This is a genomic window from Chryseobacterium ginsenosidimutans (assembly GCF_024807225.1).
Lineage (GTDB): Bacteria > Bacteroidota > Bacteroidia > Flavobacteriales > Weeksellaceae > Chryseobacterium > Chryseobacterium ginsenosidimutans.
Map to the genome: position 1 here is coordinate 4,152,350 of NZ_JANUCO010000001.1, position 461,373 is coordinate 4,613,722.

Annotated in this window: 427 protein-coding genes, 12 tRNA genes, 1 other RNA gene, 28 pseudogenes and 1 riboswitch (1 of these 469 running past the window's edge); of the genes and pseudogenes, 214 read left to right on the forward strand and 254 right to left on the reverse strand. The window is 34.5% G+C overall.

Annotated features, from left to right (window positions below):
- Nucleotides 1-149: 149 nt before the first annotated feature.
- Nucleotides 150-662, reverse strand: a complete 513-nt coding sequence (locus tag J3D55_RS19420; RefSeq protein WP_259133553.1) for a nitroreductase family protein — start codon at nt 660-662, stop codon at nt 150-152.
- A 448-nt stretch (nt 663-1,110) separates the two neighbouring features.
- A complete protein-coding gene (locus J3D55_RS19425; protein ID WP_259133554.1) occupies nt 1,111-1,560 on the reverse strand; it encodes a GreA/GreB family elongation factor in 450 nt (149 codons plus the stop codon).
- Between the two features lie 70 nt (nt 1,561-1,630).
- Here J3D55_RS19425 and J3D55_RS19430 point away from each other — a divergent pair, with 70 nt between their 5' ends.
- Nucleotides 1,631-1,987: a DUF805 domain-containing protein gene (locus J3D55_RS19430; protein WP_259133556.1), complete on the forward strand. Its 357-nt coding sequence runs from the start codon at nt 1,631-1,633 to the stop codon at nt 1,985-1,987.
- Nucleotides 1,988-2,026: 39 nt separating this feature from the next.
- Here J3D55_RS19430 and J3D55_RS19435 read toward each other — a convergent pair whose 3' ends face one another.
- The gene (locus J3D55_RS19435; protein WP_259133558.1) at nt 2,027-2,560 is read right to left on the reverse strand and encodes an SRPBCC family protein; all 534 of its coding nucleotides are present in this window, start codon (nt 2,558-2,560) and stop codon (nt 2,027-2,029) included.
- 212 nt (nt 2,561-2,772) lie between these two features.
- Here J3D55_RS19435 and J3D55_RS19440 point away from each other — a divergent pair.
- The 7 genes and pseudogenes from J3D55_RS19440 (at nt 2,773) to J3D55_RS19470 (ending at nt 9,172) form a co-directional block, all read left to right on the forward strand.
- Nucleotides 2,773-4,861 (forward strand): annotated as a pseudogene (locus J3D55_RS19440) (M3 family metallopeptidase).
- Between the two features lie 19 nt (nt 4,862-4,880).
- The gene (locus tag J3D55_RS19445) at nt 4,881-5,159 is read left to right on the forward strand and encodes a hypothetical protein (RefSeq protein WP_259133561.1); all 279 of its coding nucleotides are present in this window, start codon (nt 4,881-4,883) and stop codon (nt 5,157-5,159) included.
- Nucleotides 5,160-5,260: 101 nt separating this feature from the next.
- On the forward strand, nt 5,261-5,527 hold the full coding sequence (locus J3D55_RS19450) for a hypothetical protein (protein WP_259133563.1): 267 nt from the start codon (nt 5,261-5,263) through the stop codon (nt 5,525-5,527).
- Between the two features lie 96 nt (nt 5,528-5,623).
- Nucleotides 5,624-6,292: a hypothetical protein gene (locus J3D55_RS19455; protein WP_259133565.1), complete on the forward strand. Its 669-nt coding sequence runs from the start codon at nt 5,624-5,626 to the stop codon at nt 6,290-6,292.
- 4 nt (nt 6,293-6,296) lie between these two features.
- Nucleotides 6,297-7,118, forward strand: coding sequence for a carboxylesterase family protein (locus J3D55_RS19460; RefSeq protein WP_259133567.1), 822 nt, complete (start codon nt 6,297-6,299; stop codon nt 7,116-7,118).
- 778 nt (nt 7,119-7,896) lie between these two features.
- Nucleotides 7,897-8,871: a hypothetical protein gene (locus J3D55_RS19465; protein ID WP_259133569.1), complete on the forward strand. Its 975-nt coding sequence runs from the start codon at nt 7,897-7,899 to the stop codon at nt 8,869-8,871.
- Between the two features lie 7 nt (nt 8,872-8,878).
- A complete protein-coding gene (locus tag J3D55_RS19470; protein WP_259133571.1) occupies nt 8,879-9,172 on the forward strand; it encodes a hypothetical protein in 294 nt (97 codons plus the stop codon).
- Nucleotides 9,173-9,283: 111 nt separating this feature from the next.
- On the opposite strand, the pseudogene J3D55_RS19475 reads toward J3D55_RS19470, so the two are convergent.
- Nucleotides 9,284-9,412 (reverse strand): annotated as a pseudogene (locus J3D55_RS19475) (TerD family protein); the annotation flags it as partial.
- Nucleotides 9,413-9,481: 69 nt separating this feature from the next.
- Between J3D55_RS19475 and J3D55_RS19480 the strand changes: the two are divergent.
- The 11 genes from J3D55_RS19480 (at nt 9,482) to J3D55_RS19530 (ending at nt 16,122) form a co-directional block, all read left to right on the forward strand.
- Nucleotides 9,482-9,865, forward strand: a complete 384-nt coding sequence (locus tag J3D55_RS19480; protein WP_259133575.1) for a tetratricopeptide repeat protein — start codon at nt 9,482-9,484, stop codon at nt 9,863-9,865.
- Nucleotides 9,866-10,193: 328 nt separating this feature from the next.
- Nucleotides 10,194-10,709 carry a Crp/Fnr family transcriptional regulator gene (locus J3D55_RS19485; RefSeq protein ID WP_259133577.1) on the forward strand — a complete coding sequence of 172 codons (516 nt, stop codon included), beginning with the start codon at nt 10,194-10,196 and terminating at the stop codon, nt 10,707-10,709.
- 96 nt (nt 10,710-10,805) lie between these two features.
- A complete protein-coding gene (locus J3D55_RS19490) occupies nt 10,806-11,735 on the forward strand; it encodes a UbiA prenyltransferase family protein (RefSeq protein ID WP_259133579.1) in 930 nt (309 codons plus the stop codon).
- A gap of 47 nt (nt 11,736-11,782) precedes the next feature.
- A complete protein-coding gene (locus J3D55_RS19495) occupies nt 11,783-11,983 on the forward strand; it encodes a YqaE/Pmp3 family membrane protein (RefSeq protein WP_259133582.1) in 201 nt (66 codons plus the stop codon).
- A 61-nt stretch (nt 11,984-12,044) separates the two neighbouring features.
- Nucleotides 12,045-12,416: a hypothetical protein gene (locus J3D55_RS19500; protein ID WP_259133584.1), complete on the forward strand. Its 372-nt coding sequence runs from the start codon at nt 12,045-12,047 to the stop codon at nt 12,414-12,416.
- A gap of 90 nt (nt 12,417-12,506) precedes the next feature.
- Nucleotides 12,507-13,466 (forward strand): bifunctional helix-turn-helix transcriptional regulator/GNAT family N-acetyltransferase, encoded by a 960-nt coding sequence (locus tag J3D55_RS19505; RefSeq protein ID WP_259133585.1) that lies wholly within the window; start codon nt 12,507-12,509, stop codon nt 13,464-13,466.
- 3 nt (nt 13,467-13,469) lie between these two features.
- A complete protein-coding gene (locus J3D55_RS19510; protein WP_259133586.1) occupies nt 13,470-13,769 on the forward strand; it encodes a hypothetical protein in 300 nt (99 codons plus the stop codon).
- A gap of 122 nt (nt 13,770-13,891) precedes the next feature.
- Nucleotides 13,892-14,521 carry a hypothetical protein gene (locus tag J3D55_RS19515; protein WP_259133588.1) on the forward strand — a complete coding sequence of 210 codons (630 nt, stop codon included), beginning with the start codon at nt 13,892-13,894 and terminating at the stop codon, nt 14,519-14,521.
- Between the two features lie 132 nt (nt 14,522-14,653).
- Nucleotides 14,654-15,175 carry a 3'-5' exonuclease gene (locus tag J3D55_RS19520; protein WP_259133590.1) on the forward strand — a complete coding sequence of 174 codons (522 nt, stop codon included), beginning with the start codon at nt 14,654-14,656 and terminating at the stop codon, nt 15,173-15,175.
- The gene (locus J3D55_RS19525) at nt 15,176-15,496 is read left to right on the forward strand and encodes a hypothetical protein (RefSeq protein WP_259133592.1); all 321 of its coding nucleotides are present in this window, start codon (nt 15,176-15,178) and stop codon (nt 15,494-15,496) included.
- A gap of 188 nt (nt 15,497-15,684) precedes the next feature.
- Nucleotides 15,685-16,122 carry a GNAT family N-acetyltransferase gene (locus J3D55_RS19530; protein WP_259133594.1) on the forward strand — a complete coding sequence of 146 codons (438 nt, stop codon included), beginning with the start codon at nt 15,685-15,687 and terminating at the stop codon, nt 16,120-16,122.
- A 31-nt stretch (nt 16,123-16,153) separates the two neighbouring features.
- Here the strand turns inward: J3D55_RS19530 and J3D55_RS19535 are convergent, their stop codons facing one another.
- The 3 genes and pseudogenes from J3D55_RS19535 to panD all read right to left on the reverse strand — a co-directional run bounded on the left by J3D55_RS19535 (nt 16,154) and on the right by panD (nt 18,305).
- Complete coding sequence (locus J3D55_RS19535) at nt 16,154-16,729, reverse strand: TerD family protein (protein WP_259133596.1); 576 nt, start codon at nt 16,727-16,729, stop codon at nt 16,154-16,156.
- Nucleotides 16,730-16,923: 194 nt separating this feature from the next.
- Nucleotides 16,924-17,950 (reverse strand): annotated as a pseudogene (locus J3D55_RS19540) (lysylphosphatidylglycerol synthase transmembrane domain-containing protein).
- Between the two features lie 4 nt (nt 17,951-17,954).
- Nucleotides 17,955-18,305, reverse strand: coding sequence for an aspartate 1-decarboxylase (panD, locus tag J3D55_RS19545; protein WP_047399636.1), 351 nt, complete (start codon nt 18,303-18,305; stop codon nt 17,955-17,957).
- 400 nt (nt 18,306-18,705) lie between these two features.
- Between panD and J3D55_RS19550 the strand changes: the two genes are divergently transcribed.
- On the forward strand, nt 18,706-19,020 hold the full coding sequence (locus J3D55_RS19550; protein ID WP_259133598.1) for an HU family DNA-binding protein: 315 nt from the start codon (nt 18,706-18,708) through the stop codon (nt 19,018-19,020).
- Nucleotides 19,021-19,091: 71 nt separating this feature from the next.
- Here J3D55_RS19550 and pdxH read toward each other — a convergent pair whose 3' ends face one another.
- Nucleotides 19,092-19,736: a pyridoxamine 5'-phosphate oxidase gene (gene pdxH / locus J3D55_RS19555; protein ID WP_259133600.1), complete on the reverse strand. Its 645-nt coding sequence runs from the start codon at nt 19,734-19,736 to the stop codon at nt 19,092-19,094.
- A gap of 24 nt (nt 19,737-19,760) precedes the next feature.
- Here pdxH and J3D55_RS19560 point away from each other — a divergent pair, with 24 nt between their 5' ends.
- Complete coding sequence (locus tag J3D55_RS19560; RefSeq protein WP_259133602.1) at nt 19,761-20,309, forward strand: YqgE/AlgH family protein; 549 nt, start codon at nt 19,761-19,763, stop codon at nt 20,307-20,309.
- Nucleotides 20,310-20,416: 107 nt separating this feature from the next.
- Nucleotides 20,417-21,001: an N-acetylmuramoyl-L-alanine amidase family protein gene (locus J3D55_RS19565; RefSeq protein ID WP_259133604.1), complete on the forward strand. Its 585-nt coding sequence runs from the start codon at nt 20,417-20,419 to the stop codon at nt 20,999-21,001.
- An 84-nt stretch (nt 21,002-21,085) separates the two neighbouring features.
- On the opposite strand, the gene J3D55_RS19570 is transcribed toward J3D55_RS19565, so the two are convergent.
- The 9 genes from J3D55_RS19570 to J3D55_RS19610 form a co-directional block, all read right to left on the reverse strand.
- Entirely contained in the window at nt 21,086-21,895 is an 810-nt protein-coding gene (locus J3D55_RS19570; RefSeq protein WP_259133606.1) for an aminotransferase class IV, read from the reverse strand.
- 80 nt (nt 21,896-21,975) lie between these two features.
- Entirely contained in the window at nt 21,976-22,362 is a 387-nt protein-coding gene (locus tag J3D55_RS19575) for an START-like domain-containing protein (RefSeq protein ID WP_259133608.1), read from the reverse strand.
- A 192-nt stretch (nt 22,363-22,554) separates the two neighbouring features.
- Nucleotides 22,555-23,730 carry an aspartate aminotransferase family protein gene (locus J3D55_RS19580; RefSeq protein ID WP_259135166.1) on the reverse strand — a complete coding sequence of 392 codons (1,176 nt, stop codon included), beginning with the start codon at nt 23,728-23,730 and terminating at the stop codon, nt 22,555-22,557.
- 446 nt (nt 23,731-24,176) lie between these two features.
- Nucleotides 24,177-25,919: an OstA-like protein gene (locus J3D55_RS19585; protein ID WP_259133610.1), complete on the reverse strand. Its 1,743-nt coding sequence runs from the start codon at nt 25,917-25,919 to the stop codon at nt 24,177-24,179.
- Nucleotides 25,920-25,922: 3 nt separating this feature from the next.
- Nucleotides 25,923-26,396 carry a Fur family transcriptional regulator gene (locus J3D55_RS19590; RefSeq protein WP_047399628.1) on the reverse strand — a complete coding sequence of 158 codons (474 nt, stop codon included), beginning with the start codon at nt 26,394-26,396 and terminating at the stop codon, nt 25,923-25,925.
- Nucleotides 26,397-26,462: 66 nt separating this feature from the next.
- Entirely contained in the window at nt 26,463-28,457 is a 1,995-nt protein-coding gene (locus J3D55_RS19595) for a KUP/HAK/KT family potassium transporter (RefSeq protein WP_259133615.1), read from the reverse strand.
- Nucleotides 28,458-28,577: 120 nt separating this feature from the next.
- Nucleotides 28,578-29,558, reverse strand: coding sequence for a pyruvate dehydrogenase complex E1 component subunit beta (locus J3D55_RS19600; protein ID WP_259133617.1), 981 nt, complete (start codon nt 29,556-29,558; stop codon nt 28,578-28,580).
- Nucleotides 29,559-29,666: 108 nt separating this feature from the next.
- Nucleotides 29,667-30,083, reverse strand: a complete 417-nt coding sequence (locus J3D55_RS19605; protein WP_259133620.1) for a DUF2147 domain-containing protein — start codon at nt 30,081-30,083, stop codon at nt 29,667-29,669.
- 140 nt (nt 30,084-30,223) lie between these two features.
- On the reverse strand, nt 30,224-32,155 hold the full coding sequence (locus tag J3D55_RS19610; protein WP_259133629.1) for an LTA synthase family protein: 1,932 nt from the start codon (nt 32,153-32,155) through the stop codon (nt 30,224-30,226).
- 135 nt (nt 32,156-32,290) lie between these two features.
- Between J3D55_RS19610 and J3D55_RS19615 the strand changes: the two genes are divergently transcribed.
- The 5 genes and pseudogenes from J3D55_RS19615 to J3D55_RS19635 all read left to right on the forward strand — a co-directional run bounded on the left by J3D55_RS19615 (nt 32,291) and on the right by J3D55_RS19635 (nt 35,752).
- The gene (locus J3D55_RS19615) at nt 32,291-33,004 is read left to right on the forward strand and encodes a CDP-alcohol phosphatidyltransferase family protein (RefSeq protein ID WP_259133631.1); all 714 of its coding nucleotides are present in this window, start codon (nt 32,291-32,293) and stop codon (nt 33,002-33,004) included.
- 55 nt (nt 33,005-33,059) lie between these two features.
- Nucleotides 33,060-33,825 (forward strand): annotated as a pseudogene (locus tag J3D55_RS19620) (exonuclease domain-containing protein).
- A gap of 3 nt (nt 33,826-33,828) precedes the next feature.
- Nucleotides 33,829-34,230, forward strand: a complete 402-nt coding sequence (locus J3D55_RS19625; protein WP_259133633.1) for a putative signal transducing protein — start codon at nt 33,829-33,831, stop codon at nt 34,228-34,230.
- A gap of 419 nt (nt 34,231-34,649) precedes the next feature.
- Entirely contained in the window at nt 34,650-35,255 is a 606-nt protein-coding gene (locus J3D55_RS19630) for a fumarylacetoacetate hydrolase family protein (protein ID WP_259133635.1), read from the forward strand.
- A 59-nt stretch (nt 35,256-35,314) separates the two neighbouring features.
- On the forward strand, nt 35,315-35,752 hold the full coding sequence (locus J3D55_RS19635; RefSeq protein WP_259133637.1) for a universal stress protein: 438 nt from the start codon (nt 35,315-35,317) through the stop codon (nt 35,750-35,752).
- An 85-nt stretch (nt 35,753-35,837) separates the two neighbouring features.
- Here J3D55_RS19635 and J3D55_RS19640 read toward each other — a convergent pair whose 3' ends face one another.
- Nucleotides 35,838-36,071, reverse strand: a complete 234-nt coding sequence (locus J3D55_RS19640; RefSeq protein ID WP_259133639.1) for a DUF6341 family protein — start codon at nt 36,069-36,071, stop codon at nt 35,838-35,840.
- Between the two features lie 42 nt (nt 36,072-36,113).
- Here J3D55_RS19640 and J3D55_RS19645 point away from each other — a divergent pair, with 42 nt between their 5' ends.
- A complete protein-coding gene (locus J3D55_RS19645) occupies nt 36,114-37,019 on the forward strand; it encodes a DUF6427 family protein (protein WP_259133641.1) in 906 nt (301 codons plus the stop codon).
- Nucleotides 37,020-37,025: 6 nt separating this feature from the next.
- Nucleotides 37,026-37,610 (forward strand): DUF3109 family protein, encoded by a 585-nt coding sequence (locus J3D55_RS19650; protein WP_259133643.1) that lies wholly within the window; start codon nt 37,026-37,028, stop codon nt 37,608-37,610.
- A 134-nt stretch (nt 37,611-37,744) separates the two neighbouring features.
- Here the strand turns inward: J3D55_RS19650 and J3D55_RS19655 are convergent, their stop codons facing one another.
- The 15 genes from J3D55_RS19655 to J3D55_RS19725 all read right to left on the reverse strand — a co-directional run bounded on the left by J3D55_RS19655 (nt 37,745) and on the right by J3D55_RS19725 (nt 54,471).
- Nucleotides 37,745-39,397 (reverse strand): M16 family metallopeptidase, encoded by a 1,653-nt coding sequence (locus J3D55_RS19655; protein WP_259133645.1) that lies wholly within the window; start codon nt 39,395-39,397, stop codon nt 37,745-37,747.
- A gap of 16 nt (nt 39,398-39,413) precedes the next feature.
- On the reverse strand, nt 39,414-40,604 hold the full coding sequence (locus tag J3D55_RS19660; protein WP_259133647.1) for a M16 family metallopeptidase: 1,191 nt from the start codon (nt 40,602-40,604) through the stop codon (nt 39,414-39,416).
- 412 nt (nt 40,605-41,016) lie between these two features.
- A complete protein-coding gene (locus tag J3D55_RS19665) occupies nt 41,017-41,703 on the reverse strand; it encodes a hypothetical protein (protein WP_259133650.1) in 687 nt (228 codons plus the stop codon).
- A gap of 113 nt (nt 41,704-41,816) precedes the next feature.
- Nucleotides 41,817-43,151: a trigger factor gene (locus J3D55_RS19670; RefSeq protein ID WP_259133652.1), complete on the reverse strand. Its 1,335-nt coding sequence runs from the start codon at nt 43,149-43,151 to the stop codon at nt 41,817-41,819.
- Between the two features lie 302 nt (nt 43,152-43,453).
- Nucleotides 43,454-44,050 (reverse strand): hypothetical protein, encoded by a 597-nt coding sequence (locus J3D55_RS19675; protein WP_259133654.1) that lies wholly within the window; start codon nt 44,048-44,050, stop codon nt 43,454-43,456.
- 52 nt (nt 44,051-44,102) lie between these two features.
- Entirely contained in the window at nt 44,103-46,487 is a 2,385-nt protein-coding gene (locus J3D55_RS19680) for a TonB-dependent receptor (protein ID WP_259133656.1), read from the reverse strand.
- 234 nt (nt 46,488-46,721) lie between these two features.
- Complete coding sequence (locus J3D55_RS19685; protein WP_259133657.1) at nt 46,722-47,078, reverse strand: hypothetical protein; 357 nt, start codon at nt 47,076-47,078, stop codon at nt 46,722-46,724.
- Between the two features lie 293 nt (nt 47,079-47,371).
- Nucleotides 47,372-49,303, reverse strand: coding sequence for an ABC-F family ATP-binding cassette domain-containing protein (locus J3D55_RS19690; protein WP_259133659.1), 1,932 nt, complete (start codon nt 49,301-49,303; stop codon nt 47,372-47,374).
- Nucleotides 49,304-49,497: 194 nt separating this feature from the next.
- Nucleotides 49,498-50,844, reverse strand: a complete 1,347-nt coding sequence (locus tag J3D55_RS19695) for a T6SS phospholipase effector Tle1-like catalytic domain-containing protein (RefSeq protein WP_259133661.1) — start codon at nt 50,842-50,844, stop codon at nt 49,498-49,500.
- Between the two features lie 138 nt (nt 50,845-50,982).
- Entirely contained in the window at nt 50,983-51,660 is a 678-nt protein-coding gene (locus J3D55_RS19700) for a response regulator transcription factor (RefSeq protein ID WP_259133663.1), read from the reverse strand.
- A complete protein-coding gene (locus J3D55_RS19705; protein WP_259133665.1) occupies nt 51,629-52,357 on the reverse strand; it encodes a sensor histidine kinase in 729 nt (242 codons plus the stop codon). The genes J3D55_RS19700 and J3D55_RS19705 overlap by 32 nt, the downstream gene beginning before the upstream one ends.
- Before the next feature lie 50 nt (nt 52,358-52,407).
- Complete coding sequence (locus J3D55_RS19710) at nt 52,408-53,016, reverse strand: hypothetical protein (RefSeq protein WP_259133667.1); 609 nt, start codon at nt 53,014-53,016, stop codon at nt 52,408-52,410.
- Nucleotides 53,017-53,035: 19 nt separating this feature from the next.
- Nucleotides 53,036-53,440 (reverse strand): hypothetical protein, encoded by a 405-nt coding sequence (locus J3D55_RS19715; RefSeq protein ID WP_259133669.1) that lies wholly within the window; start codon nt 53,438-53,440, stop codon nt 53,036-53,038.
- Entirely contained in the window at nt 53,406-53,768 is a 363-nt protein-coding gene (locus J3D55_RS19720) for a hypothetical protein (protein ID WP_259133671.1), read from the reverse strand. The genes J3D55_RS19715 and J3D55_RS19720 overlap by 35 nt, the downstream gene beginning before the upstream one ends.
- Nucleotides 53,769-53,850: 82 nt before the next feature.
- Nucleotides 53,851-54,471: a DUF5715 family protein gene (locus J3D55_RS19725; protein WP_259133673.1), complete on the reverse strand. Its 621-nt coding sequence runs from the start codon at nt 54,469-54,471 to the stop codon at nt 53,851-53,853.
- Nucleotides 54,472-54,691: 220 nt separating this feature from the next.
- On the opposite strand from J3D55_RS19725, the gene aqpZ reads away from it, so the two are divergent.
- Complete coding sequence (aqpZ, locus tag J3D55_RS19730) at nt 54,692-55,426, forward strand: aquaporin Z (RefSeq protein WP_259135168.1); 735 nt, start codon at nt 54,692-54,694, stop codon at nt 55,424-55,426.
- Nucleotides 55,427-55,947: 521 nt separating this feature from the next.
- On the opposite strand, the gene J3D55_RS19735 is transcribed toward aqpZ, so the two are convergent.
- From J3D55_RS19735 to J3D55_RS19760, 6 genes are all read right to left on the reverse strand, one after another.
- Entirely contained in the window at nt 55,948-56,706 is a 759-nt protein-coding gene (locus tag J3D55_RS19735) for a hypothetical protein (protein ID WP_259133675.1), read from the reverse strand.
- A gap of 82 nt (nt 56,707-56,788) precedes the next feature.
- Nucleotides 56,789-57,280 carry a phosphate ABC transporter permease gene (locus tag J3D55_RS19740; RefSeq protein WP_259133677.1) on the reverse strand — a complete coding sequence of 164 codons (492 nt, stop codon included), beginning with the start codon at nt 57,278-57,280 and terminating at the stop codon, nt 56,789-56,791.
- A gap of 118 nt (nt 57,281-57,398) precedes the next feature.
- On the reverse strand, nt 57,399-57,944 hold the full coding sequence (locus J3D55_RS19745) for a hypothetical protein (protein WP_259133679.1): 546 nt from the start codon (nt 57,942-57,944) through the stop codon (nt 57,399-57,401).
- A 166-nt stretch (nt 57,945-58,110) separates the two neighbouring features.
- Entirely contained in the window at nt 58,111-59,091 is a 981-nt protein-coding gene (locus J3D55_RS19750; protein ID WP_259133681.1) for a LuxE/PaaK family acyltransferase, read from the reverse strand.
- A 177-nt stretch (nt 59,092-59,268) separates the two neighbouring features.
- Complete coding sequence (locus tag J3D55_RS19755; RefSeq protein ID WP_259133683.1) at nt 59,269-60,060, reverse strand: UDP-2,3-diacylglucosamine diphosphatase; 792 nt, start codon at nt 60,058-60,060, stop codon at nt 59,269-59,271.
- A gap of 25 nt (nt 60,061-60,085) precedes the next feature.
- A complete protein-coding gene (locus J3D55_RS19760) occupies nt 60,086-60,532 on the reverse strand; it encodes a 6-pyruvoyl trahydropterin synthase family protein (RefSeq protein ID WP_259133685.1) in 447 nt (148 codons plus the stop codon).
- 103 nt (nt 60,533-60,635) lie between these two features.
- On the opposite strand from J3D55_RS19760, the gene J3D55_RS19765 reads away from it, so the two are divergent.
- Entirely contained in the window at nt 60,636-61,133 is a 498-nt protein-coding gene (locus J3D55_RS19765) for a TlpA family protein disulfide reductase (protein WP_259133687.1), read from the forward strand.
- Here the strand turns inward: J3D55_RS19765 and J3D55_RS19770 are convergent, their stop codons facing one another.
- The gene (locus J3D55_RS19770; protein WP_259133689.1) at nt 61,134-61,517 is read right to left on the reverse strand and encodes an acyl-CoA thioesterase; all 384 of its coding nucleotides are present in this window, start codon (nt 61,515-61,517) and stop codon (nt 61,134-61,136) included.
- Between the two features lie 155 nt (nt 61,518-61,672).
- On the opposite strand from J3D55_RS19770, the gene J3D55_RS19775 reads away from it, so the two are divergent.
- Nucleotides 61,673-62,326: a ComF family protein gene (locus J3D55_RS19775; RefSeq protein ID WP_259133691.1), complete on the forward strand. Its 654-nt coding sequence runs from the start codon at nt 61,673-61,675 to the stop codon at nt 62,324-62,326.
- A 113-nt stretch (nt 62,327-62,439) separates the two neighbouring features.
- On the forward strand, nt 62,440-63,126 hold the full coding sequence (locus J3D55_RS19780) for an alpha/beta fold hydrolase (protein ID WP_259133693.1): 687 nt from the start codon (nt 62,440-62,442) through the stop codon (nt 63,124-63,126).
- 134 nt (nt 63,127-63,260) lie between these two features.
- Here J3D55_RS19780 and upp read toward each other — a convergent pair whose 3' ends face one another.
- Both upp and der read right to left on the reverse strand, forming a co-directional pair.
- A complete protein-coding gene (gene upp, locus J3D55_RS19785) occupies nt 63,261-63,914 on the reverse strand; it encodes a uracil phosphoribosyltransferase (protein ID WP_259133695.1) in 654 nt (217 codons plus the stop codon).
- Between the two features lie 516 nt (nt 63,915-64,430).
- Nucleotides 64,431-65,742, reverse strand: a pseudogene (der, locus tag J3D55_RS19790) (ribosome biogenesis GTPase Der).
- Nucleotides 65,743-66,021: 279 nt separating this feature from the next.
- On the opposite strand from der, the gene J3D55_RS19795 reads away from it, so the two are divergent.
- A tRNA-Gln gene (locus J3D55_RS19795) sits at nt 66,022-66,092 on the forward strand.
- A gap of 457 nt (nt 66,093-66,549) precedes the next feature.
- Here the strand turns inward: J3D55_RS19795 and J3D55_RS19800 are convergent.
- The 8 genes and pseudogenes from J3D55_RS19800 to katG form a co-directional block, all read right to left on the reverse strand.
- Nucleotides 66,550-66,870 (reverse strand): hypothetical protein, encoded by a 321-nt coding sequence (locus J3D55_RS19800; protein ID WP_259133697.1) that lies wholly within the window; start codon nt 66,868-66,870, stop codon nt 66,550-66,552.
- Between the two features lie 10 nt (nt 66,871-66,880).
- Nucleotides 66,881-67,549, reverse strand: coding sequence for a hypothetical protein (locus J3D55_RS19805; protein WP_259133699.1), 669 nt, complete (start codon nt 67,547-67,549; stop codon nt 66,881-66,883).
- A 43-nt stretch (nt 67,550-67,592) separates the two neighbouring features.
- Nucleotides 67,593-67,766: pseudogene (locus J3D55_RS22615) on the reverse strand (RHS repeat-associated core domain-containing protein); the annotation flags it as partial.
- Nucleotides 67,767-67,968: 202 nt separating this feature from the next.
- Entirely contained in the window at nt 67,969-68,379 is a 411-nt protein-coding gene (locus J3D55_RS19810; RefSeq protein WP_259133701.1) for a DUF5071 domain-containing protein, read from the reverse strand.
- A 102-nt stretch (nt 68,380-68,481) separates the two neighbouring features.
- Nucleotides 68,482-68,931 carry a hypothetical protein gene (locus J3D55_RS19815; protein ID WP_259133703.1) on the reverse strand — a complete coding sequence of 150 codons (450 nt, stop codon included), beginning with the start codon at nt 68,929-68,931 and terminating at the stop codon, nt 68,482-68,484.
- A gap of 1 nt (nt 68,932) precedes the next feature.
- Nucleotides 68,933-69,415, reverse strand: a complete 483-nt coding sequence (locus J3D55_RS19820) for a hypothetical protein (protein WP_259133705.1) — start codon at nt 69,413-69,415, stop codon at nt 68,933-68,935.
- A 160-nt stretch (nt 69,416-69,575) separates the two neighbouring features.
- A pseudogene (locus J3D55_RS19825) lies at nt 69,576-69,768 on the reverse strand (cold-shock protein).
- Nucleotides 69,769-70,278: 510 nt separating this feature from the next.
- Complete coding sequence (katG, locus tag J3D55_RS19830; protein ID WP_259133721.1) at nt 70,279-72,552, reverse strand: catalase/peroxidase HPI; 2,274 nt, start codon at nt 72,550-72,552, stop codon at nt 70,279-70,281.
- Nucleotides 72,553-72,892: 340 nt separating this feature from the next.
- Here katG and J3D55_RS19835 point away from each other — a divergent pair, with 340 nt between their 5' ends.
- The 4 genes from J3D55_RS19835 to murA all read left to right on the forward strand — a co-directional run bounded on the left by J3D55_RS19835 (nt 72,893) and on the right by murA (nt 76,166).
- On the forward strand, nt 72,893-73,354 hold the full coding sequence (locus J3D55_RS19835; RefSeq protein WP_259133722.1) for a heme-binding domain-containing protein: 462 nt from the start codon (nt 72,893-72,895) through the stop codon (nt 73,352-73,354).
- A 38-nt stretch (nt 73,355-73,392) separates the two neighbouring features.
- Nucleotides 73,393-73,779: a thiol-disulfide oxidoreductase DCC family protein gene (locus tag J3D55_RS19840; RefSeq protein WP_259135170.1), complete on the forward strand. Its 387-nt coding sequence runs from the start codon at nt 73,393-73,395 to the stop codon at nt 73,777-73,779.
- Between the two features lie 396 nt (nt 73,780-74,175).
- Nucleotides 74,176-74,856, forward strand: a complete 681-nt coding sequence (locus J3D55_RS19845) for a DUF4290 domain-containing protein (RefSeq protein ID WP_259133723.1) — start codon at nt 74,176-74,178, stop codon at nt 74,854-74,856.
- 2 nt (nt 74,857-74,858) lie between these two features.
- The gene (murA, locus tag J3D55_RS19850) at nt 74,859-76,166 is read left to right on the forward strand and encodes a UDP-N-acetylglucosamine 1-carboxyvinyltransferase (RefSeq protein WP_047399573.1); all 1,308 of its coding nucleotides are present in this window, start codon (nt 74,859-74,861) and stop codon (nt 76,164-76,166) included.
- Between the two features lie 114 nt (nt 76,167-76,280).
- Here the strand turns inward: murA and J3D55_RS19855 are convergent, their stop codons facing one another.
- From J3D55_RS19855 to J3D55_RS19900, 10 genes are all read right to left on the reverse strand, one after another.
- Nucleotides 76,281-76,556, reverse strand: coding sequence for a hypothetical protein (locus J3D55_RS19855; protein ID WP_259133724.1), 276 nt, complete (start codon nt 76,554-76,556; stop codon nt 76,281-76,283).
- A 6-nt stretch (nt 76,557-76,562) separates the two neighbouring features.
- Nucleotides 76,563-78,380 carry a DUF2207 family protein gene (locus tag J3D55_RS19860; RefSeq protein ID WP_259133725.1) on the reverse strand — a complete coding sequence of 606 codons (1,818 nt, stop codon included), beginning with the start codon at nt 78,378-78,380 and terminating at the stop codon, nt 76,563-76,565.
- Nucleotides 78,310-80,223 carry a DUF2207 domain-containing protein gene (locus J3D55_RS19865; protein ID WP_259133726.1) on the reverse strand — a complete coding sequence of 638 codons (1,914 nt, stop codon included), beginning with the start codon at nt 80,221-80,223 and terminating at the stop codon, nt 78,310-78,312. Before J3D55_RS19865 ends, J3D55_RS19860 begins: the two co-directional genes overlap by 71 nt.
- Nucleotides 80,224-80,226: 3 nt before the next feature.
- Nucleotides 80,227-80,781 carry a LemA family protein gene (locus tag J3D55_RS19870; protein ID WP_259133727.1) on the reverse strand — a complete coding sequence of 185 codons (555 nt, stop codon included), beginning with the start codon at nt 80,779-80,781 and terminating at the stop codon, nt 80,227-80,229.
- 102 nt (nt 80,782-80,883) lie between these two features.
- Nucleotides 80,884-81,195, reverse strand: a complete 312-nt coding sequence (locus tag J3D55_RS19875; protein WP_259133728.1) for an NIL domain-containing protein — start codon at nt 81,193-81,195, stop codon at nt 80,884-80,886.
- 245 nt (nt 81,196-81,440) lie between these two features.
- Nucleotides 81,441-82,097, reverse strand: coding sequence for a YiiX/YebB-like N1pC/P60 family cysteine hydrolase (locus J3D55_RS19880; protein ID WP_259133729.1), 657 nt, complete (start codon nt 82,095-82,097; stop codon nt 81,441-81,443).
- A 134-nt stretch (nt 82,098-82,231) separates the two neighbouring features.
- The gene (locus J3D55_RS19885; RefSeq protein ID WP_259133730.1) at nt 82,232-82,813 is read right to left on the reverse strand and encodes a hypothetical protein; all 582 of its coding nucleotides are present in this window, start codon (nt 82,811-82,813) and stop codon (nt 82,232-82,234) included.
- A gap of 73 nt (nt 82,814-82,886) precedes the next feature.
- Nucleotides 82,887-83,660, reverse strand: a complete 774-nt coding sequence (locus J3D55_RS19890; protein ID WP_259133731.1) for a hypothetical protein — start codon at nt 83,658-83,660, stop codon at nt 82,887-82,889.
- A 6-nt stretch (nt 83,661-83,666) separates the two neighbouring features.
- Complete coding sequence (locus tag J3D55_RS19895) at nt 83,667-84,851, reverse strand: hypothetical protein (protein ID WP_259133732.1); 1,185 nt, start codon at nt 84,849-84,851, stop codon at nt 83,667-83,669.
- A gap of 149 nt (nt 84,852-85,000) precedes the next feature.
- Entirely contained in the window at nt 85,001-87,502 is a 2,502-nt protein-coding gene (locus J3D55_RS19900) for a fibronectin type III domain-containing protein (RefSeq protein WP_259133735.1), read from the reverse strand.
- A gap of 282 nt (nt 87,503-87,784) precedes the next feature.
- On the opposite strand from J3D55_RS19900, the pseudogene J3D55_RS19905 reads away from it, so the two are divergent.
- The 5 genes and pseudogenes from J3D55_RS19905 to proC all read left to right on the forward strand — a co-directional run bounded on the left by J3D55_RS19905 (nt 87,785) and on the right by proC (nt 91,895).
- Nucleotides 87,785-88,991 (forward strand): annotated as a pseudogene (locus tag J3D55_RS19905) (pyridoxal phosphate-dependent aminotransferase).
- A gap of 15 nt (nt 88,992-89,006) precedes the next feature.
- Nucleotides 89,007-89,489, forward strand: a complete 483-nt coding sequence (locus J3D55_RS19910; RefSeq protein WP_259133737.1) for a hypothetical protein — start codon at nt 89,007-89,009, stop codon at nt 89,487-89,489.
- Nucleotides 89,490-89,494: 5 nt separating this feature from the next.
- Entirely contained in the window at nt 89,495-90,508 is a 1,014-nt protein-coding gene (gene murB / locus J3D55_RS19915; RefSeq protein ID WP_259133739.1) for a UDP-N-acetylmuramate dehydrogenase, read from the forward strand.
- Nucleotides 90,509-90,519: 11 nt separating this feature from the next.
- Nucleotides 90,520-91,077, forward strand: a complete 558-nt coding sequence (locus J3D55_RS19920; protein WP_259133749.1) for a hypothetical protein — start codon at nt 90,520-90,522, stop codon at nt 91,075-91,077.
- 14 nt (nt 91,078-91,091) lie between these two features.
- Nucleotides 91,092-91,895: a pyrroline-5-carboxylate reductase gene (proC, locus tag J3D55_RS19925; protein ID WP_259133752.1), complete on the forward strand. Its 804-nt coding sequence runs from the start codon at nt 91,092-91,094 to the stop codon at nt 91,893-91,895.
- A 196-nt stretch (nt 91,896-92,091) separates the two neighbouring features.
- Here proC and J3D55_RS19930 read toward each other — a convergent pair whose 3' ends face one another.
- Entirely contained in the window at nt 92,092-92,514 is a 423-nt protein-coding gene (locus J3D55_RS19930) for a VanZ family protein (RefSeq protein WP_259133755.1), read from the reverse strand.
- Nucleotides 92,515-92,569: 55 nt separating this feature from the next.
- Here J3D55_RS19930 and lnt point away from each other — a divergent pair, with 55 nt between their 5' ends.
- Nucleotides 92,570-94,204, forward strand: coding sequence for an apolipoprotein N-acyltransferase (lnt, locus tag J3D55_RS19935; RefSeq protein ID WP_259133758.1), 1,635 nt, complete (start codon nt 92,570-92,572; stop codon nt 94,202-94,204).
- Between the two features lie 263 nt (nt 94,205-94,467).
- Here the strand turns inward: lnt and J3D55_RS22620 are convergent, their stop codons facing one another.
- Nucleotides 94,468-94,623 (reverse strand): T9SS type A sorting domain-containing protein, encoded by a 156-nt coding sequence (locus J3D55_RS22620; RefSeq protein ID WP_374759526.1) that lies wholly within the window; start codon nt 94,621-94,623, stop codon nt 94,468-94,470.
- A 133-nt stretch (nt 94,624-94,756) separates the two neighbouring features.
- Between J3D55_RS22620 and rpmB the strand changes: the two genes are divergently transcribed.
- The 5 genes and pseudogenes from rpmB (at nt 94,757) to J3D55_RS19960 (ending at nt 96,826) form a co-directional block, all read left to right on the forward strand.
- The gene (gene rpmB / locus J3D55_RS19940; RefSeq protein ID WP_054511814.1) at nt 94,757-94,999 is read left to right on the forward strand and encodes a 50S ribosomal protein L28; all 243 of its coding nucleotides are present in this window, start codon (nt 94,757-94,759) and stop codon (nt 94,997-94,999) included.
- A gap of 3 nt (nt 95,000-95,002) precedes the next feature.
- A complete protein-coding gene (rpmG, locus tag J3D55_RS19945; protein ID WP_027373683.1) occupies nt 95,003-95,185 on the forward strand; it encodes a 50S ribosomal protein L33 in 183 nt (60 codons plus the stop codon).
- Between the two features lie 19 nt (nt 95,186-95,204).
- Nucleotides 95,205-95,357, forward strand: a complete 153-nt coding sequence (locus J3D55_RS19950) for a DUF4295 family protein (protein WP_259133762.1) — start codon at nt 95,205-95,207, stop codon at nt 95,355-95,357.
- A gap of 185 nt (nt 95,358-95,542) precedes the next feature.
- Nucleotides 95,543-96,497 (forward strand): annotated as a pseudogene (gene ftsY, locus J3D55_RS19955) (signal recognition particle-docking protein FtsY).
- Nucleotides 96,498-96,565: 68 nt separating this feature from the next.
- Entirely contained in the window at nt 96,566-96,826 is a 261-nt protein-coding gene (locus J3D55_RS19960) for a GlsB/YeaQ/YmgE family stress response membrane protein (RefSeq protein WP_259133764.1), read from the forward strand.
- A gap of 77 nt (nt 96,827-96,903) precedes the next feature.
- Here J3D55_RS19960 and sppA read toward each other — a convergent pair whose 3' ends face one another.
- A complete protein-coding gene (gene sppA / locus J3D55_RS19965) occupies nt 96,904-98,664 on the reverse strand; it encodes a signal peptide peptidase SppA (RefSeq protein ID WP_259133767.1) in 1,761 nt (586 codons plus the stop codon).
- A gap of 19 nt (nt 98,665-98,683) precedes the next feature.
- Between sppA and folK the strand changes: the two genes are divergently transcribed.
- The 5 genes and pseudogenes from folK (at nt 98,684) to fmt (ending at nt 104,744) form a co-directional block, all read left to right on the forward strand.
- The gene (gene folK / locus J3D55_RS19970; protein ID WP_259135172.1) at nt 98,684-99,100 is read left to right on the forward strand and encodes a 2-amino-4-hydroxy-6-hydroxymethyldihydropteridine diphosphokinase; all 417 of its coding nucleotides are present in this window, start codon (nt 98,684-98,686) and stop codon (nt 99,098-99,100) included.
- Between the two features lie 22 nt (nt 99,101-99,122).
- Nucleotides 99,123-100,235: pseudogene (locus tag J3D55_RS19975) on the forward strand (outer membrane beta-barrel protein); the annotation flags it as partial.
- 34 nt (nt 100,236-100,269) lie between these two features.
- A complete protein-coding gene (locus J3D55_RS19980; RefSeq protein ID WP_259133771.1) occupies nt 100,270-101,730 on the forward strand; it encodes an OmpA family protein in 1,461 nt (486 codons plus the stop codon).
- A gap of 78 nt (nt 101,731-101,808) precedes the next feature.
- A complete protein-coding gene (locus J3D55_RS19985) occupies nt 101,809-103,710 on the forward strand; it encodes a RecQ family ATP-dependent DNA helicase (protein ID WP_259133773.1) in 1,902 nt (633 codons plus the stop codon).
- A gap of 86 nt (nt 103,711-103,796) precedes the next feature.
- Nucleotides 103,797-104,744 carry a methionyl-tRNA formyltransferase gene (fmt, locus tag J3D55_RS19990; RefSeq protein ID WP_259133793.1) on the forward strand — a complete coding sequence of 316 codons (948 nt, stop codon included), beginning with the start codon at nt 103,797-103,799 and terminating at the stop codon, nt 104,742-104,744.
- Between the two features lie 204 nt (nt 104,745-104,948).
- Here the strand turns inward: fmt and J3D55_RS19995 are convergent, their stop codons facing one another.
- From J3D55_RS19995 to J3D55_RS20005, 3 genes are all read right to left on the reverse strand, one after another.
- Nucleotides 104,949-105,365, reverse strand: a complete 417-nt coding sequence (locus J3D55_RS19995) for a hypothetical protein (RefSeq protein WP_259133795.1) — start codon at nt 105,363-105,365, stop codon at nt 104,949-104,951.
- Between the two features lie 208 nt (nt 105,366-105,573).
- Nucleotides 105,574-106,695 carry a 3,4-dihydroxy-2-butanone-4-phosphate synthase gene (ribB, locus tag J3D55_RS20000; RefSeq protein ID WP_259133797.1) on the reverse strand — a complete coding sequence of 374 codons (1,122 nt, stop codon included), beginning with the start codon at nt 106,693-106,695 and terminating at the stop codon, nt 105,574-105,576.
- A 64-nt stretch (nt 106,696-106,759) separates the two neighbouring features.
- A complete protein-coding gene (locus J3D55_RS20005; protein WP_259133809.1) occupies nt 106,760-107,767 on the reverse strand; it encodes an LLM class flavin-dependent oxidoreductase in 1,008 nt (335 codons plus the stop codon).
- Nucleotides 107,768-107,978: 211 nt separating this feature from the next.
- Between J3D55_RS20005 and J3D55_RS20010 the strand changes: the two genes are divergently transcribed.
- From J3D55_RS20010 to J3D55_RS20020, 3 genes are all read left to right on the forward strand, one after another.
- Complete coding sequence (locus J3D55_RS20010; RefSeq protein ID WP_259133812.1) at nt 107,979-108,551, forward strand: hypothetical protein; 573 nt, start codon at nt 107,979-107,981, stop codon at nt 108,549-108,551.
- Complete coding sequence (locus J3D55_RS20015) at nt 108,551-109,243, forward strand: exonuclease/endonuclease/phosphatase family protein (RefSeq protein ID WP_259133814.1); 693 nt, start codon at nt 108,551-108,553, stop codon at nt 109,241-109,243. Before J3D55_RS20010 ends, J3D55_RS20015 begins: the two co-directional genes overlap by 1 nt.
- A gap of 68 nt (nt 109,244-109,311) precedes the next feature.
- A complete protein-coding gene (locus tag J3D55_RS20020) occupies nt 109,312-109,752 on the forward strand; it encodes a hypothetical protein (protein WP_259133815.1) in 441 nt (146 codons plus the stop codon).
- A gap of 50 nt (nt 109,753-109,802) precedes the next feature.
- Here J3D55_RS20020 and J3D55_RS20025 read toward each other — a convergent pair whose 3' ends face one another.
- On the reverse strand, nt 109,803-111,929 hold the full coding sequence (locus tag J3D55_RS20025) for a helix-turn-helix domain-containing protein (RefSeq protein ID WP_259133817.1): 2,127 nt from the start codon (nt 111,927-111,929) through the stop codon (nt 109,803-109,805).
- A gap of 79 nt (nt 111,930-112,008) precedes the next feature.
- Here J3D55_RS20025 and J3D55_RS20030 point away from each other — a divergent pair, with 79 nt between their 5' ends.
- Nucleotides 112,009-112,437 carry an outer membrane protein assembly factor BamD gene (locus J3D55_RS20030; protein WP_259133819.1) on the forward strand — a complete coding sequence of 143 codons (429 nt, stop codon included), beginning with the start codon at nt 112,009-112,011 and terminating at the stop codon, nt 112,435-112,437.
- 52 nt (nt 112,438-112,489) lie between these two features.
- Here J3D55_RS20030 and J3D55_RS20035 read toward each other — a convergent pair whose 3' ends face one another.
- Together J3D55_RS20035 and J3D55_RS20040 are read right to left on the reverse strand one after the other, a co-directional pair.
- Nucleotides 112,490-113,176, reverse strand: coding sequence for a hypothetical protein (locus tag J3D55_RS20035; protein WP_259133821.1), 687 nt, complete (start codon nt 113,174-113,176; stop codon nt 112,490-112,492).
- Between the two features lie 25 nt (nt 113,177-113,201).
- A pseudogene (locus tag J3D55_RS20040) lies at nt 113,202-113,739 on the reverse strand (gamma carbonic anhydrase family protein).
- A 162-nt stretch (nt 113,740-113,901) separates the two neighbouring features.
- Between J3D55_RS20040 and J3D55_RS20045 the strand changes: the two are divergent.
- From J3D55_RS20045 to J3D55_RS20065, 5 genes and pseudogenes are all read left to right on the forward strand, one after another.
- Nucleotides 113,902-114,780: a NifU family protein gene (locus J3D55_RS20045; protein WP_259133824.1), complete on the forward strand. Its 879-nt coding sequence runs from the start codon at nt 113,902-113,904 to the stop codon at nt 114,778-114,780.
- Nucleotides 114,781-114,789: 9 nt separating this feature from the next.
- Complete coding sequence (locus J3D55_RS20050; protein ID WP_259133826.1) at nt 114,790-115,230, forward strand: hypothetical protein; 441 nt, start codon at nt 114,790-114,792, stop codon at nt 115,228-115,230.
- A 2-nt stretch (nt 115,231-115,232) separates the two neighbouring features.
- Nucleotides 115,233-116,256, forward strand: a pseudogene (gene hemH / locus J3D55_RS20055) (ferrochelatase).
- A gap of 213 nt (nt 116,257-116,469) precedes the next feature.
- Complete coding sequence (locus J3D55_RS20060; RefSeq protein WP_259133828.1) at nt 116,470-116,700, forward strand: hypothetical protein; 231 nt, start codon at nt 116,470-116,472, stop codon at nt 116,698-116,700.
- Between the two features lies 1 nt (nt 116,701).
- Nucleotides 116,702-116,962 (forward strand): hypothetical protein, encoded by a 261-nt coding sequence (locus J3D55_RS20065; RefSeq protein WP_259133829.1) that lies wholly within the window; start codon nt 116,702-116,704, stop codon nt 116,960-116,962.
- A gap of 68 nt (nt 116,963-117,030) precedes the next feature.
- On the opposite strand, the gene J3D55_RS20070 is transcribed toward J3D55_RS20065, so the two are convergent.
- Both J3D55_RS20070 and J3D55_RS20075 read right to left on the reverse strand, forming a co-directional pair.
- Nucleotides 117,031-117,909: a hypothetical protein gene (locus tag J3D55_RS20070; RefSeq protein WP_259133832.1), complete on the reverse strand. Its 879-nt coding sequence runs from the start codon at nt 117,907-117,909 to the stop codon at nt 117,031-117,033.
- A gap of 163 nt (nt 117,910-118,072) precedes the next feature.
- Nucleotides 118,073-119,284 carry a type IX secretion system plug protein gene (locus J3D55_RS20075; protein WP_259133834.1) on the reverse strand — a complete coding sequence of 404 codons (1,212 nt, stop codon included), beginning with the start codon at nt 119,282-119,284 and terminating at the stop codon, nt 118,073-118,075.
- A gap of 276 nt (nt 119,285-119,560) precedes the next feature.
- Between J3D55_RS20075 and J3D55_RS20080 the strand changes: the two genes are divergently transcribed.
- The gene (locus J3D55_RS20080; protein WP_259133837.1) at nt 119,561-120,199 is read left to right on the forward strand and encodes an MBL fold metallo-hydrolase; all 639 of its coding nucleotides are present in this window, start codon (nt 119,561-119,563) and stop codon (nt 120,197-120,199) included.
- Between the two features lie 192 nt (nt 120,200-120,391).
- Here J3D55_RS20080 and J3D55_RS20085 read toward each other — a convergent pair whose 3' ends face one another.
- The 4 genes from J3D55_RS20085 to J3D55_RS20100 are packed head-to-tail and all read right to left on the reverse strand — an operon-like array spanning nt 120,392 to nt 125,581.
- Complete coding sequence (locus J3D55_RS20085) at nt 120,392-122,230, reverse strand: TonB-dependent receptor domain-containing protein (protein ID WP_259133848.1); 1,839 nt, start codon at nt 122,228-122,230, stop codon at nt 120,392-120,394.
- Entirely contained in the window at nt 122,202-122,843 is a 642-nt protein-coding gene (locus tag J3D55_RS20090; RefSeq protein ID WP_259133850.1) for a TonB-dependent receptor plug domain-containing protein, read from the reverse strand. The genes J3D55_RS20085 and J3D55_RS20090 overlap by 29 nt, the downstream gene beginning before the upstream one ends.
- A gap of 27 nt (nt 122,844-122,870) precedes the next feature.
- Nucleotides 122,871-124,349 carry a trehalase family glycosidase gene (locus J3D55_RS20095; RefSeq protein WP_259133852.1) on the reverse strand — a complete coding sequence of 493 codons (1,479 nt, stop codon included), beginning with the start codon at nt 124,347-124,349 and terminating at the stop codon, nt 122,871-122,873.
- A 2-nt stretch (nt 124,350-124,351) separates the two neighbouring features.
- Complete coding sequence (locus J3D55_RS20100) at nt 124,352-125,581, reverse strand: MFS transporter (RefSeq protein WP_259133854.1); 1,230 nt, start codon at nt 125,579-125,581, stop codon at nt 124,352-124,354.
- A 315-nt stretch (nt 125,582-125,896) separates the two neighbouring features.
- Here J3D55_RS20100 and J3D55_RS20105 point away from each other — a divergent pair, with 315 nt between their 5' ends.
- Nucleotides 125,897-126,610: a helix-turn-helix domain-containing protein gene (locus tag J3D55_RS20105; RefSeq protein ID WP_259135175.1), complete on the forward strand. Its 714-nt coding sequence runs from the start codon at nt 125,897-125,899 to the stop codon at nt 126,608-126,610.
- Between the two features lie 524 nt (nt 126,611-127,134).
- Here J3D55_RS20105 and J3D55_RS20110 read toward each other — a convergent pair.
- Nucleotides 127,135-127,689 carry a thioredoxin family protein gene (locus J3D55_RS20110; RefSeq protein ID WP_259133856.1) on the reverse strand — a complete coding sequence of 185 codons (555 nt, stop codon included), beginning with the start codon at nt 127,687-127,689 and terminating at the stop codon, nt 127,135-127,137.
- A 153-nt stretch (nt 127,690-127,842) separates the two neighbouring features.
- Here J3D55_RS20110 and J3D55_RS20115 point away from each other — a divergent pair, with 153 nt between their 5' ends.
- From J3D55_RS20115 to J3D55_RS20130, 4 genes are all read left to right on the forward strand, one after another.
- Nucleotides 127,843-128,439, forward strand: a complete 597-nt coding sequence (locus J3D55_RS20115; protein ID WP_259133859.1) for a TetR/AcrR family transcriptional regulator — start codon at nt 127,843-127,845, stop codon at nt 128,437-128,439.
- Nucleotides 128,440-128,812: 373 nt separating this feature from the next.
- Nucleotides 128,813-129,973 carry an efflux RND transporter periplasmic adaptor subunit gene (locus J3D55_RS20120; RefSeq protein ID WP_259133862.1) on the forward strand — a complete coding sequence of 387 codons (1,161 nt, stop codon included), beginning with the start codon at nt 128,813-128,815 and terminating at the stop codon, nt 129,971-129,973.
- 224 nt (nt 129,974-130,197) lie between these two features.
- Nucleotides 130,198-133,380 (forward strand): efflux RND transporter permease subunit, encoded by a 3,183-nt coding sequence (locus tag J3D55_RS20125; protein ID WP_259133864.1) that lies wholly within the window; start codon nt 130,198-130,200, stop codon nt 133,378-133,380.
- Nucleotides 133,381-133,655: 275 nt separating this feature from the next.
- The gene (locus tag J3D55_RS20130; protein WP_259133867.1) at nt 133,656-135,068 is read left to right on the forward strand and encodes an efflux transporter outer membrane subunit; all 1,413 of its coding nucleotides are present in this window, start codon (nt 133,656-133,658) and stop codon (nt 135,066-135,068) included.
- A gap of 197 nt (nt 135,069-135,265) precedes the next feature.
- Here J3D55_RS20130 and miaA read toward each other — a convergent pair whose 3' ends face one another.
- Complete coding sequence (miaA, locus tag J3D55_RS20135) at nt 135,266-136,186, reverse strand: tRNA (adenosine(37)-N6)-dimethylallyltransferase MiaA (RefSeq protein WP_259133871.1); 921 nt, start codon at nt 136,184-136,186, stop codon at nt 135,266-135,268.
- Between the two features lie 240 nt (nt 136,187-136,426).
- On the opposite strand from miaA, the gene J3D55_RS20140 reads away from it, so the two are divergent.
- From J3D55_RS20140 to nadA, 3 genes are all read left to right on the forward strand, one after another.
- On the forward strand, nt 136,427-137,284 hold the full coding sequence (locus J3D55_RS20140) for a YicC family protein (RefSeq protein WP_259133874.1): 858 nt from the start codon (nt 136,427-136,429) through the stop codon (nt 137,282-137,284).
- Nucleotides 137,285-137,356: 72 nt separating this feature from the next.
- Nucleotides 137,357-137,920, forward strand: coding sequence for a guanylate kinase (gene gmk, locus J3D55_RS20145; RefSeq protein WP_259133876.1), 564 nt, complete (start codon nt 137,357-137,359; stop codon nt 137,918-137,920).
- Between the two features lie 108 nt (nt 137,921-138,028).
- A complete protein-coding gene (gene nadA, locus J3D55_RS20150; RefSeq protein WP_259133878.1) occupies nt 138,029-139,048 on the forward strand; it encodes a quinolinate synthase NadA in 1,020 nt (339 codons plus the stop codon).
- Nucleotides 139,049-139,087: 39 nt separating this feature from the next.
- Here the strand turns inward: nadA and J3D55_RS20155 are convergent, their stop codons facing one another.
- Both J3D55_RS20155 and J3D55_RS20160 read right to left on the reverse strand, forming a co-directional pair.
- Nucleotides 139,088-139,270, reverse strand: a complete 183-nt coding sequence (locus J3D55_RS20155) for a bacteriocin-like protein (protein WP_259133881.1) — start codon at nt 139,268-139,270, stop codon at nt 139,088-139,090.
- 6 nt (nt 139,271-139,276) lie between these two features.
- Nucleotides 139,277-139,489 (reverse strand): bacteriocin-like protein, encoded by a 213-nt coding sequence (locus J3D55_RS20160; RefSeq protein WP_259133885.1) that lies wholly within the window; start codon nt 139,487-139,489, stop codon nt 139,277-139,279.
- 59 nt (nt 139,490-139,548) lie between these two features.
- Here J3D55_RS20160 and folB point away from each other — a divergent pair, with 59 nt between their 5' ends.
- From folB to J3D55_RS20185, 5 genes are all read left to right on the forward strand, one after another.
- On the forward strand, nt 139,549-139,917 hold the full coding sequence (gene folB, locus J3D55_RS20165) for a dihydroneopterin aldolase (protein WP_259133888.1): 369 nt from the start codon (nt 139,549-139,551) through the stop codon (nt 139,915-139,917).
- 33 nt (nt 139,918-139,950) lie between these two features.
- Nucleotides 139,951-140,892, forward strand: coding sequence for a DUF4403 family protein (locus J3D55_RS20170; RefSeq protein ID WP_259133891.1), 942 nt, complete (start codon nt 139,951-139,953; stop codon nt 140,890-140,892).
- Between the two features lie 34 nt (nt 140,893-140,926).
- On the forward strand, nt 140,927-141,316 hold the full coding sequence (locus J3D55_RS20175; protein ID WP_259133894.1) for a DUF4403 family protein: 390 nt from the start codon (nt 140,927-140,929) through the stop codon (nt 141,314-141,316).
- A 28-nt stretch (nt 141,317-141,344) separates the two neighbouring features.
- Complete coding sequence (locus J3D55_RS20180) at nt 141,345-141,854, forward strand: RDD family protein (protein WP_259133897.1); 510 nt, start codon at nt 141,345-141,347, stop codon at nt 141,852-141,854.
- A 57-nt stretch (nt 141,855-141,911) separates the two neighbouring features.
- Nucleotides 141,912-141,982: transfer RNA gene (locus tag J3D55_RS20185), tRNA-Cys, on the forward strand.
- A 167-nt stretch (nt 141,983-142,149) separates the two neighbouring features.
- Here the strand turns inward: J3D55_RS20185 and J3D55_RS20190 are convergent.
- Nucleotides 142,150-142,419, reverse strand: a complete 270-nt coding sequence (locus J3D55_RS20190) for a LexA family protein (protein WP_259133900.1) — start codon at nt 142,417-142,419, stop codon at nt 142,150-142,152.
- 284 nt (nt 142,420-142,703) lie between these two features.
- Between J3D55_RS20190 and J3D55_RS20195 the strand changes: the two genes are divergently transcribed.
- The gene (locus tag J3D55_RS20195; protein ID WP_259133903.1) at nt 142,704-143,645 is read left to right on the forward strand and encodes a coiled-coil domain-containing protein; all 942 of its coding nucleotides are present in this window, start codon (nt 142,704-142,706) and stop codon (nt 143,643-143,645) included.
- 1,288 nt (nt 143,646-144,933) lie between these two features.
- On the opposite strand, the gene J3D55_RS20200 is transcribed toward J3D55_RS20195, so the two are convergent.
- The gene (locus J3D55_RS20200) at nt 144,934-148,683 is read right to left on the reverse strand and encodes a fibronectin type III domain-containing protein (RefSeq protein ID WP_259133914.1); all 3,750 of its coding nucleotides are present in this window, start codon (nt 148,681-148,683) and stop codon (nt 144,934-144,936) included.
- An 893-nt stretch (nt 148,684-149,576) separates the two neighbouring features.
- Here J3D55_RS20200 and J3D55_RS20205 point away from each other — a divergent pair.
- From J3D55_RS20205 to J3D55_RS20250, 10 genes and pseudogenes are all read left to right on the forward strand, one after another.
- Nucleotides 149,577-150,407 (forward strand): glycosyltransferase family 2 protein, encoded by an 831-nt coding sequence (locus tag J3D55_RS20205; RefSeq protein ID WP_259133917.1) that lies wholly within the window; start codon nt 149,577-149,579, stop codon nt 150,405-150,407.
- Nucleotides 150,408-151,065: 658 nt separating this feature from the next.
- Nucleotides 151,066-151,422, forward strand: a complete 357-nt coding sequence (locus J3D55_RS20210; RefSeq protein ID WP_259133919.1) for a hypothetical protein — start codon at nt 151,066-151,068, stop codon at nt 151,420-151,422.
- Nucleotides 151,415-151,594 carry a glycine zipper domain-containing protein gene (locus tag J3D55_RS20215; protein WP_510185690.1) on the forward strand — a complete coding sequence of 60 codons (180 nt, stop codon included), beginning with the start codon at nt 151,415-151,417 and terminating at the stop codon, nt 151,592-151,594. Before J3D55_RS20210 ends, J3D55_RS20215 begins: the two co-directional genes overlap by 8 nt.
- Nucleotides 151,595-151,648: 54 nt before the next feature.
- Entirely contained in the window at nt 151,649-153,283 is a 1,635-nt protein-coding gene (locus J3D55_RS20220) for an LIC_10190 family membrane protein (RefSeq protein ID WP_259133921.1), read from the forward strand.
- 50 nt (nt 153,284-153,333) lie between these two features.
- Nucleotides 153,334-154,404: a chorismate synthase gene (gene aroC / locus J3D55_RS20225; protein WP_259133930.1), complete on the forward strand. Its 1,071-nt coding sequence runs from the start codon at nt 153,334-153,336 to the stop codon at nt 154,402-154,404.
- Nucleotides 154,405-154,422: 18 nt separating this feature from the next.
- A pseudogene (locus tag J3D55_RS20230) lies at nt 154,423-154,987 on the forward strand (thioredoxin family protein).
- A gap of 153 nt (nt 154,988-155,140) precedes the next feature.
- Nucleotides 155,141-155,680: a TlpA family protein disulfide reductase gene (locus J3D55_RS20235; protein WP_259133932.1), complete on the forward strand. Its 540-nt coding sequence runs from the start codon at nt 155,141-155,143 to the stop codon at nt 155,678-155,680.
- An 81-nt stretch (nt 155,681-155,761) separates the two neighbouring features.
- On the forward strand, nt 155,762-156,109 hold the full coding sequence (locus J3D55_RS20240; RefSeq protein ID WP_259133941.1) for a YkvA family protein: 348 nt from the start codon (nt 155,762-155,764) through the stop codon (nt 156,107-156,109).
- A gap of 553 nt (nt 156,110-156,662) precedes the next feature.
- Nucleotides 156,663-158,033, forward strand: coding sequence for an orotidine-5'-phosphate decarboxylase (gene pyrF, locus J3D55_RS20245; protein WP_259133943.1), 1,371 nt, complete (start codon nt 156,663-156,665; stop codon nt 158,031-158,033).
- 71 nt (nt 158,034-158,104) lie between these two features.
- Complete coding sequence (locus J3D55_RS20250) at nt 158,105-160,921, forward strand: gluzincin family metallopeptidase (RefSeq protein WP_259133945.1); 2,817 nt, start codon at nt 158,105-158,107, stop codon at nt 160,919-160,921.
- Between the two features lie 55 nt (nt 160,922-160,976).
- Here J3D55_RS20250 and J3D55_RS20255 read toward each other — a convergent pair whose 3' ends face one another.
- Together J3D55_RS20255 and J3D55_RS20260 are read right to left on the reverse strand one after the other, a co-directional pair.
- Complete coding sequence (locus tag J3D55_RS20255; RefSeq protein WP_259133964.1) at nt 160,977-161,831, reverse strand: T9SS type A sorting domain-containing protein; 855 nt, start codon at nt 161,829-161,831, stop codon at nt 160,977-160,979.
- A 201-nt stretch (nt 161,832-162,032) separates the two neighbouring features.
- Entirely contained in the window at nt 162,033-162,881 is an 849-nt protein-coding gene (locus tag J3D55_RS20260; protein ID WP_259133966.1) for a T9SS type A sorting domain-containing protein, read from the reverse strand.
- 186 nt (nt 162,882-163,067) lie between these two features.
- Between J3D55_RS20260 and J3D55_RS20265 the strand changes: the two genes are divergently transcribed.
- Complete coding sequence (locus tag J3D55_RS20265) at nt 163,068-166,280, forward strand: DUF8818 domain-containing protein (protein ID WP_259133968.1); 3,213 nt, start codon at nt 163,068-163,070, stop codon at nt 166,278-166,280.
- A gap of 95 nt (nt 166,281-166,375) precedes the next feature.
- Here J3D55_RS20265 and J3D55_RS20270 read toward each other — a convergent pair whose 3' ends face one another.
- Nucleotides 166,376-168,142 carry a T9SS type A sorting domain-containing protein gene (locus J3D55_RS20270; protein ID WP_259133971.1) on the reverse strand — a complete coding sequence of 589 codons (1,767 nt, stop codon included), beginning with the start codon at nt 168,140-168,142 and terminating at the stop codon, nt 166,376-166,378.
- A gap of 190 nt (nt 168,143-168,332) precedes the next feature.
- Here J3D55_RS20270 and dusB point away from each other — a divergent pair, with 190 nt between their 5' ends.
- Entirely contained in the window at nt 168,333-169,331 is a 999-nt protein-coding gene (gene dusB, locus J3D55_RS20275) for a tRNA dihydrouridine synthase DusB (protein WP_259133974.1), read from the forward strand.
- A 60-nt stretch (nt 169,332-169,391) separates the two neighbouring features.
- Here dusB and deoC read toward each other — a convergent pair whose 3' ends face one another.
- From deoC to J3D55_RS20300, 5 genes are all read right to left on the reverse strand, one after another.
- Nucleotides 169,392-170,138 carry a deoxyribose-phosphate aldolase gene (gene deoC / locus J3D55_RS20280; protein ID WP_259135180.1) on the reverse strand — a complete coding sequence of 249 codons (747 nt, stop codon included), beginning with the start codon at nt 170,136-170,138 and terminating at the stop codon, nt 169,392-169,394.
- A gap of 3 nt (nt 170,139-170,141) precedes the next feature.
- Nucleotides 170,142-170,612: an Lrp/AsnC ligand binding domain-containing protein gene (locus tag J3D55_RS20285; RefSeq protein WP_259133977.1), complete on the reverse strand. Its 471-nt coding sequence runs from the start codon at nt 170,610-170,612 to the stop codon at nt 170,142-170,144.
- Nucleotides 170,613-170,650: 38 nt separating this feature from the next.
- Nucleotides 170,651-171,586, reverse strand: coding sequence for an endonuclease/exonuclease/phosphatase family protein (locus tag J3D55_RS20290; protein ID WP_259133979.1), 936 nt, complete (start codon nt 171,584-171,586; stop codon nt 170,651-170,653).
- Between the two features lie 320 nt (nt 171,587-171,906).
- Complete coding sequence (gene trmD / locus J3D55_RS20295; protein ID WP_259133981.1) at nt 171,907-172,581, reverse strand: tRNA (guanosine(37)-N1)-methyltransferase TrmD; 675 nt, start codon at nt 172,579-172,581, stop codon at nt 171,907-171,909.
- Complete coding sequence (locus tag J3D55_RS20300) at nt 172,578-173,837, reverse strand: NAD(P)/FAD-dependent oxidoreductase (RefSeq protein ID WP_259133982.1); 1,260 nt, start codon at nt 173,835-173,837, stop codon at nt 172,578-172,580. Before J3D55_RS20300 ends, trmD begins: the two co-directional genes overlap by 4 nt.
- A 76-nt stretch (nt 173,838-173,913) precedes the next feature.
- Between J3D55_RS20300 and J3D55_RS20305 the strand changes: the two genes are divergently transcribed.
- Complete coding sequence (locus J3D55_RS20305) at nt 173,914-174,765, forward strand: glycoside hydrolase family 25 protein (protein WP_259133984.1); 852 nt, start codon at nt 173,914-173,916, stop codon at nt 174,763-174,765.
- Nucleotides 174,766-175,244: 479 nt separating this feature from the next.
- On the opposite strand, the gene J3D55_RS20310 is transcribed toward J3D55_RS20305, so the two are convergent.
- Entirely contained in the window at nt 175,245-176,288 is a 1,044-nt protein-coding gene (locus J3D55_RS20310; RefSeq protein WP_259133986.1) for an 8-amino-7-oxononanoate synthase, read from the reverse strand.
- Between the two features lie 47 nt (nt 176,289-176,335).
- Nucleotides 176,336-176,851: a DUF1761 domain-containing protein gene (locus tag J3D55_RS20315; protein ID WP_259133988.1), complete on the reverse strand. Its 516-nt coding sequence runs from the start codon at nt 176,849-176,851 to the stop codon at nt 176,336-176,338.
- A 277-nt stretch (nt 176,852-177,128) separates the two neighbouring features.
- Between J3D55_RS20315 and J3D55_RS20320 the strand changes: the two genes are divergently transcribed.
- Nucleotides 177,129-179,015, forward strand: coding sequence for an ABC-F family ATP-binding cassette domain-containing protein (locus tag J3D55_RS20320; protein WP_259133996.1), 1,887 nt, complete (start codon nt 177,129-177,131; stop codon nt 179,013-179,015).
- Nucleotides 179,016-179,108: 93 nt separating this feature from the next.
- On the opposite strand, the gene J3D55_RS20325 is transcribed toward J3D55_RS20320, so the two are convergent.
- A complete protein-coding gene (locus tag J3D55_RS20325; protein ID WP_259133998.1) occupies nt 179,109-180,164 on the reverse strand; it encodes a Gfo/Idh/MocA family oxidoreductase in 1,056 nt (351 codons plus the stop codon).
- Nucleotides 180,165-180,351: 187 nt separating this feature from the next.
- Here J3D55_RS20325 and J3D55_RS20330 point away from each other — a divergent pair, with 187 nt between their 5' ends.
- The 3 genes from J3D55_RS20330 to J3D55_RS20340 all read left to right on the forward strand — a co-directional run bounded on the left by J3D55_RS20330 (nt 180,352) and on the right by J3D55_RS20340 (nt 183,978).
- Nucleotides 180,352-182,613: a TonB-dependent siderophore receptor gene (locus J3D55_RS20330; RefSeq protein ID WP_259134000.1), complete on the forward strand. Its 2,262-nt coding sequence runs from the start codon at nt 180,352-180,354 to the stop codon at nt 182,611-182,613.
- A gap of 98 nt (nt 182,614-182,711) precedes the next feature.
- A complete protein-coding gene (locus J3D55_RS20335) occupies nt 182,712-183,227 on the forward strand; it encodes a hypothetical protein (RefSeq protein WP_259134003.1) in 516 nt (171 codons plus the stop codon).
- 160 nt (nt 183,228-183,387) lie between these two features.
- Complete coding sequence (locus tag J3D55_RS20340) at nt 183,388-183,978, forward strand: hypothetical protein (RefSeq protein WP_259134005.1); 591 nt, start codon at nt 183,388-183,390, stop codon at nt 183,976-183,978.
- A gap of 106 nt (nt 183,979-184,084) precedes the next feature.
- Here J3D55_RS20340 and J3D55_RS20345 read toward each other — a convergent pair whose 3' ends face one another.
- Nucleotides 184,085-184,720, reverse strand: a complete 636-nt coding sequence (locus J3D55_RS20345; protein WP_259134007.1) for a peroxiredoxin — start codon at nt 184,718-184,720, stop codon at nt 184,085-184,087.
- A 99-nt stretch (nt 184,721-184,819) separates the two neighbouring features.
- On the opposite strand from J3D55_RS20345, the gene J3D55_RS20350 reads away from it, so the two are divergent.
- Nucleotides 184,820-185,704 carry a mechanosensitive ion channel family protein gene (locus J3D55_RS20350; RefSeq protein WP_259134009.1) on the forward strand — a complete coding sequence of 295 codons (885 nt, stop codon included), beginning with the start codon at nt 184,820-184,822 and terminating at the stop codon, nt 185,702-185,704.
- Between the two features lie 47 nt (nt 185,705-185,751).
- Here the strand turns inward: J3D55_RS20350 and J3D55_RS20355 are convergent, their stop codons facing one another.
- The 6 genes and pseudogenes from J3D55_RS20355 to J3D55_RS20380 form a co-directional block, all read right to left on the reverse strand.
- Nucleotides 185,752-187,953 (reverse strand): reprolysin-like metallopeptidase, encoded by a 2,202-nt coding sequence (locus J3D55_RS20355; protein WP_259134012.1) that lies wholly within the window; start codon nt 187,951-187,953, stop codon nt 185,752-185,754.
- A gap of 18 nt (nt 187,954-187,971) precedes the next feature.
- On the reverse strand, nt 187,972-188,349 hold the full coding sequence (locus J3D55_RS20360) for a hypothetical protein (protein ID WP_259134014.1): 378 nt from the start codon (nt 188,347-188,349) through the stop codon (nt 187,972-187,974).
- Nucleotides 188,350-188,505: 156 nt separating this feature from the next.
- A complete protein-coding gene (locus J3D55_RS20365) occupies nt 188,506-188,655 on the reverse strand; it encodes a hypothetical protein (RefSeq protein ID WP_259134017.1) in 150 nt (49 codons plus the stop codon).
- A gap of 149 nt (nt 188,656-188,804) precedes the next feature.
- Nucleotides 188,805-188,999 carry a hypothetical protein gene (locus J3D55_RS20370; RefSeq protein ID WP_259134019.1) on the reverse strand — a complete coding sequence of 65 codons (195 nt, stop codon included), beginning with the start codon at nt 188,997-188,999 and terminating at the stop codon, nt 188,805-188,807.
- A gap of 76 nt (nt 189,000-189,075) precedes the next feature.
- The gene (gene sucC / locus J3D55_RS20375) at nt 189,076-190,266 is read right to left on the reverse strand and encodes an ADP-forming succinate--CoA ligase subunit beta (protein WP_259134020.1); all 1,191 of its coding nucleotides are present in this window, start codon (nt 190,264-190,266) and stop codon (nt 189,076-189,078) included.
- Nucleotides 190,267-190,397: 131 nt separating this feature from the next.
- Nucleotides 190,398-191,676 (reverse strand): annotated as a pseudogene (locus J3D55_RS20380) (chloride channel protein).
- A gap of 113 nt (nt 191,677-191,789) precedes the next feature.
- Between J3D55_RS20380 and J3D55_RS20385 the strand changes: the two are divergent.
- On the forward strand, nt 191,790-192,548 hold the full coding sequence (locus J3D55_RS20385; protein WP_259127825.1) for an IS5 family transposase: 759 nt from the start codon (nt 191,790-191,792) through the stop codon (nt 192,546-192,548).
- Nucleotides 192,549-192,612: 64 nt separating this feature from the next.
- Here J3D55_RS20385 and J3D55_RS20390 read toward each other — a convergent pair whose 3' ends face one another.
- The 3 genes from J3D55_RS20390 to J3D55_RS20400 form a co-directional block, all read right to left on the reverse strand.
- The gene (locus J3D55_RS20390) at nt 192,613-193,200 is read right to left on the reverse strand and encodes a hypothetical protein (protein ID WP_259134022.1); all 588 of its coding nucleotides are present in this window, start codon (nt 193,198-193,200) and stop codon (nt 192,613-192,615) included.
- Nucleotides 193,201-193,240: 40 nt separating this feature from the next.
- Nucleotides 193,241-193,630, reverse strand: coding sequence for a DUF423 domain-containing protein (locus J3D55_RS20395; RefSeq protein ID WP_259134024.1), 390 nt, complete (start codon nt 193,628-193,630; stop codon nt 193,241-193,243).
- Between the two features lie 196 nt (nt 193,631-193,826).
- Nucleotides 193,827-195,155, reverse strand: a complete 1,329-nt coding sequence (locus tag J3D55_RS20400) for a hydroxymethylglutaryl-CoA reductase, degradative (protein ID WP_259134026.1) — start codon at nt 195,153-195,155, stop codon at nt 193,827-193,829.
- A gap of 331 nt (nt 195,156-195,486) precedes the next feature.
- Here J3D55_RS20400 and J3D55_RS20405 point away from each other — a divergent pair, with 331 nt between their 5' ends.
- The 4 genes from J3D55_RS20405 (at nt 195,487) to gap (ending at nt 199,959) form a co-directional block, all read left to right on the forward strand.
- Nucleotides 195,487-196,746, forward strand: a complete 1,260-nt coding sequence (locus J3D55_RS20405) for a putative DNA modification/repair radical SAM protein (RefSeq protein ID WP_259134028.1) — start codon at nt 195,487-195,489, stop codon at nt 196,744-196,746.
- Nucleotides 196,747-196,855: 109 nt separating this feature from the next.
- The gene (locus tag J3D55_RS20410; protein WP_259134031.1) at nt 196,856-197,614 is read left to right on the forward strand and encodes a TIGR03915 family putative DNA repair protein; all 759 of its coding nucleotides are present in this window, start codon (nt 196,856-196,858) and stop codon (nt 197,612-197,614) included.
- A 318-nt stretch (nt 197,615-197,932) separates the two neighbouring features.
- Nucleotides 197,933-198,919, forward strand: coding sequence for a 6-phosphofructokinase (gene pfkA / locus J3D55_RS20415; protein ID WP_259134034.1), 987 nt, complete (start codon nt 197,933-197,935; stop codon nt 198,917-198,919).
- A gap of 29 nt (nt 198,920-198,948) precedes the next feature.
- Nucleotides 198,949-199,959: a type I glyceraldehyde-3-phosphate dehydrogenase gene (gene gap / locus J3D55_RS20420; RefSeq protein ID WP_259134044.1), complete on the forward strand. Its 1,011-nt coding sequence runs from the start codon at nt 198,949-198,951 to the stop codon at nt 199,957-199,959.
- A gap of 108 nt (nt 199,960-200,067) precedes the next feature.
- On the opposite strand, the gene J3D55_RS20425 is transcribed toward gap, so the two are convergent.
- Both J3D55_RS20425 and J3D55_RS20430 read right to left on the reverse strand, forming a co-directional pair.
- Nucleotides 200,068-200,625, reverse strand: coding sequence for a hypothetical protein (locus tag J3D55_RS20425; RefSeq protein WP_259134046.1), 558 nt, complete (start codon nt 200,623-200,625; stop codon nt 200,068-200,070).
- A 157-nt stretch (nt 200,626-200,782) separates the two neighbouring features.
- A complete protein-coding gene (locus tag J3D55_RS20430; RefSeq protein WP_259134048.1) occupies nt 200,783-201,163 on the reverse strand; it encodes a hypothetical protein in 381 nt (126 codons plus the stop codon).
- Nucleotides 201,164-201,558: 395 nt separating this feature from the next.
- Here J3D55_RS20430 and J3D55_RS20435 point away from each other — a divergent pair, with 395 nt between their 5' ends.
- The 8 genes and pseudogenes from J3D55_RS20435 (at nt 201,559) to J3D55_RS20470 (ending at nt 210,092) form a co-directional block, all read left to right on the forward strand.
- Nucleotides 201,559-202,338: a response regulator transcription factor gene (locus J3D55_RS20435; protein WP_259134051.1), complete on the forward strand. Its 780-nt coding sequence runs from the start codon at nt 201,559-201,561 to the stop codon at nt 202,336-202,338.
- Nucleotides 202,339-202,478: 140 nt separating this feature from the next.
- Nucleotides 202,479-202,874, forward strand: a complete 396-nt coding sequence (locus tag J3D55_RS20440; protein ID WP_259134053.1) for a hypothetical protein — start codon at nt 202,479-202,481, stop codon at nt 202,872-202,874.
- The gene (locus J3D55_RS20445; RefSeq protein ID WP_259134056.1) at nt 202,822-203,676 is read left to right on the forward strand and encodes an oxygenase MpaB family protein; all 855 of its coding nucleotides are present in this window, start codon (nt 202,822-202,824) and stop codon (nt 203,674-203,676) included. The genes J3D55_RS20440 and J3D55_RS20445 overlap by 53 nt, the downstream gene beginning before the upstream one ends.
- 384 nt (nt 203,677-204,060) lie before the next feature.
- Nucleotides 204,061-205,069 (forward strand): annotated as a pseudogene (gene recA, locus J3D55_RS20450) (recombinase RecA).
- A 336-nt stretch (nt 205,070-205,405) separates the two neighbouring features.
- Nucleotides 205,406-207,298 (forward strand): molecular chaperone HtpG, encoded by a 1,893-nt coding sequence (gene htpG / locus J3D55_RS20455; RefSeq protein WP_259134059.1) that lies wholly within the window; start codon nt 205,406-205,408, stop codon nt 207,296-207,298.
- A 102-nt stretch (nt 207,299-207,400) separates the two neighbouring features.
- Nucleotides 207,401-208,537 carry a helix-turn-helix domain-containing protein gene (locus tag J3D55_RS20460; RefSeq protein ID WP_259134061.1) on the forward strand — a complete coding sequence of 379 codons (1,137 nt, stop codon included), beginning with the start codon at nt 207,401-207,403 and terminating at the stop codon, nt 208,535-208,537.
- A gap of 126 nt (nt 208,538-208,663) precedes the next feature.
- Nucleotides 208,664-209,221, forward strand: coding sequence for a serine hydrolase domain-containing protein (locus J3D55_RS20465; RefSeq protein WP_259134063.1), 558 nt, complete (start codon nt 208,664-208,666; stop codon nt 209,219-209,221).
- Entirely contained in the window at nt 209,193-210,092 is a 900-nt protein-coding gene (locus J3D55_RS20470) for a serine hydrolase (protein WP_259134066.1), read from the forward strand. The genes J3D55_RS20465 and J3D55_RS20470 overlap by 29 nt, the downstream gene beginning before the upstream one ends.
- 173 nt (nt 210,093-210,265) lie before the next feature.
- Here the strand turns inward: J3D55_RS20470 and J3D55_RS20475 are convergent, their stop codons facing one another.
- Together J3D55_RS20475 and J3D55_RS20480 are read right to left on the reverse strand one after the other, a co-directional pair.
- Nucleotides 210,266-210,793 (reverse strand): hypothetical protein, encoded by a 528-nt coding sequence (locus tag J3D55_RS20475; protein ID WP_259134079.1) that lies wholly within the window; start codon nt 210,791-210,793, stop codon nt 210,266-210,268.
- Between the two features lie 11 nt (nt 210,794-210,804).
- Nucleotides 210,805-211,101 carry an MGMT family protein gene (locus tag J3D55_RS20480; protein ID WP_259134082.1) on the reverse strand — a complete coding sequence of 99 codons (297 nt, stop codon included), beginning with the start codon at nt 211,099-211,101 and terminating at the stop codon, nt 210,805-210,807.
- 200 nt (nt 211,102-211,301) lie between these two features.
- Between J3D55_RS20480 and J3D55_RS20485 the strand changes: the two genes are divergently transcribed.
- On the forward strand, nt 211,302-211,448 hold the full coding sequence (locus J3D55_RS20485) for a hypothetical protein (RefSeq protein WP_259134085.1): 147 nt from the start codon (nt 211,302-211,304) through the stop codon (nt 211,446-211,448).
- Between the two features lie 366 nt (nt 211,449-211,814).
- On the opposite strand, the gene J3D55_RS20490 is transcribed toward J3D55_RS20485, so the two are convergent.
- The 5 genes from J3D55_RS20490 to J3D55_RS20510 form a co-directional block, all read right to left on the reverse strand.
- Nucleotides 211,815-212,906, reverse strand: coding sequence for an acyltransferase family protein (locus tag J3D55_RS20490; RefSeq protein WP_259134087.1), 1,092 nt, complete (start codon nt 212,904-212,906; stop codon nt 211,815-211,817).
- A gap of 64 nt (nt 212,907-212,970) precedes the next feature.
- Nucleotides 212,971-213,942: a deoxyhypusine synthase family protein gene (locus J3D55_RS20495; RefSeq protein WP_259134100.1), complete on the reverse strand. Its 972-nt coding sequence runs from the start codon at nt 213,940-213,942 to the stop codon at nt 212,971-212,973.
- A 26-nt stretch (nt 213,943-213,968) separates the two neighbouring features.
- Nucleotides 213,969-214,634: a hypothetical protein gene (locus tag J3D55_RS20500; protein WP_259134104.1), complete on the reverse strand. Its 666-nt coding sequence runs from the start codon at nt 214,632-214,634 to the stop codon at nt 213,969-213,971.
- Nucleotides 214,635-214,682: 48 nt separating this feature from the next.
- Nucleotides 214,683-215,075: an alternative ribosome rescue aminoacyl-tRNA hydrolase ArfB gene (gene arfB, locus J3D55_RS20505; protein WP_259134107.1), complete on the reverse strand. Its 393-nt coding sequence runs from the start codon at nt 215,073-215,075 to the stop codon at nt 214,683-214,685.
- A 30-nt stretch (nt 215,076-215,105) separates the two neighbouring features.
- Nucleotides 215,106-216,134 (reverse strand): AMP-binding protein, encoded by a 1,029-nt coding sequence (locus J3D55_RS20510; protein ID WP_259134110.1) that lies wholly within the window; start codon nt 216,132-216,134, stop codon nt 215,106-215,108.
- 99 nt (nt 216,135-216,233) lie between these two features.
- On the opposite strand from J3D55_RS20510, the gene J3D55_RS20515 reads away from it, so the two are divergent.
- The 3 genes from J3D55_RS20515 (at nt 216,234) to J3D55_RS20520 (ending at nt 217,287) form a co-directional block, all read left to right on the forward strand.
- A tRNA-Gln gene (locus J3D55_RS20515) sits at nt 216,234-216,304 on the forward strand.
- A 235-nt stretch (nt 216,305-216,539) separates the two neighbouring features.
- Nucleotides 216,540-216,665 (forward strand): hypothetical protein, encoded by a 126-nt coding sequence (locus J3D55_RS22435; RefSeq protein ID WP_310467385.1) that lies wholly within the window; start codon nt 216,540-216,542, stop codon nt 216,663-216,665.
- On the forward strand, nt 216,646-217,287 hold the full coding sequence (locus tag J3D55_RS20520; RefSeq protein ID WP_310467387.1) for a ThiF family adenylyltransferase: 642 nt from the start codon (nt 216,646-216,648) through the stop codon (nt 217,285-217,287). The genes J3D55_RS22435 and J3D55_RS20520 overlap by 20 nt, the downstream gene beginning before the upstream one ends.
- Nucleotides 217,288-217,304: 17 nt before the next feature.
- Here J3D55_RS20520 and J3D55_RS20525 read toward each other — a convergent pair whose 3' ends face one another.
- The 10 genes from J3D55_RS20525 to J3D55_RS20570 form a co-directional block, all read right to left on the reverse strand.
- The gene (locus tag J3D55_RS20525; RefSeq protein WP_259134113.1) at nt 217,305-218,405 is read right to left on the reverse strand and encodes a DUF7005 family protein; all 1,101 of its coding nucleotides are present in this window, start codon (nt 218,403-218,405) and stop codon (nt 217,305-217,307) included.
- Between the two features lie 17 nt (nt 218,406-218,422).
- Nucleotides 218,423-221,335, reverse strand: a complete 2,913-nt coding sequence (locus J3D55_RS20530; RefSeq protein ID WP_259134116.1) for an NHLP bacteriocin export ABC transporter permease/ATPase subunit — start codon at nt 221,333-221,335, stop codon at nt 218,423-218,425.
- A 12-nt stretch (nt 221,336-221,347) separates the two neighbouring features.
- Nucleotides 221,348-223,462: an NHLP family bacteriocin export ABC transporter peptidase/permease/ATPase subunit gene (locus J3D55_RS20535; protein WP_259134121.1), complete on the reverse strand. Its 2,115-nt coding sequence runs from the start codon at nt 223,460-223,462 to the stop codon at nt 221,348-221,350.
- Between the two features lie 85 nt (nt 223,463-223,547).
- On the reverse strand, nt 223,548-224,810 hold the full coding sequence (locus J3D55_RS20540; RefSeq protein WP_259134124.1) for an NHLP bacteriocin system secretion protein: 1,263 nt from the start codon (nt 224,808-224,810) through the stop codon (nt 223,548-223,550).
- 11 nt (nt 224,811-224,821) lie between these two features.
- Nucleotides 224,822-225,631, reverse strand: coding sequence for a TolC family protein (locus J3D55_RS20545; protein WP_259134127.1), 810 nt, complete (start codon nt 225,629-225,631; stop codon nt 224,822-224,824).
- Nucleotides 225,632-225,695: 64 nt separating this feature from the next.
- Complete coding sequence (locus J3D55_RS20550; RefSeq protein ID WP_259134129.1) at nt 225,696-226,397, reverse strand: TolC family protein; 702 nt, start codon at nt 226,395-226,397, stop codon at nt 225,696-225,698.
- 24 nt (nt 226,398-226,421) lie between these two features.
- Nucleotides 226,422-226,943 (reverse strand): cyclic nucleotide-binding domain-containing protein, encoded by a 522-nt coding sequence (locus J3D55_RS20555; protein WP_259134131.1) that lies wholly within the window; start codon nt 226,941-226,943, stop codon nt 226,422-226,424.
- Nucleotides 226,944-227,037: 94 nt separating this feature from the next.
- On the reverse strand, nt 227,038-227,373 hold the full coding sequence (locus tag J3D55_RS20560; RefSeq protein ID WP_259134133.1) for a hypothetical protein: 336 nt from the start codon (nt 227,371-227,373) through the stop codon (nt 227,038-227,040).
- Nucleotides 227,374-227,390: 17 nt separating this feature from the next.
- Entirely contained in the window at nt 227,391-228,038 is a 648-nt protein-coding gene (locus J3D55_RS20565) for a helix-turn-helix transcriptional regulator (protein WP_259134135.1), read from the reverse strand.
- Between the two features lie 48 nt (nt 228,039-228,086).
- The gene (locus J3D55_RS20570) at nt 228,087-228,575 is read right to left on the reverse strand and encodes a hypothetical protein (protein WP_259134137.1); all 489 of its coding nucleotides are present in this window, start codon (nt 228,573-228,575) and stop codon (nt 228,087-228,089) included.
- 361 nt (nt 228,576-228,936) lie between these two features.
- On the opposite strand from J3D55_RS20570, the gene J3D55_RS20575 reads away from it, so the two are divergent.
- A complete protein-coding gene (locus tag J3D55_RS20575) occupies nt 228,937-229,701 on the forward strand; it encodes a LuxR C-terminal-related transcriptional regulator (protein ID WP_259134139.1) in 765 nt (254 codons plus the stop codon).
- Here J3D55_RS20575 and J3D55_RS20580 read toward each other — a convergent pair.
- The 8 genes and pseudogenes from J3D55_RS20580 to J3D55_RS20615 form a co-directional block, all read right to left on the reverse strand.
- Nucleotides 229,698-230,432 carry a DUF3667 domain-containing protein gene (locus J3D55_RS20580; RefSeq protein WP_259134141.1) on the reverse strand — a complete coding sequence of 245 codons (735 nt, stop codon included), beginning with the start codon at nt 230,430-230,432 and terminating at the stop codon, nt 229,698-229,700. The genes J3D55_RS20575 and J3D55_RS20580 overlap by 4 nt on opposite strands.
- Nucleotides 230,433-230,556: 124 nt before the next feature.
- A pseudogene (locus J3D55_RS20585) lies at nt 230,557-232,513 on the reverse strand (S9 family peptidase).
- Between the two features lie 59 nt (nt 232,514-232,572).
- On the reverse strand, nt 232,573-234,045 hold the full coding sequence (gene lanM, locus J3D55_RS20590; protein WP_259134161.1) for a type 2 lanthipeptide synthetase LanM: 1,473 nt from the start codon (nt 234,043-234,045) through the stop codon (nt 232,573-232,575).
- Between the two features lie 166 nt (nt 234,046-234,211).
- The gene (locus J3D55_RS20595) at nt 234,212-234,553 is read right to left on the reverse strand and encodes a hypothetical protein (RefSeq protein WP_259134165.1); all 342 of its coding nucleotides are present in this window, start codon (nt 234,551-234,553) and stop codon (nt 234,212-234,214) included.
- Nucleotides 234,554-234,602: 49 nt separating this feature from the next.
- Nucleotides 234,603-234,983: an NHLP leader peptide family RiPP precursor gene (locus J3D55_RS20600; RefSeq protein ID WP_310467519.1), complete on the reverse strand. Its 381-nt coding sequence runs from the start codon at nt 234,981-234,983 to the stop codon at nt 234,603-234,605.
- A 667-nt stretch (nt 234,984-235,650) separates the two neighbouring features.
- Nucleotides 235,651-236,223 (reverse strand): adenylate/guanylate cyclase domain-containing protein, encoded by a 573-nt coding sequence (locus J3D55_RS20605; RefSeq protein WP_259134167.1) that lies wholly within the window; start codon nt 236,221-236,223, stop codon nt 235,651-235,653.
- Nucleotides 236,174-237,601, reverse strand: coding sequence for a tetratricopeptide repeat protein (locus J3D55_RS20610; RefSeq protein ID WP_259134170.1), 1,428 nt, complete (start codon nt 237,599-237,601; stop codon nt 236,174-236,176). The genes J3D55_RS20605 and J3D55_RS20610 overlap by 50 nt, the downstream gene beginning before the upstream one ends.
- 154 nt (nt 237,602-237,755) lie before the next feature.
- Nucleotides 237,756-238,091 (reverse strand): hypothetical protein, encoded by a 336-nt coding sequence (locus J3D55_RS20615; protein WP_259134172.1) that lies wholly within the window; start codon nt 238,089-238,091, stop codon nt 237,756-237,758.
- A gap of 364 nt (nt 238,092-238,455) precedes the next feature.
- Here J3D55_RS20615 and J3D55_RS20620 point away from each other — a divergent pair, with 364 nt between their 5' ends.
- Nucleotides 238,456-239,799, forward strand: a complete 1,344-nt coding sequence (locus tag J3D55_RS20620; RefSeq protein WP_259134175.1) for an alkaline phosphatase family protein — start codon at nt 238,456-238,458, stop codon at nt 239,797-239,799.
- 73 nt (nt 239,800-239,872) lie between these two features.
- Here the strand turns inward: J3D55_RS20620 and J3D55_RS20625 are convergent, their stop codons facing one another.
- A complete protein-coding gene (locus tag J3D55_RS20625; protein ID WP_259134178.1) occupies nt 239,873-240,163 on the reverse strand; it encodes a helix-turn-helix domain-containing protein in 291 nt (96 codons plus the stop codon).
- A 434-nt stretch (nt 240,164-240,597) separates the two neighbouring features.
- Here J3D55_RS20625 and J3D55_RS20630 point away from each other — a divergent pair, with 434 nt between their 5' ends.
- The 3 genes from J3D55_RS20630 to J3D55_RS20640 are packed head-to-tail and all read left to right on the forward strand — an operon-like array spanning nt 240,598 to nt 248,916.
- A complete protein-coding gene (locus tag J3D55_RS20630; protein ID WP_259134190.1) occupies nt 240,598-245,634 on the forward strand; it encodes a translocation/assembly module TamB domain-containing protein in 5,037 nt (1,678 codons plus the stop codon).
- Nucleotides 245,634-247,961 carry a translocation and assembly module lipoprotein TamL gene (gene tamL, locus J3D55_RS20635; protein ID WP_259134193.1) on the forward strand — a complete coding sequence of 776 codons (2,328 nt, stop codon included), beginning with the start codon at nt 245,634-245,636 and terminating at the stop codon, nt 247,959-247,961. Before J3D55_RS20630 ends, tamL begins: the two co-directional genes overlap by 1 nt.
- Before the next feature lie 19 nt (nt 247,962-247,980).
- Nucleotides 247,981-248,916: a YihY/virulence factor BrkB family protein gene (locus tag J3D55_RS20640; RefSeq protein ID WP_259134197.1), complete on the forward strand. Its 936-nt coding sequence runs from the start codon at nt 247,981-247,983 to the stop codon at nt 248,914-248,916.
- Nucleotides 248,917-248,973: 57 nt separating this feature from the next.
- On the opposite strand, the gene argS is transcribed toward J3D55_RS20640, so the two are convergent.
- The 3 genes from argS to J3D55_RS20655 all read right to left on the reverse strand — a co-directional run bounded on the left by argS (nt 248,974) and on the right by J3D55_RS20655 (nt 255,494).
- Nucleotides 248,974-250,731 carry an arginine--tRNA ligase gene (gene argS / locus J3D55_RS20645; RefSeq protein ID WP_259135184.1) on the reverse strand — a complete coding sequence of 586 codons (1,758 nt, stop codon included), beginning with the start codon at nt 250,729-250,731 and terminating at the stop codon, nt 248,974-248,976.
- A gap of 123 nt (nt 250,732-250,854) precedes the next feature.
- Nucleotides 250,855-252,513: a SusD/RagB family nutrient-binding outer membrane lipoprotein gene (locus tag J3D55_RS20650; protein WP_259134203.1), complete on the reverse strand. Its 1,659-nt coding sequence runs from the start codon at nt 252,511-252,513 to the stop codon at nt 250,855-250,857.
- A gap of 11 nt (nt 252,514-252,524) precedes the next feature.
- Nucleotides 252,525-255,494, reverse strand: a complete 2,970-nt coding sequence (locus J3D55_RS20655) for a SusC/RagA family TonB-linked outer membrane protein (protein WP_259134206.1) — start codon at nt 255,492-255,494, stop codon at nt 252,525-252,527.
- A 118-nt stretch (nt 255,495-255,612) separates the two neighbouring features.
- Here J3D55_RS20655 and rnhB point away from each other — a divergent pair, with 118 nt between their 5' ends.
- Complete coding sequence (rnhB, locus tag J3D55_RS20660; protein ID WP_259134211.1) at nt 255,613-256,197, forward strand: ribonuclease HII; 585 nt, start codon at nt 255,613-255,615, stop codon at nt 256,195-256,197.
- A gap of 90 nt (nt 256,198-256,287) precedes the next feature.
- Here the strand turns inward: rnhB and yidC are convergent, their stop codons facing one another.
- The 4 genes from yidC to J3D55_RS20680 form a co-directional block, all read right to left on the reverse strand.
- Entirely contained in the window at nt 256,288-258,084 is a 1,797-nt protein-coding gene (gene yidC / locus J3D55_RS20665; protein WP_259134214.1) for a membrane protein insertase YidC, read from the reverse strand.
- A 234-nt stretch (nt 258,085-258,318) separates the two neighbouring features.
- Entirely contained in the window at nt 258,319-259,926 is a 1,608-nt protein-coding gene (pyrG, locus tag J3D55_RS20670; RefSeq protein WP_259134217.1) for a CTP synthase, read from the reverse strand.
- Nucleotides 259,927-260,255: 329 nt separating this feature from the next.
- A complete protein-coding gene (locus J3D55_RS20675; RefSeq protein ID WP_259134219.1) occupies nt 260,256-260,825 on the reverse strand; it encodes a YceI family protein in 570 nt (189 codons plus the stop codon).
- Nucleotides 260,826-261,116: 291 nt separating this feature from the next.
- The gene (locus J3D55_RS20680) at nt 261,117-261,305 is read right to left on the reverse strand and encodes a hypothetical protein (RefSeq protein ID WP_259134221.1); all 189 of its coding nucleotides are present in this window, start codon (nt 261,303-261,305) and stop codon (nt 261,117-261,119) included.
- Between the two features lie 59 nt (nt 261,306-261,364).
- Here J3D55_RS20680 and radA point away from each other — a divergent pair, with 59 nt between their 5' ends.
- The 4 genes from radA (at nt 261,365) to J3D55_RS20700 (ending at nt 265,872) form a co-directional block, all read left to right on the forward strand.
- A complete protein-coding gene (radA, locus tag J3D55_RS20685) occupies nt 261,365-262,714 on the forward strand; it encodes a DNA repair protein RadA (RefSeq protein ID WP_259134235.1) in 1,350 nt (449 codons plus the stop codon).
- A gap of 77 nt (nt 262,715-262,791) precedes the next feature.
- The gene (locus J3D55_RS20690) at nt 262,792-264,333 is read left to right on the forward strand and encodes a M12 family metallo-peptidase (RefSeq protein ID WP_259134237.1); all 1,542 of its coding nucleotides are present in this window, start codon (nt 262,792-262,794) and stop codon (nt 264,331-264,333) included.
- Between the two features lie 117 nt (nt 264,334-264,450).
- Nucleotides 264,451-265,209, forward strand: coding sequence for an IS5 family transposase (locus J3D55_RS20695; RefSeq protein WP_259127825.1), 759 nt, complete (start codon nt 264,451-264,453; stop codon nt 265,207-265,209).
- Between the two features lie 69 nt (nt 265,210-265,278).
- Nucleotides 265,279-265,872 (forward strand): acyl carrier protein phosphodiesterase, encoded by a 594-nt coding sequence (locus J3D55_RS20700; protein WP_259134240.1) that lies wholly within the window; start codon nt 265,279-265,281, stop codon nt 265,870-265,872.
- A gap of 2 nt (nt 265,873-265,874) precedes the next feature.
- Here J3D55_RS20700 and J3D55_RS20705 read toward each other — a convergent pair whose 3' ends face one another.
- The 5 genes from J3D55_RS20705 to J3D55_RS20725 form a co-directional block, all read right to left on the reverse strand.
- Entirely contained in the window at nt 265,875-266,156 is a 282-nt protein-coding gene (locus J3D55_RS20705; RefSeq protein WP_259134244.1) for a phosphatase PAP2 family protein, read from the reverse strand.
- The gene (locus J3D55_RS20710; protein WP_259134246.1) at nt 266,149-266,838 is read right to left on the reverse strand and encodes a phosphatase PAP2 family protein; all 690 of its coding nucleotides are present in this window, start codon (nt 266,836-266,838) and stop codon (nt 266,149-266,151) included. The genes J3D55_RS20705 and J3D55_RS20710 overlap by 8 nt, the downstream gene beginning before the upstream one ends.
- A gap of 143 nt (nt 266,839-266,981) precedes the next feature.
- Nucleotides 266,982-267,482 carry a DUF6702 family protein gene (locus J3D55_RS20715; RefSeq protein WP_259134249.1) on the reverse strand — a complete coding sequence of 167 codons (501 nt, stop codon included), beginning with the start codon at nt 267,480-267,482 and terminating at the stop codon, nt 266,982-266,984.
- Complete coding sequence (locus J3D55_RS20720; RefSeq protein ID WP_259134252.1) at nt 267,479-267,781, reverse strand: type II toxin-antitoxin system RelE/ParE family toxin; 303 nt, start codon at nt 267,779-267,781, stop codon at nt 267,479-267,481. The genes J3D55_RS20715 and J3D55_RS20720 overlap by 4 nt, the downstream gene beginning before the upstream one ends.
- Complete coding sequence (locus J3D55_RS20725) at nt 267,757-268,008, reverse strand: hypothetical protein (protein WP_259134264.1); 252 nt, start codon at nt 268,006-268,008, stop codon at nt 267,757-267,759. The genes J3D55_RS20720 and J3D55_RS20725 overlap by 25 nt, the downstream gene beginning before the upstream one ends.
- Nucleotides 268,009-268,075: 67 nt before the next feature.
- On the opposite strand from J3D55_RS20725, the gene J3D55_RS20730 reads away from it, so the two are divergent.
- The 31 genes and pseudogenes from J3D55_RS20730 to J3D55_RS20885 all read left to right on the forward strand — a co-directional run bounded on the left by J3D55_RS20730 (nt 268,076) and on the right by J3D55_RS20885 (nt 293,242).
- On the forward strand, nt 268,076-268,654 hold the full coding sequence (locus tag J3D55_RS20730; RefSeq protein WP_259134266.1) for a HupE/UreJ family protein: 579 nt from the start codon (nt 268,076-268,078) through the stop codon (nt 268,652-268,654).
- A 68-nt stretch (nt 268,655-268,722) separates the two neighbouring features.
- On the forward strand, nt 268,723-271,107 hold the full coding sequence (locus tag J3D55_RS20735) for a M1 family metallopeptidase (protein ID WP_259134274.1): 2,385 nt from the start codon (nt 268,723-268,725) through the stop codon (nt 271,105-271,107).
- A gap of 54 nt (nt 271,108-271,161) precedes the next feature.
- A complete protein-coding gene (locus J3D55_RS20740; RefSeq protein ID WP_259134277.1) occupies nt 271,162-271,884 on the forward strand; it encodes a DUF3108 domain-containing protein in 723 nt (240 codons plus the stop codon).
- Nucleotides 271,885-271,965: 81 nt separating this feature from the next.
- On the forward strand, nt 271,966-272,853 hold the full coding sequence (locus tag J3D55_RS20745; RefSeq protein WP_259134279.1) for a hypothetical protein: 888 nt from the start codon (nt 271,966-271,968) through the stop codon (nt 272,851-272,853).
- A gap of 152 nt (nt 272,854-273,005) precedes the next feature.
- The gene (locus J3D55_RS20750; RefSeq protein WP_047399416.1) at nt 273,006-273,284 is read left to right on the forward strand and encodes a co-chaperone GroES; all 279 of its coding nucleotides are present in this window, start codon (nt 273,006-273,008) and stop codon (nt 273,282-273,284) included.
- Nucleotides 273,285-273,395: 111 nt separating this feature from the next.
- Nucleotides 273,396-275,019 (forward strand): annotated as a pseudogene (groL, locus tag J3D55_RS20755) (chaperonin GroEL).
- 129 nt (nt 275,020-275,148) lie between these two features.
- Nucleotides 275,149-275,847, forward strand: coding sequence for a hypothetical protein (locus tag J3D55_RS20760; protein ID WP_259134282.1), 699 nt, complete (start codon nt 275,149-275,151; stop codon nt 275,845-275,847).
- Between the two features lie 532 nt (nt 275,848-276,379).
- A complete protein-coding gene (locus tag J3D55_RS20765) occupies nt 276,380-276,607 on the forward strand; it encodes a hypothetical protein (RefSeq protein WP_259134297.1) in 228 nt (75 codons plus the stop codon).
- A gap of 7 nt (nt 276,608-276,614) precedes the next feature.
- Nucleotides 276,615-277,199 carry a DUF5694 domain-containing protein gene (locus J3D55_RS20770; protein ID WP_259135187.1) on the forward strand — a complete coding sequence of 195 codons (585 nt, stop codon included), beginning with the start codon at nt 276,615-276,617 and terminating at the stop codon, nt 277,197-277,199.
- Between the two features lie 267 nt (nt 277,200-277,466).
- Nucleotides 277,467-277,871 carry a GNAT family N-acetyltransferase gene (locus J3D55_RS20775; protein WP_259134300.1) on the forward strand — a complete coding sequence of 135 codons (405 nt, stop codon included), beginning with the start codon at nt 277,467-277,469 and terminating at the stop codon, nt 277,869-277,871.
- A 28-nt stretch (nt 277,872-277,899) separates the two neighbouring features.
- On the forward strand, nt 277,900-278,223 hold the full coding sequence (locus J3D55_RS20780) for an IS630 transposase-related protein (RefSeq protein WP_259127766.1): 324 nt from the start codon (nt 277,900-277,902) through the stop codon (nt 278,221-278,223).
- A gap of 73 nt (nt 278,224-278,296) precedes the next feature.
- Entirely contained in the window at nt 278,297-278,728 is a 432-nt protein-coding gene (locus J3D55_RS20785) for a transposase (protein ID WP_259135011.1), read from the forward strand.
- A gap of 464 nt (nt 278,729-279,192) precedes the next feature.
- The gene (locus J3D55_RS20790; protein ID WP_259134315.1) at nt 279,193-279,960 is read left to right on the forward strand and encodes a DUF2157 domain-containing protein; all 768 of its coding nucleotides are present in this window, start codon (nt 279,193-279,195) and stop codon (nt 279,958-279,960) included.
- 176 nt (nt 279,961-280,136) lie between these two features.
- On the forward strand, nt 280,137-281,210 hold the full coding sequence (locus J3D55_RS20795; protein WP_259134318.1) for a DUF4401 domain-containing protein: 1,074 nt from the start codon (nt 280,137-280,139) through the stop codon (nt 281,208-281,210).
- Nucleotides 281,197-281,685 (forward strand): GDYXXLXY domain-containing protein, encoded by a 489-nt coding sequence (locus tag J3D55_RS20800; RefSeq protein ID WP_259134322.1) that lies wholly within the window; start codon nt 281,197-281,199, stop codon nt 281,683-281,685. The genes J3D55_RS20795 and J3D55_RS20800 overlap by 14 nt, the downstream gene beginning before the upstream one ends.
- A gap of 88 nt (nt 281,686-281,773) precedes the next feature.
- Nucleotides 281,774-282,391 carry a hypothetical protein gene (locus J3D55_RS20805; RefSeq protein ID WP_259134325.1) on the forward strand — a complete coding sequence of 206 codons (618 nt, stop codon included), beginning with the start codon at nt 281,774-281,776 and terminating at the stop codon, nt 282,389-282,391.
- An 18-nt stretch (nt 282,392-282,409) separates the two neighbouring features.
- A pseudogene (gene arr, locus J3D55_RS20810) lies at nt 282,410-282,836 on the forward strand (NAD(+)--rifampin ADP-ribosyltransferase).
- Between the two features lie 341 nt (nt 282,837-283,177).
- Nucleotides 283,178-283,537 (forward strand): DUF2200 domain-containing protein, encoded by a 360-nt coding sequence (locus J3D55_RS20820; RefSeq protein ID WP_259134331.1) that lies wholly within the window; start codon nt 283,178-283,180, stop codon nt 283,535-283,537.
- Between the two features lie 183 nt (nt 283,538-283,720).
- Complete coding sequence (locus J3D55_RS20825; protein ID WP_259134334.1) at nt 283,721-284,476, forward strand: SDR family oxidoreductase; 756 nt, start codon at nt 283,721-283,723, stop codon at nt 284,474-284,476.
- A 232-nt stretch (nt 284,477-284,708) separates the two neighbouring features.
- A complete protein-coding gene (locus J3D55_RS20830; protein ID WP_259134344.1) occupies nt 284,709-285,059 on the forward strand; it encodes a YciI family protein in 351 nt (116 codons plus the stop codon).
- Nucleotides 285,060-285,077: 18 nt separating this feature from the next.
- Complete coding sequence (locus tag J3D55_RS20835) at nt 285,078-286,319, forward strand: RNA polymerase sigma factor (RefSeq protein ID WP_259134348.1); 1,242 nt, start codon at nt 285,078-285,080, stop codon at nt 286,317-286,319.
- An 81-nt stretch (nt 286,320-286,400) separates the two neighbouring features.
- Nucleotides 286,401-286,979, forward strand: coding sequence for a peroxiredoxin family protein (locus J3D55_RS20840; RefSeq protein ID WP_259134351.1), 579 nt, complete (start codon nt 286,401-286,403; stop codon nt 286,977-286,979).
- Between the two features lie 71 nt (nt 286,980-287,050).
- Nucleotides 287,051-287,173: a hypothetical protein gene (locus J3D55_RS20845; protein WP_259134354.1), complete on the forward strand. Its 123-nt coding sequence runs from the start codon at nt 287,051-287,053 to the stop codon at nt 287,171-287,173.
- An 8-nt stretch (nt 287,174-287,181) separates the two neighbouring features.
- Nucleotides 287,182-287,466, forward strand: coding sequence for a hypothetical protein (locus tag J3D55_RS20850; RefSeq protein ID WP_259134357.1), 285 nt, complete (start codon nt 287,182-287,184; stop codon nt 287,464-287,466).
- A gap of 63 nt (nt 287,467-287,529) precedes the next feature.
- Complete coding sequence (locus tag J3D55_RS20855; RefSeq protein WP_259134360.1) at nt 287,530-287,970, forward strand: DUF1801 domain-containing protein; 441 nt, start codon at nt 287,530-287,532, stop codon at nt 287,968-287,970.
- Nucleotides 287,971-288,100: 130 nt separating this feature from the next.
- Nucleotides 288,101-288,226, forward strand: a riboswitch (FMN riboswitch).
- Nucleotides 288,227-288,319: 93 nt separating this feature from the next.
- A complete protein-coding gene (gene ribB / locus J3D55_RS20860; RefSeq protein WP_259134363.1) occupies nt 288,320-288,970 on the forward strand; it encodes a 3,4-dihydroxy-2-butanone-4-phosphate synthase in 651 nt (216 codons plus the stop codon).
- A gap of 247 nt (nt 288,971-289,217) precedes the next feature.
- Nucleotides 289,218-290,222 (forward strand): T9SS type A sorting domain-containing protein, encoded by a 1,005-nt coding sequence (locus J3D55_RS20865; RefSeq protein ID WP_259134366.1) that lies wholly within the window; start codon nt 289,218-289,220, stop codon nt 290,220-290,222.
- 87 nt (nt 290,223-290,309) lie between these two features.
- Nucleotides 290,310-290,954 (forward strand): hypothetical protein, encoded by a 645-nt coding sequence (locus J3D55_RS20870; protein ID WP_259134368.1) that lies wholly within the window; start codon nt 290,310-290,312, stop codon nt 290,952-290,954.
- A gap of 128 nt (nt 290,955-291,082) precedes the next feature.
- A complete protein-coding gene (locus J3D55_RS20875; RefSeq protein WP_259134370.1) occupies nt 291,083-291,835 on the forward strand; it encodes a DUF3575 domain-containing protein in 753 nt (250 codons plus the stop codon).
- A 113-nt stretch (nt 291,836-291,948) separates the two neighbouring features.
- Nucleotides 291,949-292,230: pseudogene (locus J3D55_RS20880) on the forward strand (MFS transporter); the annotation flags it as partial.
- A gap of 25 nt (nt 292,231-292,255) precedes the next feature.
- Nucleotides 292,256-293,242: an MFS transporter gene (locus J3D55_RS20885; protein ID WP_259134373.1), complete on the forward strand. Its 987-nt coding sequence runs from the start codon at nt 292,256-292,258 to the stop codon at nt 293,240-293,242.
- Between the two features lie 58 nt (nt 293,243-293,300).
- On the opposite strand, the gene J3D55_RS20890 is transcribed toward J3D55_RS20885, so the two are convergent.
- Nucleotides 293,301-293,513, reverse strand: coding sequence for a hypothetical protein (locus J3D55_RS20890; protein WP_259134376.1), 213 nt, complete (start codon nt 293,511-293,513; stop codon nt 293,301-293,303).
- Between the two features lie 226 nt (nt 293,514-293,739).
- Between J3D55_RS20890 and J3D55_RS20895 the strand changes: the two genes are divergently transcribed.
- Nucleotides 293,740-294,417 carry a DUF4919 domain-containing protein gene (locus tag J3D55_RS20895; RefSeq protein ID WP_259134379.1) on the forward strand — a complete coding sequence of 226 codons (678 nt, stop codon included), beginning with the start codon at nt 293,740-293,742 and terminating at the stop codon, nt 294,415-294,417.
- 37 nt (nt 294,418-294,454) lie between these two features.
- Nucleotides 294,455-295,060, forward strand: coding sequence for a class I SAM-dependent methyltransferase (locus tag J3D55_RS20900; RefSeq protein ID WP_259134380.1), 606 nt, complete (start codon nt 294,455-294,457; stop codon nt 295,058-295,060).
- A gap of 48 nt (nt 295,061-295,108) precedes the next feature.
- Here J3D55_RS20900 and J3D55_RS20905 read toward each other — a convergent pair whose 3' ends face one another.
- The 6 genes from J3D55_RS20905 to truA form a co-directional block, all read right to left on the reverse strand.
- Complete coding sequence (locus J3D55_RS20905) at nt 295,109-296,863, reverse strand: ABC transporter ATP-binding protein (protein WP_259134383.1); 1,755 nt, start codon at nt 296,861-296,863, stop codon at nt 295,109-295,111.
- Nucleotides 296,864-297,124: 261 nt separating this feature from the next.
- Entirely contained in the window at nt 297,125-297,310 is a 186-nt protein-coding gene (locus tag J3D55_RS20910; protein ID WP_259134386.1) for an alpha/beta fold hydrolase, read from the reverse strand.
- Complete coding sequence (locus tag J3D55_RS20915) at nt 297,297-297,896, reverse strand: alpha/beta hydrolase (protein WP_259134389.1); 600 nt, start codon at nt 297,894-297,896, stop codon at nt 297,297-297,299. The genes J3D55_RS20910 and J3D55_RS20915 overlap by 14 nt, the downstream gene beginning before the upstream one ends.
- Nucleotides 297,897-297,982: 86 nt before the next feature.
- Nucleotides 297,983-298,570 carry a Crp/Fnr family transcriptional regulator gene (locus J3D55_RS20920; RefSeq protein WP_259134391.1) on the reverse strand — a complete coding sequence of 196 codons (588 nt, stop codon included), beginning with the start codon at nt 298,568-298,570 and terminating at the stop codon, nt 297,983-297,985.
- A gap of 64 nt (nt 298,571-298,634) precedes the next feature.
- Nucleotides 298,635-298,973, reverse strand: coding sequence for a hypothetical protein (locus J3D55_RS20925; RefSeq protein ID WP_259134394.1), 339 nt, complete (start codon nt 298,971-298,973; stop codon nt 298,635-298,637).
- A 37-nt stretch (nt 298,974-299,010) separates the two neighbouring features.
- The gene (gene truA, locus J3D55_RS20930; RefSeq protein WP_259134397.1) at nt 299,011-299,745 is read right to left on the reverse strand and encodes a tRNA pseudouridine(38-40) synthase TruA; all 735 of its coding nucleotides are present in this window, start codon (nt 299,743-299,745) and stop codon (nt 299,011-299,013) included.
- 131 nt (nt 299,746-299,876) lie between these two features.
- Between truA and lpxK the strand changes: the two genes are divergently transcribed.
- The 5 genes and pseudogenes from lpxK (at nt 299,877) to J3D55_RS20955 (ending at nt 305,155) form a co-directional block, all read left to right on the forward strand.
- Nucleotides 299,877-300,899 carry a tetraacyldisaccharide 4'-kinase gene (gene lpxK / locus J3D55_RS20935; protein WP_259134406.1) on the forward strand — a complete coding sequence of 341 codons (1,023 nt, stop codon included), beginning with the start codon at nt 299,877-299,879 and terminating at the stop codon, nt 300,897-300,899.
- Complete coding sequence (locus tag J3D55_RS20940; RefSeq protein WP_259134409.1) at nt 300,886-301,701, forward strand: purine-nucleoside phosphorylase; 816 nt, start codon at nt 300,886-300,888, stop codon at nt 301,699-301,701. The genes lpxK and J3D55_RS20940 overlap by 14 nt, the downstream gene beginning before the upstream one ends.
- 200 nt (nt 301,702-301,901) lie before the next feature.
- A complete protein-coding gene (locus J3D55_RS20945; RefSeq protein WP_259134411.1) occupies nt 301,902-302,417 on the forward strand; it encodes a TlpA family protein disulfide reductase in 516 nt (171 codons plus the stop codon).
- A gap of 124 nt (nt 302,418-302,541) precedes the next feature.
- A pseudogene (gene dinB, locus J3D55_RS20950) lies at nt 302,542-303,640 on the forward strand (DNA polymerase IV).
- Between the two features lie 42 nt (nt 303,641-303,682).
- Nucleotides 303,683-305,155: an alpha-amylase gene (locus J3D55_RS20955; protein ID WP_259134415.1), complete on the forward strand. Its 1,473-nt coding sequence runs from the start codon at nt 303,683-303,685 to the stop codon at nt 305,153-305,155.
- Between the two features lie 87 nt (nt 305,156-305,242).
- Here the strand turns inward: J3D55_RS20955 and J3D55_RS20960 are convergent, their stop codons facing one another.
- Both J3D55_RS20960 and J3D55_RS20965 read right to left on the reverse strand, forming a co-directional pair.
- Nucleotides 305,243-306,571 (reverse strand): carboxylesterase family protein, encoded by a 1,329-nt coding sequence (locus tag J3D55_RS20960; protein WP_259134426.1) that lies wholly within the window; start codon nt 306,569-306,571, stop codon nt 305,243-305,245.
- A gap of 145 nt (nt 306,572-306,716) precedes the next feature.
- Entirely contained in the window at nt 306,717-307,619 is a 903-nt protein-coding gene (locus J3D55_RS20965) for a helix-turn-helix domain-containing protein (protein ID WP_259134428.1), read from the reverse strand.
- A 132-nt stretch (nt 307,620-307,751) separates the two neighbouring features.
- On the opposite strand from J3D55_RS20965, the gene J3D55_RS20970 reads away from it, so the two are divergent.
- Together J3D55_RS20970 and J3D55_RS20975 are read left to right on the forward strand one after the other, a co-directional pair.
- Nucleotides 307,752-308,156, forward strand: coding sequence for a cupin domain-containing protein (locus J3D55_RS20970; protein ID WP_259134430.1), 405 nt, complete (start codon nt 307,752-307,754; stop codon nt 308,154-308,156).
- A gap of 23 nt (nt 308,157-308,179) precedes the next feature.
- Nucleotides 308,180-309,235 carry an NAD(P)-dependent alcohol dehydrogenase gene (locus tag J3D55_RS20975; protein WP_259134432.1) on the forward strand — a complete coding sequence of 352 codons (1,056 nt, stop codon included), beginning with the start codon at nt 308,180-308,182 and terminating at the stop codon, nt 309,233-309,235.
- Between the two features lie 266 nt (nt 309,236-309,501).
- Here the strand turns inward: J3D55_RS20975 and J3D55_RS20980 are convergent, their stop codons facing one another.
- Nucleotides 309,502-309,873: a winged helix-turn-helix transcriptional regulator gene (locus J3D55_RS20980; RefSeq protein ID WP_259134445.1), complete on the reverse strand. Its 372-nt coding sequence runs from the start codon at nt 309,871-309,873 to the stop codon at nt 309,502-309,504.
- A gap of 100 nt (nt 309,874-309,973) precedes the next feature.
- On the opposite strand from J3D55_RS20980, the gene J3D55_RS20985 reads away from it, so the two are divergent.
- Complete coding sequence (locus tag J3D55_RS20985) at nt 309,974-310,858, forward strand: NmrA family NAD(P)-binding protein (RefSeq protein WP_259134448.1); 885 nt, start codon at nt 309,974-309,976, stop codon at nt 310,856-310,858.
- Between the two features lie 123 nt (nt 310,859-310,981).
- Here the strand turns inward: J3D55_RS20985 and J3D55_RS20990 are convergent, their stop codons facing one another.
- The 15 genes and pseudogenes from J3D55_RS20990 to rpoB all read right to left on the reverse strand — a co-directional run bounded on the left by J3D55_RS20990 (nt 310,982) and on the right by rpoB (nt 327,332).
- On the reverse strand, nt 310,982-312,259 hold the full coding sequence (locus tag J3D55_RS20990) for an alkaline phosphatase family protein (protein ID WP_259134450.1): 1,278 nt from the start codon (nt 312,257-312,259) through the stop codon (nt 310,982-310,984).
- Nucleotides 312,260-312,602: 343 nt separating this feature from the next.
- A complete protein-coding gene (locus J3D55_RS20995) occupies nt 312,603-313,109 on the reverse strand; it encodes a hypothetical protein (RefSeq protein ID WP_259134453.1) in 507 nt (168 codons plus the stop codon).
- Between the two features lie 52 nt (nt 313,110-313,161).
- On the reverse strand, nt 313,162-313,605 hold the full coding sequence (locus J3D55_RS21000; RefSeq protein ID WP_259134455.1) for an OsmC family protein: 444 nt from the start codon (nt 313,603-313,605) through the stop codon (nt 313,162-313,164).
- A gap of 57 nt (nt 313,606-313,662) precedes the next feature.
- Nucleotides 313,663-313,926, reverse strand: coding sequence for a helix-turn-helix domain-containing protein (locus J3D55_RS21005; RefSeq protein ID WP_259134457.1), 264 nt, complete (start codon nt 313,924-313,926; stop codon nt 313,663-313,665).
- Entirely contained in the window at nt 313,901-314,518 is a 618-nt protein-coding gene (locus tag J3D55_RS21010) for an AraC family transcriptional regulator (protein WP_259134460.1), read from the reverse strand. Before J3D55_RS21010 ends, J3D55_RS21005 begins: the two co-directional genes overlap by 26 nt.
- A gap of 185 nt (nt 314,519-314,703) precedes the next feature.
- Entirely contained in the window at nt 314,704-315,120 is a 417-nt protein-coding gene (locus J3D55_RS21015; protein WP_259134462.1) for a T9SS type A sorting domain-containing protein, read from the reverse strand.
- Nucleotides 315,053-315,460: a DOMON domain-containing protein gene (locus J3D55_RS21020; RefSeq protein WP_259134483.1), complete on the reverse strand. Its 408-nt coding sequence runs from the start codon at nt 315,458-315,460 to the stop codon at nt 315,053-315,055. The genes J3D55_RS21015 and J3D55_RS21020 overlap by 68 nt, the downstream gene beginning before the upstream one ends.
- Nucleotides 315,461-315,463: 3 nt before the next feature.
- A complete protein-coding gene (locus tag J3D55_RS21025) occupies nt 315,464-315,991 on the reverse strand; it encodes an ankyrin repeat domain-containing protein (RefSeq protein WP_259134485.1) in 528 nt (175 codons plus the stop codon).
- Entirely contained in the window at nt 315,988-316,533 is a 546-nt protein-coding gene (locus J3D55_RS21030) for a YceI family protein (RefSeq protein ID WP_259134487.1), read from the reverse strand. The genes J3D55_RS21025 and J3D55_RS21030 overlap by 4 nt, the downstream gene beginning before the upstream one ends.
- 10 nt (nt 316,534-316,543) lie before the next feature.
- A complete protein-coding gene (locus J3D55_RS21035) occupies nt 316,544-316,846 on the reverse strand; it encodes a c-type cytochrome (RefSeq protein ID WP_259134489.1) in 303 nt (100 codons plus the stop codon).
- Nucleotides 316,847-316,897: 51 nt separating this feature from the next.
- Nucleotides 316,898-317,743 carry a DUF5777 family beta-barrel protein gene (locus tag J3D55_RS21040; RefSeq protein WP_259134491.1) on the reverse strand — a complete coding sequence of 282 codons (846 nt, stop codon included), beginning with the start codon at nt 317,741-317,743 and terminating at the stop codon, nt 316,898-316,900.
- A 127-nt stretch (nt 317,744-317,870) separates the two neighbouring features.
- Nucleotides 317,871-318,521 (reverse strand): Crp/Fnr family transcriptional regulator, encoded by a 651-nt coding sequence (locus J3D55_RS21045; protein ID WP_259134494.1) that lies wholly within the window; start codon nt 318,519-318,521, stop codon nt 317,871-317,873.
- 247 nt (nt 318,522-318,768) lie between these two features.
- On the reverse strand, nt 318,769-319,074 hold the full coding sequence (locus tag J3D55_RS21050) for a DUF3467 domain-containing protein (protein WP_034702050.1): 306 nt from the start codon (nt 319,072-319,074) through the stop codon (nt 318,769-318,771).
- 87 nt (nt 319,075-319,161) lie between these two features.
- A pseudogene (rpoC, locus tag J3D55_RS21055) lies at nt 319,162-323,428 on the reverse strand (DNA-directed RNA polymerase subunit beta').
- Between the two features lie 82 nt (nt 323,429-323,510).
- Nucleotides 323,511-327,332, reverse strand: coding sequence for a DNA-directed RNA polymerase subunit beta (gene rpoB, locus J3D55_RS21060; protein WP_259134499.1), 3,822 nt, complete (start codon nt 327,330-327,332; stop codon nt 323,511-323,513).
- Between the two features lie 690 nt (nt 327,333-328,022).
- Here rpoB and J3D55_RS21065 point away from each other — a divergent pair.
- On the forward strand, nt 328,023-328,190 hold the full coding sequence (locus J3D55_RS21065) for a hypothetical protein (protein WP_259134501.1): 168 nt from the start codon (nt 328,023-328,025) through the stop codon (nt 328,188-328,190).
- Between the two features lie 230 nt (nt 328,191-328,420).
- On the opposite strand, the gene rplL is transcribed toward J3D55_RS21065, so the two are convergent.
- The 9 genes from rplL to tuf all read right to left on the reverse strand — a co-directional run bounded on the left by rplL (nt 328,421) and on the right by tuf (nt 333,976).
- On the reverse strand, nt 328,421-328,786 hold the full coding sequence (gene rplL, locus J3D55_RS21070) for a 50S ribosomal protein L7/L12 (RefSeq protein WP_259134503.1): 366 nt from the start codon (nt 328,784-328,786) through the stop codon (nt 328,421-328,423).
- Nucleotides 328,787-328,832: 46 nt separating this feature from the next.
- Nucleotides 328,833-329,429 carry a 50S ribosomal protein L10 gene (gene rplJ / locus J3D55_RS21075; RefSeq protein WP_259134505.1) on the reverse strand — a complete coding sequence of 199 codons (597 nt, stop codon included), beginning with the start codon at nt 329,427-329,429 and terminating at the stop codon, nt 328,833-328,835.
- A 17-nt stretch (nt 329,430-329,446) separates the two neighbouring features.
- Entirely contained in the window at nt 329,447-330,139 is a 693-nt protein-coding gene (gene rplA / locus J3D55_RS21080; RefSeq protein ID WP_259134507.1) for a 50S ribosomal protein L1, read from the reverse strand.
- Between the two features lie 11 nt (nt 330,140-330,150).
- Nucleotides 330,151-330,597, reverse strand: coding sequence for a 50S ribosomal protein L11 (gene rplK, locus J3D55_RS21085; protein ID WP_034679146.1), 447 nt, complete (start codon nt 330,595-330,597; stop codon nt 330,151-330,153).
- Between the two features lie 258 nt (nt 330,598-330,855).
- A complete protein-coding gene (locus J3D55_RS21090; protein WP_259134515.1) occupies nt 330,856-331,722 on the reverse strand; it encodes a hypothetical protein in 867 nt (288 codons plus the stop codon).
- A gap of 134 nt (nt 331,723-331,856) precedes the next feature.
- Entirely contained in the window at nt 331,857-332,399 is a 543-nt protein-coding gene (gene nusG / locus J3D55_RS21095; RefSeq protein ID WP_259134529.1) for a transcription termination/antitermination protein NusG, read from the reverse strand.
- Between the two features lie 21 nt (nt 332,400-332,420).
- Nucleotides 332,421-332,627: a preprotein translocase subunit SecE gene (gene secE / locus J3D55_RS21100; protein ID WP_047399906.1), complete on the reverse strand. Its 207-nt coding sequence runs from the start codon at nt 332,625-332,627 to the stop codon at nt 332,421-332,423.
- A gap of 13 nt (nt 332,628-332,640) precedes the next feature.
- Nucleotides 332,641-332,711 (reverse strand) — tRNA-Trp (locus J3D55_RS21105).
- A gap of 53 nt (nt 332,712-332,764) precedes the next feature.
- Complete coding sequence (gene tuf, locus J3D55_RS21110; protein WP_259134533.1) at nt 332,765-333,976, reverse strand: elongation factor Tu; 1,212 nt, start codon at nt 333,974-333,976, stop codon at nt 332,765-332,767.
- Between the two features lie 339 nt (nt 333,977-334,315).
- On the opposite strand from tuf, the gene J3D55_RS21115 reads away from it, so the two are divergent.
- On the forward strand, nt 334,316-335,824 hold the full coding sequence (locus tag J3D55_RS21115; RefSeq protein WP_259134536.1) for a DUF4394 domain-containing protein: 1,509 nt from the start codon (nt 334,316-334,318) through the stop codon (nt 335,822-335,824).
- 83 nt (nt 335,825-335,907) lie between these two features.
- Here the strand turns inward: J3D55_RS21115 and J3D55_RS21120 are convergent.
- The 17 genes and pseudogenes from J3D55_RS21120 to rpsU all read right to left on the reverse strand — a co-directional run bounded on the left by J3D55_RS21120 (nt 335,908) and on the right by rpsU (nt 347,009).
- Nucleotides 335,908-339,007 (reverse strand): annotated as a pseudogene (locus tag J3D55_RS21120) (efflux RND transporter permease subunit).
- Between the two features lie 246 nt (nt 339,008-339,253).
- Entirely contained in the window at nt 339,254-340,339 is a 1,086-nt protein-coding gene (locus J3D55_RS21125; RefSeq protein WP_259134538.1) for an efflux RND transporter periplasmic adaptor subunit, read from the reverse strand.
- Nucleotides 340,340-340,341: 2 nt separating this feature from the next.
- Nucleotides 340,342-341,277 (reverse strand): TolC family protein, encoded by a 936-nt coding sequence (locus J3D55_RS21130; protein WP_259134541.1) that lies wholly within the window; start codon nt 341,275-341,277, stop codon nt 340,342-340,344.
- Entirely contained in the window at nt 341,222-341,584 is a 363-nt protein-coding gene (locus J3D55_RS21135; RefSeq protein WP_259134544.1) for a TolC family protein, read from the reverse strand. The genes J3D55_RS21130 and J3D55_RS21135 overlap by 56 nt, the downstream gene beginning before the upstream one ends.
- Before the next feature lie 289 nt (nt 341,585-341,873).
- On the reverse strand, nt 341,874-343,238 hold the full coding sequence (locus J3D55_RS21140) for an ATP-binding protein (protein WP_259134547.1): 1,365 nt from the start codon (nt 343,236-343,238) through the stop codon (nt 341,874-341,876).
- 1 nt (nt 343,239) lies between these two features.
- Nucleotides 343,240-343,434, reverse strand: a complete 195-nt coding sequence (locus J3D55_RS21145; RefSeq protein WP_310467521.1) for a winged helix-turn-helix domain-containing protein — start codon at nt 343,432-343,434, stop codon at nt 343,240-343,242.
- Nucleotides 343,367-343,921: a response regulator transcription factor gene (locus J3D55_RS21150; protein ID WP_259134550.1), complete on the reverse strand. Its 555-nt coding sequence runs from the start codon at nt 343,919-343,921 to the stop codon at nt 343,367-343,369. The genes J3D55_RS21145 and J3D55_RS21150 overlap by 68 nt, the downstream gene beginning before the upstream one ends.
- 651 nt (nt 343,922-344,572) lie before the next feature.
- Nucleotides 344,573-344,644, reverse strand: a tRNA-Thr gene (locus tag J3D55_RS21155).
- A gap of 44 nt (nt 344,645-344,688) precedes the next feature.
- Nucleotides 344,689-344,761, reverse strand: a tRNA-Gly gene (locus J3D55_RS21160).
- A gap of 82 nt (nt 344,762-344,843) precedes the next feature.
- Nucleotides 344,844-344,927: transfer RNA gene (locus J3D55_RS21165), tRNA-Tyr, on the reverse strand.
- 20 nt (nt 344,928-344,947) lie between these two features.
- Nucleotides 344,948-345,021: transfer RNA gene (locus tag J3D55_RS21170), tRNA-Thr, on the reverse strand.
- Nucleotides 345,022-345,110: 89 nt separating this feature from the next.
- Nucleotides 345,111-345,183, reverse strand: a tRNA-Gly gene (locus tag J3D55_RS21175).
- Nucleotides 345,184-345,270: 87 nt separating this feature from the next.
- Nucleotides 345,271-345,351, reverse strand: a tRNA-Tyr gene (locus tag J3D55_RS21180).
- Nucleotides 345,352-345,367: 16 nt separating this feature from the next.
- Nucleotides 345,368-345,441: transfer RNA gene (locus tag J3D55_RS21185), tRNA-Thr, on the reverse strand.
- Nucleotides 345,442-345,552: 111 nt separating this feature from the next.
- Complete coding sequence (locus tag J3D55_RS21190; protein ID WP_259134553.1) at nt 345,553-345,843, reverse strand: HPF/RaiA family ribosome-associated protein; 291 nt, start codon at nt 345,841-345,843, stop codon at nt 345,553-345,555.
- On the reverse strand, nt 345,840-346,727 hold the full coding sequence (locus J3D55_RS21195) for a tyrosine-type recombinase/integrase (RefSeq protein WP_259135198.1): 888 nt from the start codon (nt 346,725-346,727) through the stop codon (nt 345,840-345,842). The genes J3D55_RS21190 and J3D55_RS21195 overlap by 4 nt, the downstream gene beginning before the upstream one ends.
- A gap of 84 nt (nt 346,728-346,811) precedes the next feature.
- Nucleotides 346,812-347,009, reverse strand: coding sequence for a 30S ribosomal protein S21 (gene rpsU, locus J3D55_RS21200; RefSeq protein ID WP_055983788.1), 198 nt, complete (start codon nt 347,007-347,009; stop codon nt 346,812-346,814).
- A gap of 432 nt (nt 347,010-347,441) precedes the next feature.
- Here rpsU and J3D55_RS21205 point away from each other — a divergent pair, with 432 nt between their 5' ends.
- The 3 genes from J3D55_RS21205 to ssrA all read left to right on the forward strand — a co-directional run bounded on the left by J3D55_RS21205 (nt 347,442) and on the right by ssrA (nt 352,243).
- Nucleotides 347,442-350,378, forward strand: a complete 2,937-nt coding sequence (locus tag J3D55_RS21205; RefSeq protein WP_259134556.1) for a beta strand repeat-containing protein — start codon at nt 347,442-347,444, stop codon at nt 350,376-350,378.
- 41 nt (nt 350,379-350,419) lie between these two features.
- The gene (locus tag J3D55_RS21210; RefSeq protein WP_259134559.1) at nt 350,420-351,268 is read left to right on the forward strand and encodes a T9SS type B sorting domain-containing protein; all 849 of its coding nucleotides are present in this window, start codon (nt 350,420-350,422) and stop codon (nt 351,266-351,268) included.
- Nucleotides 351,269-351,845: 577 nt separating this feature from the next.
- Nucleotides 351,846-352,243: a transfer-messenger RNA gene (gene ssrA / locus J3D55_RS21215) on the forward strand.
- Between the two features lie 46 nt (nt 352,244-352,289).
- On the opposite strand, the gene J3D55_RS21220 is transcribed toward ssrA, so the two are convergent.
- The 4 genes from J3D55_RS21220 to J3D55_RS21235 all read right to left on the reverse strand — a co-directional run bounded on the left by J3D55_RS21220 (nt 352,290) and on the right by J3D55_RS21235 (nt 355,365).
- The gene (locus J3D55_RS21220) at nt 352,290-353,126 is read right to left on the reverse strand and encodes an AraC family transcriptional regulator (RefSeq protein WP_259134561.1); all 837 of its coding nucleotides are present in this window, start codon (nt 353,124-353,126) and stop codon (nt 352,290-352,292) included.
- Nucleotides 353,127-353,162: 36 nt separating this feature from the next.
- A complete protein-coding gene (locus J3D55_RS21225) occupies nt 353,163-353,654 on the reverse strand; it encodes a cupin domain-containing protein (RefSeq protein WP_259134563.1) in 492 nt (163 codons plus the stop codon).
- A gap of 271 nt (nt 353,655-353,925) precedes the next feature.
- Nucleotides 353,926-354,789: an alpha/beta fold hydrolase gene (locus tag J3D55_RS21230; protein WP_259134573.1), complete on the reverse strand. Its 864-nt coding sequence runs from the start codon at nt 354,787-354,789 to the stop codon at nt 353,926-353,928.
- 30 nt (nt 354,790-354,819) lie between these two features.
- A complete protein-coding gene (locus J3D55_RS21235) occupies nt 354,820-355,365 on the reverse strand; it encodes a carboxymuconolactone decarboxylase family protein (RefSeq protein ID WP_259134575.1) in 546 nt (181 codons plus the stop codon).
- A 62-nt stretch (nt 355,366-355,427) separates the two neighbouring features.
- On the opposite strand from J3D55_RS21235, the gene J3D55_RS21240 reads away from it, so the two are divergent.
- The gene (locus J3D55_RS21240) at nt 355,428-355,607 is read left to right on the forward strand and encodes a hypothetical protein (RefSeq protein WP_259134577.1); all 180 of its coding nucleotides are present in this window, start codon (nt 355,428-355,430) and stop codon (nt 355,605-355,607) included.
- A gap of 66 nt (nt 355,608-355,673) precedes the next feature.
- Here the strand turns inward: J3D55_RS21240 and J3D55_RS21245 are convergent, their stop codons facing one another.
- Entirely contained in the window at nt 355,674-356,297 is a 624-nt protein-coding gene (locus J3D55_RS21245; protein ID WP_259134579.1) for a thermonuclease family protein, read from the reverse strand.
- A 232-nt stretch (nt 356,298-356,529) separates the two neighbouring features.
- Between J3D55_RS21245 and J3D55_RS21250 the strand changes: the two genes are divergently transcribed.
- The 6 genes from J3D55_RS21250 to J3D55_RS21275 all read left to right on the forward strand — a co-directional run bounded on the left by J3D55_RS21250 (nt 356,530) and on the right by J3D55_RS21275 (nt 363,337).
- Nucleotides 356,530-356,769: an acyl carrier protein gene (locus J3D55_RS21250; protein ID WP_002976354.1), complete on the forward strand. Its 240-nt coding sequence runs from the start codon at nt 356,530-356,532 to the stop codon at nt 356,767-356,769.
- 33 nt (nt 356,770-356,802) lie between these two features.
- Entirely contained in the window at nt 356,803-358,047 is a 1,245-nt protein-coding gene (gene fabF / locus J3D55_RS21255; protein WP_259134581.1) for a beta-ketoacyl-ACP synthase II, read from the forward strand.
- 9 nt (nt 358,048-358,056) lie between these two features.
- Nucleotides 358,057-358,818, forward strand: coding sequence for a ribonuclease III (gene rnc, locus J3D55_RS21260; RefSeq protein ID WP_259134583.1), 762 nt, complete (start codon nt 358,057-358,059; stop codon nt 358,816-358,818).
- A complete protein-coding gene (locus J3D55_RS21265) occupies nt 358,796-359,269 on the forward strand; it encodes an IPExxxVDY family protein (protein ID WP_259134585.1) in 474 nt (157 codons plus the stop codon). Before rnc ends, J3D55_RS21265 begins: the two co-directional genes overlap by 23 nt.
- Entirely contained in the window at nt 359,262-360,707 is a 1,446-nt protein-coding gene (gene pyk, locus J3D55_RS21270) for a pyruvate kinase (protein WP_259134587.1), read from the forward strand. Before J3D55_RS21265 ends, pyk begins: the two co-directional genes overlap by 8 nt.
- Nucleotides 360,708-360,934: 227 nt before the next feature.
- Nucleotides 360,935-363,337, forward strand: a complete 2,403-nt coding sequence (locus J3D55_RS21275; protein ID WP_259134589.1) for an NIDO-like domain-containing protein — start codon at nt 360,935-360,937, stop codon at nt 363,335-363,337.
- Nucleotides 363,338-363,498: 161 nt separating this feature from the next.
- Here the strand turns inward: J3D55_RS21275 and J3D55_RS21280 are convergent, their stop codons facing one another.
- The 4 genes from J3D55_RS21280 to hutI all read right to left on the reverse strand — a co-directional run bounded on the left by J3D55_RS21280 (nt 363,499) and on the right by hutI (nt 368,425).
- A complete protein-coding gene (locus J3D55_RS21280) occupies nt 363,499-364,791 on the reverse strand; it encodes an aldehyde dehydrogenase family protein (RefSeq protein WP_259134591.1) in 1,293 nt (430 codons plus the stop codon).
- 139 nt (nt 364,792-364,930) lie between these two features.
- Nucleotides 364,931-365,845, reverse strand: a complete 915-nt coding sequence (gene hutG / locus J3D55_RS21285) for a formimidoylglutamase (RefSeq protein ID WP_259134593.1) — start codon at nt 365,843-365,845, stop codon at nt 364,931-364,933.
- A gap of 3 nt (nt 365,846-365,848) precedes the next feature.
- The gene (locus J3D55_RS21290; protein WP_259134595.1) at nt 365,849-366,961 is read right to left on the reverse strand and encodes a DUF695 domain-containing protein; all 1,113 of its coding nucleotides are present in this window, start codon (nt 366,959-366,961) and stop codon (nt 365,849-365,851) included.
- A gap of 240 nt (nt 366,962-367,201) precedes the next feature.
- Nucleotides 367,202-368,425 carry an imidazolonepropionase gene (hutI, locus tag J3D55_RS21295; RefSeq protein ID WP_259134597.1) on the reverse strand — a complete coding sequence of 408 codons (1,224 nt, stop codon included), beginning with the start codon at nt 368,423-368,425 and terminating at the stop codon, nt 367,202-367,204.
- A gap of 263 nt (nt 368,426-368,688) precedes the next feature.
- Here hutI and ruvB point away from each other — a divergent pair, with 263 nt between their 5' ends.
- The 4 genes from ruvB to coaE all read left to right on the forward strand — a co-directional run bounded on the left by ruvB (nt 368,689) and on the right by coaE (nt 371,974).
- Nucleotides 368,689-369,711, forward strand: a complete 1,023-nt coding sequence (gene ruvB / locus J3D55_RS21300) for a Holliday junction branch migration DNA helicase RuvB (protein WP_259134599.1) — start codon at nt 368,689-368,691, stop codon at nt 369,709-369,711.
- 89 nt (nt 369,712-369,800) lie between these two features.
- Nucleotides 369,801-370,439, forward strand: coding sequence for an FMN-binding negative transcriptional regulator (locus J3D55_RS21305; protein ID WP_259134601.1), 639 nt, complete (start codon nt 369,801-369,803; stop codon nt 370,437-370,439).
- A 23-nt stretch (nt 370,440-370,462) separates the two neighbouring features.
- Nucleotides 370,463-371,329 carry an MBL fold metallo-hydrolase gene (locus J3D55_RS21310; protein WP_259134603.1) on the forward strand — a complete coding sequence of 289 codons (867 nt, stop codon included), beginning with the start codon at nt 370,463-370,465 and terminating at the stop codon, nt 371,327-371,329.
- A 9-nt stretch (nt 371,330-371,338) separates the two neighbouring features.
- Nucleotides 371,339-371,974: a dephospho-CoA kinase gene (coaE, locus tag J3D55_RS21315; protein ID WP_259134605.1), complete on the forward strand. Its 636-nt coding sequence runs from the start codon at nt 371,339-371,341 to the stop codon at nt 371,972-371,974.
- 152 nt (nt 371,975-372,126) lie between these two features.
- Here coaE and J3D55_RS21320 read toward each other — a convergent pair whose 3' ends face one another.
- Together J3D55_RS21320 and J3D55_RS21325 are read right to left on the reverse strand one after the other, a co-directional pair.
- The gene (locus J3D55_RS21320) at nt 372,127-377,451 is read right to left on the reverse strand and encodes a GEVED domain-containing protein (RefSeq protein ID WP_259134607.1); all 5,325 of its coding nucleotides are present in this window, start codon (nt 377,449-377,451) and stop codon (nt 372,127-372,129) included.
- Complete coding sequence (locus tag J3D55_RS21325; protein WP_259134609.1) at nt 377,423-378,583, reverse strand: reprolysin-like metallopeptidase; 1,161 nt, start codon at nt 378,581-378,583, stop codon at nt 377,423-377,425. Before J3D55_RS21325 ends, J3D55_RS21320 begins: the two co-directional genes overlap by 29 nt.
- A 383-nt stretch (nt 378,584-378,966) precedes the next feature.
- On the opposite strand from J3D55_RS21325, the pseudogene J3D55_RS22695 reads away from it, so the two are divergent.
- Nucleotides 378,967-379,041: pseudogene (locus J3D55_RS22695) on the forward strand (IS1/IS1595 family N-terminal zinc-binding domain-containing protein); the annotation flags it as partial.
- A 24-nt stretch (nt 379,042-379,065) separates the two neighbouring features.
- The gene (locus J3D55_RS21330) at nt 379,066-379,731 is read left to right on the forward strand and encodes a transposase (protein ID WP_259134611.1); all 666 of its coding nucleotides are present in this window, start codon (nt 379,066-379,068) and stop codon (nt 379,729-379,731) included.
- Nucleotides 379,732-380,104: 373 nt separating this feature from the next.
- Here the strand turns inward: J3D55_RS21330 and J3D55_RS21335 are convergent, their stop codons facing one another.
- From J3D55_RS21335 to lpxB, 14 genes and pseudogenes are all read right to left on the reverse strand, one after another.
- The gene (locus J3D55_RS21335) at nt 380,105-383,101 is read right to left on the reverse strand and encodes a reprolysin-like metallopeptidase (protein WP_259134614.1); all 2,997 of its coding nucleotides are present in this window, start codon (nt 383,099-383,101) and stop codon (nt 380,105-380,107) included.
- A gap of 174 nt (nt 383,102-383,275) precedes the next feature.
- Nucleotides 383,276-385,105 carry a GEVED domain-containing protein gene (locus J3D55_RS21340; RefSeq protein ID WP_259134616.1) on the reverse strand — a complete coding sequence of 610 codons (1,830 nt, stop codon included), beginning with the start codon at nt 385,103-385,105 and terminating at the stop codon, nt 383,276-383,278.
- Nucleotides 385,077-386,267 (reverse strand): reprolysin-like metallopeptidase, encoded by a 1,191-nt coding sequence (locus tag J3D55_RS21345; protein ID WP_259134619.1) that lies wholly within the window; start codon nt 386,265-386,267, stop codon nt 385,077-385,079. The genes J3D55_RS21340 and J3D55_RS21345 overlap by 29 nt, the downstream gene beginning before the upstream one ends.
- Nucleotides 386,268-386,447: 180 nt before the next feature.
- Entirely contained in the window at nt 386,448-386,696 is a 249-nt protein-coding gene (locus J3D55_RS22440) for a DUF6048 family protein (RefSeq protein ID WP_310467426.1), read from the reverse strand.
- Nucleotides 386,602-387,108, reverse strand: coding sequence for a DUF6048 family protein (locus tag J3D55_RS21350; protein ID WP_310467429.1), 507 nt, complete (start codon nt 387,106-387,108; stop codon nt 386,602-386,604). The genes J3D55_RS22440 and J3D55_RS21350 overlap by 95 nt, the downstream gene beginning before the upstream one ends.
- Entirely contained in the window at nt 387,074-387,556 is a 483-nt protein-coding gene (locus J3D55_RS21355; RefSeq protein ID WP_259134620.1) for a DUF6452 family protein, read from the reverse strand. The genes J3D55_RS21350 and J3D55_RS21355 overlap by 35 nt, the downstream gene beginning before the upstream one ends.
- A gap of 80 nt (nt 387,557-387,636) precedes the next feature.
- Nucleotides 387,637-389,044 (reverse strand): annotated as a pseudogene (rlmD, locus tag J3D55_RS21360) (23S rRNA (uracil(1939)-C(5))-methyltransferase RlmD).
- 107 nt (nt 389,045-389,151) lie between these two features.
- The gene (locus J3D55_RS21365; protein ID WP_259134622.1) at nt 389,152-390,723 is read right to left on the reverse strand and encodes a TlpA family protein disulfide reductase; all 1,572 of its coding nucleotides are present in this window, start codon (nt 390,721-390,723) and stop codon (nt 389,152-389,154) included.
- A gap of 136 nt (nt 390,724-390,859) precedes the next feature.
- Entirely contained in the window at nt 390,860-391,627 is a 768-nt protein-coding gene (locus tag J3D55_RS21370; protein ID WP_259134624.1) for a succinate dehydrogenase/fumarate reductase iron-sulfur subunit, read from the reverse strand.
- 24 nt (nt 391,628-391,651) lie between these two features.
- The gene (locus J3D55_RS21375) at nt 391,652-393,664 is read right to left on the reverse strand and encodes a fumarate reductase/succinate dehydrogenase flavoprotein subunit (protein ID WP_259134626.1); all 2,013 of its coding nucleotides are present in this window, start codon (nt 393,662-393,664) and stop codon (nt 391,652-391,654) included.
- 15 nt (nt 393,665-393,679) lie between these two features.
- Complete coding sequence (locus J3D55_RS21380) at nt 393,680-394,342, reverse strand: succinate dehydrogenase cytochrome b subunit (RefSeq protein ID WP_259134628.1); 663 nt, start codon at nt 394,340-394,342, stop codon at nt 393,680-393,682.
- A gap of 145 nt (nt 394,343-394,487) precedes the next feature.
- A complete protein-coding gene (locus J3D55_RS21385) occupies nt 394,488-395,483 on the reverse strand; it encodes a ComEC/Rec2 family competence protein (RefSeq protein WP_259134630.1) in 996 nt (331 codons plus the stop codon).
- A gap of 23 nt (nt 395,484-395,506) precedes the next feature.
- On the reverse strand, nt 395,507-396,262 hold the full coding sequence (locus J3D55_RS21390; protein WP_259134632.1) for a DUF4131 domain-containing protein: 756 nt from the start codon (nt 396,260-396,262) through the stop codon (nt 395,507-395,509).
- 141 nt (nt 396,263-396,403) lie between these two features.
- Complete coding sequence (gene lpxB / locus J3D55_RS21395; RefSeq protein WP_259134634.1) at nt 396,404-397,507, reverse strand: lipid-A-disaccharide synthase; 1,104 nt, start codon at nt 397,505-397,507, stop codon at nt 396,404-396,406.
- A 165-nt stretch (nt 397,508-397,672) separates the two neighbouring features.
- On the opposite strand from lpxB, the gene J3D55_RS21400 reads away from it, so the two are divergent.
- Nucleotides 397,673-398,182: a DUF2480 family protein gene (locus tag J3D55_RS21400; protein ID WP_259134636.1), complete on the forward strand. Its 510-nt coding sequence runs from the start codon at nt 397,673-397,675 to the stop codon at nt 398,180-398,182.
- A 124-nt stretch (nt 398,183-398,306) separates the two neighbouring features.
- Nucleotides 398,307-398,966 carry a DUF937 domain-containing protein gene (locus tag J3D55_RS21405; RefSeq protein ID WP_259134638.1) on the forward strand — a complete coding sequence of 220 codons (660 nt, stop codon included), beginning with the start codon at nt 398,307-398,309 and terminating at the stop codon, nt 398,964-398,966.
- Nucleotides 398,967-399,024: 58 nt separating this feature from the next.
- Here the strand turns inward: J3D55_RS21405 and J3D55_RS21410 are convergent, their stop codons facing one another.
- The 10 genes from J3D55_RS21410 to J3D55_RS21455 form a co-directional block, all read right to left on the reverse strand.
- Nucleotides 399,025-399,144, reverse strand: coding sequence for a 30S ribosomal protein THX (locus J3D55_RS21410; protein WP_259134640.1), 120 nt, complete (start codon nt 399,142-399,144; stop codon nt 399,025-399,027).
- A 388-nt stretch (nt 399,145-399,532) separates the two neighbouring features.
- Entirely contained in the window at nt 399,533-400,927 is a 1,395-nt protein-coding gene (locus J3D55_RS21415) for an MATE family efflux transporter (RefSeq protein WP_259134642.1), read from the reverse strand.
- Between the two features lie 249 nt (nt 400,928-401,176).
- Nucleotides 401,177-402,361 (reverse strand): DUF7482 domain-containing protein, encoded by a 1,185-nt coding sequence (locus tag J3D55_RS21420; protein WP_259134644.1) that lies wholly within the window; start codon nt 402,359-402,361, stop codon nt 401,177-401,179.
- Between the two features lie 161 nt (nt 402,362-402,522).
- Nucleotides 402,523-403,569 carry an ATP-grasp domain-containing protein gene (locus J3D55_RS21425; RefSeq protein ID WP_259134646.1) on the reverse strand — a complete coding sequence of 349 codons (1,047 nt, stop codon included), beginning with the start codon at nt 403,567-403,569 and terminating at the stop codon, nt 402,523-402,525.
- Nucleotides 403,547-404,203, reverse strand: coding sequence for an NRDE family protein (locus J3D55_RS21430; RefSeq protein WP_259134649.1), 657 nt, complete (start codon nt 404,201-404,203; stop codon nt 403,547-403,549). The genes J3D55_RS21425 and J3D55_RS21430 overlap by 23 nt, the downstream gene beginning before the upstream one ends.
- A gap of 45 nt (nt 404,204-404,248) precedes the next feature.
- The gene (locus J3D55_RS21435) at nt 404,249-404,737 is read right to left on the reverse strand and encodes a DinB family protein (protein ID WP_259134651.1); all 489 of its coding nucleotides are present in this window, start codon (nt 404,735-404,737) and stop codon (nt 404,249-404,251) included.
- Nucleotides 404,734-405,141, reverse strand: coding sequence for a DoxX family protein (locus J3D55_RS21440; protein WP_259134653.1), 408 nt, complete (start codon nt 405,139-405,141; stop codon nt 404,734-404,736). Before J3D55_RS21440 ends, J3D55_RS21435 begins: the two co-directional genes overlap by 4 nt.
- A gap of 7 nt (nt 405,142-405,148) precedes the next feature.
- Nucleotides 405,149-405,592: a YHS domain-containing (seleno)protein gene (locus J3D55_RS21445; RefSeq protein WP_259134655.1), complete on the reverse strand. Its 444-nt coding sequence runs from the start codon at nt 405,590-405,592 to the stop codon at nt 405,149-405,151.
- Between the two features lie 33 nt (nt 405,593-405,625).
- On the reverse strand, nt 405,626-405,904 hold the full coding sequence (locus J3D55_RS21450; RefSeq protein ID WP_259134657.1) for a hypothetical protein: 279 nt from the start codon (nt 405,902-405,904) through the stop codon (nt 405,626-405,628).
- Between the two features lie 4 nt (nt 405,905-405,908).
- Nucleotides 405,909-406,493 (reverse strand): sigma-70 family RNA polymerase sigma factor, encoded by a 585-nt coding sequence (locus J3D55_RS21455; RefSeq protein ID WP_259134665.1) that lies wholly within the window; start codon nt 406,491-406,493, stop codon nt 405,909-405,911.
- Nucleotides 406,494-406,839: 346 nt separating this feature from the next.
- Here J3D55_RS21455 and J3D55_RS21460 point away from each other — a divergent pair, with 346 nt between their 5' ends.
- From J3D55_RS21460 to recQ, 5 genes are all read left to right on the forward strand, one after another.
- Nucleotides 406,840-407,463, forward strand: coding sequence for a DUF2975 domain-containing protein (locus tag J3D55_RS21460; protein ID WP_259134667.1), 624 nt, complete (start codon nt 406,840-406,842; stop codon nt 407,461-407,463).
- Nucleotides 407,441-407,647 (forward strand): helix-turn-helix domain-containing protein, encoded by a 207-nt coding sequence (locus J3D55_RS21465; RefSeq protein WP_039365153.1) that lies wholly within the window; start codon nt 407,441-407,443, stop codon nt 407,645-407,647. The genes J3D55_RS21460 and J3D55_RS21465 overlap by 23 nt, the downstream gene beginning before the upstream one ends.
- A 132-nt stretch (nt 407,648-407,779) precedes the next feature.
- Nucleotides 407,780-409,957 carry a S41 family peptidase gene (locus tag J3D55_RS21470; protein ID WP_259134677.1) on the forward strand — a complete coding sequence of 726 codons (2,178 nt, stop codon included), beginning with the start codon at nt 407,780-407,782 and terminating at the stop codon, nt 409,955-409,957.
- Between the two features lie 211 nt (nt 409,958-410,168).
- Nucleotides 410,169-411,923, forward strand: coding sequence for an aspartate--tRNA ligase (gene aspS, locus J3D55_RS21475; protein WP_259134680.1), 1,755 nt, complete (start codon nt 410,169-410,171; stop codon nt 411,921-411,923).
- Between the two features lie 157 nt (nt 411,924-412,080).
- Complete coding sequence (gene recQ / locus J3D55_RS21480; protein WP_259134682.1) at nt 412,081-414,249, forward strand: DNA helicase RecQ; 2,169 nt, start codon at nt 412,081-412,083, stop codon at nt 414,247-414,249.
- A 57-nt stretch (nt 414,250-414,306) separates the two neighbouring features.
- Here recQ and J3D55_RS21485 read toward each other — a convergent pair whose 3' ends face one another.
- Nucleotides 414,307-415,227 (reverse strand): mechanosensitive ion channel family protein, encoded by a 921-nt coding sequence (locus J3D55_RS21485; RefSeq protein WP_259134684.1) that lies wholly within the window; start codon nt 415,225-415,227, stop codon nt 414,307-414,309.
- Nucleotides 415,228-415,509: 282 nt separating this feature from the next.
- Between J3D55_RS21485 and ku the strand changes: the two genes are divergently transcribed.
- The 3 genes from ku to ligD all read left to right on the forward strand — a co-directional run bounded on the left by ku (nt 415,510) and on the right by ligD (nt 418,831).
- A complete protein-coding gene (gene ku, locus J3D55_RS21490) occupies nt 415,510-416,295 on the forward strand; it encodes a non-homologous end joining protein Ku (RefSeq protein ID WP_259134686.1) in 786 nt (261 codons plus the stop codon).
- Complete coding sequence (locus J3D55_RS21495; protein ID WP_259134688.1) at nt 416,295-416,897, forward strand: DNA polymerase ligase N-terminal domain-containing protein; 603 nt, start codon at nt 416,295-416,297, stop codon at nt 416,895-416,897. The genes ku and J3D55_RS21495 overlap by 1 nt, the downstream gene beginning before the upstream one ends.
- A gap of 77 nt (nt 416,898-416,974) precedes the next feature.
- On the forward strand, nt 416,975-418,831 hold the full coding sequence (gene ligD / locus J3D55_RS21500) for a DNA ligase D (RefSeq protein ID WP_259134690.1): 1,857 nt from the start codon (nt 416,975-416,977) through the stop codon (nt 418,829-418,831).
- A 588-nt stretch (nt 418,832-419,419) separates the two neighbouring features.
- Here ligD and J3D55_RS21505 read toward each other — a convergent pair.
- From J3D55_RS21505 to J3D55_RS21520, 4 genes are all read right to left on the reverse strand, one after another.
- A complete protein-coding gene (locus J3D55_RS21505) occupies nt 419,420-420,151 on the reverse strand; it encodes an SDR family NAD(P)-dependent oxidoreductase (protein WP_259134692.1) in 732 nt (243 codons plus the stop codon).
- 233 nt (nt 420,152-420,384) lie between these two features.
- Nucleotides 420,385-420,759: a preprotein translocase subunit YajC gene (gene yajC, locus J3D55_RS21510; protein WP_259134694.1), complete on the reverse strand. Its 375-nt coding sequence runs from the start codon at nt 420,757-420,759 to the stop codon at nt 420,385-420,387.
- Nucleotides 420,760-420,765: 6 nt separating this feature from the next.
- Nucleotides 420,766-421,287, reverse strand: coding sequence for a DUF1573 domain-containing protein (locus J3D55_RS21515; protein WP_259134696.1), 522 nt, complete (start codon nt 421,285-421,287; stop codon nt 420,766-420,768).
- Between the two features lie 12 nt (nt 421,288-421,299).
- The gene (locus J3D55_RS21520) at nt 421,300-422,205 is read right to left on the reverse strand and encodes a transcription antitermination protein NusB (RefSeq protein ID WP_259134698.1); all 906 of its coding nucleotides are present in this window, start codon (nt 422,203-422,205) and stop codon (nt 421,300-421,302) included.
- A gap of 91 nt (nt 422,206-422,296) precedes the next feature.
- On the opposite strand from J3D55_RS21520, the gene J3D55_RS21525 reads away from it, so the two are divergent.
- Both J3D55_RS21525 and J3D55_RS21530 read left to right on the forward strand, forming a co-directional pair.
- Nucleotides 422,297-423,958 carry an ABC transporter ATP-binding protein gene (locus J3D55_RS21525; RefSeq protein ID WP_259134700.1) on the forward strand — a complete coding sequence of 554 codons (1,662 nt, stop codon included), beginning with the start codon at nt 422,297-422,299 and terminating at the stop codon, nt 423,956-423,958.
- 101 nt (nt 423,959-424,059) lie between these two features.
- The gene (locus J3D55_RS21530) at nt 424,060-424,395 is read left to right on the forward strand and encodes a DUF3276 family protein (RefSeq protein WP_034701927.1); all 336 of its coding nucleotides are present in this window, start codon (nt 424,060-424,062) and stop codon (nt 424,393-424,395) included.
- A 139-nt stretch (nt 424,396-424,534) separates the two neighbouring features.
- On the opposite strand, the gene J3D55_RS21535 is transcribed toward J3D55_RS21530, so the two are convergent.
- The 11 genes and pseudogenes from J3D55_RS21535 to J3D55_RS21590 form a co-directional block, all read right to left on the reverse strand.
- Nucleotides 424,535-424,610: transfer RNA gene (locus J3D55_RS21535), tRNA-His, on the reverse strand.
- A 36-nt stretch (nt 424,611-424,646) separates the two neighbouring features.
- A complete protein-coding gene (gene bshB1, locus J3D55_RS21540) occupies nt 424,647-425,366 on the reverse strand; it encodes a bacillithiol biosynthesis deacetylase BshB1 (protein WP_259134708.1) in 720 nt (239 codons plus the stop codon).
- Nucleotides 425,367-425,448: 82 nt separating this feature from the next.
- On the reverse strand, nt 425,449-427,098 hold the full coding sequence (locus tag J3D55_RS21545; RefSeq protein ID WP_259135200.1) for a tetratricopeptide repeat protein: 1,650 nt from the start codon (nt 427,096-427,098) through the stop codon (nt 425,449-425,451).
- 96 nt (nt 427,099-427,194) lie between these two features.
- Nucleotides 427,195-428,067, reverse strand: a complete 873-nt coding sequence (locus tag J3D55_RS21550; protein ID WP_259134710.1) for a PstS family phosphate ABC transporter substrate-binding protein — start codon at nt 428,065-428,067, stop codon at nt 427,195-427,197.
- Nucleotides 428,057-428,254 carry a C4-dicarboxylate ABC transporter gene (locus tag J3D55_RS21555; protein WP_259134712.1) on the reverse strand — a complete coding sequence of 66 codons (198 nt, stop codon included), beginning with the start codon at nt 428,252-428,254 and terminating at the stop codon, nt 428,057-428,059. The genes J3D55_RS21550 and J3D55_RS21555 overlap by 11 nt, the downstream gene beginning before the upstream one ends.
- A 78-nt stretch (nt 428,255-428,332) precedes the next feature.
- Nucleotides 428,333-429,175: an energy transducer TonB gene (locus tag J3D55_RS21560; protein WP_259134722.1), complete on the reverse strand. Its 843-nt coding sequence runs from the start codon at nt 429,173-429,175 to the stop codon at nt 428,333-428,335.
- Nucleotides 429,176-429,199: 24 nt separating this feature from the next.
- A complete protein-coding gene (locus J3D55_RS21565) occupies nt 429,200-429,772 on the reverse strand; it encodes an ExbD/TolR family protein (RefSeq protein WP_259134724.1) in 573 nt (190 codons plus the stop codon).
- 12 nt (nt 429,773-429,784) lie between these two features.
- Complete coding sequence (locus J3D55_RS21570) at nt 429,785-430,393, reverse strand: ExbD/TolR family protein (RefSeq protein WP_259134726.1); 609 nt, start codon at nt 430,391-430,393, stop codon at nt 429,785-429,787.
- A 66-nt stretch (nt 430,394-430,459) separates the two neighbouring features.
- Nucleotides 430,460-431,323, reverse strand: coding sequence for a MotA/TolQ/ExbB proton channel family protein (locus J3D55_RS21575; RefSeq protein ID WP_259134728.1), 864 nt, complete (start codon nt 431,321-431,323; stop codon nt 430,460-430,462).
- Between the two features lie 240 nt (nt 431,324-431,563).
- A pseudogene (gene leuS, locus J3D55_RS22445) lies at nt 431,564-434,424 on the reverse strand (leucine--tRNA ligase).
- Between the two features lie 188 nt (nt 434,425-434,612).
- The gene (locus tag J3D55_RS21590) at nt 434,613-435,086 is read right to left on the reverse strand and encodes a lipocalin-like domain-containing protein (protein WP_259134732.1); all 474 of its coding nucleotides are present in this window, start codon (nt 435,084-435,086) and stop codon (nt 434,613-434,615) included.
- Between the two features lie 201 nt (nt 435,087-435,287).
- Here J3D55_RS21590 and J3D55_RS21595 point away from each other — a divergent pair, with 201 nt between their 5' ends.
- From J3D55_RS21595 to J3D55_RS21610, 3 genes and pseudogenes are all read left to right on the forward strand, one after another.
- Entirely contained in the window at nt 435,288-436,265 is a 978-nt protein-coding gene (locus J3D55_RS21595) for an acyltransferase family protein (protein WP_259134734.1), read from the forward strand.
- 25 nt (nt 436,266-436,290) lie between these two features.
- A pseudogene (locus tag J3D55_RS21605) lies at nt 436,291-437,050 on the forward strand (glycosyltransferase family 2 protein).
- The gene (locus tag J3D55_RS21610) at nt 437,050-437,676 is read left to right on the forward strand and encodes a deoxyuridine 5'-triphosphate nucleotidohydrolase (protein WP_259134738.1); all 627 of its coding nucleotides are present in this window, start codon (nt 437,050-437,052) and stop codon (nt 437,674-437,676) included. Before J3D55_RS21605 ends, J3D55_RS21610 begins: the two are co-directional and overlap by 1 nt.
- Here the strand turns inward: J3D55_RS21610 and J3D55_RS21615 are convergent.
- The 6 genes from J3D55_RS21615 to J3D55_RS21640 all read right to left on the reverse strand — a co-directional run bounded on the left by J3D55_RS21615 (nt 437,668) and on the right by J3D55_RS21640 (nt 442,413).
- Nucleotides 437,668-438,897, reverse strand: coding sequence for a 3-deoxy-D-manno-octulosonic acid transferase (locus J3D55_RS21615; RefSeq protein WP_259134740.1), 1,230 nt, complete (start codon nt 438,895-438,897; stop codon nt 437,668-437,670). The two genes, J3D55_RS21610 and J3D55_RS21615, sit on opposite strands and share 9 nt — an antisense overlap.
- Before the next feature lie 12 nt (nt 438,898-438,909).
- A complete protein-coding gene (locus J3D55_RS21620; protein ID WP_259134744.1) occupies nt 438,910-439,248 on the reverse strand; it encodes a cupin domain-containing protein in 339 nt (112 codons plus the stop codon).
- Nucleotides 439,245-439,712: a DUF1648 domain-containing protein gene (locus J3D55_RS21625; RefSeq protein ID WP_259134746.1), complete on the reverse strand. Its 468-nt coding sequence runs from the start codon at nt 439,710-439,712 to the stop codon at nt 439,245-439,247. Before J3D55_RS21625 ends, J3D55_RS21620 begins: the two co-directional genes overlap by 4 nt.
- Nucleotides 439,713-439,729: 17 nt before the next feature.
- Nucleotides 439,730-440,446 carry a C40 family peptidase gene (locus J3D55_RS21630; RefSeq protein ID WP_259134757.1) on the reverse strand — a complete coding sequence of 239 codons (717 nt, stop codon included), beginning with the start codon at nt 440,444-440,446 and terminating at the stop codon, nt 439,730-439,732.
- Nucleotides 440,447-440,534: 88 nt separating this feature from the next.
- Nucleotides 440,535-441,182 (reverse strand): O-methyltransferase, encoded by a 648-nt coding sequence (locus tag J3D55_RS21635; RefSeq protein ID WP_259134759.1) that lies wholly within the window; start codon nt 441,180-441,182, stop codon nt 440,535-440,537.
- Between the two features lie 397 nt (nt 441,183-441,579).
- Entirely contained in the window at nt 441,580-442,413 is an 834-nt protein-coding gene (locus J3D55_RS21640) for an OmpA family protein (RefSeq protein ID WP_259134768.1), read from the reverse strand.
- A gap of 85 nt (nt 442,414-442,498) precedes the next feature.
- On the opposite strand from J3D55_RS21640, the gene tilS reads away from it, so the two are divergent.
- The 9 genes and pseudogenes from tilS (at nt 442,499) to J3D55_RS21685 (ending at nt 451,514) form a co-directional block, all read left to right on the forward strand.
- Nucleotides 442,499-443,848: a tRNA lysidine(34) synthetase TilS gene (tilS, locus tag J3D55_RS21645; protein WP_259134770.1), complete on the forward strand. Its 1,350-nt coding sequence runs from the start codon at nt 442,499-442,501 to the stop codon at nt 443,846-443,848.
- Nucleotides 443,821-444,261: an RNA polymerase sigma factor gene (locus J3D55_RS21650; RefSeq protein WP_259134772.1), complete on the forward strand. Its 441-nt coding sequence runs from the start codon at nt 443,821-443,823 to the stop codon at nt 444,259-444,261. Before tilS ends, J3D55_RS21650 begins: the two co-directional genes overlap by 28 nt.
- Nucleotides 444,262-444,512: 251 nt before the next feature.
- Entirely contained in the window at nt 444,513-445,451 is a 939-nt protein-coding gene (locus J3D55_RS21655) for a redoxin domain-containing protein (protein WP_259134774.1), read from the forward strand.
- 207 nt (nt 445,452-445,658) lie between these two features.
- Entirely contained in the window at nt 445,659-447,734 is a 2,076-nt protein-coding gene (locus J3D55_RS21660; protein WP_259134776.1) for a protein-disulfide reductase DsbD family protein, read from the forward strand.
- 215 nt (nt 447,735-447,949) lie between these two features.
- Nucleotides 447,950-448,477, forward strand: a complete 528-nt coding sequence (locus J3D55_RS21665) for a biopolymer transporter ExbD (RefSeq protein ID WP_259134778.1) — start codon at nt 447,950-447,952, stop codon at nt 448,475-448,477.
- Nucleotides 448,478-448,540: 63 nt separating this feature from the next.
- A complete protein-coding gene (locus J3D55_RS21670; protein ID WP_259134780.1) occupies nt 448,541-449,050 on the forward strand; it encodes a hypothetical protein in 510 nt (169 codons plus the stop codon).
- Nucleotides 449,051-449,060: 10 nt separating this feature from the next.
- Nucleotides 449,061-449,844: pseudogene (locus J3D55_RS21675) on the forward strand (alpha/beta fold hydrolase).
- A 4-nt stretch (nt 449,845-449,848) separates the two neighbouring features.
- Complete coding sequence (locus tag J3D55_RS21680; RefSeq protein ID WP_259134782.1) at nt 449,849-450,676, forward strand: hypothetical protein; 828 nt, start codon at nt 449,849-449,851, stop codon at nt 450,674-450,676.
- Between the two features lie 46 nt (nt 450,677-450,722).
- Nucleotides 450,723-451,514, forward strand: a complete 792-nt coding sequence (locus J3D55_RS21685; RefSeq protein ID WP_259134785.1) for a patatin-like phospholipase family protein — start codon at nt 450,723-450,725, stop codon at nt 451,512-451,514.
- A gap of 221 nt (nt 451,515-451,735) precedes the next feature.
- Here J3D55_RS21685 and J3D55_RS21690 read toward each other — a convergent pair whose 3' ends face one another.
- Entirely contained in the window at nt 451,736-452,743 is a 1,008-nt protein-coding gene (locus tag J3D55_RS21690; RefSeq protein ID WP_259135216.1) for a DHH family phosphoesterase, read from the reverse strand.
- 239 nt (nt 452,744-452,982) lie between these two features.
- Here J3D55_RS21690 and rpmH point away from each other — a divergent pair, with 239 nt between their 5' ends.
- Both rpmH and J3D55_RS21700 read left to right on the forward strand, forming a co-directional pair.
- A complete protein-coding gene (gene rpmH, locus J3D55_RS21695; RefSeq protein ID WP_039365072.1) occupies nt 452,983-453,141 on the forward strand; it encodes a 50S ribosomal protein L34 in 159 nt (52 codons plus the stop codon).
- A gap of 154 nt (nt 453,142-453,295) precedes the next feature.
- Nucleotides 453,296-454,006, forward strand: a complete 711-nt coding sequence (locus J3D55_RS21700) for a cell division ATP-binding protein FtsE (RefSeq protein ID WP_259134787.1) — start codon at nt 453,296-453,298, stop codon at nt 454,004-454,006.
- Between the two features lie 74 nt (nt 454,007-454,080).
- On the opposite strand, the gene J3D55_RS21705 is transcribed toward J3D55_RS21700, so the two are convergent.
- From J3D55_RS21705 to J3D55_RS21715, 3 genes are read right to left on the reverse strand one after another with little or no spacing between them, the layout of a single operon-like run.
- Entirely contained in the window at nt 454,081-454,776 is a 696-nt protein-coding gene (locus J3D55_RS21705; protein WP_259134789.1) for a tRNA1(Val) (adenine(37)-N6)-methyltransferase, read from the reverse strand.
- The gene (locus J3D55_RS21710) at nt 454,776-456,230 is read right to left on the reverse strand and encodes a sensor histidine kinase (protein ID WP_259134791.1); all 1,455 of its coding nucleotides are present in this window, start codon (nt 456,228-456,230) and stop codon (nt 454,776-454,778) included. Before J3D55_RS21710 ends, J3D55_RS21705 begins: the two co-directional genes overlap by 1 nt.
- Complete coding sequence (locus tag J3D55_RS21715) at nt 456,220-456,816, reverse strand: riboflavin synthase (RefSeq protein WP_259134793.1); 597 nt, start codon at nt 456,814-456,816, stop codon at nt 456,220-456,222. Before J3D55_RS21715 ends, J3D55_RS21710 begins: the two co-directional genes overlap by 11 nt.
- A 48-nt stretch (nt 456,817-456,864) precedes the next feature.
- Between J3D55_RS21715 and pdxA the strand changes: the two genes are divergently transcribed.
- From pdxA to J3D55_RS21745, 6 genes and pseudogenes are all read left to right on the forward strand, one after another.
- Nucleotides 456,865-457,956 carry a 4-hydroxythreonine-4-phosphate dehydrogenase PdxA gene (pdxA, locus tag J3D55_RS21720; RefSeq protein WP_259134794.1) on the forward strand — a complete coding sequence of 364 codons (1,092 nt, stop codon included), beginning with the start codon at nt 456,865-456,867 and terminating at the stop codon, nt 457,954-457,956.
- 84 nt (nt 457,957-458,040) lie between these two features.
- Nucleotides 458,041-458,562, forward strand: coding sequence for a YceD family protein (locus tag J3D55_RS21725; RefSeq protein ID WP_259134796.1), 522 nt, complete (start codon nt 458,041-458,043; stop codon nt 458,560-458,562).
- A 56-nt stretch (nt 458,563-458,618) separates the two neighbouring features.
- The gene (rpmF, locus tag J3D55_RS21730; RefSeq protein ID WP_007843326.1) at nt 458,619-458,822 is read left to right on the forward strand and encodes a 50S ribosomal protein L32; all 204 of its coding nucleotides are present in this window, start codon (nt 458,619-458,621) and stop codon (nt 458,820-458,822) included.
- A 127-nt stretch (nt 458,823-458,949) separates the two neighbouring features.
- The gene (accB, locus tag J3D55_RS21735) at nt 458,950-459,432 is read left to right on the forward strand and encodes an acetyl-CoA carboxylase biotin carboxyl carrier protein (RefSeq protein WP_259134798.1); all 483 of its coding nucleotides are present in this window, start codon (nt 458,950-458,952) and stop codon (nt 459,430-459,432) included.
- 81 nt (nt 459,433-459,513) lie between these two features.
- Nucleotides 459,514-460,870: pseudogene (gene accC / locus J3D55_RS21740) on the forward strand (acetyl-CoA carboxylase biotin carboxylase subunit).
- A gap of 214 nt (nt 460,871-461,084) precedes the next feature.
- A protein-coding gene (locus J3D55_RS21745) for a hypothetical protein (RefSeq protein ID WP_259134800.1) crosses the window boundary here: on the forward strand, nt 461,085-461,373 show its 5' portion. It continues 188 nt past the right edge of the window; 289 of the gene's 477 nt are visible here — the first part of the coding sequence; it begins with the start codon at nt 461,085-461,087; its stop codon lies beyond the right edge, outside the window.

Here is a 461,373-nt window from a genome sequence, read left to right on the forward strand (position 1 = left end):
GAACTCGTCCCAGTTAAATATTTAAGAGTGCAAATATATGCAAAAAATTTAATTTAGCAATTAATAAATATAACAATTTATCCTTCTAATAATGCAACAATGCTTTAAGCATCTTCATTGGTTGATTATAAACTTTTACATTGTTAGATTTAATCAACTTTTCCCATATAGAAAAGCCCAAGACATTTTTGGTTTTCTTCGATCGTTAAAGAATCTTTCAGATGGTCTACAATTTTGGGAGAACTCCAGTAGCAACCTACTTCATTTGCTGTACATGTAAGATACATATTCTGAACAGCCATAGAAACAGCGGCAATTTCCTCCCATTCAGGAACCATTCCGCTGAAATTAACAATGATGGAAACTATTGCATCCGCTTTGTTGATTTTGAATCCGATGTCATTATATTTCTTTTCCAAGAAAACTTCCGGAGCTTGAGTAGATCTATAAATCTCCTGCATTTCCAACGCTAATTTTGCTTTTTCTTCCCCTCTAAATATTTTAAAACGCCAAGGTTTTGTACGTTTGTGATTGGGAGCAAATGTGGCTGAATTTAAAATCTCATCAAGAATTTCCTGAGAAATTTCTGCTTCTGTATAATCTTTTGGAAAGATACTTCTTCTTTGCTCTATGATTTCTTTTAAAACGTCTGCTTTGTTCATAAAACAAAATTACGACATGAAATTCAATATATTTTAATTATTCTAAATTAAATTTAAATCAAAACCTGAACGATATTCTAAGAATCTGTTTAAATTTCACACTACAAATTTTTGCAATCCTGTTTGAAATATGGTTTTATATTTTCTTGAGAGTAATTTTTTGTATCGAAAGATTTAGAATCCTTCATTATTTTTAACGCAAAGATATATTTACATTCCGTATTATTTCAGAAGGCAAAGGCAAATGAAATTTGCTTCGCAAAGCGTGAAAACAGTACTTCATCCAATCAACTTGTTGATTCATCTTTGCTTACTTTTATTAAAGTAATATTGAATTATACTTTGCGTCAAAAAACGAGCAGCACCTTTTAAAATCTTGGAATTAAATGTAAATAAATTATACCTCCGTCAGAACGGCAGAGTCTTTAAATACAATAATTCATAGTTTTTAAATCACTTCAATAATTTTCTGATGAATCTTATTTAAAGTAAATTCATCACCGGGTTTCATTCCCATCATCTTCTTAGCCATAGGGCTTTCGGAGGAAATGGCGTAAAACCGGTCGCCCTCAAAAAAGAATTCTCCCAAAGAAACCGAAATATAAAAACGTGCTTTATTTGTAATGACCAAAGAACCTAACTGTACCCTTTCGGTGGATTTGTTCAGGACTTTTGCCATATTACTTTTTAAATCATTTAATGCTCCGAGCTGTCTCTGCATCTGGTAAATTTCCTCCTGCATTTCTTCTCTCATACTGTCATATTTCGGAGTCTTTTTTATATCACGGCTTGCTTCTAAAGTAAATTCGATAAATTTTTTAAGCTTTTCAATCTTTTCCGCAATCACGTTTTTTACATAATTCCTTATGTTGCTTTTCTCAAATACTGTCTTCTCCATGAATCGAATCTTTATATAAAGATAATATTTTTTTAAATAATTTATATTTTTGACTTTTAAAAAAATAACCATGTTCAAAAACGTATTTTCAACTGACGGCAGAATTAGAAGGACAGAATTTGCATTATCCTATTTAATATATTTTGGTGTCTTATTTTTCACAGTTATTTTGGGAGGTGTAACCAAATTTGCCCTTTTTTACATTCTCGCTGTTATCGCTTGGTTTGCAGGATTAATTTTTCGAGTGATGCAGGGAGCAAAAAGATGTCATGATCTGGGAAATAGCGGCTGGTTTCAGTTTATTCCTTTTTATTTTTTTATCATGGTATTTGCTGACGGAGAACGCGGAACAAACAAATACGGACACAATCCAAAAGGTATCGGAAACTACAATACCATTGATGAAATCGGTAAAAAAGAATTTTAAATAAAAAAGCCTTGCGAGATGATTCACAAGGCTTGTATTTTATTTTTCAACTAACGCTTTCAGGTTATTAAGACCTTCTTCATAAGATTTTCCCATCTGGTAATCCATCATCGGTCGCATTACTTTCATCATAGGATCTTGTTCGGTATCCATACTCCAGGTTACTTTTGTAGCATTTCCTTCAGTAGTCAGAATAATATCGGAAGTAGCTTGTCCTGCAAAAGGTCTCACAAAAGTCATTTCGGTTTTTTGCTTTTCATTTAAAACCAATTCTTTAATTTCCTGACAACCCGCTCCTGCATTATCATTTTTGCTGTCCCAACAATATTTATCTCCTACTTCTCCGGGATTTCCAGAGTAGGTAATTTTCATGGTTTTATCTAATTTCATCCAAGGATTCCATTGGTTGAAAGCTTTCATAGAACTCATTTGCTGCCATACTTTTTCTTTAGGAGCATTAATGACCATCGATTTTTCATAATGATAATTTTTACCGAAAGCCAGCATTGCAATTACGGCATACACCACAATTAACAGGATAATTACGCCGATAATTTTTAAGATTGTTTTCATAGTTTATAAAATATTTAGGGTTAAATTTTCAACATCATTAGTAATAAATCTGTTTCAAAATTAGTCATTCCCACCACATTTCAACTTCGCCTATGACAAGATATTAAAGATATAGCATTTTTGTCACATCTTCCTGTTCAGGCATCATTTTTGAGCATTTTCGCTGTCGATTCATCAGAATCATTAAATTTACATTAATTAAAAATTAGAATATGAATATTTTAACTGAAAAATTTACTACACCATATCATTCCGCGCCATTCAACGATATTAAAAATGAAGATTACCTTCCTGCTTTCAAGGAATTAATTCAAAAATCGGAAGAAGAAATCGACGCTATTGTCAACAATACGGAAGAACCGACTTTCGAAAATGTGATTGAAGCTTTGGCTTATTCGGGTGAACAACTGGATGCGGTTTCCAATATATTTTTCAATTTAAATTCTGCAGAAACAAGCGACGAATTACAGCAAATCGCTCAGGAAGTTTCTCCAATCTTAACAGAATATTCTTCAAAAATCTCTCAAAACGAAGCGCTTTTCAATAAAATTAAAAAAGTGTACGATGAAAAAGAGAAATACAACCTTAATGAAGAACAGCAAATGCTTTTGAATGAAACCTACAAAGGTTTTGTAAGAAGTGGCGCTTTATTAAATGAAGAAGACAAGGAAAAATTAAAGAAAATCAGTATGGATTTGTCTTTAAAATCTCTTCAGTTCGGACAAAATGTATTGGCTTCCACCAATAATTATTTCAAACATATCACCAATAAAGAAGATTTGGTAGGAATTCCTGATGCTATTCTGGAACAATATGCCGAAGAAGCAAAAGAAAGAAATCTGGAAGGCTGGGTTTTAACTTTGCAGTATCCAAGCTATATTCCGTTGATGACGTATGCTGAAAACCGTGAATTAAGAAAAGAAATTGCATTGGCAAACGGTAAAAAATCTTTCGACGGCGGTGAATTTGACAATCAAAATTTAATAAAAGAACTTCTTACTTTAAAACAGCAAAAATCGGAATTATTGGGCTATAAAGATTATGCAGATTATGTTTTGGAGGAAAGAATGGCAAAATCTCCGACGAAAGTTATCGACTTTTTAAATGAATTGTTGACCAAAGCAAAACCTTACGCCGAAAAAGAAATCGAAGAGTTAAAATCTTTAGCAAAAGCTGATGGAATTGATGAAATACAAGGTTACGACCACACTTTTTATGCCGAAAAACTTCGTAAAGCAAAATATGACTTAAATGATGAGGAATTAAAGCCATACTTCCCATTAAATCAGGTTCAGGATGCTGTTTTTGGTTTAGCAAAACAACTTTTCGGATTGACTTTTGAAGAAAGAAATGACATCCCGAAATATCATGAAGATGTGAAAGTGTATGAAGTTTTTGAGGCGGGAAGCGAGATTCTTCGACAAGCTCAGAATGACAGTCAGAAACCAACAACAAGCGACCAACAACCAACAACCAACTACAAATCTCTTCTATACGTTGATTATTTTCCGAGAAAAGGCAAAAGAGCCGGAGCTTGGATGACGAGTTATAAAAATCAGTACAAAAAAGACGGCGAAAATTCTCGTCCGCATATTTCTATTGTTTGTAATTTCAGCAAACCGACGAAAGATACACCGAGTTTATTGACATTTCAGGAGGTGACGACTTTGTTCCACGAATTTGGTCATGCCCTTCATGGAATGTTGGCCAATACGCAATATCCTACTCTTTCGGGAACTTCCGTGAAATGGGATTTTGTAGAATTACCTTCTCAATTCTTGGAAAATTTCTGTTATGAACCGGAATTCTTAAAAACTTTCGCGAAACATTATAAAACAGGTGAAATTCTTCCGGACGAAAAAATCGAGAAAATTGCTCAGTCGAAAAACTTTATGGAAGGGTATCAAACGATGAGACAGCTTGGTTTCGGATTGTTGGACATGAATTATCACACGAAAGTTGCAGAGTTGGAAAATAAGACCGTGAAAGAATTTGAGGATGATTACACGAAAGCTACGCAATTGTACCCTCCAAATCCTGAAACAGCGATGAGTCCGAGCTTTTCACACATTTTCCAGGGTGGATATTCTGCGGGATATTATTCTTACAAATGGGCGGAAGTTTCTGGATGCCGATGCCTTCCAATATTTTAAAGAAAATGGAATTTTCAATCCTGAAATTGCCGCAAAATATAAAGTTCTTCTTTCTTCAGGAGGCACAAAAGATCCGATGGAATTGTATAAGAATTTCAGAGGAAGTGAGCCGAAAGTGGAGAGTTTGTTGAAGAGAGCGTTTGGGTAGGAAAATAAAAATTAATTTTATGTATGAAGACTTAGTAACACTAATTAACTCTACCAAAGAAAGCTACAAGATTAGCTGGAGTAATTATGAAAAAAATTCTAAAAACAAAATTAAAGCTAAAAAATATCTTTCAGAATGCAAAGAAGCTATCTCTAATTTTTATTTTTTAGTAGATTTTAACAATTGGGACGAAGTGATTTTCAAGGAGAACTCTAATCCATTTTATTATGAAGACAATGAGTCTCTTTCAAAATTTACAGAATGGTTAGATTTCTACTTACAAAACATAAAAATGTAACAATATTGAATGTTTAAAATTAGATAATTTATCTAATTTTAATTTCAAAAGATATTAAAATATAGACCACTAAACATTAATAACCTTAAAACAAAATTATTATGAGCAGACAATTAGATGACCTTTTTGAACAGCAAAGTGATGAACACATTGCTAAATTATTAGGAATAACACTAGAAGAATTTCAAAGTCTGGAACATTCTGGAGTACTTGATAATTCAAGTGATGATGGTCAAATTTATGAATACTATATTGAATTCGATAGTCAAAACCCAAAAGAAATTTTAAACAAAATTACAGGAATAAATTCTTCAAACACTGTATATTTTAGCATAAATGATTTTGACGAACATGATGACTTGAATTAAAAAATATTCCAAAATCCTTTAATTTCTTTAAAGGATTTTTTTGCTAAATTCTTTTATATTTGAGAAAATTAATTTCAAAATAAAAACACAATAAATATGTTCAATTTTTTCAATAAAAATAAAACCAAAGTACATATTAATTCTATTTCTGTTCCCAATTTCGGATGGAACAAAGTAGAAGAAAATGAGTCTAGAATTGTTTGGGTAAATCCTGAACAAAGTGTATTGATATCTTTAAACTTTTTTGACTTACAACCTGATCTACCAACAATAAAGGATCTTGCTTTTCTGAGAAATTTTTATCGAAAAAATGTTATTTCCGCAAAAGGTGGCATTGTTGAAGTTTCCTTTTTAAACGTACATAACACGCCAAGTGTAAAAACCATTTTAAAAATTCCTCAACCCGAAAGTGGTATGACTTATATTGCTTCCGTCACGATTCCTTTTGAAAACTGCAGTTTTGTGGTTAAAATTCAGGCTGCAGAAGTGGATATAACCGGAGTCAGAGATTCTTTTATATTAAATAAACTTTTGAATACTGGAGAAATAACTTTTGATGATAACGGTCTTCAAAACTGGTTCGAAGATCCTTACGATCCTACTATAAAAGAAGGAACTCCGATGAATAAATCTGAGCAAGAACAATACGACGCAGAATTTCCTCAACATCCACTGTCAATTGCACGAGCTTTAATAAAACAGGCTATTCAGCAAATCGTTTTTAAACCGGAAATCAACGAACTTTCTGCTTTCAAACAATCTTAAAACTATGAAATTCAAGATCATTCTTTTATTAATTTTCATTGTAAATCAAACTTTTGCACAAAAGAAAGAATTTCGGGATACGGAAGTTGATACGCTTACGTTTTTGAACAATAGAAAAATAGTAAACAGTTTAAATACCGATACATTTCAAAAGAAAACATTTGTAGATAATGAGATTAACATTCCGTACAGATTTTTAACGCCTAAAAATAACAGCAAAATCAAAAAATTTCCGTTGGTTATTACATTTCACAATTCTACAAGGATCGGAAATGATAATGAAAATCAACTTGAACCATTCGCTAAAATTTGGTTACGGGATGAGATTTATGAAAAATTTCCGTGTTATGTTGTAGCTCCACAGTTTAATAAGCGCTCTACCAATTATGAGATCAATAAAGAAGGCATCCAAGTTTCAAAGCCTTCTAACGAGGTTTCTGCTTTATTAAAATTGATTCAAGATCTTAAAAAAGAATATCCCAATATTGATAAAAACAGGATTTATCTGATTGGTTATTCGATGGGAGGTTCAACTGCTCAAAATCTTATGAATCTGCAACCCGATACATTTGCAGCGGTTGTTTCTGTAGCTGCCGTTCCGGATTTGTCGAATCTTAATAAAATGAAAGAAAAAAACATCTGGCTCATTCACGGTAAAAATGATGATGAAAACCCATACATCGGCAGCGTTGAGTTATATAATAAACTTTCTTCCGACAAAAATTTGATTTTTACGACTTTCACTCATCTTAATCACAACAATATTGTGATTCCGTTTCTGATAACAGATGAAATTCCGAAATGGTTATTTGAAAAACGTAAATAAAAGAAAAATAAAATTCCGTGAAAATAAAATGATTGAATACATCTTAGAGTCTGTTTAAATTTAATTCAAACATTTCAAAAAGCAGTACTAATTTTTAACGCAAAGATTTAATTCAATAGTACTTATTGTGAAGTGAGCAAAGATGAATCAACAAGTTGATTTGATGAAGTGCTGTTTTCCCGTTTTGTGAAGCAAATTTTATTTGCCTTTGCTTTCTAAAATAATGCGGAATGTAAATATAATCCTTGCCTTAAAAATATTAGTGTATTCCATTTGAAAGAAGCTTAGGTCTTTTGATACAAAACTTTTATTCTCAAGAATAATATAAAAAACTATATTTCAAACAGGGTTACAAAAATTTGTAATATAAAATTTAAACAGGCTCTTAACAATTAAAAAAACAACATTTAAAAACCCATTAAAGCAGCGAAAAAAAATTTACACATACACAAAAGCTAAAGCATTTCCATAGCTCTATAATTCTTCTATTCTCAAACCGACATTCCTGATTTATTTTTAAATTCGTAAATTGCAAAACAACATCATCAGAAATGATGAACATAGAACAGTTGTGACGAACAAAAAAGTAGTCATAACATTCGGTTTTACAGTATGAAAGCTGAACTGCAAAATTGAACCTTAATCTTCTATTTCTCAGCAATACCTATACATTATACTCATGTTTCTGAAAGCGTAATAAACTTGTACAAGAGATGTACAGTCTATACAGAAATTAGCAATTCTAAATGTAAAGCAAATTATAAAAAGTTAGAATAAAATGATGAACGATAAAAAAGTAATTAACATTGGAATTGGATTTGTGACAGGTCGACTGCTTTTTCAAAATGTATTAAAAACCTACATAAACAATTGGTTGGAACATGGTTTAATCAAAAATAAAAATATAAAAATTCATGTTTTTATTTCTTACGATTTGCTTTATAAGAATACCAATATCAGCGACTACAAAAAAATACCAAAAGAATTGGGAGATTTGGTCGATTCTATACATTTTTACGGAGTCAATGAAATAAACGACGAAATTGAGCTTTTAACTAAAAAAGATAATTCAATAAGTGCTGAGGACTGTCACCTGCTTTTTGGCGAAGGATATGCAAAAAAAAGAAATATTGTAACTTATTTTGCCATAAAACTTAAAATGGATAAACTACTGTTTATCGACGACGACGAATATCCTTTGGCTGCATACAAAAACAAAAAAGAAAAATTGGTATGGATGGGACAAAGTATTTTAAGTACACATTTGCATTTTAATGACGATTCCGATATTACTCACGGATTACATTGCGGCTATATTTCGCCTATTCCCCACCTAGAATTTGACGATGCTCTTACCGAAAATGATTTTAAATTATTCATTGATGCTTTGAGTAACGATATTATCAATTGGGATAAAATAAAACAAACGATCATTAAACAAAAAGGCGTGACCTATGCCGATGAAAATATATTAAACAACTCTATCGCATATGAAATTGAAGAATCGAATGGAATGAAATTCATCTCGGGAGCTAACCTTTGTTTCAATTTAAAAAATTACAAAAAGTTTCCGCCATTCTACAATCCGCCTGGCGCAAGAGGTGAAGACACTTTTATGAGCTCAGCCTTATCAGAATTAAAAGTGACAAAAGTGCCTTGCTACGCATTTCACGATGGTTTTTCGATGTATAACAATCTATTGAACGGTGTTTTGCCCAGCGAAACTGTTGCCTATAGAAAATACAAGTCATGAAATACTGATGCGTTTTGTGAACGCTGCAATAGGCTGGGTGAGATACAAGCCATTATTGGTTTATATCATTGATAGAGAAAATTTTGAAATTACAATGCAAGAAATGGAAGAAAATTTAATATTTACCATTCCAAAACTTTGTGCTCATTTTAAGACTGATGAATTTCATAAAATATTGATCGAATTTAAAAAATACAGTAAAAATGCCGCAAAACATTTCAATGATTTTGAAAAAACTAAAAATGCCTGGACGAGAGTACTTGAAAATGCAATAGAACGAAAAGCAGTGCTACAATTGTAAGTATTTATCTAAAAAGAATGAAAGATCTGCTCTGTAATCAATCCCTGAAGCGTCAAATTTCCCGCTGCCATTTCTTGTACAATCTTCCAGACTCGATTCCTTTTTCTATGGAAGTTTCCTTTGAGAATCGATCATCATGGCAGAAGCATCAATATCAAAATCATAATCCTTTCCTTTATTGGGATCCCAACCCAAACCGATCGTCATTTTTGTGATTCCGTTTCTGATAACAGATGAAATTCCGAAATGGTTATTTGAAAAACGCAAATAAAAGAAAAATAAATAGTTGCAATTCCGTAATTTTACACCATGAATAACATCACCCAAAGATTAGAAAACGTAAAAAAACTTCAGGCAAAAAGATGGGAAAATGAAGATCATTGGGATACTTTAAATGATCTTTTAATTAAAGAATTGGATGAAATTTTGCTCATCGAGCCTCAAAATACGGCTGCTTTAATCAATATTGGAGCGATCTATTCTGATATGGGCGAAAATGAAACGGCAATACATTATTTAAAGACGGCATTAGATTTGGGTTCGGAAGATAAAAACCTGTTTGTAAACTTGGCAATCGTAATGGTTTATATGGAAATGCATCAGGAAGAATATCACGAATATCTTGAAGAAGCCGAAGATAAAACCGAAGATCCGTTGACTTTTAAAGCTTATTTTGATCCTCAATCTCACTAAATAGTTATCAACAATATAAATACTCATAAAAATTAAGACCCTGTTTAAATTTTATTCAATAATTTTTTTATGACCTTTTTCTTAATTTTCTAAAGTAAAATAAACTTTGTTTATTCTTGTTTTTAACATTAAGATTTTCAGTTAATTAAGCTGAATGTAATTAAGAAATCAATAGATTGCTTTTTATTAAGTTTTTTAAGATAAGTTGTCTTAATTTCTTAATGTTAAAAATAGATTTAAAATTTAAACAGCCTCTAACCCCTTTGACAATTTCAGAGGGTTTGTTTTACAATTTTTTCATTAATTTTAAATCCATAGAATCCCAGACATGGACGTGCAAAATCTCCTCTCCCACTTCACCGAAGTCCCCATCCAGAAGGGAGATTTTCTGGTGCGTGAAGGACAGGTTTGTAAGCATATTTATTTCGTTAAAAAAGGAATGGTAAAAATCTGTTCCTGCAACGAAGACCGGGAATTTATTTTGCGCTTTTTTCCGGAAGAACATTTTGTTACCGCTTTGGAAAGTTTTAATGATCAGACGCCGTCGCATTTTCAGATCAAAGCACTCGAAGACGGCATCATTTTGAAATTACACCGCGATAAAATGGAGAAACTCTGCAAAGATCATCACGAAATAGAAACTTTTTTCAGAAAATGGCTTTTACAGATCGCTGCGTATATGGTTTCGCGCCTCAGTACAATTCTTAAAGATGATGCAGGTACGCGTTATAAGATGTTTCTTGAGACCAATGCAGATCTAATGCAGAGAATCAGTCTGGGAGATCTTGCCAATTATCTCGGCATCACACAGGCAAGTCTCAGTAAGATAAGAGCAAAAAAATAACGCCACTTTTATTTTTTGTCATTTGCAAAAAACCCGTTCAAAAATTATTCTCAATTTTGCCGGATAAAACTCATCATCGTCAACACATTTAAATTGATGCTTCAGGATAAATCTTGCCATAAAACACTATTTCAAAAGCTTATTGAATTCATATTTTACGGAAATTACTTTTACGGAATCTGCGTCGTAAGCTTGATGATAGAAACCTCTTTCCAGATGCATATTTTGTATAAAGGCGTATTTATTTATTGTATGGCGTTTATTGTGACCGTCCTTTTTTACAATTATCCTTACGCCAGAAACTACGTTCCAAACAGTAAAAATCCCCGCACGCAATGGTATGTCCGCAATCATGGATTGGTTTTAAAAACTCAGATCAGCCTTACTATATTCGTTCTAATTTTATTGATTTTCGGAATGATTTATTATCATGAAGAAATAAAAATGATCCGTTTTTTTCAATGGTTTCTGTTCTTAATTTTTCCGGTTTTCGGGGCAATGTATTACGGAACGAATGTGATTTCTAAAAAATATAACCTTCGTAAAATCGGCTGGCTGAAACCATTTATCATAGGTTTTGTCTGGGCCGGAATTGCCACTATTTATCCTGTGATTTTTAATGATATTCTTCAATTCCACAAGAGTGAACTTTCCCTTTTCGGAACATTGTTGTTCTTTAAAAATGTCATGTTTATTTCTTTGCTTGCGATTATGTTTGATGTTAAAGATTTCGCCAGTGACCGTCATGCAAATCTGAGTACATTAGTCGTGAAAATCGGATTATTTAAAACTATTTTTTATGTTCTGTTGCCGTTAACGGTTTTAGGAATTCTCACCTTTCTTACATATGCCATCACTCACAATTTCAGCATCTTAAAAATAATATTGGTTTTAATTCCCTTTTTATTATTAATTCTTTCTGCAATTTCCCTGAAGAAAAGAAGAACGCTGCTTTATTATCTTATTGTCATCGATGGATTGATGGTGATAAAAGCTGTGTTTGGAGTTTTTGCGGCTTTGGTTTGAGGTAAATTTGTAAATTGCATATTTAATAATCAATCAAAAACTAAAACATGTTATTAGCCATTCTATTGCCATTTTTATCCTTCATCGTTCGCGGGAAAATCTTAACGGGAATTCTTTGTTTTATTTTACAGATCACTTTAATCGGCTGGATTCCTGCAGCAATTTGGGCAGCCATGTCTCTAAATAATGAAAGAGCGGAAAAAAGAAATAAAAAATTAATTCGTGCAGTTCGGGAAAATCAAAGATAATATCCTCATAATAGAAACATTAAATCCTTTAAGTTTTTAAAGGATTTTTAATAAATAAATTATGGCAAAATTTCATTCATTATTTCTAATTATCATTTCAGTCTTACTAATAAATTCCTGCACTGGAGACGATTATACAAGGATTGAAATAGAAACGCCAACCGAAAATCAGATTTTCAGTAATGGAAGCAGTATTCACATAAAAGCCACTATTTATGATGATGGAGATTCTATTATGAGCGAACAATTAATTGTCACGTCAATGGAAGATAATTCTATTGTAAAAGAAATTAATGATAATAAATTTTGCTTTACCTATTACATTGATGAAAGTTTCGTTGCCGCTCCCAATACAAAATACAAGATCGAAATTAAAGCATATGGCGGACATCAAAACTTAACTTCTAAAGTAATTTTCGTTCAATCAAATTAAATAATTCCAAAATTTTAAGCATAATATTTTGTCATGAAATTCAAACTTTTTACATTTGCATAACTAGTTATATAATTAATTACTAAAAAGATGAATGTTTTTGATAAAACCGGGAAAATGGCTCTTGGAAGCCGAATGAGAATATTAACATCGAAGATGACGGATGATGCAGCCAAGATTTATGAGATGTATAATGTAGAAGGATTTGTGCCGAAATGGTTTCCTGTCTACTTTTTACTTTCCGAGGAAGGTGAAAAAACAATTACTGAAATTGCTGAAGATATCGGTCATTCGCAACCTTCCGCTACAAAAATTGTAAAGGAAATGACAAAAGCGGGTTTAATTGACGACAGCATCGAATCAAAAGACAAGCGTAGAAACGTTGTCGCTCTGTCTGAAAAAGGAAAAGAACTTTCAAAAAAAATAAAAATTCAATGTCAGGATATTGATAACGCTGTTGAACTGATGCTGAATGAAGCCTCTCACAATCTTTGGGAAGCCATCAAAGAATGGGAACATATTCTGGAGAAAAAATCTTTGTTTAAAAGAGTTCAGGATCAAAAGAAAGCCCGTGAAAGCAAAGATGTGGAAATTGTAGAATATGAAGAAAAATATCAACACGCTTTTAAATCTTTAAATGAAGAATGGATTTCCAACTATTTTGAAATGGAAGAAGCCGATTACAAAGCGTTAGACAATCCGAAAGAATACATTCTCGACAAAGGCGGAAAAATTCTTATTGCTCTTTACAATAACGAACCGGTCGGAGTTTGTGCTTTAATCAAAATGAATGATTCTCACTACGATTATGAAATGGCAAAAATGGCTGTTTCACCAAAAGCGCAGGGGAAAAATATCGGCTGGCTTCTCGGTAAAGCAATCGCAGAAGAAGCAAAAAAACTGGGCGCTTCACATTTATATCTGGAAAGCAATACAGTTCTAAAACCTGCAATTAATCTTTATTATAAATTAGGTTTTGAAAAAGTTGTCGGTCATGCGACGCCTTACAAACGCTGTAATATTCAGATGGAATTGAAATTAAACAATTAAAAAATGTTAGATTTTTATACAATTAAAAAAGATCAGCCGACGCCAAACTATCCTGAGAAAGCAAAACTTATCTTGATTGGACAACTCGATGACGAAACTTTCTATAATTTACAAAAGAAAGGAATTATCGACAAGAGCTTTGATTATTATTCAGATTTCAGGTGGAATAAAGAAATAACAGATCAAATCAAAAAGAATATTTCAATTAAAAGTTTACAGTTTGATGATGATATTAAAAAATTACTACAAATCATCTCAATCGCAGAAAAAAATCAACAAGACATTATTGCTTACGGAGACTAATATTTTTAAAAAGAATTTAATTTTAATAATAATATTAGAGTTGATTTATAATTGAGAATAATGCAAAATTTTTCGCTATCTTAGTTGAGGAAATACCCAAAAACAAGGCATCGCATAACATTATGGCGGAAGAACTTTATTTTATAAAAACCAACCAAGTTGCTGCAAAAATCAATTTGTACAACAAACTCTGCTGTGAAGAAGATAATGTGCTTCCATTTCTTCAAGATGATAAAAAAACAAGCCTTGAACTGATCAAGAAAAAAGTTCAGGAAAATGTTGACAGTCTTTCACAGGAAGAAATATTGAGTATTTTTAATTGGTTTAAAGTAAAATACAATTCAGATTCGGAAGAAGTAAAAACCCAGCTTTTTGTTCATGGGATTGATGTTTTTTATGAAATTCCGTCTTCTTCCGAGGTTGAAAAATTCCAGCAGATCCTTTTAGATTATAAAAAATATTCTCAGGAAAATTTCAGATATATTTTCGATTCGGAAAATTTTAATCATTTTCTGATTTACGGAATATTTTTTACGGGTTTAATCGACAGAGAAAAAGGTGAAGAAAATTTTCTTTTTAATTATTTAAAATCAGATTATAAAGATCTCTATTCCTTTGCAGAAAATGAATTCAGTGAAAAAAAATCCGATTTGCTTTCCAAACCTAATATTTACAAGTGTTTTTCGGATTTGTATGATTCTACTAAATTTTACAAAGGTTCGATTATTGAACTTCGTGATTTCAACATGTAGTTTAAGCTTATAAACAATGCAAAAAAACTATCTTGAAATAGCTAAAAAATATGTCCTTGAAAATATAGGTATTGATTATCTTATGTTTTTTTAAAATTATATAAAATTTAAAATATTGATTTTCAAAATTTTATGAGCTACATTATGGTCGACATAGAATCCGACGGTCCGATTCCCGGAGACTTTTCGATGGTATGTTTCGGAGCAGTGATCGTGGATGAAAATCTGGATCAGACTTTTTATGGAAAATTACAACCTATTTCCGATAAATTCAATCCGGATGCTTTGGCGGTTTCAGGCTTCACAAGAGAGGAAACGATGAATTTTGATGATCCGAAAGAAGTGATGCTGAAATTTGAAGAATGGATTAAAGAAAATTCTAAAGGAAGACCGATTTTCATCAGTGATAATAATGGTTTCGACTGGATGTTTATCTGTTGGTACTTTCATCATTTTATTGAAAGAAATCCTTTCGGATATTCATCGAGAAGGCTTTCTGATCTCTATTGCGGACTGGAAAAAGATACGTTTGCACAATGGAAGCATCTTCGCAAAACAGAACATACGCATCATCCTGTTGACGACGCGAGAGGAAATGCAGAGGTTTTGCTGCACATGAAAAAGGAAATGGGTCTTAAAATCGGGTTGAAATAAATGGAATTACCGGAATTTACATTTTTAACAGAAAAAGGCATTTTAAAACTAAAATGTATCGATATTGTTGAACCCAACAACGGGAGAGTGCTTTATAAAGTTGATTTATTTCTCGATGATAAAAATTTGACAAAAGAATATTTTGGCGATTGGAATTATATGAATTTTTATTTAAATCAATATTCACCAACCAATAACGAATGGATTTATATTCCAAAAGAAAGCAATCATTTTTTAATTAAAATTTCGACATTAGAGAAAATAGAAACTACCTTATCTTGCTTTATCTGCGGTTACTTTTATCAAGAATATTTTTATTAATGATTATTTAATCGTTCTTTGTTCTGATCAGATTATCTTTAAAAATCTTATCAATGAAATGGTAAGAAAAATGGAAAAAGACGAAAAAAACATTTATTTCAACGAATTACATATTTTAGATTCCGGAAAAATTGAAATTAAACTCAGTGATTCGAGTTCAAAAATCATCAACCTAAATGATTTTTAAAATGAATTTAAATCTTCAATTCCGCAAAGCCACAGAAAACGACATCGATTTTCTTTTTGATTTAAGGATGAAAACCATGACGGAATATTATGCGCAGTCGAATCTTCCCACAGCAAGAGAATTTGTACTTCAAAGGATTCTTTATGAATTCGACAAAGCCCATATCATTATTCTAAACAACGAACCAATCGGCTTGCTTAAAATTGATAGAAATCTTGATAAAATACACATTTTGCAACTACAAATCAATCCCAATTTACAGGGAAAAGGAATCGGAAAATCTATTTTAAAAAGTATTTTTGATGAAGCTGAAACCGATCAAAAAACGGTTCTTTTAAGTGTTTTAAAAGTCAATAAAGCTCAGCATTTATATTTACGCTTAGGTTTTGAAATCATTGACGAAAACGAACATTCTTACTTCATGGAATTTCCAAAATAAAAAAATATGCTTTTCAGGATACTTCTCTTTCTTATTTAATGATTTGCCCTTTGTAATATTTTTCAAGGAAAAAGCCCAAATCGGCTCTGTAACCGATTCCTGAAGCCTCAAATTTCCAGCTTCCGTTGCGTTTGTACAATCTTCCGAATTCTATACCGGTTTCGATGGAAAAATCTTCATCAAGCTCATATTTTGCAATTTCCTGATGGGTCAGATTATCAATAATTCTGATGTAAGAATTTCGCACCTGTCCGAAGTTTTGTTTCTTTCTTTCAAAATCTTCGATGGTTACTACGAAAAGAATTTCATCGACTTTCGGATCTACTTTTTCAAGATCTACAATGATGGCTTCATCATCGTCGCCATCGCTGTTTTTCCCGCTCGGATCGTCTCCTGTATGCGTAAGAGCGCCGTCCGGAGAATTTAAATTATTATAAAAGACAAAATAGTCTTCACTCACCAATTTTCTGTCTGCATCAATCATAATTGCCGAAGCATCAAGGTCAAAATCATATCCCGTTCCGTCATTCGGATCCCAACCAAGACCAATTGTCATTTTTGTAAATCCGAGATCAATTCTTTGTCCTTTCTGTAAATTAATTGCCATAATAATGTTATGTTTTTTATGAATTGTTACCTCTAAGTTATGGCTGTTTTACGAATTTTCCAAAACATTTTGTGACAAAAAAATATGTAAATTGCAGATTATAGAAAATTGAATTTTTCGCAAGATTTAGTCATAAAAAAATCCGGCTCACTGACCGGATTTTATATTTTTAAGATGTTTGAATTTCAGATAAATTATTCTGTAATTTCTTTTTCAGTAACAGTATTTCTCGCTTTTGCCAACATCGGAATAGAAATTAAACCCATAATCAACATAATGATAATCTGTAACGGCAATGAAATGAAGGAATAAGTCAAACCTATTTCTCCTCCCAATTCGCTGCTTTTTCCCATTGAGATAAATAAAGCCATAAAACCGAATTTCATCGCAAGATTGAAAGCTCCGATTCCGCCACTTGCAGGAACAATCATTCCCAATGTTCCGACAACGATGATTAAAAATCCGTCTGCAAAAGTAAAATTAGACGTTTCCGGCAATGCAAAACATACCAAATACGCGGCAAAATAATAGGAAATCCAGATTCCCATTGTATAGAGGATAAATTTTCCTTTTTGTTTTAATTTAAATATGGATGTTAAACCTTGAAAAATTCCGTCGATAAATTTGATGATTTTGCCTAAAAAAGCAACATTTGCCAGTCTTTTTTTAAACATAAAAAATAAAACCGCTCCAACAATCAAGATTCCTAGAATGAGTAAGATTTTATTGGGGTTAAAATTTATTCCTGAATTTTTATAGAAAGAATAAATTACTTCTCCTTTAAATAGCAAAGTCAGTCCCAAAAAGACAATCATACAAACCAAATCTACCACTCTCTCTAAAATAATCGTTCCGAAAGACTGATCTACAGGAACTTTTTCCACTCCATACAAAGCTGTGGCTCTTGCTACTTCTCCACTTCTGGGAATGGTAAGATTCATTAAATATCCGAAAGATATCGACCAAAGTGAATTGGAATTGGAAATATTGTGTCCCATCGGTTTCCAGCATCAGATTCCAGCGAATCGCTCTGAACCAATACGCCGAAATCCCGAAACATCCAGCGAATAAAACCCACCAATAATTAGCTTTTGCTATTGATTTCTGAAACGACCCAAAATCAAAATCTTTAAGAGCAATCCACAAAAAAAAACCTGCAAAAGCAAGCGAGATTACTATTGTTAATATTGATTTTAAAGGACTTTTTGATTTTTTCTCCATCAGATTACGTCAAAAGATTGGTCTTTTCGTCCGGGAAAACAATTTTTGGCTGAAAACTTTGCGCTTCTTCAGGAGTCATCTGCGCATAAGCGATGATGATGATGATGTCATCTCTCTGCACTTTTCTAGCGGCAGGACCGTTCAGACAAACTTCCCCCGATTTTCTTTTTCCTTTGATGACATAGGTGTCAAAACGCTCACCGTTATTCACATTTACAATATACACTCTTTCGCCTACTACCAAACCTGCAGCCTCAATAAGGTCTTCATCTATCGTGATACTACCAATATAATTAAGGTCAGAAGCCGTTACTCTCACCCTGTGAATCTTAGACTTAAAAACTTCTATTAACATGGTGCAAATTTATTAATAAAAATTAATAAATTGGTGTTTTAGAATGAATTTAAAACTAACAGATATACAGGCATTTAATTTTATTAAACATAATTTTTACCTATTTTACTTACAAAATCTACAACCATATCACGAAAATTATTAATAGTTTACATGTAATTTCGGATTTAATAAATATAAAAAATAATTTTCTAATTTTGCTAAAGTCAATACACATAAGCATTTGGCATGATTTTAGCAGCGCGTAACGTAGATTTTACGTAAAAAGTGGAATTATCATATTTTAACCATTTTCAGCTAAAATCAAAAATATTATTTATTTTTTTACATAAAAATTGCACATTTACAAAATATTATTATATTTGCTATAATTACGAACTAACTTTAATATTTAAAAATTATGAACAAGTCTGAATTAATCGACGCAATCGCAAAAGATGCAGGAATCACTAAAGTAGCGGCTAAAGCTGCTCTAGAATCTTTCATTGGTAATGTAACTTCTACTTTAAAGAAAAAAGACGGAAAAGTTTCTCTAGTAGGATTCGGTACTTTCTCAGTAGCTGAGAGAGCTGCAAGACAAGGGATCAACCCTGCAACAAAAAAACCAATTAATATCGAAGCTAAAACTGTTGCTAAGTTTAAAGCAGGCGCTGATTTATCTGCTGCTGTTGCTACTGCTAATGCACCTGTTGCTGCTCCTAAAAAGAAAAAATAATCATTCAGGTTATAAAAAAATTCAACCCTCATCCATGGATGAGGGTTTTCTATTGAATTTAAATGCTTTATTTAAGGTGCTAATCTTGAGATTTTCCAATCCAGATTATCAATTAATTCATAAATAATCCTGTCGTGAAGCCTGTTGGGTCTTCCCTGCCAAAATTCTATTTCGTACGGTTTTGCAATATATCCACCCCAGTTTTCCGGTCTTGGAACTTCACTGTTTTCGTATTCTTTTTCTAACTCTTTCAGTTTTCCTTCTAAAAATTCTTTGTTGGGAATTTCCTGACTTTGTGGCGAAACCGCAGCTCCAAGCTGGCTTCCTTTCGGTCTGGAATGAAAATATCCATCACTGAGATTCTCTGCAATACGCTCCAAATTAGCTTTAATAATAATTTGTCTTTCCAGATTGGGCCAGAAAAAATGCAGACATGCTTTGTGTGTTTTTTCTATTGATTTTCCTTTTTTACTATCATAATTGGTGTAAAAAATAAAGCCTTCGAAAGTATATTCTTTCAGCAAAACCATTCTCGTGCGCGGACAACCGTCTTCTTCCACTGTAGAAATCGCCATTGCATTGGCTTCATAAATGTTCGGGTTTTCACTTGCTTCCAGAAACCAATCCCGAAATTGCTCGATCGGATTTTGTTTTATCTCACTTTCAATAAGTTGGGATTTCTCGTACACTTTTCTTTTGTCGTGCAGGTTTTCCATAAATATTTTTTATTAAATTTGAGTATGAATTACTCATACAAAGGTAAAATATTAATTTCCACACCCGACATTTCCGGCGATATTTTTTCCCGATCTGTAGTCTTGATTATTGAACATAATGAACAGGGAGCATTTGGTTTAATATTAAATAAAAAGAACAGCCAAATGAGTAGTAAGTTCAAAAATTTCTTCGATTTTAAAATAGAAGTCTACGACGGCGGACCGGTAGAAAATGAAAGGGTTTTCTTTATTGTAAAAGGAAAAAAGGTAACAGAAACTTATACAGAGATCACCAACGAATTTTACTTAACGGAAGACATAGAAAATATCATCAGCTCTGTTTTGAGCGGCGATCTGGATATTAATGATGTGAAAATATTTTCAGGATATTCTGGATGGACAGCTTTGCAGCTAGACGATGAAATTCTGAAAAAAGTATGGACTGTCGTAGATGTTTACAATCTTGATTACACACTACCCAACGATCAAACACTTTGGAAATCGATCATGCAAAATCTTGGCGGAGAGTATTTGTTATGGGCAAATTCGCCTGAAGACATTTCTTTAAATTAATAATATACAGCTATTTAAGGCTGAATTAACTTTAACAAACTTTAAGAATCCGTTAACCAATTTTAAGCAAAGAATTGACGTTATTTGTTAAACCAAAATTCACCATAATGAAAGGAACAAAACTTTTTGCTTTAGCAGTCTTTTCTGCAGCATTTTTATCCTTTACTCCGGTTAACAAAAAATATATCGTTATAGATGCCGGTCATGGCGGAAATGATATGGGTGCAACCCGTAACGGTATTTCTGAAAAGGAAGTGGTTTTAAATATTGCCAAACAAATTCAGGAAACCGGAAAATCCTTAGAAAACTACGAAGTTATTTTAACCAGAGATTCCGATGCATACAGCCAGTTGAAAGACAGAACTGATATGATTAACAAGCTGAATCCTGAGATGGTAATTTCCCTGCACCTCAACAGCAGTCCGCATCCGGAATCTGTAAAACAAGGGCAGGAAATCTATACTCAAAATTCTGAGGCTTCTAAAAAATTAGCCGAAAAAATTTCGCAAAAATTCGATCCCAGCCAAATTGAGGGAGAAAAAAATCTTCACATTTTAAGAGAATCTAAAGCTCCTACCGTTGTTGTAGAACTTGGATATATCAATAATACAAAGGATAGAGAATTGATGACCAGCGAAAAAGGTCAAAAAGAAATTGCACAAAAATTCGTAGAAGCTTTCAACGAATATTAAATAAAACTAATTCTGATTGATTCAGAATAAAACCCGGTAAAGGACTTTTGGAACTTTGTTGTTTACCGGGTTTGTCAATTTTTTCTAAAAACTTTCCTTCCAGCTTTCTATCAATTCTAAAAAACGACTGTTTCCGAAAGTTTTATTTCTTATTTTACCCACAGAAAATACCCCTTTTTCATCGGAGATCAACAAAATTTCTTCTGATTTCTGAGATTCAAATGCGATAATCTCGTGTTCCTGAATATCTGCAAGTTTATTTTTATGTAAAAAAGTAATGAAATTTTCCATTAAAGGAGAAATGTAAGCACCTTCCGTCTGTTTGGGAACTTTAATGACATCACCATCCAAAAACAAAAGATTTCCTGAAGTTGTGCGGGCAATTCTTTTATTAGGGTTCAACAAAATTACATCATCAAGATCGTTTTCCTGTGCGTAAATTTCGCCGTAAATATTTTCCGGACTATGAACACGGATATTGCTTAAAAGATTGCTATTAACATTAATTTCCTTAATTAAATCCAATTCCAAAGACCTTTCATGAACCGCAACAACATCATCTAATTCTACAACATCATAAAAGTAAGAAATTGAAGATTTTGACAACGTAACACCATCAGAATTTCTAAAAACCTGAAAATTGATAATCCCGTTTTGAATTCCTTTTTCTTCAATAACATTTTTTTGAAAAAGCGACTGAAAAAATTCCAACGTGTAAGTCAACGGAATATTCATCCTCATTTTTCTCATGGAAGCCATCAGGAAGAAATAACACTCTTCATCCATGATTAATTTGGCATTTCTCACAAAGAAAGAAACCTTCACTGCGTCGCCCAAAAGAAACGCTCTATTCTTCACATTTAATTCGTCTGATGTAAAATATTGATTTTCCAATTTTTAACCTGATTTTATTACAAAAAAAATAATGAACGATAAATCGTTCATCAGTTTTTCCCATTTAGTACTGCTTACGTTTAAGCAGCACCCAATTTTATTCTAAGATTTTCGATAAGATTTTCCCAATACAGTGCATTTTCATTCTCATCACCTTCTTCACAGAAATCTGTAATGTTTAATGCTAAATCTTCAGTAATATCATCAACCGTAATGGTCATTTCAAAGAAATGTTTAGTCCCTTCATCTTCTTCCCATCTGAAACGAACGAAACCTTCTGGCTTATATCTAATCAAAGTCGCTCTCTCAGCAGGTCCTCCTCCCCAACTGAAAAAGAAGTCATCGCCCTTCTCTGTTACATCATCTGCAAACCATTCGGATAATCCTTCTGCAGTTGCCAGATATTCATATAAAATCTCTGATAAACAGTGCATTGGAAATTCGTAATGGACTTTATGTTTCGCCATATAATCTTTGTTTTAATCGTCCCGCAATATATAAATTAATTTTTTTATTACACAAAAATGTGTTTATTTTTTTGCATAATCTTCATGATATTTGTCACAGATTTTCAAATACTTGTTTAATTTTGATTTGAACTAAATAAGCTTACTTTCAGACCTAAAAAAGCTCTTCGGTCTGAAGAGTTTTTTTCTTTATTAATTTTCGTTTAAAACCTCTAAAATAATCTGACAACCTTCCTTTATTTCGTCTTTCGAAATGGTAAGCGGTGGAGAAATTCTGAGATATTCGTTTCTATATAACTGCCAGAAAACGATCAAGCCTTTTTCCATACATCTTTTTGCAACATCTAAAGTATATTCAGGAGAACCTAGATTTACCGCCAACATTAAGCCTTTACCGTTAATATTTTTAATTTTAGGATGAACTAAAAGTACTCTGTACAACTTCTCTTTTTCGTCCACTTCATTCATTAAACCACTTTCCAGAACTTCTTTTAAAGTGGCATGACTTGAAGCCGCAATCAAAGGATTTCCGCCAAAAGTCGTAATGTGACCTAGTTTCGGAGAATGCGACAATGTTTCCATAATTTTTCTAGAACTCATAAAAGCGCCAACAGGAACTCCGCCTCCCATTCCTTTTCCCATGACCAAAATATCTGGGACGATACCGAAATGTTCAAAAGAGAATAATTTCCCTGTTCTTCCGAATCCTGGCTGAATTTCATCGAGAATTAAAAGAGCTCCGACTTCTTCACATCTTCTTTTTAATTTAATTAAATAATCATCGTTCGGAACTAAAAATCCTGCTGCTCCCTGAATCGTTTCTAAAATAACACAAGCTGTTTTTTCTGTAATTTTATCGAAATCATTTTCATTATTAAATTCAATAAAAGAAACCATTGGCAATAAAGGACGGAATTCTCTTTTGTGAGTTTCATTTCCTGAAACACTTAAAGCTCCATGAGTATTTCCGTGATAAGAATCTTTAAAAGAAACGATCTCTTCTCTTCCGGTATATCTTTTTGCTAATTTTAAGCTTCCATCAATGGCTTCTGCTCCGCTATTAACCAAATAGGTAATTTCCAGAGGATCCGGCGTTGCTTCTGCCAATAATTTGCATAAAGCCACCGGCTTTTCCTGAGCATATTCTCCGTAAACCATTACGTGAAGGTACTTTTCTGCCTGTTCTTTGATTGCGTTCACAATCTTCGGATGTGAGTGTCCCAAAGTATTTGCTGAGACTCCCGCCACAAAATCCAGATACCTTTTTCCGTTTGTTCCGTAAATATAGCTTCCTTCTGCTTTTTCAACTTCAAAACCTGCAGCAAACTTTGTTGTCTGCGCCTGATATATAAAAAAATCTTTTTGCATTTCCATTTCCCTGAAAAATTTTAGCAAAACTAAAAAACATTCGCCAAACACCGAAACAATACCGATAGAATAAAAAAATCGCTCTCACAAGGAGAGCGAACCACCAAATCACAAAATATTAATATAGTTTAATATATTCTTGTGATAAATATATAAAAAAAATCGAATAAGAATACATATTTATTAAAAATTATTTAAATTCAATACAAATATTTTACACCAATTCAACATATGATGAATATTTATCAATCGTAAAACACAATTCTGATAAGGCTTTTCTCTTCACTATATTTTGAATAAATATGAAAAATAATTTAATATTTATTTCAAAAAAAAGTAATTTCAGACACCAATTTTAGAGGATTTCCATAAAAATAATTCACCATTTCCTATTAAGAAAATGGTGAATCAATATATTTTTCGAAAAAACTAGGGTAAAAAAAGAATTATCTTCTTGTACGTTTTGGTTTTTTGGCTTCTTCTTTGGCTTTTTCTTTGTCAATTACTTCCTGAGCTTTGTTATATAAAACATCGTCGGATTCATATTTTATCTCATCATGATTCGGCGTATCGACGAGAATATCCTGCCATTTTAAGATGCGATCTTTTGTATTCCAGTTAAAGTCGGGAAACTTCCGTTTGGCGGGTTCTATCTTACTCATCGGATAGGTATCTGAATTTGCGCCAATATTACAGGCCACAACATACAGTACTTTTTCTTCAAAAATCGCATCGATAATTCCGCAAGAAGTAAGAGAAATCCCGATTCTCTCTTTTTCCTTTGTTTTCTCGTTCACATCATCGGAATACGTAATAGACTGTGCATTTCCGATTACTTTTGCTTCTTTGATGTTGTTGTCCTCACCATAATAAATCGTCATCAGCTTCCCTTTCACCTGATTGAATTCATCTTTCATATCCAGAGAATCAACTTTGCTGATGGCAAAAGCATTTCCGATCACTTTCAAAGAGTCGATATTTTCTTTTTGAGTATCAAAATAGGCTTCAACTTTGTCTCCCGTTATCTGCTTTCCATTACTCCAGAGAATCGGTTCTGTGAACATATGAAGAACTCCATCCGTTTCATTAAAAGCAATAGAATCGGCTCTTCCCGATGCATTAGATTTATAGAACCTTCCTTTTTTAAAGGCACGAAGGAAACTTTTTTTAACTTTACTATCATTCGGATCCGGTCTTTGGAAAGAAAGAATTTTTTCGGCTGCAAAATACATAGAATCTTTTTCCAACGCTTTCACAGCATACGGATTTTTGGTCATCATCGCAGAATCTTTCTTTTCAAAAATTTCTCCGTAACCACCCTTTATCCATCTTCTTTCATTAGGATCGTCCAGCGTTACATGTCCTGTTGCTTTTCCGAAACCGGTAAGCTGATTGTAATACATTTCGTCACCCGTAAGAATTTTATCATTATAAAACACCTTTGAGTTCTTATACAAAAAAGCTTCTTTGGTATTTGTATTATAATTCCCTTTATCAGTAACGATGCGGTTTTTATAATTCTTTTTGTTGGTAATCGTTGTAGGTCCGTTGATATCAACAATATTTGTATTTTGGTTCTGAACAACATTTTCTCCTTCCAAAACATATTGTGAATCTTCAATTTTCACCCTTCCGGTAAGATCGATCGTACGCGTTGTCAGAAAATAAGTTGCCGATTTTGAGTATGTTGTACTTTTACCGTCATTAATCGTTCCTCCTGTATTGTAATACGCCTGATTTGCAACTCTGTCATAATACATTGTTTCAGTCTTAATGATTGTCCCTTTCGGATCGGTAAGAACTACATTTTTTCTGGCAATCCCCTTTTGGGTATTTCCGTCATATTCCATTTCATCCGCAGTGATTACGGAACCATCTGCATTTTGAAGCTTAACGTTACCAATTGCTTTGATAAAGTTTTGCTCTTCATAAAAGATGACAAGATCTGCATTCAACAATGATCCCTGATGTGAAAACTGAACACTTCCTGTGAAATAATTGTTCCCCTCATACTTCTCATCCTTTCTTAATTCATCAGAATGAAGATGCTTCACCTTTTCAGGAGGCGGAGCATTCTTTTTGGGAAGTGTATTGGGGGTAAAATACGGATCTTTCTGCACAGACTTTGGTTGAGCCTGTGCAAAAGCAAACGTTGAAATAAAAACTAACAGAACAAAAATTAGTCTCATTGATTAATCATTCTTAGTGCCATAAAAATACAGCGAATGAGAATCAATTTTCACGCCAAATGCACCTTCGATTGCTTCTTTAATCCCCTGAATTCTTGGGTCGCAAAACTCAATAATCTCTTCAATTTCTTTATCTGAATCTTTTTTGTAAATCACCAAATGATCGTGCTGTTTATCAAAATAAGACTTTTCGTAAGATGAAGATGTGAGTGTTTTTTCCCCAAACTGATGCTTACGGATTAATCCTGCATCAAGGAAGATCTCAATAGTATTGTAAATTGTAGCCTTTGAAACGTGATATTTTTTCTGCATCATCAGAAGATACAGATCATCAACATTGAAGTGATGATCCATATTATAAATCTCTTCTAATATCGTATATCGTTCCGGAGTGTTTCGGAAACCCTTTTCTAATAAGTAGTTTCTCAAAACATCTTTAATAAGCGCAATATTTTTTTCTTTTTGTAAAGTATCCATCAAAAAAATTATCTACAAATTTATCGATTTTTATTTAAATAGATATTGTGTCCTGTGTTAAAGAATTTAACCATTGTGACGGATGAATTCGCACTGCTCGATTTTCGAGTTTCCGACGCAGTCTTCCGTCATAGGCGCAGATTCTACAACTACATTGTGTGAAGTGATTCCCCAAGCTTTGAAGTCGTCACTGCCAATATATTTAACAAAATTGTAGATATTCATGATAATTTTCTCTTTTACGGTAAGAAGTATATCGTTGATATAGGTGTTATCTATAATTACATACTTCATATCCGGCGGAATATTGTGAGCTCTTAACGATGGATGGCTGCTTCTTGAAGGAATTGTGCCATCTGCCATTAAATCTCTTATCACCATATCGAAATAATCATTAATTCTTCTGTCGATCTTAAATCCTAACATGAAATTAATTTTGTAAATCGTTCCCGGAAGAACCTCATCTACAGTATATTTGAAAGTATAGGGATCTTCCTGATTGGAAATACTTAAGATAAAATAATGATCTGCTCTTTTCGGTTGCTTTTTAATAATAGAATAAATAATTTTCGATTCTATCTCATCATTTCTTCTTGCTCTGCTTAAATAAGCCAGGTTCGTTGCATATTTTGGAATGGTTTCATCCAATTTCATATCCTTGATGATAGGAATATATTTATCTAGCTTAACAAATTTGATAAATTGTGTTTTGATAGATCTCCCATTATACCAAGCGTACATACAAATCCCGATAAATCCTGCTAAGATCACGGTAATCCAACCTCCTTCGAAGAATTTGATAATGTTTGCACTGAAGAAACCTAGTTCGATAGACATATAAACAAGCGCAAAAACAAGGATAAGAATTTTATTAACTCTGCGTTTCAGCAACCAGAACAATAATAAAATGGTCGTCATCAACATCGTCACCGTTATAGAAAGCCCATAAGCTGCTTCCATCTTGCCCGATTCTTTAAAGTGAAGAACCACAATAATACATAAAATAAGCAATCCCCAATTGATTCTCGGGATATACATCTGCCCTTTTACCCCTGAAGGATAATCGATTTTTTGATTTGGCCAAAGATTCAGTGACATTGCTTCAGAGAAAATAGTGAATGATCCTGTAATCAACGCCTGACTCGCAATAATTGCAGCTGCCGTTGCCATGATTACTCCGGGAACGATCATCCATTCTTCCATAGTTCCAAAGAAAGGATTGATTGCCGAAAATCCCGGTTTCCCATAATTGGTTAAAAGCCAAGCACCTTGCCCAAGATAGTTTAAGATCAACATTATTTTAACAAAGACCCAGCTTACTCTGATATTTTTTGCACCGCAGTGACCTAGGTCTGAATAAAGCGCTTCTGCCCCTGTTGTACAAAGGAAAACAGCACCCAAAATGACAATAGCACTTGGTGAATTTGCAATAAGTTTGTAGGCGTAATAAGGATTAAATGATCTTAAAATCTCAAGATTCTCACTTAAATGAGACAATCCCAATCCTCCTAAAACAAGAAACCAGATCACCATAACAGGTCCGAAAAACTTACCTATAAAACTTGTTCCAAACTGTTGTACTGTAAATATTAAAATTAAAATCCCAATAGTAATAGGAACTACAGGGGTGTGCGGATTATAGATTTCCAGCCCTTCTATCGCAGACATTACCGTAAGCGAAGGTGTAATTACCCCATCTGCAATAAGCGCTGCTGCGCCGACAATAGCAATGAGATAAAGCCAGCCTTTTTTCAGATTTTTAACCAAAGAAAATAAAGCCAAAATCCCTCCTTCTCCTTTGTTATCTGCTCTCAGAGCAATGATTACATATTTTAAGGTTGTTTGAAGAGTCAGAGTCCAGATAATACAAGAAAGTGCTCCTTCTATGTATTCGTTGAAAGGCATTTTGCTGCCTATTCCTCGTGCATTTACGATTGCTTTCATTACGTAAAGCGGGGAAGTACCAATATCTCCAAATACAATACCTAAAGATACTAAGACTCCAATGAAAGAAAGCTTTTTGATGTCAAAATGATGACCGCCTTCTGTAACTTCTGCCATATCAGCTAATTTATTTAAGAGCGCAAATTTAAACCAAATTTATAACCCCATGAACTATTATTCATGAATAGAATAAATGAAAAAACTTCCTTTCGGAAGTTTTTCTCTATAATCATTAAATTACTTAACGTACATCGCTTTTTTGATTTCCTCTTTTACTTTTTCAAGTTTCGGGAACCATTCTGCAAATAAAGCTGAAGAATAAGGTGCAGGTGCATCAGGAGTAGTAATTCTCTTGATTGGAGCATCCAAATAATCAAATGCTTTTTGCTGTACCATATAGGTAATTTCTGAAGATACTGAACCAAATGGCCAAGCTTCTTCTAAAATAACCAATCTGTTTGTTTTCTTTACAGACTCTAAAACAGTATCAAAATCCAAAGGACGAACTGTTCTAAGATCGATAACTTCTACAGAGATACCTTCTTTTTCCATATCTTCAGCCGCCTGAATAGCCAGCTTCATGATCTTTCCAAAAGATACCAAAGTAACATCTTTACCTTCTCTCTTGATATCTGCTTTTCCTATTGGCAAGTAATATTCTTCCTCAGGAATTTCCATTTTATCACCATACATCTGCTCAGATTCCATGAAAATAACAGGATCGTTATCTTGGATAGCTGTTTTCAACAACCCTTTCGCATCGTAAGGATTTGAAGGTACTACAACTTTAAGTCCCGGAACATTTGCGAACCAGTTTTCAAAAGCCTGAGAGTGTGTAGCTCCCAACTGTCCTGCTGAAGCAGTAGGTCCTCTGAAAACGATAGGACAATTCCATTGACCACCACTCATCTGACGGATTTTCGCCGCGTTATTGATAATCTGATCAATACCAACCAATGAGAAATTGAAAGTCATATACTCCACAATTGGTCTGTTACCATTCATTGCAGCTCCTACAGCAATCCCTGTAAAACCAAGCTCAGCGATTGGTGTATCGATTACTCTCTTGTCACCAAATTCATCCAACATTCCTTTTGAAGCCTTATATGCACCATTGTATTCTGCAACTTCCTCCCCCATTAAAAAGATGGATTCGTCTTTACGCATTTCCTCGCTCATTGCCTGTGCAATTACCTCACGAAAAGTATATTCTGCCATATTTATTTGAAAAATTTAGAGTACAAAAATAGTGTTTTTTTATTATTTATATACAAAAACGACATCTCATTTGAATGAAATGCCGTTTATTACTCTTATTTAATATAATTAATTAACTTTTTGCCAAGTCTGCGATCTTCCGATGAAAGATAATCCTATATAACCTCTTACATTCAGGTTGTCTCCGCTTCTTGTAATGGTACATTTGTACGTTTTACCTGTTTTAGGATCTGTAATCGTTCCTCCGGTGAATTCGTCGCCATCTTTTTTCAAACCTCTGATGATTTCCATCCCTAAAATTGGTTTGTTTTTTCTGTCGTCTTTACAGTCTACACAATTAGGATTTGCAGGTTTTATCAGCAATTGAGAAATTTTCCCGTAATACTGATCTCCTTTTTTATAGATTTCTACAATAGATTTTGCCTGTTTGGTTTCGTCGTCTATGGTTTTCCATTTACCTTCTATCTGAGCGAATGACAAAACGCCAAACAAAGAAAGGACGAATGTTAGTAATAATTTTTTCATATTCTTTATAGTTTTAATTTCAATAAAATAATTTCGTTGCTTAATTACTGTTAAAAATATAAATTAATTTCAAACAAACAAAAAATTTTATTATCCAAGGCATATATAACAATAGATGTACCAACTTTCAGTATTAAACACTAATACATCTTTCTGTTAATCACCCTGTTCATATAATCCTGATACCACGCTTTTGCGATTTGCTTGCCTTTTTGAGCTTCCTCATTCTCTTTCAATTGAAACATCAGATTTTTTTCTAAGGCTAAATCTGATTTATCAAAAATCCCTACAACATCTTTTCCGTCAAAACGATAAATATAATTCCCGATAATAAACTGCTCTATACCACCGTCAGAATTCGCAATAATAGGAGCATATTGCTTTTCGCTTACCAGACTTCTTCCCCAGCTTCTGATTTTTTTATTATACCCGATTAAATCTGCCAACGTTGGATAAATATCAATCTGCTGAGCAAATTCCTGATTTACACCTTTTAAATTATACGCCGGATTCGGAGAATAAAAAATTAAAGGAACAGCAAAACGATTCATAGCTTTTTCATATTCAGGATAATAAATTTCATTGGTATGATCTCCTGTGAACACGAAAATTGTATTCTTGAACCAAGGTTGTTTTTTTGCCGTTTCAAAATACTTTTTAATAGAATAATCGGTGTATTGAATCGGTTCATGCATCTGGTTTTTCCCTTTCTTGAACTTCCCGTTATATTTTTCAGGAATTTTAAACGGATGATGCGAAGAAGCCGTGAAAACCGTCGTCATAAAAGGCTGCTTTTTTCCTACATTTTTAGCAAAATACTGTAAAAACGGTTCGTCCCAGATCGCCCAGATTCCGTCGAAATCTGCATCATTATTATATTCTGTTTTTCCGAAATAATGTTTAAAACCTAAAATATTTCCAAAACCTAAAAATCCCATCGAACCATTCGGAGCACCGTGATAGAAAGACGTATCATATCCCATATCATTACAGACCGAAACAAGCGACTGAATTTTCTGGTTCGAGTAAGGTGAACTTGTAAAAGCATCCGTTAAACTCGGAATTCCTGCCAAAACAGAACTCATTCCGTGGATCGACTGTCTTCCGTTGGCAAAAGTATTCGGGAAAATAAGACTTTCATTCGACAAGCTATCGATAAACGGCGTGTAAGAAACGTAATCTTTAATATTTTTATCTTTATTAAAAGCTCCGGAATATTCTCTGCTAAAAGATTCTACAATGAAAATAACGATATTCGGTTTGTCGGCAACTTGTCTGTCGTATTCTTTATAAGGATGAATATTTTCATCAATAAATTTTTCATCAACAAAATGAACTTCCTTAAAACTATTCGTATTTATCGTCCTAAAAAATGAAAATGTACTGTTCAGAACCATATTTCCCTGAGCCGGAAGTTTCACAAAACGGTTGGCGTCCACCAAATTAATGGGTCTTGTACTGTGCTTGAAATCTCCACGAATTCCGCCAACTGCTAAAACCGCCGTCGTACAAAGCGTAAGAACAGACCATATAAAATAAGGAATCAGTTTTACAGGCTTATTCTCTGTAATTTTCACCTTTTTGTAAAGGAAAACCCAAAGCGCCATCAAAACCACAAACCAGATTAAAACAAAAGGATTCTGTGTAAGTGAAGAAGTAAAAACCTTGAAAATATTGGATTCATGCTGTGCAACCTGAAACGCTGCAGAAGTTAATCTTGTCTGAGAAAATTTGAAATAGACAAAATCCCCAAAATTCATCACATACGCAATTCCGTTGGTGATAAAATACAGCCAGAAAAGTATTTTTTGGTAGATTTTCTTCGTATTAATAACAATCGGAATGATACTTAATAAGATAAATAGCGCATTGACGTATAAAATCGCCGTCGTATCAAATGCAATCCCGTGATAAGAAAGATTGAAATAATCTGATACCGAATCTATTTTTATTAAATCTCTATTAAAATACCAGAACAAAAATCTCGCAATCTGATAAAAAAAGTATGCTAAAAAAATCCTGTACAACAATACCAGAACTTCCTGTTTTCTAAATTCTTTAAAAAATTTCATGCGCAAATTTACATCAAATTCATATAAAATTAACATAACAATATAGCAATCTAGAAATGTAACAATAATGGGTACATTCTTAAATTGGCATCTCGTTCAATTGATATATTGATATATTATTTTAATTTTGCAGTTATGAATTTTATTAAAAATAATCTTGCCAATGCCATTACCTTAGGAAACCTGTTTTCCGGTTGTGTAGGTGCGATTCATCTTATTTTGGGTGATTATCAAACGACTGCGATCTGTATTATTCTTTCTTTGATTTTAGACTTTTTTGATGGTTTTGTAGCAAGAGCTTTGAAGGCAAATTCTAATTTGGGGGTTCAGTTGGATTCTTTGGCGGATATGGTGAGTTTCGGATTGCTTCCGGGATTGACGCTGTATGCAGCTTTAGAACCTTTTGGAAAAATGTTTTTAGGGACAGAATTACCTTTTGAAATAAAATATTTAGGACTTTTTGTTACGCTTTTCTCTTGTTTAAGATTGGCTATTTTCAATTTGGATGAAGATCAAAAATATTATTTCAAAGGATTGAATACGCCATCAAATACCATTTTAATTTTCGGATTATATTACGCCTTTAAAGAAAATCAGAGTTTTGAATTTTTGATGAATAATGAAGTCTTATTGATTATTTTAACCCTTCTTTGCTCTTGGCTTTTAATCAGTCCAATAAAAATGATTGCGATGAAATTCAAATCGATGAAATTGCAGGACAATTATCCGAAACTGGCTTTATTAATTGGTTCAGTCATTATTTTAATTATCTTTAAAACGGTCGGAATTCCGATGGTGATTATTTATTATATTTTAATCTCAATTATTTTTCAGAAACAGTTAAATTAGATTTTATACTCTAAAATAACTCACAATTTATTAACACATTTTCAAATTATCAGCAATGAATTTAAAATTATATAAGCCACTTTGTATTTTTGATTTAGAAACAACAGGAACCAACATTGGAAAAGACAGAATCGTAGAAATCTGTATCTTAAAAGTAAATCCTGATGCTTCAAGAGAAAGCAAAACATGGAAAGTAAATCCGGAAATGGCGATCCCGAAAGAATGCAGCGAGATCCACGGAATCTATGATGAAGACGTAAAAGATGCTCCGACTTTCAGAGAAATTGCTTCAAAAGTGGTTGAAATGATTACCGGTGCAGATTTGGGAGGTTTTAATTCTAATCGATTTGATGTCCCTTTATTGGCTGAAGAATTGCTTCGTGCAGATTTCGATTTTGATTTAAGTAAGTTTAAATTAGTCGATGCACAGACGATTTTCTTCAAGAAAGAACCGAGAAATTTAGGTGCGGCTTATCAATTCTACTGCGATAAAACGTTGGAAAATGCACATTCTGCAGAAGCCGATGTAATGGCAACTTTTGAAGTTCTGGACGCGCAGGTTGGAAGATATGAAGATGTTCCGAATGAGGTTGCAGAAACTGAGTGCTTTTTCTACTCAAAACAAGTTTGCGGATCTTGCAGGAATGATTCATTTTAACGAAAGCGGACACGAAATTTTTGCTTTCGGAAAATATAAAGGACAAAAAGTGAAAGACGTTTTCCAGAAAGATCTGGGATATTACGGATGGCTTCAAAGCGCTGACTTTCCGTTATATACAAAGAAGGTTTTCACAAAAATTCAATTATCAAGTAAATTTTAACATATGAGCGAGCTGGTTAAATTTAAATTTTACGAAACGGCTCTCAAAGCCAACCGAGACAAACAGATATTAGCAGAAAGCGGAATCAACAGCTTTATTGCCAATGAACAGCTAATCCAGACCGATTGGTTGCTTTCTCAGGCTGTAGGCGGAATTCAGCTGCAGGTTTTTGAAGAAGATCTGGAAAAAGCGAATCAGGTTTTACAGGATTACAAAGAAAACGAAGAATTTTCGTTGGAAGTAGAACATACGATTGAAAATCCGGAATTTGATTTTGTATGCCCGAAATGTGGTTCCAATCATATTTACAGAGACGACAGCGCAACGAGCTTTTTTGGAATTTCGATTCTGACGAGCCATAAGTTTGTTTGCTATTATTGCGGGAATGAGTTTACGCATGAATAAACTTTGACAGATGCTTCGAGAACCTCAGCATGACATCGCTAATACTAAATGTTATTTTGATCATTCTGAACGGAACGAAGTGAACTGAAGAGTCTATTTTAAACGCAAAGGTTGCAAAGTTTTTTTGAAATTATTGTGAATATTTTCCGGTCGCAAAGGCGTTTCACTCAGCGAAGGCTTTATAAATTAAAGCTTGTAACGTGAGAATCCCCCTCCTCTAAAAGGGTGGTGAAATTTTAAAAGAATTTTTGACGGGGTGGTTATAAACGTACCGATTTTCTTAGCCCCGATTGCAGCGACATCCTTTTGTGTAGCGCAGCGAAACAAAAGATATAGCGGAAAGCGGGAAATAGCTCCTAAAAATAAATCATAAAATAATTGTGAGATTGCTTCTCGCAAAGACATAAATAAAAAGCATTATGAAAATAATCTGCATAGGAAGAAATTACAGCGAACACGCAAAAGAATTGGGAAACGAAATCCCTGAAAAACCTGTGATTTTTATGAAGCCGGATACAGCGGTTTTGAAAGGAAATGATTTCTATATTCCGGAATTTTCGGAGGATGTTCATTATGAACTGGAAGTGGTGGTGAAAATTTCAAAAGGCGGAAAATATATCCAAAAAGAAACGGCATCTAAACATTACGAAGAAATAGGTCTGGGAATCGATTTTACGGCACGTGATCTTCAAAGTGAACTGAAGTCTAAAGGTCTTCCGTGGGAGCTCGCAAAAGGCTTTGACGGATCTGCGGTAGTGGGAAATTTCTTCAAAAAAGAGAATTATAATTTGGAGTCTCTAAACTTTTCATTATTAAAAAATAAAGAGAAGGTTCAGGATGGAAATACGAAAGACCTGATCTTCACGATTGAAGATATTATCGCTTTTGTTTCGCAATATTTTACGTTGAGAGTAGGTGATCTTATTTTCACAGGAACTCCAAAAGGGGTAGGAAAAGTGGAAGAAAATGATATTCTTGAAGCTTATCTTGAAGAGGAAAAAATTCTTGATATCCGAATATTATAAGTAATTTAACATAGCTTTTGGCATAATTTTCCTATCTTTAGTAAACAAAGTTAAAGGTTATGATAAATATTGTATTACCCGTAGATTTTGGGGACAAAACAGAGCATCTTGTAGAAGGAGCGGTAAAATTTGCGAAACAAGTAAACGGTAAAATTTTCCTCATCCATGTTGCACCATCCGACATCGGTTTTGCAATCGGTGATATGGGATTTCAGTATTTTCCGGAAGTTGAAGAGAACGAGATAAGAGAAGAATTGATTCAGCTCAATAGAATCGAACAAAGAATTCTTGCTCATGATATAAATTGCGAGCATCTTCTGAAACAAGGTATTGCCAAAGATATCATTTTGGATTATGCCAAAACCAATAATGCAGATTTCATCGTGATGGGTTCACACGGAAGAAGCGGAATCTATGATGTTTTCGTGGGAAGTCTAACGAAAGGAATCACTAAAGATTCCAATATTCCGGTTTTGGTGCTTCCGATTCACGACTAAGAATAAAGAAAATCAAATTTTAATCGTTAATAAAAAAGCCGACCAAATAAAAATTTGATCGGCTTTTTACTATATAACCAATTAATTAACCTTCTTTTTTGTAGATATTAGGATCGTAGTAAGGATGCTTACCTTCCGTTGGAGAATAATATTCTTTGTCTTTATCGCCACCTAATGTCACCACCAGTGTATAGCACCAATATGTGAATAGTACACAGCAAACAACAAATAGTACCCAGTTTAAAACATTTCCGAAAGTATCATAGAAACCGAAACTCCATTTGAAAACTTTGCTTAAGAATAGAAAGAAAGACGTCATTATTTTCCTTTTTTAAATTAACTTTGTACAAATTTATAAAAAATGTTTAGATTACTTTCAAAAGAAAGCAATATTTTTTCAATTCCTGTTTATATTGGTTTTCTTCTGTTAATAGTAATAACTTTTAACTTTTTGAATTTCAACACTTATGAGGGTGTTATTGCAGGTATTACTTTTTTTGGAATTGCCTTAGGATATTTTTGTTTTCATAGCATTGCTCTGAATTATCAGACGCATTTGCCTTTATTTTTGTATACATTTTTTATTTTTGGACTTTATCCGGGAAATTTAGACATCGGACTTGCGGTTTCTTTATTGACCAATTCGTTTCTTTTGCTACTTCTTACAAGTACCAATGAAGATATCAGGAAAAAGTCTTACGTTTTGGTAGGTTCTATTGTAGCGCTGAATTTTATTTTTCTTCCTACAACCTGGCCGATGGCGATTTTTGTGCTCATCCACGTGGTTGCCACTTCGGAAAGAATAGGATTAAATATTTTCAGGTTTTTATTGGGGGTGATTTTAATAGCATTCAGTTATTTTTCAATCATGTTTTTCATGAATTTTACGACTTGGAATATGGATTATTTCCCTTTCGCAAATATGAAAATAATAACAGATTATGAATCATTATTAACTTTAATTCCTATTGTTTTAATGCTGATTTATGCAGTGTATGACCATTTTAAAAATTATAATAAAAAGAGTCCGATAAGCAGATACAAATACACTTTCTTATTGGTTTTCTCTGTAGCACAGCTGGTTACTATTATTCTTTATATGAATAAAAGTTATGAATATTTGCTGCTTCTTGCCTTTCCGTCGACCATTATTATCAGCCGAATGCTGAAATTTTTGCCGAAATACTGGATGCAGGAAGTGAGCTTATGGTTGATTATTTTTAGTTTAGTCGGTTTTAAAGCCGTAACTTATTTTGATTTATTTTAAAAGATTATGATTCAGATAGATGATAAATTGATCTCCGAAGATATTTTTTCTGAAGAGTTTGTTTGCAACCTTTCGAAATGTAAAGGTGCATGTTGCGTGGAAGGAGATGTAGGCGCTCCGTTGGATAAAAACGAATTGGAAATTTTAGATAGTATTTTTGATAAAGTGAAGCCTTATCTTACCCAAGAAGGCATAGAATCTATTGAAAAAATCGGAACCTGGACAACCGATCCGATCGACGGAATGTACGTAACACCAATGGTGGAAAACCGTGAATGCGCTTATGTAACTTATGACGAAAGAGGGATTACAAAATGCGGAATCGAAAAAGCCTATGAAGATGGCGCAATCGATTGGCAAAAACCTATTTCGTGCCACCTCTACCCAATTCGTGTGACGGAATATTCTACTTTTAAAGCCTTAAATTATCACGAATGGGATGTCTGCGACGATGCCTGTGCTTTAGGAAAAGAATTGCAGGTTCCTATTTATAAATTCCTGAAAAATCCTTTGATCAGAAAATATGGTGAAGAATTTTACGGTGTCTTAAGTGAAGTTGCCGAAGAATGGAAAAAAGAATACGGATCTTGATTGGGTTTGAGAGTATGAGTGTTTTAGTGTATATGAGTTTTTGCTTATTAATTTGAGATAAAAATCATATTAAAATAAACAAAACCGTCCCGTAAAATATTACGGGACGGTTTTTATTTTCAATGAAAAATTGATTAGTTTGCTGCTCCTTTTACAGTGGCAGTTTCTACTTTCGTTTCACTTTTTTTGGTATTTTCCCAACCGTCTTCCGGCATCAATGTCGCTACGATTCTACCTTTTGTAAGATATTTCTTCGCAACATCCTGAAGGTCTTTCACCGTTAATGCTTTTACTTTTTCCTGATAATTCAGGATTTCGTATTTATCACTTCCGTCTAATTGATTTCTTGTTAAACTACTCATCCAGAAAGAATTGTCTCTCAGACTTGTTTTATAGTCGTTGAATTCTCCTTCTTTATATTTATCAAGATCTTTTTGTTCAGGGCCTTTGTCGATTAATTTTTGAACTTCCGTGATCGCGCTTTTCGTTAATTTATCCGCATTTTCAGGACCACAAGGGAAACTCACACTAAAACTGTACGTGCTGTAAGGAACTTTATTCATATTTCCTCTCGCTCCACCACCGTAAATTCCGCTTTCGTCTTCCCTTAATTTTTCGATTACTTTAATCGTAGCTACTTCTCCCAAAGCTCTTAAAGCCAATGCTTCTTTTTCATTATAAGGAGTTTCTCCGGCGTAAGAAATCGTTACCATACTTTTAGGATCTTTTCCTTTTTTGTATGTTTTTGTGAAATCTCCGGTCGTTTGTCTGTAGCCTGTATCCTTGAAATTCGTCGCTTTTCCTGTTGACGGAAGACTTGCGATATACTGCAACACTTCATTTTTAAATTTAGCTTCATCAATATTTCCTACAAAATAGAACTGGAAGTTTCCTGCATTCGCGAATTTATCTTTATAAATGTCGTATGCTTTTTTATAATCCGTATTTGCCCACTCTTTCTCCATCGGAATAATCCCAATAAATCTCGGATTTTTCTGATTCATGAATTTCGCATGCTCACTTGAGAAATAAAACTGAGGGTTAGACAACAAGTTATCCAACATCGCCGACTGTTTTGTTTTATAAGCATTAAATGATTCAGGGTTATAATTTAATCCCGTAAAATAAGCATACATCAATTCCAATGCTGTTCCTAAATCTTTTTGAGTCGTTCTTCCGGAAACTCCTTCAAACAAAGGCGTCACAGAAGCATTTACATTTACCTGTTTTCCTGCTAAATAATTAGTAAGATCAGACTTTGAAAAACCATTTACTCCGGCTTCAGACAAAGCAGCAAATGCAAACTGAGTTTTGTTAAAATCTGCATCCGAAATCAAAGAACTTCCGCCCATACTTCTTCCTGAGAAAACAATTTCGTCATCTTTAAAGTCGGTTTTTTTGAACGTCACTTTTGCGCCGTTGCTCAATGTCCAGGTTGTTGTTCCCAGTTTTGCATCGGTTTCGGTTTTAGCAATTTTACCTTCAGATTTGAAAGGTTTTACTAAATTTTTAATCGTTGCTTTTTCTTCATAAGGCTTAAGATCTGCCATTTTCACTCCTTCGAAAGTATTCATTACCATTGCTTCCGTCGGCATGGTCACGTTATCTTTTTTAGGACCCGTAATTACGACTACTCTGCTGTCATCTTTTACAAATTTTTTAATGATCTCATTCGTTTGAGCTAATGTTATAGAAGGCAAGAATTTCTTAGTATCTTCATATTCCCATGCAATTCCCGGCATTGGTTCCTGCTCAAGAAAGTTTCTTACATATTCATCCACCAACATATCGCTTTCTGTTTTATCACGATTGTTGTAAGTTTCTTTCCATACTAGATAAAACCTGTGATTTTGCTCTGTCTAATTCTGTCTGCGTAAATCCGAATCTTTTTGCTCTTTCCGTTTCTTCCAAAAGAACTTTCAAAGCGCTAAGCTGATTTCCTTCTTTTACCATAGCAAATCCCTGAAAACCTTCTTTGCTTCTCGCATACGTTCCGCCATGATACACAGAACCGTAAGTAAAAGGAGGATTTGTAGAATTTACCAATTCACCCAGCCTATTATTCAACATCGTTGTTGTGATTTGCTCAACAAGACTTTGGTTGTATTGCTCCACCGTAACGTCCGGTTGATACGCCTCAGAATCTTTCATGATAAACTGTACCATTGAGTTCGTAGCATCAGGATCTGTTTCGATCGCTACTAAAGTTTCCTTATGATTCGGTAAATCGAAAGTTTTTCTTTCTTTTGGCTTTGAAGGATTTTTATACTTGCTGAAATTTTCTTTAATTTTCTTTTCAACTTCATCCACATTGATGTCTCCCACGACAACAATCGCCATCAAATCTGGTCTGTACCAGTCTGTGTGGAATTGTCTTATCACATCCGGTTTAAAGTTTTCCAGCACATCTTTCTTACCAATCGGAAGTCTGTTGGCGTACTGAGAATTGTACAATAATTTCGGAAGATATTTGTCCGACATTCTTTTATCAGCTCCCAACCCCAATCTTAATTCTTCCAAAACGACGCCTCTTTCTTTGTTGATTTGTTCATCAGAAAGTGTAGCGTTAAAAGCCCAGTCTTCCATTACTTTCAGACCTGCATCAAGATTTCCGGGTTTGTCTAAAGGAACCGGAAGCATGTAAACCGTCTCGTCAAAACTCGTGTAAGCATTAAGGTGTTGCCCGAATTTCACCCCGATTGACTGTAGAAAATCGACCAACTTGTTATCAGGAAAATTCTTTGTCCCATTGAAGTTCATGTGCTCCATAAAGTGAGCCAGACCTCGCTGGTTTTCATCCTCAAGAATAGATCCCGCATTGATTGCCAATCTGAAATCTACTTTCTTTTCCGGTAAATTATTTTTTTTGATATAGTACTTCATTCCGTTCGAAAGAGTACCTGTTTTTACAGAAGCATCCATCGGAATACTCTGTGCAAAACCATTTGCAGACATCAGGACGACCACTGCAAGTGACGAAAGCATTTTTTTCATAGTTGTTTGGATTATTAATTTTTATAGTTCAAAAATATAGTTTATTCACTAAACGAGGAAATGTATGGAATAGTATTTAAAGTTAAAATTAAGTTAAATATTATTAAATCACATATCCCTAACAAATCAGCATATTTTGTATTGAAAAGATTATTGATAAATAGTATTTAGAACTATAAATTGTTATTTATTTATAGAAAAGATTATACTTGTGAAAGAATTGGAAAATGAACCCCGAAAGATTCCAGCATAGAATAAAGTGTATTTTTTCATCAATTTGTTTTTGTTTTGATAAAAGTATCATTAATTAGAATACAGAGATATTTTTTGCTAGTTAAACTTAAGTTAAATATTATCAGATAACGAAAAAAGCCAGACAATGTCTGGCTTTTATATGTTAAATCGGTAGTTTCTATTTAAAATCTGCATCTGAAACTCCAGAATTGATGGTAACTTTCGTAGTTTTAATCGTTACTTTCTGTCCGTTTCCTTCGGCTTCAATTTCTGATGGGAACTGTACTCCATCCACAGTCATATAGCTTTTTACAGTCGCATTTCCTTCATCTGCAGTAGATTTGTATAATAATCCTGTAGAAGCGTCAAAATAATGCTTTCCTTTATCAGAAGCCAAAACGTTATAATCTTTTCCGTCGATTTTCTCAACAGTTACCGTTGGGAAGTTGGCTGCGTCATATCCTAAAGCATCCATAACTTTACTTTTCTTTAATTCTCCAATTTTATCAGCAGGAATATCCATTTTCTGACCTCCTTGTTCGAAATATCCTTTCTCACCATCAAAAAACTGAATCATTTTTTGTCCCATTACAGACTGCTCAGATTTGAATTTATTCCCCATCTTTTTAGTAGTCATACTAATTTCCATACCCTGTACAGAAAGTGTATTATCGGTAATGGTAGATTTTATAGCTTCTAATTTTTCTTTCCCACCAAGAGCAGTAAGATAGTTGTTAATAACATCTTTAGAAGTTAATTTTGATTTTACAGCTTCCGTTTTAGCGGGAGCAACAGCTTTTTTTTGTGCAGCTACCGAAGTAGAAAAAAGCACAACGCAAAAAAACGGAATGATGATCTTTTTCATATACTAAGTTTAGTGGCGTAAATATATGAATATTGAACGAATAAAATAAGAACGTTTTTCAATAAAAAAACCACCAAATGATTGGTGGTTTTTAATATTTATAATAAAATAAATTATTTTTTAAGCTCTTCTAAAAACTCGTCGTGAGAGATCGCAGTTTCTTTTTTGCTTGCTTTTTCAAGGATAACATCTTTCAGCTTCGTCATAGCAACTTCAGAAGAAATTTGTCTTACCTGCTCTTGGTCTTTCAACATTTCAACAGCATATTTCTGGATTTCCTCGTCACCTAAGTGGTGGATTCCGTAGATAGCCAATTGATTTCTAACCAATTGCTCAGCTTGTCCTAAAACATCAGCATAGTCTAATTGAATTTCGTTTTCACTCATCAATTTACCTTCGATGATCTGGTAAGTCAATTGCTTTTTCTCAGATTCAAGAATTTCTTTTGCCTGCTCTTCAGATTGGATGTTCTGGTTAGAGAATTGCAACCATTTTACCAAGAAAGCTTCAGGAAGTTTTACTTCTTCTTTTTCAGAAACCTGCTCCAATACTTTATTTACAAAGTGAACATCAGCATTTTGTTGGAAATACTCGTCTAGTTCAGTCTTTACTTTTTCTTTAAGCTCTTCTTCAGAACTGATGTTTCCTTCACCGTATACTTTATCGAAAAGTTCTTGGTTCAGCTCAGCAAGATCCAAAGCATAGAAATCTTTTACCTTTACTTCAACTTCGTTGTGGTGTAAATGCTCAACTTCTTCTTTAGAGAATCCTAATTCTTTAGCTAATTCTTCGTCACCAGCAAGAGTTTCTTTAGAAACCTTCACAGATCCGTCCATTTTCAAAGCTTTTACCAATTTGAAAGCTTCTTTGTTTTCACCTGTAACAGTAACGTTCTTTGGTTGGTGGTGGTGCTCTCCTTCAGCTCCTTCTTCTACAACCTGAGAAATCTCTAAAGCGATATAAGAATCTTTAGTGATTTTATCTTGAGGAACCTGCTCAGCAAAACGCTTCTGCATGTTTTCAATGCTCTTACCAATTTCTTTTTCAGAAGCTTCTACTTTGTAATGAGGAGCTTCATATTTAGCTAAGTCTATAGTGAATTCAGGCTCATATCCTACCTCGAAACCAACTTCAATTTGATCAGCGTTGTAGTCTAATTGGTTTACTGGCTGAGGAACAGGCTGACCAACTAATCTTAGTTTGTTGTCATTTACATATCCGTTCAAAGCATCAGAAACCTGCTTGTTGATTTCTTCGAAAGCAATACCTGCTTCATATTGTTTTTTAACCATACTCAAAGGCACTTTCCCTTTTCTGAAACCAGGAACTTGTGCATTTTTAGCATAATTAATTAATTGTTTCTCAACTTTTTCCTTATAGTCAGATTTTTCCAATGTCACTGTAAGCAATGCACTTACATCATCATGGTTTTTTGCAGTAACCTTCATTATTGATTAAAATTTTAGGTTGCAAAAATAGGAAAATTTTATCAAAATCTATCAATTAAAATCAACTTATACCGCCAAATATTGTTAAATATAAGATTAATCGGGCTTGAAGTTGGAGGAAAGAAGTTGGAAGTGACTATTTGGATGTAATTACTGTTCGTTATATAAATTAAGCCATAAAAAAACAATAAAATCAGCTTAATTACTTCTTCAAACATGAATAAATTCCTTATTCATTAACTCAGATAAATAAAAAACCACCGAAAAAATTCAGTGGCTTTGTTAACAAGATTAAAGATATATTAATTAATAATATTATAATTTGCCTGAGCGTCGGTTTCACCTCCGGTTTGTTTTCCGAAAATAATACCGTTACCGCTTGCCTGAGAATCTTCCGAAACTGTTGCCGGCTCATGATAAAGGGTAAAAATCAGCTGGCTTGTTGCCGCAGGATTTTTAATGGCTTTGTTCACCACCCATTCTGTTTTCAACCCTACACGTTTTCCATCTGCTCTTGTAGAAGTAGCATCGTCTGTACGAGTTAAAACAATGTCGGAATTAGGAAAATTGAAAACTAAAAAGTGCTCGTCTTTTGCGTCTCTGATTTCCTGTGTAGCATCATCATTTCCATTTTTAAACTCTGCAATTACTTCATACGTTTTTCCGTCTTCCAGCTTAATAGATTGAGCTCCACCGGCTCCCATACTGTAATTATATGGTATTGCTGTAGCCGTACTTCCCGGTGAAATATCTCTTACTTTTAAAATAATATTCGTAAGATCCTCCTGTGGAAGGTCATCTTCTGCCGCAGAACCGTCTCTCTGACAAGAAACAACAGTAATTGCGATAAATAAAACAGCTAATAATTTGATTATATTTTTAGTATTGAATACTTTCATTTTTGTAAAATTTTAAGATTGTAAATTTTGTTTTAATAATTTTCTGAAGACTTTAGAATCTGTATCTAAAGTTTAAAATAAAGTTTCTTCCTGCCTCATCCGAAAAGAATCTCATACGATTCAGATAATCTCTGTACGACACATCGAAAAGATTATTCACGATAAGACCTGCAGAAAGATTTTTGCTGATATTGATTCCCGTCTGGATATTCCAAAGAGAATAACCGTTTGGCGGAGTACTTAAATCAACTTCTTTTTGTACCTCATCACCATCTATATAAATAGGAATCGTCGCATTATACACCGGAAATCTGTTCTGTTTTACAAACGTCTGATTTTCCAGCGTAAAGTAAAACTTATTCCAGTTTTCTTTATTGAATTGCAATGCATTAGAAAAATTCGGAGGCATCATAAGAATCAACGGAACATTGTGGGTATCGTCCTGTCCGTAAACATAGCTTCCTTTTCCAACATAGGTAAGATTATCCGTGATTTTGAAGTTAACATCCAAGTCTACCCCATACATTTTCGCATCGATCTGCTGATAAGACCAAACCGGAAATACTCCTCTGATTGTATTCTGAACTCCCGTCGGAACTTCGTTGATGAAATTTTTAGTGATAAAAAAGTAAGGATTTACAGAAACATTCAATCCTTTCAAAACATTGAATTTTGAATCAACGGTTAAGTTAAACTGATGTCCCTGCTCGTTTTTCAGTCCCATATCTCCAATTTCGATCACCGACGCAGAATGATGTAAACCATCTGAAAATAATTCTGCAATATTCGGAGTTCGTCCTACTTTTGCATAATTAAATTTCAAATCAAAGCTTGAGCTCGGACGATATTCAAGACCTGCGTTGAATGAGAAATTTTCATAATTCATTTGAGGGCGCGTCAGAATTCTGTTTTGATCGGTTTTTACATAAAACTGAGGATAAGAATCTGCATACCGGTTTTCCCAATCGCTTTTGTCGTACCATTTCGTCACGTCATACCGCGTAAAATCATATCTCGCACCGGCTTCAATATTGAAATCATGCGAAATTTTATATTTAAAAATCGAATAGATTCCGGCAGCATATTTATCATAATTCGGGATCAGACGTCTCGCTTTTGTCGCAGGATCCGAATAATTATTCTGAAAACTTGCATCAACACCAGTTTCTAAAGAAAATTTTCCTCTTTCCAGTAAATCATTAAGATTGAACTGATGCGTCATTAATTCCAGATCGAGAGAAGGCGTATCTTTCAATTCACCTCTTCTAATGTCATATTCCTGTCTGTGATTAAACTGATAACTGTACGTTGCAGAAACTTTCCCGATAGTTGAAAATCTTTTAAAAGCAGAAACCTTTGCAATATGATGCTCGATCACCTGTCTCGGATTATCAATATCATAACTGAAATTCCCTGTATAAATAGGAATCTTAGTGGTTGTGGCATTGTAAAAATCTTCATTATTTCCGACGTGAGAACCTCTGTAAATCCCGATATTCTGATTGGTTAAATAATAATCAAATGAAATCCCTTTCTCATAAGAATTATTCTGAACCGTAAAATTGAAAGACGAAAAATCCATTCCCGTATTCATCAGATTGTAATCCGGAGCATGCTGATCTCCCAGTTTTTTGATGCTTCCTCCTGATTTTACAGCCCAACCGTTTTTCCAGACTTTGGCAACGTCTACATCCACTCCGAGACCTCTTCCGTTAGAAATTCCGGAAAGTCCTACAGAACCTTTGATGGTATCTTTTTTAGGAAAAATCTCAGGTTCCATCACCACTACTCCACCAATGGCGTCACTTCCGTATTTCAATGCAGAAGCTCCTTTAATGACATCAATATGTTGAAAATTATTAATATCAACATTCGGCGCATGTTCCACTCCCCATTCTTGTTCGGCAAGTTTTACTCCATTATTTAAAATAGCAATTCGGCTTCCGTAAAGCCCGTGAATAATAGGTTTTGAGATATTATTCCCTGTTTTTAAGGCAGAAACTCCTGAAATTTTCGTTAATAAATTCCCCAGATTATCGGTAGAATTTCTCTCAATTTCAGATTTGTCGAGTGTTTTAACGACCAAAGAGCCATTGCTTTTATGACTTCCGTGAATCGTCACGGTTTCGATGTCCTGAATATGATGTTCAAGAACGATCGTCACATGTAAATCCTGTGTAACTCCTACATTTTCAGTATAATCATTACAATCAGGATGTTTAGCAATGAGTATATATTTTCCCGCAGGAATTTTGTCGAAAGAAAACTTACCGTTTTTGCCTGTTTTTGTGGTAAAATCACCAATTTTCACCACAGCATTTTCCAACATCGTTTTGTCGTGAAAATCCTGAACAGTTCCTTGTACAGCGTAAGTCTGCTGTGCGTTTGTAAATGCAAATCCACAAAGGATCAACATTAAACTATATATCAATTTCATTGTAAATAGATTGATTTCGTGCTTTTTATGAAGCACATTTTTCGTAAAAAATTAGGGTTGGATTTTTTGTACAATGTAAAATGTACGATCTATTAATGACTTTAACAGTTGTAAATTAATACATTAATCTTATTATTCTTAACAACTTAAACTTTCCATAAGGGTTCAAATCTCCATTAAGAAATAGTTAAATTTTAAAAATTTAAGTCAAAAAAATCCGAAAAAATCTATGAATTATGAAATTGCGGGAGGACCGCGAAGCTGAAAGGTAAATTTAGTCTGAGACCATATTTTTTCCTGAACAGTAAGAATCTGTTCTACTTCATGCGTATAACTTTCAAAAGAAAAATTGAATTCTTCAGGAACCAAGGTATGTCCTGTAGCCAAGAAATGACAAGCCAAACAGTCGGCTGCTTTTTCTTTCAATACATTATTTGTAATGGTATTTTCTGTTTTTTTAAAGCTGAAACTTTTAAAAACTTCTTCTGAACTGTGGTTGTGAAAATTTTGAGAAAACAGCGCAAGAAAATATATTCCAAACAATAATTTGGAAATAAAATTCTTTAGATTTCTGCTTTCTTTAAAAATCATTAGTCAAAAGTATGAAAATAAATTAAAAACTTAGATTAAAGTTTTATTAAATGCTTTGATTGATAGGTAGACGCGATTGTTGTTTTGTTACAAAACTTAGATGAAATTTTGTTTTGAGATGTTTCGAGAACATTAGCATAACATCGCGAATACTAATTGTTTTTTTCTACATCCTGTTTGTCATTCCGTAGGAATCTACGCGCAATTTTCAGAGATTGAATTGTAAAAATCAAAGCTTAGATTCCTACGAAATGACAAATGAGATGGATATTTTTCAGAATTTAAATATCAAATTAATCCAACTGAGAACCCAAATATTCCCATTCCTGTAGGGCTACATCAAGTTCTTCTTTGGTTTTATTATATTTTTCTAATGTTTCTTCAGAAGGGTTTTCTTTGGTGAAAGAAGCTTCCATTTCTTCTACTTTTGTTTCAAGCTCGGAAATTTTTTCTTCTACTTTTTTCAGTTTATTCTGAATATTTTTATGCTCTTTGCTTACAATTGTTGATTGTTGATTGTTGTTGACTGCTGGTTTTTCTTCAACTTTTTTTACCTCAACTTTCGGTTCTTCAGCGTGAAGCTTTGCTTTTTCTGCAGAAATTTCTCTGATGCTTTCTTTCTGTCTGAAAACAAGATACTCATTAATATCTCCTAAGAATTCTTTCATTTTACCATCACGGAATTCATAAATCTTATCACAAAGTCCTTGCAGGAATTCTCTGTCGTGAGAAATTACAATCAAAGTCCCTTCAAATTTCTGTAAAGCAAGCTTGATAATCTCTTTAGACTGAATATCCAAGTGATTGGTAGGCTCATCCATAATCAACGTGTTGAACGGACGTAAAAGCAACTTACAAAGCGCCAAACGGTTTCTCTCCCCTCCGGAAAGTACTTTTGTTTTTTTATTTACCGCTTCACCCTGGAAAAGGAAAGATCCTAACAAATCTCTCACTCTAGGTCTTGTTTCTTCGGTTGCAGAATCTTCCGCTTCCTCCTGAACGGTTTTATTAGGTGTTAAAACTTCTTCCTGATTCTGAGCAAAATATCCGATGTTCACGTTATGTCCAAGATTCCAAGAACCTGAATAATCCTGAATATCTCCAGCCAAAATTTTCGCCAATGTCGTTTTCCCTTGTCCGTTCTGACCAAGAAGCGCGATTCTGTCTCCTCTCTGAACGATGAAATCTACATCATCAAAAATCTGTTTTTGACCGTAAGATTTCCCCAGCTTTTCAGCTTCGAATATCACTTTCCCCGGAACTTGCGACTGCACGAAACGGATATTGAATTTTGAAACGTCTTCATTATCCACTTCAATACGCTCAATTTTATCTAATTTTTTAATTAAAGACTGCGCAAAAGAAGCTTTTGTAGCACTCGCACGGAATTTATTGATGTTATCTTCCATCTGCTTGATTTCCGCATCCTGATTCTTTTTAGCCTGAATCAGTTTTTCACGGCGGTCTTCACGCATCACTAAATATTTGGAATAATTGGCTTTATAATCGTCCACTTTTCTGTTATTCACGTCAAAAGTACGGTTACAAACGGCTGTCATAAACTGTTTATCGTGACTTACCAGAACAATTCCTCCCGGATAATCTTTCAGGAAGTTTTCAAGCCAGATGATCGATTCCATATCCAAGTGATTGGTAGGCTCATCGAGAAGCATCAAGTCGTTTTTCTGAAGAAGCAGTTTTGCCAGTTCGATTCTCATTCTCCAACCTCCGGAAAATTCGTCGGTTATTTTTTGAAAATCATCTGCTTTAAAACCTAAACCGAATAACACTTTTTCGATATCACCTTCCAAGTTATAGGCATCATGGTGCATCAAAAGGTCATTTAGATCAGTCATTCTGTTAATCAAATCTGTGTAACCATCACTTTCGTAATCGGTTCTTACGGTCATTTGATGGTTTATTTCCTCCAATTCCTCTTTCCAAGCATTAATTTGCTCAAAAGCCTGCATGGTTTCGTTCCAAACCGTTCTTCCTTTTACAAAATCAAGATCCTGTTTTAGGAAACCGATCGTAATATTTCCTTCGGGCACTACATTTCCCTCGTAGAAAGTGATTTCCCCGGAAAGCATTTTTAATAAAGTGGATTTCCCAGCTCCATTTTTACCGACCAAACCAACTTTATCATCCTTTTTAATGGTGAAATTAACGTTTTGAAACAGATAGTTTCCCGAATGATGTAATCCTAAACCTTGAACCGAAAGCATGTTAAATATTGATTAATAGTGAATAATGAATTTTCGCGTGCAAAAATACGCAAAATAAAGGAATATAACGAAAAGAAAAAGAGCCACTTAAAAAAAGCGGCCTTTTAGAAAAACTTATGATAAAAAAAATTATTCGTAAAAAAGAGCTGTCTAACCAGGACAGCTCTACACCTAAATTTAAAACTGAAAAAGTACTAACATTTATTATAAAAATTCTCTTTAATTAATATTGTACGACTCCAATTATCGTTATTCGGAATATTAGTTCCGTATGCGTAATCCACGATAGAATCTTCTACATGGTGGATTTCTGATTGTAATTTTGACTGGTTTGCACTGAACTGATCGTCCGAATTGCTCGGTACATTCAACCCGTTGTTGATGAATTCTACATTCGCTCCGGATCTTGAATTAGCAAGTAAAGCAGGATGATACAATCCAAAATTTGCCGAAATATGAGTGTAATCTGCCAGTTTTTCGTAATTATAATTTGGCTTTAAACCTAAAGAAAGATCTTTGCTGTATTTCTCCAAAGCAGTTGATAGTTCAATTAAATAAGGATGTAAATTGGCATCAATCTCAAAATCGGCTTCACTAAAATTGGTACTGAAAATAGGGTTTTCAGCATTAGATTCAGTCAACATTAATTTTCCGTAAACTTTTGAAAGTTCATTGTAAACCAACTCTCTTTCAACATAAGCCTGTGAAAAAACTTCCCCTTGATCCAATTGATATGTTTGAAGAACATTGTCCCAGATTTTATTCCCATTAGAATCTGTAGCTGCCGTTCTTACATTTTCAACGTAAGCGGTAAGTTCATCATTTTTCACAAAATTCGGCGAAATATACACCGATTGAGAACCTTCCAAATAACCTCCACCAACATCTGCATGAGCTCCGGGAACGAAAATTTCTTTCCATACGGAGTTTCCGGTTTCAGATTTTATATCTTCTCTATCTTTAGAATCTTCGAAGAAACCTGTTAACGGGAAAAAGTATCTGCATTCGTTCACGGCACAAAGATGAAGCGCTCTTTCTGTTCCGGGTAAAACCGTTACATGATAATCGTTGAAAGGCGCAGATTCTACGGTGTCAAAAACACCCAGAAATTTTATAGTAATATTTCCTGAAACTTTAGAATCAGGACTCAATAATTCATTACACAACGCTCTTGCCAACATACATCCTCTGCTGAATCCGTACACATAAAAATCATATTCCTGCGTTGCATCAACTACAATATTATTGATAAAAGCATACGCTTTTGCCAGTTTATCATCCGAAGAATATCCTTGATATCCCATAGGATTTTTGCAGGTTGCCATTGCATAATCGCTGTCTTCAGAACCTGTAACAGTGCCGATTCCTTCTACATAAATCTTTTTATTACCTGTAAATAACTCTGATAATTTATAGATATTCGTAATATTGTTATAATAACTTTCGTTGTTTCTCGAGGGTTTTTGGGAGGAAGTCGCATTCACTCCGTTGTTTCCAGTCCCGTCGAAGAAAATTCCGACAGAGATTATATTGTTTTTCATGTCACTTTGTGGTTTTATATTAATCTTCATTAATTAATAATGAAGTACTTATTTAATGAACTCCTCAAAGTAACGATGAAAAAAATAGGGATTATAGAGTAAAAAGTACCAAATAAAAAATTCCGTATTTCTACGGAATCAAATTCTTTCTAAAGGATAAATATTGTTGATAATTGCATAAATCACAATTCCGACGGTATTTTTGGCGCCGATTTTTTCGACGATTCTCTGTCTGTGGCTTTCTACCGTTCTTGGACTTATGAATAATTTCTCTGCAATTTCGTTGTTGGTACATTCCTGACAGATCAGTTTTACGACATCTTTTTCACGGTCGGAAAGCTCGTCGTCCATCTCAAAAAGCGTTCTTTTCTTCGTAGGACTGTTCATGTAAGAAAAAATCATCTGATGATCTTCCAGCGTGAAGAAAATTCCATTTTTATAAACCATTGTAATTGCTTCTATGAAAGCATTTCTATTAGAATTTTTAGGTAAAAAAGCAGAAACGCCCAACTTTACCATATACCCCAAAATCGTTGTTTTATAATGTGACGAAAGGATGATAATTTTAAGATCGGGATATTTTTCTTTTAAGATTTCCACCAGTTCGAAACCATTCATTGGCTGCATCTGAACATCCACCAAAGCAATATCCGGAAAATCTTCCGGGGAAGTTTTTTCTAATGTTTCTAAAAAATCCGGTCCCGTTCCGGAAGTAGAAACCACCGAAATATTCTGTTCGGAAGATAATAACATTTTTACTCCTTCAAGGATTAACTGTTCGTCGTCAATTAATGCTATTTTGATTTGAGAATTCATTGTTGTATGGAATTTTAATAATTAAACGGCTGCCTTCATTTAAAACATTTTTCCATTTGTGCGCCGCATTCATAGATTTTATTCTGGATTCGATATTTTTGATACCCATCCCCTTTTTCACCTCTTCATATTCAAAACTCTGCCCGTTGTCTGAGATAATGACGGCGAGATTCGTATGGTTATCTTTAATATAAATCCAGACTCTTGATGCTTCCGAATGTTTGAGAACATTGGTCGTAAATTCCTGAATAATTCTGTATAACTGAACTTCTATGAAGATATCTTTTTTCTGAAATTTCGGACTTACATTCATCGAAATATTAATTCTTCCCGACAAATTAGCGATCAATTCTTCAATATATAAAACCAAACCGACCGATTCCAGATTCACAGGATATAATGAATGCGAAATGCTTCTTGCCGAATCTATGAGAGAAGACATCTGTGTTGTAATATTTCTTTTAATGATCTCGTCGCCTTTCGTATCCATATTATTCAACCATAATGAAAGAATATTCAGACGATTTCCGATGTCGTCGTGAATCATTACGGCAATTCTTTTCCTTTCGGATTCCTGAGCTTTGATGTTTTCTAAAACCAATCTTTTCTGATGCTGAACTTCCGCTTCATATTGCGCGTTTTTTTCTTTAATAATTCTCTGAATAAAACTTCTGTACGCCAGCAAAATGAAAGACATGATGATTATCAAAACGACAATCAACGCGATAAAAAAGGTGATATTTAAAGTTATTTCTTTAATTTTAAAAAGGTATAAATGATTGATAAATAAAGGAAACTGCAAAGGAGATTATTGATACTCCAGATCATTCCCGCTTCTTCCTTGCCGAAATCCGCAAGCTGCCGAAGAAGAAAAAATAGAAATACAGATAATCCGTAGTACAGAAAAATAAGACTGTCTACTGCCATAAACCGATCATTAATTTTCGTATTCTTAATTTCCATGAGTAACGCATAACCCGCAAAGCAGATAACGACAATATTAGAAATTACTTTTTTTATTTCATTACTTATAATCTCTGTATCCACAAGAAAGAAACCAGCTAATATTACTACAGGAATATACCAATACCAGCGTAAAGCTAATTTTCTGATGAACAGAATCCCCAATATCAGAAAATCTCCGGAAACATAATAAGGAAACAGGAAGTTTAAATCTTTTGCATTAAAAAGATTAATGGAAACCCTGCCTGTAGCTTCTATCAAAAAAAGAAAAATGATATAATATACATACCATTTTTCTGTATTTCTAAAAACTTTGTACTTTAAGATTCCGATCAAAGTACAAATAACAAGTAAACTGTTATTAAGATAAAGTATTACCTGATAAATATCCACAATATATTTAAGTTAAAAATTACATAAACTGACAGATCGGTGGGCAAGCCTGCGACCAATCGTACGTATTTGATATTTTTTCTACACTTCCTGTGTTTTCAAAATCTTGGTAGAAAGAAATAAAAATTAAGGTTGGCAAAACTCTCTGATAAACTTCAGAAAACTTCAGTCCGAATGAGCAAACCATATTCGTAAGCCCCGGCTTTGGTGGATTTAGGTTTTCTGCAGGTACATAAAACTTGTTAAAAATTCTGCTTCCGCCAAATTCGTCACACTCTCTGTAGAACCAGTTCATCCCTTCATTTCTCCAAGATTCAATAGCTTCTACCGCTTTATCCTGCTCCATCATCGGCTTGTTGGCAATCGGCCAGTACATATCAGAGCTGTCATCAACCATTCTTAGTTTCTCTGGAAAGAACAGCATTTTTTACAACAGTGTATACTTCCGTTTCTACCAGATTCAAATCTCTGTCTAATTCACTTAAAACACTATACGGATAGTTATCAACAACTACTTTTTGACCAGACGGATCCAACGGACAAAGAATGGCAACAAGCTGATCTTGGTAAATGCCTATTTCTGTACAGAATTCTGTATTTTTATTAGCATTTTTCATCCAATCAATCTGTTCAGAATCAAAATTAAAAACATAGTTTGTAAGGATCAGATTTTTAATTGCTGCATAATTTCCACGGCAGTTCGTCCAGTCTGCAATAGCAACATCATATTGCTCTCTGTTGAATGTATTCATATTTTTCACGGTATTTTTAGTGGCATAAAATTATATAAACTAAACTACGTGTGCAAGTATCTCACAGATAATTGAAAATTAGTTAATAATTCTTTACCGTTATGTGATAACAGCTTTGCTGCCTTTCTTTTATGTAATAAATCCGCCCAGATTTGTAGTAATATTGTAAGATTTTTTCCAAAGCAGCTTCCATTTTCGGGTTATATTTCAAAACATCATTAAAACGGACATAAGAAATATCGAAAGAATTGCCGTAATTGTGCGAACTGATTCCCAATGAAGCATTAGAATTCACCCTTCTTAGTCTGCATTGATCTTCCAACGTCCTAGTAATCGAAGAAACCGTAAAAGTATTTCCTTTTGTTTCTTTACTAAAACGCGCACCCATTCTTTCCAGCATTAATTTCCCTTTAGAAACCATCCAGGCTCTGCTGTAATCGAGTTTTTGTACACGATATCCTTTTCCCGATTTTTTTATTTTATGGAATTTCCCGTTGTTGATGTATTTCAAAACAGTTTTTGAATCTTGCAGAATTTTTATCCCAAAACTTTTCGAAGCATCCAAATGCGGCTTATAAAGTAAAGTGGGCTCTACTTTTAAAACTTCCGAAAAATCATAGCATGGTAAAGCTTTTTTTGCTGCTTGAGGATAATAAAAGCCATGAATAATGGATGCAAAAACTACACACAAAAACTTTTTCATTAAAGACGCTTTAAAATTATTAAACTAAAAATAATCATTTATGGTATACAATTTAACTACCATTAAGAAGATAATCGGGCAACTTTATGAAATAAATTAAAAATAAAATTATCAAATTCACAATTAAATCTCACATACAATTGAAATATAATTGAAATTTATCTTTTTGATTTAAGATTTAAATCCTAAATTTGAGATACATTTTAAAATAAACAATATGATAAAAAAACTTTTTGCTGAATTTTTCGGCACATTTTGGCTTGTTTTCGGAGGTTGTGGGAGCGCAATCTTCGCCTCGCAGATTGCTCCCTCTTCTGGTGGACAACTAGGGATTTTACTGATAGGCGTTGCTTTGGCTTTCGGTCTTACCGTTTTAACGATGGCTTATGCTGTCGGTCACATTTCCGGAGGACATTTCAATCCCGCTGTCTCTTTCGGATTATTGGCAGGAGGCAGATTTCCGGCTAAAGACCTTCTTCCTTACGTTGCTTCCCAGTGTTTAGGCGCTATTGCCGCTGCAGGAGCTTTGTTCGTTATTCTCAGTGGCTCCGGAACACCGGATTTTTCGGGTCCGGGAGCTTTTGCCACCAATTTTTATGGTGAAGCCGTCTACTTTGGAAAAAGCTATTCTATGGGTGCTGCATTTTTAACAGAATTCTTATTGACCGCATTTTTCCTGATTATTATTATGGGAGCAACCGACAAATTCGCTGACGGAAAATTTGCCGGAATTGCCATTGGTTTAGGATTAACATTGATCCATTTAATCTCAATTCCGATTACAAACACTTCTGTAAATCCTGCGAGATCCCTTTCTCAGGCAGTTTTTGTAGGCGGAAATGCCATGTCGCAGCTTTGGCTGTTCTGGGCTGCCCCAATTTTGGGAGGTGTAGTCGGTGGACTGATCTATAAATTTTTACTTCAAAGGAACGGTTCTGAACCATTGGGTACTTAAAAAATAAAGAGCTTATACATTTTGAATAAACTATCTCATTTAGGGATAGTTTATTTTTTGAACTTAGTTTTTGTTTTTATTTTGACCACAAAAGAATAACTCATTAGATATTTTAAGTTCATTGTTAAACTGAAAATAAGAACACATAAGTTTTTAAAAATCTTTGATTTTTTATTCTACATTCTGTCGTGAATCGAACAAACATTCTCAAAAGGAGAAACTTAGCCTTGTCAAGGTTTTTGAACCTTGACAAGGCTTCGGCTGTAGAAAATAATAATGGAAAGACTAATGCGCAGATCCTTTTTCAGGATGACAAATTTTGTAGTTATTTTGAACCGCTGAAAATATCGACTACAACCATAGCCCCGATTGTAGCGACATCCTTTTTTGTTGCGGGTGGAGCGAAGCGGAAGCCGTAACAAAAAAGATACAGCGGAAAGCGGGAAATTGCTCCTTAAAAAATAATAAAAGTACAATTCGACGGAGTCAAAAAGCTTCAAATAAAAAGTATAAACCGTTTTTTATTTAAAATATTCAATAACGTTGTAATTTCCGTCCTGATATTTCTCTAATAATTCTTTTAAATAGTATTTATGCTGTACTCCTGTTAAAATCACAATTCTTTTTCCTTTATACTGATTGGCGTGTTTTACAACATTCAGCGCCATCGTATTATTTCTCAAATCCCAGAAATTACACCATAACTGGTATCCGTCACGATATGAAATCTTTTCTCCATTGGGTTTCGTTACAAACTGATGAGCGAAAATATCTTCAGAATTAGAAATCTTATTAATTTCATGATGCTGAACAAACTGACGGTATCTGTTTACGGTTTCAAAACTTAATGAATTTAACGTTTTAATATCTGTTTTAGAAAAATCTTTCAGCGCATTATTGGCTTCCATATATTTCTCAAAAATGATTGCATTTGTTGGGCTTAATGCCTTTTTTTGATAAAGACTGTCCATCAATTTTATCGTCAGATTATCTGTAGGAACCATTCCGTGATCTTTTCTGTATTGATTTCTTCCTTCAAATTCGAACGGTAAATTAATTGTTTTCGGATATTTATTTAAATATAATATCGCTGCACTTACTTCATTGGAATTCTTAGACATGCTTTCTTTTTTGAAATCTTTCATCTGATCCGTATCAAGTTCCTGCAGGATTACATCGGGTTTTATCTTGTCTAAAATCTCAAAAAGGCTTTGAGGATTTAAAATAGAAGATGATGGCTCATGAACCGTTCCCAGAATATAAATTTCTGTTTTTCCCAAGTTTTGCGCGTTGCAAAAACAAGATAACAGGATCGAAAGACCCAATAAGAGATTCTTCATTGTAAATGATTATGTATAATGATTATTTAATTTTCTGTAATTCTACCACGCCGTAATGCAGCCAAATCCCGAAAACACCCGTTTTGGTAAGATAAGTTTCTTCTTTATTGAATTTCACTGTTGTATTCGGCTCTGTCTGACAAATGAAAAAATGACCGCCATCTATACAATTCATTTTACCGTTTTTATGTAAATCTGTCCACCCGAATTCTTTATAGGCATCTTCATCATTTTCTATATCAAATAAAAATCGCCTGACAATTTTCTTTTCCTTATCTCCTTCTTTTTTAGAAGTCAGCGTCCAACGAGCTAAATCAGATTCGTATCTAGCCGCAACATCCTTAGGATTGGCATCCGCAGTTTTTACGATTATTAAAGTATCTGCATTTGTAGTAGTGTCGCCATTTTTGGGATGCAATAGATAACTTCCTGTCCACAAATCGGGGTCCTTTTTTTGCTGTGCATAGGATATATTACACAATGTAATCAGGAGGATGAAGAATAATTTGTTCATGGTTTGGATTTATATTTTTATGAATATTATATTACTTATCTATTCATAAAGTACTTATACGAACGGCGAATGTACAAAAAGAAAGCATAAAAAAATCCCGACGGCAGATCAGAATTTTCTATTTTATTTTTTTAATCTCAAAAGGATTTTTGAAGATCAGTTCTTCATGTTTTCCTTTGATTTCCATTTTTCTTTGCAGTAAATTCAATGCCATTTTTCGGAGGAAAAGATCTTTATCATTCAATTTCCAATAAGAATCTTCGTGAACTTTTTTAGGTTTTCGGATTAAGTAAAATTCGGTATTCCAGGAATCAACATTATGATAAAATTCGATGATTCCGCAATGTTCAGGAATTGCAGTATGATCCACCATTCCCATCGGAAGCAGAAAACTGAAAGCATTGCAAACATAATCTCCACAGGAAATTTTATCGTGCTTTAAAAATTTTTCGCCGGTTTTTGTATTGATATAAGATTTTTTAAAGTCGTTTTTAAAATCACTTTTCGAAAGCTTAATTTCAATTTCATGGCTAAAACCTTCCGAATCAATAATCAGCAAATCGGCTTCCCAATCTGCCTGAAAGTGATTGGTCAACACAATATCCTTCTCAAAATCACATTGAGAATGGATGAATGCATGAACTAATTCTTCAATTTTTAACACGTTGGATTTTTTATTTTTAACGCAAAAGGTCGCTAAGTTCTTTTAAATAAATGCTGCTTATTTTCGTTCGCAAAGGCGTTTCACTCAGCAAAGTTCATCAAAATCAAAGAATTCAGAAGTAAAACTCAAACCCCAAAACTTTCCCACTCTAAAACACTCAAACACTCTAACTCACCAACAAACTGCAGCCGCGAATATCCGAGTGATCGATTCTTCCTAAAACGTGGAATTTATCGCCAACAATTTTCCCTAAATCCTGAGTAGCAATGAATGAACACGAATGAATATTAGCCAAATCAATAATATTAATCGCTCCGGTTCTGCCTTCTTTTTCGTAATTGAAAGGATCTTCTGCATTTCTCACCATAATTCTCATCCAGTTCGGACATTGGTATTCGTTATTCCCTAAAGAATACGCCTGAGAAAGAAGTTCCGTCATTGAATATTCTGAGTAAATCTTATCTGTTTTAAAGCCTTCCTGTAGAATTTTAAGTAATTCGTCTTTCGTCATTTCTTCTTTTCTGCCCTTCATTCCGCCGGTTTCAATTACCGTTAAAGTATCGGAGAATTTGAAGGTTTTAGAATTAGAATCGCAATAATCAAGAAAATCCAAAAGCGCAAAAGAAACTCCGAAAAGAATGACTTTTTTGTCTTTTAATTGATTCAACAACTCAAATAAATCAGAATGATTGTAAAGAAAATATCCATTTTCTGGTTTGGTAGATTTTTTCATTAAATAATCCACCATATATATTAAGGAAGAATTTTGTTTTTCAAGATAACTCGGCAACAATCCTAAGAAAATAAAATCTTCAGGCTTCCCGATAAATTGTTCAAAACTCTTGTAAATACTTTCTTCATATATATTTTCATCAGCAATAAAATGCTTCGATAAATTCATCTGCGTCGTTCCCGAACTTTGGAAAAACAGGTCGGCTGTCACATTTTTGTCCAGTATTTGATGATTTTTAAACATTTCAATTGGCAGAAAAGGGATTTTTGACAGACTGTCTACTTTATCAGGATCAATGTTAAGATAGTCTACAAACTTCTTATATATCTCAACATTATTATATTGATAATGAAATGTTTCCAATGAAGCATTCAGAAAATCCTGCTCTGTCAGTATATCGAATATATTTTTCACTTCTAAAAATATTTTAAAATTTCTAAGCTCTCATTTTGAACCAGTTAACAAAATAAGCGTAGTTTTTAATGTTTTATTAATATTTAAATTAAAATTTGGTAAGGTTATTGCAATGAAGTAACCGGAATATGGATTAAAAACAAGGGTGAATTTCGGTTCACTCGGGGGATTACCTCTTTATGGGGTAATTTTTTTTGTGCCCTGTTCAAAAGTTTTCAATTCAAAATCATGTTCGAAAACACCATATGTAAAGTACGAAATCCAGTCTCCAAGATTGATATATTCTGCTTTTCCTTCCAAATTCAAAACCATCGGAAGATGACGATGTCCGTAAATGAAATAATCGATCTTCTCCGTTTTCAGCTTTTCTTTTGAATAAATAATTAAAAATTCTTTGTCTTCACCCAAAAATTCTTTGTCTTCATCACCGGAAATCATTTTATTTTTCTGAGACATATACAACGCGATTTTCATGGCGATATCAGGATGAATCCATTTGAAAAACCATTGGGCAACAGGATTCGTAAAGACTTTTTTCATTCTTTTATATCCTTTATCTCCCGGTCCCAAACCGTCTCCATGAGCCAATAGAAACTGTTTTCCGCCCATTTCGAAATATTGCTTTTTGTAGAAAACCGTACATCCGATTTCTTCCTCCAAATAATCTTTCATCCACAAATCGTGGTTTCCCACAAAAAAATAAATGTGAATTCCGCGATCCTTTAATTCTGCAATTTTCCCTAAAACACGCACATATCCTTTCGGAATGACATGTTGCCACTCATGCCAAAAATCAAACAAATCACCCATTAAAAACAAAACCTGAGCATCATGCTTAATCTCATCCATCCAACGGATAAACCGCTCTTCACGCACTTTGCTTTCTTTCGGATTTGGCGCACCAAAATGCTGATCTGAAGCAAAATACACTTTTTTCCCAGGTTCTAAATTGATGGTAGTTTTTAACACCGTTTCGAGTTTTTATTGACTAAAATTATTGATTATCTTCTGCAAACCATTCTCCGTAAGAGTTTTCGGTTTCGTGAAGTTTAAGATATGCCAAAGAAATTCCTTCCGGAAGTTTCGATTTTACTTTTGCAGCAATCGCGTACAACATATTTTCACAAGTCGGCTGGAAAGTACAGTAAATCACTTTATGACCTTGATTTTCCAGCGTTTCACCCAATTCTTTATGAGGCGAAAGTCCGTTAATTAAAACAGAATGATCCCAAACATCTACAATTTCCGATTTTACGATACTTTTGATATCTCCAAAATCCACTACCATCCCATTTTTAGGGTTCTCCAAATCATTTACAGGCTTCCCTTTCACCGTTACAAACAGCTTATAAGAATGTCCGTGCATATTTTTACATTTTCCGTCGTAGTTATACAGCACGTGTGCTGTTTCGAATGTAAAAATCTTTGTAATACGTATCATGGTGCAAAGATAAGGAATTTGGTTTGAGTTTCGGTTTTGTCGTATCGTGACAACTCGCCCTTCTTTTCTTAAAATAAGAATTGAATAATTGCGTTATCCAATCATGAAAACTATAACTTTATTTTTATTGATAATTAATTTATCATTAACCGCCCAGCAAAGACAATTTTTCACTCAGCCGGATCTTGAAAACAAAATCGGAAAGCATTTTCCTATTGAAAATTATAAAAATCAGGAAAATTCAAATTTTAATGTTGATGATTTAAAAGGAAAAATGTCTTTCATTAATTTTTGGTCAACGACTTGTGAACCTTGCATTACAGAACTTCCTTATTTGAATAAAATGAAAGAAACTTTAGGCAATAAAGCTAATTTTATTGCAATTACTCAAGATAATAAAGATAAAGTGGAGAAATTTCTGGCAAAACGAGAATTTAATTTTCTACATATCACAGATTCCGGACAGGAATTAAAATCTTACTTTCCTATTTTAAGAAATCCTATGACTTTTATTGTTGATAAAAACGGAAACATACAAGAAATTACCGGAATTATTGATGAAACAAAATTGGATGCGATTATGGGAATTTTTAAAGAATAATTACAATTTCTCCAGCCAATCCCCTTCCAACCTCTTAATTCTCTGCGTTTTCACATCAATTAAAACCCAAAGTGTAAGAGAATCTACCACAAGTTTATCATTGCAGTAAAATTCTACTTTTCGCGGCTGCTTCACTCCTTCCGGAGCTTTTGGATATGTTTTGATCGTGATCATATCACCCAAATACACCTGTTTTTTGTATTGAATATGATGATCGACAAGCATCCAGATATCTTCAGGATATTCGGTGATGTGTTTTACAAACTCCCAATGTTCACCGGCAATTTCTTCCACCCAATGAACGTATTGAACATTATTCACATGATTATTAGCATCGATATGTTCTTCCGTTACTTTTATTTGCTTTTCAAAAATCAAACTCATCCTCTTCAAATATTTACTCAAAATTAGGATATAAAAAATGAAATTCTTCAAAGACATAAAAGTTTTAACAGCTAAAATTTATTTAAGATTTTTCCATTGAATTGAATTAAAAAATTTCGCCCAAAATAGTTATCTTCGTTTTACACAACACATAGATGATTTTAGATATTTTCTTCCCAAATCGTTGCCTCGAATGCAACCGGATTATTGACGGTAACTTATTGGTTTGCAGTCTTTGTTTTGAACAAATTCACTTTACGCATGATAATTATTTTGAGGATAATTTTATAAAAGAGAAATGTAAATTGCTTTTTCCCATTGAGAATACTTTTGCTTTGATGCAGTTTGAAAAAGAGAATTTAAGCCGAAAAATTATTCATGAATTAAAATATAAAAGCAGAGAAAAAACCGGTAAAATTCTTGCAGACTGGACTTCTGAACGATTGGATTTTAAAAATGAAAAACCAGATTTACTGGTTTCTGTTCCACTGCATCCGAAAAAATTGAAGGAAAGAGGTTACAATCAATTGCATTTGTTCACGAAAACTTTGTCTGAGTTTTACAACATTCCTTTCGATCATGAATTGATTAAGAGAAATCATTACTCAAAAGCTCAGGCTTTGAAAGATAAACAGCGCCGTCTGGAAACCGAAAATCCATTTTCTGTCACGAAAAATATTTCAGGAAAACATATTTTGTTGATTGATGATGTTTTTACAACAGGAAATACGCTCGCTTCGATTGCGTGGGAAATTCTGAAAGCCGGAGACAATAAAGTGAGTGTTTTGGTAATGGCGATTGACGTTTAAAAATAATGATTTATGAATACTAAATTATGATTCGGAAAACGAAAATTTTACGGTACAATTTCATTTTTCTGCTTTCAATTCTTTTTCTTAATTTTCCGCTCAAACTGATCATTATGAAAAATCTGATTTTATTGCATGGCGCTTTAGGTCACAGTGATATTTTTAATCCTTTTAAAGAAGAACTTTCAAAATATTTTACAATTCACACGCCTTTGTTTTCCGGACATGGTGCTATTGAAATTTCGGAAAATGGAATTACGATTGAAAAATATACGCAGGAATTAAAAGAGTTTATTGAAAAAGAAAATTTAAGTGATATCTATATTTTCGGACACAGCATGGGCGGTTATGTTGCGCTTTGTTACGCCTATCAACATCCGGAAAGTGTAAATTCTATCATGACTTTGGGGACAAAATTTGATTGGACGGAAGAACAGGCTTTGAAGGAAAGTAAGATGCTGAATCCTGATGTTATTGCCGAAAAAGTTCCTAAATATGCCGAATTGCTGGAATCTCAACACGGTTCAAAATGGAAACAATTATTACCCGCGATTGCAGAATTGATGATTTCTTTGGGTAAAAATCCACCTTTAAAAAATAATTTATCGACCATCAATATTTCTGTTCAGATTATGGTTGGTGATAAAGACAATATGGTGAGCTTGGAGGAAAGTATTGAAGTTTACAGAAGTCTTCCGAATGCAAAGTTGGCTGTACTTCCTGATACAAAACATCCGATGGATAAAGTGCGACCCAATTTATTATTGGATGTAATGAAAGATTTCTGGAGTCTTTCTTAAATTTTGATGTGAATTTTTAACGCAAACAGCGCAAAGATTTTTTCACTACTAAATGTTGATTTTTTCGTTCGCAAAGGCGTTTCACTCAGCTAAGAATATAAATCAGATCATTAAATTTTTAACCTTTATTAAAATTATCTCTGTAGTTTTTCTCCGTAACTTAAATCTCCTGCATCACCCAATCCTGGTGTAATGTAGCCTTTTGACGTGAGTTGTTCATCGATTGCTCCCACCCAGATTTTCGCATTTGGATAAGCTTTCTCGATCGTTTCAACACCTTGCTTTGATGCAATTGCAGCTACAATGTGAAGTTGGCTTGGTGTTCCGTTGGTTAATAAATCTTTAATCGCTTCAATTAAAGATGCTCCGGTTGCCAACATCGGATCTCCAACAATTAATGGTCTTCCTTCAATATTCGGGCACGTTAAATAATCTTGTTTGATGGAAAAATAGTCATTTGCGTCGTGTTTTCGGTAGGCTGCAACGAAACCGCAATCTGCTCTGTCAAAATAATTTAAAATCCCCTGAAATAAAGGAACTCCCGCTCTTAAAATTGTTGTAATAACAGGCTGAACCGCGATTTCCTTTACTTTAATTGTATCTAAAGGAGTCTGGATTTCAATTTCCTTTTGCTCTAAAGTTTTACTGATCTCAAAAGCTGCAATTTCCCCGATTCTTTCCATATTTCTACGGAATCTCATGCGGTCGTGCTGGATTTCAACGTTTCGGAGTTCATTGATCCAAGAATTAACTAAAGAAAACTGATCGGATAAAACGATTGTATTCATTATTTTGAAATATTTTTTTCTAATTTATAAATTTTAATCTGAATAAGTTGCTAAGAGCCTGTTGAAATTTTATGTCATCCATTTTTGTAACCCTGTTTGAAAATTGATTTTCAAAATAATATTATTATATCACAAAGAAAAACAAAGAAATATTACTTTTTGAAACGCTTTCAAGTTAAACAATGCTACTTCGTTTATCAAAGCTATACAAGAATTTTACATTACCTTGATAAGTTTCACGCCTTTGTCGATCTTAAATTTTTTAAAATCATGTGATTAATATTCTTGTTTAGCTTTGCGTTTTATAGAGCCTCATCTCGAACTGAGGTTAAATCATAAATAATTAGTGACCCATTTTTTAAAACCTGTTGAAAGGTACAGCCCGACTTGAGTGGAGCACATTTTGTAGTTTTTGAAAGGGGAAAAGCATTGGCAAAACTACAAAATTGCGGGAACGGAAGGCGGAAATAGCTGCCAAAAAAAATCCCTCTTAGAAAATCTAAAAGGGATGATTATTTATTTTTGTCTGAAATATACTTCGATTGGAAACTCCGGTAAACCCGAATTCTTTTCTCAATTGGTTTTCAGTAAATCTCTTGTAAGGTTCTTTTACGTACTGCGGTAAGTTGCAGAAGAATACAAACTGCGGAGACGGCGTTGGAAGCTGTACGCAATATTTGATCTTGATGAATTTACCTTTGTTTGCAGGTGGTGGTGTTCTTTCGAAAACCGGAAGCATGATTTCGTTTAGCTTTGAAGTTTTGATTTTCTTCTTACGATCTTCGTAAACTGCCATTGCTAATTCAACAGCTTTCAGAATTCTCTGCTTCGTTAAAGCCGATACAAACAAAATTGGAATATCGCTGAACTGACCGATTTTATCTCTGATAGATTTTTCGAAATCTCTGATCGTGTTGGTTTGCTTGTCCTCAATAAGATCCCATTTGTTAACAACAATTACGATCCCTTTTCTGTTTTTCTGAGCCAATCCGAAGATATTCATATCCTGAGATTCCCATCCTAAAGTAGCATCCACCATGATAATTACCACGTCAGAATATTCGATAGAACGAATCGATCTCATAACCGAATAGAATTCTAAATCTTCATTTACTTTAGATTTTCTTCTCATTCCAGCTGTATCTACCAACACAAACTCGTGTCCGAACTTGTTGTAAAGCGTCTGAATACTGTCTCTTGTCGTTCCTGCAACATCTGTTACGATATTTCTATCGGCATCAAGTAAAGCGTTCGTTAACGTAGATTTTCCTACATTCGGACGACCTGCAATGGTAATTTTAGGAAGCCCTTCAAACGGATCTTTATAATCGGTAGTCGGGAAATCTCTAACGATATCATCCAAAATCTCTCCCGTTCCAGAACCTGTAGCAGAAGATAAAGTGTAATATTTCTCGATTCCTAACTGATAAAATTCTGTAGCATCCACTTCTTCTTTTGCAGAATCTACCTTGTTGATAACGATATATACAGGTTTATTTGATCTTCTCAACATCTCATGGATCTCATAATCTGTATCGGTAAGACCTTCTTCCACATTCAGCATGAAAATAATAGACGTAGCTTCATCGATAGCCAACTGAACCTGCTTAGAAATCTCTTCCTGAAAAACATCATCATTATTCACATCATAACCTCCTGTATCAATTACAGTGAAGTCTACTCCGTTCCAGTCAGATTTCCCGTAATGACGGTCTCTTGTAACACCAGCCGTAGAATCTACGATGGCTTCTCTTCTTTCCAGAAAACGATTAAAAAGTGTGGATTTTCCTACGTTGGGGCGCCCAACGATTGCGACAATATTCGACATAAAAATGTTTAATAATATGATTATTAATGGGTTTCTCCAACTCTTGGAGCCCAATTTTTTTTGCAAAGGTAAGGTTTTTATTTGACTTATTTATTTTGATTAAAAAAGCAGAGAACGGCAGCAATGAACTAGCTAAAATCATATAACCTAAAAATTTTATTAAAAATAATTCTTTGACTATCAATAAATAAAGAATCCGCAAGCATTTTTCATGAATAATTCTTCACTTTTGATTTTTATATTTAAAATAAATTTTATAGATTTGCATCACCAAAAAATAGACCTATAGTGTAACGGTAACACTCCGGTTTTTGGTACCGTCATTCGGGGTTCGAATCCCTGTGGGTCTACAATAAAAGCAATCTTCTGATTTCAGTTGATTGCTTTTTTGTTTGGGGTGGTTTTTGGGATTTTTCAATTATAGTCACTACTTTCAGTATTAATGTCTACACCGTTATTTTTTCAGGAGTATTCTGTTTTATTGTTTTGCTGAAACATTTTTACACAAAACAGGCTGTTTTTTTAAGACAGCTTTCTTTAGATACGAGTGAAGCGCTCGCACTTAATGTCATTAAGTTAAGCTCTTATTTATCATTTTCGCTAATAAGATACCTCATTTAACCCTCATCATTACTGAAATTAAATAGTAATGTTAAACATTTCTATCCTTAACTTAATGACATTGCGCTCGCGTTAGCTGGGGAATACCTACTCTTACTTTCATTATCTAAATTTTATTTTTATCTGAAATTCAACGAGTTAATTATCCAAAAGCTATCATCACTAAATTTGATACATTACCGGGAGTCATGATTTATAATAAATAAACTCATCTAAGAAATTATATTCTAAATCTAAAAAATAACTATAATAGCCTATTAATTCGTTAGATAAATAAATTTCATGGTAAATATTGATATTAGGTACTTCTATTGCTATTTTTTCAACTACGCTCTCCTCATTTCTATCGGATAAATTGAAATTTATTGATATTCTCTTTATAGATAAATTCCCTTTCAATTGTTTTCCCAAAACATCTTCCACAACTTGGCTGTACCATTCTTTATTAAAAGAATCTTCGGATAAATCAAATAAGTTACTTATGTTGTATTCATTTAAGTTTTTCATATCAAAATATTTAATGCCCTAATGTATTACCTGGAATTTTGTCAAATAAAAAATGATTTGTAGAACCTTCTACTCTTGAACCTAAAACTCTAATATTTCCTCCAACAGACTTCATTTTTAATTTATGAGTATAGCCAGTAATGCCTTGTCTTGCATATTGACTAATTTCACTTTTAGTTAATGCAACTATTCCTTGTTCTCCACGTGGTCCAACTATACCATTTTTTAATGCTAACTTGGCTGCTTTCTGAATTGCTGGACTAAATTTTGCCCAAAGCTTAGAACTTAGCCATCCTGTCGCTTCTACACCAGTAGTCCTAACTCCAAAGTCAGCTGTTCCACCATAATATTTCGGTGGTTCAAAATTGATATCGGAAGAAAACCGATCTGTTTCAAGTGCCCAATAATCTCCAGGGCGATTATTTGCAATCGCATCTAAAGTTCTATGATAAATTTTTTCTTCAGAAAAACGACTCTCTCCATATTTCATATCATAAAAGAAATCTCTATACTTATCTACTAATTCTGGAGAATCATATCCAGGTTGCTTCAGAGCTGCCGCATAAGTTTTTGCAGAGGCAAAGTCTTTTCCATCGACTTCAATTATGTCATCCCTTCCATCCTTAATCTCCACAGTTTCTCCTGTATTTTTATTTTTAAAGATGGTTTCTGGGGCCATACCCGTAGGATCAGTAAACCTTATAGGATTGCTAAAAGTATACTCATATGGAGAATCCCGGAAACTCTTCCGCCATTGGATCCACTCCATACCAAATACTCAACCTAGGATTATAATACCTAGCTCCATAATAATACAATCCCATATCTTCATCTAATTCCTTCACATTAAACTTAAACGGATTATTGTATGATCCATCCATTTGCTCCAGCATCGTTTCTCCGAATGGTAAATTTAAGAAAAATTGTGTTGTATTCTAAGATATGCCTGCTTCAGATACTTCTTAAAGTACGCTCTTCTTTCAGTATTCTTCTGTTTCATTATTTTACTTATACATTTTTATACAAAACAGGCTGCTTTTTTCAAGACAGCTTGTTTATTTTCCTGAGATACGAGCGAAACGCTCGATCCAGTGGGGTTTATTCAAATAAATTATTAAAAGTTAATTTATCAATTATCTCTTGAGCTATTTCATCAACTTCATTTTCTTTTTCTCCCAAAGAAGGATTCAACGTTATCTTTTCAACTTTAGGGATAAGCCAATTATCTTTTTTTGTAATTGCAGGTTTTATCAATCTTACTAAGATCCAATATTTCCACACATTATCATTACTATTCAGTATTTCTAGAATTTCTTTTTTATATGTTATTAACGGAAATTTTAATAAATATTCGCAAATCAAATCTGCTGGCGGCCAATTATAATCCTGTAACCATTTCATCAAAACTGGAATATCTCCCTTAATTGCATCTACATTGTCAATTTTATATAACTCATCTGCAAAATCTAAATCTGATTTATTTAAAGGTAAATATTTTTTATTATTCATGAATGTTTATCTTATGCCTTTATTATTTCTCCAACTCGAGCGGAGAGAATTCTAAATGTTTTTTGCCAAAAAATTTACTTCATAGAGATTTTATACAAAAAATTAATTTTCAACAACATAAGAAGAGTCTCCTTTTATCTTATATTGTTTTTTTGAATATAAACTACCATCAATATTATGAAATTCAAAATAGCCGGTCTTTAATTTACTTTGGTAACATTCTTTTGGATCAGAAGATTTTTTAAATCTATATATTCCTTTGGAAAAAAGCTTATGCGTATTTTTTTCTTCTACTGTTTCCGTGCCATAAAAATAATTATCCTTAGAACTATCTATTTTTATAAAGGTATCAAAATGATCATTATAAACATCATTATCTTTTTCCTTATAAACATAAATCGTATCTATAAACTGATCTCTCTTAAACTTTCCATCCGCTTTAATAAAACCATTTTTATCATAAATAGGATACGATAAATCATTTTTTTCTGTGCAGGATTTTATTAGAAAAAGAGAAAATATTAGTAATAATAAACGTAATTTATAATTCATTCTAAAGTTCAATTTTTGTATTATATACAGTGTCATTTATAATTATATTGTCATCCTTTCCAATAATATTACCATTCATATCAAAAGTATTGTGAACTCCAAATGGTTGTATACTTCGTAATGCTTTTCTAAAATCTGAATTTCTTTTATATCTAAATGTTCCCATAAGTTTAATGCTTTTTGCGAAAAAAATATATTCTGTTCCATAAAAATATGGTCCTTTTATACTATCAACAACAATAGAATCTTTAAACGGAAGATTGGGATTTTTACCATAAGAAATATTACCTACAAAGTGATCCTTGTAAAAACTTAAATGCATTGCTGCTTTTTCATTTTTATCAAAAAAAGTAATTTTAGTAGTATCTTCTTTTTTATCTAAAATGTAATTAAGTTTTCCACTTGGATAATATATTTTTTGAGGTAAATCTTTCTTTCTACATCCCAATAAGATAAAAAAACTACATAAAATTATATATTTCATAATCTATTCTTAATTTTTTATTCCAATAATTATTAAAATTATGGAGGTTGTTTTTTTATTTTCAACAACCTATCAAATCATTCAACCAAAAAAAAGCGGACAACATTAATGTTGTCCGCTTATTCTTCTTTAATAGAGAAAGATTTAATCTTTCTGCAAATTATGCTATTCTAACGTTAACTGCGTTAACGCCTTTAGTTTCCGTTTTGTAATTCAAAGGTTACGACATCGTTTTCACGAATACTGTCTACTAAACCTGAAGTATGTACAAAAACGTCAGGTCCACCGTTTGATGGAGTGATAAAACCAAATCCTTTTGCTTCGTTAAAGAATTTTACTGTTCCTTGTTGCATTGTAATGTATTATAAATTATTGTATTGTTATTAAATCTTTTTGGTCTCAATAAATGATGTTATAATTTTTAGAATCTTGAAGTACTTCAAGCTGAAAAAAGTAGCGCATCTGCTATTGATAACAAAAATTAGCAGCTGTAAAAGCGAAGACTGAGAGAAATGAGTAAACTCAAAAATTTCAGTAGAAGCGTTGGCAGTAGCCTGATTATTCTGCAAATATATACATAATTTATTGAAAACAAGCTTTTTTTAATTTTTTATTTATTTATTCTTTGTCGATCAACCTCAAAAATTCTCATTGAATCATGTTAAATAGTGGTTATATTAGTGTACAACTTGCTTTCTTTATTTTAAAGCTTATCAATATTTTTTTTAAAAATGATACATTATTAAAGGACTAAATTAGATTTCCTTTAAACAAATCTTAATTTTAGTACGAAAATCAAACAGCTTCACGCAAAAAAAGGCAATCAAACGATCGCCTTTCAATTATTATATTAAATAACTAGATTATATTAAGTCAAATCGATCCGAATTCATCACTTTTACCCAAGCTGAAACAAAATCACTGACAAATTTCTCCTTCGCATCAGAACTTGCATACACCTCAGCAATCGCTCTCAATTCAGAGTTTGAGCCAAAAACAAGATCTGCACGGGTTGCCGTCCATCTTTTTTCACCCGTCTTACGATCAACACCTTCATACAATTCGTTATCATTTGAAGCCGCTTTCCATTGCGTATTCATGTCTAAAAGATTCACGAAGAAATCGTTGGTAAGAACTTCGGTATATTTTGTGAAAACACCATGATTTGAACCGTCGAAATTGGTATTTAAAGCTCTCATTCCTCCGATCAACACCGTTAATTCCGGAGCTGTAAGATTTAATAACTGAGCTTTATCAATTAATAAAGATTCTGTGGAAACCGAGAATTTTTTCTTTAAATAATTTCTAAAACCGTCCGCTGCAGGCTCAAGATAGCCCATTGATTCTACATCAGTCTGCTCTTGTGAAGCATCCATTCTTCCCGGCGCGAAAGGAACAATTAAGTTTTGCCCTGCGTTTTTTGCCGCTTTTTCAATTCCTACACTTCCTGCAAGAACAATTAAATCAGCCAATGAAACTTTTTTACCGGATGTCTGATTTTCATTAAATTCTTTCTGAATATTTTCTAAAACACCCAAAACTTTCTGAAGCTGGGTCGGATTATTTACCGCCCAATATCTTTGAGGAGCCAAACGAATTCTCGCCCCGTTTGCACCACCCCTTTTATCGCTTCCTCTGAATGTAGAAGCAGAAGCCCAAGCTGTGGAAACCAATTCTGAAACAGTAAGACCGGAATCTAAAATTTTTGATTTTAAGGCTTCAACATCAGAATTATTAATCAAAACATGATCAACTTCAGGAATCGGATCCTGCCAAATAAGCTCTTCTGAAGGAACTTCAGAACCTAAATAACGAACTTTCGGTCCCATATCTCTGTGCGTCAGCTTAAACCAAGCTCTTGAAAATGCATCTGCGAATTCTTCAGGGTTTTCGTAAAATCTTCTTGAAATTTTTTCATACACCGGATCAATTCTTAATGACAAATCCGTTGTCAACATCGTTGGTCTGTGTTTTTTATTGGGATCAAATGCATCAGGAATAATTTCTTCACCGTTTTTCGCAACCCATTGATGAGCTCCTGCAGGACTTTTCGTTAATTCCCATTCGTTTTCGAACAGGTTTTTAAAGAAATAATTGCTCCATTCTGTCGGAGTTTCCGTCCATGTTACTTCCAAACCACTTGAAATTGCATCTGTTCCTTTCCCTGATTTATAAGAACTGTTCCATCCGAAACCTTGTGCTTCAATTCCCGCTGCTTCAGGCTCTTTTCCTACATGATCTGCAGGTCCTGCGCCGTGGGTTTTTCCGAAAGTGTGACCTCCCGCAATTAACGCAACTGTTTCTTCATCATTCATCGCCATTCTTCCGAATGTATCACGAATATCTTTTGCGGCTGCAATGGGATCCGGATTTCCGTCGGGACCTTCAGGATTTACATAAATTAAACCCATTTGTACTGCTGCCAAAGGCTTTTCTAAATCTCTGGAATGATCAACTTCAGAATTATCATCCATTGGAAGAACTCCATGACCTTCAACTCCCGGAGAACCGTGTGCGTAACGCAAATCTCCGCCTAACCACTTTTTTTCTGTTCCCCAATATACATCCTGATCCGGTTCCCAGACATCTTCACGACCTCCCGCAAAACCAAAAGTCTTGAATCCCATTGATTCTAAAGCAATATTGCCTGTAAGAATCATCAAATCTGCCCATGAAATACTTCTGCCATATTTTTGTTTGATGGGCCACAACAATCTTCTCGCTTTATCCAAACTTACATTATCCGGCCAACTGTTTAACGGTGCAAAACGCTGCTGTCCCGCTCCTGCTCCACCTCTCCCGTCACCTACACGATACGTTCCTGCGCTGTGCCACGCCATACGAATAAACAAAGGACCATAATGTCCAAAATCTGCAGGCCACCAATCCTGAGAATCGGTCATTAAGGCGTGAAGATCTGTTTTTACCGCTTCAAGATCGAGACTTTTAAATGCTTCTGCATAATTAAAATCTTTATCCATCGGGTTTGAAACTCCGGAATGCTGACGAAGAATATCTACCCTCAATTGCTCGGGCCACCAATCTAAATTTTTGGTTCCGCCGCCAGCAACGTTTTCTTTTTTCATTGTTCCGTTGTGGAATGGGCATTTACTGATGTCATTAGAATCTTTTTCCATTGTCGTTTTAATTTTTTATGTTGGTTACAATTAAATTTTCTTTGTTGAGAAAGACAAACTTACAACAGTTGAAATATAAATACAATCTATCAAAAATATTTTTATGATAGTTAAAAACAATATTAAAATCTCAATCATTGATTTCTTGATTGCATAGATTTAAAACATATAATAATGCAATTAAGTTAGCAAAATTTTATATTAATTTAAATAAAAACTAAAATTCATCGAGCATATTTAGAATAATTCAAATCAATATTAGCATTTCTGTATTATTGAGGTTTTTTATTTATTAAAAAATAATTAACTTTATCTATTTAGAACACATCAAATTCCAAATATGAAAAAAGTATTAGTAGCTCTTCTTGTAGCATTTATCATCATTCAGTTTTTTCCTATCGACAAAACAAATCCGGCTCCCACACCGGGAATGGACTTTATAAAAATTAAAAATATACCTCAGGAAACGGCAACCATCATTACTACTTCCTGTTATGATTGTCATTCTAACGAGACCAAATATCCTTGGTATTCTAATATTTCACCGGCTTCATGGTATATGAAAAACCATATTGATGAAGCGAGAAAGCATCTTAATTTCTCTACCTTTGCCATGTATGAACCGAAAAAGCAGGCTCACAAATTAGATGAATGCATCGAAATGGTTGAAAAGAAAGAAATGCCTTTGGAGTCTTATTTTGTAGGGCATCAAGGTGCAAAACTTACCGATGAGCAGAGAAAAGCTTTAATCGATTATTTCAAAAAAGAGAAAGCAGAAACAGAGCGAAAAATGGCTCTTTAAAATCGAAATCATGGAAGAGAAACTGGCAAAACAGACATATTGTTTTTTTCGACGGAGATTGCGGCGTATGCAATTTCTGGGTACAATGGATTTTGGAAAGAGACAAAAAAGATCAGTTTATGTTTGCTTCTCTACAGTCAGATTTTGGTCAGAAATTTTTATCTGAAAGAGGGTTGGATACGAAAGTTTTCAACACCATGTATCTTTGGAAGCCTAAACAATATTATCACATCAAATCCAGAGCTATTCTACACATTGCGAGTTTACTCGGAGGAATTTATACACTTGCGGTAATCGGAAGAATTATTCCGAAATTCTTAAGTGACGGTGTTTATGATATTATCTCAAGGAACAGAATGAAGCTTGCAAATCAGAAATGTTATTTGCCGACACCTCATCAGAGAGCGAAATTTATTGAGGTTTGATTCTTTTTTAAATATAAATAGCATTAATTTTTTCACCAATAAATGCCAATTTTATTATTCTGAAATAGATGAAGGAGGTTTTTATAGATTTTTCTTTCCTCGAAATGACAACATAAGGTGGATAATTTTTAATTATAAAATATAAAGACTGATTCTTAATTGAGACAGTCTTTTTTATTCTCACAGATAAAAGCAGATTGCGCTGATTTTTTTCAATAATGAAATTGTGTAATTCATTGATTTCTTTAATTTGTCTGAATCTATCTTTCCTGCTAATCTGATGAATTATTGATGGAATAAATCTTCAACAAAAATTTATTTTCATTTTCATTAAAAAATCATAAACTTTTAAGATTTTCGGTACAATTTTTCCATTATTGCATATATTTGCAGACTATGGAATATAATACCCAAAAAACTCAGCTCCTTTTGCCGGAATACGGCAGAATTATACAACAGTTGGTTGAACGTTGCAAAGAGCTTTCTTCAAAAGAGGAAAGAAGCGAAATGGCTTTGGGCATCATTGATTTTATGGGTCAAAGAAACCCACAACTTCGCGACGAAGAAAATTACAAGCATAAACTTTGGGATCATCTTTTTATTCTGGCAAATTATGATCTTGATGTAGATTCACCATATCCGTTTCCTACAAGAGAAGAATTGGCAGAAAAGCCTAAAAGAATGGAATATCCTAAACTTCAGGGTGATTTTAAATTTTACGGTAAAAGTATTCTTCAATTAATAGAGAAAGCAATAGAACTGAATGAAGGCGACGAAAAAGAAGCCCTTATTGAAGTCATTGCGAACAATATGAAGAAATCTTATAACGTATATAATAAGGAACACGTAACAGATGATGTAATTTTCCGTCATTTGAAGGAACTTTCGGAAAACAGATTGGATCTTACAGGAATTGAATCTCTTGAGAAAAGTAAAATCTACTACACGACCAATAACAACAACCGAAATAATAACAGGAACAACCAAAATAACAACAGGAACAACCAAAATAACAAAAGAAGGCACACCAATAACAACAGCAACAATAACAACAATCATAATAAAAACAGAAAGTAGACATGAGTGGAACATTTCAAATACGAGGAGGAAAAAGATTGCATGGTGAAATCACTCCACAAGGAGCTAAAAATGAGGCTCTACAGATTCTTTGTGCTGTTTTGTTAACTGACGAGGAAGTAAGGATTAAAAATATTCCGGATATCCACGACGTTAATCGATTAATTGAAATATTAGGCGATTTCGGAGTAAAAGTTACTAAAAACGGACATGGAGATTATACTTTCAAGGCAGATAAAGTTAATTTTGATTATATAAAATCAAACGAGTTCAAAAAAGACGGTGCTAAACTAAGAGGTTCGATCATGTTGATGGGACCGATGTTGGCAAGATACGGTGAAGCTTATATGCCGACTCCGGGAGGTGATAAAATCGGAAGAAGAAGATTAGACACTCACTTTCAAGGACTTGTAGAATTAGGTGCTGAATTTCATTATGATGAAGAAGAATTCTTTTATTCATTAAAAGCTAAAGAGCTTAACGGTAAATTTATTTTACTGGAAGAAGCTTCTGTAACAGGAACAGCCAATATCGTAATGGCTGCAGCTTTAGCAAAAGGAAAAACAAGAATCTACAACGCAGCTTGTGAACCTTACCTTCAGCAACTTTGTAAAATGCTGAACAGAATGGGAGCGAATATTTCAGGAATCGGTTCAAATTTATTAACAATTGAAGGTGTTGAATATCTTCACGGAACTGAACATACCATGCTTCCCGATATGGTAGAAATCGGATCTTGGATCGGTCTTGCAGCCATGACAAAATCTGAAATTACCATTAAAAATGTAAACTGGAATCAGCTTGGAGTTATTCCGAATACATTCAGAAAATTAGGAATCGAACTTGAGCAAAGCAATGATGATATTTTCATTCCGGCTCAGGAAAATTATAAAATTCAAAAGTTTATTGACGGATCTATTTTAACGATTTCCGATGCACCTTGGCCAGGATTTACTCCAGATTTGTTATCTATTATTTTAGTGGTGGCAACTCAGGCAAAAGGAAGTCTTTTGGTTCATCAAAAAATGTTTGAATCAAGATTATTCTTCGTAGATAAATTGATTGATATGGGTGCGCAAATCATTCTTTGTGATCCACACAGAGCAACAGTAATCGGATTAAATCAAGAAGCTCCGTTAAGAGGAACAACAATGGTTTCTCCGGATATAAGAGCCGGAAATGCCCTTCTAATTGCAGCACTTTCTGCAGAAGGAAAATCTATTATCCACAATATCGAACAAATCGACAGAGGGTATGAAAATATCGACGGAAGATTGAAAGCGATCGGAGCGGATATTGAAAGAATTTAAAAAGAAATTAGATTTTAGAAGTTAGAAATTAGTTTTAAACTTATCTTAAATCTTACCATATAAAAAAGCGTCCAATTAATTTTGAACGCTTTTTATTTTTAGGTAAATCCACGGTTACCAACCTCCGCCACCTCCGCCGCCGCCGCCTCCACCGGATGATCCTCCACCGGATGATCCTCCACCTGAAGAACCACTGGAGTCTGAACCGCCTGAATATGACGAACCACCAGAAGATCCCGATGAGGAAGAAGATGATGACGATGATGAAAAAGTACTTGCCGGAACAACGTTAGTTTCATTCAGCGTATTTGTAAAAGAGTCAGCAAAACTGTACCCAAAATGATTCTGAATATCTACATAAGGTTCAGCCGAATCTATCGTTTCCTGCAATTTATCTCAGAATCTTTTTCCCCAAATTCCTTCAACTCCAAAGACAATCGCATACGGAAGAAATTTCTCGTAGACGTCAGAAGACATCTCAGGAGGATTATGAAACTTTAATTGATTTTCTTCAGCAACACTCAGATACATTTTGAAACCATCGATTTCAGATTCCATTTTTACTTTTTCTTCGCTTGGCTTCCTTATTAAATATCTGAATATTAAAAGTGAGATTGCAGCAAATATCAAAAACTTAAAACAGTTCGACTCAAAGGAAGTTATTTCATCAGATCCCGCAAACGCCATGAAAAACAAAGGCAGCATAAATGCCGAAGAGAAGATCAATACAATAAAGAAGATGATCTTACTTCCGCTTTCCCAGATAAAAATCAATAATGCAACCAAAAGGCTTGCGAATAAAGTAAAGATAAAAGCCATCGCCAAAAATTTATAGCTTAATGTAACGATAGAATTAATAATAACTGCCGAAAAAAAGATCAGAAAAATTAATTTCAAAGCTTTGTAGACCATATTTTTATTAGAAATTTTCTCAACAAAAATCTTATTTTCTTTGATGATGAATTTCTCAAAATCCTTAACTGCATTTTTGATTTTGGAATTATACGTTCCGTTCACAGATATTTTCTTCTGAGATCCAAACATCTTTTGCAAAAGCAATTTCTGATCATCTTGTATATTATTACTATCTGATTCTAACTTTCTCAAATTGAATATTTTTGAAAGAAGAGATTCTTTCGTGTTTTTTACCTCATCAATATCCACAAAACCTTTTATGGACAGATCAACAAGATTTGCGGTCACCAAATTCGCATCGAATTTACCTTTATCAATATATCCCAAAGATGCAGGCGACAGATTATCCGGTGCATTAAACTGTGGAATCACTACAGGTTTCTCAGGATCTTTACCATATTTTTTCCAGTTTTTATAATAGAAAAATAGCAGGTAAAAGCTCATAATAATTAAAGCAAAACTCGGCCAATTTCTTTTTATCCATTTCATCAAAGTGGAAGGTTCTTTTAAAACACCAGCTTTAAAACCGACAGCTACCGTAAGATTTTGATATTCTTTTAAATCATTAGCTTTAAAAACAATTTGCGTTGAAGATAATTTTTCACTCGTGCAGTTTCGTTCTTTACTTCCTTGAACCCCGGTATAACAGGAATTTTGCAGAATATCCGCATTTTTAGGAAGATGAATCGTTGCTTGAATACTTTCAACAGGAAAGTTCCAGTCTGTTCCGTTTACATTCCAGTAAAATTCATCGTAACCTTTGAATTTACCAATCTGATCCTGTGTCTGATAAATAATTTTGTACGTATAAAATCCCGATTGCAGGTAAGAATTTTTATCTCCTATAAAAATTGTAAAAACACCGTTTTTATTTTCTTTGTGATAAGGTTCTTTTATACCATCTCTTTCAACTGAAGCTATATTGTACGAAATTTTTTCTTTTCCGCCATTGATATTTCTAACGGTTGGTAATGCACGAAAAATCCCTCTCTTAATGGCATTTCCATTGGCAAAAACTTTTATCGTTTCTGTTACCGTAACATCTGCGTTTTCAGCAATATTAATATCAGAATGAAAAGAGACAATCCTTTCACGTTGAATATTTGTTTGATTTTCATTAACAACATCTTCTGTAACGGCAGGCAATGCAATAACTTCTTCCTGCGCAAAAGCAAGAAAACAAAAGAAAAAGGCAAAGACTTGTATAAAATTTCTCATATATACTATTTTACCAACCGCCACCTCCACCGCCGCCGCCGCCGCCGCCGGAGAATCCACCACCGCCTGAGCCGGAACCACTGCTGGAACTTGATGGTTGTGTAGATGAAGTCTGTATAGAATTCGTGAGACTTGAGTTTAAGGCACTCGCAAAAGCAAGCTGATTGAGCGATGAACCATAATACCAGTTATTGGTATATTCCATAGCCATATTTTTCATGATCTGCTCAAATTTTTCGCCCCAAATAGCATCTACTCCCAATACCATTGCAAAAGGAAGTAATGTTTCGAAAACCTGAGGAGTCATCTGAGGAGGATTATGGAATTTGATCTGTTCGTTTTCCGCCGCACCCATATACATTTTGAAACCGTCGATTAAAGATTTTTTTCTTAATTTTTCTTCGCTTGGTTTTTTAATTAAAAACTGATAAATAATTAATGACATAAAAGCCAATGCAATAAAAATATAGCAAATACTGAAATTATTGTCTTCTGTCACATCATGGCCAATCGTTATCATCCCGCTTAGTCCCATAAAAACAATAATCGGAAAAGGAATAAACAGCCACGAAAGCTTTTTAATCACAAAAGTAAATATGATAAATGCAACGAGCAGAATGATATATAAAAATCCGCCAATCACTAATTTTCCAGGTTCCGGATAGATTTTATAACTCATTATCAATCCTATAGCATAAATAATTGTCATAAGGAAAAAAGGAAGCAGAAGTTTATTTCTGTTATTTCCTTCATTCAGGAATGTATCATGCTGAAATTCGAGCGCTGACCTAAAACTGGTTACTGCATTTTTAATTTTTTCGTTATATTTTCCATCAAACTTCACAGAATCGCTGCTTCCGAACAAATTATTCATCAGATTAATTTCTTCTTTTGGCAACAATTGATCTGGCTCTTTTAATTTCTGAACAGAGAAAATTTTAGAACTGAAAAATCCAAGAATTCCATCATTTTCACCTTCTATTATTTTCACATAACCTTTCACAGCAAGATTTACCAAAGCTGCTGTTACCTGATTATTTTTAAAACCTTCTTTTTTCAAATATCCCAATGATGCCGGAGAAAGATTATCCGGAACATTAAACTGTGGATAAACAACAGGACTTTCCGGATCGATACCATATTTTCTCCATGTTCGGTAATAGTAAATTAACAACCCGAAGAATAGTAAAGATCCAATAATTAAAATTCCAAATTTTTCCATAAAAGTTGGCGGCGGCGGCGGAATCATTATTCCTTTTTTGAAACCAACCGCTATGGTAAGATTTTCATTAGGTTGAAGATTTGAAGCACTCCATTCTATTGAATTTTCAGATAAAACTTTAGAACTACAATTCTTCTCGCTGCTTCCTGATTCTCCTGTGTAACAAGAATTTTGAATGATATCGGCTCCGGCAGGAAGATTAACTGTAGCAGAAATAGAATCTACAGTAAAGTTCCAATACGTTCCATTTACATTCCAATACAGTTCATCGTATTTATCAAAGAAACCGATTTGGTTTTCAGTTTCGTATTTTATTTCATAATTATAATCTCCGGGATCCAGAATAACATCTTTATTTCCGAGGTAAATTTCAAGAAAATCACCATTGATTTTAGTGTGATAATTTTCTTCAGCTCCATCTTTTTTAATGGAAATGATATCATACTTTACCCTTTGTTTTTTCTTATTAAGGTTTCTTGTAAGAGGCAACGCGCGGTAAATCCCTCTCTTTATTTCATTTCCGAGACTGTGAACTTTTATTTTTTCTGTAACGGTAATTCCCGAATTTTTGTTAACATCAATATCTGAATGAAAAGAAAGAATCCTTTCAGAATTATTGACTGTGTAGCTAGAATCTGACGATTCCTGAGAAAAACCTAAAGCGAAAATTAAAAGATAAAAAAGCAGTAAATACTTTTTCATTTTTTAAAACTTTACTGTTGGAACTACTCTTTCGGCGATATTATCCAATTCGAAGAACGGCGATTTTTCGAATTTATACATATTGGCGATTATATTGCTCGGGAAAGATTCTACCAACGTATTATTCTCACGAACGGTTCCGTTGTAATATCTTCTGGATTTTTCAATATCATTTTCAATAGAAGTCAACTCCGACTGTAATTGCTGAAAATTAGTATTCGCTTTTAGATCAGGATACTGTTCTGCAACTGCAAAAAGATTCATCATTGCCTGATTCAGATTTTTTTCAGCTGCTTCTTTGCCTTCCACAGAATTTGCTCCGATAGCAAGATTTCTTGCTTTTGTTACATTTTCTAATGTTTCACGTTCGTGAGTCGCATATCCTTTTACGGTTTCTACTAAATTCGGGATTAAATCGTGACGCTTTTTAAGCATTACATCAATACTGCTCCAAGCTTCCTGAACAAGATTTCTAAGTTTCACCAATCTGTTGTAGATAGAAACGCCATACAGTAAAAAGATCACAACAAGCGCAATAACAATAAGTAAGATTATCATAGTTTAAATTTTATTAAAAATAAGTCTTTTTTCCACACATAATGAAAAAGGATGCCTAAAAAAATCAGGCATCCTTTGTAATTAAAACTATATGAATCTCAACTATAAATATTTTCTGCAAGTATATTCTACAGAAGTACTTAAGAGTTTATTTTTATTCAGATAAAATTCCAGTTGTTCGAAATCCTCTGAATTTACATTAATGTATAACTGAACAGAACCGAAACTACGTCCGTTCACGTATTCCACGTTTGCTGACAACACTCTGTGGCAAATTCCAAACTGATTATAAATGGTATTCATCAAATGTTCGAACTTCATTTTTCCATTTAATTCTACTTCAAGGATCAATTCTTTTTTAGGCAGGTTGACTCTGTTTTGTAAAACCTGCAGGTTTGGATTTGGTGTCATCATAACAAAACTTTTTTTGGTTTAAATACTAATATTCATTGCTCTTTGCGTTAAATCTTTGACAAAAATATAAAAAAATATTAGTCTACCAAATTAGTAGGGTAATATTTTTCGATTTTAACTGAAAATTTTTCTTCGAAATGTATATTTTGTTTAAACCATTTGCATTTGTTGCATAAAAAAACGGGCTTCCTTCGACAAACTCAGGATAATATGCCCGTTTCTATTGATATATTTCTTTGTGAAAATTATTTAAGTTCCATTATTCTTTCCAGTTTATCTGACGCAGCTAAACCGTTTGGATTGCAGCCCAATTCACCTTCGGGAACTTTCAGATTTTTCTTTTGATAAAATTCTTCCCAAAAAGTATTTGTTTTTCCTGTTTTCGGATCAATGAAAGTCATGGGTTCCAATTTGAAAATATGGTCATTTCTAAAAGCTCTTTCAATAAAATCTGAACAGTAATAGGAATTTTCATCCAAAATATAATTAAAATTGTACGGTTTTCCTACCATCAATTCTGCTTTTGAAATCGCATTTGGAATTGAGGCTTGATATTGCGATTTTAATCGATAAACAACGACTCTTTGTCTGTCATTTGCCTGATCTTTCAGAAAATCTTTTATATTTTGTTTTTGAGAACCATTTTGCGGAGCTGCGTGAAGAACAAAAACACCTTCTTTACTTTTTTCTAAAATTCCGATATGATCGAAGGAAGCGTTTTTTTGTTTTTGAGTAACATTATTAATTGCTCCCGAAAGTCCGGTTTCTTTTGCGGTAACGAAAAGCAGATCACCATTTTTCAAGCCTGAAATTTGCGCATTTTTGCAGCTTACAATTCCATTTAAGAGAAAAATAAGTGCACAAATTTTCAGTGATAAATTATTTTTTAAAATTCGTTTCATAAATCGTAATCATTTAATTCCGTTTCAATATTCTTCAAATTAACAAAATTTTAATGAGAATCATTTTTAAATCAAATCAAAAAAAATCAGCCCTACAAAAATGTAAGACTGATCTGAATTGTATGCAATGATAATTATTTTACAAAATTATAAACATTCATCATCTGAACATCTTTACCGTTTTTCTGTAAGAATAATAGTTTATTTACATTTGGAACAAACTGAATCAGGTTTCCATCTGTAAATCCGTAATTCATAAAGAAGTTTTTCCCTTTATAATCAAGCGTCAATTCTTTTGGAGTCAAACTTGAAAAATCAAAAGCTTTCATAGAAAAGCCTGTGTTTCCGAATGCTCCTTTTGGATATACCGAAGAAACATAGAGATTATCGCCAGATTCAATCACCTGAATTCTTCTTCCCAAAGGATTGCTTCCAAGCGGAACGAATTGCTTCACCTCCCCTTCTTTATTGAATTTCATTAAAACTCCGACATCCAATTTGTAAACAGGATCCGGAAAACGGTTCATCGCAGTCGGCAAAGGTCTTGAAATACTTTCCTGCTGAACAGCCAATAAAACCTCATCGCCTTTCACGATTGTTTTAATTACTTTTACATCACTCATATCTTTAGCTCCTGCTAAATTCGTATTGCTGATTACTGTTTTTCCGGATTTAATATCATAAAACATTACCGTTCCGAAAGTACTTGCAGCCAATGTTACCGCCTGATTTTTTCTCCCGAAACTTACCAGATAATCGTTGTCATTTTTGCTGATCGCATATAACTTTTCAGGAATATATTTGTCGTCGAAAGGAAGATCTTTGTCTTCTGTATTTGAAACCAGTTTCTAATTTGTAAGATTCTTTCCAACCTGCTGCTTTACGCAACAGAACGATCTTTCCTGAGTTTGTTAATGTTAAAGATTTCTCCACATAATCGCTGCTCAACGAAATTTCTTTGCTCCAAACCGGAGAAAGCGTACGTAAATCTAAGACCAATGCATCATTGATATTATCCGTTTTTTTGCTTGCATATCGATCATTGAAAACTACCACATATTTCCCGTTTTCAGAGAAAACTACATACGTTGTTCCAGATTTGTTGGTGGATTCAATCGTATATTTTGCAATACTTTTTGTGGTGAAAGTTCCGCTCTTTTTGCTGAAAACATGTTGAAAAACTTCTTTTCTGTTTTCTTTCCCGAAATATTCTTCCGTAAAAGCGACAAATCTATCCTCATCAATTTGTTGAGAACCCAAATAATTGTGAAGAACTCCGTTTGTTTTGTTGGCGTAATCCTGAATGTAGGTATCAACAAGACTTCCGTTCTGATCTAGCTTTCTCATCAATAATTTCTTGTGAGGGAAAACATTTCTCATCAATCCGTCGATATTGATTGCGCTGAACATATAAGAATTGTAATCGTCTGCCAATACCAGTTTTTCATCTTTTTCAAGATTAGCATCCGTTGTAAATTTGGTTCCTTCCACTACTTTTGTCTGCGCGAAAGTACAGACAGAAGCTGTAATTAATGCCGAAGCAATAATCTGTTTAATTATCATATTTTCTTAGTTATTATAAATTTTTTCTTCTAATTTTTTTAATTCCAGATTGGCATCGTAGGATAGTTTGATGTCTACCAAATGCTCCTGCAATTCGTTTAAATATTTTTCTGCTTCCTGATAATTTCCTAACGCAATATTTAATCTTATTAAATTAAAATAAAGATACTCCCCGATTTTCTGATTATAAAGGGCTTTTTTGTCGCTGTAATTCACTTTTGGTAAAGCAGATTTCCACAAATCGATTCCTTTCTGCATATTTTCCATAGCGACTTTGTTGGGAGCGTAATCAGATTTCGCCTGAAGTTTTTTCAGGTTGGTTGTTACATAGATGTATGCTTTTTCCAAATCATCGTAATCTCCTTTATTTTTTACAGTTTCCAGGGCAACAGTAGAATTTATCGTCTGATAACCGAAGTTTTCATTAATCATATTCCTTGTACGATCCATCGTTCTCTGCAGATACATTTTTTCATGAGCATTAAGGTTAAGCTCATTTGTAGGAACACTTGCAATTTCCGAGAAATCTGAGAAATAGGTTTTATCTAATTTCACAGCTCCGTTTTGCTTCCCAATAATTCTAACGGGTTGATTGGCAAATGTTTTCCCCTGATTGTCCTGAAAATTTGTTCTTTCCATTTGTACGGTAACGTCGAGAGCATTTCCGCCTTTTGAAAACCCGGCAACATCCATTTGAGAAGCAAGGATTTTATTATCAACAATTAAAGCATCTCTAAGATCCGGCTGTCTGTAAAGCGGCATCGGAGGAATATTGAGAACAGGTCTTGAAGGCAATCTCAACATCGGTGCTCCGTTTGTGGCTGCAATTTTTTCAACGGCGGATAATTTACTGTATTCTGCGGATTCTAGTTTAAATTTTTCCTGAAGCTTTTTTACTTCTGCTTCGTAGTCTTTTAATCTTTCCTGATGTTCAATTTTAGCAGTTTCTATGTTGGTCTGATAATTATCCACCTGTCGCTGATAATCATCTTTTGATTGCTTTAAAACATCATCTTTGGTAATATTGTAGGGAGAATTTACCGTAATGGTATAGTTTCTGTCTTTCAGATCACTTGCAAAAACAGGTTCTTTCAACAGCTGAAAACTGATTGTTTCTTTATCAATTCGCTGTGCAAAAACAAAGTGAAAAGGAAATAACAGAATAACAAAAAATAGATTTGATTTCTTCATAGGTTTCATAGTTTGAGCGCAAAAGTATGATATTTTATCAACATAATCTTTTTAAACTTCATTAAGAGATACCACAACTTTTTAATTAAATAAAAAAGACAGCTACACTTTTGGTATAGCTGTCTTGCGTAAATTATTAAGGTTAAAAATTATTTTTTAATTGCTTTTACAGTAGATACAGATCCATCTTTAAATATAATGGTTACTAGATATAATCCGGAATTCAATTCACTCAACTGAAGTTCTTTACCAGGATTTTCAATAGTTTTCACCACTCTTCCTGACACATCTGCAATTGAAACAGATTTCATATCTCTAGTTTCAGCAATGTATAAAACATCTTTGAATGGATTTGGATATACCTTAACCTCATTTTTCTTAGCAGATGTTTCGGCAGTTGCCAAAGCTCCGGTTACTTCAAATATAAAATCAATAAATTCTCCTCTTGTAATAGCTCCACAAGGATTTGAAGGTGCTGAAGTATTAAAATCAGTCAACAATCTCATTCTGTAATTTCCTGGAGCCGTTCCTGCAGGCACAGCAAAGGATCCTGAAGTAGTTGTTACATAACCAGAAGTAGCAAACATTCTTTCTGTAGTTTCAAAAGTTAAATTATTATTCCAGTCTACCCAAATCCCAAATCCACAAGTAGGACCTCCGGCTGTTAAAGCTATTGAAGTGTTAACTCCTACAGCATTTGATATTTTATTACTGGTTGCAGTTAAGTTTTGATATCCTCCGGCTATACCAGCTGTTGATGTATAAGCCATATTGGTAGTTGCCCCTGTTGAACTAAAAGCAGAAACCCAAGAATTCTGGTTTGTAGATGAAGGTAAGCAATAACCCGTTCTAAACGAAGCTACAACTTCACTCCAAATACTCTTATCGGTAGTACCACAGTTAGACCTCACCCACACATAGTAAACAGTATCAGCTAATAACCCATTCAACGAAGCAGAAGCCGTACTAGAAGTTACAGAATTCGTACCATCTAAAACGGTAGTTGAAGTAGGTGCTGTATTCGTTGTACTGTAATATACTTCATATCCATTTGCTGGAGCAGGAGTAGGCGCTGTCCAGCTCACTGTTGCTGAGTTCGTTGTAAAACTAGGAACTGTAACTGCAGTTGGTTCAAAACAAGAAGGAATTTCCTGAACAGTAATATTATCAATATAAATACCACGATTAGTACCTCCTAAGCCATGCTTAAACGCCAATTGTAAATCAGCACCCGCTGGGATATTAACAGTGTATTGCGTTTGTGTAGTCGTTAAAGTAATAGCAGAACCAATTTGTGTAAAAGAAGCCGGATCTGTAGGGTTTGATAAAGTACCTACTAATAGCGTGTAATTAGCACTCGCCGATTTTGCATAGAATCTCACACGTTTGTTACCATCTGAAAGATTTATTGTTGGAGGTGAAACCAACATTTGGTTACCTGTAGTACCACTCGCATTATATAGATAGTAAGAATTTGGTGATGAAAAAGGATTTGACGCAACTACATATCCATACCCTGCAAATGATACACTTTCTAAATATGCCCAACAGCTTGGTGTATTATTATTTGTAGAAGAACCCGTACTTGTAGTATCAAAATTCTCTGTATACGGAACCGTGAAAGTAGAACAAGCTGTTTTGAATGTTCCGCCAAAAGACCAAGAACTTTGGCTTGTTCCGGAACTACAGTTACTTCTTACCCAATAATAATAGTTGGTATTAGAATTAAGACCTCCAATTGTCGTACTCGTACCTGTTACTCCTGTATAAGTAGGAGTTGCTGTACTTGCAGGTATTGCGTTTGAAGTACTGTGATACACATCGTAGCTTACAGCACTGGTTGGAGCTGTCCAAGAAACCAACGCAGAATTAGCTGTTATACTTGCAGCCGCCTGTAAAGTAGGAGGAGTACAACTAGAATATGCATCTACGGAGAAAGCAAAAACATTCGGAAGACCTGAACCACTTGCTTTAGTTATCGTTACACTTTGTATCAGTTTCGTTTGATTTGCCGCATCTATTAGCAATTCACTTTGATATAATCTTGGGTTTGTTCCGCCTTCAGGTGATGGAATATCATCAGCAGCATTAGGAGTTGCACCCGGTTTTTTAACCCTTCCGATCCCTTGAATCGCAAAGTTAGCAGCATTATACCAGTCTGCAAGAGCGACGCCTGAAAATGTCTGTGAAGTAGCATCTGTAAAATTTACAACGACATTTACGGTAGAAGTTCCGCTTCCACTTACGGCAAGCATATACAATTTAGTTGCTGCTTTTGGCGTTGTAAATAATAAAGTTCCCGCATCATTTACTGCAGCTAATCTCAAAGAATTATTAGCATTAAAGCTTGCTAACTGATAACTCAACCCTGGAGTTGTGGCCACCACAGAATTAATAATCCCATCAAGAGGAATGCCATAAGTAATAGGCGCACTTGCAGCAGTTAGCTGAAAATCTTTAGCTACAAAAGCGAAAGAAACTCCGTCTACGTCATTATTTGTAGTAACCGTTGAAGAACCTATCCCATTCGCAATTACATCTGCAGAAAAGCCGGAAGATATAGGCATCTGTTGATAGTTTTGAGCTGCCACAGAACCGGCAGATAAAAGAGCCACTGTATTGAAAGCTCCTAAAAGTAGTCTTAATTTCATATTTACTAGTTATTGTCGCCGTAAATTTATAAAAAAAACAATATAAAAATCATATTAATAATATTTTTGTAAAAATATTTCAATACCATTAATAAAAACAATATTTAATCACAAATAATTGAATTAATTATTCAAAAACATATGATAAATAAAATTAGAAATCAGCTACATATCAAATATATTATTACGAATTATAAAATATAAAGAAAAACCTTTCTTAGTAAGCATTATTTTAATATTGGGAAATTAAATCTTATTTTTGCCATACAAATTATTTGAACAATGCCTAATATTTCAAACAGAGCACAACATATGCCGGCTTCACCGGTAAGAAAACTGGTTCCTTTTGCCCTTAAAGCCAAGCAAAAAGGAATAAAAGTATACCACCTTAATATCGGGCAACCCGATATTGAAACCCCGGAAACGGCTCTTAATGCTTTAAAAAATATTGATTTAAAAGTATTGGAATACGCACTTTCTGAAGGTAACATCGAATATAGAAAAGCTCTTACAGATTATTATCACTCGCTGGATTTTACAGATCTTACGCCTGATAATTTTATCGTAACAAACGGAGGATCAGAAGCGTTGAACTTCGCCATCTCTACTTTATGTGATGATGGTGATGAAGTGATCATCCCGGAACCGTATTATGCCAATTACAATGGTTTTACAAGTACGTTTAACGTTAATGTAGTTGCCGTTCCTTCAACGATCGATACAGGATTTGCACTTCCTCCGATTGAAGAATTCGAGAAAAAAATTACAGACAAAACAAGAGCAATCATTATCTGTAACCCGGGAAATCCTACAGGTTATCTTTACACTCGTGAAGAGCTTCAGCAATTGGCAGAAATCGCTGTAAAACATGACATCGTAGTTATTTCAGATGAAGTTTACAGAGAATATGTTTACGACGGAAAACAACAGGTTTCAATGCTTGCTTTCCCTGAACTGGCAGAAAACTGTATTATTATCGATTCAGAATCAAAGCGTTACTCAATGTGTGGTGTAAGAATTGGATGTTTAATTACCCGTTCTAAGAAAATCCACGATGCTGCAATGCTTTTTGCGCAGGCAAGATTAAGTCCTGTTTTATTGGGACAAATTGCTGCAACTGCCGCTCACCAAAACGACGGAGCTTACATCAGAGCCGTAAGAGAAGAATATACACACAGAAGAAATGTATTGGTAGATTTGCTTAATGCCATTCCGGGAGTTATCTGTCCGAAGCCAAAAGGAGCTTTCTACTGTGTTGCAGAAACTTCCTGTTGACGATACAGAAAAATTTGCTCAATGGTTGTTAGAAAAATATTCTTTCCACGGTGAAACGATCATGGTTGCACCTGCAGGAGGATTCTACAGCAATCCGGAATTGGGTAAAAAACAGGTAAGAATCGCTTACGTTCTAAACGAACACGACTTAAGAAAAAGTGCTGCTATTTTAAAAGATGCGCTTGAAAAATATAAATTAGAATTCAATCTTTAATTTAAAATAATTATTATGTCAGCAATAAAATATCTTAGTTTGAAAATTTTCTCTCTAACCGTTTTATTGCTGATATTTTTTTCTTGTGACCGTAAGAAAACCGAAAATATTTCTTCAACAAATCCAAGTGAAATTATTTCTATCAATTATTCGGATATTGGAGGACAACTCGGAAATTACAAGATCGTAAAAGTCACAAAAGACTCTATTCATCTGGAAACAGGAATTACCAATAAAAAAATTCATAAAGAATGGAAGTCGGCAATCACACCTCAAATCTGGGCAAAATTAACATCAACCATTGACGTAAAAACGCTGGATAAAATTAAAAGTTCGCCCAGTAAACAGTCTGTAGACGGATTTGATGAAACTTTCCAGATCAGAACCCCGAAGAAATACCATGCTTACGTAAATTCGTATGCCGATACGGTTTATTACAAGCAGCTTCAAAAATTAAAAGATCAAATTCTAAACATTCTTCCAACAGAATACAAATAAAACCAATGCAGGAAAATTTTTCACTTCAGCCATACAACACTTTCGGTGTAGATGCAAAAGCAAGATATTTTGCCGAAATTTATTCTATTGAAGAATTAAAAGAAGCACTCAGCTTTTCAGATACTCAAACGCTCCCGCTTCTTTTTATAGGTGGTGGAAGTAATATTTTATTGACTAAAGATTTCGAAGGATTAGCTATTAAATTAAGTTTAAAAGGAATTCACGAAGATTTAATTAATGAAAATGAAGTTTTAGTTACGGCAAAAGCAGGAGAGAACTGGCATGAATTCGTGATATTTTGTCTGGAGAAAAATTATGGCGGATTAGAAAATCTTTCCTTAATTCCGGGAAATGTGGGAACTTCACCGATGCAGAATATCGGAGCTTACGGAACTGAAATTAAAGATACTTTTGTAAGTTGTACTGTTCTTAATCTTGAAAACCTTCAACTGGAAACTTTCAATTTGGAACAATGCAAATTCGGGTATAGAGATTCTATTTTTAAGCAGGAAGGAAAGGGAAAATATGTAATTTTAGAAGTTACTTTTAAACTAACAAGACAAACCCACAAGATAAAAACGGAATACGGAGCGATAAAATCCGAACTGGAAAATTTAGGAATTCAAAATCCAACGATTCAGGATATTTCGAAAGCTGTCATCAATATCAGACAAAGCAAATTACCCGATCCGAAAGAAATCGGAAATGCGGGAAGCTTCTTTAAAAATCCAACGATACTTTTAACGCAATTTGAAGAATTACAGCAGAAATTCGAGAATATTCAAGGATATCCGAACGGAGATTTTGTGAAAGTTCCGGCTGGCTGGCTGATCGAACAATGCGGCTGGAAAGGAAAACAAATCGGAAATGTTGCTTCACACAAGTTACAGTCTTTAGTTATTGTAAACGCAACAGGAAGCGCAACAGGAAAGGAAATTTTCGATTTCTCAACAGAGATTATTAATTCTGTGAAAGAAAAATTCGGGATCGAATTGGAGAGAGAAGTGAATATTATTTAAAAATCAAAATTATGTCAAAAGATTTAACAGAAAAGAAGTTCAAGGAACATATTCAAAAGCATATTGACAGAGTTAATTTCGTTAAGGTAAACCTTACAGATGATTCTTCAATATTAGGATTTATCGTAAAAGCTTCAGACGATTTTCTGATGATCGAAGAGGCAAATGATTTCTCTTTAGCCGGAACAAAAATTATACCTTATAATAGAATTTTGGGAATTCGGCATAGTGCTTCTGATAAAGTTTCTAAAAGAATTTATTCGGAAGAAAGTCTTATAAAATTAAATCAAAAAATAATTGATAACACTTCCTTAAAAGATTTTGAATCTCTTTTCAAATCTATTAAAAAACAAAACTTTCACTGCATTATTGAAAGTAGAAAAAAAGATCAGGAAATATTTTCGATAGGGGAAATTTTAGAGATAACTGAAAAATCGGTTGTTATTAAAAATTATAATCCGATTGGAAAAATTGATAAAAAACCTAGAAAAATCAGTTTCAAAAATATTGAATTAATTAACTTTAACGACAATTATTCCGTAGTTTTCAGAAAATATTTATATAAATAAAACCAAACACAAATATGAAAATCGCTATTCTCGGAGCAGGAAACATGGGTTTATCATTTTCAAAATCATTTTTGAAATACGAATTGTTAAAGCCTGAAAACCTGCATTTAATCACCAGAAATCAGTCCAAATTTTCAAAAATATCAGAAGAGTTTCCAAAATCGAAGATTTCAACTTTTGATGAAGTTCAAAAATTGGATGCAGATCTGATTATTATTGCCGTAAAACCTCAAGATTTCCAACATCTCGCTGAAAATTTCAAGTTTCAGTTAAAGGAAAAACAAATGGTTCTCTCGATTATGGCAGGAATTAAAATCGAGAAAATTCAAAAATTATTACATCATCCTTTAGTTGTAAGAGCAATGCCGAATTCCCCTACTCTTTTAGGAATGGGAATTACGGGTTATACTTCTGCGCAAGGTATTTCTTTCAGTCAATTAATTAGTATTGAAAGACTTTTAAACTCAACCGGAAGATCAGTTTATCTGGAAAATGAAGAGTTATTGGATGGTGTTACGGCTCTTTCCGGAAGCGGACCTGCTTATTTTTATTACATTGTGGATGCGATGATAAAAGCCGGTGTAGAGATGGGAATCGACGAAAATCTTTCCAAGCTCTTTGTACAGCAAACCATGTTGGGAGCTTATCATATGATTAATAATTCTGATAAAAACCTGGAAGAATTAATTCAGGCTGTTGCGTCAAAAGGTGGAACTACAGAAGCTGCAATGAAAACGTTTAACGAAAATAATTTTAAAGAAATTCTAAAAAACGGGATTCTTAATGCCGAAAAACGGGCGAAGGAATTGAATGGATAGAATTTAAACCATTAAGGAAAATTAAGAAGTTAAGCTTTATTAAGAAATACTGTGAGTTGTCATCCCGTAGGGATCTAAGCACGAATCTTTCAAAGCTAGTATCTAAATAACTTTGCTTAGATCCCTACGGGAAGACAAACTTTGTGGATATTTTGTTAGCATTATATAATCAAAAAACTTAATTTTTTCCGATCATCTAAACGACCCAGTTCCCAAAACGTTTCTCCATAAATTTCCGAAGTAAAAATCCTAAAAACACGCCAAAAGTATTCAGGATAATATCGTCCACTTCAAAAATCCCCATTCTTGTAAAATACTGGAGTGCTTCAACGATAGTAATTACTGAAATAAAAGCAAAAAGCAGTGTTTTTAAGTCTTTAAACTTAGAAAAAATCCAGCCCAGAAATCCGAAAGGGATAAACATGACGACGTTTCCTACAACAATAATCACGATATCTTTCCACAAAATGGTTCCTTTTATAAAATTTATCGTAGAAATAATAGGTTCCATCGTTAATAAATTATCATCAAACTGCGTTCTGCCCATTCCTAAAAACATAAGGTATAGCAAAAACAAAGTATAGGGAATGATAATAATTTTATAAAATTTCTTTAACATCGATTGCAAATTTATTCATTTCAAAAACATTAAATTTGTGTGTTAAATAAATTTAATGAAATACGTTTTACTTACGCTCATTTCAGCGATGCTGTTGTCGATTTCGTGGCCCACTTACGGTGTTCCGTTTTTTATATTCTTTGCCCTTGTTCCGCTTTTGATGATGGAACACGGTGTGTCAAAATTCTCCAATTACAGCAGGAAAAGCTGGGTCGTTTTCGGACTTTCCTACTTATGTTTTGTAATTTGGAATGTAGTGACAACGGGTTGGCTGTACGGCTCAAAAAACCCTGACGGAAGCCATTCTATGATGGCGGTTTTATTTCCGGTTTTGGTTAATTCCTTGTTGTATTCTCTTGTTTTTCAATGTTATCATTGGTACAAAAATGCACAGGGAACATATTGGGGATTAGGATTTTTAATTGCAATCTGGATGAGTTTTGAGAAATTCCATCTCGGTTGGGAACTCACTTGGCCTTGGCTGAATCTTGGAAATGTATTTGCCGATTACCCGAAATTAATTCAATGGTATGATACGTTGGGCGCAACCGGGGGAAGTTTTTGGATTTTAGTCATTAATGTTTTAATATTTTACACCGTTAGAACTTGGGAAGCCGGAAGAAAAAGGAAAGATTTAATTAGAAACACATCTATTGTGGGAGCTTTGATCCTAATTCCGATGATTATTTCCATGATTAAATTTAATAGTTTTAATGAAAAGCCAATCGGAAGCGTAAATGTTTTGATGCTTCAGCCCGATCTTGATCCGTATGCGGAAAAATATTCTCAAGACAGTTTAACCATAGAAAATGATCTTTTAAGCTTAGCCGAAAGAAATTCAAAAGGAAAAATAGATTATTATATTGCTCCCGAAACGGCACTTCCGGGAAGAGGTTCTATTTCGGAGAGAGCTTTTGAGAAGAGTTTAATTTTAAACAACCTTAAAGGATTTTTATCAAAACATCCGGGATCTGTTTTCTCAACAGGAATTTCTTCGCATAAATTTTATACCAATAATCAGAATTTACCAAAAGAAGCTTATCAACTAAATCCAGGACTTTGGGTGGAGAGTTTTAACTCCGCGATTCAGGTTGTTCCGAATCAAAAAGTGGAAGTTTATCACAAAGGGAAATTGGTTCCCGGTGTTGAAATTTTTCCTTATATGAGTTATTTAAAGCCGCTTTTAGGCGACGCCATGATTAATCTGGGGGGAACGGTTGCTTCTTTGGGAACGGATAAAGAAAGGATTGCTTTTTCCAATCCTTATAATAAAGGAAAAATAGCTCCTATTATCTGTTATGAAAGTATTTATGGGGAATTCACAACCGATTATGTGAAAAAAGGCGCTAATTTCCTTGCCATCATGACCAATGATTCTTGGTGGGGCGTTACGGAAGGTCACAAACAGCTTTTATCGTATGCAAAACTAAGAGCCATCGAAACAAGAAGAGAAATTGCACGCGCTGCAAACAGCGGAATTTCGGCTCATATCAACGCAAAAGGTGAAATTACGGAAGATACTTTTTATGGAGATAAAACCACTTTATTTGCCAAAGTGAACCTTTATGACAACATGACTTTTTATGCAAGAGCGGGAGATTTACTTTCTCGATTTTCAATTTTTGCGTTGGGATTTTTGTTGTTTTATTTCTTGATTAAAAGGTTTCAGAATAGAATGAAGAAAGCTTAAGTTTTCCCACAGATCTCACGGATTTTCACGGATGTTTGTGGTTTATTTTTTTTATTAATTGTGAATTTTTCAAATTATTTTAAACACTAATTTTCACTAATTTTTCTACAAATAACCACAAACATTTGTACAAATCAGTGAAATCTGTGGGAGGAAAAAAATAAAAGAGCGACTCAGAAAAATCTCGGTCACCATTTAAAATAAAAATTAGAATAAGAAAAGCCAGCTGAACGTCTGGCTTTTCTTATTGATTGAATGTTCAATTATTTAATAATAAGTTTTCTGGCGGTTTCTTTTTGTTTTGTTTTTAATCTTATCATGTAAATTCCTTTCGTTATATGAGATACATTGATGGATTGATCGCTGTTTAATATAAAATTATGAAATTTATCATTCGTAAAGCCAATGCCCGCTGAGATTAAAGATTATCTTAAAATCAAGATGATGAATGTGTAACTTATTTGTAAATAATTTCATAAAAGATTTGTCTATCTAAAAAATTCTTCGTTATTTTGCAACCTCAAATATTATACAAATAAAGAACATCGAGATATGTCAAGAATTTGCCAAATAACAGGAAAGCGTGCAATGGTTGGTAACAACGTTTCTCACGCTAATAACAAAACGAAGCGTCGTTTTGAAATTAACTTATTGGAGAAGAAATTTTACCTTCCAGAGCAAGATAAGCACGTAACACTGAAAGTATCAGCTCATGGATTGAGAGTGATTAACAAGATTGGAATCGAAGAGGCTATCGAAAGAGGCACTAGAAACGGATTGATTAAAAAGAACTAAATCATGGCAAAAAAAGGAAATAGAGTTCAAGTAATCCTTGAATGTACAGAGCACAAAGAAAGCGGTATGCCAGGAATGTCTAGATACATTTCTACTAAAAATAAAAAGAACACTACAGAGAGATTAGAGCTTAAGAAGTACAATCCTGTTCTTAAAAGATCTACCCTTCACAAAGAAATCAAGTAATTTATAAATATAATTTACCATGGCAAAGAAAGTAGTAGCAACCCTACAAAGCGGTCAGTCAAAAAAAATGACTAAAGTTGTGAAAATGACTAAGTCTTCTAAATCAGGAGCTTACGTTTTCGAAGAAAAAGTAATGAATGCAGACGAAGTTGATGTTTATTTGAAAAAATAATCTTCACTTTATTTACAATATAAAAAACTACTCATTTTTTGGGTAGTTTTTTTGTTATCTTTGCTTTTCTAAGCTGGAAGTCAGAAGCTAAATGTAGCTTTCCTATTAAGCAGTAGAATTGCAAACATCCAAACTTCCATCACCCAGCTTCCAGCATTAATCAATAAAATTCCTTAATTCATACAATGAGTTGGTTTAAAAATATTTTTAAAAAAGAAGAAAAAGAAACTTTAGATAAAGGATTGGAAAAATCTAGTCAGGGTTTCTTTGAAAAAATGACAAAAGCCGTAGTCGGCAAAAGCAAAGTAGACGATGAAGTGTTGGATGATCTGGAAGAAATCCTGATTGCATCCGATGTTGGCGCATCCACTACCATTAAAATCATAGGAAAAATTGAAGAGCGTGTTGCAAGAGATAAGTTTGTAAGCATAAACGAATTAGATAAAATTCTTCGTGAAGAGATTTCAAGTCTTTTGCTTGAAAATCCTCATGCAGGAACAGGAAATATTGATACCTCCAAAAAACCTTACGTCATCATGGTTGTAGGAGTAAACGGCGTTGGAAAAACGACAACGATCGGAAAATTGGCGCACCAGTTCAAATCTGAAGGAAGAAAGGTTGTTTTGGGAGCTGCGGATACATTTAGAGCTGCTGCTGTCGATCAATTAGTGATCTGGAGCGAAAGAGTTGGCGTTCCGATTGTAAAGCAGGAAATGGGTTCTGATCCGGCCTCTGTGGCTTTTGATACGGTACAAAGTGCCGTTGCTCAGGAAGCAGATGTTGTTATTATTGATACAGCAGGAAGGCTTCACAATAAGATTAATTTGATGAACGAACTTTCAAAAATCAAAAGAGTAATGCAGAAGGTGATTCCTGATGCTCCTCACGAGATTTTGTTGGTTCTTGACGGTTCTACAGGTCAGAATGCTTTCGAGCAAGCAAAGCAGTTTCACGGCTGCAACAGAAGTAAATGCTTTAGCGGTAACAAAATTAGACGGAACAGCAAAAGGCGGTGTGGTAATCGGCATCTCCGATCAGTTCCAGATTCCTGTGAAATATATCGGTGTCGGAGAACAGATGCAAGATTTGCAATTATTCAATGGTACGGAATTTGTTGACTCGTTCTTCAAGAAAAGATGATTTTAATCATGTTTTCCCTATATTAGCAATACCAAACTTTAAATATTAACAAATTAAAAAATGCAACTATGGGAATTTTAACATGGATTTTATTCGGTCTTATTGCCGGAGCAATCGCAAAACTTATTATGCCGGGAACTCAAGGAGGAGGATGGCTTATTACAATTATTTTGGGAATCGTAGGAGCTTTCGTGGGAGGAGCGATCGGAGTGTATATCCTTCATTGGGGTGATGTAACTTCTTTCTGGAACCCAAGAAGCTGGATTTTATCGATCGGAGGAGCGCTCATCGTTCTCTGGATCTACGGAATGGCTACAAAGAAAAGCTAGAAAACTTTTAGAATAAAAAATAAAACGGCGGATTTGAAATTTCAAATCCGCCGTTTCTTTGTACAATATAATTTAGTTTAGTCGATCTTGATCTGGTAAGGCATTTCCATTTTCACCTCAGACTGTAGTTTTCTTTCTTCTACGATCTGTTGCAGGATTTCATAATTCGCCTTTCCTATTTTGCTTTTAACTACTCTTGCAGAAATATCATCTTCATTAAAGTCTTTAAAAATCTGCTCAAACGGAGTCATTCTTTTCGGATAAGATGAAACTGTGTAAGACGATTTTAAACCTGCTTTCTGAGCTGCAAATTTCACGGCATCATTCAGTGTACCCAATTCGTCTACAAGACCGATTTGCTTAGCTCTGGTACCGCTCCACACTCTTCCACCTCCGATATTATCGATCTGTTCGAAAGTCTTTTTTCTGTTTTGAGTCACAAAATGCACAAATCTCTTATAAGTACCTTCAACGCTTCTCGTAATAAGGCTCACTCCGTAAGGTGTAACACCGTTTAAAGAAGAATAATACTGAGAATTGGCGTTTGTAGCGACAATATCTGCACGGATTCCGTTTTTATTAGCAAGATCTTTAAAGTAAGGAATTACCCCGAAAACTCCGATCGATCCTGTAAGTGTATTCGGCTCAGAATAAATTTTATCTGCTGCCATCGCAATATAATAACCTCCGGAAGCTGCATAATCTCCAAAAGAAACGATAAGCGGTTTTTTCTTTTTCAGTTGTTGAAGTTCAAATAAAATCTCGTCAGAAGCATTGGCGCTTCCTCCCGGAGAATTAATTCTGAAAACAACAGCTTTTACTTTATCATTATTCTGAAGATCTTTAATATATTTAATGTATTGCTCAGAATGAATATCATTATAATTATCACCACCGTTGATAGAACCTGAAGCATATAAAACAGCCACTTTATCGCCCGATTTCTCATCATCAGAATAAGAAGCAACGTATTTTCCTAAAGAGATTTTATTTACCTTCTCATCATCTTTTAAGTTTAATTTTGACTTAATTAATTGATCATATTCTGTTTTCTGAATTAATTTATCAGCCAACTTATATTTTAATCCCAAATCTGGAATCATTCCATATAAACTATCGACAATCGTTCTGAACTGAGCGGTATCAATTTTTCTGGAAACCGCCATTCTTGATGAAGTATTTTTCCAGATATCATTTAAAAGCGTGCTTAGCTGTTCTTTATTTTCTGGAGAAATATCATTTCTTAAGAAAGGTTCAACCGCAGATTTGAATTTCCCATGACGAATTACTTCAATCCCGATTCCGTATTTATCTGCAAAATCTTTATAAAAAGTCACTTCCGTTGCAAGACCTTTAAGCTCGATCATTCCTGATGGATTCAAATAATATTGATCCGCAACAGATCCTAAATAATAAGAAGACTGAGAAACGGCATTTCCATATGCATACACAAATTTCCCGCTCTTTTTAAAATCCTGAATCGCATTTCTAAGATCATCAATCTGAGTAATCCCCGCAGTAAGCTGATCGGCTTCAATGCTTATCCCTTTAATATTATCATCAGTTTTTGCTTTATTAATGGCTTCAATTGCATCATAAATAAGAATACTTTTATTCTTATCACTAAAACCGAATAATCCTTTCTGCTCTTCAGTCGGGCTGTCTATTATATTTGTTTTTAAATTAATTGTAAGTACAGAATTCTTTTTTACAACCACAGACTCCTCACTTCCCATCGCACTAAACACAAGCATTATGATAAAAAAGAAGAAAAACACGGCACATAATATGACGATAGCCACTATATTTGCCAGTACATTTTTAAAAAAACTTTTCATAAATCAATCATTTCGTAATATGTCGCAACATAAAGTGGTTTTGTTACTAGGAAGTAATCTTGGAGATCAAAAAAAAAATTTAGAAACAGCGCTGGAAAAAATCAAGAAAGGGGGAAATGAAATATTACAGATTAGTGAATTTTTAACATCCGAGCCTGTAGAATTTGCCAGTTCCAATATTTTTTGTAATATTGCAACGATAATATTTACACATCTTTCACCAATCCAGCTGCTTAATTTTGTTAAAAGCATTGAAATTGAGATGGGAAGAGTTAACGATTCTAAAGCAAAAGGAGGATATGCAGACAGAGTTATAGATATAGATATCGTTAAGTATAATGAATTAAAATTTTTATCAGAAAGATTGGAAATCCCTCACAAAAAACATCTTTTTGAAAGAGAGTTTTCCAGAATATTATTAAAAGATTTTATCTGAAACAAAACATAAAACATATTGTATGAAATTAGGTTTATTATTATTGGCCACATTGCCTATTGCTACTTACGCACAGGATAGTATAGCTGTTACTTCAAATAATAAGTACCCCAATACATTCTCTTCAGGTTCCGCCAATGTTCAACCTTTCGACAACAAGGCTAAAAGATTCAATGACTGGTCTGTATCAGTCGGTGGTGGTGTTGCTTTTATGGCGCACTCTGATCTTAAATCAATCACTGACAAGAAGATCAATTGGGGTTATAATACCTATGTGAGTTTAGACAAACAAATTTCTCACGTATTTGGAATCAGCCTTATCTATCAAAGAGGTGAAACAACACAGAAAGCTCAACTAGAAGGTGCTGCAGGTATAGCTGCCGGAGTTGCAGAAGCGAAAACAAAGTATAATCAAGTTGCCTTAATGGGAGACGTTAACCTTTCGAATATTTTGAGAAGAGTTGACAATCATTCTCCTTACAGATGGGCTTTACATGGTTACGGAGGTATAGGTTTAATGAACTTCAATACATCATTACATGATAATAATGAGTTCAGATGGAGCACTACTCCCGCTAGAATCCCTCTATTTATTAATCAAAAATTAGATATTAATTCAGTTTATTATCAGTTTGGGGTAGGTGTGAAATATAATGTTTCAAAACTTATTGACATTGAAGCCAGAACCATGTATATCATTAGTGGTGATGATGAATTTGACGGAGGTGGATATGCAGGTCCGGATGATTATGATCCGGCTTCTAAAGTATCTAAATACAACATGATTGAGAAAAGAAGATCAGATAATGCATGGACTGTTAACTTAGGAGTTTCTTTCAAACTAGGAAAACATATGTCTCATCTTGCATGGCACGATCCTTTACAAGAAGCATATTACAGAGTTGATGTTTTAGAAAATAAAAGCACGGAGCTCGTAGTTTGTGAAAAAGGAGATCTTGACAACGATGGAGTTTGTGATGATTGGGACAGACAGCTTGATACTCCTGCAGGTGCAAGAGTTGACGGTGCGGGTGTTGCTTTAGATATGGACTTGGATGGAGTTATCGACTTATACGATAAGTGTGTAACTGTTCCTGGACCGGTAGAAAACCAAGGTTGTCCTACTACAAATAAATAAATCATTTAATTAACTAAATAAAAAATACACTATGAAATTAAGTTTAGCAATTGTTGCATTAGCATTAGCTGTTCCTACAGCCAGCTTTGCACAAGACTCAACTGCAGTAGTTTCAAATGGAGAATATCCAAATACATTCTCTTCAGGCTCTGCGAATGTTTCCCCATTTACAAATAAATCGAAAAGATTCAACGATTGGGCGATCTCAGTTGGTGCGGGTGTACCATTGATTCAATCTGCAGATTTAACATCTATAAAGAATGGTAACGGTAAAAACCTTTTTGGTTATTCTGCATATATCAGTATTGATAAAGCTATTACACATGCTTTTGGTATTAACTTACAGTACGATAGAGGAGAAACAAGACAAGGATGGTTCAATACCAAAGATGCTGCTCCTGCAAATGCTTCTGCATATCAACAAGTAGCTGCAAGAACTCAATATGATGCGATTACATTATTAGGAGACATTAACTTTTCAAATTTATTGAGAAGAGTTGATAACCATTCTCCTTACAGATGGGCATTACACGGATACGCAGGTATCGGAACTTTAGCTTATAGAGCGTACCAGAAAGACGAAACAGGACAAAGAATGGTAACAGAACTTAAGCCATTCCAACTTGGTTCTATGTTCGCACAAGCCGGTGCCGGTGTTAAATATAAAGTTAACAGAAGAATCGATATCGAAGGTAGATTAATGTATGGTGTTACAGGTGATGATGAATTCGATGGTGGAGGTGACAAATACAGTGCAATCAACAAACGCGAAGAGCAGGTTTCTGATAACTTCTTTAACGCAACGATAGGTGTTTCTTTAAAACTTGGAAAACACGAATCTCACTTAATGTGGCATGACCCACTTCAGGAAATCTATTACAAATTAGATGTATTGGCAAACAAAAACCAAGATATCGAAGTTTGTAAAAAAGGAGATCTTGATAATGATGGTGTTTGCGACGATTGGGACAGACAGCTTGATACTCCTGCAGGTGCAAGAGTTGACGGTGCTGGTGTTGCTCTTGATACTGATCTTGATGGTGTAATTGACCTTTACGATAAGTGTGTAACTGTTCCTGGACCGGTAGAAAACCAAGGTTGTCCTACAACTACTCCTCCAGTAACTGGACCAATTGTAGAAACAGAAACGAAATTAGATGGTATCGAGTTTGATTTGAACTCAGACAGAATTTTACCTTCTAATACTCCTATCTTGAACAATGCAGTTAGTTATATCAACTCTTCAAACGGATCTTATACAGTAATCGGTGCTACAGATACAAGAGCTTCTGATGCTTATAACCAAAAATTATCTGAAAGAAGAGCTAACAGCGTTAAAAAATATCTAATTAAAAACGGTGTTCAGTCTGATAAATTAAACTCAGTAGGTAGAGGTGAAAAAGACCTTAAATATCCTGAGTGCGACCCTGCTACTAAATGTCCTGAATGGAAAAACAGAGCAAATAGAAGAGTTTACTTCGAAGCTAAATAATAAACTTATTAGTAAATTATATAAAAGTCACGCTTTGCGTGGCTTTTTTTATTATATTACTTTCATTATTTTTATCACATGATTTCTCAACAAGATCTTCAAGAGTTAAAATTTAAAACCCTGAAACATTTTTGGGGTTACGATAACTTCCGTGATTCTCAGGAAGCGATTATCGATGCGGTTATTAATGAAAAAGACACTCTTGTTCTGTTGCCTACAGGTGCCGGAAAATCTCTTTGTTACCAACTTCCGGCTTTGCTGAAAGAAGGAACCTGTCTTATTATATCTCCGCTTTTGGCGTTGATGAAAGATCAGGTGAATCACTTAAAATCAAGAGGAATTGAAGCAGAATATCTATCTTCTGAATTAGATGAATACGATGCGGAAGGTATTTATGACCGTTGTAAAGACGGATTAACAAAAATGCTCTATATCTCTCCGGAAAGATTAACAAACAAACAGTTTCTTCAGAATATTGAAGAAATTCAAATGTCATTTATTGCGGTGGATGAAGCGCATTGTATTTCAGAATGGGGACAAGATTTCAGACCAAGTTATCAGAATATAAAAGATTTCAGGCTTAATCATCCTAAAATTCCTTGTCTTGCGTTAACAGCGACGGCAACTTCTAAAGTTTTAGAAGAAATTAAAATAAAACTTGAATTAAAAGATCCGCAAGTTTTCCAGAAAAGTTTTAGAAGAGAAAATATCAGAATCTTTACGGAAGAAATTTCCGATAAGTTTCAACGTGTTTTTGATATTTTAAAATTCACCAATGAGTCGGGAATTATCTATGTAAGAACAAGAAAAGAAGCTGAGCAGTTATCAGAATACTTGCGTAAAAATAAGTTGAATAATGTTGATTTTTTCCATGCAGGTTTAACAACAAAAGAAAAAAATACCAGACAAAACATTTGGAATAACAGTGACAACAATGTTCTTATTTCTACAAATGCCTTTGGAATGGGGATTGACAAAGACAATGTCCGTTTTGTGATTCACTACTCTCCTGCTCCTTCTATCGAAAATTATTATCAGGAAATCGGAAGATCCGGAAGAGACGGAAAAGAAAGTTTTGCATTTTTACTCTGGAATAAACAGGAAATTTTAAATTTTGATCAAATATTAAAAAATCAAATTCCGAATAAATCTGAGTTTTTAAAAATTATCAATTACCTCTACTCTATTTTTCAGGTGGCAGAATTTGAATTACCGGAGAAAGTATTTCAATTAAATTCAGTCGGAATTCAGAATTTCACCAAGTTATCGAATGCAAAAATTAAAAATGTTTTAAATTTTCTTCACAATCAGGAAATTATTTATTTTAATGAAAATAAAAGCCTGTCGTCCTTACAATTGTTGATGCAGGCTGATGAAATAGATCAGTTACCACAAAAAGACGCCTATTTTATTGAATTAATGCTTCGTACCATTTCCGGAATTACTACTCATAAAGTAATGTTCAGCGAACAACAGGTTAGTAGTAAAATCGGAGTAGATATTCATTTAATCAAAGAAAGGCTGAAAGAACTTCAGCAAAAAGGATATGTGGAATATATTGATGGCGCTTTATCTAGTATTAAATTTTTAAAACCCAGAGACGAAAGAGTTATTAATTCAGCGTATTGGAAACTTTTTGAGCATATTCAGAAAAGTAAAATCCAGAAATGGGAAGAAATGAAGTTTTACATTGAAGACCATCAATATTGTAAAATGAAACTAATTCTTGCCTATTTTGGTGAAAAAAACTCTAAAAACTGTGGTCAATGTTCGGTTTGTGAAAAGAATAAACATTCGATTTTTGGAAAGAATATTTCTGATCAAATTACTAATATATTAGGAAAAAAACCTTCGACTATTGAAGAACTTTCGATTCAGTTAAGCTATCATTCCAAAGAAAATATTTTGGAAAACCTGATTTTCTTATTGGATTCAGGAAAAGTAAAAATGCTGAATTTTAGAACGTATGCTTTAGCATAAGTAATGAGTAATTGGTAATTTTATTACGTGGAAAATTCACAATCCATAACTTATAATTTATAATTCAAAGACCTTATCTTTGCACCATGAAATCATTGAAAGTCGTATTTTTAGGAACTCCCGAGTTTGCAAAGACTTCGTTGGAGGCTATTCACCAATCTCATCATGAAGTGGTAGGCGTTGTAACGGTTGCCGATAAAGCAAGCGGACGCGGACAAAAAATCAATCAGTCTCCGGTAAAAGTTTTTGCTGTAGAAAATAATATTCCTGTTTTTCAGCCTGAAAAATTAAGAAATACTGAATTTTTAGACGAATTAAGAAAATTAGATGCCGATGTTTTTGTTGTTGTCGCTTTCAGAATGATGCCTAAAGTTTTGTTTGAAATGCCAAAAATGGGAACTTTCAACCTTCATGCTTCCCTACTTCCGGATTACAGAGGTGCAGCTCCGATTAATTATGCCGTGATTAACGGTGAAGAAAAATCGGGGGCAACTACTTTTTTTATCAATGAAAAAATTGATGAAGGAAATATTTTATTGCAGGAAGAAATTCCGGTGTTGGAAGATGAAAATGCAGGAAGTCTTCACGACAGATTAATGGAAATGGGTTCTAAATTGGTGGCAAAAACATTGGACGGTCTTGCAGAAAATTCAATTATTGAAAAACCTCAACCGGAAGTTGAACATCCGAAAAATGCTTTTAAAATTTTTAAAGAAGATACAAGAATCCACTGGACGAAAACTTCAAAACAAGTTCATCAGTTTATTCTGGGAATGTCGCCTTATCCTGCTGCGTTCACAACATTGAAAATCGGAGAAGAAGAAAAAGGACTAAAAATATTCGGTGGAAAATTTGAACTTTCCAATCATGAAAAACCTGTCGGAAGTTTAGATATTTCAAAAAATGAATTTAAAATCTATACTCTAGACGGTTTCTATTTTCCTTTAGAATTACAATTGGAAGGAAAGAAAAGAATGAATATCAAAGATTTTCTGAATGGTTTCAGAAATTTTGACGAAATAAAAATGGCTTGATTTCTCAAGCCATTTCTAATATGTTTTAATTGTGAGTCAACTCTATTTATTGTTAATTTCAAGCCTAAACTTGCAACGTAAAATTGACCATTCACAAAACGGAAAAAGTATTGCCGAAGTAGAGGCTTTCAAAGAGCTTTAGTTCAAGGAAGAGTGCACATAGAGAATGCTTTTTCAATACTTTAAACTTACAAAAAAAGCAGTTTATTCTAAACTCTTTAAATCTCGTCTAATCATGCAATTTTTAAAATTTTCATCACATTTTTCATAAATTATTAATGTTTGTAAATCATCCTCATTAAATTGCCACAATGAAAATCCTTCTTTATTCTTAGTTTCATAAAACTTTAAGTTTTTATATTTTTTTTGATTTAAAATTTCATAAACATCAACAATTTCCATTTTTTCACTTGAGTTATAAATTTTTACATAGTAATAAAATACAATAGCTCTTTTAGGATAGTTTACAAATACTTTAAAATCATTTGCTTTAACATCCTTAAAAGTCCATTGATTATTATCTGTTAATTTATAAATCATTTCACCACCATTAAATCTATATTCTTGCGAAAATGAAAATGAAAAAATTAGTAAAGTGATTAATATATATGCATTTCTCATAGAAATTATCTAAAAACATAATATAACCATGTTGATATAGCAAAACCTACAATAAATCGTAATAATTTTTGCCCAAATGTGTCATTTTCTATACTTGTAAATATAAATACGAACCAACCAAAAGCATAACATAGGAATAGATAAATAACAACTCCAATAATTGTAATAAATATGGTCATTTGTCCGGTTTTTCTAAAATTGCAGACATTTATAATTGAACCATCTCCGTCACTTCAACATCATATCCTCCAACTTGAGGTTTGATATCCGTGTTTTGAGTGATTACTTTAAACTTGTTAATTCCAAGATTCTTTAAAATCTGAGTTCCGATTCCGTAATCTCTGTAATTGAAAGCGGCTGTCGGATGTTTTTGCTGACCGTCCTGATAATTGATAAACTGTTGTAATTTTCTCAATGTATTTTCAGAATTTGAAACGTTATTGATGAAAATAATCGCCCCTTTTCCCGCTTCATTTACCATCTTGGTTACTTTTTCCAACAAAGGTTTTTCACCGTTGTTCAATCTTGTTAACACATCAAAATAAGAATCAGAAGACTGTACTCTTACTAAAACAGGCTCATCAACGGTCCAGCTTCCTTTCGTTAAAGCAAAGTGAATCTGATCGTTAGACGTTTCTCTGAAAGCACAGAAATCATAATCTCCGTAAGCAGTTTTTACTTTTCTTTCTTCAATTCTTTCGATAAGGTTTCCTTTTTTAAGCTGATAATGAATCAAATCTTCAATAGAAACGATTTTCATATCATGCTTTTGAGCAAAAACCTGCAAATCTGGCAAACGAGACATTGATCCGTCTTCATTCATGATTTCACAGATCACACCACCTTCTTTCAAACCTGCCAAACAAGTAAGATCAATCGCAGCTTCCGTATGTCCTGCTCTTTTCAAAACTCCACCTTTCTTTGCACGAAGCGGGAAAATGTGACCCGGTCTCATGAAATCTGTCGGTTTAGAATCTTTATCCATCAAAGCCAGAATCGTTTTCGCTCTGTCACCCGCAGAAATTCCTGTAGAAGTTCCGTTCCCCAAAAGGTCAACAGAAACTGTAAAAGCTGTTTCTTTAGGATCGCTGCTTCTGCTTACCATCACATCAAGTCCCAATTCATCACATCTCTTTTCAGGAAGCGGCATACAGATCAAACCTCTTCCGTGAACCGCCATAAAATTGATCAATTCAGGAGTTGTTAATTCTGCAGCACAAAGAAAATCGCCTTCGTTTTCTCTGTCTTCATCATCTACTACTATGATTATTTTACCATTTCTAAGGTCTTCAATAGCCTCCGGAATAGTATTTAATTTAATATCAGACATTTTTACTTTAAATTTTTGCAAAGATACTCATAAAAATAAGCATCTGCCAATTAATATAAACGGTTTATTGTGCTTTAAATATCGAGTCTTTTGCCTTTCTGATGATCTCATACGACTCTAATCTTTTTTGATGATCGTAAATATGAGAATTAATCATCAGTTCATCCACATTATATTTTTCCTGAAAACTTTTCAGTTTTTCTTCAATTTCTGAGTGATCTCCGACGAAAGTATATTTTAGTTTCTGCAAAACCATCGATTTTTCCATGGGCGACCAAATGTCATCCATATCATCAACAGGCGGTGCAAAAGGTTTTCTGTCGTTTCTTACAATATTAATGAAAGCCTGAAACAAAGTTGTCGACATTTTATGAGCTTCTTCCGAAGTTTCCGCAGCAATTCCGTTGACACAAGCGATGATGTAAGGTTGATCTAAATATGTTGAAGGCTCAAAATTCTGTCTGTAAATATTGAAAGCCATTTCCATTTGTTCCGGAGCAAAATGCCCTGCGAAAGCGTAAGGAAGTCCCAATTCTGCAGCCAAAAACGCGCTGTCTGTACTCGAACCCAAAATATACAGCGGAATATCCAACCCTTCTCCAGGAATGGCACGAACCAATGCATCACGATTTTCTTTGGAGAAATATTTCTGTAGCTCTAGAATCTGTCTAGGAAACTGCTGATTGATAATCGCGGGATTTCTTCCCAAAGCCTGAGCCGTCAAACCATCTGTTCCGGGAGCTCTTCCCAAACCAAGATCGATTCTTCCTGGGAAAAGTGATTCCAGCGTTCCGAATTGTTCGGCGATTACTAATGAACTGTGATTAGGAAGCATAATTCCTCCCGATCCTACTCTTATTTTTTTTGTTCCGTTGGCGATAAAACCAATCAGAACCGAAGTTGCAGAACTGGCAATGCTTTCCATATTGTGATGTTCGGCAAGCCAGAATCTTTTATAATCTAAGTTTTCAGTATGGTTTGCTAAAGATAAACTGTCCTGAAAAGTATCGTGAATCGTCTTATCCTGTTTTACAGGCGCAAGATCCAACACTGATATTTCAAAATTTTTCATATTTTAAATTTTAGGTTTAAAAAACCAAACAAATGTAAAGCTAATAATTTGCATTAGTTACTTTTTGTAATTGATAGGATTTATTGGGTCGTTCAGGAAAAAACTATGAGAATTAATTCTTATTAAAGTTTAAATTTATTAATGATTCAAATCTTAAAATTATTTATATTTAACCCCAACAACTATAATTCATGAATTGATAATTACACAAATGAAAAAATTTTCTTTACAATTTATTTTAACGTCAATTTTATTTTTGACAATTAATACTTCATACTTTTGGGAAGGGGAGCTTGGATTGTTTTTTTTAATTGTTATCATTATTGCTTTCATCATTTATTTCCTCCTATTTATAGAATTTATCAGGCAACTTTACATTTCTGTCAGAGATAAATTCAGAGAAAAAAAGAGAAATATTCTTTTAATATTTATGCTTTCCTGCTTAGCTTTAATTGCTGCCAAGCCAAAAGGGCTCATCAATTTTGAAAGTTTATTAGAAGGAGAAGACAAAATTTTTGCACAAGCTGAAGGAGCAGCAAACTGTACAACAACTTTAAAATTAAAGAAAGATGAAAAATTTATCTATGAAAGTGTCTGTTTTGGAATAGATCGCATCAAAGGTGAATATACAATCAAGAACGACACTGTTTATTTTAATTCCAGAAAGGCATTTGAATATAAATTTGGAGTAATTGATAAAGATAAAAATTTGATCAAACTTTTCAGAAATAAATCTGATGCAAAGTTTTATGGGATACCAATTCTGAAAAGTTCTAAAAATTAATGAAAATTGCCACATTAAATATCGACTGGACGAGGAAAAAAGGCGCTTTAAAAACTGTAGAATTCTTAAATCAGCTTGATTTTGATTTCCTTATTTTAACAGAAGCGATTAATCTCAATCTTAAAAATTTTAAATACAAATATTTTTGTTCACAAATTCCGGAAAATATAGTTTATGAAAATCTAAATTATACAGACTATTTAAAGGGTAAAAAAGCATTTCGATCTATTTTATATTCCAAAATTCCTTGTTCAAAAAAACATTCTGTAACAGATGATAAAACAAATCTGGCTTTAGAATTTGAAACCGAATTGGGAAATATTATTTTCTATTGTACGATCATCGGAACTTGGTTTAATCGGAAACCTTTTGTGGATAACGAATTACAAAATACCATTCAGGATTGTAAAAGACTGTATTCAATAAATAAAAATATCTTTGTTATTGGAGATTTTAATACTTCTTTTAAAAAAGGGGAAGAACATTTTTCAATAAATTCTAACACTACAGAATCGTTAAAAAATCTTTTTGAAGAATTAAATTTAATGAATGCAACTGAAGAAATTGATGAAAATATAGATCATATTGTTGTTCCTAAAACTTTCGGAAATAATATTGAAGAAGCTAAAGTTTTCGTTGATAAAGATATTTTAAGCGATCATAAAGGAATTTATATTTCAATAAATAATTAAAAATTTTAAAAATCATTAATCTCTTTTATCATCGAATTTACTAATATTGCTATACTAATTTCAAAATCATGAAACCAATTATTTACTTACTTTTTTCCTTCCTTTTAACAAGCTGCAACTTCAATCAATTTTACAAAGACCGGGAATCCGATAAAGAAGATGGTGAAAAAATCCCGCAGAAATTTTACTGGGAACTTAGATATGGAGGTAATCAGGACGATATTTATAAATTGTTTGATGAAAAATTTTTCGCAGTAACCGATCAGGAAAAACTTCTGGAACTTATCAATGTTACTCAAAATAAAATTGGTCCGGTTCAGGAATATAATCTGGTAAAGTGGGAAACCATGGTTGTAAAAGGAAGCAATGCCAGAAGCGAATATCTTCTTACGTACGATGTAAAAAGAGGCAGCGAAAATACAGAAGAAACCTTTACGATGGAAAAAAATAAGGATGGAGATATAAAAATCGTTGGTTATAGAGTCAATCAGAATTTACTAAATAAATAGAAACAAAAAAGGTTTTAGTAATCCATTGATTATTAAAACCTTTTTCAATATTATTTAAATTTCTCTTTCTGATAATTAAAATGATTAATCAAAATCCTGATCTCATTGAATTCAAAATTACTTGGTAAGGCATTTTTCCATTCTGTCAGCGTTTCGTGTGGCGTTTTGTAGAAAATATCTTCAAACGCTTTGATTTTGTCGGAAGTAATGACTCTTGAAATATCCAGTAAACCCTGTTCTGCAAATTTCGCCAAATGACCGATCACGGTTTCTTTTACCAAACCTCTTTCCATTGCAATTTCGGAGATTGTTTTTCCCTGTTCAAATAACTGGAAAGTAAGAACCTGAGACGGTACTTTTGCAATTTTCATGCTGATTTCCTTGTCATTTTTTTCCTCTAAAAGTTTCGTTTCTAATAAATGAATTTCCTTTAAACTATTCAAGTATTCTTCAATATCTTCCAGCCAAACCCTAAAGTCTTCATTATATTGTTTTAAGCCTTTTGCGCCTTTTATTTCGGTATAAAATTCTTTCAGCGGATTGAAAACTTTATCTCTGATTTCGGTAAAAAAGAAATTAACTGCACCTTTCGTTTTGCTTTCAATTTCAGACCATTCTTCTTTATTTTCAATAAAATTATTAACCTTTTGAGAAATAATACGGTCTAATTTTTCGAAAATTTTCCCAAGATTAACAATATCTTGTTTCAACTGAACATACAATTGTTTCGTCTTTACATGATCGATACTTTTTGTAACAATAGAGAGATTATTCCAGTCTTCAACTTCTTTTAAAAGCCATTGAGAATCGACGGTACGAAGCACTTTTTTGATGCTGTAATCGTATTTTTCTTTATTTAAAATAGCTTCAACATTATCATTAGCGTGGGTTTCACCCTGAAATTTAAGAATTCTGTTGTCTTTAAAAATAACTTCAGGTGTGATCTTAGATTTTAAAACAATTCCTTCCAACGTTCGGCAACGGGAAAGCGCCACGTAAACCTGACCTGCCGTAAAACTTTTTCCGGCATCAATAATCACTTTATCAAACGTTAAACCCTGACTTTTATGAATCGTAACCGCCCAAGCCAATTTTATAGGAAACTGCTCGAAACTTCCCAACACTTCTTCCTTAATATTTTTATCGGTGTCTAGGAAATATTTTTTCTGTTCCCAGACTTCACGTTTTACGGTAATTTCTCTTTCGCTTCCGTCGAGAACTACTTTAATCTCGTTTTCATCCAAAGCAGATATTTCGCCTAATTTTCCGTTAAAATATTTCTTTTCTCCGGAAATATCGTTTCGGATAAACATGATTTGAGCGCCTATTTTTAATTCTAAAAACTGCTCGTTCGGAAACTGGTTTTCTTTAAATTCACCGAAAAGTTTGGCTTCATAGCTTTTAGGATCAACTTTTATCTCCGTTAATTTTTCCTGATTGATTTCATCCGCCATTTTATTGTGAGAACACAGATAAACGTAGGATTCCGTTCCCATATCAAAATCGGGATCGTATCTTTCATTTAAACGATTAAAATCAATATTGGCAACATCTCCGTCACGAATTGCATTCAGAATTTCTAAAAAATATTCGTCGGACTGACGGTAAACTTTCGTTAATTCAATGGTAATTAAAGGGATTTCTTTGATCGCATGACTGTCGAAAAAGAAAGGAGAATTATAATACATTTTCAAAATATGCTCATCTCGCACCACCGGCGGAAGCTGATACAAATCCCCAATGAACAACATCTGAACACCCCCAAAACGCTGATTATTTCTTCTGATAAACCGTAAAGAAAAATCCATCATATCCAAAACATCGGATCTCAACATGGAAACCTCATCGATGATAAGAACCTCAACTTCTCTTAAAAGCTTAAGTTTATCTTTTCGATATTTGAAATGCGGCATCAGATCGGCAATATTATTCGCCAAACTGGTGTCAACTCTGTCGGTTGTCGGCAAAAAAGTTCTCAGAGGCAGCCCAAACATCGAGTGAATGGTAACGCCTCCCGCATTGATCGCCGCAATTCCTGTAGGTGCGACTACAATATGCTTCTTTCTTGTGCGTTTTACAAAATCATTCAGGAAAGTCGTCTTTCCTGTTCCCGCTTTTCCGGTAAGGAAAATACTTCGGTTGGTATGTTCTATTAAGTCAAAAAAATGATTGTTCATCGTCGTCAAAATTACGCAAAATGAATTTTAAATCCATATCTTGGCATAACATTTGAGAATATCTCAACAAAAATAATTTATGAAACTCCCTATTTTAGCTGTCTGCACAGCACTTTTCATGGCTTCTTGTTCTTCAACAAAAAATACAAATACCAACTTGCCCAAAGATATTGCAGAAAGACCTGCAGACGAAAACAGCCAAAAATATGATCAGGCTCAATTGGATAAATTAAAAGCATCCATTGAATCTGAGGCTTCTAAAGAAAAATGTACCGACGCCAGTGAATGGACATTTGCTCCGATGGGTGCAAAAGCTTGCGGCGGACCTCAATTTTATATCGCTTATCCTAAAAATAAGGAAGCCACGATTTTAAATAAAATTAATGATTATACAGAAAAAGTGAAAGCTTTTAATCAAAAATATCAAATCACATCCGATTGTATGATGATTAATCCACCGACATCTATTAAATGTGTAGATGGAAAGGCGGAATTGGTTTCTGCGTAAATAAATAATAAAAAAGCATTGCTATTTTCTTGACAATGCTTTTGTTTGAATTTTAATAATGAACTAATCCACCAGGAGGAAGTTCTGTTTCCGATTTACTTTTCTTAATAAACTTACCGTTTTCGCCGTCATAGTAATATGTTAACAGTTTTAGTTTGTCATTATTATCACTAATAAATTTCACGACACCGTAGTTTACTTTTTTTGTTACTTCATCTTGATAAATCTGAATACTGAAAAAAGATTCATCAAATAAAATATCAAAATTGAAATCTTTCTTTATCTGATTTACAATTTGCCAGACATTTATGTTAGGACCCGGAATATCCGTATCATATGGAACATTTTCCCAATCAGTCTCATGAATTATTCTCCCATCTGTATCATACTCTCTTTCAATACCAACCTGCATTATCCCAATTTGGCTAATTCCGGACAAAAACTCTTTTTTTGATTTAATTTTTAAATTAGGATGAAACTCATACCAAACACGATAATTCCCAAAAACTTTTCTCATTGAAGAAATTCCATCTTTATTGTATGACATACTAATAACAGAATCCTTTCTTTTAAATGAAATAAAATTACTATTGTGATAAGTTTTAATCTCACAATCCATAGGACATGACTTCTGAAGTAAAGAATCAAATTCTTTTAAATTAAAAGAGCGAATTTCAACATTTTGCGATTTTAAAAAATTAAATAACAAAAATGTTATTACTATTGATACAACTTTCATGGATAGCTAAAGTTAAAAATAAATTTTATCCTTCAACATGCTTCACATTTTCCTTGTACCAAGAAGAATATTTCACGTAATTATCTGCAATTCTGTTCACTTCACCTTCCAGCAATAGAGAATTGATATCTTTAATTTTTCTCGCAGGAACACCGCCCCAAACTTCTCCGGATTTAATATGAGTTCCCTGAGTAACCACAGAAACCTGCTCCAACGATTGAGTTTTCCTCGACAAGGCAATCATCCATAACGATTGAGCCCATTCCGATTAAAACATTATCCTGAATGGTACATCCGTGAACGATCGCGTTGTGACCGATCGATACATTGTTTCCGATATTTAAAGGATGTTTCTGATACGTACAGTGCAACATCGCATTATCCTGAACATTCACTTTATTTCCCATTTTGATGTAGTGAACATCTCCTCTTACTACCGCATTATACCAAATACTGCAATCTTTTCCCATCGTAACATCTCCGATAATCGTTGCTGTTTCAGCCAAAAAAGTATTTTCTCCGATCTGCGGTGTTTTTCCTAAAAGTTCTTTTATTAAAGCCATTTCAATGTAATATTTTAATTTTATGATTTGAAAATGAATGAATTCGAAGATTAAATTTTTGCCTGATAATTTTGAAATAACACCGATAGCAAAAATCTAACTTCTAACGTTTAGCTTCTAATTTCTAAATCCGTATTTTTGTATCTCAAATTTAACGAAAAAATGCATACTATACTTATAGAACCAACCGAAAACCCGAAAGTGATGAAATTTGTAGCCGACTACAACCTGATTCCGGGGTCTTTGGAGTTGGATAGAGATTCAGATATTTCAGAAATTCCTTTGGCACAGGAGCTTTTTAATTATCCTTTTGTGGAAAGAATTTTCATTACGGCTAATTTTGTGGCAGTTGCCAAACAAGATACTGTAGAATGGGAACATGTTGTAGAAAGTCTGAAAAACATTATTGAAGACGAATTGTTGGCAAACCCAAGAATTTATCTTCAAAAGAAAAAAGAAATGTATCAGATCTACGCTGAAATGACTCCGAATCCTAATGTCATGAAATTTGTATCGAGCAAATTATTAATGGAAGGTTTCGTAGAAGTAAAATCGAGAGATGTCGCAGAAGGAGTCCCTTTGGCAGAAGGTATTTTTAAGGAATTTGATTTTGCGAAGGAAGTTTTCATTTCTGATAATTTCGTATCAGTGACAAGAGATAATTCTGTAGAATGGCATCAGGTCATGATGGCAGTTCGTGGTTTTATTGCTGAATATCTTCAGAACGGAGGTGAAATTTCTACTATCGAAGCTCAAAAACACGAAAATCCTGTAGAAAAAATCATCAACAGAGATTATACCGATGACGAGCAGAAAATTTCTGATATTTTAAATGAATACGTTGCTCCTGCAGTAGAAAACGATGGTGGAAAAATCTCGTTAATGGAATACGATCAACCTACTAAAACAGCAAGAATGCTTTTACAAGGAGCTTGTTCAGGTTGCCCGAGTTCTACAGCAACTTTGAAAAGCGGTATCGAAAACATCTTAAAACAGTTCGTTCCCGACTTGGTAGAAAGAGTGGAAGCTGTCAACGGATAATCTTTTCCTATGAGAATATTTCTTCTTTTAATTGGTTTGAGTTTTAGTCTTTTGTCATGCAAAAAGAAACCTCAGCTGAATGACGGAATTCATGATGACCTTGTAGAAATGGGCGTTGCGAAAGATAGCATTCAGAAGATGGATACGATTTTGGGGAAATTAAACAAGAAAAATATAACCTTTCTTGATTATTATTTTCACAATTATTATGAATTGGACAAAGAAATTCACGACGAAATAAAAAACTTAAAAGGAGAACAGTTCGTATATGATGCTGATGAAGAGTATCAAAAATTATTCACAAAAATAGCTATTCAAAAAGGCGATCAATATTTAAAATCTTTGGGAATGACCAAAGAGGAAGAACATTTTGCGTTGGAACTTTATATTTTACGTTTAAAGAAAAAATATGGTCCGACAATTGATGAAAGAATGAGAAATCTAAATTAACGATGAAGGGAATTCTATTAGTAAACCTGGGATCACCAAGATCTACGGCAGTAAAGGATGTAAAGGAGTATCTCGACGAGTTCCTGATGGATGAAAAAGTAATCGACTACCGATGGATTTTCCGTGCATTATTGGTTCGTGGGATTATATTGAACACAAGACCTGCAAAATCTGCCGAAGCTTACAAAACGGTTTGGACAGATGAGGGTTTCTCCTCTGGTTGTTATTACCAAACAGATTCAGGAAAAACTTCAAAAATTGGTGGATGTTCCTGTGGAAATCGGGATGAGATATGCTCAACCGAGTATTGAAGCGGGAATTCAGAAATTAGTTGATCAAGGCGTTTCTGAAATCGTACTTTTCCCTTTGTATCCGCAATATGCGATGAGTACAACGGAAACCGTGATCGATAAAGCGGAAGAAGTAAGAAAAGAGAAATTCCCGGGAATTAAAATCAATTATATTCAGCCTTTTTACAACAGAGAAATTTATATAGACTGTCTTGCGGAAAGTATTAAGGAAAAACTTCCTGAAAATTTTGATGCTTTGCAGTTTTCTTACCACGGAGTTCCGGAAAGACATATTTATAAGACAGATCCTACGAATACATGTAATTTAAACGATTGCTGTTCGCGTGAAAATAATCCGAGTCATCAGTTTTGTTACCGTCATCAATGTTTTGATGTGACCAATTCTGTTATTAAAAAGTTAGGATTGCCGAAAGAAAAAGTAATGGTAACGTTTCAGTCGAGATTGGGAAAAGACAAATGGATGGAACCTTACACAGACGAAACCCTTGAAACAATTGGTAAAAAGGGAATAAAAAACCTTGCGATTGTTTGTCCGGCTTTCGTTTCAGACTGTCTGGAAACCTTGGAAGAAATTTCTGTTGAAGGAAAACATCAGTTTATGCATGGAGGCGGAGAAAATTTCCATTATATTCCTTGTCTTAATGATGAAGACCGATGGATCGAAGTTGTAAAAACTTTGTGTGAAGAAAAACTCAATGAATTTTATTTAGTTTAAAATATATAGCCTTCGGAAACGGAGGTTATTTTTTTTGTTTGTATTCTTTTTTTTAAACAATTCATGTTACCCCCCTATTTTTTAAACAAATATTTCGAATAAGTATTAAATTCAAACAATAACCCCTATTATTTTCAAATAAAATATTAAAATATAAATATTTTTCTTACCTTTACCCCATCAAAAGAACATCATTAACCTAAAAAAACAAAAATGATGAATGCAACTGCCGAAATTTTAAAAACGAAAATTGAACACTTCAGTCCGGAGACTCTGGAAGCTTTTGCTAAAATGGTAGAAAGTTTTGAAATAAGCAACAGACCTGCAATCCCACAATTCCAATTGGATGAAGTGTTGTACAGAATTCAGTTTCACAATGAAAATCCTAAGACAAAATTAGATTTTTACGAAAATATTTCGGAGCTGAAAAAGAATTGCGCATAAAATGAAAGTCCTTTTATCATCTATTGCAAAAAACGACATAAGACTTCTTATGAGAGTTTTCAACGCAGAAAAAGAAAAAAAAGGAATTGATTTTCTTGAAGATTTAAAAGAATCAATCAACAAGATCTTACAGAATAAAATAAAGAATGAAATAAAATATAAAGAAGTTACCGTCAACGCCATGCAAAATTTCCCTGTAAATATTCATTATATTTTTGAGGATGAAGAAAATTTACTGGTGACTGCCATTTTTAAAGATTAAATAATTCCGGACTTCCAGACTATTATTATATTGAACCTTACAGGATTTTTCTGTAAGGTTTTTGTTTATTACCAATCTTTATTCTCATTACGAAAGTCATCCATCCATCGATAAGAAAGCGTTTTAAGCTCACAGGGATCGATTTCTTTTTCGATTTTTTTAATAAGATTATTATAAATTGTATCATAATAAATTTTGGCTGCTTGAAAAACATATTCCTTATTTGAAGGAGGCCAATAAGGTTTATTAATATAAGTATTGTTTTCAGCTATATAATTTAAGATCGCCAAACTTTCAGAGTTTTTGTAAACTGCTATGGCTCTTGCAAAATAAAGAACTTCATCGCTAATATTTTCTTTGGGTGTAAGCTTTCCTTTAATATTATTTTGAAAATATACGTTTAACAGCTGAAAGAATTTTGGATCAGGAAATTTTTCAATACTTTTAAAAACCCTTTCTTTACAACCACCATTTATATTTTGTTTAAAAACGTTAAATAAAAATGTAACGTCTTCTTTCTTTTTAAATTTACTTAATGCATAACATGCTGTTAATTGATCACATTTCTCATTTTTAGTTTGCGCTCTTTTTTTGATCAGATTATAATATTTCTCATTAGGATCAACATCCTGAATCATCCAATTTGAAACATCAAGATAAGAATGTTCTAACAAAACTTTTTCTGTTAATACTTTTTTCTGAATCGGGGATAATCCTCTTTTATCAAAAGCTTTTCTTATCATCAAATCTGAAACAAAGAAAGAATCACTTGCATCTTCATAAAACCACGATGTAACTTTAGCTGTATCGCTGAGATGATTTGTTAATAAATCAAAATATTCAGGCTCGTTTCTGTTGACAATAGCCCTATAAGCTACAACTCTTAATATTGGATTTTTGGCATCCATCAATTTTATCAATTCTTCTTTTGAAGCTTTTTTTTCCAACAAACTTTTAGCGAGCGTATCAGAAACAGGAAGTGCTTTTTCTTTAGAAAGTCTTTCGAGATAAGGTCTTAAATTTTCACCAAAATCATCAACATCATATCCTTTTTTGCAGGAAACAAAAAGATTTAATATACATAATACCAGAAATATTCTTTTCATTAATCTACCTCACAGGCGTTCTAAACTCACCATATCCCATCAAACCATCATAATTTCTGCCAAAAGGAGTATAATATAAAAATGCCTGATAAAGATTTTCCGTCTGCCAGAAATTCCCGTTTACTTCACCGAAATCCAACGATCCGTTTCCTTGTTTTGTTGCTAAAATATAGTTGTAGAAACCTTGTTTTAAGTAAATTCTTGCTACATATTTTTTACCTGCTTCATCGTATTGCATCTGGTTTTCTTTGCTCGGTTGAAAATTATTAAAACCTCCCAAAACATAAATATCTTTTTCCACAGGATCAGAATCTAAAGAAAAATACACCCAAGAATAATCTGCTTCCCGCTCTGCATTTCTTTCGTTTCCAAGGTCATTTCTTCTGTAATACCAAGCTCCGTTTACGTCCGGTTGATATTGGTAATTCAGTGGAAAAGCCCAAACCGGATGAAGATAAGTCTGATTTACGCCATCTTTTAATTCTGTTGCACGAACCATATCTGCAGCCAAATTCATGTTTTTATTATCGAAATAGTAAAATTCATTATTCCCTGGAAAAAGCAAACTCGTCTGCTGAAAAAGCAATTGATTTCCGAGCGTCGCACTGGGCTTTAAATTATTCACCGTAACATTAGGATTGTTATTTTGCATCACATTCAGCGTCATAGAATTGACATTTGAAGTCAGATCTCCACCTTTTGAAACTGCCTGAACTTCTACTCTTTGATTGGCATTAGGATTTCTGGCATCTGCAAATCTAGAAATATTTAACCCCAACGTTGCTGCACTCTCCACAAGATAAAACCTTCTTTTGAAAAGTGGTTTATCTGCCGAATCTTTATAAACGATAAGTTCGAAATTCCCTGAAATCTTCGGCTGTATCTTTTCATTCGGAAACGTCAACGTATAATGTGTGTAAGACTGCAACGTATTGAATGAATACTGGAATTTGTCTAACAAACCATTTAAACTTCCGTTCGCAATTTCTGTAAAAAAGAGATTGTCGTCTTCCCAGTTTCTGTTGTAATGTTTGATGGTATATCTGTAAATTTCACTGGCATTCGTAAGATCATCAAAACTTAAAACCAACTGTTGATTAAAATTAATAACAGGCGTTTCATCGTTCGTCTGAGGATTAAACAACTGAATGCTCTGGATGTTTTGTCCAAAAACCAATCCGCTTAAAGCAAGTAAAAATATTCGCAAAGTTTTCATTATGACGAAGATAACAAAAAACAGGGATTTTCTTCATAATAAACATGTTTTAACTTATTAATTTCTAACCACAAAATCAATATATAAAATTAAAACAAATGCTTCGACTGCTTCGCGCTCAGCATGACATCTCTACTACTAATTGCTTAGTGAGACTTTTAGAAATGTGATATTGAGGTTCTCGAAGCATCTTTATTAATTAAACATTTCACCTAAAAAAATTTCAAACCAGAACTTTTGTGATTAAATTTGTCTTAATTAAAAAACATTCAGAATATGCTTCAGATTCAAGGTTTCGTATTCAATTTTGCGAGCGAAAATACTTATATCCTTTACAACGAAAATAAAAATGCCTGGCTGATCGATCCGGGAAACATGAATGAACAGGAAACGAATGCCATTCAAAATTTCATTACTGAAAATGATTTAAAAATCCAGAAAATTCTTCTGACTCATGCTCATATCGATCATGTTTTGGGATTACAATGGGCTTTTGACACGTTTAAAGTTCCTGTGACGATGCATCAGGACGATAAAGAAGTTTTGGATATGCTTCAGGCAAGCGGAATGAGATTCGGTTTTCAACTCAATCCTGTAAATGTAGAAATTGAATATATAAATGAAGGCGATGAATTGGATTTTGATGGAGAAAAATTTAAGATTTATCATGTTCCGGGACATTCTCCGGGAAGCGTAGTTTACCATAATGAAACTCAGAAATTTATCATTTCAGGAGATGTTTTATTTGAAGGAAGCATTGGAAGAACCGATCTTTACAAAGGAAATTACGAACAGTTGATCGAAGGAATTAAAACGAAACTTTTTGTTTTGGATGATGAAACGCAGGTTTTTTCTGGGCACGGAAATCCGACGACTATTGGTTTTGAGAAAGGATATAATCCGTTTTTGAAGTAATTTTTTATATTGAATTTTTAACGCAGGGTTTGTCATTCCGTAGGAATCTAAATCTCGAAAATAAATAAAGCAATTCGCGTCGAGATTCCTACGGAATGACAAAGTGAATGTTTTAAGTTTCAGTAAAATATTCAAAATAAAAAACCGTCAGAAAAATTCCGACGGTTTAATCAATTTTATAAAGAAACTAACTTAGAAGTCCAACGTAATAGAAGCTCTTACCGCTGCACCCATAATTGGTCTTGCCATAATTGTTCCGTCGCCAGATGGAGATCCCGCTCTTGGATCGCCTTCTGTAATACCGATCGTGTTGAAAATATTGGTACCATCAACCGCAAATCTTATTTTTCCCAATTGATAAGAAGTTCCCGCTCCGAATTCTGAGAACGAAGGCAAGGTCTGCGTATTTTTCTCATCCTGGAAACGTTTTCCGTAATAATTTACGCTTGCATAGGCTCTCCATTGTTTTGTGATATTCACGGCTGGAGCGATATTGAAGTAAAATTTCGGCATTCTTCTTACGGTGTTGTCATCATAATTAAATGTTGATCCATCCGCATTTCTTCCTGTGAAATCTTTGTATTTCGGATTTTGAATTGTTCCGTTGAATGTAATTTCCAATAAATTATTAAACAATCTTGCGTAACCTTCCAATTCTACCCCATAATTGGTAGTGTTGGCGAATTTATTTTCTGAAGTTCCATCAGAGAAAACATCGGTAAACGAAAGATTTTTCAATGTAGAGTAAAAAGGAATTACCGCAATATCAAAAGCTCTTGAATAATATTTGTACCCAACCTCCAGCTGATTGGTCGTTACAGGTTTTATCGCAGAAAGATCCATCATATTGTTATAATACGCTTCCTCATTCGGAGATCTGAAACCATTAGAAAAACGAGCATACACCGCATTTTCTGAATTAATTTTATAGTTCAAAGCCGTCGTGAAAGAAACTCTGTTTACATCATAATTCCAATAGGTATATTTATTTCCCAACACAGACATGTTATCATCTGCAGTTGTTGTCAGGAAACTGTGAGTTCCATCTGTTGTCAACCCTGAATTATTCAAGTTTCCGGTTGTTGTGTTAACCCCATAACCCTTGTAGAAATCACGGCTGTAACGAATTCCCGCATTGAAGCTTAAATCATCTGTAATATTGTAATCTAAATTTGCATAAAGATCATTCAAGCTTCCCTGAACCTGAGAATCCCTTAGCAAGAAAGACATATCTGTAACTCCATTATACGTTTTAGAATAACCTGTACTCGACGGCGTAAGAGAAGTATCAACTAAATTTAATAATTCGGGATGATCTGATGCTGTCGCCAAAATATTACTCCAGTTCCAGTTTTGATGAGATTTCCAGCTTGATTTATAAAAACCTGCCGTTACATTTCCTTTATCAAATTTATAATTGAATTGTAAGTCATTTACAAAATTATTCATTTGTTTGTCTATTGCCCAAAAACCTAATTTCTGAACATAGGCAGGATTTACAATTGCACCACTACTTACCAAAGAATACTGATAACTGCTCATTCCTAACCCTCCTTGCGAAACTGGTAATCCCGCAAAATCCGCCCCTGATTTCGGACCTCCGGAAGGGAAAATTCCAGTGTAATTCATGTTGATATTGGTATATCTCGTTTTATTTAAAACAGAGAAATTATTTCCCAAATCATATTTAAATTCAGCTCCCAACACATCAACTTTCGGATGAATTCCGTCTTCTAAATTTCTGCTGAAAAAACCTCCTCCAGCTTGAGGAATATTCAACTGACTGATATTTCTGTAGCTATACGTTCCGTAATTAGCATCAAAACCCGAAAATTCTTTTAGATCATTTCCATTTTGTACCAAAGGAATCGGAAGGTAGAATGTGTTTCTGTCATCCAGTTTTTTATAATACACTTTAGCATATCCTTTATCGAAAACATACTTAAGATTCATTCTTATTTGTCCGCCCTGATTAGCTTTAAAACCAGTTTTTCTGATTCCGTCATCGGTTTCTGTAGAAACCTCCGACATTGAAGAACAATTTATCCTTCACCAAAGCTCCGCCCAAATTCACATCGGTACGCATCAGTCCGTAAGTACTTGTTTCCAGTTTTGCCGTTCCTCTGAAGTCGTTTGAACCTTCTTTTGTAATAAAGTTGATCAAACCTCCGGGAGAATTGGTTGCAAAAATAGATCCTGAACCTCCTCTCAAAGCCTCTAATCTGCTCACAGAATTATCCACACGGAAGAAATTATCTGCATTCGCAAACTGCAACGCTCCGTCTTCAAAAACCGGAAGACCATCTTCCTGAACCTGTACAAATTCGTACGCTCCCGCAGAAGGAATCCCTCTTGCAAAAAGGTTATTTCCTACTTCACCACCCGAAGTTTCAACCGCAAAACCGGGAACTCTCTGCAGCAAAGCTGCCGCACTGATCGGGTTTTGTTTCTGAATCTCCTTCGCACTGAACGTAGAAATCGCCGTACTGGATTCTATTTTCTTTTTGGGGTTCGAGTTACCCGTAATTACGACTTGTTCAATCGACGCCGATCTCGTGGAATCCTGTGGAGTTTCCTGAGCGTATGCATTATTAAAGTAAAGTGTTGCAATCCCGGCAAGCAAAAAGATCGATTTTTTTTTCATAGCCCTATTGATTTTTTATAGTTAGTTTTAATTTTGTTTTAATTTTAAATAGACTCCGTTTGTCCAGCCAAAGCCGTCCTGATTCGGGTACTCTCCTCCTCCGGCAACAGTTTCTATATCTAAAGCGTTGTATTTTTCCATTAATTTTCCGGTATTGTTGTAGACTCTTTCCACATTGGCGCACCAGTTATTTTTAATTTTTTCAGCCAAATCATCAAATCCGTAGTTTTTCATTGATTGAAAACCAAGCCATTGATACGGCGCCCAAGCATTCGGAAGATCCCATTGCTGGCCGGTGTTTTTTGTCGTCGTAACCAATCCGCCTTGATAAAGAAATTTTTTTTCGATATTTTCAGCAACCGATTTCGCCTGTTCATCACTCGCCAAACCAAGGAATAACGGGTAAAGAGCTGCTATATGTTCAGACGATGTCTGTATATTATTTTTCGTGTGATAATCTTTATAAGTTCCTGAACTTTTGTCCCAGAAATATTTGTCGATTATCTGTTTTCTATTTTCCGCTCTTTCGGAATAATATTTTTCTTTCTCAGACAAATTTTGAAGCGATGAAGATCTTACCAATGTTTTTTCCAAATGCCATAAAAGACAATTCAGATCAACTTCTGCCAACTTCAATGTCTCAATTGTCTGTATATTTTCGCCGTCTGCAAACCATCTGCTGGAAAAATCCCAACCCGATTCACACGCACTTCTTATATTTCTGTAAAATTCTTCGCCTGCATTTTCGCTGTCTTCAATATCAATTAAATAACTTTCAGGACGTGGTTCGTTTTCTGCGTCGTAATATCTGTTTAAAACATCTCCATTAACAGTTTTCACTACTCTAATTTTGCTTGAACCGTTTTCCAAATCTTTTTCACCATTCATCCAAAAAGCATATTCTTTTTCTAAGGTATCGTGATATTTTATGTAAATATTTTCGTCTTTCGTCGTTTCAAAAAGCAAATCAAGCATTAAAGAGAAATACGGAGGTTGAGAACGGCTCAAAAAATGAGTTCGGCTCGCATTCGGCACAAATCCTACATTTTGAATTAAATAAGAACAGTTTTCAATAATATTTTCCATCATTTCCACTCTTCCGGAAACCTGTAAACCCAACATAATAAAATAGCTATCCCAATAGAAAAACTCATTAAAACGACCTCCCGGAACGATGTAAGGTTTTGGAAGTTTTAATAATGTTCCTTTTTCTTCGTAAGCTGTTCTTGTCAATTCATCCCAAAGTTTTTCGATATGTTCATTGATAGGCAGCTGAGTTTCTCTTGTAATAGAAATTTTAGCTCCTAAAAAGTCAAAATTTGACAATACAAATTCTTTCAAATCAAAATCATGAGATTGCTTTTCCTGTTCATATCTTTCATTAATTTCAACAATCGGAAACAACGGAACGGCATCGGTCATCATCTTCTGATCTTCAAAAACCTCCGACCTTTGAACATCATCAAAAAGACTCTGAATTTCGTTTATATATAGCTGTTTGTTCATCTTTATTTTTTAGGATTTATTTTTAATTTATTCATAATAACTGCTGAAACGATCAACAATGAAAGTGGAATTAAGGAAAGGTAAAACGCCTGTTGACCGCTGAATTCTTGAAATACGAAACCTGTAATAATCGATCCGATTGTACCTCCGATTGCAGAGAAAACCACAATTAAACCAGCCATTGCACTGTGTAAATATTTCGGAATTGATGCTAAAATCACAGAATTGATACTTGGATAAATCGGCGCCAACAAACCTCCCATTAATGGAAACAAATACACTACAAGCGGAGCGTTTAACCAAGTTGTATTGATATTAATTTGTGTATTGTGCGTTAATGGTAAAACCAACAAAATACTTATCGCAAAACCAACCACACAAAAGGAAACAACGTAAATCCAACTGAATTTCTTAGAGAAAAACCCCGATAAAAATCTTCCCAACGCAAAAGCTCCCGCCAAAACCGCTCCCGCCTGAATACTCATCGAGGTCGGAACTTTTAAAATTTCTTTATAAAAAGTCGGTGTCCAGGTCTGGAAACTTTGCTCTACCAAAACAAAAAGGAAAGCACACAGCAAAAAGAATAATACTTTTTTGTAACTGAATAAACTTATGCTGTTTTTTAAGTCTCCCAATAAGTCGGTTTTTTCGTTTTTCGCTTCGTTTTCATTCAGTTTTGTTAAGAATAAAAACAAAAAAGACAATGTTGAAAGTCCGCCCAAAACCCAATACACATTCAGCCAATGGGTTGATCTCGGATTATGATCATCAATAAATAAGCTGAATAAAACATTTCCCATTAATACGCCGATCATGAAAAACCCTTCCAGATAACCCATAAAACTTGAATGCTCTTTATCTGTATTCGTCACCAATCCGATGGATGTGAAGACCGAAATTTTAATTAAAGCAAAAGAAATCCCAACAATAGTAAACAGCAGTTTGAAAAACCAAAACTCATTCGCAAACGGCATTACAAAACACATACAACTTACCAAGAACAACGCGATTAACATTGATTTTTTGATTCCTATTTTTGGTAAAAACGAAGCCAGAATAAATGAGCAAATTGCAATCGGCAAATCTTTAAACCCTTCCAAAACACTTGCAGAAGATTTGGTAATTCCGAAATTTTGCTGCATCTGTAAGATAACCGTTCCTACCGAATTCAAAAGAATCGCAAAAACGAAATAGTTTAAAAATAGAACCGCCTTGATGTTGAAATTTTTCATTAAATAATTTCTTGTTGGCTAAGATAGAAGCATTTTAGTTAACGTTAATTTAACACAGTAAATGAATATTTGAACTATATTAATATAATTCTTATTTTAGTTGATAAAATATCATTAATTAAATGAAAGTTACTTTCGAACGAGTGATCCCCGATGAAAAGAGCTCTTTTCGCACGATTCACAACAACTCACCTATCTCAGAATTCAAATGGGAGTATCATTATCATCCCGAAATTGAGCTTGTATGCGTGATTTCCGGGAGCGGAAACTCGTCACGTCGGTTATCATAAAAGCAATTATACGAATGGCGATTTGGTGTTGATCGGCTCTAATATTCCACATTCCGGATTTGGATTGAATTCTATTGATCCGCATGAAGAAATTGTACTTCAGTTCAAGGAAGAAATTTTGCAATTTCCACAACTGGAAGTCGAATCAAGATGGATTAAAGATTTATTGGAGCTTTCAAAATACGGAATTAAGTTTCACAGAAAAATTAAAAAAGCAATGATTCCAAAACTGCGACTGATGCTGGAATCTGAAGGCTATAAAAGATATTTATTGTTATTGGAAATCTTGTTTGAACTTTCAAAATCTAAAGATTACGAGCTTTTGAATAACGAAATCATGCCTTATACCATCATTTCAAAAAACAAAACGAGGCTGGAAAATATTTTCACCTATGTTGAACATAATTACGACAAGGAAATTAATATTGATGATGTTGCAAAACTAGCGAACCTTACGTTACCGGCTTTCTGTAATTTTTTCAAAAAAGCAACCCAAATTACGTTTACAGAATTTGTGAACCGATATCGTATCAACAAAGCTTGTTTATTAATGGCACAGGATAAAAGTATCTCAGAATGCAGCTATAGTTGCGGTTTTAACAATGTGACTTACTTCAACAGAATGTTTAAAAAATACACGGAAAAAACACCGTCGGAGTTTATCAAGAATTTCTCGCATAATAAAGTAAATGTGGATTTAAAAGTTGAAAAGGAAATAAAAATTAAAGTAAGTTTTTAAATAAATTCAATTACATCTATTTATCCCCAATAATGAACATTGTAAATATGTGGATAACTTTAAAATTAGCATACAACTCACAGATAATCAATTATCAAAAAATCATAATTCAGGAAAAATAATCCACAAAAATGATTTTAAACTTATCAATAATAACTCACAAATTTATTTTTTAGGTTAAATCTAAAACGGATTGAGTTTTATCCACAATAAAATGTTAATAAGCATATGAAAACTCTGTGGATAACTTATGAATAAAAAATTAACAATCTGATTATCAATAAATAATAATATAAATTCAAAAATTATATTAATTGTAAAACTGAGAGTATTTTGATTAAAAAAAAACTAAACACTTCAATTTATCCACAAAAAATGTGGGTAAGTATGTGGAAAACATTGTGGATAACTTCACAACTATCATATTATCAATTAATAACAAAAAAAAGCCGTTCCCAAAAGAACAGCTTTTATATTATCGAATGGCAAACTGTCAACTAACAACCTGCAACAGACAACTTATATTATATCCACTTAATATTACAACCCATGCTCGGTCTTTGGATATTTTCCTGCGGTTCTCCTAACAAAAGGTTTTCAAAAGCAATAATTAAATCTTCCCCCGTCACATCTTTATGATTTCCCGGTCTTGAATCATCTATCTGTCCTCTATAGATAAGGTCTAATTTTTCATCAAAGAAAAAGAAATCGGGTGTACAAGCTGCATCGTATGCTTTTGCAATCGCTTGGCTTTCGTCATATAAATAAGGAAAGTCAAAATTTCTTTCGATCTGGAATTCGATCATTTTTTCCGGAGAATCCGCAGGATATTTTTCTGCATTATTCGAGTTGATCGCGATAAACTCAATTCCTCTTTCATTATAATCTTCATACAGCTCGTTCAGCTTATCAATGGCATGAAGAACAAACGGACAATGGTTGCACATAAAGATCACCAATGTTCCTTTTTCTCCTTTCAGGTCATCGAGTGACTGATTTTCGTTAGTTTTTGATGGGTTTGGAAGCTCAAAAAACGGTGCTTTTGTACCCAATTCTATCATATTTGAGGGAGTGTCCATATTTTTTTATTTATCCACAAAGATAAAAATTTCTTTTATTAATAGTCTATTCAGGAATTTATAAACTTGCGTTAAAAGTTAAAGTTTAAATAACATTTGGAAGATATATTAAAAAGTTTGTAGTTTTGCTAACACTGTTAGTAAATAAAAATCATGGGTTTACATGAACGTCGCCAAAGAGAAAAAGAATCAATACGTGCCAATATTTTGGATGCGGCTTTTTCTTTGGCTAAAACCGAAGGGTGGGCTTCACTTTCCATGAGAAAAATTGCCGATGCTATTGAGTACAGCGCACCGGTAGTTTACGATCATTTTGAAAACAAAGAAGCTATTTTATACGAGATTTCGTTGAATGGTTTCCATTGTTTGCACATAGAATTGTTGAAAGCTCAGAGAGAACACGACAATCCGGAAGACCAATTGAAGGCTATTGTAGATGCTTACTGGAAGTTTGCATTCAAAAACAAAGAGTATTATCAGCTGATGTTCGGATTGGGGATGCAATGTAGCGGAAGAGGAATGATGAAAGAAGAATTTTCGTCGTTTCAGGATATGCTTTACGATTGCACGTATGAAATTATTAAGAAAAACGGATCTAAACCGGAAAATGCATGCCACATGTCTCACGCTTTATTTTCAGCGGTACATGGATTGATCTCGATCATGATGATGCGTAACGACGATATCCCTTCTACGATGAACAAAACGACTTTGGATGAAACAGTTTCTGCTTTCGTGAAGTCTTTGTAATTTTTTTTTGAACTAAAAATTAACACCGTTAGGAATATTAACGCCTTATTAATTTAAATTAATAATTTAAAACGAATTAAAAAATTAAAAACCAATTATGTAAGATTTTGAAAATGAAATAGAAAGAAGCAATTTTTTTTATTTTAACACTTAACACCGTTAGTAAAAATAACACACTACACACCTCATCTTAACCATACTTAAACCAACATTAAAAACAATTCAATTATGGAAACGCCGATCTAAAATCGAGTATTACAATTCTGTAAATTTTTTTTGAACTAACTATTAACACCGTTAGGAAATATAACAGGATTTAAATTAAAAACATTATTATTTAATCTAACACTTCATTAAAAAACTTAAATCAAAAATGAAAATACCTGGAAAAATAAGGTTTATCGTACTTATATCAAGTATTATCCTTTTACAAAACTGCACAAAGGCCGCTGAAGGGGCAAATATGGCTCCTCCAACTCCAGAACTGCCTGTTTATACAGTAATTTCGTCACCAGCTACAACATATCAGGAATTCCCTACCGCTTTGGAAGGAAAGAACAATGTAGAAATCAGATCGCAGGTAGACGGATATTTAGATAGAATTTATGTGGAAGAAGGCGCTTATGTAAGAGCCGGACAACCCTTATTCAAAATAGATTCAAGAGCTTACGGAGAGCAAATGAATATGGCAAATGCTAATTTACAGGTTGCCAACGCCAATATCCAAAAAGCAAAAGTGGAAGTTGACAGATTGGAACCTCTTGTTGCTGCAAAAGTAGTTTCTGATGTACAACTAAGAACTGCAAAAGCAAATTATGCAGCCGCAGTTGCCGCAGCTTCACAGGCGAAAGCTTCTGTTGGTGGCGCAAAAATTAATGTAGGATTTACAACCATCACAGCTCCGGTAAGCGGATATATCGGTAGAATTCCTTACAAAAAAGGAAGTCTGATTTCAAGAACAGATCCTAGTCCATTGACTTTATTGTCAGACATCAGCGAAATCTACGCCTACTTTTCTTTAAGCGAACTTGATTTTATTGCTTTTCAAAATAAATATCAAGGCGCAACTTTAGAAGAAAAACTAAAAGATATGCCGATGGTAGAATTGGTAATCGCAGACAACAGCATTTATCCTCAAAAAGGTAAAATGACTATTGTTGACGGACAATTTGATAAAACAACAGGCGCCATCAGTGTTCGTGCGGTTTTCCCAAATACAAACGGATCATTGAGAACAGGAAACACAGGACGTGTTCGTATGCCTCAATTAATGTCGAATGCTGTGATAATTCCGCAAGAATCTACTTTCGAAATTCAGGATAAAACTTACGTTTATGTTGTCGGAAAAGATCAGAAAGTTACCAGCAAACCTATCAAAATTTCAGGAAAAACTGAAAACTATTACTTTATTTCTGAAGGTTTACAGCCAGGAGAAAAAATAGTTTATGTAGGATTGGGTAGCTTAAAAGACGGAGTTTCTATCAAAGCAAAACCTATTTCTTCTGACAGTTTGCTTAAAGCAAAACCGTTGTAACTGTTTACGCTTTTTAACCACAAAAGATTCAAAAGTCTTTTAACACTTAAGTAATTTAAAGTTAAAAATAATCTGTTTAAAAAAGTACACATGAGTTTTTTGAAAATCATTGATTTTCATCCAAAGTGGACTTCCATGATAAGTTTTTAATTAAAGCTAAAAGCAATTTAAGTGTTTAAAATTTAGGCTAAAAAGTTTAAGCGACATTAAAAAATAAACTTCTTATGTTAAAACAATTTATAGAAAGACCGGTACTTTCAACGGTCATCTCCATAATACTTTTATTATTGGGGGCATTGTCCCTCTTTAATTTACCCATCGCCCTCTTTCCGGATATTGCGCCACCAAGTGTTCAGGTGACGGCATTTTATCCGGGAGCGAATGCGGAAGTTGTAGCCCGTTCGGTTGCGACACCGATTGAAGAAGCGGTAAACGGAGTTGAGAACATGACGTACATGACCTCAAATTCCAGTAACGACGGAACCATGACCTTGAGTGTATTTTTCAAACAGGGATCAGATGCAGATAATGCTGCCGTAAACGTTCAAAACCGTGTATCCAAAGCGATGAGCCAGCTTCCACAAGAGGTTGTACAAGCGGGAATTTCCACGCAGAAAGTTCAAAACAGTATGATTATGTTTATGGGATTATCAAGTGATGACCCGAAGCAATACGATGAGCTTTTCCTTCAGAATTATTTGAAAATCAATGTTATTCCACAAATTCAGCGTATTCCGGGGGTTGCTCAGGCGCAGGTTTTCGGAACGAGAGATTATTCAATGAGACTTTGGCTGAAACCGGATAGATTAGCGGCTAACAATCTTTCTCCACAGGAAGTTTTGGCAGCAGTAAAAGATCATAACCTGGAAGCAGCTCCCGGTCGTCTTGGACAAGGAAGTAAGGAAACTTACGAATATATCTTAAAATATAAAGGTAAATTAAATAAAAACGAAGACTACGAAAACATTGCCATCAAAGCGAACAGCGACGGTTCTTTCCTAAGACTGAAAGATGTGGCAAGAGTAGAATTCGGTTCTTATACATACACAGCAGCTAACAGAGTGGATGGTAAGCCCGTTGCCGGATTTGCCATCCTTCAAACTGCAGGTTCAAACGCCAACGAAATCTTAACTGAAATTGAAAAACAGGTCGATCAGATGAAAACTACGCTTCCAAAAGGAGTTGAACCGATCATCATGTACAATTCTAAGGATTTCCTGGATGCGTCTATTCATCAGGTTGTTGAGACTTTAGTGATTGCATTCGTTTTGGTATTTATTGTAGTATTTATTTTCCTTCAGGATTTCAGATCTACCTTAATTCCTGCGATTGCCGTTCCTGTAGCGATTATCGGTACCTTCTTTTTCTTACAATTATTTGGATTCAGTATCAATATGTTGACCCTGTTCGCATTGGTACTCGCCATTGGTATTGTGGTGGATGATGCGATTGTTGTGGTAGAAGCCGTCCATTCTAAAATGGAACGTACAGGAATGCCTGTGGAACATGCTACAGTGAGTTCAATGAGTGAAATTTCCGGTGCGATTATTTCCATTACATTGGTAATGTGTGCCGTATTTATTCCGGTTGGTTTCATGCAGGGTCCTGCGGGAGTTTTCTACAGACAGTTTGCCTTTACATTGGTAATTGCGATTCTGATTTCTGCAGTTAACGCCTTAACATTAAGTCCGGCTTTATGTGCAATGTTCCTGAATGATCCTCAAGGGACACACGGTGAGCATGGGAAGAAAACAGGTTTTGGAGCAAGATTTTTCAATGCTTTCAATGCAAGTTTTGATAACATGACCAGAAAATACATCTATAGCCTTAAATTTTTAATTAAAAATAAATGGGTTGCAATCGGTGGTTTAGCCCTTCTTATTGCTTCAAGTGTTTTCTTGATTAAAAAAGCTCCGTCTGGATTTATTCCGACAGAAGATCAAGGTTTCATTTTGTATGCTGTGAACACCCCTCCTGGAAGTTCATTAGACAGAACGCATAAAGCAACTGAACAGATTGATAAAATCATCGACGGTGAAAAAGCAAAAAATCACCTTTGGGTTGCAGATGGTCTGAACTTTATCAGTAATGCCAATGCTTCACCGTATTCTGCAGGTTTTATTAAGCTTAAAGATTATGAGCAGCGTGGTGAAATGAAAGATCCCGATCAGATTGCAGCAGCATTAACAGGAAAGGTAGCACAAGTGAAAGATGCGAATGCATTCTTCTTCAACTTCCCTACCATTCAGGGATTTGGTAACGTTTCCGGTTTCGAATTTATGCTTCAGGATAAAACCAACGGTTCTTTTGAACAATTAGGAACAACAACTCAGGCATTTATTGGAGAATTAATGAAACGTCCGGAAATTGCGTTCGCCTTTACAACATATGCAGCCGGAAATCCACAATATACAATTGATGTAGATTCAGATAAAGCGAATCAGTTGGGAGTTTCGATTACAGAATTGATGCAGACTATGCAGATCTATTATGGAAGTAGCTTCGTCTCAGATTTCAACAGATTCGGAAAATACTACAGAGTAATGGCTCAGGCGGATATTCCTTATCGTACAGATGCGAATTCTTTGGAAGGAATTTATGTTAAAAATAAATCAGGCGAAATGGTTCCTGTAAAAACATTAGTGACTTTAAAAAGAACTTTCGGACCTGAAACGGTGACAAGAAATAACCTATTCAACGCGGTTACGATCAACGGAACACCAAAACCTGGTTACAGTACCGGAGATGCGATTAAAGCCGTAGAAGAAACTGCTCAAAAATCACTTCCAAGAGGTTTCGGATATGAATGGACAGGAATTACCCGTGAGGAAATCAAAACTGGTGGACAAACGACTTTCATCTTTGCATTAAGTATCTTATTTGTGTATTTCTTACTGGCAGCTCAATATGAAAGTTATATTCTTCCGTTTGCGGTTATTTTAACGATTCCTACAGGGATTTTCGGAGTATTTGCGTTCACAGGATTAGCCGGAATTGATAATAACATTTACGTTCAGGTTGGTTTAATCATGCTCGTCGGATTGTTAGCGAAAAATGCGATCCTGATTGTAGAATTTGCCGTCCAAAGAAGAAAAGCAGGAAGAACGTTACTTGAATCTGCACTTCAGGCTTCAAGATTACGTTTAAGACCGATTTTGATGACTTCATTTGCCTTCATCGTGGGGATGCTTCCATTAGTTTGGTCACAAGGTGCGGCTGCAAAAGGTAACCATTCTATCGGTATCAGTACAGTTGGAGGAATGTTCACAGGGGTTGTATTCGGGATTTTCATCATTCCTGTAATGTTTGTAATCTTCCAGTATTTACATGAAAAAATGCCGAGCAGAAAAAACAAAAGACTTCAAAAACAAAAATTGGAGGCAGAACTTTTAGCAACTGCTCATTAATAAAAAATGATTTACAAAACTTTGAGAGTATTTTAAACCACAAAATATTTATACAGTATTTATTTTAAGTTAAATGTTTGAAAATAGAAAGAACACATACGTTTTTATAGCACAAGCATCTGTGAAAATCTGTGTAATCTGTGGGGAAAATAAAATAGAGAAGCAACTATTCAAACTATATCATAAAAAAGCAAAGTATTTTCTCCTACTAAAGACGTCTTTGCTCCACAACTTCTCAAAGTTTTGTAATCAATAAAAAGTCATATTTAAAAATTATGAAAAGAATAATAAATATCATTATCGCTTTTGGACTTGCTTTAGGTTCGGTCTCTTGCGTGTCAAAACTGGCATACAAGGAACCTGATGTTGAGCTTCCGGAAACGTTCAAATATACCGCAACTGCCGATACAGCAAGTGTAGCAAATTTGGAATGGAAACAGTTTTTCAGCGATCCGATCTTGCAAAACTTAATCGAAAAAGGAATTAAAAACAATTACGATTTACAGATTGCATTAAAACAGGTTGCTTCTTCACAAGAGAAATTAAAACAGGCAAAATACCTTCAATATCCTGATGTCGGTTTCGGAGTTTCAGCGCAAATTTCAAAACCTTCAAAAAACAGCATGAACGGGCAAAGCTTAAATCTATTTTTAGGAAAAAGCTATGTTGAAGATTACAATGCAGCCTTCAATCTTTCTTGGGAAGCCGATATTTGGGGTAAAATAAAGAATCAGCAGGAAGTTTCGAAAATGCAGTATCTGCAGACTTATGAAGCGACAAAAGCAATTCAGACGCAGGTTGTTGCGGCAATTGCTCAAGGTTATTATAATTTATTGATGCTTGATAAACAGTTACAGATTGCAAAATCAAATTTAGAATTAAGCAACAATACCCTTTCTCTTACTGAAAAATTGTGGCAAAGCGGTGATACGACTTCTTTGGGAGTTCAGCAAGCAACCGCACAAAAGCAATCGACAGAACTTTTGATCACTCAATTAGAGCAAAATATCGCGATTCAGGAAAATGCATTGAGTATTTTGGTGGGTGAAAACCCAAATAAAGTTGACAGAACGATTGAAATGTCCGACACTTCTTTACCACAAGATCTTTCTGCGGGACTTCCTGCAGCGATGGTAAGTCGTCGTCCTGATGTTCGTCAGCAAGAATTGGTGTTGTTGGAATCTAACTCAATGGTGGGAATTGCTCAGGCAAATATGTATCCTTCATTGAAAATTACAGCAAACGGAGGCGTAAATTCATTTAAAATTGATAACTGGTTTCAGATTCCGGCTTCATTATTCGGTTCTGTGTTGGGAGGATTGACTCAGCCTATTTTCCAGAAAAGACAATTGAAAACAGATTTAAATGTTGCTAAAATCCAGAGAGAGAAAAACGTATTGGCGTTCCGTCAATCTGTTTTGAATGCTGTGGGTGAAGTTTCTGATGCGTTGGTTTCTAACGAAAGCTTAAAAGTTCAGGAACAAAAAGCAACAGAACAGGTAACAACGTTGAAAAACGGAATAAAAAGTGCCGAAATGTTGTACAAAGGCGGAATGGCAAATTACTTAGAAGTGATTACAGCTCAGGGAAATTCTCTACAGGCTGAACTGAATCTTGCGTCCGTAAAAAGACAGAGATTGAGCAGTATTGTAGATCTATACCGAGCTCTAGGTGGCGGTTGGAAGTAGTAAATTTAATTATATTGTTAATGGAATGCGGTCTTTCGGGATCGCATTTTTTTTGTTTATTAAAACTTGCATTTACCATCCAATTTGTCATTCAGAGCGAAACGCAGTGAAGCGTGGAATCTAAGCTGTATCTGTAGAGATTTCATTTTAGAAAATCGTTGTCGAGATTCCTGCGGAATGACAAAGTGTATGTTGTATTATTTTTGAAATTCTTCATTAATATATTCAATCAACCCATCAAAATCCTCCTGAGAATATCCCAACTGCAAATAATGAATATCATCCGCTTTTCGATACCAAGTCAATTGTCGTTTTGCATATCTCCTGCTGTTTTTCTTAATTTCTGAAATAGCAAAATCTAAATCCCATTCGCCATCAAAATATTTGAAAAGTTCGGCATAACCAACGGTATTCAAAGCCGTTAAATGTTTAAATTTTTCTAAACCTTTTGCTTCATCCAACAAACCTTTCTCCATCATGATATCGACTCGCCTATTGATCCTGTCGTACAATTCTTCTCTCGGAGCTTCAATTCCTATTCTGATGACGTTGAAATCTCGGGAATCTTGCGAAACAGCAATGAGTTCAGAATATTTTTTATCCGTCTGCCAAATCACGTCGATTGCCCGTAAAAGCCTTCTGTGATTATGAAAATCCACGACAGCAAAATATTCAGGGTCGAGTTCTTTCAATATTTCCTGCAATTTTTCAATGCCTTCATAATCCAGAATTTCCTGTAATTTCTTTTGATTCTCATCATTGGCTTCCGGCAAATCATTCAATCCTTCCAACACCGCTTTTTCATACATCATACTTCCGCCGACTAAAATGACGGTTTCGTATTTTTCAAAAAGTTCATTGAGTTTTTGTAAGGCATCTTCCTCATACTGCCCGATAGAATAATATTCTTCAACCGTAAGATTTCCTATAAAATGATGAGGTGCTTCCGCCAATTCTTCTGGTGACGGTGAAGCGGTTCCGATTTTCATCTCGCTAAAAAACTGGCGCGAATCACAGGAAACAATCTCTGTACTGAAATGTTTAGCCAAATCAATTGCCAATCTCGTTTTTCCAATTCCGGTGGGTCCTACAACAGAAATTAAATTTTTCTTTTTCACGTCGCTAATTTACGAAATTGAGCTTATCCGGACTTTAAATTTCTTAAACCGCAAAAGTAACAAAAGATAATCTTGGAAATATTTAGTTTTTCAAAAGTTCAAAAAAGCAGGGCATAAACTTTTTTCAACTTTTAAATATCTAAAAAAGCAAAGAAGTCTTTTGTTACTTTTGCGGTTAAAATTGAATATATTTAGAACACATACACTGAAATGTTTATCTTTGTACGACAATAAAAAACTATGATTTTATCAATGACAGGCTTTGGTAGAGCCGAAGGTCTTTTTGAAGGAAAAAAAATTACTATCGATATTAAATCATTGAACAGCAAAAGTTTCGATTTAAACATCAAAATTCCTTTACGATATAAAGAAAAAGAATTTGAAATCAGAAAAATTCTTAATGATAGACTCATTCGCGGAAAAGTAGACTGCTACATCAATATAGAAAATCTTGAAGAGACGAATGATGTAAAAATCAATAAAGCTTTGATTGATTCTTATATGAATCAGCTTCGTGAAGTTGCTGCAGACGGACCGGATTTTGAATATCTGAAAATGGCAGTAAGACTTCCTGATGCTATTACCTCTCGACCGGACGAAATCGGTGAAGGTGAATGGGAAATGTTGGCAAGTATTGTACAAAATGCAGTTGACCGTTTTATGGAGTTCAGAACCACGGAAGGTAAAATTTTGCACGAAGAGTTAGAAAGAAATATTCAGAATATCGATAAAAATCTTTCTGAGGTCATTCCTTATGAAGAGGAAAGAATTACGAGTGTAAAAGAACGTTATCAAAAAACTTTAAAAGAATTTGAAAATGTTGATGAAACCCGTTTTTATCAGGAAATGGCTTATTTCACAGAGAAATTAGATATTTCTGAAGAAAAAGTGAGATTAACGCAGCATTTGAAATATTACAAAGAAGTAATGGATAATGAAGATTTTAACGGGAAAAAACTTGGTTTTATTTCTCAGGAAATCGGTCGTGAAATCAATACATTGGGTTCAAAAGCCAATCATGCTGAAATCCAGAAACTGGTAGTCATGATGAAAGATGATTTGGAAAAAATTAAAGAACAGACGTTAAACGTATTATAATGAGTTGTTTGTTTTTGGTTGATTGTTGTTTGTTTTACAGCGATCAACCAAAATCCATCAACCAACAACCATATGGATAAAGTTATCATATTTTCAGCGCCGTCTGGAAGCGGAAAAACTACATTAGTAAAACATTCTCTGGAAGTATTTAATGAGCTTAAGTTCTCCATTTCGTGTACGACGAGACAGCCGAGAGGAAGTGAAATTCATGCTGTTGATTATCATTTTTTGAGTCCGGAAGAATTCAGACAGAAAATTTCAGAAGATGCTTTTGTAGAATTTGAAGAGGTTTATACTGATAAATATTACGGAACGTTGAAATCTGAAGTTGAGAAAATCTGGAATCAGGGAAAAGTGGTGATTTTTGATGTTGATGTAAAAGGCGGAATTTCTTTAAAAAAATATTTTGGAGAAAAAGCGTTGTCAATTTTCATCGAACCGCCTTCCATTGAGGAATTGGAACGAAGATTGATTTCAAGAAACACGGATGATGCAGAAACCATCAAAATCCGCGTAGAAAAGGCAGAAGAAGAAATGTCTTACGCCAAAGAATTTGATAAAATCGTGATCAACAACGATTTAGATATTGCAAAAGAAGAAATAGAAAGTTTAATAAAAAATTTTATTGGAAGTTAAAGGATGGAAGCTGGATGATGGGAGTTTGAAGTTTAATAAATAACGTCAAAATTCTAATTTCTAATTTCTGACTTCTAATTTCTGATGAGCAAAAACATTGAGGTAAATATGAGTACCGATACATTAGAAAAAGCTAAATCTGCGATTCCTGTAAGAGGATTTTTAGATATAAAAGATTTGGTGATTCCTCAAGGAGAAGACTTGGTGAAAGCCATTCTTCAATTGAAAGAAGAGAAAAATGCGGTGATTTTAGCGCATTATTACCAACCTGGAGAAATTCAGGATATTGCTGATTTCTTGGGAGATTCCCTGCAATTGGCACGACAGGCAAAAGATACCAATGCCGATATGATTGTGTTCTGCGGAGTACATTTCATGGCAGAAGCAGCGAAAATTTTGAACCCAACTAAAAAAGTAGTTCTTCCGGATACAATGGCGGGATGTTCTTTGGCAGACGGCTGTTCAGGAGAAGGGTTGAGAAAAATGCGTGAGCAGCATCCGAATGCTTTAATCGCAACATACATCAACTGTAATGCTGAAACAAAGGCAGAAAGTGACATTATCGTAACCAGCTCAAATGCTGAAACGGTAATTGAAGCTTTACCGAAAGACAGACCAATTATTTTCGCTCCGGATAAAAATTTAGGAAGATATTTATCTCAAAAAACGGGTCGTGATATGATTTTGTGGGACGGAAGCTGCATCGTTCACGAAGCGTTTTCAATGGAGAGAATTGCAAAACAGTTGGCGGAAAATCCAGATGCAAAATTAATTGCACACCCTGAAAGTGAAGAATCTGTCTTGAAACTGGCTCATTTTATCGGTTCTACTTCTGCTCTGTTGAATTATGTGGAGCAAGATGATTGTCAGAGATTTATCATCGCAACGGAAGAAGGAATTTTGCATGAAATGAGAAAACGTGCTCCTCATAAAGAATTGATTCCGGCTTTGGTTTTTGACGAAAGCTGTAATTGCTCAGAATGTTTCTACATGAAACGTAATACAATGGAAAAATTGTATTTATGTATGAAATATGAACTTCCTGAGATTCTTATCGACGAAGAACTTCGTTTAAGAGCTTTGAAACCGATTGAAGCCATGCTCGATCTTTCGAAAGGTATAAAATAAATGAAAAGCACTGTTTTTACAGTGCTTTTTTTATTTTGATTAAGGATTAATATCCGGACATAACGGATAACTTGCAGATACAAGACATACTTTACGTCCTTTTAAATCTGTACACCACGCGCAACCTGCAGGTCCACAATCCAGATCGACAGCACATTCATCTCCTGCGCCGCCATTAATAGCTCTTAAATTTTTTCTGTTTAATTTTTTTATATTTTTCATGATATATTATTTTGAGATTTGAATTAATTCGAAGCATTCCATATTCACAAGAACACATTTTCTGCAAGTTTCAGGAAGACCCCAATACGCTTCACAAGAATGTTCATCATGAGGACCAAAAGCTCCTGTAGGACAGCCGTTGCAGTGTGAAATTGGAGAAACTCCCGCTCCAACGATTTGTTCCAGATTTCTTCTGGTCAATTTCTTTAAATTTTTCATAGTAATTTAATTTTTGTTTGGTAATTAAATATAATACTTTTGTTTGTATAAAATAGATTATGAGTAAAATATATCTCGAAGAGGTGAAAATATATGCTTACCACGGTGTTTTGCCAGAAGAAAATATTATTGGTACTTATTATATTTTAAATATAGAACTTCACACCGATTTGTGGAAAGCCGCAGAATCTGATGATCTTAACGACACGATAAGTTATGCAGATATTAATGAAATTCTTCATGATGAAATGAAAATCAAGTCTAGATTGCTGGAACATGTTGCAGGAAGAATCATCTCAAAAATTCAGGAAAAATTCTCGGAAATATCTTATATCAAATTAAAAATCACAAAAACTTCTCCTCCAATGAAAGGCGAAATGAAAGGCGCAAGCATTGAACTGGAAAAAAGTTTTAAACCTGAAAATTAAATTATTTCTTAATTTCGCTAAAAAATTACACAATTGAAATCGATCAAAATATTATTTCTGCTAGCATTCGTGAGTATTTTCGGACAAAATAATCCCGATAATCAACTGGCTGCATACAATTTTCCGAAAGTAAAATCCAGCATTACGATGCCGGTGACCATTCCGCTTTCGGAGATCAGCAATATGATCAATGCATCTGTAAAAGAACTGATTTATCAGGATGATTCTTATACGGACAATAATAATGATCAGTTTAAAGTAAAAGTCTGGAAAACCCGCCCTATCCGTCTTGTCGGCGGAACCAACCAAAACCTTTTAATTGAAGTTCCGTTAAAAATATGGGCAGAAAAAGGCATCGGAACATTGGGCGTTTACAGTTATCAGAACACGACTTTTGAAACCGTAATGTCATTTAATACCTCTTTAAATTTCAAAAATAACTGGACGATCAATACCAATACTCAGCCGAATGGTTTCAGATGGGTGACAAAACCTATGCTGGATTTCGGAAAAATACAAATCCCTATCACTTCTCTGGTTGAAAAAAGTTTAATAGAACAGCAGGAAAAATTCTGTAAAACCATCGATCAACAGATGGCTACACAACTGAACTTCCAGCAATATGCCATCATGGCATGGAATGTTTTTTCGCAGCCTTTTAATATTTCGGAAGAATACAATACGTGGCTGAAAGTGACTCCCATTACGGTCAACATTACGCCATTGAAGTTCTACGCCAATCAGATCAACACCAATTTGGGAATCGACGTGTATTCCGAAACTTTTACGGGCAGCAAACCTGCGGCTTCGGAAACGGTAAAATCGGCATCCAATTTTAATTTCATTCCTCTTTTGGGAGATAAATTTCTGCTTCAGACCACGGCAAATGTTCCGTTCTCGGAGGCCACCAATATTGCGAGAAATATGTTCTTAAATAAAGAATATGACGTGAGAGGTTTCTTCGGTAAAAATTAAAGATATTAAAGTTTATGGCGTTGACGACAGGATCATGATCGAAGCGGAAACGGAAGGCTATGTGAACGGAAAAGCTTTTATTTCCGGGATTCCTGTGTATGATGAAACGAAAAAGAAAATTGTACTTTCGAATACGAAGTTTAATTTAAAGACTTCAAATTTTCTTCAAAAAACTGCAACGCTCCTATTTAAAGGGAAAATTGTAAAGATGATTGAAGATGAATATGGAATTCCTACACAAGACCTCGAAAATAATTCTAAGAAAAGCATTGAAGAAGCCTTTAACAAAGAATATTATAAAGGATTAAAAATGAACGGAAAAGTTTTCGATCTAAAACCAACCACCATTCTTTTAAATCCTTACGGAATAACGGCTGTTATTGATATTAATGCGACTTTAAAATTAACGTTAACCGGAATATAACTCAATACTAAAAACTATAACTAAAAACATGAGAAAAATTTTAAAAATTGTTGAATACAACAGAGCTACAAAATGGCAAAGATTTGCCAATCTCTTTATTGATAAACTTGTGATCAACTTGTTCATTATTATCATTGGTTTTGTTGGAGTATTTATTGATAATGTTATTGGATCTAATATTTTCACCACCGTTCTATTAAAACTTTCTGAAATGGGAAGACTTGCTGATATCATTTTAACTTCCTTTCTTTATTTTCTTTATACTTTCTTAATGGAATATTTCACCAACGGAAAAACTATTGGAAAATATATTACAGGAACAAAAGTAATCATGACAGATGGGCAGCTGCCGACATTTGAAAATTATTTTCTACGAAATATCTCCAGACTTGTACCTTTTGATGGTCTTTCATTTTTAGGTGAAAACGGATGGCATGACAGCTGGAGTGACACGCGAGTAATTAATACAAAAAATTATGAGACTGAAAGACAGGCGAAAAGCGAAATAGAGAGCATTGGTGCGAAAGAAATTGCATGAAAATTTTTGTTAAATAATATATTTTGCTATATTTGCACACCTAAAAATGGTAAAAACGGTGCTTTGGCCGAGCGGCTAGGCAGTGGTCTGCAACACCATCTACAGCGGTTCGAATCCGCTAGGCACCTCGTTACAAAACCCTAAACATTATATATTAATGAATTAGGGTTTTTTATTTCTATTTTGTTTCAACATTGTTCCAACGATATTTTTTCATTAAACTCTTTCTTAAAATTTCACACCTTTCTCTTTCAATAAATATATTTCTCGATGCAACACATTTTCTGACAATTCTTCACCCATCCGTATATTTCGGTTTATATCTCTTTATGAAAAATTGTCCTTCAATAACAGCAGCCACCAAATCATTCGGGTGGGCTTTGATTCCTTTTTGAATTAAACACCAATCCTCCTTTAAAATTCCTAAATCTTTCAGTGAATCTCCGGAAATTCTTCCGGGAAATGTTGTGATCGGATCTTTAACCAAAAGCTTTAAAAAGTCAATTGCTTCATCGGGAAAATCAAGCGCAGCATTCGGAAAACTCCCATAATCTCCCGCTTTCAAACTTTAATTTAAAGGCTTCAAAATCAATGGTTCTGAATTTTCTAAATTAAATAACTCTAAATTTCCCTTCTTTTCGTAGAACAAAATTATAGACTTTTCAAATCTCAATCACTTTTTATTATGTTAAATTTTCTTGGACCAAAACAAAACCCTTTATACGGCAGAAACTTGACGTATTAAAAAGTTATCTACAAAAATACCCGAAGTCTAAAAGGAAATAAATAGAAATTAATCAGCGTGCTAAAGATTATATTTTTATATTTTTGGGGTAATTAACTAAAACTATGGAGAAAATTATTGATTCGATCTCAGGATTCATTGATTCTAAATTGCGCAATCCTTTTATTAATACGTTCATCATTGCTTGGATGGCCTTCAATTGGAAGCCAGTTTTATATTTTATTTTTGCAAAATTTAGTGCAGGGAAAAAGATTTGGGTAATTTCTAAATACTATAGTGACATTTGCCACGTATTAATATACCCTGTATTATGGACTATCTTAGTTTTAATTACTATTCCAACAATCCTCGCTGGCGTTGAATTTGTTGTTAAGTTTATAACCAAATTTCGATTAGGTATTAATGGTGAAATTGCAAAGAAAAGGAACAGTGTTGAAGATCAAATTCTTGAAGCAAGAAAGGTTGGAAATGTTAATCAATACATTTCCGAACTAAAGGAAAAGATCAATCTTTATGAAAAAGATTTAAGCTCTGAAAGAGCAAAAAACATTGAGGAATTTAAGAAACATAATGAAGAATTAAAACAGTTAAATGAAAAATATAGTTCCGAAGCAGAAGAACAGTCTAAAAAAATTAATAATTTATTGGTAGAAAACGAAAGGTTAAAAAATTCAGCTTATGATGATGCATACGTCCAAGATAGGCTTAAGGATAGTGAAAAACAAAAAGAAAGCTTAAGAGAAGAAATAAATCAGTTAAGGATAGACCTAGACACTGAAAAGGCTATAGCTTATTTAAGCTCATATTTCCAAACAAATGAAAAATTTAGTAGATACTTTGAATTTGATGATGGTTCAAAATTACTTCTTTCATATCAACATGATGAAACACCAATTGTGTATGATGTAAATTATAACGAAGTAGTAAATTTAGGCAGACTTGTAATGGATCTTCAAAACAAAAATGCAACTAAAGAAATAACTTTAGAAAAATACAATGGTAAAACAGTCAAGCCAAGAGATCTTATAAGATTTAGTATTAACTAATTTATATTCCCCACTGTAATGAAGTGGTTTTTTATAGACATCTTTTCGCTAATTATTATATAAATCCGTAATCTCTTGTTGAGATAATATCCTATTCCATACTTTGAATTCTTCTATCTGAGCAATTAAATCTAAAGAGCTGGAATCAAAGTCCAAAAGAACAGAATATAGATAATTCTATATAAATAGAATACGAGTACACAAACCGCCCAAAAGTAAAACAAAAAGCTCTGCAGTTTATCTTTTCACAGTGGTTAAATCAAGCTATAAAAAAACCTCTCATGATGAGAGGCAAACTACTGAGAATAACGTGTGTTATTGATCTGGTAAAATTACATGGTAATCTGTTGGCAATTCATGATCTTAATCATAAGAGAAAAGTCCCCATATTTCTAAGGGGACTAAAACTAATAACCATGAAAACTCAATAAACATGAGGATCATTACAAATATATTGATTTATTTTTATTACAGATTATAATTCTGGTCTATTATTTATTACTGTCTTTTTTAAAATTATTCACACTATATTGATTAAATTTACCCAAAGTATTTTCATGACCTTCAACGAAGCACTAAAACACAAAAGAAATATCTTAAAAAATTCAAGCGAATTCACAAAAACTCTTTACGATTACATTATCATTCCGGCTTTGGAAGAAGAAGGCGTAAAATATATCGATGAGTTCCGCAAATCCCCATCTTCCTTTCTTGATGAGAGCTGCAAAATCTATAGCAGTGACTCTAAATTCAAAGTTTTTTTATTCGCGAAAAACCAAAATTAAAAAGATAAAAGCTTTCTGTTTTTACCGATAAAAAATTTGTTCAAATCTTTATTTTAACGGCAAAAGATTCAATATTTTGTGGTTAATTTTTTAATTAGTTTAAACATATTTAATATTAAAAAACACGGAATGAATTGTATTAATAAAAAAATCCCCATATCTCTATGAGGATTAAAAACTAATAACCATGAAAACTCAAATTAAACATGAGTGACTGCAAATGTATGAAATGTCTGCTTTACGTGGGTCTATTAGCAGTATTAATTGAATCAATTAACAAACTTTAGTATAGATTAAAAAAGAGTTAAGAACATCATAAAGCGAAATGTTTTTGATGTTTTGTAAACTCTATACTTGCTGCTCGCTATTTTAACAAATAGTAACAAACGAAATTACAGATTACAAAAACATAATAATTGTTAAAATTTATATGCTGATAAAATAAAAAAATAAGCTCTCATTTCTGAGAGCTTATCCTATTGCAAATTATCAATAATTAATTATTATTCTTTAATAAACTTCTTCTGAGCAGTTCCCTTCGCATCATCAATATCAATTACATAAATTCCGTTGATTAATGCATGTACATCAATCTTGTTGTTTAAAATAATTCCTGATGATACAATCTGTCCTGCAGAGTTGTAGATCTTATAATTAGCTCTTGCGCTAATGTTTTTCACATTCAATACTGTTTTCACCGGGTTAGGGTAAATCAATATCTCTGTTTGATTGATCGGGTTTGGAACAATCGGTTTAGAAATTCTTACGGTGTAGTCTTCAACTTCTCCAGTTGGGAAGCTTGTACAGTTCACAGGAATTCCGTCTTTCTGTAGTGCCACTCTCATTACAACATATTTGAAATCTGTCATACTGATGAATGCGTCTGCAGGTACAGAGAATGTTCCGGTTACTGTCTGATCAGCATTTGGCCCATTAACTAATATTCTTTCATTAATATCAAAATATCCGTTTCTGTTGAAGTCAATCCAAACAGCAACTCCTGCATTTGCGCTACCTGTAAGTTTTTTATCGATAGTAATTGTATTGTTCGTAGAACCTTGGATCAACTCGATAAATTTCGGCACAACACCAGTATAATCTGTATAGTTTGAAGCCAATGACGTGTTTGTCATCTCAGGTTTACCATTTGGCGTCACCGTCACTTTTGAAATATATTCAGAAGATGATGTTGTAGACTTCACTTGGCAGTATACTATCGTTGGTGTTGTAAATAAATAAGGCTGCGTATAAGTACCCGGAGTTCCGCTACAAACGTTTACTACCTGCATTTCGTACTGAGTTAATTCTAATAAACCTGTCAAAGTAACTGTATTTGTTGCAGAAGGAACCATTGTCCAGCTCGGAATACCTACTTTTCTATATCTTAAGATATAAGTCGCACCAGGGAAAGGATCCCAAGTTACTTCAGCCGTAGTTGTCGTAAGATTGGTAATTGTTAATCCCGGAGGAGGAACCTGACAAGTTCTTTCTGTAGTAAATACTTTAGGATTAGACCAAGTGTTTAATGTTGATTCATTATCACACATATTAGCAATCTGAACTTCATATGTTGTATAAACACTTAATCCGGCAAGAGTATATGTATTTGCAGGAGCTAAAGGCAAAGGAATATTTGCACTCCATCCACCAGCTCCACTTCCTACGATTCTATATCTTAAGAAATAATGAGAACTTATTGCCAATGGCGACCAAGTAATCAATGCGGATGTTGTAGTAACATTACTTACTGTAACATTTGGAGGTGTAGGATCACATCTTGTCGTAAATACCTTCGGCGTATTAGTACCTTCAACACTATTACAAACAGCAACTACCATTACTTCATATGTCGTAGCAGGATCTAAACCTGTTGTCATCACATAGCTGGTTGCAGGTGGTGCAATTACTACAGATGAATTTGGCCATCCTGTAGTTCCTTGTTTTCTCCAATATACTTTGTAACCAAGATTGTCTGGAGAAGCCGTCCAATGTACCGTTGCAGCATTGTGAGTAACGGTGTCTACAAATACGTTTGTAGGAGCCGTAGTAGAACAAGGTCTAATAACAAATGTAAAGTCTACATAATTTCCATAAGGAGCAGATCCGCAAGGAGTCATAGTCCCAATGAAAGAAGCTGCAAATCTTGCTCTATAAGAACCTGAAGGGCGACCTACAGAACTAATTGGCGCATTCACAACCGCAGGAATATAACCTCCTGAATAATATACTTGTTCAGTAGTAGGATCAAATACCATATCATTGTTCCAATCTATCCATATATAATAGTAGAACGTACTTGTTCCTGCATTCATTGAAACATTTGCCACTCCTCCTGGTAATACTGAGAAGCTTGTAGCAGAATTGTTTACATATGCACTGTATGTTGTAGCTGTATATGCTAGATTAGTAAAACCATTAGTAGTAGTAATACTCTTCAAATAATATGTTGTTGAAGATGATCCTCCCGTAGGAACACAGTAATTGGTATAAACCGTACGTGGACCAGACCAATAACTAAGATCAGTACCACTACATCTTGCTCTTACCCAAATATAATATGTTGTACTAGGAGCCAATCCAGCGATTAACTGAGATGGTCCTGCAACACCTGTATACTGAGGGATAGTAGCTGCAGTAGGAGCTACACCTGTTGTATTATAATAAACATCATAACCATTTGCCGGTGGCGTACCCGGTATCGTCCATTGTATTGTTGTACTTGTTGTTGTTGTACTTAATATCGTTAAACCTGTAGGAGGCAAACATGTAGGAGGAGCAACAACAGATAAAGTAAAGTCTACGTAGTTTCCATAAGGAGCAGGTCCACAAGCCGTAGTAGCACCAATAAAAGAAGATGATGCACGAACTTTGTAGTTTCCTAATGCCTGTCCTGCAGGTATTGCAATAGTTGCAGTTCCTGTTGCAGTATAGGTAGTTGTAGCTAGAATAGTTTCACCCGGATCATTAAAATCAAGATCATTATTCCAGTCAATACGTAAATAATAAAAATATGTACTTCCACCTGATGTAGCCAGGTTAGTAACCACGCTAAATCCTGGAGAACTCATTACAACTCCCGGCGAATTAACATAAGCCTGATATGAAGAAGCAGTATAAGCAAGGTTTGTCCATCCTCCGGTAGTGGTAATATTATTTAAATAATAAGTCGTTGAAGATGAACCTCCGGTAGGAATACAATGTCCTGTATATACATTAAGTGGTCCTGTCAGTGAACTCTGATCAGTTGCACTACATTTTGCTTTAATCCACACATAATAACTTGTAGCTGGAGTCAATCCTGGAATTGTATAGCTTGTAGCTGTTCCTGCAATACCCGTAATTTGTGGAGTACCTGGAGGAGTAGTTGTTGTACTATAATAGATTTCATATCCATTTGCTGGCGGTGTAGAAGGCGTAGCCCAGCTAACCGAAGCACTTGTAGTAGTCATCCCTGTGGAAACAAAACCAGATGGCCCAAAACAAGATGGCGGAGTCCAAGTATAGGTAAGACCACTCGTTGGCATTCCCGGAGTAACTGCAGTTGTATTAAACGCTTGTGTACTAGTATTTGCAGTTCCTAAAGTTGAACTAGTAAATAATAAACTTGTAGCATTAAGTCGATTATTAAAGTCTGCATTTGTAGCACCTCTCAATCCTATTTGTGCACTACCACTTATAGAAGTAGTTCCTACTAGATAAGAACCGTTTTTATATACTACAGCAATAGTATTTGTCGTTTCTCTAAGTCTGATTTGAAAAGACTGACTGTAAACAAGTGTTGTAGAAGTAGAGTAAGCAGGTCTGAAATCAGTCCATTGTACCACTATCTCTCTGTTAGGAGCCGTCCCAACAACTGCCCAACTGATATTACCAGTTGTAGATCCAAGGTTAAAAACCGAGTTTAAATCTTTTCCGAATGCAGATACAGCACCCGCATATCCTTCAGTTCCGGAAATCGGACTGTAACTACTCGTTCCTGGTACAGTAGCTCCGAAGGTAAGGAATCCATTTGTGGAAACATTTATAGAAGTATAATTAGTTCCATTAAATGAAACACCAAAAGGAAGAGTTACAGGATAGATGACATCATCTAACGAAGCAGCACCTGTATTTCCAGTGGCAGTTACCAGTACCGTCGCTGTACTTGGCAAAGGAGTATAAGTTCCTGCAGACTGTGCAAAGCTGTAAGAACTTACTTGTGCATTCACGATATATGAAAGCGCCAAGAAAAAAAATAATAGAATTTTCTTCATGTTACTAAATATTAGTTCCTCTAAGGGGTAGGAAAATTATAAATTTTAATTAAAGAATAATCTTTTGAAGCTAGTCTATACAAAAGATCTGGGTTGTCACAAGTTTGAAAAAAAGTAAAATAATTCACCATAGGCTATAATTTAATATTAGTTACTGCAAATCTAATTCGTTTTTTGATAATTTATAGCATAAATCACAATGTTTTTTATAGAAATTTTCTTAATTTTTAACAGAGAATTTATTGAAACTCCTATATATACATATTTAAAACAAACGTTTAGCAATAAATTTTATTATCCGACCCATTGCCTGTAGAATAAATTCATCAACAATATTTATTAACGCCCGCTTTCAATTTCATAATTAAAAACACGAGAAAAAGTTTAAAAACATCTAAATTATTATTATTTATTAAATTATCTACAAATTATAAGCACTTCTACATTTCACAATTAATTTCTCCAAAAAGAGGATTTTCATGTAAAACTTTCACTAATTACATAAAAAGGATCTTCTTTAAAGAAGACCCCAAAACACAAATGATGAAAAAGATTTTATACTAGAGTTAACTATAATTTCTTCTGTAAAGTTAGCCCTAACAATTTTTTTATCTTATGAGCCAGTTCACATTCTCGCCAACTTTCATAAAATCATCACTCCACCCCAAATTCTCAAGAATTTATACATCAAATAAATTCTATGCAGCTTCGCCTAAAAAGAATATATAACACTAATAAACAAACAGTTAAAAGACAAAAAACTTCCAATCCAATCTTAATCTAAAGAAATAATTCTATAAAATATGAATTATTATTAAAATAAGAAATGATTTGAATCAAAATATTTTAAGATTATATTGAATAAATTTGTTTGATAATTAAATCATACAAAAGTGAATAAAATATCCATATTAATCGCAAATTACAAGAATGGAAAGTACTTCAGAGATTGTTATGAATCAATTATATCACAGAGTTATGAAAATTGGGAAGTCATTATTGTAGATGATTGTTCATCGGATAATTCTGTACAGCTTATCGAAGACTTGATAAAAGATGATGACCGTTTTAAATTGTATCAAAATGAGACCAATAAAGGTTGCGGATACACCAAAAGAAAATGTGTAGATCTCTCAACAGGAGATTTTTGTGCGTTTTTAGATCCTGATGATGCGCTGTTTTATTATTCAATTGAATGTTCAATGGATGAATTTCAAAAAACAAACAAAATTGTGGCAACCTATTCACAATTAATATTTTGTGATGAAAAACTAAATCCAAGAGAAGTATTTTCTAAGATCAAACAAATCAATAATAACAGATTTTTTTTCAACACTCCTATTCAGCTTTCTGCATTTTTTGTATTTAAAAAAGAGGCCTATCTGCAAACCTGTGGAATTAATCCGAATCTTAAAAATGCCGTAGATCAGGATCTTTACTTAAAATTGCTGGAAGTGGGTGATGCAAAATTCATTGACGAAGTTTTATACAAATATAGACTTCACACCAACGGAATTTCTCAGCACACTTCAAAACAAAGTGCCAAAGAATCCTTTGCAAGAGTCATTCATCAGGCAATGAAAAGGCGAAAAATCAGCTCAATCAACAACATGCCTATTCCGGAAAAATTTACAGCACCCGATGAAATTTATAATCTTTTAAATTATCAGACCAAAATTCCTTACAGAATCATGAACAGGATAAAATCTACGCTGCATATGTAACATAAAAATGGCCTCCTTTTCAGGAGACCATAAAAACACAAATGATGAAAAAAATCTATTCAGAGTGCTCTGAACAGAGACGTTTTGTAGCAATAAGGCTACTATATTTTGATTCTACAATTTTCTTTTATTGGATAATTATGTAGTATAAAAGTCATTCGAAATACGTCTTTTATGCAAGTCGATAGAGCTCAAAGATAATAAGCATTAATGAGATAACAAAATAGTTTTCACTAAAATTAAATAAAAGTTAAAAATAATCATAACTCATTTTAAATTAAGTATTTATAAGATTCTAAACTTGGTATAATTTAAAGAATATTATTAATATAATTCCCTACTATTAGATATATTTTTAATTATTATCAGTACAAATGATAATATCCCATAAAAGAATAAAAGTCATATAAAAATTTAGATTTTCTTTTTCAATAACCCAAAAAAAGAGAAAAACTAGCTCAATCGACCAATAAACTGATAAAAAATTCTATATAAAATAGAAATAAGACCCGATCGATATGATGATTTTCATCGATAAATAAAGTTTTTAAGATTTTTTCTACTTTTTTAACATTACTTAACTAAAGCTTGGCTTCATAATTGAAAATAGTATATTATCAAAGTTTCATGCTTTGACATCCTTATTAAAATTTGAATTATGAAAAGTATAGTGTTAACAGGTTTATTGTCAGTATTTTTATTGACCGCCTGTAAAAAAGACGATCAGGTAGCTGAAAAATCATTGGAACAACAAAAAGTGGAATTCCAGATGAGACAATTGGATATTGAAAAACAAAAGCTAGCGATCGAGAAAGAAAAAATGGCTTATGAAGCGCAAAAAAAAGCAGATAGTACCGTAGAAGCCGAAAAAGCAAAAACTGTTGCTGCTGCCAATGCAAAACCGCAGATCATAAGAGAAACACATACTGTATATAGAGATACACCGAGCCAAAGTACCAGCAACGGAAACTACTGCTTCCCAAGGTACTACAACGAAGAAAAAAGGCATAAGTGAAGCTGCAAAAGGAACAGCGATTGGTGCTGTAGGTGGTGCTGCATTAGGTGCGATCGTTAACAAAAACAACCGTGGTGCAGGTGCCGTAATCGGCGGTGTCATAGGTGGTGCAACAGGATATACTCTGGGTAGAGCACAAGATAGAAAAAGCGGAAGAGTACAACCGAAATAATTATATTTTCACGATAACAAAGAAAGATTGCTTATTTTTAGGCAATCTTTTTTTATGATTTTACTTTTTATTTCAACGATTTTTCTGATTCCGACTTTCGTGGGTTGGGGAAAAATTGTGGAAAATATTTTCGGAACATTGTTCGGTGGAATTTCCGGGAAAGTAGTATTGGGAATTTTAGGAATCAGCTTAATTTGGACGATTCTTGCATTTTTTATTCCTTTATATATATATGTAGAAATTCCCACGGTTTTATTGGGGTTGATTTATTTTTTCAAACATAAGCTCTATCAGGAATTTTATCAGTTTTCGAAAAAAGATTTTTCGTTGATTTCAGTTATTTCATTAATCATTTTATTTTGCGGGTCTTTCTATCCTTATATATTTGATCATTTCGGATATTATGTTCCTACGATAAAATGGCTTACAGAATTTGGTTTAATTAAAGGCATCTCAAATCTCGACCTCACTCTTGGACAAATGTCGGTATGGCATATTTTTCAGGCAGGATTTTCTAATTTTTCAGATCCTTTTTTAAGGATGAATTCCGTTTTATTAATCATTTATACCTTATATATTGTTGAACAGAAAAATTGGATCCACTTATGTTTTCTTCCGGTTCTATTATTGTTTTCGCAGTCACCAAGTCCAGATTTGCCGGTCATCATTTTTTCATTAATTATTTTGAATGAAATTTTAAAAGAAAACAAGAATACTTCTCTCCTATTCGCCTTTTCAGTTTTTGTTTTTGCCATAAAACCAACAATGATCTGGCTTCCGATGTTGAGCTTCTTCTACTCTATCTTTATTATTAAATCAAATTTCAAAAATTTAATCCCTGGGATTTTAATCGTTTTACTGTTTTTCATTAAAAATATATACACGTTCGGTTATCCTATTTTCCCGGTTTCAATTGGAGATATCGGAGTAAGCTGGAAACCCAATCCTGAAGTATTGAAAATATCTTCACAATATGCTGTTTTGAAAACTTACGATATGCAATATTCTTATCAGGAAATTCAGCAATTTTCAGGTTTAGATTATATTAAAAACTGGCTTTTTTTAAATGGAATTAAATCTAAAATCAATATTCTTTTTATCTTAAGTCTACTAAGTTTCATTGTTTTTACTTTTATTAAAAAGAATAAAATCATCAGTTTAATTTGTATTTCAATTTTAATTAAAAGCTTTTTAGTCTTACTATTTTCTGCACAATACAGATTTTTCATTGATGTATTTTTCGTGATCTTTTTTATCATGTTTAATACTTATTTCAATCAAAAAAAATCGATTGCCGTATTTTCTGTTTTAAGTATAATTTTCATCGGATTTCTCACGTTACCGAATATTCTTCAGACGTATTTACCTAGTTTCAAGCTCGGAAGTTTCATGGGAAAATTTGAAAAAGAACAGCTTTACAAACCTTCAACCTATACTTATAATAAATTCAATACTTACAAAATCGGGAATTTCAAATTCCATGTTTCAAAAAAATATCCCTATAGTTTTGACATTCCACTTCCCGCCGTTTCAGAAAGTTATATTTTCGATGATGTAAAAGCAGGAATTTTCCCGCAAATGATCGACCCGAAAAATATCAGAAAAGGATTTATCTGGAAAAAATTAAATTCAAAAGAGAAGAAAGAAGCCAAAAACGTTATCAATTCTATCAACAATTCGTATCAATAGAACAAATTTCTCGGCGTTTTTATGTGAAGAAAAAGCCGTAAATTTGCATCATGTTAAATACTCTAGGTAATCTTCTCAGTCTTACAACATTTGGAGAGAGTCATGGTCTGGCTTACGGTGGAATCATTAATAATTTTCCGGCAGGTTTAACGGTTGATCTTGATAAAGTTCAATACGAACTGGATCGTAGAAAACCCGGACAATCCGCTATCGTAACTCAGAGAAAAGAAAGTGACACGGTAAAATTTATGTCAGGAATTTTTGACGGAAAAACAACCGGAACTCCCATTGGTTTTATCATCGAAAACGAAAATCAGAAATCAAAAGATTATGATCATATCGCGAACTCTTATCGTCCGAGTCACGCAGATTTTACGTATGACCAGAAATTCGGGTTGAGAGATTATCGCGGCGGAGGAAAATCTTCGGCTAGAGAAACGATAAATTGGGTGGTTGCAGGAGCTTTAGCAAAACAATTATTATCAAATATCGAGATCAACGCTTACGTTTCTTCCGTTGGCGACATTTTCTGTGAAAAACCTTATCAGGCGTTGGATTTTTCTAAAACCGAAAGCAATGAAGTTCGTTGTCCGGATCCGGAAACTGCCGAAAAGATGATCGCAAGAATTAAAGAAATCAAAAAAGAAGGCAACACAATCGGCGGAACAATTACTTGTGTCATCAAAAATGTTCCTGTCGGAATTGGGGAACCGGTTTTTTCAAAACTTCAGGCAGAATTAGGAAAAGCCATGCTAAATATCAATGCTGCAAAAGGTTTTGAATACGGAAGCGGATTCTGTGGTGCAAAAATGACAGGAAGCGAACACAATGATCTTTTCAACGAAGATTTCACCACAAAATCAAATCTTTCAGGAGGAATTCAAGGTGGAATTTCTAATGGAATGGATATTTATTTCCGTGTGGCTTTCAAACCTGTTGCGACGATTTTGAGACCTCAGGAAAGTGTTGACAAATATGGAAATCCTGCCATCGTAGAAGGAAAAGGTCGTCACGATCCTTGTGTACTTCCGAGAGCGGTTCCTGTGGTGGAAAGTTTAGCAGCTTTTGTTTTGGCTGATCTATTTTTGATTAATAAAACAAGAAATATCAATAATTTTTAAACATAAATATTTTTAGTAATGGAAAATTACTGGGAAAAAAGTATCTCTTTTGAAGAGTATCTTACAATCGGAAAACAAAGATTAGAAAATCCTGCCAATCAACAGGAAATCGATTATAAACAATATTACGAACTGGGACTTCAGAGAATCGAAAGGACATTGAAAAAATATGTTCCGAATGAAGATCAGCTAAAAGAGCTGGAAGCCAAAAACTTCAACGGAAAGATTTTAATTATTTCTGAAGTTTGGTGTGGCGACGCAAGTTTCTACCGTTCCTGCTTTGGTTAAATTTTTTGAAGGCAAAAATGAGGTTAGAATTTTCCTTAGAGACAGTGACAAAAGTTTAATCAATCAATTTTTGACGAACGGAACAGAATCTATCCCGAAAGTTATTATTTTAGATAAAGATTTTAATGTAAAAAATTCTTGGGGACCGCGTCCCAAATACGGAAAAGAATTATTAATGAAATACAAAGCTGATCCTGAAGTTTATACAAAAGATCATTTTTATAATGATCTGCAAATTTATTATGCGAAGAACAAAGGAAAAGATGCTGTTCAGGAAATATTGGAATTGTTGTAATTTTAAATTACTAATTTAGGCATCAATAATATTACATCCGCTTTGTCATTCCGTAGGAATCTAAGCTGAATTTATTAAAACTTATTGTTAATTACTTTGTTGAGATTCCTACGGAATAACAAACAGAATGATTATTTTTATTAAAAAGTAAAAATGAAAAAAAATATAATTTATCTCGTATTAATCGCCATTATCGGAGTAATCGCTTTTGTTCCGGGAGTGAAAGACAAACTGAAAGATGCCTTCTTCCCGATTGCAACGATTGAAAATGCCGTTCACATCAGCGACGAAGATTATGATATTGATTTAAAAGGAATTAACGTTCCGAGTACAAATCTTAAAACTTTCAAAGACAAAGCTATTTTCCTGAACTTTTGGGGAACTTGGTGTCCTCCGTGCAGAAAAGAGTGGCCTTCGATTCAGAAATTATATGACACAAGAAAAGATCACGTAAAATTTGTTTTAATAGCGATGAACGATCAGGAGGATGCTGTGAGAAAATTTCTAAAGGAAAATAATTATAACGTTCCTGTTTATATTGCTCAAAGCCCGATCTCCGAAAAGATACTTCCGAAAGTGTTTCCTACAACCTATCTTTTGGACAAAAACGGAAGAATTCTAATTAAAGAAGATGCCTCAAGAGATTGGAATACAGAATCTACCCATCAGTTCATTGATAATATCATTAAATAATTTTAACTAAATTTTATCATTTGTTGGTATAGAATTTGCGAAATTTACATTGTAAAAAATTATTTAAACCTAAACACAAAAATGAAGTATTCAAAGTTGAATCTGGCAAAAGAAGCCATCAGTCATAAGGGTTTCGTAAAAAAAATCCCTGACATTTTCAGAATGATAAAAATGTGGAGAAAAGGAAGCTATCCTATAAAATCCATGGATATTATTCTACCCTTGTTGGGACTTTTATATATAATCTCGCCGATTGATCTTGTGCCGGAAGTTGCAGTTCCTGTGATCGGAGTTTTGGATGATCTTGCGGTTTTATCACTCGTAATACCAAAACTGATAAGAGAAGTAGACAAGTTTCTGCTTTGGGAAGCTGAGCAAAAATATAGTAGCGGCAATGCAAAAATAATCGATGCCGAAATCGTAAAATAAAGTAAAAACCATCTGTAAAGGATGGTTTTTTTATGTAATGATGAATCGTTAATTTATGTTTCGCAAAGCTATCAGTTAAAGCTTCATCAAATCAACTTGTTGATTCTTCTTTGCTCACATAAATAAAAAGATACTTAATCATAAATCTTTGCGTTAAAAAAATCTCTCGCTGATTTTGCTGATTACGCAGATGTTTGTGCTTATTTTATTTGTGTTTATTCGTGAAAAACATCCGTGAAATTAGTGTTTAAAGATAGCAAAGGCAAATAAATTTGCGCCGTAAAGCTATCAGTTAAAGCTTCATCAAATCAACTTGTTGATTCTTCTTTGCTCACTTAAATAAAAAGATAATTAATAATAAATCTTTGCGTCAAAAAAATCTCTCACTGATTTTGCCGATCACGCAGATATTTGTGTTTATTTTATTTGTGGGCATTTGTGAAAAACATTCGTGAAATTTGTGTTTAAAAAATTTACAATTCACCTGCAAAGTAAAATTCACAATTGACTTTTAACATCATTTCCTTAAATTTGCAACATCTAATAAAAAATAATGGAAAGTAAAAAAGAATTCTTTTTGGAGTGCTACAAACTAGGCATCATCAAATTCGGAAGATTTACATTAAAAAGCGGTATTGAAAGTCCGTTTTATGTAGACTTAAGACCTTTGGCTTCAGATCCTAAAATTTTGAAAAATTTGGCTAATTATTTATTGGAAATGCTTCCTTTGGATAATTTTGATCTGATCTGCGGAGTTCCTTATGCTGCACTTCCGATGGCTACTGCGATGTCTCTGGAAAGCTATATTCCATTAATTATTAAAAGAAAAGAAGCGAAGAACTACGGTACAAAAAAACTGATCGAAGGAATTTACCAGAAAGGACAAAACTGTCTTTTGGTGGAAGATGTGATTACTTCAGGAAAATCTTTGATCGAAACGATTGCTGAAGTGGAACAGGAAGACCTTAAAGTTGCCGACATTGTTGTCGTTTTAGACAGAGAACAAGGTGGAAAACAGCTTCTTGAAAGCAAAGGATACAGAGTTCACACCCTTTTCAATATTTCAGAGGTTTGCGAAATTCTTCAGGAAAATGGAGAATTATCTGATGAAGAAGTAAAAAGAATTCAGGATTTTCTTGCTGGAAATCATATCCAGTTTGAAGAAAAAACAAGACTTTCTTATCAGGAAAAATTTGAAAATGCACAACATTCCGTTTCTAAAAAATTGTTGGAAACAGCTTTGGCTAAAGAATCTAACTTAATTGCTTCTGCGGACGTTACAACCACTCAGGAATTATTGGATTTGGCTGAAAAAGTTGGTCCACACGTTATTGCATTAAAAACTCACATCGATATTCTTTCTGATTTCGAATACGAAAAAACAATTACTCCATTGAAAGCTTTGGCTGCAAAACACAACTTCTTATTAATGGAAGACAGAAAATTTGCAGACATCGGAAACACTCAGGAACTTCAGTTTACGAGCGGAGTTTTCAAAATTACAAATTGGGCAGATTTCGTGACTTCACAGGTTATCGGAGGTTTTGAATCTTTAGATTGCTTCAAAAATGTAGGAGTTGTAGCGATTATCGGGATGTCTTCAAAAGGAACTTTAACGACAAATTCTTACAGAGAAGAAGCTTTGAAAGTTGCGCTTTCTCATCCAAACGTAATCGGAGGAGTTTCTCAGAACGAGCTTCCTGAAGAAATGTTGTTGTTTACTCCGGGTGTGAATTTAGCAGATTCAGGAGACGGAAAAGGACAACAGTACAATACTCCGGAACATGTTTTCAAAACACTTCACACAGATTTCATCATCGTTGGAAGAGGAATTTATAAATCTGAAAATCCGGCAGAAGCTGCAATTACCTATAAAAATGAAGGTTGGAATGCGTATTTAAGTTCTTTAGAAAAAAGCAATTAATAAATTCATAACCAAAATCTTTACCAAATCTCTATAAAATGAGTTATATTTGATACTTTATCAAAGGAATATTGAAAAGGATTAGTATTTGTTTTATTTTGTTTTTGGGTGTTGTAGAGGTTTCTGCGCAGAAAGACAGCATCTATATTGAAGCCAAATTGTCTTCGGATAAAAAAACGCTGAACGTGAATCAGGAATTGGTTTATTACAACAATTCGGAAAAAGATCTTAACACGGTAAAGCTTTTAAACTGGGTTTCCGCTTACAACAAAAGAGGAACTTCGCTGGTCTACAGAAAGCTGGAAGACAGAAATACCGATCTGCATTTTGCAAAAAAAAATGAACTTGGTAAATTATTAAGTTTACATATAAAAAGCGCTGATCAGGAAATCCCTGTCAGCAATATTTCTGACGAAAGTTTTTTTCTTCCTTTAAAAGAAATTTTAAAACCCGGAGAAAAAATAAAACTTCAACTGCAATATCAGATTCAACTTCCTGATAAGAAATTTACAGGATACGGAACTTCTGATAACAATATAGCACTAAAATATTTCTTTATTGTTCCGGATCGCTTTGATCCGGACAATATTTCTAAGAGAGATTATCACGATATTGAAGAATCTGTAAGTTTCAATACGTTTTGGACGGTGAATTTTGATCTTCCTGTCAATTATTTTATTGAAAGTAATCTTCAGCAGACTCAGATGAATTCTTTCAATGGCTATCTGGATTCTGATCCTGAATTTTTGATTTCCCAAAACGAATATCCTTCGATTAATATTAATACAGAAGATATTCACACGGAAGTAAGATTTGGATATAATCTGAGACCCGAAGAAAAACAAAACTTAGAGTTTTATCTTCCTTTACAATTAAAATTCATTAAAGAAAGAATTGGTTTTGTTCCAGAAAGGCTTTTTATATCTGATAAATTCCGAGGAAAAGAAGATTTTTTCGGGAATAATGACATTACGTTCTGGAAATTCAGGTTTCAATTATTTACTGATGCAGAAAAAACCGATCTCGATTATTTCGGAATTATCGCTAAAAAGGTTTTAGATGAAAGCATTATTACCGATAAACAGGATTATCATTGGTTTAAAAGTGGGTTGAAATCTTATCTTGAAATTCAATATCTAAAAAAATTCTACGCAGATACAAAATTACTGGGAACTTTACCTGAAACGAAGGTTTTCGGTGTAAAACCTTTAAAACTTTTTCATGCATCTGAAGTAAAGCTGATCGAGCGTTACGGTTTGGCGTATCAATACATTATGTCTCAAAATCTGGATCAGAAAATCGATGAAAAATATACTGTTCTGAGTAATTTCAATGACATGGCGATCAGTAATTTTGAAACAGGAACTTTGTTCAATTATTCTGCGGAAAAAATGGGGTCTGAGAATTTTGATAGTCTTGTTCAGAATTTTATTGCAAAAAACACCGACAAGAAAGCCAATCCGAAAGATTTTCTAAAAGAATTGGCTGAAAAAGACAAGAGAACATCTTATCTATCTGAATTTTTACAGCATAAAAACAGAGTCAATTTTAAGTTGAGAAAATTCAAAAAAGAAGGAGATTCTTTAAATATTACCATCGAAAAAAATACATTAGCCAATATTCCTGTACAACTTCAAACGACATCAAAAGATGGTAAAACAACAGAATATTGGGTAGAAACTGAGGAAAACGAAAAAGCAAAAACGGTTTCTATTCCGGCTTTAGATACTTATAAAATCACGCTGAATGATGATTACATTTTCCCGGAATCCAATTACAGAGACAACTTTTTGTATGCTAAAGGTTTTTTTTCGAATACTAAAAAAATTAAATTAAAATTAATTAAAGACATTCCGAATCCTGAATTCAATGAGATTTATGTAAGTCCGAAAATTCGTTTTAATAATACTTATGACAAATTTTTGATCGGATTTAATTTTAAAAATCAATCTTTTTTTGATCAGAAATTTTTATACTCCTTCACGCCAAGTTACAGTACAGGAACAGGAAAACTGACAGGTTCCGGAGCGGTTGCCTACTCTTTTTTACCTGCAGAAAGCATTATCCGAAGTCTTACTTTTGGAGTTTCCGGCTCATATTTCCATTACGATTATGATCTGGCTTATCGTAAAGGTTCGATTTATTCAAATCTTAATTTCAGAAAAAACCCTAGAAGTACGGTGAGCAGAAGCATTGGAGCTTCTTACAATTATTTTGAAAGAGATCTGAGTCCTCAAATGATCCTTAATAAGGATTATGATAAATATAATCTTTGGAGTGTTGGTTATGGATATAATGACAGCCAAAGTATCCATGAAAAAAGCTTGGGAATAAGCACACAATGGATGGAAGATTTCCATAAAGTAACTGCTGAAGGATTTTACCGCTGGGAATTTGCACCGAAACAAAAATTAAGTCTGAGATTATTTGCAGGATATTTTGTAAAAAATGATACTAGAAACAGTACTTTCAATTACGGAATTTCACGAGTTTCAGATTACTCATTTTCCTACAATCTTTTGGGACAAAGTGCAACGGGCGGAATTTTATCTCAACAATTTATTCTGGCAGACGGAGGTTTCAAATCTTTCCTTCCCGGAAGTGTCAACAAATGGATAACTTCTGTAAATCTGGATACAAGTGTCTGGAAAATTTTCCATGTATATGCAGATGCAGGAGTTTATGACAACAAAAACAAACCAACAAAATTCATTTGGGACAGTGGTGTGAAAGTGAGAATTATCCCAGATTTCCTTGAAGTTTATTTACCGGTTCAGTCTTCTTTAGGTTTTGAGCCCGGATTTAAAGATTATGGGAGAAGAATAAGATACACTTTGATACTTAATTTAAACTCAATCATTAATGCTGCGAGACGTGGTTGGTATTAAAAAATAGCTGCACAAACTGTACAACTATTCTATTTTATTGATCTGAAAACCAGCTTTATTCTTTTACAATTTGCTGAGAAACCGGCGCATTATTAATGGTTCCGGTCACTGTATATTTTCCTTTCGGCAATTCTATAAGATTTAAACCAGTTGCAGTTTTGGTAGGAGATTTCATGACCACTTGCCCGTATTCGTCATACACTTTTACATTTTCAACCTCAGCTCCAAAAGCGATTTCATTATTTTCTTTTACAAAAGAATTAACGATAAAATTGAATTTTGAATAATTAATATCTACATCAGAAATGGCAATATTTCCATTGCCTGAATTAATTGGATTTGCTGTTGCTAAAACAAAATCGGAAATATTATCTTCCGGATTTTCCGACACTCTTTTAAATGCCGTATTGACTGTAGAAGAAAAAACGGGTACTGAATTCGCTGTTCCATACACCGCAAAATCAACCACATTTTCACTTTTTGCATCTTTCACCTGTACATTATTATTTGCCAACACTATTTTTCCGGAAGCGGCAGCCATTTCCAACCCTAAAGAGGAATTTGATGCTCCATCAAAATTCAGGATTTCATTAGCAATAAAATCAGGGCTCGGAAGATCTACCGCTCCTCCTCCATTTGCTGCTTCCTGAATAAGAAAACTTTGTCCCGGATTTAGTGTGATATTCGGCAAGGTATGATATTGATTAAAATTTCCTGTTGCAGGAGCATATTGAATCGTTGCTTCATTTAAAGAAGCTTTTTCAGGACCTATATTTTTCAAAATGATATAATCGCTTTTCAATGCTGATCCCGAATTTCCGCCACCGCTATATATTTCGCTAATAACAATCTGCGCATTGGTGAATATAATAAAGGAAGTAAATCCTATAAAAGTAAAAATTTTTCTCATGATAATTTATTTTGTGCTGTCATTCAAAAATACAAAAAAGATACCACCCTGCTCAATATCTTTTCTTACACAATCATGTAAATAATTATCATTCAATTTAATCAAAAAATATTTTGTTTATGATGAATGTACAGAATACCTTAAAATAAAAATCTCCGCTTCAAATGAAACGGAGATTATATTATAGTTAAAACTAATTTCTTAGTCTTTCAATACTTTTTGAGAAACAGGCTTATTGTTTACTGTACCTGTTACGATGTAGTTCCCTTTTTGTAATTCTGCAACGTTTAAAGATTCGTTTTCTTTTACCGAAGCTGTTTTTACAACCTGTCCGAACATGTTGTAAACTTTCACATCCTTCACCTGAGCTCCGAAAGTGATTTCGTTTGTTTTAACGAAAGTGTTTTTTACGAAGTTTGCTTTTGTTGCAGATAAATCTGAAACTGCTAAACTTCCAGAAGTTCCTGAAATTGTAACATTATCAACTCTTGCAGTTCCTCCGGCTGCATATGTACTACTTGCTCCAATGGGAGTATATGAAGTATTGTTAGCTGGATCAAAAACAGAGACAACTCTAACCGCAAAGTTAGCATTATTATCTGCAGCTACTGGAATAGCATTCGTCATAGTTACCCAAGTTGCAGGTGAAGCACCTGTAGCACCAATTGCGGTAGCTGTTCCAACATTACTCCAAGTCGATCCATTAGTAGTGTACTGCATTTGAAAGTACTTTGATCCTGTATTTGAACCAGAAATATCTAAAGATACCGAAATACTTGAATACCCTGTAGTACTAACTGCAAAATTAAAACCCGCTGTTCCTGAACCTCCCCCTTGAGCTGGGAATCCTGTAGTACTCCAAGCTTTACCAGATGATGGACTTCCACCAGGAAAAGAAGGCGTTCCAGTTGCAACAAGAATTGTAGCTGTTCCTGTACCTGTTGAAGGTGCGTTTGTACTTGTATCAAAATTCCATTGAGTTATAGTCGTTTGTGCGAACATAACTGTTGTCGTTGCTAATGCGACAAATAAAGAATAAATTTTTTTCATGACTTAAAATTTTAATTATTAATAATTTACGTAGTAAAATTACATGAAATTCTCAAAAAAAAACAATAATCGGATTAATTTTTTGTTAATAACACTAAACCTCCTACCATTAACAATTTTTAGTTATTTTTACCAATTATTTATAAGGGCTTGCGGAATTATTTTCTAGTATTCATGTTATTTTTTATGGGATTATCATTAGATAAGGCTCAAATATTTACTTGGAAAAATCCTAACCTTCCACAAGACAGTATTAAACAGGATAGCATTAGAAAAGACAGCATTCTCGCTCTAAAATTCGAACAGGACATTTTTACAAAAGACACCATGGATTTTGTGAAAACAAATAACCGGATTATTGTAGATGAAGGTGTTCTTGCCAAAAATGATAAGAAAAGGTTTTTAGGAGAATTAAACTCTAAAGGTTCTATTATTCGGGGGATTACTTTTGGGAATAATCAGGGGCAGTCGGTACAAAGTTCTATGGATTTACAGATTTCCGGGAGGCTTTCAAAAGATGTTACCATTTTAGCCAGTATTTCAGACCACAACCTGCCGATTCAGGCAGATGGATATACGCAGACGTTGGAAGAATTCGACAAAATCTACATGCAGCTTAATATTAAGGATAAATCTATTCTTAGAGCCGGACATTTGGATTTGGTAGAAGCTAAAAATTATTTTGCAAAGTTTCAGAGACGAAGCATGGGTCTCGAATTTCAGACAGAATTCGGGAAAGAAAATAAAACTTTCGTTGATGTTTCGATGGGTGTTGCGCGAAGTGAATTCCACAGAATCCGTTTTCAGGGGGTTGAAGGAAATCAAGGTCCTTATCGACTGACAGGTAAAAACGGAGAACAATTTATTACTTTGATTTCAGGTTCTGAACAGGTTTTTATTGATGGTATTTTAATGAAACGTGGGGAAAACCAGGATTATATCATTAATTACAATACGGGCGAAGTTACTTTTACCAGTTTCCGACCGATTTTCCAGCAGAATTTCATTACCATTTCTTATAATTATACGAACAGAAATTACTCCAGATATTTATTTACCGGAAAAATTGAGCATAAAAGAGAAAAATTAAAGCTTGGATTAAACTGGTTCATGGAAAATGACAATAAAAATGCACCATTGTCTTTAAATCTTTCTGAAGAAGACCAGAAAATCCTTGCTGAAGCAGGAAATGATCCCAATTTAATGTACGCTCCTTCCGGTGTTGTGACAGAATATGATGTGAATAAGATCCTTTATCGATTGGTTCAAACTCCGGGTGGAAGTCATTACGAATTTTCAACAGATGCGACTCAAACGCTTTATACCGTTTCTTATACTTATTTCGGAGTCAATCTCGGAGAATATAAGATTACACAAACCACTAACAATGGGCGTGTTTTTGAGTATGTAGGTGCCAATATGGGAGATTACAGAGCCGTGAGAAAACTGCCTTCGCCGGAGAAATCACAAGTTTACTCTGTGAACTCGGAATATTTATTGAAAGACGGAAAAATCGGGGCAGATATTTCTTTGAGTAATTATGATGTGAATTTATTTTCTTCAAAAGATTCTCAACAAAATATTGGGTATGCATGGAGGGTTTTCGGGAATAAAACTTTTACAAAAAACAATTGGAAAGGAACTCCAAATTTCGAATATCAATATATTGACAAACAGTTCCATATTTTAGACAGAATTAATGATGTTGAATTCTCCAGAGATTTCAACTTAGCTCAGGAATTTAGTGGAAGAACGCAAAACAGATTTATTTTCAGTTTTTTAAATAAATGGAATAATAAATCTACCTTCAATTACAGAGCCAACTATCTCGATGAACAAGATTCTTACAAAGGAATTAAAAATGATCTTGATTTTGGATGGATCACCGGTAAATTTTTCACGAAAGGAAATTTATCTTACTTAAATACAAATGCGATTCTTCAGGATACAAAATTCATCAGAGGAGGTGTTTCAACCGAATATACAGGCAAAAAAGGAAGCTGGGCTCTCGGTGGAAGCATGGAGCACAATGAGAAGAAATATAACGACACTCAATTGATGGATGTCACCAGTTTCAGTTGGAAAGAGATTTTTGTTCAGAAGAAAATAGGCGACAGTACAAGAACCAAATTGTTGGCGAAAGTTTATATGCGTGACAATGACTCCGTTCGTGATAACAGACTTCAAAGCATGAATAATATTTTAGGTTTCATGGCGGAAAGTCAGATTATTAAAACAGAGAAAACGACATTAAATATGTTACTCCATTACAGAAAATTCTTTTATCAGAATCAGGATATTGATGCTTCTAAAAACAATGATTTTGTAGTCGGAAATATTCTTTATAATCAACAGCTTTTCAGAAACGGGATGCGTCTGCAGGCTTTTTATGAACTTGGAAACGGACAGGAAGCGCAGAGAGAATTCCAGTATATTAAGGTTACGGACGGACAAGGTATTTACAAATGGACCGATTATAACGGTGATGGCGTACAACAGCTTGATGAATTTGAAATTGCGGAATACTCAGATTTAGCCCAATATATAAGGATTTACACAAATTCTGTGAGATATATTCCTTCCAATAAAAATAAAATTCAGTTGGCGTTATTTGTCAATCCGTCAATTGTATTTAATTCTGAAAACAAATTTTTAAAGCGTTGGAATTTTAATATTTCATTAAATTCTCAAAACTCTTTTTATAAAAAAGATAAAGTACTGGTATTAAATCCGTTTGAAAAAAATGCGGACATGATCCTTAAAAATCAGAATATTTTAACATCGGTACAGTTCAGCCCCACCGACAAATCCGGCTGGAACGGAAACTATCGTTTTATCTCGAACGACAACCTCATCAACGCCAATTTCAGTAATGAAGAACGGGAACAGACTTCACATTTCCTAAATATTGGATATTGGTTTAATAAAGAATTCAGGATCGACTGGGAAAATTCTGTTCATGACATTCAAAATTCGTCACAATTATTTGCGACAAGAGATTATCGTTTAAATAATTTTGAGACTAAGCCGAAAGCAACTTACAAATTTACTGATGCTATTCAGGCTGAACTTTCGTCTGCATTCCGTCAAAAAGACAGAGTGGATGGTGAAGAACTTTTAAAGGCTTTTGATGTAACGGGAACGATTCAGTGGGAACGTAGAAAAACATCTATCAGAGGGAATTTCTCATTTATTAATAATAATTTCAACGGGAATAATTTCAGTATTGTAGGAAACCAGATGTTGGATGGTTTAAAACCAGGGAAAAACCAGGTTTGGAGCGTCTTCATTCAACAGGCAATTAATTCTTTCTTACAATTGAATTTAAATTATGAAGGCAGAAATTCCGGAGACAGAACGATACATATCGGAAGTATGCAGGTGAAAGCGAGTTTCTAGATTCTTTAAATATTTTAAGCTAAAAATTTTAATTATAAACAAAAATAAAACCCCAACATCATATCGGGGTTTTATAATATCTAACTTTTTAAATCTTATTTTTTAATGATTTTCAGTGATTGAGAATCTTTTTCAGAATTAACTTTTAAGATGTAAACTCCCGTAGGAACTTTTCTCATATCAACAGAACCTTTTTCGGCATTAACAGTTTCGTTAATCAACCTTTGTCCTGACATATTGTACACCTCAACATTTCTGATTTTGCTGTCATTATTAATCGTAATAAAGTCGACAACCGGATTTGGATAATAATTTAATTTATTCTTAGCAGCGACATCATTTACTGCTAAAACAAGATTTGTAAATTCATATCCACCTAAATCTGGTGTTGTAGCATTTCTTGCCATTCCATCAGCATCAAGCGTAACTTCTGCAACCGGAGTCCCTTTATTATCAAGTGCTGCATTCCCTGAAGTCGCCAAATGGAAGTCTGTAGCAGAAGCAAATGAAGGAGAAACACTTACTGAGTTTACGTTACCTCCGAAACCTGCCTGAAGATCAGATAAAGCAGGTCTTGCTGAACCGATATATCCTAAAGCCGCACCTGTCGAAAAATAATCATTATAATTAATAGTAGAGAAAACGGTATTCGCAGCTCCTGAATAAATAGCATATCTGTCTCCAGCCTGTGTTTGCTTATTTACAAAAATATTATTTCTCAGATCTATTGCTCCGGCGGCTGTTACAGTACTGATAACATTTAATGCAGAAGGTCTACCTGCCACCGTTTGGTTGGCATCCATTACAACAGTATTATAATAAATTTTATATCCGGCTCCTGCTCCAATCACGATTCCGTTACCATTATCAGCAACACCTCCACCTGCAGCATAACCATATCCAACAACACCGCTGATCGTATTATTGTAGGCTATCATATTTGCTACTGCACTGGAACAGTTAAAATATAATCCGGCAGCACCATAACCGGATGTATTAGTATTCGATACATCGGATATTTTGTTATTAAAAACCAGACCATTCGTCGCCGCCGCTCCTACAAGGATTCCTGCAGAAGTTGATGTTGAAGATGTTGAAACTCCGGTAATAACATTTCCACTTATTTCAAAATTCTTGGCATTTTGCACCGCAAGACCTCTAAAACCCATTTTATCTGCAACAACAGAAGATCCTATCACATTATTTTTAATCATAAATCCCGTATCAGTAACTGTCGCATTACCGATTGCAAAAATAGCATTCTGGGCTTTGTTAAATAAATTATTGGTACTAACGAAATTATTATTTGAAACCTCTGCAGCGGCTCCTAAAGCTGATCCGGAAACAATAATCCCAACTACAGTTCCTGATGAAGTAGCCCCTATAATATTAGTATTCTTAAAAGTTACATTTTGAGCACCATCGGTAGTGGTACTTGCAACCCACGCAACTACAGGAGTACCTGCGGCTGAATAAGTATTGGTAATAGTCAGGTTTCTTGTAGAAGTTCCGTTGTTACTTCCGTCAATAGTAACATTATCAGCTCCATTTAATTTTAATGTTGCTACTGTATCTGCACTGGAAATCGTTGCGTTAACTCCTGTACCAGGTTTTATAAGAACAGATGTATAACTTACCACTCCTCCGCTTCCATTAAGAACAGCAGAAGCTGTTTCTGCTGTACTTGCAGTAACATTAATTGTAATGGCTCCTTGGTGCGTTCCAGCATTAATAGCGTCAAAAGCACCTTTTAAAGTGGTGTAAGTTCCTGTCGTTGTTCCGGCTGTTGCCGTAAGACTGATCTGTGCGTTGAAATTCGCAGCTGCAATAGTTGTAATTAAACAAAATAGAATTTTTTTCATAAATATTAATTTTCTCTATAAAGGTATATAAAAATTTAATATGAAATACAAACAAAAACAATAAAATAAATACAATAAAACACCTATGATTCAAAATAACATCATAAAATTTATTAAAAATCAATAAAACAATTAAATTTTTAAAACTACTCATAATCAGCAATTTTAAAAAAAATCGTAAATTTGCACCATGATAAAAATAGGCAACATAGAACTGCCGGAATTTCCGCTTTTACTTGCACCGATGGAAGATGTAAGTGATCCTCCGTTCAGAAGACTTTGTAAAATGCACGGTGCGGATTTGATGTACTCTGAATTTATCTCTTCAGAAGGGCTGATTCGTGATGCAATGAAAAGCAGAAAAAAGCTGGATATTTTCGATTACGAGAGACCTGTAGGAATTCAGATTTTTGGTGGAGATGAAGAAGCAATGGCAATGTCTGCGAGAATTGTTGAAACTGTAAACCCTGATTTGGTCGACATCAATTTTGGTTGTCCCGTAAAAAAAGTTGTCTGCAAAGGAGCCGGAGCGGGAGTTTTAAAAGATATCGACTTGATGGTACGTCTTACAAAAGCTGTTGTAAGCTCTACAAGCCTTCCTGTAACGGTAAAAACCCGTTTGGGATGGGACAGTACGTCCATTAATATCGATGAAGTTGCAGAACGCCTTCAGGAAACAGGAATTAAAGCTTTGACAATCCATGCAAGAACTCGTGGACAAATGTATAAAGGTGAAGCCGACTGGAATCATATTTCAAGAATTAAACAAAATCCTAATATTGAAATTCCTATTTTTGGAAACGGTGATATTGATTCTCCTGAAAAAGCGTTGGAATATAAACAAAAATACGCGTGCGACGGAATCATGATCGGTCGTGCAGCGATTGGATATCCTTGGATTTTTAATGAAATCAAGCATTTCTTTAAAACCGGAGAAAATTTACCTGCACCAAAAATTGAAGACAGATTATTGGCAGTTCGCCAACATGCAGAATGGAGCGCAGAATGGAAAGGCGAAAAATTAGGGCTTATCGAAATGAGACAGCATTACAGCAATTATTTCCGTGGAGTTCCGCATTTTAAAGATTTCAGAAAGAAATTCTTAGAAGTATATACTTTAGAGGAAATGGATGCTTTGATCAAGGAAACTCAGGAATTTTATACAGAATATTTAGCTCAACAAGCATAAAATAAAAACCCATCGATTTGATGGGTTTTCTTTTGATTTATTTAAAATTAATTAATTTTATTAATATCCTTCCGAGGCAGACTGATTTTTAATTAATCCTAATGCTGAAGAAGTTCCGATTCTCTTTACTCCCAAACTAATCATTTTTTCGGCATCTTCCGGAGTTCTTACTCCTCCTGCAGCTTTTACGGGAAGCTTCCCTGCATTATCAAGCATTATTTTTATTCCTTCAAATGTGGCTCCATTAGGTTTTCCACCCGTGGTTTCATAAAAACCTGTTGAAGATTTCACGAAAATATTTGAGAGATCATTTTCAGAGAAATTCTCTTCTGCCCAATTGGAAATATTTTTAGTAAGATCAGCGATTTGTTCGTCTGTTAAAGCGGCAATTTCGATAATCCATTTTGCAATTTTATGATGTTGTAAACATAGCTGTGTACATTTTACAAACTCTTCTTTTACGACGTTTAAATCTCCTTTTAAATAAGAATTATAGTTAATAACGAAATCCAATTCATCTGCTCCGTCGGCAATTGCTTTTGTGGCTTCCGTCAATTTTTCATCAACAGAATAAGTTCCTTCATGAAAACCAATCACAGTTCCTACCACCACATTCGAATTCTTTTCCTGAATATACTTTTTGATCTCAGACACATAATCCGGACGAATCATCACAGCAAAAATACCGTTATCGATCGCTTCCTGAGTAAGTTCTATATCTTTCTGTAAAGTTTCTTCATTTGAAAGCCCCGACTGAGCAGGTGTTTTCAAATATGTAGAATCCAAATATTGAGCAATATTCATAATCTGTTATACTTTCAATTGTCTGTAAATACCTTGTTCCAAAGATATAAAAGTTTCTGTTCTTGTTACCCCTTTTAGTTTCTGAAGTTTGCTAAGAATCTGCATCAGATGGTCGTTATCTTTACAAAGAACTTTAAGGAAAATCGTATAATTACCCGTTGTATAGTGAGCTTCCACTACTTCGTTAACGTCTTTTAAAGATTTTACCATATCCGGATAATGGCTTGGCTGATCCAAAAATACGCCAATATAAGAAATGACTTTATATCCTATTTTTTTAGGATTAAGAAACGAAATTGAATTCTCAATTACTCCCGCCTGTTCAAGTTTTTTTATTCTCTGGTGAACTGCTGTTGTCGAAATACCAACATTTTTCGATATGTGTGCTAATGATGATTTAGCATTATCCATCAACATGTAAATAATTTCCTTGTCGATAGAATCTAGCTGGTAACTTGTGTTGTTTGAATTTTTCATTCTCTAATTTTTTTTTATTATTTATGTTTTTGCGTTTTTTACCAATCTCTGAATCTTACAAAAACAGGAAAATGATCACTGTAGCCTCCTAAATAACGAGTACCTGCATATGTTCGGAAGGGGCGACCTTCAAAGTTCCTGTCTCGACTGCTCAGCTTTTCAGAATTGAATATTTCTGCATTCTGAAATAAAAGACCATTATTATCATTGAAAAAAGAGTTTGATAATATAATCTGGTCAAACAGCAATCCGGATGCATAATGAAAAGTAGAATAATTTCTTGTAGAAAACAACTGCTGAAAAGGGTTATCCAACACCTTTACGTTTGTATCGTCGTAGAGAATTTTTACTAAATTTTCATCATCTGGGTTTTCGTTAAAATCACCACACAGAATCACATTTCCTTTATCTTCATTTACAATATTCAAAATCCGTCCCCGAATTTCGTTAAGTATAAAGTCTCTTTTAGGTTTGTTAATATCTTTCTCGCGCTTAGAGGGAAGATGGGCGATAAAAACATTAATAACCTGTTCTTTATATTTTACTTTTGAATAAAGTACATCCCTAGTTGTGTCGTAATATCCTGTGTTTTTGTTTATAATTTCAAAGAAGAATGTAATAGTTTCTGAGTCTATTATCTCCACTTTATTTTTATCATATAATAATGCAACATCTACTTTTCTTTCATCCATAGAATTGTAATGCACAATCCCATATTCCGAATTAAAAGGCTCCAATTGCACAAGATCTTCTAAAACTTTCCTTCCGGAAACCTCAGAAAGACCGATCATGAAAGGCAAAACGCCATTCTCTTCCTTCATCAACTGAAAAACATACGCTAATTTAAAGAGCTTATCCCTATATTTTCTTTCATCCCAATTTCTCAATCCCGACTTAGTGGGGTCTAATTTATGGTTTGGTTTGGGATCAGGCAGAAATAAATTTTCAACGTTGTAAAAACTGAACAGCTCCATCAACACACTTTTCTAAATTCGTTACAATTCACAATTTTGATTGTAAACTGTAAATTTATTATTTTATTTAATATATCATTAATTATTTTGTGAAATTTTAACATTGATTTGTTCTCAAAATTGACAAATCAAATAAAAATTTCAACCATAGTAAGGTTTTTTACTACTGAAATAAAGACAAATTATTAGAGAAAATTATTTTGAATAGAACAAAAATTACTATTAAAAAACAATTTATAATACTTTAACTATAAACTAATTTACGAAATTAACCCTTCAAAAACAAAGTTTAAATGTTAAATTAAAAAATTAAGCTACATTTATTCCAACAAATCAGGACGTTTTTCCTGGGTAATTCTCACCGCTTCATCGTGACGCCACTCTTCAATTTTACCGAAATTTCCGCTTAAAAGGATTTTTGGAACCTCCAATCCTTTGTAAACTTCCGGTCTTGTATAAATCGGCGGCGACAACAAATCATCCTGAAAACTGTCTGTCAAAGCACTTTGTTCATCATTCAAAACTCCCGGAAGCAAACGGATAATAGAGTCCGCAAGAACACATGCTGCCAATTCTCCACCCGTAAGAACGTAGTCTCCGATAGAGATCTCTTTTGTAATGTGAAGATCTCTCACACGCTGATCAATCCCTTTGTAATGACCGCACAAAAAGATCAGATTATTTTTAATAGAAAGTGTATTTGCTATTTTTTGGTTTAAAGTTTCACCATCCGGCGTCAGATAAATTACCTCATCGTATTCTCTTTGAGATTTCAGCTCAGAAATACATTTATCCAAAGGCTCGATCATCATCACCATTCCTGCTCCGCCACCGTAAGGCTCATCATCAATTTGACGGTGTTTATTAATCGACCAATCTCTTAACTGGTGAAAATGTACTTCTGCCAATCCTTTATCCATCGCTCTTTTCAGAATAGAAGTCTGAAATGGGCTTTCCATCAATTCTGGAAGTACGCTTATAATATCAATTCTCATTGTAATGTTTCGTTTTTCTTATTTGGCGAAATTATTAGTCTTAAAGAAGAATCTTTGTTAAAATAACTCCACATCCAGTTGAAGAATACAGCAATTTTATTTCTTACACTCAAAATCAACATTAAGTGTAAAAACATCCAAAAATACCAAGCCAAAAATCCTTGGAATTTTATAAATGGTAAATCTACAACTGCTCTGTGTTTTCCTATGGTTGCTAATGATCCTTTGTCGTCATATTCATATTCAACCCAATCATTAGCCTTCTTTAAAAGATTTTTTCCTAAATTTTTCGCCTGATTAATCGCTACGTTCGCAACTTGCGGATGACCTTGTGGATATTTTGGAGTTTCCATATACGCAATGTCGCCGATCGCAAAAATATTGTCGTAGCCTTTTATTTTATTATATCTGTCTGTTATATATCTGTTTTTCAACAACTTTTCTTCAGGGAAACCATCTACCACATTTCCTGTAACTCCGGCTGCCCAAATTACACTATTAGAAGGAATTGTTTTTCCGCTTTTCATGTACACTTTGTCACCATCATAATCTGTAACATATTCCTGACTTAAAAAATTTACGCCTAAATCTTTTAAATATTCTTCAGATTTTTCCTGAGCTTCCGGACTCATCACCGCCAAAGGTTTTTCCGTAGAACTCACCAAAATAATCTGAAGATGATCAAAATTCATGTAAGGATAATCTCTCGGAAGAATTTCTTTTTTCATCTCTGCGAAAGCTCCGGCTAATTCTACTCCGGTTGGTCCGCTTCCTACGATCACGATGTTCCAGTTTCCGTCATCGCTACGGCTTTTCTCAAGAATCAGTTTTTCAAAAGTCATTAAAATATGATTTCTGATCCCTATTGCTTCCTGAGTATTTTTCATTCCGAAAGCTTTACCTGCAAGATCTTTATTTCCGAAAAAATTGGTTTTACAGCCTGTCGCAATGATCAATTTATCATACGTAAATTCTGCTTCATCGGTAACGACTTTATTATTTACCGTATCAATTTCTTTAACTTCCGTCAAACGAAATTGCGTATTTCTGGAACGCTGAAAAATTTTTCTGAACGGGAAGGAAATATTGGAAGGCTCAATCCTTCCGCACGCAACTTGATAAAAAAGAGGTTGAAACATGTGGTGATTTACCCTATCTAAAACAATTACTTTTTTGTTCTTGTTATTTAGCGTTTTTGCAAGTTGCAGCCCCGCAAAACCTCCTCCAATAATGATGATCTTTTCGCGTGTTTCCATAGTACACAAATTTACTGATTTTATTTAGCATTTAGAAGTGAAAAAAGTTAGTTTTGCAAAACTTTATCACACAAAGATGTACAGCAAAAAGACCGCCAAAAAGATCCATAAAAACCGTCGGAAGCATTATTTTTTCCGCCGAAAAGTAGTGTTGGCAATTTTGATTATTGCATTAATCGGAACGGGTCTATATTTAAAGCAATCAATAAGTTACTATTATGCGCTGTACTTTAATAAATTCTCACATAAAAAGCTGCACAATAACGAAACTGAAACGTTGAGAATACAGAAAATTCTTTCTAATAATCTTGATAAAACGTACGGATTTGATATTTCTCATTATCAAAATAAAGAAGATATTAAATGGGACAGTTTAACGATTGGAAACAAAACAATTCCGCTTGAATTTGTGGTCATGCGCGCAACAATGGGAAACCGAAATGCCGATAAACATTTTTCTGATTTTTGGGAACAGGCGAAGAAACAAAACCTGATTCGCGGAGCTTATCATTTTTACAGAGCCGATGAAGATCCTGTAATTCAGGCGAATAATTTTCTGGAAAATGTAAAACTGGAAAGTGGAGATCTTCCGCCGATTTTAGATATTGAAAAAATACCGAAACGCAAGACCAATAAAAAACTGCTTGAAGATCTAAAAGTCTGGTGCAAGATTGTGGAGGAAACTTATGGTGAAAAGCCAATTATTTACACATACTATCATTATTATAAAGATTTTTTAAAGGGTGAATTTGATGATTATCCGCTTTGGTTAGCCAATTACAATGATGTTCCTACTCCATCGCCCGATTCTGACTGGGATTTTTGGCAGTTCACGGAAAACGGAATTGTACATGGAATCAATACAAAAGTAGATTTGGATATTTATAATGGGAGTTCTTGGTCTTTGAAGAGATTGACTTTGGATTGATTTTTTATTTTCCCACGGATTTCACAGATTTGCACGGATGTTTGTGTTTATTTGTGGAAATATTTCTGCAGTTTGTATTAAATTCTCTCGCGGATTTTGCTGATTACGCAGATGATTGTGTTTTAAAATATTGTGTTAATCTTTATGTTTAAATTTAAACGCAAAGGTTTATTTTTTACTTTCGATTTTTAGAATTGCAAAGGCAAATAAATTTGCTGCGCGAAGCTTGAACATTAGCTTCTTCAAATCAACTTGTTGATTCTTCTTTGCTCCCTTAAGTTCAAAATTCATAAAATAAAAACTTTGCGTTTAAAAAATGTCTCGCAGATTACGCAGATTTTCATTTGTGATTATTAGTGAAAAATATTTGTGTAATTTGTGTTTAAAACAACTATTTAAAAGGCTTTCTTTGAATCCACTCAGTTTTTGGGGAAAGTGACGGGAAAATATTTTTCATAAAAGGATTAATGATAAAGTTATTATGTTTCATCAATCCGAAAATTTCGGTGGGTTTCTGCACCGATGGTGGATTTTATTTCCAGAGCTGTTCTTCCGAAAATAATTCTTTTAAATTGATGATTAATTCCAAATTCTACCATGTCCAGAAGCATGTTTAAATAAATCTGCTTTTCTTTTTGACATTCTTTATTGTAACCTAAAAAATAGGTATCAATATCTTCATTATTTAAAATCAGAGTGTAAAAACCAATTAATTTTTCATCTAGAAAATATCCAAAAATTTTAAATTGATCCTTCAGATTTTCTTTCATGCTTTCAAAATGATCTTCTGTAAGAAAAAATGTATTGAAAGGTGCATTTTCAGCTACATTTTGGTAGAGAAAATTCATTTCAGGCTGATATTTTTTTATGGCATTTAAATCCAATTCCTGTTTCTCGATCCCTTCCAGTTTCTTTTTTGCAGATTTGGCTCTGGCTCTGTACTTTTTCGAGAAATCGTTGCTGTAATCTTCAAAAGCTTTCCAGTTTTCCTTCAAATTCAACATCATATTCGGCTGAACAGAAAACCTGAAATACGCTTCGTGATTTTCCCCTTGAAAATATTTCACAAAATTCGATTGATAATCTTTATAAATAATTAAAGACGTTTTTCTTATTTCATTCTGCATTTTACAAACAGCTTCGTCCAACAATGGAATTACCTGTTCTAAAGTGATTTTTGAGCCATCAAAATAAAAACCATTTTGTCCCGTCAACATATTATTTCCGAGAATCATCACATCTTTACTCAATTGTTTTGCTGCAAAATTTCTGATGCTGCAAAAAACCTCATTTTTCTGAAAAGTTTTATGCTGAATAAAATCCAAATATTGAAACAAAGCTCCGCCAATCAATTCGTTACCCTCAAAAAATCCCATAAAATAACATTGCATATTTTTGGGTTTCGAAGTTTCAAGGACATGAAAATACTCCTTGGAAAGCATAATATTATGATCTCCAATGACGGTATTCCAGTTTTCGGGTAAAGCGGAAACAGTGTTGTATATTGTTAAATTATATGACATAAAAAAGGCCACACAAATGTAGCCTTATCTTTTTAAACTGTTAAAAATTATTTTTGTGTCACCCAATGGAAACCGTCAACAGCGTACCAACCGCAGATAATTCCACCCATGATGGTAATACAGATCGTCCAATACGCAGAGTTGATTATTGTATATTTCCACGATTTTCTTTCAAACATGGCATTAATTGCGATCATCGGAAAAACGAATAAAAACCCTGCCATAAAAGAATGGAGCGCACCGTGACCAAATGATCGGTAAGCCATCCCGTAATCCTTCATAAAAGCGTGATAAGAATCGTTCGCATTCATTTCGTCACCACCTACCATACTGAGAGCTCCGAACTGATGTATCGTGACATATTGCAGAAAAAGAGCCATTAAGCCCGATAAAATTACAGAGAAAACGAAAACTCCAATCATGGAACCCTGCATTTTTTCTTCAGTTAATCCTACTTCCTGCATCCAGGCTTTTCCGAAAACTTTCGGATGATACCAGATAAATCCCATAATTAATGGAACAAGTGCGGCTACGAAAATAGCCCAAAAGTTGATTTGTGTCATAGTTCTAATTTTAAAATAATCTATTATAAAGCTACATTAAAAATCAATACAAAATACATTTAAATCAAACAATTGTTAGTTTTAGTTCAAAAACAACAAACAAAATACTATTTACAGAATAATAATTTAATTATCATAAGTTTTAGTTATACATTTCAATTTATCATTTCATTAAAAAAAGGTTTTTTTCACTATTACAATAGGGCAATTTTTTCTTGTTACATTTTCGTACTTTTGCGGCTCAATTTAAGTTTCAAAATATAACTATCAAACTCTAATGAATTACGTTTCTGTTGAAAACCTTACAAAATCATACGGTATCAAAGTTTTGTTCGAAAATATTTCGTTCCATGTGAACGAAGGTGACAAAATTGCCATCGTTGCCAAAAATGGAAGCGGAAAATCTACCCTTCTGAAAATCCTGATGGGAAAAGAAATTGCAGACAGTGGAACTGTGAGTATTAATAAAGATATTCAGGTTGTTCTGTTTGATCAGGAAATTGAGTTTGATTCTCATCTTACCATTGACGAGTTTATGATGACGCTTGCTTCTGCACCGATTCAGGCCTTGAAAAATTATCATAAATCGCTCCTTTCCACAGATTATGATTTCATTGAAAAAGCTTTAGCTGAAATGGAAATTCATAAAGCTTGGGATCTTGAAAATGACATGAAGCAGATTCTATCTCAGCTGAAAATAACGGATCTGGAAGCCAAAATGGGAACTCTTTCGGGAGGACAGATCAAACGTGTTGCTTTGGCGAAATTATTGACGGAAACCAGAGCAGAGCACAGACACACGCTTCTTATCATGGATGAGCCGACCAACCACCTTGATGTGGAAATGGTAGAATGGCTGGAAAGCTATCTAAGTAAAGCAAAAATCACGTTAATACTTGTAACCCACGACAGATATTTTCTGGATGCAGTTTGCGGAATTATCTGGGAAATGGAAGATAAAAATCTGTATTTCCACAATGGTTCTTATGCGACGTATCTTGAAAATAAAATGATTCGTGAGGATAATATGAACGCAACCATCGATAAAGCCAACAATCTTTACAGAAAAGAGCTGGAATGGATGCGAAGACAACCAAAAGCGAGAACTACAAAGTCTAAATCGAGACAAGACGATTTCTACGAAACTGAAAAAGTAGCTAAAACCGACACCAGAAAAGAATCTCTGGAACTGGATTTTGAAATGAAAAGACTTGGAAATAAAATTCTGGAACTGAGAGATATTTCTAAAAGTTATGGCGATAAATTATTATTAAAAGATTTCAGCTATCAGTTTCAAAGAGGTGAAAAAGTAGGAATTGTAGGGAAAAATGGAGCAGGAAAATCTACTTTATTAAATATTATTCAAGGGCTTGAGCCAAGAGATTCCGGAGAAATTGAAACCGGAGAAACCATCAAATTCGGATATTTTTCTCAAAAAGGACTTAAATATAAAGAAGACGAACGAGTAATTGATTTCATCAAAGAAATTTCTGAAAACTTTCCTTTAGCCAACGGAAGAACGATTTCTGCATCGCAGTTTTTAAGATTATTCTTATTTGACGATCAAACGCAATATTCGCCGATTTCTAAACTTTCGGGTGGTGAAAAAAGAAGACTGCATTTGATGTATATCTTGTATCAGAATCCTAACTTTTTGATATTTGATGAACCTACGAATGATCTTGATCTTCCGACTTTAACGGTATTGGAAAATTTCCTGTTGAATTTCCAGGGAAGTTTGATTATCGTTTCTCACGACAGGTATTTTATGGACAGAATTGTTGACCATATTTTAGCGTTTGAAGGAGAAGGAAAAATCAGAGATTTTATCGGGAATTTCTCAGAATACAGAGAAAATTTAAAAATAGAAGAAAAAAATCCGAAAGCTGTAGTTGAGAAAAAAGTGGAGACGCGTGTTTCTGTTCCTACTCCAGTTTTAACACCATCAGCTCCGAAAAAAAAGCTGTCTTTTAAAGAACAAAGAGAGCTTGAAACCATTGATAAAGAAATTCCTCAGTTGGAAGAACAACGCGCAAAAATTCTTGAGCAGCTTAATAATGAAACTGAATATGAGAAAATTGCAAAACTTTCTGCTGAATTAGAAGCACTTTCTGAGAAGTTGGAAAACCACGAAATGAGATGGCTGGAACTTCAGGAAATGTAAATGAGTAATAGTGTTTTAGGGTTGGAGTGTTTTTGAGTGCGAATATAACACTCAAACGTTCTTACCCTAAAACTCTCTCACTCTAAAACCCTCTTACAATTCAACCACTCTTCCTTCTTTGGAGCTTTGCATTGCTGATTCGATGATTTTCATGTTCTTGATAACCTCTTCTGCAGGTGAAGGCAGCGCATATCCGAAAACGATGAATTCATAAATCTGCTGATAATAATTCATATAATTTCCGGGTTCGCTTGATGTAAGAACTCTTTCAGTTTCTTTATTTTCATTTAAATAATTCAGAATTCCATCATCGTCTTTTAAAGGCTGTGTCCAATCTTCACCATATGTCGGAATTATTCCTGCAACCAATTCATTTTCCTGATTATCGCTTCTTTCCTGCAAAAAGCTTCCTTTTTCTCCGTGAACTGCATAAGCGTAATGTGCTTCTTTGGTAAAAACAGAAGACTTTAATCTTACTCTTACATCATTTTTATAATAAAGAAGAATTTCAAAATAATCATTGGCAAATTCTTTTCCTTTCATTGAAAAAACATCAGCAAAAAGCTTTTCTGGATAACCGAAATATTGCACCGCCTGATCTACCAAATGCGATCCCAAATCGTGAAGTGAGCCAGAACCTGTAGCTTCAGGATTTTCTTTATGCGCTTTCCCGCTTGGCTCGGTACGGAATCTGTCGAAACGGATTTCAACTTCCTTAATAGCTCCTAATTTCCCTTCACTCATCACTTTCTGAACCTGCAGATAATCGCGATCGAATCTCCTGTTTTGATAAACACTCACAAACAATCCTTTTTCTTCGGCAAGTCTTGCCAATTCTTCTGCTTCGAAAACATTTACTGTAAAAGGTTTTTCAACAACTACATTTTTTCCGGCTTCCAGAGCCATTTTTGTATATTCAAAATGAGTCTGAACAGGCGTATTTACTACAACCAATTCAATATCTGCATTTTCCAGCATCTCTTCTACCGAACGATAAATGGTAGCATCGGGATATTTTTCTTTTGAATCTTCCTTACTTCTTTCTACCACCGCCGACATGAAAAATCCGGGATGTTCCTTTAAAAACGGAGCATGGAAAACTTTCCCGCTCATTCCAAATGCGCAAAGTCCTACTTTTACCAATTGCATAATTAAATTTTTAAACAAATATATTCATAAAATGCTGTATTGAGTTATCCCTTGTTTACGATCAATACGGTTTTCACTTAAAAAAATGATAAATGTCACCATAATTATTTTTAATAATTCTAAATAAAACCAAACTATTACTTACTTTTGCGACTTATTTAAAACCACTCTAAATAATAAACTGAAAATGAAAAAGCAGCTAGTAACCTTAGGATTATTATTCACCGCCGTGTCCTTAAGTGCACAATTGAAAAACGTGGAAGCTGACACTGTCAGAATTCAAAGCATTGAAGACGTTAACCTTTACAAAACAGGAAATCCAAACAAAGCTACATCATTGACGACGAAGTCTAATCTTACCGTCATGGAAACTCCACAGCCGATTGCGATCGTTACTCATGAAATTATCGAGCAGCAACAGGCAAAACAGTTGAGTGATGTTCTTCAAAACGTAAATGGTATTTATCTAACATCTTCAAGAGGAAATTCTCAGGACAGCTTTGGTGGGCGTGGTTTCATCTTAGGAAATGATAATATTTTCAAAAATGGATCCAGAATCAACAGTGGAGTTTTCCCTGAAGTGAGCGGTTTAGAAAGAGTTGAAGTTTTAAAGGGAGCTAATGCAATGTTGTATGGAAATACTGCTGCAGGTGGTGTTATCAACATGATTACAAAAAAACCCAAATTCAATTTTGGAGGAAGTGTAGGGATGAGCGCCGGAAGCTGGAATTCTTACAAACCAACCGTTGACGTTTATGGACCTTTATCTAAAAATATCGCATTCCGACTAAACGGAACGTATGAATATGCTGAAAGTTTCAGAGATGTGGTACAATCTAAAAAATATTATTTTAATCCTTCATTTTTATTTAATTTAAGTCCAAAATCTCAATTAATTGTAGAAGCGGATTATCTTAAAAATGATTTTACGCCGGACTTCGGAATCGGATCAATCGAAAACAAAGATAAAAGCTATTCTTTAAATACAGGGTTAGGAAGAAATGCGTTTTTAGGAACAGACTGGCAATATCAAAATATAGAACAAGTTTCAACTAATGTAACTTTCAATCATCAATTTACCGAAAAATGGTCTTTGAATGCTACTGCTTCTTACCAAAACTACACTAAAGATTATTTTTCTTCAGAAAGAGTTCAATGGGGATACAGTACACCTAGTACTACCCTACTTTCATGGAACAGACCATTAAATAGGACTTATAATGAACAAAACTATACTTCTGCACAGGTAAACCTTAATGGTGAATTCAATACAGGAAAAATAAATCATAAAGTATTGATCGGAGCTGATGCAGATTATGGTGTTGCGGATTCTTACACATATTACAATCCTACCAATAATAAAGCCTACGGTACAAACTATTTTTTTGGAACTAATGGAGGTTCAGACCTTCTTTACTTGGATAATCCTTCAACTTGGGCAAGTGGAGCTATGCCAGATTCTGAAAAGTTGGAAAAAACACGTGTCAATACGAGAAGAATTGGGGTATATGCTCAAGATTTTGTAAGCCTGACAAAAGAATTTAAGGTGATCGCAGGATTACGTTGGTCATACATTGAAAATATGCCAACTCTGAACACTAAATTCAGAACAGGTTTAAAAACAGAAGTAAACAATTCAACTACTTCAGATCAGGCAATTTCTCCAAAAGTAGGTTTGGTTTATATTCCGAATGAAAATCTATCAGTATTTGCAACATATACTAATTCTTTCTCTGCAAATACCGGATTGGATGCATTTACATTACAATCATTGAAGCCATCATTAGTAGACCAGTATGAAGTCGGAGCTAAGAAAAACTTCTGGAATAATACAGTTGCCATCAACCTTTCTCTTTATCAGATTTCTTACAGAGATTATTACCAAGCCTATATAGATCCTGCCACTAATTCAGCTTCTACAGATCCAAGAAATCTAAAAGAATTTGTAGGGAAAATGAGAAGTCGTGGTGTAGAATTAGACATTACCGGAAATCCAACTTCTAATCTTTCAATTATCGGAGGAGTTTCTTACAACAATTCAGTTTATTTAGATACTCCTGAAAAAGTAGGTTATATTGAAAACCAAAGATTAGTAAGAACACCTGCTACAACAGCTAATTTATCTATATTCTACACATTCACTCAAGGAATTAAAGGATTAAGAGTCGGAGCCGGAGCTTATTATATCGGAGACAGATTAGCTGGGTGGAATGATACAAAAATGGGAAGCAGCACAAGTTTAGCGGCTAGAAATGGTGTTAGCAGAACTTTTGAATTAAAAGATTACACCACAGTCTCATTATCCGCAGGCTACGAATGGAAAAAATTTATGATCCAGGCAAAAGTAGGAAACCTGTTTGATGTAGTTAATTACAATGTTCACGAAAATTATTCTGTTAATCCTATTACGCCAAGAAATTACTATTTCACTTTGACGTATAAGCTTTAACTTTTTAATAGGTATTAATAATTTCTTCATTTAAATAAAGTGGGAATTGCGATTGCGCAGTTTCCACTTTTGAACTTTAAAAACAAAAACGATAAGATATGGATAAGATCAAGGACACGAGAAGTTTCATGAGAATCACGCACCGTTATCTGGGATATTTCCTTGCAGGAATTATGGCTGTTTATGCAGTAAGCGGTGTTTTATTGGTTTACAGAGATACCGACTTGCTGAAAAACGAGAAAAAAATCGACAAAGTAATTGCGAAAAATCTTTCTGAAAAAGAGCTAGGAAAGGAATTAAAAATGAAAAACCTTGAGGTAGAAAAAACAGAAGGAACGGTTTTGAAATTCAAGCAGGGAACTTATGATTCGGCGACGGGACAGGCAAAATATTCTAAAAAAGAACTGCCTTTTGTTCTAGATAAAATGGTAAAACTTCACAAAGCACAATCGAAAGATACACTTTCCCCTTTAAACACTTTCTTTGGTATCTCATTATTTTTCTTTGTGATCTCGAGTTTCTGGATGTTCAATCCTAAAACAAAAGTTTTCAAACGCGGAATGATTTCCACTATTGTAGGGCTTATTGTTGCTATTATTTTGTTAGTGATCTAATTGCTATCATACTTTTAACTTTAATATTAAAATTAGTTAATATTTATATCTCTGAACAAACAAGACTTAGACAAAATTCACTAAACATTGAGTAGTATGGCACATTTATTGTTTTTTCTGAATTCACAAATAGTAAACATTAATATTAAAAGTATAAATTATGAAAAAACTAATTTTGACAGGAATATTAACAGCAGCAGGTTTAGCTACAACGATGAACGCTCAGATACAACAAGGAAACTGGATGGTTGGTAGTAGTCTTTTATCTAGTAAATTTGGCTTAAACACAGACGCAGGTTACAGTATCGCGTTACAGCCTAAAGGAGCTTATTTTATTAAAGATAATGTTGCAGTAGGAGGATATGTAACACTGGGAACCGAAAAAGTAACTAAAGATTCTGGAACAAAATTCACATATGCCGTAGGAGGTTTAGGTCGTTATTACCTTTCTCCTGGAGAAAAAGGGGTTGACAATTTATTGAACCACGGAAGATGGTTTCTGGAAGGAAATGTAGGTATAGGAGGGCAATCTACAAAAGGAGGAACTTCTACAACCGGATTGGATTTTGGAGTAGGACCTGGATATTCTTACTTTATCACGCCTAATATCGGGCTTGAAGGCTTAGTAAAATATGCCGGAGTAACAGGATTTGGTAATGAAGGACTAACTTCAAATATTACTTTTAATGTTGGATTTAGTATTTACCTTCCGACTTCGAAAGCTAAGCAGGTCGCAAACGACATGAAATAAGAATCACTTCACACATTCATATACACTTACAAATGAAATCGCCGCTGAAAATTTTCAGCGGCGATTTTCGTACAAATTAAAACTAAACTATAAAAAATCAAATAAATCATGTATTAGGTTGAGGCGTATATCTCAGATACGGCTTTATTTCTGTCACTCCTTTCGGAAATATTTTTCTTGCATCTTCCGTAGAAATTGTAGGAGGTACGATGACATCTTCTCCATTTTCCCAATTTACAGGAGTTGCTATTTTGTGAGAATCTACCAGTTGTAAAGAATCCAGCACTCTCAAAATTTCATTAAAGTTTCTCCCTGTTGAAGCAGGATAAGTGATAATTAATCTTACTTTTTTATTAGGATCAATAATTAATAAAGAACGAACTGTCGCCGTCAAAGAAGCATTCGGATGAATAAAATCATACAGTTCAGAAATTTTCCTTTCTTTATCTGCAATGATAGGAAACTGCACCTCTGTATTTTGTGTTTCATTAATATCTTTTATCCAGTTTTGATGATCTTCTACTCCATCCACACTCAAAGCAATTACTTTGGTTCCTCTCTTATCAAACTCCGATTTTAGTTTTGAAGTATAGCCCAGTTCTGTCGTACAAACCGGTGTATAATCTGCAGGATGAGAAAATAAAATCCCCCATGAATCTCCTAAGTATTCATAAAAATCAATGTCTCCCGCAGAAGTTTCTGCCTGAAAGTTTGGTGCTGTATCTCCTAGTTTAATTGACATAATATTTTGTTCTTATTAGTCTACAAATTTAATAGACTTTTTGAAACTGGCAAAATTTTTGTTTAGAAATTATAACTTTAACTAAAAAAAACTAAATCCATGCAGAAAAATGGTTTAAACTATATTGATGTCATCTATAGAGTACTGGAAAACTGGTACTTAAGATTTGCAGAACTCACTCCAAAACTAATTATCGGGATACTTGTCTTCTCCTTTTTCCTGATTACCAGTAAATATTTAAGCCAAATTGCTGTAAAACTCTTCCACAAACTATTTCCTAAAAGCAAAAAAGAAAGTTCGTTGGTAACTTTAATCAGTATTTTCAGATTTTTAATTATGATTATGGGAACTTTCATTGCACTGGAAATTATGGGATTCAGTGGTTTTCTATGGAAGTTTATCGGAAGTCTGGGAGTTGCAGGGGTAATTGCCGGAGTTGCTTTGAAAGATCTGGTTTCAAGTATATTTTCAGGAATGTTGATCGGGATTGACAAAGCCTTTAAAATAGGAGATTATATAACCATTGGAAACTATTCCGGAACCGTAATGGAAATTGGATTTTTAACCACAAAAATCATTACCGACGACGGGAAAAAGGCATATATTCCCAATCAGGTTATTTTTAATGCTCCGTTTTACAATATTACCGCTTCACCTCAGCGAAGAATTATTTTAAACTTTGAAATTCCTGCGGATGAAGATATGAATAAAGCTCAAAAAGGAATTTTAGAAGTTATAAAAAGCTTAGAAAACGTCGACAGATTAGATACCGCCGAAGTTATTTTTACAGATCTGAAGCAGGGTGTCTTCAACCTTCAGGCAAAATTCTGGATGAAAGTTGGTGCCAATATGGTTCAGTTAAAAAGTGAAGCGTATTTAAAAATTAAGCAACGTCTCGACGCAGATAAAATTCAATTAGTAACACCAACAAGCATCAGTATTGCAAGCGAAAATGGTTTATTAGAAACCTCTGATAAAATATAAAAGCAGCCATTTATTGACTGCTTTTTTTTATTTTAAGCCATTTTAAATTACTTTTTAATAATTAATTTTTCGCTTACTTTTTCTCCGTTTTCCAAAACAATAGAGATTATATAATTTCCATTAATTAAATCATTCACTCTGATCTTCGTTTCCCCTTTGAAACTTCCATCTTTTATTAATCTTCCTGAAGCATCAAATAATTTATAATCTGCTTTTTGTGATGAATTTTTAAGCAAAATATTAACCACATCATGAGAAGGATTAGGATAAATAGAGAAGCTCTTCACATCCGTTTCAGCCGTTGCCAAAACAATTTGTGCAATGGAGAAACTTGATGAATTAAGCGCATAATAAATATTACCTACCGCTTTCACCATAATTCTTGCCGATGCAACGTTTTCATTCGGAAGCGTCACATTAGCAGATCCATTGTTAGGAACACTTGCCGCCAAAACCGTCGGGAACGTAAGTCCGCCGTCTTTAGACAGCAAGATCGTTACGTTTTGGGTATTGATTGTTCCTGTATTTGTTCCTGCAACATTCCAGGTGACAGGTATTGCAGAACCTCCGTTCATAGCAGTATTTGTCGTTTGTGAGGTAACGGCAAACGGTCCGTCATTGGTCACTGTTACAATCATCGCATCTCTCGCAGCCTGATTTCCGGTTGCTCTATTATCATTCACAACAAGAGAAAAATTCAGGGTTCTGGCTACACTTGGAGTAACTTCCCATTTAGGAACCAAATTATTAGCAACAACAGAACTCAACACCGGAAAATACCTTGAAGGCGAACTTACCGGAGTCAAAGAACGATAAACAGGACCCGCTGTTGCTGTAGAAACAGGAGGTTGCGTATTATTTGTATTATCATATTGTTCCCACAAATAAGTCAAAGCATCTCCGTTGGGATCTGTTCCTGTTCCCGTCAGAACGAAAGCCGTGCTTTTTGGAATTGTATAATCTACTCCTGCATCTGCTGTCGGAACGCCATTATTATTAGAACTTTTTAATGCGCAATCTGTTCCTCTCTGTAAAACCGCATACATTTCCAAAACACTTGCCGCATGGAAATACGCATCACTATTACTCTGAACATTATTTGCCGCACCACAAATTCCTGCATACGCCATAATGGTTGTTCCGCTTCCCGGTTCGTAAGCCGTAGAATTATTGAAATTCCCGCTACAAGATGATGTTGCTGCTCTGAAAGTATGATTTGCACCAAACTGATGTCCCATTTCGTGAGCCACATAATCAATATCAAAAGGATCTCCAACCGGCGCACCGGAACCTGTAACACCTCTCGCTTTATTTCCGGACACACACACAACACCTAAACCAGCCAACCCACCACTGTTTGTACCGAAAACATGACCGATATCGTAGTTTAAAGTACCAATTACAGAAGTTGTATTGGTTTGATTTTCGGTAATCATTGAGCTCGGATTTCCGTTTGTATAAGGATCTGTAGAAGAATTTGTATATACCAGAAGGTTATTATTGGCAACCATTACCATCGTTGTGGAAATTGTTTTTTCATACACACCATTTACTCTCGTCATTGTCGTTGCCATTGCGGCCATCGCTAAAGCCACAGTTCCTCCCTGAAAAGCTGTATATTCTCCTGTTGCGGACAAAGCCAATCGATAACTTCTGAACTGACCATCTGAAACCAAAGGTGCCTTATTTGTAGAGCCGTTATTTTTTAAATTATCCAAATCATTTTCAATATGACACTCAAAAAGTCTGTCATTTTTCGGAAGATCTTTTCTTTTGTATACAATAAATGACGAATTATCTTTTGCATAACTGTCCAGATAACTGATATCCCAATTATCAAAATACATCACACTGATTCCAGTTTTGGGAGTTACGCTGAAACGGATTGTATTTTCAGGATGATTTTTTTGCCAGCCAGTGTAAGAACGAATTTCAGGGAATTTTGCCTGTAATTCAGGTTCCATTACAGAGGCTTCCTGAACGATATAATCTCTTATTTTTCCGTCTGAATCAGGAAATTTAATGATTAAACTTTCGTCTTTAGAAAATCTTTGTGGAGCATTTTTAAGATCAGCCTTAATTTTTTCAAGATCCAATTGATACAAAGAAAAAGTATTTGGAGTCGTCCATCTTGGCTGAAGATTTTCCCTGTCTACTTTTGTATCTTTAAGTTTCGACCAGTAATTCTGCTGACCAAAACTCTGTGCTGCAATCAACAGACACGAGAAGATAAATGTTTTAGTTTTCATGAGAGTTATTTTTAATTATTAGTATGTAGTGATGATTTTTTTGAAAGTTATGTTTCCCGATAATTTGAGAAGAATATTTGGGGAGGTTCGACTCGTTGTATTGAAATCAGGGTTATCAAATTCCGTTACTTTTATATAAAGTGTATTTTTAATCAGACGGATGGCGTCAATTGAAACGTCATTAGAATTTTTTAAACGAGATTTTACAATGATATATGTTTCATTTTCTACAATTGCAGGAATTGGAGAAAATCTGTTTCCTTCATTTCTTTTATGAATAAGCGCAAAAACCTCATCCATTTTATCTTGAGAATCGATAATAAGAAAATCTTTATGAGTTAAGGAAAAAGGATAATGATATTTATCCTCAAAAGAGATTTCTTTTCCTTGAGACACCGCTTTACTGCTGGCAATTTGAGATTGACAATTAAGAAATAAAAAGAGAAAAAAGTAGAGATAAATTTTCATTTTAACACTTAATTATTGTAAAAATAATAATTTTAAAATGAAAATGTTACATTTTAACAAAAAACCTTTCGAAGTTGAAATACTTTATTTTGAAGATTTCTTTTTTGAAATACTGTCATTTTTAAGAATTCTTGCCACTTCTTTATCATCAGGAACTAATGTTTCACCTATTACAAAATCTTTATTCTTTACGGTATCTATTTCTGTATCTGCAACTGCGACATCGGTAGTCATTTTACAATATTCTTTCTCTTTTGAACAACCCGTCAAAAATAAAATCAAAGAAAAAAGAGTCAACGCTATTTTATTATTTTGAAAATAAGAAGGAATGTATTTAAAGAACTGAGTTTTTATTTTCTCAGATTTATCTTGTTCATTATTGATTAATTGATGACTGTAAAATCTTCCGCAAATGCTTTCATTTTTTCTTTCGACAAAATCTGCTGAATTTCTTCCGGCTGTTTTTCCGTAAAATCAATCACACATTTACTGCAGACAGAACAAAATCTCCCTTTTTCCTGAGAAGACATCAATTCCCAGTTTTCTGAACACGGATTCGGAATATATACATTTTTCATCAAATAGTATTTGATTTAAAAATGAAAAAACCGTTCCAAAAATGAAACGGTTTTAATTTTATATAAAAATTTTAGACTAAGCTAAAACTTCTTTTACTTTGTTTGCAGCTTCTTCCAAAGTAATTGCAGAGTGAACCGGAAGACCAGACTCGTCAATTAATTTTTTAGCTTCAACAGCGTTAGTTCCTTGTAATCTTACGATCAATGGAACAGGAAGGCTTCCCATCGCTTTGTAAGCATCTACAACGCCTTGTGCAACTCTGTCACATCTTACGATACCTCCGAAAATGTTAATCAAAATAGCTTTTACGTTTGGATCTCTCAAGATGATTCCGAAAGCAGTCTGTACTCTCTGAGCATCAGCAGTTCCACCAACGTCTAAGAAGTTTGCAGGGCTACCTCCAGATAATTTAATGATATCCATCGTTGCCATTGCAAGACCAGCTCCGTTTACCATACAAGCAACGTTACCGTCTAGTTTTACGAAGTTAAGACCAGCTTCACCAGCTTCAACATCGATAGGATCTTCTTCTCTCGTATCTCTTAATGCTTCAAGATCTTTGTGACGGAACAATGAGTTACCATCCAAAGTTACTTTAGCATCTACAGCGATAATTTTGTTATCAGAAGTCTTTAATACAGGGTTGATTTCAAAAAGAGCAGCATCAATTCCTGTATAAGCGTTATATAAAGAAGTGATGAATTTTGTGAATTCTTTGAAAGCATTTCCTTCAAGACCTAAGTTGAAAGCAATTTTTCTAGCCTGGAAACCTTGAAGACCCAAAGCAGGATCAATTAATTCATTGTGGATCAAATGAGGAGTTACCTCAGCAACGTGCTCAATATCCATACCACCTTCAGTAGAATATACGATTGTATTTTTACCTTCAGCTCTGTCTAAAAGAATAGAAACATAAAATTCTTTAGTTTCAGTTTCTCCAGGATAATAAACATCTTCTGCAACCAAAACAGAGTGTACTTTTTTACCTTCAGCAGAAGTTTGTGGAGTTACCAACTGCATTCCGATGATGTTTTGAGCGTTTTCTTTAAGTTTATCCATGTTTGGAGAGAACTTTACACCACCACCTTTACCACGACCACCTGCGTGAATTTGTGCTTTTACAACCCAAGCTTTCGCCCCAGTTTCAGCAGTCAATTTTTCTGCAGCAGCTACAGCTTCGTCTACATTGTTTGCAACGTAACCACGTTGTATTGCTACTCCGTACTTTGATAAAATCTCTTTTGATTGATACTCGTGAAGATTCATATTATTTTTATTATTTTATTTTAAAATTTAAAGGTTGACAAATTTACTAAAAAGACACGGAAGTTCAAGTTTATTGACTTAAAAATTAAAGTTGAAAGAACTTGATTTTTAACATATCTTCCAAATCTGCCTTATTCTTCGGATAATTTTTCAGACTGCGAACCGATAAAAGGAATTTTCGGAGCCAGAAAATATCCCGTTAAACTCGCAAAAAGTATCGGAACGAAATAAGTGAAACCCGTTAAAGTTCCCAAAATAATCGTCGTACTCATCGGAGTTCTCGTTACACATGCATTAATTGCCGCCATACAACTTACAATTGCCAACGTTGTATCAACACTTGGAAATACATGATGAATAATTAATCCCAACGTCGTTCCCACAAAGAACAGCGGAATGATAAAACCGCCTCTCCAACCTGAAGTTACGGTGATGGCAATCGCTAATATTTTAAAAATTAAGATTAAAATTAAAAAGTTTAAGGCAAAATCTCCATTGATTAACTGGTTGATTTCATTGTGCCCGAAATATCTTGTTAGTGGAAAATAAAAAGCGATAATTCCTAAAATAATTCCACCAACTAATGTTTTAATATAAATTGGAAAGTTTCTGTATTCAAAAACTTTCTTGAAAAATTTTACGACAAAAATAAAAATCCAGCCGAATAAAGTTCCTATAATTCCGAAAGCTGTTGCATAGGCAAAATCGTAAACTCCGGTGTAATGATACGCCTTCAAATCCCACGCAGCACCGATTCCCAAATGGATAATCAACGCAAACATCAGATAACTGAAACAACTCGCCACCAACGCCGGAATAATCGCTTTGTAATATTCAACCGCATGTTTGTGATGCAAAATCTCTAATGAAAAAAGACTTCCTCCAAGCGGAGCGCCGAAAAGCGCCGTAAAACCGGATGCCATTCCTGCGATACTTAAAGAACGTAATTCTTCACCTTTCAATCTGAAAATTTTTCCCAGATAAGTTCCTGTAGAAACCCGTCACCTGAACCAACGGTGCTTCAGGACCTAAACTTCCACCCGATGCCACACAAAAAAGCGATGACAAAATCATGGAAGGATTATTTTTCGGTTCTAATTTTCCTTTATTAAATCGGATGTTATTAACAATTAAATGAATTTCTCCAGGATCACCAATCAAATGAATCACCAAACCCGCCAACAAACCACAAATTGCCATCGTCGGAATCACCATCCAACCTTGAAACTGAGCCAAAAACTCAGTAAAATGTTCAAGAACGATCCAATAAAGACCGGCAATAATTCCGCCAACCAAGCCTGTTAAAGCCCACATGAAAAAAGTACGGCTAAACACAAACGGATTGAATCTTATCGGTTGATCCAAAAGATCAAATGTTTTAATTAAGCGTCTTCTTCTATTGATTTTCATTTTAATTTATTTTAAATATTAAGAGCCTGTTTAAAAAATTAATAAAAAAAAAGAGTAAGGGTAAGAAGTTGAATAAAAATTGTCATTTTAGAGTTGCAAAACAAAAAACTTCAATGTATCCAACAGACTTAACCCAAACTCAGTGGCAATTTATAAAAAAAGCATTAGATTTTGATGACAGAAAACGAAAATATGATTTGATTATCATTTGGAATGCTATTAATTATTTGGTAAAAACAGGCTGCCAATGGAGACTTTTGCCTCATGATTTTCCAAAATGGCAATTGGTTTATTACTATTATTCAAAATGGTCAAATCTGGAGATTTTCGATTTATTATTATCAAAATTAAGAGAGAAAGTACGTCGGGATAGAGGCCAGAAATCGCAGGCAAGTTTAGGAATTATGGACAGCCAGAGTGTTCGTTGGGGAAATAACCGTTCACTCAATGGCTTTGACGGAGCCAAAAAAGTAAAAGGAATCAAAAGACACGTCGTGGTAGATAAAAACGGGTTTTTGTTAGCCGTAATGGTAAGTGTAGCCAATATTCATGACAGTAAAGCGGCATTATTGCTGATGAAAACATTGCGATATTTACTAATTCCGCTTCAGGTAATCTTAGCGGACGGAGGTTACAGAGGGGGTATTATTGAGGAAATAAAAACTAAATTAGGCTATATCATTCAAATCGTTATGCGGAGTGACAAAAAAGAAAAAGGATTTGAGCCACTCCATAAAAGATGGATTGTTGAACGTACTTTTTCATGGTTTGATAATGATAGAAGGCTATGCAGAAATTATGAACTCCTAATGGAAACTTCCGAAAATATGGTCAAATTATCCGCTATAAAATTATTACTTAATAAAATTTAAACAGGCTCTAAAAGAATCTCATCATTTGTCTTTGCTGATTATTACAGCTTTTACAATATATATTTTATTCAAATCTTAACACAATTGGCTGTGCAAAGTTTTGTACAATCGGTTTTTTGTTATAAATCAAAGGTTTTTCCAAGCCTCCAATTGCATAAAGGAACAATGCACTGATGATACCGAATTCTGTATCGGAGGCTCCTTTATATTTTACGTTTTTGAATTTCCCATCGATATCAATCATAAAATTCAAATTACAACGATAGATTCCTCCCTCATAATCTTCTATTAAATAAACAGGAAAATCTGCTGTTAAGCGTTTTTGCAAATCCTGAAGTTGTTGACTGTTTTCAAGTTGACTGGGAGAGGAAATTTCTTTTGTCGTTTCCATTTTTCCAATCATCACCTCTTTGTCATAGATGTTTTGGTACAGATTTTCCAGGTTCTTTATCTTTTCACCATAAAAAGCTCTGTACTTTTGACGATATAAAGCAGAATCTTTTTTGTAATCATATTGACCAATACTATCCGAAAAACGCTTTTGTATATTTCTTACTTCTGTTAAAATATTTCTATTCAGAAATTTCTTCTTCTCCTGCGCATTGATTTTTTGAACACTTAGAAAAGAAATAATCAGTGTAGAGAAAAACAAGGCAAATCGACGATTTATTTTTTTACTATTAATATGCAAACTATTGTAGTTTTGCTTTAGCAAAATAAAAAATCAACATCAACCAGCTTAGAATCATAAACAAACCTCCAAGCGGAGTGATTGGCCCCAGAAATTTCAAGTTTGCTCCTAAATAATCCTGAAGACTTAAGAAATAAATACTCACAGAAAACATAAAAGTTCCTACGATCATTAAAATTGAAGTCCATTTTTGTGATGATGTGTCGAATTTTAAAATGTAGCCGATAATCAACAAAAAGAATGCAGCATACATTTGATATTTTACTCCTGTTTCGAAACTTTCCAGCCTTTCCACAGATAAAATTTTCTTTAAAGCGTGCGCGCCGAATGCACCCAAGATTACGGATAACATTCCATAAACGGCACCAAAAACTAACGTTATTGTTTTCATTTTCTTGATTTATTCCAACAGATTTTTAAACAAACCTGTTTTTATTTATAGTTTATAATCTTAAATACTAATGAGAAGGCTCCAAGTGCGATAAAAACCCAAGCCATTTTTTTATTCCGAGCAAAACCCGGATTTTTAGTCACTCTCAGAAAAATCCCGAAAGCCAACATTACAGCAGATACAAATATTCCAAACATTATTGAGCTCTCAAACGGTTAAATTCATTGATAACCTCATGATGCGTCACCGTTTTATCTTTAAAATAAGTAACAAAATGTTGCTTTTCTTCTTCCGTTGCACCCATTTGGTTTAAAATATTCAGCAAGTGCATTTTCATGTGACCTTTTTGAATTCCCGTCGTTACCAAAGAACGTAACGCTCCAAAATTCTGAGCCAATCCTGAAACCGCCAAAATACTCATCAATTCCTGAGCAGAAGGTTTTCCAAGCAATGCCAAAGAGAATTTTACCAACGGATGAAGATTCGTCAAACCTCCTACAACTCCCACAGAAATCGGAAGATCGATCCAGAATCTGAAAATCCCGTTATCGGTTGTACAATGCGTTAACGAACGGTATTGTCCGTCTCTTGCTGCATAAGCGTGTGCGCAAGCTTCGGTGGCTCTGAAGTCGTTTCCTGTTGCGATCACCACTGCATCTACTCCATTCATCACACCTTTATTGTGAGTTGTCGCACGGAAAGGTTCAATTTCAGCAATCGTAACTGCCTGTTTGAATTTTCTTGCAAACTCTTCATTAGAAATTCCGCTGTCGTCTTTTAAATCTTCAATTTTACAAGAAACTTCGGCTCTTACGATACAATCAGGTGTAAAATTGGAAAGAATATTCATCACAATCTGCAAAGAATTTCTTTCTTCTTCTGTAAAATCTTCGCTGATTGCCACTTCCTGCTTCAACGTTTTCCCGAACTGTTCCAGACAAGAATTAATGAAATTCGCCCCCATTGAATCTACCGTATCAAAACTTGCTTTAAGCTGGTAATAATTCGGCATTTGCGAAGTTTTATCAATCAATTTAATATCTAAAATTCCGCCGCCACGATTTCTCATGTTTGCCGTGATTGCTTCCGTAGCTTCCAGCAATTTTTTCTTTAAATTAAAATTAAAGAAATGCTGTAGTTTATGAGACTCTACGTCAAATATAAAGTGTGTGTGACCCAGTTTTTCGTTGTTGATAATCGTTGTTTTAAAACCACCTTTATCGATCCAGAACTTCGCAGCTTTTGAGGCAGCGGCAACAACTGAACTTTCTTCAACCGCCATCGGAAGAGCGAATAATTTTCCGTCGATTAAGAAATTGGGGGCAATTCCGTAAGGCATGTAGAAATTGGAGATCGTATTTTCAGAAAACTCCTCGTGAAGCTTCTGAAGATCAGCATTTTCGTTCCAGTATTGTTTTAATATATTTTGATATTCTTCGTTTCCTTCAAGATATTCTGTGACAAGCCAATCGATTTTCCCTTGTTTCGTTAATTTGGAAAAACCTTCTACCGGTTTATGATTCATAGGTTTATTTTTTAGTATGTAATCGCCAGTTTGCGACTTCACGCATAAATTAATGACCGTAAATATACTAATTTTGTGTCTTTCAATTGTTAGTAACTTCCATCAAAAAAGGTTGACATTTATCAATTTTGGAACTACATTTGAATAGAAAATTAGATTTAAAGTCACAAAAATTTTTAACACATCAATCACATGAGATATTAATAAACTATAGATAAGAACACATTAGTTCTTGAAAATATTTGATTTTCTTCTGATGTGATCTCAATATTTTCAATAGATTTTATTTAAATCTAATGTGACTCATGTGTTAATAATAAAAAAGTTAAATATGAATTTTGACCGCCTCAAAGAAAAACTCGAAATCCTTGCCGATGCAGCGAAATATGATGTTTCCTGTTCATCAAGCGGAGGTTCGAGGAAAAACAAGAAAGGCGCTTTGGGAGACAGTTCTGCAAGCGGGATTTGTCATACCTATACGGAAGACGGGCGATGTGTTTCGCTTCTCAAAATTCTTTTGACCAATCATTGTATTTACGATTGTGCGTATTGTGTTTCCAGAAGTTCGAATGATATTAAAAGAGCCGCTTTTACAGTTGATGAAGTGGTTGATTTAACGATCAATTTTTACCGCAGAAATTATATTGAAGGCTTGTTTTTAAGTTCAGGAATTTTCAAAAATGCAGACACGACGATGGAACGTTTGGTTCGTGTTGCGAAAAAATTGCGTCTGGAAGAGAATTTTAACGGATATATTCATTTAAAATCAATTCCCGGAGCGAGTGATGAGTTGATGCAGGAAGCGGCTTTGTATGCCGACAGATTATCTATTAATATTGAAATCCCGACAGAAAGTGGATTGAAATTACTGGCTCCTGAAAAAAACCGACAAGATATGCTCAATCCGATGAAATATATTCAGAACGGGATTGCGCAATATAAATATGAAAAGAAAATTTTCAGGAAAGTTCCGAAGTTTGCTCCTGCAGGACAATCCACGCAAATGATTGTGGGCGCAACGAATGAAAACGATTTACAAATTATAAAAGTTGCCGATCATTTTTATAAAAATTTTAATCTGAAAAGAGTGTATTATTCAGGTTATGTTCCGGTTTTGGAGGATAAAAGATTACCTGCTTTAACGACGGCAGTTCCGATGCTCCGTGAAAACCGTTTGTATCAATCGGATTGGCTGATGCGTTTTTATGGTTTTAAAGCAGAAGAAATTTTAGATCCAAACATGCCGTTTTTAGATTTGGAAGTTGATCCGAAATTGAGTTGGGCGCTGCGACATTTGCATCAGTTTCCTGTTAATTTGCAGACTGCAGATTATCAGATGATTTTAAGAATTCCCGGAATTGGCGTGAAAACAGCTCAGAAAATCGTTAGCGCAAGACGTTTTCAGGTGTTGAATATGGATCATTTGAAAAAATTGGGAGCAGCAGTGAATCGGGCGAAATATTTTATTGATTTTAATGCAGGAAATGCTTTTTTAAAATATTTAACAGATCAGAATTTAAAAAAACTACTGATTGGCGGGAGTTCTTCGAAGTTTCATAATCAGTTTTCGCAGCAGTTGACATTGTTTTGATTTGCTTTAAACACAAATTGCACTAATTTTTTCACGAATAACACTAATAATTCTAAGACTTAAATACAAGATCAATTCACTCCAAAACCCTATAACTCTCCAACTCAACATGACCACCCTACTCTACGACGGAAGTTTCGACGGACTTTTTACAGCGATATTTGAAGTTTTCGAGTATCGTTATCAAGATGTGGAAATTGTGAGTAAAGAAAGGTTTCATCAGAAAAATATTTTTGCCGAAATTCATGAGGTGATTACTCAAAATGATAAAGCAGAAAGGGTTTTAAACAAATTAGAACAAAGTATCGGCAAGCAAAGAATTCATCAATTATTAAAAGTGTATTTGTCGGAAGAACCGGATTTGGAACAGCTTATTTTATCCGCAGTAAGACAATCTATCAAAAATCCGACAGAAAATATTTTGCAAAATTATGCGGATAATGACATTTTAAAAATTTCTAAAACCTGTAAATCTGTCGACAGAGAGAGGCATAGAATGACGGCTTTCGTACGTTTTGAAAAAATGAAAGATGATGTTTTCTTTGCTAAAATCGATCCTGATTTTAATGTACTTCCTTTAATTTTAAAACACTTCAGAGATCGTTATCAGGATCAGAAGTGGATGATTTATGATTTAAAAAGAAACTATGGGATTCTTTATGATCTGGAAAACTGTGATTTTTTCTATCCTGATGAAAAATTAGATCTGCATCAATATCAACAGAAATTTCATGATGAAGAAACGCAATATCAAACGCTTTGGCAGCGATATTTTACGAAAACAAATATCGTGGAAAGGAAGAATTTGAAATTACATATTCAGCATGTTCCGAGGAGATATTGGAAGTATTTGACGGAGAAGAATTGATTTTTTATTTATTGATTATTTCGCTGATAATGTATATTTTTTCTCCCACAGATTTCACAAATTTATACAGATGCTTGAAAAAATTATTTTAATCAACCTTGATTTCAGCTATTGCTCAATCGATTCACCTAATATTCAATCCTTTTAGTGAAAAGATTTCTTCTTAGATATAAATGCTTCCGAAACCTAAAAAACGAGATCTATTTTTAAACCAACAAATTTTAGACAGTTTTAATAATTTATATTCAAAACTCTTATCAAGTTACTGCCATTATCTGAACTTGTTTTTGTAAATTTGTGTTCGAAATTTTTTACTAGATGAAAGAGAGTGCTGTAAAAAAAATTGCAGTTCTTACTTCAGGAGGCGATTCTCCGGGTATGAATGCAGCATTAAGAGCGGTGGTAAGAACCGCAAATTATTATAACATAGAATGTTACGGAGTAAGAGAGGGCTATAATGGCTTAATCCACGATGATTTCCTGAAAATGGGACCTCGATCCGTAAAAAATATAATCAACCAGGGTGGAACGATCTTAAAATCTGCCCGTTCCAAAGAATTCAGAACCTTTAAGGGACGCCAACAAGCTTATGACAATTGCGTAAAATACGGAATTGATGCTTTGGTATGTATCGGCGGTGACGGAACTTTCACGGGAGCAAAAATCTTTAATGAAGAATTCGGAATCCGAGTAATTGGTGTGCCGGGAACTATCGATAATGATATTTTCGGAACCGATAATACGATTGGATACGATACTGCTTTAAACACAGCCATGGATGCGATCGATAAAATTCGTGATACGGCGACATCTCACAACAGGGTTTTCTTTGTGGAAGTAATGGGTCGTGATGCAGGATTTATTGCGTTAAACAGTGGTTTGGCAACCGGTGCTTTGGATATTTTGATTCCTGAAAAAAGAGACAGTCTGGATGAGCTATTTGCGAACTTCAGAAATGCCGAAAAAACAGGAAAAGCTTCAAGCATCGTTGTAGTGGCTGAAGGTGAAAAACTAGCCAACATCTATGAATTGGCGGAGAAAACACAGAAAGAATTTCCGGATTACGACATCAGAGTCGCTATTTTAGGACATATTCAGAGAGGAGGATCACCAAGTTGTGCCGACAGAGTTTTAGCAAGCAGACTGGGTTACGGAGCTGTGGTAGGACTTATGGAAGGACAAACTAATGTAATGGCAGGAATGCGATCAAACGATATTGTTTACACAGAAATCGAGGAAGCCATTAAAAAACATAACGAAATCAATAAAGATCTTTTACTGATTTCAGAAATTTTAGCAATCTAATATTTTAATATAATTTAAAACAAACTATTATGTCAACAATTAAAGTAGGTATCAACGGGTTTGGTAGAATTGGACGTCTTGTTTTCAGAGCAATGACTGAAAGAGACAACATCGAAGTAGTAGGAATTAATGACCTTATCGATGCTACATACATGGCTTATATGCTTAAATATGATTCTGTACACGGTATTTTCCCGGGTGAGGTTTCTGTAGAAGGAAACGATCTTGTGGTAAACGGAAAAAGAATCAGAGTAACAGCTGAAAGAGATCCAAGCAACCTAAAATGGAACGAAATCGGAGCTGATTACGTAGTAGAATCTACCGGTTTATTTTTAGATAAAGAAAGCGCTGCAAAACATATTACAGCTGGTGCAAAGAAAGTAATTCTTTCTGCTCCTTCTAAAGACGATACGCCAATGTTTGTAATGGGTGTAAACCACAAAGAACTTACTGACGATATCAAAATCTTATCAAACGCATCTTGTACAACAAACTGTTTAGCTCCTTTGGCTAAAGTAATTCACGATAACTTCGGAATCGTAGAAGGTTTGATGACTACGGTACATGCTACAACAGCAACTCAGAAAACAGTTGACGGTCCTTCAGCGAAAGACTGGAGAGGTGGTAGAGCTGCTCTAAACAATATTATCCCTTCTTCTACAGGTGCTGCTAAAGCGGTAGGAAAAGTAATCCCTTCATTGAACGGAAAATTAACAGGTATGTCTTTCAGAGTACCAACTGTTGACGTTTCTGTAGTAGATTTAACCGTGAGAATTGAAAAGGCTGCTTCTTATGAAGAGATCTGTTCAGTAATCAAAGCTGCTTCTGAAGGTGAATTGAAAGGTATCCTTGGATACACTGAAGATGCTGTAGTTTCTCAAGACTTCATCGGAGACAAGAGAACTTCAATCTTCGATAAAGATGCAGGTATCATGCTTTCTCCTAACTTCGTGAAACTTGTTTCTTGGTATGACAACGAAATGGGTTACTCGAACAAGTTAGTTGATATGTTGATTCATGCGGCTTCTTTGTCTAACTAATTAAAAGTTTAGCTTAAATATAAAACCTTCCCGATTGGGAAGGTTTTTTGTTTTACTAAAAAATACGGTAATTGATGAATTGATTGTAAAAGCAATACTATTCTTTCATTAAAATTTATTGAAAACTTTGGTTATATTTCCCTGCATTTGAACGGCATGCTTAATTCCGTTATAATATTCGTACGAATTTACACCCGCTCTCAAAATCATAAAATCTGATGTTTTCGGAATCTCTTTTACACTAATCGTTAAAGTATATTTTCCTTTTGTAATCATTTCGGAAAGACAATCCTGACCTTGTATAAAGGTTCTTTCGCCATTTTTTGATGTTGAATGAACGAAGGATCTTACGATTCCCTTTCCTTGCCCATTTAAAATTGACCACGAGTAAAACGCAGTGTTTTCTTTTAAGATTAGCATCAACCAGAATGCATCGGATGTAGCAATATCGTTATCTATATTGATTTTTATTTCCGCAGTGTATAATTCATTTTTACTGTTGTATACATATTTCAGCTGAGAAAGATCTGCATACTGACTGCGCAGTTCACCATCAAGCAGATCGCCTGAAAAAAGGGATAATTTTGCAGATTCATAATTAATCTCACTTTGAGAATACGCATTGAGTGAAAATACTAACATCACTAATAAAATTATTTTTTTCATGTGTCTATTTTTAATTAAAGTTCATGGTAATTACATTCGGTAAAGATTTCGTTATTTTCAATAGAAAAAAATCACCGTTTTATGGCATTTACGAAATTTTTAACAAAAATTGATTATGAGTATACAGAAAAACCTTTCGATTGGGAAGGCTTTATTATTAGTCAAAAAGAAAACAGTCGCATGTAATTCCGACTTCAAGTTTATCATTAGAAGAAAAAGCTTGATATGAAGTACCACCTTTTCCTTGAATTCCTTTAATACCTACTACTTTTCCTTTTTTTGTAAAAATCCAGGTAAAGCATCCAAAACTTTCTGGTGTAGCCGTAACTTTTCCATTACTTTTTTCTACTTTTAAAAAGTTACAAACACTCTCTGAGCCATCAAAATTAGTAACAACATCTTTCACCTGATATGTTTTATATTTTTCGACTTTAGGAAGCTTTGCTCCGTCAATAACCAAATTTTCAACTTTCTTGCTTTCTTGGGCAAAACAGGTAGCCGATAAGGCAAAAAATACAACAATTGATAGTTTTTTCATGATAATAGTTTTATAGGGTTAAACATTAATTAGTCTCAAACAAAGATTGAAAATTAATCAATATAAAAAAATCACCCTTTTGTACCATTTTAAGAATTTTTTTAATTAAAATAACGAATCCCCTACAAAAATTGCAGGGGATTCCAGTTTATCCTTTTCAAACAGCTAACAGAAAATTCTAAACTATTTTTGATATATTCGTAAACGATTGTAACGTAATTGATATTTTCCTCATGCAAAAATACAAAGAAATGATTGTAAACGGAGCAGTTTTAGAAATGAGTTTTCATGATTATTAGCTAGAGCAAATTTTAAAATTTAATCAATACAAAAAAATCCCCCTTTTGTGGTATTTTTAAGAAAACTTTAACTATTTTTAATCACTAAGGTTAGATATGGATAATTCGGAAAAAAAACATCCTTTAATTGCAGTCTGGAATACGTATCCCGGACTGAGAAAGGAGAATAAAAATATTTCAAATATTCCTCCCATTGAGCAGATTCTTGGGGAAATGTTTGCGATTGGCGAATTTTATTACTACGTCTTAAACCTTACCAACAGTACGATTTCCAACCATCATCCTAATCTTTTGAAACTTCACGGGTTGAAAAAATATCCTGAAAATTTAAAAGACATTATTGATCTTACTCATCCCGACGACATCGAATTTATAATAAAAGCCGAACAAAAAGTTGTTCAAAAAATGATGGAAATCGGTCGCGAACATCAGCTTTATTTAAAAGCCAGCTACTGCTTTAGAATGAAAACGGCTGCAGGAAATTATGAATTATTTCATCATCAGGCGATTCTCACACAGGAAGATGAAAACCAAAATCTGATACAATCTATTAATATTCATACCAATATCAATCACATTACAAAAGAAAATCCGCATACCGTTTTGATTTCCGGGATCGGATTGAGACAAGATTTTCATCAAATAAAAATTGACAATCCGCCAGCATTTGAAAATTTTTCACAAGTTAATTTAACCAAACGCGAAACTGAAATTTTAGCCCTTATTGCCAAAGGATATTCCGGATCAGAAATCTCAAAAATGTTGATTTTGTCAGAACATACCGTTCGTAGCCACCGAAAAAACATTTTAGCGAAAACCAATTCCAGAAACGGCAAAGAATTATTGAGAAAAGCATTTGAATGGGGACTTATTTAATTGTTAGTTGTTAGTTGTTAGTTGTTAGTTAATAAAATTAATTAGCGAAACGAATTCATCATTAACCCTTAATCATTATTCCTGTTTCCTGATAAATCTCACTGCGGTATTTCGGCGTAAAACTTGTATTTTTATCCTTAATGGAAAAAGCAATTTTACAACCCCGTTTCAAAGATTCACCACATTTTAAAGACTTCTGGACGAAAGGCAACGGAAAGCAGCTTCTCGAATTCTCCGATGCAAAAGTTAGTTTCGAAGACTTTGAAAAATTTTCTCCTTATTTTTATCATGTTGATGAAATTGGCGATCAGGTGGTAAAAGATGTTTATTTAACCAAAAAATTTCACGAAGCCTCCCGAGAAATCGAACAATACATCCGAAACGGAGTTTCTGAAAACGACGATGTTCCTGAAAGTGTACGACAATTGTTTTCCCAGACTCAGAAAATTCCGGAGTGGCTGGATTATGACCTCATCAAAAGCGGTGCAGAAACTCTGCATGAGAAGCAATCTGGATTCTTTGATCTCGCTTCGTGACTATTGCTTAATCGGCGGTTACGATTACGCTTACCTCAACAAACCTCTGATTGCTACAGAAGCTTTGAAAAAAGGAGCCGTAAAAAGACTTTCCGAAACATTGGATTTTTGGGTTAATGCAACAAGATATGATGCTCTGGAAATCCATAAAAAAGGCTACGAATTTGCCATCAAAACGAGATTAATTCATTCTTACGCAAGACTTTCCATTAAAAAATATGATAAAGACTGGGACACCGAAAACTGGGGCGAACCCATCAATTCCTGGGATATGATGGCGACTTATATCGGTTTCAGCCTTGTTTTCATGCACAGTCTTCACAAATTAGGAAATACATTTTCGATTGAAGAAGAAAAAGGACTTTTCCACCTTTGGAAATATGTAGGATATCTCTTGGGAATTCCCGAAAACCTTCTTCCCAATGATAAAAAACAAGCTACGCAATATTTTTATTTATGGACTTCCGTTCAGCCTCCAGCCGACAAAGATTCTGTTCTTCTCGCCCATTCTTTATTGAATGAATCGCTGGAAAACCCTATTTTAAAGTACAATTTTCAAAGAAAAAACCTTCGTTATCTTCACATTTGTTGTACATGGTTTTTGCTTGATGATGAGGTTTGTCAAAGACTGCAGATTCCGGAAGTTGCCAACAGAAAAGCTTTTCCGAGAACCAAATGGATGATCAATAAAATCTACGACACCTTAGTGAGCCGACAAACCAGAATCAACAAAGGAAATAAAGACCAGATGAAAGTATTGAACGACTATCACAATATTACCCAAAATTCAAATTTTCATTAAAAATTTTCTATAATTTATTACCAATTATACATTACTCATTACCCATTTTCAGGAGCTTAATCCCGCTATCCACTCATACTCCTCACGCCAACGCTTTCCTGCTCCAATCCCTACAACTTTCCTATTTCCAGTTGTGGGGTAACCGTTCCTATCGGGGCTAAAACTTCAGTCATAAATAGTAAAACCACCATTCTCCACAAGCTTAAAAAAATAAAATATTTATGTAAAAAAAACGAAAATTTTTCGTTTGCATTCACTTCATTTTGAATGAGATGAATACATAAATTTTATATTTTTTTAACTATAAAAACACTTCTTGGGGATAAATAATATTAGTTTTTGAAAGTAAATTTCTGTATTTTTGATAAATTATTTTAACAACAGATGAGCAACATAGAAGATAAGAAAAAAGCATTGGCATTAGTGCTTGACAAGCTAGATAAAACATACGGAAAAGGAACAGTAATGACGTTGGGAGATAGTGCAATAGACACAACCATCGAAGTTATCCCTTCCGGATCTTTAGGATTAGACATCGCTTTAGGCGTTGGTGGATATCCTAGAGGAAGAATTATCGAAATCTACGGACCTGAATCTTCAGGTAAAACAACTTTAACTCTTCACGCCATCGCAGAAGCTCAAAAAGCAGGCGGAATTGCAGCATTTATTGACGCTGAACACGCTTTCGACAGAGGCTATGCAGGAAAATTAGGAATCGATCTTGAAAACCTGATTATTTCTCAACCAGACAACGGTGAACAGGCATTGGAAATTGCCGATAACCTAATCCGTTCAGGAGCAATCGACATCGTGGTAATCGACTCTGTAGCAGCATTGACTCCAAAAGCGGAGATCGAAGGCGAAATGGGAGATTCTAAGATGGGTCTTCACGCAAGATTGATGTCTCAGGCTTTGAGAAAATTGACAGCTACCATTTCAAGAACAAAATGTACTGTGATTTTCATTAACCAGTTGAGAGAAAAAATCGGTGTGATGTTCGGAAATCCTGAAACGACTACCGGTGGTAACGCATTGAAATTCTATGCTTCCGTAAGAGTAGACATCAGAAAAGCAAGTGCACCTATCAAAAATGGTGATGAAGCAGTTGGAAGCCGTGTAAAAGTGAAAATTGTGAAAAACAAAGTAGCTCCACCTTTCAAAATGGCAGAATTCGACATTATGTACGGTGAAGGTGTTTCTAAAACAGGAGAAATTCTTGATGCGTCAGTTGATATGGGAATTGTGAAGAAAAGCGGTTTCTTGGTTCAGCTACGGTGAAACTAAACTGGGACAAGGTCGTGATGCAGTAAGAGATTTATTAAAAGACAATCCTGAGCTTGCTGAAGAATTGGAAAACAAGATCAAAGAAGAATTGAAAAATAGAGTAAAATAAGTTTTTTGATTTTTAAAATATTGGAAGGCAGTCTGAAAAGGCTGTCTTTTTTTGTGGTCTTTGCAAGGAATGTAATGACGAATTTATCTCTCGCTGATTTTGCTGATGACGCAGATGATTGTGTTTATTTGTGGAAAATATTTGTGGGGATTTGTGTTTAAAAGAGGTTTTCATTTTTTTAATTGATTTGTTTTAAACCACCCTTCCAAAGAAGAGATTTTTTTTGGAGCGCCTTATCAATACGATAATTCATAATTACAAAAAATGCCAATCTGTCACTTTATGTTGCGTGGTATTTTTTTTGCGAGGTATAAAACAAATCAAAACTAAATTATTATGACTAAAGGAAATATTAATGTATCTGTGGAAAATATTTTCCCGCTTATCAAAAAATTTCTTTACAGTGATCACGAAATATTCTTAAGAGAATTAATCTCAAATGCAACGGATGCCACTTTAAAATTAAAGCACTTAACGAGCATCGGAGAAGCAAAAGTGGAATACGGGAATCCTCAACTTGAAGTGAAGATCGACAAAGAACAAAAAACACTTCGTATCATCGATCAGGGAATCGGGATGACTGCGGAAGAAGTTGAAAAATACATCAATCAGGTGGCATTTTCCGGAGCTGAAGAGTTCTTGGAAAAATATAAAGATTCGGCGAAAGATTCAGGGATTATCGGTCATTTCGGACTTGGATTTTATTCTGCATTTATGGTTGCTGAGAAAGTGGAAATCATCACTAAATCTTATAAAGACGAACCAGCTGTTCGTTGGATCTGCGACGGAAGTCCAGAATTTACATTAGAGGAAACTACTGACAAAACCGACAGAGGAACGGAAATTATTCTTCATATTGCAGAAGATTCTACAGAGTTTTTAGAAGAAGGAAAAATCCGTGAATTGTTGTCGAAATATAATAAATTCATGCCTGTTCCGATTAAATTTGGAACAAAAACGCACACGTTACCTTTACCGGAAGACGCTCCCGAAGATGCTGTTGCAGAAACGGAAGAAGTTGATAATATCATCAACAACCCTACTCCGGCTTGGACGATCGCTCCGAGTGAATTATCTAGTGAAGATTACATGAAATTCTACCACGAATTGTACCCGATGCAGTTTGAGGAGCCTTTGTTTAATATTCATTTGAATGTTGATTATCCGTTCAACTTGACGGGAGTTTTATTTTTCCCGAAGTTGAGCAACAATTTAAATATTGAAAAAGATAAAATTCAATTATATCAAAATCAGGTTTATGTAACAGATGAAGTGAAAGGCATCGTTCCGGATTTCTTAATGCTTCTTCGTGGAGTTATCGATTCTCCGGATATTCCGTTGAATGTTTCCCGTTCGTATTTGCAAGCGGATGGAGCGGTAAAGAAAATTTCTTCTTACATCACGAAAAAAGTTGCCGACAAAATGTCTTCTTTAATTAACGAAAACCGTGAAGATTACGAACAAAAATGGAACGACATTAAAGTGGTGATCGAATACGGAATTGTAACGGAAGAGAAATTTGCCGAAAAATCTGATAAATTCACACTATATCCTACAACTGATGGAAAATATTTCCTGTGGAGTGAATTAGAAGAAAAACTTAAGCCAAATCAAACCGATAAAGACGGTAATCTGGTTGTTCTTTATACTTCAAATGCCGATGAACAGCACAGTTATATTCAATCTGCAAAAGATAAAGGATATGAAGTTATCTTGTTGGATTCGCCTGTAATTTCGCACGTTATCCAAAAACTGGAGTCTTCAAAAGAGAACGTTTCTTTTGTAAGAGTGGATGCAGATCACGTGAATAATCTGATTAAAAAAGATGAGCCCATTATTTCTAAATTAAATGAAACTGAAAAAGAATCATTGAAAAAGAATGTTGAGGAAACCATTAATGACAAAAAATTCACCGTTCAGCTTGAAGATTTAGACAGTACGGATGCTCCGTTTACCATTACCCAGCCTGAGTTTATGAGAAGAATGAAAGATATGCAGGCAACCGGCGGCGGCGGAATGTTTGGAATGGGCGGTTTCCCTGAAATGTACAATTTGGTTGTGAATTCTAACAGTGAATTTGCCAATCAGATTCTGAAAACTGAAGATGCAGAAAGCAAAGAAGGTTTAATTAAGCATGCTTTAGACTTGGCTAAACTTTCTCAGAATTTATTGAAAGGGAAAGATCTGACTGATTTTATTCAGAGAAGTTACAAGCACCTGGAGAAATAAATTAACTATTTTATATTGTAGAACCTCGGAGCGGAAATCGTTCCGAGGTTTTTTTTGAATAAATTTGTCTTAGAAACAGTAAATTTGGTTTTGCTAAAAAACATGGATAAAGACAATTTTCTGGGTTCAGTCTCTTTAATCGGAATTTTTGTAGTGTCATTTCTTGCGTTATTTTTATTAACTGTAAAGACCAAACACAAATTGGGAAATCAGCTTTTTGCATTTTTCCTGATTGCCAATGCCATAGATGCCTGTAAATATTTAATTCATCATATTCCCGACCATTTCATCAACCTTGAGGTTTTTCGTTGGAGTATTGTCTATTTGGTTCCCGCATCGTTTTATCTCTATGTAATGTCGGTTTGCTATTCTAATTTTCGATTAAAACCGAAACATTTACTGCACGCTATTCCGTTTATTGCTTATAATTTGAATTTAATTTCGGGAGTATATTTTGAGACTCCCGATATGAAATTGGATTTTATAAAGAATATGAATCAAATGCCTATTACCCATTTTTTTCAACTTCTTTTCGAATTGCTGTTTCAAGTGTATTTTATTGCTTCATTTCTGGTTATTAGAAAGTCTAAAACTGTTTATCTTGAGAATTATACGAATCCGAATATTTCTCTAATTAATGCGCTGCATAAGATAACAATTGTATATTATCTCTTACATTTTTTAGTGCTTTTACGATGGCTGGTTAGTTTCACCATTGGTTTGGGAGAGGTAAGACAATGGATTGTAACCCTTGATGGGTTTACGTTTTTAGTTTGTACTTGTTGGTATTTATTTATTGCATTAAACAATCCAGAATTTTTCAGAGGAGTAAATTCCCATCTGAAACCTATTACAGAAGCTGTTCCAAAACAAAAATCTTCTCCTATAATTAATGACGAAAAAAATAAGCAAATAGAATTCTTAAAGGAGTTTATGATTGAAAAAGAACCTTATCTGGATTCTTCATTAACTATTCAGGATTTATCTGAGCAAGTAAAAATACCCGTTAAAGATTTATCTACTTTGATCAACTTGTATATGGATAAACATTTTTTCGATTTCGTAAATGAATATAGAATTGAAAAAGCGATGCAAATCCTTAGAGATTCTTCTCAAAAAGAACTGACTGTTTTGGAAATCTTGTACCACGTTGGTTTTAATTCTAAATCTTCGTTTAATACTTCTTTCAAAAAATATACAGGAAAAACACCAACAGATTACAGAAAACAAGCTTTGTAAAATCTAATTATTTTCAAAAAATGAGTTCGATTTTTTTTAATCGGTCACGTTCTGAGACGTTTTAAAGCATCTTTGCCGGAAGTTTTTAAACAATCAATCAAATTCTACATCTGAAAATTAATTACAATGAAGAACCGATTTTTCTTATTATTCCTAACTGTTTTATTGACAAATACGCTTTCTGCCCAAGAACTAAATAATTTCAAAGAGGCAAAGAATAGAAATCAAAAACCGATTAAACAAGAAGGAGTCTATATCGACCAGATAGATTCCTTAATGACAAAATCCTATGAAAGAGGTTTATTCAATGGAAATGTCCTTATCGTTAAAAATGATAAAATCATCTATCAAAAATCATTTGGTTTTACTGATGAGACGAAACAAACTAAATTAAATGATAAGTCAATATTTAATATTGGCTCTATTGCAAAGGAATTTAATGCTGTTTCAATAATGATATTAGTTGAACGTGGTCTTCTTAATCTTGATGACAATATCGCTAAATTTAATTTTGGATTACCGAAATGGTCAGAGAAAGTTACCATAAGACAGCTTATTAATTATGCTAGTGGTATTCCTCGAATAGAGTCTGGACTCACTATAATAAATGATGAGGTGGCTTGGAATATTTTGAGAAGCAACGACAGTTTACTCTTTGAACCAGGAAACCAGCTACAGGTATGATAATGGTAATGTCTTTTTGCAAAGAAGAATAATTGAAAAGGTAACAGGAGTAACATATCAAGAATTTGTCACTAAAAATATAATCGAGCCTTTGAAAATGACAAATTCGGTGTTTGATCCAAAATTTGGTCATAAAAACCGAACCTCTTGTTATGATTTTGATAATGTCCGATGCCAAGAAGTGAATTTTATAAGTGGATGGCTTTGGGTAGACATAAATGATCTTTATAAATGGATTAAAGCGATGAATACTAATCGTTTAATATCCAAAGAATCCTTTCAAACTTTATTGAATAATCCATCCGCAAAAGACGAAGGTGGATCACTTGGCAGATACTTTGAAAAAGATGAACTACAAAGACACAATGGCATCTCATATAAATTTGAATCTATTTTTTTAAACGATTTCAAAAATAATAGTACGATAATTCTATTGTCCAATAATAAAAATAGAGTTTGGGATTTAGGACATACTATTCACAACTTAATGCTAGGAAAAGAGTACGAAATTCCTAAAAAATCGGTTTATCAAGCGATAAGAAAGGAATCTCTCGACAACGTAAATACAGCTATAGAGACATACTATTTACTCAAGAAAAATTCTAAAAATGAATACAGCTTTGAGAACCCAGGTGAACTTAATAAATTAGGATATGAATTATTAAGAGCTGGCAAAAATAATGAGTCAATAGAAATATTTAAATTAGCTACAAAAGAGTTCCCTAAAGATGCTAATCTATTTGATAGTTATGGTGAAGCATTGCTCCAATGTGGAAAAAAAGAAGAGGCGATAAAGATGTATCAAAAATCTGTTATGCTAAATCCCGATAACGAAAATGGGAAACAAATTCTTTTAAAAATTGAAAAATAAATTGGGTCGAAAATTGAGGAAATTTTGAAAAAACAGAAATAATTTTTGCTTTTAGGTGATACTATATTTGAGGTTTCGAGGCGACTTTGTCGCCCCCAAACCTTTTTGTTTACTCTGTTTGTATTTTCGTAGGGTTTCCCTCTACGCTGGATTAAGTCGCCACTTCGTGGCTCTCATTTTTTAGAATTTCCACAATTATATTCTTTTTCAGTGTACATTTTTATCCTGTAGAGAAATTCTTGTTCTTGTTTTGAGCTTTTGGTTATTTTCTGATCTTTAACTAGATGATCATTAAAATAAGTCTTCATGCTTCTATTTTTATAATCAGTCACAAAAATAGTATCTGTCTTTTTATTCCCATTTTTTCCGGCTTCATTGTTATTTTCCTCATAGGTTTCTTTTATGCTGTAAATCGTACGTATTGAGTCATTTTCAAATATTATTTGATCTTTACGATCCGTCAATTCTCCATGATGTTCGATTTCTAAAAATTTCAACTTGCAGTTTACAAAATAGGATGTTTGTGGTGACAGTCCATCATACTGAAATTCAAATTTCTTAGCTTTTGATAATCGAATTGAATCTGAAAACCCTGAACTTAATCCACGATATTTTTTATTTGATTTTTCTAAACAGCTTATAGTAACGATCATCAAAAGGAATGTCAAAAAGCTTAAGGTTTTAAAAGTATTCTTATTCATTACAAAGTCAATTATAATTCTTCCAACGGATTCCAGAAAAGGTTTTTAAAATTTTTAATTCTAAAGTTTTCCACCTCAATTCCTTCTGCTTCCAGTCTTACCTGAAATTCAGGGACAGATAAAGTTCCTGAACTTGAAATGACGCGATGCGCCGGAACATCTTTCGGGCAGCCTCCCATTGCTTTTCCTACATGACGGGAATGATTCGGGTAGCCAACTGCTTTTGCAATCGCTCCGTAGCTTGTCACTCTTCCTTTGGGAACGAGTTTTGTGATTTCCCAGACTTGTTGTTTGAATATTTCGTTCATACAATTTAAATTCTTTTTTGATTTTGAAAGATTTGGATATTATAAAATTCTAAACGCAAGGCTCGCAAATATTTTTAATGAACTTCCTGTTTTTAAGTTCGCGAAGGCGTTTTACTCAGCAAAATCCGCTAATTTAATTTTTTTGCATCATTTTTGGATTCATATTACCTCAATGATGTTTCTCACAAAAATATAAAGTTATGAAAAAATCATTTTTCCGCTTAATGAATACTATCAATAAAGCGATATTACCAAAATTGAGTGATAAAGATCCTACTAAACTGACCAAAATTCAGAAAGGGATTTTGGCGTACCGATATTTTGTACTGATAAATTCTTTAGAGTAATTTTTTAAAATTTATTTTCATGGTTGGAAATCGCAAAGACGCAAAATATTATTTATAACAATGTTTTTAAGGCGCAAGGATTTTATCTATGATAAAATTGATACCGTTGTACTATAAATAATTTGGAGAGATTCGCACCTAGATTCTTTCAGAATGACAAATGGTGTGGATGTAAACCTTACAGGTTTTATTTTTGTAACAGTCGCAAATTCATAGCCCCGATAGGAACGACATCCTTTTTTGTTGCGGCCGGAGCGAAGCGGAGGTCGTAACAAAAAAGATACAGTGGATAGCGGGAAATTGCTCCTTAAAAAATATATAAAAGTACAATTCGACAAAGTCAAATAGCTTCAAATAAAAAATAAATTATCTGATTTTAGCAATGAGATTTCTACACCATTTGTAGAGCGGTTTTTCAATCAAGAGATAAATGATAATCGAACATATCCACAACAAAACAAAATTGCGGTCGGGCAAATAAATGTAGGATTTCAGTTTCATATTGAAATAACTGAGATGGATAAGATAGAAAACAAACGACGCATTTCCCAAAAGAACAAATATTTTTGTTGACAGTATTTTGGATACCCATGTTTTTTCCGACATCAATCCCCAAAAGAAAACGGCAATGGCAACAGGCAAGAAAAACTCGTGAATTACTCTTCCTTCCCAACGTTCAACGCCATGTGAGAAACTGTGTTTGGCAAAAAAAGCAATCGAAATAATTAAGGCGATCATTGAAATTCCGCCAAAAAGTGTTGGCTTTTTTAAGCTTTTCAAAAACTGCATTCCTTTTTCCTGTTTCATTAAATAAGCCAGTAACATTCCGAAGAAAAATTCCAGACTTCTTCCGAAAAAGGTATTTCCTACCATGAATTTTAAAGGATATAAAAACCCGTCAGGATTCCCATTATACCAATAAAAACCGTAACCGATACCCCAACTTAAGAGAAAAAGTCCTAACAAAAATGAAACACAGTATTTCCAGTTTTTCTTTAATAATAAAAATAAAAACGGTGAAAACAGGTAAAAGAAAAATTCTACTGTGAGCGACCACGCCTGTACGATTCCTGAAATAGAATACTTGTCAAATAAGGAATAAAAAAGTGAGTATTGTAAGAAATAGGTATCCACATTTTTGGAATATGCGGTATCCAGAAAATAAAAACTCAACAAAATCCAATACAACGGAAAAATCCTCGCTATACGGAGCAAAATATATTTTAAATACGATTTTTTAGAATCCAAAGGCGATTCTTCATATCGATAAGCCAATAGAAAACCACTCAACACAAAAAAGACGGTTACACCAATATGCCATTCACTAATAAAACGCAGGATCACGAACGGTAAATCATGGCGCCAATATTTACGGTTATGATAAACAAATACCATAATCGCAGCAACAGCACGCATTCCCGTGAGCGCATCAAATTTATTTTTGTTGAGATTTTCCAAAAGCTAAAAAAATAAAAGGCTTACAAAAGAAGCCTTTTATCTAAAATTTATAGTAATTCTATTCTTAATTTTCTAAAATATAAGAGAACATCAATGGTGCACAAATTGTTGCATCACTTTCAACGATAAATTTCGGTGTAGTGATATCCAATTTACCCCAAGTGATTTTCTCGTTCGGAACAGCTCCCGAATAAGAACCGTAAGAAGTCGTAGAATCTGAAATCTGACAGAAATAAGACCAGAACGGAATGTCGTGCATTTCCATATCCTGATACAACATCGGTACAACACAGATCGGGAAATCTCCTGCGATACCTCCACCAATCTGGAAGAATCCAACTCCTTTTCCTGCTGAATTTTTAGTGTACCAATCTGCCAAATACGTCATGTATTCGATACCCGATTTCATAGTCGTTGCAGTCAATTCTCCTTTGATACAGTAAGATGCGAAGATGTTACCCATTGTAGAATCTTCCCATCCCGGAACTACAATCGGCAAGTTTTTCTCTGCCGCAGCAATCATCCAAGAATCTTCTCTAGGAATTTCGTAATACTGCTCCAAAACTCCTGAAAGAATCATTTTATACATGAATTCGTGCGGGAAATATCTTTCTCCTTTTGCTTCAGCATCTTTCCAGATCTCAACGATGTGTTTCTGTAATCTTCTGAAAGCCTCTTCTTCAGGGATACAAGTATCTGTAACTCTATTCAAACCTCTTTCCAAAAGATCCCACTCATCCTGAGCTGTTAAATCTCTGTAATGAGGCACTCTTTCGTAGTGAGAATGCGCTACAAGGTTCATCAAATCTTCTTCAAGATTCGCCCCTGTACAAGAAATAAAATCAACTTTATCCTGACGGATCATCTCAGCAAGAATTTTTCCCAACTCAGCAGTAGACATTGCTCCTGCCAAAGTGATCATCATTTTCCCGCCTTCTTTAAGATGTGCAACATAACCTTTAGAAGCATCTACCAATGCTGCTGCATTGAAATGCAGATAATATTTTTCTATAAACTCGGTAATCGGTTTGTTCATTTTTTTAATTTTTGCAAAGATAAAACTTAAAAACGGAATGTAGCGGCTGCACTTAAAGAAACTCTCTGTAAACCTTCGCTATTATCGTTACCCAAATCATAAGTAACTCCGTCTATTTTCATTTTTTTCAATACTCCGGCTGCAAGACCGACTTTAGGACCAATCAGGAAATTTTTGGAAACCTGATATTGATACCCAAAATCCAATTCTGCCCCAAAAGTAGTTCCCGTTCCCTTTACACTCGCTGTTTTTGTTGTATAAGTCATTACACCGAATGTACCTTCCATAAATAATTTATGTCTTGTTGGTTTATTATCATTGGTAACTAAAACTCCGGCTCCGTAGAAAGAAATATTGTCCTTCGTTGTTACAGGCACAGAAACAGGCATACCGTTTACATATCCCATGATAAATCCATCACTTGAAGCACTGTAATTAGAATATTTAAGTCCGAATGAAACTCCCTTTTTCACTTCATAAAATCCTGAAATATCGAAACTAACTCCGTTTTTCAAACCTTTTACATATTCTTTTTCTTCTCTTGAAAGTCCCGAAGCTGTTTTTGCAATTCTCCATGAATAGCCGACAGATGGCATGATTGAAAATTTGGGTTCAGCTTTTGTCTCAGTTTCCTGAGCAAATGAAAATACAGAAATCGAAAACAATCCCAATGTTACTAGTTTTTTAATCATTAGTTTAAATTTTGGGCAAAAATAATATTTTTATTTATGTAACCTAATTTAAAATTTGAAACGTCTGTTTTCTTTTTTCTCGGAGATTTTCTTTTTCGTATCCAGCCTTTTTTCTTTTTTTGCTCTGGAAGGTTTTGTTGCAATCCTGATTTTAGGAACAATTAAAGATTTATTGACGATATCTAGAATTTTTTCAATCGCTTTGTTTTTATTCATTAATTGAGTTCTGTTTTCCGAAACCGTTAAGAATAAAAAACCTTCTGCGTTGATTCTGTTTTTTAATTTTTCCTGAATTAAAGCTTTCTGTCTTTCATTAAAAAATTCTGACTCATCCACTTTCCAAAGTACCGTTACAGAGGTTTCAACTTTATTCACATTTTGTCCGCCTGCACCACTGCTGCGGGAAGTTTTGAAGTTGAGTTCTTTTGTGAAGTCTTTCATTTTTTTAATTAATGGTGTGAAATTAATATTTTAAATGTTAATAGTTTTAGTTAACTCAAGACGATTTACTTTTCCGTTCGGAGTTCTTGGTATTTTTTCTACGAAAATAACGTCTTTCGGCTTATGAAAATTTTTCTCAAAAGATATTTTTGAAATTTTATTTATTACCTCTTCTGATTTTTCTCCTTCAATGATTACTACCACTTTTTGACCTAAACTTTCATCATCAATTCCTAAAAAAACAACTTCATTCGGAATTTCTTTTTTCACTAAAGCTTCCAACTGTTCAGGAAAAATTTTTGCTCCTCCGGAATTGATGACATGATCAATTCTCCCTAAAAATTTGAATTGATTTTCATTCTTAATCTCAACTAAATCATTAGTCTGCAAAATTTCTGAATTCAAATTAGGCGCAAAAATTTTCAGACATCCTCTTTCGTCTATGGAAATTGAAACATTTTCAAAAACCGTAAAATAGTCTTCAGCTTGGGGTAAAATCTGTTTTAAACCAATATGAGAAAGCGTTTCCGACATTCCGTAAGTCTCGTAAATTTTGGTTTGAGAGTCTGAGAATTTGAGAACTTGGGCTATTTTTGCTTTCAAAGATTCCGAAACTGCCGCTCCGCCGATGATTAAATTTTTAATTAAATATAATTCATCCAAAGAATTTTCGACTTGTAAAGGAGTCATGGCACAAAAATCAACCTCATCATTAATATTTTCAAGAGGTTTTAAAGCGGGATCAACAATAATCAACTTTAATTTTCTGATAATCGAACGAACAACCATCATTTTTCCTGAAATATATTCTACAGGCAGACAGATTAAAGCGGTATCATTTTCTTTTAATCCTAAAAAATCACACGTCATTTCTGCAGAATTAATCATTTTATTTTTTTCAATATCAAAAATTTTCGGCACTCCTGTAGAACCCGAAGTTTGCACCTTTACCATCGTAGAATCGGAAAACCATTCTTCTACAAATTGTTTGATTTTTTTTTCAAATTCCGTTTCAAAGGATAATTGATTAATATTGAGATTATTGAAGTCTATCTGCATAATTTCCATGAATAAAAAGTAGAGTAAATGTAAAAAAAAATGTAAAAAGTTCTTGCATATAATGAAAAAATCTGTAAATTTGCATCACCAAAATAAGACAGACTCATAGTGTAACGGTAGCACTCCGGTTTTTGGTACCGTCAGTCGGGGTTCGAATCCCTGTGGGTCTACGAAAACCATCCTTTTAAGGGTGGTTTTTTTATTTTGGGGTAAATAATTCTTAGACTTTTCAAAAAATTTAGACTTCCGAATATTCTTCATTGTCAATTCTCTCGGAAATTAGAAAAACTCTTAGCAGAAATATTCATGTTGGGCTACATTTTATTCTTCGTAGTCGATGACAAGATCAAAAAACTACACTTTTTGGTAGTTCGACGTGCTTTACTATTGATTAAATTTGTTTTTATGGAACAACGATACATTAGAAACAGGCTATATTTGACTCCGGAAGAGCAAAATATAATTAAAAATACTCCTATTTTTTTAGGCGGAGCCGGAATAGGTAGCGTGATTGCAGAGAAACTTACTTAGGTTTGGCTTTGAAAACATTACTATTGTTGATGGTGATCATGTTGAATTATCAAATCTAAACAGACAAAATTATACTGAAAAAGATATTTCAAAACCTAAAGTATATGCATTACAAGAACGGCTACTTTTAATTAATGGTAATGCAAAAATTACAGTGCATCATTGTTTCATTACTCCAGATAATATTCAAGAGCTCATATTGGGAAATAAAATTGCCATCAACGCTTTAGATTTTACTTCTGAAGTACCTTTATTGTTCGATAGAATATGCCAGGAAAATAACATTCCGGTTCTTCATCCTTACAACCTTGGTTGGGGCGGATTGGTAATGGTAATTACTGAAGGGATGGGATTAGATTCTCTAAAGAAAGATGAGGAAAGATTCAGTGAAGTGAGTGTTGTACAATATGTATCGACCCATATGAGATATTGGGGACAACCTCAGGAATGGCTTGAAGATATTATAAATAAATATCTTAATGAAAATAAGCAACTCCCGCCACCTCAATTGTCTATCGCTTCTTCTTTGGTAGCAGCAATCTGTGCGAAAATAACTTTCAATATTGCGACCAATAGACCGATTAAAAAGTTCCCTGAATATTATTTAACAACTATTGATTAATGGTTTATCTGATATTATCACTTCTTTTCATTATACTTAGACATTAGTATATAATTTCCTCTTTTGGAAGCTATATCGATAATACCGGTCTCACAAAGAGCCTCAATCCTGTTTATTTTGTCTTTATCTGATTGTATTATACCCAATTCATTATCGAACCCTTCAATTGTTTCGATAGCGTTTTTAATAAGGCTCGTCAGTTTTTGAAAATCATCTTCGGATATTTGACTATCTTTAAGATAATTTTCTAACCTTGCACCTTTTCTATATTGAGGGTAATCTTCAAGACCCATGAATGTGAGCATCCATTCTTTATTGTATCTTCCGAAAGCCTTGGATATTCCTATATAATCTGCTATAAGCTCATCATTAAGGTTATTAGAAGCAGATCCATATCTTTTTAAGGTATACAGATGAGTGCATTCGTGTTCCAGTCTTATCGTATAGGAATACGTCTTCCATTCCTCGCTGGAAAGTCCTAATTCATCTCCGGGAACGTTGCTGTAAGGTTTTGTACTTAATACGATTATTTTGTCTTTATATAGATCAGGATTGGGAAGAATATTTTTAGAAAACTCATCATTCCAGTTTCCGTGAGAATTTGTTTTGATCCATTGTTCTTTCAATGCATGGATTCTTGCCCAGTTATTTATTCCGTTGGCTAGAAAAGCTCCCATAGATTCTGGTACCGGCACAGGATTATTTTTATGGAAGATGGTTTGTACAATGGTTACAAAATCTTCATTGTTGTTTATTGATACCACAGGAATTGTTCCGGCAATACTACTGTGTATTTTTATTTTCAGACCTTGTGGATCATTCAATTGCAGATGTTCGCTCAGATTTTTGTAAGAATCTTTACCTTGTAAAACAGCATTGATATACTCTTCTGTTTTGTTTATTTCTGCTTGTACAGGAAAATGCAACTGAGGATAAAAAGTTTTGAGAATTTGAAATGCACTCCAATCATCTGTTTGTAAGTGTTTTTCCCAAAACTTACTACAATTATCTTCTTCAGAGAGAATTGTTTTTATACCCTCTGAAGAAAATTTATTTTGAAAATACGCCTTAAGTTCTTTTGAAATCTTAAGATCTTCTTTATTTTTTAATACAGCCATATCAATGGTTATTAAATTTAAGCAATCTGCCTTTTTGCCAATTGAGAAAACAATCCGTCCAGTTCCATCAATTCATCATAAGTTCCTGTTTCCATAATGGTTCCTTTATCCATCACATAAATACGGTCTGCATTTTTAATGGTGCTTAATCTGTGAGCAATGATAATACGGGTTGCCTGAAGTTTATCCAAACTTTCTGAAACGATATTCTGGGTTCTGTTATCTAATGCACTGGTAGCTTCGTCCATAAAAAGCAGCCTAGGTTTGTGAACAATTGCCCGTGCTATCATCAATCTTTGTTTCTGCCCTCCGGAAAATGTTCCGGCACCTTCACTTACAACGGTGTGCATTTCCATAGGCATTTTTTTGATATCCTCTTCCATTCCTGCCATTCGGGCCGCTTCCCAAGCATCGTCTAATGTCAGCTCGGAGTTTCCTACAATATTCTGATAGATACTTCCGGACATTAATGATCCGTTTTGCAGAACGACTCCTATCTGTCTTCTTACCAGTTCTTTGTTCATAGAATCGAAAGAATCGCCATCAAAATAAATAGAGCCCAATTCAGGAGACTCAAATCCTAAAAGCAGTCGCATAATGGTCGATTTTCCTGAACCGGAAGCGCCTACAAAAGCCACCATTTCACCCGGTTTAATCTTAAAGGTTATATCATTCAAAACCAAAGGCTGATCTTCATTATATCTGAAAGAAACGGAGTTCATTTCGAGTTCTCCTGCGAGTTCTCCCGGATCTACGCTATGTTCTACAGATTCTGTTTCTTCTTCTAAAATAGGTTTTACCCTTTCATATAAAGTAATCACATTAAGAGAGGTAATGAGTGCCATGCTCAATCTCAGGCTGTCATTCAGAAACTGATTGAATGCGGTAATGAATGCCATAAATGCCCCCACCGTAAGCATTGTTGTTTTCATATCAGAATTAAGAACTGTATAATACAGAAATGAAAAGAAGAATATACTCGTCACAAGAGGATAAGAAGCGTTAAATGTTTCCACAAAATTCTGATAGCTTCCTGAGACAAATCCTAATTTTTTTAATTTTGAAAATTTATCTGCCCAAAGTGTAAAGACTCTTCTTTCACCTCCCGTTATTCTTATTTTGGAAATCCCGGACAGGAATTCAAACAAAAAACCCTGTATTTCGCCTTGATATTTGGATACATCCCGATCATATTTCAATTTTAACCAACCAATCGTAATCATAAAAGCCATAGCAATCAACCCTAAACCGACTCCAATCCAAGCTAATTTAGCATTATAATAAAAGAGCAGTACAAGATTTACAAAAGAAAAGGCTCCGCTCAATACTGCGGTCATTACTGTACTTGAAACAATCTGACGTATCATGTTTATGCTTAAAACCCTGTTAGTCAAGTCTCCTGCACTGAATTTTTTATAGAAAGTAACTGGTAATCTCAACATATGATCCATAACACCGGCCTGGAGATTGATGCTGGATTTTGTTTCCACCCTCTGTTGCAATACTCCCTTAGCAAGCTGCAAACCTGCTGTTACCAGACCGATCATGATCATAATGATAAAAATCTCTGTGTGGAGCGATTTGTCTGCTGTGGGAATAACATCATCATACATCATTCCTGATAATATGGGAACCAGCAAGCCGATCACACTTCCTGCTAAAGCCGCTAATACTAATATTTTAGCATCTTTTTTCACTCCCTTTAAAGCAAATCCGGCTACTTTTTTTACGGAAGTCATCTTTCCATCAAATCCGGAAAAAAACATATAGCCTATAGGTTCTAATGTGTCTGCAATTTCATTATTAATAGTAGTTTCTATACCTGTAGACAGGTCTTTTAACACATAGCTGGTAGGAGTTGCTTGCAGTAAAGCAACCGGGGTTTTATCTTTTTTTGTAAATGCCAGTAAATGCCCATTTTCTTCTTTCCACCAAGTTCCCCTCAAAATAATTTTCCGGATGCGTATTTTGGAACTTTTTGCAATAGCGTATAATTGATTGGTAACACTATTTTCGTAAGATTCTATATGTTTGGGCTCATCTATTGTAAAACCAGACTGTTCTCCTATCAACCGACAGGTAGAGAAAAGTACATTTTTTTTATTAGACACTTGTGATGCTCCTGTAAATACCTGCTCATCATTACCTGCTACAATTGATCTTATCTTCTGTAAGGTACTTCTGATACTTTCATCCTCTATCAGCCGCTTTTCCTGAAAATGTTTAGTTTCTTCAGATTTCTGGGTCTCTATTATAATAGTAAGCTGATTATAAAAATGCTCTTCAAGCTTCGTTAATGAAAGTAAAAAATAGATCTCATCCTGAAGTACTTCTCTTGTGCTCAATACTTTTAGTTCGGCATCATCGCTTAATGATTTTATCCATAATTTATTGGATACGGGAGTAAGAAATCCCGGCAGCTTATCATGGCTAATATCTGTGCTTTCGGCATAGATTGTTACTTCTCCTTTTAGAATATGTACCCAAATGATGCCACTAGACGGAAAAGCAATACTGCCCTTCTCCAGAGATGTTACTTTATAGTCGTCCAAAGCTTTATAAACTCTTGGGCTATTGCTGTTACATACCACAGAAGTAGTCTTTGAGATCCATTGATTGATCATATTCTTCAGAAAGAAATGATCCATCTCAAGGAGTTTACTTTTATCAATAGGCAATAGTTTTGCATCACTTGAAAAAGCAATAAGTCTGGTATTATTTTCTAGATGCTTTTCTGTCAGCAGGCTAAATAATATCTCTCCTTTCTGCACTTTATAAAAATGCTTCAGAGGAATTAAATAATTACCAGATTCATCAATTTTGGTATAAAATACATTGACCTCTCCTGAAAGCACCATCCAAAACTTGTCTGTTTCGTTCAGGGTAAAAGGATTTTCAACATTTATAAATATCTTTTCTTTTACAGGCATGGCATTTTATTTTTACTTTGTTTCAATTAATTTGGAATAGGCTCCGTTTTGTTTCATCAATTCCTGATGGCTTCCTCTTTCCACTATTTTCCCGTATTCCATTACAATGATTTCATCACAGTCTATAATGGTACTTAGTCTATGGGCTACGATTAAGCAGGTACAACCTCTTTTTTTAATATTATCCATTACGGTTTTCTCTGCGGTAGGATCTAATGCACTTGTTGCTTCATCCATAACTAAAATAGAAGGATTAGTTGCTAAAGCTCTTGCAATCTCGAGACGTTGACGCTGTCCGCCGCTAAAATTAGAACCGCCTTCTAACACAGCACTGTCATACGCATCGTTTCGAGCTGCAATTACATCATGAATTGCTGCATCTCTAGCAGACTGGATAATACTTTTGTCTGAAATTGTAGCATCCCAGAATGAAATATTTTCTTTGATAGTACCATTGAAAATAAGAACATCCTGATCAATTACCGCCAATGATGCTGTAATGACATTTCTCGGGATTTCTTCTTTATTTTTTCCATCGAGCAGAATTTCTCCTTTCCAAGGTTTATATAAGCCTGAAGCTATTTTAGCTACTGTTGATTTTCCGCTTCCTGAGCCTCCAACCAAGGCTACTCTACTGCCTGGTTTCAGTTTTAAGTTGAAATTTTCGATAAGAGCGGGCATTGTTGTATTGTAACCAAATGTGACATCACACATTTCAAAATAGCCAACTAACTTATTGTTGATCTCTTCTTTAATTGTAGATTTATTTTCTTTAAACTGATCATCTACTTCATAATTTGTAACATCATCTATCCTGTTCATGTCACTTTCTGTTTCATGCAGCATCGTTCCTACAGAAATCAATTGATTAACAGGAGATATGAAATTGCTCATCAGGTAAGTAAAAGCAACCAAAGCTCCAAGGGTCATTTCTCCATCCATAATTCTTAATGCGCCTACCCCTAAAATTAAAGTTGTAGTAAGGGAAGTAATCAGCGGAGGAATTGCATTAAGCCTAATCGTTAACCATCCCAACTCCTGCTGAGCATTCGTTACTTTTGCCAGATATCCTATCCAGTTGGTAAAGAAATCATTTTCTCTTCCTGAAGCTTTCAGGGTTTCTATCATACTGATTCCTGATGTAGTGGTCCCAAGCAGTTTACCATTTTCATTGCTTAATCGTCGGTTGCCATCCTTTCTGGCTTTGGAAACATATTTTAAAGCTGCAACATTAATTCCAGCCATTAATATGCCTATCAACGTCAAAGGAATATCATAAGAAAACATCAAAAAGGCATAAAAAATAACCACAATAATGTTGAGTGCTGCATTAGCAAGATCTCCACTTAAGAGCTTGGCTACTTTGTCATTTAATGATACCCTGTTTCCTATTTCACCACTATAGCGTTGGGTGAAAAAAGAGATTGGTAAGTGAAATACATGCCAAAGAAATTTGCTGGAGGTCGTAAGCGCCAGTTTCGTTTCCAGCTTCAACAGGTAATACTGCTGAATATAAACCAATGCAGAATTGACTATTAAAACGCCTCCCATAATAAGCAGCAACGGCATTACAAATCCCGAATAACCATTTATTAAATATTTATCAATAAATATTTTGATGAATGACGGAATCACTAATCCCGGAATGACCAGAAAAAGACTTGCTAATATAAGATAGAAAATACTTAATTTGGAGTTGGATATTCTAGATGCTAAGGAAGACATTAATCCTCTTTTTTCATTTCCTTTTTCAAAGCTTTCACCAGGATTAAAGGTGAGGACAACTCCCGTATAAGCATCATCAAATTCTTCGTGCGTCACCTGATACCTTCCTTGCGCGGGATCACTCAGGTACACTTTATTCTTTGTGAATCCTTCTAAAACCAAAAAGTGATTAAAATTCCAGAAAATAATAGACGGTGTCTGAATCTGCATCAGATTTTCTATAGATTTGGCATATCCTTTTGCTTCCAGTCCGTATTCTTTTGCTGCTTTTATGATATTGGTTGCCTTCAACCCATCTCTGGAAACCCCACAGGCAATTCTTAATTTTTCTAAGGGAATGAATTTACCAAAATAACCTAAAATAATACTTAATGCGGCAGCACCACATTCTACGCCTTCCATTTGGAGAAACTGTAGGAACTTTTACAGGTTTTGCATTTTTTCCTATGACAAAATTTGTACTCTTTTTCATCTCTTAATGTTGTTATTAGTACAGATCAAAGAATTTTTTGAAGGCAGGAACAACAATGGTAGCAGGAGGTTCCTGATTGATTGTAATCTTACCATTACAGGAAGTTCCTTCTTTTATAGAAACATTGGGTCCTTTAGCAGAAGTCCATTTGTAGCCGCTAAAAGAAGTAGGGTCTTTTTCAAATTCGACATGAACTTCAAACAAAGGTCCTGAAGCCAGAAGCCCTTTTGCCAGCTGATCATTTTTTACAGAAGTCATCATCCCTCTTTCTGTGATAGGAAAGTCGGAAACATAGGTAACTTTTCCTTCCATAAAACCGTATTCCTGCGGCTGTACTGTAGAAGGTACCACAAAAGCTTCCATTCCTTTTTTTATTTTTTTTCCGTCTTGAGAAGGGATGTAAAGTACACCTTTCAGTACGGCAAGATTTGCATCACCTTTGTTTTTTAATTTAAATAATGGAGTACCCGCTCCCACTACACCTCCCGCATCGGTTAGCACTTCTACAACTTCCCCGTCGTAAGGACTTTTTATTTTATTTTGAGTTTCAAATCTTTCTGACAAGAACTGAAGATTCCTTTCAGCTTCGGAAATACGCTGATTTTGCAAAGTGATTTTTTGCTGAAGATCGAAGCCTAAATTATGCTGTTGATTAGATGTCTCTGCCATCTGACCTTTTAATCTTTCAATTGTATTTTTTGATGCATCGATCTGTTGTTTTGTTCCGGCTACCTGAGATTTAATGATGAGCCCCTTCCCCAACAGATTATTTTCGGATTCTAACTGAGTATAAAGAAATGCCAGTTTTTTCTTTTCGGCTTCTATTTCGCCCTGAATACTTACTCGGTTCTGGCTAATCATCTGTCCTTCCAAATGACTGCCCTGATTTCCATAAGCCATTAATTTTCCCATCTCAAATTTCCTATCTGATAAAACCGCTTTTGCGTCTTCTATCTGCTGATAAAGTTCGGGCTGCTGAATCGTAGCAATCACATCACCTTTTTTCACATGATCTCCGATAGCAACATGCAGTTTTACAAGCTGCCCCTCAGAAGTAGCTACCACCTCATGAACTTCCCCACCCAGTACAACACCTACAGCGTTCAGCTTTGTCTTTACTGTTCCTAATATGGACCAGCAAATTCCTGTTCCCAATGCGATGAAAACAGTAAAAAGGGCGATCCATGCTTTGGGTCCTGTAACTTTTATTAACTGATCTAATTTTTCCGGAGTAGATAATTTTTCTAATGCTGACTTTCTAAAAAAACTTGCTGACATAATTTTCGTGTTTAATAGTTAGCTATATTGGGAATGGTATAAAAGACTTCCTGATTTAGCGTAAATCCTTTATCTCCTTGAGATATTAATGTTCCTGTTTCATGTCTCAGATTGATAATTGCATTGGCAAACTGCTGATAAGCCTTTAAATATTCCAATTCTGAAGAAGTGAGTCTTTCCTGAAATAAAATTACATTCAGTATCGTTGTCAATCCTGCCTGCAGCTTTACCTGTTCATTATTAAAGGCATCTTTATAAGAATCCAGTGCTTCTTTTGCTCTTTCCAGAACGATCACACTATTATCAAGACTATTGACGGCATTACTGATATTGAGTTCTATATTTCGCTGTAAGTTTTCATTGGCTACTTTCTGATCGTTTAAAGCGATCAAACTTTTGGCGTAATTCCCTTTGGCTAAATTGTTATTAACAGGGAAAGTAAAAGTCAGCTTAGCTCCGGCTCCTACATTTCTTCCTTCATTATTGGTAAATGATGAGAATGTTTTATCAACTCCGTTTCCTGCAATGGCACTTCCATAAAACACAAAACCTGTAAGATCTAACTGCGGTTTTGTATTATTTTCCGCAAGTTTATATTGCATTTCCAATGCTTCGGAAATGTTTTCAACGGCTTTGAGATCACTTCTTTTTTCTTTTGCGATTTTTATCAAAGAATTCCTGTCCAGATCTGTTGTATATTGAGATTCTGTAATGCCGGGAAATTCATTGAACGGGAAATCCAGCCTCAGACTTTCTTCATTGCTTAGTCCTATTACTCTTCCCAGATTAATTCTTGCTTCATATAAGCTCTGTTCTGCCATAGCAGTGAGTTTTTGCTGATTAAAAAGATCTGCATTCACCTGAGCCAAATCTCCGGCGGGTTTTTTATCGGCTTTTATAAGTTTCTTTGGTAACTTCTAAAACATTCTTTACCCTGCTTTCGTTTTCTTTATAGATTTCTAAACTTTTATAGGCCAGATAATAGCTCCAGTAAGCCTGCCCTATTTGCAGAATGGTATATGAATTTGTAAATTCATTGTTACTCTTGGTATTTTCTATATAAAGCTGAGAAACTCTTTCGGAGATTGTTGTGATTTCTCTTCCTCTTCCTTTTAGTAGAGGCTGTGTCAGTGAAAAATTGACAGAACTAAGATGATTTCCCCAAAAAGCTCCAACATATTGGTCAAAACCGTCATAAGGATAGTTATTATTATTAAAGCCATATTTTAGACTTATATCTGTTGTTTGTCCGGATCTGAGTTTTTTCTTCAGTCCTGCTGAAAAATCCAGCGTGTTGGTTTTTAAAAATTTATCCATGTATTCATTTCTCGGATCGGCATCAAAAAGGGTATATTTATTGTGCTTAACCGCTAATTCTGAAACTAAGTTGACATCAAATACACTTCTCTGGATCTGAAAGTCTCCTTCAGCATCTTTAATCGTGTAATTACTTCTAATGATGTTTGGATTTTTTTCAAACGCTATATTTGAAATTTCTACCAAATCACAGTTGATTTTAGACTGTCCATAAAAGCTTGTAATACCGACACCCGTAAATAATACGCAGATAAATTTGTAAAACCTCATTTTAGAAATGACTTATTTTTATATTTAAACTTCTGAAAACCTATGCAGTATCTGCCCAAAACGAGATCCAGCCTGAGCTACACCATCCAAGACATTGGTATCTATCATATCTTCTTCTTCGGGATTGCCATATCCTAGTTGATCTGTTGTTTTTCTCAATCTATTTGAAAGAAATAAAGCTAACGCATAATAGAAATTCGATCTAAATTCCGGATTTGTGGCCATTCTGGTACTTATCGTATCCCGAGAGATATGATACACTACCGAAGGCTGCGTTACCACCACAGAAACTGAAGGCGGTCTCGACTCCAGAAAGGACATCTCCCCTACAATCTCTCCTGCTTCCAACTTGGCAATGCTTTCGCCATGTCTGTTATCTGCATATACAGACAACTGACCCGATAGAACGATAAATAAACTGTCAATAGATTCTCCCTTGTTGATAAGTGTATAACCTACCGGTAAGTCTAGTTTACTTCCGTTGTGGATCATCCATTCTACATCTCTGTCATTTAATTGACCTAAGAAAAAAAGTACTCTTTTCATAATTATATTTTTTTTTAAGGTTATGCTAAAGTATTTTGTTTTACGCTGATAAATACGCCAAAAGAACTGCTGTTCCTGACGCTTTGTTATTTAGTTATTTCTTTATTTTTTGTAAAGAATTGTACAATGAGTTATAATCTGTCATCCTATGACCGCTTTTATGATCTACGGGAGATTTCTCAGACTGATCCTCAGATTTGTTATTTACATGTTGTGGCTTCACAGGAATATTGATGTATAAATACTCCGGATCCGACTGATCGGTTATCTTAATCTTTTTGTCTATAGGCAGTTTTCTTCCAAAGAATTTTTCTAAAGTTTCTTCCGGATTTTCAAGCAAATCTTTTTTGAAATCTTCATTTTCCCAGGCTTCAGAAATAATTCTAAAAAATACTTCCTGTCCTTTTTTTTGTTCTTCTGTTAAGTTCATATCTTATATTATATCAATTATTCCAAAGAGGTGATCAATTCTTTAGGGGTAATATTATACTGATCCGCAAATAGTCGAGAAAAGTAATGTACATCATTATAACCTACTGCATAAGCGATCTGAGAAATAGATTTCTGTATATAGTTGTCTATCATCTGTTTTGCTTTGTGCAGTCTTAATACTCTTATATATTTATTAGGAGTAAGATAGACCAGATTGGCTATTTTTCTGTGTAATTGTCTTTCGCTTACTGCCATTTTGTATGAAAGCTCGTAAAGGTTGAGATCGTTCTGAGTAAATGACCCATAAATTTCTTTTTCCAGATTAATCAGCCAGTCCTGATCAATTTTGGTGATTTTTTGAGGGTTTATCTGTTCTGAGCATAGATCCCGGACATTTTCATTATCCTCGTAAATATCAAAAATTTCAGGACGGCTTCTGAACGTTAAATTCAATGTCTTGGCCTTTGTTTTCAGCATGATTTCTTCAATGATATCGCTTATTTCTTTGCTGCTGGAAAATATAATTTCATCTTTTTTTTCTTTATGGTGCAACGCCGTGCTTTTGCTTACAGTGATAATGTTCTCCAACGGATTTTTAATGTTTTGAATAATTTGTTCTAAAATATCCGGAGAGCTCCAGTCTATGCTTTTTACTGTATTCATTGAGTGAGAGTTTGGTTGGTTTGTTTTTTTTAAATTTTAATACATTGATTAACTAACTAAATACCTGTTAGCATCGTAAAAACCCTTTAAACCGTCATAGTTCATTGAGATCGGAACCGTTTCTGAACCTAAATAATTGATAGACTTACCGATAATATCTGTTTTAATGCCCATGAGATTCATTACTCGTAGAAGTTTGCTGTCACATTCTGCAAAGGCAACACTATTTTCATCTTTGCAAATGGGAGTAATAGCGCATACCATGAGCTTTTTAAACAATGTGCGATCCTGGTTTGTTTTATTCGTAGCGAATCTTCCAATGTGCCATATTGAAGATACTTTCTGAGGATAGCTTATATCTAAAGGATTGATATTAAATAACTTTTGAATAGGAAGTGTCGTTTTATAATCCCATTTAATTACTCTTATAGAACCTTGAATGCTGCCTTCGGGATCTTTTACAACAAAAATTTCAGAATTTTTGAAATAGCTTAATTCTTCATTATACACTTCTTTTACATCATTTTGCAGCTGCATTTCCGGCATTACACTATCGGAATGATGATTGAAGTTTTCTTCTACTACAAATTTGGCCAGCTCAGATAACTGCTCCAGTTTCTAACTGGTTTAAATAACTCTGTGTAATTTTCATGGTTTGGTGATTTTTAACAAAGCTACTTGACAGAGCTATCAATCCCACTACACCAAATGGTAGTATTATACTGTAAATCAAACAACTAAACAAAAGTGTAGTTGTTCAATTTATTTAACCTCATCCTAATTTTTCATTAGGAGAAATCAATCATTATATTGTTTTTGATAGATGAAAATAATTTTTTAATCAAAAACTATTGATCTTATTGATTTTATCCTATTTTTGTATAAAAACTGATAAAAAGTGAATGAAAACGAGCCAAATTCTTTCTTTAATCATAGAAATACTATTAGTAATGTAACTGATGAAGAAAAGGAACAGCAGTTTAATTATCTGGAATCTATTAAAGCATTTTCAAGGGCTACCTACACCAGCATTTATGTAATCGATTATATGAAACAAGGGTTTGAATACGTATCAGACAATCCTTTGTTTTTATGTGGCAATACTTCTCAGCAGGTATTGGAAATGGGGTATGCTTTTTATTTTAAATATGTTCCGAAAACAGATTTGGAACTGCTGCTAAAGATTAATTCTATAGGATTTGATTTTTATGATAAGATTTCTCTGGAAAACAGACTGGATTATACAATCTCCTACGATTTTCATATCATCAATAAAGAGGGTAAAAAGATATTGGTCAACCAAAAATTAACACCTTTATTTTTAAATAAAGACGGAAAAATCTGGAAGGCTATATGTATTATTTCTATTTCTTCAGAAAGAAATGCCGGAAATATTAAAATATATCAAAACGGAGAAAATAAAGTCTATCACTACAGATTAGACAGGGAAGTCTGGGAAACCGAGAAAAAGGTAGAACTCTCCAAAAGAGAGCTGGAAATCCTGCAGCTTTGTGCAAGAGGATATACGATTAACGATATAGCGGGAGCTATATTTATTTCTCCCGACACCGTAAAATTTCATCGAAGAAAATTATTCGACAAATTAGAAGTAAGCAGCATTACAGAAGCTATTGCATATGCTACAAATAATAAGTTGATCTAATGGAAATATAATAAACCGATTTTGTTAATGATGGTGTTGATGGATAATCCAATGAGAACAACGGCAATTATAATAGTGATACATCTAACGATAAGGCTCCCTTTTTTGTAATTAAAAGCCGAAAAGTATTGGTAATAAAACCAAAAAAAGTAGACTATTTTTAACAATTCTGTAAGTGTGTGAACATACTTGAGTATTGTTTCATTTGAACAAAATAGCGATGTTACTGTTAATATATAATTGATTATCAGGATTCCGCTGATCATATACATCGTCATCACCAAATGCTCCATATAGTTTTGTTTGCTTTTTTTGAACAAAAAATAGCTCGCAAGCGCAAAAAATGGCACAAATGACAGAATTATAAATTTAGCATATTCTTCTACAACTCTGGAATACCCATCAATGTCACTACTGTTTGAGGCAGAATTAACATTGTCTGTAAATTCGCCTGTAAAGTGTGTCACTGCAATTATAATAAGTAATAAAGTAAAATAATTGAAATGTTTTACTCTTTTTCCTTGTATATATTCTCTGATACCATGACCAGGTCTTGTAAACAGTTCTTTAATCGTAAATAAAAATCCTTTATCTAAATGAAATACTCCGTGTATAAAATCGTGTACAACGAAATGTTTTAAAGAAAAACGATGGGTCGCGTTGTTTTGTCCACAAACAGAACAGAAGTTATTAATGGTTTCGCTTCCACAGTTAAGACACTTTGAGTTCATTGAAATGTTTTTTATATAAATAATCACTAATACGGCAAAAATACATAAATCTTAAAAGAAAAGATTAAAAAAAATATCAAAAAATCATTAAATAAAGCACGTTTGCAGTTCATGCCACTGTACATTATTTCAAATTTTCTGTAAAGAAACCCAGCATTGTTCTGTACAATTCTATTTGGTTTTCTTCTTTGCGAAATCCGTGTCCTTCATTATATTTTACCATATAAGGAACAGCAAATCCTTTTTTGCGTAATGCTTCTACGATTTGATCTGATTCGTTGATGTTTACTCTAGGATCGTTTCCTCCCTGTATTACAAATAATGGTTTTTTAATTTTATCAATATGAAAAACAGGAGAAACTTCTTGGGCAATAATTTTCTCTTTTGGATCGTTCACATCATACCAATAGCCTTTAATAATTTCCATGTAAGGTTTCCAATAAGCCGGCATAGAGCTCATAAAAGTAAAAATATTGGCAACTCCACAATAATCAATACCGCAAACGTATAAATCGGGTGTCTTTTCCATTCCCCTCAACACCGCATAACCACCATGGCTTGCTCCATAAATGGCCACTTTGTTTTTATCTACCAAGCCTTCATTAATTACATATTGTACACCGTCTTCCACATCATCCATCAGTTTTCTGCCTATTTGTTTAAAACCAGACTTGAAAAAATCTTTACCATAGCCGCCAGAAATCCTGAAATTCACCTGTAAAGTGGCATATCCTCTACTGGCAAATAATTGGGTTTCCGGATTAAAGCTCCAATGATCTCTCACTCCTTGTGGCCCACCGTGTGGATTTACAATTAAAGGAACTTTTTTACCTTCCAATACTGTTTTTGGTAATGTAATATAGCCATGAATGGTTTTTCCGTCTCTGCTTTTAAAGGAGATTGCGCGCATTTCCGCCATATCTTCCTCCTTCAATTGAGGCATTAAATCGTACAGAAAACTGAATTCGTTTTTTTTCGGATCATAAGTATAATATTTCCCAACCAGTTTATCACTTGTAACAGAAACTAAATACATCGACTCATCGTCTGTTACCCCAACAATTCCATATTGATAACCCGTAAATTGTTTTCTTATTTTCTGATCTAAATTTTTAAATGATTTACTTTGAGGAATAATTTCTTTTTTATCGCCTTCGTAAACAAAGTAATCTATTTCATAGCCTCTTTTTCTAGATAAACTTATATCGCTGACGTCATAATTATTATTTGAGAAAATAGTTTTAATAGACTTATTTAATTTTAAATCATACAAATGAATTTCAGCTTTATCAGAATCTAAATTTGTTAAAACATAAGCATCATCAGGATTTTCGGAAGAATAATTATACTGCAAAATATCGAATGTATCTTCCATTCCATATTCTTTAATTAGGTTAAAAGTTTTACCACCATCTTTTGTGTAAAAGTATTGCGAAATAACCCCGTCTTTAATTTTTGTATACCCTCTTAAGTTTCCGTCTTTGTCAAAATCATAATCTACAACGGGGGTTTCAGCATCCTCATTTTTATAAAGTTGCTGCAATTCTCCGGTTACAATATTTATTTTATAAGGATCAGAAATTTGGGGATTATTTTTATTCATTGAAATAATGATATGATCCGGATCTTCTTTCAGAAGGGCTAAAATATCTGCTTTTACTCCATCAAACGGAGTCAGTTTCTTTATTACCTGTTCCATCTATTTTTACAGAAAACAAGTGATAGTTTTCGTTTCCGCCTTTATCCATCACGTAAATTAAATGATTGTTGTTTACCCACGCATATCCACGGATTAATTCTCCTTTTTCTTCAATCACTCTTTTTATTTCTCCTGTTTTTATGTTTTTAACATACACATGGTTTTTAAGATTAAGATCTTTTTCCAGGTAAGAAATATATTTACCATCAGGCGAAAGCTGAAACGAAGATGCTTTTGGTTTAGCAAAATAATCTTCTACTTTATATTTATAATTACCGTTGTCTTTAGCAGCCAACGCCTTTAACTCTGCTTCAGAACTAGGCAAAGCTGTATTTCCGGGTAATTTGTTTTCGAATTCTTGTGCAAAACCTTGAATAATCATACAAACAATTAAAATAAATGTGATAGGCTTTTTCATGTTGAGATATTTATTACAGAACCTTATGTAAGGCTTTCAATAATTAAGTTTTTCTGATATTCTAAATCTTCTAAAGTCAGTTTGTTCAGTTTTCGTTCTATATTTTCTACCGCCGTGAGTTCGAAGAAATCTTTTATTGTGCCGAATTCTGTTTCCAAATCTCTAGACGAAGAATTTACTTCAAAATAAGGGATATCACCCCTTAACATTTGGGTAATTTCATGTTCTAAGATGTTTCGTAAAGGAGAATCTTCGGGAAAGTTTTTAAAAGCTACGGATAGATATTCTCTTGCTTTTTGTTTATATAAGGTTTTATCTTTTTGGTATTTAGGCAATCTCATAATGCTAAGAATTATTCGATAGGCATTAGTAGACCTCCAGATATATCGCACCGGTACGTTATTAAAATGTTGTATCGGCGATTCTTTTGATAATAAAAATTCTTTGTTTTTTAATAATAATTGATAACAGTCTTCGAATCCTTTTAAAAGATCTTCCAAATACTCTTCTGCAAAAACCCTCTTGCCTTTTAGCGTAGGTATATTGCATCTAATAAAATTTTCTTCTACTAATTTGGTAACCATTCTCCAGTAGGTCGTAAAACGGTTTACACCTACCCTTTTCTCTCCATAAACATGGGTTTCCTTGGAATATCCAAATCCACAGGCTCCTACCGGAAAATCTCCTTCTACGCTTTTATTGGGAAGCAAAAAGGTATTGAGTACCGTGTCTTTTTGTACTTCATTAAATTGCTTATAATATTCTTTATAACGAGTAGATATTTTGGGAAGAATAACTGTTTCATGATCTATCAGCACAGGAGTATCTCCATGAGCAATAAGATTTTCTGCATGGTAGTCTGTGCCATTAATTGCATACAAAATGCACAACAAATAGCCCGCTCTTTTATAGTAAGTTTGTAATTCTTCCGAACTATCACAATGTTTTTCCGTTACAAATTCTTGCCAATGATAATCTGTTTTATTATAAATCTTATATGTACAATCACCCATATCCAAATACTGGCTTACCCAATCTAAAAGTGAGAAATACGATTCTGAAATTGCAGCGTTTGTAGGTTTGAAAACTATTTTTTGATTTTCAGTTAATGATACTATTGCCGTGGATTTTCCATTATGCTGATCTCCTTCACCAATATTGATATCTTGTAAATACTGATCCTGAATAATCCCCTTTTCCTGAAGAAAGCTTTCATCTTCATCAAAAGCGTTTGCTATATCATTGAATAAGCGTTCAATATTCTCTTTTTGCAATACAAAAGTTTCATCCAATGTGTGATACTGTTCCCGAATATCCAGCCAATTATTTTCTTCTAACTGTTTTAAATATTCATCAAAAGAAAGATCTGGATCTTTGATTTTGCTAGAAGTTAGATGTTCTACCAACACATTTTCATTAATAGAACACATGAAATTTGTGACCTTGCTTTTTATTTCTGATTGAAACGGAGATTGTAATATTGTAGAATTGCCCATTGTAATAGATTAAATATTTTTTATGATTTGATAGTAACCGCTTATAGATGATTATACTACGAATAGTAGTTCAATACAAAAGCTGATCAGTGGACAGAAGAATAAGTGCAGCCATTTTATTTGGCTGCACTTATTTAAAATTAGAGATTTTTAGATCTGTTCATTATTACCAAGTAACAACACAAACACAACCAAATGAACCAGCTGCTTCTAATGAAGTTCCTACTGCAGCTCCTCCAGCGATCAATTCTAATTCTTGTTCTGAAAGTTCAGTGCTTCCTGTTTTAATAAGGTCAACATAAACTGTGTTCAATTGTGGTTGATCCTCAACGATAAGCTCGTATCCACTTGGAACTTTAAATTTTGGGTGAAAAGCTTTCAATGTGTTTTCTGAATCTGATAATAAACTAGCTTTGAAAGATGAATCTTGGTTAGCTTTATTAACAACTGAATACAAAAATGCTTGATTGTTAACTAGGTTTTTTCTGATTTGTTCTGAATTGTTCATGATTTTAAATGTTTAATGATTAATAATTATTTTATTGTTTGTTTGATTTTTAAATTCTTATACAGTCTTTTAACGCTGGAAACAGAGTGTTAGTTAGATCTTTCCACATCATTTGTCCTCCTCCTGCAATAATTTCCAACTGATCTTCCGTAAGCTCTATATTATCAATTTCCGGCTCTGCGGGTATATTAACATACACTTTAGATTTATCTGTTTGATCAACCACTATCAGCTCTTTTCCTTCCGGTAAAACGACTGCTACTCCTGTTAATCTTTCTATTGCTTCTATAGGGTTTGATAGTAATTCTTTTCTAAACTCTACATCTTCCCAGGCTTTAGATATGATCGCTTGTATGATTTGTTCTTTTTTATCTTCCATAACATTTACATTTTGTTTGATGTAAAGGTAAAGTGCTTTTCTTGTATAGATTTGCCAGGTTTTACTTCAAAACTGTCAATCTTATTTTCCTTTTTTTTAATTACCATTTGTTTCGTCTGCTCTTGATAATCTCATTTTCAATAAGGTAAAGATAGAAGCTCATTTTTGTATAAAATTGTCATGTTTTACTTCAAAACTGCCAATCTTATTTTCCTTTTTTTTATTACCATTCGTTTCGTCTGCTCTTGATAATCTCATTTTCAATAAGGTAAAGATAGAAGGTCATTTTTGTATAAAATTGCCAGGTTTTACTTCAAAACCGCCAATCTTATTTTCCTTTTTTTAATTACCATTCGTTTCGTCTGCTCTTGATAATTTCATTTTCAATAAGGTAAAGATAGAAGGTCATTTTTGTATAAAATTGTCATGTTTTACTTCAAAACTGCCAATCTTATTTTTCTTTTTTTTAATTACCATTTGTTTCGTCTGCTCTTGATAATCTTATTTTCAATAAGGTAAAGATAGAAGCTCATTTTTATATAAAATTGCCAGGTTTTGCTTTAAAACTGTCAACCTTATTTTCCTTTTTTTAATTACCTTTTGTTTCGTCTGCTCTTGATAATCTTATTTTCAATAAGGTAAAGATAGAAGGTCATTTTTGTATAAAATTGTCATGTTTTACTTCAAAACTGTCAATGCTAATTTTATTTAAATTTCTTTACGATACAGCTTCTACAAAATACATCTTAAGCTCTCCTTTTCCTTTTGCCTGTATGTTTCCACGATATTCAAAACTAAAGCAGTCTTCGTTTTTGATAAGATGATAAAGCGATTCGCTGATGTTTACTTTTCCTACCATACCGTTGCTTTCTATTCTGCTTGCTGTATTTACGGTATCTCCCCAAACATCATACTGGAATTTTTTTACTCCGACGATCCCTGCAACAATAGGTCCCGCATGAATCCCTAAACGCATTTCGAAAGCCGGTATTTCTGTTTCCCTATTTTCATCTTGTCTTTTTTCCATAAACCTTTGCATCTCCAATCCGGCTAAAACAATATTTTTCAGGGCATCCTTGTCAGGTTTGGGAATTCCTCCTGCAGCCATATAAGAATCGCCTATGGTTTTTATTTTTTCTATTTTATATTTTTCTGAAATCAAATCAAAGGCTTTAAAACACACGTTGATTTCTTCTACCAAGCTTTGTGGAGACATTTTTTCGGCGGTTTGTGTGAAGGATTTAAAATCGGTAAAGAGAATCGATACCAGATTGAAATCTCTGGCGTTCACACTTCCTTTCTGCTTTAGTTTCTTCAGCTATTTCTTCAGGAAGAATGTTCAACAGAAGCTCTTCCGAACGGTCTTTCTCTATCCTCAATGCTTCTCTGGACTTTTTAACAAAATTGAGTCTGTTCCATAAACCTCCTGCTAAAACAAGAATAAAACATAAGGAAATAATAATGGCATTTCTCTGCTTTTCCTTTCTCTGTACTTCCTCTTTATGCTTAATCTGAATCGTATGCTCTTTCTTTACATAAGCAATGCTATCTGTAAGCTGCTGCTTCTGAAACTCCATATTCATCATTCTATTGGACGTTTCTTTTGAGTTGAGACTGTCTTCAAAAATATTGGATCTCTCATAAAAACTAAGGGCATTCTTATCATCTCCCAGATCTTTATAAGACTGATACAAACAGTCACAGGCATCTTTCTTTAAGGAAAGCGAACCTATTTTTTTACCAATTGAGAATCCTTCACTGCATTTTTTAACGGCCTCTTTATTTTTTCCCTTCTCTTTATAAATATTACCTATAGCAATCTGAGAATCTCCTATATATTGCTGGCTGTTCATTTCTTTCGCCAACTGCAGTGTATTATTAAAATAATCTAAGGCATGAGAATAATCTGATTGCTTGTAAAACAATGTTCCTAAATTATTCATCACTTCAATCTTAATCTGCTTATCATTCTCTTTATTTGCAATCTGAAGAGCTTTGCTAAGATTTTTGTAGGCAAGATCAAAGTCTTTCAGCCTTACTTGTATAGATCCTGTAGAATTTAAATTCTGAGCGATTGCTTTTACATCATTTAGCTTTGTATATACATTATATGCTTTTTTATAATATTTTAAAGCACTGGTATAATCTTCCAGTTTAGAATATATACCTCCGATGTTTTGAGTGGTTATGGCTATGGTTTTCGGATCTTTAATTTCTTTTTGAATATCTAATACTTTTTGATAACAGCTAAGAGCCTGAGGAAATTTACCTAAGTAGTAATAAGTTCCGCCCAAATTGTTAGTTACCGATGATATACCTAGTTTGTAACCAACCTTTTTGTATTCAGAAATACTTTTTTCGAAGTAAGAAAGAGATAGGATATAATTTCCCTGAAGAGAGTAAGAAATGGCTAAGTAGCTGTAGCAGTCTCCTGCTTTTTTAAAATCTTTATGTTCATAATAGCCACTCAGGCTTTTATTAAAATATATTACAGATTCTGCGAAATTTCCAGATTCCTGCTGTCTTATTCCAATATTTAAAAGACTATCCGCAGTGTTTTTAACAACAGCAGACGGACGACTCTCTTTTTTATTCGTCTGAGAGTATGTTCCAGCCCTATTTCCAATAAATAAAAAACAAAAAAACAATATATATTTATAATTTATCATAGCGAAAAGTTTTAAGGCATTGGATGTAAACTAAGTTTCAGCTTGTAAAATCAATAATAAAAACATCATTTGATGAGAAATTATTTAAAATGAAAATCGTATATAATTCTTGAAAAACAGGAATTATATACGATCCAAAAGAATTCATTATAATCTAGTTTCCACCGAAAATATTATCCCCAGAATTGACTGGCTTTATATAAATTGGCGGATCCCCGTCATTAGTTCCTCCGGATATAACATCCAGCTGATCTTCATCCAATTCCATATCTTCCATATCAAGCTCTGCCGGAATGTTTACAAAAATGGTAGAGGAGTCGGTCTGGTCTACAAATGCCAGATTCTTGCCTGTCGGTAAATTAATAGGATGTCCTAAAAAATTTTCGATAGTAACCACCGGATTCTGGATTAGGCTGCTTTTAAACGCAGGATCTTTCCATGCTTTTTTTACAACAGATTGTAAAATTTCTTGGTCATTGTTTAAATTCATAAGCTATTTTTTATTGTTAAACAGTATTTATCTTAATATGGCATGGTAAAATTATCCCGTTTTACCACGATAGAACTGACAAATGAACCGTCAAAATTGGGTAGAAGCAACTAATTATCATACATCTATATTCTTACATTCTGAATATTGTATTGAAAAATCTAGGTGCAATTCTGATAATTCAATTGCACAAAATTTTGAAATTTCTTAACTGTCCTATAAATTCAAATTATTTACAGTTTTTTGCTTCTGAAAATAGAATTCCAGTAAAATGTTTAAAAATACATCTTCCTATGCATAACATTTAATAAGCTGTTCATGCATGATTAACACTAATATCCTAATCTTGCAAAAATTTTTTACAATGAAAAAAATACTCTTTTTTCTTACTCTTGCCATGGGATTGGTTCATGCTCAGGATAACTCAAAACATGTTGTTTTAATAAGTATAGATGGTCTAAGACCCGAGTTTTATCTCAATCAAGAATGGTCTATGGTAAATCTGAGACAAATGATGAAAAATGGAGCTTATGCCAATGGAGTTCGTGGTTCTTTCCCGACAGTTACTTATCCTTCACATACAACGATCGTAACCGGTGTATTACCTGCAAAACACGGGATTTATTACAACACACCTGTTCAACCTTTAGGAATTACGGGAGAATGGTTTTGGTTTTATAAAGATATTAAAGTACCTACCATTTTCAGTGTTGCAAAAGAAGCAGGTCTTACGACTGCAGGTGTAAGCTGGCCTGTAACGGTAGGAGCACCTATCACTTACAACTTACCGGAATATGTATATCTTCCTAAAAATAAAGGCGAGAAAAAAGACGAAGTAAAAGCAATGAGCATGGAATCTACTCCTAAAGAACTTTTCCAGGAAGTGCAGGATTATGCAGTGGGAAAATTCGGGGAATATGGAGCGAGTTTAGATTACATGGTGAGCGATCAAAATAAAGCGAGAATGGCCGCTTATATTTTGAAAAGATACAAACCTTCATTTTTGGCTCTTCATATCGCTGCAACCGATCATTTTGAACATGAAGAAGGCAGAGACGGCGACAAAGTTCGTTCTGCAGTAGTCGGTGCAGATGTTGCTATCAAAACTTTAATTGATGCTGCAGCAGCTGCAGGAATTGAAGAAAATACAACGTTCATCATTACAGGTGATCACGGTTTTGTGGATATTCACAGTCAGTTTAATCCAAATGTAATGTTGGCAAAAGCAGGTTTATATAACAATGATAAGAAAGAAGACTGGAAAGCGTATTTTCAGGCAAGTGGAGGTTCTGCATTCTTACATTTGAAAAATCCTAATGATAAAGCGACTTTAAGTAAAGTAAACGAACTTTTAAACAATCTTCCGGAAGGATATAAAAAGCTATTCCACGTTTTGAATAAAGAACAGGTTGCAGAAGCAAGTGGAGATCCAACCGCATCATTGGCTTTGGCGGCTTATCAGGGAGTAAGTTTCGGAGCGACAGCTACCGGAGAATTGTTAAAAGCAGCAGACGGAGGAACGCACGGTTATCTACCAACTGATTTTAAAGAAATCCAGACAGGATTCGTTGCTTTTGGAAAAGGTATCAAAAAAGGAACTGTACTTCCACTAATGGGACAGGAAGATATCGCCCCATTAATTGCTTATTTATTAAATCTTAATCTAAAAACAGACGGGATTCTTTATCCTGGATTATTGACTAAATAAAAAGACAAATTTTTATTATAAATTAAAGTCTGCCTCAGTTTGAGGCAGACTTTTTATTTTTGTGGCTGAAAAATTACAAATATTCTTCAGGAATCGACATATTGTTCTTTTTCATATATTCAAGAAGATCATTATATTTACCTTCAAAATCGTTTACGCACTTATGAGAAATACTGCAGATTTCAGACGGTTTTATCTCTAAAATAGTTGAGATTTTGGTTAAAATTTCAAGATTGATCTTTACTTTAGAATTTTCAATATCAGAATACGCTTTTTGTGAAATCCCCATCTCAAAAGCCATATATTCCTGAGTAAAATCCTTACCTCTTCTTATTTTCCTGATATTTTGTCCGCATATTTTCATCTCTTTTGGCTTTAGTAGTTTTCGGTATATTTTAGAAGTATATCTATTAGACTTACCCAAAGTTAGTGAATACCTTTGTCAAAACATTATCACGCTGCATGATATTTAAAACAAACTGCGTAACCTGTCACGGAAACGACTAAGAAAATTTATTATCTCAACATATAAATTATCAATGCCCCCTTTTAATAACTAAGCTAACATTTGAATATTCATTTTTAAAACCTTTTCAACATATAAAAATGATAAAAAGGGGGCTTTTAAACAACCACAATCCGAGCGTTGGCTGTCTTCATCAACTCATTCACTTGACAATTAACTAAACTAAATTCCACAATGGGCAGTCAAGGCAGGATTTTTGTATTCGTAAAAGGGTATCACAACAGATAATTAGTAACTTTAGGATTATTATATTTGTTTAAAACCAATCACTCTTGAAACGAAAAATTAACAAAAGAAAACTTTTAAGGCGTTTTTTAATCACCATTATTTCCATATTGGTATTTTTTACGCTGCTTATTCTTAGCTTAAGACTTCCGGTAGTTCAGAATTTCATCAAGGATAAACTGGTGGTCTATCTGGAGAAAAAAATCAAAACAAAAGTAAGCCTAGAAAGAGTTTATATAGCATTTCCAAACAGCCTTGTTATGGAAAATTTGTATTTAAAAGGACAGGAAGTCGATACACTTTTAGCCGTAAAAAAGCTCGATGTCGGCTTGAATATGCTTAAACTTCTCAATTCCACGGCAGATATTACTTCAGTGGATCTGGAAGGCGCAAGAGTCAATGTCGTAAGAAAACCTGACGGGAAATTCAACTTCGATTACATTATTGATGCTTTTGCGACCACTGACAAAGAAGAAAGCCCGTCGAAACCCTTCATTATTTCTTTAGATAAAATTAATTTAAAAGATATCGGCGTTACGTTCAACGACCTACAATCTAAAAATGATATAAAACTTTACTTTAAATCTTTCGATACAAGAGTAAAAACTTTTGATTTAGCGAATAACAAATACGCTGTCAATGATATTAATCTTGACGGATTACAATTAAAATTAAAACAGGATCTTGTAGAAGAAGTCTCCAAAAAGGTGGAGAAAAAAGTAGATTCTCTGAATAACCAAAAGCCGATGCAGATTGGTTTAAGAGGAATAAAACTCACCAACTTCAACATCGATTACGGTGACGACAATACCAAAACTTTCGCTAAAGTATTGTTCAAAGAACTAAGTACGAAAGTCAACAAACTTGATCTGGAAAACAATGCTTATAATGTTGATAACGTTTTCCTTTCCGGAGCAGATGTTAATGCCAATCTTTATCTTCCTGCTCAAAATGCCAATCCAAAAGAGACCAAAGAACCTGAAGTTTCAAAAGCCACAGATCAACAAAAAGCATTGAGTTTATTGCTTGGAAAATTGGTTTTAAATGATGTAAAAGTCGCTTACAACAACACCGCCATCGCACCGACAAAACAAGGAATGGATTTCAACCACCTGAATTTTTCTAAAATGAATGTTGAGGTGAGAAGCTTCAAAATGCAGAACAATACGTTTGCAGGAAGTGTAAATTCAGCGGAAATTCAGGAAGCGAGAGGATTGGATATTCAAAAATTCAATACAGATTTTGTGTATAATGAAAAGGAGGCTTATTTAAAAAATCTTTACTTACAAACCCCGAAAACATTGTTGCGTGATGAGGTTATTTTAAATTATAATTCGATTGAGCAATTGAGTTCAAATTTGGGAACAGTAAAAATTTCAGCCCATATTAAAGATTCTAAAATCGGTTTCTCTGATATTTTGAATTTGGTTCCGACGTTGAAAAACACCGTTCCTTTCAATAAATATCCGAATGCAATATTAAACGTCAACGCCAATCTAAAAGGCAACGTCAATGATTTATTGATCGACAATTTGAAAGTTTCAGGTTTGGATCAGTTGCGAGTTGCAGCTTCAGGAAGAATCAAAAATGCAATGAATCCTGATAATTTGTACTATGATTTGAGAATCGCAGAATTATCTTCTTCGGCGAAAACGATCTTTAATTTAGTTCCGAAAAACACAATTCCTTCCAACATTTCTTTGCCTTCAAATATGAGCGTAAAAGGAACGGCAAAAGGCACAACCAAAGTGGTAGACGCGAATCTGAACCTCTACTCCACTCTTGGAAACGCTTCTGTTGTTGCTAAAGTTGATATGCGAAGAAAAAATCATGAATTGTATGATGTAAAAGCCAATCTTCAAAGTTTACAGATCGGAAAAATTATTCAGAATAAAGATATTGGAGCCATTTCGGCGCAGATTTATGCGAAAGGAGAAAGTTTCGACTTCAAAAATGCCAACGCAGATCTGAAAGGTCACGTTTCTTCCGCCGTTTACAAAGGTTACCGTTATCAAAACATGAATTTAACTGGGAAAATAAGACGTGGAGCTTACAATATTATTTTAAATTCTAAAGATCCGAATGCCAATGTATTATTAACGGCTTCAGGTGTTTACAATGAAAAAAATCCTACCATAAAAATTAATGGTGAGGTGATAAAACTTGATCTTAATAAGCTTGGCTTCTACAAAGATCCGATGATTCTCGCAGGAAAAATAGATGGCGATTTCACCAATTTAGATCCTGATAATCTGAATGGTTATTTAAATTTAAAAGACTTTGCGTTCTCCGATACCAAAGAAGTTTATCCGGTTCAGGAAGTGAATTTAATTGCAAAATCTACCAATGATTCTACCCAAATTATTTTCAATTCTCAGATTGCAGATGTTGAATTAAAAGGGAAATATAAATTAACTCAAATCTTTGGCGCTTTAACGCAGACCATTAATCAATATTATCAATTCCAAAAACCCGGAAAAGCTGAGAAAATACAGCAAGGACAGTTCTTTACTTTCAATGCAAAAATAAAAAATGATGATCTCATCAGAAAATTTGTTCCGGATTTAAAGAGTTTTGAAACCATCAATTTAATTGGAAAATACGATGCCGATTCACAAAAAATTGAAATCGACGGACAAATTCCACAATTGCTGTATGGCGAAAATTCTATTGAAAATGCGACTTTAAAAGTGACGAATGAAAATCAGGCTTTACAGTATAATCTGTATGTTGCAGGGTTAAAAAGCTCAAGTTTTGCTTTAAATAAGATAGGAATTGGCGGAGATATTGCGAATAATATCATCAACTATAACATCACAACGAAAGACGAAAAAGATGCTACTCAGTTCTTAATCGCCGGAAATGCTAAATCACTAAATGACATTACAGAAATTTCGTTAAATCCAAACGGCTTAAAATTAAATTACACTGATTGGACGGTTGCAGAAGGAAATAAAATTCAGATCGGCAGCAAAGGAATTCTGGCAGATAATTTCAGGCTTTCGAATGCAGGAAGTGAAATTTCATTGCAGTCTGAATCTCAAACTCCGAATGCTCCTTTAAATATTTCGTTAAAAGATTTTAAGATTGAAACGATAACAGAACTCATTAAAAAAGATACTGTTTTAGCAAAAGGAACGATCAACGGAACGGCTCAGTTACGCGATATAACGAAAAATATGACTTTCAATTCTGATTTAAATATTACAGATTTATTCGTGTATGGAAATCCTGTTGGAAACCTTGCCGTGAAAGTCAACAACGCTTCACCGAATCTTTTAAATGCTGATATTGCCCTTTCCGGAAACAATAATGACGTGAAAATTTTGGGAGACTACAATACTTCTACCAGCACGTTTGACATGAATATGGCGATCAATCAGCTTCAAATGAAATCTGTACAAGGACTCTCGATGAATGCGATTACGAATACGGAAGGTTATGTTTCAGGAAATTTGAAGATTACGGGAACTACCGATAAACCGAATATTTTGGGTAAAGTAAAATTCAATGATGTAGGATTGGAAATAGCCAAAACAGGAAGCGATTTCCGAAAACTGAATGACGAAATCGATTTTACCAACCGCGGAATTGAATTCGATAACTTTAAAATAAATGATAAAGACGGAAATTCTCTAAAAATTAACGGACAGGTTTTAACCCAGACTTACAGAGATTTTGCTTTCAACCTGGATGTTAATGCCAAAAATTTTAAAGTCGTAAATTCTGAAAAATCAGATGATGCGATCATGTACGGAATTTTGGCGATCGATGCAGGATTACACATCCGCGGAAACTTAGATTTACCGAAAGTCGACGGACGATTGGCGGTTTCAGACAACACCGATTTTACGTTTGTTCTACCTCAATCTTCTCCTACTTTGCAGGAAAGAGAAGGAATTGTAGAATTTATCGATCAGGATCAGGTTGTTCTCAATAAAACCGTGAAAGCAGATTCTTTGAAAGCTCAAAGTCGAATTCAGGGAATGGATGTGAGTGTAAATATAGAAGTCAGTAAAAAAGCAAAATTGTCTATATTAATCGATAAAGCCAACGGAGATTTTGTAAAACTTCAGGGTGAAGCTGAATTGACGGGCGGTGTAGATCCTTCCGGAAAAATGACGCTTGTCGGTGTTTATGAAGTAGAATCCGGAAGTTACGAAATGACGGTAAGTGTTTTGAAGCGTAAATTCGACATCCAAAAAGGAAGCACCATTACGTGGACTGGAGAACCAACGACGGCAAATCTCGATATTACCGCCGTTTATAAAACCGAAGCGGCACCGATTGATTTAGTTGAACAGCAAATCAGTGGTGAAGACGCAGGAACATTGAATCAGTTTAAACAAAGAATTCCTTTCAATACGTTATTAAAGATGAAAGGTGAATTGCTGAAACCTGTCATTACTTTTGACATTACTACTGATGAAAAAAACAATGCTGTTTCTTCGAATGTAACAGATATTATCGATCAAAAATTGTCTCAGCTAAGAACTCAGGAATCTGAAATGAACAAACAGGTTTTTGCTTTATTACTTTTAAATAGATTTATCGGTGAAAATCCGTTTGAATCCGGAGCAGGATTATCAGGAGAAATGTTGGCAAGACAGAGTGTGAGTAAAATTCTTTCTCAACAATTAAATAATCTTGCAGCTGATCTTATTAAAGGAGTTGATCTTAATTTTGACTTAGAATCTTCGGAAGATTATTCAACAGGAGCAAAAAATACAAGAACCGATCTGAATATTGGTTTAAGCAAAAAACTATTAAATGACCGACTAAAAGTTTCGGTAGGAAGTAATTTTGCATTGGAAGGAGATGCCCGTCAAAATGAAAATATGACCAATATTGCAGGAGACGTAACGTTAGATTACAGCCTTTCCAAAGACGGAAGATATATGCTGCGTGCCTATAGAAAGAACGAATATCAGGTTGCTCTTCAGGGGCAAATCGTAGAAACCGGAGTCGGATTTATCATTACATTAGATTATAACAAATTCCGGGATATCTTCCAGAAATCGAGAAACAAAAAACAAAGAGAATCGAGAAAAAATAAGCAAAACCAAGCTGTAGAATTTAAATAATGAAAAAAAATTACCCAACATACTTTACATATTTATTCACTTTCGGAATGGCTTCGGTGGCTCTTTCCTGCAGCAATACGAAATATCTGAAACAAGGACAGATGCTTTACACCGGCGCAGAAGTAAAAATTAAAAATGATACTCTTTCAAAAAAAGAAAAGAAAGAACTTCAAGCTGCACTGGAAGCCAATCTTACTCCTAAACCGAACTCTACGGTTTTGGGATTAAGACCTAAATTATACTTCTACAATATCGCCAAAGAACCGAAAAAACAAAAAGGTTTTAATTATTGGCTTAAATATAAAATAGGAGAAAAGCCTGTTTTATTAGGCGATGTAGACCGTGAATTTAATAAAGATATCATTGAAAATTATTCTGAAAACAAAGGATATTTCAATGCAAGAGCAACGTACGATACGGTTTCTAAAAATAAAAAGGCACAGGTGATTTATACCTTAAGACCGGGAGCAAGATATTTGATCAGTGATGTTAAATTTCAGAAAGATTCTTCGTTGGTGAATCAGGAAATTCAGAACATTGCAGGCAAAACTTTCCTGAAAAAAGGTCAGCCTTTTGATCTTGATGTGATTAAATCTGAACGAGAAAGAATTGATAACAGCTTAAAAGAAAGAGGTTTTTATTATTTTCATCCTGATAATATAATTGTTCAGGCAGACAGTACGGTCACTAAAAACCACAAAGTTGAGCTTAATGTAAAACTAAAAGAAAATACGCCGGATCTTTCTACGCAACAGTTTACGATTGACAAGGTGGTCGTTTTCCCGAATTACAATATCCGAGATGTAAAAAGTGGAAAATATGCCGTTCCGATGAATGCGGATTCGCTTCAAAAACATGCTCAGGAAGATGTTTATATCATTGATCCTCAACATAAATTTAAACCTAAGGTTTTCGACAGAGCTTTATATTTCAAAAAAGGAGATGTGTATAACAGAACAAATCATAATCTTACGTTGAACCGATTGATCAGTCTGGGCGTTTTTAAGTTTGTAAAAAATGAATTTGTAGTTTCAGATTCTTTACAGCATAAATTCGATGCTTATTATTTGCTGACACCAAGGGAAATTCAGTCGTTGCGTTTAGAAGCGTTGGGAAGAACAAACTCTGCAAATTATGCAGGAAGCGAATTAAATTTAAACTGGACACACAGAAATTTTTTCAGAGGTGCAGAACAATTTAAAGCTTCTGTTTACGGAGCTTTCGACGTGCAAATCGGTGGTCCGGAAAATGCTAAAAATATTTTCAGAGCGGGTACAAACGTACAGCTTTCGATTCCGAGAATTGTCGCTCCGTTCCGTTTTAATTCGTCGAGTGCTTTTGTTCCGAGAACGAATATTATGCTTGGTTATGAATTTCAAAACCGTACAGAATATTATACTTTAAATACATTCAGCGGCTCATTCGGATATGTATGGAAAGAAAATGCAAGGAAAGAGCATGATTTAAAAATTCTTGATGTAACCCTTGTTTCACCTGCAAAGGTAACTGACCTTTACATGGAATATGCTCATAACAATGAAGCATTGCAAAGAGTTGTTAAAAAACAGCTTATTTTCGGACCAACGTATTCTTACAGTTACACCAATACAATGTTACCGAAAACCAATACAATATATTATAAAGGTACCCTTGATTTAGCAGGAAATATTACAGGTTTGGTAACTGGAGCCAATGTAAAAAAAGATAAGGAAAAAAATATTTTCGGAATTCCGTTCAGTCAATATGCAAAAATTGAAAACGATTTCAGGTTCTATCATAAATTCAGTGAAAAAACTTCTTTAGCCACAAGATTTATCGGAGGAGTTGCTTATCCTTATGGAAATTCAGAGTTTATTCCCTTTTCAAAACAGTTTTTTGCAGGTGGAAGTAATAGTGTGAGAGCTTTCCGTGCCAGAACTTTAGGACCCGGAAGTTTTGATCCAAGAACAATTGATGATGGATTTTATTTTGATCAATCCGGAGATATTAAATTAGAATTAAATGCAGAATATCGTGCTAATCTTTATAAGTTTTTAAATGTTGCCGTCTTTGCAGATGCTGGAAATATTTGGTTAATGAATGCAGATCCAACCAGACCCGGAGCCGAATTTTCTAAAGATTTTTTAAGTGAAATTGCGGTGGGAGCCGGTTTTGGTCTGAGACTTGATTTCTCTATCCTGATTTTAAGGCTAGACTTGGCAATGCCATTGAGAGTTCCATACTATGAAAAAAGTGACAGATGGACGTTTGACCGAATTAATTTTGGAGATGCAAACTGGAGAAAAGATAATCTTATCCTGAATATCGCGATCGGATATCCATTCTAAATGAATAAAACAATTACAAATGATAAATCACGCAAAATTTTTCTGGGAAACCTTACAAGACACTTTCAAAGAATGGAATAATTCAAGTGCATCGAATGATTCTGCGAGTTTAGCTTATTACGCAATTTTCTCGATTCCCGGATTATTAATCATTATTATCTGGATTGCAGGATATGTCTTTGGAGAAGAAGCAATTCGTGGAGAAATCAGCAATCAGATTAGTGGAATTATGGGTCAGGATGTTGCCAAAAGTATTCAGGACATGATTGCAGGAGCTTTAATAGACAAAGAAAATGTGATTATGAAAGCTGTTGGGATTGGTTCGCTGGTTTTCGGTTCTACTACCCTATTTTTTCAGCTTCAGCGTTCTTTAAATGCGCTTTGGGATGTAAAAGCAGCACCTAAAAAAGCTTTGGTTAAATTTCTTTTAGACAGAGCCAATTCACTGGGAATGATCCTTATCATTGGTTTTTTATTAATGATTACCATGGTTCTTTCCTCCCTGATCAGCGTTTTAAATAACTGGATTACCGCCTATTTTGGTTTAGAAACTTATCTCGCGGTACAGCTGGTAAATTTTAGCATTGGTTTTGTTATCGTCATGTTTCTATTTGCTTTGATATTTAAAGTACTTCCAGATGTGAAAGTCAGCTGGAAACCCGTTTGGAAAGGCGCTTTTCTGACCACCGTTTTATTTACGTTAGGCAAATTTTTATTGAGTCTTTATTTCGGAACGGCAAAACCTACTTCCGCTTTCGGAGCTGCAGGAACCGTGATTTTGATTATGATGTGGATTAATTATTCCTGTATGCTGATTTTCTTCGGCGCAGAATACACGAAAGTTTATGCCTATAAAAAAGGCTACACCATTATTCCTTCAAAACATGCAAAATGGAGCGATGCGAAGTTGTATGAAGACAGTCTGAAAACTAAAAATGATGAATTAAAGTTATAAATTGAATAACTTTTAAATACATAAAAAAAACCTTCAGAAATTCTGAAGGTTTTTATTTTACATTCTGTTTACAGTTCCTATTCCCAGAAGTTGTAAAGATTTTTTTATCGTTTTTGCTGTGAGATCTGATAAGTTTAATCTCATTTGTTTTACATTTTCATCTTCGCTTTTCAAAATCGGATTGCTTTGATAAAATGAGTTGTAAGATTTAACCAAATCATAGACATAATTCGCTATCAACGCAGGACTCAATAATTCGGCTGCTTTTTCAACGATTCCTTTATAATTTGATAAAAGCATAATTAATTCTTTCTCATACTGATTGAAATCAACATCAGGGGTTTGCTTTTCAACGTTTCCTTTTGACAATAAAGACTGAATACGAGCGTAAGTATACAAAATAAATGGTCCTGTATTTCCCGAAAATTCTACACTTTCTTCAGGATTAAACAACATTTTTTTCTTAGGATCAACCTTAAGCATAAAGTATTTCAATGCAGCCTGCCCAATTATTTCGTAAGACACTTCTTTTTCATCATCAGAAAGTCCTTCCAATTTTCCTAAATCTATTGTTATTTTTTTTGCAGTTTCGTACATGTCCTGCATCAAATCATCAGCATCTACAACCGTTCCTTCACGAGATTTCATTCTTCCGTTTGGAAGTTCAACCATTCCGTAAGATAAATGATACAACTGATCTGCCCAAGAATATCCTAATTTTCCTAAGATTTTAAATAAAACCTGGAAGTGATAATCCTGCTCGTTCCCAACAGTATAAATTAATTTCTGGATATTTCCCTCTTTGAAACGCTCTACCGCAGTTCCCAAATCCTGAGTCATATACACCGAAGTTCCGTCTGAACGTAGTAATAATTTCTGATCCAAACCATCTTCCGTAAGATCACACCAAACAGAACCATCTTCTTTTTGATACAAAACACCTTTATCCAAACCTTCCTGAATAAGATCTTTTCCTAAAATATAGGTATTGCTTTCGTACTGAACCTGATCAAAATCGACTCCTAATCTCTTATACGTTTCGTTGAAACCTTTATAAACCCACGAGTTCATTTCGTTCCAAAGATTTCTTACTTTTTCATCGCCATTTTCCCAATCTAAAAGCATTTTTTGAGCTTCCTTCATTAAAGGAGCCTCTTTTTTTGCCTGTTCTTCGGAAATACCCTGCTCGATAAGTTCAGAAATCTGTTTTTTATATTCCTGATCGAATTTTACGTAATAATTTCCAACGAATTTATCACCTTTTGTTCCCGTTGCATCAGGAGTTTCATTTTTTCCAAATTTTTCCCAAGCCAACATCGACTTACAAATGTGAATTCCTCTGTCATTAATAATCTGAGTTTTGATCACCTCAAAACCTGCTTCCTTGAGAATCTGAGCCACAGAAAAACCTAATAAATTATTTCTGATATGTCCTAAGTGAAGAGGTTTATTGGTATTCGGGGAAGAATATTCTACCATTACCGTAGAATTTTTCTTTTCTATTTTGTCAAAACCATTCGTAATAGATGTAAAATTATCTACAAAAAACTGATTTTTAACTTTAACATTAAGAAAGCCTTTTACGACATTGAAACTTTCTAATAATTCTGTTTGCTCTGTTAAAGCTTCCCCTAATTCAACACCAATACTTTCAGGATTTTTCTTCAATTGCTTTACCAATGGGAAAGTCACGATCGTAAAATCACCCTCAAACTCCGTTTTATTTTCCTGAACTTCCAGATTAATGTCTTTCAACTGATAGACATTCAAAATAACCTCCGAAAGTTTTTCTTCTATTATATTTTTAATATTCATCTGTTTATAATGATTTTTCATAGCTATACGAATAGCTTTGATTAATTTTTTTTGAACTACAAATATACGGAAATAAAAAAACCGCCCGAAGGCGGTTTTATATTAAAATTTGCTTAGCAAAAATTAGTTTTGATTCCAGAAGGGAGTGTATTGATTTTTAACAAAAGCCTGAGCCTGAGTAACATTTGGAACATTATTAGCGTTACCTGTATATTCAGAAGTAGGATAAATTAATCTATAAGGTTTGTTAGGATAGATTGCATTATCTGCTACAGGAATTGCAGGATAACCTGTTTTAAGGAAGTTAACATATGTTTCAACCTGTCTTAAGTTTGCAAGAGAAGCAAATCTCTGATACTGGATTGCTGCAATTTGATTTGGAGCACCTGCCCAACCCACTGTAGTTGCATTTAATGCATTCAGATAATTTGTTGCCTGAATAGCCGTAAGACCATAGAATGCAAACGAATCTTGAACTGCAGACTGATATAAAGTCTGATTACTGAATGTAAAGATTGTTGGATATAAAGTCGCTGCTTCAGCAAGTAAAAGTTTATTTTCTGCTCCTAGTGCCAAATAACCATCCATTGCTGAACCACCCTGCGCAATTACAGCACCTGCAGAAGTATCACCCGCTGCTAACATTGCATATAAATTTGCATTGTTAAGAGCAGTTGGGCTAGAAACATTACTACCAATAAATTTCCATCCTATAAAAGATGCAAGACTAAATTCATTCCCAGTTAGTTTAGGTCCTCCTTGTTTCAAACCAAGTACAGTAGCACCTGACTGTGCATTATTACTAGATGAAAGACGTCTGAACATAACACCACCTCTTGCATCAGCAGATGCTGAACCATAGCTAGTACCATTTACTGAAAAGGCGTAATATTGTGCAGCTTTATAAAGTCTCCACCCATTAGTATTAATTGAACTACCTTGGTAATTTACCGCTCCATAGTTACTAAACATTGGGTTCGGCGTTGATGAATTTAAGTTACTATAACCTGGGTTAATAGTTACATCTCCAGTATAAAACGCTGCAGTAGTTGAAGCAGCTAATGTTTGAAGCTGTGCATCTACAAATGCTTTTACAGATGTATCCGTAACTTTAGATTGTCTTAAAAGAATTTTAAGTTTTACATTATTAGCAAATTGTTTCCAGCTGTTCATATTCCCTTTGAATATAACATCCTCTTGAGCTGTAACTATATTACCTCCATTAATACCACTAGCTTGCGTTGCATTTATATCAGCTATAGCCTTGTTAATTTCTAAGACAAGTGCTCTATAGATACTTGCATCGTCATCATATTTTGGAGCAAGATTTTCTTGCCCTTTAAAAGCATCAGAATATGGTGCATCACCATAGAAATCTACAACATACTGCATAGTATATGCTTTCAAAATTCTTGCAATAGCAGAATGTAATGGAAGAGTAGAACCGTTGTTAATTATTCCCTGTAAATTATTTGCAGCAACATAACTACTTGTCCAGATTCCATTACTGAAAGTATTTGAGATATCAAGAGAGTACTCTCTTGTTAAAGGGTTACCGAAATAGAAATTATTCCCTGCCCAAGTATTAGTCCAAACATTCGATAAAGAATTCATTGTACCTGCTTGAGCTGTAAAAACCAAATTTTCAGAAGCTGTTAAAGTTTGTCTCGGTGAAATAAGTGCAGGATCAACATTATTTGGAGAAATATTGTCGTCCATCTCTCTACAAGACGACACGAAAGCTGTAAGGGCAATCGATGAATATAAAAATATCTTTTTCATTTTTTATTTAATTAAAAATTAGCATTTACACTAAAACCGTAAGATTTTATTGAAGGATATTGTCCAACTGTTGCGTATCCTTGTGCATTTCCTGTAGTGTAAGCCGTTTCCGGATCTACGAAGTTTCTGTTATTATCAGAGTATTTTACAAAAGGGTTTCTTGCATGTACACCTACTGTAAGACTTGATAAACCACTATTTTTTAGCATATCTGAAGAGAAGGTATAAGAAAGAGCAACCTCTCTAAGTTTAAAGTATGATGCATTAACAACCTGGTTAGCACCTACTGTTCCAAATTGACTTTGATAGTAATATTCTACCCCATCATAAAGAGTATTCCCTGTACCCCCACTTGCATATTGATAATATACATTGCTATTAGCAACATACTGACCGTTAGAAAGATAAGAAGAATTAGGCATGATAAAACCTGCTTCTCTATCAAAATTACCACTTTCAGGTAAAGAACCACTGAATGCCATGTTCTGAAGAAGTTCAGTTGTAATCTTACCACCGATTCTCCAGTCTGCTGTAGCCGTAAGTTTAAAACCTTTGTAGTTTACGCTGGTATTGAATCCCCAAAGATACTTAGGGTTAACTGATCCTAAATTCTGCAATGTAGAAGTTACGGATGGTCTACCTGTTGTTGCATCTACAATTACTCTCCCTTGATCATCTCTTACAAAATCAGTACCCATCAATTGAAGGCCTTTCATCCCTTTTATCGCATAAATACCAACCAATGTTGTACCTCCGATTGCTACTCTATCAGTATCAGGAGCTACTTCAAGTACTTCAGTTTGGTAAGTTGTAAAATTCGCTCCGATGTCCCATCTAAAATCCTGACTTTTTAATGGAGTTACAGTAATATCAGCATCAATACCTCTGTTTCTTAATTTACCAACATTTGTTAATAAGCTTCCAATACCAGAAGATATAGAAGTAGTTCTGTTCGTAATCATGTCTGTAGTATCATCCTGATAAACAGCTCCATTAAGTAAAATTCTGTTATTGAAGAATCCTAATGATAAGCCAACTTCTTTTTTCGATACTTTCTCAGGTTTGATATTTTTGTCTGTTTGAGATGTTGGAGAAAGGAAGCTTAGACCACCTGTTGGTGTAAACGGAAAACCTGCACCCAAACCAAAATAATTTCTTACGCTATAAGCACCTACAGAAGAAGCATTTGCAGTACCACTGATGTTACCATATACTTTCATATAATTTAACACATTACCTCCAAAATTTGAAAATTTAGTTGGAATAAAACTTAAACCAACCGATGGGAAGAAATAACTTCTTTCTCCTTCAGGTAATACAGAATTCCACTCATTTCTAGCAGTAGCAGTAAGGAATAAATAATCTTTATATCCAAGGTCTAAGTTAGCAAATACAGCTTGAGAATTATAAGAACCTCTCGTATTATCAAGACTGTAAGGGTTTGTTGGGTTACCTAAATTCCATATCTGATATAAATTAGGAATAATTAAACCTGTACCTCCAGCACTAGTTGTATTATAACTAAAGTTTTGGAAATTGTGTCCTACGTTAAGCTTCATGTTTAAATCATCTGTAAGATTATAGTTGAAGTTAATCAATAAATCCCCATAGTATTTATTTTGACTTGCATTAGATTGCGCGTAAGAAGATGTGATAGCAGTTGCGTCTGTAACAAGTGTGCTTGTCCATCCGTCATTCCATTGGTTTGAGAAGCTACCTACATATTGAAGGTTTGATCTGTACAATACATCAATATTTTTGTTTATCTTATAACCTACAGAGCCAACTAAGTTTAGTCTATCAGTTGTAGTATTAAATCTAACGTGCTTAATACTCCAGTAAGGGTTTTGATAATAAATATTCCATGCATATGCATTATCCGGATAATCTTTCCATCTTGTAATTGGAATATCTGTTGATGACATCATCAAATCTTCATACAAATTTGAATCTGTAGTATTTGTAGTTTGACGAGTATAATTCACAATAGCATCAAAACTCCATTTACCGAATTTTGTTCCTGCTTTCAAGAATGCTGACGTTCTTTTCAATTTGTCATCAGGCACAACAAATTCTCTTTGAAGATGATCTAATGATAATAGTAAATAACTGTTCTCATCTCCAACATTTACAGTCAGCCCGTTTTGGTAAACAGTACCTGTTTTAAAGAAATCCTTAACGTTATTTCTTCCATATGGAGCATATGTAGACTGAATCATTGCAGCATCATCTGGTGTAGCAGTATCATCATTAGGGTTTACATCAATGTGCCCATCTCCGTTAACATCATATAAAGGAATACCGTACCCTACTGTTTGACCACCTAGAGGACCATTAAAAGGAGCTCCCCAAGAACCATTTTCAACATTTATTTTTCCTCCGTACCATCCTTGGCCGTAGTTTCTTTGTCTTTCAGGTGTATTTAATACAGATTCGAAATCAATAGAACCATTATAAGTAACCCTCATTCTTCCTTTAGCACCTTTCTTAGTGTTAACTAAAACAACACCATTTACACCATCAGAGCCATATAAAGCTGCTGCTTGAGAACCCTTAAGGATATTCATCGACTCAATTAATTCAGGAGGTAACTGATTTAATGCCGCAGCTGAGGAAATCACATTATCAATTACTACTAGTGCATTATTATTACCTGTAAGAGATCGCATACCTCTGATCTGAATCTTTGGCGTGCCTGTTACACTACTGTTTGTATTTGTAATAGTTACACCGGAAACTTTACCTTGCAACGCAAGAACTGCATTTGGGTTAGATGCTGCAGTAATTTGATCACTACCAACCACCTGTACAGCAGCAGTTTGAGCATCAGCCTTTTTCTGAATACCTAAGGCACCAGTAATAATTACTTCACCTATGTTTCCTTCTCTAGTGATTGTATCATTTCTTTTTTTCTGTGCATTTACAACTGCAAAAGAAGATGACAAAACTACCAGTAGAACACTTGCTGTTAATTTCTTCATATTTAAATTGATTATTTTTTATTATTTGCAAATATGTAAAACTTTCTTAAAGTAACCAAATTTTTTGTTAAAAATATTTAATTTTACATGTTTTTATATTTCAAGACGCAAGATAATTATGGATTTAGTAAAAAAATGGTCACTTTTTTATGTTGAAGCAGGTTGCGATGAAGTGGGTAGAGGTTGTTTATGTGGACCTGTTGTGGCAGCGACTGTCATTTTAGATGATAATTTTAACCAAAATTTGGTTAATGATTCAAAAAAGTTAAATTTTAAGACTAGGATGGATTTGGATAGTTATATAAAAGATAACGTTAAAGATTACGCCATCGCAGAGCTTTCTGCCCAGTTTATAGACCAGCACAATATTCTTAACGCAAGCATTCATGCTATGCATCAAGCACTTGACCAATTAACCATCCGTCCTGAGCTTATATTGGTGGATGGGAATAAATTTCACCCCTACAATTATATTCCTCACGAATGTATCATAAAAGGAGACTCAAAAGTATTATCAATTGCGGCGGCTTCAATTTTAGCAAAAAACTATAGAGACAGACTGATGATTGAACTTCACGAAGAACATCCTGAATATGGATGGGATACTAATTTTGGATATGCTACCAAAAAACATCAGCAAGCCTTAATAAAACTTGGTCCTACAAAATACCATAGACAGTCTTTCAGATTAAAATATGATTAACAAATTACGAGTTAGATTTATATTTCATTATCACTATAAATAAAAAAGAGAAGCAAATATTTGCTTCTCTTTTATGTTATATTAACTTAATTATTTCTTTTTCTTTTGTTGCTCAACCGTTTTTTGTTGGTCCTGAGCTTTCTCCATCATCTCTCTCATTCGCTTTTGGAACTTGCCTTCCGATTTTGGCTTTTCTTTATTCGCCTGAATCTGGGCATGAATTTTCTTTTCATCCAAAATCACATATTTAATGACTAGGATGATTAAAATATTAATTGCATTCGAAACAAAATAATACCAAGAAAGACCAGACGCAGAAGTATTCAAGAAGAATAAGAATGTAACTGGGAAAATATACATTAATACTTTCATGTTTGGCATTCCTTCCTGTTGTGGCTGCTGCATATTTCCTGAAGTCATGATGGTATAAATCAAGATTACGATCGTACACGCAATGGCAAAGACACTTAAATGATCTCCTAAGAAAGGAACTTTAAATGGTAATTTAATTAAATCATCATAAGCTGTTAAATCTTTTGCAAACCAGAAACCTTTACCTCTCAAATCAATAAAGTTCGGGAAGAAACGGAACAATGCATAGAAAATAGGAATCTGTACCAACGCCGGAAGACATCCCGCCATTTGGTTCACTCCTGCTTTTCGATAGATTTCCATGGTAGCCTGTTGCTTTTTCATGGCATCGGCATCCTTAAACTTAGCATTAGCTTCATCAATTTCAGGACGGATTACCTTCATCATCGCACTCAATTTATGTTGTTTATACATAATCGGTGACAAGATTAGCTTAACAATAATTGTCATTAAGAAAATTACCCAACCAGCTGTTAATCCCCATCCTGCAATGATATTGTACATTGGCATAAAGAAATAACGGTTCATTCCGCCAATAAAAGCCCAACCTAATGGTAAAATTTCATCAAAACTTTTATTATAAGATTTCAATAATTTTAAATCTAAAGGCATGAAATACCAAGTAAAATCCTGATTCAATTCTCCTCCCTGCATTTGAACAAAACCTTCATAGTTTAGTTTTTTCAAATATTCGCCTTCTTCTACCGTTTCCTGATTTCCTTTGCTGTGCGTAAATCCGTTTTTAGCTTCAATTACAGAAGAGAAAAACTGCTGTTTTACACCGATCCAGTTAAGTGTTTCTTTATCTTCATCCATCGTTGTTCTTCCATCGTAATCATATTTTTTATAATTATCGAAAGCATATGAAAATTCTGAGTGAGACTGTTCCTGAGCTCTCCCCTTTTCAAGGTTTCTCACGCTGTAATCCCAGATAAAATCTGCCTTATTATCAGCAGTAATTTTAGCAAGACCTTGCGTTCTCACTTTAAAATCTAATGTATATTTTGGAAGTAATGTATAAATAAACTGAATAACCGCTCCGTTATAATTAGCCGTCATCGTTACCGCGTTTCCGTTAACAGCAGGAGCAAAAACTAAATCTTTAGTATTGATTACTTTTCCTGTTTTATCTTTGAATTGGAAACCGTAGTTTGAGTTATTTTTAGTAATCAGATTAAGCGGAAGATCTGCCTTATCTGTCTTACGATCATAGGCTTTGTATTCTGCAAGTTCTACTCGAGAAACCTGTCCTCCTAAACTTGCAAATTCTAAGTTCAATTCTTTATTAGAAAGCTTCGCCGTCTGAATTGAACTAGGAGTTACATTTGGATTGATATTGCTTACCTGAGTTTGTTTTACAGCATTTTTAGTCTGTTCCGTCTTCTGTTGCTGAGCTTTTACCTCTTCTTCTTTCGATTGCTTGTTTTGAAAATAAAACATGAAACCAAAAAGAACCAAACATAAAACCGCAAAACTAATCATTTGACTTTTATCGAGTCCGTTGTTCTGTTGCATTTTATTTTAATTAAAATTTTTTACCTATTAATATATATAGTAATATTCTATATTTCGAGTCGACAAAAATACTGTTTTTTTATCAAAACTCTATACTATAATATGTTACTATATAATAAACTCAGGCTGAGAAAGATCAGTCTGAGTTTATATATGACGTTTGTATCTGATAATTACTTTATCTAAACCTTCAAGGTTTTAAAAACCTTGAAGGTTTCAATTACTAGAATACTCTTATTTCTTTTCGCAAGCCTTAATAAAAGCTTTAAATAAAGGGTGCGGTGTCGCTACTGTACTCTTATATTCAGGGTGATACTGCACTCCTACATAGAACGGGTGATCCGGCATTTCTAACGCTTCTACCAATCCTGTTTCAGGGTTTGTACCTGTTGCAAGGAATCCATTCTTTTCAAATTCACCGATATAATCACTGTTGAATTCGTATCTGTGACGGTGTCTTTCAGAAATATGCTTGCTTCCGTAGATTTCAGCTAATTTAGAACCACTTTTTACAGAACATTTCCAAGCTCCAAGACGCATTGTACCTCCTTTATCCACAACATTTTTCTGCTCTTCCATTAATGAAATCACAGGATGTTCTGTAGAAGTATCGAATTCCATTGAGTTGGCTTTTGTATATCCAAGAACATTTCTGGCAAATTCTACCGTCATAATCTGCATTCCCAAACAAATTCCCAACATCGGAACTTTATTTTCTCTTGCATATTGTGCCGTAAGGATTTTTCCTTCAATACCTCTGTCTCCAAAGCCCGGAGCAACCAAAATACCCGAAACTCCTTCTAAAGTTTCTTTGATATTTTCTTTTGTTAAATCTCCACTGTAAACCCATCTTATTTTCACCTCAGTTTCCTGATCTGCACCTGCATGTTTGAAAGCTTCAGCAATTGAAATATATGAATCCTGAAGAGAAATATATTTTCCAACTAATGCAATTTCTACAGTTCTTTTAGGATTCTGGAATTTTTTAAGGAAATTTTTCCAGTCTTTAAGATCAGCTTCTTTATCACTTTTCAGGTCTAGCCCTTTAAGAACTACATCATCAAAGTTTTGTTTTTGAAGATACATCGGAACCTCATAGATTGTTGCCAAATCTTTACATTCAATCACATTATCCAAAGGAACATTACAGAACTGAGCCAGTTTTGCTCTCTGATCTTTCGGAATTTTATGCTCTGTTCTGCACACCAAAACATCCGCCATAATTCCGCTTTCCATTAACTGACGAACGGAATGCTGAGAAGGTTTTGTCTTTAATTCTCCACTTGAAGCCAAGTAAGGCAATAAAGTAAGGTGAATCACCATAGAGTTTTTCTCACCCAATTCCCACTTCAACTGACGAACAGTTTCGATATAAGGCAAAGATTCAATATCTCCTACAGTTCCGCCGATCTCAGTAATAATGATATCGTAGTTCTGTTTAGATAAAATTTTAATTCTACGTTTGATTTCGTTCGTGATATGAGGAATTACCTGCACTGTTTTTCCAAGGAAGTCTCCTTTTCTTTCTTTTTCGATTACAGTCTGATAGATTTTCCCTGTCGTAACGTTGTTATTTTGAGAAGTAGGAGCATCCAAATAACGCTCATAGTGACCTAAATCCAGATCCGTCTCCGCACCATCTTCGGTTACATAGCATTCTCCGTGTTCATAAGGGTTCAGCGTTCCTGGGTCGATATTGATGTAAGGATCTAGTTTTTGGATCGTTACATTAAAGCCGCGTGATTTTAGTAGAAGTCCCAGAGAAGCAGAAACGATTCCCTTTCCCAAAGATGAAGTTACACCTCCTGTCACAAAGATGTACTTTGTATTCTTTTTACTCATTAGATTAGGTTTGTGCAAAGTTAGGGGAAAAAGAAATACAAAGCAATTTCATTTTAGAATTTTAAATTTTATTGTTGGATAATCGCAAAGGCGCAAAGATTATTAAATATCATCATGCTTTTAAGACGCAAGGATTTTATCTATGATAAAATTTCACAGTGAATATTTTTTAATACTTAAAAGTAACACTGCTAAAAATCTATGATTTTCTTGCGCCTTAAAAACGGTTTCATAAAAAAACCTTTGCGAGCACCAACAATCACAAAACAAAAAAAAGGTTTCCAATACAATTGAAAACCTTCTTTCTTAAACCAAATTATATATGAAAACTACAGCTTAGTCAACTCAAAATATAAGTTAACGTCCACATCTTTAGCCACACCTGCTCCCGTTGGATCATATTTAATATTATAATCTAAACGGTTTACTTTAAATGTTGTCTGAACTCCCATCACTTCCTTTCCTTGTTGGTTTTTCGTGATACCACCAAAAGTTAACGGAACACTGATATCTTTAGTTACATCCTTAATCGTAAGTTTTCCTTTTAGGATATATGAGTTATTTTTATCTTTTGTAATCGAAATTGTAACGAAACTCATTGTCGGATATTTTTCAACATCGAAAAAATCTGCACTTTTCAAATGCTTATCTCGCATTTCAACCCCTGTATTGATTGCATTAACATCAACGTTAAAAGCGAATTCAGCACCATCCAGAGTATTACCTTTGGTTGAAGCTTTTCCGTCAAACTTATCGAATCTACCTTGTACAAAGCTGATTCCCATATGTTTGATATTAAAATTAACAGAAGAATGCATCGGATCTACAACCCAGTCTATCTGTGCAAAACTTAAGACACTTATCAATGTAAATACTAAACTTAAAAGTACTTTTTTCATTATATATTATTTATGATTAATTTTAAAGCAAAGGTAAGCCAGTTATTATAACGTGACCTTGATGTATGTTATTTTTTTGATGTTGATAAAATTATTTTTAAATAGAGTAAATGAACCAGATACATGAGGAATAAAACGGCAAATGAGTTTAGATAAATCAAAAGATCTAATAAGGTTGAACCTTCTTTAGTAAAGAAATATTGAAACGGATTTATTCCTGAAATAAGTAAAGTCACCAAATAAATAATTTCAAATACAACTGAGATTTTTAAAATTGAATTATAAACTTTTTTAAAAACCAAAATGGTGATAAAACCAATTATTGAAACCAATAAACATGTTAAAAAAATAACAATCGGAAACCATTGCAATTTCACCGGAAGCTTCTTTTAAAAAATGCAATGACCATACAGTAAATTGAGCATTCAAAAGAGTCATCACAACAAAAACCACCAGACTTTTCACCAAAACATTTTTCATACCTGAAAATTAATTAAAATTCGAAACAAAAATTCAAAAAAAATTTTGAACTTCGCAGTATGGCAAAATTAAGAACAGCATATTTCTGTCAAAACTGTGGAACACAGTATTCTCAATGGATGGGACAGTGTAAAAACTGCGGAGAATGGAATACTTTGGTGGAAGAAGTGGTAGAAAAAACCTCATCTAAAACGCCGCCTTTTTCGAAATCGAAACAACATGTCATTAATATTATTGAAGTTGAAACCAGTGAAGAACCGCGCATAAAAACCCCTTCCGAAGAACTCAACCGCGTTTTGGGAGGCGGAATTGTCTTAGGATCTGTCACTTTAATCGGTGGAGAACCCGGAATTGGTAAGTCTACCCTGCTTCTTCAGCTTGCCCTGAAAATGAAGAAAAAAGTCTTCTACGTTTCGGGGGAAGAAAGTGCGTCTCAGATCAAAATGAGAGCCGACAGATTAACGGATATTCAAAATCCCAACTGTTTTCTTTACACAGAAACTTCGTTGGAAAAAATTCTGCATGAAGCCAAAAAATTGGAGCCCGATTTTGTCATTATCGATTCAATCCAAACGTTACAATCACAATTAATCGAAAGTTCTCCGGGGACGGTTTCTCAGATCAGAGAATGTTCTAATGAGATCATTAAATACGCTAAAGAATACAGTATCCCTGTCTTTTTGGTCGGTCACATCACAAAAGACGGACAAATTGCAGGTCCGAAAGTGTTGGAACACATGGTCGACGTTGTTTTGAATTTCGATGGCGACAGAAACCACCTTTTCAGATTATTGAGAGCCAATAAAAACCGTTTCGGATCGACTTCCGAAATTGGAATTTACGAAATGGTTTCTCAAGGTTTAAAAGAAATTAAAAACCCTTCTGAAATTTTAATCACTAAAAAATTTGAAGAGCTTTCCGGAAATTCTGTTGCCGTAACGTTGGAAGGAAACCGACCGATGTTACTGGAAATTCAGGCGTTGGTAAGCTCCGCGGTTTATGGAACTCCGCAAAGAAGTTCGACAGGTTTTGATGCCAAAAGACTGAATATGCTTCTCGCCGTGCTGGAAAAAAGAGCAGGTTTTCAACTGGGCGCAAAAGATGTTTTCTTAAATATTACCGGAGGAATAAAAACCGATGATCCGGCTTTAGATTTGGCGGTTGTCGCTTCGATTCTTTCCTCAAACGAAGATATTGCCATTTCTGAGCATTATTGCTTTGCGGGAGAAATTGGCTTAAGTGGAGAAATTCGTCCGATTGCACAAGCCGAACAGAGAATTACCGAAGCTGAAAAATTAGGATATGAGAAGATTTTTATTTCTAATTTAAATAAACTTCCCAAGAAAAAATACGGAATCAAGATCGAAGAAGTAAGTAAAATTGAAGATTTTCATGAAAGATTGTTTTAAACATTTGTAAAATAAATTCTAGTTTTCAAGGTTATATTGTATATTTATTAACTATAACCTTTAAAACTAAACAAATCATGAAAACAAAATTTACTGCATTGGTAATTTTTTGCTCTTCCTTATTATTCTCGCAAAATAAGATTTTCCAACATTCTATTAACGAAAATAACTTAAACAGCACGCAGAAAATAAGTGTAGGATTAGCAAAAACGTATGTTCTTACGCAATATTTTTTGCAGCCTTCTTTTACTCTTAATTCAGATTTGGACATCAATCTTCCAACGCATCAGGAGATTAAAGCTAAATTTAAGACCACTTATAAATACTCAAACGGCAGTATTTCTTATGTTTATGCCATTGAAAATGATCCGGCTGCAGAATTGGTATTTTCAAAATATAAAGATATTGTTACCGGAATGTATTCTTCAGGTGACAAAAAAGTAATGTTTCATCAGACAAATGGTGATATTTTCGCCGTATCAGTTGTGAGTGATCAGAAAATTCTGGATCAGGATTCTAAAGACGATTATATTCTCAGTCAAGCATCCAATGGAAATGGTCATAAGGTAAATCCGGATATTTGTTCGGCCGCGACTCCCATTTGCAGCAGCACCAGAATTGATGTGATGGTAATTTTCACGACAGATGCAAGAATTGCTTGGGGAGGTTTGGCACAGAGCACCTCTTTTGTGGCAACTGCTGTTACGAATTTTAATAATGCTTTACTCAATTCGGGAGTTACGAACACAACTATAAATTTAGTTTACGCCGGAGAAATCACTTATACAGAATCAGGAAATATCAGTACAGATTTAACCCGATTCAGAACAAATGGTGATGGTTTTATGGATGATGTTCATACGTTGCGAACAACTTACGGAGCAGACGTTTGCTCTCTTATTACCGCAACACCTACAAACACTTGCGGACTGGGCAATCTGAACACAAATCCCACCAATTATTCTGCAGGTTCTGCATTTTCTGTAACGCTTTACAATTGTGCGGTTTCTAATTATTCGATGGCTCATGAAATGGGTCACAATATGGGTTTAAGACACGATTGGTATGTTGATACAGGTACAACTCCGTGCGATCATCATCACGGATATACGAATAAAACGGCGATTACTCTCGGAGCTTCCAGCGTTTCGTCCCAAAGATGGAGAACGATTATGGCTTATAATGATGAGTGTTCCGCGGCAGGATTTAATTGTACAAGAATTAATCGTTGGGCAAATCCAAGTATCAACTATAATTCTGAACCGACAGGAATTGCGATAGGAAATACAAATCCGTCGGACGAAATGTTTGCTTTCTCGCGTTTTGCATGTGTTGTTTCTAATTTTGTGCCTCAATCTGCTACTTTAACAACCATTGAAGTTCTTCCCCAAACTACGGAATTCACGTTATATCCGAATCCTGCGAGTGAAACGATTACTATTTCTTTAAATGATACCGATAAATATTCATTTAAAATATTTAATACAGTCGGACAATTGATTTTAACGACAAGTGAAAGGACTATTACTGTTAAAAATTTTGTTCCCGGAGGATATTTCTTAAGTATTTACGATGATAAAGGTTTATTTGTAGGGACTAAAAAGTTTATCGTTAAATAAATTTCTTTTTTTAAAATAATCATTAAGAGCCTGTTTAAAAAATTAATAAAAAAAAAGAGTAAGGGTAAGAAGTTGAATAAAAATTGTCATTTTAGAGTTGCAAAACAAAAAACTTCAATGTATCCAACAGACTTAACCCAAACTCAGTGGCAATTTATAAAAAAAGCATTAGATTTTGATGACAGAAAACGAAAATATGATTTGATTATCATTTGGAATGCTATTAATTATTTGGTAAAAACAGGCTGCCAATGGAGACTTTTGCCTCATGATTTTCCAAAATGGCAATTGGTTTATTACTATTATTCAAAATGGTCAAATCTGGAGATTTTCGATTTATTATTATCAAAATTAAGAGAGAAAGTACGTCGGGATAGAGGCCAGAAATCGCAGGCAAGTTTAGGAATTATGGACAGCCAGAGTGTTCGTTGGGGAAATAACCGTTCACTCAATGGCTTTGACGGAGCCAAAAAAGTAAAAGGAATCAAAAGACACGTCGTGGTAGATAAAAACGGGTTTTTGTTAGCCGTAATGGTAAGTGTAGCCAATATTCATGACAGTAAAGCGGCATTATTGCTGATGAAAACATTGCGATATTTACTAATTCCGCTTCAGGTAATCTTAGCGGACGGAGGTTACAGAGGGGGTATTATTGAGGAAATAAAAACTAAATTAGGCTATATCATTCAAATCGTTATGCGGAGTGACAAAAAAGAAAAAGGATTTGAGCCACTCCATAAAAGATGGATTGTTGAACGTACTTTTTCATGGTTTGATAATGATAGAAGGCTATGCAGAAATTATGAACTCCTAATGGAAACTTCCGAAAATATGGTCAAATTATCCGCTATAAAATTATTACTTAATAAAATTTAAACAGGCTCTAAGTCCTTCGAATGTTTTAACTTTATTCGGAGGATTTAATTTTAAGCCTTATCTTGTAGTATGAATTATTTGGCGCACTCATTTCTTACTTTTACTGACGGGCAGATTGTTGGTCAGTTTCTGGAAGATTTTATCCGAAACAGAGATCGTTTTTCTTTTCCTAAAGATATTCAGGACGGTATTACACTTCATCGCGCCATAGATACTTTCACAGATTCTCATCCCGCGATTCATGAGGCGAAAAAAGTTTTTGCACCGCTCGTAAGATTGTATGCAGGAGCTTTTGTAGATGTTTCTATGGATTATTTTGTGGCGAATGATTTAAGTCTACATTCATTACAAGGCTGGAAAGACCATTCCTTAAAAGTGTATCGTGTTTTGAATGAGAATTACGAATTTCTCCCTGAAAATTTCAGAAGAATGCTCGAAAAAATGGAACAGGATAACTGGCTTTACAATTACAGACAAGATCAGAATATTAAATACAGCATGCGAAATGTACTTAATAAAGCAAAATATTTAGAGACAAATATTCCCGTTTTTGAAGCTTTTTTAGATAATAAAGAAACGCTCCAGAAATGTTACGATGATTTCTTTCCCGATTTACTGGAACACGCCAAAGGAATCAATGCGCTTTTGCAATTGGAGAATTAATTTTAAAAACGCCCGACAACGCCTATTCCGAAAGGTCCTGCATTAATATCCCAAGCAATTTTAGTTTTATTGTGCTGCTCCAGATTATATTTTTTATCTACTTCATATTTTTCTTTCCTTTTCATAAATTTATCAATTCCTTCCACGATAGCAATACTCATAATACCACTTAATGCAACATCAGAAAACCAATGAGCTCCTTCCAACAGTCTTGAAACGGGAACAATAGATCCTACCGCTAAAATCCCTCCTTTTATCCAAGGATTTTCAAATTGTTTAGACAAAGCGTAACTGGTAGTGATCGAAAGAAACCGTATGTCCCGAAGGAAAACTTCTGTAATTGGCATCTCCTCCGAATGGTTTAAAGAAGTGCTTTCCAAGTCCTGCTCCCGGTCTTGCTCTTCCGGTTGCCGATTTTGAGATTTGCTGAATTGCTCCTGTCGCACTTGCCGCAGTGATCATTAATACTCCGGTTCTTCTCAATTTTTCATTATTGGTTAAAAGTCCGGTTACATACACAGCACCTGTAATACCATAATTGATTTGAGGACTCCCAAAATACCACCCGAATTTTCTAACGACATTCGGAACATTTTCCCTGTTTCGAATAAAAGTACGGCTTATGTCTTCATCCGCAAGATATATTATTCCTACAGTGGCAACAGTAGCTCCCAATCTTAGATAATCTTTTTTCTCCCAAGACAAAGGACGCGTAAAAGCATTCCCAAAACCTCCTGCCATGGTAACAATGTCATACTTAAGATGACTCCAGATATCGTTTTTTTTATCTTGATTTTTTGTAAAAGAAGATTCGGAAACAGGTTCATCTAACTGAGAAATTTTCACTGAATCCTGCTGTACAACAAGAGTATCCGAAGAAAGATTAATAGTAAGACTGTCTTGCTGAGCCAACATCAGTACAGAAAATAATATACTAAAGGCAGTAATTACTTTTCTTATATTCATAGTTTAATAAAATAGGGCGCAAAACTACTCAATTAATACTACATTATGTTAAATAGGAAATTTTAAAAATAAATGACAATCATTAATGAAGTCGATGATAAACTGAGAAAAATATTTATGTTTTGTTAATATCTATTTTATCACTAAAACTGTTGAAACAGGTATCGATTCGGATACGTCAGTTTTTCGCTTTTCCTTTCTCCGTTTACAATGATATGAACAATATTAAGCTGGTCATCAAAAAAATTATACAGAAAACTCACCGCTGCTTCTACTTTTTTAGGACTCTCAATCTTTTCAGATTCCAGATATACATTTACAGATTCGTGGTCTTCTTCATAGCCTACGAAATTTACATTCAGAGACTTATTATTGGCTTTCAGTTTAAAATATTCTGAGCAATAATTTTTAATCGCTTCGTTGAGCTGACTTTTATAATTAACATCATTAAAATGAAGCGGTTTTCCGTATTTTTTGTTTAATCCGCTTTCAAGATCATCCAAAAAGAAACGTCCCGTAACTTCAAAAGTTTTTGATTTCTGGCTGTAATTAATTTCTACAGAACCTACATGATAAGGGTGTTTTTCCTTTGTAAAAGAAAAAAGAATAAGCAAAACAGAAAAAAAGAAAAGTGCTTTTTTCATTGTAATAAATCGATTATTTTTTGTGGATCTTGTCGCATATCAAAGAAAAGAAGAATCCGGATTTGGCTGTCATTTTCCTTTCTGAAAAACATTCTTACGTGTTTTTTGCCGATTAATGCTGAACGGATGTCTTTAGAATGTTTTTGATGTAATTTGAATTTACCCTCTTTTAATCTATCTACAACATCTTGAGCTTCATCTATAAACATATTAATTTGTTTCTCCGTCCAAGTATGAGAGAGAAACTCAATTATATCTTCATAGCTCTGATTGGCTATTTTCGAGAATACAATTCGCACGCTTTCTTTCTTGCATTTGAAAAAAACTCTTCTTCAGAAATCATATCTTTTTCTTCAAGACGATCTGCGTAATCTGCCAATTTATCAATTAGCCATTTCGGCGTACCATCTTCATAAACTTCATTCTCGCTTTGTACGGAAACAGATTTTACCCCTTTTATTCTCTCTAAAAGTTGTTTGATAAAGACAAAATCTTCCGAATTTTCCAATTCTATATTAACAATCATAACGTCGAATTTTATACAAAGTTAAAATAAATTTTGTATCATCGCATTCCAATAATATTACTAAAAAATGCAGGATTTTTTATTTTACCTAAAGCTTGGCTGGGAACACATTATTTCATTAGATGCGCTCGATCATCAGCTTTTTGTTTTGGCTTTAATTGCGGTGTATTCTTTTAATGATGTAAAGAAAATTTTACTTCTTGTAACTGCTTTTACCATCGGACATTCGGTTACTTTGGCTTTAAGTATTTTCGATATTGTGAGAATCAATTCCGCTTGGGTAGAATTTCTGATTCCGTTGACGATTGTTTTGACTTCCCTCGGAAATATTTTAATGAAAAATAAAAAACAGTCGCAAAATAAAATCAATTATTATTTAGCCTTAGTTTTCGGACTTATCCACGGAATGGGATTTGCCAATACAGCAAGAGTCATGATTGCGAAAAGTCAGAGCATTGCAGTTCCGCTTTTAGGCTTCAATATTGGCTTGGAATTGGGACAAATTGCTATTGTTTTCGGTATTTTAATTCTGTTATTTATTTTACTTAAAATCTTTAAGGTTAATCAAAAAGACTGGATTCTTTTTGTCTCTTCAGGAGTCTTTGCCTTATCATTAAAAATGACGTTGGAAAGAATTCCGTTCTAAGGTTTAAACATTTTCAACTTTTCCCCTACTTATTATTATATTTGACAATCCTTAAAAAAATTTCGGTTATGAAGCTAAAAGTTACCCTACTTTCACTTTCTGTATTTGCGTATACAGGTTTCACCGCACAAAATATTCAGAATAATCCCGGGAGTAATCACGGAAATAAATTTGAACAGCTAGGAACAATTCTTCCTACGCCCAACATTTACAGAACTGCTTCAGGAGCTCCGGGTCATGAATATTGGCAAAACAGAGCCGATTATGATATCAATGCATACCTTGATGAAGACAAAAGAAATCTAAAAGGTTCTGAAACCATTACATACTACAATAATTCTCCGGATGACTTAGATTATATTTGGTTGCAATTGGATGAAAATCAGGTTTCTAATGTAAAGAAAGCAGATTTCCCGGCTTCTTCTACTCTTCCAAAAGCAGCAACCGATCAACAGCTGAAAACTTCAGAATTGCCTGCTTCAGATAATGGATTTGGTGTAAATCTTGAAAAAGTGACAGACGCTTCAGGAAATCCTTTAAAATATACGGTAAACAAAACCATGATGCGTATTGATTTGCCTAAAGTTCTTAAAAAAGGCGAAAAACTCATTTTTAAAGTAGATTGGAATTACAATATTTCCAACAGAATAAAAATGGGCGGTCGTGGCGGTTATGAAAACTTCGCGGAAGACGGAAACGATCTTTACACGATGACGCAATGGTATCCTAGAATGTGTGTTTACAGCGATTTTCACGGATGGCAGAATCATCAGTTTACGGGAAGAGGAGAATTTGCTCTAGTTTTCGGAAATTTTAAAGTTTCGATGAATGTTCCTGCAGATCACGTTGTAGGCGGAACTGGTGAATGTAAAAATTACGATCAGGTGTTGACATCAGATCAATTGGCAAGATATAATAAATCTAAAACTTCAACCGAACCTGTAGAAATTGTAACCTTGGATGAAGCTAAAAAGGCAGAAAAAAATCATTCAAAACAAAGAAAAACATGGTCTTTTGAAGCGAATGATGTAAGAGATTTCGCATGGACTTCTTCAAGAAAATTTGTCTGGGACGGAATGGGTGTTACGATTCCTGAAAACAATAATAAAGTAATGGCGATGAGTTTCTATCCGAAAGAAGCTTATGCATTGTACAGAAAATATTCTACAAAAGCAGTTGCACATACAATCAAAACCTACTCAGAATTTACAATTCCTTATCCATATCCTGTTGCTCAATCTGTAGAAGCGGCAAACGGAATGGAATATCCAATGATCTGTTTTAATTACGGAAGAACAGAAAAAGACGGAACGTATTCTGAAGGAATAAAAAATGGAATGTTGGGTGTGGTAATTCATGAAGTTGGTCACAACTTTTTCCCGATGATCATTAATTCAGATGAAAGACAATGGACTTGGATGGATGAAGGTTTAAACACCTTTGTTGAATATCTTACGGAAGAAAAATGGGATAATAAATTCCCTTCAAAAAGAGGTCCGGCTTGGACGATCGTTGATTATATGAAACTTCCGAAAGATCAGTTGGAGCCAATCATGACCAACTCTGAAAATATTGTTCAGTTTGGTCCGAATGCCTACTCAAAACCGGCTACAGGATTGAATATTCTTCGTGAAACGATCATGGGAAGAGAACTTTTCGACAAAGCATTTAAAACTTACGCTAAAAGATGGGCTTTCAAACACCCTGAACCTGCAGATTTTTTCAGAACAATGGAAGATGTAAGTGGTGAAGATCTAGACTGGTTCTGGAGAGGCTGGTTCTACGGAACAGATCCTGTTGACATCGCGATTGATAAAGTAACTGCGGCAGCTCCGGATCTGAATACAGCTCCAAGAGAGGCAAAAGAAAACAAATATAAAGTCGATAAACCTGCTGTAAATGAATTTGAAGATCTTTCAAAAATCAGAAACAGACAGGATAAAAACATCACGTTTTACGTAGAAAAAGACAAAGAAGCACAGGATTTCTATTATAGATACGACAGAGGTCAGGAAAAAGTGGATAATAATAAAGAATACACTTCAAAATTTGACGGAACGGAGCCTTTAACGCAAAAAGAAAAAGATAAGTTTAAAAATCTTACGGCTTATCAGATTGATTTTGTAAACAAAGGAGGTTTGGTAATGCCGATTATTCTTGAATTTACTTTCGAAGACGGAACAAAATTAACGGACAAATCTTCGGCTCAAATCTGGAGACTGAACGAGCAGAAAGCTTCTAAGACGTATTATTTTGATAAAAAATTAAAATCAATTCAGCTAGATCCGATGAGAGAAACTGCCGACATCGATACTTCAAACAATTTCTGGAGCAACGATAATGGTACAGCACAGGTTTCGAAATTTGAATTATTCAAACAAAAAGAAGGCGGAAATGTAAGAGGCGGCGCCAACGGAAAAGTAAACCCAATGCAGGCTGCAGAGAAAAAGTAACAGAAAAGTAATGTAACTTTTACATAAAGGGTACTACTTATTATTAAAAAAATCATGAGAATATTTCTGGTAATTTTAATAATGAGCAGTGCCCAATTTTTTGCTCAAAAATCATTAAGCCCGGACAACATAAAACTCGAATCTAAGTACATTAAAGATGAAACTTCCAATGCAGTTTGGTACGCAGCGAAAGGAGATCAAAAAATGGAAATCGGGAAAGTGACCACTAAGGTAAAAAAAGTGGATAAAGCGACACTTCTTATCAAAACAACGGTAAAAATGAATCAGGCTCCGGAAGCACTTTGGGTAGATTCTACTTTAGTTAAAACTTCAAATTTCCAACCGATCTATCATTCTTCTTACAATTCGATGAGAGATATGTCGCTAAAATTTGGAAAAAATAAAGTGAGTGGTTATTATTTGGATAAAAAAACTCAGAAAAAAGATAACATTAACGAAAATGTTTCCACAGAATATTTCGACAGCAATTCTTATCCCGGGTTAATAAGATTCTTGTCTTTAAAAGAGCACTACTCCACCGAAATGCCAATTTTTGATTACAATCCGACAGCAAAAAAAGGAGTCGTAAAAGCTTATGTTGAAGATGTAACTAAAGGAGAACTTAACGGCAAAAAAGTCTGGATCGTAAAAACGACAGACGATATTCAGGACAGAAAAACGATTGTTACTTATTATATTGATGTGGTTACAAGAGAAGTTTTAAAACAGGATATTGATGCAAACGGAAGGAAAATGGTGATGGAAACTGTAAAATAAATTAATAATATATTTCTAAAAAGTATTCAGTTTTTGAATACTTTTTTTAGATTTGCTCCTTTATAAAAAAAATTAAAACCCATGAAACAGCTTAGCTTCTTATTGCTTTTTATTCTTTCAGCACAAAATTTCTTTGCACAATCTTTACAATTTTACACAGGAAAAAGAGACTTCATTCCTATCGAAATTCTAATGGAAGATGGCAGTACGAAAAAAGGATTTGCTCAGGATTTTATGCTTCCTGATGTTGCTACTTTCAGCTTTATGGGAAAAGGACCAAAGAATGCTAATTTGGACAGAAAAGAAGTAAAATTCAAATCATCAAAAAGCGATACTCAAGTACAGCTTATTTCTGTTTCAGATATTAAAAGTCTTATTTATACTAATGAAGAAACGCAGGAACAATTTCAATTAGACAAACGTCTTGTAAAGGATATTAATAATGATCTGGAAATGGAGTCAGAAGGAACAGTATTGATGCTTCCTTTAATGGAGAAAGGTCCGATAAATCTTTATGGCTACAGAAGCATGATGTGCAAAGCGAATTTTGGGAATAATTCTGCAACAGGATTTAACGGAAATGAAGACAATTGTCAACTTACCTATGTGATGATTTATTTAAGCAAGCCAAACGAAACTTTTGCTGTTGCACCGGTAGATTACAGCTCATTGAGTCCGTTGGCATTATTCAATCTGAAAGCATTATATAAAAAGTTTTATAAAGCTTACGAAATTGTAGGAGCCGACTGCCCCGAATTTCTTAAAAAAGTAGATGAAGCCAGAGAAAATGATTATTTCTCCAATAAAACTTTCAGAGAAAACAAGAAAGCGACAGACGCTGAAAGAAAAGCTTTGCTTAAAGGAAAAAGAGGTGCAGAAGCTTCAAGAATCAATATGAAGTACAGAACTGAACTGTATACCAATATGTACAAAAAACTGCTCGATGACTATGAGCAGTCTTGCAAATAATAAAAATGTAAAGTCACCTCAAAAATGGGGTGACTTTTTTTCTGCCAAAATTTCCACTCCATAAAAATAAAATCTGCCATTTCAACCTTGAACAACCGATGGCACACATTTAGCCAATTACAACACAGAAATAATTAAAAATTAAACATATTATGTCAGTAAACTTTAAACCATTAGCAGACAGAGTTTTGATCGAGCCGATTGCTGCAGAAACTAAAACAGCTTCAGGTATTATTATTCCGGACACCGCAAAAGAAAAACCACAAGAAGGTACAGTAGTAGCAGTAGGTCCTGGTAAAAAAGATGAGCCAACAACTGTGAAAGTAGGTGACAAAGTTCTTTATGGGAAATATTCAGGTTCTGAATTAAAATTAGAAGGAAAAGATTTCTTAATCGTAAAAGAAGGAGATCTATTGGGAATTATCGGATAAGATTCCAGATACAAGACATCAGATTTCAGACTTAAAACTGAATAAAAAATAAATTTTCAAATAATGCTTGGCGTCTAACATCTGACGTCTAACATCTAATATCTAAATAAAATGGCAAAAGAAATAAAATTCGATATTGAATCAAGAGACGCTTTAAAAAGAGGGGTTGATGCATTGGCTAATGCAGTAAAAGTAACGTTGGGACCAAAAGGTAGAAACGTAGTAATCGAAAAATCTTTCGGTGCACCTCACGTAACTAAAGACGGTGTTTCTGTAGCAAAAGAAATCGAACTTGAAGACAGAGTAGAAAACATGGGAGCGCAAATGGTAAAAGAAGTTGCTTCCAAAACTAATGATATCGCAGGAGACGGTACTACTACCGCTACTGTTTTGGCACAAGCTATCGTAAGAGAAGGTCTTAAAAACGTAGCTGCAGGTGCAAACCCAATGGATTTGAAAAGAGGGATCGACAAAGCAGTAACTGCAGTTGTTGAAAACTTAAAATCTCAATCTAAAACTGTTGGAGATTCTACAGAAATGGTAAAGCAGGTTGCTTCAGTTTCTGCTAACAACGACGAAACAATCGGTGCTTTGATCGCTGAAGCTTTCGGAAAAGTAGGTAAAGAAGGGGTAATCACGGTAGAAGAAGCTAAAGGTATCGATACAACAGTAGACGTTGTAGAAGGTATGCAGTTCGACAGAGGTTACCAGTCGCCTTACTTCGTGACTAATCCTGAGAAAATGTTGGTTGAATTGGAAAACCCTTACATCCTCTTAGTTGAGAAGAAAATCTCTTCAATGAAAGAATTGCTTCCTGTTCTTGAACCAATCGCTCAAGGTGGTAAATCTCTATTAATTATCTCTGAAGAAGTTGAAGGTGAAGCTTTGGCAACTTTAGTAGTAAACAAATTAAGAGGTTCTCTTAAAATTTCTGCTGTAAAAGCTCCAGGATTCGGAGACAGAAGAAAAGCAATGTTGGAAGATATCGCAATCCTTACAGGTGGAACAGTTGTTTCTGAGGAACAAGGTTTCACAATGGAAAACATTACAATGGATATGTTGGGAAACTGCTGAGAAAGTATCTATCGACAAAGACAACACAACGATCGTAAATGGTGGTGGTGAAGAAAGCAAAATCAAAGGAAGAGTAGCACAGATCAAAGCTCAGATGGAAACATCTACTTCTGATTACGACAAAGAAAAATTGCAGGAGAGATTGGCTAAATTAGCCGGTGGTGTTGCAGTTCTTTACGTAGGTGCAGCTTCTGAAGTTGAAATGAAGGAGAAAAAAGACAGAGTAGATGATGCACTTCACGCTACAAGAGCAGCGGTAGAAGAAGGTATCGTTGCAGGTGGTGGTGTTGCTTTTGTAAGAGCAATCTCTGCTTTAGAAAATCTTCAAGGGATCAATGCTGACGAAACTACAGGTATCAAAATCGTAAAAAGAGCCATCGAAGAACCATTAAGACAAATCGTTGCCAATGCAGGTGGTGAAGGTTCTGTAATCGTTGCTAAAGTTGCAGAAGGAACTGGAGATTTCGGTTACAACGCAAAAACTGACGAGTATGTAAACATGCTTGAAGCAGGTATCATCGATCCAACAAAAGTAACAAGAGTTGCCCTTGAAAATGCAGCTTCTGTTTCTGGAATGCTATTGACAACTGAATGTGTTATCACTGAAGTGAAAAGCACAGAACCAGCTATGCCAATGGGTGGAATGCCGGGAATGATGTAACAGCGTAAGCTTTTATAAATAAATTAAAACCGTTCTATTTTATAGGGCGGTTTTTTGTTTTGTAAAACATTAATTTAATTTGAAATCCCTAAATTTGAATCCAATCAAATATTTTAAACACCTATTCAAATGGACGAAAATGCAGAGCAATATTTACTATTTCTAAAACAAAAAGTAAGAGATAAAATTTCATCGTCGATAAATTCTAAAACAATTGAAGATATTATTGAGGGAGATTTATATCAATCACACATTAAAGAAAAAAATTCATCTGCCTTTCAAGAATATTATTTTAAAACTTTAAATAATGATGATAATTTTTTAAATAATAATTTTTTCAAGGAATTTAAAAGCAAATATTCTCTTCAAGGAATTGATAACAATTATTTAGAGAAACTTGAAAATGCAAAACCTGAAATTCTAAAATTGATCCGCGCAAATTTTTTGACAAAGCTTTATATAGACTTTTTTAGCAAAGCCAAGATTAAACATGGCGAATTTGAAAAAGAAAAAGATCTAGGATCATTCTTTGCAAAACTAGTACATCATTTTCTACCAAATGAATACGCTGCATTGGATAATCCAATAAAACAATATTTCTGTCTTTCCAAAGAAAGTTTTGTACTTTCATTTTTTATTATTAGTGAAGAGTATAAAAGTTGGGCTGAGAATAATCAAGAAATCTTACTTGATATTCGTCAAAAATTTGAATATAAGGATGAAAAGAAAATTATCAATCATGAATTATTAACAGATTTAAAGTTATTGGATTTAATATTTTGGAGTAAAGCAAATAGAAATAACACGAAGAAAAAAATTACAAAATGATATCCCACGCTGTCGCAACCATCTCGCTTGTGATCAAATAAACCAATCTTAATTAAATAAAAAAACCGCTCTAAAAACAGGGCGGTTTTTGTTTCTACAGCCATCAAAAATATTTTCACTCGATGTCGCGGATTTATAATCCGTGACTTCCCACGCTGTCGCAAGCGTCTCGCTTGTGATCAAATTAATCCAAAACAAATACACAATCATAAAGAAATATCAAACCGTTCTATTGTACAGAGCGTTTTTTTTGTTCAGAATAACAAAACCAAGCTAATAAAACAGCGAATCAAGAAAAGCTACGGAGGTTATTCAACAACCGTTTCATACAATTGCGAATTTTGTGATAAATCCATCTTCACGTTTCACAAGAAGCTTTATCTTTAACGAAAAATAAAACTTTCGAAGTTCGCGACTGCGTGAAGCTGTGGAATGTTGTACATCATTTTCGAGCAACAGAAATAACGAATCAACATTTTGTGGCAATTTTGAAGAACGACAACGATAAAAAAACTAATAATAAACTAAAATCATGACTTTCATTAAAACAATTTCTATCTTTTTAATTACCCTTTTATCAGTAACAACAACTTTTGGACAAGAATCTAAACATAAAACTAAAATCTTATTAATCGGAACCATTCACTTTGAAACACCTCATTTAGATGTACATGAATTAAAAACAGATGATTTTTTAGCGCCCAAAAGACAGAAGGAAACTGGAAGAGCTGACTGGAATTTTAAAACTTACAAATGCTGATAAAGTGATGATAGAAAAACCATTTAATCAACAAAAGCAAATTGATAGTTTGTATAATGCATATTCCCAAAACAAATATAAATTAACAGTTTCTGAACGAGAGCAAATTGGTTTTAGATTAGCTAAAAAATTAAATTTAAAACATATCAACTGTGTAGATGAATTTTATGGAATGAAACATGACAGTTTGGTTTCTGTAACTGCCAAAGAAAAAAATCAGTTGTATATATTAAATGAATTAAGTACTACTGCGAATAACTTTATGCGTGAAATAGATAGCGTAACAAAACGAAATTCAATAACCGAAATATTAAAATATATCAATAGAAAAGAACTTTTGCAGAAAAATTTATCATTGTACTTAAAATATTATGCAAAAATTGGTGCCGGAGAAAATTACATTGGTGCGGAATCAGTTTCTGATTGGTATTTGAGGAATTTAGCGATTTATTCTAATGTAATAACGCAAATAGATGCAAATGACAAATACGTTATCCTCATATTTGGACAAGGACATATTCCTATATTAAAACACCTGCTGCAAAATAATGACGACTTTGAAGTCGTTGAAGTAAATAGCATACTAAAATAAGCTCCACCAAGCTGTCGCAAGCGACTCGCTTGTAATCAAATAAAAAAAACCAGATGTCGCGGATTTATAATCCGTGACCTCCTACGCTGTCGCAAGTGTCTCGCTTGTGATCAAATAACACAATCTTAATTAAATAAATAAAAACCGCTCCAAAAAACAAAGCGGTTTTTTATTTTTACAGAACTAAAGAATCTTTTATCGACATCTGCATTATAAATCTATATTCTTTTCAACACATTTAATTTATTATCATATATTTATAAATCAATGAAAAACTATCTATTTACATCTGAACGACTTGGATTTAGAAACTGGAACTTGAGCGACCTTGATAAAATGCAGGAAATAAATTCAGACGAAAAAGTAATGGAATTTTTTCCAGGTATTCCGACCAAAGAACAGACAGCCGATTTCGTTGAAAGAATGAAAAAACAATTTGAGGATAAAGGATTTTGTTACTTTGCAGTTGACAAGCTTGAAAACAATGAATTTATTGGCTTTATCGGACTTTCCGAACAAACTTACAACGCCGACTTTACCCCTTGCATCGACATCGGCTGGAGAATAAAAAGCAGTGAATGGAATAAAGGCTTCGCATCAGAAGGCGCAAAAAAATGTCTTGAATATGCGCTGAACGAATTAGGTCTTGAAAATATAGTTAAATCATTATAATTTGTCATAATATTTTATATCTTTGAGCATGTGCTATTCAATAGATTTTCGCAAGCAATTATTTAAGATTAAAGATCAAGACAATCTTACTTATCAAGAAGCCAGTGAACGATTTGGCGTTCCAATAAGAACACTTTTCAGATGGAATAATTGTATAGAGCCCAAAATAAAACGCAACAAACCATCAACAAAAGTTGATGTCGAAGCTTTACGACAAGATGTTGTAGAAAACCCTGACCATTACCAATATGAACGAGCCAAGAAATTTGGAGTAGGTCAAAGCACGATATTCTATGCTTTAAAGCGTTTGGGAATAAGTAATAAAAAAAACGCTATTCCATCCAAAAACTGATCAACTCTCTAGGCTTATCTTTCAATTAAAATTATTCCGATACGAGTTTATAGAAAAACGATCTATTATTTATCTGGATGAAAGTGGCTTTGCATTAGATATGCCAAGAGAAAATGGTTACAGTCAAAAAGGAGAAAAATGTTATGCAAGTAAAGATTGGCATGCCAGAGGAAGGGTAAATGCTATCGGAGCAATAACGGACTTCAAACTATTCAATGTTTGCTTATTCAATTGTAATATAGATGCTGATGTATTCTTCGCCTGGCTTACGCAAGAATTGTTACCTTCTATTGCTCCTAATTCAGTTATTGTGCTGGATAATGCTACTTTTCACAAAAGAGAAGATGCTCTATTGAAGGTTCAAGAACAAAGTCATATTTTGCTATTTCTTCCGCCTTACAGTCCAGACCTAAATCCAATTGAAAAAAAGTGGGCACAAGCAAAAAGCATAAGAAGAAAATTCGGATATACACCAGGAGAGCTTTTTATTTACGCAGATTTGTGACATTTTATTTTGATTTAACTATATATATTCAATCGCACCGAAAATCAATATAAAATCAGAACATATTATGAAAAAAATCGGATTGAAAAAACAATATGAATTTGAACATCCGTTATTGATAAACAACGACCGACTTAAAATTTGTGTATTATATAAAAACTGACAATGGGCTATTCCGGAGTAAGTTATTTAACCAATTCAACAAAACATCAATAACCATGGACAAAAATGAAAAAGACCACAGAAAGCAAATTCGGAATGAATTGAGACAAAAACAACAGGAGGAATTTGAAAAAAGTCTACCAACGCTAGCGCAAGCGTCTCACTTTTGCCCAAATTAATCCAAATACACAATCATAAAGAAATATCAAACCATACTATTTCACAGAGCGGTTTATTATTTTTTCGTAGTTTAGTTCAATCAATATCTAATGAACAAATTATTTCATTACTAAAAAAAAACCATGAAAATTCAACGAGAAGACCTTCACCTCATCAGTCGTCACAGTAACCTTACCGAGCAGGAAATTGAGAAAGCCCTGCAAGAAAACGTTTATAATGATAGAGAAATGTGGCAAAAATTCCTTCGTTTGTTTTTTATCACATTGGGAATTGGTTTTACGACTGCGGGAATTATTTTCTTTTTCGCCTACAATTGGGCAGATCTACACAAATTTGCAAAAATCGGACTAACAGAAGGATTAATCATTGCAACCACAATTGTTGCTTTGCTTCCGAAAATAAAAAGCAGCACCAGAAAGATTATTCTTACAGGTTCGGCATTTTTAGTCGGGGTTTTATTTGCGGTTTTTGGGCAGATTTATCAGACCGGCGCGAATGCATACGATTTCTTTTTAGCTTGGACACTCTTCATCACATTATGGGTAATCGTTTCCAATTTTGCTCCGTTGTGGCTGTTGTATATTGTTTTAATTAATACCACTTTCATTTTATATTCGCAGCAAGTTGTAAAAGACTGGTCGGAAATACTCATTGTTTCCATCCTTTTTTTCATCAATACGGCTTTTCTGATTGTTTCCGTTTTATTATCAAAATATAAGAAAATCGAAAATCTTCCCAATTGGTTTACAACGATTTTGGCTTTAGGTTTCTACAACCTTCGCAACCATAGGAATAATTTTCGGAATCATGGAAGAGTTCGAACCTTTATTCGCCTTATTAATTGCCATTGTTCTGATTGTTTTTTCTTTAGGAATTTGGCACGGACTTAAAACAAAAAGCGGACTTTATCTTTCCATTATTCCTCTAAGCGTTATTATTATCGCTTCAACTTTATTGCTGAAAATTTCGGATGACGAAGGCATGCTTCTGTTCATGACCGTATTTATTATTGCAAGTGTCACAGGAGTTATTCTGAATTTGATTAACCTTCAAAAAAAATGGAAAAATGAGAAATAAAGAAGACATAAAACAAATCCTCGATCATTTACAATCCACAGAAAATAGAGACTTAAAATTTGATGAAGAAGCTATTTTTGCAGCCTACGAAAAAAATGATGACCATCAATCTTTAGCCATAAAAATATTGTCAATTTTTGGTGGAATTTTTGCAAGCATTACATTTTTAGGATTCCTTTTAATTGCAGGCTTGTATGATTCGGAAACAGGCTTAATCGTATTTGGAATAATATCAATAATCGGAGGAGTTTTCGTCAACAAATTATATAATAAAACGATTATCGATACGGTAAGTATTTCATTTTACATCATTGGTTTCATCCTTTTAGCAATGGGTTTGTTTAAAATGGAAATTACTGAAAACTCAGTAAGCCTTACTTTTATGCTGATTGCAATGGTTTCATTAATCATCGCTCGGAGCTACATTCTTACTTTTGTTTCCATACTCATTATCAGCGGAGCAATTTTAGCGCTGATTGCATCAAATGATAAGTTTGATCTTGCTCATATTTACACCTCTTCTCTTGCCATAATTTTAACCTTTTTTTTCCTGAAAGAAGCAAAAATAATTAGTATAAATTCTGCATTTTCAAAATTATACAATCCGATTCGTATTGCATTGGTCTTCTCTTTTTTAGCAGGATTAATCATTCTTAACCAAACAGATTTCATTACTGTCTCGCACGATTATATTTGGATATCTTCCATTTTCATCATATTGGCAATACTCTATTTGCTCACTCATCTTTTTCAGGTATTAAACATCACAAAAGCCCAACATAAAGTCGGAATTTATGCTTTAAGCATCATTATATTATTACCTACCGTATTATCTCCTGCGATTTCCGGAGCGATTTTAATTATTCTTTTGAGCTTTTTAGTCAACTATAAAACTAGTTTGGTTATCGGAATTGCAGCCTTCATCTACTTTATTTCGCGGTACTATTATGACCTTCATTTTACCTTATTGACCAAATCAATCCTTTTATTTTCTTCAGGCATCCTGTTTTTAGGTCTTTATTTATTAACTCACAAAAAACTGACATCGAATGAAAAAGTATAAATGGATCATCATCTTGCTCAACCTCATCATTCTATTGGTATATTTCAACTTTTCGGTTTCGAAAAAAGAAGATGTACTAAAAAACGGGAAATTGGTTTTGCTTGAATTAGCTCCTGTCGATCCCCGTTCCTTAATGCAGGGCGATTACATGAGTTTGCGATATCGTATTTCAGAAAATATCAGAACTGAATCGATGCCAAAAAGAGGATTTTGTATTGTTAAAATCGATAACAAAGGAATCGCTACCAAAGTACGGTTTCAAAAAGATAAAACCCCTCTGAATAAAGGCGAATATCCCATCAAATACAACGCACCCGACTCATGGAATGTAAATATCGGCGCAGAATCTTTCTTCTTTCAGGAAGGGCAAGCCGAAAAATATGAAAAAGCAAAATATGGCGCAATAAAAATAGATGAAAACGGAAACAGCCTGTTAATAGGACTTTACGATGAGACTTTGAAAAATATAAAATAAATTTCATCCCTTATTTAAAGGAAGCTCAAGAGTTTGAAAATATTGTGAAACAACTTAATATTGTGGATCAAATCTGGAAGAATTAATCATGAAAAATAATTATAAATTTTTACTCTTTTTTCTCTTGTCCCATTTTGCTTTTGGACAAAAAATAAATACAATAGATTGTAGAATTGCATATTTGCCATCAATAAAGTATGATAATAAGACAATCCAGATCTCAAAAGATCAGGCAAAGAAAATTGACAGCTTAATTTCACTAAAAACTTTTAAAATTACGTTTACAGAAAATGATATTGCCCAAATAAAAGAACTTTACAATAAAAAAACATTTGATGGAACAAAAATTTATAAAATTTCAGATTCAACTTATTCCAAAATCCTTAGTGAGAAACAAATCAAACTCAACTTTGAAAGAATAGATACTCTTCCCGAAAAAAGCATTGAAGACATAATAACGAATGTTGTTGATGGAGCTCCTTTCAGGCTTACTGCAAAAACAAGAAAGAATAAATTTTTATTTGAAAATAATTTTGCTGGTGGCTTCAAATTCAAAGAGCTCAGGAAGTATTTGATTTTTTATTCTATTTATCACAATATTGAATTCTGTAATCCTTCTAATAAAATTGTTAAAGAATATTTTAGTCGCGAAAATTTTTTAAAAACTTTAATATATTGCCTTACCAGAATCGAAGCAGAAGATTAACTAAAAAATACTTCTAAAATGGAAAACAAAAAAGACGAACAAATTCTAGACAACGGACCATTCTATCACGGTACAAAAGCCGATCTGCAAATCGGAGACTTACTGACTGCAGGATTCGGGTCAAATTATCACCCCGAAATAATAATGAACCACATCTATTTTACAGCCTTACAAAATGGAGCCGGACTTGCCGCAGAATTGGCACAAGGAGATGGCAATGGCAGGATTTATATCGTAGAAACCTACAGGGAAATTCGAAAATGATCCGAACTTGACCGATAAGAAATTTCCGGGAAATCCTACCCGATCTTATCGCAGTAAAGATCCTGTGAAAATCGTAGGTGAAGTCACAGATTGGATAAAACTGACCGACGAAGAACTTCAAAACTGGAAAGACAGAATTGCCAAACTCAGAGAAAATCCGGATGCTGAGATTATCAATTAAACTAAGGTTGAAAGTTGATGATTATAAGTTGTCCAAAATAAAAATATGAGCAACTTGGGTTAATATTCTTGCAACTTTAAAAAGAATGTTTGAAACTTTCTTTATGGATTGTATTGCTTTCGAAAGAAAACAAATAACTATGATTAACATTCTCGCAACTTTAAAAAGAATGTTTGCAACTTTGTTTATACATTTTCTTACTTCAAAAACAAAACGAGCAACTTTGGTCAGTATTTTCGCAACCCAAAAAAGGATATTTTCAACTTTGTTTATGAATTGTATTACTTTCGAAAGAAATCTCGCATATTCAATAATTTTACTAATCTAGAAAATAAAGAGTTATGGAAAATAAAAACTACGAAAGGGTTTTCAAAATGTCCTTTGCAGGAGTTTATCCTCACTACATCACCAAAACCGAAAAGAAAGGACGTACAAAAGAAGAAGTAGATGAAATTATTTTCTGGTTGACAGGTTATAACGAAAAAGATCTTCACAAAATTTTAAATAACAAAACCAATTTCAGAGATTTTTTCGAACAAGCACCTCAGATGAATCCTAATGTTTCCTTAATAAAGGGTGTGATTTGTGGTTATCGTGTAGAAGAAATCGAAGACGAACTAATGAGGAATGTTCGCTATCTTGATAAGCTAATCGACGAATTAGCCAAAGGAAAACCAATGGATAAAATTCTAAGGAAATAACTTTTTTTGAAACAAAGCTGAAAGAAGGAAGCTAGATGTTAACAAAACACAGATAAATGAGAGTAAACTATTTACGTCACCAACTTCCCTCTCCCATCTCCCCTTCCCCATTATTTTTTTATTAAATCTGTCCAATCCCAAAAACTCAGTTGTCATTACAGTATAACCCAAAAATTATACACAATGAAAATCACAGTAATCGGCGGTACAGGTCTTATCGGAAGTAAACTCGTTAACAGCCTTAAAAATTTAGGTCATGAAGTTTTAGCGGCTTCTCCAAATTCCGGAGTGAATACACTTACAGGAGAAGGTCTTGACAAAGCATTGGAAAACGTAGACGTTGTGGTCGATGTAGCCAACTCCCCTTCTTTTGCGGATGATGATGTTATGAATTTCTTCAAAACATCAGGTGAAAACTTAATGGCAGCAGAGAAAAAAGCAGGTGTCAATCATCACATCGCTTTATCCGTTGTCGGGACAGAACGTTTGCAGGAAAGCGGATATTTCAGAGCAAAGCAGGTTCAGGAAGATATTATTAAATCTGCAGGAATTCCTTACAGCATCGTGCATTCTACTCAGTTCTTCGAATTTGTTGGCGGAATTGTTCACTCAAGTACCGTTGACAATAAAATTTTGGTTTCTCCCGCATTGATTCAGCCTATCGCTTCGGATGATGTGGTAAAAGCAATGACAGCCGTAACCATCGGTGAACCAAAAAATACAACTGTAGAAATCGGCGGTCCTGATAAAATTAAATTATCTGATCTGGTAAAAAAATATACAACGATCATGAAAAATACAGATGAAGTGGTTTCAAACACTGAAGCAACGTACTTTGGAGCTCCTTTGAATGATTCTACTTTAATTCCAAATGATGATGCAAAATTAGGAACAATTCATTACGACGAATGGATTTCAAATCCTGATAATCAAAGATAAATTTAAGGACAAAAGGAGCAAAATTTTGAAAAAAATAAAACACCCAGTTTGTCATTCCGTAGGAATCTAAGCAGAATTTGTCAAATTAATTTCAAAAAAACATTGCCGAGATTCCTACATTCTGACAAACAGAACGTAAATCAAGCTGCTAAATTTTAGCACTAAAAAATTAAAACAACTTTAGTAAATTTATACAATCCAATTACATCTATAAAAACTTAAATCCAACATCATGAACGAATTTTTAATCGCCATACACAGAGATATTATCAATAAAGACGCATCGCCTTCACCGGAACAAATGCAGGCTTCCATTCAGCCGTTTCAGGACTGGCTGGGAAGTATTGCCGCACAAAATAAACTGGTTGCGCCACCAAAAAGATGGGATCTTGGCGGAAGAGTCGTGAAAAACGACACCGTAACCAACGGACCTTACGCAGAAATCAAAGAATCCATCGGCGGGATGTTCATCATAAGAGCCAATGATTACGACGAAGCCGTAGAAATTGCAAAAGGCTGCCCCGTTCTTCAATGGGGAGCGAGTGTAGAAGTGAGAATGGCAATTCCACCCGTGACAGAATAATTTTCATATTTAAATTAAATGCACGAAAACGCATTAATCCCCAATTTATTCAGAACAGAGTACAGGAAAATCGTTTCTGTGCTCTGTTCTACATTCGGTATTAATCACATAGAAATCGCTGAAGACATCGTGAGCGACACCTTTCTTACCGCCACAGAAACCTGGAGCATCAACGGAATTCCCGAAAATCCAACAGCTTGGTTGTATACGGTTGCAAAAAATAAGTCTAAAAATTATTTTAAACGGGATTCTCTTTTCCAGCAAAAAATTTCAACTGAGATAAAATATTATTCCAACGACCGCGAAGAATTTGAAATCGATCTTTCTCCGAAAAATATTAGTGACAGTCAGTTGGCGATGATGTTTACCATTTGTAATCCGTCTATTTCTAAAGATTCTCAGATTTCTTTAGCTTTAAATTTACTCTGCGGATTCGGAACTCAGGAAATTGCAGATGCTTTTTTAATCAATAAAGAAGTTGTTTACAAAAGATTACATCGCGCCAAAGAAAAATTAAAAACAGAAGGCATCAAAATAGAGCAACCTACTATTTCACAGATCAGTACCAATTTAGAAACAGTTCTTACGACGTTGTATTTGCTGTTTTCGGAAGGGTATTATTCTACTTCGCAAAACACGATTCTCAGACAGGATTTTTGTAGGGAAGCGATTCGGCTGACTTCAATTTTGATCGAAAATAAAACAACCAATACTCCTGCTGCGAATGCTTTATTGTCGTTGATGTATTTTCATTCTTCCAGATTTAATGCAAGATTCAACGAAAAAGGAGAAAGCATTTTGTATGAAGAACAGGACGATAAACTTTGGGACAACGATCTTATTGAAAAAGGAATTGACTATTTAAATCAAAGTGCATCGGGAAATTCTTTAACTAAATTTCATCTCGAAGCTGCCATCGCTTTTTGGCACACCAAAAAACAAAATACCGATGAAAAGTGGGAAAATATCCTGCAATTGTACAATCAACTTTTACAAATTGAATACTCTCCTATTGCCGCTCTCAACCGTACTTTTGCTTTTGCGAAAGTGAGAGGAAATTCGGCCGCCCTCATAGAAGCTGAAAAATTAAAACTTTTGGACAATCCTTTTTATTATTCATTGTTGGGACATCTTTATACAGATATTGATAATCTGAAAGCGAAAGAACATTATGAAAAGGCATTGACATTTTCAAATTCGAGTTCGGTTTCTGATACGTTGAGAAAGTATATTGAAAAATTAGCCGAAAAGAATACATAATCTCTGAACTTTCAATTGATTTTCATTAAATAAGGTGTAAATTATTAATGTATATTTGAATATCACCATACATATTACACCATGAAAAAAATTTTAGCACTTTTCATTACCTTATCAATTCTTTCCTGTGAAAGTAAGGAAGAAAAAAAAGAAAAATTTCTAAAAGACTTCCGGGAGCAGGCTAAAGAAATGAAAAAAAATCAGATTGATTTATTCTTACACGCAAAACCAAAATACTTTTCGGCTAAAACAATTAACGGAACTATTTTCAACTCACAAAATTATAAAGGCAAAAATCTCGTCATTTTTATTTACGATAAATCTTATCTAAAAAAGAGCGAGTCTTACGATATGGCGGAAGAATGCAATACGCTTTATAAAGAATTTAAAGACAATGCAGAATTCATCGGTATTGTAGAAGGATTTATTGAAAATGAAAAAGAGCTGAAAGATGATCTTAATCAAGCAAATATTCTTTTTGAACAAATCGATAATACAAAATCCTACGACAAATCTGAAAAATTAAATTACAACATCTTTTGCAGTCCCGCCAAAATACTTATCGACGTCAATGGAAAAGTTATTCACTCTTCCTGTGGCGGCGGAAATATTACTGAAATTAGCAGAAAATTGGATAGTATAAAAGTGGCTTCTGAGTAAATCGAATTTGAAAATAAATAATTAAAATGCTCTAATATTTGGAGCATTTTTTATTTTTACTAAAAAAACAGATGGAACAAGATAAAATTCAACTTTTAAAAACAAAGATTCAGGAAGGAATTGATAACGGGATTGCAACAAATTTTGATTCTCAAAAACATCTTGAGCTTTTGAAAGCTAAAATGAAAAAATAAATCACAATATGAAAACAACCATAGAAATTGAAAACGAAACCATTGAATTTGAAAGAAACTGGTTTACAGGAAGTTTCACCTACACCATAAACGGAGTAAAGAAAACTTTGGATAGTGCTTTAAATCCGTTCACCCATTTTTCTGTTCATTTATCCAGAGCTTATGAGTTACAAATTGAGAACTCTATTGTCACAGTTATTAAGACAAGACCATTATTTTTTGCAGGTTTGAGAACACATAATTATAAATTTTATGTAGATAAAAATCTTGTCAAAGAAATAGAATCAATGTAATTATATTTCAAGTGAAACCTCTATTTTAAAACTTCCGAAACAAAATAATAAAATTCAAAAACTATGGCTAAAGCAAACAAAACCAACGAAACCGCAGTCAACGTCACCGATTTTATCAACTCATACGTAGAAAAAGATGAAAAGAAAGCAGATAGTTTTCAATTAATCGAACTTTTGGGCAAATGGTCGGGATTTGAGCCTAAAATGTGGGGACCAACAATCATCGGGTTTGGAAGTTATCATTATAAATACGCAAGCGGACATGAAGGTGACGCGCCTATTATTGGGTTTTCACCGCGTAAAGCAGAATTTTCACTGTATGTCTATTCTCCGACCAAAGAAAGCGAACCTTTATTAAATGATCTTGGAAAATTTAAAATGGGGAAAGCCTGTATCTACGTCAAAAAACTGTCTGACATCAATATTGATACTTTAGAAAAAATATGCAAAGCCACCATTACTTATATAAACGAAAATCATGAATGCGCTTGCAGAGAAAAATAAGGTAGCCGATTGTTAATAATTTTCTTCTCCATTTCAAAAAATCTAACGAAATTTACAGTCTGTGCGTTAAATAAAAATCAATGAATTAAAGAACAATTTAAACAAAACATACAGTAAAAACTTAAGTATAAGTTTTCTTCGGGGCAGGGTGCAATTCCCTACCGGCGGTTACAGTCCGCGACTCCTTTTTAACGAAAGGACTGATTTGGTGAAATTCCAAAACCGACAGTTACAGTCTGGATGGGAGAAGAAAATGGAGCAATCAGTGAGGCTATTTCTATGGACTCATTGTGTTGTATTTCATTTCCATGTACCGAAGTGTATTTTAACTTTCAAAAAGTAAAAAAACATGGAAAAATTAATAGAAAAATTCGGAGCAACTCCGAAAGAACGTGTAGAAAAAGCACTTCTTACCTTACAACAGGGAAAAGGCATCCTTTTATTAGACGATGAAAACCGTGAAAACGAGGGCGACATCATCTTTCCCGCTTCCACGATTACAGAAAAAGACATGGCACTTTTGATCCGCGAATGCAGCGGAATCGTTTGTCTGTGCATTTCGGAAGAGAAAAGCAAACGGCTGAATCTTCGTCCTATGGTGGAAACCAACAATTCTAAAAATCAAACGGCATTTACGATTTCCATTGAAGCCAAAGAAGGCGTAGAATCGGGAGTTTCGGCAAAAGATCGTGTAACAACGATTAAAACAGCAGTTGCACAAAACGCAGAAGCCAATCACATTGCAAGTCCCGGACACGTTTTCCCTTTAATTGCTAAAAAAGACGGTGTTTTTGAAAGACGCGGACATACAGAAGGAAGTGTAGATCTGGTAAAACTGGCAAATCTTGGCGATGATGCCGTACTTTGTGAATTAACCAACGAAGACGGAACGATGGCAAGACTCCCGGAAATTGTAGATTTCGCAATGAAGAAAGAAATGACCGTCGTATCGATTGAAGATATTTATTCTTACCGAAAAATGATGATCAGTCAGAATTAGGGTGAAGTTGGTTAGAAGTTGGAAGAAGGAGGCTTGAAGTTATTATGAGATTGCTTATTTTTTCAATAACATCCATCATCCCACTTCCAACTTCCCTACCGAAAATCAAAATATCTAACGCACAGAATCACCACTCAAACATTTGGGTGGTTTTTTATTTATTTTAAATCTCATTAATAACAAGTTATGTTTAAATAAAATACATTTTGAATGTCAGTTTTTAATTATCTTTGAATAAAATTTAACCATGAAAACAATTCTACTTTTGTTGCTGACAACTTACGGTATCAGCTCAGCTCAAACCACGATTACTAAAGCATTTAACGATCCTATTTCCGGTGAAACGGCAAATTATTTAACCGTAACAGGAACACCGGATAACTCTGCTGTGGGAGCAAATACAACGTTTAACAATGCTTCTTTAACATTGGGAGCAGCATCTCCTGCAACCTATTCTGCACCTTTAGCTGCTGAAGTCACAACTTTCCCAGGTTCTACCTTGAAGATGGTAGGAAGCGGAAATACTTTCCTATACAAACAATCTGCTTCAAAATTGGAAATCACAGGACTTGTAACTTCTGATGCCACTTTGAATTTGTCTGCTAACAACGGAACATTCATTTCTTATCCAGCCGCTTTCGGATATACTGAAACAGATCAGGCACAAGGAACATTCACTTCGCCTTCTGCAAGTGGTTTATGTAAAGGAACTATTAGTATTTCGGCTGATGCATCAGGAACGTTGGTTTTGGGTTCTTCTACCTATAATAATGTATTGAGAATCAAATCTGTTCAGAATTTCAACCTTCATTTACCTAATGATACGAGTTTTGTTTTTCCGATAGGATCCATTGTGAATACGTACTATTCTTATTACGATGCGACTCATAAATTCCCGTTGTTAACAACGATTCAGACTATCATCAACGTTCCTGTAGCGGGAATCAACAACCAGACTACAAGTGGTGCACAAGCTTTGAATCTCTCTACGTTGTCAACAGGAGATCTTGTTGCTAAAAAAGAAGGTCTTATGATTTACCCTAATCCGGCTCAGGATTTTATCCAGTTTAAAGGAGAAACAGGAAATTATTCAACAGCGAAAATCTATAGCTTAGATGGAAAATTAATTAAAACATCTGATCTGAAATCCGGAAAAGTACAGGTTTCTGATCTTCCTTCTGCATCTTATTTCATTGAAGTTTCAGGAAAAGATAACAAGAAAACGGAGACTTCGAAGTTTATTAAAAAATAAAAAGTTACATTTTATCATCAATAATGAATCCGTCCGGAATTTTTCTGAGCGGATTTTTTGTTGATATTTGTGTTTTAAAATTACATAATGTCAAAACTTTTATTCTTATTTTCTTTGCTTTTATCATCTCCTATTTTTGGTTGTAAATGTGAAAGTTTAAATATCGAAAAATCCTTTAAAAATGCCGATTTTGTTTTTATAGGAAATATTTATTCCGTGAAGCAGACTCCTTCAGGATTTAAGACATTACAGAATTTTATTAGCAGTGTAAAAATTGAAAAAATCTTTAAATCAGATAATTACACTGGTTTTTATCAAAATGAAGCTACATTATTTTCATCACAACTTCGGTCATGCGATTATCCTTTTAATAAGGAAGGAAAATATTTGATTTTCGGACATATCGATTCTGATACAGGATTCATTTATTCTGAACGTTGCTTTGCTACGGCAGATTTGAGTCTTTTTACATCAAAAGATTTAACACAGCTTGAGAAATTACATGAGAAATTTGAACAGGAATTAAAAGCAGAAAATAACAAACCTGCAAAAGTTGAAAGTTTAATTGAAGATTCGCCAAATCGTATCATTAATAATTTAAAACTAGAAATCAATACATTACAATTCGAAAATAAAAATTTAAAATCTATCATTTTTGCGACTTCAATTCTATTCATTTTATTATCAGTTGTGTTAATTATTAAGAGAAGAAAGAATAAAAATTATCATTAAAATTCTTTTCATAATCAATTATATCATTCATATTTTTAATAATAACCAAAATTAATATTCACAGCTTCATGATTTTTGCCCGTTTTTTGCTTTTATCTCAATACCACTAAATTTTAAAATATAAAATCATGAAAAAATATCTCATTCTACTTCCGTGCATTATTTTTTCAGGAATAAAAGCACAAGAGACAGCATCTGCCGAACCTTCGGAAAAGATGAATATCGTGAAAACGAACGTTACCGCTTATGCCTTCAGAAATATTAATCTGTCTTACGAAAGAGCCTTCACCAATTGGTTTTCATTAAATATGGGATTCGGAGTGATGCCCGAAGGAAAAGTTCCTTTTATCAATTCTTTTTTGAGTGATGAAGACGAAAAAAGATTTCAGAATCTTGAGGTAAAATCTTTCAATTTCACTATTGAACCTCGTTTTTATCTTGGCGCAGGATATGGAAAAGGTTTTTACATTGCACCATATTACCGTTATTCAAAAATAACCACGAATACGTTTGATTTTTATTACGATTACACTTTCAGTGGCGCAACTTATCAGATTCCTTTGAAAGGTTATGGGAGCGCTCATGGAAACAGCGGCGGATTGATGGTCGGAGTTCAGTTTTTCTTAACCCGAAGTCAAAATTTGGTACTGGATTTTTGGATTGCAGGAGCACATTACGGATCTGGAAAAGGAGATTTCACCATGACAAGTGACGTTGTTCTGACTCCCGATATGCAGGCTCAATTGAAAAAAGAAATAGAAGATCTCGACGTTCCTTACGTGAATTACACCGTAGAAACCAATGCAAACGGAGCGAGAGTAAAGATAGACGGACCGTGGATTGGCTTTAGAAGCGGATTGTCTTTGGGATATAGATTTTAGAAAAATTTTATTTGAATATTTTTGAAACCGTTCTTTTGGAGAGCCGTTTTATTTTGAATTAAATAGTAAAATTTACGTCTTTCAATTATTCTAAAAATTTATATCTTTCCTTCATGAATTCATCACAAATCACCACCGCCCAAAGAATCAAAGCCATTGTTGGCGGATCGATAGGAAATTTGGTAGAATGGTATGATTGGTATGCTTATGCGGCATTTGCCATTTATTTTTCACATTCATTTTTTCCGAATTCGGATATGACGGCGCAACTTTTAAATACAGCCGGAATTTTCGCTGTCGGATTTCTGATGCGACCTGTCGGAGGATGGCTTTTCGGGAGTATTGCCGATAGAGTCGGGAGAAAAAAAGCGATGACGCTTTCTGTTTTATTAATGTCCTTCGGTTTCTCTGCTAATTGCTTTGACTCCGACTTACAAAACAATCGGCGTTTTAGCACCATTGTTATTGTTAGTTGCAAGATTATTACAAGGATTAAGCGTGGGTGGAGAATACGGTGTTTCGGCAACGTACCTCAGCGAAATGGCAACTTCAGAACGACGGGGATTCTATTCAAGTTTTCAATATGTAACGCTGATTGGCGGACAATTAATCGCGTTGGGAATTCAATTGATTTTACAAAAATTATTATTAACGGAAGCTCAGCTCGAAGATTGGGGCTGGAGAATTCCTTTTGTGATCGGAGCTTTACTTTCTGTAATCGCTTTATATTTAAGAGCAAATCTCCACGAAACAGAAGCTTTTGAAAACAAAAAAGACCTCAACGAAAAGAAAAAAGGTTCCATAAAAGAATTATTAAAGCATCCGAAAGCACTATTAACCGTTATCGGACTGACTTTAGGCGGAACTTTGGCGTTCTATACTTATACAACTTATATGCAGAAATTCCTGGTGAATACGGTTCATCTTACGAAAGAAGAATCTACCCTGATTTCTTTTATTTCATTATTTATTTTTGCTTGTCTGCAACCTGTTTTTGGAGCTTTATCGGATAAAATCGGGAGAAGACCGTTACTTTTAGGCTTCGGAATTTTAGGAACAGTATGTACATATCCTTTATTAAATGCTTTAAGTACGACGACTTCAATGTGGGGTGCCTTCTTTTTAATTATGTCAGCTTTGATTATTGTGAGCGGCTATACATCCATCAACGCGGTGGTGAAGGCTGAACTTTTCCCGTCCGAAGTAAGAGCTTTGGGAGTCGGGCTGCCTTATGCTTTGACGGTTGCTATTTTTGGAGGAACTGCTGAATACATCGCACTTTGGTTCAAGCAGGCGAATGTGGAACACTATTTCTATTGGTATATTACGGCTTGTATTTTCTTTTCATTCGTCGTGTATGCAGGAATGAAAGACACCAAAAAAACATCGACTTTGGATAAAGATTAATTTAATTTGCGAATAAAAAGCGGGCGGCTCAGATTCTCTGAGCCGCCCGTTCTATTTTTTAGTGATAAGCTTGCTTGAATTTTTCAAGGATATTGTCCAGATTATGTCGCTGAACATACACACTTTTCACATCTTCATACCTTGGCGACTTATAAAAAACTTCGTGGAAATCCATACTTCCATTCCCTACTTTTACCACTTTTTGTACTTCGATATTTAATTTTCTCAATTCGTCTGTAAAGACTTGAAATTCATCCTGAATATTTTTCATCTATATTTTTGTATTTAATTAAAAATTACTATTTATTATCACACCCTACCATTTTTAAGGGGTAGTGTTTAAATTTAGAATAAAGTTAGTGAATTTTTCAATACAACCATAACATTTCGTTAACATTTTATCAAATTAATTAAAAATATCAAACCGATTTAAAACTATTCATACATATTTAATATTTTTGACGTTTATAAAAAATAATACTAAAACTATAGAAACTATGAATATCAAAGCATTTTTAATCGTATCGACTTTATTTTTCATCATTTTCTCACATGCTCAAAAATTAGAATTTAAAGCACCTGATTATGCTGCTATAGAAAGAAATATTGAGAATAAAGATTCAGAATTCTACTATCCGAATCTTTTAAGAAAATTAAAGGAAAACGACACCCTTATAACAGCAGATCAATATCGCCATCTTTATTTCGGACAAACATTTCAAAAAAATTACAGTCCTTACAAAATAGGAAAGAAAGATGAAGAGCTGAGAAAATTCTACACAGGAAACGGTATCTCAGAAAAAGATATGCCAAGAGGAATTAAACTTTTCAGAGAAGCTTTAGAAGAAGACCCTTTGGATCTTCGTGCAATGAACTATCTCGCTTACATGTATCATATGAGTAAAGATGAAGCTATGGCTAAAAAAGTGTCTACCAATTTTCACGGTTTGCTAGAGGCAATACTTACATCCGGTGACGGCTTAAAATGTGAAACAGGTTTTCATGTCATTTCAGTTTCTCACGAATATGTTCTGATGAATATGTTTCAGTTAGAAAATAAATCCCAGAGCTACGACGGAAAATGCGATTATCAAGCTTTTGAAAAAGATAAATATAAAATTCCGGGAATGTATTTTGATGTGAGTAAACTTTACGGCAGAATGTTCGATAAATAAAGCTAAAAATTTAACTTAGCTTTTTAAAATCTTTACTATGACCAATAAAAACCATTGGGAAAATGTCTACGAAACCAAAAATCCGGATCAGGTAAGCTGGACTCAGAAAAAGCCTCAAACTTCATTGGATTTCATTAATTCTTTCGGCTTAAAAAAGGATGCAAAAATTATTGACATTGGCGGTGGAGACAGCCATCTTGTGGATTTTCTTCTGCATGAAGGTTATGAAAACATCACGGTTCTCGATATTTCTGAAAAAGCGCTGGAAAAAGCAAAAGAAAGATTAGGTGAAAAAGCAGAAAAAGTACAATGGATCGTAACGGATATTACCGAATTTGAACCCACAGAAACGTACCATATTTGGCACGACAGAGCGGCTTTTCATTTTCTGATAACGCCGGAACAGATTTCAAAATATGTTGAAATCACAGAAAAAGCCGTGTCAAAATTCATGGTTTTAGGAACATTTTCAAAAGACGGACCGACAAAGTGCAGCGGACTGGAAATCACTCAATACGACGAAGAATCGATGACAAAAAAATTTGAAACAAGTTTTGAAACCATCCATTGTATTACGGAAGATCACACAACTCCTTTTGATACTGTGCAGAATTTTGTGTTTTGTAGTTTTAAGAAAAAATAAAAGAGAGCCATTTCTGACTCTCTTTTTTATATAAATATTTATAGATTCCTAACTTTCCTCTTCCTCCAATTCCACTTCATGTCTCAACTGGGCTTTGTACAACGTAGAATAATACCCGTTTTTATCAAGAAGCTCCAGATGTTTTCCTTCTTCAACAATTTTTCCGTGCTCCATGACAATGATTTTGTCGGCTTTTTCAATCGTTGAAAGTCTGTGCGCGATAATAATTGATGTTCTGTTTTTTGTAATTTTTTCCGTCGCTCTTTGGATCAGCTTTTCACTTTCATGGTCGATGGAAGATGTGGCTTCATCCAGAATTAATATTTTCGGATCAGATAAATACGCTCTCAGGAACGACAGCAATTGTCTCTGTCCCAAAGAAATCGACGAACCTCTTTCGCTCACCACGTAATCATAACCTCCGGGAAGACTTTCGATAAAATCATCCACTTCGATTTCTCTTGCGCCGGCTTTTATTTTCTCTAGCGTAATGCTTTCGTCACCAAAAGCAAGATTTTCGAAAATACTTCCGTGGAACAGGAAAACATCCTGTAGAACAACTCCGATGTGGCTTCTCAGACAATAGAGTTCGTAATCTTTAAGATCAACATTATCGATTAAAATATTTCCTGAATTAATATCATACAATCTTGTAATCAAGCTGATAATGGTAGATTTTCCGGCTCCGGTTGCTCCAACAATGGCAACAGTTTCTCCGGGATTTACTTTAAAATCAATTCCTTTTAAAACTTCCTGTTTATCATCGTAGGCAAAATGCACATTTTGAAATTCAATTTTACCATCGAAATTTTCCTTAACCACTTTTCCGTTATTCGGCATCGCATAATCTTCGTCCATAACGCCCAAAACACGTTCTGCCCCTACAATTCCTCTCTGAATATTGTTAAATCTATCCGCAATCTGTCTCAAAGGACGAATCAACATAGAAATATATTGAATAAAAGCAATCACAACACCTGCGCTGATCGTAATATAACCTCCGTAGAAAAGGATGAATCCGATAAAAAGTGAAGAAATAAGTTCAACCACAGGAAAGAATAATGAGAAGATGAAAACCGTTCTCAATAATGCGTCTTTCAAAGTAATATTAATATCATCAAATTTTTTGAACTCAGAACCTTGCCTGTTGAACACCTGAATAATCGGCATTCCCGCCAGTCTTTCCTGAACAAAAGAGTTTTGATTGGATGTCCACGTTCTTTCGTCACCAAAAGCGGTTTTTAATCTTTTCTGGAAAAATCGTGTAATCACGACCATCAAAGGTAAAATCGCCAACGTGATATAACTTAAGTGAACATTGGTACTGAACATCATCACCAATACAAAAATGATCCTTAAAACATCCCCGAAAACCATCAGGAAACCGTCTGTATAAACCGTTGCAATCGTTTCAACATCTCCAACCGCTCTTGTTACCAATTGCCCGATCGGCGTTTTATCAAAAAATGATGTTCTGAAATATATTAATTTGCTGTAAAGTCTCTCTCTGATATCTCTGATTACATTTTGAGAAATATAATTGGAAAAATAAACCAAGAAAAAGTTTAAGACCGTTTCCGCAAACACCAAACCTACCAAAATGTAGATGTGCTGCATCATTAAAGCCTTATCTTTTAGTTTCGTAATGTCATTATCTACAACCTGCATGGTGAGATAAGGCCTGTAAGTAGAAACCAATGCTAATATAATGGAGATGATTAAAGTAAGGATGAACCAAGAACGAAACTTCATTCCTATAAAGAACAGCCTCTTCACAATTCCCCAGGTATCTTGTTTTTTCATTGTATGAATTGAAGAAGAATTAAATTTAAAAATTCTATGCAAAAATAAGACTTTATAATTTGAAAGCCTTTACAACTTCATGAATTCCTGATGAAAAATTCAGATCGGTGTTATTTATGGTATAGATTGTTTTTTGTTTATTACAACTCATTTAAACCTTCAAGGTTTTGAAAACCTTGAAGGTTTGATTGTAGGTCTTTACAAAAAAAAGAGACCAGCTCTATCTAAGCCGTCTCTTTTTAATGCTATGAAAATTATAAATTAATTTACTTTTTTCAGCCAGTTCAAAACATATCCTGCAACCTCTTCCCAATTTTTTTCTCCGGCAATGAAATGGCTTCTGCCTTCAAATATTTTAAAATCCACAATGCTATTTTTGTCTTTATAAGCTCCGGCGATTTTTCTAGAAAATTCTGCAGGGAAAATATTATCATTAGAAACCTGCAATAAACAATAATGGTTCGTGAGGTTTATTTAAATCTAATTTTGCAGAAGATTTGAATAACGGATCTTTCGCCAGTTTTCTACTTTCCGGTGCAGCCACCGTTTCGTATAATTTATCACTTTCTGCTTTAGAATAATTATTAAAAAATGCTTTATGATACCATTCTTTTGATCCTAAAAATGTAGTATTTCCTTTAAAGAAATTCACGACAGGCCAAACAATTTTTACGGTAGAAAAAGGAGCCATCACGTTTTTGGGAGGTGCACCATCGATACTTACTCCGGCAACAGCTTTCCCCATATCAATTAATTTCTGAACCATCAATCCACCGAATGAATGTCCGATCAAGATTGGTTTTTCGGGAAGTTTATCGATAAACGCTGATAAATATTTTACTACATCATCAAAACCTACATCTTTCAAATCTGATGGGATATTCTTTTTCAATTCTTTAGGATCTCCTTTATGTCCCGGATTTGCAGGAGTATGTACAGTGTAGCCTTGAGCTTCAAAATAAGTTTTCCATTCTTTCCAGCTTGTATTGTTCACAAATAATCCATGAATTAATACGATCGTTTTTGTTTTCATAACTTTTTATTTTTAATTGGTTTTAAATTATGGGACAAAGTTCCGCGAATTAAATGAGGATAATTTTAACCTTGGTTAAAATCGTATTACTTACCGGAAATTCTTTTTCTTATTCTGCTCAAAGATGGTCCCTGAATACCTAAATAAGAAGAAAGATGGTACAACGGAACATTATTAAAAATATCGGGATGCTGTTTTATGAGGTCTAAATATCGTTCTTCAGGAGATTTTAAAATAAATCCTTCAATTCTCGACATGGTAACATTAAATGCTTCCTGCGCCAACAACCTCCCGAATTTCTCCCATCGGTGCGACTGATGATACAACGCCAGCAAATCTGTATATCGGATATAAATAATCGAAGCATCCGTAAGAGCCTGCGTATGATAATCACAAGGAATCTGATTGATAAAACTTTTAAAAGAAACCACAAAACCATTCGCAGAATATAAGAAAACGTTCTTCTCCTCTCCCGTTTTTTCATCAATGGTATACGAACGGAAAACGCCGTCAACAATAAATCCGAAATACGTACAAACCGTTCCGCGAAGGTTATAAAAATCTCCTTTTTTATAGCTTTTGGGCAACCAGCAATCTTGAGACAACTTGAAATCGTCTTCCGTAAGACCCGCAAAATGATTGAGCGCAAACTCCAGTTTTTCTATTTCATCCATGGTTTTAGTTTTTATTAAATTAAAAATGGTGACTTTGAAAACATCAAGCCACCATCATTTATTATCATTCTTTATTGCCTATTTCTTCGATTTCCAAAGAAGGTTTTTGGCGATTCTCTTTTATAAATTTGTTCTCAAGAAACATGTACACACCACATACTGCAGCAATAGAAATCACCCAGCTTACAAGATTAATTCCTGAAAATGCCATAAAATTAGAATCATCCAAAGAGTCAGGATCAGTAATTCCTTTATAAATACCATAAGAAAAGCCGAACAACAGTTGAGTTCCTAAATAAACTCCAATTGCGAAAAGTCCGTAATGCCACTTCGTTTTTCTGAATTTCTCGGCAAGTCTCGCATAATATCTGTATGCAGCGATCAAAATAAAAATGCCTATCATAATGTTATTAGTTTTTAGTTTTATATAATTTTTCTAATTAATCAAATTCATAGCCCACATCCACCAAATACAACCCATGAGCCGGTGCAGAAGTTCCTGCCGAATTGCGGTGTTTATCTTCAATCACTTTTCGTAAATCTTCAGGCTTTATTTTTCCCGAACCCACTTCTATCATTGTTCCGACAATTGCTCTTACCATATTTCTCAGGAAACGGTTTGCAGAAACGGTAAACTTCAATTCACTTCCGTTTTGCTCCCATTCTGCTTTGTACATTTTGCAGATATTGGTTTTGTTATCGGTTTTTAACTTGGCAAAACTTGTAAAATCATCATATTCAAACAAGATTTTACAGGCTTCATTCATTTTATCAATATCCAGATGCTTTCTCCAGTGTTGCCACGCAGATTCTGTGGTGAAAGGATTTTTTTCTAATGTAATATAATACTCATATGTTCTGAAAGTTGCATCAAAACGGGCATGAAAATCATCCTTCACTTGAAAAATTCTTTTAATTGAAATATCAGGCGGAAGAAAACGGTTTAGTCTATTCGGTAGATGATCATCCAAAACTTTTTCGGTATCAAAATGAGCGAAAATTTTCTTCGCATGAACTCCCGTATCTGTCCTTCCCGCGCCGGTTGTTTTAATTTCTTCTCTTAAAATAGTTGACAGCGCTTTTTCCAGTTCTTCCTGTACGGAAATGGCATCCGGCTGGATCTGATAGCCAAAATAGTTTTTACCGTTGTAAGAAAATTCAATAAAATATCTCAATGTAATAATATAACTCTACAAAAATACTTTAATTTAATAATAATCAGGAATAGAATTTTTAAAATAAATATTGAAAAGTCACTGTTAATAATGAAGTAATTCCTTCTGAAAATTCCTATTTTTGCAAACGTATGAAAAGATGGTACCTCTATCCTTTTTCCCTCGGCTATCATATGGTAACGGGTATCCGAAACACGATGTATGATCTGGGAATTTTTAAATCTACGAAATTCAAAACTCCGATAATCTGTGTCGGAAACCTTTCTGTGGGCGGAAGCGGAAAATCACCGATGGTGATGTATCTTGCGCAGTTTTTGGCAAAACATTACAGAACGGGCGTACTTTCCCGAGGTTACGGAAGATTGTCGAAAGGATATGCTGTAACGAACTATGATAGCAACTACAAAATGGTGGGCGATGAAGCCATGCAATTGTTTGAACGTTTCAAAAATCGTTTTGTGATCGCGGTTTCCGAAGAAAGAGTTCCCGGAGCAAAAAAAGTAATCGAAGATATGGATCTTGATGTTTTGGTCTTGGATGATGCGATGCAGCACAGAGCCATAAAACCGGGATTCAATATTTTGATGACCGATTTTAATGATCCTTATTTTAAAGATCATCTTCTTCCGGCGGGAGATTTAAGAGAATCAAGAGCGGGATCAGGAAGAGCAGATATCATCATGGTGAGCAAATGTCCGGATGAACTGACTGATGAAACCAAACAATATTATGTTTCGAGGATAAGACCGGATCGTACCCAGAAAGTATTCTTTTCATCCATCGGATATGACGAAAATGTCTACGGAAAAGAAAAAATACTTCCCGACAACAACCTGAATTATTACGACATCCTTCTGATTACGGGAATCGCCAATCCGAAACCTTTGTTGGCGCATCTGGCAAAATTCTCGCAGCGCGTTAAGCATTTAAAGTTTAGGGATCATCATAATTTTACGGAAGATGATATTAAAAAAATCATTGCTGAATACAAAAAACTGGGCGAATATAAATTAATCTTAACAACAGAAAAAGATTATGTCCGTTTAAAAAGCTTTGATTATCTTAGAGACATTGTTTACTACTGGCCTATTAATGTGATCATTGATAAAAAGGAAGAATTCAATCAAATCATCTTAGATTATGTTAGAAAATAGCAAGCAGACTGCAGAGTTTATAAAAAACATTATTAAAGAAACACCCGATTTCGCGATCGTTTTAGGATCGGGATTGGGAAAATTACAGGAAGAAGTTGAAGCAATCCACACGTTGGAATATTCTGAAATTCCGAATTTCCCTCAAACTACAGTTGCAGGTCACGGCGGAAAACTGATTTATGGGATTCTGGAAGGCAAAAAAGTACTAATGATGAGCGGTCGTTTTCATTATTATGAAGGTCATTCTATGGAAACCGTCGTTTTTCCGATCAGGGTTTTTCATTTATTAGGAATTAAAAATTTAATTCTTTCCAACGCTTCCGGCGGAATCAACAAAAGCTACAGCATTGCAGATATTGCTATCGTAAAAGATCACATCAACATGATGCCCGAACATCCGCTTCGTGGCAAAAACATTGATGAATTGGGACCTCGTTTCGTTGATATGAGCGAACCTTACAACAAAAAGATGATTTCCGTTGCCGAAAAAGTAGCTTCAGAAAATAATATCAAAATCCATCAGGGGACTTATGTCGCCTTACAAGGACCAACTTTTGAAACTCCCGCAGAATACGGAATGATAAAAGCCATCGGCGGTGATATGGTCGGAATGAGTACCGTTCCCGAAGTTATCGTTGCCAAACATATGGGAATGGATGTTTTCTGTATTTCGATTATTACAGATTTAGGCGGTCCGGATATTGCCCATTCCGTTTCTCACGAAGAAGTTTTGAATGCCGCGAATACAGCGATGCCGAATGTGATTACGGTGGTGAAAGGCTTGGTGAAGAATTACTCTTAAAATTTTACTTTATTTAATCTTTATTTTTTTAAACTTAAAATAATTAATACAACTATCTTTTGTCCCTTTTCTCGTTGAAAATAATATTTGAATTTCAGTTTAATAGAATTCTTCAATCTCATAAATTTTTCCTAATTGATCAAAAATCAACCTCCAATTGTATTTCATTGTTTAGATTTGTATAAAATGAAATTGAAAAAATGAGAAAATTACTATTATTATTTATGATCGGAGTTTTTGGATTAGGTTGTTCACAACAGACTCCAAAAGTTCTTAAAACAAGTTTTTCCAAAGAAGCATTAAGCCAAAAACTGGAAAATGAAGAAGGAAAAAGCATTACTATTCAGCAAATTTTAGATCAGCATAAAGGAAAAGTTTTGGTGATTGATTTTTGGGCAGGTTGGTGCAGAGATTGTCTGAAAGCACTTCCAAAAGCTAAAGAATTAGAAGAAAGCAACAAGAATATTGATTTTGTATTCTTGTCATTAGATCGCTCAAAAGAAGGTTTTGATAAAAGTCTGGAAAAATTCGAAATGAAAGACAAAGAAAATTATTGGTTCGCTTCCGGTTGGAAAAATGACTTCAATAATTATGTTGACCTTAACTGGATTCCAAGATATATGGTGATCGATCAAAAATCTACCATTGCAAAATATTATGCTATTTCACCGGAAGATCCTGAAATTCAAACAACAATTGATAAACTTTTGAATTAATTTTTTACTGCAAAGTAAAACAATGTTCATTTTTAATCTTATAAATCTTTGTCTATCCTTGCGATTAAAATAATTAAAGACAAAACAAAATAATTAAAAATACAAGAATCCATATCTTTGTGATATGGATTTTCCTTTTCCCATCCGCAAAATAATTCATGTTGATATGGATGCATTTTATGCTTCCGTAGAGCAGCATGACAATCCTGCATTGCGAGGAAAAGCCCTTGCTGTCGGTGGCGGACATCGTGGTGTGGTTTCCGCAGCAAGTTATGAAGCCCGAAAATTCGGTGTCCGTTCTGCGATGCCCAGTAAAACAGCCAAAGAAAAATGTCCGCATCTGATTTTTGTTCCGCCTCGATTTGCGCGTTATAAAGAGATTTCAAGAAAAATTCGGGAGATTTTCCATGAGTATACCGATTTGGTAGAGCCACTTTCTCTGGACGAAGCCTATCTTGATGTCACTGAAAATAAAAAAGGAATAGAATCTGCCAATCAGATCGCCAAAGAAATTCGACAAAAGATCTTTGATGAAACGGGATTAACCGCTTCTGCAGGAATTTCCGTGAATAAATTTCTAGCAAAAGTAGCTTCCGACATCAATAAACCGAACGGACAAAAAACCATTCATCCAGATAAAATAGAAGGATTTTTGGAAGAACTTCCTGTCGAAAAATTTTATGGAGTAGGAAAAGTTACGGCTAATAAAATGTTTAGCTTAGGTATTTTTAAAGGAAAAGACTTAAAGAAAAGATCGATGCAAGACCTTACGATAATGTTCGGGAAATCCGGAGCTTATTATTACAATGTCGTTCGCGGAATTCATACTTCTGAAGTAAAACCTCATCGGATTCAGAAGAGTGTTGCCGTGGAAAGAACTTTCTTTGAAGACCTTTTTGACCAACAGCAAATCAATGAAAAACTCGAAAGTTTAAGTGAAGAAACTTCACAACCGTTTGCAGAAAAATAATATTCTCGGAAAATCTTTAACCTTAAAAATTAAATATAAAGATTTCTCACTTTTCACAAGAAGTATCACCAAAGAAGAATATTTTTCATCAGCTGAGCAATATTTTAAAACCGGAAAAAAATTGTGGGAACTTCGCCCGTTCGACAAACCGGTTCGTTTGTTAGGATTATCACTCTCTCATCTTAATACAGAAGAAAAAAAACTGGTTTCTGTTCAACTAAAAATACCGTTTAAAGAATTTGAAGATCAATAGTTGAAATTTTTCACTACATTGTAGTAACCAAATTTTCAATTTATGAATGAAACGATGATTCAGTTTTTCCACTGGTATTCGGAAGGAGACGGAAAACTATGGAAGGAAGCCGAAAAACAGGCAAAATATTTATCAGAGTTAGGAATCACATCCGTTTGGCTTCCTCCCGCTTATAAAGGAACAAGCGGAGGATATTCTATTGGCTATGACGCTTATGATCTATTTGATCTAGGGGAATTCGATCAAAAAGGAAGCATTCCCACGAAATACGGAACCAAAGACGATTACACAAAAGCTATAAAAGCTTTAAAAAAGGAAAATATTCAGGTCATTGTGGATATTGTGTTAGGACATAAAGCCGGTGGTGACGAACTGGAAACTTTTAAAGCTGTAAAAGTAGACGAAAATAACAGAGAAAAAGTAATTTCCGGAGAGATTGAAATTCAGTCCTATACAAAATTTACGTTTCCGGGCAGAGGAAAAAAATATTCTGATTTTGAATGGAATTTCAACTGTTTCAGCGGTGTAGATTATGCAGAAGGTATGGATTCTAATATTTTTAAAATTAAAAATGAATATGGAACCGACTGGGAAGAAATGATCGATGATGAAAAAGGAAACTACGATTATCTGATGTATAATGACATTGAGCATCGTAATCCTTTCGTGCGTGAAGAACTCAATACTTGGGCAAAATGGTATTTTGATCAGACCGATTTTGATGGCGTAAGACTTGATGCTTTAAAACATATTTCATTTGATTTTTATAAAGAATGGATTACCCTACTCCGCTCCAATTCAGGGAAAAACATTTTCGCTGTCGGAGAATATTGGGCTCCCGGATATTTGAATTTACTCCAAAAATACATTGAGGTTACGGAAGGTTGCATGAGTCTGTTTGACAGCTCATTACAAAATAATTTTCACACCGCTTCCAACGAAGGAGATTCTTATGATCTAAGCAAAATATTAGACGGAAGTCTTACTCAGGCAGATCCGCTTCATTCTGTAAGCTTGGTGGATAATCACGATACACAGCCTTTGCAGGATTTGGAAGCGCCGGTTGAAGAATGGTTCAAACCTCTTGCTTACGCTTTGATTTTACTCAGAAAAGATGGTTATCCATGTGTTTTTTATCCCGATTTGTATGGATCTCATTATATTGATAAAGATAAAGAAGGAAACGATCAGGAAATATTTCTGAATAAAGTTAACGGAATTGAAGAACTCCTAAAAGCGAGAAAAGATCACGCTTACGGCGAACAAAAAGATTATTTTGAAGACTCCAATTGTCTTGGCTGGACTCGTGAAGGCGATGATGAACATTCGGGTTGTGCCGTAGTTTTAAGCAATAAAGATTTTTACGAAAAACCTATGGAAATGGGCGAAAAATATATCGGCAACGTATTTTATGATCTGCTTGGAAGAAGCGAAGAAAAAGTAACCATTGATGAAAAAGGATGGGGAAATTTCCCTGTTCCTGTAGGAAATGTGAGTGTTTGGATTGTTGAGTAACTTTTTTTAGCTGGAAGATGGATGCTAGAAGCTGGAAGATATACACCAAACCGCAAAGTTTGTCATTTTGTGTTCAAAAAATCAAAACTAAATTTTTCGGAGTTCCAGAATTTCGGGTCTTTCAGAATGGTCTGAAATTTTTCCGGTTCTGGCAAATTCTGCCCAAAGTGAACGCAGTTTTTTACCATTTTCCTGAATATATTCCCACGGAACATCTTTCAACAATTCTGAGGATTTCCAAGCTTCTTTATTTTCAAAAATCAAAGGAAGATCAACACAATGGGAAGCTCCGATGTAATTGTTTTTTAAGGTCGAATGAATTTTAAACTGATAGATATTCCCACCACCTTCAGCATAATTTTGAGCAAAAATATGAGTCGGTTTTCCGTAGATGAATTCTGTTGTCTCACGAACGATTTTATCAAGAATCTTGTGATGTAAATAAGTGTAAATTCCTTTCTCGGCAGTTTTTACGTAAAAAGCGGTTTCATCATTATTAAAACCGATCAACACGTCATATTTTTTGGAATTTTCTTTCCATTTCGGAAGACTTTCTTCCTCTTTGCATAAAGGCGGATAACCATATTGTGTACAAAAAGGCATGGATGTTTTTAAACCATATTTTCTAAAAGAAGGTAAAAAATTCACATAGCTTTCGACCATTTTTAGAGGATCAATCTCATCTTTTAAAGATTCTGTTTTCCTGAAAAATTCTGAAGACATTTTATCTCTCTTATGGCGAAAACCCAAAGGCGCACTCTGAATAATTACTCTTTGAAACAAATTTTCTACGCCTTCAGAAATCATCAGATGAGCAATGGCATCGCCTCCGGAAGACTGTCCGAAAAGTGTAATATTTCCATCATTTCCGCCAAAACTCTGAATATTTTTCTTAATCCATTTTAGAGCCTCAATAATATCAAATAATCCAAGATTGGCAGGTCTTTCTTCACTTCCTCCTAAAAAACCAAAAAGGCCTAATCTATAGGTGATTGCAACAACAATAATATTCTGCTCTTTTATCCAAATTGTAGGATCGGAAGTCGGAAGATCGCCACAACCAACTTCATACGAACCCCCATGAATCCAGACAATAACGGGAAGTTTTTCATTTTCATTGATATTTTCGGGACGGGTAATTGTTAAGAATTGAGGTGATTCATTCGCTTCAAATTTGTTAAGATCTGTTTTTTCAATTAATCTTTCCAAAAGCGGACTGATGTGTTGCGGACAAACGGGAGTTTTGTCAAAAATCTCCTCTGATTCCGCAGACTGTAAAGAAACGGGCATTTTAAATCTTTCAGAACGGGCATAGCGAATGCTTTTAGCCTTGATCACTCCATTTTCTTTCAATGCTAAAATCTTTCCAAAAGGTGTTTGAAAAGTATGTGTTCCTATATTTTGTCGTGTTGTCATCCAAAACAGAATAAATGTTCACTTAAATTTAATGAATTTTGAATTTATTAAACACAAATACCACGAATTTTTGCACAAATTTTCACTAATAAATTCATTTGTGTCATTCGTGAAAATATTTGTGAAAATTTGTGTTTTAAAGTTTTTAGCTTAAATTTTTATATTCGCTTGGAGAAACGCCAACTTTCGTTTTGAAAAGACGTGTAAAATGCTGTGGATATTTAAATCCTAGATCATAAGAAATTTCACTGATGGATTTTGCAGGATCAAAAATCTGATCTTTTGCGACATCAATCAATTTATTGTGGATAAATTCCTGAGCAGAAATTCCCAGTTCTTTTTTCATCAGATCACCGAAATAGTTCGCCGAAAGATTTAGTTGTTCCGCAAAATAGTTAACCATCGGTAAACCAATATTTTTAGGCTTATCAGATTTTAAATAATCATCCAATAAACTTTCAAACTTACCGATAAACCCTTGATTTACATGATCTCTTGTAATAAACTGACGGTCATAAAAACGCATACAATAATTCAAAAACAGCTCAATATTATTGACTATTAATGATTTACTATGTTTATCAATTGCCTGTCCGAGCTCATGTTTGATATTTTTAAAACATTCCAAAATAATTTCTCTTTCCTTTTCTGAAAGATGCAATGCTTCATGAACCTCGTAAGAGAAGAAATTATAATCTTTCATATTCTTCCCAAGATTTGTTCCTTTCAATAAATCCGGATGAAAAATTAAGGCAAAACCTGCAGGCTGGATAAATCTATCTTTATTGTAAATTCCATACGTTTGTCCGGGTGCGATGAAAACCAACGTCCCTTCCTGATAATCGTAGCTGTGTTTTCCATACTGCATATCTCCACACATGATGTCTTTCAAAAAAACGGTATAAAAACCAAATGTTCTCAAATGCTGACAAATAGGATCTGATTTAGAAAAATCAATCACACTTACCAGCGGATGCAGGGTTTCCTGATTCGCCATTTTATTGTATTCTGAGACACTGTTGTAGATTTCAACCTCCTGATTTTCCATGAAGTATATTTTTATTAATGTCAAAATTACCACTTTCCGGGCGTACATTTTACAGTGTCGGTAAAATTGGTAAATCTTTCCGTAATTTGTATAAGCTGAGTTCATGTAAAAGTTTGGACTTTTGTAATCGTTATGGAAACATTTAATCAAAACATTTTTCCAAAAGGAGAAAAAGCACCCTCAGAATATTTCTCCGGCGGAACAGCTTGGGTAAAAATATTAAAACCCAATGAAGATGAACTTCACTGCCAAATCGGGAACGTTATTTTCGAGCCCAAATGCAGAAATAACTGGCATACTCACGATGGCGGACAAATTTTAATTGTAACTTCAGGAACGGGATTTTATCAGGAGAAAGGTAAACCGGCTCAAGTTTTAAAAGAAGGAGACGTGGTAAATATTTTACCCAATGTCATTCATTGGCACGGTGCAGGTCCGGAAAGTGAATTTACGCATATTGCCATTAATCCAAATACACAAAATGGCGTTGTTAATTGGCTGGAACCTGTTACAGACGAAGAATACAACAATTTATAAACTAAACTTAAATTAAAAAATAAATGAGCACACTCACAGTAAAAGCTTACGGAGCAGAGTCTAAAACTGCGGATTTAGCGGAAATTAATATTAACAGAAGAGAAGTAACAACAAAAGATGTAGAAATTGAAATTCTATATTGCGGTGTTTGCCACTCAGATCTTCACACAGCGAGAAACGACTGGGGCGGATCTTTATATCCTGTCGTTCCGGGGCACGAAATCGTGGGAAGAATTACCAATGTAGGAAGCGATGTTACTAAATTTAAAGTTGGAGACTTGGCTGCAGTAGGCTGTATGGTAGATTCTTGCGGACATTGCGACAGTTGTAAGCAAGACTTAGAGCAATATTGTCAAAACGGTTTCACAGGAACTTACAACGGAAAAGACAAGCATTTGGGAGGTCACACTTTCGGTGGATATTCTGAAAAAGTGGTTGTTGATGAACATTTTGTTCTTAGTGTTCCTGAAAACTTAGATTTAGCGGCAGTTGCACCACTTCTTTGTGCGGGTATCACGACTTGGTCACCTTTGAGACACTGGAATGTTGGTCCGAATTCTAAAGTTGCGGTTGTAGGTTTAGGAGGTTTGGGACATATGGCAATTAAACTGGCAAAAGGTTTGGGAGCTGATGTCACTTTATTCTCCAGAACTCCGGGGAAAACCGAAGATGCAAAAAAATTGGGTGCAGATCATGTAGTAATTTCTACTGAACAAGACCAAATGGATGCTGTAAAAGGGAAGTTCGACGTTATTATCGACACTGTTCCTTACGAACATGATATCAATCCTTATTTGCAGACGGTTAGCTTGAACGGAACTTTGGTTTTGGTAGGATTTGTAGGTGAATTTGAAAATGAATCTCCAAGTACAAGACCCATGATTTTCCAACGTCGTTCTGTTGCAGGATCTTTGATCGGAGGTATTGCTGAAACTCAGGAAATGCTTGATTTCTGTGGGAAAAACAATATCGTTTCTGATATTGAATTAATTAAAATTCAGGACATCAACAATGCATATGAAAGAATGCTGAAAAGTGATGTGAAATATCGTTTCGTGATCGATATGAAATCTTTGTAAACTTCGTATATTTTTAACTAAGACTCTTCGATTTCGGAGAGTCTTTTTTTGTTTTTTATCGCAAAGGAATACAAAGATTTTTTTTAATAAATTGTGTTTTAAGATATATAAAGGCATTTCATTTAAGAAAAAAATACAATTTTATTTTAGGTTTTGGCTAGCTTATCTATCTTTTTTAAATGGGTTAAAGCTCATATTGATGTTTTTTATTCTATTTAAATTTTTAAACCTCTTTTTGATTGTTACATTGTTATATTTTCAAATTGTTACATTAATTTCTCATATTTCCCTTCCATATCTTTAAATGCCCATTCTGCCATTGAATGAATAACGGGAATCAATCCTTTTCCACCTTCGCTTAATTCGTAAGTTACATGTGGCGGAACAACAGGTTTTGCCGTTCTTATCACTAATCCGTCGTTTTCTAATTGTTTTAAATGTTGAATTAACATCTTTTCTGTCACTGCCGGAATCGCACGTTTCAATTCGCTGTATCTTTTATCGCCATTCGAAAGATGATATAAAATAATAGGTTTCCAAAATCCACCGATTTTTTCCATAACGTAAGTCACGGGACAAGAATCCAGTGCATATTTTTTATTCTGCTGAATTGTCGAGCTTTCTTTAATTGCTGCCATAATACATACTTTAGGGTAAGTACTTGTATAAAAGTAAGTACAAATATACCTTTGTATCAGGAAATAAAAAAACATTTATAAACAAACAACAAAAAATATTATGAAAATTATCATCACAGGTTCATTAGGAAATGTTGCAAAACCACTTGCTCAACAATTAATTGCTGAAGGACACGATATCACGGTAATTAGCAGTAATGAATCTAAAAAAAATGACATTGAAACTTTAGGTGCAAAAGCGGCAATCGGTTCGATTACAGATTTAGATTTTTTAATGAAGACTTTTGACGGAGCTGATGCAGCATTTTTAATGACCCCTCCGAATATGGGATTTGAAAATGTTGTTGAAAATACAATCAATGCAGGAAAAAATTATGCTGAAGCTATCAAACAGACTGGTGTAAAAAAAGTCGTTATGTTGAGCAGTATCGGTGTTGAATCTCCAATTGAAAATGGACCGATAAAAGGACTTCATTTCATCGAAAAATTCTACAATGAACTGGAGAATACTTCCGTAACATTTTTGAGAGCGGGATATTTTTACATTAATTTCTTTAACGATATTCCTCTAATTAAAAATGCAGGAATTATGGGTGGAAATTATCCTGAAACTGTACAAATTCCATTGGTTCATCCGAAAGATATTGCTAAAGCTGCAGCGGAAGAATTGGTAAAAAATTCTGAAGGTAAAAATGTAAGATATATTGTAAGTGACGTTCGTCGTGTTTCTGATTTAGCTAAATTTTTTGGAAGCGCCATCGGAAAACCCGAACTTCCATGGATTGAGTTTAAAGATGAAGATTCTCTGAATGGAATGCTTCAAGCCGGTCTTCCACAAGAAATTGCAGAATTGTACACGGAAATGGGATTAGGTTTGAGAAAAGGCGTCGTGCAGAAAGATTTTACTGAACATGGCTCTGTTGTTGATGGTGAAGTGAAATTGGAGGAGTTTGCTAATGAATTTGCGGAGAAGTTTAATGCTTAATTTTTTTTGTATTTGATTTTCAATAAAAGATTTCGGCGAGCCTTTGGCTCGCCGAAATCTTTTCAATTATATTTTAGATGGTTTTATCCTATCCTGCTATAAGTCATCCCTTCGGGACTCCCGTTATTTTTTCAACACTTCTTTCAGCACTTTCAATTTACCATCAATAGGCTGATCGATTTTTAATCCTAAAATTTCAGCGACTAAAGGATAAACATTTATATTAGCAAATTCATCAATCACCAGATTATTTTTGAATTCAGGTCCCCAAGCTAAGAAAGTAGCTTTCATTTCCGGAACAATTCTTGGATTGTAACCGTGTTTTCCAACAGAGGTTTTCTTTCCTTTTTCTAAAAATATTTTCGGAGCTTTTGGAAGTAATAAAATTTGTCCGATTCTGTTGTATCGATCATCTTTTGTTCCGAAGTGAAGATATTTCGGTAATTTTTTATCTAAAAAAACTTCGTAATCTTCCGTTTTATTGGCTTTCAATTCTTTATAAGTACTTTTAACATCAGCAGGATTTTTAACATAAACCCTTAGCAAAGTCTGAGAATTATAAATATCAAATTTATCCTTATTTAAAAGCATTGAAGGAATTTCCAATGGATTTCCGCCATCAACTTTTATCATTCCATGATCTGAAACGAAGACAAAGTTTACGTTTTTCAAGCCTAAATCATTTACTTTTTTAGTCAATTCCCCGATTGCATTATCAATCAAATGAACGGCATCTTCCGTTTCTTTTGTATCGGGTCCGAAATGATGTCCACTTCCATCCACTTCCGGGAAATATAATGAAATAAAGTGCGGTCTTTTATCCATCGGTAATTTCAACCAATTGATGACTTTATCTACTTTTTCAGAAGGTGAAAATTTTTCGTGATAAGGATAATAATAAGTAGGTCTCGTTCCTCCTGCATCACTTGCAGAACCGACCCACATTAAGGATGCAGAAACCATTCCCTGTTTTTCAGCCAATCCCCAAAGTGGAATTCCGCCGTACCAGTTTCCGTCTTCGGCATTTGTTCGGTCACTCATTGCGTAATTTTCTTTTCTTTTATAGTCGTAAAAAAAATTATCTATCAAACCGTGATGAGAAGGATACAATCCGGTAATCAAACTCCAGTGATTCGGGAAAGTAATACTCGGATAACTCGGAATCATTGCTTTTGCCTGAACTCCTTCATTTGAAAATTTCAGAAGATTTTCGGTATTGTATTTTTTAGCATAATCATATCGAAAACCATCTGTAGAAATCATAATTACATAAGGTTTTGTCTGTGCTTCAACACTGTTATATCGATTGGGAATCACAATCTGAGTGGTATCCACATTCCCTTTTTGAGCAAAAACCGTTAACGAAAAAATTAACAGTAAGAATTGTAATCCTTGCTTCATTATTTAAAATTTTCAGCAAAGTTACTTCCTGTATTGCTGACATAAAAGTTTTATGGATTAAAAAAAATTTAAATATGATATAATCTGTTCTTTATCTTAAAAAAATAAAATTGATTGTCTTTAATATCTAAAATTATTTTACACGTAAGATTCGCAAAGATTTTTAGACAACTAATCGTTTTTAAGGTAGGCAAAGGCTTTCTACTTAAAAAGAACACAAGTTTTTTCTTTACTTAAATATTTAAGCTGAAAAACTGATATTTAAAAAATAAATCATTATTAATAAACCAAAAAATGCTCATCAATTTGATTTAATGAACATTTTTCGATCATCGTATTCTTCTTAAAACTCAACTGAATTGGTCTCCAATTTATTAATTTTTCTCTGTTTAATGATCTGATAAACAGAACCTGTGATGAAAAGAACAAAAATAACGAGTAAAGTTTTACCAATCAAAGGATCATTAATATCTTTAGCTAAAGGATGCCCAATCGGAATTCTGGTTAATGTTTCATTGACTGTAGGAAGCATTGACAAAAGAAAACTGAAAGCCATCAGAAAATTTTCGAAATAGCGTGCCTTGTTATTTCCACCTTTTTTACTGTGAAGGAAAAATGCAACGGTTACAAGAATCAAAATTAGTAATGAAAGCACATGTCCTGCATTAAAACCACCGTGCTTAGAAATTCCTAATGCTGTAAGTGACGTGATGATTGTAAAATAAAAATAGAGCTTGCCCGTAATATGTTTCAAGTTGATATTACCATATCTGATAAATGATGTTAAAGCTGATACAATGGCAGCAACGCCAATTATTGTATGAAAGATCCCCAAATTTGATAGTCCCATTTTAGTATTTTTTGAATGTGTAGTGTTGAAGTGATTGTTTTGCCAGTTGACATTAAGAGATTAAATGTGCTTCCGAGCTGATTGGTATATTCAATACCTTAGAAATTAAACAATTCTGTTCTGCGGCTTTTGTGATTGCTTCAAACTCATCCGCATTGATCCCAGAAACGGAACCTGTAATCGAAAGATGCACAGAAGTGATGCTAAAACCTTCCATTGTTACGGTAGCTTCAGTGTCGAGAGAATCAGGATTGAGTCCTTTTTCCGTGATAGCCAGACTCACTGCCATTGTAAAACAACCTGCATGTGCAGCCGCAAGCAGTTCCTCCGGATTTGTACCTGTTGTATCTCCTTCAAAACGGGTTTTGAAGCTGTAATTTGTTTTGTCTAAAATTTTACTTTGTGTAGTAAGTTCGCCTTTCCCTTCTTTTAGGTTACCCGACCAATGTGCTTTTGCTGTACGTTTTATATTTTCTGTTTTAAAATTGAATGTCATTATTGACACTGCAAAATTGCAACAGATTAAAAAAAAGAACTTTGCGAATCAGCTCAATTATTTATCATTTTGGTTCAAACGGTATTTTGTGGGCGAAATATGGTACTTTTCGCTGAAACTTCTGGTGAAATTGGCAAGATCATTGAATCCGCACTCAAAGGCAATATCAGAAATACGTTCATTAGAAATCGAAAGCAATTCGGCAGCTTTTTCAAGCTTTTTGGTTTTAATATAATTGGCAGGCGTGTCATTGTATAACTTTGCAAATTCCCGTTTGAAAGAAGAAACACTCAGATTATGATGCTGCGCCAGTTTCTTCAAGCGTTAACTGCGAAAATAAATGAGCTTCAATAATCTGTTTGAAGGTATAAGTAGCTGGTGAAAAAAGTTGCGATAATATAACCTGTACCGCTTCTACATTGCTTGTCTGCGAAAGTAAAAGTATAATTTCCTTTAATTTCAGGACTAAAATTTCTTCATTGACCAAAGAAGGATTTTCAAAATAAAAAAGTAATCCTTCAATATATTTTTGAATTAGAAAGTCATTGTTTATCTGTTCAATTGACTTATTTGAGACTATATTTTTTTGTGATTTTAGCAATAAAGGCAATTCTTTGTCATAAATTTTCCTGAGTATATCCGGATGGAAATTAATAATCACGATCTCATTATTATTCCCTAAATTCTCATTGCTTATTTGCTTATCGGAGTTGATGCAATTTTGAAATAGAGAATGTTTTCCCGGAAGATTTATTTTTTCATCATCAAGTTTATACTGCATTTCGCCTTCCAGCATATATAAAAAACAGGCATTATCCGTAATAGGAAAGTCGAATGTAAAAGGTGATTTTAAAACCAATTTATGCAATAACGGTTTTCCGAATAAGTCGTATTTTTTATGGTCGATGATCATAATCCTATAATTTAACTGGCTTTTTTTTCTTGCAAAATTTATACAAACAACAGATTTGATATGGTAAAACAGGAGTAAATTTATTCAAATACTTTTAAAGAAAAAAACTTATGTTTTACAAGTTAAAAATCCTGAAAACCAGAAGGTTTCCAGGATTCTTTATTATTTGAATATCAATTGTAAATTTATTCTTTAATCAATTGTTCAAACGAAGTTGATCCATCTTTTAAAGTGATTTCCAGGTAATAATTTCCGGATTTAAGATCAGAAACATTGATGTCTTTTCCATCCGCTTTTACTGTTTTCACTTTTCTTCCTGTTGATTCAAAAATATCTACAGATTTAATTTTATCTGCATTCTTGAAATTAACCGTTTCTTTTGCAGGATTTGGATATAGAACAACTTTTTTGCTTTCCAAAGCTAAATCATTAGTTCCTAAAACACTTCCCATAGTCAAAGTTGCATATCCTCTGTTTCCACCGCCGTGATATCCTGATGATAATGCCGTTGTAGGACCTTTAGCAAAGAATATATCAATTGAACCTGCTGCATTCGCAATTGCAGTGTCTCCAGAAACCGCCTGCAAGAGATCTTGTAGCAACTACCGTTCTTATTCCTCCCGCTGTAGTATTAGATGTTTGTGTCCAGTCTTGAGATGCATCAGCAGAAGGCGTTACTCCTACTCCACTGAATGTATAATCTCTGTTTGCAGAAGAGTTATAGATAAATCCATCTGCACCACTTGCCATCCCACTGTTTCCGAAGCCGATTCCAAGGTAAGATGTATCTGCACCAGTTACAGTAATTGTAGCCAAAGTTGTTGAAGTGTTCAACTTTACAGTCATTCCGGTTGATCCGAGACTTACTGTTCCTGATGAGAAATTCTGAGCTCCGAGCGAAGTTACAAGAGCCATTGATACCATTAGTAAAACTTTTTTCATATTTTAATTCTTTAAGAGGTTGATTATTTCTTTATTGTTTGTTTGTAGAGCGTATTCAAAGGGAGTTTTTCCCTGTGAATCTTTTATCGATTTATCGGCTTTATATTTCAATAATAATTCTATTAATTCTTTATTACTGAATTTTACTGCCCAGAACAAAGGTGTTGATCCTGTAGCATCCGTGATATTTGGGTTTGCATTTTTGTTTAATAAATGTTCTACCAAATTTTTATTATACTTCACCGAAAGCCCTGCCAAAGCAGTTCCTTCCTGGCTTTTATAATTGACATCTTTTACATTATCCATCAAAAAATCAGCTACTTCCACATTGCCTTTGTAACATGCTAAAATCAATGGTGAAAAGCCGCTTTCATTGGTTTGATTGATAATATCTGGGTTCTGTTTCATCAGTTCTTTTACTTCAGCAACAGTTCCACTTCTTGCAATATCAAAAATAGATTTTGCTTTTTCCTGAGCATAAATTGTGGTAAAACTCAGAAAAATACTCATTATGACAATCAGCTTTTTCATTGTTTTGACAGTATATAATTGTATTGAACATTCACGCTTTCCGCAACTTTTTTCATTACCATTTTCGGGATGGTTACTTTATAATCTGCTGCTTTTGCGACAAAATTTCCCTGCATATAAATTTTCCCGTCTTTAGAATAAATTGTAGCTGCCGAAGTCACCGCTTTATCCACTCCATGGAAGTTTAATGTTCCCTGAACGGTATATTTTTGAGGTGAAGCAGAAAGTTTAGTTTTATCAAAATTTATAATCTTCCCGGTGAAGGTTGTTTTAGGATATTTACCTGTTTCCGCATAACTTTCGTTGAAATGCTCTTCCATTAATTTAGTTTTAAAATGGAAATTTTTAACCACAGAAACCGATGCAAAATCTCCCGTATCGGCATTGATAACACCTACATTGTTGTCATCCTGCGCAAAAACATCCTCAAATAAAGGTACAGACGCTTCGAACGTTACTTTTCCTGTTTTAGACAAATATTTCTGTGCAAAAACAAGGTTGGTGAAAAGCAACGAAACAGTAAGTAATACTAGCTTTTTCATGTTAATTCTTTTAATTTTCGGTAAGCCCATCGGCTTTCCATTTTGTGAAAATATTGATTTGTGATGGTGATAAACTTCCGCCTTGAGGCATTTTCTGAGGATCTCCCGTTGGTCTTCCTATTCTGTCTATGATGTTGTCGATATTATTTTTCACCTGCGTATAGTTCGTCCATGGCTGAAACGAAGCTGCACCTCCCGGAGCATGACAACTGATACAATTGGCATCAATAATAGGTTTCACATCTTTGGCATAGGTTACCTGCTCTGGAATAGGCGTATTATCTGAGATTTCTTCATAGGTTTCTACTTTCACAAGCAACCAATACAATCGCCGATGAAATGATATACATATACTTTTTCATAATTAAAAGACTCTATAAAGATTAAACCCAAAGAAAATCTGTCCTTTCTCCCACTTTCCGGAAGCATTCGTTAAATAACCAATGTCTGAATTGAGCTGAGAATTCGTAAATAATAGCTGGAAAACGTGTCCCCCAGTTTCTAGATCCATCCCCAAAGAGAGCGGATTTTTATAGAAACTGTGATTGTCGAAATTCACAAAATACTCCGCGTTGATGGAGATTCTTTTCGAGATCTTATAACGACCGCCCAATCCTGTGAGGAATTGATTTTTGTCTTCAATTAAGGGTTCGTAAAGATTTTTGTGAACATAAGAAGGCGTTACCTGTAAAGAAAAATCATCACTGAATCTCCTCGAAATTAAAGCCTGCGTAAGATAAGAAAGCCTGTCTCCAAAATGAAGATTGGGATAATTATCTTTGTCAAGATCTGTATTCAAAGCCACAACATTGTACCCGACAATATTCACCGGGAAGTTATCGCTTTGCTTAACTAAATTGTACTTTGCACCACCTTCAAAAGTTTTCTGATTGGTTTCCCGCGACAAGTTTAAAGAAAGACCGTCTGTAACGCCATAAATAACGCCTAATTTGGTTGAGGCATCATCTAATCCGAAGAAATCTTTAAAACCTTTGCTTACATCCCCGAAACGGTGGGCTACCACAATATACCATTCATTTTTTGCAGAAAGCTTGGTGGATTGTCCTGTAACGATCTGCAGTGCTTTAAAGGCTGGTTGGGAAGTTTCGGTGTTTTTGGTTTGAATGGTGTCAATATCTTTCAGCAGATCTTCCTGTGCAAAAGCAAGACCTGAAGCAAACATTGACAAAAATAAGAGAGTTTTTGTCATACACATTTATTTATAAAATATTAGTATGACAAACTTATAGACTTATGATTCCAAAAACGTGTGATAAAAGTCACCGACTAAATTGTTTTTATCAATCATGAATTTAAAACCTTTAAAACATTATTTATTAGTCTTGCCTAACATTTTCATTTACAGGTATTTTTATCCCTTCTTTGGACTGAGAAATTTCTCCTTCATTTTCAACTTTTTTTAAAACACGGCTCACAACTTCTCTTGAAGTCCCCAAACTATTGGCAATTTCTTTATGAGTAAGCTTAATCGGGTTGTTTCCTGTGACCGAAATCTGCTGCTTAATATAGTTTATAACCCTTTTGTCCAGCTTGTGAAAAACGGCATCGTTCACCATATTCATGACATCGATGAATCTTTTTTCGTATTCACCATAAAAAAGTCTGTTGATCTGTGGAAACTTAATCAGCCATTCATGAATAACAGAAACCGGAATCAGCATGACTTCCGAATCTTCTTCCGCAACTGCATAAATTCGGCTTATATAATCGGTGAAAATCGATGAAAACGTCATCAAACAGCTGTCATTTGCTCTCAAATAATAATAAATAAGCTCTCTTCCGTCGTTTAAAGTGAAAACCCTGATCGAGCCTTTAATTAAAAATGGAACAAATTTATTTTTCTGACCTTCTCGTACAATTTCAGTTTTTGCTTTAACATCTGTAATTATGGCGTGCTTATTGAGTTCATTTGAAAAATCGGCACCCAAGAAGCCGAATTTATTGAGAATAAATTGATTATTTATCATATCCGTTATATCATATCTAAAAACAAAGATATAGAATTAGGAAATTCTTATGACAGATTTTTTATCTATTACAGTTATTTAATGATAAGTGGAAATTTTTTTAGATTCTGAATATTTTAACCACCCCGTCAAAAATTCTTTGAATTCACCACCCTCCAAGTTTGATTATGAATATCAAATTGAAATTTTAAGCAAAAAAAATGCCTCAATAAAAATTGAGGCATCTTATGTATGTTTAAGAAAAATCTTAAGCTTGTACGTTGTTTCCACCTAATACGAAAGGCTCAACTTCTTTGATTTCACCAAATTGTTGCTCGTAGTTTGTGATGTTTTGTTGAAGAGCAGAAAGTACTCTTTTAGCGTGAAGAGGAGCAAGAATGATTCTTGATCTTACTTTAGCTTGTTGTACACCCGGCATTAATTGGATGAAATCTACTACGAATTCAGATGGAGAGTGGTTTACCAAAGCAAGGTTTGCATAAACTCCAGCAGCTACCATTTCGTTTAATTCGATGTTGATGTTTCCGTCTTGCGGATTTTGATTGTTGTCCATTGTTATAAAATATTTTTTTTATTCGAAATTTTGAGGTTGTGAAAATATAAAAATAAATCCAAACCTCAAATTTCCGAAACATTAATTTTAGTTAAGATCTTCAAATTCTTTTTTAGAACCTACGATCACATTTTGATATTCCTTAAGACCTGTACCTGCAGGAATTCTGTGTCCTACAATTACATTTTCTTTAAGACCGCTTAAGAAATCTATCTTACCAGCAACCGCCGCTTCATTAAGAACCTTAGTCGTTTCCTGGAATGATGCTGCAGACATGAACGACTTAGTCTGAAGAGCCGCTCTTGTAATACCTTGCAATACAGGTGTTGCTGTAGCTGGTAAAGCTTCTCTTACTTCAACTAAAGCCTGATCTTCACGCTTCAACTTAGAGTTTTCGTCTCTTAGTTCTCTTGCAGTAATCATCTGACCTGGTTGGAATGATTTAGAATCTCCGGCTTCAGTAACTACTTTAAGACCGAATACTCTGTTGTTTTCTTCCAAGAAATCAAATTTATGCTCAAGAGCCCCTTCAAGGAACTGAGTATCACCTCCGTCAACGATAGATACTTTTGTCATCATCTGTCTTACGATGATCTCGAAGTGCTTGTCGTCGATTTTTACCCCTTGTAGACGGTAAACTTCCTGAATTTCGTTTACTAAATATTCCTGAACCGCAGTTGGACCTTTAATTCTTAAGATATCGTCTGGAGTGATTGATCCGTCAGAAAGTGGCGAACCAGCTCTTACGAAGTCATTCTCCTGAACCAAGATCTGGTTTGATAATTTAACTAAATAAATTTTTCTTTCACCAGTTTTTGCCTCAACAATAAGTTCACGGTTACCTCTTTTAATTTTTCCGTAAGAAACTACCCCATCGATCTCTGTAACCACCGCCGGGTTTGAAGGGTTTCTCGCTTCGAATAATTCGGTAACTCTCGGAAGACCTCCGGTGATATCCCCTGTCTTTGCAGCTTTTCTTGGGATCTTGATTAAAACTCTACCGGCTTTAATTTTTTCACCATCGTTTACCATTAAGTGGGCTCCTACCGGTAAGTTGTAGCCTTTCTGCTCAACTCCTTTAGAATCTACCACCTTCAATGTAGGTACGGCTTTCTTATTTCTAGATTCAGAGATTACTTTCTCTTCGAATCCTGTCTGTTCATCAATTTCCAATTGGAATGAAATACCCTGGATGATATCTTCATATTCTACCTTACCAGCGTTTTCTGCAATAATTACCGCGTTATACGGATCCCATTTACAGATAACATCCCCTTTTTTCACTTTATCACCTGCTTTTACAGCTAATATAGATCCGTAAGGTACGTTGGCAATCATTAATGGAGTTTTTGATTCACTCTCAGCAACCAATCTAAATTCTGTTGTACGTGAAACTACTACCTCAGCAGTATTACCGTTTTCATCTTCAGAAGTAATTGTTCTTACCTCATCCAATTCTACGATACCGTCTCTTCTTGCAACAATAGATGGGTTTTCTGAAACGTTTGTAGATACACCCCCTTGGTGGAAAGTTCTCAGTGTTAACTGAGTTCCCGGCTCACCAATAGATTGTGCACCAATTACACCAACAGCTTCACCCATGTGAATAGGCTTACCTGTTGCTAAGTTTCTACCGTAACATTTTGCACAGATTCCTTTCTTAGCTTCACAAGTAAGAGGTGAACGAACTTCAACAGCTTCTAATCCTGTTGCTTCGATTCTCTTAGCCAAAGCTTCGTTGATAATCTGATCTGCTTCAGTGATTAACTCGTCTGTTTCAGGATCATAAATATTGTGTAGAGAAACTCTACCTAAGATTCTTTCAGAGATTTTTTCAACGATCTCGTCATTTTTCTTAAGGGCAGTAACTTCTGTACCTCTTAACGTACCACAGTCGTTTTCTGTAACGATAACATCCTGTGCAACGTCTACCAATCTTCTCGTTAAGTAACCTGCATCGGCAGTCTTAAGAGCGGTATCCGCAAGACCTTTACGAGCACCGTGGGTAGAGATAAAGTATTCTAAGATGGAAAGACCTTCTTTAAAGTTTGCAAGAATCGGGTTTTCGATAATTTCCGCACCGGTAGAACCAGCTTTCTGCGGTTTTGCCATCAAACCTCTCATTCCTGATAACTGACGGATCTGTTCCTTAGAACCCCTTGCTCCAGAATCAAGCATCATGTATACAGAATTGAATCCACCTTGGTCAACCTTCATTCTGCTCATGATCATTTCAGTTAATCCGGCGTTTGTGTTTGTCCAAACGTCAATTACCTGGTTATATCTTTCTGTATCGGTAATTAGACCCATGTTATAGTTGGCTCTAATTTCGTCTACCGTTTCAATAGATGTTGCGATCATTTTCTTTTTCTCAACAGGAACTACGATGTCACCTAATGAGAATGAAAGACCTCCTTTGAATGCATTTGAATACCCTAAGTCTTTCATTGCATCCAAGAACTTCACAGTGGTAGGGAAATCTGTATCAGCAAGTACTTTACCAATAACATTTCTTAATGATTTCTTAGTAAGAAGCTCATTAATATATCCTGACTGCTTAGGAACGATCTGGTTGAATAAGATTCTACCTACAGAAGTTTCAATCAATTTTGTAGTGATTACACCTTCTTCTTTTACTGGTAGTCTACATCTTACTTTAGCGTTCAATGAAACTCTACCTTCTGCATAAGCGATTTCCGCTTCTTCCGGAGAATAGAATGCAAGACCTTCTCCTAATACTTTTTTCTCTTCTGTAGAAGCTAATTCTTTGGTCATGAAATAAAGACCAAGAACCATGTCTTGAGAAGGTACTGTAATTGGAGAACCGTTTGCAGGGTTCAAGATATTCTGAGAACCTAACATCAATAACTGAGCTTCCAAGATCGCTTCAGGACCTAATGGTAAGTGTACCGCCATCTGGTCACCATCGAAATCGGCGTTGAATGCTGTCGTTACTAACGGGTGTAATTGGATTGCCTTACCTTCGATCATCTTAGGTTGGAAAGCCTGAATACCTAGTCTGTGCAAAGTAGGCGCTCTGTTCAATAGAACAGGGTGACCTTTCATTACACCTTCTAAGATATCATATACTACAGGTTCTTTTCTATCAATAATTCTCTTTGCAGATTTTACTGTTTTTACAATCCCTCTTTCAATTAGTTTTCTAATGATGAATGGTTTGTACAATTCCGCAGCCATATCTTTAGGAATACCACATTCGTGAAGCTGTAAGTTTGGACCTACAACAATTACCGAACGCGCCGAGTAATCTACCCTTTTCCCAAGTAAGTTTCTGACGGAAACGACCTTGCTTACCTTTCAATGAATCTGAAAGTGATTTCAATGGTCTGTTTGATTCAGATTTTACTGCAGAAGATTTTCTTGTATTATCAAATAATGAATCTACAGATTCCTGAAGCATACGCTTCTCGTTTCTCAAGATTACTTCAGGAGCTTTAATCTCCAATAGTCTCTTCAAACGGTTGTTTCTGATAATAACTCTTCTGTAAAGGTCATTTAAGTCAGAAGTAGCGAAACGCCCTCCATCCAATGGAACTAATGGTCTTAATTCTGGTGGAATAACAGGAAGTACACGCATAATCATCCACTCTGGTCTGTTGATCATTCTTGTATTAGCACCTCTCAATGCTTCTACTACGTTCAATCTTTTTAGAGCTTCCGTTCTTCTTTGCTTAGAACCTTCGTTGTGAGCTTTGTGTCTCAAGTCGAAAGACAATGCATCAAGATCGATTCTTTTTAACAATTCTTCAACAGCTTCAGCACCCATTTTGGCGATGAATTTGTTTGGATCAGAATCATCAAGATATTGGTTTTCTACAGGAAGAGTTTCCATGATATCAAGGTATTCTTCTTCTGTAAGGAATTCTTTATCTTCAAAATCAGAACCGTCTAATTTTTTAGCAATACCTTGTTGAATCACTACATATCTTTCGTAGTAGATGATCATATCTAATTTCTTAGAAGGAATTCCTAAAAGGTAACCGATTTTGTTTGGTAAAGAACGGAAATACCAGATGTGAGCAATAGGAACAACCAAACCGATGTGTCCGATTCTTTCTCTACGCACTTTCTTTTCCGTAACCTCTACACCACAACGGTCACAAACGATCCCTTTGTAACGAATTCTCTTGTATTTACCACAAGCACATTCGTAATCCTTCACAGGACCAAAGATTTTTTCACAGAACAAACCGTCTCTTTCAGGCTTATGCGTTCTGTAGTTGATAGTTTCCGGCTTAAGAACCTCCCCTCTCGATTCCTGAAGAATCGATTCCGGTGAAGCTAAACCGATGGTTATTTTATTAAATCTACTTGATTTATTTTTATTTGACATTTTTTAGATTTTAGATTTTGGATTATAAATTTTGGATTATAAATTCTGAATTGATTCAAAATTCAACACTCAAAATTTAAAATTATTCCTCAAGTCTTACATCAAGTCCAAGTCCTTGTAACTCGTGAAGTAATACATTGAATGATTCCGGAATACCTGGTTCAGGCATAGATTCACCTTTTGCAATTGCTTCATAAGTTTTTGCTCTACCAATCACGTCATCCGACTTCACAGTAAGGATCTCTCTCAAGATATTTGATGCTCCAAATGCTTCAAGAGCCCAAACCTCCATCTCTCCAAATCTCTGACCTCCGAACTGAGCTTTACCTCCTAACGGCTGTTGAGTAATCAATGAGTAAGGTCCGATAGAACGTGCGTGCATTTTGTCATCAACCATGTGTCCTAATTTCAACATATAGATGATACCTACTGTCGCAGCCTGTGTAAATCTTTCTCCGGTACCTCCATCATAAAGGTGAGTGTGACCGAATTTAGGAACGCCTGCTTTCTCAGTATATTCAGTGATCTGATCAAGAGTTGCCCCATCAAAGATTGGTGTAGCGAACGTCAATCCTAATCTCTGACCAGCCCATCCAAGAACTGTTTCATAGATCTGACCGATGTTCATACGAGAAGGTACCCCAAGTGGATTCAATACGATATCTACCGGTGTTCCGTCTTCTAGGAATGGCATATCTTCTTCACGAACGATTCTTGAAACGATACCTTTGTTACCGTGACGTCCTGCCATTTTATCCCCTACATTCAGCTTACGTTTTTTAGCGATATACACTTTAGCCAACTTCATGATCCCTGCAGGAAGCTCATCACCGATAGAAATTGCGAATTTCTCACGGTTTTTAACTCCTTGAATATCGTTGAATTTGATTTTATAATTGTGAATTAATTGTTTGATTAATTCATTCTTATCATTATCAACCGTCCAATCTGAACCGCTAACGTTTACATAATCTTCAACTGAAGTCAATAATTTGTGAGTGAATTTTACCCCTTTACCGATGATTTCTTCATCTAAGTCATTAGTAACTCCCTGAGAAGTTTTACCGCTAACTAAGGTGTTTAATTTTTCGATTAAAGTATTTCTCAACTCATCAAACTTAGCCTTGTAAGTGTTTTCAATCTCTTCAAGCTTAAGTTTTTCTTCAGTTCTTTTCTTTTTGTCTTTAATATTTCTAGAGAACAATTTTTTGTTGATAACAACACCTCTTAATGAAGAGTCTGCCTTCAATGAAGCATCCTTTACATCACCAGCTTTGTCACCGAAGATTGCTCTTAGTAATTTTTCTTCAGGAGTCGGGTCAGATTCACCTTTTGGAGTGATCTTACCGATCATAATATCTCCAGGCTTCACTTCAGCACCAATTCTGATCATACCGTTTTCGTCAAGATCTTTCGTAGCTTCTTCAGAAACGTTCGGAATATCTGCTGTAAGCTCTTCCATACCTAATTTGGTATCACGAACTTCAAGAGAATACTCATCCACGTGGATTGAAGTAAACCAGTCTTCACGTACAACTTTTTCGTTGATTACAATTGCATCCTCAAAGTTGTATCCTTTCCAAGGCATGAAGGCAACCACTAAGTTTCTACCAAGAGCCAATTCTCCTTTTTCAGTAGCATAACCGTCGCAAAGCACTTGTCCTTTTTGTACCACATCACCTACTCTTACGTTTGGTCTTAGGGTAATTGTAGTACTCTGGTTGGTTTTTCTAAACTTAGTAAGGTTATATGTTTTAGTAGCAGACTCGAATTGTACTAAATTCTCGTCATCACTTCTTTCATATTTAATAGTGATCTTATCAGCATCTACATATTCTACAGTACCTGTACCTTCAGCATTGATCAAAATTCTAGAATCTTTCGCAACTTGTTGTTCCAGACCTGTACCTACGATTGGAGCTTGTGGCTTCAATAGAGGAACTGCCTGACGCATCATGTTTGATCCCATCAATGCACGGTTCGCATCATCATGTTCCAAGAAAGGAATCAATGAAGCTGAAATACCAGAAATCTGGTTTGGTGCAACGTCGATAAGATTAACCTGAGATGGCTCAACTACCGGGTAGTCACCATCCAATCTTGCGATAATTCTGTCTGTTAAGAAATCACCGTTATCACTCAATTCTACGTTTGCCTGAGCAATTACTTTATCTTCTTCGTCTTCTGCATTAAGATAAATAGGGTCTGCGTTAAGATCAATCTTACCATCAGCTACTTTTCTATATGGAGTTTCGATGAAACCAAGTCTGTTGATTTTAGCATAAATACCTAAAGATGAAATCAAACCGATGTTTGGTCCTTCCGGAGTTTCAATCGGGCAAATTCTTCCGTAGTGAGTATGGTGAACGTCACGAACCTCGAAACCTGCTCTTTCTCTTGATAAACCTCCAGGTCCTAGTGCAGAAAGTCTACGCTTGTGCGTGATTTCTGACAATGGATTGGTCTGATCCATAAACTGAGAAAGCTGGTTGGTACCAAAGAATGAGTTAATAACAGACGTTAAAGTTTTAGCATTAACAAGGTCAAGCGGAGTAAATATCTCGTTATCTCTAACGTTCATTCTTTCCTTGATTGTTCTTGCAATTCTAGAAAGACCTACACCGAACTGTCCTGCTAATTGCTCACCTACAGTTTTAATTCTTCTGTTTGATAAGTGGTCGATATCATCAACCTCAGCTTTAGAGTTTACAAGCTCGATTAAGTGTCTTACAATCGCAATGATATCTTCTTTTGTAAGAACCTCAGTTGTAGTCGGGATATTAAGACCTAACTTTTTGTTTAGTCTGTAACGTCCAACTTCACCAAGAGAATATCTTTGCTCAGAGAAGAATAATTTTTCGATAATTCCTCTTGCAGTTTCCTCATCTGGTGGATCTGCATTTCTTAACTGACGGTAAATATACTCTACTGCTTCTTTTTCAGAGTTAGTAGGGTCTTTTTGTAATGTATTCTGAATGATAGAGAATTCGTTAGCATTTTCTTTGTGAATCAAGATAGATTTCACACCTGCATCTATGATAAGATCTAAATGTTCTTTTTCAAGAATAGTTTCTCTGTCTAGGATAATTTCGTTTCTTTCGATAGAAACAACTTCTCCTGTATCTTCGTCTACGAAATCTTCGAACCAAGTGTTCAATACTCTCGCAGCCAATGTTCTTCCTTCCACTTTTTTAAGGGCAGCTTTAGAAACCTTCACTTCTTCCGCAAGGTCGAAGATCTGAAGAATGTCTTTATCAGATTCGAATCCGATAGCTCTTAATAAAGTAGTTAATGGTAATTTTTTCTTACGGTCAATATACGCATACATTACGCTGTTGATATCCGTAGTAAATTCCATCCAAGATCCTTTGAAAGGGATAATTCTTGAATAGTACAATTTTGTTCCGTTTGCGTGGTAAGTCTGTCCGAAGAATACACCAGGTGAACGGTGAAGCTGCGTAACAATAACTCTCTCAGCACCATTGATGATGAAAGATCCACTAGGCGTCATATAAGGAACCGGCCCTAAATATACATCCTGAACTACCGTCTGGAAATCCTCGTGTTCAGGGTCTGTACAATACAATTTAAGTCTTGCTTTAAGAGGTACTGAATACGTCAATCCTCTTTCCACACACTCATCGATTGAATAACGTGGAGAATCTACCAGATAATCTAAGAATTCCAAAACGAATTGGTTTCTAGAATCGGTAATCGGGAAATTTTCCTGGAAGGTTCTGTACAAACCTTCGTCAGTTCTGTCTTCAGGAAGCGTATCAAGCTGGAAAAACTCACTGAAAGACTCGATTTGGATATCCAAGAAGTCTGGAGTGATGATTTTCCCTTTCGCTGAAGAGAAGTTAACTCTCTGATTTCCCCTAATTGTAGGTGTTGTTTTACTCATAAAACTTTTAAGAAAGGTTAAAAAATATTTTGATTTATTAAAAAATATCAGAAAGAAGAAAAAGAGAGCAGAAAAAGCCAAAAGACATTATAATGTTTGGCGCTATTAGAAATAGTCTTTATTTTTTTCTATTGATTCTCAGAATCTTATTCCTAACTGCAACGCTGGTATATCTTTTCACAGTGTAATGCAAAATATTTTTATTACTTTTGAGGCAGAGTCGCCGCAAGATCTATACACACGAAATCCTCTTCATCTTCATGAAAGAGGTGATATTCAATATTTTATAGATTTACAAACAATTATTCGCGCCAAAAGAGGAGCAAAGATACAAAAATTCTCTCACATTACAAAGTAAAATTGCTTCATTTTGAGTAGTTTAAATACTCTAAAGTATGAAGACGCGCTCCACTACTGAATAATTCTCGTTATTTTGAACATCTATTTTCAATATTATTTTTTTGCAAAATTTACAAAGGTTTTTAGACTACTGAATGTTCTTAAGATTCATAAAGGCGTTTTATTCAGCAGAGTTTATACAGATTCTTTAATTGTTTAAGCTTCATTTTAGTTGGTCTTTACTTTTTTCTTATCTCTTGGTCTCGAATTCCCCAAACTTATTTCAAAAGTCATCTGAAAAGGTAGATAAAATAATATTTTACCTGATAATTTTCTGAAAATTTTGTCATCATGGAAGGATCTAAGCAGCGTATTAGAAAATTGCTTGGAGAAATTCGTCTGGATTCTTTCTGGATCACAGATATTGTGAATTTAAACCTTCAAGGTTTTAAAAACCTTGAAGGTTTGTTTTTTTGTAACAGTCGCAAATTCCTAGCCGCGATTGGAGCATTTGTTTGAGCTCATTTTTTTTGTTTATCGGCGCGGCGGCTAAGCCGCCGCGCCGATAAACAAAAAAAATAGCGAGTGCGGAAAGCGGGAAATAGCTCCAAATAAAAAATTTATGCCTAATTACACCAAAATCAATTATTACAGAGCCGAAAGTACTAACGATATATTTAAGGATGAGACGCACAAAAAAAAGCCTGAGCAAATTGCTCAGGCTTCATATTTTTAGGGTAAACCTAGAATTATTTCAATTCTACTTCAGCACCAGCTTCTTCTAATTGCTTCTTAAGAGCTTCAGCTTCGTCTTTAGAGATTCCTGACTTGATAGCAGCAGGAGCTCCGTCTACGATATCTTTAGCTTCTTTAAGACCAGCACCAGTTAAATCTTTTACTAATTTAACGATAGCTAATTTAGAAGCACCTGCAGACTTAAGAATTACGTCGAATTCAGTCTTTTCTTCTACAGCTTCAGCACCAGGACCAGCCATTACTACTGCAGCAGCAGCAGGCTCAATTCCGTACTCATCCTTAAGGATAGTTGCTAATTCGTTTACGTCTTTTACTGTTAAGTTTACTAGCGTTTCAGCTAAATTTTTTAAATCTGACATTGTTGTAATGTTTTTGTTGATTATTTATTTAATTTCTTGAGTGTAATTATTCAGCACTTGGAGTTTCTTCCGTGCTTTCTGCAGCAGGAGCTTCAGGAGCCGCCTCAGCAGGAGTTTCTTCTACAGCAGGTGCAGCAACTTCTTCAGTTGTAGCTTCTACTGCTTCAGATTTGTTTTGAAGAGCAGAAACAACTCTTTGGATTGGAGACTGAAGTAATCCGATGATTTCACCGATCATTTCTTCTCTAGACTTAATGCTTACTAAAGCATCTAGATTGTTGTCACCAACATAGAATGTTTCTTGTACAAAAGCAGACTTCAAAGCCGGCTTCTCTTCTTTTTTTCTAAAGTCTTTGATTAATTTTGCAGGAGCGTTTGCTGTTTCAGCAATCATTAATGCAGAGTTTCCTTTGAATGTTTCGAACATTTCAGAGAAATCAACTCCATCAATCTGCTCCATTGCTTTTTGTAAAAGTGTATTTTTCACCACTTTCACTTTGATATTCTGCTTGAAAGCCTGTCTTCTGAAGTCAGAAGATTTAGCAGCGTTCAAACCGTCTAGATCTGCTACGTAAACTACTTTCGCATCCTGAAGCAAATCTTTGATCTCTTGTATTGCTACAACTTTTTGGTCTTTTGTCATTGTCTTAAGGATTATTATTAGTTAACAGATTTACTATCAATTGCAATACCAGGACTCATTGTAGAAGATAAATAAATACTCTTCACATAAGTTCCTTTTGCAGCAGTTGGTTTCATTTTGATCAATGTAGAAATTAATTCCTGAGCATTTTCTCTGATTTTATCAGCATCGAAAGATACTTTACCGATACCGGCATGGATGATACCATACTTATCTACTTTGAAATCAATTTTACCCGCTTTCACTTCAGTTACTGCTTTACCAATTTCCATAGTTACAGTACCCGATTTAGGGTTAGGCATCAAACCTCTTGGTCCTAATACTCTACCCAAAGGTCCTAATTTACCCATAACAGCCGGCATAGTAACGATAACGTCAACATCTGTCCAACCGTCTTTTATTTTTTGTAAGTACTCGTCTAGACCCACATAATCAGCACCCGCTGCTTTAGCTTCAGCTTCTTTATCCGGAGTTACAAGCGCTAATACTTTAACATCTTTACCAGTTCCGTGAGGAAGAGATACAACACCTCTTACCATTTGGTTTGCTTTTCTTGGATCTACACCCAATCTTACAGCGATATCAACAGAAGCATCAAACTTTGCAGTGTTCACTTCTTTTACAAGAGCTGAACCTTCTTCAAGGTTATAAATTCTTCCTTTTTCTACTTTGCTTAAAGCTTCCTTTTGCTTTTTAGTCAATTTTGCCATTTCTTTAAGTATTAAGCGTTAAAAGTTGGTTTAGTTCCTGTTACTCTTAATCCCATAGATCTAGCAGTACCTGCAACCATAGAAACTGCAGAATCCATTGTAAAGCAGTTAAGGTCAGTCATCTTGTCTTCAGCGATCTTCTGAACCTGAGCCCAAGATACAGCACCTACTTTGTTTCTGTTTGGTTCTCCAGAGCCACCTTTGATTTTAGCTGCATCCATTAACTGGATTGCTGCAGGAGGAGTTTTAATTACGAATTCAAAAGATTTGTCTTCGTATACTGTAATTACTACAGGTAAAACTTGTCCTGGCTTATCTTGGGTTCTTCCGTTAAATTGCTTACAAAACTCCATGATGTTCACACCTGCAGAACCCAATGCTGGACCTACTGGTGGAGAAGGGTTAGCTGCGCCACCTTTCACCTGAAGTTTTACCATTTTAAAGACTTTTTTAGCCATTGTTTGTTTTTTAAATTTGAATAATTAATGAGTTTGGAAGCATTTATTATTCAGTAGGTTACCGCACTCACATAAAGTAAGCCTACTTTTCGGACTGCAAAATTATGAAATTATTTTTAATTGACAAATAGTTAACTCATTAAAATTCAGAAATAATATGAAATATTTTTAAATCTGATTGAATAAATGAATAATTAAAGAAAAATCTTTGAGACCTTAAAAATTCAAGGTCTTGATCTTTCTTACACTTTATAAAAATCAAAAGAACTTGGGAGTCAGTTTTCTTAAAGGGAACACCACTCCTATTCTTAGTTGGTCGTAAGGGAAATATTGTATTCCGTGTTGAAACTGGAGAAACCAAATTGTTTGATTCTTAGTGCTAAAGTTTAGTTTTGACGCAAAAATCATCGGTCGGTCTCCATAATCTTCCACTCTTTTAATCCAGCCATTATACCCTGAAAATGTATTTTCCCAGCTTATATTTTTATGTTTTAAAATTAATTTTACTCCATACATTACGGTATCATCCTGCACATTCTTATTCGGAGTTTGTACATCCCATGAGAAAAAACCAAGATCTGAAACAAGCCGCATTTCATCAATAAAAAAATTGTTGATTGTAAATGATTTGCCGATTTCAACATCAAAATAATATCCTGCAGTATTAAAAAAACGTCGGTTCTTATAATCACTTCCGGAAGCTGTTTTTAGTGTTGCATTTAAAATTATTGCAGGTTTAGACTTTCCTTCAGACAGTAATTTAATTCTTGTCTGTATATAGAAATCACCCGTTGCAGTCCCTTTATTCTTACTCATTCGTCTCCTTAAAAGAATCTCATCTGATACAGAATAATGTTCTATAAGCGTTTTCCATACTTTTACAGAAATTCTTTCTTTAATAAGAGGAACTTCGATTTTGGTAAGGTTTGAAATAGTTTCATCACCATATCCAAAATAATAATCTCCTGTAATGCTAACTTGTGTAAATTCAGGAATCGTGGCTTCGGTAAATTCAGGAACGGGATTGGCATTGGGACCAAAATAATTGGAAGTATGGTGAATAAGATTTTGTGAAAAACACCATTGAAGAAGTAATAAAAAAGATAATATCAAGAGCTTTTTCATAGTTTTTAGTTTATATAAAAATAAGAAAAAGCTTACAGATGCTTCAAATATATTTACCCTGCAATTAAAAACTACATAAAGCAAAAAGACCAATCATTTCTGACTGGTCTTTATAATTTTATTTTGAAAAGTTGTTACACTTTTTCTACCTGCATATAGCTAAGCTCCATTGGAGTTTTTCTACCGAAGATAAGAACAGAAACTTCAATTTTCTTTTTATCTTCAAGAATTTTTTCAACTGTACCGTTGAATCCGTTGAATGGTCCGTCAATTACTTTAACGTTTTCACCTACAATGTAAGGAATTTCAACGTCACTTGCGAATTCTGATAACTCATCCATTCTACCAAGCATTCTGTTCACTTCTGATTTTCTCATCGGAACAGGATCTCCTCCTTTTGTTAAACTTAAAAAAGAAATAACTCCGGGAATATTCTTAATAGCGTGAGGAATTTCCCCCATCAGTTCAGCTTCAATCATTAAGTATCCAGGATAGTAAGGTCTTTCTTTAGGAACTTTTTTACCGTTTCTGATCTGAATAACCTTTTCCATAGGAATAACCACCTGAGTAACGTACTGCTCAAACCCTAAACGTTTGATTTCTGTCTCAATATAGTTTTTCACTTTATTTTCCTGTCCGCTGATTGCTTTCAGCACATACCATTTCAATTCGCTCATTATGGGAAAATACTTTTATTATTAATTGAACAAGTTGATTAGCATTCCTATTATGTTGCTGACTGCTTTAGAAAACAACTCGTCAACACCAAACGTAAATAATGCCAGAATTACTGTTGCAATAGTAACTACAATTGTAGAAGACTGCAAATCAGACCATTTTGGCCATTCAACTTTATGTCTGAATTCGTTATAAGAACCTTTTAAAAAATTGATTAATGAACTCATTATTTTCTTTTTGCACGGGCACAAGGATTCGAACCCTGATCAACGGTGTTGGAGACCGGTATCCTACCATTGGACGATGCCCGTAGATTAAAAGTTCCGTAAGTTTCCTTACGGAACTTTAATTTATTTTAAGATGATTAGTCTAAGATTTCAGTAACCTGACCTGAACCAACTGTTCTACCTCCTTCTCTGATCGCAAATCTAAGACCTACGTTAAGAGCGATTGGTTGTAACAATTCTACAGTGATCTCTAAGTTATCACCAGGCATTACCATTTCTACACCTTCTGGTAAGAAGATCTCACCTGTAACGTCTGTAGTTCTTACGTAGAACTGAGGACGGTATTTGTTGTGGAATGGAGTGTGACGTCCACCTTCTTCTTTAGAAAGGATATAAACTGAAGCTTTGAATTTCTTGTGAGGCTTCACAGAATCTTTCTTAGCGATTACCATACCTCTCTTGATGTCAGTTTTTTCAATACCTCTCAACAATAGACCTACGTTATCTCCAGCTTCACCTCTATCAAGGATTTTTCTGAACATCTCAACTCCTGTAATAGTAGAAGTTAATTTTTCTTCACCCATACCGATGATATCAACAGGATCACCTGTATTGATAATACCAGCTTCGATTCTACCAGTTGCAACAGTACCTCTACCTGTAATAGAGAATACGTCTTCGATTGGCATCAAGAATGGCTTATCAGTATCTCTTGGTGGTTGCTCGATCCAAGTATCAACAGCATCCATTAATTCTTCAACAGATTTGAACCACTTATCTTCTGTGTTAACAGGAGTTGCAGTAGCAGCAGTAAGTGCACCTAATGCAGAACCTTGAATAACTGGAGAGTTATCTCCGTCAAAGTCATAAGTAGACAATAAGTCTCTAAGTTCCATTTCAACAAGCTCTAATAATTCAGCATCGTCTACCATGTCAACTTTGTTCATGAAAACAACAATTCTAGGTACGTTTACCTGACGGCAAAGCAAGATGTGTTCTCTAGTTTGAGGCATTGGTCCGTCAGTTGCAGCACATACTACGATTGCTCCATCCATTTGAGCAGCACCAGTTACCATGTTTTTTACGTAATCCGCGTGACCTGGACAGTCAACGTGAGCGTAATGTCTGTTTACAGTTTCATACTCGATGTGAGCAGTATTGATAGTGATTCCTCTTTCTTTTTCTTCTGGAGCAGAGTCAATAGCAGAGAAATCTTTTTTCTCAGCAAGACCTTTGCTAGCTAATACAGCAGAAATTGCAGCTGTAAGTGTTGTTTTACCATGGTCAACGTGACCAATAGTACCAATGTTCAAGTGTGGTTTGTTACGATTAAACGTTTCCTTTGCCATGATTTAAATTATTTTATTTATTGTTTTTCAAATTTTCGGTGTGCAAATATAATGAATTTTTAAATACCAAAAACTTTTTCTTAAAAAAAGTTTCAATATTCATATTCAATGATGTGCAAACATTATACTTCAACGTATTGAGACTGCAAATTTACACATTTTTCTTAATTGAAAAAATCCTTGTTCTATGTTTTCTGAAAATAAAATCGAATCCTCTTAATAATCAGTACATAAGGGAAAAATAAATATTACTCGTAATCGAAAAGTGTTAAAAATTAAAACAATAAATCTAAATCTCATCCGCTCTCGTATATAAAAAACACAACCTAAATAAATATTATGAAAAAACTATTACACCTATCTCTGGCATTATTCGCATCAGTTATTTTATTCTCCTGTGATGATTCTGATGATATGAATATGGCAGAAAACAATAATAATACCGTACAAGGACCTGATCTTCTGGTTTACGGAATTACCAATGCCAATGAACTGGTTGCATTCAATGCTAAAAACCCAACCATGTCGATTTCTAAAACCGCTGTAACAGGAGTTGCTTCAGGTGAAAAACTGATGAGCATTGATTTCAGACCTTCTACAGGCGAATTGTATGCTTTATCTAATGCAAGTAAATTGTATATCATTAATACAGCGAGTGCATCTGCAAGAATTGTAAATTCTACGGCGTTCAGTCCTGCGATATCCGGAACTATTGCATCTATCGATTTTAATCCGACAGTTGACCGCATCCGTTTGGTAAGCAATACAGGGCAAAACCTTCGTTTGCATCCGGAAACAGGAGCAACTGCCGCAATGGATACCAATATTTCAGGTTCTGGAACTCCTATGATTTCAGGAATTGCCTACACCAACAGCAAAGCCGGAGCTGCTTCTACTGTTCTATATGATATTGATATGTCTTCAGGGAAATTATTTAAACAAGATCCTCCCAACAACGGAACATTGGTAGAAGTGGGAAGTTTGGGAACAACTTTTACAGGACAGGCTGCTTTTGATATTCATCCTGATAACAGTGTGGCATTATTGGCTCTAAATGATAAACTTCATTTATTAGACATCAGCAACGGAAAAACAAGTGTGATCGGTTCTCTTCAACATCCTGTCATAGATCTCGCCATTCCGACGGAAGCTGTTGCTTATGCTGTGGATAATTCAAATAACCTTCAAATATTCAATCCTAACAGTCCGATGCCGGTTTCAAAAACAATTGCAGGATTACAGAGCGGTGAAAATATTTTAGGAATTGATTTTCGTCCTTTAAACGGACAATTATACGCTTTAGGAAGCTCAAGCAGAATTTATACAATTAATTTAGGAACAGGCGCAGCAACCGCTGTTGGAACTACTCCTTTCACAACATTATTATCAGGAACAGATTTCGGATTTGATTTTAATCCAAGTGTCGACAAAATAAGAGTGGTGAGCAACACAGGGCAAAATCTTCGTTTAGATCCTGTTACCGGAGGAATTACAGCTGTAGATACTACAATTAATCCTGCCGGTGCCATGATAAGCGCTGCAGCTTATACCAATAACTTTGCAGGAACAACCGCTACTACTCTATTTGTGATCGATCATAATACGGATAAATTATATCAGCAAAACCCTCCCAATAACGGAACGTTGGTAGAAACAGGTTCTTTAGGAATCAATCTTACCAATGCCAATGGTTTTGATATCGGAAGCATGAGTCAAAAAGCTTATTTAATGGCTTCTGTAGGTTCAGCTACAAAAATTTATACGGTGAATACCACAACAGGAGCGGCAACTTCACTTGCTGATTATCCCAATACTGTAAAAGCTTTCGCAGTGGGACTAGGATTTTAAACTCATAATATTTTATTTCAATAATGGAGAAGCGCGGAAAACTTTGTTTTCCGTGCTTCAATTTAATATAAGATAAAGAATGATTAAATCTGTTGCGATTTTTTGGTTCTGTTGAAGATCCAGAAGATGATTGGGAAAATTAATAACGTTAAAACAGTTGCCGTAATTAATCCTCCGATAATCACAATTGCCAATGGTTTCTGAGACTCTGAACCGATCCCTGTTGATAACGCAGCAGGCATTAATCCGATGGAAGCCATTAACGCTGTCATAATTACAGGGCGTGTTCTCGATTTTACTCCATTAAAAATAGCTTCATCTAAACCTAATCCGTCCTTGACATTTTGATGAAATTCCGTTATCAGGATGACTCCATTCTGAATACAGATTCCGAGAAGGGCAATCATTCCGACTCCGGCAGAAATCCCGAAATTGATTCCCGTTACGTGTAAAGCGATAATTCCGCCAATTAACGCAAAAGGTACATTCGCCAAGACCAAAAGAGAATCTTTCATGTTTCCGAAAAGGATAAATAAAAGGAAGAAAATCCCTAAAATACTGATCGGAACAACCTGCGTCAATCTTTTTGAAGCTCTCTGCTGATTTTCAAACTGACCAGTCCAACCTACAGAATAACCATCCGGAAGATCAATTTTAGCCACCTCTTTTTGCGCATCTGCAATCGTACCTCCCAAATCACGATCACGAATCGAGAATTTAACTCCGATATATCTTTTAATATCATCGCGATAAATAAACGCCGCTCCATTATCTTTTTCGATCGTACTGATTTCTTTTAACGGAATTTTCGCTCCGTCCTGCGTAGGAACCATCAATGCGGCAATATCGTTTTCGTCTTTTCTATACTCCTGAGAATAACGCAGACGAATCGGGAATTTCCTTTCTCCATCGAACATTTCTGAAGCCGTTTTTCCACCAAAAGCCATTTCCAAAACCGCTTGTGCGTCTGCAGGCATTACTCCGTAAGCTGCCATTTTATCTCTATCCAACACGACACTTACTTCCGGCTGACCTATATTTTTAATGATTCCTGGATCTTTTACGCCATCTACATTTTTAATCTGCTTTAAAACTTTTTCGGCTAATTTATCCAGCGTTTCGAGATTGTCCCCATAGATTTTAATCCCATTTTCGGCTTTAAAACCAGCCACCGCTTCCGCCACATTATCGGAAATCGGTTGAGAATAATTAAATGTAATTCCTTGATACGTTCTCAGTTTTTTGTCTATTTCTTCAATTAATTCTTCGTAGGTGATCTTTCGTTTCCATTCATTTTTAGGTTTAAGATTGACGGCAAACTGCACAAATCCAAATCCGTTCGGGTCGGTTTCCGTCGTTACTTCGCCCTGTTTGAGCCAGAACATCTGTTACTTCCGAGAAGCTCATAATATCTTTCTTCAAAAGATCGGCGGTTTTTAATGATTCCTTTAATGATGAACTCATCGGCATTTCTGCAGTGATCCAAAGTGAACCTTCATTTAATTGCGGTAAAAATTCTGTTCCTAAAAATTTTCCTGAGAATAATGTGATTGTCAAGAACGAAATGGCAACAATTAAACTCATTTTTTTATGTCTAAAAGTATAGTTGAAACCTTTTAACACAATTCTGTCCCAAAAGTTTACAAACGGATTGTTCTTTTCTTTTACGTTTTTATTTAAAAGGATATGTGAAAGAACAGGAACCAAAGTCAAGGTGAAAATCAAAGCTCCCATCAATGCAAAACCTAATGTAAATGCCAATGGCGAGAACATTTTACCTTCTACTTTCTGGAATGAGAAAATCGGAATTAATGAAGTAATGATAATTAATTTTGAAAAGAAAATAGCTTTTCCTAAACCTGTTCCGGTTTGCTTGATCCAGCCTGCTTTTGCCATTTTATTGAACTTTTCATCGCCGTATTTATGCGCTTTGTGGTCGAGCATTACAAAAATCCCTTCGACCATGACGACGGCTCCATCGATGATAATCCCAAAATCGACCGCTCCGAGTGAGAGTAAATTCGCACTCATTCCTGCCAATTTTAAACATAAAAAAGCAAACAATAAGGACAATGGAATGATGATGGAAACAATTAAAGTTGTTCTCCAGTCCGCCATGAAAATCAAAACAATTACGGTTACCAGAACGATTCCTTCCAGCAAATTGTGCATTACCGTTTCCGTGGTGAAATCCATCAGATTATCACGGTCGTAGAAAGTGACCATTTTTACATCTTTCGGAAGTATTTTTTCGTTGAGTTCTTTAATTTTAGCTTTAACACCCACCAAAACTTCACGCGGATTTTCGCCTTTTCTCATCACCACGATTCCTTCCACCGTATCTTCCTGATTATTCAAACCTGCCTGTCCCACTCGCGGCATAGAACTTTCGTGAACATCGGCAACGTTTTTAACCAAAACAGGATTTCCGTTATCATTTTCGATGGTAATATTGCCAATATCTGCGACAGATTTTACCAAACCGATTCCTCGAACGACATAAGCCTGTCCGTTTTTTTCGATAACATCACCACCAACATTCAAGTTGCTTTTTGTAACGGCATCATAAACCTGAAGCGGTGTCAGATTATATTTATCCAACGCTCTCGGATCGATACTTAATTCAAAAACTTTATCCTGACCTCCGAAAACATTGATGTCTGCAACTCCCGGAACACCTCTCAACGCTCGATCGATCACCCAATTCTGAAGGGTTAATAATTCGCGGGAATCTTTCTTTTTACTCTGTAAAGTATATCGGAAAATCTCTCCGGTTGGTCCGTAAGGCGGCTGAACTTCGGGATCGACTTCATCGGGAAGACTGACTGTCCGTAATTGATTATTCACCTGATTTCTGGCAAAAGTATCGTCGACTCCATCATCAAAAAGAATTTTAACAATGGAAAGTCCAAACATCGTGGTACTTCTCACACTGGTTTTCTTCTGAACCGGACTCATTGCCAATTCGATGGGAGTCGTTACAAAACGTTCTACTTCTTCTGCGCTTCGCCCATTCCATTGGGTAATGATGACAATCTGGGTATTCGTAACGTCGGGAAAGGCTTCAATAGGCATATTTTTGAAACTTATAAATCCCGCGACCGCCAAAATAGCCACCCAAATAAAGGTAAATGCTTTATTTTTTAACGAAAAAGCAATTATATTTTTAATGAATTTATTCATGATGAATTTTTTGTGACCTAAAAAAGTCGTTGAAAGAAATTTTTAATTCTTCTTATTTTAAAAGCAAAGATTTTTCTAATAATTAAATTTTCGATTGTCATCCTGAGCGCGCAGCAGTCGAAGGATCTTCATCAACAAGGCTTTGAGAACTTCAGCCTGACAACAGCATTTAAAACAATTTAATTTGAAAGAAATAGTCTTTACTTTTTTAAAAGCTTAATGAAATTTTATTGGTTTAAAATAAAATTAGCTATTCAAAGAGCGATAAATCAACAATTGATTATTGGTAATTACTTCTTCTCCTTCAGACAAGCCTTCGGAAACATACGTAATGTCGCCGACCTGTTTCAACACTTTTATTTCTTTAACCTTTACGTCGGTTCTGGATTTGTAGATCACCACAAAACTTCTGTTATCATCAAAAATAACGGCTTTCGAAGGAATCGTTAACGCCATATTATTTTCTGAGCTTGTGACTTTTATGGTTGCTTTACTGTCGGGGATCAACAATCCGTTTTTATTATCCAGCACTACTCTTGCCTGCATTGCATTGGTTTGAGGATCGATGATCTTAAAGATCTTATCAATTTTTCCATCAAAAACTTTATCTGGATAAGACAATGTGGAAACCTGTGCTTTCATTCCCAGACTTATTTTATCAATATCAGATTCGTTCACGTTCATGATTGCCCAAACATTGGTTGTATTGGCAACATCAAAGATATTTTCGCTTCTGTCGTTCCTCAGCTGCATATCTTTATTGATGTTTTTCTGAACGATATATCCACTGATCGGAGCCACCACACTATAGATATTTCCCTTCTGTACATTATAAACCGTACTCACCGCACTCGCTCTCTGCATTTGATCCTGCGCTTTCTGTAGCTGACTTTTGGCTTCCAATACATCTCTTTCCGTATTCAGTTTTCCTTCATACATTTCCTTGGCAACGCGAAGATTATTTTGGGCAACCACCATATCGGTTTTCGCATCGCTCACCTCTTTCTGAACTTCCGCCAACTCCGTACTTCTGATCGTCGCCAAAACCTGCCCTTTCGTCACATGATCTCCCAATTCTACATTTACACTTAAAACATTTCCTCCAACCAGCGGATAAACATCGATATAAGAGTTTTTGTCAGCCGAAATCTTTCCGTAAAAATTATAATCGTCTTTTATATTTTTTTTCTCAACTTTTGCTAAAGAAATCGAATTCAGCATTGTGTTGCTCAGCTCAAAACCTTTTTTTGCCTGTGGTTTTACTTCCTGTTCTTTTTTTGAACAAGATAAAACGGACAAAGCCACCATTATCGGGATGATATAATTTTTCATGTTTAATAGAAGATTTTCGTTTGTATTAGTTGATTCAATTGTTCTGCCGACTGGATGATCTCATTTTTCATATCATAAATCTGAAGCGCAGTCTGTCGGTAACTTTCCATGAAATCTGTAAATTCGATAAGACTTACATTTCCGTTTCTGAAATTTTTCAGCATTCCGTTGTAGACCAGATCCATATTATTAAGGTCTGTCGCTTTTATTTCAATTAATTGATCGTATTGTGTTTTCCAGGTTCTGTAAGCTGACTGAACTTTTGTTTCAAGATTCAATTTCTGGAATTCTGCATTTTTCTGATTCTGCTGAATGGCAAAATGAGCCTTATCAACATTTCCTTTATTTGATTTCCACAAAGGCAGAGGAATTCCGAACATCAGATTGGCTTCATTTTTAAAAGTTCCTCCGTTTTGATCCCATCCGACACCGACGTTTACATCCGGAACGTTCAGAGATTTTTGCCATTGAGCATACAACTTGCTGTTATCTATTAATTTTAAATTATATTGATAATCCGAATTATTTTCCAGTGCTTTTTTCTTCAACTCAGCTTCGTCACCGAAAGGCTGAGAAGCCAGAATTTCTTTTGCTTCAGCATCTGAAAGTTGTGGATTGATATCGTCTGTAATTCCTGTTAAAACTTTTAGGTTCTGTTCAAATTCCAGCATACTTTTATTAATTCCGAGCTTGTCATTATTCAATTGAATAACGATGCTCTGCAATCTCACTTCATCTTTCAGAGATACATTTCCTTTTGCCGACTGTATTCGGTAAGCCGCCAAAAGATCATTCATATACCCCAATTGCTTATTGGTGTTATCGAGCTTTAATCTTTCGTAATAAAGATTGAAATACGTTGTACGAAGCTGTGCCTTCAGATCAATCAGAAGTTGCGAAAACTGAAGCTGAGCCAGTTTCTTTATTCGATTTTGCAAAAGCAATCTCGTTTTTCTTTTTGCCACCCATGTAAATTAATTGGGTTACCTGTGCTCCTTTTGCGCGTCCTACATCGAAAGCTTTTTTATCTTCAGGATTGTACGCGTTGATTTGTCCGCTCAATTGCGGAAGTTCCCAGATTTTAGCCTGCAAAATATCTGCATCAGCCATATTGATGTTGTACTGTTCGGCGAGCAGTTGTAAATTGTTCTTCTGAAAAGCTTCTTCGCAATCCAAAAGCGACATTTGCTGTTGGGCCGTCATGAATGAGGAAATGACGACGAGCAGCCCTGCAAATTTGTTCATTTTATTGATTTTTATGATACAAAAATGCCTTTCTGCTATTAAAATGCTCTTAAAGAATCCTTAAAAAAATATTAAATTTGGTTTGAGGAGATTATTAAAGTACTGATTTAATGAAACTTTAGTTAAAATATTATTTAAATGTGAATCGAATTTATCTAAGTTTTTGACAGAATTGTCACGCTAAAGGTTCTTGAAGTTTCATTTATAAAGATCCTTCGACTGCTTCGCGCTCAGGATGACATCGTGAATGCTAAATGTTTTGAAAAGCTTGTAAGCTGTAGGGAAAATCTTATTTATTAAAAACCACACTGAATTTATTCAATAAATCTGCGGGAGAAGTATAGATAATTTTTGCACCGTGATATTCAAGAATTCTTTTGACAATCCTTAAACCCAATCCGGAACCGGAAATATTCTGAGAATTATTTCCACGTGTGAATGCTTCAAACAATTTTGCTCTTTCTCCTTTAGGAATCGTATCTCCGTGAGAAACGACATCAACAACAAGATTTTCATCCGTTTCAGTAATTAACACATCAACTTCCGTATCGTCTGAATAAACGGCTGCATTCTTAAACAAGTTAATAAAGACAATATCCAATAAAGATTGAACTCCTTTTATCGTTAAAAGTCCGTTTTCGGCAGTGTCTTCGGAAATAAGGAAATCCATTTTGAGTTTCGGATAACTTTTTTCTACGGCTTCGAAAGACTCAAAAATAACTTCATCAATCCTTACTTCTTCGTAAATACTCTGAATATTTTCTTTGTCGAATTTCGTTAATAACAAAAGAGAATTCGTAAGATCAGACAATTGATAAACGTCTTTCTGAATCTGTTTTAAAGAAGATAAAGTTTCCGGAGAATGCTGTTCAAGCTTAATTAAATTTTCCAGCTGAAAAGCCATTCTGGTAATCGGTGTCCGGATTTCGTGGGAAGCACTTGCCGTAAAGTCTTTTTGGGACTGAAAAACATCATCCAATCTTGTAATCATCGTGTTGAAAGATTGCGCGAGAACATTGATCTCGTCGTTTGAATCTCTTACCGGAATCTGTGTGGTTAATTTATGTGCTGTAACTTCTGAAATTTCCTGATTCAGGTCTTCCAAAGGCTTCAGGAATTGTCCCATAAAATAATAACTAAAAAAGCCGATAAGCAACGTGCTCATCACATAAGCCGTTATTAAAAGGTATTTAAGATAAGCAAGCTTTGAATTTCCATTGGTGTCTAAAGCGCTTGTGAGAATATAGTAGTTTTCGCCGTTGATGGTTTTGAGCGCCGCATAAACTTCGGGAACTGTTTTTTCGGAATAGACGATCTTTTTTTCGTCGAGTTCTTTCAATAAAGCGCTGTCCCAGGTTACATTTCGATCTTTGATGGTGCTGTAGATAAGTTCCTTTTCGCTGTTAAAAATTAAGATTGTTTCATTTAAAAGAATATTATCCGAATTTTCATTAAAAAAGACAGGTGCTTCTTCTTCAAAATCTTTCGACTTGGCAATAAAATGAGAAGTAAAATCCAATCTCTGTCTAAATCTTTCTTTAAATTCTTCTTTCCTGAAATCATTAAAAGACATATAAATCACCGCCATCACAATACCAAAAAGCAATGAAAAGGCAATACTGAGATTGAGTGCTATCTTTCGTTTTAAAGACATTCTATAATGGACTTAAATAATACCCGAAACCTGAACGTGTATGAATTAATTTAACTTTAAAATCTTTATCTATCTTTTTTCTTAAAAAATTGATGTAAACTTCTACCGTATTGGTATTCGTATTGAAATTATGTTCCCAGACATGTTCTGTAATCTGTTGTTTGGAAACGGTTTCTTCCCTGCGCTTCTGCCAAATAAACCAACAATTGGAATTCTTTTAGGGTAAGACTGATTTCATTTCCTCCACGATATACTTTCTGCTCGGTTTTATTCACAATAAGATCATCAATTCTTACAATATCCTGATCTGCCGTATCAGAAGGTGCTTTTCTTCTTAACAATGAATTCATTCGCAATAATAGCTCTTCAAATTGAAAAGGCTTCACCAAATAATCATCTGCCAATCTTGTAAAAGCGTCTTTTTTATCCGATAAATCTCCGTACGCCGAAATGATGATAATCGGAGTATTTTTATCGAAAGAACGGATCGTCTGACAAACATCCAGTCCGTTTATCTTTGGAACATTAATGTCCAACAGATACAAATCGTACGTACTGTTTTTTATCTGGCGCAAAAACGTTTCCCCGTCATAGATTTTATCACAGGTAAAATTATTTGATTCCAGAAACTTACACAGTTCCGCAGAAAGAATGAGATCGTCTTCCAATAAGAGAATATTCATCAAAAATTATTTTATACGAATGTAACGAAAATTTTTATGATGGTAAAGGAAGAATGATAGAGTGGAGAATACTTTAATTAAATTTTAAGGTGGAATTTTAATTGAAAGTTCAATATATTTTTAAATATGAAGATCATGGAGATTCTTAACTTTTCGTCCGTGAATGTACTTCACTTGATAATGTTGGATTATAACATCTATCTCTCATCAATAGGAATGGGCTTTAACCCATTTAACAATGTGAAATTTGTTTTTTGAAAATAAGTGAGGCGATGTTCTTTATTTTTCCATTGCAATCGGGATTAGGATTTTTGTTGTTTTCCCAAGCCATCACAGTTCAGAAAGGATTTAGGTGCGAATCTCTTTCTAAGCTATTTTCTAATACTACGCTTAGATCCTTCCAGGATGACAAACTTTGTGGAAAATCATAATGTAAAATAGTATCAATACAATTCTTTATATGACTCTTGAACTAAGCTTATGGAATTTTAGACTAAATTTAAACGAAAAATCACTCTGATTTTTAAGTAGAGTATTTAACAACTTACTATTCTTAACTCCTTAAAATATTCTTAATGGTTCAAAAAGTATTGTAATAATTAATTTAAAATTTTGGCAAAAAAAATCCCGAAGAAATTCGGGATAATAATGAGCCAACTACGGGACTTGAACCCGTGACCTCTTCCTTACCAAGGAAGCACTCTACCGCTGAGCTAAGTCGGCCTTAAACAAAAAAATCACGCTAAAAAATAGAGTGATTTTTGTTGAGCGGAAGACGAGGGTCGAACTCGCGACATTCAGCTTGGAAGGCTGACGCTCTACCAACTGAGCTACTTCCGCAATTTTGTTTCCAAAATTATTGGTAACGGTCTGCAAATCTAAGAAAAATTCTTAAAATTCGCAAGACTTTTTTAATATAAACTGGTGGGAAGAGCAGGATTCGAACCTGCGAAGCCGAAGCAACTGAGTTACAGTCAGTCCCATTTAGCCACTCTGGAATCTTCCCGAATAGTTTATATTAAATTGAGCTTCCAGAGGGATTCGAACCCACGACCCCGAGATTACAAATCACGTGCTCTGGCCAGCTGAGCTATGGAAGCCTTTTAATATTAATGACTGAAAGCTGTTGAGAAAATTCTACTCTGAGCTTTTCAGTAGTCAAAAAATACTCTTTTCGAGTATTTTTTTGAGCGGAAGACGAGGGTCGAACTCGCGACATTCAGCTTGGAAGGCTGACGCTCTACCAACTGAGCTACTTCCGCAATTTTGTTTCCAAAATTATTGGTAACGGTTTGCAAATCTAAGAAATCTTCTTGAAACCTGCAAGACTTTTTTTAATAAAAAAACTGTGGGGAGAGCAGGATTCGAACCTGCGAAGCCGAAGCAACTGAGTTACAGTCAGTCCCATTTAGCCACTCTGGAATCTCCCCAGATTTTTATTAATTGAGCTTCCAGAGGGATTCGAACCCACGACCCCGAGATTACAAATCACGTGCTCTGGCCAGCTGAGCTATGGAAGCGTTTAAATAACAAAGAATTCAAAAGAACACTGTTCCCTTTTTGCGAGTGCAAATATAGAACGGTTTTTTTGAATTCTCAAACTTTTTAATGACTTTTTTTATCTTTTTTTTCTACGCCAGTTCTTTTTTCTTGATTAGTAGCTTTTTAGCAGTATCAACACACATGTCTAAACTTTCTTCAAAACTTGCAGATGTCTTTTTTACGACGATATCTTCGCCTGGAACCGCCAAAATAAGCTCGGCCGTTTTGTTTGTTTTATCTGCATTATTTTCCACTTTTAAAAAGATTTTACACTCGTGAATTTTGTCGTAAAAAGTATCCAGTTTACTTACTTTTTTTTCGATGTGTGATTCTAGTGGTTCGTGTGGAGTTAAACCAATTGATTGTACTGTAATCTTCATAATTCTTCTTTTTTAGATGCTCTTGGATGAGCCTGATTAAACACTTTTTTCAATTGTTCGATATTAGCATTCGTATAGACCTGGGTACTTGCCAGACTGGAATGCCCTAATATTTTCTTTACTTTGGAAATCTCCGCCCCATTGTCCAAAACGTGTGTAGCAAAGCTATGACGAAGGATATGAGGGCTTCTTTTTTCCTTGGTTGTTATAAGACTAAGGTACTTATTAACCACCACATAAACAAATTTTTCGTTGAGTTTTTTACCCTTCTTGTTTACAAAAAAATATGATTTATGTTCGGTCTCCGGTTTCCTTATTTCCAGATAACTTTTAAGCAGATCAGACAGATTTCCGGATATGGGAATGTATCTTTCTTTGTTCCCTTTTCCTATTATTTTCAGTTCGTTTCCGCTTAAATTAACATTCTCAAAAGTCATACCACAAAGCTCAGCTTTACGAATTCCTGTCTGATACAGGACTTCCATAATGCATTCCTCCAACACATCGTGAACCTCAGCAAAAACCTCATCATTAAGCTTTTGCATCTCTTCTTGAGACATAGGAATCTGCTTTTCGGCATAAAATTTCAGGGAAGAAATATTTTCTGTGGGAGACACTTTAATCTCACCAATTTTTAAAAGGAAGAGATAAAAACTACGAAGAGAAGACAGTTTCCTGTTGATACTTCTTTTTGAAATACCGTTTTCGCTTAAATCAACGATAAAATTCCGGATGATTTTTTTGTCTGCTTTGGAAATATCTTCTGAAGACTCGGTTTTAAGATAGAAATGAGAAAAATCTTCAAGATCTTTCCGGTAACTTGTAATGGTATGAGGCGAATACCTCTTTTCGAATTGTAAATATTCTAAAAATTTGCTCAGCATCATGTAATGTATAAAAACAAAAATTCACTCTTCAAATATAACTATTTAAAGAGTGAATTTAGTATGTGTGGTTAAGAAAATTTCTTAAGCCTGTTCTTCCTTGCTAAGATTTCTTTGCTTGTAAGAAGCTTTTAGTCTTGCTTGTCTTAAAGTTACAGAAGGCTTAATAAACGCTTGTCTAGATCTTAATTGACGAACAGTACCCGTTTTATCAAATTTTCTTTTATATTTCTTTAATGCTCTGTCGATGGATTCACCATCTTTTACTGGAATTATTAACATATATTACATCTCATTTTGGATTGCAAAACTAAGACTTTTTTATTAAACTACAAAACTTTCTTATAGAAAATACGTCTTCACAAATTATTATTTTTCGGAAAAGCTTCAAGAAAACACAGAGTTAACAAATAATTCTCAATGATTTTAGACTAATTATAAAAACATATTTAATAAAATATCTATTTTTGCATTCTTTATTTATTTAGATTTGTAAATTATATTAAAATCCTAAAAACCAAATGACTGCGAGAATAGTATTTCGACCCTGCCTTTTCACCTAAAAAATCCTCCCAATCAAAGAATATTAGTATGTACATGTGATAAAATCTCAGATTTTTTCAGTAAAACCTTTTACCCTTCAATTAAAGGAAACAAAAAAACTGATTTTATTACAAAATGTCTGACTGTGTAAAAAAACACCCTCTTTTCATTATGCTAAAAAAATTACTTTTTTCTTTGTTAATGATTTTCCACCTGTCTATTTTTGCGCAGGAAGACTGTGCTTCAGCAATTACAGTTTGCGGAAATTCAGGCATTAACTATACTCCGATAGGAATTGGAAACACCAACGAGACTCTCGGAGGATGCCTTTCTTATGAAAACCACTCTGTATGGTACAAATTCACCATCGCCACAAGCGGAACCCTTACATTTGACCTCGCTCCGACAGGACCTGTTGATTACGACTGGGCTATCTACGGACCGAATGTAACCTGCGCCAACAGAGGAACACCTGTAAGATGTAATGCTTCAGGATATTACGTGAACACCGGAATGAACATGACCAATACCAACACCTCATCTGGAGCGGGAAATACAGATCCTTATTGCAAATATATGGATGTTGTGGCGGGTCAGACCTATTATTTATATGTTGACAACTGGTCTACGACGGTTTATACATTTAATTTAACATGGGGAGGAACGGCGACATTTGTTTCACCATTCACCAATTCGACGATTGCTCCGAATCCTTTCGTTCCACCGGGAGTTGCGGGACCGACTGCAAGTTCTCCGAGAGAAATCAACATTTGCGGAAGCACGACAACTTTTAACTTCAGTACTTTATCTGCTGGAATTCTGAACGGAAACCCTAATTTTACCGTTAATTATTACAGTACAGCCAACAATGCAGCAACAGGAAACAATCCGATTACTACACCGATTGCTGTAAATACGGGTACAACTTATTATTACAATATAAGTTATCAGGATCCGAACAATCCGAACAATTCAATTAATTCCTGTAAACAGACGAATGCTATTGTTTTTAAAGATAAAAGCTTAACTGCTGTGATTAATGCTTCGGCAACAAAATTGTGTCCGAACGGAAATATCACTTTAACATCAAATAACGCAACCGGGAATACATGGTCGACCGGGGAAACTACTCCATCGATTACGGTAACCACTCCGGGAACTTATACCTTAACAAGCACAAACGGAATTTGTACAAGTCCACAAGCTTCAGTGATTATTACTCAGGATACGGATCCTACTGTACAGATCAACGGAAACTTAACGTTGTGCGAATCCACCTCTACTACTCTAACTGCAACCTCAACAGGAACGGGAAATACCTATTTATGGTCAACGGGATCAACAGCAGCTTCCATTAACGTTTCAACTCCGGGAACTTATACTGTCACAGTGAAAACTCCGGCAAACTGTCAATACATAAAATCAGTAACGGTTGTGCAAGGTGCCGTTCCGGTGGCTCAAAATGCAACTTTAACCAATTGCTCTATTACGACGACTGCAACTTTTGATTTAACGACAGCTCAACCAAATATCAGTACAACTTCGGGGATTACTTTTGATTATTATGTAAATCAAGCGGATGCTCTTGCAGGAAATACCAATACAATTGCAACTCCGACAGCTTACCTTTCCGGAAACGCGACAATTTATGTAAGAGTAAAATCTACAACCTGTTCGAAAGTCGTTTCATTACAATTAAATGTAACACAACTTGCGTCCCCGACAATTACAAGCTCATCATCAACGATCTGTTTTGGAGGAAATGTAACTCTTACTTCCAGCGCAGCAACAGGAAACGTTTGGTCTAACGGAGCAACAACACAATCTATTACCATAACATCGGGAGGAATTTATTCTTTAACAACTTCTAACGGAATTTGCACAACCACCCCAGTTTCATTTACCGTAACAGCAGAAAGTGATCCTAATCCTCAAATCTCAGGAAATCTGATTGTTTGTGGAAATCCGACAACTTTGACAGCTACATCAAACGGAACAGGAAATACATACACATGGTCAACGGGCGCAACCGGAAACACGCTTTCCGTTTCTACACCGGGAACTTATACTGTGACGGTAAAAACTCCGGCAAACTGTCAGTACACAAAATCTGTGACGGTGACTCAAGGAGCAGTTCCTATTGTACAAAATTCAAGTTTGAGCTTGTGTTCAAATACAAATACGGCAACATTTAACTTAACTTCATCTCAGCCGAATATCAGTGCAACTTCGGGAGTGGTTTTCAGTTATTATTTAAATCAAATTGATGCTTTAGCTGAAAATAATAGTACAATCGCAACTCCTACCGCTTATCTTTCAGGAAATGCGACCATTTATGTGTTGGTAAAATCGGGATCATGCTCGAAAGTTGCAGAATTACAATTAATTGTTAATATAAAACCAATTCCTACCATAACAACCTCATCGAATGTTATCTGTAATAATATTCCGGTTACTTTAACATCGAGTTCAGCAACAGGAAATACATGGTCAAACGGAGCAACAACACAATCGATCACGGTATCAAATCCGGGAAACTATACTTTAATTTATAATAACGGAACGTGTACAAGTGATCCGGTTTCCGTTACAATCACGCAAGGTGTGGATCCGAATGTACAGATTACGGGAGTGCTTAATTTCTGTCAAGGTTCTTCAACAACATTAACTGCCACAGCCAACGGAACAGGCAACACTTTCCTTTGGTCTAACGGAGCGACAACCGCAACAACAACCGTAAACGCTTCAGGAACATTTATCGTAACTGTAACAACTCCAAACGGATGTCAATACACAAAATCTGTGACCGCAACGATGGATCCTGCAATTATCGTTAACATCAATGCGCCGGGACAGATTGATTGTGCCCATTCGCAAATCACATTGAATGCAGCAGCTTCTGTTTATCAACCGGGATCAACATTCTTATGGACAGCAACAGGTGGAGGAAATATTGTTTCGGGAGCGAATACATTAACTCCGATTGTAAATGCTGCCGGAACTTATACTTTAACAATAACAAGCGCCACTCCAAACGGATGTACAAAACAAGGTTCTGTAACTGTTATTAAAAATATTACCCCACCATCATCAGTGTTTCTGCACTAAAATTAAAAATCTGTAAAGGTGAATCTATTACTCTTACAGCAATGGGTGCAAATACTTATACATGGACAGGATTATCAGGAAACGGAAGCACACAGACTGTTTCCCCAACTGCAACCACAACTTACACCGTAACTGGAGTTGGAACAAACGGCTGTTCTGCAACAACATCTGCCACAATTACGATTACTGTAGTTCCTGAAATCGTATCAACATTACAAAATATTGAAATTTGTAAAGGTGATAAAGGAATTTTAGATGCCGGAAGCGGACCAAGCTATTCTTACAGCTGGAACACAGGTGCAACAACCCAGACTATTAATGTAGATACACCGGGAACTTATTCCGTAACCATCAGTAATGGAGTTTGCTCAAACACATTTACTGCAACTGTCGGATATATTGTAACGCCACAGATTTCGGAAATTATTTATAACAATAATACGTTAACCATCGTTGTTAAAAATAATGGAAATGTTCCTTTGGAATATTCAATTGACGGAGGCGTTACTTGGCAAGGATCAAGTACTTTTAATGTTCTAAAAAACACTCAATATTCGATCCGAGTAAGAAACAGAGGGGCAACTTGTGATACCACTGCAGAATATTACACCTTCTTTATGGCAAATGTAATTACTCCAAACAGCGATGGAAAAAATGATGTAATTGATTTCAGTGAAATCAGTAAATACGGAAATTTTGAAGGTGGAATTTTTGACCGATACGGAAAAGCTGTATTTAAGCCAAGTACAAAAACGCCAATCTGGGACGGAAAATATATAGGAATGCCATTACCTACCGAAACGTATTGGTATAAATTACAATGGGAAGACCGAATTACCAAGAAACCGGTTCAGCTTTCCGGATGGATATTGCTAAAAAACAGAGATTAATTATAGAAAGTGTCAGAAAATTCTGGCACTTTTTTGTTGGTTTAATATCCTGAATAGAATTATAATCAACTTGTTTAAACTTTTCAATTTAACTCATCTTTACTTTTTGGGTTTAGGATTCTATAAACGTCATCTAAGATATATATAAAGAAGGAATTAATACTATTCTAATTTTCCACAAAGTTTGTCATAGAAATTAAGATGATCGCGTTAAGGATATTTCTCCTACTGTTTAAATAAGTGTCTTTGGTCTTAGCCCCGATCGCAGCATTTGTTTGAGCTCATTTTTTGTGTTTCGGCGCGGTGGCTTTGCCGCCGCGCCGAAACACAAAAAATAGCGAGTGCGGAGAGCGGGAAATAGCTTCTAATAAAAATTTAAAAAAAACACTTCAATATATTTATTATTTATTTTAAGTTGATGAATAAACACATAAACATCCATTAAATCATTTAATAACAGCTTTTATATCTTTTGAACTTAATTTTTTCATTCGTTTAAACAAGTTAATTAAAAAAGCCTTGAACAATATTAATGGTATTTGAACAAAAGTACTATCTTTGCATTCACTTTATTCATGGGGTTGACTGGTTTCGACAGCAAGATCAATGGGTAAGTAAGCATGCAGAGAACCGTAGCGCGATCTCTTTAATCCCTTGCTGCAAACTTTTAACTGGCAACGAAGAGTTCGCTCTTGCAGCTTAATCCGAATAAAGTAAGATTCAAGCGCTTTCCCGAAGATAGTAAGGAAGCAAGATGTCTCACAAATGCTCCGTTCTACGGCGTTTGATCCTGAGATATAGTAATGTAGAAATAAGGCTTTAGCAGCTTCGGATAAAGCACGAAAATTTAGAAGATAAGCTGGAAGTTGGGTGTCTGCTCTCTGCCTCCAGTCGAAAATTAATAGTAGAATAAGCATGTAGAAATCTTATGTGTTGCTTGTTTGGACGAGGGTTCGAATCCCTCCAACTCCACAATACAAAAAAAACCACTGAAACCCAGTGGTTTTTTTATTCCAAAAATCTATGCTAACTCCGTCACTTTCTTTCGATAATGAACAGGAGAAACCCCCTCTTTACTTTTGAAAAAACGGCTGAAAGTCTGAATATTATCATATCCCAATTCATAGGCAATCTCCTTTATAGACAGACTTGAATAATTAATCTGCCTTCTTGCATGCATCATTATTCTGTCGTGGATAATATTTAATGGAGGTCGTTCCGAAACGAGCGCAAATAAATTGGATAATGTTTTGGGAGATTTATTAAGTTTTGAAGCATAAAAAGCAACATCGTGATGTTCTGCAAAATGACTTTCCACTAAATAATTAAACTCTCGGATTACGTCACTCTGAACTTTTTCAAGTTTATAGAAATTATTGGATTGTCTTAAGATTCTAACCGATAAAATCAACATTCTTTTCAACAAAGACTGCAACATATCCTGTTGTAAAATATCTGTTTTACTAATTTCTGAATAAAAAATCTCCCATGATATTTCGAATTCCCTCACCATATTTTCGTCAATTGTGACAATAGGAATATCCGACGCTCCGAAAAAGAGCAATCCTTTGCTGCCAACTTCATTATCGTGATTAATAATACAGTAAAAAGGCTGATTAAACCTTACCATTCTCGCGGTTTCAAATTCTATGCAATCTATTTTGTGAAATTCCGTCAAAAATATCATCTGATTTTTTTGAAGCTGATAACGAACTTTATCAATGGTAATATCCATGTGTTCACTGGTATTCCAGATAAAAGTGAGATCCGTTTTTTTAATATCAAAAATGACATTGGAGTTCGACTGATCCAGATTGTAAAGCTGTAAAATCTCGTGAGAATTATTTGTAAAAATCATATTATTCTTTTTTCGAAAACAGGAAAATTTAATTTTTTAATCTAAATAATTACCTGGATAAGTTTTCTGTCCATGAGTTTCATCCAAATGCTGTAATAATTTTTTTCGTTCTTCCGTAAGCTCAGGAATCGGGAAAAATTCATCTTTCTCGGCTGGCTGACCGATCGCTTCAAATATTTTTTCTAGTCCTGCAGGCATTACTGTACAAAGAAGTATGGCAAAAGAATTCGACGTATTTTTAAAACAATGAATATCTCCACCAAAAGGTATCGTGACAAAACCTCCTTTGGAAACAATGGATTTTCCGTTTTCTGTTTTAAATTCTACTTCACCTTCCAAAACATAGAACGTTTCCTGAGTATTCGGATGCGAATGCGGCGGCGGACCTCCTCCCGGCGGAACAGTCATTTCAATAACGGCATAAGTATTATTCGTTTCTTCACCAGAAACAACGATGCGATAATTTCCTCTCGCGACGCCCAGTCTTTTCCCTTCTTCTTTTTCAATAATTTTTATTCCTGATTCCATGTTTTTGGTTTTAATTTTTATTAAAGCAAATGTACTGCAGACAAAACTTCAAAACGTTTGCATTTTGTCACCATCGAAATTATCAATCAATATATTTTTCTTCAAAACATTTAATGATTATTTGTAAAAGTTGATAATTGTAAATCGTTAACGATCAAATTTAAAAATTTTCTTCCTTTTTTTATTATTTCTAAATTTTATTAATAAAAAACATTGCAAATAGTAAAATCGCCCTGCAAAATCTCACAGAGCGAAACAAAAAATAAACTACTTACTTCACTTTTCTGTCAAGAAAATCACTGATGATTGCTGAAATTTCGTCACCATGACTTTCCAATGCAAAATGCCCTGCTTCAAACAAATGGAATTCAAGATTTTTAACATCTTTTTTAAATGCTTCTGCTCCTGAACCCGGGAAAATATAATCGTTTTTACCATACACGATCAACATTTCCGGTTGATAATCTCTGAAATATTGTTGCCAACTTGGATATAAAGGCACATTATTCTGATAATCATAGAACAAAGCCAATTGTATCGCTCCGTTTTCAGGTCTTTCCAAATGTCTAAGGTCGGTTTCCCAGTTATCCGGAGAAATAACACTTGGATTTGGTACGCTGTGAGTGTATTGCCATTTCAGACCGTTGTAATCATGAAAACCACGAAGGGTATTTTCTGCTTCTTTATCGTTACTATCTTTCCAGTATGCTTTGATGGGATTCCAGAAATCTTCCAAACCTTCTTCGTAAGCACAGCCGTTTTGCACGATTAATGAATCTATTTTTTCCGGACTCGCACTGGCAATTCTAAATCCTACCGGAGCTCCGTAATCCATTAAGTAAAGACTGTATTTCTGAATATCCAGTTTAGCCAGTAATTCTGTTACTATTTTTGCAAAATTGTCGAAAGTATAATCAAATCCACTCATTGGAGGTTGTTCACTTCTTCCATATCCGGGATAATCAGGAGCAATTAAGTGATATTTATCCGATAAATCTTTGATGAGGTTTCTATACATATGTGACGAAGTTGGATAACCGTGAAGCAATACCAAAGTCGGTTTATTTCTGTCACCCGCTTCTCTGTAAAAAATTTCTACTCCGTTTATATCGATTGTATTGAATGTTGTTTGCATTGTTTTGTTGTTTTAAGTTTAAATTGATGATTAGTGTTTTGCTATCGGAGCTAATGTTGGAAAATCAATGTCCGTATCTGCTAAAATATTCGCGTAATTGGTGAAAATACTGAGTGATACCTGTGCTAAAATTTCAAGAATCTGAGCATCATTATATCCTGCGGCTTTTATATTTTCAAAAGATTCGTTGGAAACAGCTCCTTTTGTATGGAGAATTTCTTTAGCAAAAACCAACGCTGCATTTATCTTAGGATCAGAAGAAACGCCGTTTCTTGCATCATTAATATCCTGTTCATCGATTCCCATTTTTCCACCAACGAAACTGTGTGCACAATTACAGTAATTACATCCGTTTTCGTTTGCTACAGTAACAGCGATCAGTTCTCCTAATTCTCCTCCAAGAGAAGAATAACTCAATCCTGCATTGAAACCTAAATAGGCATTAAGTACCGCTGGAGAATTTCCCAGCGTTCTCATCATGTTGGGAACCATTCCCATTTTAGTTTTTACCGTATCAAAAAGTTCTTTTGTTTTTCCGGTAGCTTCTTCCGGGTTTAATGCTTTAATGCGTGCCATAATATGATTATTTTAAATTATTGAAAATTGTTTGTCGTTATTGACAGTACAAAATTGCACGTTTGAGCAAGGCAAGAGTTAGCCATCATTTCCCGAAGAGTTATCAATTTTTCTTTTGTGGTAAAATTATTGTTTCCGATAGCTTAAATAATACGTTTATTGATACACAAAAGCATCAACCTGAAATAGAGGAATGCATCAATTATAAAGTAAATGAAATGATTACAGACGAAAAGTTTTGAGAATAGCCTATTATTAAAGCAAAAAAAAGAGAACCTAAAATTGTAGATTCTCTTTTCATATTGTAATTATGAAACTTTCTTTTTTCTTTTACTTTTTCTAAAATCCCACGGCGACATCGCATTATCATCTGCCCACAAACCCAATTTATTTTCTTTCGCTTGATTTTGAAATTTCTGCAGTTCCATATTTTTAGATGCCTTAAAATACCACCATCCAAAACCGGCTTTTATGATTTCGGCGGAAAGATATTTTTCGTTTTCATAGAAGATTTTGGCAATTGTTCTTTTGTATCGGTCTTTACTAATCCTATAAAACACCACTGTTTTCCCAAAAACCTGCGAACTTGTAAATTGTTTTGCATTTTTTCCGAAAGCCTGGCTGTTTTCAGGGCAATCGACATCCGCCAATCGCAATGTTTCCTGAGTTTTACCTTCTAACAAGACCACAACAGTATCGCCGTCTTTTATTTTAATAATTTTCCCTTTGGTCTGTGAGAAGATTAAAGTAGAAATAAAAAGTAACTTTATATAAATGAATTTTTTCATTAAAATTTTTGCTGAATTTCCCGAACTTTCCAATAGTTCTGCTGCAAATATAATTAAATAAGACTTTCTCACTCTCTGAAGTACCCAATTCACTAAAGCAATTCTCTTCAATAAAAATCCAATTTTAATTTGTTTACAAGACATTTTCTTTCAATTCAGATTCTTAGCCTATATAATAATAAGGATAAGTAAAATTTATTTTAATTAAACTGAAATGAACACATGAAATGCTAAAATATAAACACCTGAAAACTAAAACACTAAACATAAGTGCAACAAAATACACACTTGTAAGCCACAAAAAAGACTAAAAAAATGTTTTATCGTAAAGAATTTTATATATTTGCACCATCTAACAATTAAAAAAAAATTTACTATGTCAGACATTGCATCAAGAGTAAAAGCTATCATCGCTGATAAGCTTGACGTTGAAGAAACAGAAGTAACTCCGGAGGCTAGCTTCACAAACGATTTAGGAGCAGACTCTTTGGATACGGTTGAACTTATTATGGAATTTGAAAAAGAATTCAATATTCAAATCCCTGATGATCAAGCCGAAAAAATTACTACTGTAGGTCACGCTATCGCTTATATCGAAGAAGTAGTAAATAAATAATATTCTTCAACAAAAAGAAATTAAACAAAGTTTATGGAATTAAAAAGAGTAGTTGTAACCGGTTTTGGAGCAATAACGCCGATTGGGAATAATGCAAAAGAATACTGGGAAAATCTTCTAAAAGGTGAGAGCGGTGCCGCTCCAATTACTCTTTTTGATGCCACAAACTTCAAAACAAAGTTCGCTTGCGAAGTGAAAAATTTCAATCCATTAGACCATTTCGATAAGAAAGAAGCTAAAAAAATGGATAGAAATACTCAACTTGGCATGGTTGCTGCCAGAGAAGCAGTAGCACATTCGCGAATTATTGAAGACAATGTAGACAAAAACAGAGTCGGAGTAATCTGGGGTTCAGGAATCGGAGGTTTAGAGACTTTTGAAACTGAAGTATTGGGATGGGCAAATACGGATATTCCGAGATTCAACCCTTTCTTTATCCCTAAAATGATTGCTGATATCACTCCGGGACATATTTCTATTGAATATGGTTTCCATGGACCGAATTATACGACTGTTTCTGCATGTGCGTCTTCAGCAAATGCTTTAATTGATTCTAAAATGCTGATCCAACTGGGAAAAGCAGACGTAATTGTATGTGGAGGCTCTGAAGCAGCCGTTACAGCAAGTGGTGTCGGTGGATTCAATGCAATGATGGCACTTTCTACAAGAAACGATGATCCTACAACAGCTTCAAGACCTTTCGACAAAGACAGAGATGGTTTTGTATTGGGCGAAGGAGCAGGAACGATCATTCTTGAAGAATATGAGCACGCGGTAAAACGTGGAGCTACAATTTACGCAGAATTAAAAGGTGGAGGTCTTAGTGCAGATGCACATCACATGACGGCACCTCATCCTGAAGGTTTAGGAGCTTATCTGGTAATGAAAAGTTGTTTAGAAGATGCAGGGTTAACTGCTGATGAAGTAGATCATATCAATATGCATGGTACATCTACTCCATTAGGAGACATTGCAGAATCTAATGCAATTTCGAGATTATTAGGAGAGCACGCTTACGACATTCAGATTAATTCTACAAAATCAATGACGGGTCACCTTTTAGGTGCAGCCGGAGTTATTGAAGCTATTGCTGCGTTGGGAACTATTATTCATGGTATTGTTCCTCCTACCATCAACCATTTTACTGATGATGAAAATATCGACAGCAGACTGAACTTTACGTTCAACGAAGCTGCGAAGAAAGATGTAAAAGTAGCCATGAGCAATACTTTCGGGTTTGGTGGTCATAACGCTTGCGTTCTATTTACGAAAATCTAAATTTACTGAATGGAGTTAAAGAAATACTTTTCTAAATTCCTTCTCAAACAAAGAAAAAGAAAACTAACCGAGAGAGATTACTTTCTCAGTAATGCACTCAGCAAAATAATTGGTACTGAGGTACAAAATGTTGCGCTTTACCGTGAAGCTTTTTCTTTAAAAAATTCTTCTAAAAATAAAGACAGTAATTACGAAAGGCTTGAATTTTTAGGAGATTCTGTTTTGGGTACAATTATTTCTTGTCATTTGTTTCATACTTATCCTAAAGCTAATGAAGGGTATTTAACACAAATGAAATCTAAGATTGTTAATAGGAAAAATCTTAATAAATTAGGAGAAGACTTAAAACTGACAGATCTTTTGCTAAAGCAGAATTCTGTGGCTTTGGGTGAAAATATCTCCGGAAATTTATTCGAAGCTTTAATCGGCGCTATTTATTTGGATTTCCAGTATGAAGCCTGCAAAAGGATTATTCTGGAAAGGCTTCTGACGGCTTCCGAGATTAATAAACTTGAGAACAAAATTGTAAGCTACAAAGGTCTTCTGCTCGAATGGAGCCAGAAGAAAAAAGTGAATATAAAGTACGAAACTTGCGAAGAAATTCAGGTGAATAAATCGATTGTTTTCCGATGTCATGTATGGCTTGGAGAAGAAAGAATCGCGAATGCCACAGAAACTTCCAAGAAAAAAGCAGAAGAAAAATCTGCACAAAGGGCATTTTATATTTTAAACAAAAAGGAAAATATACTTGGAAATCCAAAAACTTTATGATCTTGATGATATAGAATTTGAAGATATTGCCATAGCATTGGTAAGATTAGCAAAAAATATACCCGATCATGAGTTTTTCTACAAGGTTAATACTATAAACGACCTCACTTTTAAAAGAATTGAAGATCTTATTCTTCATGGGTCTTATTATGACTATTATTTTCCGAGATTTGAGGCTTATCACAAGTTTACAAAGACATGTTTTACTTTCATTTCGAACAAATCTTCTGAAAGTAAACAAAAAAAATTACAGACTGAACTCTTCTCACAAGAAGAAAATATTAAGTTTTTATTAAATAATCAGGTAGAAGTGCAATATATTTTGCATAGTTCGGAACAGTTTCCTGATTTTTCCGTAATTTTGCTCCCTGAAAATCTTGTATTTCCAATTCAAGATTACACACTAGGTTCTGAAGAAGAACTTTATCAAATTATCCAGTATTATGAATAAGTATTTAAAGAAGACAAAAATTATCGCGACGCTTGGTCCGGCTTCCTCATCGAAGGAAGTGATGTTAGGGTTAATGAAAGCAGGTGTTGACATTTTCAGAATCAATTTTTCACATGCAGATTACGACTTAGTTCGATCAAATATTGAAATCATCAGAGAACTTAATAAAGAATATGGTTATTCTGTTGGTATTTTAGGAGATTTACAAGGTCCTAAGCTGAGAGTAGGTGTCGTAAAGGAAGGTTCTTACCTTAATCCTGGAGACATTCTTACCTTCACCAATGAAAAAATGGAAGGAGATTCTACAAAAGTATTCATGACTTATCAACAGTTTCCTCAAGACGTAAAAGTTGGAGAGAAAATCCTTATTGATGACGGAAAACTAATGTTGGAGGTTATTGAAACCAACTCAATAGACACTGTAAAAGCAAAAACAATTCAAGGGGGACCTCTAAGCTCTAAAAAAGGAGTAAACCTTCCCAATACAAACGTTTCTCTTCCAGCATTGACGGAAAAAGATGTGCAGGATGCTAACTTCATGCTTGACATGGAGGTTGACTGGATCGCGTTATCATTCGTGCGTCATGCTCAGGATATTATCGATCTAAAAGAATTGATCAAAAAACATCCGAATGGTAAATACAAAACGCCAATTATTGCAAAAATCGAAAAACCTGAAGGTGTAAAAAATATCGACGAAATCCTATTGGAATGTGACGGCTTAATGGTTGCACGTGGAGATTTGGGTGTTGAAGTTCCAATGGAAGAAGTTCCGGCAATTCAGAAAACTTTAGTTGAGAAAGCAAGATTCTATTCTAAGCCTGTAATTATCGCTACTCAGATGATGGAAACGATGATTAACAGCTTAACGCCAACAAGAGCGGAAGTAAACGACGTTGCCAACTCTGTATTGGACGGAGCTGATGCGGTAATGCTTTCAGGAGAAACTTCTGTGGGTAGATATCCTGTTCAGGTGGTTGAAAATATGACTAAAATTGTGAAAAACATCGAGATGACACATTTTTATCAGCACAAAAACGAACCTATCGAGAAAGACTTCAACTGTATTGATGAGAGATTCATCACCAACAGAGTATGTCTTGCTGCGGTAAGAATTGCCAAAACGACGAATGTTGCAGCAATCGTTACGTTAACAAGTTCTGGATACACAGCTTTCCAGCTTGCGGCACACAGACCAGATTCTCACATTATTGTTTACAGTGGAAACAAAAAAGTAATTACCATGCTGAACCTTCTTTGGGGTGTTCACGCGTATTATTACGATATGAACAAATCTACTGATGAAACGATTATCCAAGTGAATATGCTTACTCACAACTCTGGTTTCATTGAAGCGGGAGACTTTGTAATCAACATCAATGCGACTCCATCTTATGAAGGCGGAAAAACAAATACATTGAGATTAACAAACGTGTAAACAGAAAATTGCTTTTATATAAAACAAAACTCCCGAATATTTTCGGGAGTTTTGTTATTTGAAATTAGAATTATAAAGTCCTTGATAATTATTAATATTAAAAAAAATCATTATTAACAAGATATAATTTTTAAGGTAAATTCCTTTTGAGACTTCTAAAATTTTGATTTTAATACATTTATACTTATAATTTATTGTAATTTTAATACAAAATTAATTCACCAAATATGAAAAAACTCTTTCTCTTATGTGTTATAATTTTGGGAATAAGTATCTATGCTCAGACCAACGTTGCTGCCTATACTTTTTCTAAAACTACAGGTGGAACTTATATACCAATTACAGGTGGAACCAAGCTATTTCCGTCTGGAACTAACTCAACATATGATGATGAGATTTCACCAGCTATTACACTATCATCTCCTTTTATTTTTGGTGGTGTTACGATTAGTAAAGTGTATGTAAGTACAAATGGTTTTATAACTTTTGAATCCGCACCTTCACCAACAAATTATACCCCTTTAAATATTACAGCGAATGATAAAGGAGCTATATCGGCGTTTGGTCAAAACGGAGGATTTTCTCCTTCAGATAATCCTCAGCCAACCGGTAATCATGAGGTAAGATATCAGGATTTAGGAAATGAATTTGTTGTTCAGTGGCAGAATCATGCAAGTTACGATAACAGATTTACTGAAAATCTTAATTTTCAAATCCGCTTAAATTATACTACTGGAGTTATTAACATTGTTTACGGAAGCTGTACGGATCCAGGACCTGCCTCTTACTCAGGCGCTACACCACAAGTCGGAATAAGAGGAAATACGAACAATTATATGAACAATGTAAGCCCGCTTACAATTTACAATGCTCCGATAGGCACAACCTGTGATTGGAGTAATGCCGTTACGGGAACTTCCACCACAAGTACGATGATCTTTTCCGGATTTATTAATCCAAATATTAAAATCCCATCAGGATTGCAATATACATGGACTCCTGGTACTCAATTACCGGTAAGAACTTTGGGCTCTATATCCGCGATAACAACCAATAGTGTAAACGTAGGCTGGACAGCCGCATCGGGAGCTACTGGTTATAATATTCAGTATAGAACTTTTGGAAGTTGTGACTGGACAAACTTTACTGGAAATCCCGTTTCTGGAACTAATGCTACACTTACAGGGTTAAATGAGGGTACTAAATATCAGCTTCAAATACAGGCTTTGAAAGGTAGTGTACAGTCGACCTATTCCCATATCCCAAGTTCATCATTAAGCCCCGATCCACAGGCAGGCTCTTTTACGACGACAGCAAATTGCGCAACAACAATTTCATCTCTATCTTATACCACCATTACACCTAATTCAGCTACTATAACGTGGCTTACTTTTACAGTGTTCCCCAATAATGGATATGAATATTATTACAGTACATCACCTATTCTTCCTACTAACACTACAATACCATCAGGTTCTGCTCCTCCCAATGCACCTGTAAATACTGCACTTATATCAGGATTAACACCTAATACTACATATTATTTTTGGGTAAGAGGAAACTGTGATGGAATTAATAAAGGAGGATGGTCTAATACCGGCGTTTTTAAAACCACTACTCTTTGCCCATCATCTGTATCTGTTTCAAATAATGAAGCCGGAACAAGTGCATCTCCAACGATAAGTTGGACAGCAGTAAATGGTGCAGCTGGCTATAAGTTAAAAATTGGAACTACTTCGGGTGGAAATGATGTAGTAGATGCTGACATCGCAGGCAATGTAACCAATTATATTATTAGTACTCCATTAGCTAGTTCAACATCATATTATTATTCTGTAACTGCATATACAGCTGCATCCACAATCCCGACAACACCTTGTGAGATCAGGATGTTTAAAACACCGTGTGATGCTTTGAATGTTCCTTATTCTCTAGATTTTGAAAATGTCGTTACTCCTGCATTACCAGACTGTACAACTTCTTCCGGTTGGAAGACGAAACAAGGAAGTGGATCTTTTGCTACAAGTACAAAAGTTTTAATATACGAATCTACAAGTGGTTCCGCAAATTCATGGTTCTTTACGAGGGGGGTAAATTTAACTGCTGGTACGGCATACAATATTTCTTTTAAATATGCTAAAGGACCGTTTCAGGAAAAGCTAAAAGTTGTGTATGGAACTTCTGCTACGGTGGCAGGTATGACCAACATAATTGCAGATTACCCTAATATAACAAATAATATTGTAAACTCAGAATCTATTAATTTTACTCCTACTGTTTCAGGTATTTATTACTTTGGATTTAATATATATTCTAATAATTTTAGTTTTAATATTTTATCAATTGATGATATTAATATTAATGAAGTCGCAAACCTTGCCACTATTGAAACTTCCGGAAGTAAAGATCAAATTAAAATATATCCAATCCCATTCTCAGAAAATATTACTATTTCAGATGTTACAAATGTTAAAAGTATCTCAATTATAGATGTTTCAGGAAAATTATTAAAAACATTTAATAAACAGACTTCAACGCTTGATTTAAAAGATTTAATTTCAGGTGTATATATGGTTGTATTAACCATGAAAGATGGTTCTAAACAATCAGTAAAAGTTATTAAGAAGTAGTCTTAAATGTTGTACTGTAAAAATAATCCGTCTCACAGCAATAAACTGTGAGACGGATTATTATACCATCATCGTTATTTATTATCTTATTCTTTCATTTAAAAATTAAAAAAAACTCATATAAAAAAGATAAAAAGAAAGACCGAAAAAGAGTACGTATTTTAATTTCCAACAACAGTCTTCGCGGTCACAAATTCTTTTAGAGCCAATAAAGAAAGCTCTGTTCCATATCCGGAAGCTTTTGATCCACCGAAAGGAAAACGAGGATCAGAACTCGTCATTCTATTAATATTTACCGTTCCGGATTCTAGGTTTTCAATAAAAAATAACTGACGGTCTTTGTTTGCCGTCCACACAGAATTTGAAAGCCCGAAAGGAATATCATTCGCCATCTGTAAAGCTTCTTCATCGTTTTTAGCGACCATTATCATTCCAAGAGGTCCGAAAAGCTCTTCTTGCAAAATAGCATTTCCCTGTTGTACTCTAATTAATCCCGGCTTAAATTCATTATCAGAAATTCTCTCTAAAGGAATAATAATTTCTGCGCCGTTTTCTAATGCTTTATTAAATTGCTTTTCCAACTCATCTGCCAAATCCGGTCTTGCCATTCCTGCAATAACGGTTTCTTTGTTCATAGGATCTCCCAAAACATAGGTTTGATATTCTGCAATGAATTTCGGAAGAAATACATCTTCAATTTTTTCATCAACGATAAATCTTTTTGCAGCAGTACAAGTTTGTCCGCAATTTTGAAGTCTCGATTTCACTCCTGCTTTTGCAGCTTCATCCAAATCGGCATCATCCAAAATAATAAAAGCATCACTTCCGCCCAATTCAAGCAAAGATTTTTTGATGTTCAAACCGGCTATTGAAGCGACTTCACCACCTGCTTTTCCGCTTCCTGTTAAACTCACTCCTTTTACAGCGTCATGTTCAAGAATCTCCTTTACTTCTTTGTGTCCCACTTCAAGATGCTGGAAAATACCTTCCGGAAAACCAGCTTCCAAAAGAACTTCTACAATTGCATTTCCGCTTCCGAAACAAATGGAAGCATGTTTCAAAACAACCGTATTTCCTGCTAACATTGCGGGAACTGCAAATCTCAAAACCTGCCAAAAAGGGAAATTCCAAGGCATTACTCCTAAGATTACACCTTTTGGAACATAATGAACTTCAGAATATGCAAATTCAGAATCAATTTTTTCCGGCATCAGAATATTTTCAGCATCTGCATAATAATTCATCATTAAAGCACATTTTTCCACCTCAGCAATCGACTGTGAAATCGGCTTATTCATTTCTGTTGTAATGATTGTACCAAATTTTTCAGAATTGTTTTTTAAGATTTCCGCTGCTTTTGCAATGAGTTTTTGTCTGTCTTCGAATGGCACTTTTTTCCATTCTGAAAATGCCTTATCTGCTTTAATAAGTTTATTTTCAATTGATTGTTCCATAATGTAATTTCTGTTTTTAAATCCAAATCAATGAATTTAATTAATGCTTCTTCTTAAGCATCGTGAAAGCAACAAATTTTGTTCCTTAAGGTTAAATAAAATAGTGATTTTCTCTATGAGAAAAATATAATTTTTTGGTTTAGATCATAAACCATTCATTCATAAGTGTTGCTGCCAATCTCGCCGTTCTGTCCTGAATATCATAGCTTGGATTAACTTCTGCCACATCTAAGGCTAATAATTTTTCATTTTTCAACATATGTCTGTAAAAATGCATAAATGTCGCATCCGCAAAAATCCCGTTATAAGCCGAAGCCGAAACTCCGGGAGCAATCGAGGCGTTAAAAACATCCATACAAATCGTTAAATAAGCATAATCTACACTCTCCAGCAATTCATCAATCCGCTGATAAATTGACGGAAGATTTTCAAAGAAAAGTTCATCTGCCAAAATATATTTCATCCCATATTGATGAGCCGTATCAAATAATTTCAACGTATTAGAATTTCTCTGAATCCCGATATGCAAAGAATTGATCTCACCTTCCTGGGCAATCTGCCAAAATCCGGTTCCGGAAGTCGGTCCTACTCCATTTTCAGGCTGTCTGTTGTCAAAATGAGCGTCGATATTGATGATCCCGATTTTTTGTTCGGGAAAAGCGGTTTTTAGTCCTAAATAATGAGCATAGGTAACTTCATGTCCACCGCCTAAAACCATGGATTTTCCTCCTTTCAATAAAACTTTGGAGACCTTTTTGGCAAGAGTATGCTGAGTGTTTTCCAAATCTCCGTCGTCACAGGTGATATTTCCAAAATCAAGCAATGAAAAATCAGGTAGAATCACGGGAAAATTAGACATATTTTTCCTGATAATATCCGGAGCATCTTTTGCACCCTGTCTTCCTTTATTCCTTCGAACGCCTTCATCCACAGCAAATCCGTGTAAAACGAAATCTTTAGTTGAGATCGCATCGTAATTATTCTCTTCTCTCACCCTCTGAAACATCCTGTGATAAAGAAGTTCTTCACCGTCTAGTCTTCCTTCCCAAATCATGATTTAATTATTTTGATTTACATTATATCGTTCAAAACTCTGCCAATATTTGTCTTTGTAAATTTCTAATGACATTTTATATTCGGAATGATCATTTATTATTGTACCCAGAACTTTGGAAGGCTTTCTGAAATCTTTACTTGCAAAATAAATCTCTCTAACGTTATCCGCACTTTCTCTGCCAATATAAATGTTCCCATCTTCGCTTTTAAGATTTTGAAAAGCAGCTTCTTCAATATCATTTAATTTTTCGTAGTCTTCCTTTTCAGGAAGTCCATTATTTTGTTCTCCGTTATACTCAATTTTCAGAACAGAAATCCACGGATAAGAAGCTTTAGCGTCATACTTTAACGAGGTGGTATTAATTGTGGCAATTAAGGGTAATCCATTCTTTAAAATAGCTTCAAGAACTGTATAAGCATCTTCTTCCCCAAAATCTTTCACATCTTTATACTTTTCTGTAAACTCTCTTTCGCGCCATAATAAAAAATCTTTCAGCTTAGAAATCGGTACCAGTTCTTTTTCTGCCTCATTTTTTCCGATCACGTTAAAAGTATCGATCTGAGTCGCAAAATTGAGTTCACCTAAGAAGTTATCCAGAAAAATACAGACTCCGGTTACAGCAGAATTCTTGTTTTCTGCATTTAAATCTTCATAAACAAAAGTAATGTCGATCTCATCAGGATAACCTTCGATTTCATTGGCATAAAAGAAAATATTATCCCCCGAAAATTTGTAACCTTCCATTTCAATTCCGCTGGTAAGATTCATTTTCGGTTTTAATGCTGTAAATTTCCAGCCATCCAATTTCGGAGCAACGGCAATAATTTCTTCTGCAAAAACAATATTTTTAATTTCTCCTTCTACCGTAATAATGAGTTCGGCGGTTGTGTCATCACTCATTCCTGCAAGAAAATAATACCCTTCATTGATCTGTTTGAGCTTCGGTGCAATAATATCAAAAAAATTAGTCTCGATATTATTTTGGATTTTTACCTCTTCATAAAATTCTTTTTCTTTAGTGATAAACCAATCCCAAAAATCTTGATAAGTTCTGATTTCACTATCTTTCTCAGTAGTTTTTTTTATTCCTGAGAACCTGTCTAAAATTCCCATATCATTTTTGTTTTTATTTATACTTATAAACGCTTATAAGAAATTTAATTATTAAATATATTATTGAAATGAATACTGTTAACCAGATTAATATAATCAAAACATCTCTGAAAGCAAATGGCGGATCCCCTACTCTTTTTGTCATCACTGTAAAAATTAAGACTATTGAGAAAAAGTATAAGAAGACAATTAATGTAATAATGGAGACAAAATAAATGACTATTTTTTTCATCTCATTAATTAATATTTTTCTCCATCAATATAAACTCCTTCCGCCTTCAAGCTTCCCTGATTGTAAAGAACATTCTGGAAATTATTTGTTTTAAAAGTCACAAAATCTGCCTTCAAGCCTTCTTCTAGTTTTCCTCTGTCTTCCAAATCCAGTGCAAAAGCCGAACGGAAAGTCATTCCTGCTAAAACTTCTGCGGTTGTTAACTTTTCAAATGTTGCTAAAATCGAAGCTTGAGTAATCAGATTTCCCATCGGTGCAGAACCCGGATTCCAGTCGCTTGCAATCGCTACAATTGCTCCTGCATTCAATAATTTTCTTGCCGGAGTAAATTTCTCTCCCAATCCTAAACTTGCGCCCGGTAAAGCTGTTGCCACGGTATTTGATTGTGCTAAAAACTCAATATCTTCATCTATTGTCGCTTCCAAATGATCTGCAGATTTCGCGCCAACTTCCACAGCAATTCTTGAGCTTCCCGGCGTGAACTGATCTGCATGAACAGTAATATCAAAACCTAAATCTTTAGTTTTAAGCAAAAAATCTTTACTCTCTTCCGGTTGAAACGCAGATTTTTCAATGAAAATATCAACACGTTTTGCAAGGTTTTCTTCTTTTACTTTCGGTAAAATCTCCGTTAAAATATATTGTAAATATTCTTCGTTACTTCCCTCAAAATCTCTAGGTTTCAAATGCGCAGAAAGACAAGTCGGAACCAAAGTCGCTTTGGTCTGTTCCTGAGCTTTTTTAATGATTCGAAGCATTTTCAGCTCGTTTTCGACATCTAATCCGTAACCGCTTTTTACTTCAATTGTTGTAATTCCAAGAGATAGTAAAAAATCAATTCTTTCTAATAAAGTTCTTAATAATTCTTCCTCGGAAGCGCTTCTTGTATGTTGAACAGAACTCCAGATTCCACCGCCACTTTCAGCGATTTCAAGATATGTTTTCCCTGCGTTACGCATGGCAAAATCATTCGCACGATTTCCGCCAAAGCAAATGTGCGTGTGAGAATCTACGAAAGCCGGAAGAACGATTTGTTCGCCTTCAATCGTTTCAATTTCTATATTTTGATTTTCTGATTTTAAGGTTTCAAAGTTTCCGACTTGCTGGATTTTATTGTTATTAATTAAAATTCCACCATCGACAATAATTTCAAGTTGTTCGTCAGAAAGTTTTCCTCTTAGCGGAAGATTGGCAAGTGTTACTACTTGTTTGAAAGGACCAATTAATTTCATTTATTTAGTTTAAAGCTAAAGTTCAGATAAAAAATGCTTTTCATTCTACTTTGCCTGAATGTTTCCAGCATACCAAAAATGTACAAAAAATTTGTCATTCCGTAGGAATCTCAGCTTGGAAATAAGCCAAACAGTTTTTATCTTAATTTTCATCTCAAAAATACTCAAAATATCTCTTCTGCTCAAATCTTAATTTTTACTCAATCTCAGCCTTTAAACCTTAACCTAAATTCCTTATCTTTACAGTAAATGAAATTGAATTAATGCCTGATTTTTTACATCCAGACAAAGACAATTATTCCCGTGAAGAGCTCATACAGGAAGAACAGATTCGTCCCCAGAGCTTTAAAGATTTTGCCGGACAGAGAAAAACTTTAGAAAATCTTGAAGTTTTCGTTACTGCTGCCAAGAAACGTGGCGGTGCTCTCGATCATGTTTTGTTGCATGGTCCTCCAGGTTTGGGTAAAACGACTTTAGCCAATATTATTGCAAATGAACTCGATGTAAACTGTAAAATTACATCCGGTCCTGTATTGGATAAACCCGGAAGTTTAGCCGGATTATTAACCAATCTGGAAGAAAATGACGTGCTTTTCATTGATGAAATTCACCGTTTGTCGCCTGTTGTGGAAGAATATCTGTATTCTGCGATGGAAGATTATAAAATCGATATTATGCTGGAAACCGGTCCGAATGCGAGAAGTGTTCAGATTGGTCTGAATCCTTTTACCTTAGTTGGAGCAACGACCCGAAGCGGAATGCTGACAAAACCAATGTTGGCAAGATTTGGGATCCAAAGCAGACTGGAATATTATACGATTGAGCTTTTATCGATGATTATCATTAGAAGTGCAAGAGTTTTGGGGGTAAAAATTTATGAAGATGCAGCCATTGAAATTGCAAGAAGAAGCCGCGGAACTCCCAGAATTGCAAATGCGCTTTTGAGAAGAGTACGAGATTTTGCGGAGATAAAAGGTAATGGAGAAATTGAAATTAACATTACAAAATATGCTTTAAATTCTTTGAATGTCGATGAATTCGGTTTGGATGAGATGGACAACAAAATTATGCGTGTCATGATTGAAAACTTCAAAGGAAAACCTGTCGGAATTTCAGCCTTGGCAACATCTATTGCAGAAAATCCTGAAACATTGGAGGAAGTTTATGAGCCATTTTTGATTCAGGAAGGGTTTATTATCAGAACTCCGAGAGGTCGAGAAGTTACGGATAAAGCCTATAAACATTTGAATATTGCGATACCTAGAAGTCCGGGAGAACTTTTTTAAGTGTATAAGATTTTGAATGTAATGTTTAAAGTTTTTTTAACCACAAAAGATATTTTAGTTAAAAATAAAACTGAAATGTTAAAAACTTTTTGGTTAAAATAGAAATAAAAGAATTTATGTTTATTCCCAAATTATATAAAAGCGAAGATTACCATTTGATGAAAGAAATCATCAGAGAGAATTCTTTTGCTTTATTAATTTCTTCTGTGGATAAAATCAGAGCGACGCATTCGATGATGCTGCTGAATGAAGATGATCCGGAAAATATTTATATTGAAAGTCATATTTCGAGAGCAAATCCGCAAGCGAAAACCTTGAAAAACGGAGATGAAGTTCTTTGTGATTTTTTGGGAGCACATACGTATATTTCGAGCAGTTGGTACGATCATATCAATGTTTCGACTTGGAATTATGAAGCGGTACAGATTTATGGTAAAATTGAATTGATGAATCAGGAAGAATTGTATCATCATTTAGATAAATTGACTTCGAAATACGAAAGTTTTCAGCAATGTCCGATGATGGTGAAAGATATGGGAAAAGAATTTGTAGAGAAAGAAATGAAAGGAGCTTTTGGATTAAAAATTATTCCGACTGAGATTTTTATTAAGCAAAAATTGTCTCAAAACAGAAAAGAAAACGATTTCCAGAACATCATTTTAAATCTTGAAAACAGCGACGAAAACGGAAAGAAAATTGCGGAGAAAATGAAAACATTAAATAAATAATACGTTATAAAACTTAATATTATATGAAACTATATCCAATACAATGTGGAAAATTTAAACTGGATGGCGGCGCCATGTTTGGAGTCGTCCCAAAGAGTTTGTGGGAAAAAACAAATCCTGCAGACGAAAAAAACCTAATCGAACTGGGAACGCGTTCCCTTCTTGTGGAAGACGGAAAAAAATTAATCTTAATTGATTGTGGTCTTGGAAACAAACAAGATGACAAATTTTTCGGTCACTACTCTCTTTGGGGAGATGATAATTTAGATAAAAACTTAAAAAAATACGGGTTTGTAAGAGAAGATATCACCGATGTTTTCTTTACCCACCTTCATTTCGACCACTGCGGTGGAGCTATCGAATGGAACGACGACAGAACGGGTTACAGACCGGCTTTCAAAAATGCACAGTTCTGGACGAACGAAAACCATTGGAAATGGGCTACAGAACCCAATCCGAGAGAAAAAGCAAGTTTCTTAAAGGAAAATATTTTTCCGATTCAGGAAAGTGGACAACTGAACTTTTTGCCGCTTCCTAAGAATGGAAATTATGGTTTTGCTCCGGATCTGAAAATGGATGTGATTTTCGTGGATGGTCATACCGAAAAACAGATGCTTCCCGTACTTCAATATCAGGACAAAACGATTGTCTTCGCTGCCGATCTGATTCCTACTGCAGGACATATCAATCCGGTGTATGTGATGGGATATGACACGAGACCACTTTTAACGGTAGAAGAAAAAGGGAAATTTCTAAAACAATGTGTGGATAATGAATATCTGCTGTTCTTTGAACATGATGCACACCACGAATTGGGAAGTCTTAAAATGACCGAAAAAGGCGTAAGACTTGATGAAACCTTTAGTTTTAATGATGTTTTTGGCTATTAATTTTTAACCATGGAAGAATTACACTCAGAAACTCAGAAAGCAGAACCCGACCCATTATCAAGCCCCAAAATCATTGGTTTAACGGGTGGAATAGGTTCAGGAAAAACCACGGTTGCAAAATTTATTGAAGATTGTGGATTTCCGGTTTATTATTCGGATGACAGAGCAAAGGATATCGTGAATGACAACGATGATTTAAAGGCAAAAATCAAAGAACTTTTAGGAGATAAGGCTTATGATGAAAATGGGCTTTACGACAGAAAATATGTAGCTGAAAAGGTTTTTAACAATAACGATCTGCTCCACGAATTAAATGAAATTATTCATCCCGCTGTTCGAATTGATTTTGAAGATTGGGTAAAAAAACAAACCAAGTATTTAGTTTTTAAAGAGACTGCTATATTGTTTGAATTAAAACTGAATAAGCAATGTTATAAGTCTATTTTGGTAACTGCTGAAGACAACATCAGAGCGAAAAGAGTAATGGATCGAGACGGCAAAACTTATCGTGAAGTACAAGCTATCATGGAAAAGCAGATGCCCGAAAAAGATAAGATAAAACTCGCAGACTGCATCATCCACAACAATACGAATGTAGAAGATCTAAAGGAACAAACCGAAAAGATTATCTTCGATATCGAATAAAAAAAATTAAGCTCGTTGGATTCATTTCTAACGAGTTTTTTTGTGCTTTAAATTTCAGTTCCTTTTATTGATTTTAAATTTTCCCAAAGTGTTTAAAATCAAAATAGACTCCCATTTCTGAGAGCCTATATTAATAACTAAATGTTATATTATTATTCTTTGATAAATTTCTTCTGAACAGAGATTGCATCTCCATCCTGAATGTCTATTACATAAACTCCATTTATCAATGCATGTACATCAATCTTGTTGTTTAAGATGATTCCGCTTGACACTAATTGTCCTGCTGCACTGTAGATCTTATAATTAGCTTTTTTGCTAATATTTTTCACATACAATACGGTACTTACCGGGTTAGGATAGATTAAAATATCCGTCTGGTTAAGTGGGTTAGGAACAATTGTTTTAGATATTCTCACGGTATAATCTTCAACTTCTCCGTTAGCGAAGCTTGTACAATTCACCGGGATTCCATCTTTTGCCATTGCAACTCTCATTACTACATATTTGTAGTCTGTTAAGCTTACGAACGCATCTGCAGGTACAGTAAATGTTCCGCTAGCAGTAGCATCTGCATTTGAAGAAGCAACAAGGATTCTTTCGTTGATATCGAAATATCCGTTTCTGTTGAAGTCGATCCAAACAGCAACTCCCGCCTGAGCGCTACCTGTAAGTTTTTTATCGATCGTGATCTTATTGTTCGCAGAACCTTGAACCAACTCGATAAACTTAGTAGTAACACCTGTATAATCTGTATAGTTTGAAGCCAATGAAGGGTTCGTCATTTCAGGCTTACCATTTGGAGTAACGGTAACTTTTGAAACATACTCTGTACTTCCAGCCGCAGCAGTCATCTGACAGTAAACTACAGTCGGTGTTGTGAAGAAATAAGGCAGTGTATATGTACCCGGAGTACCGCTACATACGTTTGCTACCTGCATTTCATACTGAGTTAATTCTAACAGACCCGTTAATGTAATCGTGTTTGTATTAGAAGCAACAGTCGTCCAGCTCGGAATACCTACTTTTCTATATCTCAAGATATAAGTTGCTCCTGGGAACGAAGTCCAAACCACAACCGCAGTTGTCGGAGTAAGACTTGTAATCGTTAATCCCGGAGGAGGTAATTCACAAGTTCTTTCTGTCGTAAATACTTTAGGATTAGACCAAGGATTTACCGTAGTCTCACCGTTACACTTGTTAGCTACCTGAACTTCATATGTAGTATATGGACTCAAGCCTGTAAGTGTGTACGTATTTAAAGGTGCAGCTGTAATATTTACTGTAATCCAAGTTGCAGTTCCTACTACTCTATATCTCAATACATATGTTGAGCTTAGTGCAATCGGAGCCCAAGTTACCACTGCTGAGTTTGTAGTAACGGTACCAATTGTAACCGTCGGAGGTGTAGGATCACATCTCGTCGTGAATGTCTGAATAGCTGTAAATGTTCCCGGAGTAATTCCACAACTTGCAGCGATTTGTACATCGTACATCGTTGCAGGCGTTAAACCAGTTAAAGCCAATGGTGGGTTACCAGTTAATGTTGAAGCCGTAACTTCTGTCCATGGACCAGTACCAGAAACTCTGTATCTAACGATAAATGTAAGACCACCTGTAGGTACCGTCCAAGTAACATTAGCAGACGTATGAGTGATTGTGTTGAATGCTAAGTTCGTCGGCATCGTTGTAGAACAAGGTCTCAATTTCACCGCATAATCTTCAACTTCTCCATTTACTGCATTCTGACACATTACAGGAGCACTTGTACGCTTAAGAACAACTCTCATTGTAGTTGTTAAAGGTCCGTTGTATGCTGTTGCAGGTACATTAAACAATGCTGTAACAGGAGTCGTTGCACTTGCTGCAGAAGTCATAATCTGTTCTGTAGCTTCAAATACACCGTTTCTGTTAAAGTCTATCCAAGCAGATACAGCATCACTCTGTGTACCTGTAGACCAACCTTTAGATACAGAAAGCTTATTATTATTAGAACCAATTTCTAAGTTAATAAGTGTAGCCGGAGTTGTATAACTGATATAGTTCGTTTGCACTGATGTATTACTCATTGGAGGAATACCCGGGTTCACCGAAGTCATTGTAACATTTGAAATGAAATCTGTAGTTCCGGTTCCCGTCATATTACAATAAATAATCGGCGTTGTCGTAAATAATGTAGATGTAGACCAAGGTCCTTGAGTTCCTCCACAAATTGTAGCAACCTGTACTTCATACGCAGTCTGTTCTGTAAGACCCGTAATGTTGTACGCGTTACCAGTAACAACAGGAGAAGTAATCCATGTTCCAACTGGGTTTGTCGTTCTCCATCTTACTAAATAAGTAGCACCTGTAGAAGATATCCAAGACACTGTAGCTGTAGTAGCAGCAATGTTTGTCATCGTAATTCCTGTAGGAGCAGCCGTAGTACAAGGCTGAATATCTACAAATTTCACTTGATAATCTTCAACTTCTCCGTCACTTGTAAGTGGTGAACAAGCATCAGTTGGAGTTAAGAAATATACGATAACACGCATTTTTACTTTATTCGTTCCCGCATAAGCACCAGCCGGAACATTGAATGTAGCTGTAACAGGTGTTGTAGAAGAGTATCCTAAATTCATGATTCTCTCACCACCCGCAACAGTACTTGGATTATTATTAAATACTCCATCACCATTGAAGTCTATCCATGCATATGTAGAATAGGTACTAGATAAGATTGTTCTTCCTACAGAAAGTGAGTTATTTGTAGAGTTACGTGCTAATGTAATAATTTTATTAACATCATTAGAATAATCTGTATAAGTAGTAGGTCCTGAGTTATTGGACATCATCGGTGTGTTAGTACCTGATACTGTTATATTATTAATATAACCATTACTCACACTGGTTGTAGTCGGAGTACAATAAGTACTTGTAGGAGTTGTAAAGTTTACTGAACTTGACCATGCACCTGTTGTACCACCACAGATTGTAGCTACCTGTACTTCATACGTAGTAGAAGCATTTAAATTAATAATACTATAAGGGTTAGTGGCATTGGCAATTGTTGTCCAAGCACCTGTACCTGTTCTGTATCTTAATGTGTATGTGGCACCAGTAGCACCAATCCAGGAAACAAGAGCTGTAGAAGCTGTTACGTTGGTAACCATGATTGGAGATGGCGGAGCTGTAGTACATGGCTGAAGATCAATAATCTTAACAGCATAGTCTTCAACCTCACCTTCAGAAATTGTTGCACATGGGTCATTGATTGTACTTGTAGCAACAATAACTCTCATTCTAAGTGTTTGCGGACCGTTATAAGAAGTCGCAGGAACCGTAAACGTAGCGGTGATCGGTGTAGTAATACTTGTTCCTACACCTATTACTTTTTCACTTGCTTCAAAAATACCATTTCTGTTAAAATCAATCCAAGCCGAAGTAGCTATATAAGATTGGAAAGTACCAGACCAAGATTTAGCAACAGAAATAGAGTTATTGGTAGAGTTACGTACTAATGTAATCAGTCTTGTAGGATCTGTAGTGAAGTTTGTATAAGTACTCGCTGCTGAATTACTACTCATTACATAAGAACTCGTCGGCGTAATTGTTACATTAGAAATATATCCGTTCGTATTATTTGTCGGAGTATTGGTACAATAAGTAACCACCGGAGTAGTAAACGGATAAGGAGCAGTATATGTGCCGGTAGTACCAGAACAAACATACGCTACCTGAACTTCATACTGACTTTGTTCCGTAAGACCCGTAATAGTATAAGCAGGTGTAGTTAAAGGAACAGTAGTCCATGTAGTAGAACCAAACGGTCTCCACTGAAGAATATAAGTACCACCTACTACCGGATCAAACATTACATATGCAGAAGTTGCAGTAAGGTTTGTTACCGTAAGGTTTAATGGAGCATTACTTGTACAAGGAATCGGTTGAATTAATTTTACAGCATAATCCTCAACTTCTCCGTCACCAAAACTAGTACACATTACAGGAGAAGAAAAATATTGCATAGCAACTCTCATTCTTGTCGTTGAAGGCCCGTTGTATGCAGTTGCGGGAACGTTGAATGTAGCCGAAACAGGAGTAGTCGTGCTCGATGGTGAATTCATCACCTGTTCTGTAGCTTCGAATGTTCCGTTTCTGTTAAAATCAATCCAAACACCAACGGCTTCACTCCAGATTGTACCAGGGAAGAATTTAGTAACAGAAACTGTATTTCCTGTAGATCCGATTACTAAGTTTATTAAAGCACTTGGAGTAGCACTATAATCAGTATAAGTAGAACCTGCAGAATTATTACTCATTACAGCAGCACCAACTGGAGTTACCGTAACATTAGAAATATATTCTGAACCAAAATTACTAGAAGTCATTGTACAATAGGTAAGACCTAAAGTAGTAAAGGTTGTAGTAGCAGAGAAAGGTCCCTGAACACCTGAACAAACTGTAGATACCTGTACTTGATATTGAATACCGTCAGTTAAACCTGTAAGGTTGATTGTATTTGCTGTTACAGGAACGGTAATCCAAGTTGGACTTCCTACCGGACGATACTGAACCACATACGTTGAGTTAGCAGTAGCTGTCCAAGTAACTGTAGCCGTACTTTGTGTAATCGCTGAAACAACAATACCTGTTGGTGCAGCACCTGTACACGCTGTTAAAGAAGCTATTGTAGCACTACCAATTGCATAAAATACATTTCCAATTGAGCTTACTCTGATTTTCACAGTACCTCCAACTGTAAGACCAGTTAGGTTTAATGCCTCTGTTCCGTCATTCGCTGTAGAAGCAGAAGCCACTGTCCAGGTTACCCCATTATCAATAGTATAGTCAATTTTTACGTTTGCAACACTATAAGGAGCAGCTGTAGTATTTACAACATCCCAAGTTACATTCGTAGGACCATTGTTATAAGCGGTAGTAGTCGTCACTTTGAAAGGACCGTCGTTCCCAACAATAATCTGCTGATTTGCAAATTGAGTTTGCTGCTGAGTAGCTACCGGATTATTGTCTCTAACGGTTACTCTGAAGTTTGTAGTTCTTGCAAGGGTAGAAACAGATTCCCAACCATTATTAGAATTATTTAAAACTCCAGCCAACACAGAAGCTAGTTTAGGGAAATATCTCGTCGGGCTCGTCGTCGGATTAAACGATCTGAACGTAGCGCCAGTAGAAGTCGTTCCTAAATTATTTTTATTAATGGTAACACTTGCATTGTCTACTTCTTCCCAACAATAAGTCATTGGGTCGTTTTCAGCATCCGTTGCAGAAGCTGTTAAGACAAATGCTGTACCTTTAGGAATATTATAAGTAGGTAATGCTGCAATTACAGGTGGATTATTGGTAACTGTAGTTTCAACATCACACGTTTTATTCGTAAGGTTAGTCTGAACCTGAGTAATAGTTACTGCATGAAAATAAGGATCAGAGTGTGCCTGAACATCAGTATTAGCACCTGTGATACCTGCATAACCCATAATAGTTGAACCAGAAACCCGGCTCAACATTCATTCCGGAACCTTCCAGACCGTGAGAGAAGGTATGGTTACCTCCTAATTGGTGCCCTATTTCGTGAGCAACATAGTCAATATCAAAATTATCTCCTTGCGGAATACCATCTGCAGGAGAAGTAAATCCTGAACCTTTACCTTTTGGTACGCCAGTGGTAGGATCTACACATACGCAACCGATACAGCCGGCATTACCACCACCACCACTGGCACCAAATAAGTGACCAATGTCGTAGTTAGCATTACCAACATTCGCAGTTAACGTTTGTTGTAATTCTGTATTCCAAGCTCCACCCACACCAGCTGCTGCATTAGAATAAGGGTCAGTAGCAGGGTTTGTGTAAATTACGCCCGGATAGTTTTGTAAATTTAAGTGTAATGCAAAATCTTTTTCGAATACACCATTTACTCTCGTTAATGAAGCATTAATTGCTACCAAAGCGTTTGCAACAGTTCCACCAAAATATTGAGTGTACTCACCTGTTACAGACATTGCCAATCTCATCGTTCTGTATTTCTTGTCAGAAGATTTTGCAAAATTGGTTGTTTGATTAGCAAATGCTTTTCCTGTTGTGTAAAGATTGGCTATCTCTTGTTTAGATAGTCTATCTTCATTCATTGAACATAAGAAGCCTTCATTACTTTTATCAGTTTTTGGGTGCACTCCGTAAACTGTTTTGTTCTTGTCGGCGGGTTCTATGAATTCGTATACACCATCTTTGATGATCATCGACTGAAAATCATCTGGCGCCAAACTAAATCTTAAGTACTTGCCGGGATCGTCAATCCCTACACCTACGTAAGATCCTAATTGATACTGATCTGCCAGTTCTTTCACTACAACAGGGAAGCTGTAAACGGCAAATTTTTCGATTTTCCCATCTAAAGTTGGCAAAGAAATCGTGACGGGCTTTGCATTTTTGCCCGTCTCCTGTGCTTTTGCCAATTGAGACTTTAGTAGAGAAATGTCTAGAGAGTAATAATTCCTAATATCGGAATTTGCTCTGGGTTTTTCTCCTCTGAATGTCGTCGGATTCCATTGTGCACTGGTTATCGCAAACAAAAAGAGGAAAAAGAAAGAAGTAAAATTTTTCTTCATAACTTTCTCATATATTATATTAATTATACAAAGCTAACTATTTTTTATTATTAATTTATAAATACATCTAATTTTTTTATACAAATTTCACAACAATTTAAATTAAGTAGTTAGAATAAAAAAATGAACAAATAATATATAGGAAGCTTATTTTTAAAGTGTTTTTAACTATTTTTAACTGTTTTCGGAGTAAAATTCATCTTTTTCTGTCGTTAGAGAAAACCATAAAATATTCTTTCTATTATAAAAGGTTTAATAGTCAAAAATAGTTGGTAAAATTCTTTGTAATACCGATTGTTACTGATGATACAGAAAGTTTATTGAACTTTGTTTCAATAAACTTTTTTTATGCCTGAAAATTCAAAAAAAATCGTTGTTGGAGCTGCAAAAGTCTGGATGTAATTTCTTGGGGAAAACAAAACGGTAAGCGTCGTTTTAAATGTAAAAACTGTGGCATTTATTTTACGTCAGAGAATAAATCTGTGAGCTTAAAAAACAAAGAAATTTGGTTTAAAAAATGGATTATCGGAAAACAAACCTATGAACAAATTTCAGCAGAATCGGGATATTCGGTCAGTACTCTTCAGCGGTATTTTAATGTTATGCTCAGGAAAGCTCCAAAGCTCAGTTACAGCCAGAACAAAGAGGTTTATTTGCTGATTGATGGAACTTATTTTTCGAATGAAATCTGCCTTGTGGTATTCAGGGACGATGTTTTTAAGCAAACCCAGCTTTACAGAATCACGGATGGCGAACATTATGAAGAGTTGAAAGAGGATTTGGAAAACATTCTTAATCTGGGAATAAAAATTGGCGGCATAACTTGTGATGGCGACAAATCTTTACTTAAAGCCATCCGTAAAGTTTGTCCGAAATTTCCTGTTCAAAGATGTCTGGTTCATATTCAGAGGATGTGCAAAATATGGCTTTCTGCCTATCCAAAGTCTGTAGCTGGTTTTGAGTTGCGCGAAATTGTCTGCAAACTTCATTTTATTGATAGTGAAGTGAAAAAACAATATTGGATCAAAGAATTTTTGGACTGGTCTGAAAAGCATAAAGAATTTTTGAATGAAAAATCATACAGTCAGGAAACCGGAAGATATTGGTACACCCATAAGATGGTGAGAAGGTGTTTTTCGGTCATCTGAAAGGCAATCTTAATATTCATCGGGACTTACAAAAAGTCGGAGAAAAAAGTTTATTGGGTGGTATCTTTTTTACAAAAACCTAAAGACGTAAAAGGTTTTTTCAGCCATAGAGCTGTTCCAATAATTTTAAAAAAAAAGGATGGTAAAAACCATCCTCTAAACTATTGTTTACAGCGCTGATTGTATTGCTGGTAAGTTGCTCCTCAGCATTGCTTACTTCCTCTTCTAATCAACCGCCAAATATTACGAATTATTTTTGTCAAAAACACCAACTATTTTTGACCACATTACCTTATAAAATAAGTATTGAATAGACATAAAAAAATCCTCAGGCTAACCTGAGGATTTTTTATTATTAAAAAATATTGTTTAATTATTTTTTGATGAATTTAGAAGTGAATGGCTCTCTTCCTTTATCTTCAATTGTAATTACATAAGCACCTTTAATTAATTCAGAAACATTAATCTGTCCGTTATTAATATTTCCATGTTTTACCAATTGACCGACAGCGCTATAAATTTTATAAGCAGCTTTATCAGAAACCTTAGTAATGTTTAAGATATCTGATACTGGATTTGGATATAGCTGAATATCGTTTTTAGGACCCGTTACGTCATGTGTTGCTAATGGAGAAGATACAATAACACTGTAGTCTTCAACTTCACCATTAGGGAAAGCACCACAAGCAAATGAATCTGGAATAGTACTTCCTGCAGATGCTGCCGTCATTAAAACAGTAACAACTCTCATTCTTAATGGAGTATTCGTTAAAGCTGTTGCCGGAACAGCAAATGTTGCTGTTTTAACAGTTGCTCCTACGGGTAAAGCATTTGCAGGCATGTTAAGAACTCTTTCATTAGCATCAAAAGTACCATTTTTATTGAAATCAATCCAAACAGCCATTCCATTCATTGCAGCAGCAGCGAGTGTTGTTGTAATAGAAACACTGATTGTATTATTTGAGCTATTAGCCAATAATGCAGGCTGCAATAAAGGATTCGTAGTAAAGTTTGAATACGTTGTTCCTGTTGTAGTATTGTTTACAGCTCCTAATGTTAAATTAGAAATATAATTGTACTGTCCGCTAGAACTTGCTGCAGTACAATATGTAACAGCAGGAGTTGTGAAAGTTGCGGAAGTAGAATAAGCTCCTGGAGTACCAGAACAAACAGCAGCTACCTGAACTTCATAGTTGGTTGCATCTGTTAATCCAGACAATGCTATAGTAGGTACCGTCGACGTCGTCTGCTGCCAAGTTGTTGTACCCACTACTCTATAACGAATGATATAAGTAGCATTTGAAACAGGCGTCCAGTTTACAGTGACACCACTGAATGTAACACCACTTGTAGTAACACCTGTCACAGCAGAACCGTTACATGGAGCAAAAGCAGCTACATTAACTTTTCCAATCGCATAAAATATATTACCAATAGAAGAGACTCTTAATTTAATAATTTGTCCATTCAATGACGCAGGAAAAGTAAAACTTTCATTACCATCATTAGCTGTTGAAGCTGACAATACTGTCCAAGTTGTTCCGTTATCAGTTGTATAGTCAATTTTAACGTTTGCAACACTATAAGGAGCAGCAGTAGTATTTGCAACATCCCAAGTTATAGGAGTTGAAGCACTTACGTTTGCATATTGAGTAGTTACTTTAAATGGTCCGTCGTTTCCAACAACAACCTGCTGAAAATTATAATCGGCTTGTTGTTGAGTCGCATTAGGATTATTATCTCTTACAGTAATTGCAAAGTTTGTTGTTCTTGCAACTTGAGAAACTGCCTCCCATCCATTATTTGAGTTATCTAAAACTCCATCTAATACAGAAGCTAATTTAGGGAAATAACGAGTTGGGCTTGTAGTTGGATTAAATGATCTAAAACTAGCTCCAGTCGGAGTTGTTCCTAAATTCGTTTTATTAATGATAACAAGTGCATTATCTATTTCTTCCCAAGTATAAGTCATCGGATCATTTTCAGCATCTGTTGCAGAAGCTGTTAACACGAAAGCTGTTCCTTTAGGGATATTGTAAGGAGTCATATCTGCAATTACCGGAGGGTTATTTGCAATAGGAGTTTCTACATCACAAGTCTTAGAGATCAAATTATCATTTACCTGATCAAGACTTACTATATGGAAATACGGGTCAGAATGTGGCTGTACATCAGTAGTAGCACCAGTAATACCAGCGTAACCCATAATTGTAGTTCCTGAACCTGGTTCCATATTGGTACCTGAACCTTCTAAAGCGTGAGCAAAAGTATGGTTAGCCCCAAGCTGGTGACCCATTTCGTGAGCAACATAATCAATATCGAAATTATCTCCTGAAGGAGGGTTTGCAGCAGTTGGGTTTATAGATCCAGTTGCAGGTGATGTAATACCTGCTCCTTTACCTAAAGTCGTAGAACTTGCGGGAGCTATACAAACACAACCGATACAACCTGCATTACCACCACCACCGGAAGCACCAAATAAGTGACCGATATCATAATTAGCAGTACCTACAACGGTTGTAAGCTGCTGTTGTAATGATAAGTTCCAAGAACTTGGAGGAGCTACTGCACTTGTAACAGCAGCGTAAGGGTCAGTAGCAGGATCTGTAAAAATAAGACCTGGATAGCTTAATACATTTAAGTGTAAAGCAAAGTCTTTTTCGAATACTCCGTTTACCCTCGTCATTGTTGCATTAATTTGAGTCAAAGCTCCTGCAGCACCTCCGAAAAACTGAGTATATTCTCCTGTAGTAGACATTGCCAATCTCATTGTTCTGTACTTTTTATCGTAACTCTTGGCAAAGTTTGTCGTTTGATTTGAAAAAGATTTCCCGTTCTTTAGTAATGCATCTATTTGCTTTACAGCAGAAGGATCTTCACTTGTAGAACATAAGAATCCGTTTTCATTCTTATTAGATTTAGGATGAACTCCATAAACCGTTTTGTCTGCATTAGCAGGCTCAATAAATTCATATTCTCCTCCTTTAATAATCATTGACTGAAAATCGTTAGGAGCAAGAGAGAATCTTAAATACTTCGAAGGATCATCGATCCCCACCCCTACATACGAACCTAATTGGTACTGATCAGCAAGATCTTTTGCAACAACAGGGAAACTGTATACTGCAAACTTTTCAACTTTACCATCTATTGTAGGTAAAGAAATTTCAACAGCTTTCGCACCTTTACCTGTTTCCTGAGCATTTGCCAGTTGAGATCTTAATGCCGAAATGTCCAATGAATAGTAGGCTCTAATATTAGCCTCTTTTCTTACTTTCTCTCCTTTAAAGGTTGTCGGTGCCCATTGTGCGTTTACAGCAACAGTACCTAAAACAAAAAGAGAAAAGAAAGAAGTAAAAATTTTCTTCATAGCTTTTTCAATTAAATTTACCCGCCAAATATAAGTATTTTAAGTTATCAATATCACATTTCGATCATAATTAAATAAAAAAAGTATTTTTATCATTACAACTCTATAAAAAATAAATAATCCTCAGGAAAACCTGAGGATTATTTTATCATTTAAAATTCAATTAATTAATTGTTATTTTTTGATGAATTTAGAAGTGAATGCTTCTCTTCCTTTATCTTCAATGGTAATAATGTAACCTCCTTTAATAAGTTCAGAAACATTAATTTTTCCGCTATTGATAGTTCCTTGTTTTACTAATTGACCAGGAGTACTATAGATTTTGTAAGCAGCTTTATCTGAAACTTTAGTGATATTTAAGATATCCGACGCTGGGTTTGGATAAATTTGAATATCATTTTTAGGACCCGCTACATCATTTGTTGCTAATGGATTTGCAGATATAACAACGTTGTAATCTTCTATTTCACCATAATCAAAGTTGTCACCACATACATAGTCTGCAGGTATTGATGCTCCACTGGCACCAGATCCAACATAAACTGCCATAACTCTCATTCTTAGAGGTTGACCTTCTACTGCGCTGTTTGGAATTACAATGCTTCCACTAGTCACAGTTCCTGGTGATGTTAGTGCTACAGGATAATTTAATACTTTCTCAGAATCACTGAATACACCGTCCTTGTTAAAGTCAATGAATGCAACTACACCATCATAATCTGGAATATCAGGATTACCGACAGTAACAGAAATAGGATAAGGAGTTCCTTTTGTTAAGTTAATCTCAAGTGCGGTATTTGTAGTATAATTAGTATATGTACTACTTGCTGAAGAGTTATTTATATTAGCAACTGTTACATTTGCAATATATTCATAACTGGTATCACCGGTACTTGCAGTACAATAAGTAACTGCCGGTGTACTAAAGTTTACTGAAGCAGAATATGTTCCTACTGTAGTACCACAAACTAAAGCAACCTGTACTTCATAAGTTGTAGCATCTTGTAAATTTCCTAAATTAATCGAAGGAACTGTTGTATCAACTTCAGTCCATACAGTCGTACCTGTTTTTCTGTAACGTACTTTATAAGTAGCCCCTGTATAAGACATCCATGATACACTTGCTGTAAAGACAGTTATATTACTTACTACCACATTGGTTGGTGCGGCACTACTACAAGCAGCTAAAGGCCCTATTGTAACAGATCCGATTGCATAAAAAACATTTCCTATAGAAGAAATTCTTACTTTAATAGTCTGCCCGTTCAAAGAAGTAGGGAAAGTAAAGTTTTCAGTTCCGTCATTTGGAGTTGAAGCTGACAATACTGTCCAAGTTGTTCCGTTATTCGTAGTATAATCAATCTTTACATTAGCTACATTATAAGGAGCAGCATTAGTATTTGCTACAATCCACTGAATTGGAGTTGGTGTATTCACATCAGCATATTGGTTAGCCAATCTGAAAGGTCCGTTATCTCCAACTACAATAGTTTGAACTTTAAAGCCTGATTGCTGCTGAGCAACATTTGAATTATTATCTCTTACCGTAACCGCAAAGTTCGTCGTTCTTGCTTTAGTTGATACAGCTTCCCACGTATTGTTTGAATTATCTAATACTCCATTCAATACAGAAGTAAAGTTCGGAAAATATCTTGTTGGGTTTGTACTTGGAGGAGAAGATCTGAATGAAGCTCCCGACGTAGTATTCCCTAAGTTATATCTATTAATAGAAAGAGATGCATCATCTACTTCTTCCCAAGAATAAGTTATTGGGTCGTTTTCAGGATCTGTAGCTGAAGCTGTTAAAACAAAAGCAGTTCCTTTAGGAATATTATAACTCGTCAAATCTCCAATTACAGGAGGATTATTGGTAATTGGAGTTTCTACATCACAAGTTTTAGCAATTAGGTTAGCTTGAACTTGATCAATACTTGCTTTATGGAAATATGCATCAGAATGAGCCTGAACATCCGTATCAGGTCCAGTAATACCTGCATATCCCATAATAGTAGTACCAGAAACCTGGCTCCATATTTACTCCACTTCCTTCTATATTATGTGAAAAAGTATGATTTCCTCCTAACTGATGCCCCATTTCGTGAGCAACATAATCAATGTCGAAGTTATCTCCCTGCGGAATACCATCTGCTGGAGAAGTAAATCCTGAACCTTTTCCTTCTGGCACAGCCGTTGTAGGGTTTACACATACACATCCGATACATCCGGCGTTTCCTCCACCTCCTGATTTACCGAATAAATGCCCAATATCGTAATTAGCATTTCCTACATTGGCAGTCAAAGTATTCTGTAATTCTGTATTCCAAGCTCCTGCAACTCCTGCAGCTGCAGCTGAATATGGATCTGTTGCTGCATTTGTATAAATTACACCAGGATAATTCTGTAAATTTAAGTGTAATGCGAAATCTTTTTCGAAAACTCCGTTTACTCTAGTTAAAGTAGCATTAATAGCCACTAAAGCTCCTGCCACAGTTCCCCCAAAATATTGAGTATATTCACCTGTTACAGACATTGCCAATCTCATTGTTCTATATTTTTTATCAGAACTCTTGGCAAAATTAGTTACTTGATTTGAAAAAGACTGTCCTTTTTTCAATAATTCATCAACCTCCTTTTTAGAAGCAGGAGATTCGTCTGTTGAACAAAAGAAACCGCTTCCATTCTTTCTTGTCTTAGGATGAACAGCATATACTGTTTTATCCGTAGAAGTTGGTTCAATAAACTCATATTTACCTCCATCAATGATCATCGATTGAAAATCATTAGGAGCAAGACTGAATCTTAAATATTTGGAAGGGTTATCAACACTTGCTCCAACATAAGACCCTAATTCATACTGATCTGCCAGTTCTTTTACAACAACTGGAAAACTGTATACATTAAATTTTTCAATCTTCCCATCCATAGTAGGAAGAGAAATTACAACGGGAGTAGCATTTGCTCCCATTTCCTGCGCATTCTTCAACTGAGATCTTAGTAAGTCCAGGTCTAATTTATAGTACCCGTTACCTCTTACATTGGATCGATTTACGTTAAATTCTGTACCTCTTTTCTTGTCGTCTACCTTTTTAAAGGAAGTTGGTGTCCACTGACCGAACACAGCTCCCCCTACCAAAGTAAACATTAAAGTAGTAAGTAATCTTTTCATAAATTAATTTAATTATAATTTCCTCCAAATGTAACCATTTTAATAATTACATCATTAAAAATTGCTATGTTTTTTTACCACCACCCTGTTAAAATAAAGTTTATCCTTTGAAAAAACAAAAAACTCCAGCATATGCCAGAGTTTTGTTATATATATCTTTTTTTAAATAAGACTGTTCATTTAAAACTTATACGCAAGATTCCATGCGAAGCCCATATTAAATTTGGAGGAGCTTCTTCCGAATCCCGGTACGATCATCGGTTGGATATCGTCTTGTTTTGTTGTGAAAACCATATATCTAGGCTGAAGATTCACATCTATATAAAAATTAGATTCAAATAATTGTACTCTGCCTCCAATTGTTCCTTCCAGCCAATAAGAAGACTGTGAAGATGAAGGGAAGGCTACAGAAGAAACTGCTTCCTCCATAACCACGAACCGGAACCGCCATATATTCCTGTTTGTAAAATGATCCGCCGACTTTTCCGCCTGCATAGAAACCATTAAACTCATTTTCAGGATCTTTTGCCAACATATAAAATGCTCCCAATTTTAGAAAAGGACCACTTGCTTTCGCATCATAGCTGTTTTTCTGATACACATTAGACTCAAAACCAGCTTCGATAATACCATGAATGTTATCTTTCACTTTTGAGGAAATAAATCCCTGAAAAAGCTGTCTGTCCGAAAAAAAAGAAGCACCGGTATTGAGAACGTCAAAACCAACCATAAAATTGGGTTCATATTTCCATTTTTCCTTTTTGGTTTCTTTCTTTTCCTGAGCAAAACTCAAAAACCCGATTACACTAAAAAAGAAGGTAAAGATTAGTCTTGTCTTCATTCTCTATAAAATTTTGTCCGGCTTCTATACTTTTCACCGGGATCGTTGTTGTAGGATCTAATACCGAGTTTAGGTTCTCATATGTCTTTTTGACTCCACATCCGGGCGAAACATAGACAGATTTTGTTGTATAATTTATTCTGACCTTGGATTCTGTTCCCTTATTTGTTGTTCTGAAATAAATATCTGTATAAGGAGAATCATCCACTCTTAAAGGAATTATTCTTGATGTAATCTTTGCCTGCCCTCCCAACTGAACTTTTCCGGAACCATAATCTACCGCTACATACAAAGAATCCAGTGTTTTTTCTTTTCCATTTTCAAAAGTTTTGAAAGATACTTTCATTCTGGGAGTTCCTTCGCCACTTTCACAGATATCATCATCTCCACCGCATGAAAACAACAAACCTAGAAAGCATATAGCTATAATTAATTTAAAATATTTCATCTGTACATTTTTATATTTTATTTGATCAGATGGAACTGACGTTTCATATTAAGATTTGATTGTATTCAAATTTAAATAAATTATTTCTTAATCAGCAACGCAATATTTTCAACATGGTGCGTTTGCGGGAACATATCTACAGGAAGAATCTTCACGACCGTGTAATGTTCTTTCATTAAAGCTAAATCTCTTGCCTGAGTTGCAGAATTACAGCTTACGTACACTACTTTTTCCGGAGCAAGTTTTAAAATCTGCTCTACAACCTTCTGATGCATTCCGTCTCTTGGAGGATCGGTAATCAAAACATCAGCTTTCGGGTGGTTTTCCATGAATTCGTCATTGAAAACATTTTTCATATCCCCACAATAGAACGTTGTATTGGTAAGACCATTCAGTTTCTGCGTGCTCAATCGCCGCATCGATAGCCTCCTGAACAGATTCAATACCGATGACGTGCTTTGCATTTCTTGCAACATACTGAGCAATCGTTCCTGTTCCCGTATATAAATCGTAAACCACTTCATCACCTTTTAAATCAGCAAATTCAAGGGTTTTTCTATACAATTCTAAAGCTTGCTTATAATTGGTTTGAAAGAATGATTTCGGTCCGATTTTGAATTTCAATCCATCCATTTCTTCCATTAAAAATCCGTCTCCGAAATAAATATTAACATTTAAATCGTAGATAGAATCATTTTGTTTTGGATTAATTGCATATACCAAAGTCTTGATCTGCGGGAATTTCTCCAACAAGAATTCAAAAAGCTTCTCTCTGTTTTCTTTTTCTTCTCTGTAAAGCTGAAAAAGAACCATCCACTCGCCTTTTGAGTTTTGTCTCATCATTAAAGTCCTCAAAAAACCTTCTTGATTTCTTACATCAAAAAAGTCTAATCCGTTCTCAACCGCATAGTTTTTAACTGCCAAACGGATGGCATTTGAAGGATCTTCCTGAAGAAAACACTCTTTAAGATCTAAAATTTTGCTCCACATTCCCGGAATATGGAAACCAAGGGCATCTCTATTTCCGAAATTTTCTTCAGAACTTATCTCATATTTAGTAAGCCATTTTGCGTTAGAAAATGAAAATTCCATTTTATTTCTGTAGAAATACTGTTCTTCAGCACCAAGAATAGGAAGGGTTTCAAAATCATCAATTCCGCCTATTCTTTTAATATTATTGTAAACCTCTTCCTGTTTAAAATCGAGCTGCTTTTCATAGCTCATATTCTGCCATTTGCAACCTCCGCAAGTTCCGAAATGAATACATTTTGGTTCTACCCTAAATGGAGATTTTTTCACCACTTCAGTAGTTTCAGCCTCGAAATATTTTGATTTTGACTTTTTAACTCTAACATTTACAATATCACCAGGAACCCCACCGGAAACCAGTACTGTTTTTCCTTCTTCAGTTTTTCCTATTGCAATTCCTTTGGCTCCTGCGCCAAACAATTTAATATTTTCAAGAATAACATCTTTCTTCTTTCTCATTCCCTATTTTCTATTTTTTCTAATTGGAAACTTACGTTTCAGTTTGCAAAAATACAATAAAAAAAACCTTATCCGAAGACAAGGTTTTAATCTATAATTATTTTAAATTATTTTGTCGGAGCAGGAGCAGGCTGTGGATTTGCCTGTTGCTGAGCTGCTTGTTGTGCTGCAGCTTGCTGAGCCGCCACAACAGCAGGATCCATTCCTCCACCTTGTTGCAATTGAACATTAGGATTTACTTTTGGAGCAGAAAGACCTGTTTGTTTGTCTAAAGCAACTACCAATTCAGGATCTCCCAAGTTGAAGAATGGCTTACTAGCAATTTTACCGTCTTTATCTACAACGATGAAGCAAGGTAATTTGAATCCGTAAACACCGTATTTTTTAGCAATATCAGAATTTAATCCTCCTTCACCATATACATTAGTTCCTACGATACCTTTTAATAAAGAGTTGCTTGTTTTTACAAACTGATCTTTAGTATCATCTACGTTTACAAAAACGAAGTTCATTTTAGATTTGTAGAAATTCACAATTTCTTTCAGTACAGGAGTTGTAGATTCTCCGATGTAAGGATTCCAAGAAGCATAGAATGATAAAAGATAAGGCTTTCCTTTGTTTTCAGAAAGGTTGTAAGCTTTCCCGTCTTGTTTTACCAAAGTTCCTTCAGGAGCTAATTCTCCGATTTTGAAACCATTGATAGCAAACTGAATTTTCTTTAAATCTTCTTTAATTCCCGCATCTTTAATATCTGTATCGATAATCTTTTTGATTTTCTCAACAGTTTTATCAGGAGAACCCGGGTGAATATCTGACTGAGCCATTACAAAAGCCAATAAATAATCTTTAGCTGTTTGCGAAAGGTCTTTTTGATTTTTCTTTAAATATTCAGTGAATAATTCTGAAGTGGTAAGTTCTGTTTTTCCAGCACCGTTTGCTTGAGCATACTTTTGGAAATCCTGACTCATCTTACCTAGAAGGTACTGTCTGTAGTAAGGATTTTCCTTTACCATTACATCTTTATTCGCCTCAAGCTTATTTGTAAAATCTGTGAAAGCTTTAGTCACTTTGAAAGATGGATTACCCATTTGCTTGTGGCTTAGCTCATATTGATTAAGAATGGTAAGCAATGTACTTGATACATCGTTTTTCTTCCAGTTTACAATTTCGCTATCAGGACTAAATTTCTTAACGTTTTCGTCGATATTCTTATTAATATCAGACTGAACTTTTTCAATTCCTTTTAAGAAAGTCTTTTCGTCCTTCATAATAAGCTCATTCATATTAATAGTCTGAGCGTACGTGGTAAGATATTTTTGAGTTGCTGTAAAGAAATCGTTGTTTTTCTTAGCATCTCCGGTGATTACATATTCTGTCGGGAAAGTCATTCCGTTACCTGAAATTTCCAGTTTCTGACCTCCTTTCAAATAAATTAAATTTTGTTTTCCAGCATAAGACATCACATACATTCCGCTTTTAGGAGCATCGAAACTTCCTGTGAAAGTTCCGTCTTTATTTACCCCAATATTAATTAAAGGTAAAGTGGCTACTCCCGAAGCCTCAATAAATTCGATTCTCTCTAATGGAGAACCTCCAGTGATTTTTCCTTTTACTTCTACTTTTTTAGAGCAAGACATCGCAAAAACAGCAATGATAAACAATAAAAGATATTTTTTCATTTTGAATTTTAATAATTACGCAAAAATAAGTTTTTCAATAAACTAAAAGCAATTAAATATTACTTTTATGAAAGATTTAACTAAAAAAAATCGCCATCCTGTGAGGAGACGATTTTTTATGGTATCTCGATTAATTTTATCCTCTGTCAGCAAGAGCTGCCATATATTCTCTATTCATTCTGGCAATGTTCTCAAGAGAAATCCCTTTAGGGCATTCTACTTCACACGCACCCGTGTTTGAACAGTTTCCGAAACCTTCTTCGTCCATAGCTTTCACCATGTTCAAAACTCTTCTCTTCGCTTCTACTCTACCTTGAGGTAAAAGAGCGTACTGAGAAACTTTAGCTCCAACGAATAGCATTGCAGAACCGTTTTTACAAGTAGCCACACAAGCTCCACATCCGATACAAGCTGCAGCATCCATTGCTTTGTCTGCATCTTCTTTAGGAATAGGAATCGCATTGGCATCCAACGTATTACCTGAAGTGTTCACCGAAATGAAACCACCTGCAGCCATTACTCTGTCGAATGCGCTTCTGTCTACCATTAAGTCTTTAATAACGGGGAAAGCAGCACTTCTCCAAGGTTCAATAACGATGGTTTCCCCGTCTTTGAACATTCTCATGTGAAGCTGACAAGTCGTAATACCTGTATCCGGACCGTGCGCTCTACCATTGATGTAAAGAGAACACATTCCGCAGATTCCTTCACGACAGTCGTGATCGAAAGCTACCGGCTCTTTTCCTTCGTTAATAATATTTTCATTCAGGATGTCTAGCATTTCTAAAAATGAAGAATCTGTAGAAACATCCGATATTTTATAGGTCTCAAACTGACCTTTAGTTTTACTATTTTTTTGTCTCCAAATTTTCAGCGTAAGATGAAGGCCTTTTTTTGCACTCATAATTATTTATTTATAGGTTGGAGATTATTTATAACTTCTTGCTTTAACTTCGATATTGTCATAGATAAGGTCTTCTTTGTGCAGAACTTCTTGTTTGATATCATCACCTTGATATTCCCAAGCTCCTACATATTTAAAGTTGACGTCGTCTCTTTCTGCTTCACCTTCCGGAGTCGCATGATCTTCTCTGAAATGCCCTCCACAAGATTCGTTTCTGTGTAAAGCATCGATTGCCATTAGCTGTCCTAATTCGATAAAGTCTGCCACTCTGAACGCTTTCTCAAGCTCTGTGTTCATCCCTTCTGCATCTCCGGGAACTTTTACATTTTGCCAGAAATCTTTTTTCACTTGATCAATTTCTGCAATAGCTTCTCTCAAACCTTCAGGAGTTCTTCCCATTCCCACTTTATTCCACATGATGTGTCCTAATTGCTTGTGGAAATGATCTACTGAATGTGTTCCTTTATTATTTACAAAGAAGTTTACCTTGTCTTTAATTTCTTTTTCAGCTATATCAAATTCAGCAGAATTCGTAGGAATTGCTCCCGTTCTGATATCTGCAGAAAGATAATCTGCAATCGTATAAGGAAGAACGAAATATCCGTCTGCCAAACCTTGCATTAATGCAGAAGCTCCCAATCTGTTTGCTCCGTGGTCTGAGAAGTTAGCCTCACCAATTACGAAACATCCAGGAATTGTAGACTGTAAGTTATAATCAACCCAAACACCACCCATTGTGTAGTGAACTGCTGGATAAATCTTCATTGGAGTTTTATATGGATCATCCGCAGTAATTTTTTCATACATTACGAATAAGTTACCGTATTTTTCTTCAATCCAAGCTTTTCCTAGGTCATATATTTGTTGATCTGTAGGATTGTGAATGTGCTTTTCAATAGCAGATTCTTTACCTTTTTTAATAATTTCTGTAGAGAAATCTAAGTAAACACCTTCTTTAGTTTCGTTATTTTCGATTCCAAAACCAGCATCACATCTTTCTTTACCTGCTCTAGACGCAACGTCACGAGGCACCAAGTTTCCGAATGCAGGATATCTTCTTTCTAAATAGTAATCTCTATCTTCTTCTTTAATATTTTCAGGTCTCAATTTCCCTTCTCTGATAGCAACAGAATCTTCAATTTTCTTAGGAACCCAGATTCTTCCTGAGTTTCTAAGTGATTCAGACATCAAAGTAAGTTTAGACTGCTGTGTTCCGTGAACAGGAATACAAGTCGGGTGAATCTGCACATAACAAGGGTTTGCAAAATACGCTCCTTTCTTGTGAATTTTCCAAGCTGCAGAAACGTTTGAACCCATTGCGTTGGTAGACAAGAAATATACGTTTCCGTAACCTCCCGAAGCAATAACTACAGCGTGAGCAGAATGTCTTTCGATTTCACCAGTTACAAGATTTCTTGCGATGATTCCTCTTGCTTTTCCATCTACGATGACCAATTCAAGCATCTCGTGACGGTTGTACATTTTCACTCTTCCTTTTCCGATTTGACGGCTTAATGAAGAATAGGCACCTAATAATAATTGTTGACCTGTTTGTCCTTTAGCATAGAAAGTTCTTTTTACCTGAACTCCACCAAATGAACGGTTATCTAACTGACCGCCGTAATCTCTCCCGAAAGGAACTCCCTGAGAAACGCACTGGTCGATAATATTTGCAGAAACTTCAGCTAATCTGTAAACGTTTGCTTCTCTTGCTCTATAGTCACCTCCTTTGATGGTATCATAGAATAGTCTATATGTAGAGTCACCGTCTCCCTGATAATTTTTAGCCGCGTTAATTCCTCCTTGAGCTGCAATAGAGTGCGCTCTTCTTGGAGAATCCTGATAACAGAATGCCTTTACATTATATCCTTGCTCAGCCAAAGTAGCTGCAGCAGAACCTCCCGCCAAACCTGTACCTACAACAATAATATCAATCTTATCTCTGTTGTTTGGTGCAACAAGGTTCATATGGTCTTTATGATTTTTCCATTTATCCTTTAGAGGACCAGCTGGAATTCTTGAATCTAATTTACTCATATTCGTATATTGATATTATTGAGTTATAAAATGAAAAATCGCAATAAAAATAAATCCTGCAGGAATAAGGATAGCATACCATTTTCCTAAAGCTTTAATTACCGGAGTATATTTCGGATGTCTTGCTCCAACAGATTGGAAAGACGACTGAAAACCGTGTGCTAAATGCAGTCCCAATAAAACAAAAGCAATCACATAGATAGCCACTCTCCAGATATCTGCAAACTTCTCGTGCAATTCTGGCCAGAAACGTTCTGCATCAGGAGCAATACTTTCCACATATTTGTAATTAATCTCATGCCACCAGAAATCATAAAAATGAAGTGCCAAGAAAGCTAAAACTACAGCTCCGGAAATAATCATATTTCTAGACATCCATGATGAGTTCACAGAAGGATTGTTTGCACCGTACTTTATAGGACGTGCATTTCTATTCTTAATCTCCAGTACAAATCCCATAATGAAATGGAAAAAAACCGCAAAACCAAGAACAGGCTGCATTAAGAACTGCACAAAAGGATTATAGCCCATAAAATCTGATGCTGTATTGAACGCATCACGATTCAGGACTGATAACAAATTGGTCGTCAAATGCAGTATAAGAAAGATCAGCAAAAATAAAGCTGATAATGCCATCGCATATTTTCTACCTATCGTAGAACTCGTTAAACCTGCCATATAAGTTTAAATTTGAATTTCCACAAAATTAAGAAATGTTGGCTATACCAAAAAGTGAGAAATCTCACAATTAGTCAGTTTGTAATCTTTCTAAATAAGATCACAAAGGGGTATAAATAAAGGAAAACTTAAAAAATGCTGACAATTATTTTAAATCGTAAACTTTACCGTTATAAACCACCTTCGCGGTAGAATCCGGAAAAGTTTTTATCTCAAAACCAGTTAATCGTCTTGAAGAACAATACGGATTAATAACAAATCGGACAATTTTCTCTTGGTCTGAATTTTCTTTAATCCAGAAACACGCCTGATTTCCTTTTTTTATTGATAAGATTTTGCTCTTAGAAAAGTCGTGAAACAGGATTTCTGTCTTTTGATTTTCATAAAAATTAAAACTCAACCTAATCATAAAAAATCCTAAGATTGCCATTCCCAATCTCGCTGAATTTTTAAAGCTGTGTTTTAAAATCACAAACCTCATCAGATAAAAAATGATTAATAAAGAAAAAACTTCCAATAAGTTCATTGAAATATTTTCAAAAAACAAAGTATTAAAATCGGCAAACCAATGAATCACTTTCAATAATATCCGAATAATGAAATCATAAACGATATTTATAATTTCAAAATCAATTTTGAATGCAACTAAAGCTGTCATTACAAATGAAAAGACAATAATAACTTCCGAAAACGGAACAATGAAAAAATTAGCAACAACTGAAATAAAAGAAAACTGATGAAAATAATACAAAACCAGCGGAAGCGTCGTCAACTGAGCAGAAACAGAAATGGAAATCGTATTGAAAATCAAATTTTTCCACCAATTATTCTGTCGCGGAAAATAATTTAAAATAGGTTGATTAAGCCAGAAAATCCCTAATACAGCAAGGAAGCTGAGTTGAAAACCTACATCAAAAATCTGTTGAGTATCAAAAATTAAAATAATAAAAGCCGACAATGCCAATGAATGCAGCAAATCCGGTTTTCTTTGAAGCAATACGTAGATAAAATAAACCGTCAACATAATACTCGAACGGACAACTGAACTTCCAAAACCGATGAAAACAGTAAAAAGCCAGATAAAAATCAAGCTTGAAAGGATGGCATATTTCCTAAGTCTTAACGGTAAAATTTTAATCAACAAAAAGTAAAATAATCCGAAAATTACGACAATATGTGTTCCCGAAATTGCCAGAAATGGACTAAACCCGATCGGTTAAAATCCTGAACGGTTTGTTGATCTATTTCTGTGCGGTCAGCGAGAATAATTCCTTTTAAAAACTCTCTCGACTGGGGAGAAATTTCCGTTTTATCAATATTTTGAAGAACTTCTACTCTTTTCTGTAAAAATTTTTCATGTAAGCTTAAATCATTTCTTGGCGCAAAAGAAACCTCATCATTGGTATAACATTGGTATTCAATATCTTTTCGTTTCAGATATTTTGCATAATCGAACTGAAAATTGTATTGTGGAGATTTCGGTTTTGAAATATAGGCTTCAGCTTTATAAAAATGATTAAAATCTAATTCTTTTTCACTTTTCGGAATATATAAAACAGCGTTAAAACTTTCTTTTCCAGCTTGGGCAACCGCTTCATATTTTCTATTTTTCTCATTGGAATTTAGCTTCTTTGAAATCTTGAAAACAATCGTTTCATTCTCAGAAACCGAAATATTTTGAGGAGAAAAAGTATTGAAAAAATGCAGAATAATTCCAATCCCGAAAAACATCAAACCCAACAAATACGGTTTTGATTTATGTAAGAAATAGCTTTTGAAAAACGTAGAAATTAAGACGATAAAACAAAGTCCGATAATCGGATAAATATATTTTTCATTCAAAGAAAAATTATCCTGAAAGAAAATCCCAAGAACAAAACAGATCACTAGAATGAGAAGCGGTTGTTTATTCAATTTCAAAATTTATGTATTCAAAAATATCTATTCGGATAAATATTTGCAAATCAATATTTTAAAACTTTTAAAAACAGACTTTATTCTCTGTTTAAAAGAAAAATCGTAGAAAATTTTTCTACGATTCTTTATAATTGGTTTATATTTTTAAGCTTTCAAAATCACATCCGCCGCATTATCGCTCGCTCCTTTTCCGCCGAGCTTATCTCTAAGCAATTCGTAGTCTTTCAAAAGCTGAGCTCTTTTTTCGCCTTCCAGAAGCTTTTTCATTTCTTCAACTAAGTTTTTAGTATTGAGATCGTTTTGGATTAATTCTTTTACCACTTCTCTGTCCATGATTAGGTTTACCAGAGAAATATATTTGATATTTTTAACCAGTCTTTTTGCAATCGCATAGGAAACTTTACTTCCGCGATAACAAACCACTTCGGGAATATTCAATAAAGCGGTTTCCAAGGTTGCCGTTCCGGAAGTCACCAAAGCTGCCTTTGAGCATCTCAGTAAATCGTAGGTTTTATTCGAAACAAAATGCACATTATCATCCACATAACTTTGATAAAACTCTTTCGGAAGACTTGGAGCACCTGCAATAACGAACTGATATTCTTTAAAATAAGGTCTCACAGAAAGCATTATTTCCAGCATCTTTTCCACTTCCTGTTTTCTGGAACCCGGCAACAATGCAATAATTTCTTTTTCGTTTAAATTATTTTCTGCTTTAAAATTTTCAACAGAAATATCTTGAAGTGTCGAAATGGCATCCAACAACGGGTGTCCCACAAAATGCGAATGAACACCATGTTTTTTATAGAAATCTTCCTCGAACGGAAGAATCACCATCATTTCATCAACATTTTTTTTGATGATCTCTACTCTTCCCTCTTTCCAAGCCCAAAGTTGCGGAGAAATATAATAAATGACCTTTATTCCAAGCTCTTTCGCAAATTTTGCAATCCTTAAATTGAATCCCGGATAATCAACCAGAATCAAAACATCCGGTCTGTTATTTTTTATATCTTCTTTACAAAATTTAATATTATTCAGGATCGTTCGCAGGTTCATCGCCACTTCCAAAAATCCCATAAAAGCCAGATCGCGGTAATGTTTTACCAATGTTCCGCCCTGTGCAGTCATTAAGTCACCACCCCAAAATCTGAATTCTGCGTTGGGATCTTTCTGTTTTAAGGCTTTCATTAAATTACTTCCGTGCAAGTCTCCGGATGCTTCTCCAGCAATAATATAATACTTCATTTCTTCTGAAATCTTTTATTTTTTTATGGCCATCAGTAACCTCCTTTTACATTTTTCCTTTATCGGCAAACGTAAGTTATGGGAGGTTTCTATAACAGGAATAGAGAACAAATAAGACGTTGTACGATCTTAATTTGTAAATTTGTTCAAAGATAATGATAAAAAATGTCAGAAGAATTTGAAATCAGAAATAAAGTTGCAGAAAGCGGTCTTATCAATTTTGATCTTACAGACCTTGTTCCGAAAGGCGTAAGAAAAGGGATCGACCTTAAAGATTTTCTTTTCATGGAGATGATTTTAAAAGAAAAAGATTTCCGCGAAAAAGTAGCAGCCATTGATGTTGAAGAATACCGCAATGCTTACGTTTATATTTACAATTCGGCGGATGCCATTGTTCCGTTGTGGGCGTATTTTTTAATCACAGCAAAGCTTACCGAGGTAACGAAAAAAATAGTTTTTGGAAACAAGGAAGATTTAGAAGTGATTTTAATGCACAATGCTGTTCAAACGCATGATTTTGAGGAAATGAGAGGAAAAAGAGTCTTGGTAAAAGGCTGTTCCGACAAAGAAATTCCTGAAAATGCTTATATCGAATTGGTAGAACAGTTACAACCGATTGTAAAGTCTTTAATGTTTGGGGAAGCATGTTCTAATGTTCCTATTTTAAAAAATTAAGAACTAAAAATCAACAACTTATATAAAATCATAAAGTTTATTTCAATTTTTAATTAAAAAAAATCATTGGGGAATATTTTTTGATAACTTTGGTCTACTTTAACAATTAAAATAAACACAAACTATGAGTCTAATTGATCTACTTACAGGAAACACAGGCAATCAGGTTGCCGAACAGGCTGGAAACAAATTCGGAATCAGCACAAATCAGGTTATTGCGCTACTTGCTGTAGCTGCGCCATTGGTTATCTCTTACCTTAAAAACAAATCTCAGGATTCCAACGAAGCTGAAGCGCTGAATAACGCTTTGGATAAAGATCACGACGGAAGCATTCTTGACGATGTTTCTCAGGCAGATGCGAGACAGACGGAAGGAGGATCAATTCTTAACCATATTTTTGGCGCAGATAAGCCAAATGTTGAAAATCAATTGTCTCAAAATACAGGAATTTCTATTGACAAGATCGGTCCGATTTTATCAATGTTGGCTCCGGTTATTATGGGATATATCGGTAAAGAAAAACAGCAGAATAATGTTGGTGCAGGAGGTTTAGGAGATCTTTTGGGTGGAATTCTAGGTAATGCATCCAATCAGGCTCAAACTCAGCAATCCAGTCCTTTGAATGATATTTTAGGAAGCGTTCTTGGAGGAGGGCAATCTCAATCTTCGGGCAATCCGTTGAATGATATTCTTGGAAGCGTTCTTGGCGGCGGAAATCAGCAAAAACAACAAGGCGGAGGCGGACTCGGAGATATTCTGGGAGGATTTTTAGGAGGAAAATAATTTAATTTTGTATATAAAAAAAGACCGGAGAAATTAATCTTCGGTCTTTTTTATGTTGTTACGCTTTAGATTTCTCTGTGGATGCAGCAAAAGATTTTGATCCTTTTCTAGGTCTCTTTTTGCCGTAGCTTCCTGAATTAATCTTACCTCTTCTTGATTTTCTGTCTCCTTTTCCCATAATGATAAATTTTAGTGATTATGGCTAATTTAAGAAATATACTTTAGAATTCAATGAATTAGGTTGTTAAAGTTTGTATAAAACTTAGACCTTTTTAAATTTTATACAATAATTTTTTTATGACTTTTCTTAATTTTCTAAATTAAAATAAACTTTGTTTATTCTTATTTTTAACATTAAGATTTTCAGTTAATTAAGCTGAATGTAATTAAGAAATCAATAGATTGCTTTTTATTAAGTTTTTTAAGATAAATTGTCTTAATTTCTTAATGTTAAAAATAGATTTAAAATTTAAACAGACTCTTATTGATATTTTCTTGCATTTGAAATTTTTACTTCAAAATATTAGCTTTAAAAGTTAATTAAAAATTTTATCGCTACCTATTTTCTAAACCTTCACCGTTTTCCACTTTCCTCTTTTAAACAAGATAAAAGCGACGATTGTAATTAAAGTTTCTGCCACAGGAATTGATATAAAAACTCCTTTCGGTCCCATTTCTAAATACTTTGAAAGAAAATATGCCAACGGAATCTGAAACAGCCAAAAACCGAAGAGATTCACCCAAGTTGGCGTCCAAGTATCTCCTGCTCCGTTGAAGGCGTTGATCATTACCATTCCGATTCCGTAGAAAATAAATCCTACCGCCATGATGTGTAATGCATTGGTTGCAATATTTTTAATTTCAGCTTCATTCGTAAAAAATCCGACCAGAAAATCACCCAGAAAAAAGAAAATTATGCTTACCGTCACCATAAAAATGACATTGTATTTTACGGTTTTCATGACAGATTGTTCGGCTCGTAACATTTCATTCGCGCCCATATTTTGTCCGACCAATGTTGATGCGGCGTTGCTCAATCCCCAAGCCGGAAGCATGAAGAACATCATCAATCGTAATGCTGTCTGATAACCTGCAGAAGCATTTTCTCCGCCGGTTGTTGCTACCAATTGCGCAAGGAAAATCCAGCTGCATGAAGCAATGACAAACTGAAAAATTCCGGGAGTTGCGATTTTTATGATGGATTGTATTAAATCAAATTTCGGTTTAAAATATTTTAAGTGAATTCTAACCTGCGTATCTGCAATCAAAAGATGATACAACTGATAAATTACGCCGATACTTCTTCCGATTGTCGTGGCTAAAGCCGCTCCCGTTAATCCCATCGCCGGAATCGGACCAAAACCTTTAATTAAAACCGGACAAAGAATAATGTTGGCAATATTGGCGATCCAAAGAGATTTCATAGCGATTGCCGCATTTCCTGCTCCTCTGAAAATCCCGTTGATTAAGAATAAAAGCATGATAATAACGCTGCTTCCCATCATAATCCTTGCGAAATCTTTTCCGTACGCTGCAGCTTCAGGTTTGGAACCCATCAGAATTAAAATTTCTTCAGCATAAATGACTCCAAATAAGCTTAAAATAAAAGTGACTGCAAAAGAAACCAGTAAAACCTGCGCCGCACTTCTGGAAGCCTGTTCAGGATTTTTTTCTCCGATTCTTCTTGCGACCAAAGCCGTTGCTGCCATACTCATTCCGATGGCGATAGAATACATGATGGAAAGTACAGATTCCGTCAACCCAACTGTTTGAATCGCAAAACCGCTTTCTTTCAAATGACCGACAAAATACAGATCTACTAATGCAAATACAGATTCCATCGCCATTTCCAGCATCATAGGAATTGCCAGAAGAAGCACCGCACTTCTTATCGTTGCTTTGGTATAATCGACTTCGTCTCCGCTTAAAGCCTTCTTAATAAAGTTGATGTACTTAGACATTGTTGCCATTTTAGTTTCAACAAAAGTATTAATTCAAAAACGATTGGAACTTGGCATATGAAAAGTTTTACGAAAAAATTTAAGCAGAAAAAGGATTAAATTCTTTAAAAAAACCCCAATAATTCTTTTTTCCTCCGTAAAATGATTTTTGTTTATTGATTACCATTTAATTATAAAAACCATCATCCCGATAAACAGAATGATGGTCTAGAAAAATAGAGTTGTTAATTTATTTGATGAATCAGCTTATTAATTAACAATGTTAGGATGAGCAATTACAGGGCAATTAATAATAATTCTTAATGGCTTTAATCCTGTATATTCATTAACGGCTCCGTCTGTGGCAGCACTGGTAAGATAACCATCTGCAATCAAAGCCTTTTGATCCTTTATTGAGGTAATTCTACGAACTTTACCTTCTGCAAAAGCTTTATCCGTCCAAACAGAAACATGGGCATCCCATAACGGACTGTAATTATTTTGAGTGGAATTGTTATCGTTATAAGGCGCAATAGGAAATACATTAATGGGATCAACTCCGTTGTTACGTAAAGAATAAGAAAATCCTTGAGCTTGTGGATCAAGAATATCTGTGATTCCGTTGGCATTTGGTGAAAACCCTAATAAAGCAGATTTATCGCTCGGAAGAGAACTCCCATATGCAGGAATTTTATCTAATCGTGTTGCCAGAACACCTTGCTCCAATACGGATGCAATTTCCGCGGAAGCATCTGTTACAAGATGGAAAAAATATTCTTTTCCTCCTCTAAATCCATCAAGAATAGACAAAGTTACAGTCATTTTTGGGATATCAATAGCAAGTAATCTGTCGTGATTACCTCCATCTCCGCTTACCAATTGCGCATTCAGAACCAACCCGCTTGGAAGAACAACTATGGACGACCATTCTGCATCTGCTAATGCTCCTGTAGCGATCTGTTTAGGTGGGAAATAATCCGGTGCATCTCCAGCTTCGACGGATCTTGTCGGCGAAAAATCAACACTCCCTTTAAATACCATGTGGCCATCTTTAATTGTCACTTTCTGGTCTCCTCCTGTATCAATTGCATGTACTAATTTCGGGGAAAAATTGACTCCCATTTGCTTAGCTACATTAAAATCAGAAGCTTCAGTAATAATGTAATATACCGAATGTCCGTTTGGCGCAATACCTTTGAATAACGGTAAGGTAACATTCGCATTGGTTTTAGCAATATTAATTGCCAAAGCACTTTTAACATACACACTGTCTTCAACTTTAAAATTGACTCCATTTCCCGGAGTGTACATTTCACGACCTCCTTCTTGAGCAGATGTTTCCAATAATTGTTTAGCTTCTCGCTCAGCTAAATTTGCCGCTACTTCGCTGTCATTGTTACATGAGATAAGACTCATACCAATGATGATAGATAGAATGCTCATTAATTTGCTCATAATTTAAATAATTTAAATGAATGCCTATTTGGGTTTTATACGGTAAGACAATTCCCGCTGTAGTTTATTGAATATTAATACTATGAGTTTTATAAGAGTTTTATAAGTAGGGAGGGGAAGTTAGTTCGATCAGATCATATAAAATATTAATATATAGTTAATTAGGTGTAAAACGGATTAAATTCTTTAAGCAAATCCCAACACTCTTCCACATCTGTGAAATCATGCCCTTTTTGCTTGTTGATCTTGGCAATCTGATACATAAAATCCCAATGTCTTATGATTTCTTTGACACCAGAAAAATAAGAATTATCAGGATCATAAATAAAAGCAGGCTCTGAAGCAGCACCATTTAATTCAATAATTTTAAAGTTTTCCCCTTTTTCAAGCTCTTCCCAGGAATTAAACTTTACATCGAATCTTCCATAATAAAGACCTTCTGTCTCAGAACAAATTTTGTTAAACAAATCTTCCAGCTTTGAGGTTATTTTATGCGAACTATCATAAAAAGTAGCGCCTCTTGAATGATTTCCAATGCTGCTCAGAATTACTATTTCGCCTTTTTCGGCAATATAATTTTCATTAAAATCGCTGTCTTGAAAAATTTGAGGATAAAATTGATGATATCTTAAATTATACTGAATTAAATCTCCCAACGTCTGTTTTCCGTCTCCGAAGATTTCAATTCCTTTTTTCTCAACAATTCCGCTGATGAAACCTTTTTTCTCATTGGGAATTTTGATGTAAAAAATGCCTATTTCATTAGGAAAATCAATATATTCTTCCAATAAAAGGTCTTCGTTGCCGCAACTTTTTAAATAATTTTCAAGCTGATCTTCTTTTTGAATTAATTCTACATTTCTTCCTCTGCAGCCATTGTTGGGTTTTAAAATAACCGGATAATTTAAATTATTTTTTTCAAGAACTTTGAATACTTCATGAACGTTGGATTTTCCATTAATAAAAAAAGATTTTGCCCTGTATTTTTGTGGCAATAACTGATTAACAAAGTTTTTGTCTTCCAAAGTCATTCCGCCGTGAAGGATCGCAGGATTTACTGCTTTGAAAAATCCGAATGATTTAGATTTAATACTGATCCACAAATAATAGAAAATACAAGGTAAATACACAGCCCACAAAGGCCAGAATTCCCAATGTGTCAATCGATACCATTTGTACTTAAGCTCAAACCAAAGTCTTCTTTTCATTTCTTTTCGTTTGTATGGTCTTTTCAATTAAATCATGATACGTAAAATCAAGATTTTCCTCTGTTATTACAAGCTGCGTGATACTTGCCGTACTATATTTTTCTTTTACAGATTCTTCAATATTCGGTTCTTTTTCTATTAAATGGCTCTTATGAAAATCAATGATTTTTTGTGAATTTATTCCTTTATTATTTGGGAATTTTTTAAATTTCTGCTCCCTTTCATTTACTATTTCATCATTGTAAAGCGTGCTTGAACAAAGGAGATAAGATTTATTTGTATCTAATAAAACTTTGTATTTTACCGTCCCGTCCCAAAGCAACCTGAAAAGTATATTGTGCGAATATACCAACAGCTGAAAAGGTTCAACTCCGGAAAGATCATAATCCCGAAAGGCATCTAAAATATTTTCGCTTTTCGCTAAATCCAAAAGAATTATCCCTCTGCTTTTTTTGTATGGCGGATTACTTTCATGCTTCTGAAAAGCGCCGTTGAGGAGAATTGCAACATTCCCGTTTTCATCAGCAACAAACCAAGTTTCCGGAAGCTTTTTTATCTTTCGGAAAATATAATATATTGCTTCCCAAATCCAGAATATTCGGAAAAACGGCTTTTTCCCTGTCTTTTTTTTCATCCCTGTTGGAGGTGAAAATCAGAGAATTTCCTGTGTTAAAAAAACTTACTGTGCACATACGAGACGAAACTTTATCGTGGAGGGAGCTACTCCGAAATTTTGAGGAATATTTTCCCATTCAAACTCTCTTAAGGCAACTTTGATTAAAGCCTGATGATGAATCCCATGTTCAAAACAGTACAACAACTCTCTGAAATAGGTGGTTTTAATATATTCTTCTTTTCCGTTATCCTGATGCGTCACGCAGATCAGCCCTTTATCTTCTTTGTTGATTTCAGAAATGATCCAGTTGATTTTATTCATCATATTTTCCGGATTTTCTTCTAAATCTTTATCTCTTTTTCTATCTTCAAATGAATATTTCCCTTTTAAATAACCATTTAAAACAACCTCATAAACCTCTAAAATATGACGAATATGCTGTCCTATGGTACTTCCGAATAAATAGTGACTTTGCTGAGTATACAATTCATTTGAAATCCCACTGAATGTACTGATTAGTTCTTTTAGGTTCTGTTCTATGTTTTGTGTCATTTTGTATCTATAATTTTATTTTTAGAAAAAAGCGATACAATCTCTTTTCTGTGGATAATAATGAGTAATACACAGAAAATCGCTGTAACAACGGCCAAATAAAATACTTTTCCGCCGTCACCACCTACTTCTATTCCTAAACTTGTTAAATGATATTTAAGAGCTCCAAACATTAATCCCAGTCCTAATATCGCTCCATAAACAGTAGTTCTCGGAATTAAAATTAAAATAGCCGCAATAAGTTCTACCACTCCTATTCCCACTCTTCCGTATGGTTCCAGTCCTATTTTTGTGAAAAGAGCAACAGATTCCGGAGCTGCAGAAAATTTGAAATAAAGCGTCTGCAACAATATGATAGCAGGTACGAGCTTAATAATCCAATGAAGAGTTTTTGTAATTTTCATAGATATTTTATTTATTCGTGTATTTATTCCAGTTATTATTGGCTTTTACTGTAAGATTTTTCTCATCTTTATTCCAACTTGTTAAAGTATTATTGAAAAATTTATTGTAAAACAGATATAGTTTTCCGTTGGTAATTTTAAAAGTTTTAGGGTCAATTTCTACTTTTTCGCCAGAATCTCCCATTGCAAAAGCACAATAACCGCCATATTGAGGCAGATATTTTTGGGGCATCTTTTGAAATTTGGTTTTATTCACTGTATTTACAAAATAATAAATTACATTTTGATGTTTTACCGCAAACTTAACTGAACCTTCCCGAGGTTTTCCTGAAAAATAGCTTACAACATCATATCCGTAATTGGCAACGCCGTTCTTATGATTGATGTTTTTTTGCGCTAAAGTCAGGCTTCCTACAAAGAACAGAACAGTTAATAAAAATCTTGTAATCATATTTTTCTTTTTAACCTTAGACGAAACAAAATCTCATTCCTTGCAAAAAAAATCATTTTGTTTTAATTTTTGCTTTATTCTGTCTTTCAGTTCCTGCGAAGCTTTCTCTGATTCGTCGGTTGCATTCACATGATGATGCATTGCTTTATCAATCACATTTGCCTGCTTTCCAAAATTTTCACAACATTTACAAAAAGCGATATGCGTTTTCATCTTCAGCCATGCAGAAAATGGTAAAGGAGTTACTTCAGATTTTATGATATTGAAAGAAGTCTCCTCGCAATTGTGCAAAAGATTTTTAAAAAAGCTCATTCTGTTAAGGGTTTATTTCGTTTTTTTCAAGACAGCTTCTCAATAATGTTTTTGAACGAAAAAGAAGCGTCCAGTAATTAGACGGAGTAATATTGAATTCCTTACAGATTTTTTCAGCATCTTCATCCAGTATATATTTAGCAATAAAAACAGGTTTCAGTTTGGGCGGTAATTTTTGAAGGCAAAACTCTAGGATATGATAAAATTCTTTACTTAATACATAGCTGTCTGTATTTTCTGAAACATAATTTTTATGTATATTTTCTTTCCATCTCCCGTAATTATTTTCATCAAAAAAAGCATTTTCGAATGATTCTTCAGTGTCACTGAGGTAAACCTCATACTTCTGATTGCTGCTTTTTTTCCGGTAATAATCGATGATCTTATTTTTAAGAATTTTTGTAAGCCATGTCTTTAAAGAACACTCGCCTTTGAATTGCTCGTAACCTTTACAAGCACAAAAAAAAGTTTCCTGCACAAGATCTTCCGCCTCTTCTTTGGAATTTACCCGTTTAATAGCAAAGGCATAAAGGAAATCCGCAAATTCATCTACCCATTGTTCCGCAGTTGGAAATTCAATTTTTTTCATTTTTTTGCAATTTTTGTGAGTACAATATAATGAACACATTTATAATAACAAATTAAAAATCAATATTTTAAACTAAAAATTATTAAAAAAAACAAAATCAAAACTCATTCCCTACTTCTACCACATTGATTTTTAGAATGTTCGGATGTACATATAAATTATTTACACTGTATCAGAAAAAGACATTTCGCGGGATGATATTAAAACTTAAAAAAAACTTTCCCAAAAGAGAAATGATCAAAGCTTGAAATATGAAAAGTTTTTTAAATGAAATTAAAATTTCAATAAAAATATATCGTAAAACAATAATTATTTATACATTTGCAATAAATAAAACATAACCCTCATGAAAATTATAGGAAAAAATTCTCTTTCTCAGTACATCAGTTATCTGCTTTTTGTTTTGTTCATTCTTTTCACTGTGCAATTTGTTTATGAAATCATTGGTTTTGCGGTTTCATATTATAATTTAAAAACAGGAAATCAAATTCTTTCAGACTTTTTCATCATCGGAAAAGATGTAGGCTGGAATAAAAATCAATGGACGATAAAAATGGATGACTTGCTTAAATTCAAATTTTTCATTCCCTTTACCGAGCAAAACCTTTTAACAGGAGTATTTACATTAGGACAAGTATTAAGTAACATTATCAGAGGAATATTTTTCGTTCTGTTTTTCTACAGCAGCTACAAATTCCTCAAGGAAATCAGTAAAGAAACAGTTTTTAACATCGATGCATTAACCTGGCTAAAAAGATTTGGATGGCTAAACATTATCTTTGCCGTTGCAAGTATATTGATAAGCCTTTTGTATACGCACAATATATTTGCAATGATGTATTCTGTTATTTCGTTTATATTTTTTGGCGGAATGATATTATTTATCGTAGAATTCTTCAAAAAAGGACTGGAAACTTCAGGATCAAGTAGATTTAACAATTTAAAGTATGCCAATAATAATAAATGTTGATGTGATGCTTGCCAAACGCAAAATGCAGTCACAGGAACTTGCCGAGAAAATAGGCATTACGCAGGCCAATCTTTCTATTTTAAAAACAGGAAAGGCAAAAGCAGTGAAGCTTTCAACATTGGAAGCCATTTGTAAAGCACTGGATTGTCAACCGGGAGACATCCTGGAATACGTGAAAGATTAAGAATCTTTAAGAATTTTATTTACAATAATTTGTTAAAATTCTCTGCAAATAGTATAAACTACCTTAAAACCTCTATCACATAATACAAACCACAGATCTAACTCATTAGATTTGGAAAAAATTTAAACAATCATGAAAACTTATTTCATTATCCCATTATTACTTTTGGGCATGGCTTCTTTTGCTCAAAACAGAATCGAAAATCTTAATTTCGAAAGTACCGAAAACAACCTTCCGAAAATCTGGAAAATCATTGGAGACAGCTCTGCAAAGGTTTCTGCAGATACTAAAGAAAAACAGGAAGGAGCAACATCAATTTTAATCGATGCCACAGAAAATGGTTTCAAAGGATTAATGTACACACTTCCTCAAAATTATGCAGGAAAAAAAATCACGCTTTCCGGCTACATCAAAACTGAAAATATTTCCGATGGTTTTGCAGGACTTTGGCTGAGAATAGACCCCGAAATTGGCTTCGACAATATGAATAAACAGGGATTAAAAGGCACCAATGACTGGAAAAAATATGAAGTAACGCTGGAAATGTCACCTCAAAACACCCAGAAAATTGTTGTTGGAGCTTTGCTTTCCGGAAAAGGGAAAATGTGGGTCGACAACCTGAAAATCACGGTTGACGGAAAAGATATTGAAAATGTTAAAATTTTTGAACAAAAAATAACCAAAATAAATTCAGACAAAGAATTTGATAACGGTTCTAAGATCGCGAACATTAATCTTGATAAAAATAATGTAGAAAACATTAAAAAGCTTGGCTTAATTTGGGGCTATCTTAAATATTATCATCCCAATGTTGCAGCTGGAAATTACAATTGGGATTATGAATTGTTTAGAATTTACCCGAAAATTTCCGGAGTTTCTGCAAATGAAAGAGATCAGATTTTATCGAACTGGATTAAAAATTTAGGAGAATTTCAAACTGCAAAAAATTCTGAACCTAAAGAGGTAAAAATAAGACCGGACCTTGATTGGATCTCGCATTCCGGCTTTTCAAAAGAGTTGACAGATCAGCTTTTACAACTTAAAGATGCCAAAAGACCGAAAACAAATTACTATGTAGATTTCATTAATGGTGTTAAAAATCCGGACTTCAAAAACGAAAACCCTTACGAAAAGATGACTTATCCGGATGAAGGCTACAGACTTTTGTCGTTATTCAGATATTGGAATATTATTCAGTATTATTTCCCTTACAAAAACCTCATCGATGAAGACTGGAAAGGAGTTTTAACAGAATTCATCCCTAAATTTATCAATGCAAAAGACGAAACTGAATATACTCTTGCCTCCTTAGAAATTATCGCAAGAATTCATGATACACACGCCGGAGTTTGGGGAAATAACAGAGCTCTTTCAAAATATTTTGGAGAAAGATATTCTCCGGTGAAACTGATTTTTGCGGAAAATAAAGCGGTTGTCAATGATTTTTATAATGATAATTTAGGTAAAGAAAGTGGACTTCAAAAAGGAGATATCATTACAGAAATTAATGGAAAAAGTGTGGATAACATTATTAAAAACAGATTAAAGTATATTCCGGCTTCAAATTATCCGACCCAGTTGAGAAATATTGCTTACAACATTTTAAACAGCAATTCTGAGACGATTACCATTAAGTTTTCAAGAAACGGAAAAGAAGAAAGCAAAACGATAAAAACATACACCCTTTCTGAACTTAAGTCTAAAAAAGAGGAAAAACCTTTCTTTAAAATGCTCGATAACAACATAGCTTACGTTTACATGGGAAGCGTAGATTCTAAAAAACTGGATGAAACTTTTAATCAGATTAAAAATACAAAAGGTCTTGTCATTGATTTCAGAAATTATCCTTCAGATTTTGTGACTGTTAAAATGGGAAGATTATTAAAACCCAGTTTAACGGAATTTGTAAAACTCACAACAACCGACAGCAGTCAACCGGGACTTTTCACCTTCACTTCAACCTTAAAAATTCCTGGAGAAGGAAAAAGCTCTTACCAAGGAAAAATCGCGATTTTAATAAATGAAATTACTCAAAGCAGCGCAGAATTTCATACGATGGCTTTCAGAACCGCTCCCAATGCTAAAGTTTTTGGTTCAACAACCGCAGGAGCAGACGGAAATGTTTCGAAAATTATGCTTCCGGGAAATATTTCAACCATGATCAGCGGAATAGGCGTTTATTATCCCGACGGAAAAGAAACCCAAAGAATAGGAATTGTTCCTGATGTTGAAGTAAAGCCTACAATTGACGGAATTAAAAACAACAAAGACGAAGTGATGGAAAAAGCACTTGACTGGATTAAAAGCTAATATGGAAATTATTAATTGTTAATGGTGAATTGTTACTACCACATTGAGAATTGTCACCTTAAAACAATCAGATTATATAAAAACTAAACCTAAAACTTCCTTCGGGGAGTTTTTTTGTTCTAAAAACCTTCAAAAACCTTATCTTTGCCAACGAAAAATTAGACACAAAAAAGTCTAATATCTAAAGTCTAATATCTAACATCTAAAACAAATGTTTCGATCGCACACAAACGGAGAATTATCTCTAAAAAATCTTAATGAAGAAGTTACACTTTCAGGATGGGTACAAACCATTCGTGATAAAGGATTTATGATTTGGATAGATCTTCGAGATCGTTACGGAATTACTCAGTTGGTTTTCGACCAAGACCGTTCTTCAGCGGAATTGATGGAAAATGCAAAAAAATTGGGACGTGAATTCGTGATTCAGGTTAGAGGAAAGGTAATCGAAAGAGTAAGCAAGAATCCTAATATTCAAACAGGAGAAATTGAAATTTTAGTTGAAAAATTAGAAGTTCTTAACGAATCTCAACTTCCGCCTTTCACGATTGAAGATGAAACCGACGGTGGTGAAGAATTAAGAATGAAATACCGTTACCTGGATATCAGAAGAGCTCCGGTAAGAGATAAATTGATTTTCCGTCACAAAATGGCGCAAAAGGTGAGAAATTATCTTTCAGACGAAGGATTTATTGAAGTTGAAACTCCGGTTTTAATTAAATCTACTCCGGAAGGAGCAAGAGATTTCGTTGTACCAAGCAGAATGAATCCGGGACAGTTTTACGCATTGCCACAATCTCCACAGACTTTCAAACAATTGTTGATGGTGGGTGGAATGGACAAATATTTCCAGATTGTTAAATGTTTCCGCGATGAAGATTTGAGAGCCGACAGACAGCCGGAATTTACACAAATCGATTGCGAAATGGCTTTTGTAGAGCAGGAAGATGTGATGAATGTTTTTGAAGGAATGACGAAAACATTAATCAAAGATATTACAGGTCAGGAATTCGGAACTTTCCCAAGAATGACTTTTGCCGACGCAATGCAGAAATACGGAAACGACAAACCGGACATCCGTTTCGGAATGGAATTCGTAGAATTAAACGATTTGGTAAAAGGAAAAGATTTCAAAATATTTGATGACGCAGAATTGGTTGTCGGAATCAATGTTGAAGGTTGTGCAGATTACACAAGAAAGCAAATCGACGAATTGGTTGATTGGGTAAAAAGACCTCAAATTGGTGCTTCGGGAATGGTTTGGGCAAAATTCCAGAATGACGGAGTGAAAACTTCTTCAGTAAACAAATTCTACAACGAGGACGATTTAGCAAAAATCATCGATAAATTCGGAGCAAAAGAAGGAGATTTAATGTTGATTCTTTCAGGAAACGAGCACAAAGTAAGAACTCAGCTTTCTGCTTTAAGAATGGAGCTAGGAAACCGTTTGGGATTAAGAAAAGGAAACGTTTTTGCACCACTTTGGGTTGTTGATTTCCCGTTATTGGAATTTGACGAAGAAAGCGGACGTTACCACGCAATGCACCACCCTTTCACTTCTCCAAAACCGGAAGATATCCACTTATTGGAAACTGATCCGGGGAAAGCAAGAGCCAACGCTTACGATATGGTGTTGAACGGAAACGAAATCGGTGGAGGTTCGATTAGAATTTTCGATAGAGATCTTCAGTCAAGAATGTTTGATTTATTAGGATTCTCTAAAGAAGAAGCAGAAGCTCAGTTCGGATTCTTAATGAACGCCTTCAAATACGGAGCTCCTCCTCACGGTGGTTTAGCTTTCGGATTTGACCGTTTGGTGGCTATTCTTGACGGAAACGAAGTGATCAGAGATTATATCGCATTTCCTAAAAATAATTCAGGACGAGATGTGATGATTGATGCGCCGGCTGCAATTGCTGATGCACAGCTCGATGAATTGGAACTGAAATTGAATTTAAAAGCATAAATTAGCCAAATGTTCAATTCAACAATTGAATTGAACATAGTAAACCTCACAGTTTTTTTTAAGAACTGTGAGGTTTTTTAATTTAAAGAAGTAAGAAATCATTACGTAAAAAAAACAAGTAGAATTTATTAACTTTACGATACACAAATTTTGAATTATGAAATCTCCTTCAGAAGTACTGCAACAGTATTTTGGTTACAATCATTTCCGGCTCGAACAAGCCAATGCAATTGAAAATGTAATAGCAAATAAAGACACCTTCGTATTAATGCCTACCGGTGGCGGTAAATCCTTATGCTATCAAGTTCCGGCATTGGTTTTGGAAGGAACTGCCATTGTTATTTCACCTTTAATTGCCTTAATGAAAGACCAAGTTGATGCATTGCGTGTAAATGGGATTTCTGCAGCCTACATCAATTCTTCGATGAGTGCTTTTGAGCAAAATGAAACTTTAAATCAATTAAAACAAGGCAAACTCAAACTTTTATATGTAGCTCCTGAAAAACTGAGTGCGGATAATGGTGCATTTTTAAAATTGCTTGATGAAGTTAATATTTCTTTATTTGCTGTAGATGAAGCACATTGTGTATCACATTGGGGGCACGACTTCCGACCGGATTATTTATTTCTGAATAGTATAAAAAAACAATTTCCAAAAATTGCAATCATCGCACTGACTGCAAGTGCAGATGAAATTACGAGGCAGGATATTATCAAACAATTAAATCTCCAAGAACCCCTTGTTTTAATTTCATCGTTCAATAGAGCCAATATCAAATATTTTGTACAGCCAAAGCTGTCCGTTTTTCATCACATTGTTCAATATCTTAATGAGCATCCTAATAATTCTGGAATTATCTATTGTTTATCAAGGAAAGGAACGGAAGAAATGGCTAATAAGCTGAAGGAAAAGGGTATCAACTCAGCTTTTTATCATGCAGGTATTTCTGCGATGGAACGTTCAAAAGTTCAGGAAGATTTCTTAAAGGACAAAATTCAGGTAATGGTTGCTACGATTGCTTTTGGAATGGGAATAGACAAAAGCAATGTTCGCTTTGTGATACACTCAGATTTACCCAAAAGTATAGAAAGTTATTATCAGGAAACAGGCAGAGCCGGTAGAGATGGCTTACCCAGTGAAGCCATTTTATTTTATTCTTATGCTGATGTGATAAAGCTGAGAAGATTTGCAATGATAGAAGGCAATGAAGAACAATCCGACTTAATGTTGCAAAAACTACAGCAAATGTCCGACTTTGCCGAAGTGCAAAAATGCCGAAGACAATATTTGATGGAATATTTTGGAGAATTACATCATGGCAATTGTAATTCCTGCGATTATTGTCTCAGTGAATTTGAAAATTGGGATGCAACTACTGATGCTCAAAAATTACTTAGTGCCGTTTTCCGACTCAAAGAACGGTATGGAAAAAACTTGATTATTGATTTTCTACGAGGCTCCAAAAGTTTGAAAATAACAGATTATATGCGCACTTTGCCTACTTATGGTATTGGAATAAATAATGACAAATATTATTGGCAAAATCTTATAAAACAATTGCTGATAAGTGGTTTTTTACGTGAATCAAATGATGAATTCCCCGTATTAAAATTAACAGAAGAAAGTAATCATATATTATTTAAAAATAAAAAAATAAGTTTCAAAAAGGTAAAAGAACAAGCGAAAGCAGTAACTGTCGCTGAAATAGAGACCAATTATGCAACTAATGAAATCTCAGAACACCTTCACTTATTTGCAGAACTAAAAAAACTGAGAAGAGAACAGGCCGAAAAGGAAAATGTACCGCCATATGTTATTTTTTCTGATGCTACCTTGATGGAAATGGCAACTTATTTACCAAGCACAAAAGAAGAATTGAATCAGATAAGTGGCTTCGGAGCTTTTAAGATAGAAAAATATGGAGAAATATTTCTTCCATCCATATTAGAATATTGCAATATTAATAATTTGAGCAGTAAAATAGTTGAAAAAATTCCCAAAAAGCAGAGAGAATCAAAAAAAATATCTGAAGCGGGAACTTTTACCACCACTTTCCAACTGTACAAAGCTGGCAACACTATAGAAGATATTGCAAAAATGAGAAAACTATCCATTAATACGATTCAAAATCATTTGATCAATTTCGTAGCTGTTGGTACAATTAAAGCCAGTGAATTGATGGATATAACCAAAATAGAACCTATTATCAAAATTGCAACAATGCAAACAATTCTTTCCTTAAAAGCAATAAAAGAAGAATTGGGCAATGCCTTTTCTTATTTTGAAATTAATATAGCCCTTGCTCATCATAAATTACAACAGTAATATGAGCGTTACAATTAAAAATGTTATTATGTCCGATAAATTAAACTTTATCTGATATTATTTTAATAGGCAGTTCTGTTTATGAATAAATAAATTTATGAAAACTACGGCTTCAAAAAGATCAAATCCTAAGAAACTCTGGTAAATATGCAAATCCCTCTGCGGAAACGGGATGTCAATTCCTGCATTATCGAGTGCTTTTTTGCAATTAATTATTAGCTCTTCATTCATCGTCCAAAAATTATCCAGAGAAGTTGTTGCTCTTATCGATAAAGTGATGGAACTTTCGCCCAACTGCATTACCATAACCTGAGGTGCAGGATCTGCGAAGGCATATTGATTACTTTTAATTACATTTAAAAGAATTTCTTTTGTCTCTTTAAGGTCTGCATTATAAGAAACTCCGATGTTGAACCATGTGCGACGCGTACCCAATTGAGTATAATTTGTAATGCTTTTGTTAGAAACATCACCATTGGGAATTACCACCATCTGATTTTGTGGCGTGATAAGTCTTGTATGAAAAATATCAATTTCATGTACCGTCCCGGATTCGCCGGATTTCACTTCAATAAAATCGCCCACCTTAAAGGGTTTCAGCATTAAAATTAAAATTCCTCCTGCAAAATTTGCCAGCGATCCCTGCAAAGCCAAACCGATCGCCAAACCTGCTGCACCAATCATGGCTACAAAAGCAGAAGTCTGCACACCAAGCTGTGTTACGACGATAATGAATAGCAAAATATTGAATGACCATGTAATAACATTCAGTAAAAATTTTTGCAGCGAGAGTTCAACATTTTTCTTTATAAACGCTTTCTTTATCAGTTTTTTCAGAAGTCCTATGATCCATCTTCCTACAATAAATATGAGGATCGCAGAAAGTAAGGCGGTAATAAGTTTTGGTGCCATAGCAACAGCAGATGCCATGAAATTTTCCCAGTTATCTTGTACGTTTATTAGATTTAAATCTTTCATTAAAATTTTTTAGTAGTTATTATCAATCAGAATTTAAGATCATTTCCGACATTTACTATTGTCGGAAAATAGGTTTATTTAAAAGAAGACTAACTTCTTTTAAAAATAGAAGCTGCAAAGGTAGTAAAATTTAAAAAACAGAAATACAACTAGTTACATATTAAAAACATCATCAAAAAATAAAATTTATGACTCAAAAAAAATAATTAATAAAGCTTTTTCATTAATCAATTTATATTCATACGGCACAATCATTGCAGATCTTACACAAAACAAACGACAATGAAAGCAATTTGGAACGGCGCCATTGGCTTTGGTTTAGTCAATATTCCTGTTAAAATTTATTCCGCCACAGAAACCAGCAAATTGGATTTGGATATGCTCGATAAATCTGATTTTTCGAATATTAAATTCAAAAGAGTTAACGAAAAAACAGGCAAAGAAGTGAAGTGGGAAAACATTGTGAAAGGTTATCTCATGGACGATAAATATGTCATTCTTGAAGATGAAGACTATGAAGCCGCAAGTCCCGAAAAATCAAAAATTCTTTCTATTGAACATTTTGTAAAAGAAATAGAAGTTGACAGCGTTTATTTTGAAAATCCTTATTTTCTAGAACCACAAAAAAATGGCGAAAACGCTTATCGACTTTTAATAAAAGCTTTATCGGAAACAAAAATGGTCGGGATTGGTACATTTGTTCTTCGTGACAGTGAAGCCATCGGAATGATTCGTCCTTATAACGACGAAATATTAGTTTTAAACCGCTTAAGATTTTCTCAGGAGATCAGAGATTACAAAGATTTAAAAATTCCTGCTAAAAAAGCTCCGAAACCTGCCGAACTCAAAATGGCAAAAAATCTTATTCAACAATTATCTGAAAAATTTGATCCGACGGTTTACAAAAATACCTATTCCGAAGAATTACTGAAAATTATTAAGAAAAAAGCCAAAGGTAAAACCGTAAAACTTAAAAAGTCAGAACCTGCAAAACAGGGTAAAGTGATTGATTTGATGGCACAGTTAAAAGCCAGTTTACAAAGTCCAAAATCTAAAAACGCATCATAATGGCTCTCAAAGATTACAACGAAAAACGGAAATTCGATGAAACAAGCGAACCGAAAGGGAAAACAAAAAAGAGTAAAGACCAACTGATTTTTGTGATTCAAAGGCATGCTGCGTCGCGTCTTCATTACGATTTCAGGCTGGAAATGGAAGGCGTGTTGAAAAGTTGGGCAGTTCCGAAAGGTCCGTCATTAAACCCGAATGACAAACGTTTGGCGATGATGGTGGAAGATCATCCGTACGATTACAAAGATTTTGAAGGCAACATTCCCGAAGGAAATTACGGAGCCGGACAAGTCGAAGTCTGGGACAGCGGAACGTACGAACCTTTGGATGAAACCAGCAAACTTTCTGACGAAAAAGAATTATTGAAAGAATTAAAAGCCGGTTCATTAAAATTTATTCTTCACGGAAAAAAACTGAAAGGTGAATTTGCTTTAGTTAAAATGAAAAACGCCGAAAACAACGCCTGGCTTCTCATTAAACATAAAGACGATTTTGCTGAAGAACATTATGATGCCGAAGAAAACACATCAAAAAATTCTCAGGTCACCAAATTTTTAGAGGAAAAAAAAAGCCTAAAAAGCAACAAAAAGAAATCATAACTTCTGAAACCAAGCCAAAATTTCAACGATTTAATTCTTTAGTTGACGAAAAAAAACTCAAGAATTTCATCAAACCCATGCTTGCAAAACCGCATGAGAAAGCATTCGATGATGAAGATTGGATTTTTGAAATAAAATGGGACGGTTATCGCGCCGTTGCAGATCTCAGTAAAAAAGAACCACTCTTCTACTCCCGAAACGGAATCTCTTTTTTATCAAAATTTGATAAAGTGTCACAGGATTTTGAAAATCAAAAACACAAAATGATTATCGATGGTGAAATCGTTGCGTATGACGAAAACGGAAGACCCAATTTCCAGTTATTACAACAGATCGGAGACAATCCCGATTTAGCCTTAGTTTATCAGGTTTTTGATCTGCTTTGGCTCAATGGTCATTCTACGGAAGAACTTCCTTTAATTCAACGGAAAGAGCTTTTAAAAGAGGCTTTAACTGAAACTGACGTGATTAAATATTGCGATCATATTCCTGAAAAAGGCATTGCGTTTTTTAATCAGATGAAAAAAATGAAGCTGGAAGGTATGATTGCGAAAAAATCTGACAGTTTTTATATTGAAAATCACAGAAGTTCGGATTGGCTGAAAATAAAATTTACCAATACGGAAGAAGCGATAATTTGTGGATTTACAGAACCTCGAGGTTCTCGAGAAGGTTTCGGAGCTTTGATTTTAGGAAAATATATTGACGAAAAACTGATTTATTCCGGACATACGGGAACGGGTTTTAATAATGAATCGTTGAATCTGCTTCATGAAAGACTGAAAAAATTAGTGATAAAAACTTCACCTTTTGAAACCATTCCTAAAACAAATATGCCTGTAACTTGGGTAAAACCAGAACTCGTTTGCGAAATAAAATATTCTGAAATTACCAAAGACGGAATTTTCCGACATCCTGTTTTTGTGGCGATCCGTGAAGATAAAAATCCTGAAGAAATCAACCAAAAACCTAAAGAAATGAAAACCAAAACACCATCACAAAAAAATTCAGCTTCCGAAAAAGAAAAGGAAATCACGTTAGATAAACACAAAGTAAAACTGACGAATCAGGATAAAATTTATTTTCCGAAAGACGGTATTACAAAAGGTGATGTAATTGAATATTATCAGTCGGTTGCGCAATATATTTTACCCCATTTAAAAAATCGTCCCTTGTCTTTAAACCGTTTTCCTAATGGAATTGAAGAGCAAGGTTTCTATCAAAAAGATGCAAGTGATAATATTCCGGACTGGATAAAAACAACGCAGGTTTATTCGGAATCCAACGATAAATACATCGATTATATTTATTGCAATGACAAAGCGACATTGGCTTATCTGAATAATTTGGGCTGTATCGACCTGAATCCTTGGAACAGTTCGCTTCCTGATTTGGAACATCCTGATTATTTGGTTTTAGACCTCGATCCTTCGAAGAAAAATACTTTCGATGACGTGATTGAAACAGCCTTACAGGTAAATGAGGTTTTAAAATCCATTAAAATTAAAGGCTATTGCAAAACTTCAGGAAGCACGGGAATTCACATTTACATTCCGATGGGTGGAGCATATGCTTTTGACCAGGTGAAAGATTTTGCCCATATCTTGATGAAACAAGTCAATGAAAAGTTACCAAAAATCACCACTTTAGAAAGAAGTTTACAAAAAAGGGACGACAAAAAAATCTATCTCGATTATCTTCAAAACAGAACTGGACAAACTTTGGCGAGTGCTTATAGTTTGCGACCGAAAGAAGGCGCGTCTGTTTCCATGCCTTTGGAATGGGAGGAATTGAAGCCCGGTTTAAAACCAACTGATTATACTATTCATAATGCGTTGGAAAGAATTAAAGAAAAAGGCGATTTGTTTAAACCTGTTTTGGGTAAGGGAATTGATATGATGAAGGCGTTGGAATTGTTGCAGAGTGTTGAGTAATTTTGATATTTTTGCCGTGATAAAATTTTATCATAATGACTAATAACGATGAACGAAAGCATTACTATTGAACTTCCTTTTAATGAAGCAAGTGAAAGAGAAAATCAGAATTTTTATTTTAAATATGTTTGGAATAAAGCCTTTAAAAGCTGGAAAAGAATTATAGTTTTTACTTTTTTATTCTTACTCTTAGGTTTTTATCCTATAAAAAACTTTGAAACAAATTTGCTTTTTTATTTTTTTAAATATGGAGGAATATTTCTTTTCGGATATTGTTTCATCTTAATTTATCAATATTTTATATCCAAAAAGAAATTCAAAAAAGAATTAGAGAACCTTATTTCGGAATATAAAACTCAAAGCCATACATCATTTATGATTTTAAATGAAAAAAGTGTTGAATTTACAAACCAATCCAATAGTATTAGCTCTGTTAAAGAGAAAATTTATTACACAAAACAAAATGATTTTCTTATAATTAACCCTTTAAGAAGTGTTTATTTTATTATCAATAAATCTGAATGTAAGAATAATGAATTTGAAACTATCTTAAGCTACCTTGAAAAATATTCTAAACCAAGAAAGTAATTACGGCAACTTCGCTACCAAACTTTCCGGCAACATTTTCAAAATTAAATAAATAATTTTCCATTTCAAATTCGGAACAATGGAGAAAGAATTTCCAGCGTTGACGATATGTTTGGCTACGTAATCGGGTTCCATAATTAAAGATTCGTTCAATTGTAATCCTTCATTAATTTTTGTTCTGATATAGCCGATTATCAAAGCATTGACTTTTATATTTCTTGAAGCCAATTCCTGTCTCAATCCGGCTAAATACGTTGTAAAAGCCGCTTTTGTACTTCCATAAACGAAGTTGCTTTTTCTTCCTCTCACTCCCGAAAGAGATGACAAACCGATGATTCTTTCTAAGTTTTTATTACCTTCGTCCGTCGCAATGATATTCAGAATAGAAACGGCACCCAAATAATTCACCATCATCATTTGCTGAGTTCCTTTGAAATCTCTCAGCGCTTTTTCATTATCAACTAAAAATCCTGCCGCGTAAATGACAATATGAGGTTTTACGGAAAGTTCATTATAAAATTTCTGATGTGAATCAAAATCTACAGAATCAAAACTTAAAATCGTGACTTTTAAATTCAGATTATTTTCCTGAACAAAATCTCCCAAGGAATTTGTATTTCTTGAAGCTGCAATAACGGAAAATCCTTTTTCTATATATTGCTTGATGCATTGTTTCGCAACATCGGAATTAGCGCCTAGAATGAGAACGGTTTTGCTTGTGTTTTGATTCATGAGACAAAGATATTTTTTTTAAAATTTTAAACACAAATTCCACTATTTTTTTTCACAAATAAACACGAATACTTGGCGGTAATCTTGTCATTTCGAGGAAGGAGAAATCTATTTATATTTAAAACTAAACTTGATGGATAATAATATTGATAAAATTGGGGAATCCATCTAAAAAGAATCGGCGCGGTGAGCAAAACTCACCGCGCCGATTTAAATATTTTTAAAACTAAAAATTATTTCGTTTCAGTTTCGATTTCTTTTTTCTCAACTGGTTTATCAGTCGTTTTTGTTGCTTTATCTCCAAAACGGTTTTCTGTAAACTCTCTAGAAACAGCAGCTTTTTCAAACTTTAATTTTCCGGATAAAGTTTCGATTACAAAACCATCATCTTGAACCTGAGCAATTCTTCCGTGAAGACCAGAAGTAAGCACTACTCTAGTTCCTATTTTCAAAGTTTCCTGAAAATTTTTCTCTTGTTTTGCTTTTTTCTGTTGAGGTCTTATCATTAAGAAATAAAACCCTACAAACATTACTCCCATCATGATAAGCATCACCGGAGACGATCCTCCACCTGAAGCTGCCTGTAAAAATATTGATAATGTATTCATTTTTAATTATGGTTGAATATTCGCAGTGAATGTTAATTTTATAGGAGCTTTTTCTACGTTAGCAAAAACATCCGCATATTTGTTTACGTTTCCATCGAAGTTTGAAGAATCGAAGTGTAACGTGATTTTTCCTTTTTTACCCGGCATAATCGGCTCTTTTGTAAAATCAGGAACCGTACATCCGCATCCAGGTTTTACTTCAGAAATTACCAATGGGTTAGTTCCCGTATTCGTAACTTCATAGATGTGCTGTACTTTGTCACCTTTTTTCACGTTTCCGAAATCGAAATTATTTTCAGAAAGAGCGATTGTAGTTAATGGCTGGTTTGAAACTGGAGCCGCCGCAGCAGGAGTCGTTTCAGAAACCTTAGAAGAAGCAGAATCCATAGGTGCCAAGTTTGTTGCACCTGCAGCAGAATCTGTAACATTAGCCACTTCTGTACCTGCAGCTTCTTTACCTTCTTTTTTACAAGAAACCAAACCAAAGCCTATGATCGATAAAGCGACAATTGATAATGTCTTTTTCATATTTAAAATATTTTATATTCTATTTAAATCTTTACAGTATTTATCCAAGATTCCGTTGATGAAAATATTCGACCTGTCGGTTGCAAAAACTTTTGCAATCTCGATAAATTCATTAATAATAACTCTTGAAGGGGTAAAAGGAAAATTGTCCAGCTCCGTAATTGCGACCAATAAAATAACTTTATCCATTAAAGCAACTCTTTCCAGATCCCAGTTTTCCAGTCTTTCTGAAAGTTTCTTTTCGTTGTTTTCCCAACTGTCTAAAGTATTTCTTAAAAGCTTCAGTGCGAAAGTCTTATCTTCCTCATCTTTAATCATTTTAATTAAAGTTCTGCTTTCTTCATTTTCTTTCAGGAAACCAATTGTTTTTTGAACCATTGAATTCGCAATATGCATATCATCATACCAAGAAATTTCTCTATCGCTAAGATAATCCTGAAAATCATCATTTTCAGCAATATATCTTAAGAATAATTTTCCGATGAATTTCTGGTCTTCTTCAAAAGAATATTCCTCTTCTTTCATGAAATCCTGATACCTTTTTCCTCCAGTAATTCTCTGGAAAGTTTTCACCAATAAATCATCATGCAAATCCCATTTCAATTGCTTGTGCTGTCCTGTAAAAAATAATCTCTCAGGATTTTCTTCCAGCTTAATTAAAACTTGGTTGTTGATGAATTTTTGGTTAGGATTAGTGTTGGCATCGGTTTTAATGTACTTATTTTTACCAATCTCAATTTGATTTTCGGCTAATTCTTTCAGAGATACCAAAAAATTAAGTTGATAAATGTATAGATCATAGATTTTCTCTATTCCAGAAAACATATTTTTCTCTAATACATCAAATTTCACAGGATTCTGGTAGTATGAATACACAGTCTGCACCACTTTTTCACGGATTTGTCGTCTTCCTAACATTCAAAGAGCTTTTTTATGGGTGCAAAGATACAAAATTTAAAATTGATGAAATTCGTAATCTGCTCACATTTTCGTAATTTTGCAAAACTTTATGAAAGCGCTAAAAACCCTAAACCCCTATTTTTGGAAACACAAGATATTATTATTTTGGGGGGTACTATTCATCATCACGAGTAATTTTTTCAATATATATAAAGTTCAGTTTGTAGGAAAATCGGTAGACGAACTTACAAAGAACGGTAACCTTGGGTTTAATCATCAGGTTTTAATATATGTGGCAATTATTGTCGGATGTTCATTATTAACAGGATTCTTCACCTTTATGATGCGACAGACTATTATTGTTGCCTCAAGAAGAATTGAGTATGAACTTAAAAATAAAATATACAGACATTATCAGAATTTATCTTTAACAGATTATAAGCAGACAACAATCGGAGATTTAATGAACAGATTAAGTGAAGATGTGGTTGCAGTAAGAATGTATCTGGGTCCCGGAGTAATGTATGTTGCCAACTTGATCGTTTTGGTAGTTATCACCGCAATTTATATGGTGAAAACGGATGCTTCAATGACGCTTTGGACGTTGTTACCTTTGCCGATTCTGTCATATGCTATATATAAAGTAAGTTCGATTATTAATAAAAAGTCGAAAATCATGCAGAAAAGTCAGTCTGCGATTTCCACTTTTGTACAGGACAGCTTTTCAGGAATTCGTGTGGTGAAATTCTTTGCTAAAGAAAATTACATCAAAAAGAATTATGGAGTAAAAGTAACCGATTATCAAAACAAAGCTCTTGATTTAGCAAAAACAGAAGCATATTTCTTTACTATTATTATATTCGTAATCGGATTATTGAATGTCGCCATCATTTGGGTTGGTGGTCAAAAATACATCAACGGACAATTAAGCATCGGTAAAATCGCCGATTTCTTTATGTACATCAATACGTTGATTTTCCCTTTCTCAATGGTAGGTTGGGTAACTTCCGTTAATCAAAGAGCGGAAGCTTCCATGCAAAGAATCAACGAGTTTATGGATAAGAAATCTGAAATTGTTAATAAAAACTTCGACAACTATTCTATTAAAGGAGACATCGAGTTCAGAAACGTTTCTTATGTTTATCCAAATACAGGAATCAGAGCTTTAGATAATTTAAGTTTTACATTAAAAGCCGGAGAATCTTTAGCCATTATGGGAAAAACCGGAAGCGGAAAGTCTACTATAGCATTGCTTCTATGTCGTTTAATTGATCCTACAGAAGGGGAAATTTTAATCGACGGAGTTAATCTCAAAGAACATAATCTCGAAAATTACAGAAATTTCATAGGCTATATTCCTCAGGAAAGCTACCTTTTCTCAGATTCTATCGAAAACAACATCGGTTTTGCCATCGACAAGCCTACTCACGGAAAAGTAGTTGAATACGCGACAATCGCAGATGTTGATAAAAATATTGTGGAGTTTAAAGAACAGTATAATACAATGGTTGGTGAACGCGGGGTCATGCTTTCGGGAGGTCAGAAACAGAGAATCTGTATCGCGAGAGCCTTAATTAAAGACCCAACCATTATTATTTTCGACGATTCCCTGTCTGCTTTGGATACGGAAACCGAGCAGAATATACTGGAAAATATCGATAGAAAAATCCGTAATGCAACCTCTATAATCATCACACACAGAGAGTCTAGCGCTCAAATAGCAGATAAAATACTTAACCTTACCGAAATTACCAATTCCGTAACCGCATAGCAGATTCGTTCACAAATGTTAAATAAATCATAAAAAAAATTTTGTGATTAAAAGAAAACTTTTATATTTGTTCTTAACAAGATTAAAAAAAATATCTAACAATGAGTGAATACAAGGAACGCCATGAAAATGAAATTTTCACGAAGGTGTTAAAAGCAGGGAGAAGAACTTATTTCTTTGATGTGCGCGAGACGAAAGCAGGAGATTATTATCTTACGATCACAGAGAGTAAGAAAAATTTCGGAGAGAATGGAGAAGCTACATTCGAGAAGCACAAAATTTACCTTTACAAGGAAGATTTTAAAAGTTTTCAGGAGATGTTTAATGAATCCACAGATTTCATCATTAACGAAAAAGGTGAGGATGTAATATCAGAAAAGCATGACAAAGACTTCAAAAGCAAATCTTTTACAATAGATTCTGACGACGAAGTTTAAAAAGAATAATTCTAAAAACACAAGCATCTGAAAAAGGGTGCTTTTTTTGTGTTCAAATTTTCAGTAAAATCCTTAAGAATAAACTCAGATTTAAACAATAAAAAAAACACACTCTCATATTGAGAATGTGTTTATCTGTGGGTGAATGAGGGGTCTCGAACCCCCGACCTCCGGAACCACAATCCGGCGCTCTAACCAACTGAGCTACAATCACCGTTTTTGGTGGTGCAAATATAAGAAAGAATTTTTAATTACCAAACAATTCCATCAAAATTTTTCATCGCAATTAACTTCTCAGACGTAAATCCCTCAGCATAAGTCACTCCCGAAAGTCTTCCTAAATCCTGCGCACGATACGTTAAGCTTTCATAAAAGTCTTTTGAGGTAATCGGAGTTTCAGGTTCCGTAGAAGTTGGGTCATAAAACTGAGTTTTGAATGCCATACATGCCGCAATCTTCTTATCAAGATGTTCTGATATGTCAATTACAAATTCTGGTTCTATATTTTTCCACTGAATATAATGGAAAATCTGCTTCGGTCTCCACACCTCCTGATTTTCTCCATCCAAAACAGTTTCAATTTTTCTTAAACCAGCTAAAAAGCACGCATCCGATACTAATTTCGCTCCTTTTGCGTGGTCTGGATGTCTATCATCAATTGCATTCGCTAAGACGATTTCTGGCCTATATTTGCGAATCATTTTTACGATCCTCATTTGATATTCTCCAGAATTTTCCAGAAAGCCATCTTTCATTTCAAGATTTTCTCTTGCAACGACTCCCAAGATTTTTGCCGAATTTCCCGCTTCCACTTTTCTTATTTCATCAGTTCCTCTCGTTCCAAGTTCTCCTTTTGTAAGATCTACGATAGCGCATATTTTTCCTTCCGAAACCATTTTGGCAATTGTTCCTCCACAACCCAATTCTACATCATCAGGATGAGCGCCAAATGCAAGTATATCTGTTTTCATATTTTCAAAGATAAGATTTAAAACAAAAACTTCCCAAACATTACGAATGGGAAGTTTTAATATCTATAATTTAAATTTTAAATTACTTGTTGATCTCTGCATTCAATTTTACAGCATCCTGATAAGTAGGATCCAATTGAACAGATTTAGCAACATAATCTTTAGCTTTAGCTACATCAGATTCCTTAGATAAATAAGCTACCGCAAAATAAGCGTATGCTAAAGTCTGCTTATTAGCATCAACTTCTGCCGGTTTTACCGTACTTATATATTTTTCGTACGCTATTTTCGCCGCATCATTATTTGAAGCCTGCTGATAAGAATATCCTAAACTGTAGTAAGCAGGAGCCCAATCCGGAAGAATGGTACTCATTTTCTGCCATGTTGCAATTGCTCCGTTCCAGTTTTTAACATCTTGGTAAGCCGTTGCCAACTTGAATAAAGAGTCTGTATCCTGAGCGTTTGCAGCTACTTTTTGTTTTAAACCATCAATCATAGGGTTGCTTGGTCCTGCATCTACATCAGCTTGAGAAGCTCCTCCTCCAGCGATTTTAGCCAGTTCCATATCCCATTTCATTGTTTCGTCTTTTGCTGCTTTTGCAATGGCAATTTTTTGTTGAGCTTCAGCTGTTAATGCAGCTTTCTTAGCCGCATCAGTTTCAGTTTTAGCCAATCCTGCTGCGATCAAACCTTGAAGACCTTGATCTGCAGGTTGTATTCTTGATTTTTCAGCCTGAGAAACGAAATTATCCATATTCTGCATAGCTTCAGGATATTTTCCGTCTGCGAATAATTGATACGCTCTTAATTTAAACTTAATAGGATCATTAATTTTATCAAAGATTTTATCTAAAACCTGCTTAGAGTTTGTGTAATCTTCATTTGTAAAATAAAGTTTAGCAATTTCTAACTGTGTATATGGATCTTCATCAGCATATTTTGTATAGTTGATAAGATCTTGAGTTGCTTTCGCATTTTGTTGATATCTGATGTCGTAAGCAGCCAATGCCTTGTAAGCAGGTGCGTAAGAAGGGTCTGTTGCGATCGCTTTTTCAATACTCGTTTTAGCTTGCTGCCACTGTTGAGCAGCCATCCACAATGTACCGATTCTTGTATAAACAGACGCTTTATTTTTAGCTAATGGAAGTGCTTTATCATAAGCTGTCATTGCATCTCCAGGGATTTTCTTCAATCTGTAAGCGTCACCTAATGTATAATAATAGTGTGCAGGAACTTCTTTTCTTGAAGCTCTTTCAATCGCTTTATTTAAGAATTCAATCGCCAAGTCCGGAGAGTTGTTTTTCTCAAATAACGTTAAAGCTTCAGCAGCTCTGAACAATACTTCAGCATCTTTCTCTCTAGAATCTGTTACAATTTTCTGAATTTCTCCAATTGCATTTTTATCACCTTTTCCAAGTTTCACAGTAGCCAAGCCTAATTTATTCAAATAGCTTTTGCTACTTACTGCAAGACCTTTATTGAAACTATCTGTAGCTGCTGCAAAATCCGGCTCTCCTTGCTTTAAAAACGTATTTCCTAAATAGAAATAGTTTTCATCAGTAGGTGCCGAAGCAATCATGTTCGTAAAATTAGTTTTTGCTTGAGCGAATTTATCACTATCAATACTGTTAATACCATCCTGTACGGTTTGCGCATAGGCAAAATTGGTAAAAAATACCACAGCTGCTCCAAAAGCAATCTTCTTTACATTCATATTCATTATATCTTTCATTTTATATTTTCTCATCTAAATTTCGATTTATATAATACACAATTTTCAGACCAAAATAATATTTTTATTTCGGGTAAAGGGTCAATTTAAGATTTTTTAACGCATTTGCACTTCTCTTCCGTAGATATTGTAAGGTTGCAATCCTTCCTTTTGAACGATCATTTGCCCCAATTGTGTGCAAGAATATCTTATAAAACCATTGGCAATATTAAAATTTCCTTCGTTTGTTAAAAAATAAAGAACTCTTGTAAAAGGATAATTCATTTTGCGTAGGTTTTCAAAATCGGTGGTATACAATTTCCCTTTATATTCTACGGGAAGAATTTTCACCTTATCTTTTAACTGTTCAGATTCTTTATCATAAGGACGACTGAATGTATTAAGACCAATAACTCCAATTTTATCCGGATATTTGTTTAATTCTTCAATGACATTTTTACTTCCGGGAATTACTGAGAATTTTAAATCTTTAGGCTGTTTTTTGAGCTTTTGAGCTACGAAATTCAAATTACTTGAATTGGTTCCGTCAAAGATGAATTCTTTGTTTTCAGACTGCATTCCCTGTGAAATTTCTTCCATTGAAATACTTTTTTTCGGAGAATCTTTCGGAACAATGAATATCACAGCATCTGCCGCGAATTTTGCAGGTAAAAACTTAAGGTCAACTTGTTCTTCGTACGTTTTAATTTCTTCCGGAGATAAATCTTTAGACATTACAACGATTCTCGCTTTATTTCTCAATAAATCAAGGAAACCCAAATCTTCTTTTTTCGTCACCACTTTAATCTTTGTTTCAGGATAATTAATCATATATCCTTCTGCTAAAGCTTCTGTAACGCTTTTAAAAGATTCATCTGTAAAAATTGTCATTTCGCCTTTGTGATAAGACGGAGATTTATCTTCTCTTTTGCAGCTTACTGCTATAATACTAAGGAAAAATAGCATTATAATTTTAATACTACTCTTCATTTCCTGAACTTTTAATTTTTGAAATCGCTCTGTAAATTCTGAAAACACCGTAAAGAATAAGAAGCCCGCCCATTGCGTAAGCTACGCCGGGCTCTAGAATCGTAAAAAAGAACTTATAGTAAATAACTACAATTCCTAAAACGATATAAAATAATCCCGTAACCAGGGATAACCAATTGAACATCATGTAACAAAAATACCAAAAAAAATAAAAAGAGAAGCATATGCTTCTCTTTTTTAATTATTATTTAAAAGATAAATAATATTATCCTTCAAAATTCATTGTTAAAGGTAATCTGAATCGGTAACGAACAGATTGTCCGTTAATTTTAGCAGGAGTCCATTTGTTTTTAATAGACTTAATGGTTCTCATCGCTTCCGAGTTGAAATCCGCGTTTTTCCCATTAGCTTTAACGTCGGTAATACTTCCATCTCTTTCAACAACGAAAGTGATTTCTGTTTTTACCGTACCTTCATCACCATTCATCGCAGAACCGTCAAAGTTACTAGATACTTTGTTTCTGAAGGCATTAATACCTCCAGGGAATTCTGCAGTTTGCTCTACCTCTGTATAAACTTGGTTCTCATTAACTTGAGGTTTCACTTCAGCTGTTGAAGCTTTGTTCCCAGTTGATGGTGGCGGCGGTGGTGGTGTATAATTAGGCACTTTAACCCCTGCCTGATTCTCCAAACCAGTCTGCGTTTCTAATTGCTTAGAAATTGGCGGCGGTGGAGTTTCAATTTTTGGAGCTTTTACAGGCTCCGGAACCACGTTTTGAATTACTTCAATTTTCTCTTCCTCTTTTGGTGGAGGTGGTGGAGGTGGTTCTTCTTCTTTAGGCTGCTCAATAATTTTATCTTCCTGAAGAATCTCTACCAAATCAGCCTTCACTTCTTGCTTAGGTGGTTCGGTAAGTCTTTTAATTGTAAGATAAATAAAAGGAGACAAAGCCGCAATAAGGAATAATGCAGTTCCTAAGATAAAAGATTTTGTCAGTAATCTAGGATACTGATGTCTTAAATCATAGGCACCATATTCCTTGTTTCTATTTTCAAATACAATCTCGTCTAAAGTAAGACTAGGATCGTATATATTTTCGTTTGCCATAGATTTACAATTTTATGGTTTAAATTACTTTGCCGCAGGTGCTGCAGGAGATCCTGAATTACCTACTTTTCTGTCGTAAATGGCTTTTTCCCAAGGTTTAAGATCAGTAACACCGTACTGCTCACTCTTTGTAATTGCCATTTCGTCAAGAATATCAACAAAGTTTTTATACACAGCATCATCAGTCGGTTTGATAATAACAGTAAATTTTGTTTTATCTGCCGCATTTGCTTTTGCCTGCCCTATTATTTTTCTAATTCCTTCTCTATCGAAAGTAGTTTCATTAAGATTCTGATCCGTCAAAGATGTATTATCTTGCTGGTGCCAGAAAATCTTATTGTCTTTACCTAATAATAAAGAAATCGAGTTAGAAAGTTTAATTTCTGTCGGAGGTGGTTTTGGTTGATCTTCTTTCGGTTTTGCCGGAAGCCCCAAATCCATTACATTCGGTTTAGAGAATGTGGTTGTGAACATAAAGAAGGTAATCAAAAGAAACCCTAAGTCCACCATCGGAGTCATATCTACGCGGGTATTCTGCTTCTTGGATCGAACCTTTCCGCCTTTCCCGCCTTTTTCCTGTACTTGTACTTCTGCCATTTCTAAATGATATTATTCATTAGGTTTACCTTCTTGTGATGTAATCAACCAAAATTTAAGAAAATCAATATCTCTTAAACCTTCAAATAGGCTTTTAACTTTTGGATATTCAGTACTAACGTCACCCTTAATCGCTAATTTGTATTGAGGATTTACGTTTAAACTTTCTTTTACCCAGTCCACTAACTGCTTATTTGTACTATCCATAGGAATCCCTGTAGGACTCTTAAAGTTCTTCTGCTCGTCACCCGGCATATCAAGATAGCTCTTTAGCTGGTTCATAGGAACCCCAATTGCTTGTACTCTTTGGAATGCAACTTTTTCGTTATTGTCAAAAGTAATACCATACTTTTTACCCATATTGTCTAAAAGCTGTAATCTCTCAGATGCATTTTCTACTGGCTGGAAATAAAATTTCCCCTCCGGAGTAGCGTTGATGGTCATCAAACTTGCATCAGGAAGTAACTTCTCTGATATTGAAGATGGCGGTTTGATCTGCTCCACGTCAGGTTTTTTAAACTGAGTGGTCAAGATAAAGAATGTAAGCAGTAGGAAGGCAACGTCACACATTGCCGTCATATCCGTCACTACTCCATGTCTTTTTGGTTTGACTCTCGCCATTGTTTTGAATTATTTTTAATTAAACTTCTGTTATTGTATGCAAATTCCTTGCTAAAGATTCAATTCTTAGTTGAATTCAGCGAAAGACTGCTGGATACTCATTGCGATCTCGTCGATCTTGTAAGTTAATCCGTCAATTCTAGATGTAAAATAATTGTAAAGGATAATAGCAATAGCTGAAGTACCAATACCTAAAGCCGTGTTAATCAATGCTTCAGAGATACCTGTAGAAAGTGCAGCTGCATCTGGAGTACCACCACCAGAACCTAATGCGAAGAATGCTTTAATCATCCCGATTACCGTTCCTAATAGTGCGATCAAAGTTGCAACAGTACCTAATGTAGAAAGAATCATCATGTTTTTCTCCAACATTGGCATCTCAAGAGTTGTAGCCTCTTCGATAGCTTTGTTAAGAGCTACCATTTTCTGCTCTTTATTTAATGTAGTGTCATGAGAAAGTGCTTTGTAAGTAGTAAGACCTTCTTTCACTACGTTACCTACAGAACCTTGTTGTCTGTCACACTCTTCTAAAGCTTCGTCAACTTTGTTTTGGTTTAGTAAGCTTCTTACTTGTACTACGAAGTTGTCTAGGTTTCCTTTCCCAGCCGCTTTTCCAAGAATTAATGCTCTTTCAATAGAGAAAACGATTACAGTGATCATGAAAGTAATCAAGATCGGTACGATAACCCCTCCTTTGTAGATAATTCCTAAAAACGACTCTGGATGAATGTCTTTTCCTTCAGTACTTGAGAAAGCTACAGAACCACCACCTAGTTTATCCGCGTCTTTAAAATTTCCTGGGTTCCCAAGAACAAATAAATAGATACAAACTCCTATAACGAATAAAATAGGAATAATAATAGCTGGGTTTAAACCTCCCGCCTTTCTAGCAACTAATTGCTCATCATTTTTTGAAACATTCATTTCCATATTTAACTAAATTATATTGTTTTAAAATTTTACAAGGTGTAAATTAAAGGCAAAATTAATTAAAATACAATAGTCTCAAATAAACATTTCGGTTTTTTTCGACAATGAAATTTTAATACGATTTCGATATTATAATTATTTTCTCTTTTTTTGACAATATTTCTCAATTTTAACAATTACGTTAAAAATTTAAAAAAATTAAGACCTCATTTTTTTAAATTTGCCAATGTTAATTTTCTTTTAAATTACTATATTCACAATTCTGTGATGCACTACAATGATTTTTTTGGGAGCTTTACCTTCCAAAATCTGCTGCATTTTCTCATCCTGAAGTACCAAATCTTCCACTTCTTTGACAGAAAGCTGAGCCGAAAGTGAAATTTTAAACTTCATTTTACCATTTACGCTTACCGGATACTGAATTTCGTCTTCTACCAAGTAATCTTCGTTCAATACCGGGAATTTCTCAAATTCCACAGACTCCTTGTTTCCTAATAAGCTCCAAAGCTCTTCGCAGATGTGTGGAGCGTAAGGGGAAATAATAACGGCTAATGGTTCTAAAATATTGCGTTTGTTGCATTTTAATTTTTGCAATTCATTCACAGCAATCATAAATGACGATACAGACGTGTTAAAAGAGAAGTTTTCAATATCGTAAACCACCTTCTTTATTAAGGTATGCAATACTTTATATTCTGCTTTTGTAGGTTCTTCGTCTGAAACTTCAAAATTTTCTCCATTAAAATAAAGATTCCAGAATTTTTTCAGGAAACCGTAAACTCCACTTAGACCTTGCGTGTTCCAAGGCTTGGATTGTTCCAACGGACCTAAAAACATTTCATACAATCTCAAACCATCTGCTCCATATTCTTCACAAATGTCATCAGGATTTACAACATTGTATTTAGACTTAGACATTTTTTCTACTTCACGATCTGTGATGTATTTTCCGTCTTCTAGAATAAATTCTGCGTCTGCATAATCGGGTCTCCAAGCTTTGAAAGCTTCAGTATCTAATTCATCTGAGGTTCCTTTTAATAAAGAAATATCAATGTGAATTTGTTGAATCTTATATTCGTTTGCTAAATTTTTAGAAACATATTGATTTGTTCCTTCAATTCTATACACAAAAGCACTCATTCCCAAAATCATCCCCTGATTGATCAACTTTTGGAAAGGCTCATCATTATTAATATAGCCTCTGTCTTTTAAAAACATGTTCCAAAAACGAGAATATAATAAGTGACCGGTTGCATGTTCGCTGCCTCCGATGTACAAATCTACCTGTCCCCAATAATCCGACAGTTCTTTATTAGCAAAAACCTCTCCATTATTAGGATCCATATATCTAAGGAAGTACCAAGAGCTTCCTGCCCAACCCGGCATAGTGGATAATTCTAACGGAAAAATAGTTTTATCATCAATTAAATCTGTAGCAACTACTTTTTGATTGGCTTCGTCCCAAGCAAAAGTTTTAGAGTTTCCTAATGGCGGATCTCCGTCTTCTGTCGGTAAATATTTTTCAACTTCAGGAAGTTCCAAAGGCAAAGCAGAAGTTGGCAACGTGTAAGGCATTCCATCCTTATAATAGATAGGAAACCGGCTCGCCCCAATAACGCTGTCTTGAGAAAATCGCATCACGCTGTCTGTAATTCGTCGTTCCGTGACCGATACCTTTTTTCTCAATCGCATCTATTATTAATGCTTTTGCTTCGTTATAATGTAAACCGTTTAAGAAATCTGAGTTTACACAAACAGAATCTTTAGAATCAAAAGATTTCTCCTGAATGTCTTCTTCCGTTTCTACAACTTTTTTAATTTCAAGATTAAATTTCTTTGCAAATCTGTGATCACGCTCATCATGTGCAGGAACAGCCATTACAGCTCCTGTTCCGTACCCCATCAAAACATAATCTGAAATATAGATCGGCATTTTTTCATTACTGAAAGGATTGATTGCATAACTTCCCGTGAAAGCCCCTGAAACGTTTTTCACGTCTGCCATTCTATCACGTTCCGTTTTCTTAGAAGTTTCTTCGATATAATTTTCTACCTCCGCTTTTTGAGCATCTGTAGTAATTGTTTCCACTAAAGGATTTTCAGGAGCCAACACCATAAATGTTGCTCCAAAAATGGTGTCTGGCCTTGTTGTAAAAACTTCAATATAGTTGATTGTTGATTGTTGATCGTCGTTAGAATTTTCAGAATCACCCGACTCTAAACCATCAATCAAAAATTTCACTTGCGCTCCCTGAGATTTTCCGATCCAATATTCCTGTGAATCTTTCAAAGGTTGTGGCCAGTCAAGATTTTTTAAACCTTGTAATAATCTTTCAGAATAGGCAGAAATTCTCATGCTCCACTGCATCATTTTTTTCTGATAAACAGGGAATCCTCCTCTTTCTGATTTTCCGTCTTTCACCTCATCGTTTGCCAACACTGTTCCCAAAGCAGGACACCAGTTTACAGTCGTTTCTGCTCTGTAGGCCAAACGATAATTTAATAAAATATCTTCTTTATCAATTTCAGAAGCTTCTTTCCATTCTTCTGCCGTGAAATTTAATTCTTCGTTTTGATTGGCATTTACATCTAAAGATCCTTTTTCTTCAAAATGTTTGATCAACGTTTCGATAGATTCTGCCTTGTCTGTATCTTTATTATACCAAGAATGGAACAATTCAATAAAAATCCATTGTGTCCATTTATAATAAGAAGCATCCGAAGTTTCTCACTTCCCTACTCCAGTCGAATGAGAAACCGATTTTTCTTAATTGCTCTTCGTATCTTGTAATGTTTTGCTCAGTGGTAATTGCAGGATGCGTTCCTGTTTGTATTGCATACTGCTCAGCAGGAAGCCCGAAACTATCGTAGCCAACCGGGTGGAGAACATTGAAACCCTGATGTCTTTTGTATCTCGCATAGATATCTGATGCAATATATCCAAGCGGATGACCTACGTGAAGTCCCGCTCCCGATGGATACGGAAACATATCGAGAACATAAAATTTTGGTTTGTCTGTGTTATTGGAAGTTTTGTAGGTTTGATTTTCCTCCCAGTATTTCTGCCACTTTTTTTCTATCTGCTGATGATCGTAAAACACTTTTTATAATGGATGTTAGATGTTAGACTTTAGATATTAGACTTAATTTTAGCATTAATTCCAAATCTAGATTCACAAAAATAATGATTTTAAAAGAAATGGAAATTTAATTTTAGATTAAATATAGTAAAAACAAAAAATCTCACCCGAGGATGAGACTTTTATATTGTATTGATAAATTCTGTTTATTATTGAGGAATTCTCTTAAGTGTATAGGTCTCAGAATGAAATTCGGTAGGATCTGTTTTATCTTCGATCATAATATTTAGTGTCGTATCACTGATGCTGATGATCTTCCCTTGATCCGGCTCTACAATTCCCTGATATTTTATCGAAATAGCTTTGCTGTCTTTATCATAAGTATAGCTAAAAACTCTGTCAAAAGTTGGAGCACAAGTTCCCGGAGTTGCAGTATCTCCTACATCCGTTCTTTTTCCGGTTGATCCTGAAGCAAATGTCCATCTGGAAGTTTGCTGACAAGTCGTATCAAAAGAAATACCGTCTGAAACAGGAGGCTGTCCTACGGCAACTGTTGTTACTACTTTTTTTATAGGCTGCCATACCCCAACAAGAGGAGCTTCCATCACTTCATCGTCGTCGTTATTACACCCTGTTGCCACAAATAATGATAAACCTGCAAATAATAATGCTAATTTCTTCATATATATCAAATTTTCAAGCGCTAAAATTATGATTTATTTATATTATTAAACAATTTTTTTAGAAAAATATTATTAAAATTTAATATTTATTATTTATTGGCTTTAGAATCAGGTCAAATTAGCTTTATTTAACAAACATTCATTAGGTGAAACATCCCTCTATTCTTCGAAAAAAACTATTTTTGCACAAAACAAATGCAAATGCAAGACATAACGAAAAATAATTTTGACTTTCTCCGTGTTCTCCTCGCCTTCATCGTTTTTGTCGGACATTTAGGTGCTTTGAGTGTTTCCAAAGAACTTAAGATTTTTGAACACAGCCCCATAGAAATTGCCGTTTTCGGATTTTTTGTAGTCAGCGGATTTCTTATCGCAAGAAGCTACGACAGATCATCAAGTTTAAAAAGTTATCTGAAAAAGAGAATCAAGAGAATTGTTCCCGCTTATCTATTGGTTGTTTTTTTATGTGCGATATTATTAAGCTTGGTAAGCACTTATACTTTCGCAGAATATTTCAGCAATACACAGGTTTACAAATATCTTTTCTGGAATTCTATCTTTCTGAATTTCAAGGCACCGTGGCTTCCCGGAGTTTTCGGAAATCAGGCTGTAAATGGCGCACTTTGGACACTTAAGATAGAAATGTCTTATTATTTCTGCGTTCCGTTGCTTTTTTTACTTTTCGGAAAAAATAATAAATACAGGAACATCAGTTTAATTATCATTTATTTTATATCACTTGCTTATCTTAATTATTTTGAATCATTAAATAAGATTTCACTTGCAAAACAACTTCCGGGAACGTTGTCTTATTTTATCCCGGGAATGTTGATTTATTTTAATTTTGATAAATTTATTAAACATAAAAATTTATTACTCATCATTGCTGTTGCTACCGTTTGGATCGATTTGTTTTTAAAAATCCAATTATTCTCTCCGATGATGATCGGTATCATTACACTTTACATTGCATACTCGTTTAAGTTTTTAAATAATTTCGGGAAATACGGAGATTTCACTTATGGGATTTATATCTTCCACTTCCCTATTATCAGGACTTTTACAACTTTAGGACTGTTTGAACATTACAATCCTTTCTTAATGGCATTTGTCTGTATGTTGGTTGTAATTGCTGTGGGGGTAAGTTCCTGGCATCTTTATGAAAAAAGATTTTTATAATTTTAATGATAACTTTGCAGTACGAATGAAAGAGCTTGTATCCATCATCACTCCGTCTTACAATTCCGCAGAATTTATCGAGGAAACGATACAGTCTGTTCTTAACCAAACCTATGAAAACTGGGAATGGCTGATTAGCGACGACCGTTCTAAAGATAACACGGTTGAAATCATAAAAAAATATAACGATCCTAGAATAAAACTGCAGGTTTCTGGAGCAAAACGGAGGCGCCGGAAACGCAAGAAATAAAAGCCTTGAAAGAGCTCAGGGAAGATATATCGCCTTCCTCGACTCCGACGATTTTTGGTATCCCGAATATCTGGAAACAATGACCGGTTATATGCAGGAAAACAATGCCGAACTGGTCTATTGCAACTACTCAAGATGCGATGAACACACGATGGAACCGATTTTAAAAGATTTTGAAGCAGATAAAATTGTTACTTTTTCTAATTTGCTTAAAACATGCAGACTTGCTCCGGTTTCTACCATGTATGACACCAAAAGAGTCGGAAAATTTCTCTTTCCTGTAAAAAGTAAGCGCGAAGATCACGTCATGTGGCTCAATCTGTTAAAAGAAATCCCAAAAGGATATCCTCTAAAAAAGACCTTGGCAAAATACAGAATGCGCGAAAACAGCGTTTCAAGAAAAAAGCAGAATATTATTAAAGATCAATATTTGGTTTATAAAGATTTCATGGGGTTTTCAACTTTAAAATCCTTGTATTATACCGGAAATTGGGCAGTAAACGGATTTTTAAAATATTCAAAAATTTTTAATTAATGGAGTATTCAAAAGAATTTAAAGCAGCCTTAAGTGCATTTTCAAATATAGAAAAAGACCGTCTCATTTTCCGACTGTTGAAAAAAGATAAGCTTTTGTCTAAAAAATTATATTTCGAACTGATCGATCAGGAAACCACTGATAACAAGAGAGATGCAATGGAAGAAATGCTTGCAGAAAAAGTGTTACTGGCTTCAAAATATATTGGAAACCAAAAATATTTTCTGGGAATCGTACGAAAAATAAGTGCCGAAATTACCGAGCATGTAAAAATTACCACCGATAAATTCGGGGAAGTTTCGCTTAATTTATTGTTGATAAATAAGATTTTAGAATACAATGAAGATCTTAGCCGACAAAGATTTGACAATGTCTACAAGCTTTATCTTTACATCATCAATAAAACAGTAAAATCATTAAGTTTAATCAGAAAACTGGATGTCGATTATTGGATGGAACTTGATGAACATTTGGAGAGTCTGGAAGAAAAAATACATAAAAACAACTATTTATCAAAACTTTTCATCAACAACGGAATCGATTTTAACTGGTTGACAAGCGATAAAATTCCTGAAAATTTTGATCAGATTATAAAAGATATAAAAAGTCAGGGATTTTTAAGATAAAATCTTTTTGATAATTAATTCTGTAGAATCGGGCTTTTCGGTGACAAATTTTTCCGCATTTTCAGACATTGCCTGAAGCGAATCTTCATTATTCATTAAAAACATTACAAAATCTGCAGCTAAACCGGCATTTTCAAAAGATCTTCCGCCATCAACGGAAATCAATTCATCTGCTTCCGGATTTTTCCTGTATTGATTTCCAAAAATTACAGGAACTCCAAAAGTCGCCGCTTCCAGAATATTGTGCAGTCCTGCATCATGAAAACCACCGCCAACAACGGCAATATCTGCATAAGAATATAATTTTGAAAGCAAACCGATACTGTCGATAATTAAAACTCTGGATTCAGAATTCTTACCTGAATGATTAATTTCGCTATATAAAATTGCATCGAAAAATAATTGTGTTAAATGCGGCACTCTTTTCAAATCGTGAGGCGCAATAATTAATTTTCCGTACGGATTTCCGCGCAAAATATCTTCTGCTATTTTTTCTTCAGCGTGCCACGAACTTCCAAAAACAATCGCTTTATCTTCTCCAATAAAATCTTTGATGAAATCTACGTGATTGTCACGATTTCTAAGATATTTTACACGATCAAATCTGGTATCTCCCGTTACGGAAGACTTCGTTAAACCCACACTTTTTGCCAACGCAAAAGACATTTCGGTCTGATGAAAAAACCAGTCGATATTCTTTTGCAACTGCTTGACAAACCATTTTCCATAAGAAGTAAAAAACGACTGACTCTCGTAAAACAAAGCCGAAATCACATAGGTTTTTGCTCCTTTATTTTTTAATTCTGCTAAGAGATTATACCAATAATCATATTTCACCGTAAAAAATAGTTCAACAGAAAACTGCGCTACAAATTCTTTTACATAAGATTTCTTATCAAAAGGTAGATAACAGATTACATCTGCGATATTTTTCTTTTTAATAACATTCTCATAACCCGATGGAGAAAAGAAAGTAACCAGAATTTTATGGTTTGGAAACTTCTCTTTTAGCTGTTCTAAAACGGGCAATCCTTGTTCATATTCCCCCAAACTTGCAGCATGCATCCACATTACTTTATCAGATTTTGAGAAGGCAGATTTCACCTTTTGCAAAGATTCTTTTCTTCCTTCAACGCCTTTTTTAGTTTTATCATTAAATAACGAAAAAACCTTCATTCCGAAGATCAGTACATTGATGAATATGTGGTAGAGAAAAGCCATTTTTAATTTGTTTTAAATTTCTATTCTATCGTTATCAGTGGAAGGATTTGAAATAACTAAAAACTCCAGATCTTCTTCTGATTCATTAGAAATATAATGTTTTGATTTTGGTAAAATAGAAATACTTTCACCTGTTTTTACAGAGAATTTTTCTTCGTCAATATAGAAAACAGCTTCCCCTTTTAAAATATAAAAAAACTGTTCTGCATACTCATGAAAGTGGAGTTTTTCAGAAGTTCCTGAAGGCATTATTTCCTGTTTAACAGAAAGGTTTTCGGAAGCTTTCAAAATCCAACTATCACAATTGTTTCCCCAAATATAATGCTCAGAATTATTTTTAGATCTAATCATTTGAATTGTGCTGTAATTATCAGAACAAACATTACACTTCCCAAAACCGACAAAATAGCCGTTGTCATTGCAACTCTCGGTTTTGCATTCTCATCAAACGCGTATCGGAACATATAGTCCTGACTGTTTAAAAAAATCAATGTAATTAAAGTATAGAGCCATCTGATGAAAATTTTCATGATAAGAAATTGTGCCCATTCATTCTCTTTTGTGATTTTCACAGGAAAATTTGAAGACTCAGGATCTCTTACCGTAAAAGCAAAAAGAATAAAAAATGCAGTCGCCAGAACGGGCATTAAAAAAGAGTATTTTTTGCTCCCAAAACTATCTGCCTTACCGTCGAAATCAAAATGAACAGGAATCGTCTGAGGCAAATTTTTATAGTATTTCACAGTAAACCACCACAAAAAAACAAGCAATCCAAAATTTAAAACATCGAAAATTGTGAAGAGAACATTCTCCATTTCAGATTAATTTAAAATTACAACACGTTTTTTATGACTCTCAGTTTATGAGTATGCTTATTCATTTCTTTATTGAAAATCCCTGTAGAATCCAGCGTATCAATCCTCACTTTTCCTGAAGCATGAATAATTCTCTGATTATCCAGCATAATTCCAACATGAATGATTTTCCCTTCCGGATTTTCAAAAAAAGCTAAATCTCCGGGCTGGCTTTCTTCAACAAAAGTTAATGACTCACCAATTTCAACCTGTTGAGAAGCATCTCTCGGTAATTTTATGTTGTGGATTTTGTAAACCAATTGGGTGAAACCAGAACAGTCAACTGCAAAAAAGCTTTTTCCTCCCCACAAATAAGGGACATTTATAAATTCTTTTGCCGTTAAAGCAATACTTTCACGCAGGTCATGACTTCTTCTGGAAGCTACAGCAGGAAATTCTACCTCCGAACCCATTGAAAGCAATGTTTTGCCATCGTTCATAATCACGGAAGAAAAATCTTCAGTGACCACCGTAACTTTTCGTTTTACAAAATCTTCGTCTGTTACAGGCTTTAGCTGTTTGGTATCCATCCATCCTTCATAGCCGTCGTAGTGCATTTTTATTTTAGTCCAGTTTTTATTTACTTCTAAAATATCTGCACTTTCGCCAAACAATATTTCCGTGACAATTTCCGCTTTGTCGGAACCTTCCGCACGAACGGGCGCTACTGTAACATTACAAATTCCTTTATTCATTAACTCTGAATTTAAAGATTAAATAATTAAAAATTAAAAAATTACGGTCTGTAAAATCTTTTAATGTCTTAATCTTTGAATATTTTAATTACTTTCTACGAAGAAAGTTTAGTCCGTCTCGCAAAGGTAAAATAAGATTTTCAAAATCATCATCTTTTGCGATCAAATCATTTAATTCCTTGATAATCTGTGTAGATTTCTGCTTCGGATTTTCTTCCAGCACTTTTCCGTACCAGAGAACATTGTCGAACATTACTACAGATCCTGATTTTGTTCTCGGCTTAATCAACCTAAAATATTCGGCATAATTTTCCTTGTCTGCATCAATAAAAACAAGATCGAAAACCTCATCGGTTTCTCTTAAAAATTCTTTTGCATCCTGAAGCTTAAAATCTATTTGATTTGAATATTCGCTTTCTGCAAAATATTTTTTGGGTAAATAAGCTAAATCCTCATTCACATCTAGCGTTGTTATTTTTCCGTCTTTTGCCAAACCTGTCGTTAAACAAAGTGTGGCATATCCTGTAAAAGTTCCGATTTCAAGAATATTTTTCGGCTGCATCATCTGAGAGATTATCGTTAATAATCTTCCCTGCTGATAACCGGAAATCATGTGTGGCTGTGTTGTTTTCTGATACGTTTCCCTTCTCAGTTTTCTCAGAATTTCGGGTTCTGAGGAAGCATGCGTTTCCAGATACCTGTCCATTTCAGGATTAGTTTCTTCAAAAAAGCTCATTCTACAATTTTTTGGTATTCAAATTTACTTAAATATAAGGAAAAAGCCTGAGAAATCCTAAACATTCTAGGACATGGGGAAATCCACATATCAATTACCGTAAAAATACGGATAGCGCACCCTCACCAATTGCTCTACCTTTGCAAAGAAGGGTAAAAACACCAAGAAAAAATCAAAATGAATGTCGGGGGAAAACTAATTAACAAGGAGAATCAGAAGACCGCTGTATCGCAAGGTAAGGCGGATTCTTCGTTACAAAAAACTAAGCCTGAAATATCCAATTCATTTTTTCAAAGAATTATTTTATTGTTGAAAAAAGAAGAACTTATTTGATTAAAAAAAAGATCCCGAATTGCTTCAGGATCTTTTTTTATATTGATTGAATGATGTTTTTAAATTATTTCTTTGGCGTGATATCCATCAATTTCATGAATTCATCAAGCTTAGGCATAATGATGATCTCTGTTCTTCTGTTTTCAGCTCTTCCAGAAACGCTCATGTTTGTCGCTTTAGGATTGTACTCAGAACGTCCACCCGCTGTAATTCTAGCCGGATCAACACCGAATTGAGTCTGTAAGATTTTAGCTACCGCTGTACCTCTTAAAGCAGAAAGATCCCAGTTGTCTCTTGGTAAAGTAGCAGATGCTAATGCAGCGTTATCTGTGTTACCTTCGATCAATACAGAATATTTATCGTAATCGTTGATTACTTTAGCTACTTTTCCTAGCACTTCCTGAGCTGCAGGAAGAATATTGAAGTCACCTGTTTTGTACAACATTTTATCTGAAAGTGAGATCATTACAACTCCTTTCAATACTTTCACCTGAACGTCTCCGTCCGTTACGTTATCCAAAGATCTTTTTAACTTGTTTGACAAAGCCAGATTCAAGCTGTCGTTTTTAGCATTGCTAGAAATCAACTGTTTGATATAAGAATTAGAAGAATTGATCTCTCCTACCAATTTATCGATATTTGCAGAGCTTTTCCCTGTATTTGCAAGACATGCATCCAGTGAAGATTTTAAAGCATCGTGCTGACTTTTCAGTAAATTATTTTCACTTGACAAAGCAGAGTTACTAGATTTCAATTCTTGAATTTCTCTTTGTCTTTCCCCTACATTTTCAATACATTGCTTATAATTTGAACTTAAAGCATCGTACTGTTTTTTGCTGATACAAGAAGTCATTCCCAGCGCCATTGCAGAAACTGCTAAGATTTTAAAAATTTTCATAAATAATCATTTTTAGACGGTCAAAGGTAGGAAAATTCATTTTAATTATATGGCTTATCTTTGTACAAAGAAATCCTCAACGCAGATGTTGACAACATTAGACTTTAAAAATCAATTAGAAAATCTTGTTCGTTTTCCCGAAAACCACCCCTATCTTTTGGCAGTGAGCGGCGGTGCCGACTCTATGGTTTTGGCTCATATTTTTAAAGAGTTACGAGATTCTAAGTTCGGGACTCAGGATGAGAATTTTGAGTTTCAGGTTGCTCATATTAATTATAAACTTCGTGGAGAAGATTCTGATCTGGATCAAAAAGTGGTTCAGGATTTCTGTGAAAAGCATCATATTAAATTTCATTTATATAAAGTTTCAGAGAAAGATAAAAAGCCGGAAAATTCAATTCAGCTTTGGGCGAGAGAATTGAGATATACTTTTTTTAAACAAATTCAGGAAAAGGAAAATCTAGAATTTCTGGTAACCGCTCATCATTTGAACGACCAACTGGAAACTTTTATCATTAATCTTTCCAAAGCATCCGGAATTAATGGCTTGAGTGGAATTCCGGCGAATGATAATAAAATTTTAAGACCTCTTTTAAATTTCACAAAAGAAGAAATCTACGAATTCGCAAAAGAAAACAAAATTGAATACCGTGAAGATCTTTCCAACAAAAAAAGTGATTATTTAAGGAATAAAATCCGAAACGAAATTGTTCCTAAATTGTTGGAAACAAACGATCATTTTCTTGAAAATTTTAAGAAAAGCTCTTTTTATTTAAATCAGACCAAAGATTTTGTTCAAGATCAAATCAAAGAAATAGAAAATAAGCTTTCGATATTTAACAATGACCATAAAATCTTATCCAAAGAGAAGCTTGATCAGGAAAGTGATTTTGTAAAGTTTGAGATTTTAAAAAAGTACGGGTTTCATCAGGAAGAAGAAATCCCTAAAATTTTCACCGCTGAAAACGGAAAAAAATTTATCTCTAAGGATTTTGAACTCTGGATCAACAGAAATGAATTGGTTTTTAAGGATAGAAAAATTGACGCTACAGACACAAAAGAACCAAAGGAAATTATTCTCTCTATTAATAAAAATCGGGAAATTATTTTCTCTGCCGATTTTAAATCTCTACATTTCAACTTTCCAACATGGCAATTAGATGAAGAAAAACTGTCTCTTCCGCTAAAATTAAGAAGAAAAAAAGAAGGTGATCTATTTTCTCCGACAGGAATGAAGGGAACGAAAAAAGTTTCTAAATTTTTGAGAGATGAGAAATTATCAAGCATAGAAAAGGAAAAAATCTGGCTTTTATGTGATGCAGAAGATCAAGTTTTAGGCGTACTTCCTTATAGGCAAGACCGCAGATTTTTGGCTGATGAAGGGACAACAAAATTCCTAAAAACAATATGGACAGAAGAACAACAAACATTCTAGCAATAGATGATTTCAAGAAAAACAGTAATATAGCTTTTGCCATTTTATATCAAAAATACTTTGTATACTCCAAGAAATTCATTCTCAACAACAGTGGAAGCCTGGAAGATGCCGAAGATATTTTTCAGGACGCATTAGTAGTCTTGTACGAAAAATTATGTGCCGACGACTTCAAAGCACATACCTGTCTTGGGAATTATGTTTCAGGGATTTCTAAAAATCTATGGCTGAAAAAACTTAGGAATAAAGAATTCCTCCTTGAAATTCCGGAAAATTATTATGCTTCTCATCAAGAAGAGATCAATTTGGCAATTGAGAACGAAAGAGATTATTGGGATAAGCTAAACGGATACATCAGTTTCTATTTCGTCACATTGCAAAAATTTAATTCAGGATATTTTTATGAAAAATAAAAGTATTGAAGAAATTCAGACCAAATATCAATATTCCAGCAAACATAATGCGCAAAATCAGAAGCATAAATGTGTCGAGCAAATTCGAAAAATTAAAAATAGTGATAATTTTTAACCTTAAAAATCAATCACTTATAAATTACTTACAAAAACTCGGGTGATTTTTTTTCTTTTTTGGGACTTCATAGTAAGTACTCAATATTATGTTTAAAACTATTTTATACAGTTTGTGTTTATTTATTGGATTTTCCATGAGTGCACAAAATCAAAAAGGTATCAATTTTCAAAAAATTGATTTAGAAGCAGCAAAAAAAATTGCTCAGAAAGAAAACAAATTAATCTTCATTGATGTATTCACAACTTGGTGCGGACCCTGCAAACTGATGCAGAAAAATGTTTTCCCCGACGAAAAGCTTGGCGAAATGTTCAATAAAAACTTCGTAAGTCTTGCCATTGATGCAGAAAAAGAGGGAGTTGATTTGGCGAAAAAATTCAAAATTTCTAATTTCCCTTCGTATTTATTTTTAGATAAAAACGGAGAATTGGTTCAGTATGATTTCGGGTATTATAATGTAGAGCAATTTTCAACCATCGGAATGGCTGTTTTGGATAAAGCCTCTTCAAAAAGCATGAGCAAAGACATGACTAAAACGATGTCTCCACCCATCGATCAGGTAAAAGGAAAAATGGTAGGCGATAAAATTGCTGATTTTTCTGCTAAAGATCATTTAGGAAAAACCTTCACTTTATCAAAAGAAAAGGAGAAAATTGTTTTGGTATTCATTCGCGGACAATGGTGTCCTTATTGTAACAAATATGTAGAAAGTCTGCAAAATATTGCACCTCAATTAAAGGCTAAAAACGCAAGATTGGTTATTATCTCTCCTGAAAAACCAGAATTTATTGAAAAAACTCTTGCTAAAACGAAAACAAACTACACTGTTTTATACGATGAAGGCTATAAAATTGCTGAGCTGTTTGATGTTCTTTATACTCCAAATCAAAAAACACTGGATTTTTATAATTCCAGACTGAAAGACGATTTCACAACAGCAAGATCAGATAATTCCGGAAGACTTCCTGTTTCAGCGACATTTATCATCAACGAAAACAAGGAAATTTCTTGGAGACATTTTAATCCTGATTATAAAGAAAGAGCTTCATTAGAGGATATTTTAAAACAATTATAGTTAAATATTTTCGGATAATTTATTTCATCCATCGTGGCTTTCACAAAAAAGAGAGTTCTCAAATTTTTTAGGGATAAAAAATTGACTATTTTAGCATGGCAAAAAATTTTACGTCTGAGTGATGGTTAAAAAAACTTTTCAGACAAAGAAATTAGGAGCAAGGGATGAGAAAGCAAAAGATATTCTCAAAATTTTAATTAAAGTAAAATGAAATTTAAAAACTGGTTTTTATTAATTCTGCTGTTTTTAGCAACAGGAATTAATGCACAAATCAAAAATCCTGTAAAATTTAAATTTACAATCAACGAATTAGGAAACAACCAATACGAAGCAGTTTTGAATGCGACGATGGAAAGCGGTTGGCATATTTATTCTAAAGATATTCCTGAAGACACGGGAATTCCGACTGAATATAAGGTTTCCGGTAAAAATATCGAGTTGATTGGGAAATTCACCGAAACAGGTAAAAAACACGAAGAATTTTCTGAAGCTTTCGGAGGAAAGATTATTTTTTATTCTAATTCGGCAGGTTTTAAGCAAAAATTTAAGTTAAAGGACGGAACAAAACCCGGAGATGTGATTGCTGAAATTACGTATCAGACTTGTGACGACAGAGTTTGTTTGGCTCCGAATACTTTAGAATTTAATAAACAGGTTACTCCAAAAGGTGTGACGGAAGAAGTGACGACTGCAACAACAGAACCTGCAAAAGATTCTGTGAAAAATCCTGTAGCTGCCGAAACTGTTGTAGAAAATCCTGCAAAAGGAGAAACTACAGTTGCAGAAATCTCTAAACTTGATCCGAAGAACTTGAAAATCGCATCAATTGATTTCCAAAAACCATTGACAGATTGCGGAACAGCAGCTATCAAAGACAGCGAAAGCTATTGGATGTATTTATTCTTAGGGTTTATCGGAGGATTAATTGCGTTGTTGACACCATGCGTTTTCCCGATGATTCCTTTAACTGTTTCATTCTTTACAAAAGGAAGTGCAAATAAAGCAAAAGGCAGAAGAGATGCGATAATTTACGGATTTTTCATTCTTTTGATCTTTGTTTTATTAAGTGTTCCTTTTCATTTAATTGACGGGATTGCAGGAAATGTTTTCAATGAAATTTCTACCAGTATTTGGCTGAACATCGTATTTTTTATCATATTCATTTTCTTTGCGGGGAGTTTCTTTGGATATTACGACATTTCGTTACCCAATTCTATCGCAAACAAATCTTCAAAAGCAGAAGAAGCAGGTGGAATCATCGGTATTTTCTTCATGGCTTTGACTTTGGTGATTGTATCTTTCTCTTGTACAGGTCCTATTTTGGGAAGTTTACTGGGAGGATCATTATCAGGATCATCTCATATTCCTACGCTTTTAACGTTGGCTTTAACAGGTTTTGGTTTGGCATGGGCGATTATCTTCGGATTGTTGGCATTATTCCCACAAGCGTTGCAAAGTCTTCCAAAATCAGGAGGATGGATGAATACGGTGAAAGTGGTTCTAGGTTTTATAGAATTGGCTTTAGCGTTGAAATTCTTATCAAAAGCAGATTTAGTTTCTAAAACTTTCTTATTAAAAAGAGAACTTTTCATCGCGATCTGGGTTGTTATCGGAATCGGTTTAGCTTTATATTTACTCGGAATCATAAGATTTCCGCATGATGATAAAAAACCAAAAATCTCTATCACAAGAAAAGTGTTGGGCGTATTGGGAATTGGTTTTGTAGTCTATATGATTCAGGGATTAATTCCATCAGAACGTCCGAAACTACAATTATTAAGCGGAATTTTACCTCCGTTGAATGTAAGTTATTTCCATGACGAAAAAGACGGAATCCTGGGAATGCATCCGGAGCACGATTTCTTTAAAGCCATTGAATTAGCCAAAAAAGAAGACAAGCCGATCTTAATTGACTTTACAGGTTACGGTTGTGAAAACTGTAGAAAAATGGAAGAATTCGTTTGGAGCCAACCGGATATTTTACCGATCCTTCAAAACGATGTTGTATTGGCTTCATTGTATGTTGATGACAAGGAAGAACTTCCTGAAGATCAGCAAACCAAGATCGATCTTGGCGACGGACAGGTGAAAAAAGTAAAAACAATCGGTGACAGATGGAGCTTATTCCAACAGGTGAATTTTAATAATAATTCTCAACCGCATTATGTGTTGATAACTCCGGACGGAAAAGTAATCAACGCTCCTGTTTCAGGATATATGGCAAAAGAGGATTTCAAAAAATTCCTTGAATGTGGAGTGAATTTCTACAAACAGAATAAATAATTTTTTATTTAAAAATAAATCTAGCCTTATCAATTTAATTGGTAAGGCTTTTTTATTGCATTGATTTTAACAGTATTTAAGGAAGATTATTTAATTAAATTACAAAATTAATATCATTTTTAAATTTTAGGTACAGACTTTGTATTGATTCAGCAAAATAGATCGTGAATTTTCACATTTTATTAAGTACCGTTTAACATCAAAAAATAATTATTATGGCTGAAGTAATTGCACAAGAAAAGCAAGGAGGAAGCAAGCAAAGAAAAAAACCTATCCGAGTTGATATGACTCCAATGGTAGATTTGGGATTTTTATTAATCACATTCTTTATGTTTACCACAAATTTTACAAAACCCAATGTGATGGATTTGGGATTGCCTGCAAAGGATCCAAATCCTCACCCAATAGATATTCCTTACATTGATAACTTAAATCAGGTAACTTTTATCCTTGGAAAAGACAACCGTGTTTTCTATCATCAAAGTAATAAGGAAGAATTAAATAAAAACAATTTAAAGGAAACCAATTTTAGTGGAATTAATGTTTCTAAAATTATTTCTGAGGCTTACAATAAAGCTCCGAAAAAAGAAAATTTCACCATTATTATTGAACCGACAGACGATGCAAACTATAAAAATTTCGTAGATGTTCTGGACAATGTTGCTATTTCCAAAAAAGAACGATACGGAGTTACCGACATAAAACCTTGGGAAAAGAAAGTTTACGAAGAATTAACCAAATAAGATCAAAGGGCATTTTCAAAATGCTCTTTTTTTATTTACTTTTGAGTATAATTTTATTCGTTAATGAAAAATTTTTTAACCGCTTTAGCCATTACCGCTTTGCTTGTTTCTTGTTCTAAAAAAGAAGCAGCTCCTACGTCAAACAAAGTAGACAGCACAAAAATTGTTGATTCCATCAATGCTGCAAGAACTAAAATAAACGACAGCATCAAATCTAAAAATCATTTTAAAGATTTTAGCGGAACTCATAAATTCACCCATAACTCAATAAAAGGATCTGGATCTGTAGATTTCAAAAAAATTGACGGAGAAAGAGATCATTATGATGTTTCAGGAAACATTAAGTCAGGGAAAAATTCTTTAAAAATAAAAGGATTTATGGCGGTTGTTTCAGACAAACACATGAATTTTACAGGAGAAATTACCCAAAGTATTTCGGGAAACGATAACGGAAAACCTTATATGAGAAAAGGCACAAAAACCTTCATGTCTAAAGACGGCGGCAAAACGTACCGACTTCAGGATATGGTAAATGGTTCGGGATTTGTTGAGTATATTGATATCCATTATTAATTAAAAAATTATGCTAAACTTCGAGAGAAAAGGAAACGGAAAAGAAACGTTGGTTTCTGCTTCATGGCTTTATGGAAAACCTTTCCATCTGGAGCGATATGGAACCTCATCTTTCCGAAAATTTTTCATTGTTAAAAATAGATCTTCCCGGTCACGGAAAGTCGGAAATCATCGCGGAAGTTCAGACCATGGAATTGGTAGCAGAAGAAGTGAAAAAAGTGTTGGATCATCTAAAATTAGAAAAAATTCACTTGTTGGGACATTCGATGGGAGGGTATATTTCTTTAGGTTTTGCCGAAAAACATCCTGAATATCTGAAAAGTTTAACCTTATTTTTCTCCACCTATTTTCCCGATGATGCCGAAAAAAAAGCACAGCGTATAAAAAGCTACAGGATTATAAAAGATTCCTTCGCACATTACGCAAGAGCTGGAATTCCGAATCTTTTTAATCCAAACGAAAGAGATGTTCTGGAAGGAAAAATAGAAAAAGCACTGCAAGTTGCCCTTTCTACAAACAATTTAGGAGCTTTAGCTTCTGTAAAAGGCATGGTGGAAAGAACCGATAAAAAGCACGTTCTTGAGAACCTTGAAATAAAAGTTCTGGTTATTGCCGGAAAACATGACAACGCTGTGAAAACAGAATTACTCATCAAAGATCTTCCCGACAGAACCAATATCAAATCTTACATTCTCGATTGCGGACACAACGGACATTGGGAAAAACCGAGTATCTGCGCAGAAATCATCAACACAGAACTTCTTCATCATTTACCGAAAAATTTAGTTTTTTAATTGTATGAAGACAGCAATTCTCTCCATCTTATTACTTGCCATTTTCAGTTGTAAAAAAGAAAATACAGCTTCAAAGATTAGTCAAAAAGACTCCACGAAAGCTGTTTCTGAAATCATTAAAAAAGATTCTACAAAGATTTCTCAACAAAATAAAGAGGAAATATTCAATTTCTCGACCGAGCTTTGTGATAATAAAGGACATTTTGATTCCAATAAATATTCGAAGGAAGAAATTGAGGGCACTTATAAACTTTGGTTTCAAATGAGTGGCTTATTGCTGAGTACGCCTTCTGTTTTTAATTTAAATAGTTTACAAAAAGTACGAGCCGAAAAAGAAGAAATCTTAGCTCAGCTTGATAAAGATTTTGCCCTTCAAAAAAAGGAATTGGAGAATTTAACCGTGGTAAAAGATCCTTATTGGGAAGATATAAAAGCTCAAAAATTACAGGAACTTATTGAAGCATATGAATTTAGTAAGACTGAAATTCTGGCTTTTTCAGATCCATCCATTCTGGTTAATCATAAACTGTCTAAAAATTGCGAAAATTTCGCAAAAGCTTTAAACTCAGACGAAACTCAAATGATTGAAGAATGGAGAAAGCTTCGTGAAGAAATGAGCAAAAGAAACGGGGATCCGAAAAGAATTATGAACGAATTTGAAGAACGTTCTCATTCACCAAACAAAAAAGATTACGCTACTATCGATTTAATTACTTTCGGTTGGGGAAACTGTGCCAATGAAGGCATTAAACAAACCCTGCATGACGAAAAAATGTACAAAAAATTCAATGCTCTGTTCATAAAAATAGATTCTGAATGTGACGAGCCTTAATTGCTTTATAAAAATTCTCGTATCTTAGTAAAGACTAAAATTATCAATGGGGCTATTCTCTTTTAACAAAAAGAAACCGATCATCGGCTTGACACTTTCGGGCGGAGGAATGCGCGGAATCGCTCACATTGCGGTTTTGAAAGCTTTGGAAGAATACAATCTGAAACCTGATATTATTTCGGGAACCAGCGCTGGATCAATCGTTGGAGCATTTTATTCTTTCGGAAAATCTCCCGACGAAATGATGGAAATCGTAAAGCACACCACCTTTTTTTCAAGATCATATTTAAAACTTTCCAAAAACGGGATTTTTAGTTCAAAGTTTATTTTAAAATTACTTACCGATTATTTTCCTGAAGACGACTTTAAAATATTAAAAATTCCTGTATATGTCGCTGCCACAGAAATGACCCACGGAATTGTTGATTTCTTTTCTGAAGGTGAGCTTTTCAGACCGTTATTAGCTTCTTCAAGCGTTCCTTTTATTCTTCCGCCGGTAAAAATGGGTGAGAAAATTTATGTGGATGGCGGAGTGTTGGATAATTTACCGATCGAACCGATTGCTGATAAATGTGATTTTCTAATTGCTTCGCACGTCAACTCCATCAGTTATGACAGTCTGGAAAAGATGAGCTTAATGAAAGAATTTGACAGGATTTTACATTTAGCCATCGCAAAATCGGTGTATTCTAAAGCAAAATCTTGCGACATATTTCTGGATCCTCCGAAAATGACGAAATTCAGTTTATTTAATAAAAAATCTCTGGATATTATGTTTCAGGAAGTGTACGAATATACTTGTAAAGAACTGGAAGAAAAGGGATATTTTAAAGTTTGAGTGTTTGAGTGTTTGAGTGTTTGAGTGTTTGAGTGTTTGAGTGTTCAAAATTAAATATAAAGTTTGTCATTTTGTAGGAATCTCTGCAAAGATATTTTCCTGCAATTTATCAATAACGCTTAGATTCCACGCTACACTTCGTTTCGCTCTGAATGACAAAAATGGTGTAAATTTCTAACCCAGACTTTATACTTTACAAATAATTTGATCATCTCATCAAATTACAAACTCTCCTCTCCTTCTATTCTTTTTTTGAAGGTTTCAATTGTTTCGGGCAAAGATTCATTAGATTTTCCACCGGCTGCATTAATGTGTCCTCCTCCACTGAAATATTTTCTTGAGAATTGGTTAACATCCATATCATCTTTACTTCTGAAAGAAATTTTAATGAAATCTTCATATAAATCTTCCATGAAAAATGCCGCCATTTTTACACCTAAAATACTTAGTCCGTAATTTACAAAACCTTCTGTATCTCCTTTCTGGAAGCCATATTCTTTAAGTTCGTTTCTCGTAAGATACAACATGGCTACTTTTCCGTCTTTTACCACCTCGATTCTTCCTAAAATCAAAGCCAGCAAATGAAGACGGGAAACCGTATTCGTGTCCCAAGTATTTGAAGTGATCATGGCAGGATCTGCTCCATTTTCAATTAAATGAGCAATAATTCTATGCGTGGTCGCACTTGTAGAACGGAAACGGAAACCTCCTGTATCCGTCATGATTCCCGTGTAAAGACATTCTGCAATATCTCTGTTTACCAACTTTTCGTCGCCCATCGCTTCGATGAAATGATAAATCATCTGACATGTTGCAGGAATGATCGTATCAGAATACACATAATCAAACGGTTCCGGCTGTTGATGATGATCGATAAGGATTTTTTTTCCTCTGGCTTTCGTCAACCAGTCTCCCAACAAACCGATTCTTGACGGAGAATTAAAATCAAGACAGAAAATAACATCCGCTTCATTGATGAGATCAAAAGCAACTTTTCTTTTGTATTCTGCAATCAATGCTTTTTTTGCTTCAGGCATCCATTTCAGAAACTTCGGGAAATCGTTGGGTACAATTACCTCAGCAAAGATTCCTTTTGCCTTTAAATAATGCTTCAAACCAAGACTCGAACCAATAGCATCACCATCCGGATTATAGTGTGTAAGAATTACAATTTTATTTTCCGGGGTAAGTAAAGTCTTGATTTCTGAAAGTTCTGCTTGTGTAAACATCATTATGTTTATTTTTTTCTTTAATTTTGGGTCTCCAAAGATAGAGCTTTTAAATAAATCATTAATATTATTTTTGATGACAGAGAAATTCGTTTAGCAATCGGGTTTTATGAATCGGTTATAAATAACGAAAGCAAAAAATATTAAAAAAAGATCTGTAATATTTGTATCTTATAAAAAAATCTATATCTTTGCAACCTGAAAAATATAATAGATAATTACGCTTTAAACATATAGTAATGAGTAAAAGAACATTCCAGCCATCAGAAAGAAAAAGAAGAAACAAACACGGTTTCAGAGAAAGAATGTCTACGCCAAATGGAAGAAGAGTTTTGGCTGCGAGAAGAGCTAAAGGCAGAAAGAGTTTAACTGTAAGTGCTGCGCGCGCTAAGAGATAATCTTTTTATTATCATATACAAATCATGCTTGGAAAGTAGTTTTTCAAGCATTTTTTGTTGTTAAAATTTACTAAAATTTACCTTCCTTAAAGTTCTTTTTACTATTTTTAAAAGTTGAAAATATTTTTTAGAAATAGTACTTTAAAATTGAATTATGCCACATACAAATATCTCCGGAGATAATATCATAAGTTTGCAACACGCCAAGATTGCGCAAAAAAACTTCACGGTTCTTTCTGATGTGAATCTTAATATCAAAAAAGGAAGATTCTGCTATCTTATCGGAAAAACGGGTTCAGGAAAAAGTTCACTTTTAAAGACTTTGTACGGACACATTCCTTTAGCAGCAGGACACGGAGCTGTTGTAGGTTTCGATCTTGAGAAAATGAGAGCTTCCGACGTTCCCAACTTAAGAAGAAAATTAGGAATCGTTTTCCAGGATTTCCAATTGCTTTCTGACAGAACGGTGGAGAAAAACTTAATATTCGTTCTTGAAGCTACAGGCTGGAACGATAAAGTAAAAATAGAAGACCGCATCAACGAAGTTCTTGGAAGCGTAAACATGAAGAGCAAAAAGCACAAAATGCCTCATGAACTTTCTGGAGGTGAACAACAGCGTATTGCAATTGCAAGAGCTCTTCTGAATCATCCTGATCTTATTTTAGCGGATGAGCCGACAGGAAATCTTGACCCTGAAACTTCTAATGAAATCATGACATTATTAAAGCAGGTTGCCCTTGAAAACGGAGCGGCTGTAGTAATGGCAACACACGATTATCACATGATCCAGAATTTCCCGGGTGAAGCGATCAGATGTGAGGATGGGAAGGTTTCTGTGCTTGATACAGCAGAATTATTTGAATAAAATTTAACCATTAAGAAATATTTATTCTTAAATACTTCTTAACGGTTCAAAAATAAATTGTTTTCCACTAAAATTTATTTACCGAAAACATGAAACTCTTTGGTGAGTTCAAGATATTGGTCCGAGTATTGTCTCGGACTTTTTTCTATGATAAATTCTGATTCTTCTAATACTTTTTCAGTTAAAGAAAATTCAAGAATCAGTCTTTTTATTTTTGAATTTCCGATTCCTTTGATATCAATTTTCCGAATTAAAAACAGTTGATTCTCTTTACAAATCTCGATAAAACCACCACCTACTTCAACAGGAATTATCACAGAAAAAATTCCATTTTCAGAAAGCAATGTTGAAGATTTTGAAATGAGCTGACTGAAATTTAACTCTACCGTTTGTCGTGCAATTTTATCTTTTTCAGAATCCGAAGCTTCAAAATATGGCGGATTTGAAACAATTAAATCAAATTTTTCTTCTGTTTTAAAAGTTTTAAAATCCTGTAAACTATTTTTTAATCTTGATGTAAAAGGAGAATTTTCAAAATTGAATTGGGTGAGATTTACTGCATCCTCATTAATATCAATTCCTAAAAATTCCGCATTTGGATTTCTTTGAGCCAACATTAATGAAATCAGACCTGTTCCCGTCCCTACTTCCAGCACTTTGGAAGCATTCGTTATATTAGTTAAAGCGCCCAGTAAAACACCGTCTGTTCCCACACGGAAGACGTTTTTTGACTGTTGAATTTCGAATTGTTTAAATTTAAATGGTTTCACTATAAATTGGTCGGCAAAGTAATGGTGAATGTCGAACCTTTTCCGACTTCAGATTTTACGGTAATCTCGCCTTTGTAATCTTCGATCATTTTTCTTACCATTGATAAACCAAGTCCCATTCCGCTATTTTTGGAAGTGAAATTGGGTTCAAAAATCCTTTCGTATATACTTTCTTCAATTCCGATCCCATTATCCTGAACGGAAATCATCACTCTTCTTTGGTGCTGCTCTACATCAACATTAATAATGAGTTTTCGCTCTTCACTTTCTGCCTGTCTTGCGTTGGTAACAAGGTTTGTGATAATTCTGGACAGATAAATTCGATCCATATTAATCATAATATTCCCTTTGTTGGAATGCATGAAAATACTGTCGTCATTGAAAACACGAAGAATATCTTCCACTTCTGTATTCAGATTAATGACTTCATTATTTTTTTCGGGAAGCTTTGCAAATTCTGAGAAAGCAGATGCAACAGTCGCAATTAAATCGATCTGATCAACCATTGTTTTACTCATTTGCTTCACTCTTTCTCTGATATTCGGATCTTCGGGATCAAACTTTCTTTCGAAATTCTGAATGGTCAATTTCATCGGTGTTAAAGGATTTTTCACCTCATGCGCCACCTGTTTTGCCATTTCCCGCCACGCTTCTTCCGAAGCTTTGAAACGAAGTCTTTCTTTCTGATCCTGAATCTGAAGAATCATTCTGTTATAAGCTCTTGCCAAAGCATTCAGCTCATCGTTTTTGTAGTATCTGATCGGACGCATCTCGTTCTCAAACAAGGTGATACGAGTAATCATATCAGAAAATTTAGTAATATTTTTTGCCAGACTATTAGACATGATCCAGCTGAACCAAATACTGAATATAATAAGGAAAATATCAACTAAAATAATGTATTTTACATACGTATTAAGAACAACAAAATAGGCAGATTCGTCGTGATAAAGAGGAATATACACAATGGCAATCGGCTCCAGATCATTATTCTTTAAAAGTAAATAGGATGAAGTAAGTACGGCATCTTTAGACGCATCATATCCTTTAATATCGAATCTCGTATTGGTAGCCAGAATTTTGTTAACAATATTAATAGGAACTTTTTTCTGCTCCACCAGACTTTCTTCTTTATTGGAAATCAGATAATTTCCTTTAAGATCATATAAAACAACATCGTGTCGGTTGATATCGGCAATTTCGAAAATTTTATTCTCCAAAACCTGCTTCAGATCACGGGTTTCCACACGCGTCCTGCTTACTGCATAATCCAGATATCGTATGACGGCTCCGGTTTTATCCTGCATATCGATCTCACTCTGCTGTACAGAGTTTTCCTTCAGCACAAAAAAAGGAACCAGCGAAGAAGCAACCACACTTAAAAGACATACCAATAAGAACCCGAAAAATACGCGGTTTCTTAAGCTATATCCTTTGTACATATTAATTGACATTCTGTTTATTAATTAACTTAGCAATATACTTACCAATAATATCAAATTCTAAATTAACTTTATCTCCAGATTTTAAATGTTTCATATTTGTAAATTCCCAAGTGTAAGGAATAATTGCCACAGAAAACTGAGTATCCTCGCTCTTTGCAACTGTTAAGCTAATTCCGTTTACCGTAATCGAACCTTGAGGAACCGTTACAAAACTTCCGTTATCTTCATATTTAATGGTAATAAAATAACTTCCGTCTTTATTTTCAATTCTTACAACTTCACCGGTCTTATCAACATGCCCCTGAACAATGTGTCCGTCTAGTCTTCCATCCATTTTCATGCAACGTTCAAGATTCACGACAGAACCTACTTCCCATTTTCCAAGGTTGGTTTTTTCCAGTGTTTCGTTGATGGCCGTGACAACATATTGATGGCCTTCAATTTTCACAACCGTTAAACAACAGCCGTTGTGCGCCAAACTTTGATCTATTTTTAATTCATTCGTAAAAGGACATGTAAGAGTAAAATCAATATTACTTCCGTTCGTTTCTATTTTCTCAATAACTCCAACTGCTTCAATTATTCCTGTGAACATATTATTTTTTGCTAAATTTGTAAATTATAATGTTCAAAGATAATCAAAATGAGCCCAAAAAACCATAAAGTACGAGTAGGAATTTCAATCGGAGATTTCAACGGCATAGGTCCCGAAATCATCATGAAATCCCTTGCAGACAAAACCATTACGGATTTTTTCACGCCAGTAATTTTTGGTTCGGGGAAATTATTTACCTATCAGAAAAATATTTTTAAGCTTAATGTAAACTTCAATTATATTAATGAAGCTTCACAGGCACAGCCGGGAAAACTGAATATGGTGAACCTTGTGAAAGAAAATTCTATTGTAGAATTGGGAACACCAACGGAAGAATCTACAAAAATGGCGATTGATTCCTTAGAAGCTGCAACCGAAGCTTTACTGAAAGGAGAGATCGACGTTTTGGTAACCGCACCGATCAATAAAGACGAAATGGTGAAAATGGGCTTCAAACATCCAGGTCACACAGGATATTTTGAAGAAAAATTCAATAAAAAAGGATTGATGTTTTTGGTAACAGATGATCTTAAAGTTGCTGTTTCCACTCATCATATTCCAATTGCTCAGGTTGCTGAGAATATTTCTAAAGAGAAAATAAAAAAGCAGATCAGAGTTTTAAATCAGACTTTAATTGAAGATTTTAATATTTCGCGACCGAAAATTGCAGTTTTAGGACTCAATCCACATTCCGGAGACGGCGGTGTGATCGGAAATGAAGAAATTGAGATCATTTCTCCGGCAATCAAAGAACTTTCAGACAACGGAATTCTTGCTTTCGGGCCTTTTCCTGCCGACAGTTTTTTCCAGCCGAGCAAATACAAAAGTTTTGATGCGGTCTTAGCAATGTACCACGATCAGGGATTAGCTCCGTTTAAAACTTTGGCGTATGAAGAAGGCGTAAATTATACAGCCGGACTTCCTTTCATCAGAACCTCTCCTGACCACGGAGTTGCCTACGATATTGCAGGAAAAAACATTGCCGATGAGCAGAGTTTTACAGAAGCCATATTCACTGCTATTAAGATTTTTAAAAACAGAAGTGAATATAACGATTTGATGAGCAATAGAATGCAGCCACGAAAAATGGTGGTAGACAACGGAATCGATGAAGATCTACCGGATGAAACTGATGCATAAATCTTTAATAGAGATTTTAAATTAATTTGTTGGAAATTTTATTTGTTATTATAAAAAAATTGCATATTTTTGCACACTCATTTTATGGACAAGTTAAGAAACTACGATGTAAGCTTTTCGGGACTAAAAACCGGAAAACACGAGTTCAGGTTTGAGATAGATAAAGAGTTCTTTCAATTATTTGACACTGAACAGGAATTTACAAATCCTAAAATAGCAGTAGACGTTTCATTAGACAAACACTCTACTTTTTTAGAATTTGAGATAAAAGTAAATGGGATGGTAGAATTGGTTTGTGACATCACAACAGAAAATTTTGATCATCCTATTGAGAATGAAATTAAAGTTTTGGTGAAATTTGGAGAAGAATATGACGACAGCGAAGAAGATGTCATCACAATTCCTATCAGCGATCACGCTTTCAATGTAGCGCAGCTGATCTACGAAACAGTAGCTCTATCTATCCCAATGAAAAAGGTATCACCTCATATAAATGATGAAGATCTGCAGATTCTTGAGAAATTCAGTCCAAAAGAAATTGAGGAAGAAGAACATGAAAGTGACCCAAGATGGGAAGCACTTAAAAAATTAAAAGATAAAAATTAAAATAATTGATGAGATGATGAATCTCATCGCTCATCAAATTAAAAAGTTATTCAAAAATGGCACATCCAAAGAGAAGACAGTCGTCAACAAGAAGAGATAAGAGAAGAACTCACTATAAAGCTGTAGTTCCTCAATTGGCTAAAGATGCAACAACAGGAGAGCTTCACCTATACCACAGAGCTCACTGGCATGAAGGGAAATTATACTACAGAGGAAAAGTAGTATTGGAAAAAGAAGTAGCAACTACTGAAGAAAACTAAGAGTCGCTTTTCATTGAAAAACACTCGTTTTTATACAAAAACCGCCCGATTTTTATAAAATTTGGCGGTTTTTTGTTGTTTTTTACGTTTTTTTGGTATCTTTGAAGCAAAATCAAATATCAAATTTATGGACATTAAAGACATCCAAAATCTTATCAAGTTTGTATCTAAGGCTGAAGTTTCTGAAGTGAAGTACAAAACTAAAGATTTCGAAATCACTATTAAAACTCCATTAGCTGGAAGCGACGCAGTATATGCTCAACCTGCAGTTTACCACACTGCACCACAACAAATGGCTGCTCCCGCACAAGCTCCGGCTGCTGCATCTGCACCTGTTGAGAAAACTGAAGCTGCATCTGATGACAGCAAATATATCACGATTAAATCTCCAATGATCGGTACTTTTTACAGAAAACCATCTCCAGATAAAGAGGTATTCGTAAACGTAGGTGACGAAGTTTCTGTAGGGAAAGTGGTTTGTGTAATTGAAGCAATGAAATTATTCAACCAGATTGATTCTGAAGTAAGCGGAAAAATCGTTAAAATTTTAGTTGACGATGCTACTCCTGTAGAATATGACCAACCTTTATTCTTAGTAGATCCATCTTAAATTATGAGTAATGGGTAATGAGCAATGAGCAATTATTACTTCATTTTAATTCATAATTCATAATTTAAAATTCCTAAAAAGATGTTCAAAAAAATATTAATTGCCAATCGTGGCGAAATTGCAATGCGTATTTTACGTACTTGTAAAGAAATGGGAATCAAAACTGTTGCGGTATACTCTACTGCCGACAAAGACAGTCTTCACGTAAGATTTGCTGACGAGGCTGTTTGTATTGGTCCTGCGATGAGCAAAGACTCATACCTAAAAATCCCTAACATTATTGCTGCTGCAGAAATTACAAATGCAGACGCCATTCACCCAGGTTACGGATTCTTATCTGAAAATGCTAACTTCTCAAGAATTTGTCAGAACAACGGCATCAAGTTTATCGGTGCTTCTCCTGAGCAAATTGAAAAAATGGGAGACAAAGCAAATGCTAAAGCTACGATGAAAGCTGCAGGTGTACCTTGTGTACCTGGTTCTGACGGATTAATCGAATCTTACGAACACGCTGTAAAAGTGGCTGAAGAAACAGGATATCCTGTCATGATCAAAGCAACTGCCGGTGGTGGTGGAAAAGGGATGAGAGCGGTTTGGAAAGCTGAAGACCTTAAAGATCACTGGGAATCTGCAATTCAGGAAGCTGTGGCTGCATTCGGAAACGGAGGTATGTACATGGAAAAACTGATTGAAGAGCCTAGACACATCGAAATTCAGGTTGCGGGAGATCAATTTGGTAAAGCTTGTCACCTTTCTGAAAGAGACTGTTCTGTACAAAGAAGAAACCAGAAATTAACGGAAGAAACTCCTTCTCCGTTCATGACTGACGAACTTCGTGAGAAAATGGGTGAAGCAGCTGTAAAAGCAGCAGAATTCATCTCTTATGAAGGGGTGGGAAACTATCGAATTCTTGGTGGATAAACACAGAAATTTCTATTTCATGGAAATGAATACGAGAATTCAGGTAGAGCATCCTATTACTGAGCAGGTTATTGATTATGACTTAATCAGAGAACAAATTCTTTTGGCAGCAGGAACTCCGATTTCGGGAATTAATTACTATCCAAAATTGCATTCAATCGAATGTAGAATCAACGCTGAAGATCCTTACGCGGATTTCAGACCTTCTCCGGGAAAAATCACTGGATTAAACATTCCTGGTGGACATGGTGTAAGAGTTGATACGCACGTTTATTCAGGATATACAATTCCTTCTAACTACGACTCTATGATTGCAAAGCTGATCACAACGGCACAAACCCGTGAAGAAGCGATTGCAAAAATGAGAAGAGCTTTGGAAGAATTCTATATTGAAGGCGTAAAAACTACAATTCCTTTCCACAGACAACTAATGGATAACGAAGATTATCTTGCAGGAAACTATACGACAAAATTCATGGAAGATTTTGTAATGGATAGAAAATACGATAATCATTAAGATTATTTTAAAAATAAATTTAAACCGTCTCAACTTTGAGGCGGTTTTTTTATGCCTGAAAATTTGAGTTAATTAATACAACATCTTTCAAATAATATTCAAACTCTTAAAATTTTCTTAAAAAATAACCCTTTTGTGTTATTGTGACATTTTTTCACTCTTCTTACATTTGATATGAATATCAAACATTTATAACCTAAAAAAACTGTTACCCATGAAAACTTTACAATTACTATTGCTGTGTCTGTTTGCCAATATCCTTTTTGGTCAGACAAAATTTGATAACGAAAAACTGATGGCTGTTCAGGACATCTACCACAACTCTACCAAGAAGAACATCAACACTTTTATGCAAGCTAAAGGCTACACGGTTGCAGAAGTTGAAAAAGGAGGAGAAGACGGCGATGCTCATAGCTTCAAATCAGAGTTTAGCCGAGTACAGGTATTATACACTCCAAAAGGCGAAATGGACGGGGTTATTATGCTTTATGTGGGAGCCATGA

Coding starts and splice junctions, on each gene's coding strand:
- J3D55_RS19420 (WP_259133553.1), bottom strand. CDS start 662: ATGAACAAAGCAGACGTTTTAAAAGAAATCATAGAGCAAAGAAGAAGT.
- J3D55_RS19425 (WP_259133554.1), bottom strand. CDS start 1,560: ATGGAGAAGACAGTATTTGAGAAAAGCAACATAAGGAATTATGTAAAA.
- J3D55_RS19430 (WP_259133556.1), top strand. CDS start 1,631: ATGTTCAAAAACGTATTTTCAACTGACGGCAGAATTAGAAGGACAGAA.
- J3D55_RS19435 (WP_259133558.1), bottom strand. CDS start 2,560: ATGAAAACAATCTTAAAAATTATCGGCGTAATTATCCTGTTAATTGTG.
- J3D55_RS19445 (WP_259133561.1), top strand. CDS start 4,881: ATGTATGAAGACTTAGTAACACTAATTAACTCTACCAAAGAAAGCTAC.
- J3D55_RS19450 (WP_259133563.1), top strand. CDS start 5,261: ATGAGCAGACAATTAGATGACCTTTTTGAACAGCAAAGTGATGAACAC.
- J3D55_RS19455 (WP_259133565.1), top strand. CDS start 5,624: ATGTTCAATTTTTTCAATAAAAATAAAACCAAAGTACATATTAATTCT.
- J3D55_RS19460 (WP_259133567.1), top strand. CDS start 6,297: ATGAAATTCAAGATCATTCTTTTATTAATTTTCATTGTAAATCAAACT.
- J3D55_RS19465 (WP_259133569.1), top strand. CDS start 7,897: ATGATGAACGATAAAAAAGTAATTAACATTGGAATTGGATTTGTGACA.
- J3D55_RS19470 (WP_259133571.1), top strand. CDS start 8,879: ATGCGTTTTGTGAACGCTGCAATAGGCTGGGTGAGATACAAGCCATTA.
- J3D55_RS19480 (WP_259133575.1), top strand. CDS start 9,482: ATGAATAACATCACCCAAAGATTAGAAAACGTAAAAAAACTTCAGGCA.
- J3D55_RS19485 (WP_259133577.1), top strand. CDS start 10,194: ATGGACGTGCAAAATCTCCTCTCCCACTTCACCGAAGTCCCCATCCAG.
- J3D55_RS19490 (WP_259133579.1), top strand. CDS start 10,806: ATGCTTCAGGATAAATCTTGCCATAAAACACTATTTCAAAAGCTTATT.
- J3D55_RS19495 (WP_259133582.1), top strand. CDS start 11,783: ATGTTATTAGCCATTCTATTGCCATTTTTATCCTTCATCGTTCGCGGG.
- J3D55_RS19500 (WP_259133584.1), top strand. CDS start 12,045: ATGGCAAAATTTCATTCATTATTTCTAATTATCATTTCAGTCTTACTA.
- J3D55_RS19505 (WP_259133585.1), top strand. CDS start 12,507: ATGAATGTTTTTGATAAAACCGGGAAAATGGCTCTTGGAAGCCGAATG.
- J3D55_RS19510 (WP_259133586.1), top strand. CDS start 13,470: ATGTTAGATTTTTATACAATTAAAAAAGATCAGCCGACGCCAAACTAT.
- J3D55_RS19515 (WP_259133588.1), top strand. CDS start 13,892: ATGGCGGAAGAACTTTATTTTATAAAAACCAACCAAGTTGCTGCAAAA.
- J3D55_RS19520 (WP_259133590.1), top strand. CDS start 14,654: ATGAGCTACATTATGGTCGACATAGAATCCGACGGTCCGATTCCCGGA.
- J3D55_RS19525 (WP_259133592.1), top strand. CDS start 15,176: ATGGAATTACCGGAATTTACATTTTTAACAGAAAAAGGCATTTTAAAA.
- J3D55_RS19530 (WP_259133594.1), top strand. CDS start 15,685: ATGAATTTAAATCTTCAATTCCGCAAAGCCACAGAAAACGACATCGAT.
- J3D55_RS19535 (WP_259133596.1), bottom strand. CDS start 16,729: ATGGCAATTAATTTACAGAAAGGACAAAGAATTGATCTCGGATTTACA.
- panD (WP_047399636.1), bottom strand. CDS start 18,305: ATGTTAATAGAAGTTTTTAAGTCTAAGATTCACAGGGTGAGAGTAACG.
- J3D55_RS19550 (WP_259133598.1), top strand. CDS start 18,706: ATGAACAAGTCTGAATTAATCGACGCAATCGCAAAAGATGCAGGAATC.
- pdxH (WP_259133600.1), bottom strand. CDS start 19,736: ATGGAAAACCTGCACGACAAAAGAAAAGTGTACGAGAAATCCCAACTT.
- J3D55_RS19560 (WP_259133602.1), top strand. CDS start 19,761: ATGAATTACTCATACAAAGGTAAAATATTAATTTCCACACCCGACATT.
- J3D55_RS19565 (WP_259133604.1), top strand. CDS start 20,417: ATGAAAGGAACAAAACTTTTTGCTTTAGCAGTCTTTTCTGCAGCATTT.
- J3D55_RS19575 (WP_259133608.1), bottom strand. CDS start 22,362: ATGGCGAAACATAAAGTCCATTACGAATTTCCAATGCACTGTTTATCA.
- J3D55_RS19580 (WP_259135166.1), bottom strand. CDS start 23,730: ATGCAAAAAGATTTTTTTATATATCAGGCGCAGACAACAAAGTTTGCT.
- J3D55_RS19585 (WP_259133610.1), bottom strand. CDS start 25,919: ATGAGACTAATTTTTGTTCTGTTAGTTTTTATTTCAACGTTTGCTTTT.
- J3D55_RS19590 (WP_047399628.1), bottom strand. CDS start 26,396: ATGGATACTTTACAAAAAGAAAAAAATATTGCGCTTATTAAAGATGTT.
- J3D55_RS19595 (WP_259133615.1), bottom strand. CDS start 28,457: ATGGCAGAAGTTACAGAAGGCGGTCATCATTTTGACATCAAAAAGCTT.
- J3D55_RS19600 (WP_259133617.1), bottom strand. CDS start 29,558: ATGGCAGAATATACTTTTCGTGAGGTAATTGCACAGGCAATGAGCGAG.
- J3D55_RS19605 (WP_259133620.1), bottom strand. CDS start 30,083: ATGAAAAAATTATTACTAACATTCGTCCTTTCTTTGTTTGGCGTTTTG.
- J3D55_RS19610 (WP_259133629.1), bottom strand. CDS start 32,155: ATGAAATTTTTTAAAGAATTTAGAAAACAGGAAGTTCTGGTATTGTTG.
- J3D55_RS19615 (WP_259133631.1), top strand. CDS start 32,291: ATGAATTTTATTAAAAATAATCTTGCCAATGCCATTACCTTAGGAAAC.
- J3D55_RS19625 (WP_259133633.1), top strand. CDS start 33,829: ATGAGCGAGCTGGTTAAATTTAAATTTTACGAAACGGCTCTCAAAGCC.
- J3D55_RS19630 (WP_259133635.1), top strand. CDS start 34,650: ATGAAAATAATCTGCATAGGAAGAAATTACAGCGAACACGCAAAAGAA.
- J3D55_RS19635 (WP_259133637.1), top strand. CDS start 35,315: ATGATAAATATTGTATTACCCGTAGATTTTGGGGACAAAACAGAGCAT.
- J3D55_RS19640 (WP_259133639.1), bottom strand. CDS start 36,071: ATGACGTCTTTCTTTCTATTCTTAAGCAAAGTTTTCAAATGGAGTTTC.
- J3D55_RS19645 (WP_259133641.1), top strand. CDS start 36,114: ATGTTTAGATTACTTTCAAAAGAAAGCAATATTTTTTCAATTCCTGTT.
- J3D55_RS19650 (WP_259133643.1), top strand. CDS start 37,026: ATGATTCAGATAGATGATAAATTGATCTCCGAAGATATTTTTTCTGAA.
- J3D55_RS19655 (WP_259133645.1), bottom strand. CDS start 39,397: ATGTTGGTGGATGAATATGTAAGAAACTTTCTTGAGCAGGAACCAATG.
- J3D55_RS19660 (WP_259133647.1), bottom strand. CDS start 40,604: ATGAAAAAAATGCTTTCGTCACTTGCAGTGGTCGTCCTGATGTCTGCA.
- J3D55_RS19665 (WP_259133650.1), bottom strand. CDS start 41,703: ATGAAAAAGATCATCATTCCGTTTTTTTGCGTTGTGCTTTTTTCTACT.
- J3D55_RS19670 (WP_259133652.1), bottom strand. CDS start 43,151: ATGAAGGTTACTGCAAAAAACCATGATGATGTAAGTGCATTGCTTACA.
- J3D55_RS19675 (WP_259133654.1), bottom strand. CDS start 44,050: ATGAAAGTATTCAATACTAAAAATATAATCAAATTATTAGCTGTTTTA.
- J3D55_RS19680 (WP_259133656.1), bottom strand. CDS start 46,487: ATGAAATTGATATATAGTTTAATGTTGATCCTTTGTGGATTTGCATTT.
- J3D55_RS19685 (WP_259133657.1), bottom strand. CDS start 47,078: ATGATTTTTAAAGAAAGCAGAAATCTAAAGAATTTTATTTCCAAATTA.
- J3D55_RS19690 (WP_259133659.1), bottom strand. CDS start 49,303: ATGCTTTCGGTTCAAGGTTTAGGATTACATCATTCGGGAAACTATCTG.
- J3D55_RS19695 (WP_259133661.1), bottom strand. CDS start 50,844: ATGAAAAACAATATAATCTCTGTCGGAATTTTCTTCGACGGGACTGGA.
- J3D55_RS19700 (WP_259133663.1), bottom strand. CDS start 51,660: ATGAATTCTCAAATCAAAATAGCATTAATTGACGACGAACAGTTAATC.
- J3D55_RS19705 (WP_259133665.1), bottom strand. CDS start 52,357: ATGTCTTTCATTTTGCTGGCGTACAGAAGTTTTATTCAGAGAATTATT.
- J3D55_RS19715 (WP_259133669.1), bottom strand. CDS start 53,440: ATGCTGTTCTTTCCAGAGAAACTAAGAATGGTTGATGACAGCTCTGAT.
- J3D55_RS19720 (WP_259133671.1), bottom strand. CDS start 53,768: ATGAATACATTCAACAGAGAGCAATATGATGTTGCTATTGCAGACTGG.
- J3D55_RS19725 (WP_259133673.1), bottom strand. CDS start 54,471: ATGAAAAAGTTTTTGTGTGTAGTTTTTGCATCCATTATTCATGGCTTT.
- J3D55_RS19740 (WP_259133677.1), bottom strand. CDS start 57,280: ATGAACAAATTATTCTTCATCCTCCTGATTACATTGTGTAATATATCC.
- J3D55_RS19760 (WP_259133685.1), bottom strand. CDS start 60,532: ATGATACGTATTACAAAGATTTTTACATTCGAAACAGCACACGTGCTG.
- J3D55_RS19765 (WP_259133687.1), top strand. CDS start 60,636: ATGAAAACTATAACTTTATTTTTATTGATAATTAATTTATCATTAACC.
- J3D55_RS19770 (WP_259133689.1), bottom strand. CDS start 61,517: ATGAGTTTGATTTTTGAAAAGCAAATAAAAGTAACGGAAGAACATATC.
- J3D55_RS19775 (WP_259133691.1), top strand. CDS start 61,673: ATGATTTTAGATATTTTCTTCCCAAATCGTTGCCTCGAATGCAACCGG.
- J3D55_RS19780 (WP_259133693.1), top strand. CDS start 62,440: ATGAAAAATCTGATTTTATTGCATGGCGCTTTAGGTCACAGTGATATT.
- upp (WP_259133695.1), bottom strand. CDS start 63,914: ATGAATACAATCGTTTTATCCGATCAGTTTTCTTTAGTTAATTCTTGG.
- J3D55_RS19800 (WP_259133697.1), bottom strand. CDS start 66,870: ATGAAAAACTTAAATGAATACAACATAAGTAACTTATTTGATTTATCC.
- J3D55_RS19805 (WP_259133699.1), bottom strand. CDS start 67,549: ATGGCCCCAGAAACCATCTTTAAAAATAAAAATACAGGAGAAACTGTG.
- J3D55_RS19810 (WP_259133701.1), bottom strand. CDS start 68,379: ATGAATAATAAAAAATATTTACCTTTAAATAAATCAGATTTAGATTTT.
- J3D55_RS19815 (WP_259133703.1), bottom strand. CDS start 68,931: ATGAATTATAAATTACGTTTATTATTACTAATATTTTCTCTTTTTCTA.
- J3D55_RS19820 (WP_259133705.1), bottom strand. CDS start 69,415: ATGAAATATATAATTTTATGTAGTTTTTTTATCTTATTGGGATGTAGA.
- katG (WP_259133721.1), bottom strand. CDS start 72,552: ATGGAAAAAGATTCTAATGACATCAGTAAATGCCCATTCCACAACGGA.
- J3D55_RS19835 (WP_259133722.1), top strand. CDS start 72,893: ATGAAAAAAGTATTAGTAGCTCTTCTTGTAGCATTTATCATCATTCAG.
- J3D55_RS19845 (WP_259133723.1), top strand. CDS start 74,176: ATGGAATATAATACCCAAAAAACTCAGCTCCTTTTGCCGGAATACGGC.
- murA (WP_047399573.1), top strand. CDS start 74,859: ATGAGTGGAACATTTCAAATACGAGGAGGAAAAAGATTGCATGGTGAA.
- J3D55_RS19865 (WP_259133726.1), bottom strand. CDS start 80,223: ATGAAAAAGTATTTACTGCTTTTTTATCTTTTAATTTTCGCTTTAGGT.
- J3D55_RS19870 (WP_259133727.1), bottom strand. CDS start 80,781: ATGATAATCTTACTTATTGTTATTGCGCTTGTTGTGATCTTTTTACTG.
- J3D55_RS19875 (WP_259133728.1), bottom strand. CDS start 81,195: ATGATGACACCAAATCCAAACCTGCAGGTTTTACAAAACAGAGTCAAC.
- J3D55_RS19880 (WP_259133729.1), bottom strand. CDS start 82,097: ATGAAACGAATTTTAAAAAATAATTTATCACTGAAAATTTGTGCACTT.
- J3D55_RS19890 (WP_259133731.1), bottom strand. CDS start 83,660: ATGATAATTAAACAGATTATTGCTTCGGCATTAATTACAGCTTCTGTC.
- J3D55_RS19895 (WP_259133732.1), bottom strand. CDS start 84,851: ATGAAGAAATCAAATCTATTTTTTGTTATTCTGTTATTTCCTTTTCAC.
- J3D55_RS19900 (WP_259133735.1), bottom strand. CDS start 87,502: ATGAAATTAAGACTACTTTTAGGAGCTTTCAATACAGTGGCTCTTTTA.
- J3D55_RS19910 (WP_259133737.1), top strand. CDS start 89,007: ATGTCAGCAATAAAATATCTTAGTTTGAAAATTTTCTCTCTAACCGTT.
- murB (WP_259133739.1), top strand. CDS start 89,495: ATGCAGGAAAATTTTTCACTTCAGCCATACAACACTTTCGGTGTAGAT.
- J3D55_RS19920 (WP_259133749.1), top strand. CDS start 90,520: ATGTCAAAAGATTTAACAGAAAAGAAGTTCAAGGAACATATTCAAAAG.
- proC (WP_259133752.1), top strand. CDS start 91,092: ATGAAAATCGCTATTCTCGGAGCAGGAAACATGGGTTTATCATTTTCA.
- J3D55_RS19930 (WP_259133755.1), bottom strand. CDS start 92,514: ATGTTAAAGAAATTTTATAAAATTATTATCATTCCCTATACTTTGTTT.
- lnt (WP_259133758.1), top strand. CDS start 92,570: ATGAAATACGTTTTACTTACGCTCATTTCAGCGATGCTGTTGTCGATT.
- rpmB (WP_054511814.1), top strand. CDS start 94,757: ATGTCAAGAATTTGCCAAATAACAGGAAAGCGTGCAATGGTTGGTAAC.
- rpmG (WP_027373683.1), top strand. CDS start 95,003: ATGGCAAAAAAAGGAAATAGAGTTCAAGTAATCCTTGAATGTACAGAG.
- J3D55_RS19950 (WP_259133762.1), top strand. CDS start 95,205: ATGGCAAAGAAAGTAGTAGCAACCCTACAAAGCGGTCAGTCAAAAAAA.
- J3D55_RS19960 (WP_259133764.1), top strand. CDS start 96,566: ATGGGAATTTTAACATGGATTTTATTCGGTCTTATTGCCGGAGCAATC.
- sppA (WP_259133767.1), bottom strand. CDS start 98,664: ATGAAAAGTTTTTTTAAAAATGTACTGGCAAATATAGTGGCTATCGTC.
- folK (WP_259135172.1), top strand. CDS start 98,684: ATGTCGCAACATAAAGTGGTTTTGTTACTAGGAAGTAATCTTGGAGAT.
- J3D55_RS19980 (WP_259133771.1), top strand. CDS start 100,270: ATGAAATTAAGTTTAGCAATTGTTGCATTAGCATTAGCTGTTCCTACA.
- J3D55_RS19985 (WP_259133773.1), top strand. CDS start 101,809: ATGATTTCTCAACAAGATCTTCAAGAGTTAAAATTTAAAACCCTGAAA.
- fmt (WP_259133793.1), top strand. CDS start 103,797: ATGAAATCATTGAAAGTCGTATTTTTAGGAACTCCCGAGTTTGCAAAG.
- J3D55_RS19995 (WP_259133795.1), bottom strand. CDS start 105,365: ATGAGAAATGCATATATATTAATCACTTTACTAATTTTTTCATTTTCA.
- ribB (WP_259133797.1), bottom strand. CDS start 106,695: ATGTCTGATATTAAATTAAATACTATTCCGGAGGCTATTGAAGACCTT.
- J3D55_RS20005 (WP_259133809.1), bottom strand. CDS start 107,767: ATGAAAAATTTTGAAATATCAGTGTTGGATCTTGCGCCTGTAAAACAG.
- J3D55_RS20010 (WP_259133812.1), top strand. CDS start 107,979: ATGAAAAAATTTTCTTTACAATTTATTTTAACGTCAATTTTATTTTTG.
- J3D55_RS20015 (WP_259133814.1), top strand. CDS start 108,551: ATGAAAATTGCCACATTAAATATCGACTGGACGAGGAAAAAAGGCGCT.
- J3D55_RS20020 (WP_259133815.1), top strand. CDS start 109,312: ATGAAACCAATTATTTACTTACTTTTTTCCTTCCTTTTAACAAGCTGC.
- J3D55_RS20025 (WP_259133817.1), bottom strand. CDS start 111,929: ATGAACAATCATTTTTTTGACTTAATAGAACATACCAACCGAAGTATT.
- J3D55_RS20030 (WP_259133819.1), top strand. CDS start 112,009: ATGAAACTCCCTATTTTAGCTGTCTGCACAGCACTTTTCATGGCTTCT.
- J3D55_RS20035 (WP_259133821.1), bottom strand. CDS start 113,176: ATGAAAGTTGTATCAATAGTAATAACATTTTTGTTATTTAATTTTTTA.
- J3D55_RS20045 (WP_259133824.1), top strand. CDS start 113,902: ATGCATACTATACTTATAGAACCAACCGAAAACCCGAAAGTGATGAAA.
- J3D55_RS20050 (WP_259133826.1), top strand. CDS start 114,790: ATGAGAATATTTCTTCTTTTAATTGGTTTGAGTTTTAGTCTTTTGTCA.
- J3D55_RS20060 (WP_259133828.1), top strand. CDS start 116,470: ATGATGAATGCAACTGCCGAAATTTTAAAAACGAAAATTGAACACTTC.
- J3D55_RS20065 (WP_259133829.1), top strand. CDS start 116,702: ATGAAAGTCCTTTTATCATCTATTGCAAAAAACGACATAAGACTTCTT.
- J3D55_RS20075 (WP_259133834.1), bottom strand. CDS start 119,284: ATGAAAACTTTGCGAATATTTTTACTTGCTTTAAGCGGATTGGTTTTT.
- J3D55_RS20080 (WP_259133837.1), top strand. CDS start 119,561: ATGCTTCAGATTCAAGGTTTCGTATTCAATTTTGCGAGCGAAAATACT.
- J3D55_RS20085 (WP_259133848.1), bottom strand. CDS start 122,230: ATGTCGGAGGTTTCTACAGAAACCGATGACGGAATCAGAAAAACTGGT.
- J3D55_RS20090 (WP_259133850.1), bottom strand. CDS start 122,843: ATGAAAAAAAAATCGATCTTTTTGCTTGCCGGGATTGCAACACTTTAC.
- J3D55_RS20095 (WP_259133852.1), bottom strand. CDS start 124,349: ATGAACAAACAGCTATATATAAACGAAATTCAGAGTCTTTTTGATGAT.
- J3D55_RS20100 (WP_259133854.1), bottom strand. CDS start 125,581: ATGAAAAATTTCAACATCAAGGCGGTTCTATTTTTAAACTATTTCGTT.
- J3D55_RS20110 (WP_259133856.1), bottom strand. CDS start 127,689: ATGGACACTCCCTCAAATATGATAGAATTGGGTACAAAAGCACCGTTT.
- J3D55_RS20115 (WP_259133859.1), top strand. CDS start 127,843: ATGGGTTTACATGAACGTCGCCAAAGAGAAAAAGAATCAATACGTGCC.
- J3D55_RS20120 (WP_259133862.1), top strand. CDS start 128,813: ATGAAAATACCTGGAAAAATAAGGTTTATCGTACTTATATCAAGTATT.
- J3D55_RS20125 (WP_259133864.1), top strand. CDS start 130,198: ATGTTAAAACAATTTATAGAAAGACCGGTACTTTCAACGGTCATCTCC.
- J3D55_RS20130 (WP_259133867.1), top strand. CDS start 133,656: ATGAAAAGAATAATAAATATCATTATCGCTTTTGGACTTGCTTTAGGT.
- J3D55_RS20140 (WP_259133874.1), top strand. CDS start 136,427: ATGATTTTATCAATGACAGGCTTTGGTAGAGCCGAAGGTCTTTTTGAA.
- gmk (WP_259133876.1), top strand. CDS start 137,357: ATGGATAAAGTTATCATATTTTCAGCGCCGTCTGGAAGCGGAAAAACT.
- nadA (WP_259133878.1), top strand. CDS start 138,029: ATGAGTACCGATACATTAGAAAAAGCTAAATCTGCGATTCCTGTAAGA.
- J3D55_RS20155 (WP_259133881.1), bottom strand. CDS start 139,270: ATGAAAAATATAAAAAAATTAAACAGAAAAAATTTAAGAGCTATTAAT.
- J3D55_RS20160 (WP_259133885.1), bottom strand. CDS start 139,489: ATGAAAAATTTAAAGAAATTGACCAGAAGAAATCTGGAACAAATCGTT.
- folB (WP_259133888.1), top strand. CDS start 139,549: ATGAGTAAAATATATCTCGAAGAGGTGAAAATATATGCTTACCACGGT.
- J3D55_RS20175 (WP_259133894.1), top strand. CDS start 140,927: ATGATCGAAGCGGAAACGGAAGGCTATGTGAACGGAAAAGCTTTTATT.
- J3D55_RS20180 (WP_259133897.1), top strand. CDS start 141,345: ATGAGAAAAATTTTAAAAATTGTTGAATACAACAGAGCTACAAAATGG.
- J3D55_RS20195 (WP_259133903.1), top strand. CDS start 142,704: ATGGAGAAAATTATTGATTCGATCTCAGGATTCATTGATTCTAAATTG.
- J3D55_RS20200 (WP_259133914.1), bottom strand. CDS start 148,683: ATGAAGAAAATTCTATTATTTTTTTTCTTGGCGCTTTCATATATCGTG.
- J3D55_RS20210 (WP_259133919.1), top strand. CDS start 151,066: ATGAAAAGTATAGTGTTAACAGGTTTATTGTCAGTATTTTTATTGACC.
- J3D55_RS20220 (WP_259133921.1), top strand. CDS start 151,649: ATGATTTTACTTTTTATTTCAACGATTTTTCTGATTCCGACTTTCGTG.
- aroC (WP_259133930.1), top strand. CDS start 153,334: ATGTTAAATACTCTAGGTAATCTTCTCAGTCTTACAACATTTGGAGAG.
- J3D55_RS20235 (WP_259133932.1), top strand. CDS start 155,141: ATGAAAAAAAATATAATTTATCTCGTATTAATCGCCATTATCGGAGTA.
- J3D55_RS20240 (WP_259133941.1), top strand. CDS start 155,762: ATGAAGTATTCAAAGTTGAATCTGGCAAAAGAAGCCATCAGTCATAAG.
- pyrF (WP_259133943.1), top strand. CDS start 156,663: ATGGAAAGTAAAAAAGAATTCTTTTTGGAGTGCTACAAACTAGGCATC.
- J3D55_RS20255 (WP_259133964.1), bottom strand. CDS start 161,831: ATGAGAAAAATTTTTACTTTTATAGGATTTACTTCCTTTATTATATTC.
- J3D55_RS20260 (WP_259133966.1), bottom strand. CDS start 162,881: ATGAAAAAAATTTATTCTTTATTTGTCGCATTAGCAACGACAACAGTT.
- J3D55_RS20265 (WP_259133968.1), top strand. CDS start 163,068: ATGGGATTATCATTAGATAAGGCTCAAATATTTACTTGGAAAAATCCT.
- J3D55_RS20270 (WP_259133971.1), bottom strand. CDS start 168,142: ATGAAAAAAATTCTATTTTGTTTAATTACAACTATTGCAGCTGCGAAT.
- dusB (WP_259133974.1), top strand. CDS start 168,333: ATGATAAAAATAGGCAACATAGAACTGCCGGAATTTCCGCTTTTACTT.
- J3D55_RS20285 (WP_259133977.1), bottom strand. CDS start 170,612: ATGAAAAATTCAAACAACACAAGTTACCAGCTAGATTCTATCGACAAG.
- J3D55_RS20290 (WP_259133979.1), bottom strand. CDS start 171,586: ATGGAGCTGTTCAGTTTTTACAACGTTGAAAATTTATTTCTGCCTGAT.
- trmD (WP_259133981.1), bottom strand. CDS start 172,581: ATGAGAATTGATATTATAAGCGTACTTCCAGAATTGATGGAAAGCCCA.
- J3D55_RS20300 (WP_259133982.1), bottom strand. CDS start 173,837: ATGGAAACACGCGAAAAGATCATCATTATTGGAGGAGGTTTTGCGGGG.
- J3D55_RS20305 (WP_259133984.1), top strand. CDS start 173,914: ATGTACAGCAAAAAGACCGCCAAAAAGATCCATAAAAACCGTCGGAAG.
- J3D55_RS20310 (WP_259133986.1), bottom strand. CDS start 176,288: ATGTCATATAATTTAACAATATACAACACTGTTTCCGCTTTACCCGAA.
- J3D55_RS20315 (WP_259133988.1), bottom strand. CDS start 176,851: ATGACACAAATCAACTTTTGGGCTATTTTCGTAGCCGCACTTGTTCCA.
- J3D55_RS20320 (WP_259133996.1), top strand. CDS start 177,129: ATGAATTACGTTTCTGTTGAAAACCTTACAAAATCATACGGTATCAAA.
- J3D55_RS20325 (WP_259133998.1), bottom strand. CDS start 180,164: ATGCAATTGGTAAAAGTAGGACTTTGCGCATTTGGAATGAGCGGGAAA.
- J3D55_RS20330 (WP_259134000.1), top strand. CDS start 180,352: ATGAAAAAGCAGCTAGTAACCTTAGGATTATTATTCACCGCCGTGTCC.
- J3D55_RS20335 (WP_259134003.1), top strand. CDS start 182,712: ATGGATAAGATCAAGGACACGAGAAGTTTCATGAGAATCACGCACCGT.
- J3D55_RS20340 (WP_259134005.1), top strand. CDS start 183,388: ATGAAAAAACTAATTTTGACAGGAATATTAACAGCAGCAGGTTTAGCT.
- J3D55_RS20345 (WP_259134007.1), bottom strand. CDS start 184,720: ATGTCAATTAAACTAGGAGATACAGCACCAAACTTTCAGGCAGAAACT.
- J3D55_RS20350 (WP_259134009.1), top strand. CDS start 184,820: ATGCAGAAAAATGGTTTAAACTATATTGATGTCATCTATAGAGTACTG.
- J3D55_RS20355 (WP_259134012.1), bottom strand. CDS start 187,953: ATGAAAACTAAAACATTTATCTTCTCGTGTCTGTTGATTGCAGCACAG.
- J3D55_RS20365 (WP_259134017.1), bottom strand. CDS start 188,655: ATGACTACCGATGTCGCAGTTGCAGATACAGAAATAGATACCGTAAAG.
- J3D55_RS20370 (WP_259134019.1), bottom strand. CDS start 188,999: ATGAAAAATGTATATATTCCGAATCCGTGTTCAGAAAACTGGGAATTG.
- sucC (WP_259134020.1), bottom strand. CDS start 190,266: ATGAATCTTCACGAGTATCAATCAAAAGAGATTTTATCAAAGTACGGA.
- J3D55_RS20385 (WP_259127825.1), top strand. CDS start 191,790: ATGTATCCAACAGACTTAACCCAAACTCAGTGGCAATTTATAAAAAAA.
- J3D55_RS20395 (WP_259134024.1), bottom strand. CDS start 193,630: ATGAAAACAATAACGTTAGTTTTTGGTGCCGTTTATGGAATGTTATCC.
- J3D55_RS20400 (WP_259134026.1), bottom strand. CDS start 195,155: ATGAATCATAAACCGGTAGAAGGTTTTTCCAAATTAACGAAACAAGGG.
- J3D55_RS20405 (WP_259134028.1), top strand. CDS start 195,487: ATGAATTTTGACCGCCTCAAAGAAAAACTCGAAATCCTTGCCGATGCA.
- J3D55_RS20410 (WP_259134031.1), top strand. CDS start 196,856: ATGACCACCCTACTCTACGACGGAAGTTTCGACGGACTTTTTACAGCG.
- pfkA (WP_259134034.1), top strand. CDS start 197,933: ATGAAAGAGAGTGCTGTAAAAAAAATTGCAGTTCTTACTTCAGGAGGC.
- gap (WP_259134044.1), top strand. CDS start 198,949: ATGTCAACAATTAAAGTAGGTATCAACGGGTTTGGTAGAATTGGACGT.
- J3D55_RS20425 (WP_259134046.1), bottom strand. CDS start 200,625: ATGAAAAAAATAATTTTATTAGTGATGTTAGTATTTTCACTCAATGCG.
- J3D55_RS20430 (WP_259134048.1), bottom strand. CDS start 201,163: ATGAAAAAACTATCAATTGTTGTATTTTTTGCCTTATCGGCTACCTGT.
- J3D55_RS20435 (WP_259134051.1), top strand. CDS start 201,559: ATGGATAATTCGGAAAAAAAACATCCTTTAATTGCAGTCTGGAATACG.
- J3D55_RS20440 (WP_259134053.1), top strand. CDS start 202,479: ATGGAAAAAGCAATTTTACAACCCCGTTTCAAAGATTCACCACATTTT.
- htpG (WP_259134059.1), top strand. CDS start 205,406: ATGACTAAAGGAAATATTAATGTATCTGTGGAAAATATTTTCCCGCTT.
- J3D55_RS20460 (WP_259134061.1), top strand. CDS start 207,401: ATGGATAAAGACAATTTTCTGGGTTCAGTCTCTTTAATCGGAATTTTT.
- J3D55_RS20465 (WP_259134063.1), top strand. CDS start 208,664: ATGAAGAACCGATTTTTCTTATTATTCCTAACTGTTTTATTGACAAAT.
- J3D55_RS20475 (WP_259134079.1), bottom strand. CDS start 210,793: ATGAATAAGAATACTTTTAAAACCTTAAGCTTTTTGACATTCCTTTTG.
- J3D55_RS20480 (WP_259134082.1), bottom strand. CDS start 211,101: ATGAACGAAATATTCAAACAACAAGTCTGGGAAATCACAAAACTCGTT.
- J3D55_RS20485 (WP_259134085.1), top strand. CDS start 211,302: ATGAAAAAATCATTTTTCCGCTTAATGAATACTATCAATAAAGCGATA.
- J3D55_RS20495 (WP_259134100.1), bottom strand. CDS start 213,942: ATGAACAAACCGATTACCGAGTTTATAGAAAAATATTATCTGCATTTC.
- J3D55_RS20500 (WP_259134104.1), bottom strand. CDS start 214,634: ATGATTAAAAAACTAGTAACATTGGGATTGTTTTCGATTTCTGTATTT.
- arfB (WP_259134107.1), bottom strand. CDS start 215,075: ATGAAAGACTTCACAAAAGAACTCAACTTCAAAACTTCCCGCAGCAGT.
- J3D55_RS20510 (WP_259134110.1), bottom strand. CDS start 216,134: ATGCAGATAGACTTCAATAATCTCAATATTAATCAATTATCCTTTGAA.
- J3D55_RS22435 (WP_310467385.1), top strand. CDS start 216,540: ATGGAACAACGATACATTAGAAACAGGCTATATTTGACTCCGGAAGAG.
- J3D55_RS20525 (WP_259134113.1), bottom strand. CDS start 218,405: ATGGCTGTATTAAAAAATAAAGAAGATCTTAAGATTTCAAAAGAACTT.
- J3D55_RS20530 (WP_259134116.1), bottom strand. CDS start 221,335: ATGCCTGTAAAAGAAAAGATATTTATAAATGTTGAAAATCCTTTTACC.
- J3D55_RS20535 (WP_259134121.1), bottom strand. CDS start 223,462: ATGGAAGGCGTAGAATGTGGTGCTGCCGCATTAAGTATTATTTTAGGT.
- J3D55_RS20540 (WP_259134124.1), bottom strand. CDS start 224,810: ATGTCAGCAAGTTTTTTTAGAAAGTCAGCATTAGAAAAATTATCTACT.
- J3D55_RS20545 (WP_259134127.1), bottom strand. CDS start 225,631: ATGGCAGAACAGAGCTTATATGAAGCAAGAATTAATCTGGGAAGAGTA.
- J3D55_RS20550 (WP_259134129.1), bottom strand. CDS start 226,397: ATGAGGTTTTACAAATTTATCTGCGTATTATTTACGGGTGTCGGTATT.
- J3D55_RS20555 (WP_259134131.1), bottom strand. CDS start 226,943: ATGAAAAGAGTACTTTTTTTCTTAGGTCAATTAAATGACAGAGATGTA.
- J3D55_RS20560 (WP_259134133.1), bottom strand. CDS start 227,373: ATGAACTTAACAGAAGAACAAAAAAAAGGACAGGAAGTATTTTTTAGA.
- J3D55_RS20565 (WP_259134135.1), bottom strand. CDS start 228,038: ATGAATACAGTAAAAAGCATAGACTGGAGCTCTCCGGATATTTTAGAA.
- J3D55_RS20570 (WP_259134137.1), bottom strand. CDS start 228,575: ATGCAGCTGCAAAATGATGTAAAAGAAGTGTATAATGAAGAATTAAGC.
- J3D55_RS20580 (WP_259134141.1), bottom strand. CDS start 230,432: ATGAACTCAAAGTGTCTTAACTGTGGAAGCGAAACCATTAATAACTTC.
- lanM (WP_259134161.1), bottom strand. CDS start 234,045: ATGGGCAATTCTACAATATTACAATCTCCGTTTCAATCAGAAATAAAA.
- J3D55_RS20595 (WP_259134165.1), bottom strand. CDS start 234,553: ATGAACAATTCAGAACAAATCAGAAAAAACCTAGTTAACAATCAAGCA.
- J3D55_RS20610 (WP_259134170.1), bottom strand. CDS start 237,601: ATGATAAATTATAAATATATATTGTTTTTTTGTTTTTTATTTATTGGA.
- J3D55_RS20615 (WP_259134172.1), bottom strand. CDS start 238,091: ATGAATTTAAACAATGACCAAGAAATTTTACAATCTGTTGTAAAAAAA.
- J3D55_RS20620 (WP_259134175.1), top strand. CDS start 238,456: ATGAAAAAAATACTCTTTTTTCTTACTCTTGCCATGGGATTGGTTCAT.
- J3D55_RS20625 (WP_259134178.1), bottom strand. CDS start 240,163: ATGAAAATATGCGGACAAAATATCAGGAAAATAAGAAGAGGTAAGGAT.
- tamL (WP_259134193.1), top strand. CDS start 245,634: ATGAAAAAAAATTACCCAACATACTTTACATATTTATTCACTTTCGGA.
- J3D55_RS20640 (WP_259134197.1), top strand. CDS start 247,981: ATGATAAATCACGCAAAATTTTTCTGGGAAACCTTACAAGACACTTTC.
- argS (WP_259135184.1), bottom strand. CDS start 250,731: ATGAATATTAAAAATATAATAGAAGAAAAACTTTCGGAGGTTATTTTG.
- J3D55_RS20650 (WP_259134203.1), bottom strand. CDS start 252,513: ATGAAAAAGATATTTTTATATTCATCGATTGCCCTTACAGCTTTCGTG.
- J3D55_RS20655 (WP_259134206.1), bottom strand. CDS start 255,494: ATGAAGAAATTAACAGCAAGTGTTCTACTGGTAGTTTTGTCATCTTCT.
- rnhB (WP_259134211.1), top strand. CDS start 255,613: ATGGATTTAGTAAAAAAATGGTCACTTTTTTATGTTGAAGCAGGTTGC.
- yidC (WP_259134214.1), bottom strand. CDS start 258,084: ATGCAACAGAACAACGGACTCGATAAAAGTCAAATGATTAGTTTTGCG.
- pyrG (WP_259134217.1), bottom strand. CDS start 259,926: ATGAGTAAAAAGAATACAAAGTACATCTTTGTGACAGGAGGTGTAACT.
- J3D55_RS20675 (WP_259134219.1), bottom strand. CDS start 260,825: ATGAAAAAAGTACTTTTAAGTTTAGTATTTACATTGATAAGTGTCTTA.
- J3D55_RS20680 (WP_259134221.1), bottom strand. CDS start 261,305: ATGAAAAATGTTTTGGTGAAAAGTCTGGTGGTTTTTGTTGTGATGACT.
- radA (WP_259134235.1), top strand. CDS start 261,365: ATGGCAAAATTAAGAACAGCATATTTCTGTCAAAACTGTGGAACACAG.
- J3D55_RS20690 (WP_259134237.1), top strand. CDS start 262,792: ATGAAAACAAAATTTACTGCATTGGTAATTTTTTGCTCTTCCTTATTA.
- J3D55_RS20695 (WP_259127825.1), top strand. CDS start 264,451: ATGTATCCAACAGACTTAACCCAAACTCAGTGGCAATTTATAAAAAAA.
- J3D55_RS20700 (WP_259134240.1), top strand. CDS start 265,279: ATGAATTATTTGGCGCACTCATTTCTTACTTTTACTGACGGGCAGATT.
- J3D55_RS20710 (WP_259134246.1), bottom strand. CDS start 266,838: ATGAATATAAGAAAAGTAATTACTGCCTTTAGTATATTATTTTCTGTA.
- J3D55_RS20715 (WP_259134249.1), bottom strand. CDS start 267,482: ATGAAAAAAGCACTTTTCTTTTTTTCTGTTTTGCTTATTCTTTTTTCT.
- J3D55_RS20725 (WP_259134264.1), bottom strand. CDS start 268,008: ATGATTGTTAATATAGAATTGGAAAATTCGGAAGATTTTGTCTTTATC.
- J3D55_RS20730 (WP_259134266.1), top strand. CDS start 268,076: ATGCAGGATTTTTTATTTTACCTAAAGCTTGGCTGGGAACACATTATT.
- J3D55_RS20735 (WP_259134274.1), top strand. CDS start 268,723: ATGAAGCTAAAAGTTACCCTACTTTCACTTTCTGTATTTGCGTATACA.
- J3D55_RS20740 (WP_259134277.1), top strand. CDS start 271,162: ATGAGAATATTTCTGGTAATTTTAATAATGAGCAGTGCCCAATTTTTT.
- J3D55_RS20745 (WP_259134279.1), top strand. CDS start 271,966: ATGAAACAGCTTAGCTTCTTATTGCTTTTTATTCTTTCAGCACAAAAT.
- J3D55_RS20750 (WP_047399416.1), top strand. CDS start 273,006: ATGTCAGTAAACTTTAAACCATTAGCAGACAGAGTTTTGATCGAGCCG.
- J3D55_RS20760 (WP_259134282.1), top strand. CDS start 275,149: ATGGACGAAAATGCAGAGCAATATTTACTATTTCTAAAACAAAAAGTA.
- J3D55_RS20765 (WP_259134297.1), top strand. CDS start 276,380: ATGACTTTCATTAAAACAATTTCTATCTTTTTAATTACCCTTTTATCA.
- J3D55_RS20770 (WP_259135187.1), top strand. CDS start 276,615: ATGATAGAAAAACCATTTAATCAACAAAAGCAAATTGATAGTTTGTAT.
- J3D55_RS20775 (WP_259134300.1), top strand. CDS start 277,467: ATGAAAAACTATCTATTTACATCTGAACGACTTGGATTTAGAAACTGG.
- J3D55_RS20780 (WP_259127766.1), top strand. CDS start 277,900: ATGTGCTATTCAATAGATTTTCGCAAGCAATTATTTAAGATTAAAGAT.
- J3D55_RS20790 (WP_259134315.1), top strand. CDS start 279,193: ATGAAAATTCAACGAGAAGACCTTCACCTCATCAGTCGTCACAGTAAC.
- J3D55_RS20795 (WP_259134318.1), top strand. CDS start 280,137: ATGAGAAATAAAGAAGACATAAAACAAATCCTCGATCATTTACAATCC.
- J3D55_RS20800 (WP_259134322.1), top strand. CDS start 281,197: ATGAAAAAGTATAAATGGATCATCATCTTGCTCAACCTCATCATTCTA.
- J3D55_RS20805 (WP_259134325.1), top strand. CDS start 281,774: ATGAAAAATAATTATAAATTTTTACTCTTTTTTCTCTTGTCCCATTTT.
- J3D55_RS20820 (WP_259134331.1), top strand. CDS start 283,178: ATGGAAAATAAAAACTACGAAAGGGTTTTCAAAATGTCCTTTGCAGGA.
- J3D55_RS20825 (WP_259134334.1), top strand. CDS start 283,721: ATGAAAATCACAGTAATCGGCGGTACAGGTCTTATCGGAAGTAAACTC.
- J3D55_RS20830 (WP_259134344.1), top strand. CDS start 284,709: ATGAACGAATTTTTAATCGCCATACACAGAGATATTATCAATAAAGAC.
- J3D55_RS20835 (WP_259134348.1), top strand. CDS start 285,078: ATGCACGAAAACGCATTAATCCCCAATTTATTCAGAACAGAGTACAGG.
- J3D55_RS20840 (WP_259134351.1), top strand. CDS start 286,401: ATGAAAAAAATTTTAGCACTTTTCATTACCTTATCAATTCTTTCCTGT.
- J3D55_RS20845 (WP_259134354.1), top strand. CDS start 287,051: ATGGAACAAGATAAAATTCAACTTTTAAAAACAAAGATTCAGGAAGGA.
- J3D55_RS20850 (WP_259134357.1), top strand. CDS start 287,182: ATGAAAACAACCATAGAAATTGAAAACGAAACCATTGAATTTGAAAGA.
- J3D55_RS20855 (WP_259134360.1), top strand. CDS start 287,530: ATGGCTAAAGCAAACAAAACCAACGAAACCGCAGTCAACGTCACCGAT.
- ribB (WP_259134363.1), top strand. CDS start 288,320: ATGGAAAAATTAATAGAAAAATTCGGAGCAACTCCGAAAGAACGTGTA.
- J3D55_RS20865 (WP_259134366.1), top strand. CDS start 289,218: ATGAAAACAATTCTACTTTTGTTGCTGACAACTTACGGTATCAGCTCA.
- J3D55_RS20870 (WP_259134368.1), top strand. CDS start 290,310: ATGTCAAAACTTTTATTCTTATTTTCTTTGCTTTTATCATCTCCTATT.
- J3D55_RS20875 (WP_259134370.1), top strand. CDS start 291,083: ATGAAAAAATATCTCATTCTACTTCCGTGCATTATTTTTTCAGGAATA.
- J3D55_RS20890 (WP_259134376.1), bottom strand. CDS start 293,513: ATGAAAAATATTCAGGATGAATTTCAAGTCTTTACAGACGAATTGAGA.
- J3D55_RS20895 (WP_259134379.1), top strand. CDS start 293,740: ATGAATATCAAAGCATTTTTAATCGTATCGACTTTATTTTTCATCATT.
- J3D55_RS20900 (WP_259134380.1), top strand. CDS start 294,455: ATGACCAATAAAAACCATTGGGAAAATGTCTACGAAACCAAAAATCCG.
- J3D55_RS20905 (WP_259134383.1), bottom strand. CDS start 296,863: ATGAAAAAACAAGATACCTGGGGAATTGTGAAGAGGCTGTTCTTTATA.
- J3D55_RS20915 (WP_259134389.1), bottom strand. CDS start 297,896: ATGAAAACAAAAACGATCGTATTAATTCATGGATTATTTGTGAACAAT.
- J3D55_RS20920 (WP_259134391.1), bottom strand. CDS start 298,570: ATGGATGAAATAGAAAAACTGGAGTTTGCGCTCAATCATTTTGCGGGT.
- J3D55_RS20925 (WP_259134394.1), bottom strand. CDS start 298,973: ATGATAGGCATTTTTATTTTGATCGCTGCATACAGATATTATGCGAGA.
- lpxK (WP_259134406.1), top strand. CDS start 299,877: ATGAAAAGATGGTACCTCTATCCTTTTTCCCTCGGCTATCATATGGTA.
- J3D55_RS20940 (WP_259134409.1), top strand. CDS start 300,886: ATGTTAGAAAATAGCAAGCAGACTGCAGAGTTTATAAAAAACATTATT.
- J3D55_RS20945 (WP_259134411.1), top strand. CDS start 301,902: ATGAGAAAATTACTATTATTATTTATGATCGGAGTTTTTGGATTAGGT.
- J3D55_RS20955 (WP_259134415.1), top strand. CDS start 303,683: ATGAATGAAACGATGATTCAGTTTTTCCACTGGTATTCGGAAGGAGAC.
- J3D55_RS20960 (WP_259134426.1), bottom strand. CDS start 306,571: ATGACAACACGACAAAATATAGGAACACATACTTTTCAAACACCTTTT.
- J3D55_RS20965 (WP_259134428.1), bottom strand. CDS start 307,619: ATGGAAAATCAGGAGGTTGAAATCTACAACAGTGTCTCAGAATACAAT.
- J3D55_RS20970 (WP_259134430.1), top strand. CDS start 307,752: ATGGAAACATTTAATCAAAACATTTTTCCAAAAGGAGAAAAAGCACCC.
- J3D55_RS20975 (WP_259134432.1), top strand. CDS start 308,180: ATGAGCACACTCACAGTAAAAGCTTACGGAGCAGAGTCTAAAACTGCG.
- J3D55_RS20980 (WP_259134445.1), bottom strand. CDS start 309,873: ATGGCAGCAATTAAAGAAAGCTCGACAATTCAGCAGAATAAAAAATAT.
- J3D55_RS20985 (WP_259134448.1), top strand. CDS start 309,974: ATGAAAATTATCATCACAGGTTCATTAGGAAATGTTGCAAAACCACTT.
- J3D55_RS20990 (WP_259134450.1), bottom strand. CDS start 312,259: ATGAAGCAAGGATTACAATTCTTACTGTTAATTTTTTCGTTAACGGTT.
- J3D55_RS20995 (WP_259134453.1), bottom strand. CDS start 313,109: ATGGGACTATCAAATTTGGGGATCTTTCATACAATAATTGGCGTTGCT.
- J3D55_RS21000 (WP_259134455.1), bottom strand. CDS start 313,605: ATGACATTCAATTTTAAAACAGAAAATATAAAACGTACAGCAAAAGCA.
- J3D55_RS21010 (WP_259134460.1), bottom strand. CDS start 314,518: ATGATCATCGACCATAAAAAATACGACTTATTCGGAAAACCGTTATTG.
- J3D55_RS21020 (WP_259134483.1), bottom strand. CDS start 315,460: ATGAAAAAAGTTTTACTAATGGTATCAATGGCTCTTGTAACTTCGCTC.
- J3D55_RS21025 (WP_259134485.1), bottom strand. CDS start 315,991: ATGAAAAAGCTGATTGTCATAATGAGTATTTTTCTGAGTTTTACCACA.
- J3D55_RS21030 (WP_259134487.1), bottom strand. CDS start 316,533: ATGAAAAAGCTAGTATTACTTACTGTTTCGTTGCTTTTCACCAACCTT.
- J3D55_RS21040 (WP_259134491.1), bottom strand. CDS start 317,743: ATGACAAAAACTCTCTTATTTTTGTCAATGTTTGCTTCAGGTCTTGCT.
- J3D55_RS21045 (WP_259134494.1), bottom strand. CDS start 318,521: ATGATAAATAATCAATTTATTCTCAATAAATTCGGCTTCTTGGGTGCC.
- J3D55_RS21050 (WP_034702050.1), bottom strand. CDS start 319,074: ATGGACAACAATCAAAATCCGCAAGACGGAAACATCAACATCGAATTA.
- rpoB (WP_259134499.1), bottom strand. CDS start 327,332: ATGAGTAAAACAACACCTACAATTAGGGGAAATCAGAGAGTTAACTTC.
- J3D55_RS21065 (WP_259134501.1), top strand. CDS start 328,023: ATGGAAGGATCTAAGCAGCGTATTAGAAAATTGCTTGGAGAAATTCGT.
- rplL (WP_259134503.1), bottom strand. CDS start 328,786: ATGTCAGATTTAAAAAATTTAGCTGAAACGCTAGTAAACTTAACAGTA.
- rplJ (WP_259134505.1), bottom strand. CDS start 329,429: ATGACAAAAGACCAAAAAGTTGTAGCAATACAAGAGATCAAAGATTTG.
- rplA (WP_259134507.1), bottom strand. CDS start 330,139: ATGGCAAAATTGACTAAAAAGCAAAAGGAAGCTTTAAGCAAAGTAGAA.
- rplK (WP_034679146.1), bottom strand. CDS start 330,597: ATGGCTAAAAAAGTCTTTAAAATGGTAAAACTTCAGGTGAAAGGTGGC.
- J3D55_RS21090 (WP_259134515.1), bottom strand. CDS start 331,722: ATGAAAAAGCTCTTGATATTATCTTTTTTATTACTTCTTCAATGGTGT.
- nusG (WP_259134529.1), bottom strand. CDS start 332,399: ATGAGCGAATTGAAATGGTATGTGCTGAAAGCAATCAGCGGACAGGAA.
- secE (WP_047399906.1), bottom strand. CDS start 332,627: ATGAGTTCATTAATCAATTTTTTAAAAGGTTCTTATAACGAATTCAGA.
- tuf (WP_259134533.1), bottom strand. CDS start 333,976: ATGGCAAAGGAAACGTTTAATCGTAACAAACCACACTTGAACATTGGT.
- J3D55_RS21115 (WP_259134536.1), top strand. CDS start 334,316: ATGAAAAAACTATTACACCTATCTCTGGCATTATTCGCATCAGTTATT.
- J3D55_RS21125 (WP_259134538.1), bottom strand. CDS start 340,339: ATGAAAAATTATATCATCCCGATAATGGTGGCTTTGTCCGTTTTATCT.
- J3D55_RS21135 (WP_259134544.1), bottom strand. CDS start 341,584: ATGAACAAATTTGCAGGGCTGCTCGTCGTCATTTCCTCATTCATGACG.
- J3D55_RS21140 (WP_259134547.1), bottom strand. CDS start 343,238: ATGTCTTTAAAACGAAAGATAGCACTCAATCTCAGTATTGCCTTTTCA.
- J3D55_RS21150 (WP_259134550.1), bottom strand. CDS start 343,921: ATGAATATTCTCTTATTGGAAGACGATCTCATTCTTTCTGCGGAACTG.
- J3D55_RS21190 (WP_259134553.1), bottom strand. CDS start 345,843: ATGAAGATTACAGTACAATCAATTGGTTTAACTCCACACGAACCACTA.
- J3D55_RS21195 (WP_259135198.1), bottom strand. CDS start 346,727: ATGCTGAGCAAATTTTTAGAATATTTACAATTCGAAAAGAGGTATTCG.
- rpsU (WP_055983788.1), bottom strand. CDS start 347,009: ATGTTAATAATTCCAGTAAAAGATGGTGAATCCATCGACAGAGCATTA.
- J3D55_RS21205 (WP_259134556.1), top strand. CDS start 347,442: ATGCTAAAAAAATTACTTTTTTCTTTGTTAATGATTTTCCACCTGTCT.
- J3D55_RS21210 (WP_259134559.1), top strand. CDS start 350,420: ATGGGTGCAAATACTTATACATGGACAGGATTATCAGGAAACGGAAGC.
- J3D55_RS21220 (WP_259134561.1), bottom strand. CDS start 353,126: ATGATTTTTACAAATAATTCTCACGAGATTTTACAGCTTTACAATCTG.
- J3D55_RS21225 (WP_259134563.1), bottom strand. CDS start 353,654: ATGGAATCAGGAATAAAAATTATTGAAAAAGAAGAAGGGAAAAGACTG.
- J3D55_RS21230 (WP_259134573.1), bottom strand. CDS start 354,789: ATGCAAACAACATTCAATACAATCGATATAAACGGAGTAGAAATTTTT.
- J3D55_RS21235 (WP_259134575.1), bottom strand. CDS start 355,365: ATGGCACGCATTAAAGCATTAAACCCGGAAGAAGCTACCGGAAAAACA.
- J3D55_RS21245 (WP_259134579.1), bottom strand. CDS start 356,297: ATGTCTTGTAAACAAATTAAAATTGGATTTTTATTGAAGAGAATTGCT.
- J3D55_RS21250 (WP_002976354.1), top strand. CDS start 356,530: ATGTCAGACATTGCATCAAGAGTAAAAGCTATCATCGCTGATAAGCTT.
- fabF (WP_259134581.1), top strand. CDS start 356,803: ATGGAATTAAAAAGAGTAGTTGTAACCGGTTTTGGAGCAATAACGCCG.
- rnc (WP_259134583.1), top strand. CDS start 358,057: ATGGAGTTAAAGAAATACTTTTCTAAATTCCTTCTCAAACAAAGAAAA.
- pyk (WP_259134587.1), top strand. CDS start 359,262: ATGAATAAGTATTTAAAGAAGACAAAAATTATCGCGACGCTTGGTCCG.
- J3D55_RS21275 (WP_259134589.1), top strand. CDS start 360,935: ATGAAAAAACTCTTTCTCTTATGTGTTATAATTTTGGGAATAAGTATC.
- J3D55_RS21280 (WP_259134591.1), bottom strand. CDS start 364,791: ATGGAACAATCAATTGAAAATAAACTTATTAAAGCAGATAAGGCATTT.
- hutG (WP_259134593.1), bottom strand. CDS start 365,845: ATGATTTGGGAAGGAAGACTAGACGGTGAAGAACTTCTTTATCACAGG.
- J3D55_RS21290 (WP_259134595.1), bottom strand. CDS start 366,961: ATGGGAATTTTAGACAGGTTCTCAGGAATAAAAAAAACTACTGAGAAA.
- hutI (WP_259134597.1), bottom strand. CDS start 368,425: ATGAAATTAATTGGTCCTTTCAAACAAGTAGTAACACTTGCCAATCTT.
- ruvB (WP_259134599.1), top strand. CDS start 368,689: ATGCCTGATTTTTTACATCCAGACAAAGACAATTATTCCCGTGAAGAG.
- J3D55_RS21310 (WP_259134603.1), top strand. CDS start 370,463: ATGAAACTATATCCAATACAATGTGGAAAATTTAAACTGGATGGCGGC.
- coaE (WP_259134605.1), top strand. CDS start 371,339: ATGGAAGAATTACACTCAGAAACTCAGAAAGCAGAACCCGACCCATTA.
- J3D55_RS21320 (WP_259134607.1), bottom strand. CDS start 377,451: ATGGGTTATGCAGGTATCACAGGTGCTAATACTGATGTTCAGGCACAC.
- J3D55_RS21325 (WP_259134609.1), bottom strand. CDS start 378,583: ATGAAGAAAAATTTTACTTCTTTCTTTTTCCTCTTTTTGTTTGCGATA.
- J3D55_RS21335 (WP_259134614.1), bottom strand. CDS start 383,101: ATGAAGAAAATTTTTACTTCTTTCTTTTCTCTTTTTGTTTTAGGTACT.
- J3D55_RS21340 (WP_259134616.1), bottom strand. CDS start 385,105: ATGGGATATGCAGGTATTACTGGACCTGATACGGATGTTCAGGCTCAT.
- J3D55_RS21345 (WP_259134619.1), bottom strand. CDS start 386,267: ATGAAAAGATTACTTACTACTTTAATGTTTACTTTGGTAGGGGGAGCT.
- J3D55_RS22440 (WP_310467426.1), bottom strand. CDS start 386,696: ATGGAGGAAGCAGTTTCTTCTGTAGCCTTCCCTTCATCTTCACAGTCT.
- J3D55_RS21350 (WP_310467429.1), bottom strand. CDS start 387,108: ATGAAGACAAGACTAATCTTTACCTTCTTTTTTAGTGTAATCGGGTTT.
- J3D55_RS21355 (WP_259134620.1), bottom strand. CDS start 387,556: ATGAAATATTTTAAATTAATTATAGCTATATGCTTTCTAGGTTTGTTG.
- J3D55_RS21365 (WP_259134622.1), bottom strand. CDS start 390,723: ATGAAAAAATATCTTTTATTGTTTATCATTGCTGTTTTTGCGATGTCT.
- J3D55_RS21370 (WP_259134624.1), bottom strand. CDS start 391,627: ATGAGTGCAAAAAAAGGCCTTCATCTTACGCTGAAAATTTGGAGACAA.
- J3D55_RS21375 (WP_259134626.1), bottom strand. CDS start 393,664: ATGAGTAAATTAGATTCAAGAATTCCAGCTGGTCCTCTAAAGGATAAA.
- J3D55_RS21380 (WP_259134628.1), bottom strand. CDS start 394,342: ATGGCAGGTTTAACGAGTTCTACGATAGGTAGAAAATATGCGATGGCA.
- lpxB (WP_259134634.1), bottom strand. CDS start 397,507: ATGAAGTATTATATTATTGCTGGAGAAGCATCCGGAGACTTGCACGGA.
- J3D55_RS21400 (WP_259134636.1), top strand. CDS start 397,673: ATGTCAGAAGAATTTGAAATCAGAAATAAAGTTGCAGAAAGCGGTCTT.
- J3D55_RS21405 (WP_259134638.1), top strand. CDS start 398,307: ATGAGTCTAATTGATCTACTTACAGGAAACACAGGCAATCAGGTTGCC.
- J3D55_RS21410 (WP_259134640.1), bottom strand. CDS start 399,144: ATGGGAAAAGGAGACAGAAAATCAAGAAGAGGTAAGATTAATTCAGGA.
- J3D55_RS21415 (WP_259134642.1), bottom strand. CDS start 400,927: ATGTCTAAGTACATCAACTTTATTAAGAAGGCTTTAAGCGGAGACGAA.
- J3D55_RS21420 (WP_259134644.1), bottom strand. CDS start 402,361: ATGAGCAAATTAATGAGCATTCTATCTATCATCATTGGTATGAGTCTT.
- J3D55_RS21425 (WP_259134646.1), bottom strand. CDS start 403,569: ATGAAAAGAAGACTTTGGTTTGAGCTTAAGTACAAATGGTATCGATTG.
- J3D55_RS21430 (WP_259134649.1), bottom strand. CDS start 404,203: ATGAAAAAAAAGACAGGGAAAAAGCCGTTTTTCCGAATATTCTGGATT.
- J3D55_RS21435 (WP_259134651.1), bottom strand. CDS start 404,737: ATGACACAAAACATAGAACAGAACCTAAAAGAACTAATCAGTACATTC.
- J3D55_RS21440 (WP_259134653.1), bottom strand. CDS start 405,141: ATGAAAATTACAAAAACTCTTCATTGGATTATTAAGCTCGTACCTGCT.
- J3D55_RS21445 (WP_259134655.1), bottom strand. CDS start 405,592: ATGATTACAAGATTTTTATTAACTGTTCTGTTCTTTGTAGGAAGCCTG.
- J3D55_RS21450 (WP_259134657.1), bottom strand. CDS start 405,904: ATGAGCTTTTTTAAAAATCTTTTGCACAATTGCGAGGAGACTTCTTTC.
- J3D55_RS21455 (WP_259134665.1), bottom strand. CDS start 406,493: ATGAAAAAAATTGAATTTCCAACTGCGGAACAATGGGTAGATGAATTT.
- J3D55_RS21460 (WP_259134667.1), top strand. CDS start 406,840: ATGAAAATTATAGGAAAAAATTCTCTTTCTCAGTACATCAGTTATCTG.
- J3D55_RS21465 (WP_039365153.1), top strand. CDS start 407,441: ATGCCAATAATAATAAATGTTGATGTGATGCTTGCCAAACGCAAAATG.
- J3D55_RS21470 (WP_259134677.1), top strand. CDS start 407,780: ATGAAAACTTATTTCATTATCCCATTATTACTTTTGGGCATGGCTTCT.
- aspS (WP_259134680.1), top strand. CDS start 410,169: ATGTTTCGATCGCACACAAACGGAGAATTATCTCTAAAAAATCTTAAT.
- recQ (WP_259134682.1), top strand. CDS start 412,081: ATGAAATCTCCTTCAGAAGTACTGCAACAGTATTTTGGTTACAATCAT.
- J3D55_RS21485 (WP_259134684.1), bottom strand. CDS start 415,227: ATGAAAGATTTAAATCTAATAAACGTACAAGATAACTGGGAAAATTTC.
- ku (WP_259134686.1), top strand. CDS start 415,510: ATGAAAGCAATTTGGAACGGCGCCATTGGCTTTGGTTTAGTCAATATT.
- J3D55_RS21495 (WP_259134688.1), top strand. CDS start 416,295: ATGGCTCTCAAAGATTACAACGAAAAACGGAAATTCGATGAAACAAGC.
- ligD (WP_259134690.1), top strand. CDS start 416,975: ATGCTTGCAAAACCGCATGAGAAAGCATTCGATGATGAAGATTGGATT.
- J3D55_RS21505 (WP_259134692.1), bottom strand. CDS start 420,151: ATGAATCAAAACACAAGCAAAACCGTTCTCATTCTAGGCGCTAATTCC.
- yajC (WP_259134694.1), bottom strand. CDS start 420,759: ATGAATACATTATCAATATTTTTACAGGCAGCTTCAGGTGGAGGATCG.
- J3D55_RS21515 (WP_259134696.1), bottom strand. CDS start 421,287: ATGAAAAAGACATTATCAATTGTCGCTTTATCGATCATAGGCTTTGGT.
- J3D55_RS21520 (WP_259134698.1), bottom strand. CDS start 422,205: ATGTTAGGAAGACGACAAATCCGTGAAAAAGTGGTGCAGACTGTGTAT.
- J3D55_RS21525 (WP_259134700.1), top strand. CDS start 422,297: ATGAAAGCGCTAAAAACCCTAAACCCCTATTTTTGGAAACACAAGATA.
- J3D55_RS21530 (WP_034701927.1), top strand. CDS start 424,060: ATGAGTGAATACAAGGAACGCCATGAAAATGAAATTTTCACGAAGGTG.
- bshB1 (WP_259134708.1), bottom strand. CDS start 425,366: ATGAAAACAGATATACTTGCATTTGGCGCTCATCCTGATGATGTAGAA.
- J3D55_RS21545 (WP_259135200.1), bottom strand. CDS start 427,098: ATGAAAGATATAATGAATATGAATGTAAAGAAGATTGCTTTTGGAGCA.
- J3D55_RS21550 (WP_259134710.1), bottom strand. CDS start 428,067: ATGAAGAGTAGTATTAAAATTATAATGCTATTTTTCCTTAGTATTATA.
- J3D55_RS21555 (WP_259134712.1), bottom strand. CDS start 428,254: ATGATGTTCAATTGGTTATCCCTGGTTACGGGATTATTTTATATCGTT.
- J3D55_RS21560 (WP_259134722.1), bottom strand. CDS start 429,175: ATGGCAAACGAAAATATATACGATCCTAGTCTTACTTTAGACGAGATT.
- J3D55_RS21565 (WP_259134724.1), bottom strand. CDS start 429,772: ATGGCAGAAGTACAAGTACAGGAAAAAGGCGGGAAAGGCGGAAAGGTT.
- J3D55_RS21570 (WP_259134726.1), bottom strand. CDS start 430,393: ATGGCGAGAGTCAAACCAAAAAGACATGGAGTAGTGACGGATATGACG.
- J3D55_RS21575 (WP_259134728.1), bottom strand. CDS start 431,323: ATGGAAATGAATGTTTCAAAAAATGATGAGCAATTAGTTGCTAGAAAG.
- J3D55_RS21590 (WP_259134732.1), bottom strand. CDS start 435,086: ATGAAGAAATTAGCATTATTATTTGCAGGTTTATCATTATTTGTGGCA.
- J3D55_RS21595 (WP_259134734.1), top strand. CDS start 435,288: ATGCAAGACATAACGAAAAATAATTTTGACTTTCTCCGTGTTCTCCTC.
- J3D55_RS21610 (WP_259134738.1), top strand. CDS start 437,050: ATGGAGTATTCAAAAGAATTTAAAGCAGCCTTAAGTGCATTTTCAAAT.
- J3D55_RS21615 (WP_259134740.1), bottom strand. CDS start 438,897: ATGGCTTTTCTCTACCACATATTCATCAATGTACTGATCTTCGGAATG.
- J3D55_RS21620 (WP_259134744.1), bottom strand. CDS start 439,248: ATGATTAGATCTAAAAATAATTCTGAGCATTATATTTGGGGAAACAAT.
- J3D55_RS21625 (WP_259134746.1), bottom strand. CDS start 439,712: ATGGAGAATGTTCTCTTCACAATTTTCGATGTTTTAAATTTTGGATTG.
- J3D55_RS21630 (WP_259134757.1), bottom strand. CDS start 440,446: ATGAATAAAGGAATTTGTAATGTTACAGTAGCGCCCGTTCGTGCGGAA.
- J3D55_RS21635 (WP_259134759.1), bottom strand. CDS start 441,182: ATGAGCTTTTTTGAAGAAACTAATCCTGAAATGGACAGGTATCTGGAA.
- J3D55_RS21640 (WP_259134768.1), bottom strand. CDS start 442,413: ATGAAAATTTTTAAAATCTTAGCAGTTTCTGCAATGGCGCTGGGAATG.
- tilS (WP_259134770.1), top strand. CDS start 442,499: ATGTTGACAACATTAGACTTTAAAAATCAATTAGAAAATCTTGTTCGT.
- J3D55_RS21650 (WP_259134772.1), top strand. CDS start 443,821: ATGGACAGAAGAACAACAAACATTCTAGCAATAGATGATTTCAAGAAA.
- J3D55_RS21655 (WP_259134774.1), top strand. CDS start 444,513: ATGAGTGCACAAAATCAAAAAGGTATCAATTTTCAAAAAATTGATTTA.
- J3D55_RS21660 (WP_259134776.1), top strand. CDS start 445,659: ATGAAATTTAAAAACTGGTTTTTATTAATTCTGCTGTTTTTAGCAACA.
- J3D55_RS21665 (WP_259134778.1), top strand. CDS start 447,950: ATGGCTGAAGTAATTGCACAAGAAAAGCAAGGAGGAAGCAAGCAAAGA.
- J3D55_RS21670 (WP_259134780.1), top strand. CDS start 448,541: ATGAAAAATTTTTTAACCGCTTTAGCCATTACCGCTTTGCTTGTTTCT.
- J3D55_RS21680 (WP_259134782.1), top strand. CDS start 449,849: ATGAAGACAGCAATTCTCTCCATCTTATTACTTGCCATTTTCAGTTGT.
- J3D55_RS21685 (WP_259134785.1), top strand. CDS start 450,723: ATGGGGCTATTCTCTTTTAACAAAAAGAAACCGATCATCGGCTTGACA.
- J3D55_RS21690 (WP_259135216.1), bottom strand. CDS start 452,743: ATGTTTACACAAGCAGAACTTTCAGAAATCAAGACTTTACTTACCCCG.
- rpmH (WP_039365072.1), top strand. CDS start 452,983: ATGAGTAAAAGAACATTCCAGCCATCAGAAAGAAAAAGAAGAAACAAA.
- J3D55_RS21700 (WP_259134787.1), top strand. CDS start 453,296: ATGCCACATACAAATATCTCCGGAGATAATATCATAAGTTTGCAACAC.
- J3D55_RS21710 (WP_259134791.1), bottom strand. CDS start 456,230: ATGTCAATTAATATGTACAAAGGATATAGCTTAAGAAACCGCGTATTT.
- J3D55_RS21715 (WP_259134793.1), bottom strand. CDS start 456,816: ATGTTCACAGGAATAATTGAAGCAGTTGGAGTTATTGAGAAAATAGAA.
- pdxA (WP_259134794.1), top strand. CDS start 456,865: ATGAGCCCAAAAAACCATAAAGTACGAGTAGGAATTTCAATCGGAGAT.
- J3D55_RS21725 (WP_259134796.1), top strand. CDS start 458,041: ATGGACAAGTTAAGAAACTACGATGTAAGCTTTTCGGGACTAAAAACC.
- rpmF (WP_007843326.1), top strand. CDS start 458,619: ATGGCACATCCAAAGAGAAGACAGTCGTCAACAAGAAGAGATAAGAGA.
- accB (WP_259134798.1), top strand. CDS start 458,950: ATGGACATTAAAGACATCCAAAATCTTATCAAGTTTGTATCTAAGGCT.